A 461,373-nucleotide genomic window follows, 5' to 3' on the forward strand; every position below is an offset into this window, starting at 1 on the left:
TCCAACGAAGCCCGGGAAGGCCTGCTGCGCGTTTCCCGGCTGCGCCGGGAGGCCCCGGCCGTCATCCGGGGGGAAGAGGCCCATGGCTTTCTTTATCTTATGTTAACCAGCTTCGGCTCCCCGTGGGCGGCGGGGGTATACGATAAGTGGTATGAAGAATTAAGGTACCGCCGGGAGCAGGGCGATTGGGCGGTCCCCCGGGAAAAGGTCCGCCTCCTGTGGCTCCACCTGCGGCCCTATTATGCCAACGATATCTTTAAAATACTGGAACGTGAGGGCGGTGCGGTGGTGGTCTTTGAAGAGATGAACCACGTTTACTGGGAGGAACTGGATCCCCGACATCCCTTCTTCAGCCTGGCCCGTAAAGTGCTGAGCCATCACGGGCTGGGTCCCCTGGAACGGCGCATCGGGGCGCTCATGCAGATGGTGGAAGATTTTAGGACACAGGGGGTTGTCCACTTCGCCCACTGGGGTTGTCGCCAGAGCACGGCGGGAGTGGCCCTCCTGCAGCAGGCCCTCCGGGAACAGGGTATCGCTTTTCTAAATTTGGACGGCGACTGTGTGGACCGACAGAAATATGCTCCGGGGGCCGTGCGCACCCGGCTGGAAGGGTTCCTGGAATTGTTGACATAAAATTCCCGGCCGCGGCCGGCGGGCTTCGCGGGAAAATTTGGGGAGGTGAGGTGCGGGTGACTGTTACGGCAGGACTGGACCTGGGTTCCCTTTCCACCAAGGCGGCCATCGTCAGGGAGGGGCAGCTCATATCCTTTGCCGTGCTGCCGACAGGCCGGGGAGGGGCCCCGGTGGCCGAGAGGGCCCTGGAAGAAGCCCTGGCCAGGGCCGGCTTAGAGAGGAGCGAAGTTCGCAGTATCGTAGCCACCGGTTACGGTCGCATAAGCGTACCCTTTGCCCACCGCCGGGTGACGGAGATAACCTGCCACGCCCGCGGCGTTTATCATTTATGGCCGGATACGGCCACGGTCATAGACATTGGAGGGCAGGATAGCAAGGTTATACGGTTGGGACCGGGCGGTAAAGTCATGGACTTTGTGATGAATGAGAAGTGTGCGGCCGGGACCGGGCGCTTCTTAGAGGTTATGGCCCGGGCCCTGGAGGTGGACATCGAAGAGATGGGGGAACTTTCCCTAAAGGCCCGCAGGGGAGCGGCCATAAGCAATACCTGTACGGTCTTCGCCGAATCCGAAGTGGTGTCCCTTTTGGCTGAGGGCAGGCCGGTAGAGGAAATCATCCGGGGATTGCACGAGGCGGTAGCCGAAAGGGTGGCGTCCATGGCCGAGAGGGTAGGATGGCAGGAACCCGTGGCTATGACCGGCGGGGTGGCCAAGAACCTGGGGGTGGTTAGGAGCCTGGAAGAGAGATTGGCCACTTCCCTGCGCCTGCCGGAAGAACCCCAGATCATGGGGGCCCTGGGTGCCGCCCTGCTGGCCGCCGAAACTTAAAGGGGGCTAGGTTGAGGCCAAAATATCATGCAGCAGCAGGATTTTGAGCTACCATGTGGAATATGTTAAGTTGTTGACAAGGGATTTCAGGACGGGAGGACGGCAGGATGAAATTCGTAATTTTAGGCCTCTATATTGCCACCATGGTGCTGATAGGCTTTTTTAGTCTGAAGCGCTCCCGCGATGTCGGAGGCTTTTTTTTGGGCAATCGCGCCATCGGCCCCTGGGTTTCGGCCTTCGCCTACGGCACCACTTATTTTTCGGCCGTCATTTTCATCGGCTACGCAGGCAAGGTAGGATGGACTTTCGGACTGTCGGGTTTGTGGATCGCCCTGGGCAATGCCCTGGTGGGGACTTTTCTCGCCTGGAAGGTACTGGCGCGGCCTACACGGGCCATGACGGTACGGCTTAACGCCATGACCATGCCGGAGTTTTTGGCCGCCCGTTATGATAGCCCGGCCTTAAGAACGGCCGCGGCGTTTCTCATCTTTATTTTTTTGGTCCCTTATTCCGCTTCGGTCTACCTGGGACTAAGCTACCTTTTCGAGCAAGTCTTTCACCTAGACTTTCACCTGGCCCTATTTTTGATGGCCGGGCTCACCGCCCTCTACCTCGTCCTGGGCGGCTACTTTGCCGTTACCCTTACCGACTTTATCCAAGGCCTGATAATGCTGGTGGGAGTGGCCCTGCTTATTTTTTACGTGGTTACCAGCGAACCGGTGGGGGGCTTGAGGCAGGGGATCGAAAGTCTACGGGCCATTAACCCCCTGCTGGCCTCCCCCGTGGGACCCGACTGGATGTCCCTGCTCTCCCTCGTTATCCTGACCAGCCTGGGGCCCTGGGGGCTTCCCCAAATGGTCCAGAAGTTTTACGCTATCAAGGATGAGCGCTCCATCTGGCCGGCCACCATCGTTTCCACCCTCTTTGCCCTGGTTATTGCTTTCGGCGCTTATTTTTCCGGCGCCTTTGGCCGCCTGTTCTTTAATAACCAGATGCCCCTTTTGAACGGGACCCCCAACCCGGACCTGATTATGCCCTTAATTGTTGACCGGTTCTTGCCGGCTGGCGTAGGTATCATCCTCCTTCTCCTAGTTTTGGCCGCTTCCATGTCCACCCTGGCTTCCCTGGTATTGGTCTCCAGCTCGGCCGTGGCCATAGATCTGCTCCAGGGAGTGGCGCCGCAAATTTCGCGGAGAGCGGTGCTTTTCTGGCTCCGCTTTTTATGCGTCATCTTTATCGGGCTATCCGTATATATCGCCTTAAAACCCACCATCATCCTGGTGCTTATGTCCCTTTCCTGGGGTACGGTGGCCGGGGGCTTCCTGGCGCCCTACCTTTACGGCCTCTACTGGCGCCGGACCACCAAGGCGGGCGCCTGGGCGGGAATGCTAACGGGAGTGGCCCTTTCCCTGGGGCTGTCCTTTTACTATCGCCTGGACGGCGGTCTCATCCCCCTTATCGGTTCCTTGGCCATAATCGTTCCCCTGGCCGTGGTTCCCCTGGTGAGCCTGCTGACTCCCGCCTTTTCCCGGGAACACTTGCAGCAGGTTTTCGGGGAAGAACCCGGCGGGCCTTTCGCCGCCCTTGGGGAGCTGGCCCGCAGCCCTTCGGCCAGTTTAGATTAACATAATATGTGCTGGTAGAATTTATGCTTTAAGGAAGGATAGCTATGATCTGGGATCCAACTAATGAGTGCCGCCCCCGGGAGGAGATCAGGGCTTTGCAGCTGGAGCGGCTCCAAGCCCTGGTACAGTATGTTTACGAACGCGTTCCCTTTTACCGGCAGGCCATGGACGAAAGGGGCCTGCGTCCCAGCGACATCCGCACCCTGGACGACGTCCGCCTTTTGCCCATGACCACTAAAGAGGATTTTCGCCGCCATTATCCCTTCGGTCTTTTCGCCGTTCCCCTGAAGGAGGTAGTGCGCCTGCATGCCTCTTCCGGTACCACCGGGAAGCCGGTGGTGGTGGGTTACACCCGTCGGGATATGGAGACGTGGACGGAAGTGGTGGCCCGTATGGTGACCTGTGCCGGTGTAGAAGAGGGCGATGTGGCTCAGGTGGTGTTTAGCTACGGCCTTTTCACCGGGGGCTTCGGGCTCCATTACGGCCTGGAGAGGGTGGGAGCCACCGTGGTTCCCGCGGCGGCGGGCAATTCCAAGAGGCACATCATGCTCATGCAGGACTTCGGCACCACCGTCCTGGTCGGCACCCCCTCCTACGTACTCCACCTGGCGGAGGTGGCCGAGGAGGAAGGAATAGATCCGCGCTCCCTCCCCGTCCGCCTCGGGCTTTTCGGGGGCGAGGCCTCCAGCCGGGAAATGCTGCGGGAGATCGAGCGCCGCTGGGGTATGCTGGCCACGGATAATTACGGGCTGTCGGAGGTGATGGGCCCGGGAGTTTCCGGCGAGTGCCAGTACCAGGACGGCCAGCATATTGCCGAGGATCATTTCCTGGTGGAGATACTGGACCCCGCTACCGGAGAGCCGTGCCCGCCGGGCGTGCCCGGGGAAGTGGTCATCACCACCTTGACGAAAGAAGCGGTACCGGTCCTGCGCTACCGCACGCGGGATATTTCCTCCATTAATTACGAACCGTGCCGTTGCGGGCGTACCTCAGCCCGCCTGGGCAAGATCCAGGGCCGGACCGATGATATGCTTATCATCCGGGGCATCAACGTCTTCCCCTCCCAGGTAGAAAGCGTTTTGATGGATATCGAAGGGGTGGCACCCCATTATCAGCTGGTGGTATCGCGCCGCGGCTTTTTGGATGAGTTGGAAGTGAGGGTGGAGGTGGATGAACGCTTCTTTACCGACCGCTTCCGGGAGCTGGAAGAACTGGAGGAGAAGGTGGTTGAGCGGCTTCATACTATCCTCCAGCTTAAAGCCCGGGTGCGGCTGGTAGAACCCCACTCCATTGAGCGCAGCGAAGGCAAGGCCCGGCGCATAATAGATTTAAGGCAGTAAAGTTTAAGGCAATAAGGCTTAAGGCAATTAAGGGGTCCGGCTCTGCCGGGCCTTTTTTTGGCCTCTTAGGCCGGCCGGGACAGGCAGGAATTCCGGTTGGCGGTGGCGAAATAGCACAACAAGGCCTAAAAGCACGGGACGGCTCAGGTTCAGCCTTGTTATTGCGTTATTATAGAGGGGAGCGAAGAAGAAGCTATGCAGCAACTTATGCTGGGCAATCACGCAGTAGCCCGGGGAGCCTGGGAGGCGGGCGTGCGAGTCGCGGCAGCCTATCCGGGTACGCCTAGTACGGAGATCATCGAAGCTTTAGCCCGGTACCCGGAAGTATATGCCGAATGGTCGGTGAACGAAAAGGTGGCCCTGGAAGTGGCCATCGGTTCCTCCATCGCCGGGGGGAGGGCCCTGGCGGCCATGAAACACGTGGGGGTCAATGTGGCCGCCGATCCTCTTATGACCCTGGCCTACACCGGGGTAAATGCCGGCCTAGTACTGGTTTCCGCCGACGATCCCAACCTTTACAGTTCCCAGAATGAACAGGACAATCGCTTTTACGCCCGTTTCGCCCAGATTCCCTGTCTGGAGCCCTCCGACAGCCAGGAAGCCAAGGAAATGATCAAGGAGGCCTTTGTCTTAAGCGAAACCTTTGATACAGCGGTAATGCTGCGCCTTACCACCAGGGTGGCCCATTCCCAAGGTGTGGTAGAACTGGGAGAACGGCGGGAAGTGCCCCTCAGGGAGTACATCAAGGCACCTGCCAAATACGTAATGCTGCCCGCCCACGGTCGCGAGCGCCACAAGGCAGTGGAAGAAAGGCGCCGCAGATTAGAGGACTACGTGGAGACGGCTCCTTGGAACCGGGTGGAGTGGGGCGACCGGCGGGTAGGGGTTATTACCTCGGGGATAGCTTACCACTATGTTAAGGAGGCTTTACCAGGGGTCTCAGTTTTGAAATTGGGCGTTTCCTATCCCCTGCCGGCACGGCTGATCCGCGATTTCATCTCTGCGGTGGAAGTATGCTATGTGGTAGAAGAGCTGGAACCCTTCCTGGAAGACCAGATCCGGGCATGGGGCCTAAAAGTTACTGGTAAGGAGCTTCTGCCGCGGATCGGAGAACTGAGCCCCCGCATCGTGGCCGAAGGCATAGGGAGGAAAGTGGCGGCAGTGGACTCCTCCCTGGTGAATTCGTCCCTGTTGCAGGAGCCCGCCTTTAAACCGGCGGCGGGCCTGCCAGGTCGCCCGCCCCTTATGTGCCCCGGCTGTCCCCACCGCGGTGTGTTTTATACCCTGCGGGAATTGAGTTTGACGGTGGCCGGGGATATCGGCTGTTATACCCTGGGCGCCTCACCGCCTCTAAACTCCATGGATACCTGCATCTGCATGGGGGCCAGTGTTGGCGTGGCCCTGGGGATGGAAAAGGCCCGGGGAGGGGAATTTGCCCGCCGCCTGGTGTCCGTTATCGGCGATTCCACCTTCCTGCACTCCGGCATGACCGGCCTCCTGGATATGGTCTACAACCGGGGGACCGGTACCCTCATTATCCTGGATAACGGGACCACGGCCATGACCGGTCACCAGGATCACCCGGGGACGGGCTTTACTGCTGCCCACGACCCCACTTTTAAGGCCGACCTGGAACAGGTTGTCCGGGGCCTGGGAATTAAGCGGGTAAGGGTGGTGGACCCCTATAACCTGGAAGAGACCCGGCAGGCCATAAGCGAGGAAACGGCGGCACCGGAGCCCTCGGTCATTATTGCCCGCAGGAAGTGTGCCCTGCTCACCGGGGGAAGCGGGACCTACGAGGTAGAAAAAGCGGTCTGCGTATCTTGCGGCTCCTGTTTGGAGCTGGGCTGCCCGGCCATTTCCATGGAAGAAGAAGGGGCCCTCATCGACCAGGTGCAGTGCAACGGATGCGGGCTGTGCAGCCAGGTGTGCCCGGCAGAAGCCATAGTAAAGGTAGGTGCCGGTAATGAATAGGGAAGTAACCAGCATTCTCTTGGTAGGTGTAGGAGGTCAGGGCACGGTGCTGGCCGGCCGGGTGCTCGCGCGGGCCGCCATGTCCCTGGGCGGTGAGGTCAAGGTATCCGACATACACGGTATGGCCCAGAGGGGCGGGAGCGTGGTTACCCAGGTCCGCTTCGGTCCTAAAGTCTATGCCCCGGTAGTGGAAACGGGTACGGCGGATTATCTGGTGGCCTTCGAAAAGCTGGAAGCATGCCGTTGGCTGCCCTACCTGCGGGAGGACGGCCAGCTTATAGTCAACAACCAGGAGATACCTCCCCTCCCGGTCCTGACGGGGGCGGCAGTTTACCCCCCAAACCTGCTGGCCGAAATGGGAAAAAGGGTAAAGAACATCTCGGTCATCGATGCCCTGAATTTTGCCCGGCGGGCGGGGAATGTGAAGACCCTCAATATGGTCCTCATGGGTGTCCTGGCCAGGCACCTGCCCATGGACCGGGAGGCCTGGGAAGAAGCCCTGGCGGAATCCGTACCGGAGAGATTTCTTGAAGTAAACAAAAGGGCCTTCCAACTGGGGTGGGAGGCCGCCCTTTAAAGGCAAGGGCGGCAGCCCCGGGGAAGGCCGGTATTTCTAAGGAGCCCCTACGGGGCTTATTTTTTTACCGCTACCTCCCTTTGTAACTGTTCCAGGAGCTCGATAACCCGGCCCGAGGCCTGCTTTAACTGCTCCTGCAGGCGGTCGGCTGTATCCCGGTGGCCATCACGGGCGGCCTGGATGATCTGCCGCGCAAGGTCATGAACCTGGCGGTGGGGTTCATCCAATTGCTTAAAGGCCCGGTGATTGGTCAGGACAGGGTCTTGTTCGGAATGGTACCAGCGGCCCAGGCGACATTCATAGGGGGAGAGCACGGCTTCCGGCGTCAGTTTTTCGCGACCCTGCAGGAAATTATAAACCCGCTGTATCCACAGCAAATGGTCGGTCTTGGCCAGTTCCAGGAGATCCCATGTGCTCAGGTTGAGGCGCAAGCGACCGAGGGACCGGCGCAGGTCTTCTGCCTGGTGGGTGACGCTGACCACCTGGTCCACGGTCCGGCCGGCATCATCGGCCACCCGGTCGGCCAGGGCGGCGATATTGCTGATGGTGTTGGCCAGTTCTTCCACCGTAGAGGCCGTTTCCTCCACCCCGGTGGAAATATGCTGGGTGGCGGCGTTGATTCCTTCAAAAACGGCCAGCATTTCTTCCAGACGGCCGTTAGCATCCTCGGCCAGCCCCGCGCCCCGGCCCGCGGCCTGTACGGCGTTATGGACCATAGCCGTTGCCTCTTCCGCAGTAGAAACCATAGCATTAATGCGGGCGTCGATATCAACGGCCGCGCCGGCCGTGGCCTCGGCCAGCTTTTTGACTTCTTCCGCTACTACGGTAAAGGTTCTTCCGGCCGTTCCGGCCCGGGCGGCTTCGATACTGGCATTGAAGGCCAGCAACCGGGTCTGGGACGCAATATTACTAATAACGGTGATTATCTGCCGGGCGGCTTCGGCCTGTTGCTGCCAGGCCTGTACTCGGTCGGAGAGCTTGGCCATTTCCTGTTTCAGGTTCATAAACTCCTCGAGGGCGGCCCGGATTACCTGGATATTAGCGGCCAGGATTTTTTGCCCTTTTTGTCCTTGCTGGGCCAGGGCCGCGGCCCGGTTGGCTAGGTCGTCGGTGTTGGCCGCTATCTCTTCTACGGCTGCTGTAGCCTCCTGGAGCTGCTCTGCCTGGTCGGCGGCAGCGGAGGCCATTTCGCCGGCAAAAAGATTGACCCTGGCGGCGAAATTAACAATCTGGCTGAGGGCCAGGGCTACTTCGATGAACAGTTTGTTCATGCGTTCCCGGCAGCTCTGGATTCCTTTATATATTCCTTCCAGAGGGCCGCTGGACTCCGGGAAGGAAAGACTTTCGCGGAAGTCACCCTTGTGTACGGTGGACAGGGCTTCCTCGATGAATGTTAAGGTAGCAGAATCAACAGCCGGAAGAGTTTGGTAGGTGCGAGTGCCCTTTCCGGTAAATAAACCCATTGCTGACCTTGCCCCCTGTTCTGGTGGATTCTTTCATTAATTATAGGTTAATAATAATAATCACTTCAATATCCACCTCGTAATTGTCCCACTCTGGGCCGGTCGGGTTCGTTGGACCGGCATCGCCAATTCCAAGGGCGGGGTTCGCCTCGATACCCTAAAGCGTCTTCTGGGAGAAGAACGGTGTTGGTATCAAGAAGAGGCAGGCGGGCCGGACCGGGGGCCTAAGGAGCAACGCTCCGACCCCTAATGGTGCGCCGGATTCGGCCCGCGAGATGGGGAGGGGGCAGGGGGCAAGATACGACAGGCGAAAAAATGAGAATAATCGGCATTAGTGTATTGACAGGTCACCCTTCTCGATGGTATACTGACCCTTAGGAAAACGTTTTCCGCGGAGTGAATTCATGGTTACCATCAAAGACGTTGCCAGGAAAGCCGGAGTATCCGTAACTACCGTCTCACGCGTACTTAACAATAGTCCCCACCCTATAAGTCCGGAGACACGGCAACGGGTTTTAGAAGCGGTCGCCGAGTTGGGCTTCCTCCCTAACGCGGCGGCCCGCAGCCTGCAGCTGCAGGAGACCAAGACCATCGGCTTGATGCTGCCGGACATTGCCAACCCCTATTATCCCGGTATTGTTAGAGGGATCGAAGATGTAGCCCATGAAGAGGGTTATACCATCATCCTGTGTAACACCGACCGCTCCCGCGAGCGCACTTCCAGGTACCTCCGGGTTTTGCGGGAGAAGAGGGTGGACGGGATCATCTTTACCGGAGGAGGTGTGGTGGAGGACGCCTGCCGGGACCGGTTTTTCTGGCGGGAGGAGGAAATACCTACCGTCGTTATCGGGCGGCATTCCGCCGATTTTCCTTCCGTCCAGATCGACAACGTAGCGGCAGCCAAGGGGGCCATAGCCCACTTGATCTCTCAGGGTCACCGGTATATTGCCTGTATTACCGGCCCGGAAACCTCTACTACCGCCCGGGACCGCCTCCAGGGATACCGGGAGGCCCTGGCGGAGGCGGGGCTGGAGTACGACGCCGCAATGGTAGTAGCAGGGGATTTTAGCCCGGCCGGGGGATACAGGGCGTTGGAGGAGCTCCTGGCCCGACCCAGGCTAAAGTTTACCGCCCTCTTCACCCACAACGACCTCATGGCCGTCGGGGCGCTGAAGGCCCTGGCCGACAACGGCCTATCGGTACCCCGGGATGTAGCCGTGGTGGGCTTTGACGATATACCCCTGGCTTCCTACGTGCTGCCGCGCTTGACAACGGTGGCGGTACCCGTGTATGACCTGGGGGTGACGGCCATGCGCCTGCTGCGGGATCTGTTGCAAGGCCGCGAGGTGGCGCCTGTTACAACCCTGCCTACGGAGCTGGTAGTCAGAGAGTCGGGCTAATAGGGGAGCGAGCGGCTGGAAAGTGATGCAAGGGGAAGCAGAAAAAGGGGCGAACATCAGGTAGCGAATGTAAAGGCATTCAACATTTTAAACATTATTCCATAAAACAATATGATTCTGGAGGTTCGCAGTTATGGCTAAACGGTACAACCTGTTGGAATGCTCCTTTGTGGAGGCCCAGGAATGGTTTAAAGAAACGGATGTAGTGCTGGTACCCGTGGGAAGCTGTGAAAAACACGGGGCCCACGTTCCCCTCGGAACGGACAGCTTTACCACTATTTCGGTGACGGAGAGGGCGGCCCGGCTGGCCAACGTGCCCTACACGCCCTTACTGCCCTTCGGCTATTCGCCCCACCATATGGGAGAAGTGGGGGAGGGTTGCGGTACCATTACCCTGGCGGCCGAAACCTTCCGGCGGGTCCTTTACGATATAGCCCGCAGCTTGATCTATCACGGCGCCAACAAGGTGGTTTACGTATCCCACCACGGTTCCAACACTAAACCCATTGACGAGCTCCTGCGCAAGATTCGCTACCAGACGGGAGCCTTCGTGGCCTGGTACAAAACGCCCACCGAAAGGGAATGTGAAGTGGTTAAAGGCATCCTGGAAGGGCCGCCGGAGGAGACCCCCGGTTGGCACGCCGGGGAAATGGAGACGGCCCAGGTTATGGCCTACGATGAGAGCCTGGTGGACATGAGCCGCGCGGTCCGGGACACGGCCCATGCACCGCGGTGGATGGGGCCGGAATTCTCCAAGATCGACGGCACCGCTACCGTCAAGTTCCGGGGCTCGGAAAACATAATCGTCCCCATGGAACACCATGAGTACTCCGATCACGCCACCATCGGGAATCCCTTCCGCGGCACCAAGGAGAAGGGCCTGAAGCTCTTCGAAAAGGAAGCCGAACACCTGGCGGCCTTCATCAATGAGGTTAAGAAGTTCCCCTTCCAGGTCAAGAACCGGGATTTCCCCGAGAGGGCCTAGAGGTGACGGGGCGCAGGCCTAAAGGGCCTACCGGGCTGGCTATCCCCTGCTTTGGTGAGGGTGATTTAGCTCGTAAGCGAGCGACTTGAGCCGAGCGGAAGACCAAACTTAGCGAAATTGAGGCCGGAGGCGGGGTCGAGGCCATGGACGGCCGAGGCCGGCTCCTGAGGCACGGAAGCCGAATGAGCCGGGAACCCCGCCGGAGGCCGAAAATTGAGCTTAAGTATTGGTCCGCGAGGTTCACGGAGCGAGCGAGAGCTAAATCGCGCCCAGCTAAAAGGTGGGGATACGGCAGCCTTCAGGGGGCCTGCGCCCCGAGCTTACCCTTTCGCCGGCACACGGATGGGAGTTAAACTCCGCAATTCTTAGAAGAGGTGCGTTACATTGTTCCCTGACCCAGATTTGGAGCTCCTCAGAAAAGAACTTGTTAATATAACCCGCCGGTTATACCAACGGGGGCTGTCTTCGGGCACCAGCGGGAATACCAGCGCCCGGCTGCCGGATAGGCCCGACCTCGTTTGGATCAAAGCCAGCGGCCGTTGCTTCGGCGAGGTGGAGGAAAAGGACTTTCTGCTGGTAGACCTGGAGGGAAATATATTGGAGGGCCAGGGCCGCCCGTCCAAGGAGATCAGGTTTCACCTGGGCATTTACCGGGAGCGGCCCGAGATCAACGCCGTGATCCACGGCCACTCTCCTTATGCCACGGCTTACGCCACCGCCTTCGGCCGGTTGCCCGTGGTGACGGCCGCGGCGGAAGCGGGGTTAAGCCGTATCGCCGTAGTGGGTTACGAGCTCCCGGGTTCGGAAGAACTGGCCCGCCTGGTGGTAGCTGCCTTCCGGGATAAGGAAGTTAAGGCGGCGGTGCTTATGAAACACGGCTTTGTCACCGTGGGACCCGATATACGGAAGGCCTATTATCTGGCCGATGTGCTGGAGGATAATGCCCGCGTGGCATCTCTGATGGTCCAGTTGAAGGCCGGGCCGGAGTGAAGAAATTAGTTTATAACATATGTCCAGAATTGCCAATTATTAAAATAATTTTTATACAAAGAGGGGTCGGCACCATGCAGGGCTCTATCTACGAGTACATGAAGGTGGGTATCATCCATTTTAAGGCCTTTCCCGCTACGGTTTACGGCACGGGACCCATTCTGGAAACCCTGCGGCGGATTGCGGAGGACGACTTTTTTACTGCCGTGGAGGTGGGCTGGATAAGGGATGTCCAAACGCGCTTGGAGGCCGCCCAGATGCTCAAGGTGGCCCATATGGAGGTCTGCTATGCTACCCAGCCGGCCATGTTCAGCCAGAAGCTCAACCTCAATTCCTTTGATCCCCAGGAACGCAAGAGGGCCATTAAACAAGTTATGAATTGTCTTAAGGAAGCCCTGGATTTGGGGGCCACGTCGGTGCGGATTCCTGCCGGTAAGGACCCGGGACCGGAGAAAAGGGAGGAGGCCAAAAAGTTGCTGGTAGATTCCCTGGCCCAGATCTGCTCCTACGCCCGGGAGATGGGGGATCCCCAGATCACCTTGAAAATCTTTGACCGGGATATCGATAAGGAATCCCTCATCGGCCATTTCCAGGACGCCCTGGACGTGGCCCGCCAGCTCCGGCCGGACTTTCCCCAATTCGGCCTCCTGGCCGATCTTTCCCACTTCCCCCTGCTAAGGGAAAAACCGGAGGACGCCCTGCCCCTGGTCAAGGACTATTTGCAGTCTTTTCACATCGGCAACTGTGTTATGAAAGATCCGCGTCATCCCCTGTATGGCGATCTGCAGCCGCGCTTCGGCGTGGAAGACGGCGAGGTTGGCGTAGAGGATGTCAGTGCTTATTTCCGGCTGTTGGCGGAGTTGGGATTGATCGGCCGGGAGAAGCGGCCGGTGGTGAGCGCCGAGGTGCGACCCCTCCTCCCGGGAGAGACCCCGGAATTGGTCATCGCCAATACCAAGCGGGTGATCAGGGAAGCCTGGGCCCTGGCCTAAGGGAGGACGGAAACAATGCCCGTTCCGGCCATCGCCGTTATAGCCACCGTGGATACCAAGGAAGCGGAAACGCGCTTTTTGCGGGATTTTATCAGGGCCCGGGGGTTTGCCGCTCCTGTACTGGACGTAAGCACCTATCTTCCCCATGGTTTGGAGGCCGAATATCCCCGGGAAACCATAAGCCAGTTGGGCGGGGCGGCCTTTGCCGACCTGGGGAAGCTCCGGCGGGACGCCATGATGGAGGCCATGGGACGGGGAGCCGCCCGCGTCCTCCAGGATCTTTATCGCCGCGGCGAACTCCGGGGAGTGCTGGGCATCGGAGGCAACCAGGGCACGGCTATCGCTTCCATCGCCATGCAGGGCCTGCCCATAGGGGTGCCCAAGGTCATCGTGTCCACCGTGGCCTCCGGCAATGTCCGGCCCTATGTAAAGTACAAAGATATTGTTATGTTTTTCTCGGTAGCCGACCTGCTGGGCGGCCCCAATACCGTTAGCCGCACAATTTTGAGCAATGCGGCGGCGGCGGTCATAGGGATGGCCCGGGACGGGTTGCCCCTTGAGCGGGGGCAAAAATCGGTCATTGCCGTCACGGCCTTCGGCAACACCAACGCCGCCGTCGCCGCGGCCAGGGAGCTCCTGGAAGAAAAGGGCTATGAGGTCATCGCCTTTCATGCCTCGGGGGCCTGCGGTTCGGCCATGGAGGAGCTTATTGAGGAGGGATGGATACAGGGGGTTCTGGACCTGACCACCCATGAGCTCATAGGAGAGGTTTTCGGAGATGACATTTATACGCCCTTAAGGCCCAGGCTGGAAGCGGCGGGCAAAAGGGGCGTTCCCCAGGTGGTGGCGCCCGGGGGCCTGGATTATTTCTGCTTCGGACCGCCGGAGAGCATTCCTCCTAAGTACCGGGGAAGGCCGACCCACTACCATAACCCTTACAACACCAACGTCCGGGCCACGGCCGCTGAACTGGAGCGGGTGGGAAGGGTCATGGCCGCCAAGCTTAACGGGGCCCGGGGACCGGTGGCCGTCCTCATCCCCCTCCGGGGATGGTCGGAGAACGGCAGGGCAGGGGGTCCCCTTTACGATCCGGAAGCGGATGCAGCCCTGATGAGGGCCCTGGAGGAAAACCTGGAGGCCGGCATCGGGCTGGTCAAGGTAGATGCCCATATTAACGATCCGGAGTTTGTGGATACGGCAGTAAGAATTTTGGATGAAATGATGGCTCAGGTGAAGAAAGGGCAAGAACAGGGTTAACTCTGGCGAAGGATTAAATCTTGCGAAAGGAGCATGAGGCCTCTATGGAATTCGCCATTCCGGAAAAAATGAAAGCCCTGGTATTGTTCGGGCCCAACGACGTACGCCTGGTGGAAAAACCGGTGCCCAAGCCCGGCCCGGGAGAGGTCTTGGTCAGGGTAGCCGCCTGCGGTATATGCGGCACCGATGTCAAGATTATAACTAAAGGAATGCCCAAGATGCCCCCCTACGGCGAGTTCACCTTCGGCCATGAGTGGGCCGGTACGGTGGTGGCCGTCGGGGAGACGGTGGACGAATTTAAGGTAGGGGACCGGGTGGCCATCGAAGCCCACAAGGGGTGCGGGCGGTGTGAGAACTGCATTGACGGCAAATATACCGCCTGTTTGAACTACGGCCGCCTGGATAAAGGCCACAGGGCGGCCGGCATGACGGTGGACGGCGGATTTGCCGAGTATGCTGTGCAGCACGTTAATTCGGTCTATAAAATTCCGGACAATATTTCTTTTAATGAAGCCACTTATGTTACTACCGCCGGGTGTGCCCTGTACGCCATTGATGTGAGCGGGGGATACATTGCCGGGGACACAGTGCTGGTTATCGGGCCCGGCCCCATTGGCCTCTCCGTCGTCCAGGGAGCCCGGGCCCTGGGAGCGGAAAAGATTATCCTGGTGGGAACCCGGGAGGATCGTCTCGCCAAGGGGCGGCAGCTCGGGGCCACCCATACCATCAATGTGCGGGAGGAGGCTGCGCCCCTGGAGAAGATCCTGGCCCTGACGGGGGGTAAGGGAGCCGAGCGGGTTTTTGAATGCGCCGGTACTTCGGAGAGCCTGGAGCTGGCCATAAAGTCGGCCAAAAAAGGCGGGGTGGTGGTGCTGGTTTCCTTCTATAAAGAGCCGGTGACCGTCAACCTGGATCATGCGGTAATAAATCAGATCAGCCTTTTGAGCGTGCGGGGGGAAGGCAACCGCAACTGCCAGCGCGCCCTGTCCCTGATGGCCCAGGGCAAGATCGATGCCAAGCCCATCATGACCCACGCCTTTCCCCTGGAGGAATTCCACAAGGCCCTGGATTATTTTGTAAATCGCAAAGACGGGGCTATGAAGGTGGTGATCAATCCTTAATGACCGTAAAACAAAGCTCATAGTTTCAAGGTTCACCCTCAAGCTAAATGAGAATTCTTAAGGAGGTCGGGATGTGCTTATGGGTAAGAATTCCCGGATAATGTTCATAGTGGTCCTGATCCTGGCGGGTTTGTTGGTGGCGGGCGGCTGTGGAGGGGGGCAGGCTGCCCAGGGAGAAGGGGCTCAGGAACAAAAAATAGATTTTCCCACCAAGCCTATAGAAATGACCGTCCTTTTTGCTTCAGGAAGTGGAGCCGACCTTTTGGCCCGTAAAGTGGCGGAGCTGGCCAGTAAAGAGCTGGGGCAGCCTATTAGCGTTGTTAACCGGACCGGTGCCGGCGGCGCCGTAGGATACAGTTATGTAAAGGAACAGAAACCGGACGGTTATTCCATCGTGTGGAACTCCAATTCTATCAATACTGCTTATCATGCGGGGAATATGAATTTCAACTATACTGCCTTCAGTGGGGTGGCCGAACTAACCACCGAACCGGTGAGCATTGCCGTGAGAGCCGATGCACCCTGGAAGGATATAAATGAGTTTGTAGAGTATGCCAAGCAAAACCCCGGTAAAGTACGAATCGGGAATTCGGGCAACGGTAGTTTTACCCACCTGGTAGCGGTGGCCCTGGAAAATGAGACGGGTGCTAAATTCACCCATGTACCCTTTGGTCAGGGAGGATTGGCTATTTCCAGCGTGTTAGGGGGTCAGATCGAAGCCAGCTCCCAGCTGCCGGCAGAGATTATGTCTCAGGTAAAGGCCGGCCAGGTAAGGATCCTGGCTATTACAGGGGAGGAAAGGCTTAAGATTTTACCCGATGTACCGACGTTCCAAGAAAAAGGTATACCCCTTACCCTTTCCTTGTGGCGCGGTATTGCGGTACCGGCTGGTACGCCCGAACCGGTTATTCAAAAGCTGGAGGAAGCCTTCAGGAAGGTTACGGAGAATCCCGAGTTCAGGCAATTTGCCGAGGAGATGGGTGCCAATATCGAGTTCCGCGGAGCCAAGGAATTTGACGAATTCATTGCGGAACAGGATGTTGCACTGGCCAACTTGATGGAACAGATCGGTATGAAAAAGCAGTAGCACCTTGGACGATGACCAGGTAAGTCAGGGGGACATCCTCAGGGGTGTCCCCCTGAACGACCGGGGGGTGGTAAATTGGCCAAGGGAGCTGCCGACAGCCTGGTGGTAGCGGGTATTGGGCTATTTTTCCTGGTTTACTCTTTGCAGTACAATTTAGGCACCCTGGACTCTCCGGGGGAAGGCATTTTCCCCTTGTTGGTAGCCGTGGCGGTTACGGCCATGGCGGGCTGGCTACTGATTACTAGTTTATTGTCTAAAGAATTACAACAGCCGGCCGCAACCAAGGGGGAAAAGGAAGGCCCCCAAGGCAGGATAATAACCCTGATATTGGTGAATGCCGCAGTGCTTTGGGCCATGAAATTGGTGGGTTTTTTCACCGGAAGCTTTGTCCTGGTATGCCTATGCTGTAGATTGCTGGGAGTCAAGGAGTGGGCTAAAGCCATCGGCATAGCTGCCGGAGCCGTCCTGGGAGCTTATCTGATTTTTGCTGTCTGGCTCCAAGTCTCGTTCCCCAAAGGCCTTTTCATTTGAAGGAGGCGCCCTCTGATTATGTCGCTCTTTTCGGCGTTGGAAATAGCCCTTACCCCCTATAACCTTTTTGCTTGCTTTATAGGGGTAGTGGTGGGAACCTTGACCGGAGTTTTGCCGGGTCTGGGCCCTGCTGCAGCCATGGCCCTCTTATTACCTTTAACGGTAAAAATGGGGCCCACCGCCGGTTTGATCATGTTGGCGGGCATCTACTACGGTGCCATGTACGGCGGTTCCACTACCTCTATACTGGTAAACGTGCCCGGAGAGCCGGCCAGTGTAGTTACTTGTTTAGAAGGATATAAGATGGCTAAAAAAGGCAGGGCCGGTGCAGCCCTGGCCGTCAGCGCTATAGGCTCCTTTGTGGCCGGAACTATCGGAATAATCCTACTGCAGGTCTTCGCTCCTCCCCTGGCTAAGGCAGCCTTGGCCTTCGGGCCGGCGGAGTTCTTCGCCTTGACTGTAGTGGGTATTATTTTGCTTTCCAATCTTTCGGGCAAGGGTGGAATAAAAGGGTTCCTGATGATAGCTCTAGGGGTCCTGCTATCTACTGTGGGGTTGGATCCTCTGGGTGGGGTTAATAGATTTACCTTTAACCAGGCTCTGGCGGGTACCGGCTTAAGTTTTATAGCTATTGCTGCTGGTTTGTTCGGAGTGGGCGAAATCCTGTGGTTGGCCAGCCGGCCGGAGGAGAAAGCAGAGGTCGTGGCCCGTGTGCGCTTGCGGGACCTTTATCCGACGAAGGAAGAAATTAAGAGGGCCTTGCCCCCTATCTTTAGGGGAAGCTTTCTGGGTTTCTTAATAGGCCTAATTCCGGGGCCGAGTGCCACCATTGCCTCTTTTACTTCTTATAGTTTAGAAAAAAGTGTTTCTAAACACCGCCGGGAGTTCGGCGACGGCGCCATCGAAGGCGTAGCGGGCCCGGAAGCGGCCAACAATGGTGCCAGTGCCGGGGCCATGGTACCCTTGCTCTCCCTGGGGATACCTTTCTCCCCGGCCATTGCCGTCCTTTTGAGCGGCATGCTGTTGGTGGGGGTTACCCCCGGGCCCCTGTTCCTGCAGGAACATCCCCAGGCCTTTTGGGGGGTCATCGGCAGCATGTATGTGGGCAATATGATGCTGCTGGTTCTAAACCTGCCCTTGGTGGGGATATGGGCCAGCATAACCCGCATCCCCTCCAAATATTTAATGCCGGTGGTCTTGCTCTTCTGCATTGTAGGGGCCTATGCCGATAATAACAACATTTTTGATGTATGGGTTATGTTAGGCGCGGGAGCAGCGGGATATTTAATGCGAAAATACGAATACGATCCTGCTCCCCTCCTCATCGGCCTGGTAATGGGCCCCATCATGGAACGCTCTCTCCGGCAGGCCCTGATTATGGGCCGCGGCGATCTGGCCATCTTTACGGCGTCGCCCATTTCCCTCATAATGTACGGCATGGCGCTGGCCCTGGTTATTTTCATGGCCGTTAAGAAGCCCAGGGTGCTAAGGGCTGACTGAGCTGGGGCAGGCGGATGGGGAGGCAGAGTGCTTTGCAGGGGAGAACAAGCCTTGGGCTTTACGCCCTTCAGTGGGTGGTCTTCCACCTGGGGGTCATGGTTTCCGTACCTGTGATCGTGGGCCCTGCCCTGGGCATGAACACCTTGGAAATAGCCAGGTTAAGCCAGACGATTTTTTTCCTCACCGGCCTGGCGAGTTTGCTGCAGGTCAAGTTCGGCCATGGGGTATTGCTGGTGGAAGGGCCGGCGGCTCCCTGGTGGGTCGCCTATGTGCTTTTGGGCGGTATGGCGGCGGAAATGGGAAGACCACCGGCATTGGTCCGGACCGATATTGGAGGCGCCATGATGGCCGTGGGCCTTATCTTTACCCTTATGGGGTGGGCACGGTTGATCACCAGGTGGCGTTTCTTTTTTACCCCCCGCATCACCGGGGTGCTCCTCACACTATTGGGATTACAGATGGGGGGCGTGGGAGTTAGAGGCCTTGTCGGCGGGGGAACAAAGCTTTTTATAATCGGGCTTCTGACTCTACTAACGGTGATCTACCTCGCCCTGAAGGGCAGGGGCATCCTCAAACAAGGGGCCTTTGTGGCAGGTGTAGCCCTGGGATGGTTGTTGAGCCTGGTGACGGGCTCTTCTTTCATACCACCCGTGAAAGATGTGGCGCTGATGTCCCTACCTTCTCTTTTTCCCTGGGGCCCTCCTACTTTTGATTGGGGAACCCTATTTTCCCTGGTCCTGCTGGGTATACTTCTGGTACCAAACGTAATTGGCAGCCTCTCGGCCTGGGAAGCCGCTGCAGGTGACGGGTTGCCCGCTAACAAATATGACCGGGCCCTGGCCGCCAGCGGTGCGGCGAACCTCCTGAGTGGGGTGGGGGGCGGTGTCGGGACCATTCCCTTTGCCATCTCCGCCGGCCTGGTATCCGTTACGGGGAATACGGAAAAGCGGCCCTTTATCCTGGCCTGCATATTGTTTATGGCCATGGGGTTATTTCCTCCCCTGGGAGGGCTCATAGGAAGTATTCCCCAGCCGGTGGCGGCGGCGGTGTTGCTGGTTTCCGGCAGTTCCTTGGTCGAGATCGGCCTTAAAGACCTGTTGCGGGAGGAAGGTGGCTTGCGGGGGACCTTCATAATTGGATTAAGTCTTTTGTCCGGTGTGGGGGTCATGTTATTACCTGCATCCTACTGGGCAAGGGTGCCGGCCTGGGCGGCGGGGGCCCTGAGCAATGCGGTTATCGTGGGCACGCTGGCCGGTATTTTACTGGAACACGTTGTCCTCAGGGAAAAGGGAGAAAGGAGCCGGGCGACTTAAAGTCCCTTTTCTCGACTAGCCGGCACCGCCCAGGGCAGTTACCCGGGCGTCACCAGCAGATAAGGGTGCGTCCGGGCCCTGCCCTGGCCGGTGCTTTATTTTTGCTGCCGGCTCAAGTAGGGGTATAAATGGCGGCTTTGACGGAAATACTCAAAAACACATGACCATCCTTGCCAATGCTTGCCTTATGTTGGGATAGTAGTATAATTAGGCTTAGCAAGGGGGTGACGCAGAGTGGCATGTCGAATAGGTATACCGCGAGGGCTGGCCTACTATTATTTTTTTCCCTTTATAGAGGGTTTCCTTAAGGCTTTGGGGGCGGAGGTGGTGGTTTCTCCCCCCAGCGACGGGAAAACCTTGCAAGATATGGTGCACTGTCCGACGGATGAGCCCTGCGTGTCGGTGAAGCTTTATTTCGCCCATGCCAAGAGGCTGCTGGACATGGGCGTGGACTACTTATTCATACCTGTTTTATCGAGCGTGGACAAGAGCAATTACTGTTGTCCCAAGCTCATCGGTGCGGCGGCCATGATTAAGAACGGCCTGGGCTTGGAGGACGGGCAGGTGCTGGCTCCGGAATGGAATGAGCGCGAAAGGCCGGGGTTATGGGAGGCAAGTTTAAAGGAAATAGCAGCCCGGCTGGGAGCTGATGAGGAAAGGGCAGCTTTAGCCATCCAGGCGGGAAAGGAAAAACAGGCGGCCTACCACCTGCTTACCCGCCAGCACCTTACGGTCCCCGAAGCTTACCAGAAGCTGGCTGGCCACAGCCGGAGGTCCAAGCGCCGTTTTGACCCTCTGGCCGAATATAACCGGGAAGAGGTTATAGGCGTCTTAGGTCACCCCTACATACTGTACGATATGGTGGGCCACAATGTAGTAGACCGCCTGCGGGAGTACGGGCAGGTCGTTACTTATGAAATGGTACCCGAAGAAGAAGCCCTGCGGGAAGCGGCAAGCCTGATAGAAGGAGAAAGGCTGTGGTTTTTCGAGGCCCGTCTCCTGGGAGCGGGCCTGTACCTCCTGCGCCACGGCCTGGTGAACAAGCTCGTTATGGTAGAAGCCTTTTCCTGCGGGCCCGCTTCGGTTATCGAATCCTTCCTGGAAGCGGAGGCGGAGAAGAGGGGAGTACCCTTCCTTCTGTTAACGGTGGACGAGCATACCGGCGAAGCGGGGTTTGTTACCAGGCTGGAGGCTTTTCTGGATACCAGTGGGGCCAAAAGGGGAAAACAGGAGCAGCAACCGGCCGGCCCCGCCGCAGGGGCGATGGGTGCGACCCCTTACCCAGTGCCTCCCCCTCGCCGGGTGGAGCTTAAAGTGGGTGCCCCGGGAATGGGGCTGCTGGATATCGCCCTGGAAACCGTAATGGCCGAATGCGGGATAGAAATGCTCCCTACCCCGCCGGTATCCAAGACCGTTGTTGAGCTGGGAAAGGAGCTGGCCCCTGAATTCATTTGTTATCCCATGGTGACTACCCTGGGCCAGATGAGAGCCCTCCTGGAAGCAGGGGCCAACACCATCATCATGGTCGGCGGCAAGGGGCGCTGCCGCCTCGGCTGGTACGCCCAGCTGCAGGAGCTACTGTTGAAGCGCCGGGGAAGGGAATTCCAGATGATTATAGTGGATTCTCCCGTCCCCCTGAGGACTAACTGGGGTTCATTTCGGGAGACCCTGCGGCGGGCTACGGGGAATGCCCCCCTCTGGAGAATTGCCAAGGGGTTGTATCTGGGGTATCACAAGATGGCCGCCCTGGACCGGGGCGAGGTTTGGCTGCGCCGTAAAAGGGCCTATGAACAGGATAGGGGAGGGGCGGACAAGGCCTGGCGGCGGTTCGTGCGTCACATCCGGGCGGCGGACGGCGTGGGGCAGGTGAAAAAGATCCTCGCGGATTTCCGGGAAGAGCTCCAGGCCATGCCGGAAGAGGATTGCCGTCCCTTACGGGTTAAAATCGTAGGAGAGATTTATACCGTCTTAGAGAGTTTCGTAAACCAGGAAATCGAGCACTTCCTGGCCTCCCGGCCGGGCTTGAGGGTTGAGGTGGTGCGGGATCTGAGCGCCAGCCAGTGGTTTGATCTTCATGTATTGCACAAGAAGGCCGCCCGGGAGCACCATCAGCGGGTGATCGGAGCTGCGGAGCCCTACCTACCGGTATCCGTGGGCGGACACGGGCAGGAAAGCGTCGGCGAGCTGGTATTGGCGCGGGAAGAAGGTTTTGACGGCGTCATCCATCTCCTTCCCTTCACTTGTATGCCGGAAACGGTTGCCCAGAATATCATGGTGCCTTTGAGCCAAAAATTGGATATCCCCTTTCTCTCCCTGATCATCAACGAGCAAACGGGTACCGCAGGATGGGAAACGAGGTTGGAAGCTTTCCTGGAAGTCCTGGTGGAGAGGCGGGCCAAGGAACCCGCCGGTGGAGGTGAGCCAGTTGGATTGCTTTTTGGGTATTGATGTGGGCAGTGTCAGCAGCAAGATAGTAGCCATAGGACCCGAGAAGGAGCTCCTCTTTGAAACGTATCTTCGCACCCACGGCGGGCCCATCGAAGCCCTCCAGACCGGCTTTAGGCAACTCCAGGAAAAATTGCCCCACGCCCGGGTGCTGGCGGTGGGGACCACCGGTTCTGGCCGCCACCTGGCCGCAGCCATGGTGGGAGCGGATACCATTAAGAACGAGATTACTGCCCATGCCGTGGCCGCGCGGCACGTGAACCCGGAGGTTCGAACGGTAATCGATATCGGGGGTCAGGATTCCAAGATCATCTACCTCAAAGACGGAGTGTCCCGGGGCTTCAACATGAATAGTGTGTGTGCGGCGGGGACGGGCTCCTTTTTGGATCACCAGGCTACGCGCTTGAACATCCCCATTGAAAAGTTCGGCGAGCTGGCCTTAAAGTCCAAAAACCCCGTGCGTATTGCCGGACGGTGCGGGGTTTTTGCCGAATCGGACCTCATAAGTAAACAGCAGATGGGCTACAGCAAAGAGGACTTGATCGCCGGCCTGTGCCTGGCCCTGGCCCGTAACTACCTCACCAATGTGGCCCGCGGCCGGAAGATCGAGCCGGTGGTCCTTTTCCAGGGCGGGGTGGCGGCCAACGTGGGCTTAAGGGCCGCCTTTGAGACCTTGCTGGGCCTGCCCGTGGTGGTTCCCCCCCATTTCCGGGTCATGGGCGCCCTGGGGGCCGCCCTCCTGGCGCGGGAGCGCTGGCTGAAACACGGGGGCACCAGCAAGTTCCGCGGTGTGGCGGCCATTGCCACCTTCCGCTGCACGCCCCGAAGTTTCATCTGCAACGACTGCGCCAACAGCTGCGAGATCAGTGAGCTCTATGTTCGCGGAGAGCTGGTAGGCCGCTGGGGAAGCCGCTGCGGCAAATGGGCCAATTTAAACCTATCCTCGGCGGACCGGGAAGACCAGCGGGAACACAGGTTGGTCCTACTGCGCCCCGGCGCCTGAGCCGGGGCATAAAATTTGTCAACCTGGCCGTACCATGAGTTATTCCCACTTTCAAGCCTAGGCCTGCTTGGCTTTCGCTCGCTCCAGAAACCCTCGCGGGCCAAACTTTCACTCAGCCTGAAAGCTTGAGGCGGACTTCCCGGCAAATTCGACACACGGCTCAGTTGCCGGCCGCAGGCCTCTTTAGGCCTCGGGTCCGCCTCCGCTTATCATATTCGTGAAGTTTGGCAGCCGCTCGGGCTTAGTCGCTCGCTTGCAAGCCAAGGCAGGCCTCTCCCCAGAAAGTGGGGATAACCCAGGACCGTGCCTGCGGGAGCCCTGGCGTAAGATGCCGTGGCAGAAGCCGATATAGGAGATAGGCGGGCCGGAGCGCGGTGACAAAACCCAGGAGGTGGTGCGCCTTGCGGGTGGCAGTTTACCCGGGAACCTTCGATCCCATTACCAACGGGCACCTGGACGTGATTAAACGGTCGTGTAAGCTCTTTGACCGGGTGATCATCGGTGTGGCGCGGGATAACTACAAGAACCCCCTTTTTTCCCTGGAAGAACGAGTGGCGCTGGTGCGGGAAGTGACGCGGGATATCGCCGGGGTGGAGGTCAAGGCCTTTCAGGGCTTGCTCATGGATTTCGTGCGCCGGGAAGGCGCCTGCGCCGTAATCCGGGGATTGAGGGCCGTGTCCGATTTCGAGTACGAGTTTCAGATGTCCATTATGAACAAGAAGTTGGCCGAAGAGGTGGAGACGGTGTTTCTTATGACCGCCACCGAGTATTCCTTCCTGACTTCCAGTATAATCCGCCAGGTAGCCTCCTTGGGCGGCTGCATCCGGGGGCTGGTCCCGCCGGCGGTCGAGATGGCCTTATATGAAAAATTTAATCTGGCCGAGAAATACAGGGTCTAGTAATAAGGGACAACATATTTATCATATATTGAGGGCAGGTTGACGAAACCTGCTTATTTTTTTCTTCGATCAGGCCAAATAACTATTCTACCAAGACCAATAATGTTATATAATATCCCTGTAAGAGGAGAAATAGTATAGCATAATTAGTATACATAAAAAAGGAGGGTTCCGTTTCATGGCCGATAAATTAACCTTGAGCGTAATTAAAGCAGATATCGGGGGCTGTGTCGGGCACTCCGGTGTCCATCCCCGGCTTCTGGATACAGCTAGGCAGGCGCTGGCCGAAAGCGATTTACTGGTGGATTTCCACGTGGCCCACGTGGGGGACGATATCAATCTCATAATGACCCACCGCCGGGGAGTGGACTGCCCGGAAATCCATCACCTCGCCTGGAATACCTTTTTGCGGTGTACTGAGGTGGCCCGCGAGCTCAAGCTCTACGGCGCCGGGCAGGACCTTCTCTCCGACGCCTTCTCGGGCAACGTAAAGGGCATGGGCCCGGGAGTGGCGGAGATGGAATTCGAAGAACGGAAGAGCGAACCGGTTATCGTTTTTATGGCCGACAAAACCGAGCCCGGGGCCTGGAATCTTCCCCTGTATAAAATGTTTGCCGACCCCTTCAACACCATCGGGCTGGTCATCGACCCCAAGATGCACCAGGGCTTCCGCTTCGAAGTCTACGATATGATCGAAAACAAAAAAGTGGTCTTTTCCCTGCCAGAGGAAATGTATGATCTTTTGGTGTTCATAGGAGCTCCGGGCCGCTATGCTATACGGGCCGTCTATTCCAAGGCCACCGGAGAAATGGCCGCGGTGTCCAGCACCCAGCGTTTGAACCTCATGGCCGGCCGCTACGTGGGTAAGGACGATCCGGTCTGTATTGTCCGGTGCCAGAACGGCCTGCCGGCGGTGGGGGAGGCTTTAGAGCCCTTCACTAATCCCCACCTGGTGGCCGGGTGGATGCGCGGCTCTCATACGGGGCCCTTGATGCCGGTATCGGTGGCCAATGCCGTCCCGACACGCTTTGACGGACCGCCACGGGTGGTGGCCCTGGGCTTCCAGCTGGCCAACGGCAAGCTGGTGGGCCCGCAGGACTTCTTTGCCGACGTAGCCTTCGACCGTGCGCGTCAGACCGCCAATGAAATTGCGGATTATCTCCGGCGGCTGGGCCCCTTTGAACCCCACCGGCTCCCCTTGGAGGATATGGAGTATACTACCATGCCGGAAGTAATGTCCCGGCTCCGCCATCGCTTCATCAAGGTGGGAGCGGAAACCCAGGCCGAAGTAGCGGCTGCGCGGGAAGAGCTGGGAGCCAAATAATCCGGACCACCCATAAATAGGCTATCAACCACCCTTTCCCGTATGAGGGACGGGGGAGTTGCCACGTCACGGGGCAGCTCCCCCGTCTTTTTTGTATGGCCAGCAGGAAAGGGCCCCGTATCTCACAAAAAAGGTGATATTATATAACAGAAAATGTGATATCATTGAGCGGCTGGGCAGGGGGGATTGCCGCTTTGTAGAACCCATGTTAAGGCCGGGGCCCTTCAGGAAGGATAGGCCGGCCGAACCAACAATTATTGCCGGGCATAAGATAATAAAAGCCGTGCGGTAAATTGGTCTTGCATTCTCGTCAGCTTTATGATGTAATTTATCTTGTTCGCCAGTAGGTAGTGGAGGGTGAGGGCCAAGGTGGACCAGACGAGGACCCCGATATTTACCGCCCTTAAGCAGTATGTCAATGACGGAGTCCTTCCTTTTCACGTGCCAGGCCATAAGCAGGGTCGGGCCCTGGCAGAGCTAAAGGAGTATGTAGGAGAGAAGGTCCTGGCCATGGATTTGACCTGCATGCCGGACCTGGACAATATATGCAATCCCCGCAGCGTGATCCGGGAAGCCGAAGAGCTTACGGCGGCTGCCTACGGGGCGGATTATGCCTTTTTCCTGGTCAACGGTACTACCTCCGGCATCCAGGCCATGATCCTGGCCCTTTGTAAGCCCGGGGACAAGATCATCATCCCGCGCAACGCCCACCGTTCGGCCCTGGGGGGGCTTATTTTGAGCGGTGCGCGGCCCGTCTATATTGAACCGGAAATCAATAGCGATTACGGCATTTCCATGGGCGTTACGCCGGAAAGGGTGGAATGGGCCCTTAAGGAGCACCCCGATGCCAAGGCGGTGTTTATCATCAGCCCCAATTATTACGGTACATTGCCGCCCCTGGCGGATATTGTAAAAGTAGCCCACCGGTACGACGTTCCCGTGTTGGTGGATGAGGCCCACGGAGCCCACCTAAAATTTCATCCAGCCCTCCCCTTATCGTCCATGGAGGCCGGTGCGGATTTGGCGGCTGTAAGCGCCCATAAGCTGGCCGGCTCCCTGACCCAGAGTTCCTTTCTTCTAGCCAAGGGACACCGGATAGACCCCAAACACTTGAAGGCCGTTCTTAATATATCCCAGACCACGAGCCCTTCGTACATTTTGCTGGCTTCCCTGGATGTGGCGCGCAAGCAGATGGCTCTGCACGGGCGGGAACTCCTGGACCGCACCCTGGAAATCGCCGGCTGGATCCGGCAGGAGTTGACCCGGATTGAAGGCTTGCGGGTGCTGGGCAAGGAGGTGATCGGCCTGCCGGGTTGCTCGGACCTCGATCCCACCAAGATCACCGTCAACGTGCAGGAATTAGGCCTTTCGGGCTATGAAATGGAAAACCTTTTGCGGCAGCAGTACGGCATCCAGGTGGAACTCTCCGATTTGTATAACGTCCTTCTATTAATCTCCATTGGGGATGACTGGGAAATGGCCGGGCGGCTGGTGGAGGCCTTCCGGGATATTGCCCGCAGGCGTTCCCCCAAGAATGTGGTGCGCTTCTGCCCGCCTCTGCCGGCCATCCCTCGCATGCTGGTCTCACCCCGGGAAGCCTTTTACAGCCAGACCCACAGTATCGAACTGGAGTATGCCGAAGGAGAGATCAGTGCCGAGGCCATTACCGCCTATCCTCCCGGTATTCCCTTAATTTGTCCCGGCGAAATCATTACCCGGGAGGTTATCGATTACGTCAACCTGTTGAAGAAAGAGCATGCCGACCTCCAGGGGCCGGAAGACCCGGAGCTAAAATATATCCGGGTGCTAAAGGATACGGTGAGCATGGTGGAAAGGGAAACAGTCAGCCGCGCCGGTGGCCTGGCCTAGGCCCTTACGGACATCCGGCGGAGAATATGTTATAATTTTGCCGGGGTGATCCTTAGACATGCTCTACGGTCTCCTCGTCTTAGGCGGTATAGTTTTCACCTTCCTCTATTACCTGCACCGGCAGCGAAGGGAGCCGGGACATGAAGTTTTCCCGCGCAACAAACTCTATACTTCATAGCAGGGGTTAGGTCTTAAAGAGAGGGAAAAAGCATAAAATGTCGAATTACTGGTCGTAAGCGGTGAGAGGAGGGGAAGGATTGCGCAAACTCCCCCTGGATTGCTTACGGCCAGGAATGGAAGTCGCCCGGCCTATATACAGTGCGGAAGGCCGGGTACTCTTAAATAAGGGCGTTATTTTAAAACCGTACTACATCAGGCGTTTGCGGGAATTGGGTGTACCGGCGGTTTACGTAGTGGACGAGCTGGTAGGTGAATGGGAAGTACAGGATGTAGTAGGAGAGACTACGCGTCTGGAGGCCGTGAAACTGGTCAAAGAGGTAATGGAGGCAAGCCGCCGTAACAGGTCGGCGGGCAATGGCCTTATCGCTTCCCCCGGGGTAAGCCGGGTAGTGGAGAACATTCTAGACGATCTTCTCCGCCAAAGGGAGATTATGGTCAACCTGGTGGATATCCGGGCCATTGATGATTACACCTTCGGCCACTCGGTAAACGTATGCATTCTGGCCTTGATAACCGGGATTACCCTGGGGTACCGGCGGCCCAGCCTGATACAATTAGGCATGGGGGCCCTGTTCCACGATATAGGGAAAACCCTGATACCCTTCCAGATTCTCAACAAGCCCGGACCTTTAACGCCGGAAGAATATCAACTGGTGTGCCATCACTGCCGCTACGGCTTTGATATTTTGGCCGGGCAGGAGAATATAGCCCCGGAAGTGGCCATGGTCGCCCTGGAGCACCACGAGCGCTACGATGGGACCGGTTACCCCCAAGGCCTGCGGGGGGAGGAGATCCACGAATTCGCGGCTATTACCGGCATTGTGGATGTTTATGATGCCCTGACGGCCGACCGGGTTTACCGGAGGGCATACCTGCCCCATGAAGCCTACGAGATGTTGGCCGGAGCCGGGAACTTCCGCCATGATTACCGCTTAGTCAGGGCTTTTCTTTTTAATATCGCCGCTTACCCTTCCGGTACCCTGGTGCAGCTCAACACCGGGGAAATAGGGGTGGTGCTCAGCACCCCCCGGGGGCAATCTTACCGGCCGCGGGTGCGGCTGCTGTATAATAAGGATGGCGGTATCCTCAAGGATAAACCGGAGGTAGACCTGTCGGCCGAGCCCCAGCGGTGGGTGAGCCGGGTGATACCGCCCGGCGAGAAGGTCGGGGATTAAACCTGTTTCACGGAGGGATGGTAATATGCCCACCTATGATTTCAAGTGCCTGGAGTGCGGTCACCTATTCACCGAGTTCGTGGCTTTGAAGGATAAGGACAAGGTATCGTGCCCTTCCTGCGGAGGAAAGGTCAGCCAGCGCTTTACCGGTTTTCTCTACACCCGCAAGGGCGGCGACGGCTCTTCATCTTCGGCGGGCAGCGGCTGCAGCGGGGGCAGTTGCAGCGGCTGCAGCGGGTGCCATTAAAGGGCCTGGGGGTGGAAGGGGCTCCGTGACATTATTAATTGCCGGTTGAGGGACGGGGAGGAAGGAAAGAGCGGAGAGGGGGCTTGTGATGAAAAATACTAGCCCCCGCCCGGAACCGGAGTTGCAAGTGTTAGAAGTTGCAAGAAAATTAATGTATTTTGAGGAGGATTTTTTACCTAGTTGTAGAATATATTTACCTGTAAGGTGGCCTAACCACCAGATTATTAAGACTACGGGGAAGGATAAACGTTGCGCCGCAAACCGGAGGGAGGATAGGTCCATCGGGTCGGCTCTTAAGGCGCCCAAGAATAGCCGTCGTGCATACAGTGGGGCAAAGAGCATATCTTATTTTTAGTCAAGTATAATTACCGGGAAATATGATATTAAAATGGCGTGCGAGAATTTTAAGTCACCTTGATAACAGAAGAGGAGGGCACCGAAGAGGAGAGCCCCGTTGAAAGGGGTGATGGGTCTAAGAGGAATGCAATCCCTTGCGGAAGTGTTAATTTTGTTGCAATTAACCCGTAAGTAAAGGAGGTTAATCATGAGTACCGGATTACTAGCCTTCCTGGCCTTCTTGCCTATCTTAGTAGCCATGGTCCTGCTGGTCGGCTTGGGGTGGGGCGCCCGCCAGGCCATGCCCGTGGGCTATATCGTGGTCGTAATTATCGGCTTCCTCGTCTGGAAAATGGACTTGATCACCATACTTGCTGCTTCCATCCAGGGATTATGGATTGCGGCAACCCTTCTCTGGATTATTTTTGGGGCCCTCCTTTTGCTGGCTACCCTTAAATACAGCGGCGCAATCGCCACCATCAGGGCCGGTTTTATGAAGATAAGCCCTGACCGGCGTATCCAGGCCATCATAGTAGGTTTCCTGTTCGGCTGCTTTATCGAGGGGGCCTCGGGATTCGGCACCCCGGCGGCCATAGTGGGCCCGCTCCTCTTGGCCCTTGGCTTCCCTGCCTTTGCCGCGGTGATTGTAGGCATGATTACCCAGAGCGTACCGGTTACCTTCGGTGCGGTGGGTACGCCCATCCTGGTCGGTGTAAACGGCGGTCTGACGGGCGCCAAGGTGGTGGAAGCCCACGCCCAGGCCCTGGGCCTGACGTGGACCGAATATATCGCCAGTATAGGGGCGCGGGCAGGCACTTTCCACGCCCTCATCGGATTCGTCATGCCCCTTATTATTTCCATGATGTTGACGCGGTTCTTCGGCAAGAACAAGTCCTGGAAGGAAGGGCTTGAGGTATGGCCTTTCGCCCTCTTTGCCGGGTTGCTCTTTGTCACCCCCTACGTCCTTCTGGCCAATTTCGTGGGTCCCGAGTTCCCGTCCATGCTGAGCGGTTTGTTGGGTGTGGGTATAAGCAGTTATGCGGCCAGTAAAGGCTTCCTGCAGCCCAAGACCGTGTGGGATTTCCCGCCTCAAGAAGAATGGCCTTCTTACTGGATGGGAACCGTAAGCGGCGATCCGGGCCAGGCCCGGGCCCAAATGTCCCTTGTTAAAGCGTGGATTCCCTATGTTTTGGTGGGTATCATCCTGGTGCTTACCCGCATGCATCCCGGCCTCCAGCAGGCCTTAACTAAGATAACGATAGATCACAATAATATCCTGGGAACGAGTATTAGCCACAGCTGGCAGTGGGTATATTCGCCCGGCGCCCTTATCGGCTTGGTGGCCGTAATTACATGGCTGTTTCACCAAATGAAAGGCCAGGAGATTAAAGCGGCTCTAAAGGAGTCGGCCGGCCAGTTGTTCAATGCCTCCATGGCCCTTATTTTCACCGTTCCCATGGTGCGGGTGTTCATCATGTCCAACCTGAATAATAGCGGCCTTGAAAGCATGCCTATTCTCATGGCCCGCTTCGTAGCCGATTCCGTCGGGGGAGCATGGCCGGCCTTTGCGGCCGTCATCGGTGCCATAGGAGCCATGATCGCGGGTTCCAATACCGTTAGCAACCTGACCTTCTCCTTATTCCAGTGGTCGGTGGCAGACTTTATCGGGGTATCCCAGCGCATCGTGGTTGCCATTCAGGCCGTCGGGGGCGCGGCGGGCAATATGATATGTGTGCATAACGCCGTGGCGGCCGCGGCTGTGGTCGGCATGATCGGTAAAGAGGGGCTGATCTTGCGCCGAACCTTCTTGCCGACCATCTATTATCTGGTGGCAGTCGGAGTATACGGTATGATTGCCATTTACGTTTTAGGCTTTAGTTAAAGCCTGGCCGGAAAGGGAATAGGCATCACCCCGGGGGCGCTGGCCCCCTTTTTTGTGGTGTGTTCGCCTCCCTCGTCCAGCCGGAGGACGGTTTACGGCGGCCGGCCCCGCGGCCCATGGCTACTTCCCGAGGGAGCAACCCCCTCTTTGCCGGCGTGGCAGAGGTGGCGCGGGCGCATAGAGTGCTCCTGCCGGGCCCGAGTTCGACAGTTGCTAGGCAAAAATGGGTGCTTTTTAGATGAAGAAGCCTTATAAATCAAGGGTTTTCGGTTTCGGGGAAGTCCAAAAATGAAAAACTGTATAGGCACACGATTGAGAGTTTATCCCTTGATGATAAGGTAGTACATGGGCTATAATATAGACATGTACATACGAACTGTTTCCCGCAAGAACAAGGACGGCTCTGTTGTCCGTTATATTCAGCTGGCCCACAACGTCTGGGACCCTAAAGCCGGCTACCCGAAAGCTAAAGTACTCTACAACTTCGGCCGTGAAGAGGAGGTAGACCGGGAAGCCCTGGTCCGCCTGGTAAAGAGTATTACGCGTTTTTTGGGACCGGAAGAGGCTTTATGCACCCAGGCAGAGTTAAATGGCGGCACTCCCCTGAAATTCATCTCCAGCCGGCCTATGGGTGGCGTCTGGGTGTTAAACGAGCTCTGGAACCGGCTGGGTATCAACCGGGTTTTGGCCGGATTGCTGGCCAAACGTAAGTTCCAGGCGCCGGTCGAACGGGCCATTTTCGCTATGGTAGCCAACCGGGCTTTGAACCCAGCCAGTAAACTTAAGACCGAGGATTGGGTCAGCCACGATGTTTTCATTCCCGGCCTTGCGGAGGTGCCGGTGCAAAACCTTTACCGGGCCATGGACTTCTTACTGGAAGCTGCTGAAGAACTGCAAAAGGATATCTTCTTCTCCGTGGCCCACCTCTTTAACCTGGAAGTCGATCTCTTATACTTCGATACCACCTCAACCTACTTTGAAGTAGAGGAAGAGGATAATCCTGAAGATAACAAGCAGCACTTACGCCGTAAAGGCAACTTTAAGGACCACCGGCCGGATTTACCGCAAGCTGTAATAGGTCTGGCTGTCACGAGGGGAGGCCTACCGGTACGCTGCTGGGTCTGGCCGGGCAATACCGCCGACATGGCGGTAATCGAGCAAGTCAAAAAGGACCTGGTGGGCTGGCAACTGGGCCGGGTCATCACCGTTGTTGACCGCGGTTTTGCTTCGGAAGATAATCTCCGTTACCTCCAGCGCGCCGGCGGCCATTATATTGCCGGTGAAAAGATGCGCGGCGGCAAAGATACAGTGGCAGAGGCCCTGGCCCGGCCGGGCCGTTACAAAACCGTCAGAGATAACCTTGAAGTTAAAGAAGTTATTGTCGGCGACGGTGAAAAAAGGGTACGGTATATCCTGGTACGCAACCCTAAAGAAGCAGAAAAAGACAGACTGGAGCGTGAGGAAATCCTGGCCCGCCTCAAAGAAGAACTAAGGGCTATCGGGGACCTTAAAGGCGAACCCCATACCAAAGCCTGTTGTCAACTCATCGCCCACCCCACCTATGGCCGCTATCTCAAGACCGACAAGAAGGGTCAACCGTATGTCGATATGGCCAAGGTAAAAGCCGAAGAAAAGCTGGACGGCAAATACCTGTTAAGAACCTCTGACGATACCTTAAGTGCTGAAGACGTAGCCCTGGGATATAAGCAGCTTCTCGAAGTAGAAGACGCCTTCCGCACCATGAAGCAGTCGCTAGAGCTGCGGCCTATTTATCATCGTCTGAGCGACCGCATCCATGCCCACGTCCTCCTGTGCTGGCTAGGGCTGCTCCTAATCCGGGTAGCTGAAACGAAAGTGCAGGATAGCTGGCGGAACATCCGCCAGACCCTAGAACGCATGCACCTGGGCGAATTTGTTGGTCCTGAGGGCAGGGTCCTTCAAAGGACGGAAACAACCCCACCACAGCAGCATATCTTTAAGGCCCTCGGGATAAAGGAGCCGCCGCAAATAATCGCGGTTGAAATAAAAGGCCAAAAGCAGTCCCTAGTAACACAAGCTCAAAAAGCCGATCCCTGAACCCCTTGCGCAACAAGCTGTTGCGCTTATTATTCACCTAGTAACTGTCGAACTCGAGTGTCCGGCTACATGCTTATTATGCCCTCCGCTGGACCCTCCAGGTGGCGAAAATCGCGGGAAGAGAGATAAGAGGAAAAGCCCCTTTACCGGGGCTTTAGCTTTAATAATACTTTTTTCTCTGCAGATAATCGTATACCAAATTTAACGTTTCACCGAAACGCTGGAAATGGACGACCTCCCTTTCGCGTAAGAACTTTAAAGCATCTGTCACATCGGGGTCATCGGAGAGCTGGAACAGGTATTCGTAGGTAGAACGGGCCTTTTGCTCGGCGGCCATATTTTCATAAAGGTCCGTGATGGGATCGCCCTTGGACTGGATGTAGGCGGCCGTCCACGGAGCCCCTTCAGCGTTAACAAAATACAGGGCCCGGTCATGGTCGGCATAGTAGCCGTCCAGCCCGGCTCGCTTAATCTCCTCTAAGGAAGCGTCCTTAATCAAGTTATACACCAGGGCGGCGACAATCTCCATGTGAGCCAGCTCTTCCGTGCCGATGTCCGTTAGTACTGCCTTGGCCTGGGGGATGGGCATGGTGTAGCGCTGGGTCAGATAACGCAGGGAAGCAGCCAGTTCCCCATCGGGTCCGCCATACTTCAACTTTTGATAACGGAGCACTAAGCCTTACCTTTTCGCCAAAAGGTCCGGGTGGATCAGACACCACCCAAAGGGCCTTCTTTCCCTTACGGGGCAGGGAAGTCCTCGCGGCTACTTTAACAGGTATTTAGTTGCTTATTTTATTTAGTGCTACGTTGTGTTATAATATACCACAGGTGAAATCCCTTGAAGATAACATGGTTTATCATGCCGCCCGACCGTATTAGGCACATTGCTAAGCACTCCGTGACTCCTGAAGAAGTGGAGCAGGTAGCGTACGAAGACCGTCACCATATAGTGCAGCGGCTTAAGCCTTCCACGTCCAACCCTAGCGAGAATGTTTACCGCTTACTGGGGAGGACAGAAGCAGGGCGCTACCTGGCAGTAATATTTATCTATAAAGGCCACGGCCGCGCCTATCTCGTCACAGCCCGGGACATGACGTCAGCTGAAAGGAGGTACTACCTTGCGAAAAGAAGTTAATCTTCCCGCCAGCGATGATATAGAAAGGCTTGCCGACTTTTTCGACCGTACTGATACCCAGGCGTTAGATTGGGAGGATACTGATGTTGAATTCGAAAAGCCTGAGCTCGTTCACGTATCGGTACGCTTACCCAAAGAAGATGTAGCCGCCATTAAAAGAGCCGCGAGGAAGAAGGGGCTAGGTTACACCACCTACATCCGGATGGTGCTGCGGGAAGCTATAAAAAGAGAGGCTGGGTCATAAGAGTTCAAAGACACCAAGCTGGCCATTCAGGGAAGGTGTAGAAACAGAGACGACAAAGGGGTGCACCTTACACCGTCCGGCCGCCGTACTTCAACTCTTAATAACGAACTAGGTCAATTTAAAAACTACATCCGAGATGGTGTAGTCGCTGCGGAGGTATATTGCTTCAAAAGTTGTGCTCACATAAGTGATTTTTTCTTCATAGGGGAGCTCGTGGATCTTGTCCAGCTTCTTAGAAATCTTTTCGTAAATCGCGTTCAGCCTGTCCATTAACGTGTCGCTTCTGGCCAACTTTTCGTTAAGGTTCTCCAGTTTTTGCATTAGCAGGTGCCTTTCTTCCCTCAGCTCGGCTATCCTCTCCCGGTACTCCTCCAGGGTGATAACATCCTCCTCGTAAGCCACCTGCTGTTTTCTCATGGCCTTCTCGATTTGGTCGAGCCTCTGCCTGACCTTTTCTCTTTCCCCGGCCAGGGCATCCGTGTCCTGATCGAAGATACTGCTCTGCTCCTTTATAGCCTGCATGAGCTTTTCCTTGTCAGCAAATATACTCTTGAAGAGCTCCATTATGAGGTAATCGACCCTTTCCATATGCCAGTACTTCATAGGCGGGCTGCACTTGCCATTTGTTCCCATGCAACGGTAATAATAGAGATATTTGCCCTCCGCTTTTTTCCCTTTGACCCTTTTGGGGTAGCGGAAGCCGAATATTTTCCCCCCGCACTCAGCACACCGCAAGATGCTAGAACCCAAGTACTTACGGTCGCATGTCCACTCTTTGGTGTCCTTTTCCCGCCTCCTCTGCATTATCTGCTGGACCTTTTCGAACTCTTCCGGGGTAATTAAAGGTTCGTGAGTGCCCTCCCGGATTATCCACTCCTCCTTTGGCCGCATTACTTGCTTCTGCTTACCGGACGAGTCCCTGACCCTGGTAGTAGTATTATAAATCGTTATCCCCAGGTAAACAGGATTGGAAAGTATGGTCTTTATAGCGTTGCTGCACCATTTGCACCCGCGCTTGCTCGGTATCCCTAACTGGTTAAGGTATTTGGCGATTTTGGCCTGGCCCCATCCTTCCAGAAACTTCTCGACTATCAGCCGGTAAATGGGGGCCGTATCTTCGTTCACAACCAGGTGCTGGCCGTCCTCGCTCAGCTTGTAGCCGTAAGCAGGATCGGGCACATTGGTCTTGCCCTCTTTAGCTTTGATGATTTGGGTCACTTTCACCCTGCTGGCAGTCGTCTTGCGCTCCTTCTGCGCCAGGGCGGCGTGCAGGACCAGCAGAAATTCGTCGTCGTCCGTGCGGCTGTCATAGTTCTCCTTAATGGAAATGAAGAAGGCACCGTAGTACGTTATCTCCCTCTTAAGTTCCAGTATATCCATTACGTCCCTGCTGGTCCGCGATATTTCCTTGGTGACCACTCCCTTAATTCTGCCCAGGCGTATATCCTCCCTTAGCTGGTTCATCTCGTCCCGCAGGTAGGCGTACTCGCCTGACTTCACGTCGATATAGAACCGGACCAGGTTGTAGCCGTTGACCTCAGCCCATTGCGAGAGCAGCTTTTTCTGGTTTTCAATGCTGGAGAGCTGGCTGTCCTTACGGGTGGAGATCCTTATATAGCCGCCGATGTTCACCCCCTTTTGCTCTAGGGTATCTTTCGGATCGGTGAGGACCTCCAGCCTCCGGCCAGCCACATGGGCAGGCACGAGGGTCCTCATAACCCCGGTTTCCCCTCCCTTGCAAAGGTCCTTCAGCCTTTCTTGGCTATTTTATTGGCCACCTTAAGCGGTTTTTCCTGCACAACTGACTGAATCAGCATTTTCACCAGCCGCCGGTAAACCTGGTCCGGGACTTCCAACTGGAGTTGGTTCTTGAGGTCTACGTGCTGCACCAAGTAAGACACCTCCCGGTATCAGCATATTGGCGTACAAGGGCAAAGGTTCCGATAGCCATATCTGAAAGTGACCATTATGCGTTGACCCGGGCCGATAAGAGGGCTATACCTCCACAGGCATTAAATGAGAGACAAACAAGCGGTCCTCTCTTTTGGGGTTACAGAGGACCGCTGGTTGCACGCGCCGTCCATGGTTTATACCAGACCTAACTCATGTTATGCACCAGTGCTCTCTTGGCTCCACCCTTACCTTTTTTGAACCCATAGAAGGCGGCTTCTACCGGCCAGATGACCGCCGGTATCTTCTCCGGTATATCGGCTGGCCTAGTTTTTTCATCGAGGGCATATATGTACTCTATGTGACTTACATCTAGCTCATAAGCATTACCGGCCCACCTAAGCAAGTCTCCGTTGCCTACCCTGACCCGGGGACCGGAAATTTCTCTTACCGCTAAAACGTGCTGTTCCCGTAGGCAAAAGGCTATAGCTTCCTCCTCCTCGCTAGACCCGGTACCCCTCGGGCCATGTTGGCCTACTCTCCTGTTGGCGGGCAGGCCCAGGCGCTTGCGGGCCTTGGCTATGGTGCTCCGCTCCATTCCTATTTCAGCAGCTATCTCGGCATCACTTTTCCCTTCACCATGGAGCTGTCTTAGCCTTTCCAGATCTATTACCTCTGGCCGCCCAGGAGATTTTTTCACATTTCCCATGGGCACACTACGGCTAATGTATTGCTCCCCCGGCAATTAGATCCTCTCCCGCAATAAGTTTTTATGCCTTTAGCGCAAGTTACCAGAGGTTTGTTGCCTATTGTGGCGAATATGTATACATATGTGTATATTGGTCACACTTGAACACATAAGGTGAGTATTATGTATCTCATGGCCTAGTGCTATGCATTTTGGTTTTTTACTTTAGGTACTATAAGTACCTAATTCTATCTTGAGTATAAGGTACTAATAGTACCTTGTCAAGACCTTTTTACCAAAGGAGGCAATCGGTTTTGGTGACCCTTGGAGAAAGGCTGCGGAGTCTGCGAAAGGCTAGAAACCTTAAGCGAGAACAATTAGCTGCTGCTATCGGGGTAACTCCAAGGGTAATAACCTTTTACGAAACAAATGATAGGGAACCGAGTTTAAGGGTTCTTATCGCCCTCGCCGACTTTTTCGACGTCTCCCTTGACTACCTTGTGGGCCGCTCGGACAATCCCCGGCGGCGGTAAAGTAGCTTAATGTTTAATTCCAGTTTACTCTATTAGTGTATTAAGGCAAACATAATTTCGGCTAATAGGAGAATATGTTCATGCTTTATATTCTTCTTTCTTCTTATAGCAGAATATAGCTCATACTTTCTCCTAATAGCTGATTGTATTTAGCCCTGTAGAAAGCTACACTAAAATCAGCCACTAGCGGAGTTGACGTATATGGATAATGCCGGTAGGTTAAGGGAGATCAGGGAAAGCAAAGGGTTAAGCGGCACAAAAGTAGCGGAGTTGCTCGGTATATCGCCGCAGTATTATTACGAGCTAGAAAAAGGTAAAAAACGCCTGAACGACGAACTTCTCATGAAGCTAGCGGAGCTGTACAATGTGTCAACGGACTACCTGCTTGGTCGTACCGATGATCCCCGGCCGGTAGACCAGATTACCCTTGAAGCCCAGAAGAGAATAGAAGAAGCGCTACACGGCGATGAAGAGCTCCTCGCCTTCTGGCAGGAGTTAAAGGAGCGCGAGGAGTTGCAGCTACTGTTCAAGCAAACACGACCCCTATCGCCGCTATCGATCAAGAAAATTATCAAGATAATCAAGGCCATAGAGGACGCAGAGGCCATGGAAGACTGAAGCTGCCGTTACTAGGCAGCTTCTTAGCTTATCGTCATTTTTTCGACAGGATGTGACCGAGGTGCTCTTCAGACCACGACGCAAGCTATGCCGCTATGCTTATGTTATTGTACGCACTCTCTTTGATAAAAACCTCGATCCGGGGAGATTATGAGGGCCTACCATATTTACCCCCAATTCGGGGACTTGGAACCCGATGTGGCAGCGTTTGTGTACCGCTCCCGTAAAGACAGGTTCTATATAATCATCAATGCCCGTTTAAATTGCGAAGCGCGTCTTAAGGTATTTTTCCACGAGATATACCACGTATTGGAGCATATGCCGCAGCAAGCTTATATCCTGGGCATGGACATGCAGCGCTGCGAAATCGAGGAAGAGGCGGAGATGTTTGCCAAGGAAGTAGTGGCAAAGTATATGGAAGGTAGAATTAATTATGGAGTGTAAAATACCTCATGCCCAAGTACTTGCTGGATACAGTATAATTTGCCAGCTTCTTAGCTTGGCTAAACCGGTAGAATTCCACAAGCGCTACTGGTTGCCTGGCGAGGTGAGCGCCCCGGTGACTGACAAGGATTTGATATGAAAACATGCGCATTCTCACCAAATGCTAACCACCCTATTGCGCGGCAGCGCTTTGGGACAGTTCATGAGCTAGCCCATCTCTGTCTCAGAAAAGGGGGGACTGCACTTTTGTTCCCCTGGTAACTGGTGCCATGAAGACCCTCTAGAACACAACGAAGACGATAAAACGATCTCACGATTTACGCCAGCAAGGAACAGAAAGGATTTATGCTGGCGGTGTTGGTGGGTGGCAGGTTCGGCGAGCAGCCCAAGTCGGGGCAAGAGCTTATGGAGCATTCCCAGCTAAGTGTCACCCTGGACCCGTGCAGCCACGTCCTGCTGAAGTTTAAGAAGTTGCAGCGGCCAAGCTGAACGACCTATGGCCAAAGAAAAGGTTGTTTTAGTTAGGGAAGCAGATCGAGTAGGAGGGGGCGGCTAGCCCCCGTCCTCTCACACCACCGGACATGCGGGTCCGCATCCGGCGGTTCATCAAGCTTGACGAAGACAAGAATAGCGGTCGGTTAAGCTCATGAGGCCCTGGGACTGCCAATAGGCATTGCCCAGGGCTCTATTCATTGGCCCATGGGCCATCCGCCATGGCCCTTTGCGAGCATTGGCAAATTGATGTACTACCCACTCTGGTAGCCCCAGTGCACGCAGTTCGCGGTATCTTGTCCGTACTCGCTTCCACTGCTTCCAGAGACACATGCGTAGCCTCCTCCGCATCCAGCCTTCTATCTCCTCAAAGACGCTGGGCGTTTCGGCCAGGGCAAAGTATCCTATCCACCCGCCCAAGTAGGCGTTGAGACGCTCTATACGCTCGGCCATACTCACGGGTTTATTCCGGGCAGTTATCTCCCGAATTTTCCCTTTCACCCGCTCGATGGTCTGAGGCGCCAGGCGGATAAGAATTTCTCCTGTCTTGCGTTTGTGCATGCTGAACCCCAGGAATTTCAGTTTCCACGGTCGGTCTACCGCGCTCTTTTGCTCATTAATCTTGAGCTTCAACCGCTCCTGCAGGAAGTTGCGGATACTTGCCATGACCCTTTCTCCCGCTCGTTTGCTTTTGACGTAGATGTTGCAGTCGTCGGCGTAACGGACGAATTTGTGGCCCCTCTTTTCCAGTTCTTTGTCCAGGTCGTCCAGGAGGATGTTGGCCAGTAACGGGCTTAAAGGTCCACCCTGCGGCGTCCCTTCTGCCGTCTCTATGACTATTCCGTTTACCATGACGCCTGCCTGGAGATAACGGCGGATAAGGATGAGTACCCTCTTATCCGTTACTTTTCGGGCCACTCGGGCCATGAGTATGTCGTGGTTTACCCGGTCGAAGTATTTCTCGATGTCCAGGTCCACAGCCCATTCGTATCCTTCTTCTACGTACTGCCGCGCCTTCTTTACCGCGTCGTGGGCTCTCCTTCCGGGTCGAAACCCGAAACTGCCTTCTGAAAACTGCGGTTCGAAGATGGGCGTCAATACCTGCAGGAGGGCCTGCTGGATCAGGCGGTCCATCACTGTGGGTATCCCCAGCTTCCGTTTGCCTCCCCCGGGTTTCGGGATTTCGACCCGGCGCACGGGCTTTGGTCTGTAGGTTCCCGCGAGCAGTTCTCCCCGGATGCGCGGCCTTGTCAAACGCGTATTTGGTCCCGCAACCCTTCGGCCGGGATGCCGTCCACGCCGGGCGCGCCTCCGTTCCGCTCTACCCGCTTTAACGCGGCCAGCATGTTGCTCCTTTCCACCACCTGCTCCATCAGGCCGCTACCTTGGCCTCCGCGAGGTGACGTTCCGCTTTGTGCCGGAGAAGAACTCGGCCCTCCCGCGGTCCCCCGTGGCTTCACCACTTCCTCCCGCGGACAGGCCCCTTGCGGGGTTTTCTGCTGTCTTCGTCCTTCTCGCGAACGCATCGGTTTCACCTCTGACTTGATGTTCGGGCCTTCCCCTGGTGTTCATGACCCCCTGGGTACTATGCCCTCTGCTGACTCCTGCCGGTTCAGCCGTGCCTTCCGACACGGGTTGCCAGCTTTCCCTGGCTTATCCGGCAGGCCTCCCCGGGTAAGAGCGTTAACCTTCGCCCCGCGCCCGCCCCATCTACTCTACCGCCCCTTGGCAGCCTGGGATTTCGCTGTGTGTTGCCAGCTCATCCGAACGGTCTAGCCTCCTATGGGGTTCTTGTTCATCGGGCCGTGGCTTTGCCTCCGGCTTCCTTCGAATCCTACCTCGCGGTAGGCACCCTTGCCTTTGGCTAGCAGACTGTGCTGCCTCGCCTGCAGCGGACTTTCACCACCAAGTTAACGCCCATGCCGGGCGCACAACCTCGCAAGAGGCCGCCGGGAATTACCCCGGCGGCCTCACGTTATCCACAGGTAGGGGCGCCGATCGTACTAGGGTTGTAGTAAATCGCTTTTTGGGAGTAGCCACCCAAGGCCGCAACCCATTGTCATATCTGGTGGAGCCAGGGGGAGCCGAATCCCTGACCTCTTGAATGCCATGCACGCTAGGGCCATTTCAAGAGTTCCGCCAGAATTTACTTGGTGCAGAAAAACCTATTAATAATTTCAAGGCTCCCCAGCCAGGGACATTTTGTCACGTCCCTAGAATTCCGCCCCCTCCGGCAAATGTGAACAACTTTTTGGCCAACCAAAGCTCTTTAAACATTTACCACCACGTGCCCGAGGGTTGTGACGATCAGCCACGCCCCCAGGCACGTGGCGGGACCCCGCTGACGGCCGGAAGGCCGGGCAGCTCCCGCGGCCAAAAAACTAAGTCAGACCAAGGTTATTTGCATGGATACCAGGGCGGTTATTACATACAGTGCCCGCGCGATCGGACCCCGCCGTACCGGGCACGGCGCTCAAAGGCACGCGGTCCCCGGCGTAAGGCGCTAGGTCCTTCGCGCGATCCCCCACCCGAAGCTTACGGCTACCGCCGCCCTCCCCGGGCGCCTTGCCCCGACCCCGGACCGCAAAAGCCCCGGAAGTCGCATGCCTTGCAACGTACCAGAGCCTCTCCGGCGGGCCCGGCGTTGAACTCCCTCCGTTTGATACGGCGCGCCGTTTCCACGAGCGTCTGCCGCGCGGCGTCAAGCGCCGCGTCGTCCAGGGCCACCGCCACCTCGCGGCGGGCCGGGTCGACCTCGCCCAGGTACCTGATCAAACCGCGCTCCGGCTCGTACTGCAACTCCCGCCTGGCGGCAAGCCCGTAGAGGGCAATCTGCAGCCGCATCTCCCCTTCATCCAGGCCGGACGCGGCCTCCGATTCCGGCCCCTCCCCGGACTTGAAGTCGATGAGCGTTACCCGCGGCGGGTCGTCGAGCCGCACGAGGTCTACCGCCCCGGAAACCAGTACCTGCTCCTCCTCGATCAGCGTTTCGAACTCACGCTCCGGCTCGTACACCAAGCGCTCCAGCTCGTGCGCATACGTCATAACATAGTCGGACACCACCTCGGCTCCCTTTCGACGCATGTTCTCGGCCGGCTCGCCGGTCGTGTAGCGGAGGTAAAACAGGCCCCGACGGACGAGCTCTTCCACAGCGGTGAGGACCGCCCCCGGGTCGGAGGCGAGGCCCGCCCATTTCCTGGGGTTCGCGTGCACCTCGCGCAAGAGGTTGTGGATCCCCCTGCCGTAACCGAAGGCCTGACTGATGCTAGGTGCAAAGCCTAGGACCTTGCGGAAGTAAAAATCGTGCGGGCAGCGCAGAAAGTAGCAGAGGTCGGTAAAGGAGGTGGCCAGCCGGAACTCGCGGCGCGCCTCCGACCTCAGGTGGCGGATGCCCTGGGGCACGTCGGTCTGTTCGACGACCCCACCGACCTCGGCGACCAGCCGCGCAATCTCGCGGAAGAAGCGCGACCGGCGCTTCCCCGAGCAGGTGACGAAAAGGTAGCGCTCAGCGCGGGTCAGCGCCACGTACATGAGCCTGCGCTCGTCGTCATAGTTTTCGTTGTCCGCGAGGGCGGCGGGATTTATGCGCTTAAGTATCGGGCCCTCGAAGGGGAGTTCTTTCTCATGTCGCGCTAGCCCGCTGGGGAACCTGTTCGCGCAGACGTCCGCCAGGAACACCGCGGCGAACTCCAGGCCCTTCACCGCGTGAACGGTGGCGATGGTTACCGCGTCGGGCGGAACCAGAAGGGGCGCCTCCTCCGTGCGGGCGTTACGCGCGCCCCACTGGCAAAGGCCGATAATTTGGTTCTTGAGATCTCCCGGGGACGTCCAACCCGGCGTCTCGATCCCCTTGATGAGGGTGCTGAACTGGCCGAGGTGGAACATGACCTTCCGCCCTCCGGCCGACCCGTCGTCCCATCGGGCCGCCCCGGCCTCCTCAAGCAGGAGGTGGTAGAGTGTCTGCGGGAAGACGCGGCGGACCGAGCCGTCCTGCGAAAGCCAATCTCTTAGACGGCGGGCCCGCAGCCGGCCCGCCTCCTGCGGCGAGGGAGGGTCGCCAGCCCGGAGGCCCAGCCTTCTCCCGATCAGGTCGGTCGCCAGAAGCAGGCGCTCCTCCGCGTCCTCATCGAGAGGCAGGCCAGCACGGTGCAGCGCCGCGCAGGCGGCCCGGAGTACCGCCTCCGGCTCCGGTGGGCACCCCAACACGGCCCGGATCCGCGAGGGAAGGCTCTTCGGGTCGTGCGGAGCCCCCATGAACTCATCCATACCCACCGCGCGGGCGAACGCCGCCGTGAACAGGAGTACCTCCGGCCGGGAGAACAGGTCGGGACCGGCACGGAAAACGGCCGGAACCCCCCGTCTCTCCAACGCTTCCATATAGGTCCGCGCGTCGGTGGAGGAGCGCACCAGAATCGCCACGTCGGCGTAGCAGATGCCTCGCCCGCCGTCCTCCGCGTCGTGGAACGCCCCTACGCCCTCCTTCTCCTTAACCAACAGCGCGATCCGATCGGCAATCCACGCCGCCTCCTCCTCCCGGGAGGGAAAGGCCACGACGGCCACGTGCGTCCGGTCCTCATCGTTTCGGCGTTCGTTCCCCGGCTTCATCGGAGGGTTGCCCAGCCCGCCTACGGCCCCGATCGTGTCGGCCCAGGCGTTCGCAAGGGAGACGATTCGGGGCGTCGAGCGGAAATTCTCCTCCAGCTCCACCACCTGGCCGTCGTCCGCCGCCCTAAGCTCCTCGCATAGCCTTGCCATCAACTCCACCCTGGCCCCCCGCCACGCGTATATAGCCTGCCGGTGGTCGCCGACCGCCATAAGGTGTCCGGCGTCGCCTACGATGAGGCAGACCAGTTGATCTTGCACGGGGTTGAGGTCCTGCACCTCGTCCACCACCACGTGGGTCAGCCGGGAGCGAAGGGCCGCGAGGGCCTCTCCGTCCCGCCGCAGCAGGCGCAGCAATTCCGACTGCGACGTGCTGAAGTCCAGGAACCGGCGGCAGCGAAGGTAGGCGTAGTAGCGAGCGGCGGCGTCCGCGAAGGCGCGGGCAAGGGGGCCGGACCCGACGTCGGTGAGGAGCCGGGCCTGCTTGCACCAAGCCGTCTCGGAGGCCTGGTCGAAAGGCGGAGCCGACGGCAGCGCCACCTCCAGCTCCCCGTACTCGTTAAGCAGGTCGTAGGCCTCCAGAAACAACTCGACGGTTTGATACTTCGGCTTGCCGGTTCTTTCTTCCAGGGCGTTCAATCCGAGCACGTCGTAGTACCCGCGCTCCACCAACGCCGGGCGCGCCGCCTCGTCGAGGACGTCGAAGTTGTGGTACTCGGTCGGCCGCAGCTCGCGCAGCACCTTCAGGCAGAACCCGTGTATGGTTCCGACGTACATGCCTCCGAGCGTGGCGTCCTCTCCCGGAGGGGTGACGCGGCCGATGTGCTGCCGAATCCGGAACTTCATCTCCTCGGCCGCCCGTTCCGTAAAGGTGAAGGCGGCGATGGCGCCCTTGGACACGCCCTCGACGGCCGCCCACCAGGCCACGCGCCGCGCCATGACCTCTGTCTTGCCGGATCCCGCCCCAGCGATTACCAGGAGGCGGCGCTTCACCGACGAAACGGCCTCCTGCTGCCGCGGCTTAAGCCCCTGCAGCAGGATTTCTCGTGGTTGCATCTCCGCCCGTCTCTCCCTTCCTTTCGGACTTTACCCCGCGTGCGGCCCTCACGATCTCCCTCAACTCTTCGAGCCCCAGTACCCTGTCCCTCCTGCGGTGGACCATACGGTGGCAGTTCGCGCACAGGACGGTCAGGTCCGCCCGGGGGTCCACGGCGGCAGGCCCCCCGAGGGCGCTCACGGGCTTGAGGTGGTGGACCTCTATGTAGCCCCGGCCTCTTTCGCCGTACGCCTCCTCGAAGTCGAACCCGCAGGCGAGGCACCTCGTTCCGTGCAGTCTTATCGCCGCGCGCCGTAGCTCAGGGTCCCGCTCGTACACGTTTACGTATTGCCTTTTAGGGCTGCCTTCGACGTACGTTTCGGCTTCGAGCGCATCGACGTCCTGGACCTGGAGCGATAGGTCGCTTGCGAAACGGGCCGTGAAGCGGGTCGGCCGGGTTCCCTCATGGGCGACTACTCTACGGGGCCGTAGTAGCGGAAGGCGGCTCCGGCCTCTTTTCCGTACGCATACTTCGAGGGCCTGTAGAAGAGGAGCAGCTCGTACCCGGTCGCCCTGCTATCGATGATCAGCCCGTCGGTCTTTCCCGATAGCTGACCGTCGAAGTACACGTACTCCCCCTCGATGCGGTCTTTGTAGGGCGTCCGATCCGCCTGCTTCTCTCCGGTAAGGAATATCCAGACCGAGTCGTGGCCCGAAGGCTTAAAGATACCGTTGTACAGGGCGGCGTCCGTGATGCCGAACATCCTTTTCAACCGTTCCCTGTTGTACAGCCCGCCTATCACCAAGTGCTCCGAGGTTTTCACCGTAACCCTCCTTTCACGTATCGCCCGCCGACGGCCGGGCAAGCCGTCCCCTTTCGGCAACCCGACCCGGCTGCGTGACCCCCTCGGGCCGCAGCCCACCTCGCTCCCCGCGGGGCCCACGCAGATCGGGGTTCCGGCTACCACGTGTGGGGCCGCCCGTGCGCCCGGAAAATTACTCTTGAGGGCCCCCGGTTTCTTCGGTAGAATAATCGGGAGAGCACGAACGGGGCGGCCCGATTACTTTCTCAAGAAAGGGAGGGCGAATCTTGGGTAGAAAGCGCCTGACTGCGGTGGACCTTTTCGCCGGAGCTGGCGGCGCGGCCCTGGGGCTGAAGGCCGCCGGGTTCGAGATCCTCGCGGCCCTCGAGATAGACCCCGACGCCGCGGCCACCTACGAGAGGAACATCGGCGTGACCCCCCTGGTCGCCGACATCCGCCTGGTGGATCCGGATGCCTGGCGGGACCGCCTCGGGCTGGCCCCCGGCGAGCTGGACCTGATGGTCGGCTGCCCGCCCTGCCAGGGCTTCACCCGCCTCCGGGGACCGAAAGGCGCCTCCGACCCGCGCAACGAGCTGGTCGACGTCTTCGCCCGCTTCGTCCGCTCCTTCCTGCCGAAGATGGTGGCGTTTGAGAACGTACCGGGCCTCATCAAGAGCACCCACGGCCGCGCCTACTACGAGCGGCTGATCGCCGCCCTCGAGGCCGCCGGGTACGAGGTGACGGAACGCGTGCTGGACGCGGCGGACTTCGGCACGCCCCAGCACAGGCCGCGCCTGGTGGTGGTGTCCGCGCACGGGCGGAAACCCCCTCTGCCGGAGCCGACGCACGGCGCTCCCGACGACCCCGAGGTCTTGGCGGGGCGGCGGAAGCCCTGGCGGACCGTAAGGGACGCCATATCGCATTTTCCGCCCTTGGCGGCGGGCGAGAGCTGCCCCAACGTCCCCAACCACTCCGCGTCGTCGATAGGACCGAGGGTCCTTCGTTTCATAGAGATGGTCCCGCGCAACGGCGGCAGCCGCCGCGAGGTGCCGCGGGAGTTCTGGCTACCCTGCCACCTGACGCACGACGGCCATAAGGACGTCTTCGGCCGCCTCGCCTGGGACGAACCGTCGTCGGTGGTCGTAACGTCCGGGTGCATCAACCCCTCGAAAGGCCGCTTCGTCCACCCCGAGCAGGACAGGGCGCTCACGCCGCGCGAGGCTGCGGCGCTGCAGGGCTTTCCGGATCACTTCGCATTTTCCGGCGGCCGCCTTTCGGTAGCCTCGCAGATAGGTAACGCCTTCCCGCCGCCGCTTGCCGAGGCGGTCTTCCGCGCCGCCGCCGCCTTTCTGCGCCGAGGCGCGCGGGACGATGCGCGGAGCTCAACCCGCCAGCAGGGCGGAGCCGCACAGATCGCCTAGAGGGCACTCCCCGCACCGTGGCCTTCTCGGCCGGCAGACGTGCCGCGTGAAGTCGATCAGCCGCCCGGGCTCGGGCCCGCCCTCGGCCGGACCCAACCGGGCCACGAGGCTCCTCAGAGTCGGGCTTCCCTTTGTGGGATGGCCCGACGGCAGGCCGGTCAGCCTGGAAAGGAACCGGAGCACGTTGACGTCCGCCGGCACGACCGGGCGGCCGAACGCGAAGGCGGACACCGCGGCCGCCGTATAAGGACCCATCCCCGGAATCTTTTGAAGCTCGCCCGACTCCTCGGGCAGCCTACCTCCGTACCGCTCCACCACGTGCGCCGCGGCCCGCTTCAACAGCGGAACCCTCTTCCTCAGCCCCAGCGGCGCCACCAGAGCCGCCAGTTCGCCCTCGTCCGCAGCCGCCAGCGCCTCGAAAGAGGGGTAGCGGCGCAGCAACTCCTCCCACACCCTTGCGACAACGTCGGCCCGGGTGCGGACCAGCAGGAACTCCGCGACAAACACGGCATAGGGGTCGGCCTCCGTCCTCCACGGCGGTGGCTCGCCGAAAGGGCCGGAGGCCGCCAATCTGGCCGCGGCCGCGGATACCAGGGCCGCAAGACGTTCGGCCTCGCACGTCATTTCCCCGACCCGTACCTCCTCTTTATCTCAGCAACGATCTGGAGAACCTTGGCCTCCACGCTCCTGCCGTACTCGCGCGCCGTGAACGAGGCGGCCACATGCGCCTCCTTGACAGCCGTCGGGACGATGCGCGGCAGGGCGCTCCAGAGGTCGCCCGTGGCGTCGGTTTCGACCGCGCCCGGCCGCGCCAGCGCCGCCAGCACCCGGGCCACGAGTTTCCTCTCGCCCGCCTCCCCGGGCCCGCCCAGCGCCTCGAAGTCCACGGCCGGAGGCAGTACCTCGAGGCGGGGGAGGGAAAAGGGCGCGTCGGGCGGAGCCTGCGCGGGCAGCGCGAAGAACATCAGCACGCCTATCCGCTTGCACAGCTCCTTAAACACCGTGTATTGGTCCTGTGTCAACGGCCTGCGGGCGCCCTCGTAGAGGGCGTCCCTGCGACGCCGTGCCTCCCTCTGCACAAACAACACGTCCCAATCCTGCATGCTCTTGTAGTCGAGCGGGCGCACCCCGCCGTCCTCGGTTTCCAGCAACGGAGGCATGCCCAGGCCCGATATGTCCGCGAAGCGGCGCAGGGCCCGGAAGGTAACCGGGACGGCGCCACCAGCTCCGGCCGCCTGCCGCGCCGCGGCGAGCAGTGGCCCCGCAAGCGCGGTGTCGACGCAGCCGAGGCGCAGGACGGCCTCCTCCTCCACCTCCTCTCTTCCCGCCTTGAAGCGGGCGTACCAGAGCACCAGGGGCGAGAGGTAGGGCAGCTCGGGCGACTTTACGACCCCCGCGTACACCGGCCTGGCGCCCGTGCCAGCCACCCACAGGAATACCGCGTAGAAGGCCTTCAGGTTCCGCCTGACCATCTCGCCGTAGAAGGTGTCGTCCTCGTAATCGTTTATCTTGTGGTCTATGGGGAGGATCCGGCCGTTCCTGAACACGACACCGGGCTCCGGCGGCAGCCCGGTGTCGGGGTGGGCCTGCCACCGCGCCGTGCCCCGCATAACCCTCTCGTCGTGAAGGTAATGCCGTAGGTCCATCGCCACGGCCCGAGTGTGCCGCCACCTGGACTCCCCGAGCACGGCGGCCCAGCGGGGCGGTAGGAGCAGGCCCTCGACCGCGGCGGAGTCCTCGTCGTAGGCGAGGAGGCGGTCCGGGTCGACGTCGTAATCGTGGAAAGCCCTCGCGGTGTTGAAGTCCACCAGGGCCGCTGCCGTAGCGGTAAGCACCGCCAGGCCGCCGAGGGCAGCGGGGCCGTAGAGGGGCGAGGTGGCGATGTCGAATACGGAGGCGTCCGTCGCTGCCGTCGCGTCGACATTGCCCTCCGGGGCCATCAGCTCTATCACGGCGTCACCGTAAACCCTCTCGCGAAGGACCGCGTTCAGCGCCGACCGGTCGAGGCTCACGAACCGATCGTCGGGGGCGGACGGGTCCGCGAAGGCGGGGTCGGAAGGGTCCGTCGCCCTGAAGACCCGGCGATCGACCCCGAAGACCTGCCTGAAGTACCGCTCGACGAAAGTCCTGAGAAGCTCCCACCGGGCGCGGGCCCTTCTACGGCGCTCCACGCCGTCCGCGCGCAGTAGCTCGCGCCTGCTGCGGCGCATCTCCTCCGCTGCCCACTCGGCCATCTCCGCCAGCAGGGTCCGCGGGCTTTCCCGGAGCAACCTCGGCGCCACCGCGGCGGCCGCCCGCAAGAGGTCCGCGTCCCTGGCCGCGTCCCAGGCGACCTGCCCCAGGACGCCGAACTCGCGCTCCACCGCCTCCCTGGGGGTGGGGCGCACGACGTCCCCCCTCTCGGCGTACTCCGAGGCTACGTACAGGCGCGCCCTCCGCCCTCCGCCTGCCGGCGGAGGGCCCCAGCGGGCCACGACCTCCCCTTCCTCGACCAGGCGCGCCAGTTGCCTCCTCACGGTTGCCTCCGACGCGCCGGGTCGGGCGCCCTCCTCCACCCTCGCGGCGACCTCGGCGGCGGTAACTCCCTCCCGGCCAGCCGCCCGCACGATCTCCGCTATTTGCCCCTTGAGGTCCTCGACCATAGCTCCACCTCTGCCTTCAGGTCGGGCGTCGGCGCCCCGTGCGTCGTGCGCCTCCGCCTGACCTCCACCATCAGGGTGTGGCGTACCAGCTCAGCCCCGCCGGATAGAACCGCCACGCCCTGCCCGAGCTTGGGTATCCTCTCCCTCATCTGCTCCGGGGCATCCGCGAGGAAGCCCGACATCGCCCGCAGGTCCTCGCCGTCGAGGGCGAAGATAAGCCTCGTGTTGCAAAGGAGCATTACCTGCCGGTCGATGCCCAGCGGGCTCTGCGACACGAGGACCACGCCGACCTTCATGTGGCGGCCCATGCGGACGAACTCGCGGATGACCGCCGTGGAGGGCGATTCCCTTCCTCCAGCCGGGAGGAACAGGTGAGCTTCGTCGAGGCCGAAAACGAAAGGCGGCACTTCTTCCCGCAGCCGCCTTCGCTGGAGCATGCGCGCGGTGGCCGCGACCACGATCTCGCGCTGGGACCTTTTGAGGCCCCCGAGCAGCACGTTGACGAACCGATAGCGGCGGAGCAGGTCGGACCAGTCGCCCAACTCGCCTATTATGGCGTTTTGGCGGATGCCGTAGCCCAGCCGGCGTATCGCCCTGTCCACCACGTCGGCGCGCTGGGCGACGGCGGCGCCCACGCGGCGGATCTCGTCGGCCAGCTCTTCCCAGGTCCACACCTCCCGGCGCTCCGAAAGATCTATATACGCGTCGACGATGAGGTCCTGGTGCGCCTGGGTGAGGTTGGGCTGAAGCGAGAGAAGCTCCGACTCACCGAGGGCCCAGAGCGGAACCTTGTAGTCGACGCCCGGGACGAGGTTGACACCTCCCAGCTCGACCGCGGCCTCGGCCATCTCGCCGTTGGCGTCGAAGTTGACCTGCGGGATCCCGTGCCGCGCGATCTCCTCGGCCAGCACGCCCCGCGCGTAGCTCTTGCCGGTGCCCGGCCGGCCGACGATGAGGATGTGGCGCGGCAGTGCGGACCGCGGGAGGACCACCGCCGCGTCGGCGCCGAAGGCGCGTCCCAGCTCCAGGCCCTCCCCGGGCGGCGGAAAGCCGAGCAGCGCCTCGGCGAGGGCCCCGGCCAGGGGGACGACGGGTTTTCCCGTCTGGGGAAGGTTGGCCGGAGGTTCGACCGCCACCGACACCGGGGAGCCCTCGAGAACCGCAACCTCGCCCAGCACCTCGAGCTCCGCCACGCGATGCAGGAACAGTGAGTCGTCTCCGCGCCGCATTGGCATGTCAAGGTGCAAGGCCCCGGCCTGCTGTAGGCGCGAAGGCGCGGCGTCCTCGTTGCTCTCGTAGCCGCTTACGACCCTGCCGTAGTGCGCACGCCTGCCGTCCGGGTCCGGAACGGCGTAGAGCCCGTTCAGGACGACCTTTTTCCCGGGGCTTATCACGAAGGGTATCGTGTCGAAGGTGGGCCCGGCGCCCGGGCGCGGCGAGGCCGTGTACCCTACCGGCTCGACGTCGAAGACGCCCTGCATTCAGTTGAACCCCCCCGATGAAATTTTCATCGATATTTTATACCAAAAATTCAAGGGTGGCAAGCCCGCGCCCGGCGCGTCGTCGACGCAATCGACCTCTACCGTGGGTGTAGCTATCGGCGGCACAAAAAAAGAGAGACACGCCGCGCTTTCGGCCGGGCCGACGCGGTCTCTCCTCTGGCTCATCACGAGAGGGCCGGTAGGCCAACCGATAAAGAGGCGGGTCGGCCCGCCGACCGCGCCCGCACGGGGCCACCGTAAAGCGCCGAGAGATTTCGGCTTTTTGCCCGTCGGGCGAGACCGTACGCGCGGGCGAACCGGCGGTAGGCCGCGTGGCAGCTTCATCGAAGCCCCCGACCTCCTTTTTCTCCCCCCGCCCGGGCCCTCTGGCCTAATCCCGGCGCGTCGGGGGCCCGGATCAGCCCGGCGACGCGGCCCCGGCCGCGGCCTCGGAGCAGCCCGGCCGCAGCGCCTGCAGTCGCTCGTCGTCCGGGGCGCGCAATCTCAAGACCTCCAGAAATTCCTCCCATTGGGCCGCGGCGCGGGCGAGCAGCGTCTCCCATTCCATAGCCCACATTCCGCTTGACGATAGGTCCTGTAACTTAGATAAGATGTCCGGCTTCTTGCTTAGCCCGTCGGCGATCAGGTAGCCGTTTGCAAACTTGAACGGCCCTCCGGTATCGGCTGCCAGCTTCGCTCTTACCGCGCGAACGTACCGCTCGAATCGGAAAATATGATCCCAATCCGCGGTCAGGCCAGGGCGCATGAATTCGACGATTGCCAGTTGGTCGCCGCTGCCCAGCGCCAAGTCTATCCGCCCCTGCCAGTCCTCGTCTGCTTCCATACCCACCTCGGCGGCGACATCCCTGAGAAGCTTCTCTATCCGTCTCTCCCGCCTGAAGGTTTGCATCTCCGGGCCGAAAAGCCAGGGGTTGTCGGCAATATAATTTCTTATGTCGGGCTCCTTGTCCCGCCTGGCTATCCGCTCCTCCAATCCCTTGATGATGAGCAGCTTAGTTTTCACAACCTCCGCCGTATGAAGCGCCGTTAGGACGTTGGCCTCGAGGAGTATTTCCAAAAACCTCGCCTCGCTCATGTCCGGGCTTTCGGCCAGCTCGCGAATCAGCTCCTTGAGCCTGCCCCCCTCCCAGGCCGTGAGAACGGCCTCGCCGATTTCTTGAAACTGCTCGTCGCTTATGGTCGAAATGCGGGCGAGCTTGTTCAGGGCCTGCTTGATAACTTTTTGCTCGCTGCTGGGAAGCCGCGCCAGGCGCCGGGCAAACGGCGCCAGCCGTGCCTCTATGGCCTCAAGCCTCTTCTCGGCCCGCCGATCCCTCCAGATCCTTAGGAGGCTCTTGACGCGCTCCCGCCCCCACTCGAGCACCAGCTCCGTCTCGGGCAGCTCCCAATTGATCCTCTGCCTCTCGGTTGCGGTCACGTCCGTTGCCAGATCGTCGAGGAAGTCCGCCTCCACCTGGCCGGAAAGGTATTCCATGCCCTGTTGGCCGCCCAGCCCTCCGACGAGGTTAAAAAAGAAAGGAGTCTGGGCGAGCTTTCCCCGGATGAAGACCGCCACGCCGCGCAGCTCTTCCTCGTCGATGGGATCTTTGTAGAAGAGAAAGCGCCAGCGGATCTTGCGCTCCCCTAGCGGCTCCTCGCCCCAGCCGGTCTCGGGCTCGATCCTGATGCCCTCCGGCCTTTGGTCGTCGCGGTAATCCCTCGGAAAGACAAACTCTACCTTCTCCGCGTCCTCGCCTTCCGGAAGCGGCCTGCCGTTGACGAGCACCTTAAAGTCCGCAACGCGCTGATGAAGGAGGAACCTTCGGGCCATGCTCCTCGCAAACGCGTCGGGGGCGGGTCGCTTTGCCAAGGTCAGGCGCCTCAGCCTTATGGCCGTCCCGTGTGCCTCCCTTGCGCGGTTTTCGTCCGGCCCCTCGTACTCGATCACCTCTACGTCCGCAGGCGGCGCCACGTAATCGCCGTCGGACTCCCCGCGCAATTTCGTTATGTCCAGCTCGAAGACCGTTTTTTCGCCGGTTACCTTGCTGACCGTCTCGATGCGGATTACCCCCGCGATTCCGAAGCCGGCAAACTTGCCTATCCCTTTTCTCCCGAGGAGCGGGCGCTTTTTCTCGAGGGACGTCCCGCCGTCCTTTTGCCTGCGATCGTACCCTACCTTCAGGTACCTCTCTTGGCAATCCTCGAACGTCATGCCAATGCCGTTATCTCTGATCACGATCTCGGCCTCCGGACCCAGCTCGGCCGGTAGGGCAACCGACACTTCCTCGGCGTCCGCGTCCCAGGCATTGGCTATCAGCTCGGCGATCGCCGCTACGGGGCTCTGGTACATTTGTATGCCGAGGTGATCGATGATCCGCCCGTGGAAGCTCAGGCGCAGTCTCTTGGCCTCTTCGCTCACGGAAGTCACTGCCCCCTCAAAGTCGGTCTCTTCACAGGTCTCCCTTTACGGCCCTCTATCGACATGGGTACGGGGCACGCCGAGCCGTGCGCTTTGGGGTGTCCGCCGCGGTCATCGGGCGGAATGCTCCGGGTCGTATACTTCTTCCTGGCGCTTTCTGTTGATGACCCTCAGGATGTCGTCGAGGCCCAGCGCTAATATCCGCCTCTCGACCTCTTTCCAGGGGGTCATTTCCGCCTTAACGGATACGTGCACGTTAACCTCGGCATTCGCCCCTGTACCTTAAGCCCGCAAGCCTAATCCCGCGTGCGCCGGGGGTTGGGTCGCAGGATTCGAACGGCCTTCCGCGCCGATATCACATAGAAATCGGTCTCGCGCGCGGCCTCCCTGAACTTCTCCCAATGCCGCCGCACTAGCAACGATCCCAGTTTGGTACGAAAGCTGTAAGCAGTAAGGTTGAACAAAACCTTGGACATCCTGCACCAAAAATAAAGATTGGCCACGTTTACCGTGGTTTACCAGGAATAGCTCCGGGCCGAGAAGGTCTCTAGGAGGACTTATTTAGACACTGCCAGCCATGTAAGGTCTATATTATTCTCTTTTTAGTAAGTAATTCTACGGTTTCCTGGAATGTCCTGCAACCGGAAACCATTTATTGTTTAATAGTTCTGGCAAGGAGCCTATATGTGGTGGCCCAATTATATGGTTTCTACTCGTGTACCCGGTGGATATATTTCTTCCAAAAAACCGCAGGAATTTTACCCCTGCGGTTCTTGAATAAAGACACTATAACCATCATGTTTAAGCTTCTTGGCTAGGGCCTCGGCGTTCGCTTTTTTGGCGAAGGCCCCCACCTCGACCCGCCAGAGGCTGGCGGGGCTGGCGGTGGGCGCGGGCTCCCCGCCAGGACCGCCCTTTCCCCGCACCGCCACTTCCTTATCCTCCAAGACCACGCCTTCCCTCCGGCCGCCGGTTTGCGCCGGTGCCGTTTCCCCGTCTCCGGCGGAGGCGGACGCCTCTGGCCGCAGCCGCTCCATGTCCATAAACCTCCACGGGCAGTCCGTGGCCGCCCCCGGCACTTCTTTGTGGCCGAGGACCCGCTCCGGAGGCACGTCAAACCGGCGGTACAGCTCCCGCACCAGCCCGGTGAGGGCCTGCCACTATTCTTTTGTAGGCGGGCGGTCCATGAGGTTGCCGAGGACGGCAACGCCAGCCGACCTGTAGTTCATCCCCGCGTCCCGGCAGTGGGCGCCGGGTATGTCGAGGCTCCTTCCGGCCACCGCCCTGCCGTCCCGCTCGACTATGTAGTTGTAGCCCACGTCCCGCCAGCCCAGGGAGAGATGGTAGCGCCGCACCTGCTCGGCGTCCTTTTCTTCTGCCCCTGTGTGGTGGACGATGATGTACTGGATTTTCATCTGCTCTAACCTCCGCGATGTTTCTCCCGTGCTGGCGGTCCCACTTCCGGACACGCCGGTCACCCTTCAGCTTCCCGACCCCCGACGTCCGGGCTTTCGTCCCGTCAGCCGCGCCAGGTGAACTAGGTTGCTCCGCGCCTCAAAAGAGAAATTTTTCCCTCAGAGAAACTTTTCCCTCGCAGGGAAAGTTAACGGCGCTAAAATGCCAGCCATTTTCGACTCCGTGAAAAGCTGGCTTGCCGGTCACAAGTTAAGGCCCCGCCTTGCTTTCCTTTTTCGCGGCGGGGCCTATGGCGCACTATTTGCCAGTACCGTTCCCCTCCACCAGCCTGCGGGCTTCCTCGTAGTCCACCCTGCCTTGGCGGGCCACCACCACGGTTAGGACCGTCACTGACTTCTGCAGCTCTTTGATGACTGGCTCCAGCCGCATGAGGACGTAGAAGGCGATGACCATCGGGAAGCCGTAGTTAGCCTGGTCCACCCGCTTACTGTTCACTGTAAAAAGAGGGGGGAAGCCCCCCTAGGATTCGATGAGCTCGGTGATCTCCCTGGTGACTATTCGCGCCCCGGCGACGGCCACCAGGTCCCCGCCGCTGGACGTGAATATGTTTCTGGCGATGACCAGTTCCATAGACGCCATGACGTCCGCCGCACTCAAGTCGCTCCTGGACGCTCCGGCGGGATGAAATGGGCCGCAGATTAGTTCCTGCTAATCCTTTAAGAGCAATTTTGCAGTTATGGTAATCAAGTTGTCCTCCCAACCTTTAGCCGCCAGTTTTCTAATTCTTTCCTTTATCTGGGACGGCGAAATGAATATCCACCCGTTTTTTTGAAAGTAGTCTTGAATTCTTGCTTCGTCATTGGAATAAACATGGCCAGCGGCCAGAGCGTAATTTATCCTGGTAGTGGCGTTTATGAGGCCTTGAGCTAAATAATCTTCCTTCATCTTTCTGGTCACTATCTCTCTGAAGCGAGCATCGGTAAAGAGGCGGTAGCGTTTACCGATATCCCGGTTTTCCCCGGTCACGTCGCAGAAGCGAACTCCAGGAGAATCAAGATAAGATTTGGCCTTGATTAATAAGGGGAGATTTTCCTTGGCCTTGAAGGCGACGAGGTCTATCTCCGGCCTCGGCATGGAAGGCAGGCCAATTAACCTTATTTTCTTCCTTGGAGATGTTGACCTTAACCGATTTCCTGACCCAGTAACCTTCTTCTTCGAAATAATAGGCCACAATATCCTCAAAGGCGTTCATTTTTTCTCCTCGTGGTGTAAGTATTGGTCGTCATTAGTCGTCCTGCCAGACGAGGGCGAATATTTCTTCCGCCAGCTCCTCAATCCGTTCCCGCATGGTGATTTTCTCCCGCCACTCTTCCGGTATGCCGTCCTCGCAGTAGTAGGCGCTGGCGAGCTGGCCGTAGACGGCGCCGGTGGTATCGGCATCCTCGCCCAGGTTTACCGCCAGGAGCGCCCCCTCCCAGAAGGAAGAACTACGATAGAAGGCCCATAGGGCGGCCTCCAAGCAGGCGACCACGTAGCCCGTTCCCCTGATTTCGGGCGGGTTGCGCCTCTTGAAGGAGCTGCGGCCACGGCGGCAACATTTGGCGTCAGGGGGGCCTCCTGCCACAGCCCCGGCTCCGGCTCGTAATGGTCGGACAGGAGCTCTTCTTTCGATGCACCGTTTACGACTCCAACGATCATAGCGGCCAGGTAGCGGCAGGCGTCGAAGGCTTTCACCGCACCGTGAGTGGTGCGGGAGCTTTCCCCGTCCTTGGCGACGGCCTCCCTCGGACTGCGGGCGTAGAAGAGGGCCACCGGCGCCAGCCGCATGAGGGAGCCGTTGCCGGCGGTAAAGGGATCGGTCGAGCCGCAGTAAGGCTCCCGGGTGCGCTCAAAGCGCTCTAAGGCCGCCCGCACCGTGTTGCCGACGTCGAAGCAGTACCCGGTGCTGCTCATATATCCTTCCCGGTACCAGCGCAGGTACCTTCCATCTGGTCAAGGGGGTCGAAGCCCCGGCATTCCACCAGGCTCTCCGCCAGGCACAGGGCCATTGCGGTGTCGTCGGTCCACTGTCCGGGCTTCAGTTTAAAGGGCCCGCCGCCCACCATGTCGCCGATGGGCTCAAAGGACCCGGGCGGCCGGAACTCCAGGGCAGTCCCCAGGGCGTCCCCCACCGCCAGGCCCAGCAGGCTGCCGCAGTAGCGGTGAATCTGGGCCATATAATCCCCTCTCATTTGGTCGATGACTTACCACCAAGGTAACCTCTAAAGAGTTCGGTTTCTATCTTACGACCTATTAAATCGAAACCTTTGCTTTCCGGCGAACTAGCCGCGCGTTTTATCGGGCTTGCTGTTATTTATTTCTATAAACGCGTGACAAATCCCTGCTCCACCGGGCCTAAAGGGCATGCTTCCCTCTCAACCCCCGAACTTCCACTCTTTCTCCAGCCGCCAACGGCCTGTCTGCCGTCAGCCGCCTGCCAGGGCGGACCCGCCTTTCCAGATAAGCCCCCGCCGCACGAAGCGGGAAAAAGGCGTCCCCGCATCCCGGCCGGCGGGTGCCGGAACCACCCCCCGCTCGCTTTTCCGGTCCGGGCTGCCCTTCCCGCCAGAGCCGTGGCGTCGCACGGTAAAGGTGCAGGAAAAAGACGGGAGCGCAACGAATTTCATTTATGCCCCGGCTGGGAAGCCGCAGGAGGGACAGGCGACATATGCCGGGGAAAAAGCACGACCACAAACCCGGGATCTATCCCCGGGGAAGAGACTCCAAAGGGAGGGAAAAATGTGAACAGCTTCCTTTTTATTACACCAGGGAGCTGTTCACAGTGCCGTAAACCCTTGCAGGACCTCAATTTTTCTGGTGGAGCTAATTATTCTTCCGGCAAATGGGTGGCAGAGTTTCCGACCACGGTAGGAGTTGATCCAGGGCTTCTTTATCCTGCGGGTCCAGGTTCGGCAGCCTTTCGAAGAGGTAAGCAAGGTAGTGGAAGGAATTTAACCCGTTTTCCTTGGCCGTCTCTGTGATGCTATAGACAATAGCGCTGGCTTTAGCACCCCGCGGGGTGTTGGCAAATAACCAGTTCTTGCGCCCAGCCCGGGAGCATATGCCGCAGGCCCACTCCCTTATCAACTGGGGCCCTGGCGGCAGTAGCGGCAGTAAAATAAATAAGCGGCCGGAAAGGCTGTACAATTGAGGGACGTACCGCCTTTATTACTTCCTTCTCCAGGGCCATATGCCTTTCTTGGAAGGATTTTTTGCCCGCGGCAATATGGAGCCCAAAAGCCCGGCCAACGGCTCGTCAGCCATTTTAAAGGGTTCAGGTGCATAGGGGAGCTTGTAGGTGGCCGGTACCGCCATTTTCACCCGTCTAAACACGTCTTCCGGCGGGTCTATCAAGGCTATATGGTATGAGCCAATGGACTCCACCATCTCAAAGTCCCTTACCCTCCACCTGGCGGCGCTGGCCACAAGGATGGGGAGGGTGGCCCTCAATGCCTCCCTGTCCCTATTCTTCTCCCAATAGCCCAGGTCGCGCACAACATAGTCATATTGCCCCCGTCTTAAGTCCGGCAGGATACGCTCGAACAGCAAGGTCTTCGGCTTGGGATCAATAACCTCGCTCAGGGGCTCGTCCAGGTTGAAAAGGTAAGCTAAAACTGGTCAAGTGCGAACCTCTGGCTATCCTCCACCAGAGCCACTTTGTAACCTTGCCTGGCAAGGAATGCGCTAATAGCCAAAGCGGTATGGGTACAACCCAAGCCCGGGGCAGCCCCCATTACCGCTATGGTGACTGCCCCTGCCGGTCGCTCTTCGATTATGACCCTCTCTTTTACATGCTCGTCGCCATCCGGCCCCGGCATGACGTGCCACCGGGCAGCCTGGGCGTAGGTAGCAGGAGGACCAACGAGGGCCTTGCCAACGAGAGCCTCCCAATCAGCCTCAATTGGTGCGGCGACTATATCATAAATACCTAGGCCCACCAGCCCGGCCACCGTGGGGTCGCCTGGCTCACGGGCGGGAGCCAAGACGATTATTCTGACATGCGGCCTGGCTATACGGTAGCACCGGGCGGCGGCCACCAGGTCCGGGCCCGGAGCGGCATCTATATCAAGAACCAAGACGTCGGCCGCCACCCTAGCGGCAGACTGGAAGGCATTATGAATACTAAAAGAATCCATAGTCCCGGCCTGATCAAATACCACTTCGCCGTGTCCTATGGCGGCTTTTCTCACCTGCTCCGCCCTGGCCGGGGTAACCAATAGGGCGTAAATCATAAGCGTCCACCTCTTCCCAAGGTTTTTCCACCAATTTCTTATCCTACGTCAAGTACACAGCCACCAAGGAATTCTCCTCACCTATCAGCGGTCAACTCTCGAGCGTTGCCACTAGATCCACCTCTACCACAGGGCTTTTTGCCTTTTCTCCCAAAAACTGGAGTGCCTGGCGTCTCCCCCACGCCGCCGTTCCAGCCGGCCGGACCTCCTGCAGTTGCCAGGGCGTACCCCGCAGGGTTTCACGAAACAAGTCTTCCGGCCTACATTTTATCGGAGCAGACGGGAGGACCCCGAAACGGACCACCAGCCGTGCACCCGGCGCGCAGGCCTTAGCCACATTGGTCCATACCTGCCTTAACCCCTGGACGAAACTGTCGAGCGCGGCGGTAGCTAACTGCCCCTGATAGCCGTACTGGACTTCTGGATTACCGCCGGTGAACCAGTGCCGCAGCCACTGGTCGGGCACATAAGTCCTCATGCCAAAATAGGGAGGCGAAGTCACTACCCAGGTGTAGGGCCCGCCGAGCTCAAGGAGGTCGAACTGCCTGCTGTCGGCCAGGGCCACGCGGCCTTGCGTTGGCGGCGGCAGGCCTTCCAGATAGCAGGGCGCTTTGCGGGCCACTAGGTCCAAGACGCTCACCCTCGGCGGGCTACACAGCCCCTTCTTCCTCCAGAACCGCACAGCATACCCCGGCTTGGGGGCAAAAGTGCGGGGCATCTGGTTGGACAGGTAAGAAGGAGCACCCTTCCTCAAAGGGCCGTGGAGGCGGCCGAGGATGATGAGGCGCAAGAGGCGGCGGGTGTCGCTGTCCTCGCCGTATATGAGGGCCTCTCTCAGTCGGCATACCTCTTCCAGGGTCTCACGGTGGTAGGCCAGTTCCCAGAACTCTCCTTCCGGCACGTCCACAGGAGCAGACCGGGAGCTGAGGATCTGCCCGCAGGCTTTCACCACCTGTTCGGGGGAAGCTCCGGCCAGCACGGCGTCGGAAATGGCTGCCGCTATGGGGCTTACATCCACCCCCGAGGCGGGGAGACCTAAAAGCCTCGCTGCGTACAGGGTCGTCCCCCGCCCGCAGAAAGGGTCCAGGACCCACTCCCCGGGTCGGGCGTTCTTCAGGTGCTCCAAGGGAAAGTCTATGGGAAACATAGTATAGTAAGGGCAGGCCTGGATGAGCACTTCATTCTCCTCCCCTCACTTGAAGTAGTCAGTGGGGTTGACGGGCTGCTGGTGGACTCTGACCTCAAAGTGCAGGTGCGGCCCGGTGGACTTCCCTGTAGACCCGACGTAGCCGATAAGTTCACCGGCCTGGACCACCTGGCCCCTTTTGACTGCAATCCCGGCGAGGTGGGCGTATATTGTCTCCACCCCTCCCTCGTGCTGGAGGAACACCGCCAGGCCGTAGTTGCCTGCTCGCCCGGCGTGGGCAACCACACCGGGGGCAGCAGCCACGACGGGCGTCCCCTGGGGAGCTCCTATGTCCACCCCCGTATGGAAGCCGTCAATGCCCTCCACGAGGTCTATCCGGGGGCCAAAACCTGAAGTAATAACGTAGACACCAGGCACGGGCCACTTGAGGTCCTTCTCTACCGGCACCCATCCCGGCGGCACTTCCGCGCCCACTTCCAGGAGGAAGGACAGGTCCACGGTAAGGATATTCCTTACCTTCTCCTGCTGCGCTTCAGTGAATCCCAAGTCATTTAGGACCTCGCCGAGGTCCCTCAACCTGTAGGTAGGGTAACTCTGTCAGGTGGGCGGGTCCTTGCCCGTGCATACCCGATATGTTCCATTTTGCTCTATGAACACTCCTGGCGAGCTCCCTGGCCCTGGCGGGGGTTGCCTTCCGGAAGTCCGGGTTTAGCCTTGCGGCCTCAATAGCCAAAAGCGGCTGCCATTCGATTTTAACGCCTGGGTCACACGGGGATTTTGTGCTTTCGCTCGCCTCCCTGGCCGCATCAACATAGATTTGCACTTGCGAGGGACTGGCTATGGGCACCCTCTCCCATATAACAATTGGCCCTGCAAAGAGCAGGGCCAGAAGAGCAAGCGGTAGAATTAGTATTATCACCGTCCAAAGGAGCACTCTCTCCGCCTCCAGCAGTAGGGCGCCAGCTATTTTAGCTATTAGTCTAGCCACTACTGGCCACCTCCTGCCAGGTAGGGTATCTCGTACGGCGCAGCCTCAATCCGTACATGCACCCTCTGGGTCCCGGCAACGAGAAGGCCTTCGCCTCGCTTGGCAGTGGCCAGCAAATCCCTCTCGGCTTCGCTCAAGTTCATAAGTTGGGTTATAGCCTCCAGGTCCTTCTCGCCCTGGCCAGGCTCGCCCTGGCCAGGAGGAGCTTATATGTCGGGTTATCGAGGAGGGCCTGGCCGTGGCGCTGCACCTCAGGGGCCAGGAAGTCAATCACGTTCTGGGTTATGACCACCAGACCCCCCATGTATTTGCGGATCCTCTTGCTGGTGTCCCTCAAGAAGGCCAGGGCCTGGGGCGTCTGGGGGTCCACCAAGAGCCAGGCCTCGTCCACCACCAGCAGGGTCCTCTCCTGTCGGTCCCGCTCGATTAAGTCCCAAGCGAAGGAGAGCACATTAAAGTATTGCGCCCTCCTCACTGAGTCGTCGGCGTTTGTCGTGGACGTCTAAGACTATTAAGTCGTTGTCGGCACTGGCCGTAGTAGGCCCGGCCCACAGGGCGGCGTCCGCACCCAGGGCCGCCTTTTTTAACAACACCGCCAGCCTGGAATAAGTCTCGGGCAGCTTCTCTGCCTGTTCAGCTACATAGGTGTGGAGTTCCCTCATGGTGGGCCATTCTTCTGCCGGTATAGAATCAGGGTCCGTCTCCCAAGTAATGCCCGCCCGGCGGTACACTTCCACCAGAGCGTCCTCCAAAGCGGCCTTCTCCAAGTCCACAAGGTCCCGGAGGTAAAGGGAGAAGAAGGTGCGGAGGGTCTGGAGGTGCAGGGCCAGGGGGCCCTGGCCGGACCTCGCGTCCCCTTCTCCATCCTCCTCTAGGGGGACGGGTCTCACCTGGAGGGGGTTAATCCTCCCCTTGCCGCCGGCGCAGTTTATCCAGGTGCCACCTAAGAGGCGGCACATCTCCCGGTACTCGCGCTCGGGTTCGATTATTATCACCTTGGAGCCCTGGGCCAAGTTGCGGAGAGCCAAAAGCTTCACGGCAAAGGATTTACCTGCACCGGGCTTGGCCAGCACCGTCCAATTGGAGTTAGTGCGGTCTCCTCCCCTCTCCCATGTATCCACCAGAACCAAGCCGCCGTCCCTGTCCCTCCCCAGCACTACACCACTGCCGTCGTTAATACCGCTGGCCGTAAAGGGAAAACCGGCCGCCACTGTCTCGGCGGGCATATTTCTCGCCCCGGCTTCTTTGGTATCCTTAGGAAGTATTGCCCAGGGCCCTACGGCCTTAAGGCCTTCTTCCTGGCGGAAGGTGGCGGTCCTGGCCCGCATTCCTGCCGCGGCTAGAGTGGCCTCCACCTGGCGGGTCCTCCGCTCCAGGGTCTCCTGGTCGGGAGCCAGCACTAGGAGCACTACCGTAACGTAGAACACCTGCTGCTGCTCCTGGTCTATCTTCCTCAGCAGCTCTTGGGCGTCCTTTAAGGCCTGCTCCGTTCTTTGCATGACCAGGGCGTTGCCGCCCATCTCAAGCCTAGCTGCATATTCGCCTATGGCCTTGTTTATGCTCAAGATTAACTCGGTAGGGTCAGTGGGTGTTACATGAACCGAGCACACCACGCCTGGTATGGCGGCCACCCGGGCCAGCCAGGCAGGGCCCACCTTGGGGGGATAGTTCGTCACCACCAGGACCCTTGCAAGCTGGTCGCCAAAGGTGACCTGCCTAGCCCCGAACTCCAGTGCCTAAGGGGCCAGGATATCTAGTAAACCGGAAACGCCTGCCGTTTGAGGTTGTGTTTTGGTCTTCATGTAACGGACCCCCTTGTACCTCTGGGGATTACTTAGGACGGTTGATATACCGCATATATGCTATAGTCGGAATATAGATGGTGAATCCTTTACAATGCCGGGAGAGATAAAATAGATGGGCGATGTCCGGCGGCACCTCGAGCAAAACCTGGGTAAGCCCGAGTTCTGCTATGTAAGCGTCAAATACAACCCACCTTGCGGGTTACGGCAGTAAGCATAAAAGAAACCCCTACCTAATCACCTAAGGTAGGGGCTAAAGCAAACCTAATTATTCATCCGGCAAATAGGGGGCAAAGTTTCCGACCACGGCAGGAGTTGTTCCAATGCCTCTTCATCTTGCGGGTCCAGGTTGGGTAGCCTCTCAAAGAGATAAGCAAGGTAGTAGAAGGGATTTAACCCGTTCTCCTTGGCTGTCTCTATAATGCTGTAAACAATAGCGCTGGCTTTAGCACCCCGAGGGGTGTTGGCAAATAACCAGTTCTTGCGCCCAATAACAAAGGGTTTTATAGAACGCTCGCTGCGGTTGTTATCGAGTTCCAAACGCCCGTCTTGTAAAAAGGCGACAAGTTTCTCCCATTGGCTAAGGCAATAGTAAACCGCCTGCCCAAAGGCACTTTTGGGCAGCACCTGCGCTTTCTGCTTCTTAAGCCATGCTAAAAATTCGTCCAGCTCTGGTTTGCTGCGCTCCTGGCGGATTTGATACCGTTCTTCCGGGGTTTTGTCTTTAAGCTCGCTCTCTATGGCAAAGAGCCGGTTGCAGAACTTAAGCCCCTCCCGGGCAGCCACTGCTTTGTTGCGTTTATCTTGCGGCAGGGCTTTTAAGGCTTCGTCGAACTTGCGCCGGGCATGAGCCCAGCAGCCTACCAGGGTGACATCCACAAGCTCATGGTAGCCGGCATAGCCGTCAACGTGTAAATAGCCCTTAAAACCTTTCAGGAACCGGCGGGGGTGTTTGCCGGCCCGGGTGGTCTGGTAGTCGTAGAGGATAATCGGGGGACCGTCCCGCCCGGTACGGTAAAGCCAAAGGAATGATTTGGTGGTAGCTTCCCTTCCCGGTTCATGAAGTACCTGCAACGTGGTCTCATCGGCATGGAGAATGTCTCTTTTAAGAAGGTGTTCATGGAGACGGTCGTAAATAAGGGTTAAGTAGGTGTTAGCTCCATGGAGCACCCAGTTGGCCATGGTCTGCCGGGAAAGGTCTATCCCTAAGCTTTTAAACTGCTGCTCCTGGCGGTAAAGGGGTAATCCTGCCCCGTATTTCTGGGTCATAATGTAGCTAAGAAGCGAGGGAGATACCGGGCTTCCCGGAAGTACAGGAGCAGGCATGGGCGCCGTGATAACAGGAGTGGTTATCTCTTCTTTCTCGCAGCGGCGGCAAGAATAGACGTAGCGCACGTGCTTGACCACTTTCACTTGGGCCGGGATAATTTTGAGCTCCTGCCGCACTTCGGTGCTCATTTCATGTAAAGGGCCACCGCAGCACGGGCAGACCCGCTCCTCTTCCGGCAGGCGGTGCTCTACTACTTCTACCGGCAGCTCTTCCAGGTTCATCTCCCGGCGGCCGCGCGTTTTACGGCGCTGGTAGGTGATGGTCTCCAAATCCGGTTCAACTGCTTCCGGCCGGGCTTCCGCTTCCGCCTCATTAAAAAGCAAAAGCTGCTCTTCTAGTGCGCAAGTCCTCTCGCTGGAAGAACCGAATTGCCGCTTCTTGCTTAAACGGAACTGCTCCATAAACCAGTTTAACTTGGCGGTAAGTTCGGCAACCTGTTGTTCCAATTGAGCACAGTGCTCTCGCAGCTCTTCTATGGTCATGGTAGCTATAGACTTAGCCGTGTCCATGCTTTAATAATTCGACGAATCAGCCCCAATTCCTCTAGAATCAACCATAAGGTAAAAATATTTCTTCCTGAGGCTTTATATTACAAGATGGTGCGCGCTTTTACCTCAGGATGGGCTTTAGGCTGGTTTAAGGGAAGACCATCAAGCAGCCAGCGCAGCTCCCGGCGGCTTATGGTGATGGTAGAAGAAGTATTTCCCACCGGCCATATGAATTTGCCCTTCTCCAGCCGGCGGTAATAAAGCCAAAACCCGTTGTGCTCCCAATGGAGAATCTTCAGTTTGTCCCTCTTACGGTTGCAAAAGACAAAGAGGCAGGAAGAGAAGGGGTCCAGCTCGAAGCCTTCCTTGACCAGCACCGCCAGGCCGTCAATAGATTTACGCAAGTCTGTGGCGCCGCAGGCGAGGTAAACCCGGTCGATACCAACTTCGTTTAGCATAACGCTATCAGCACCCGGACTACCTGGGTGAGCAAGGCCGGGTCAAACCCGGGTCTTACCTCGATGCTGGTCTTGCCTATCCTGACCAGCAAGGAGTTGCCCCCATCCCCAGAAGATGACTCGCTTATTTCTACCGGCAGCCAACGGGTTGGCTTCTCGAGGGAAACTCCGTTTTGGTCTTTATACTTCCGCAGCCAGTACCATAACTGCCTGGGGCTAATGCCCTCATGGGAGGCGCACCATTCTTTAACGCTTTGCCCGCTCGCTTGGTATTCGGCTATCCGGGTTTCCCATAACTTTTGCCGTTCGGCTCTGGTCATAATAAAAAATCCTCCTCAAGCGTATTTTCTGAGAAGGATTATCCCCTGTACTTGGGGTTGGTGCCAAGGTGGGTTGTATTTGACGCTTACTCTGCTATGCCTACACCCTTATGAAGGGACTCAATATCCCTTATTTGCTCCGTAACACACTGTGTGGGAGGCCCTGATATGGTCTAAAGAACACCAATTTAGGACTTGTAGGGACACATTGTCAAGGGTGAAGCAGGTGGAAGCCTTTAAGGAGTGCCAGGGGGTGTTTACCTCTGAGGAATACTCGGAATTCAAAACTTTAAATTCCGGCAGGAAAATTGTCGTCGATGTCTAATAATGCAAAAAGACTGGGGGATCGACGACAAGCTATCAGAAGAAGAAATCCACATCTGAAGCCGGATAAAGGGCTTAAACTTTTTCGTGTGGAAAATAGTACCATCGAGGAGGACGAAATTATTTCGTTAATTTATGCGCCCAAAATGGGTTTCCAGCCTACCTACGAGGGATTGAAACAGGAAAAGGAGGTGGCTTGATGGGGGTTTGCGGAGGTTTCCAGCCTACCTACGAGGGATTGAAACCGGAGCAGGCTCTGGACATAAGCAGACGCCGAAACGGTTTCCAGCCTACCTACGAGGGATTGAAACTTTTTCCTCCTTTTTCCCGCGCCTTGCCCCCGCGCGGGTTTCCAGCCTACCTACGAGGGATTGAAACCTGGGATAAGGCTCCCAGCGGGCTATTTTTTTTTGAGTTTCCAGCCTACCTACGAGGGATTGAAACCGCCTGCTGGAGCAATTTAAGGTAATCCAACGGGCTAAGTTTCCAGCCTACCTACGAGGGATTGAAACCTTATAGCCCTCTCCGGGGCGTTCCCAAATCTGGCTGTTTCCAGCCTACCTACGAGGGATTGAAACGTTGATCGGGGAACATTATGAAGAAGGCGAATGGAAGTTTCCAGCCTACCTACGAGGGATTGAAACAGCGTTAGTGCGGTTATAGATGAATCTCTAATTTTTGTTTCCAGCCTACCTACGAGGGATTGAAACCCCGCCCAGCAGATTTCAGGTTTCAGAACCCAGATTGTTTCCAGCCTACCTACGAGGGATTGAAACCAGATTAATCATTTCGCTCATCTCTTTCCTTGCCAGGTTTCCAGCCTACCTACGAGGGATTGAAACTTAAACTAAAGCATATTTCTATACCACTATCGTCATAGTTTCCAGCCTACCTACGAGGGATTGAAACTGTTTCAAGGCTTGCAGGCATTGCTACTGTCGAAAATCGTTTCCAGCCTACCTACGAGGGATTGAAACCAACCAGCACTGGGTTGCTAAGGTGTGGCCCAGTGGGTTTCCAGCCTACCTACGAGGGATTGAAACCCTGTAACCCGATACGTATACCGGGAAGGGCTAGTAGTTTCCAGCCTACCTACGAGGGATTGAAACATTGGGCCGGATTAAAGGCTCCGGCGGGCCGTATTTGGGGGTTTCCAGCCTACCTACGAGGGATTGAAACTCGTACCGAGGAACAAGTTCATACCAGAGATATAAGTTTCCAGCCTACCTACGAGGGATTGAAACCTAATACAGCAAGTGCGTTTTCATCGCCTAGTTCCGTTTCCAGCCTACCTACGAGGGATTGAAACTATAATTCTTCATAAGCACCCGCACGACGGGTGCCGTTTCCAGCCTACCTACGAGGGATTGAAACCATTAAAAAAGCTTTCAAGAAAGCATTAAGAAAAGCGTTTCCAGCCTACCTACGAGGGATTGAAACGCTCCTACTCTTCAAACATATCCAGGATCAAGTTTAGGTTTCCAGCCTACCTACGAGGGATTGAAACAACTTTATTTTAGACAAACTTACGCCAGAACAACGTGTTTCCAGCCTACCTACGAGGGATTGAAACGCTGATCGGGGAGCATTATGAAGAAGGCGAATGGAAAGTTTCCAGCCTACCTACGAGGGATTGAAACACCACCGGAGGCAATACGCCACCAGGATTTTTGGCAGGTTTCCAGCCTACCTACGAGGGATTGAAACGCGGGAAAGTGGCCATGATTGACACCGAACGTGGAAGCGTTTCCAGCCTACCTACGAGGGATTGAAACATTTCAATGCTTTGGATTTGAGCTTTTACCATACTAGTTTCCAGCCTACCTACGAGGGATTGAAACCGTATCAAGGCATTGCTGGCATTGCTACTGTTGAAGTTTCCAGCCTACCTACGAGGGATTGAAACGCCCTAGCATTTCTGCATGTACCAATGTACATAGATGTTTCCAGCCTACCTACGAGGGATTGAAACTACACCTTCGTCCCCTATGGGGGTAAAAACCCCATAGGGTTTCCAGCCTACCTACGAGGGATTGAAACGCAGCCTCCGCCGCCCGGCGCTCGGCCTCCGCCAGCGCGTTTCCAGCCTACCTACGAGGGATTGAAACTCTAAAGCCCCTTTAACGATGACCTCGTAATATTTTGTTTCCAGCCTACCTACGAGGGATTGAAACGTCGTGGCACCTTGGGGGAACTGGAGGAAGGCACAGGTTTCCAGCCTACCTACGAGGGATTGAAACCCCTTGCGGTTGAGCAGTACCTCCAATCTAGCCCCATCCGTTTCCAGCCTACCTACGAGGGATTGAAACTCAAAAGGAACTATGAACGTGGGTTGTGGAACAAGCGTTTCCAGCCTACCTACGAGGGATTGAAACTACAGCCTGCCCAACTCGTATCCTCCTCCTTGTCGCGTTTCCAGCCTACCTACGAGGGATTGAAACCCGCAGCCAGAATAATCCCCTGTCAAGGGAAAAACCTGTTTCCAGCCTACCTACGAGGGATTGAAACTCATAACAGCCTGGCTCAAGTCGGAGAAGTGCCTGGACCTTCAGCCCCATGAGGGGCCGCAGTAAAACACCTTGGAGGCTCTGACATGTCGAAGAAGACCAAACCCCCGAAAACAGGCTTCCAGCCCAGCCAGGCGAAAGCCCTCAGGGAGTGTTCAGGGATATTTTCTCCTGGCGAATATCCAGAATTTAAGGACCAGGAGAGCATCGAAGCCGGGGTAAGAAGCTTACGACGGGAAGTAGATAAAAGGCTGGCTCAGTGGTTGAAAGAAAGATAGTAACACCCTCTGTCTCAGAAGTAGGTGGGGATCCTCAATTCTATCTTTTTCTGGGTCCTGCTCATCAGATGATAAGAAACTAACCTCTATGCCGCGGCCGCTCAATATAAGCTTAGTCTTCATGTCTTCTCTTATGCCGCCTCCGGCAAAAACAATTATTGTAGGTATAGGGCAGGCCAGGCAATCTTCCAGGGCATAACTCAACTTTTGATATGCGGTCCCCGAACTCTCCTGAAGCTTGGCTTCTATGCCCATGTACCTGCCGCCGTGACGTAACACAATATCCAGTACCCGTGGCGTACCTACAAACCTGTAGCCCACAGGTTTTTCCTTCAAAACCTCAATGTCCTCGCCCCAAGAGTTTATATACCTAATGATGGCATCCCGAAAACGAGCATCTCTAGGTGGCATTAACGTCAGCCGTCCTCACCGGTAATTTCTAATAACTAGTTCTGTTATTGGTCCTCTCCGGTCAGGCCTGCAGTTTATGGCCCTCCTGGCGTAGACCACCCGGATATCGTATCCCGAATAAAGCTCACGTATGAAGGGCGTATCCGAATTGCTCAGCATCACCAGACAGCCACTTCTGTCCAGTTCCCGGAATACGACCGCCAATCTCTTCTGGTCCTCCGGCCCGAAAGCGTCCGGAGTGTAGCCCGTAAAGTTGGCCGTATCGGATAAGGGGTAATAGGGAGGGTCGAAATATACAAAGGCACCAGGCCGGGCGAACTCCAGCACGCGGCTAAAGTCGCCGCAGATTATCTGGGCATGTTTCAAAGCCTCGGCTACCGCCCGGAGGTTGGGCTCGTCTACAATCTTGGGATTCTTATATCTCCCAAAGGGCACGTTATGCTTACCCTGGCTGTTTACCCTCCACAGCCCATTATAAGCCGTCTTGTTGAGATAAAGGAACCGGGAGGCCCTCTCCACGGGCGAAAGCTCCTCGGGATCTAAGGCGCGGACGGAGTAGTAATATTCCCGCGTGTTCTTGTGCTTTCTGAGGTCCCTTAGCAGTTCCTCCAGGTTGTCTCGCACCACCAGGTAAAAGTTGATAAGCTCCTCGTTGCTATCGATAAGGATAGCCTGGTGGGGCAGCAGGTGGAAAAATACCGCCCCGCCCCCCACGAAGGGTTCTATGTAAAGGTTATATTCCTTCTTAGGAAACAGTGGCTCAAGTTGAGGTATAAGTTGAGCCTTACCCCCTGCCCACTTTACAGGAGGCTTGGGCCTTAGTGCGTGAGGCGATAATGAAGAAGATTGATCTAACACCGGTTATCACCTCCCGGGTTAGCCTCTAGCAGAATATTCGCTTCCAGGAGACAAATTCCTTCTTACACCGCTCCCAACAGGGGTGGCAGGTACGGCCCCGCCAGTGCAGGGGGCCGCTCGAAGGCCGCCTGGGCCGGGTGCAAAAAGACAAAGAGCAAATCCATGATCTCCTGCTCCTCGCATATAGTCACCTTGAGTCCTGCCCGCTCAAGATTAGAAGCCAGCTCGTGCGCCCTCTGTAGTACTTCCTCCCTTTCCTTCCCAGGAAGGAGGAGGTAGTACCTTCTCTCTAGTGCCTCCCCGGTGGAAACTAAGGCACTGACGTAATGAATATATTCCTGGAGGAGCTTTCTCCTGATAAAGCTGGTAGTCTCCCTGGCTTTTTCCTGTAATTCCCTTAAGTAAGCGTCCAGGTCCACCGGCCTGCCAAGGGACACAATCTGGAAGGGCTCCTTAAGCCCGTTTATGGCCTCGAAGACGGCGGTGATGATGCGCTTCTTCTCCGTCTCGCTCTTCAGGGAAAGGTTGAAAGGTTCCACTCTTAGAATTGCTGCAACCTGAGCGTCCTTCCTCACCAGGACTCCCCCTGCAATATCTTTAAAGGGCAGCCATTCCTGGACGGCCTTCCTGGCCTCTTCCTGGGTTGCCTGTTTCTTCTTGGTGGCCTCCTTTTTGCCTGGAAATTTGAGCATCACAGTATCACTCTCCCCTGGTGACGTAGAAGTATCGTTTCTGGCTGCTCTTCCACCCTCGCCAAAGTTTGATTAAGCCGTCCAAGCTCTGGCCGTCCGGCCCCGGCCTGGTGACGAAGTAGGCCAGGAGGAATAATGAAGAAGACTGCCCGGAAAAAAGACTCGGTAAAAAGGCCTGCTAGAAAGTAAAGCGGGAGCCCCAATATAGCTCCTCCCACCACGCTCACGAGCTCGAACCAGCCGAAGCCGGGGAAGAACTTAAACCTCGCCTTAACATTCCTGGGTATAAGGTACACCCTTATCGCCCCCTAAACCCTCGTGAACATCCTCCGCATAATGTACCAGGTGCCCGCGGTCTGTACCGTATGTCCCATAGCAGAACCCAGGCCGGAGTGGTAGGCGAACTGGCGCAGGACCGCCGGGGTCTTGAAGGCCACCCAGAGCCAGCCGATCAGAAGAAAGGGCTTCAAAATATCTACGCCGAAGGTTATGGTCATCACCGTGGCCAGGAACCCCTTGATTAGAAAGACTTGCACGGCCTGGGAGGCTGAGAGCACCACGAGTTCCCTCCACCATACCGCCGCCACTCCCTCCTGACTTTATCAGATGAGAATCTAGAAGTCGCATAAAATCTAGGAAGATAGAAACCAAGGCGTGCATTTTGCCACTACGCCTGGCCCTGCCAGCGAGAAGCAAACTCTTCTACACGAGTGATATTGGCAGGGGGAGCGATTCGCATCAGGCGCAGGATCTTTTTGCTTAACTCTGTACCCTTGGTCTTAATAAAGAAGGTTTCTCCTTCGATTTCCACCTCGGCAAAGTTGAGGGAGTTTAACGCTTCCCGGATCTCTACCGGCGAGGCGTTTTCTCCAGCTTGCCGGAGCTTGGATTCCAGGGTGCGTTCGAGAAGAAAGGCCAGGAAACAGATTACAAAGTGCCCCTTAATCCGCCTTTCGGTCCAATGGAAAACCGGTCGTACTTCCAGGGTGCTTTTCATGACGCGGAAGGATTCTTCAATCCGCCACAGGTTGTGGTAAGCATCCAGAATGTCTTTGGCGCTCATCTCTTTCTCGTTGGTCTGGATGCCGTAGTAGCCGTCAAATTGTTGGTCCCAGTTAATTGCTTCTTCGTCCAGCACCCAGGTGCCGGTACAATCTACTTCTTTGAGGTATTTCTTGCCGCCGCGTTTATTGCTGGCCCGGATTTTAGCCTTGCTTTCTAAAAGGCTTTGGGCCTTCTCGATTAACCTTTCCCGGTCGGACCGGTCTTTCTCCGCCCGCCGGCTGGAGTAGGTGACGATCAGTTTTTCGGGTAATTGGTATTTTTCTCCTTCAGCGGTGAACTCGTTTATGTATTCGATAACCTTGTAGCGAAGGACTTCTCCTTCTTCGTCGTCCTTGATCTCCTGATAGCCGTCTTCGTCCAGGATCATATCGGTAATCTCTTTCTTCATCTTCTTAATGCGGGCGGCAAAAATGTAGCTGTAGTTACGTTCTACTATGCGCTTTAAATTGAGCTTGCTGTTAATCCCCCGGTCCGCCACGATAATTACCCGGCGCAGGCCAAAACGTTTTTCCAGCTTTTCTAAGGCTGCTTCCAGGGTTTTACCGTCAAAGGTATTGCCGGGGAAAAGCTCATAGCCTATGGGCCGACCTTCGCAATCAATAAGTAAACCCAGTACCACCTGGACTTCGTTGTACTTGCCGTCTTTACTGAAGCCAAAATCTCGTAAAGTATCGGCTTTGACGCTGGCAAAGGAAAAGGTCGTTACGTCGTAAAATACCACATCTACTTTCATGTTGAAAAGGTGGCGGTTCTTCCGGAACATCTCTTCTTCCAGCAATTCTTTGTGCTCACTGAGTAAATCCAGGGAGCGATAGAGGTGGTTCAAAGCCACGTCGGGCAAACTGGCATAACGTTGCTGGTGGTTGTAGGTGCCCAGTTTGCTCCTGGGCTCAAGGAGGTGCTGGACGACCATCAGAAAACTCGCGTCACTTAAGCTGAATTGGACCTTGTGTTTGGCACTAATCTCTTTCAGCAGTTCGGGTAGTTCAAATTGGTTCCAGATCTTCCGGTAGACCACATAACCCCAGTTCTTGATCTGCGCCTCAGAGAAGTTCGCTAAACTGGTCACCTCCCTGGCCTTGGACAATTCTAAAAGGCGCTTTCCCAATCTTTGAAAGCTGGGGTTGTTTTCAATCTCATCCAGGCGGCCGAGATTTAAAAGGACCTTGTGTTTGACAACACCGTTTTCCCGGTAAGACCGAACCAACTGAACGTACTGGTGGTCCCTAGATTTAGTTATCTTGATGAACATGTTTTTATGATACCACTATTTACACCTATTGTCTAGCTATATAACCATTATTACCGCTAATGTTGCCACTACACTTTTCGCTTTCTGACCGGCTTTGAGCCCGCAAACCTAGATTTTATGCGGGTCCCTGTTTCCAAAACGAGTTGTAACTGATAAAGTCAGGAGAAAGACTTGCACGGCCTGGGAGGCTGAGAGCACCACGAGTTCCCTCCACCATACCGCCGCCACTCCCTCGTCGGCGCGGGTCAGGCCCACGGCCATGACCGTGCCGACAGCCGCCAAGAGGGCCACCTCCACCGAGCGTATACCCATCTGGATAAGGTTCAAAGCCCAGATAAGGATGGCGATCAGGGAGGTAATTATTGTCAGGAAAGGCGCCGTGGCAGTAAAAGTTATGATGGTATCCAGGGGCGACGATGGCTGCCCTACAGAACCCAGGTGGGCCACACTATCGGCCAGGGCGGGGCCCCAGAGATAAACGTTTTTCACCGTCCAGGGCCCGGCCCCTATGGCCGCCGCGGCAAAGGCGGTACGCTTTAGAAGACCTCCGGGGTCGGCCCCGGGGTCGCCGCCGAGATAGAGCACATAGGAGCGCGTAGCCTCTACACCCACCTTCAGGGCCAAGAGGTTCCCGGCCAAGGCCTGGACCAGCCTTATGGCGTTCTGCACGTAAACCGAATCGAGGATCGGCGTGGCCAGGGCCATCTCGTTCCCGGCGAACTGGGCAAAGGTGGTAAGGGCATTTTCAAAAATCGGACAGGAATTTGTTTATAGCTTAAATTATTGTTTATAGCTTAAATTATAAGGTTGGTTATTACCTACACTGGTTTTCCCCCTCCCTCATTAAGGGGGCAGGCCCGGAAGAGCCGGGCCTGCCGTAGAAGGATATTCCCAACGGATTATTGGAAGTAGGAGAGGAAAGCCTTGGTGATGCCCACGGCGCTTTCCCCGATGGCACCTTTTGCGTCTGTGTCTTTCCAGCTCCCTTTCCGCCAGGAGTAAGGCCGGGGCCTCGGCCCTGGTGCGTTCCCGCTCCAATGCCCGCCAGGCAGCCTTCCAGACGGTGTGGGCTACCCTCACCTGCCCATAGCGGGCCTGCCCGGGCTCAATCTCTTCCTCGCGTTGCAGGTGGTACATTCTGTTAACCGCACTTGGGTACTTTCTCCCTTGGAAGGCCCATTCGGCCTCATCCCAGGTTTGCCATGCCTTTTCTATTTTGGTCCGGGCGAACAGCTTCTTAAACGCGGTGTCGCTCATGGGATAATAATCTGGCGTATCCCCGCTTTTTGCGGGAAGGGCCTACCTTGGCTTGAAAGCGAGCGACTAAACCCGAGCGGCTGCCAAACTTCACGAAGTCGAAAGCGGAGGCGGACCCGAGACCACGGACGGCCGAGGCCGGCAACTGAGACAGGAGGTCGAATTTGCCGGGAAGTCCGCCGGAGCTTGAGACTGAGTGATAGATAGTTTGGCCCGCAAGGGTTTCTGGAGCGAGCGAAAGCCCAGTAGGCCTAGCCTCGAAAGTGGGGATACGCCAGGATAATAATCCCTTCCCGGCTTATACTCTGATAAAGGGGCCCGGACCGGAATAGAGGAGACTCAAACTTCTCAAGGTCGTATATAAGGGGTATCAGTACTACATCCTTATCAAGGCTAATCTCAAAGGCTTCGTTTAGAATGACCTCGCGTATTTTTGCGTCGAGCTTCTCAGTAACCACAAGAACATCAATATCAGAATCCGACTCGTAGTCACCCCTCGCCTGGGACCCGAAGAGGATTACCGACTTAATAGGGAGGTTCTTTTTCCTCAAGGTTTCTACGTATAATCTAGCTATGTCTATTGCTTTCTGGTTGGGTGACATGGGATCACCTCCCATTCAATATGGTTTCAGCGGTTTCCAGGTCGTATTCGGCCTGTTTTAACCATTCTCCTGCCTCCGGGTGCATACAGCTTTTTCCATCTTCCAAATACATAATACCATTTAGTGTCAGGAACATCAATTAAATAACCCTTATATCCAATCCGGCCACCAGGGCGTCATCTATCCCTTTTTCCTCTTTCGACCTGGCTCTCCATATTGCTTCCCGGACCGTTATGCCCAGTTTCTTCAATTCTGCCACCAGCATTCTCTTGCCCCTGGCCACTTCTTTATTCGTTTCCTGGTCCCTGTCGTAGGCGATTACCACTTCTCTTGCTGCCGGTTCGACCACCACCGGGACCACGGGTTTCCAGGAAGTGGCGCCCTGGGCGCCTACGACCACCGCGCCGAGGTAAGCCGCGGCAATATCCGCCTTTAATTGCCCTTCCGTAATCCAAACCCGCCCGTCTTTTACTTCCCTTGGCCTAGCCACATGGGCGGGAGTGCCGCAGGATTATCACTCGGTTTCCCGTAGCCCGCCCGGGCGTTGATAAAGGTCCGCGCCGATTTCTTCGGCAGATCACCACTTTGAAGCATGGCTAGCAAACTATTCACTGCCTGCTTGACTTTGTTTTCCTCAAGTTTTACAGCCATCCGTACCGCCTCCTTATCTTTTTGGCCTTTCGGCCTTTGGCCTTCCGGCCTTGGCTGCCGAATACAGCCGCCCGGCCGGGCGGCAAGGGCGGCCCGCAGGGCCGGGCCGAGGAATAGCGGACCGGGCGCCAGCCCGGGAGCATATGCCGCAGGCCCCTGCCCTTGCCGGACCGGGCCCGAGCGGTAGTAAAATAAGGAGGCAGCCGGAAGGCCTGGAGGCTTAAAATCAAGGCAGCAGGTGCGCCTAAAACGCGCTCCTGCTGCCTACTGCTGTCGCTTCCATACTAAGGCCGCCGCTACGTAAGCCCGTTCGGACGTAAACGTTGCGGCGGCCCCTTAACCTCTATTCTCCTTTCCCAAATACGTTTTATTTTTCTACTCTTCCGCCTGTAGGAATACCTATAGCAGGAATTCCTTGGCCTTCGGTCCTAGGAATTCCTGTATCAGAATTCCTTTCCTTGTCATATTTTGGACGCTTAAAGGGGTCTAAAGGGAAGAGGATAGAATTTATTTAAAAGAATAGCCGGTGGCGCTGTTACCACCGGCCATGAGAAAAAGAAGCTTGCTGTTTTTTTTATTTACCGCCCACTTCTTCCAGGGCTTTTACCACTTCCGGCAAGAGCTCGCGCTTAAAGGCCACGCCTTTTCGCGAGGGCTTCCATTCCTGCTTCGTGGCATCATAGTAGTACACCCGGATATCGACATACTCGACACCCTTAAAGATACCGACCTGGACCCTCAGCTGTTCGCTCCCGCTCTTTAAACCCCCTTTGCTGTGTTTTTAAAACAAAAAACCGGTGGCAGAGGTGCCACCGGCCCTAACTTATAACTCCTCAGTTAGTTGTTTCTCTTAATTTAACAAAATCCCTCACCCGTTTAGCAATATCCAAGGCCTTCTTTGCATCGTCTTGGTTGGGTAGGCCTTCAGGTAGGCTTCCCACAGGGGCAGTCGGGTACCGGGTCGGAATGTAGTACATATCCAGTATCAGAGCCTCTTCTTTGAGTTCTTCAATTTCGGCGCCTGCCTGCTGGCATAGACTTAAGAGGCCAGGGAGCTTATGTATCCTAGGTGGGCTTATTCTATGTTTTACGAGGAATGCTTTCAGATACTTCTCGGCGGCCTGGTGAGAGTGAAAACAGGCCAAATTGTATAGCCCTGCTTTAATAAGTTCTTCAGCAGCCTTTAAATCGTCATCAGCATAGTTAAGCCAGGCCATGTATTCCTGCTGCCCCGCTGTCATAAAGCACAACCCCCTTTTTGACCACCTCTTCCTTCAAGAACAGATTGCCGTCTTCCATCATCTGCCTGAATTCCTCCGGCGTATATACAAGAAAATCTACTCCTACCTGTGGCTTGGTCAGCCTGGCCAGGAACAATAGCCTGTCCATAAATCGCATGTCTGTTTTCATGACTACCACCAGGTCAAGGTCGCTATATTCCTTCGCCCTGCCTCCTGCGAGAGAACCAAAAAGAATAATTTTCTCGGGGCGGCAGTTTTTAATTATAATGCCACTTATCCGTTCCAGCTCTTCTTGTAGATATTGGCTACTACCCCCGCCTAAATCTATAGCCAAGGAAATCGCTCCTTTCTCTCCCTATCTCGAAAAGTACTTTTGGAAACAGCCGGTAATACTCTCACACTACCGGCCGGGAGGCAACAATGCTTATAAAATGACCTTGCCTTTATCAATTATTTCATCATGCAAGAACTCGCCATTGCAAGCTTTTAGGTATTGCTCCACCGAATACGGCCTTGGAGAAATATCTAGATCTACCTCCTCGGCTATCTTCTTCAGAAACACTGCCTCCTCAATACGGTCTTTGCCCAGGTCCGGACTTATAATGGCCACATCAATGTCGCTATCCTCTCGAGCTTGGCCTCTAGCATAGGAACCAAAGAGAATGGCCCGGTAAACCCGGATATTGTTCTTCCGCAGTAGATTTATATACTCACGTATAGTTATTTCAACTTGCTTGCCAGCCATCCGACCACCCTTTCGGTTTGTTCAACAATCTCCCTCGTATAATTCTCTGTATATTTTTCAGCCAGTTTTGCTTTATCTTAAGCCTCGAGAAGACCAGTAAGCTTGCCCAATACTACAAGGTCGTGCTTGCGCGGTCGAACTCTCCCAGATCTCTTGAAATACATCACCTCAAAAAGCTTTTTCTAAGGCTTGTTGACCACAGGAACACAGGCCACAAATAGCGTTTGCCCTCAAGATTATATTTGGCCGTGTCCAGGTCTTCATATGCGATTTCCATCCGGGCGTCGGGGATAGAAAAGGATATACAGTATTTTCCATCTCTTCTATGTTTATAGTACCATACGGTATTGGGAAAAACAATCTATGCAACCCTGAATCTCTTCCCAAGAGGCGAACCTCTTAATTCGGAGGCCTCTTATTTCTGCGTTATAGGGCCACGCCGGCATATAGACCTGGTTAACTGCTTCTTGTAACCCAAGCGCCTCGCATTTTTCTTAAGCCATAATAGGCAATATGCGCACTGTATTCAAGTAAACACCTCGCTCTATTTCGCCTTTTACTGAACTTAGTTTGGTAGAATGAGGAAACGTTTTAGGGGCGGGTTCCATACCGTAGGGTCCTGGTGGCGTTAAAAATGGCTACCAAAGTCACACCCACATCGGCAAAGACCGCTTCCCAGATCGTCGCCACCCCGAAAGCCCCAAGGACCAGGAAGAAGGCCTTCACCCCCAGGGCCAGGACCACGTTTTGGCGTACGATCCGGCCCGTGTACCTGGCTATCTCCACCGCGGTGGCCAGCCGGGAGGGTTTATCCTCCATGAGGACCACATCGGCTGCTTCAATGGCGGCGTCGCTCCCCAATCCCCCCATGGCCACCCCCACGTCAGCCCTGGTAATGACCGGGGCGTCGTTGATTCCATCGCCGACAACGGCTAACTTCTGCTTGCGGCGCTCGGCGAGACCCGCTGCCAGTTCCTCCACCTTAGCCACTTTGTCTTCCGGCAGGAGTTCAGCGAAGTAGGCGTCCAGCCCGAGGCTCTCGGCCACCCGCCGGGCTACCGACTCCTCGTCCCCGGTAAGCATGACCGTCTGCTGGACCCCTAGCTCCTTCAGGCGGGCGATGGCTTCCTTGGCGTCCGGCTTCAGTTCGTCGGAAATAATGATGTATCCGGCGAAGGTGCCGTCCACGGCCACGTACACGCCGGTGCCCTCGAGGTCGCAGACATCGTGGGCAATGCCCTCACGGTGCATCAGGCGGTCGTTTCCCGCCAGCACCCTTTTCCCACCCACCACGGCACTGATGCCGTGGCCGGCGATTTCTTGGTATTCACCCACCGCGTCCGCCGGAATCTCCCGGCCATAGGCTTCCCGGATGGACCGGGCGATGGGGTGGGTGGAGAAGGCCTCGGCGTGGGCGGCCAGGGACAGAAGTTCCTCTGCGGAAAAACCGTTGTAGGGCACAACCCGCGTCACCCGGAAAACGCCCCGGGTCAGTGTGCCAGTCTTGTCAAAGACCACCGTGTGGAGACCCGCTAGGGCGTCCAAAAAGTTCGCCCCCTTGATCAGGATACCCCGGCGGGATGCTCCGCCGATGCCGCCGAAGTAACCCAGGGGAACGGAGATCACCAGGGCGCAGGGGCAGGAAATGACCAGCAGCACCAGAGCACGGTAGATCCATTCGGAAAATGTGGCTCCGGGGATGACCAGGGGAGGTACCACGGCCACGGCCAGCGCGCCGAAGACCACCGCCGGAGTATAGTAGCGGGAAAAGGCGGTGATAAACTGTTCCGTAGGGGCCTTCCGGCCGGCGGCGTTTTCCACCAGTTCCAGGATGCGGGCCACTGAAGACTTGGCGTAGGGCTTCGTCACCCGAACCGTCAAGAGGCCCTGGGTGTTAACCATCCCGGCCAGGACCTTTTCGCCGGCTTCCACCTTGCGGGGTACGGATTCCCCCGTCAGGGCCGAGGTGTCTACAAAGGAGGTCCCCTCCAGCACCTCGCCGTCCAGGGGTACCCTCTCTCCGGGCTTGACAACGATGATTTGACCCACCGCCACTTCCTCCGGCCGGACCTGCTTGGTTTCCCCGTTCAGCTTCAGGTTGGCGTAATCCGGCCTAATATCCAGGAGGGCGGTAATGGCGCGGCGAGAACGGTTCACCGCCCGTTCCTGGAAATATTCCCCAACAGCGTAGAAGAGCATCACTGCCGCGGCTTCGGGCAACTGGTGGATGGCGATGGCGCCGACGGTGGCCACACTCATCAGGAAGTTCTCGTCGAAGACCTGCCCCCGAACCAGGTTCCGGAAGGCGGTCTGGATGACCGGTCCCCCGACCAGGAGGTAGGCGGCCAGCAACACGGCGTATTCAGCCCAGGCGTAGGGGGTGCGGTGGAGCTGCTGGTTGAAGAGGAAACCCACTCCCCAAAGAAGCCCTGCGGCCACGATCAGGTAGAGGGCCTTCTTTCCCTCTCCTTCCTCTTCTGCGGCCGCCGGCCTTCGCTCGCCCTGCTCCACGAGCCGCACGCCGGGTTCCACCCGGCTAATGGCCTCCTGGGCCGCTGCCGCCAGTTCCGGGGGCAGTTCCACGCTCTGGTCGGCAAAGTTCACGGTTACCCCTTCCAATCCCTTGATTTTACGTAATTCTTGCTCAATCTTGGCGGCGCAACTGGCGCACTCCAATCCGGCCAGGGTGTAACGCATTCGTTGTTCCACCTCACATCATAATAGCAAAGTAATGACGCCGAGCATCGTAATGAGGGCCCCCGATATTAGTTCGCCATACTGCTCCAGCCAGGCGAAGCGGAGGGTTTCCAGACCCCGCACCGAAAGCCAGACGATGCCGACCATGGACAACACGGTCACCACCACCCAGGCCCCGATGGCGGCTAGGGATGAAAAGACTCCCTGCGTGCTTGCCGCCAGAAAAATGGGAATGGCCTCCCCGCAGGGCCGCACCCCCAGGATGGCGCCCAGGGTGTAATCCGACCCCGGCCCGTTGGTGTGGGAATGTTCTTTTTTCTGGTAATTGTACCTATGACCAAACCCTTCTGGCAGGTGATCGTACATATGACTGTGCTCATGCCGCTGACCCTTTCCGGCCCAACCCCGCCAGAGGAAGTACAGCCCGAGGCCAACCACCACCAGGCCAATCAGCCGCTCCAACCCCCAGGTGATCCTAGCGGCCGCGCTTTCACCGGCCAGGGCAAACACCAGGCCGATAATTACTGTGGAAAAAAGATGGGTGATCGCTCCGGCTCCCGCCATCACGACCGTCCTGCCGTGGGACATTTGCCTGGCCCTGGCGGTCAGCACGTAGGGCAGCCAGTGGTCCGGGAGGAGAGTATGGGCGGCAGCCGCAGCGGCAGCGGTACCTACTAGCACGTATGTTGGTACCATGAATAGAGCCTACCTCCCTTCCGCAAAGTGGGCCTGGGCCTCGCGGATCAAGTTTAGGATGTGCTCATCGTCCAGGGAATAGTAGACCATCTTGCCCTCCCGGCGGTACTTGACCAGGCGCAAGGCCTTCAACAACCGCAAATGGTGGGAAACGGCGGGCAAACTCATATCCAGGAGTGCGGCCAGGTCACACACGCAGAGTTCCTTGTGGGCTAGCAGATAAAGGATTTTGGTCCTGGTTTCGTCCCCGAGGACCTTAAAAATTTCCGATAAACCGGCTACTTCCAGTACCCTGCCCTTCAGGTGCTCAAGATGGCCGGAAGGGCAGAAGGTATCACAGAGGTCATTATTAGGGTTGGAAGCACTCCCTTTATCCAAAGGATAATCACCCCTAACGATTAATCAATTGTTTAATTATAGTATATTTATTTGCCCCTCCTAAGTCAAGCTCAAGGGTTTCTGAGTTACCGATACTACACTTTTATCCAGCCCCTCGCTAGAGCCTCATGTAACAATAATCCCACCACAAAGGCGACCCCCATATTCCACATGGCGAAACCTGCCGTGACCAGAGTAACGTAAAATTCCTGCCGGCCGGCAGCCTCCGGCCTCGCCGTCAGGGCCAGTTCCGCTCCGGCAAAAAACAAGATCACGCCCAGAATGGCCGGAGGGAACAACTGCAAAAGAATATTTACCCCGCGATTAAAAAAGATGGCGACGGCAATAACCATAAAGCCCATGATAACCAGGCTGCCACCCGTCCGGGCGCCAAAACGGACGTGGCCGGCCATCCCTCCCGCACCATGGCACATGGGAACCCCGCCAAAAAGGGGGGCCAGGAGGTTAATTAAGCCGGTGGAAATGGCAATCTTACCCTCGGTGATAGGCCGCTGGGGAAAGAGCTCGTTGTTTTCCGCCACAATAGCAATGACAGCATTACCCAGGGTCAAGGGGACCTGGGGTAAGGCCAGGAGCAACGCACCCTTGACCATCTCGGACCAGGTCCACCGGGCCAGAGTGAATTGCGGCAGGGAGAAACCTATGCCTCTCTTTAAATCCATTAGCAGCATAGGATTGACGGCCAGGCTGGTGCCAACCCCTAAGGCCAGCAACAAAAACATCACCGGAAATTTCCGGTTGCCTAGCAAGGCAAAGGTCATAATCAACGCTATAGCCGCTAAGAAGTAATTTGTAGCCATGGACCGGATGCCTTCCACCATAAAAGTCAAGCCGAGCCCCAGCACGATGCCTTGGACAACCGGCTTTTTGGCCAGAGCGGCTACCCGGTCAATGATGCCCGTAAGGCCCAGGAATAGCCATACCAAACCCGTGAAAAGCCCGGCGCCCCACACTGCTGCCGGCGTAAACTCGCCGGCCTGGGCTACAGAGCCGATACCGATGGCCTTCATGGGTTGAATAGGTATAGGCGTTTTATAATACAAACCGGTAACGATCTTGGCCATACCAAAGGCAAAAAGAAGGCCGGCAGGGTCCATCTTCAGAATGGTTATGTAGGCCAGGAAAAAAGGGATAAGGGTACCCAGGTCACCGAAAGCCCCGGCCCACTCCATTAGATCGTAACGATTACCGGTTAAAAAGGAGGCCACTTCTTTTTTTGTGGGTAAATTTGTCTTACTATCTTGAAAACCCATTACTAAACATCTCCAATAATGCGTTATGGTCAAATAAGCATAGCGCTGTTTAAGAAATTCAGCTACCTTTGCCCCTGCTTAAAATCTCTGGATCAGGTAGATACCGGTCACAATCAAAACCGCCCCGATGCCGCGCCCCGGGGAGAGTTTATATCACCCAGCAGGACAATTGCCAGGATGAGGGCCATTAAGGGGTAAGAAGCTGTTATCGGTACTACCGACCAAACCTTGCCTGCCTGCAGGGCATGAAAATAGGCAAAATGTCCCACCACCGAAGCAACCAGCCCTTCGCTCAGAAGGAGTGCCCAGGTACGGGGTTCTACCTCTTTAAGGCTCCCCAGCCGTGCAGTCGCCAAACCCCACAAAAGTAGCGCGGCGATTACGCCGATAGTGCGGATGAGGAGCGCTGTGAAGGGATCGCTCTTCTCCAACCCCAGTTTAGCAAAGATGGGGCCTAATCCCCAAAAAACCATGGCCAGCAATGCCCAGAACAGCCAGTTCGCCTTTTTCCCTCCCAGTTTAAAGGTAGACATATCGTGTACAAAATTTAACCAACAATATCACAAACCGGCAAACCATTGCTAATATCCACCTCTATCGTACGCCCTGACCCTCCAGGCCTACGAGGACGACGGAATTAACAATGGCTAACATAGTTAACCCCCTGGTGGTTTTCTACCCAACATTTGCTATTCGCCGGGAGATACGGGAGTTCCTGCTGAAGGGGACCCGTTCCCATCAAGCGAAAGCACATGCGGCCTCCCGCCCCATTAAAACCCCCGGAGCCTATCAATTATGTTCAAATTTTGCCCTTCCGGTGTCCGGCTACATGCTTATTATGCCCTCCGCTGGACCCTCCATGCGGCGAAAATCGCGGGAAGAGAGATAAGAGGAAAAGCCCCTTTACCGGGGCTTTAGCTTTAATAATACTTTTTTCTCTGCAGATAATCGTATACCAAATTTAACGTTTCACCGAAACGCTGGAAATGGACGACCTCCCTTTCGCGTAAGAACTTCAAAGCATCGCTCACATCGGGGTCATCGGAGAGCTGGATGAGGTATTCGTAGGTAGAACGGGCCTTTTGCTCGGCGGCCATATTTTCATAAAGGTCCGTGATGGGATCGCCCTTGGACTGGATGTAGGCGGCCGTCCACGGAGCCCCTTCAGCGTTGACAAAATACAGGGCCCGGTCATGGTCGGCATAGTAGCCGTCCAGCCCGGCTCGCTTAATCTCCTCTAAAGAAGCATCCTTAATCAAGTTATACACCAGGGCGGCAATAATCTCCATGTGAGCCAGTTCTTCCGTGCCGATGTCCGTTAGTACTGCCTTGGCCTGGGGGATGGGCATGGTGTAGCGTTGGGTCAGATAACGCAGGGAAGCAGCCAATTCTCCATCAGGCCCGCCGTACTGGGTAATTATTTCCTTGGCCAAGCGGGGATTGGGCCGTCCTACCCGGATAGGATACTGAAGCTTTTTCTCATAGATCCACATAATGTATCGAAGCCTCCTCTAAAACGTAATCTCCCAGGGCCAGGGGTCATCTATCCAGCGCCAGGCGTCGGGGCTGGGGGTGGTTCCGTAGTTGGTCAAGGGGCCGTACCGGCTTTCATATTGTTCTTTGAGTTTGGCAAGTTCCTGGGCCGCAGCATTGTACTCCTTCAAAGCGCGGTAGTCCTGGGGATGGGTATCCAGGTAGAGGTTTAGTTCCAGGGCGGTGAATTCTATGGCCATGATCTGTTTCAAGAGCTGGCGCCGCTCATGTTCCATAGCCTTTGGACCTCCTTTCCCTCCTCAGGGAGCTTAACGCCCCGTGGGATGATAGGGGAAGTACAGCTCGGGGAAAATGGTGCCCTTGGCCAGGCCCTCCAAGGGGCTCCACCGGGTAGTGTATTTTTGCCAAGGCACGTATGCACGGGCTAGTTGCCATTCAATACCTTGGACTTGCGGGTCGCTCAAAGGGGAACCCTCCCTTGCCAAGTTTGTCACTTTATCCTATTCATCAAGCTGAGGAAAGGTTATCTTAGAATGCCAAAATTTATTTCCCCTGGCAGCACGAGGCGAACACCGGCTAAGGATAACTCTTTATCCACTCCTTGCCTTCGGTTTCACCAGTAACTGTCCTTCAGCATACTATGTTATTAGCATCGAGCTAGTAAGAACGAGGAAAGGAGTGAGCCATAGTGGGAGGCTTTGGTGGCTTTTGGGGCAGCCGCTGGGCGTTTATCCTCTTCCTGATCCTCATCCTCTTGTTCTTCGGCGACAACTAAACCCAACTAAATAACAGCAGGGGCCAGGCTTCAACTGGCCCCTAAAATTTTCCCTGCCCCCCTGCAGGAAGATTGGATCAGGACCTACACGATGGTAGACTTTCAAGTGGTCCCTAAAAATTCCGCTTAGCTGCTGAAGGTGCCGGCAAACTTTCCTAATACCAGTGTATAAGGAGCCCGCCCTCGGGAGAAACTTTAGCCGGACCAATTTGGAGGGAGTTAAGTAAGGGTGTTGGTATTCATTGCAGCAACCCTGGCCCTCCTAACGGGGTCTTACTTCCTGGCTAATCGGCTAGCCCCTAAGTGTCGGGCCGACCGCTGGCTGGCGTGCGGCCTGTTGTTTCTTTGCGGTCAAGTGCTGATCCTCCTGGTGGCCGGCGCCCTGCTAAAACAGCTTCACCGGGGGGCGGTTTTACTCCTTGCCCTGGCCTGGCTGGGTATAGGTATATGGCAGGCCCTTCTTTCTCCCCTTGAGCAGCGAAACTTGGGGCTAAGTCCCACCGGCGCCATCCATCTTTTAGCCGGTAACCGTCTCCTGCTAGTCGTCGGTGGCCTGCTCGTCTTCAGCCTATCTTCCCTGGCCATGGGCTGGATTTACCTTCCCCCCTTTGCCTGGGACGAAATTTGGTACCACCTTACTCCTGTAGCCGCATGGATCAAACAGGGAGCCATTACCCAATTGCCCGAAGCCCTCCTCTGGCAAAACTACGATCCCCACCGGGTGTCTCCCGGTCAACTGGCCCTGGATTTCAGTACAGCCTTCAACTGGGCCAATGTTTATCCCCTCAATGCTGAGCTCAGCGCCCTTTGGAATATGGTGCTCCTGAACAGCGATATTCTGGCCGATGCAGCCCAGCTCCCCTTTGTGCTGGTGGGAGCCCTGGCCACCTACGGCCTGAGCAGGTCGGCGGGCGCCCGGCCGGACTCTTCTGTCCTCGCAACCATGCTCTTTTTATTGACGCCTATGATTTTAATCCAGCTGCGGGTGGCCTACGCCGATGCCGCCTTCGGCTCCCTGGTGGCCGCTTCCTTATATGTACTGTTGAGGTGGCAAAGGGAGCTTAACCTAAGTTATGCCCTTCTCCTGGGAGTAACCTTGGGGCTCATGATGGGCATCAAAGCCCCCGGAATCGCCTTCGCCGGCATCCTTGGTCTGGCCGCCCTGGGGTACGGGTGGTGGCAATGTCGGTGCGGCCGCTTAACCGGACGTGCCCTCCTTGTCCAGGCCGTAGTGGCCCTGGGGGGCCTGGTCTCGACCGGCGGCTTCTGGTATCTCCGCACGTGGTGGTTTTACGGCAACCCCGTCTACCCCGTCCAGGTAAAATTCCTCGCCTGGACGCTGCCCGGCATGGGCGACGTATCCGACCTCTTCATGGCCCATAACACTCCCCCCGCCTACCACCACCGACCACTCGTGCTCAATATTCTTACTTCCTGGTTGGAACTTGGCGGGGAATCTTATAACTATTATTCCCGAACCCGCGGCCTGGGGCCAGCCTGGGCCGCCCTCGCCCTCCCGGCCCTTGGGGCCTTTGCCTTTTACGCCCTCCGCCGGCGGCGGCCTGCGGCCCTGTGGATGACCGGTCTTACGGCCTTGCTGCTGTTCGTCCAGCCGGCTCCGTGGTGGCCTCGATACGTCCTATACGTGGTGCCCGTCGGCCTGGCTGCTCTAGTCTGGGTTTACGAGCGACTGCCGAAGGCGGCACAAACCCTGGCGGCCGCCTTGTTAATCCTCAACCTGGCAGTGTCCACCACCCTCGCCCTCGGCGAAACCTTGGGGAAACTGCCACTGGCCATGCGCCTGGAGGCACCTCGACGAACCTTTGGCCAGCTTTACTTTCAAGATTATGCTTGGGTGGACGAAGTGCCGCCGAGCCGCATAGGCCATACTCCTATGGCCTGGATCTACCCCCTGTACGGCGGATTGCGCCACGAAGTATCCCTGGTGGATGCCCCGTCTCCTTCCTCCTGGGCGGAAGCCATTCGGCGCCAGTCCCTGGATTTTGTGGTGGTAAAGCCCGATTACGGTCCTTACGCCACCTGGGCCCGGCACATGCCTGATTTGTTGGAACTCTACCGGAAAGGAGAATACATCCATGTCTACCGGGTCCGGCCCTGAACTTCCCGGTAAAGACGAGCTGAGCCTGCCCTGGTGCCTGCTCTATATATTCCTGGCCCTGGTAATTAGCTTCCTTTATTACCGCAACCCGGGCCTCTGGCGCTTAATAGAGAATTTAGGGAAGTAGTTAGAAGGAGGCCGGGGTCTCAGCGTCTTACCCCATAAAAAATCAATCCCACCCCCAAAATGATGATTAACATTTTGGCGAGGGAAATTTTCCCCGCCAATCCCCAGAGTCCCAGGGCCATCACCGTAAGCATAACCGTGGGCCCAACCAGGGCCAAGGTGGCATTGATCTTTAAAGCTTCTTCCACGCGGTTCAACTTTAGCATGAGGATGGCGGCGGTTAGTTCGATCAGACTGGAGACCACCCTCACCGCCGCCATGGCCAAGACATGCTTATCGGGTACCATAATCCACATCAGACCGTTTCCCTCCGTCCCCGAGGTAACCGGAAGAGGAAGCTTCCTAAGGAAGTTTATGAAGAAGGGTGGGGCCCTATGAAAACCGTCGGGCCCCTAGAGATCGGCGGCCAAACCAAGGCCGCCGCTAAGGTAAGAAGTGAGACTCCCGGAGGGAAGATGGAGGCGGAAGGCTGAACAGGAAACGCCCGGTTGGCCCGGCCTCAAGCCCCGGCCACCGGGCCACCGACAGGGGAGGCGGGAAGGCCGGCAGGAACACGGCAGCGGTGGAGGTTCTCCCGGTACGTTCTCCGCTATAGATAAAAGCTAATCAAGCCTCATCCGGTAGCCGGATGGACCTTATACGGTAACGGAATACGCCACCCGGGGCCTTGACTTCCACTTCATCTCCTACCTTTTTTAACAGCAACGCCTTGCCCACGGGCGACAAATATGATACAGTACCCTCTTTCACGCTATCATGAAAAGGACTGACAATACGATACTTAAAAATCTTTGGGTCTTGTTCGCTTAAATCCTCTACTTCTACCTCACTGCCTATAGTGACAAAGGGAACTTTATCACCCGCCGATTGCGACTTGTTCACATTTTTGATAAGTTGTTCGATCTGTTTTATATAGCCCTCGATAAGTTTTTCAAACTCGTTACGCTCCTTTGATGGTTTGGGAAAATATTGTTCAATAAGCTTACCCTTGCCTTCCTCAACCTCTATTAAGTGCTTAACCAAGTTTTCAAAAGTTGTCGGGGATAGCATTACCCTGGCCAATTTGATTCCCTCCAAATTCTACCCATTAAATGGAAACCCGTATATAAAGCGTAAAGGGCGCTTCGCCTTCTTCGCGAAACACCCTCTATAAAGAGTTTACCACCAATACAATGATTGTCAATAGTGTATGATCTTACCATTTTATCCTAGAGAATAAAGTTTATGCCATTTTCCCCGGCCGGAACTGGGTTGAAGGTCGGGAATTGCAGCCTCACCTATAAGCACATACTAAGGAAGAGTTCCTACTGACCAGGGAGAAGGAAAATGGCCAGCGGTAAGACAGGTATTAGTACCAGGGATTTAGTATTTCTTACCCTCGGTTCGGTGGTCGGGGGTTCTTTTTTCCTCGGTTCATCCATAGCCATACGGGCGGCCGGGCCCTCTATAATCATTGCCTTCCTTCTGGCGGGAATTCTGGTGTACATCATTCTAACGGCCCTTTCCGAAATGACTGTGGGCCGGCCTGTATCCGGTTCCTTTCGTACCTACGCGGAAGAATATTTCGGGCCATGGCTGGGCTTCGTCCTGGGTTGGGTATACTGGACGGGAATTACCCTGGCCATGTCCAGCGAAGCCACTGCCGCGGCCATTTTTCTCTATACCTGGTTCCCGGAACTGCCCGTAGGCATTGTAGCCTCCTTAGTCATCGCCGCCGTGACCCTTTTAAATCTCGCCTGGCCGGGTTTGTTTCCCCGCCTGGAAAGCAGCTTGGCAGCCGTTAAGCTTACGGCTCTCATAGGATTTGTGGCCACCGCCCTCATCCTTATTCTGGGGCTGCTGCCGACCAGGCCTGCCGTCGGCCTTGGCGCACTCCGGGGGTAAACCCTGTTACCCGGCGGCCTTGGTGGTATAGCCGGCAGTATGTTGATTGTAATGTTCAGTTATGCCGGTTTTGAGGTACTGGGCCTGGCAGCGCCAGAGGCGCGCGACCCCCTGGCGACTATCCCCCGGGCCGTCGTCTGCACCGTAATTTCCGTGGTGGTTCTCTACCTGGCGGTAATCTGTACCCTCCTGCCCCTCGTCCCCACCGGAATCCTTGCGCCACACGGCCCAGGACCCCACCTCTCGAAATGAGGAACGGCCCACCTGAGGCCGTCGGCAGTTCCCGGGCATAATACTCTATTCCCCCATACAGCCGGCCTTCACGGCATGATCAATCTTTTAACGAGCATGGTACCGTAACTCCCCCGCGGCAGCTTAAAAGATAGGCGAATCTTTTGTTTGCCTGGGTAGAGTTCATCGCTTTCGGCAGGATGGACATGAAGATCTGCGGGAAAGATTATCGCCTTCCGGGGTGTAGACTTGAAATATGCCTGTCGCACCTTGCGGAGGTTAAAACTGCCGCGCCTTAGGCCCCTTTCCTCCAGGATGGCCGTAAAGTGCCGCTCTGACATGGCATCCGGGAATTCCATGCGGCTGGCGGCCAGGGGCAAGGACAAGGAATCCAGGTAGACCAGTTGTTTCCTGTCCAGGCGCCGGTAGAAGAGATAAGGCCCGGCCACCCCGGGTACCGCCGTGAGTTCAAGGCCCAGATCTTCTAAAATCCTCCTTAACAGTTCGTTAAAAAGAAAGCTCTGGTAGGCCGAAAATAGCAGGGAAAGCTCTTCGGCGGGGATTAGGCGCAAGGCCTCCACATAGGCTTTGGGTTTCTCGGTTAGGAGGCCGAATATCTTCCTTTCCATGGTGGTCTTGGCCCGGGATAGGCAGGTTGCCCAATCTCCCCAATGCTCGCGGAAAAAGAGCTTGCGCTCCTTGGCCTCCTTCTTCTCTTCGGGGTAAATGCCGGTGAGATAGATCTGCAGGCTCCCGTTGTAGTGTTTCTTGAGCAATCTCTCGGCCATTAGTCCCATCTGGCGGTCCATACTCCCGAAGCGTTGGTCGTCATAATAATTGGGGTAGCCGAAACCCCGAACTTCATCAACCCTCCGCATGATGCGGGAAACCTCTTCCTCGCTGAGGGCGCGAAGGGTGAGGGCAAACTCGTTTCCCTTCAGGAGGTCGGGACCCATGGGCCTATCCATCCATCCGATACTTCGCAGGGAAAACTTTGCTTCCTCAGTGGTCAGATCAAGGGGATGCCTTACCGTTACATACTGAAAGGTATGGGCATGCCTGTCCTTTAAGCCCCCATAGGAAAAAAGACGGTAGGGAAGGCCCCGGGCCTTGGCCAGCCTCAGCAAGAGATCGATGGTGTTCCATCCCTTCTTTTCCAGGATGTACACCCGGTAAGGTCCCTTCTCCCGCAAAGGAAGGCGGGCCAGTTCTTTTACCACGAAATCCTCGGGTAGCACCTTCAGTTTCATGGCCTTGCTCCTTAAGCCTGTTTATCGTCTCCCTTAATATGTACCAAAACCGGCTGTCCCTTGCCAAGGCTGGGACCTCCGAAGCAGCACCTCTCATATTCACCTGGCCCGTCCTAAGGCCCCAGGTTTTTTCCGGCCTTGTTTTCATTTTCCCTTCCCTGTAAGATAAAAACTGACAGGGATACTCTTTTCCGGGGAGGAGGCTTCGCATGATAAGGAAGGCCCAGGAACTGAAAAGGGAAGTCATCAAGGGTTTAAGGGGCGGCCAGGGGGAAGTAGAAATAGTTCACCTTCTAGAAGCCGACAAGAACGAGTTCAATGGGAAGGGGAAACTATTTGCCAAGTTCACCCTTAAGCCAGGGGTCTCCATCGGCTGGCACCAGCATAGCGGCGATTTCGAAGCGTATTATATACTCGGCGGCCGGGGCCTGGTAAACGACAACGGGAGAGAAGCCCCGGTGCAGGCAGGAGATATGGTCTTAACAAGAAATGGTGAATATCACTCTATAGTCAACAACGGCGCGGAAGACCTGGTGTTCATAGCATTAATTTTGCTGGCATAAAATTTTAGGCTCTCTTCCCTTCCGGAAAGAGAGCCTTTTTTTCTGTCAGTCAATATTCCGGGACCAGAACCATTACCCCGCCTATTCCACCGTCACGCTCTTGGCCAAGTTCCGCGGCTTATCTACCGAACAACCCCGGGCCGCGGCCGTGTAGTAGGCCAGCAACTGCAGGGGTACCACGGATACCAGAGGAGTCAGCAAGTTATGGAGGCGCGGCAAATAAAGGACGCAGTCGGCTTCTGCGGCCACAGCCCTATTACCCTCCAAGGCCAGGGCCAGGACCCAAGCCCCCCTGGCCTTAACTTCCCTGATATTGCTCAGCATTTTCTCTACGAGTTCTTCTTGGGTAACCAGGGCCACGACGGGCGTCCCGTCCTCGATGAGGGCTAAGGGCCCGTGCTTGAGTTCCCCGGCAGGGCAAGCCTCCGCATGTAGGTAGGAGATTTCCTTTAGTTTGAGAGCGCCCTCCAGGGCTACAGCATAATCCAGTCCACGTCCCAGGAAGAAAGCATGCTCATGGGGCGCAATCCGGGCCGCCAGCTCCCGGAACCGGTCCTCGAGGGCCAAGACCTCCTCCACCTTGGATGGGGTAACACTCAGTTCCCGGGCCAGTTCGGCCGCCCAGGGAGCCTCTCCCCGGGCCGTACCCAGGTAAAGGGCTAACAGGTAGACGGCTGCCACCTGGGTAAGATAAGCCTTGGTAGAAGCTACGGCAATTTCGGGGCCTGCCCAGGTGTAAAGCACGTCATCGGCCTCCCGCGCTACCGAGCTACCCACTACGTTGGTAACGGCCAGAATCCTGGCTCCCAGCCTTCTGGCCTCCCGTAAACCCGCCAGGGTATCCGCCGTCTCTCCCGACTGGCTGATAACCAGGCCCAGGGTTCCCTCGTCCATAAGGGGCTGCCGGTAGCGCAGTTCCGACGCTACATCGAATTCCACGGGAAGGCGCAGCAGTTTCTCCCACACATATTTGGCCACCATGCCGGCGTAGGAAGCCGTGCCGCAGGCAATGAGGGCCACCTTCCGGATGGCCTTGGCCTCCTCAGGTGTAAGACGGACTCCATCCAGTTTTACCCTTCCACTTGCAGGATCCAACCTTCCGGCCAGGGTGTCCCGCAAGGCCCGGGGCTGCTCGTGGATCTCCTTAAGCATAAAGTGGGGGTAGCCGCCCTTCTCGGCTGCCTCCAGATCCCAGCTGACGTGAAATACCTGTTTTTGTTTCAAGTGCCCGGTACCGTCCAAAATCCTAGGCCCTTCGGGACTGAGGTAGGCCACTTCGCCGTTGTCCAGAATGTAGGTGTTTTTGGTGTAGGGCAGTAAAGCGGGAATATCGGAGGCCAAGAAGGTCTCCTCCCGGCCCAGACCGACGATCAAGGGGCTATCATAGCGCACCCCTACGATTTCCCGGGGATGATCTTTGCCTATGACGGCCACAGCGTAGGAACCCTTCACGTGGGGCAACATGGCCATGACGGCCTGGAGCAGGTCGCCCCGATAATAGTGCTCCACCAGGTGGGCCAAGACCTCGGTATCGGTTTCCGAAAGGAAGGTATGTCCTTCGGCCTTCAACCACTGCCGCAGTTCCTGGTAATTCTCAATAATGCCGTTGTGTACCACAGCAAACCGGCCGCTGCAATCGGGGTGAGGATGGGCGTTGGTATCCGTAGGCCGGCCGTGGGTGGCCCACCTCGTATGGCCGATGCCCAGTGTCGCGCCGTCGAGGTGCCCGTTTAGACGAGCCTTGAGCTCCGTCAGCCTGCCGGCGCTCTTGGTAATCTTGAGGCCGGAAGAGTCTATCACCGCTATCCCGGCCGAATCATAACCGCGGTATTCAAGCCTCTCCAATCCTTGAAGCAAAACGGGTACCGCCTGGCGGTGGCCCAAATATCCTACAATTCCGCACATAAGGGGCTACCTCCCTCTCCCATAAGAAATTTACCCTCCCCCACCGCGACCGCGGAGGTTACTGGGGCTTTTGTTAGCTGGCAACAATACGCCGGAACCGTCACCGTCCTGGGGGCATAGAAGGCTGATGGAGTCTTAAGGGAGAGAGAGCAGAGGTGTTACCCGGCGCCCTTTGTCCCCGGGATTGCTCCCGGGTTTTGTAGCGCCTTTGACGGTCGTAACCAACCGAGGGGCACCCGCCGAAAACCTCGATAAACCCCTTCCTCGTCAACCACCAGATCCCCGCAGCCTCCCAAAAGGGCTTTGCCTGACTAAAAGTAGCTCGGCAGGCCGCGTCCCGGAAACAACGTATAGCCGTTGCTCGCCCCGGATCGGGAGGACGGACTAATCCGCTGGTGGTCCTGGCGCTTGTTTACCCTCCGAACCTCAGTCTCTCCCCCTAGAAGAATTGGCATTAGTCTCCGGTCATCACCTCCTTAGAGCCTAGGCGCCGGACGCTCTGCTCCAGGCGCTCCAGGATGGCCCTGAGTTCCTCTTCGTCCGGCCCCTCCGCCATGAGACGTAGAAGGGGCTCGGTCCCCGAAGGCCGCACCAAAACCCGTCCCCTGTTGGCCAACTGTTCCCTGGCCGCCGCTATTTCGGCCAGCAATTGGGGGTCGTTCATGGCCCGCTCTTTATCCTCCACGGGAACATTCACCAGCACTTGGGGCAGGCGTGGCAATACCTCGGCCAGTTCTCGGAGGGTAGCACCCCTGGCCACCATCACTTGTAGGAGCTGCACCCCGGTGATGAGGCCGTCGCCGGTGGTATTATGTTCCAAGAGGATAATGTGGCCCGATTGTTCTCCGCCGAGGGCGGCGCCGGTGCGAAGCATCTCCTCCAGCACATACCTATCGCCCACCTGGGTCTGGTGGACCACCAGGCCCGCCCCGGTCAACACCTGGTGGAGGCCGTAGTTGCTCATGACGGTCACCACCACCCGGCCGCCGGGAAGCCTACCCTGTTGGTGAAAGTGAAGGGCTAGGATGGCCATGATGGCATCGCCGTCTACCACCTGCCCTTCGGCGTCCACAGCAATAACCCGGTCGGCATCCCCATCAAAGGCCAGCCCCACATGGGCTCTAAACTCGCGCACTGCCTCGGCCAAAGCCTGGGGACAGGTAGAGCCGCATCCCACATTAATATTAGTGCCATCGGGAGCATTGTTCAAGACAAAAACTTCCGCCCCCAGACGCTGGAACACCTCCGGCGCTACCTCGTAGGCCGCCCCGTGGGCTACGTCAAGGACGACTTTAAGGCCCCTCAATCCCTGCGGGGCCGTGCTGCAAACGTGGGTTATATATTGTTCGGCGGCCTCCACCACCTCCACCCGCCCTACAGCAGTGCCCGTCGGCCGGGGAAGGTCGTCCCTTTCCTTAAGCACCAGCCTCTCGATTTCTTCCTCTAGGGAATCGGGAAGCTTAAAACCCGTCGAGCTAAAAAACTTAATGCCGTTATCGGCCACCGGGTTATGGGAGGCGGAAATTACTACTCCGGCATCGGCTCCTAAAGTGCGCGTCAGCCAGGCTACGGCCGGCGTAGGCATAATCCCTACCTTTAGGGCTCGGCCCCCCACCGAGCAGATCCCGGCCACCAGGGCGGCTTCCAACATGTCCCCGGAGACCCTAGTATCCCGGCCTACCACTACCCGCGCCCCTCCGCGGCCTTCGGCCAGGACTGCAGCTCCACAGCGGCCCAATCTAAAGGCCAGTTCCGGCGTCAATTCCTCGTTGGCTATTCCGCGTACTCCGTCGGTACCGAATAATTTACCCATGCTGGTTAAGCTCACCCTTCACTATCAATTTTGGCAACCTTATACCGGCCCTATCTCCACCACTACTCGTACCAGGGGAAAGTTACCGGTCTGAACTCCCTGGGGAATTTCCAAATTGCTCTCTACTATAATATTCTTGCGGGCTCCCTCGAGGTCAATGGGGGAAGTGCTCAGGTAATTTAGGTCGGCCAGTACTTCGTAAGGCGCGAAGACTTCCACCACTTCCGGTTCCAGGACCACCCTTTTTACCTCATAGCCGGGAGCAGGCTCGCCCACCAGCTGGGGCCGGATGGCCACCACTTTGCCGGGCAGATGGCCTACTATAGGTACAAGAACTTCCACGGTATCGGGGTTTATCATGAGCCAGCGGCCCAAGGGCCGCCCTTCGTGATCGATGACCTTCACCGGCAGCTGGGCTAGGTAATTTCCCCGGGCCTCGTTGATGTCCACCTCTACGTACACTTTGCTTATGCCCTTTAATACATCCTCCGGGCCGGAAACCACTACCTCTGACGGTTTGAGGACCGGTTCTAAAGCCCGATAGCCTCCTGCCGGGGTACCGTTCAAAGCAACCTGGACCGGAAGCTGGAGGTCCCTAACCTGATCCACCTTGACCTTGACCTGAGGCGGGTTAACCCGCACCAGGGTTACACCCTCCGGCAGGCTCACCTGGACAGGCAGGATGTTGTCCCCTATCCGGGCAGCCCGCAAGTCCACATAAGCTTTGATATCCCTGGGCAACAGGTTGTTGATGTACCCCTTGCGACCTTCCACCCTAACCTGGACCTCAGCAGGCAAGTCGGCCACCACCAATCCTTCGCCCAAATTCTCCGTCTCCAAGGGGATGCGCACTACTTGCTCCATATTGGGGTTCTGCTCTGCGGTCACATAAAACCATAGGATGAGGGCCAGAACTACGGCTAGCAAGCGATAACCCAGGTTTTCCCGCCAGTTCTTCAGCACAGCCTAAGACCTCCACGGCCAAAAGGAGCTGCCATGATTGGATTGGGGCAAAAGCAAACTCTGCAGGAGTTCGCGAAGATTCTTTTCATCCAGGAAACGGGTCAATTTACCCCCTTCTGCCACGGAAACAGCGCCCGTTTCCTCAGAAACAACGATGACCACCGCATCGGAAATCTCGCTTAAGCCTAAGGCTGCCCGGTGTCGGGTGCCCAACTGCTTGCTCAAGTAGGGGCTGTCGGAGAGGGGCAAGAAGCAACCGGCAGCGACCACCCGGTCACCCCGGATGATGGCTGCACCGTCATGGAAGGGGGTGAGGGGTACAAAGAGGTTGATGAGCAATTCGGCGGATATAACCGCATCCACGCGGATGCCGGTCTCAATGTAGTCGTTAAGGCCCGTCTCCCTCTCCATGACAATGAGGGCACCGGTCTTCCCCTTGGCCAGCACCTGGACCGCCCTTACCACCTCTGTTATGACCCTGGCCATATCCTCGGTCCCCAACAGCGTAAAGGGCCGGGCAAAAAATTTGCCCCGACCGAGCTGCTCCAGGGCGCGCCTCAACTCAGGTTGGAAAACCACCGGCAGGGCTACCACAATCACCAGCCGCAACTGGGTCAAAATCCAGTTAATAACCGTCAGCTGCAGCTTTTCCGCCACCACCGAGGCCACTACCAGCATGGCCAGCCCCTTTAACAGCTGTACCGCCCTGGTACCCCGGATCAGGAGGAGAAAGCGATAGATAACATAAGATACGAGGGCGATATCAACGATCAGGCGCAGGACGTCCACAAAGTTTAGCCGCGAGAGCAAATGGGAAAGGTACCACCCAACACCCGCCAAATTTTCCACCCCGTTATTTACCAGTGCTCTCTTAGTATATGACGGCCAGGTCACTTCATTCGACAGTGACCTTTAAAAACCCTTCTTTTAGTATCTTCCCGTTTTTGCTAGTTGCAGCGCATCCACCTCTAAGCTAGAATAGCTGTAAGGGGAGGCGGTGCCCTTGAGGCGGTTCTATGCTTCGCTAGTCTTCATATGTTTTCTGTCCGGTTTGCTAGTCTCCTGGCAATTTCGTAGCCACATGGCCGGCTCCGCGGAGACCCAAAAGGACACTGGTCTCGTCGATATCATCAAAGCCCTCGATGATGAAAACACTGCCCTACAGAATCAAATCGGCTCCCTGCGCCAGGAGCTAGAGGAGACCCAGGAGCAACATACCAGGTACCAGGGACAGCTCAGAGAGATCCAGGATCAAATCGACGAGTTGAAGGTGCTGGCCGGGCTGGTTCCCCTGGGCGGTCCGGGCATTGTGGTAACCCTGGACGATAATAATGCCGGCGCCCAGCTGGCCAAAACCGGTTCCCCTGCCACTTATAATCCCGAAGATTATATTATTCACGACCGGCATATCCTTTACCTGGTCAACGAATTGAAAGCGGCAGGAGCCGAAGGCATAGCCATCAACGGTGAACGCCTGATCACCGGGTCCCACATCCGGTGTGTAGGCACCGTCATCCTGGTCAATTCAACCCGCCTGGCTCCCCCCTACGAAATCCAGGCGGTGGGAAACCCGGACCGGTTGGAAGCCGCCGCTTTGAGGGCTCCGGAGTTTGTCGACCTCAAAAACCGGGACTTTCCTGTCAAGGTGGTCAAAGTCGAGCACCTCGTCCTACCGGCTTATAAAGGTGGCCTCCCTTCCGACCACATGCGTCCGGTGACGGCAGGAGTGAATTAGAGATATGTCGAACCGCAAGGGTTGGTGGCAGATCTGCCTGGCTGTGGTCCTGCTGGTTCTCGGAGTCCTCTTATCGCTGCAGTTCCGCACCCAGCGCCTGCTGGCCAGCTCCCTGGAGTTCCAAAAAACTGAAGATTTGGTGGCCATGTGGAAGAAGTTGAGCGCCAAGCGCCTTGAGCTCCAGGAAGAAGTAGGCCAGCTGGAAGAGCAGTTGCAGGCCTTGAGCACCGGATACGGACAGAGCGATGAGGCTCAGGCTGCCCTTACCAAAGAGCTTGTACGCATAAAAAACCACCTCGGCCTTACCCCGGTGAAGGGACCGGGTATCACGGTTACCTTTACCGGCGATGCGCCCCTCCTGGCCCAGGATCTGGTCGATGTGGTCAATGAACTCTGGGTATCCGGGGCCGAAGCCGTGGCCATAAACGAACACCGGATTACCGCCTCTACTTTTATCGGCGACAAGGAGGAAGGCCGCAACCTGTACCTCACGGTAAACGGCCAGAAATTGCTGTATCCCATTGTCGTTAAAGCTATTGGCGACCCCCAGACTCTGGAAAAAGGGCTGACCTTTACCGGCGGCCTGCTCGATAACTTAAGCACCCTCTTCAATATCCGCCCGGACATCAAAAGGCATGAAGAGCTCCAGCTGCCGGCTTCCGTGCCTTCAGGCTTCAAATATGCCCGCCCGGTTAAAGAGGAACCCAAGGAGGCCACCGGCAAGTAGACGCCCCGCCAGAAACTACCGGCAAAGGCCCACCCTCTCCTTCCCTTCCCATAAGCCGCCGTCAAGGGCTTGGGCTTACAAAGGAGTTGATAACCCTCGCCCTAATCAATTATAATAAAGATGAGCGGCTTTGTCTTATTAGTCCCGCCCCTCGCTCTAGGCAATACACTCCCCCTGGTGCGACAATTCCAAAGGCCCCTAGTTCAAGTAGACCCTTACTTGCTTAAGGAACCGTTGCCCGAAATTCCGCCACAGAGGGGGACCAAAAAATAGATGATCCTGCTACTGTCCATTTTGCTGCTTCTGGCGACTTTTTCGACCAAACTCACCCTGCGCGTCGGCGTTCCCGGACTGGTGATTTTTTTGGGTTTGGGAATGCTTTTCGGGAGCGACGGCCTTAACTTAATATACTTCGATGACCCTCTACTGGCCCAGCGAATAGCCAATATAGCCCTCATCATCATACTTTTTGAAGGCGGCTTTGCCACCAAGAAGGAGGTATTGCAATCAGCCTTTGCGCCCTCCTTTGCCCTGGCGACGGTGGGTGTCCTCTTTACCGCTGTAGCCCTAGGGCTGGCCACCCACTACATCGTCGGTCTCAGCCTGGAAGCCTCCTTCCTGGTCGGCGCCATCGTCTCCTCTACCGATGCGGCAGCAGTATTTTCCATTTTCCGTAATAAAAGCATCCGGCCTAAGTTGGCCACCACCCTGGAAGCCGAGTCGGCCTCCAATGATCCCATGGCCATTATCCTGACCATATCTATGCTCGACTATATCCAGAATGCTGATTTCCAAGTGTTTGCCTTTATCGCCCACTTAATCTGGCAGATCGTTGGTGGCCTGGGTATGGGCTACCTCTTTGGTAGGCTAGGACCCCACCTCTTCAACCGGGCACGCTTGGAATCTGGCGGATTTTACTACGTTCTCGTGTTAGGGTTCTGCTACTTAAGTTTCGGAGTAGCCGAGGCCATCGGAGCCAACGGCTTCCTCGCCGTATTCATAGCCGGTTACTTGCTGGGGAACAGTGAATTCGTCTACAAGCAGGGAATAGCCCGCTTCCTGGAAGGTACCTCCACTTTCAGCAACATCATCCTCTTTTTAATGCTGGGGCTGCTGGTCTTTCCTTCGGAACTTCCAGCCTTTACCAAGGAAGGGATGCTTATTGCTCTGCTGCTAATGCTGGTGGCGCGACCGGCGGCGGTCTTCTTAACGACCCTCTTCTGGGATTACAGCCTCAAGGAAAAGATATTTCTCTGTTGGGGGGGTATAAGGGGCGTTGTCCCCATTGTGCTGGCCACTTACCCCGCCGTGGCAGGAGTTGACCATAGCAACTACTTCTTTAACATCGTGTTCTTCGTCGTTTTGGTATCGGCCTTAATACAGGGATCGACCCTCGACCTTTTAGCCCACAGGCTCGACTTATTGGTCGGAACCAAAAAGACCCCTCCCCATTCCCTGGAGTTAATCTCCACGGAAACTACCAAATGCGAGCTGTTGGAGTTTGAAGTGGAAAAGGGGTCTTCTTTGGTCGGCAAGCGTTTGGAGTATATTCCTCTGCCCAAGACCACCCTGGTAACCGCCATTGTAAGACATGACGATATAGTAACCCCCCGGGGTGATACGGAGATCCAGGAGGGCGATATTTTATTCATCCTGACCCACTACGACGATAAAGAGCGCCTCCTGGCCGTCCTGGAGTAGTCCCGCCTCTGTACGGGACGGGCCAGGCCAGGAGGTTATAAAACCCCCGGGCGAAGCCCTTAAGTCTTAAGAAGTTCCTCCGGCAGCGCCCACGGCACCTCCCGCCTCTTCCTCCTGCTGCTTTAAGAGGGCGTACTCCATGCTGTCCAGTAATGCTTCCCAGCTGGCCTCGATAATATTGGTAGAGACACCCACCGTATTCCAAACGCTCTCCCCGTCGCGGGACTCGATGAGCACCCGCACTTTGGCGCTGGTTGCCTCCTTTTCATCGAGAACCCGCACCTTATAGTCCGTGAGGCGCATACGGCGGATGGCGGGGAAGCATTCTTCCAGGGCCTTGCGCAGGGCATTGTCCAGGGCATTGACCGGGCCGTTGCCTTCCGAAGCCGTATGGATAGTCCGATCTCCCACCCGAAGTTTTATGATGGCTTCGGCAACGGCGTCCTGGTCGGCCTCCTTTTCCACGAATATGCGGAAATATTCCACCTGGAAGGGTTCCCGGTACTCTCCCCCGGCTTTCCGCACCAGGAGTTCCAGAGACGCCTCGGCGCCCTCGAACTGGTAACCCTGTCTTTCCAATTCCTTAATGCATTCCACCACACCGCTGGTCTGGCGCCCGTTTAGATGCACTCCTAATTCCGAGGCGAAGTAGCGGAGGTTGCTGACCCCTGCCAGCTCCGACACCAGGACGCGCCGCCGGTTGCCCACCTTCTCGGGGGGAATATGTTCGTAAGTCGAGGCGTCCTTCATGACTGCACTTACGTGGATGCCGCCCTTATGGGCGAAGGCACTGTGGCCCACAAAGGGCTGGTTATTGGGCAAGACCATATTGGCGACCTCGCTCACATAGCGCGACACCTCGGTCAGCTCCCGCAGCCTTCCCGGCGGCAGGCACCGGTAACCCAGTTTCAGCTCCAGGTTGGGGATAACCGAACACAAATTGGCGTTACCGCAGCGCTCCCCCAGGCCGTTGATAGTTCCCTGTACCTGGCGGCAACCGGCCACCACGCCGGCCAGGGTATTGGCCACGGCCAGTTCCCCGTCGTTGTGGGTATGGATACCCAGGGGGGCATTGATATACCGGCTTACCTCCTTGACCGCCTCTTCGATTTCGCCCGGCAGGCAACCGCCGTTGGTATCGCAGAGGACGATCCACGCGGCCCCGGCTCCGGCCGCGGCCTTAAGGCATTCCAGGGCGTAAGCGGGGTTGGCCTTGTAGCCGTCAAAAAAGTGTTCGGCGTCGTAGACCACTTCCAGGCCCTTGGCCACCAGGAAACCCACCGTTTCCCGAATCATGGCCAGGTTTTCCGCCAGGCTGGTGCCCAGGGCCTGGGTAACGTGGAGGTCCCAGGTCTTCCCGAAAATGGTGGCCACCTGGACGCCGGACTGCAGGATGGCCAGGAGATTTTCATCCTCTTCTACTCGGCCACCAGGTTTGCGCGTGCGGCCAAAGGCCGCAAGTTTGGCGTGGTGCCAGTTCCTGTTCCTGGCCCGCAAGAAAAATTCCATATCCTTGGGGTTGGCCGCCGGCCATCCCCCTTCGATATAGTCGATGCCAAAGAGGTCCAGCCGGCCGGCAATCTTCAGTTTATCTTCCACCGAGAGGCTGACGCCTTCTCCCTGACTACCGTCCCGCAAGGTAGTATCGTAAAGATAGACCTTCTGGGTCATACTTTATCCCTCTTCCACTTCCTGCCGTACTAAGGTTCCCATTTCTTCTGTATTAACCAGGGTTTTACCCTCGCTCATAATGTCCGCGGTCCGGAAGCCCTTATCCAGCACCCGGCCCACTGCAGCTTCCACCTCCCGGGCCGCTTCTTCCAGCTTAAAGGATACCCGCAACATGAGGGCGGCAGAAAGGATGGTGGCTAGGGGATTGGCCTTCTTTTGCCCTGCAATATCCGGGGCAGAGCCGTGGGCCGGTTCGTAGAGGGCTACCTTCCCCCCGATGCTCGCCGAGGCCAGCATGCCGATGGAGCCGGTCAGCACTGAGGACAGGTCGCTTAAGATATCACCAAAGGTATTTTCCATAACCAGGACGTCGAACTGCCGGGGCCACCGTACCAGCTGCATGGCGCAGTTGTCCACGTACATATGGGTTAATTCTACGTCCGGGTATTCCCGGGCCAGCCGTTCGGCCGTCTCCCGCCAAAGGCGAGAAGTAATGAGCACGTTGGCCTTGTCCACAGAAGTCAATTTCTTACGCCTCTGTCTGGCCAGCTCAAAGCCCAGCCGGAGGATGCGCTCGATCTCTTCCGTATTATAAATAAGGGTATCCCACGCAACCTCTCCGCTGGGAGTACGTTCCCTCTTTTTCTCGCCAAAATAAAGCCCGCCGGTAAGCTCCCTCACTACCAGGAGGTCGGTGCCCTCTACAATCTCCCTCCTAAGGGGCGAAGCCTCGGCCAGAGCCGGGAAAAGATAAGCCGGTCTCAGGTTCGCATACAACCCCAGTCCTTTACGTAAGGCCAGCAGGGCCGCCGTTTCCGGCCGCTCCGCCGGGGGTAGGTTATCCCACCGGGGGCCTCCTACCGCCCCTAGGAGGACGGCGTCACTTTCCCTGCACAGTTGCAGGGTTTCCGCCGGCAAGGCAGTTCCGGTGGCATCGATGGCGGCGCCGCCCACCAGCCCCTCGCGGAAATCAAAATCTACGCCATACTTTTTCCCCACGGCCTTCAGGACCTTTACCGCTTCCGGGACGATTTCCGGCCCTATCCCGTCGCCGGGGAGCACCGCAATCTTAAACACGCTCCTTCACCTTCCTGGCTACATAGGCCATAAGGCCCCCGGCATCCATGAGTTCTTGCATGAAGCTCGGAAGGGGAAGCATGCGGTAAGTCTCGTTCTTAGTCAGGTTGATTATCAAGCCTTTGTCCGGCTCAATAAGGACCTCGTTCCCGCCTTCAATCCCGGCGGCTGCCTCCGGCGCCTCGAAGATGGGGAGTCCGATGTTAATGGCGTTGCGGTAGAAGATACGGGCAAAGGACGAGGCGATAACGGCGGCTACGCCTGCCGCCTTAATGGCAATGGGCGCATGTTCCCTTGAACTACCGCAGCCAAAATTCTTACCGGCCACGATGATGTCGCCGGCCTTAACCCGGCCGGGGAAGCCGGGATCGGCATCCTCCATGCAGTGTCTGGCCAGCTCGAGGGGGTCGCTGGTATTGAGATAGCGGGCCGGTATAATGGCATCGGTATCTATATCGTGGCCGAACTTATGGCATATTCCTCGTATGGGCTGCATGTTTACCGAACCTCCTCAGGCGCCGCAATACGGCCCTTAACGGCGCTGGCAGCCGCCACCGCCGGTCCGGCAAGATACACTTCGCTCTCCGGATGGCCCATGCGGCCGACAAAATTGCGGTTGGTAGTGGCCACCGCCCTCTCACCCCTGGCCAGGATGCCCATGTGACCGCCGAGGCAGGGTCCACAGGTGGGCGTGGAAACGGCCGCTCCGGCTTCGATAAATATGCGAATAAGCCCCTCTTCCAGGGCCTGGGCGTAGATCTTTTGCGTTCCGGGGATGATGATCAGCCGCACCTCGGGGTGTACCCTGCGTCCCTTAAGAATGGTGGCCGCAATCCTCAGGTCCTCCATGCGGCCGTTGGTACACGACCCAATTACCACCTGATCTATGGGAATTTCCCCTACTTCGCTGATGGGCCGGGTGTTCTCCGGGAGGTGGGGGAAGGCCACTTGAGGTTCGATGCGGCTTACATCGTATTCCCGCACCTCGGCATAGCGCGCATCAGGGTCGCTCCGGAAAAGGCGGTAGGGACGCCGGGCCCGTCCCCGGAGGTATTCTTCTGTTTTCTCGTCCACGGGAAAGATACCGTTCTTAGCCCCGGCCTCAATGGCCATGTTGGCCATGGTAAAGCGGCCATCCAGGGACAGCTCTGCGATGGCCTCCCCCGTAAATTCCATGGCCATATATCTGGCACCGTCTACCCCTATGTCGCCGATGGTGTAGAGGATAAGGTCCTTGCCCCCTACCCAGGGCCGCAGCTTCCCGTAATAGCGCAGCAGGATGGTTTCCGGCACCCTAAACCAGCATTCCCCTGTGGCCATGGCCGCGGCCAGATCGGTGGAGCCCACGCCGGTGGCGAAGGCCCCCAGGGCTCCATAGGTACAGGTGTGGGAATCGGCGCCGATGACCAAATCCCCGGGCACCACCAGCCCTTCCTCCGGCAGCAGGCAGTGCTCGATCCCCATGCGCCCGACTTCGTAGTAGTGCTCCAGGCCCTGCTCCCGGGCGAATTCCCGCAGGACTTTAGCCTGCTCGGCCGACTTAATGTCTTTATTGGGGGTAAAATGATCCGGTACCAGCACTACCCTCGCCGGGTCGAAGACCCTCTTTACCCCCAGCTGGCGGAACTCCTTGATGGCCAGGGGAGCGGTAATATCGTTGCCCAGGGCCAGGTCGATGCGAGCGTTAATGAGCTGCCCGGGCTCTACCGCCTCCATCCCCGCATGGGCGGCCAGGATCTTTTCCGTCACCGTCATGCCCAAGGCTGTTTACCTCCCTCCGTTAGTGGCCTCGGAAAGGTACTGCAGGTTCTCTTCCCCTATTTCATACACCAGCTTATTCACGGCATTTATATAGGCCCGGGCGCTGGCCTCCAGGACGTCCGTGCTGATGCCGCGTCCGATGAAGATCCTTCCCTGGTATTCCACCTTCACCGTTACTTCTCCTACCGCATCCTTGCCGCCGGTAACGGCATTTAAGGAATAGGATTTCAAGCACACGGGGATGCGGGTAATTTTATCGATGGCCTTGAAGGCTGCGTCCACCGGGCCTTCCCCGCAGGCCGCTTCCTCCAGGACCCTTCCGTCCACCTTCAACCCGACGGTGGCCGTGGGCACTACCCGCGTACCGGAGGATATATGCAGGTAGTCCAGGATATACTTTTCCGGTATCCGGCGTACCTCGTGTTCTACAATGGCCTCCAGGTCCCGGTCCGAAATTTCCTTCTTGCGGTCGGCCAGCTCTTTGAAGCGCTGGAAGGCCTTATCCAGCTCGGCTTCCGTCAGGGTATAGCCTAGTTCTGCCAGGCGGCTGCGGAGGGCGTGACGCCCGGAATGTTTGCCCAGTACGATGTTGCTCTGGACCAGGCCGATCATGGCCGGGTTCATGATCTCATAAGTAGTCCGCTCCTTTAACACGCCGTCCTGGTGGATCCCCGACTCGTGGGCAAAGGCGTTCTTGCCCACCACGGCCTTATTGTACTGCACGGGCATGCCCGTCAGGCTGCTGACCAGGCGGCTGGTGCGATAGATCTCTTCCGTTACCACCCCAGTACGGCACCCGTAGTAATCGCGGCGGGTAAAGAGAGCCATGACCAATTCCTCCAGGGCCGTGTTGCCCGCCCGCTCGCCGATGCCGTTAACAGTGCACTCTACCTGGTCGGCGCCGTTTTCTATGGCCGCCAGGGAATTGGCTACTGCCATCCCCAGGTCGTTATGGCAGTGGACGCTGATGATGGCCTGTTCGATATTAGGCACCCTTTGGCGTATTTGGGCTATAAGCCGACCGAACTCCGGGGGGGTAGCATAGCCCACGGTATCGGGAATATTGATCACCGTGGCCCCGGCTTCAATAGCCGTCTGCAGGGCCAGGCACAAGAACTCCAGGTCGCTCCGCGAAGCATCCTCCGGAGAGAATTCTACGTCCGGGCAGTGCTCCTTGGCGTAAGCCACCCCCCGCCGGATGGCCTCCAGGACTTCCTCCCGGCTCATGCGGAGCTTATGCTTCATATGGATATCAGAAGTAGCAATAAAGACGTGGAGGCGGGGCCGTGCGGCGTGCTTCACCGCCTCCCAGGCCCGGTCGATGTCCCGCTCGTTAACGCGGGCCAGGGCGGCAATGGCGGGCCCCTCTATCTCCTGGGCAACGGCCTTCACCGCCTCGAAGTCCCCCCGGGAGGCAATGGGGAAACCGGCTTCGATAACATCCACCTTTAACCGGGCCAGTTGCCGGGCGATTTCCAGCTTTTCCTGCACATTGAGGCTCACGCCGGGGGACTGCTCCCCGTCCCGAAGGGTAGTATCGAAGATATAAATGCGTCGGGTTGTTGTTTCCATTTCCGTCTCTCCTCTTGCTCCCTAATCCTCCGGCAAAATCATTTCGTTTAATCCCGCCCCTGCCGGCACCATGGGATACACCATTTCTTCTTCGCTTATAAGACATTCTATGAGGGTGAGGCGCCCGTTCTGCATGGCTTCCTGCAGAACCGGAATAACTTCTTCCTGTTTGGTTATTCTCAGACCTTCTGCGCCGTAGCAGCGGGCCAGGCCAACAAAGTCGGGGTTGCCGCTGAAGCGAACTGCGGTATACTTGCCCTCGTAGTAGAAGTGCTGCAGCTGGCGCACCATGGCCAGGCTTTGGTTGTTGAAAAGCAGGATCTTAATGGGCAGGTTCTGCTCTACCGCAGTGCCCAGTTCAGCCATGCTCATCTGGAAACTCCCATCGCCGGTGATGACCCACACCATAGTGTCCGGCCGGGCCAGTTGGGCCCCTATGGCCGCCGGGAAGCCATAGCCCATGGTCCCCAGGCCGCAGGACGAAATGAAGGTACGCGGCTTGGTAAAGCCGTAAAAGAGGGCGGCCCACATCTGGTGCTGGCCCACATCGGTGGTGATGATGGCCTTGCCCCGGGTCATCTCCCCTAATCGCTGTATAACCCACTGGGGACGCACATCTCCCCCGCGGCCGTATGTTAAGGGGTATTCCTCCCGTAGCTCCTGCAGGCGCTTTAACCAGGCCCCCCGCTTGCCTGGCTGCACCAGGGGCAAGAGGTCCTCCAGGACGGTTCGGGCATCCCCCACCAGGGGTAAGTCCACGCGGACGTTCTTGCCGATTTCTGCGGGGTCGATATCCACATGGGCTATCTTGGCCTGGGGAGCGAATTTGTCCAGGGCACCGGTCACCCGATCGTCAAAACGCACCCCGAGGCCGAAAAGGACGTCGCACTCCATAAAGGCGTGGTTGGCGTAAGGTTTACCGTGCAGGCCCACCATGCCCAAGGACAGGGGATGATCCTCCGGGAAGGCTCCTAAGCCGGCAAGGGTGGTGGCCACCGGCGCCTGCAGGGTTTCCGCCAGCCGGAGCAAGAGTTCTTCGGCCCCCGAAGCCACCACTCCCCCTCCCACGAAGATTAACGGCCGCTCGGCTTCCGATAGCATCTTGGCCAAGGCCCTTATCTGCCCGGCATGCCCTTTGTAGGTGGGCTTGTAGCCCCGGATGTCCACCTTATCCGGGATGGGGGCCTCGCAAGGCGCCTGGGCCACATCCCGCGGGAGATCGATCAGCACCGGCCCCGGCCGGCCCGTACGGGCGATATGAAAGGCCTCTTTAACTATGCGGGGGAGCTCCGCCACATCTTTTACCAGGTAGTTGTGCTTGGTGATGGGCATGGTAATCCCCGTAACGTCCACTTCCTGGAAGGCATCGGTCCCCACCATGGAGGTAGGTACCTGGCCGGTAAAAATTACCACGGCCACCGAATCCATGTACGCCGTAGCGATGCCCGTCACCAGATTGGTGGCCCCGGGCCCCGAGGTGGCGAAACATACCCCTACCCTGCCGCTGGTCCGGGCATAACCGCTGGCCGCATGTACGGCATTTTGCTCGTGGCGCACCAGGACGTGTTTAATAGGGCTGTCGGCCAGGGCATGGTACAAAGGCAGCACTGCGCCTCCGGGGTAGCCGAAGACAAGGTCTACTTCTTCTTCTAATAAAGCTTCGATGACCGCCTGGGCACCCGTTCGCCTCAAGCCTTCTCCCCCCTCTTTAACCCGTCTGGCTGACGTTTTCCTGCTCGCCCAGATCGGCCTCCAGGACCTTGCCCCTGGATCCCCTCACCAGGGCGATCTTGCCCGTCCGGGCCAATTCCCGGATACCGAAGGGCCGCAGGGCGGCCTCGATGGCGTTGATCTTGTCCTCGTCGCCCGTGGCCTCAACAATCAGGGAATCCCGCGCGATATCCACGATCCTGGCCCGGAAAACCTCCACAATCTGCATGATTTCTCCCCGCACGTGGGGCTCGGCATTTACCTTGATCAGGATGAGCTCCCGGCCCACATGGGGATCCTGGGTGATGTCGCTCAACTTGATGACATCGATGAGCTTATGGAGCTGCTTGCACACCTGCTCTATGGTATGGTCGTCGCCCTCCACCACAATGGTCATCCGCGAGATGGCGGGGTTCTCCGTGGGGCCGACGGCCAGGCTCTCGATATTATACCCGCGGCGGGCAAAGAGGCCCGCCACTCTGGTCAACACCCCCGGCTTATTTTCCACCAGAACGGCTAAGGTGTGCTTCATGGCTATTTCTACCCCCCTACAATCATTTCCCGGAGATGGGCACCCGGCGGCACCATGGGAAGGACGTTCTCCTCCCGGTCTACCTTTACATCCACCAGGAAGGGCCCTTCGTGCTCCAGAGCCCTTTCCAGAGCCCCGGTCAGCTGGGAAGCCTCGGTTACCCGCAGGGCCGGGATCCCGTAAGCCCCGGCCAGCTTAACGAAATCGGGGTTGCCCGCCGCCAAGTCGGAATAAGAATAACGCCCGTCGAAGAAAAACTCCTGCCACTGGCGTACCATGCCCAGGTAACCGTTATCCAGTAGTATGATCTTTACCGGTAGCCGGTAAAAGCTTATGGTAGCCAGCTCCTGGGAGTTCATCTGGAAGCTACCGTCACCGGTAATGGCTATTACCGTAGCCTCCGGCCGGGCCAGCTGGGCTCCCATGGCCGCCGGCACGCCGAACCCCATGGCCCCCAGGCCGCCGGACGAAATGAAGCTGCGCGGCCGTTTTACCCGGTAATACTGGACCGCCCACATCTGGTGCTGCCCTACATCCGTGCTCACGATGGCCTCGCCCCCGGTAAGGCGGTGAAGCTCTTCAATAACCAACTGGGGTTTTAGGCCGCAGTCCCGGTCGTATTGTAAAGGGTGTTCCTCCTGCCACGCCCTGATCCGGTTCCTCCATTCGGGGCGAAGGGCAGGCCGGGGCAAGTTATCCACCAGGGCCTTGAGGGCCAGACGGGCATCGCCCACAATGGGAATATGAGCGGGAACGTTCTTGCCGATCTCCGCAGCATCGATGTCTATATGAATTATCCTGGCCTTGGGGGCAAATTTATCCAATCTTCCGGTGACCCGGTCATCGAAGCGCACACCGATACCGATTAAGAGGTCACATTCGCCCACCGCATAATTAGCGGCCACGGTACCGTGCATGCCCACCATGCCCACGAAAAGGGGATGGTCTTCGGGGAAAGCCCCCTTGCCCATCATGGTGATGATAACCGGGATATCCTGCTTTTCGGCCAGGATTTTTAATTCTTCATGGGCGCCGGAAGTAATCACCCCGCCCCCGGCGAAGAGGAGGGGCCGCTCCGCCCGGGCAATGGCCCGGGCCGCCTGGAGGATCTGCAGGGGGTGGGGTTCGCGACAAACCCTGTAGCCCCGGAGATTTAAGGGGGGTGGATACTTATCCACTACAGTAGTCTGGGTGGTAACATCCTTGGGTATATCTACAACCACCGGTCCCGGCCGGCCGGTGGTAGCTATATAAAAGGCTTCATGCATGACCCCGGCCAGTTCCCTTACATCCCTGACCAGGAAATTATGCTTAGTAATGGGCATAGTTATGCCGGTGATGTCGGCCTCCTGGAAGGAATCGCGCCCGATCATCCCCACGCCCACCTGGCCGGTAAGGACCACAAGGGGAACAGAATCCATGAAGGCATTGGTAATCCCGGTGATGAGGTTGGTGGCACCCGGTCCGGAAGTGGCAATGCAGACCCCGGGCTTTCCGCTAACCCGGGCATACCCGTCTGCCGCGTGGACGGCGCCCTGTTCATGGCGGGTTAAGATATGGCGGATATTAGACCTATAGAGTTCGTCATACAGGGGCAGTACTGCTCCTCCGGGATACCCGAATACAGTATCCACGCCTTCCTCTTGCAAGGCCTTGATGATAATCTGGGAACCCGTCAGTTTGCTTTTCGCACCGCAATCCCCAACTGCCATACACCTCCGATCCTTATTCCAGCACGGCTCCCCGGGCACCGGAAGTAACGTGCCGGGCATAGCGTGCAAGATAACCTGTGCTAATCTTGGGCGCCGGCGCCTGCCATTCTGCCCGGCGCCGGGCCAGTTCCCCTTCTTCTACCAGCAACTCCAACTTGCGCGCCGGGATGTCGATGGCGATGAGATCGCCTTCCTTAACCAGGGCCAGGGGCCCTCCGGCCGCTGCTTCAGGGGATACGTGGCCGATGGAGGCTCCCCGGCTGGCACCCGAAAAACGGCCGTCGGTAATGAGAGCCACCGAGGCATCCAGCCCCATCCCGGCCAGCGCCGAGGTGGGACTCAACATCTCCTGCATGCCCGGGCCGCCCTTGGGGCCTTCGTAACGGATGACAACTACATCCCCGGGGCGAATCCTTCCCTCGATGATGGCTTGAAAAGCCTCTTCTTCGCTCTCAAAGACCCGGGCCGGCCCCTTGTGCACCAGCATCTCGGGCAGCACCGCACCCTTTTTAACCACTGCCCCCTCGGGAGCCAGGTTGCCGTACAGGATGGCCAGCCCTCCATCGGGGCTGTAGGGGTTTTCCAGGGGCCTGATGACTTCTTTATTTAAAATCCCCTTCCCGGCGCAATTATCGGCCACCGTGCGTCCCGTCACCGTAAGGCAGCTGCCGTCTAGCAGCCCCGCGCGGCCGAGTTCGGCCATTACCGCCGGAATCCCCCCGGCCTCGTGGAGATCCTGGATGTGGTGAGGGCCCGCCGGGCTCAACTTACACAACTGTGGTACTTGCCTGCTGAGCTCATCGAAAACCTTGAGGGGCAAATCCACCCCGGCCTCCCGGGCAATGGCCGGCAGGTGGAGGCAGGTGTTGGTAGAACCTCCCAGGGCCATATCCACCGCCACCGCATTGCGGAAGGCGGCTGCAGTCATGATATCCCGGGGCCGGATATTCTTTTCTAACAGGTCCATGATGCGCATACCGGCCTGTTTGGCCAGCCTGAGGCGTGCCGCGCTAACCGCCGGAACGGTGCCCTGGCCCGGCAGGCCCATGCCCAGGGCTTCTGTTAAACAGTTCATGGTATTGGCCGTATACATCCCGGCACAAGAGCCACAACCGGGGCAAACGCAATCCTCAAGTTCCGCCAGCTCATCTTCGGTCATCTTGCCGGCCCGCACCATGCCGACGGCTTCGAAGATATTGCTCAGGGAAACATCGCGTCCCTTATACCGCCCGGCCAGCATGGGCCCGCCGCTTATAAAAATGGAAGGTAGGTTGAGGCGGGCTGCGGCCATGAGCATGCCGGGAACGATCTTGTCGCAGTTGGTAATAAAGATGAGGGCATCAAAGGGATGGGCCATGGCCATGACTTCCACACTGTCGGCAATGAGCTCCCGGCTGGCCAGGGAGTATTTCATGCCGGTATGGTTCATGGCAATACCATCGCATACCCCTATGGTAGAAAATTCTAGCGGGGTACCCCCCGCCATCCTCACTCCGGCTTTAACGGCCTCCGCCACGGTGCGGAGGTGGACATGGCCCGGGGCTAGTTCATTAAAGGAATTAACAATGCCGATGATAGGCCGGGCTACTTCCTCATCGGTAAGGCCCATAGCTTTAAATAAAGACCGGTGGGGTGCCCGGGCCAGGCCGGCCTTCATCAAATCGCTCCGCATCCTTAACGCCTCTTTTCCGTAAAGATCTCCGCGCCTTCGTTCATGGTAAGCTCCCGGAAGCTGTTGATGAGCTTGCGGGTAATGGGGCCCGGTCGGCCGTCCCCTATGGGCCGGTTATCCAGCTTAACTACAGGAATAACCTCCGCCGCCGTGCCGGTCAGGAAGCACTCATCCGCCGTATAAATATCGTGGCGGGTGAATACCCTCTCTTCGGCCGGAATGCCCAAGGTCCGGGCTAATTCCATCACCGTATTCCTTGTAATGCCCTCCAGGAGCCCGATGTAGGCAGGAGGGGTATACAAATGACCGTCCTTCACGATAAAAATGTTGTCCCCCGTGGCCTCCGCCACATAGCCTTCTCTGTTGAGGAGCAGCCCCTCCGGCGCGCCGGCCCGGGTGGCTTCTATCTTGGCCAGGATGTTGTTGAGATAATTGAGGGACTTGATACGGGGATCTAAGGCGTCGGGAATATTCCGCCGCGTAGCCACCGTCACCAGTTCCAGCCCCCGCTCGTATAATTCCGCGGGATAAAGCTGGATACCGGAGGCGATACAGAAGACCAAGGGCTTAGGGCATTTGCGGGGATCCAGCCCCAGATCTCCACGGCCGCGGGTGACTACCAGGCGAATGTAGGCATCGTGCAAGTTGTTCCGCCGGCAGGTTTCCAATACAACGTCCATCATCTCTTCCCGGGTAAGGCCGGGTTCCAAAGCAATATGCCGGGCGGATTCAAAAAGCCGGATAATATGCTCCTTTAATTTAAAAACCCGGCCATTATACGCCCGGATGCCTTCAAAGACCCCGTCGCCGTAGAGTAAACCGTGATCGAAAACGGATACCTTAGCCTCTTCTTCGTCTACAAAGCGACCATCTAGGTATATAATTAATCCCACTTTATTCTCCCCTCCTACCGTCTAAACCCTTTCTCCCGGCCGCTCTTGGAGGCGCGAAATATGTTTACGTTTCAGTATAAAGAACCTGTTAAAGAGAGTCAAGAATTTTTACAGTTGGTGTGATCCGTCTGTGATATTGTCAGGGTGAAATCCATCAGTGAAAATGTCAGTATGAATAGGGCGAGGATTACCTTGTCACAGGCGGAAATGAACCGGGTAATTATTTTACAAAAAGTTTTAGATGGAGAAGTTTCATTACCGTATGCAGCCCTCATCTTGGGAATTAGCGAACGCCATGCCTATCGCCTTAAGACAAAACTTCAAACCTCGGGTCCCGCAGGCCTGGCCCATGGAAATCGTGGCCGTAAACCCGCTCATGCTATCCCTGATAATATCCGCCAGGTGGTAGTGCAGCTCGCTCAAACTAAATACAGGGGGTGTAATTATACTTTCTTGAGCGAATTGCTCCGCGAGCATGAAGGTATTTGTTTAAGCCCGGCTTCTGTGGGCCGTATCCTTAAAGCCGCCGGTATCCTTAGTCCTAGAAAACACCGACCCCATAAACCCCATTGTCGCCGCCCTCGTAAACCGCAATTCGGCATGCTGGTTCAAATTGACGGTAGCCACCATGATTGGTTGGAGGGCCCGTGGCCCTTCGCTGGTTTTATTATTGGCCGTCGACGACGCTACCGGTCGTATTCTTTCCGCCCTCTTCTGGCCTGCTGAGGATTTCAAGGGTTATTGTCGTCTCTTATACCAACTTATCACTAAGCACGGCATCCCTCTTGCTATTTATTCGGACAGGCATACCCTCTTCTTCTCTCCAAAGGAGAAGAAAGATCACCTTACTCTGGAGGAGCAATTGCTGGGTGAAAGACGACCTTTAACCCAGTTCGGCCGCATCTTAAGGGACCTTGGTATCCAGCATATACCGGCCTATTCCCCACAGGCTAAAGGCCGCATTGAGCGCTCTTTTGAAACTTTGCAGCAAAGGCTACTTATCGAGCTCCGCCTGGCCGGCGCTTCCTCCCTTGAAGAGGCTAACGCCCTACTCCCTAAGTTTATTGAGCGTTACAATGAAAAATTCGCCGTTCCCCCAGCTGATACCGCTTCGGCTTTCCGCCCCATCCCTTCTCATTTGCGCCTGGAATATATCTTCTCCTGGAAGGAATATAGAACCTTAAATCCCGGCTATACTATTCACTTCCAGGGCAAGACTTATAAAGTCTTAAACCCTAAAGGTGCTCCTTTTATCCCTCTTCGCTCCGTTGTGGAGGTCCTTAAGCCCCTGCACGGTGCTTTGTGTGTCGCTTGGCAGGGCCATTTTTATGGCCTTGAGGTATTCCCGGAAAATGCTAAAAGCAATCCTGAAAATAATAGGCCTGCTACAGCTCTAGAAAAAAGTGCGGGCCCTACCCCTTCTCTTCCTCGTAGGCCCGCTGCAGACCATCCATGGCGTAAACCATGGAAACCTCGCAGGCCAATTATACCACATCCCTGACATTTTCACAGATGTGTTTTACCTGACATTTTCATGGATGCTTGACAGAATTTTTACAGTTGGGAGGGAGATTTAGCTCTTCACCATCCCCCTTCACCGGGATACCGGGCTCATCCCTTCGCCCCCCTCTGCCCTCACGGGCTAAATCCCGGGGGTAAAATTCTCTTCAACATGCGCGCGTTTACCACGGCCTGGGCACCGAAGTGATTGTTAAAGGCCACAAACACCCGCTCGCACTTCCCGGCCAGGAAGGCAATCCGGGGTACCCACTCCGATAGTTCTTCTTCCGTATAAAGGTAATTATAGCGCTCCCATGCCTCTTCATGTCGCCACCAGGTGGCAGTATTCCGCCCGTGGAACCGCACGTAACCAACGGAAGCCGTAGCCTGGACCGCACCTCCGGGGAGACCATTCAGACCGGGAGTATCCACACATACAAAGCCCATGCCGAGGGCGTGCAGAAGCGACGAGGTATCCCTCCCCAACCAGCTCTTGTGACGGAACTCCACCACCACGGGGAGGCCTGTAAGCCACTCCCGCAGGCTTTGAAGGTACTCCCTGTTTTCACGGTTAGCCTTAAAGGAATAGGGGAACTGGAGGACCAGCGCTCCCAGCCTCCCGCCCGCCGAAAGGGGTTTTAAAGCCTCCACCATCCTGACCGCCTCTTCCCTCACGGCATCCCCGCGCCGGTGGGTCAGGCCCTGGAAGGCCTTCACGGTAAAGAGGAAGTGCTCAGGTACTTTTTTGAGCATGCCCTCGAACATTCTAGCCGATGGTAGGTGGTAAAAAGTGGAATTTACTTCGGCAAAGGAGAATTCTTCGGCATAAAAGGACAGCATCTGGTCCTGCCGGGTACCGGCAGGATAGAAAGGGCCTATCCAGTCCCGGTAACTGTAGCCGGAGGTCCCGATATAGATCTTTGCGTCTTTCCCTAGGCTTCTTTCGTTCTGCATCGCGGTCCCCCTTCCTTTCTTAAAAGGCCGCCAACATCCTTATCCCACTCCGGATAGGATTCAGACCTTAATTATTTTTGAGCTCCCGACGGTTTCTCATTTATGAGAAAGGTTATTGCTTCTATTTTAGAAGTTCTCTCCTCAGCAGGGCGAGCAGCGCCCCAGAAACAGCTTAAGCCCCCTTCAGGAACCCTCAGCTTTAGCTTATCGGGAGAAGACCCTTGGCCGCCCCGGGCTACCCTGCAGGCTGCCACCGAGAAAGGGGGCCCAGGGGTTTCGCCTTATGTCAACGGCGGTGGGGCGGGTTTTTTTATTACGCGCTCTACCACCCCGATGATCTCATCTTCGGGCCCCAGGGGTATATCCGGATATTCTTTATAGGGGTTGTTGGCTCGGAGGACCCAGCGCCCATCCTGTTCCAGGAGGTGCTTTACAGTGACCTCTTCCCGCCCGAGGAGGGCCACCACAGTATCCCCCGGTTTGGCCACGGCCTGCCTCCTTACCCACACTACATCTCCGTCATCGATGCCGGCGCCCACCATGCTGTCCCCGCGGACCACCAGGGCATAGTCCACCGGGACCCCCTCCGGCACCTCCGTATACTCCCCGGTTTCTTCAAGGGCCAGTTTAGGGGGGCCGGCGGGAACCTTCCCCACCAGGGGTACCCTCTTCACCGACGTTATGGGCTGCAAAACCTCCAGGGCCCTCAGCCGCTGGGCTTCCTTCCTGGCGGCCAGAAACTGCCGCAAGAAGGTTATTCTCCTCTTGATCTGTTGCTCCCCTGCCTCTCCTGCCGCCTGTACCTTCTTGAGCTCCTCCTGGATTTCCGCCGCCGTGGGAACGGCCAGGTGGATCAATTCTTCCACATGGGTATCGAACACCCGGGCCAGAACCACCATATCTTCCAGGGAAGGCGTGCGCGTCCCCTGTTCCCAGGAGTTCACCGTGGAGGTAGCCCTGCCGATGAGGGAGGCCAGCTTCTCCAAGGACAGTCCGGCAGCCGTCCTCCGGGCGGCCAGGTACCGGCCCAAACGCGATTTCCCGGCGTCTCTCCTCATCCCTCTCAATACCTTCCCCCTTGACGTATTTACACAGTTCGTGTAAACTTGTTTTTGCCTCCATCTTATCGGCTATAAAATTTAACTGTGTACTTGATTATACATTATTACACGCGTCGTGGAAATAATTTATTTTAAATTCATCTTTAATTTCTCGGAGGGAATCGTTGTGAGGCCCTTCAGTGCCGACATCTACCTGGGAAAAGCCCTCTCCCGCGAAAGCCTTCTTTCCGCCTGCCGCCTCCTTGCCGAGCGCGTGTCTTTCTGGCTGGAAAAGCAGGGGATCGTATGGCAGTACCTCGTCGTGCGTCTTGACCTCGAGGGCGAAAGCCTTTCCTTTCCGCGCCGGTTCTCCCGGGCCCAGAACCCCGGGAGCCTGTACTTTCACCTGAAAGGAATTATAAACGATCTCCGGCTCCCCTCTCCGGTAGAAAAAATCACTATCACCGTAGATGGCCTCCGCCCGGCCCCCGCCCGCCAGCTCTCCTTCTTCGGCGGCCAAGATCCCGCCAGGGAAGGACGGCTCCGGGAAGCGCTGGCCGCCGCCTCCATGGTTTACCCCGGAGCCGTTATCACCGGCTCCGCCCTCGCCCCCAGCCGCCGGGAAATCATGCTTGCCTTTTATGATCCGTGGAGGCGATCTTGCCGTGGAGCCAACCAAGCTGAGGGTAGAATGGAATAAAAAGAGGACGCCGCGCTTTTGCTGGCAGGGTAAATGGTATACGGTCCAGGCCATGCTGGACAGGTGGAAGGATACAGGGGAATGGTGGAAGGGCGATACGCCGAAATTGTTCCTCCGGCTCCTGGCAGGCCAGGGTGTCTGGGAGGTTTACCGCGACCTCCAAAGCGGCGAATGGTTTTTATACCGCCGGTACGATTGAGGGAGGGATCTATATGGGCGGGGCCGATTTTGTACACCTGCACGTCCATTCCTGTTTCTCCTTTCTCGACGGCGCTTCCTTCCCGGAAGCCCTGGTGCAGCGGGCCGCCGAGATGGGGATGGCCGCCCTGGCCCTGACCGACCATTCCAACGTTTCCGGTGCCCCGCGCTTTTACCGCGCCGCCGCCCAGGCGGGGATCAAACCCATCCAGGGGGCGGAAGTGGTCCTGGAGGGCGGCTACCACCTGACCCTCCTCGCCACCGGTCCGCAAGGGTATGCCAACCTGTGCCGTCTCCTCACCCGCGCCCATCTTTCCCATCCCCGGGGCCATCCCCGGTGTTCATGGTCCGATCTCGAGGAACACCGTGAAGGCCTGATAGCCCTCTCCGGGTGCCGCAAGGGAGAGGTGCCGTCCCTCATCCTGGAAAGGAAATACGCGGCCGCCCGGGAAGCCGCCCTGCGGTATAAGTCCTTGTGGCGTAACTTTTTTTACCTGGAGCTCCAGGATACCCTGCTCCCCGGCAACCGGGCCCTAAACCGGGCCCTGGTGGAACTGGGAGAAACCCTGGAGATACCCCTAGTGGCCACTAATAACGTTCACTATGTCCAAAAGGGCAATTTCCCCGTCCATGATATTCTAACGTGCATACGCCTGGGGATAACCCTGGAAGAAGTTCATCCCCATAGGGCCTTAAACGACGAGAATTACCTCAAGTCCTCCGGGGAAATGGCTGAGCTCTTCTCCTTCTGCCCCCAGGCCCTGCAGAACACCCTCCGTATAGCCGCAATATGCCGTCCTGTTTTTGACGAGGGGCGAGGGTTGCTGCCCAGATTCCCCCTGCCGGCCGGGCGGAGCGCTGAAGCCTTCCTGCGGGAGCTGGTCTACCGGGGAGCTGCAGAACGCTACCCACGCCTTACCCCGGAGATCGAAGAAAGACTGCAGAAAGAGCTGGGCGTCATATCCCGCCTGGGCTTTGCCGACTACTTCCTCATCACCTGGGACATCGTGAACTACGCCCGCTCCCAGGGAATAAGGTGCGCAGGCCGGGGTTCCGCCGGGGCCAGCGCCGTGGCCTATTGCCTCGGTCTTACGGAAGTGGACCCCATCAGCCGAAGCCTGGCTTTTGAGCGTTTCATGAGCCTGGAGCGGGCCGAAAAGCCCGACATAGACATCGACTTCGACTCCCGCCACCGGGACCTGGTAGCCGCTTACGTTTACCGGAAATACGGTGAAGAACACGTAGCCGCCGTAGCCACCTACGTAACCTACCGGGCCCGTTCGGCCGTGAGGGATGTCGGTAAAGTGTTCGGCTATCCACCGGAGGAAATCGATGCCCTCGCCAAAACCATACCCTATATCCCTGCCGATCAAATTTTGCCGGCCCTAGACCGCTTCCCGGAGCTCCGCCGGGGACCCTGGAAGGAAGAAAAATACCGGCGGCTGTTTCATTTCTGCGGCCGCCTCGCAGGGCTCCCCCGCCACCTGGGTACCCACCTGGGCGGCCTGGTGGTGGCCGGTCGCCCGGTGGCGGACATCTCGCCCCTTCAACTGGCGGCCAAAAGAGTAAAAATTTGCCAGTTGGACCGCGATGATGTAGAGGATATCGGACTGGTGAAAATAGACCTCCTTTCCCTTAAGGCGCTAACCGTGCTGGAGGAGGCTTACAGAGAAATCTCTAAATCCGAACCGGGCTTCGCCTATGAAAAGATTCCCCTCGACGACCGGGCTACCTACCGCCTCCTCAACGCCGGCCGAACGGTGGGGGTCTTCCAGCTGGAGAGCCCGGCCCAGAGGTCCCTCCAGACCAGGCTCAAGGCCGAAGACATTGAGGATGTCGTGGCCAGCCTGGCCTTAATACGGCCGGGGCCCATAAAAGGAAATATGGTGGAACCTTTCATCGCCCGGCGTCAGGGCCTTGAGCCGATCTCCTACCTGCATCCCTCCCTGCAACCGGTACTAGAAAAAACTTACGGCGTGGTCCTCTTCCAGGAACAGGTCATAGCCATTGCCAGCGAGGTCGCGGGCTTCACGCCCGGAGAGGCGGATCGTTTGCGCAGGCTCATGACCCATGGGCGGTCGCTGCAGGAGATGCGCGAAATAGGAGAGGAATTCGTGCGGCAGGCCGTGGCAAAGGGTATCGAAGAAAAGACGGCTCGGGATATCTTTTCCTGCCTGGAAGGTTATGCCTCCTATGGCTTCTGTGAGGCCCACGCGGCGGCCTTCGCCACCACCGCCTACTGGACGGCTTATCTTTCCGCCCATTATCCGGCGTACTTTTTTGCCTCCCTTTTAAATTGCCAGCCCATGGGATATTATTCCCCGGCCACCCTGGCCAATGAGGCCCGTACCCGGGGGATAAAGTTCCTGCCGCCCGATGTAAATCTAAGCGGAGACAGGTTTACCGTAGAAGGGGATAAAGCTATACGCATCCCCTTAAGCCGGGTCAAGGGAATGCGCAAAGAAACCCTGGCCAGAATATTAGAAGCGCGCCGCGCGGCTCCCTTTTCTTCCCTTCCCGATTTTTATCACCGGACCCGTACGGAAAGGGATACCCTGGAAAACCTGATCCTCTGCGGCGCCTTCGACACCCTGCACCCCAACCGGAAGGCCCTTCTGGCCTGGCTGCCGGAAATAGCCCGGGATTCTTCCCCGCAGATCACGCTAAACCTAGGGCCGCCTCCGGATACGGCCGATTTTCCCCCGGAAGAAAAACACCTCCTGGAATACGAGGTGCTGGGCCTGGAAATCGACAAGCACTTCATGGGCTTTTGGCGGGCAAGATTATCGGCAGAAGGGTATATTCCCGTAGGGGAAGCGTTAAAAACCACTCACGGAAGGTGGGTTAAAGTGGCCGGCTGGCCCGTCAGGCCCCACCGGCCACCTACTAGGAGCGGTAAAACAGTGGTATTTTTTTCCCTGGAAGACGAAACGGGTCTACTGGATGTTACTGTATTCGAAGATATATATCACAAATACGGCCATCTCCTTTTCCGGCCGGAAACGGTGCCCCTTAAAGTAGCAGGGATTATCCAGCGTAAAGGGGCGGGAGTAACCCTGGTGGCGCGGGAGATCTTCCCCTGCGGGTAGCCGGCAAGAGCCGCCACCCGGTAAGCTGGGTTCCCCCCGGCTCGAGTTCGACAGTTACTAGGTGAATAATAAGCGCAACAGCTTGTTGCGCAAGGGTTTCAGGGATCGGCTTTTTGAGCTCGTGTTACTAGGGACTGCTTTTGGCCTTTTATTTCAACCGCGATTATTTGCGGCGGCTCCTTTATCCCGAGGGCCTTAAAGATATGCTGCTGTGGTGGGGTTGTTTCCGTCCTTTGAAGGACCCTGCCCTCAGGACCAACAAATTCGCCCAGGTGCATGCGTTCTAGGGTCTGGCGGATGTTCCGCCAGCTATCCTGCACTTTCGTTTCAGCTACCCGGATTAGGAGCAGCCCTAGCCAGCACAGGAGGACGTGGGCATGGATGCGGTCGCTCAGACGATGATAAATAGGCCGCAGCTCTAGCGACTGCTTCATGGTGCGGAAGGCGTCTTCTACTTCGAGAAGCTGCTTATATCCCAGGGCTACGTCTTCAGCACTTAAGGTATCGTCAGAGGTTCTTAACAGGTATTTGCCGTCCAGCTTTTCTTCGGCTTTTACCTTGGCCATATCGACATACGGTTGACCCTTCTTGTCGGTCTTGAGATAGCGGCCATAGGTGGGGTGGGCGATGAGTTGACAACAGGCTTTGGTATGGGGTTCGCCTTTAAGGTCCCCGATAGCCCTTAGTTCTTCTTTGAGGCGGGCCAGGATTTCCTCACGCTCCAGTCTGTCTTTTTCTGCTTCTTTAGGGTTGCGTACCAGGATATACCGTACCCTTTTTTCACCGTCGCCGACAATAACTTCTTTAACTTCAAGGTTATCTCTGACGGTTTTGTAACGGCCCGGCCGGGCCAGGGCCTCTGCCACTGTATCTTTGCCGCCGCGCATCTTTTCACCGGCAATATAATGGCCGCCGGCGCGCTGGAGGTAACGGAGATTATCTTCCGAAGCAAAACCGCGGTCAACAACGGTGATGACCCGGCCCAGTTGCCAGCCCACCAGGTCCTTTTTGACTTGCTCGATTACCGCCATGTCGGCGGTATTGCCCGGCCAGACCCAGCAGCGTACCGGTAGGCCTCCCCTCGTGACAGCCAGACCTATTACAGCTTGCGGTAAATCCGGCCGGTGGTCCTTAAAGTTGCCTTTACGGCGTAAGTGCTGCTTGTTATCTTCAGGATTATCCTCTTCCTCTACTTCAAAGTAGGTTGAGGTGGTATCGAAGTATAAGAGATCGACTTCCAGGTTAAAGAGGTGGGCCACGGAGAAGAAGATATCCTTTTGCAGTTCTTCAGCAGCTTCCAGTAAGAAGTCCATGGCCCGGTAAAGGTTTTGCACCGGCACCTCCGCAAGGCCGGGAATGAAAACATCGTGGCTGACCCAATCCTCGGTCTTAAGTTTACTGGCTGGGTTCAAAGCCCGGTTGGCTACCATAGCGAAAATGGCCCGTTCGACCGGCGCCTGGAACTTACGTTTGGCCAGCAATCCGGCCAAAACCCGGTTGATACCCAGCCGGTTCCAGAGCTCGTTTAACACCCAGACGCCACCCATAGGCCGGCTGGAGATGAATTTCAGGGGAGTGCCGCCATTTAACTCTGCCTGGGTGCATAAAGCCTCTTCCGGTCCCAAAAAACGCGTAATACTCTTTACCAGGCGGACCAGGGCTTCCCGGTCTACCTCCTCTTCACGGCCGAAGTTGTAGAGTACTTTAGCTTTCGGGTAGCCGGCTTTAGGGTCCCAGACGTTGTGGGCCAGCTGAATATAACGGACAACAGAGCCGTCCTTGTTCTTGCGGGAAACAGTTCGTATGTACATGTCTATATTATAGCCCATGTACTACCTTATCATCAAGGGATAAACTCTCAATCGTGTGCCTATACAGTTTTTCATTTTTGGACTTCCCCGAAACCGAAAACCCTTGATTTATAAGGCTTCTTCATCTAAAAAGCACCCATTTTTGCCTAGCAACTGTCGAACTCGGGGGACACCGGAAGGGCAAAAGGATAACCCAGCACTGTCCGCTAAAGCTTGATGATGTGGTACATGCGCAATAATATCGAGATATACATACGAACTGTTTCCCGTAAGAACAAAGACGGCACTTTCGTAGATTACACCCAGCTGGCCCACAATGTTTGGGGCCCGAAGCTAGCTACCAGAAAGCTAAAGTAATCTTCAGCTTCGGTCGGAGAGAGCAGGTAGACCGGGAGGCCCTGGTCTTTTCTGGGACGGGAAGAGGCCTATGATCATCTTTTTCCCGGGCTTCCTTCAGGAGAGCTTACTTAGCTTCTGATTATGAGTAAAGGCTCTTGGATATCGATGGGTTTACTTAAAAAGATATCTGCTCCTGCCTGGTACGACTGTAGACGATTCTGACGGTCGGCAAAAGCACTGATGACAATTATTTGGGATATTCGCATAGGTAGCATCACCCCTAGATGTTCGCTACCATAAATCCGTTTTGCCCGAGTAGGTGGATTAGGCGGGTCGGGCTGGACGACTATTATCCGGCCATGGCTATTGATAACTGAGACCGGGAGAGGACACCGGAAAGCGGAGGCCGTGGGCTACAAGATCCGCCCCGGCCTCCTTCCGGTTATTTGTCCCTCCCAGACGGTCACCTCTCCGTTGACGATTACTCCCTTAATGCCGCGGGGCGGCAGATATGGATGGGTAAAGGTGGCTCTATCGCCGATGGAGGAGGGGTCAAAGAGCACCAAATCGGCAAAGTAGCCTACCCTCACGCACCCGCGGCCGGCCAGGTGTAACCGCTGGGCCGGGAGGCAAGTCATTTTGGCTACGGATTGCTCCCAGGTCAAGACTTTTTGCTCCCGCACGTAGCGCCCCAGCACCCGGGGAAAGGTACCGCATAATCTAGGGTGGGCCAGGCTCCCGGAATAAATTCCGTCGCTCCCTATCATAGTTATCGGGTGCGCCAGGATGGCCCCCAGGGTATCTTCGCTGGCATGATAAGTCTCTATGGCTAAATGACCGCCTTCCGTAGCCAGAAGGTCCAGGAGGGCGTCTTCGGGGCTAATGCCGCGTGCTTGTGCAATCTGGGCGATGCTGTAACCCGCAAAAGGCCGGTTGAAGGGCTGAGACACGGCATTGATCACTAAGCGGTCGAAGCCCAGGGAGCCAACCATATTGTCCCACCCGGGTATACCCTTCCGCCACGCTTCTTTGATGGCGGCCCGTAGGGGTTCCCTTTGCAGCCGTTGGGGCAGGGACGTCACTCCTTCCTCCAGGGCCCAGGGGGGAAGGAGGGAGGCTCCCGTGGTGGAGCCGGCAGTGTAAGGGTAGGTATCCCACGTTACATCCTGCCCCTCTTGCCTGGCCCGGTCGAACATCTCCAGGGCTTGGGCTATTTTCGGCCAGTTGCGTGGCCCGCAGGCCTTGAGGTGGGAAACATGAACGGGCACTCCGGCCTGCCGGCCTATGGTCAGTGCTTCTGCCACGGCCTCCAATACTCCATCTGATTCGTCACGGACATGGGAAACGTATATACCTCCGTAACGCCCGACGACTCTGGACAGGTAGATAAGTTCCTCGGTTGGGGCGTAGCAGCCCGGGGGATACAGTAAGCCTGATGACAAGCCCTTGCAACCCTGTTTCATGGCCCGGGCCACATGCCGGGCCATAGCCTCCAACTCCTCGGAATTAGCCGCGCGGTTGGCCATTCCCATTACTGCCAGGCGGACGGTGCTGTGGCCAACGTAGGAGACCACGTTTACCGTGGTACCACGTTTCTTAAGCTCTTCAAAATACCCGGTTGCGTCTTGCGGACAAAGGCCTTCGGGCCAGGTACCCAGGATGGGTGCTACATAGGCCTTGAGCTGGGGTAGGCTGTCCTCCGTTACGGGAGACAGGGAAAAGCCGCAGTTGCCGATTACTTCAGTAGTGACCCCCTGTAAAACCTTGGGCCGCGCCCAGCCATCTTCCAGTAAAGCCGCATCGGCATGGCTGTGAAAATCGATGAAACCGGGACTGATGGCCAGGTCTTGGACGTTAATAACTCGGGCGTCCACCGCATTATCGACCCGTCCTACAAAGGCGATTTTGTCACCCTCGACTACCACATCGGCCCCAAAAGCAGGACGGCCGGTCCCATCGATCACCGTGCCGTCCTTAATTACCAGGAGTTCCACTTCCTTTCGCCTCTTCTCTCGGTTATTATTGCCTTCGTGCGGACCCCGGGTGGGCAGGCCCCACCCGGGGTCTATAATATATCTTAATCCTTAATCCCGCGGACTGACAAGGACAGATCCGGTGCAACTCCCGAGACCTGCCTAGCAGGACGGTCCCGTGAACGAGGACCCGGGCCAAGGGTGCAAGGAGGCGAGGTCTTAAGGAAAGGGCTGACGTATCGTTACTTTTTGGGGTAGAGGCCTGTCTTGGCTTGAAAGCGAGCGACTAAACCCGAGCGGCTGTCAAATTCACGAAGCCGAAAACGGAGGCGGATCCGAGGCCGCAAGAGCCTTGGGGCCGGCAACTGAGACAGGATATCGAACTTGCCGGGAAGTCCGCTTAAAGCTTTGAGACTGAGTGCCGGTTTGGCCCGCCAAGGGTTTTTGGAGCGAGCGAAAACCAAGGCAGGCCTAGGCGAGAAAGTGGAGATACACCAGAGGAAAGGGGGCTCCTCTTTGGACGGAGATGATCGTATAATAGAGAATATACCACAGGGTCGACAACCTTCAGGATAGAAGAAGGGAGCAGTCTTGGAAGGTTTAAAGTTGCTGCTGGTCTTTAGTTTAATAGTGTTTTTGCTGGTAAGACGGGCACCCTTGGGACCGGTGATGCTGGGAGGAGCCGTCCTCCTGGCGGCCCTTTACGGTACCGGTCCGGCGGCCTTTTTAGGCATGGTCTGGCGGGCCACGGAAAGCCCGGCCACCTGGGAATTGATATCCGTTCTGGCGTTAATCATGTTGTTAGAGCATTTCCTGGGCCAGGAGGGGTACCTCCAGAGGATGCTCAGGGGGTTGGAGGGGCTGTTCCGGGACCGACGGGCAATCATAGCCCTTATACCGGCCTTTATAGGGCTGATGCCATCGGCCGGCGGCGCCCTTTTTTCGGCGCCCCTCGTCGGCCAGGTAGCCTCCGGCAACGGGATAAGCGCCGAGCAGAAGAGCTTTGTAAATTATTACTACCGCCATATCTGGGAGTATTTCCTGCCCCTCTACCCGGGAGTACTCCTGACTTCCGAGCTGAGCGGAGTCCCCCTGCCTCAATTGATAGCTGGCCTGGCGCCCTACGGCCTTTTGGTCATCCTCCTGGGGTTACCCGCTCTGCTGCGGTTGGCCCCTTTAAGGGAAGGGGAAGTCCCTTCTAACCGGCGGGAGGTGATACGGGAACTTTTCCTCAGCACCCTGCCCATTTTAGTGGTACTGGGACTGGTATTGGGAGCCCACGTAGGGGTAGCTGCCGCCGTGGGAGCAGTCCTGGTCTGCCTGCTGGTGTATCACCGGTACACCCCGGCGCGGGTGTACCTTCTCTTGCGGGAAGCCATCTCCGTCAAGACCCTGGTATTAGTGTGGGGGATCATGGTTTTTAAACAAGTGCTGGTGGACACCCGGGCGGTGGAGGGTTTGAGTCCTTTATTGGCGGCCCTGCCGGTTCCCCATTTTCTGGTCTTCGGTCTGCTGGGCCTCCTGGTGGGCATGCTAACGGGGCTCATGGTAGCCTTCGTAGGTATTGTCTTTCCCCTGGTAGCTGCCGCCATGGGAGACCACCTGGGCCTCCCCTTGGTAGTATTTATTTTCATTTCCGGGTTTACAGGTACCATGTTAACCCCCCTCCACCTCTGCCTGGCGTTGACGGTGGACTTCTTTAAAGCCGATTTACTAAAAGTGCTCCGGATGCTGGCCGGCCCGGAAACAGCTCTCATGGCCGTGGCCGTGGTGGCTTATTTTCTGGGGTAAAGGTAGCGGCGGGCGGCTCCCCCGCCCGCTTAGACTCACTTTGAAGACGGGGAGGGAGCGACATTGGCGGAATACTTTATCGACAGCCTAGGGGAGATGTGCCCGGTTCCCAACATCAAAGTGCGGGAGAAGTTAAAGGAGCTTGAGATGGGAGACGAGATCATCCTGGAAACGGACCACAGTTGCGCCACTACTACCATCATGAACGAAATGCGGCGTAAAGGGTACAAGACCAAGTTAGAAGAAGTAGATACGGGCATCTGGAGGGTCATCATCCGGCGGGTAAGGTAACTAGCAGAAGCCCCGGTTGGGCGAGCGGAGAAAATTAACGAAGGCCTTGGCCAGCTTGCTCTGCACCCGTTCTTTGTAGTAGGCCAGGTAAATCTTCTGGGTAAAGTTTATTCCCTCCAGCCGGAGGGCCAGCAATGTTTTGGTGTAGAGTTCCTTCCGCAGGGCTAGGCGCGACATGATAGAGATGCCTACCCCCGCCTCCACGGCGGCTTTAATGGAATCCACATTGGCTAGCTCTACTATAATGTTGAGCTGAGAAGGGTCGACCTTGACCGACCGGAGGGTTTCTTCAATATCTTGCCGGGTGCCCGAATCCGCTTCCCTCATAATGAGGGGTTGTACCTTAAATTCCTCCATGGTGAGGGTACTCCGCCCCCGCCAGGGGTCCTTGTTAGGGGCGATGATAACCAGTTCATCGGTAGCCAGCTCCCATTTCACAAAGGGGCCCTTTAAGTCCTTTCCCTCGATTAGGGCTATATCGACATAGCCCTCCTTTAAGTCGTGCATAATCTGCTTGCGGTTGCCTACTTTAAGTTTAAGCCGCGCCTCGGGGAATTTTTCCTTAAAGAGCCCGATGCTGCAGGGAACGGCGTAGCTGCCGATAATGGAGGTGGCGCCGATGGTGAGGTTACCGCTCACCGAAGCCCGGAGGTTTTCTATGTTGCCCTCTAATTGGTCGTAGAGAGTCACAATTCTGCAGGCGTAATCATAAAGCAATTCCCCGGCTTCGGTGAGGGTGACGCCCCTATTATTGCGCTCGATTAGCTGGACGGCGAAGTGATTTTCCAGGTGCTTAACCTGTTGGGTCACGGCCGGTTGGGTTAGAAAAAGACGCTGGGCCGTTTCCGATAGGTTCCCCGTTTCGGCGACGACCACAAAAGTCCGCAGGTAGTTGAGGTTCATCTTCTCCCACTCCGGCTATAAGCTACTCTTATAGTAGCATAAGGAAAGCTAAATTTACAAGGGTGGGAGCGAATGTTATAGTGGTGATAGTGAAGGCCTTCACAAGTTTTATACGAGGCGGAGGTGCAAAAATGTCACAAAGTGAAGTTTCCCTTCGATCCCGGGTAAGTTCGCGGGCCCGGCCGAAGAAGAGCCAGCTGGCCTACGGGTTGGCCGTCCTGGCTCTGGTGGTGGTGCTGGGGATCTACTTGGGCAGCCTGAAAATCAGCCTAGCGGCCAAATGGATCATCGGTATTGCCTTTGGCCTGATCCTCCAGCGTTCCCGATTCTGCTTTACCGCTTCCATGCGCGATCCAGTACTCACCGGAAGCACCTCTTTGGCCCGGGCCGTCCTCATAGCCATCGCCGTGGCCACCGTGGGCTTTGCCGGCTTCCAATTTTCTGCCTACATGGGCGGCAACCCCATTCCCGGGCTGATCAGCCCTGTGGGCCTCCACACGGTGGTAGGGGCGGTCCTCTTCGGCATCGGCATGGTTATCGCCGGGGGCTGCGCCTCGGGTACCCTCATGAGGGTAGGCGAGGGTTTCGTAATGCTCATGGTGACCCTGGTATTCTTTGTCGTGGGTTCCGTGCTGGGGGCCATACATTTGGGCTGGTGGCAGGGCTTTTCCGTCAAGTCTTCGCCCGCCGTATTTTTGCCCAATGTTTTAGGATGGCCTTTGGCCTTCTTTGGCCAGCTCGCCCTGTTGGGTGCCTTGTATTGGCTGGCCACTTGGTGGGAATACCGCAAAGTGGAATAAGAGAAAATACTTTAAAGTTTTGGGAGGTAGATTGATATGGCCGAATATGTTTTGGATGCCCTGGGAGAAGCCTGTCCCGTCCCCTTAATCCGCACGGAGAAAAAGATGAAGGAACTCAAGGTGGGGGACATCCTCATCGTCCAGGTGGATCATAGCTGTGCCATGAAAAATGTGCCCGAATGGGCCCGGAAACAGGGCTACAATGTAGAACTGGAAGAAGTGGAAGAAGGGCGCTGGGATATTATAATCGAGAAGACCAAGTAAAGTTGGCGGGTAATTCCTAAACTCACCCTTGGGAAAGGAGGCAGAACAATGAGCAGGTACCGGGAAGAGGTGCAAAAGTTAAAAAACGCTCTTTTGAAGGAGGCTTTACCCTACTGGCTGGGTGGAATTTTGCTGGGCATTTTGAATATCACCCATTTTGTCACCTTCGGGGTGCCGCTGGGGATTACTACTGCTTTTACCAACTGGGGCGCCTGGATTGCCAAGGCTTTAGGCTTTCACCCGGAAAATTGGGCTTTTTACCAGTCTCCAGCCAATGCCAAGATGCTGGCCGACGGTTTCCTCAACGACGGCGGTTCTATTATGAACATAGGTATTATCCTGGGAGCCCTTTTAGCTACTTTGCTAGCCTCCCAGTTCAGGATTAAAAAGATTAAAAACTACAAACAGGTAATTGGGGCAGTCGGCGGCGGAATCTTAATGGGCTACGGCGCCCGGATTGCCTACGGCTGAAACATTGGGGCACTGTTTAGCGGCACGGCTTCGATGTCGCTTCACGGCTGGGTGTTTATGGTGTTCCTTTTTGTAGGTGCCTTCTTCGGTTCCCGGATCCTCACCAGATACCTTATTTAGCAACCGTCAGGCAGCCGGAAGGGTCCCACTGCCTGGGCGATATTTTTTGAGGAGAGGGGAGGCAAGGGTCCGTGGGAGAAAAAAGGATCGAAGAATATGATGTAGTTATTATCGGCGGGGGCGCAGCCGGGATGACGGCGGCCATTTATACCGGTCGGGCCCGCCTCAAGACTATGTTACTGGAGAAAACGTTGCTGGGGGGCTTGGCTACTTATACCAACGAGATTGAAAATTACCCCGGCTTTCCCGAGGGCACTACCGGCCAGGGCCTCATGCAGCTTTTCGAGCAGCAGGCCAAGAAATTTAACGTCAAGATAAAGCTGGCTGAAGTAAAAGAAGTGGACCTGGAAGGGGAGACTAAGGTAGTAAAGACCTTCCGCACTGACTACCATGCTAAAGCGGTCATCATAGCTACCGGTGGTAAACCCCGCTTGACAGGCGCCAAGGGGGAAGAAAAATTCCTCTTTGGCAAGGGCATTTCCTTCTGCGCCACCTGTGACGCGGCCTATTATACAGGCAAAGAAGTCATGGTAGTGGGCAGCGGGGATGCGGCCATCGAAGAAGCCATCTTCCTGACCAAGTTTGCCAGCAAGGTATATATTTCGGTCATCCACGAGGAGGGCATCATGGACGCCAACAAGGTGGCCCAGGAACAGGCCCTCAAAAATGAGAAAATCCATTTTATATGGAATACCATGGTGGATGAATTTGTAGGAGAAGAGACCCTGGAGACGGTCATCCTTAAGAACATCAAGACCGGCGAAAGGCTCCCGGTCAGGGTGGACGGCTGTTTCCTCTTTATCGGCTATGAGCCGGATACCGCAATCTTCCGCGGCATCTTGGACATGAACGAGCGCGGTTACATCCTTACCGATGAAATGATGCAGACCAACATTCCCGGCGTGTTTGCGGCGGGCGATGTCCGGGAAAAAATCCTGCGCCAGGTGGCCACGGCCGTGGGGGATGGAGCAGTGGCCGGCTTTATGGCCGAACGCTATATCGCGGAAACCGACTATTTTAACAGCGAATTCCGGGATGTTCGAGGGCCGCAGTTGGTTTTTTGTTACGATCCCACCGACGCCTGCTGCCGGAGTTGGATGCCGATTATAGAAGATCTCGTTAAGAGACATCCCCAGATCAAACTCAGCAAAATCGATGTATACAAATCCAAGAGTCTGGCCGAAAGGTTGGGGGCCAAGGGAGAGCCTTGCGTGGTCCTCATGCAGGACGGCGCTATCGCCCAAGTTTTATCCCTGGAGGGATTATCCCCGGGAATCGTTGAGGAGCGGATTAAGACTTTATCCGCCTAGTAATTCATCCTAGGGGCCTGGCCGAGCAGCCAGGCTTTTTTCTACTTGGCTATCTTTACCATCGTATAAGCCTTGCTGGATTGGTTGATTGGGCAGAAAAGGTTGGTTTTAACCATTATCTTGTTGCTCCGGATTTTTCCTCCAGGAAGCGCTCCAGCCGGTCCAGGCCTTCCTTTATATTTTCCAGCGAATTGGCATAGGAAATACGCAAATATCCTTCACAATTGCGGCCAAAGTCGATGCCAGGGGTCAGGGCTACCCCCGTCTTTTCTAATATTTCCAGGGCAAAGGAGTAAGAGTCCCTTGTGTATTTTTTTACGTTGGCCAGGGCATAAAAAGCTCCGGTGGGTTCTACCTGGGTGGCGATCCCCATGGCCTTAAGCCTCCCCAGGAGGTAACGACGGCGTGCATCGTAAATCCGGACCATTTCGGCTACGTATTCGTCACATTCCCGCAGGGCGGCAACAGCCGCGGCCTGCACAAAGGAACCCGCACAGATGAAAAGGTTCTGCTGCAGTTTCTGCAGGGCACGGACGAAGGGAGGCGGGGCGATGACATACCCCAGGCGCCAGCCGGTCATGGCGTAGAGTTTGGAGAAGCCGTTGATGACAAAGGCGCGGTCGGAGAACTCCAGGATGGTATGCTCCCGGCCTTCGTACACCAGCCCGTGGTATATCTCATCCGAAATAATGTAAGGGCCCAGCTCTGAAAGGGCCTTTAAATCGGTCGCGCTAAAGACGGTACCCGTAGGATTGGCGGGGGAATTGACCATGATGGCTTTGGTTCTAGGGCTTAAATGGGGGCGGATATCTTCGACCCGGTACTTGAAGCCATCTTCTTCCCTCACCGGAACAAAAACCGGCCTACCCTCGGTGTAACGGACAAAATTGGGATAACAGGCATAATGGGGGTCAGAAAGAATGACTTCGTCCTCTCTTTCCAGAAGCACGCTCAAGGTTAATAACAAAGCCGGTGAGGTGCCGGAAGTGACCACTATCTGCTCCGGCGATATCTTTACCCCGTATTTCTTGTGGTAGTGACGGGCTATTTCTTCCCTGAGCTCCGGTTTTCCCAGGCTGTGGGTGTAATGGGTATCACCTTCTTTTAAAGCGCGCCAGGCCGCTTCTTTAATGGGCTCCGGTGTCGGGAAATCGGGTTCCCCGATTTCCAAGTGGACGATGTCCGCCCCACGTGCTTCCATTCCCTGGGCTTTTTCCAGGATGTCCATCACAATAAATGGCGGCATTTCCAGGGCTTTACGCGCAATGCCCTTGTCTTCCTCCTTCAAACCGTCTCCCCCTTCCGGAATCATTAGACATAAAACTCCTACCTAGCTCCCCACGTGTTGGAAGACAATCATGGCCAGCATGCCCGATAAGATGGTTAGGGCTATACTGTGCGTCTTTAAAGCTACCAGGCTGGTGGGTATGGCTGCCAGGAGGTAGGGATTTCCTGCCAGGGCCAATTTCCCCTCCGGGAGGAATAAAGCAGGCGCCAGCAGGGCGGCCAGCACGGCCGCAGGGATATAGCCCAGCCAGCGCAAAAATATGTCCGGCAGCCGAACGCGGCTGAGCAGTACCAGGGGTAACATACGAGGTAGGTAGGTAACTAAGGCCATACCGATAATAACTAGCCAGATGTTTTTATCCATGGTTCCAAAGCGACCCCTATGGTAGCCGCCGCACAGGCGGCCAGGATAATGTTCCAGTTGCCCGGCAAGTGGAGGGCAATGGCAACGGATAAAGATGCGGCGACCCCTGCCACCAGCAGGGTCCTTTTATCCTTGAGCTGCAGGATAAGTAAGATGATAAACATGGCCGGCAGGGCAAAGTTAAAACCCAAGCGGCCGGGATCTCCGAGGATGTTACCCGTTAATCCCCCTAGGAGGGAAGCCAGGACCCAGGAAGAGTGGGAGGCCAGGTGCAGGGCAAAATGATAGAAAAGGCTAGGCTTATGGTGGGCGTAATGGGCCATGGCCATGGCAAAGGTTTCGTCGGTGATCTCTGCAGAGAGGAGGGCCAGAAGGCCCGGGTGATGGCGGCGGAGATAAGGGGCCAGGGAAGCGCTCATGAGTAGGTGACGCAGATTAACCAGGAAAACGGTAAAGATTATGGAGGGCGCGGCCGCGCCCCCGGCCAGGAGACTTACGGCGATAAATTGGGCTGAGCCGGCGTATACGAAAAGGGACATAAGCACGGTGTTGAGCAGGTCCAGGCCGGCCTCCCGGGCCAGCACTCCGTAGACGAAGCCCAGGGGCAAATAGCCGAGGACAATGGGCAAGGCACCCTGCAGGCCTCGTCTGATTTCTTCTCGCCAGTACACCTCTTCAAGCCTCCCTGCGGCCTATATTATAATAAGCCCGGGAAGAAAGTCAACGAAAGGGGTGATGGCGTGGGAACCTTCGGCCGCCGGGAGACGTCCTTATTATTGGAGGTGGTAATGTTAAATGATAAAGAGAATACTTCTTCTCATCTTCGTTGCCCTGGCGGTGCTGATCTTAACTAGTATCCCTGCTCATGCCCTGGAAGTCGTAGTTCAGGATGAGAAAATCGAATTCGAGGTGGCTCCCCAACTGGATAACGGCCGGGCTTTCGTGGCCGTCCGCCCGGTAGCCGCAAAGTTGGGAGCACAGGTGGTCTGGAGCCCCAGCGCGCGGACGGTAACCGTCACCAGGGGAGATATTAACCTGGTTCTTGCCGTTGGTGGCACTACTGCCTACCTTAACGACCAGCCGGTACAGCTGGAGATACCATCCAGGATCGTGGAAGGCCGTACATTAGTACCGGTAAGAATTTTGGCAGAACTACTGGGGGAAAACATCATATGGGATGCAAGCGAGCAGGGCATTTACATAGGGGACCGGGAGCTTCCCTTTGAGGTCTTAAAAGGTAGTGAGTGGGTGACTCCGGAACCGGTTCAGGGCCAATGGCACCTCTCTGTTGACCTGCCCTATCAGGACTTTGCCGTTATCCAGTCCCCGGAGGTGAAATTGAGCAAACCTCCGCAGCAAACGGTCTTACCGCCGCCCCAAACAGACTACGAGAAATATCTGGTCCTCTGGGCCTACCTCGGTGAAGCTCCAACGGGGGGCTATAGCATACATTTCAGCAGCATTCTTCGCCAAGGGGACATCCTTTTGGTGAAGGTTCACCGGGTTTCTCCCGGGCCCGGCCAAATCGTTACAGAGGCCTTTACTTATCCGGAAGCGGCCGCTCGTATTGAGCGGGGACTGGTGTCGGGTGTTTCCGGCGGCAGGTTGACCGTCCGCTTCGTGGACCAGGATGAAAATCTATTAAAGGAATTAGTGTGCCAGATTAAGGAATAGCAGGCGTGGACCGGTACCGTGGTAAGGCGGTAACAGTTTTAAGGTTTATTACTAGGGAACTGCTTTTAGGGCTTGCTCCGGCAATGCGGGGTAGGCCCTAAGCGTATATGGGTACCCCTTGGAGGCCTAAAGGTTTCTTTTTCTCCCTCCAGCCTAGAGGGCTGGCGGTCCCGGTACCGGTCCAGATAGCGGCTTTGCTCTACTTTATTGCCCTTCTGCGCCCTAAAGTCCCAGGCGGGCCTTGAGGGGGCCGGCCTGGTTGCGGCTGACCGGCACCTCGCTGTGTTGCTTATCGGACAGGATTAAAGTATAAGTGCCGTTAAAAAAGGGGACGATCTCTTTGACCTTGGTAAGGTTAACGATATAACAGCGGTGGGTCCGGAAAAAGATTTTCGGGTCCAGGCGCGTTAACAGCTCCTTCAGGGTAAACCGGCTGGCATAATGTTCGGCAAAGGTCTTCAGATAAACGCCGTCGTCCTGAGTGTAGGCGTAGTACAGCTCATCCTGGTCCAAGAGCAGGGTCTTGCCGTCCTTCTCCACGGGGATGCGGTTCAAGGTGGCCTCGACTCTTTGAGGGGATGGAGCTTCTTTAGCTGGTGCCTGGGGCGGGCCCTGGCCTTGTTCCAGCAGCCTGCGGACTTTATCCAAGGCCTGGCGCAGGCGCCGCGGTTCAAAGGGCTTCAACAAGTAATCCACCGCGTTTACCTCAAAGGCCTGCAAGGCATACTCTTCATAAGCCGTTACGAAGATAACCAGAGGTGGGTTGGGCCTTCCCTGGATGGCCCGCGAAAGCTCCAGGCCGTTCATGCCCGGCATGTTGATGTCCAGGAAGACTACCGTGTAGTCCAACGCGCTTATTAGGCTTAAGGCCTCCTTGGCATTGGTGGCTTCGCCCACAATTTCTACGTCTTTAAATTCTTGAAGCATAAAGCGCAGCTCCTGCCGCGCGGGATATTCGTCATCGACGATTAAAGCCTTCAGCTTCATGATTGTTCACCCCTTAGCTGGAATTCGCTGCGCGGTTTGGGGCAAGGAGGGCTTCCCTCGGATCTTCTGCCGCTTTGGGCAATTGGATGACAGGGACGCGCAAGTATACTTCGGTCCCTTTGTTTACCTCGCTTTTCAGTTTTAACCCGTACTCTGGACCGTAAAGGCTCTGGAACCGCAGGTTAACATTGCTAAGGCCCACACCGTTGCCCGAACCACAGCCCGGCTTAAGCACCTGGGACAGTCTTTCGGGGGAAATGCCCACCCCGTTATCACTCACCGTAATGTGCAGTTCCCCACCCCGCAAGCGGGCCGTGATCTTGACCAACCCCGGTCCGTCTTTAGGCATGAGGCCGTGGTTAACGGCGTTTTCTACCAGGGGTTGCAGGCTGAGTACCGGGAGGTGGTAATCGAGCAGTTCGGGAGGTACGTCCTGGATATAGCGAAATTTGTTGCCGAAGCGGGCCTTCTCCAGGGTAAGGTAATTGCGAACGTAGGCCAGCTCTTCCCTCAAGCTTGTAAAGCTGCTGCGCCGGTTGAGAGTCTGGCGGAAGAGGCCGGCCAGGCGCACCAAAAGGCGTCGCGCCCGCTCAGGATTGGTACGCACGAAGTTAATTATGGTATTGAGGGTGTTGAAGAAAAAATGAGGATTGATCTGGGCGTTCAGAGCTTCCAGCCGCGCCTCTACCAGCAGTTCACGCTGTCGATCCAGTTCTGCCAGCTCTATCTGGAGGCTTAACAGCTCCGCCAGGCCGATGGCCAGGCGTATAACATGGGGAGGGAGCGTACCCTCTTGAGTCTGGTAGAGTTTAAGGGCCCCCACTATTTCGCCGCGGCATTTTAAGGGGACGATGACTGCCGAAGCCAGGGGACATTCGCAATAATGGTAACGAGGGCAATTAAGGCCCCGGGTAGTATGAACGACCTTGTAGCGGCCCGTCGCCAGGACCTCTTTAGTGGCCTCGGTCAGGATGCGCTCGCCCGGGGGGTGCTTTTCACAGCCGGCACCCAGGAAGGCCAGCACCCTTTCCCGGTCGGTAATGGCTACAGCCCCTACTTCGGCAATGTTCTGGATGATTTCCGCCGTTTTGGCGGCCGTAGCCTCGTTAAGGCCCCGCCGCAGGTAGGGCAGGGTCTGGTGGGCGATCTGGAAGGTAGGGTCCACCGGAGGTTCCCCGACCGGTGCGGCCTTTTCCTCTAGAGCGCTGAGGCAGGGCGGAATGAGGTAGCGCAACAGGATAGTTACGGCCACCCCGTTTATCCCGGCAAAAATAAGGGCGGCAGGCACCCATGGAGTTTTAAGCCAAAGGGAGACCCCCAGGGTTTCGCTTATGGTTAAGGCCAGCGCACCGGCAATGAACACCAGGGGATGCATATAGATTCCTCCGCAGGATATTAAAAAATTATGAAAACAGCATCCATTATCTTGTAATTATATGCTACAACCGCCGGCCCATTCTGTCAACAAACTTTACTTGTTCCGTCCCCTGCCGGGGAGGAATGAACCGAAGGGAGTGGGAAAGACGGTAACCATCCCCTGGACGGGTGAATACATACAGTAGGTTAAATACTAACTGGGAATGGAGGAGTAGCATATGGTCTACACCAGTTTAGGATTCTTGCGCGGCAGGTTCGCCTTTATCCTTGTTCCTGATCCTGATACTTCTCTTCTTCGGAGACGATTAATGGGGCCGGCTTCTTTCCCGAGCGGGATTAAACTTTGAATAAGGGGGCTTCTCTAGGGGCGGAGGACTTTTCGGACTGGGCTTTTTGGCGGCAGGTTTGCTTTTATCTTGTTCCTGATCCTCATTTTGCTCTTCTTTGACAGTTAGTTTACAGGCACTTCCTTTGGGGTTCCTAGGGGAGCCGAACAAGGAACAGCCCTTCTACCGCTGCTCTTATGGGAGAAGGGCTGTTGCCTTTTGTTTTAGCCTTAAGTTTGTAGAAGGGTCCTGTAGCGGTCGGTAGGGCGGGCGGCCCTCATACTTCTAGGCTTCTTCTCCATACGCCTTTCTAAGATGTTCTACCGTTCCAGGGTCGGCCAGGGTGGAAACATCACCGAGAGCCCGGCCTTCGGCAATGTCCCTGAGCAGGCGGCGCATGATTTTACCGCTGCGGGTCTTGGGGAGTTCGGAGGTGAAAAAGATTTCTTCCGGACGGGCCAGGGCTCCAATTATGTTTACGACGTGGTTTTTAAGCTCCTGGGCCAAGTCTGGTGAAGGGGAAACCCCTTCTTTGAGGGTCACAAAGGCCACTATACCCTGGCCCTTAATGGGGTGGGAACGGCTGATGACCGCGGCTTCGGCCACTGCCTGGTGATCCACCAGGGCGCTCTCCACCTCCATGGTGCCCAGGCGGTGCCCGGAAACATTAATTACGTCGTCTACTCGGCCCAAGATCCAAAAGTAGCCGTCGGCATCCTTCCGGGCTCCGTCGCCGGTAAAATAGCAACCCGGGATGCGGGACCAGTACTGGCTGACATAGCGATCCGGATCACCGTAGATGGTACGCATCATGGCGGGCCAGGGCTTCTTGATAACTAGGTAGCCGCCCTGGTTGGGGGGTACCGGGTTACCTTTTTCATCCACGACGTCGGCTTTAATGCCCGGGAAGGGCCTGGTGGCTGAACCGGGCTTTAAAGGCGTTTCCCCGGGGAGGGGGCTTATCAGGATCATGCCGGTTTCGGTCTGCCACCAAGTATCCACAATGGGGCAACGCTGTCGGCCGATGTGGGTGTAATACCACATCCAGGCTTCCGGGTTGATAGGTTCGCCCACGGTTCCCAGCAGACGTAAAGAGGACAAGTCGTGGCGGGCGGGATGGCTGGTACCCCAGCGCATGAATGCCCGTATGGCAGTGGGGGCGGTGTAGAAAATGGTGACTCCGAACTTTTCTATGATCTGCCAGAAGCGGTCCGGCCGGGGATAATCCGGGGCACCTTCGTACATGAGGACGGTGGCGCCGTTTGCCAGGGGTCCGTAGACCACGTAGCTGTGGCCGGTGATCCAGCCGATGTCGGCGGTGCACCAGTAGACGTCCTCATCCTTTAAATCTAGAATATAGCGAGCCGTTGTGGCTACCCCCACCAGATAGCCACCCGTAGTATGAACCACCCCTTTAGGTTTCCCGGTGGTGCCGCTGGTATGCAGGATGAAAAGGGGATCCTCGGCTTCCATGTGCTCCGGCTCCAGGTAGAGGGGCGCGGTGGCCATCAGCTCATGCCACCACAGATCGCGCCCGGGTTGCATATTTACGGGCTGTCCGGTACGCTTGGCCACTACCACCCTTTCGATGCTGGGGGTGGATTGGAGGGCGGCATCGGCGTTTTCTTTAAGGGGCACTACCTGACCGCGCCGGAACCCGCCATCCGCGGTTATTAACACGCGGGAGCCGATATCGTTGATGCGCTCCTGGAGGGCATGGGCACTGAAACCGGCGAAGACCACGTTGTGCACGGCGCCTATGCGGGTACAAGCAAGCATGGCAATGGGCAGCTCGGGAATCATGGGAAGATACAGGGTCACGCGGTCACCCCGCCGTACCCCTAGGGAGCGCAGGACGGCGGCAAACTTGTTTACTTCTCGGTAGAGGTCGCGGTAGGTCAGGACGCAGAAGTCACCCGGCTCCCCTTCCCAGATTAGGGCTGCTTTGTTGCGCCGCCAAGAAGTTAAGTGCCGGTCCAGACAATTAAAAGATACGTTGAGGGTGCCACCGCTAAACCACCAGGCCCGGGGATAATCCCACTCCAGTACCTTGTCCCAGGGCTTAAACCACGTTAGGGAGGAAGCGGCCGCGGCCCAGAATTCTTCGGTATCTTTAAGTTCAAAAAGCTTCGACCGGGAGGTGTTGGCCTGCCGGGCAAAATCCTCCGGCGGGTGAAACAACCGGTTTTCCCGCAGCAGGGCTTCCAGGGTCTTCCCTTCCTGCTTCATGGAGTCGCCTCCTTTGTAGATATATATGAGATGATTAAAAATTGCAATAAGAGTATATGAATAACAATAGTTACATCTCCTTTTCGGGGCCAAGGAGGGAGCAGTCTCGAAGGTGCTCCTGGGGCCCATACGTATTTACTGGTTATCATAGCAAGCCCCCCGAAGGATGAAAAGTTTTTGGCCGTTAAAAGTAGATTTGGAGGGGTTGAAGGGCATTTTTACCCTCCCAGCGGTGGCTGGAAGGTATTCGACTCTTTTTGCCGAAAAGAGATAAAAGGTGTGCATAAGGCTAGAGGAAAGTGAGGTATAATGGAAGGTAATGGCAGACCGGTCCTGATATGGCGAGCGCACGATAAAACATAAGAAATCCGGCTCCATAGGAGGACGTAAGAAATGCCCCTCGTCGGCATAGATATTATAGAGATTGAGCGCATCGAGAAGGCCCTAGACCGACACCCCCGCTTCCTACACCGGGTCTTTACCTCCCGGGAACAGGCCTACTGCGGGGGCCGGAGGCGTCCGGGGGCGTCGCTGGCTGCACGCTGGGCGGCCAAGGAGGCGGTGTTTAAGGTCCTGGGCTTGGGATGGGGTCAACTGAGGTGGAAGGATGTCGAGATTATCGTCGATGAGCGCGGCCGACCCCAGGTGGTGCTCCACGGACGGGTAGCAGAAGTCGCTCGGGAAAAGGGGATTGCGGGCATCGACGTGAGCCTTTCCCATCACGGCAGTATGGCGGTAGCCGTCGCCATAGCGGACAGGAGGTGATCGAGGTATGTACCTGGTGACCGCGGCGGAAATGGGAGAAATCGACCGCTCGGCGAGCCGGGAGTATTTTATCCCCAGCATTGTCCTCATGGAAAACGCAGGGCTGCGGGTGGTGGAATCCATCCGCCGTTATTTTGGCGGCACGGCTCGGGGCAAGCGGGTGCTGATCTTTGCCGGCAAGGGCAACAACGGAGGAGACGGGGTGGTGGTGGCCCGCCACCTCCACAACGAAGGCGCCGAAGTAAAGGTCTTCCTGCTGGCCCGTCCAGAAGAGTTGCGGGGCGATCCCCGCACCAATCTGGAAATTTATCAGAAAATGGGGGGTAAAGTTTTTCCCCTCCTGGAGCAAAACCACTTGCAGAGGGCCGACATCGCCCTGCTATATGCCGATCTGGTGGTAGATGCCATTTTCGGTACGGGCTTCAAGGGAGCTGCCCTGGGGGTAGCCGGTGAAGTTATTCAATTGATTAATCGGGCGGCCAAGCCTGTAGTGGCCGTGGACCTCCCCTCGGGCCTGGAAGCCGATACGGGCCGCAGTCACGGCCCTTGCATCCGGGCCACGTGGACGGTGACCTTTGCCCTGCCAAAGTTGGGCCTGGCCCTAGAACCCGGAGCCACCCTGGCCGGCAGGGTAGAAATAGCCGACATCGGTATTCCCCGGCATCTCATTGAGAGCCGGGGATTGAAAGTACGCTTGCTTACCCCCGATTGGTGTCGCGAGCACTTAAAACCCCGGGATTCCACAGCCCATAAAGGTTCTTTCGGCCATGTTCTGGTAGTGGGCGGCTGCCGAGGCATGACGGGAGCCCCTATTCTTACGGCTATGGGCGCCTTGCGGGCCGGGGCCGGGCTGGTGACGGCGGCCGTACCCCGGAGCTGTCAGGGGACGGTGGCGGCCGGGGCGGCGGAAATTATGACCAGGGGCTTGCCGGAAACGCCGGAAGGGGCCGTGAGCCGGGAGGCCCTGCCTCTTATTCTGGAAATGCTGGAACGGTGTCGGGTGCTGGCCATTGGCCCCGGCCTATCTCGGGACCCCTCCGCCAGCCTTTTGGTCCGGGAACTCCTCCCCCAGGTGCGTTGTCCGGTGGTGGTGGACGCCGACGCCCTGAATGCCCTGGCTGATGATGCTCGGTGGCTATGGGAAGCCAAAGGGGAGGTGGTCTTGACGCCACATCCCGGTGAGATGGCTCGGTTGCAGGGGACTACGGCGGCCAGGGTTCAGGAAGACCGTCTGGCCACGGCTGCCCGGGCCGCCCAGGAATGGCGGGCTGTGGTGGTGCTGAAGGGAGCCCGGACGATCATCGCCTGTCCGGCAGGAGATACCTATGTTAACCCTACCGGTAATCCGGGCATGGCCACGGCGGGCAGCGGGGATGTGTTAACCGGTGTTATTGCCGGGTTGATAGCTCAAGGACTGACCTCTGGTACGGCCGCCGCCGTGGGAGTTTTCCTCCACGGCTCAGCCGGTGACGAGGCGGCCCGCGTGAAAGGACACCGGGGCCTGGTGGCCGGCGACCTGCTGGATTGTCTGCCGTCGGTACTCGCCAAACTCGAAGCTTAGAAATTGGAGGGTGTTAAGCACCATGTCGAGGCCGGTGTGGGCCGAAATCGATCTTAGAGCTATAGCCCATAATACGCGGCAGCTAAAGAACCTGCTGGCTCCCCGGACAGAACTCATGGCCGTTGTCAAAGCCAACGCCTACGGGCACGGGGCCGTGCCCGTGGCCCGGACGGCTCTGGCCAATGGTGCTTCTTGGCTGGGTGTCGCCACCGTAGACGAAGCTGTAGAGCTGCGCCGGGCCGGTGTGGGGGCTCCAATCCTCATATTGGGTTATTTGTCTTTAGAGGATGCTCCTATAATAGTTAAAGAGGATATTTCTCAGACCGTATTTAATCTGGAGCAAGCCCGGGCCCTTTCCCGGGCGGCCTCAGCCGCGGGACGGACGGCCAAGATCCACCTGAAAATCGATACGGGTATGGGGCGCCTGGGAGTTTTCCCCGAGGAGGCCCTAGAGGTAGCGCGGGCCATATGCGGGCTACCGGGGGTAGTCCTGGAGGGCATTTTTACCCACTTTGCCAATGCCGATGCCCTAGACAAAACCTACACCTGGCAGCAGCTCAAGACCTTCGAGCGCATTCTGCAGGAATTAGAACGGGCAGGAATAAACATTCCGTGGAAACATGCGGCCAATAGCGGCGCCATCCTGGACCTGCCGGCCACCCATTTCAACCTGGTAAGGGCGGGGATTAGCCTGTACGGCCACTATCCCTCGGAGGAAGTGGATAGGGGCAGATTGGAGCTGCAGCCGGCCATGGCTTTTAAGACCCGGGTAATCCTGGTCAAGGAAGTACCGCCGGGCAGCTATATAAGCTATGGCTGCACCTACTGTGCCCCGCGGCCCACCAGAGTAGCCACCCTGCCCGTAGGATACGCCGACGGCTTCTCGCGCCTGTTATCCAACCGGGGAGAAGTATTGGTGCGGGGTCGGCGGGCACCGGTCATCGGCCGGGTATGCATGGATTACTGTATGATAGATGTAACTGCTATACCCGGAGTGCAGGTAGGTGATGAAGTGGTCCTTTTCGGCCGCCAGGGAGAAGCGGTTCTGCCGGCCGAGGAGGTTGCCGGCCGGCTGGGGACTGTTAACTACGAGGTCTTGTGTATGGTGTCCCATAGGGTGCCGCGGGTCTATTTATACGAAGAAACCCGAAGTTAGCAGTCTTCTCGGCAGGATCCTCAGCCGCGCAATAAAGATGGGGGTTCTTTTCCCGGACGGGCGCGGTTAGAGGGAGGAAGGGGCGCCGGCCTTCTGAGACTCCTTCAGGGCGGTGGTGCCCTTAGGCAGGAAACGACTTGCTGTGGCAGGAGTTTACTGCTATAATGGGTTATAGCTTGTTTGCAATATTTCGAGGAGGTGCCTTCCTTGCCGGGCGTCAGACGCATCATGATAAGCCTTCCCGAAAGCCTGCTAGCCGAGGTGGACGGATTAGCCAACCAGGAAAAGCGCAACCGGAGTGAGTTTATTCGCGAGGCGATGAAACTGTATATAGCCGAACGTAGACGGCGGGCCATCCGGGAGCAGATGAAGCGCGGATACCAGGAAATGGCTCAAATTAATTTATCCCTGGCTAAGGAACACTATGCTGTAGAGGAGGAAGTGCAAAACTACTACGAGACCAAATTGGCGGAGTGCAAGTAACATGCTGGTTCGACGCGGGGATATTTTCTATGCACAATTAAACCCGGTAGTGGGTTCGGAGCAGGGGGGTACCCGGCCGGTGCTCATTATCCAGAATGACATCGGTAATCAATATAGCCCCACGACCATCGTAGCTGCCATTACCTCCCAGATAAACAAGGCCAAGCTGCCTACCCATGTGGAGATAAGCGCCGCCCAGAGCGGCCTGGAGCGGGATTCGGTAATATTGACGGAACAGATTCGTACTATTGATAAGAGCCGCCTGAGACAAAAGGTGGCTTTTCTGGACGATGAGATTATGGAGAAGGTAAATAGGGCCCTCGAAATCAGCCTGGGCCTGACGGAAATATGAACTGAGCCGGGAAGCCCGGCTTAGGGAAAGGGGGAAGAGTCTACCTGCCTGCGCAGGTAGGCTTTTGTTTTCAGCCCTTCTGGCGGCCTGAAAGGGACAGGGGGAGGGGGGCACCCCATGGCGCCGGTGATCGGGGTGACTTGCGACGGTGACCTAGAGAACAGGCGGTTTTTCTTGAACCGCGCCTATATCGAGGCGGTGAGCTGCGCCGGGGGTATACCCTTAATCCTGCCCCCCGGCCCCGTAGATTTGGTGGACCGGTATTTAAGCATAATAGATGGGCTGCTCTTAACAGGGGGTGGCGATATCGATCCTGCCTTTTTCGGCCAGGAGCCCAGGGAAGGCCTGGGCCGGGTCTTCCCCGAGAGGGACGAGTTCGAGCTCGCCCTTACCCGGAGAGCCCTAGAGCGGGGGATGCCCATTCTGGCCCTCTGCCGGGGTATGCAGACCTTAAACGTCGCGGCCGGAGGTACCCTTTACCAGGACATAGCCCGCGAGGTGCCGGGCTGCTGGCAGCACAGCCAGCGGAAACCGCGTTCCCATCCCCACCACACCATTGAGATTTTGCCGGAAACCTTGTTAGCCGCCATTCTGGGACCCAGGGCCCGGGTGAACAGTATGCACCACCAGGCCGTCCGGGATCCCGGCGAGGGCCTACGGGTCAGCGCCCGGGCGGGTGATGGCATTATAGAGGCCCTGGAGGGTACAAGAGGGTCCTTCGTCTTGGGGGTGCAATGGCATCCCGAAGAACTGATAACCCGGTGTCCCGAGCAGCGACAACTTTTTCAACATTTCATTTCTGCAGCAGATATTTCCACCCCCTGCAGGAATCCAGGCTACTAAAGTCGAATGAAAGAAGAAAATAAGATCAGGTAGTTTACCGATCTCCCGGGAGGCCGGCTATGGATAAGCCACCTAGGTTACTGGTGGTGGATGATGAACCAGGGGTTCGCCTGCTGCTGGAACTCCTCTTTAAAGATGAGGGGTTCCAGGTGGCGGTAGCCGCTAACGGTTTGCAGGCCATCCAGCAGGTCAATGCCTTCCAGCCCGACGTAGTGATCATGGATGTTAAAATGCCCCTCATGGATGGGCTGGAGGCTTTACCCCACATTAAGGCTTCCTCGCCCACCACCAAGGTTATCATCGTAACCGCCTATTTGGGGGCGGCCAACGAAAAAGAGTTGTGGGAACGCGGCGCCAGCGGTTTCCTGTTGAAACCCTTTGACCTGGAAGAAATCAAGGCCGAGGTGCGCCGGGTTATGTACCTAGAGACCCAGGCTTACGGAACTTGAGGGGCAGGGAGAGCTATGCGTTACGATCTCTATGTCGTCACTTCTTCCGAATTATCCTGCGGCCGGCAGACCCTTGAAGTGGTTCGCCAGGCCTTAGCCGGGGGTGCTACGGTCATTCAGCTGCGGGAGAAGAACTGGACGGCCCGCGCCCTGGTTGAGGTGGGACGGGAGATAAGAAAGCTCACCCGGGAGGCCGGGGCGGGCTTTATTGTTAATGATCGTCTGGATGTGGCCCTGGCCGTAGAGGCTGACGGCGTCCACCTGGGGCAGGACGACCTTCCTGCGTCAATCGCCCGCCGGCTCCTGGGACCAGGGCGGATTTTGGGCGTGTCCGTGGGCAGTGTGGAGGAAGCCTGGGACGCCCAGGCCGCGGGGGCCGATTATCTTGGAGTGGGGCCGATTTTTGCCACCGGCAGCAAGGCCGATGCCGGTCAACCGGTGGGTCCGGAATTGATTTCCACCCTGAAGAGGGTTGTATCTATACCCCTGGTGGCCATCGGAGGTATTAACCGAGAGAATGCTGCCGGGGTGGTGGCCGCGGGGGCAGACGGCGTGGCCGTTATTTCCGCAGTGGTGAGCGCCCGGGATGTTCGCGCGGCAGCCGCGGAACTGTTGTCCGTTGTGGAGGCGGCCAAGGAAGGGCGGAAGATTAGATAGGGTGGTAGGCTAAAGGACCTTCGGCTTTTCCGGTGCCCGTGCTTAGGGCCTGCCCGGCCGGGGCGGCGGGCGCCTTTGTTTTTCCTTTAGAGTGGGGATTGGACATGGACTGGGAAGGATTGAGGCAGAGGGTTAATTCTTGTAGAGCTTGTGGATTGAGGCGTACGGCTAAGAACGTAGTTTTGGGCGAGGGCAGCCTCCGGGCGACTTTGATGCTGGTCGGCGAAGGGCCGGGGGCTCGGGAAGACCAGCTGGGGCGCCCCTTCGTGGGGGCGGCTGGGGAACTTCTTAACCGCATCTTGAGGGCAGCTGGCTTCCGGAGGGAGGAGGTTTATATCACCAACGTTGTAAAATGTCGTCCGCCCGGAAACCGGCTGCCTACCAGCGCGGAGGTTGAGGCCTGCCGGGGGTATCTGGAGGAACAGATCCGCCTCGTCCGGCCCAAGATCATCGTTTGCCTGGGGGCCTTGGCCACTCAAACCCTGATTGCCCCTGGAGGGAGCATTACTCGCCTGCGGGGCCAGTGGATTGAGAAGGACGGGATTCGTTATATGCCCACCTTTCACCCGGCAGCCCTGCTGCGGGACGAAGGGAAGAAGAGGCCGGTATGGGAGGATTTCAAGAAGGTGCGCGACCTATACCGGGAACTGCACACGGAACAGCTGTCCCTGGAGGCCGAGTGGGGTTTGAAGGCTTATTGAAGTGGTGGCCCGGTTTGCCGGGAAAAGCTGCCGGCAATACTACTAGCGGACGACTTCGAGGATGTAGGGATACAGGCCTGGGGGTTTTTTGGTGGAGGTATTCTTAAAGGATTCCACATCTACACGCAAGCTGGGTCGAGCTCTGGGAAGGCTGGTGCTCCCGGGGGACGTTATAATTCTTGCAGGCGAACTGGGGGCTGGCAAAACGACCCTGGCCCAGGGCCTAGCCGAGGGATTGGGAGTGGAGGGTTGGATTACCAGCCCGACCTTTACCCTGATCCAGGAATACCGTGGTCGCTGTCCCCTCTATCACCTGGACCTCTACCGCCTGGAGGACCCGGAGGAAATCTGGGATTTGGGTTTAGAAGAGTATTTGAAGGGCTCGGGAGTGACGGTGGTGGAGTGGGGAGACAGGCTGGGGGCTTTTGTCCCCGAACGGCTGGAAATTCATCTGGCAGTAGGTCCCGGCGAGGGGCGCCGGGCCCGCCTGATCCCCTCAGGGGAGCGCTACCTGGAGCTGGTAAAGGAGCTGGCCGGGTCTCTGCTTGGAGAATAGCTAACGCTGGCCCGGCTTTCCCGGCGACTGATGCAGGTGGTGGCACAGGGACGGCTCTATCCCCTGGGTAAAAGGGGAGAACTCGGTTCTAGGGGTGGAAGTTGTTGCTGGTACTGGGTATCGAAACCTCCACCTCGGTCGTTAGCGCGGCCCTGGTGGATGCCCAAAAGCTGCTGGCCGAAGTATATTTAGACAGCAAGGAACATCATTCCCGGCGCCTCTTACCGGTGATATCCTCTTTACTAGAGGAAGTAGGAGTAAAGATTAAGGACCTGGCCGGAATAGCCGTGGCCCTCGGGCCGGGTTCCTTTACCGGCTTGCGCATTGGCCTGGCCACGGCTAAAGGCTTGGCCCATGCCGGCGGCAAGCCGTTGGTGGGGATACCCACCCTGGATGCCTTGGCTTTGAACGCAGCGGGCGTGGGAGGTTTAATATGCCCCGTGGTGGTGGCCCGGCGTCAGGAGGTTTATACAGCGCTCTATCGCTGGCAGGGGGGAAGGTTAAATTGTCTGGTTTCTTATCGAGCCGTGAATCCCTCTTCTTGGGTTCTAGAGTTGGCTTCTTACGGCGAGCCGGTATACTTCTTAGGCGATGCCGTGATGCCCTATATGAAGGTATGGGAGGAATTGGAAGAGCGGGCGGTTTTTTTGCCTCCCGAAAATACCATGCCTCGTGCAGCCCAGATAGCCCGCCAGGGCCAGATACGGCTGAGCCGGAACCAGGAGGACGATCTGTTTCAGTTAAAGCCCCTGTACCTACGGCCATCGGCGGCCGAACTGAAGGCCTGAAGTTAATGGCTGTTGTGCCCATGACCATCCGGCACCTGGACGAGGTGCTGGCCATTGAAAGGGCTTCCTTTCCCTCGCCGTGGCCGCGCTCGTCTTTTCTAAACGAGCTTTTGACCAACGATTGCGCCCGTTACTATGTCTGCCTCGAGGGGGACCGCGTCGTCGGATACGCGGGAATGTGGATAATCTTGGACGAGGCCCATATAACTAATATCGCCGTCCACCCGGCTTACCGGGGAAGACGCCTGGGGGAGTTGCTCCTCAGAACCCTTATGCAGGAAGCGGCGCGCCTGGGCGCCGACCGCATGACCCTGGAAGTGCGGGTCTCCAATTTGCCGGCCCAGCGTCTTTATGCAAGGCTGGGCTTTGTTCGCGCCGGCATCCGAAAGGGATATTACAACGACAACCATGAGGATGCCATTATCATGTGGAAGCACTTTTACCGGCAGGGAGAAGAGCATGCCTGATCTCATTTTGGCCGTGGAAACTTCTTGTGACGAAACGGCGGCCGCCGTAGTGGAAGACGGGACGAAGGTACGGGCCAATATCGTTGCCTCTCAATCGGTCCACCGGCGCTTTGGAGGAGTCGTACCGGAAATTGCTTCCCGCCGGCATCTAGAGAATATCCCCCTTGTAGTGCAAGAAGCCCTGGACCGGGCCGGTATTTCCTTTGCGGACGTAGACGCCATAGCCGCCACCTACGGGCCCGGCCTGGTAGGCGCTTTGCTGGTAGGTTTGTCCTATGCCAAGGGCCTGGCCTATGCCCTGGGAAAACCCTTCATCGGAGTGCACCATCTAATCGGTCATATTTACGCCGGTTTCTTGGAATACCCGGATCTGCCGCTCCCCGCCGTATGCCTGGTGGTTTCCGGCGGCCATACTTCCCTCCTGTATCTGGAAAGCCACCGTAAGCGCTACCTGATGGGTACTACCCGGGATGATGCGGCAGGGGAGGCCTTTGACAAGGTTGCCCGCGCCCTGGGGTTGGGGTATCCGGGCGGGCCCGAGCTGGAAAGGCTCGCAGGCCAGGGCAATCCGGCGGCCATCCCCTTCCCCCGGGCTTGGCTGGAAGAGGGGAGCCTGGACTTCAGCTTTAGCGGCCTGAAGACCGCGGTGTTGAATTACCTGCGGCAGGAACAACAGGCCGGTCGGGAAATTAACCTTGCCGATGTGGCGGCCAGTTTTCAGCAGGCGGTGGTGGACGTCCTCGTGGGTAAGACCATGAGGGCGGTAAAAAGGGTCCCGTCGGCCCGGTCTATTTTGGCCGTGGGCGGGGTGGCCTCCAATGAAGCCCTGCGCCGGGCGTTATCCGCTGCCGCCCAGGAGGTGGGGTTGCCGGTGTTCATTCCCCGTCGAATTTTTTGTACCGACAATGCCGCCATGATCGCCTGCGCAGCCCATTACCAGTATGTACGGGGGGAATTTTCTTCCCTGGACCTGGACGCCGTTCCCCATCTTCCCCTGATAGAATCTGTTGTGCGAGGTCCTACGGGACCCTTGGGACCTTGAAGGGGTTGGGGACAAGGGTAAGAATTGTGGATAATGTGTATAAGGCTGTGGTTAAATAGGAGAATCAAAGCGGGGCCATGTGGAAAAGATGGGAGGCTGGAGACGGGCGAAGGGGGTTCATAATGTGGATAAATACCGCGAGTCCTTAGAAATCAAGGATTTGGGACGTGGATAAGTCTGTGGATAAGTGGCAGTTGATAGCCCTCACCGCGTCCCATTATAACATCCTGCCCCTGACCTCGACATGCAACCTCCACTGTGTTTTCTGCAGCCACCGCCAAAACCCTCCGGGAGTAGAAACCCTGGCCTTTCCACCGCTGTCTTTGGAGGAGGTGGAAGTCCTTCTTGATTATCTGGACTGCCGGCGCAAGATCGTCATAGGTGAATCGGCCACCCGACTGCTGGAAGGTGAGCCCCTTACCCACCCCCATTTCCTGGAGATAATGGCCCGTTTGCGGCGGCGTTACCCCCAGACTCCTGTGGAAATTACCACCAACGGCCTGCTCCTGGATGAAAGGACAATAGAGGCCCTCCTAGCCCTAAGGCCCGTGGAAATCACCATTTCTATTAACAGCTTGACTCCGGCCGGGAGAAAGAGGCTTTTAGGGAAGGAGGAAACCCTTCCTCTGCAGCGGACCCTGGAAGGCCTGACCTCAAGGGGCATACGGTGGCACGGGAGCGTGGTGGCCTATCCATTCCTGGTAGGCTGGGATGACCTGGAGACTACCCTCAGGGGCGCTGCCGATGCGGGGGCCTCCACTATCCGGGTTTTCCTGCCCGGTTTTACCCGCCTGGCGCCGCCACACCTGCAGTTTAATGTTGCGGACCTGCGCCGGGATCTGGAAAATTTTATAGCGGAACTCCGGCGCGAGATAAAGGTGCCCATCTGGTTGGAGCCGCCTATGGTGCGGGATCTTATTCCCCGCGTAGTCGGCGTCATCCCGGCATCGCCCGCGGAAGCCGCCGGTCTGCAAAGGGGAGACGTTATACTCTCTGTGGATGGAAAGGCCCCCCGCTGCCGGGTAGAAGCCTTTGCCCTGGTTTCGCGGCCAGGCCGGAGGCACCTTAGGATAAAACGGGAGGCCGGGCCCCATTTCTGGAGGGGGGAAGTAACCCTTGAATTGTCTCCGGGGGAGAAAAGCGGGATCGTCCTGGAGTGGGACGCGGACCCGGCAATAGCCGAGCTGGTAGAGGAGGCCTGCCGCCGCTACGGAGCCCGGCGGGCGCTGATTTTTACTTCCCAGCTTGCCGAAGGAGTGGTTAGGGCCATGCTTAGATCAGTTCGCGGGGTGGCAGAGGTGCGTCCGGTGCCCAATTACTTCTTCGGGGGATCCATTGCCTGTGCCGGCCTGCTCACGGTAGCGGACTTTGTGCGGGCCTGGGAAGCAGAAGGGCAGAGAATTACCAAGGCGCAGCCCGACCTAATCCTTTTGCCTGGTGCAGCCTTTGACTTCTGGGGGCGGGACCTGACGGGCAGGTCTTATAGAGAGCTGGCCGAGGCCGCTGGCCTCCCGGTGGAAGTGCTTCGCCATTAAAGATGTGGGGGGAGAAAGGTGAAAAAAGAGCTGCGGAGGGAAATACTTACCAGGCGGGATAGCCTTCCAGCGGACGCGGTGGCCCGCAAGAGCCAGGCCATTCAAGAACGGCTGGTGAGGTTATTGTCGTGGCAAGAGGCCCGGATGGTAATGCTCTACGTTTCCTTTGGTAGTGAAGTAAAGACCGGGGAACTCCTGCAAGAAGCCCTGAGGCAGGGCAAAAGGGTAGCCGTACCCTATTGTCACCGAGAAAAGCGGGAGCTAATTGCCTCCGAGGTATACCGCTATCCGGAGGACCTGAGCCCGGGAACATGGGGGATTATGGAACCGCGGCGGGATACCCTGCGGCCGGTGAAGCCCCAAGCCATCGACTTATGTATTGTGCCGGGGGTGGCCTTCGACGAGGAGGGCAACCGCCTGGGCTATGGAGCCGGATATTACGACCGGTTTTTGCCCCATCTGCGGCCGGGGACCCCGAAGATCGCCCTGGCCTATGACCTGCAAATAGTGGCCAGCACCCATCCCTCCCCCTACGACATTCCGGTAGACCTGATCATAACGGAGACCCGCATCATAAAGCCGGTTCATCGCCGGGGGTACCATAATATAGTACCATAATATAAAGGAGCATATAGGGTGAAAACAGAGGGGTGGGAACGCATGTTCGGAATCCGCGGTCCATAATATGAAGGCGGATAAAAGGGCAAATTATAAGAAAAGGTGACCTTTCATAAGGATAAGGGCCGTATAAATGACGAAACGTGGCGAGAAGCGGAATACGCGGGATAGGGCGGGGTTGAAGTGAGGTTGGAGTGGGTGATATATTAGGCAATGCCGTTCCGTTGGGGGGTCTGGTGGAGGAAAAGAGGGTAGGGCCTCTTGACAAAGGGGCGGCGAGGTGATAAGATAGGGGATGCGTCGGGAGACGAGGTCTTTGAAAAGTGAACAGTGGTAAGGTGTTGGGCGTAAGAGAAAGTTGTAGGCGACCCCTTTATAGAGGGGTAGAAGCTGGGATTGAGCTTGGAAGTGAAGATGGGATAGATCTTTTTATGGAGGGTTTGATCCTGGCTCAGGACGAACGCTGGCGGCGTGCCTAACACATGCAAGTCGAGCGGGCCATACTGGTAAGCTTGCTTACTGGTATGGTTTAGCGGCGGACGGGTGAGTAACGCGTAGGCAACCTACCCATGAGACTGGGATAACCCTGGGAAACTGGGGCTAATACCGGATACGCTCCTCTTGGGGCATCCTGGGGGGAGGAAAGGGGGCGAGAGCCTACCGCTCATGGATGGGCCTGCGTCCCATTAGCTAGTTGGTGGGGTAACGGCCCACCAAGGCGACGATGGGTAGCCGGCCTGAGAGGGTGGTCGGCCACACTGGGACTGAGACACGGCCCAGACTCCTACGGGAGGCAGCAGTGGGGGATCTTGCGCAATGGGCGGAAGCCTGACGCAGCGACGCCGCGTGGGGGATGAAGGCCTTTGGGTTGTAAACCCCTGTCCTAGGGGACGAAGGAAGTGACGGTACCCTAGGAGGAAGCCCCGGCTAACTACGTGCCAGCAGCCGCGGTAAGACGTAGGGGGCGAGCGTTGTCCGGAATTACTGGGCGTAAAGGGCGTGTAGGCGGCCTAACGTGTCAGGCGTAAAAGGCTGCGGCTCAACCGCAGTTATGCGTTTGAAACTGTTAGGCTTGAGGGCAGGAGAGGGGAGCGGAATTCCCGGTGTAGCGGTGAAATGCGTAGATATCGGGAGGAACACCAGTGGCGAAGGCGGCTCTCTGGACTGTACCTGACGCTGAGGCGCGAAAGCGTGGGGAGCAAACAGGATTAGATACCCTGGTAGTCCACGCTGTAAACGATGGGTACTAGGTGTTGGGGGTATCGACCCCTCCAGTGCCGTAGTAAACACAATAAGTACCCCGCCTGGGGAGTACGGCCGCAAGGCTGAAACTCAAAGGAATTGACGGGGGCCCGCACAAGCGGTGGAGCATGTGGTTTAATTCGATGCAACGCGAAGAACCTTACCAGGGCTTGACATCCCGCGGACCTGGTGGAAACACTGGGGTGCCTAACCGTAAGGTTAGGAGCGCGGAGACAGGTGGTGCATGGTTGTCGTCAGCTCGTGTCGTGAGATGTTGGGTTAAGTCCCGCAACGAGCGCAACCCCTACCTCTAGTTGCCAGCGGGTGAAGCCGGGCACTCTAGAGGGACTGCCGGCGATAAGCCGGAGGAAGGTGGGGATGACGTCAAATCATCATGCCCCTTATGTCCTGGGCTACACACGTGCTACAATGGCCGGTACAGAGGGAGGCGAACCCGCGAGGGGGAGCGGAACCCAGAAAGCCGGTCTCAGTTCGGATTGCAGGCTGCAACTCGCCTGCATGAAGGCGGAATCGCTAGTAATCGCCGATCAGCATGCGGCGGTGAATACGTTCCCGGGCCTTGTACACACCGCCCGTCACACCACGAAAGCCGGTAACACCCGAAGCCGGTGAGCTAACCCTGGAAAGGGAGGCAGCCGTCGAAGGTGGGGCCGGTGATTGGGGTGAAGTCGTAACAAGGTAGCCGTACGGGAACGTGCGGCTGGATCACCTCCTTTCTAAGGAGTTAAACTCCTAGGTCGGTCGTCCAACACCTAAAACCACTGTTCAGTTTTCAGGGACCTCGTCCCTGAAAGCAAGAGGGGCCTGTAGCTCAGAAGGTCAGAGCGTACGCCTGATAAGCGTAAGGTCGGTGGTTCGATTCCACCCAGGCCCACCAGGCAAACTATAGGGGTGGGGGTGTAGCTCAGCTGGGAGAGCACCTGCTTTGCAAGCAGGGGGTCAGCGGTTCGAATCCGCTCATCTCCACCAGAGTTTAAGTGTAGAGCTTGTTCTTTGAAAACTGCACAGTGCGGGGGTTAGCTTAAGAGGTCAAGCTAGTAAGGGCATACGGTGGATGCCTAGGCGCTAAGAGGCGAAGAAGGGCGTGGCAAGCTGCGAAAAGCCTCGGGGAGCCGCAAGCAGGCGCATGTACCCGGGGATGCCCGAATGGGGGAACCCGCCTAGGGTAATACCTAGGCATCCTGTACTGTTGAGGTACAGGAGGCGAACCTGGGGAACTGAAACATCTTAGTACCCAGAGGAGAAGAAATCAAGGAGAGATTCCCTGAGTAGCGGCGAGCGAAAGGGGAGGAGCCTAAACCTTATGCATGGAGAAGGCTGCCACCGTTGTGCATAAGGGGTTGAGGGGCTACCCTTACAGGCAGTGGCAGCTGTCTGGGGGCACCATTAAGTCGTAGGGGAACAGGGTTGGAAAACCCGGCCGTAGAGAGTAAGAGCCTCGTACTCGAAACGGCTTAAGGGCTCTGGGGTAGTACCCGAGTACCACGGGGCACGGGGAACCCTGTGGGAATCAGGGGGGACCATCCTCCAAGGCTAAATACTCCTTAGCGACCGATAGTGGACTAGTACCGTGAGGGAAAGGTGAAAAGCACCCCGGGAGGGGAGTGAAATAGGACCTGAAACCGTATGCCCACAAGCAGTCGGAGGTTTACCGTTGAGGTAGACTGACGGCGTACTTTTTGCAGAACGGGCCGGCGAGTTACGGTAGCGGGCGAGGTTAAGGGCTGGGAGGCCTGGAGCCGTAGCGAAAGCGAGTCTGAATAGGGCGTTAAGTTCGCTGCCGTAGACCCGAAACCGGGTGAGCTACCCATGGGCAGGGTGAAGCGGGGGTAAAGGCCCGTGGAGGCCCGAACCGGACGGCGTTGAAAAGTCGTCGGATGACCTGTGGGTAGGGGTGAAATGCCAATCGAACCCGGAGATAGCTGGTTCTCCCCGAAATAGCTTTAGGGCTAGCCTCAAGGTGAGACTAACGGAGGTAGGGCACTGATAAGGCTAGGGGCCTTACCAGGTTACCGAACCTTTTCAAACCTCGAATGCCGTTAGTTGGTCCTTGGGAGTCAGACTATGGGTGCTAAGATTCATAGTCGAGAGGGGAACAGCCCAGACCGTCAGCTAAGGTCCCAAAGGGCGAGCTAAGTGGGGAAGGATGTGGAGCTGCCGAGACAACCAGGATGTTGGCTTAGAAGCAGCCATCATTTAAAGAGTGCGTAATAGCTCACTGGTCGAGTGGCTCTGCGCCGAAAATGTAACGGGGCTAAAGCTCGTCACCGAAGCTGCGGCTGGCTAAGCGTGGGCTTAGCCGGGGTAGGGGAGCGTACTCTGTGCGTCGAAGCTTACCTGTGAGGGTAAGTGGAGCGCAGGGTAGTGAGAATGCCGGCATAAGTAAGCGAGAAGGCAGGTGAGAATCCTGCCCGCCGGAAGCCTAAGGGTTCCTGGGGAAGGCTCGTCCACCCAGGGTAAGCCGGGACCTAAGCCGAGGCCGTAGAGGCGTAGGCGATGGATAAGCGGTTGAGATTCCGCTGCCACCTGGCCACCGTTTGAGGACGGGGTGACGCAGGAGGGTAGGCGCAGCGCACCGTTGGTAGAGTGCGTCCAAGCCAGTAGGGTGTGGGGCAGGGAAATCCGCTCCACGGGAAGCCCGAGAGGTGACGGGGAGGGAAATTAGAGTACCGAACTGGCCGATCCCAAACTGCCGAGAAAAGCCTCTAACGAAGGGGGCCAGGTGCCCGTACCGGAAACCGACACAGGTAGGCGAGGAGAGTATCCACAGGCGCGCGAGCGAACCCTCGTCAAGGAACTCGGCAAAATGACCCCGTAACTTCGGGAGAAGGGGTGCCCCGAGTAGGGTAGCCAAGTGAACACTTGGTGGCCTGAGGGGGCCGCAGAGAAGTGGCCCAAGCGACTGTTTACCAAAAACACAGGTCCCTGCGAAAGCGAAAGCTGAGGTATAGGGGCTGACGCCTGCCCGGTGCTGGAAGGTTAAGGGGAAGGGTTAGTGAGGGGGGTACCCCTTGCGAAGCTCTGAACCGAAGCCCCAGTAAACGGCGGCCGTAACTATAACGGTCCTAAGGTAGCGAAATTCCTTGTCGGGTAAGTTCCGACCCGCACGAAAGGCGTAACGACTTGGGCGCTGTCTCGACGGGGGGCTCGGTGAAATTGTAGTACCCGTGAAGATGCGGGTTACCTGCGGTAGGACAGAAAGACCCCGTGGAGCTTTACTGTAGCCTGACATTGGGTTTTGGTACTTCATGTACAGGATAGGTGGGAGGCGGAGAACCGTGCTCGCCAGGGTGCGGGGAGCCGACGTTGGGATACCACCCTTGGGGTACCGAAATTCTAACCTAGGGCCTGGGACAGGTTTGGGGACAGTGTCAGGTGGGCAGTTTGACTGGGGCGGTCGCCTCCTAAAAGGTAACGGAGGCGTCCAAAGGTACCCTCAGCGCGGACGGAAATCGCGCGTAGAGTGCAAAGGCATAAGGGTGCTTGACTGCGAGACCGACGGGTCGAGCAGGGACGAAAGTCGGGCTTAGTGATCCGGTGGTACCGGATGGAAGGGCCATCGCTCAACGGATAAAAGCTACCCCGGGGATAACAGGCTTATCCCGCCCAAGAGTCCACATCGACGGCGGGGTTTGGCACCTCGATGTCGGCTCATCGCATCCTGGGGCTGAAGTCGGTCCCAAGGGTTGGGCTGTTCGCCCATTAAAGCGGTACGTGAGCTGGGTTCAGAACGTCGTGAGACAGTTCGGTCCCTATCCACCGCAGGCGGAGGAAACTTGAGGGGAGCCGTCCCTAGTACGAGAGGACCGGGATGGACAGACCGCTGGTGTACCAGCTGTTCCGCCAGGGGCACCGCTGGGTAGCCAAGTCTGGAGGGGATAAGCGCTGAAAGCATCTAAGCGCGAAGCCCACCCCGAGATAAGGTTTCCCACCGGGACAACCGGGTAAGACCCCTGGGAGAAGACCAGGTAGATAGGCCGGGAGTGTAAGGGGGGTAACCCCTTTAGCGGACCGGTACTAATCGGTCGAGGGCTTGACCTCTAAAGGCCGAAAAACCTTAGCACTGTGCAGTTTTGAGGGAACAAAACAAAAAAGGGAATATGCTTTCTGGTGGTAATAGCGGAGGGGAAACACCCGTTCCCATCCCGAACACGGAAGTTAAGCCCTCCAGCGCCGATGGTACTGGGTCTATACCCGGGAGAGTAGGTCACCGCCAGAAAGTTTATTTTATAATGTTCCTCGGTAGCTCAATGGTAGAGCGCTCGGCTGTTAACCGAGTGGTTGCAGGTTCGAGTCCTGCCCGGGGAGCCAAAGCACAAGAAACCTCAACAGGAGTAGTACCTGTTGAGGTTTTTCTTTTCCCTTTATTTTTTGATCACCCTCGCCGGCAGTGCGTCCGCTATGCTGTGGATGGGCAGGAGTTCGTCCACCCCGTCTGTTTGATTTCTTAGCAAATCTAAAATAGCCGTTTGGCCCTGGAATTAGCAATGCCTGGTAAATTGGATGCCGGTTATGAAATAGCTCTAGAGACGGAGCAGGCAGTTACTAGCCTTTACCCCCCGGCTCGCAGTTCCCAGATGCGCGAGTCTTCTAACCCTAGGCGCCAGACACCGATGCCAGGAAGGTCGTACTCCCGCGCCAGCCCCAGCTTTGTGCTAAAGCTCCGCACATCTTCAAACCATACTACATGGGGAATATTATCTTCTACATAGCTAAAGGTGGATTCCTGAGCCGCCTGGTCATAATAAATAGTTGCGCCCACGCGGCGGGCAAGCTCTAAAGCTTGGCTATGGGAGAGGGTTACGGGAGTGGCCGCTCCTTCAGCCCAGTCATAACCATAAACGGCCATACCCAGGCGTATTTTTTCCCGGGGGATAACCGTAACAGCGTAGTCCAGCACCCGGCGAACAAAACCCAGGGAAGCGATAGGGCCGGGTGTACCGAAATGTTCGTCGTAAGCAAGAATATAGACCTGGTCACTAAGGGCTCCCAGTTCCGGGTAACTGAAGGCGCCCGAGAAGGGGTGGCGGGGGTTATCCTCCAGCTCCGCCGGTACGGAGATGGTGGTTAAAAAGCCTGCCGGGCGGAGGGCCTGGGAGAGTTGGCGCATAAACCCGGTCAAGGACGCACGATCCTCCGGGGGCAGAAATTCAAAATCGATATTGACACCGGCGAAACCCCAGCGGTACATTAGGCTCAAGATATTGTTTACCAGGGTTTGGCGTAAGCTTGGTGTAGTCAACAAGCGGTGTATCAAGGGGCCGTACTGGGGACTGGAGTAGTTATGGACTATGGCCAGCACGGGGAGATGAAATTGCCGGATGGCCGCCAGGCCTTCAGTATCGGCTTGATCCACGAGGTTTCCTGTCTCGGTAACGCCGAACCAGAAGGGTAGGATGTATTTTAACTGGCGGCCGTGGCTACGTAAAGAAGTTAGCCCGAGGGGATCGGGAACATAATACCAGTTGTTTTCTAGCTGCCCTTCCTGGATAGCCATACTTAGAAAACACCTCCTATTTGCATTACATAATATGTTATCGCTGGCAGGTGTGCCCGGAGCCTGGCGAAGAACCAGGCCTGAGGGTCGTCACATAGAAGTGGGAGATTTTCAAGTGTACCGCGGAATAAGAAGTGAAAATTTCCATAACGTTCGAAGACTGGGTTTTGAGTTCGGGTAAGAATTTATTTTACATGCGTGGGGTTGGAGTAGGACCTAAGTAGTGTCCGATATAGTGTGTAAAAAAGCTGAGTTTAAAAGCAGGGAAGGCCACCCTCCCTCTGGTAGATGAAAATAGGCAAAAAACATTGACCGGAAGGGAAGAAGGATGGCCCATTACCGGGTTACCGTTACGGCCGGGTACGGGTCCAGAGTGTGCTTATCGCTGCTGGGGTCAATCGTCAGGGTTACCGTAAAGTTTCAGGGATAATGATCGGGGACGGTGAATCTGAGGCCAGCTGGGAGGACGGTTACGGCCGCCTGGTGCTGACGGAGGTTAAGTTTAAATGAGCTACTACAGTCCCCCGGCTCCGGCCGGGGGGCTGCTTCTTGTGTGTCCGGCAATTAGCCAGATCTTGATTACGCCTGTAAAACATACTCCCTGCCCCGCTCACTTTTTGACCACCCTCGCCAGCAGTGCGTCCGGTATGCTATGGCTGGGCAGAAGTTCGTCCACTCCGCCGGCCTCGTAGGCCGCCCGTGGCATGCCCCAGATAGTGGCGGTCTCGCGGGACTCGGCAATGGTGTACCCGCCCCGGCGCCTCAGTTCGGCCATGCCCCGGGCGCCGTCGTTACCCATCCCGGTAAGGAGTACGCCTATGATCCGGGACGGAGGATAAATCTTCATGGCGTTCTCGAACATCACATCCACCGAGGGCCGGAAACGGGCGGTGGAGGGTTCGAGGGTTAGGCGGCAGCGGATTTCTCCTCCCGCATCCGCTATAAAATCTATGTGATAGCCTCCCCGGGCTATTACGGCCTTTCCCGGCTCTATAAGGGTTCCCTCGGCTGCCTCTTCCACTCTTACGGGGCAGGTTTCATCCAAGCGTTTGGCCAGACTGGCGGTGAAGGTGGGGGGCATGTGCTGCACAATAACGATGCCGGCGGGAAGGTTTCCGGGCAGCCGGGATAAAATTTCGGATAGGGTCCGCGGTCCTCCCGTGGAGGTTCCCATGAGGATTAAATTTTGAAGGCCGCCGACTTTAGGGCCCCAATCGAAGGGGCTCGGGCTTTTCGGCGGTGTTGGGACCGGACGGGCAGATACCCGGGCTCGGGCGGCCTGGCGTACCTTTTCGATTATCTCCTCCTTTAGTTCTTCCACGGCCGGATCCGACGAGCTGCCGGGTTTAGCTACGAAATCTATAGCCCCTAACTCCAGGGCTCGGAGGGTGGTTTCCGCTCCCTCCTTGGTCCAGGAGGATAACATGATAACCCGGGTTTGCGGGTTAGTGTTAATAAGGTGATGCAAAGTGGTAAGGCCGTCCATGTGGGGCATATTCACATCCAGGGTGATCACATCCGGACGTAGGGAGGCAGCCTTGGCCAGGGCGTCCCTTCCGTCCCGGGCCACTCCTACCACTTGGATATCGCCTGCAGACTCTAAGACCTGTTTCAATAACACCCGCATAAAGGCAGAATCGTCTACTATTAACACGCGGATTTTTTGGGGGGACATGCTTTTACCACCTTGGCGTTGTTCGGGCGTCCTTAGCCCGTTGCCCTTAGAATATACCACCTTCCGTGCCCTCGGTGCAAGGCCCCGGGCCTTCAGAGGCGTATTAGGTAGCGCACAAAAAAAGACCCCCGCCTTAAAGGGGGCCGCGGCGAATTCTGTCTGGGACGGCTATGGCCTATTCGATCAGCCCCTTTTCCTTGAGGAAGGCCTGGGCCACGGCGGCGGGCATTTCCTGATCCACCACCACTCGTTTGTTGAGCTGCTGCATCTGTTCCGTATCGATAAGGCCCTCCAGTTTGCTCAACACTTCTTTAACCTCGGGATATCGATCGAGCATATCCTGCCGGGCGATTAAGATGCCGTTATACGGGGGATTAAATCCTTTATCATCTTCCAGGACCAGCAGGTCCTGGGCCACAAGCTGGCCGTCGGTCGAGTAGGCGCAAATGGCGTCTACCTCGCCCTTTTCAATAGACCTGTACATCAGTCCGAAATCCATCTCGGGAACGCTTTTGAACTCAAAACCATAAAGCTCCGTGAACTCCTTGTAGCCCTGCCCGGGATAGGTTTTCCACGAATGGTCCACCGCCAGGGTCATCTCGGCGGCGTACGGGGCGAGATCACTGATCTTGGTCACCCCGTGCTCTTCGGCCCACTTCCGGGGCACGGCGATGGCATAAGTGTTGTTGTACCCGTAGGGGGCAAAAACGTGCAGGTTGTACTTTTCCCGCATGGCGTCCCTCACGTACTGGTAGACCTTGTCGGGGTCGCGCCACTCATCGGTAAGTTCTTGTCCCAGCAGTCCCAGAAAGAGGGTCCCGGTAAAGCTGGTATTCATATGGAGGTCACCCCGAACCGTGGCCTCATGGCCGGCTAGGGCTGTTCCCAGGTTGCTGACATGTTCCACTTTGTGGGGTGTATGGGCTTCGATGAGGGCTTTGACCATCTCACCCAGGATTTCCACTTCGGCATATCCCTGGGTTCCGATTTTAAAAGTAGCGCTTTCCCCGGCGCCGTTTCCTCCGTCCCCTTTTCCGGTGCCCCCGGCGCCGCAGGCCGTCAGAGCAAACATCAGAGAGACAATTAACACCACCAGCAAAGGCCGATACTTACTTCTTACCCAAGTACCCATTCCCCATCTCCTTCCTGCCGTTTTTTAGACATAAAAGAAACTTATTCCCTTAGGCCCCGGGGAATTAAGGCATGTTCAATCTTTCCCAGGATAAAGTCGGCCAGCAAGGCCATAAGGGCTGCAGGGACCGCTCCCACGATAATCAGGTGGTCCCACAACATTTGCAGGCCGCGTACGATAAAGGTACCCAGGCCGCCGGCCCCCGCCAGGGCCGCCAGGGTGCCGGTGCCTATGCACATTACCGTGGCGGTACGGATTCCGGCCATGATGACGCTGAAGGCCAACGGGAGTTCTACCATGCGCAGGCGCTGGATACCCGTCATACCCATTCCCAGAGCGGCTTCTTTAATAAAGGGATCCACTCCCTTCAACCCCGTATAAGTGTTGCGGAGGATGGGCAGCAGGGAATAGAGGAACAGGGCGGCAATGGCCGGGGGATACCCGATGCCGAGGCCTAGAACGATTAGTATGGCCAGGAGGGCCAGGCTGGGGACGGTTTGCAAAATGTTGGCCACGGTCATTACGATTTTTTCCAGCCAAGAATACCGCGTGGCCAGGATCCCCAGGGGAACCGCCACCAGGACGGCCAGTCCCACCGGCACCGCCACCAGAAGGAAAATATGGTCCCGGATCGCTCCCACGAACTCCTCAGGATGGCTGCGGATAAAATCCACCACTTTAAGGTAAACGGGCGTCAACTTGCCATGCCCCCTCCTTGCTTTTCGTCTTCCGCCTTAGAGGTGGTACCGCCGGCCCACAGCACGTCGGTTAAGATGTCCACCAGGCTGGCCCGGGTCATGAGGCCCTGGAGTTTGCCTTCGTCGTCCACCACCGGGAGGTATCCTACGCCGTGTTCGGCCATTTTATATACGGCCTCGCGAACCGTTTGCTCTGGGCTCACCGCGATCACCGTTCCGGAAAGGAGATCGCCTACCGTCCCCTTTTTGGACAGACTGGTTTGAATGTCTTTGATAGTAACAATTCCCCGAAAACGTTCCTGGCGGTCGATTACCATCAGGCTGTCGACGTGCCGTTTCCGCATACGCTCCAGGGCTTCGGCCAGCCCACGTCCGGCCTCTATGGTAACGGGATTGGTAATCATCACTTCTTTGACCCGCACTTCATCAGGAGAGCGCAGCAGCCGGTTCTTACCGATGAAGTTGATGACAAATTCGTCGGCCGGATTGCGCAGCATTTCGTCGGGCGGGGCGACCTGCACCACCTCGCCGTCCCTCATCAACACGATGCGGTCGGCGAGTTTTAACGCCTCGTCCATGTCATGGGTTACGAAGAGGATGGTCTTATGCAGCTTTTCCTGGAGTCTTTTGAGCTCATTCTGGAGCTGTTCCCGGGTAATGGGGTCCAAGGCGCCGAAGGGCTCGTCCATAAGGATGATTTCCGGCTCGGCGGCAAGGGCCCGCAGCACGCCGATGCGCTGCTGCTGACCTCCGGACAATTCCCGCGGGAACCTGTCCATGTAAACCCCGGGATCCATTCCCACCAAGGCCAGGAGTTCCTCGGCCCGCTCCCGGCATTTACGGCGGGACCACCCCAGAAGTTTTCCCACCACGGTGATATTCTCGGCGATGGTCATGTTGGGGAATAGGCCGATTTGCTGGATAACATAGCCGATCCCCCTTCTTAGCTTCACGGGATCAACCTCGCGGACGTTCTTGCCGTTGACATAGACGGTGCCGCTGGTAGGTTCGATGATCCTGTTGACCATTTTAAGGGTGGTAGTTTTCCCGCAGCCGCTGGGGCCGATTAAGGTGACCAGCTCCCCGGCTTCGATTTTCAGATTGAGGTCCTTTACCGCCTGGTACCAGTTGTCGTAGGTCTTCGAGACGTGTTCGAATACCACCATGTTACCTTCACCCCCCTCCTTGAGGTTCCTGGCCGGAGGTCCGCCCATCCCCCGCCATCCGCTGGAGGCGTTGGACCGCTGCCTTGGTACCGACCACCAATAGCAGGTCTCCCTCCTGCAAGGGGAGCTCCGTCCCCGGGGAAACGTACCAGCGGCCCTGGCGGCGGACGGCGGTAACGGTTACCCCGGTTACGGTCCGCAGTTGGGCTTGTTGTATGCTCTTGCCGATGAGACCTGAGCCTGGCGCCACCAGGACCTCTTCGCCATCTTGCATGTTTTTGAGGAGGCCGGCCTTGAAATGCAGGATCTCCTTTACCAGCTTATCTATTTCCGCATTCAACTTGTTTCGCTGGCGAATTTAGGGCCTCCAGCCGGCGTTTCAGGACCTCCAAAGAGCTATGTTCTTGAAAATCACCGGCAAATTCCTTGGGGGCCTGGCGCGAAAGGACGATTACGCCACTTCCAGGGACCACCTCGACCACGTTCCGTGCTTGTAGCAGGGCCTGGGCTTTACGCACGGTTTCCGGGGATACACCATACTGCCCTGCGAGGACCGAGCGCCCGGAAATCTTCTGGCCTTCGCGGTAAGTACCCCGGCTGATTTCCTGGGCGATAATAAGGGCCAGCTGCTCGTAACGCGCCAGTTCTTCGTGAAACGTAGTGTCCACCATTTCCCCTTGGTACCTCCAACCGCCAATTTCATCTTAACCAATAAGTTGGCGGTTGTCAATGAATTGTTGCTTGAGGGCAGAGGGCGGCGAGGACGTAATGGCCGGGGGCGGGCTCTTGGGGAACGGAAGTCGAGGGAGGGGCCGTATTGACATCCTCCGTACCTTAAAGTAAGATAAAAACAGCAATAAGACCGGTTGGTCACCGGCCCAAATACCGGTAGGACGGCAGGAAGGGTTCGGCAATGCTCCCTCCGGGAGTATTTTTATTTGTAGCTAAAGTCGCGGACCAGGTTGCCGCTGCCCGACCAGCCGGCAACTTTACAGGGAGGCGGGGGAAAATGAAGAAAAGGTTTTCGTTGGTGGTGTTCCTTGTCCTCCTTCTTTCCCTAACCCTGGCCGGGTGCGGTTCGGGAGGAGATGATAACCGCGCCTCCGAGCAGGGAAGCGAAGAGAAGGTCGTCAGGCTGGGCATAATCCAGATCAGGGAACATCCCGCCCTGGATGCGGCCCGTCGTGGCTTCCTGGAGGCCATGAAGGCAGGGGGTTACGAGGAAGGAAGAAACCTTGAGGTTGACTTCCAGAATGCCCAGGGTGATCAATCCACGTTACAGAACATAGCTCGCAAATTCGCCCAGGATAAGAAAGACCTCATCCTGGCCATTGCCACTGATTCGGCTATGGCCATGGCCAACGAAACCCAGGATATCCCCATCTTGATAACGGCGGTCACCGACCCGGTAGCCGCTAAATTGGTAAAGAGTCTGGATAAGCCCGGAACCAATGTGACGGGCACCACGGACATGAATCCCATTAAGGAACAGCTTGAATTGCTTAAGCAGCTCGTGCCCGCGGCCGAGAGGGTGGGGGTCATCTATAATTCGAGCGAGGTCAATTCCCAGGTGCAGGTTGCCATAGCCAAGGAGGAAGCCGGTGCCTTGGGCCTGACCATAGTGGAAGCACCCGTAACCTCCACCACCGAAGTGGTGCAGGCTACCCAATCCCTGGTGGGCCGGGTAGAAGCCATTTATGTGCCCACTGACAACACGGTCGTTTCGGCCATCTCGGGGGTCCTCCAGGTGGCAGAGGAGCATAAGATTCCGGTGTTGGCCGGGGAAAGCAATACGGTGGAGGCCGGGGCCCTGGCGACCATCGGCATCGATTATTACAAGCTCGGACAGCAGACGGGAGAGATGGCCTTGCGGGTGCTTAAGGGCGAAAAGCCCCAGGATATGCCTATTGAGCGCCAAAGGGATCTCAGCATCGTGGTGAATGCCAAAGCCGCCGAAGCCTTCGGGGTGACCATACCGGAAGACCTTAAGGCAAAGGCCGATAAGATCATCGAGTGATAAACAACATGTAGTAGCAAGGTGAAGTTTCATGTCCCTTAGTGTCTGGTTAGGAGCCTTGGAGCAGGGCCTGCTGTGGGGAGCTATGGTCCTGGGGGTCTACATCACCTTTAGAGTGTTAAACTACCCCGACTTAACCATTGACGGAACCTTTACCCTGGGAGCAGCCGTAGCGGCCCGGATGATCCTGGCGGGATATGATCCTGGGGTAGTCCTCGTGATGGCCCTCCTCGGCGGAGCTGCGGCCGGCCTAGTGACCGGCCTCCTGCACACCCAGTTGAAGGTGGCGCCCCTGCTGTCGGGCATCCTGACCATGATAGGCCTTTACTCTATAAACCTGCGCATAATGGGGCAAGCTAACCTTTCCCTTCTCCGGGAGGATACAATTTTTACATGGGCCAAGGGGCTTACGGCGGTGGAGCCCTTTGGCCCTGCTTTGTTGGGCCTGCTGTTGATATTATTGGTGCTGGTACTCCTTTACCTCTTCCTGCAGACGGAATTGGGGATGGCCCTTCGGGCTACGGGAGACAACGAACAGATGGTTAAGAGTCTGGGTACCAATACTGGTACCATGAAGCTGGTGGGCCTGGCCATTGGTAACGGCTTGGTGGCCTTTTCCGGGGCCCTGGTGGGCCAATACCAAGGTTTTGCGGATGTAGGAATGGGCATCGGTATGATTGTAGCCGGCCTGGCTTCCATCATAATCGGTGAAGCTCTGGTGGGTACCGCCACCCTGATGCGGGCCATGCTGGCCGCCGTAGTGGGCTCGATAATCTATCGGGCGGTCATCAGCCTGGTGCTTCAGCTCGGCCTGCCGCCGACAGACCTAAAACTTTTGACCTCCCTGATTGTGGTAGTAGCCTTAGCCCTTCCCCTGGCGCGGGAGCGCCTGGGGTTGCGGTCCCAACGCTTGAGGAGTGAGCAGGGTGCTCGAGTTGAAGAACGTTACCAAGATTTTTAATGCCGGCGGGGTCAACGAGAGGGTGGCCCTGCTGGATGTAAACCTTTATGTAAAGCCCGGTGAAGTAGTCACCATAATCGGCGGGAACGGGGCCGGGAAATCCACCCTGTTAAATGTGGTGGCCGGGGTGTACGAAGTCGAGGCCGGCCGGATACTCCTGGACGGCGTGGATATCACCCATTGCCCGGAACACGTCCGGGCGGCATGGATCGGCCGGGTTTTCCAAGATCCCATGAGAGGGACGGCCGCGTCCATGACCATCGAAGAGAACCTCGCCCTGGCCCTGCGGCGCGGACGAAGCCGCAACCTGAGGCGGGGAGTGACACCTGCGGAAAGGGACCTGTTCAGAAAACGCCTTTCCCTCTTGGGGTTGGGCCTGGAAGAGCGCCTGTCGACCAGGGTGGGCCTCCTCTCGGGAGGCCAGCGACAGGCCCTGACGGTCCTCATGGCCACCATCACGGCCCCCAAGCTGCTCCTCCTAGATGAACATACGGCCGCCCTGGACCCCCGGACGGCACGCACAGTCATGGGGCTGACGGAGAAAATTATCGAACAGCACCGGCTTACAACCCTCATGGTAACCCATAACCTGGAACAGGCCCTCCGCACGGGTCACCGCACGATAATGATGCACGAGGGAAGGATTATTTTGGACTTGTCCGGTCCTGAACGAGCCCGGACCAAGGTTTCCCAGCTTTTAGAGATGTTCGAGCAGGCCAGCGGCACGGCCCTGGCCGACGACCGTATACTGCTTACCGGACGTTAGCCCCCTATCATCCTTGCCGCCGGCTACTCTACCACCTTAATTCCCAGGACGCTGCGCATCTGCTCCAGGGCGAATTTATGGGCCTCTGGGTCGAAGGTGGCCATGCCCTTGGCGTAGGCTACTACCGGGACGTCCCGGTTGGCCAGCTCTTCGGCGGTAAAGAAGCAGCAGATGTTGGTGCAAACCCCCACCAGCTCCACCTCTGCCACCCTGTCCCTATTGCTTCCCGGTGTCAGCCCTAAAAGGTTCTCCAGTTCGGTACCGTAAAAGGCGCTGTACCGGTTTTTCTTCACGAAGTAAACTCGCCCTGTCCCTCCATAGGCGGAAAGGATCTCCCGGAATTCGGGGATCAGGTCGTGCCCGGGGGTGCCTTCCAGACAATGAGGGGGAAATTTCTGAAATTCGGCGTCGCCCGGTTTATGGGTGTCCAGGGTGAAGACGACTTCCCGCCCTTGGTCCAGGGCCTCCCTGACTTTGCTGGCAATGAAGGGTATGATTTCCCGGGCAGCCGGGAAGCTCAAGGCGCCTCCTTCAGATACGAAATCCTGCTGCATGTCGATAACCAGCAAGACCTTGCGCATACCCGTCCCTCCTTTGGGTGAGCCCCTCATCATATATATCCTACCACACGGAAATAGCCGACCTCAATGCCCTCCTAAGCCGGCGTATCCCCCGTTCTAAGACTAGGTCTGCTCGCCTTTGGCCCCTTCCGCAAATAGACAGGGTATAACCCAGCCCCCTAAGAAGGCTGGTGGCCGGTTTTGTTCTGCGGACTGCCCGGCAGCCCTTCTCCGAAGCCCCGGAGGCATCCGCCCCGAGAGGCGGGCTAAAGGCCTCGATTTTCTTGCTTGTTAAGCCTTGCATTGGAGGTGAGGAAATAATAAATTGGTAACAGATAAAATTTTACGTCGACAAGGTGGGGAGGGTTTCGGGGAGTGGCGGAGATTTTTGATAAGAAGGCCCAGGATTACGACGAATGGTATCGGACGCCCAAGGGCAGGTTGGTCGACCGAATCGAAAAGGAAGCGATTTACGAATATTTGCATCCCCGGGCTGGTATGGAGATCCTGGACATCGGCTGCGGCACCGGAAATTTTTCCTTAGAACTGGCCCGCCGCGGAGCCCGGGTAACCGGCATTGACGTATCCGAGCCCATGCTGCAGAGGGCGAGGGAAAAGGCGGCCCGGGAAGGTGTTAGCATCCGGTTTCTGCGGTCGGACGCCCGGCGGCTTCCCTTTCCCGACGAAAGCTTTGACGCGGTGGTATCGGTTACGGCTCTGGAATTTGTTCCGGATTTGAGGGCGGCCCTGCAGGAAGCTTACCGGGTGTTGAGGGCCGGCGGAAGGCTAGTAGTAGGGGTCATCGGGGGTCGCAGTGCCTGGAGCCGCTACTACGAGGCCAAAGCCGCCCGGGAACCCGACAGCCTCTTCCGCTGGGCCCGTTTTCCTACCCTGGAAGAACTCCTGGCGGCCATGCCCGGTAAAGAAGTGCGGGGCACGGCGGTGCTCTTCATACCTCCTGATTTCGATTTTACCAAGGAGGAGGAAGCCCTGGCCCTGGAAGAAGAGGCTCGGCGCGCGGGGCGGACAGACGGCGGCTTTATTTGCGCCGTGTCCTTCAAATGAGGTCTAAAGCGGCGGGGTTAGCCACACCTTGACCTTCAGGAAGGGTGCGATTTGATGCTGGCCTGTGAGGTGGCCCTTTACCCCTTGGGGACGGCCCATTATGCGCGGATTATTAAAGAGGCCCTGGCCGCGATGCCTGCGGGAAAGGTCGAGTTGGAGGTGGGCTCCAGGAGCACCGTAATCCGGGGGGAAGACGACGAAGTGTGGAAGGCAGTACGCCTTCTGTTTGGGGTGGCGGTGAAATCGGGGGATGCCGTGATGGTCCTCAAGGTGTCCAATCGCTGTGGTTGCAGATGAAAAATTGCCGGGATAAATTTTCTTTCTTTTTGCCGCGGATTATGCTAGAATAAGCTTAACGGAATAAGGAGCCTCCGAGCCAGTGGGCCTAAGGCCATGCTTAAGGCTATGGTCGCTGGCCTCCCGCCCCAGGTGGGCGGTGACGGGGTGGGCCGGGAAACGGGCCTGCCTCCCGGAATGGGAAAGGAGCTTCGCAGACGAGGCACCCATCCGGGTGCCTTTATATATATAATTATTTAACCGGACGGGACCGGGGAGGGGGGTTCAGGTGAGCAGGGAAGAGATTCTGGCAGCCGTCAAGGATGCTGCAGCCCGCAACCAGGGCAAGCTGCCCTGCACAGTGGCCCAGGAGCTGGCCCGGAAACTGGGAGTACCCATGTTGACCATCGGGCAGGCGGCCAACGAACTGCAGATCAAGATCAGCAGCTGCCAGCTCGGTTGTTTCAAGTAGGATGGGAGAGAAGCCATGGAATTTTTCCAGGTGGTTACCTTACCGGAAGCGAGGAAAAAGCTAGCGGAATACTGGCCTTTGGTCCGGCGCGAGGCTGTGGTGCGGAATTTGACTGAAGCTCTGGGCCTGGAACTGGCCGAAGAGGTCATAGCCAGGGAGGAGGTTCCCAGTTTTGCCCGGGCTACAGTTGACGGTTTTGCCCTCCGGTCCGGCGATACTTTTGGTGCCAGCGAGGGTAGCCCGGTGACGCTGCGGCTGATGGGAGAGGTTGTGACGGGCCGGGCAGCCGAAGTGGCCGTAAGGCAGGGGGAAGCGGTAGCCGTAAGTACCGGGGGGATGCTGCCGGCGGGCGCCGATGCAGTGATCATGTTGGAGCATACCGAAGAACTGCCGGGCGGTTTCTTAAATGTTTTGCGGCCGGTGGCTCCCGGAGAAAACGTCATAGACCGGGGCGAAGACGTGCGTAAGGGAGAGGTAGTACTGGGGGCCGGCCACCGGCTGCGGCCCCAGGACATAGGGGTACTGGCAGCCCTGGGATATAATCAAATAAAGGTTTGGCAACCCTGGCGCGTAGGCATTATGACTACGGGGAACGAAATTGTTCCGCCGGAAGCCCGGCCGGGCCCAGGCCAGGTGCGGGATATAAATTCTTATACGTTATACGCCCAGGTGCAGGCCTTGGGAGGTCAGCCCCGGCTCTACGGTATAGTGCCCGACGATTTAAGGCTCCTGCGGGAACGCTTTTCCCAGGCCTTGGAAGAGAACAATGTGGTATTGCTTTCCGGCGGCAGTTCGGTGGGTACGCGGGACTTGACCGTGCAGTTGCTGGCCGAGTGGGGCCCCGAAAGGATCCTTTTTCACGGGGTGTCCATTCGTCCCGGCAAGCCCACCCTGGCGGCCTTTATCGACGGGAAAATGATTTTCGGCCTGCCGGGCCACCCGGTTTCGGCCATGGTTTCTTTTGACCTCCTGGTGGGCCCTCTATTGCGTTACGGCCGCTTCAGAGGGCCGGGAGAGGAGCCGGTGGTAGAAGCCGCCTTGAGCAGGAATCTTTCTTCCGACGCCGGCCGCGATGACTGTGTGCGGGTGAGGCTGGTAGACGACAATGGGGACGGTCTGCAGGCTGTTCCGATAGTGGGTAAGTCAGGCTTGATCTCTACCATGGTGAAGGCCGACGGGGTGGTCATCATTCCTGCCGGCAAGGAAGGGCTGGAAGCAGGCAGCCGGGTCAAGGTGCGCCTTTTTGACTGAATCCGGTTGTTGGTTTGCGGGGAGCAGGTCCCTCCGGCGTGGTTTGCCCGGGAAAAGGGCGGAAGGAAGGCGCAATAGCCCGGCTCCTCCGGAGATTTCTCAGGGAAAAGTAGGGGTGCATTATATTGCAGCGGACAAGAGTTTTTCTGGATAACCGGCCCTGGCAGGAAGCCCTGGAGGAGTACAGGGAGGTTCTGCGCGGGGCGGGGGCTCTAGCACCCGGCCAGGGAGAGAAACAGCCCACCCGCACGGCCTTGGGACGGGTGACGGCCGAGCCGGTCTATGCCGTCCTGTCTTCGCCCCATTATGCTGGGGCGGCCATGGACGGGGTTGCCGTGAGGGCGGAAGACACCTTCGGCGCTTCGGAAGAAGCCCCGCGGAGGATGAGACTGGGCGGGGAAGCGGTCGTAGTGGATACCGGGGATCCCCTGCCGCCGGGATTCAACGCCGTGATTATGCTGGAGGAACTGAATTTCCCGGAAGAGGGAGTAGTGGAGATCCGGTCCCCGGCCGTTCCCTGGCAGCATGTGCGGCAGCCGGGAGAGGATATAGTGGCCGGGGAAATGCTGCTGCCCGCTAATCACGTGTTGCGGCCCCTGGATTTGGGTCTTCTGCTGGCGGCCGGCGTGGTGGAAGTTTCGGTCTATCCCCGACCCCGAGTAGCAATTCTGCCCACCGGCAGCGAGCTGGTGGACCCCAATCCCCACCCCCTGCCGGGACAGATACTTGATTCCAACAGTACTATGTTGGCAGGAATGGTACAGGAGTGGGGAGGGGAACCGGAAGTCTTCCCCATAACTCCTGATGATTACGATCTTTTGAAGACCAGGCTCCGGGAGGCCCTGCAGAGGTCAGATATGGTGTTGGTTAATGCCGGCTCTTCAGCCGGCCGGGAAGATTATACGGCCCGGTTGGTAGCGGAGCTGGGTCAGGTACTGACCCATGGGGTGGCCATCAGGCCGGGCAAACCGGTAATTCTGGGTGTTGTGGAGGGGAAACCGGTGATAGGGGTACCGGGATACCCCGTTTCTGCTGCCCTGTGCGCCGAACTTTTCGTCCGTCCTCTCCTCTACGAAAAACAGGGGTTGCCGGCCCCTCGGCGAGCTACGTCCCGGGCGGTGTTGAGCCGCAAAATCCCCTCGGCCCTGGGGAGGGAGGATTTCGTCCGCCTGCGGCTCGCCCGGGTAGGAGACAAGCTTACAGCCGTGCCCTTGGGCCGGGGCGCGGGAACCCTCACCACCTTGGCCAGGGCCGACGGTATCCTGCGCATTCCCCGTGGGTCAGAGGGTTTTTCTGCCGGCGCGGAAGTAAAAGTGAGCCTTCTGAAAGACTTAACGGATATCGAGGCCACGGTACTGGTCAGCGGCAGCGGTGATCCCCTGCTGGATGTCCTGGGCAATGTAATGCGCCAGCTATACCCGGGGAGGTCTTTGACCCTTTCGCCGGTGGGGAGCTTAGGGGGTCTCCAGGCCCTACGGCAAGGGGAGGCCCACGGTGCAAGCCTTAACCTCTGGGACCCCGCGACGGGCGAATACAATGTGTCCTACGTGGAAAAGCTCCTCGCCGGCCGGGAGGCGCTCTTGGTCAATCTAGCCTACCGGCAGGTCGGCCTGGTGGTGGCTCCTGGCAATCCTCAAAGCATTAGTGATTTACAGGACTTAACCCGGCCGGACCTAACCTTTGTGAACCGGCCGGTGGGTTCTGGCATACGGCTTTTCCTGGACACCAGCCTGCAGAGGCTGGGCATCAAAGGGGAGGAGATCAAAGGGTACGACAGGGAGGAGTTCACCCACCTGGGAGTAGCCGCCGCGGTGGCCTCCGGGCGGGCCCATGTTGGCCTGGGTATTTATGCCGCCGCCCGGGTTTATGGTTTGGACTTCATCCCGCTGGCTGCCGAGCGGCTGGACCTCTGCTTCTTACGTGAGACATGGGAAGAACAGGCGATCCGGGATTTAATCCAAACGATGCGCAGCCAGGAATTTTTAAAGGAAGCCGGCCAGTGGGGAGGGTATGACCTGCGGGATTGCGGGAAGGTTGTGTGGCAGAACTATTAAAGGTTTTCTAAGGAGTGAAGGCCGGTGGAAGATCGCTTCGGTCGCCGGATAAACTATATGCGGGTATCCATCACCGACCGCTGTAACCTGCGCTGCCGTTACTGCATGCCGGCCGCGGGAGTTCCCTTAAAGAGTCACGACGATATTTTGCGCCTGGAGGAAATCGTGACGCTGGTGGAGGCCGCCGTGCAAGTCGGTATCCGGCAGGTCAGGCTTACGGGAGGCGAGCCCCTCGTCCGCAAAAATGTGGTGGGTCTGGTAGGCAGGCTGGCCGCCCTTCCCGGGCTGGAAGAGGTATCCCTTACCACCAACGGCATACTCCTGGGCCCTTTGGCCCGGCCCCTGAAGGAGGCAGGTCTCGGGCGGGTCAACATCAGCCTGGACAGCCTCCGGCCGGAACGCTATCGCTACATTACCAGGGTGGGAAACCTGGAGACCGTGTGGCGAGGCATTAGGGCTGCTCTAACGGTAGGCCTTACACCGGTAAAACTGAACGTGGTAGTGGTGCGGGGTTTCAACGATGACGAGATCCTGGATTTTGCGCGTCTTGCCCGCCGTGAGCCCCTCCACATACGCTTTATTGAGTTGATGCCCATCGGTACCGCAGCCGCCGGGGAGGCCGCCTATGTACCGGTGGCCGAAATCAAGCGGAAGGTGGAGGAAGAATTCACCTTAGAACCCCTGGAAGCTTTGCGCGGCTGTGGCCCGGCCCGGAGCTTTCGCGTGGAGGGCGGCCCGGGAAGCATTGGCTTTATCGGCGCCTTGAGCGAGCATTTTTGTCACCGGTGCAACCGGTTGAGGCTCACCGCCGACGGGAAACTGCGCCCCTGCCTCTACTGGGAAGGGGAAATCGACGTCAAGACCCCGTTGCGTAACGGAGCTTCCCAGGATGAACTGGTAGAATTATTCCGGCGGGCAGTGGCCCTTAAACCCCGGCAGCACCACCTGGAAGAAGGCTGGGAGCAGCCGCGGGTCATGTCTCAGCTGGGAGGTTAATAATCTATGGACAATAACACCCTGACCCACCTGGATGCTAAGGGCCAGGCGCGGATGGTGGATGTCGGGGCCAAGGGCATAACCGAGCGGGTGGCGGTGGCCCGGGCCCGGGTGGTCATGAACCCGGCCACCCTGGAGCTTATCTTAGAAGGCAAGGTGCCTAAAGGAGATGTGCTGGCCGTAGCCAGGGTAGCCGGAATCATGGCCGCCAAGAGGACGGGGGAGTTGATTCCCTTATGCCATCCCCTGAACTTAACAAGTGCATCGGTAGAATTCCGGGATTTGGGCGGCGGAGTCCTCGAAATCGAAGGAAGGATAAAGACCAAGGGCCAGACGGGCGTGGAAATGGAAGCCCTAACGGCCGTGAGCGTGGCGGCTTTGACCATTTACGACATGTGTAAAGCTGTTGACCGGGGCATGATGATTACGGATGTGCGCTTGATAGAAAAAAGCGGCGGCCGGAGCGGGACGTGGCAGAGGGAGGGCGAAGAACCATGGGACGCATCGTAGCAGTATGTATAAGCGAGAAGAAGGGGCAGCGGAAAAAGAACGTGGGTAAAGGGGAACTAGTACCCCAACACGGCCTGGCGGGGGATGCCCATGCCGGGCCCTGGCACCGGCAGGTGAGCCTGCTGGCCCTGGAGAGCATTCGGAAGATGCAGGCTAAGGGGCTGAAGGTGGGTCCAGGAGACTTCGCGGAGAATTTGACCACCGAAGGGCTGGATCTGACCGCCCTTAAGCCGGGCGACAAGTTGAAGATCGGCTCCCAGGCCCTGGTGGAAATCACCCAGATCGGGAAGGTTTGTCATGAACGCTGTGCCATCTATTATCAGGCTGGCGATTGCGTCATGCCCCGCGAGGGAATTTTCGTAGCGGTGCTCCAGGGAGGACCGGTGCAAGTAGGGGATCCGGTTGAGGTGGTGGAGAAATGATCCGGGTGGCCATCCTGACGGCCAGCGATAAAGGCTCCCGGGGAGAACGGGAAGACTTAAGCGCCAGCGTGATTCGAGAGCTGGTGGCGCGCCTGGGAGGAGAGGTGGTGGCCTATGCCGTGGTCCCGGACGATCGGCAGGTCCTGGCCGCCAAACTGCGGCAATTTTGCGACGAGGTGGGGGCCGATCTGGTGTTGACCACCGGCGGTACCGGCTTCGGGCCGCGGGACGTAACTCCGGAAGCAACTCGCGACGTTATTGAACGGGAAGTACCGGGGTTGCCGGAGGCTATGCGGGCGGCCGGCCTGAAGGCCACACCCCAGGCCATGCTGTCCCGCGCCGTCGCCGGCATCCGCGGCAAAACCCTTATTGTGAATTTGCCCGGAAGCCCCAAGGGAGTAAAGGAAAACCTGGAAGCAATTTTGCCTGCCCTGCCCCACGGCCTGGCGGTGTTAAGGGGCGAGGTTTCCGAGTGCGCCCGCCCGGAATAAGGTGAGATGGATGGGGCAGAAGCCGGCTGGTTGCGGGAAATATGCTCCTTATTAAATCCCCGGGAGGCCGGGTTTTGGTGCGGGTGATGGAGGCCGAAACCCTAGAGGAGATATCTTGGCTGCCGTGGAAGAGTAGGTGTCCTTGGTTTAGACGCTACACCTACGGTAAGATGAGAAGGAGAGGGCTGTAGCGGTGGCCGGCCCTCTCATTTTTTATCCTGAAAAAAGTCTACGTAGGAATTGACGGGAAGAGGGGTTAGGTTTAGACTATAGTCAAAAGATCATTTGAACGTTGGAATAAGGGGTGCCAACATGCCTCTGAAATTCCCCCGCAACGAAGGAGAACGGGATGCTCCGGTATGTCAAGCCCACTGTATCAACGAGGAAGTTATCAAGAGGCTTAAGCCCAGGGTAGATAAATTAGAAGGAATAGCCACCCTCTTTAAAGCCCTGGCCGACGATGTCCGGGTAAAGATCATATATGCCTTAAGCGAAACCGAGCTTTGTGTCTGCGATGTAGCTGCCCTTCTGGGTAGTACCACGGCGACTGCTTCTTACCATTTGCGGCTTCTCCATTATCTGGGGCTGGTCAGGTATCGTAAGGAAGGCAAGCTGGTATATTACCGGCTTGCCGATCCCCACGTGGGCAACTTGGTGCGGGAGGTTATCAAGCATTTAGGCGAGGCATAGGCAAGGAGGCTAGGTTAATGTCTTCATCTTTCACCTCTTTCCGTGGCGCGAGCAAAAGTACGGTTTTCAGGGTAGAAGGTATCACGTGACTCGACTGTGCTGCCAAGTTCGAAAAGAACGTGGCGGCGATCCCCGGTGTAACCGGGGCCCGGTTAAACCCGACTACCGGCAGGCTAATCGTGGAGGGGGAGGCCGACCTAGAAGCCATCCGCCGGGAAGCCCGGAAGGAAAACTACACCGTCATCCCGGCGGGAGAAGCGGCGCCCGCGGCCCGGCCCGAGACCAAAAGGGGGCTGGTGAGGGCGGGCCTTTCGGCAGCGGCATTCCTGGCCGCCTATATAACAGAACGGGCCGGCGGAGGGGTGTCCCTCTTTATTCCCCTCTACGTGGCTGCCATAGTTATCGGCGGATGGGGCAACATCCGCCGGGCCGCATATTCGCTGCCCCGCCTGGACTTTAACATGAGCGTACTCATGACCCTGGCCATCGGCGGAGCCATGGCCATCGGTGAATGGAGGGAGGGGGCGGTAGTGGCCTTCCTTTACTCCCTTTCCGAGGTGCTGGAGTCCTGGGCCATGGGACGGGTGCGCCAGTCAATCCGGGAATTGATGGCCATTGCTCCCCAGAGCGCCAGGATCAGGCGCCCGTCAGGTGAAGAAGTGGAAATCCCCGTGGGGGAAATCAGGGTGGGGGACACCATGATCGTCCGGCCGGGTGAAAGGATAGCCATGGACGGCCGTATCTTAAAGGGAGAATCGGCCCTGAATGAATCCCCTATTACCGGAGAATCAATGCCGGTGGAGAAAGGGCCGGGGGAGGATGTCTATGCCGGCACCCTCAACACCTACGGTTTCTTAGAGGTAGAAGTGACCAAGCTGGTGCAGGACACCACCCTGGCCCGAATTCTTCACTTGGTGGAGGAAGCCCAGTCCCGGCGGGCGGCCTCGCAACTCCTGGTAGACCGCTTTGCCAGAGTGTATACACCTCTGGTCCTCTTCTTGGCCGGCGGGCTCAGCGTGCTGCCACCGCTGTTTCTAGGATACCCGTGGGAGCCCTGGATTTACCGGGGATTGGCCCTCCTTATTGTCGCCTGCCCGTGCGCCCTGGTGGTTTCCACTCCGGTGGCCATTGTGAGCGCCATCGGCAATGCCGCGCGCAATGGGGTCCTCATAAAGGGCGGCATATACCTGGAAGAGGCGGCCGGCCTGCAGGCAGTGGCCTTTGACAAGACCGGAACCCTAACTAAAGGGGAACCGGTCGTCACCGATATTATCCCCCTGGGTAACAAGTCCGCAGAGGAACTGCTCCAGATGGCCGCAGAGCTAGAGGCACGTTCCGAGCATCCTTTGGCGGCGGCTATTGGGAGAGCGGCGGAGAACCGGGGCCTCAAGGTAGTTCCTTCCGAGGATTATACCGCCTTGGCAGGCCGCGGCGGCAAAGGGGTAGTCCGGGGAGAAACTATTTATATAGGGAACCTGCGCCTGTTCAGAGAACTCGGTATGGTTGACGAGGCTATAGCTGAGCGGTTGCGCCGCCTGCAGGAAGAAGGTAAAACGGCCGTGATGGTGGGTACGGAAAAGGAATTGCTGGGGATTATAGCCGCAGCGGATGAGGTACGGGAGGCCAGCGCGGCCGCCGTTGCCGGCATCAAACAGGCGGGCATTCGCCGCACCATTATGTTGACGGGGGATAATGAGGCCACCGCCCGGACCATAGCGGCCAGGGTGGGGGTCGACGAATACCGGGCTGAACTGTTACCGGAGGATAAGGTCCAGGCGGTCCGGGACCTCCTTGAACGGTACCAAAAGGTGGCCATGGTAGGCGACGGCATTAACGATGCACCGGCCCTGGCGGTGGCTACGGTCGGCATTGCCATGGGAGGCGCGGGAACGGGTACCGCGTTGGAAACGGCGGATATTGCCCTCATGGCCGACGACCTGAGCAAGCTCCCCTTCACCATCCGCCTTAGCCGGTCGGTCCTTAAGATCATCCGGCAGAACATCGTTTTTTCCCTGGCCCTTAAAGCCCTGGCCGTACTGGCCGTATTCCCGGGGTGGCTTACCCTGTGGCTGGCCATTGTGGCCGATATGGGAGCCACTATTCTGGTTACCTTAAACGGCATGCGGCTTTGGGCCCTTCACTCGGAAAGGTAGCAGGATAGCTGGTGAGCTTATCCTAAGCGATAAAGGCCACTCCGAAAGCGCCGGTAACCAGGGGCTCCGTCGGTCATTACAGAGCCCCTGCTTCTCCCCAGCTCGCTTTTTACAGGCCCGCGGCAGGAAGGGAGTAAAGTGTGTCGAAAAATCTACTTTAGAGTTTTACCGCAGGCTAACAAGCAAGTTCCCCAACCGGGCCGCGGTGATGGGCCGGAAGAGGGAACCCTGTTAAGGACCTCATTATTTAGTGAACACTACTTAAAGAAAACAGAGAGTTTCTCCCTCATCTTCCGACCGGGGCCGAGGCCGCATGCGGTGGCCCTTGGCGAGAACCGCCCCGGATGGAAGGGAGCCCTACCATTACGGGGTAGCATCAACCGGAAACGAGCCTCTAATCTAAGGAGCTGATGGCGTCCCATGTCTTCCTTGTGGCAGGGCGAAGTAGTGGCCAACTCGCCGGTAGGTCCCGGCATCTACCACCTGCGCTTGAGGGTAGCGCTGCCCGGTGCCCTACCGGGCCAGTTTGTCCACCTCCGCTGCGGGTCCTCCCTGGATCCCCTGCTGCGGCGGCCGCTAAGCATTCACGATTATAATCCTGCCGGGCAGGAGGTGCAGCTCCTTTACCAGGTGGTGGGTAGGGGGACCGCCTGGCTGGCAGGTCGGAAGCCCGGGGATTTCATTGACGGCCTGGGGCCCCTCGGCCGCGGTTTTACCCTGCCGGCCGGTCCTCGGGTGGCCCTGGTGGCCGGGGGCTTGGGCCTGGCCCCCCTCTTTTTCCTGGCCCGGGTTGCCGCGGCGGAGGGATGCCAGGTTACCTTTTATGTAGGTGCCCGGAGCCGTGAGGGTCTCCTAAGGCTGGAAGCCCTGGAAGGCCTCGGCCTGGAGGTTCAAAGGGCCACCGACGACGGCAGCGCGGGCTTTGCAGGGCCGGTTACGTCCCTCCTGGCTCGTGATCTGGAGTACAAGAGGTACGACCAGATCTTCGCCTGCGGACCGCGGGCCATGCTGGCCGAAGTAGCCCGACTGGCCGGCCAAAAGGGGATACCGGCAGAAGTGTCCCTGGAGGAACGGATGGCCTGCGGCCTCGGAGCCTGCCGGGGGTGCGTGGTGGCCCTGTACGGGGAAGACGGCAGCATAGCCTATGAAAACGTGTGCTCTGCCGGCCCGGTCTTTCCGGCGGAGAAAATTGTGTGGTAAAGGGAGACTAAGTTATGGTTAAACCCAGAATGGAGGTTGAGCTGGCGGGTTTGCGCCTGCAGAACCCCGTAATGCCGGCTTCGGGCACCTTCGGCTTTGGGGAGGAATACGCCCCGTACCTGGATCTGAATTCCCTGGGGGCCATTGTAACCAAAAGTGTGACCCTGGAACCCACTCCCGGTAACCCCCCGCCCCGCGTGGCGGAAACCCCGGCCGGCATCCTTAACTCCATCGGGCTGCAGAATCCCGGCCTGGAGGTCTTCATCCGGGACAAGATGCCCTTCCTGCGACGGTTGCGCCCGCCGGTGATCGTCAATATTGCCGGGAAAACCCTTGAAGAATACGTGGAACTGGCCCGGCGCCTGGACGGGGTTGAAGGAGTGGCGGCTCTGGAAGTCAACATTTCCTGCCCCAACGTGAAGGAAGGGGGCCTGGCCTTTGGGAGCAATCCGGACCAGGCCGCCAGGGTTATAAGGGCCGTGCGCCGGGTTACCTCGCGGCCTTTGATCGCCAAGCTAACCCCCAATGTGACCGATGTGGTGGCCATAGCCCAAGGAGTGGAGGCAGCCGGAGCTGATGCCCTTTCCCTCATCAACACCCTCCAGGGTATGGCCGTGGACTGGCAGAGGCGGCGGCCGGTGCTGGGCAGTATCGCCGGGGGTTTGAGCGGGCCAGCCGTCAAGCCGGTAGCCCTTTATGCCGTCTGGCGGGTGGCCAGGGCGGTTAAGATACCCGTCATTGGTATGGGCGGCATCACTACCGCTACAGATGCCCTGGAGTTTCTCCTGGCCGGCGCCCGGGCGGTGGCCGTGGGTACCGCCAACCTGGTCAATCCCCGCGCTATGGCGGAGATAATTGCCGGTCTGGAAGATTATTTGCTCAAGCATAACATCGAGGACGTCAACCAAGTTATCGGCGCCCTGGAAACTTAAGCATTGGGAAGGAGATGGATATGCTCACGCCAGAGGAAGTGTTAGATATTTTTCGCCGTACAGGAGTTCTTTGGGAAGGCCACTTTATTTTGACCTCCGGCCTCCACGCCGAACGCTACTTGCAGTGCGCCCAGGTTTTGCAGTATCCCGACGAGGCCGCCAAGCTTTGTGCGGCCCTAGCGGAGTATTACGAGGGCCGGGGAATAACCGCCGTGGTGGGCCCGGCCACCGGGGCCATCATCATCGCCTACGAGGTGGCCCGGTCCTTAAAGGCGCGGGCCCTCTTCACCGAGCGGGTACAGGGCGAGATGACCTTGCGCCGGGGATTTCAATTGGGACCCGAGGATAGGGTGCTGGTGGTGGAGGATGTGATTACCACCGGCGGGTCCGTGAAGGAAGTCATCCAGGTGGTAAGGGAAAGCGGTGCCCAACCGGTGGGGGCGGGAGCTTTCGTAGATCGGAGCGGAGGCAAGGTGGACCTGGGGATTCCCCTGCGGGCGCTCCTCAGCCTGGAAATCAACGCCTACCCGCCGGAGGAATGCCCTTTATGCCGCCAAGGGCTGCTGGCGGTAAAACCGGGCAGCCGCGATTTATGACAAGAAAGCAAACCTATGACAAGGATTTGTCCTTGTCCTCCCCTTAAAGATGAGAATAGACTTTAAAGTAGGGACAATACCCAAAAATTAAGCGATTAGGGGGAGAGGAACATGTCGGTTCTCGAAGAAATCAAAGAAGCCCTTATGGCCGGCAACGCCAACAAAGTGCGGGAAACCGTAACCAAAGCCGTGGAAGAAGGCCTGTCTCCAAGCACCATTATTAACGACGGCCTGATTGCCGCCATGAATATCATCGGCGTCAAGTTCAAGAACAATGAAGTATACGTTCCGGAAGTCCTGGTAGCCGCCCGGGCTATGCATGCGGGCATGGATGTAGTCAAACCCTTGCTGGCCGGGGAAGCCCTGCAGGAGAAGGGGACCATGGTCATCGGGACGGTGAAAGGGGATCTTCACGATATAGGGAAGAACCTGGTGATCATGATGATGGAAGGCGCCGGTTTTAAGATGATCGACCTCGGCATTGATGTGCCCCCGGAGAAATTTATCCAGGCGGTGGAAGAACATAAGCCCCAGGTGGTGGGCCTCTCGGCTCTGTTAACATCCACCATGATGCAGATGAAGAAAACGGTGGAAGCCCTGGCGCCCTACCGGAATGCCATCAAGGTCATCGTGGGCGGGGCTCCTGTAACCCAGAAATTTGCCGATGAAATCGGGGCCGACGGTTATGCCCCCGATGCAGCTTCGGCGGTAGACAAAGTCAAGGAGCTCTTGGGCCTGGCGTAACCAGGAGGGTGAACCATGCTTATTGTCGGGGAGCTTATTAATTCCAGTCGCAAGGCTATTGCCGAGGCCATTGCCGCCCGGGACAAGGCCTATTTGCAGGAGCTGGCGGTGAAGCAGGTGGAGGCGGGGGCCCAGATCATCGATGTCAACTGCGGGACCAGCCTGGCGGAAGAAGCCGCGGTGATGGCCTGGCTGGTGGACATTGTCCAGGAAGTAGTGGATGTCCCCTTATGTATCGATACCCCCAGCCCGGCGGCCATGGAAGCAGGCCTTGTACGCCATAAGGGAAAGGCCATGATCAATTCCATTACCGCGGAAAGGGCGCGATGGGAAGAAGTGCTGCCCTTGGTGCAACGTTATAAGCCATCGGTCATAGCCCTCCTCATGGACGATGGCGGTATCCCGGAAACGGTGGAAGATCGCCTGCGGGTGGCCGAAAAACTGGTACCCGATCTAATGGGCGCCGGGGTACCGGAGGAGGATATTTATTTAGACCCCCTCGTGAAGCCCCTGGGAGTCGGCAGTACTTGCGGCGTGGAAGTCCTGGAGAGCACACGAGCCCTGCGGCAAAAATACCCCAACGTCCACCTTATCTGCGGCCTCTCCAACATATCTTACGGCCTGCCGGAGAGGCGCCTGCTAAACCGGGCCTTTATGGTCATGTGTTTAGCCGTGGGCATGGACGCCTTTATCCTGGACCCCTTAGACCGACCCCTCATGTCCTTGCTGGCGGCGGCTAAAGCCGTGGCGGGCAAGGATGATTACTGTTTGGAATACATTGCAGCTGCCCGCGCGGGCAAATTAGTGGTATAATTTAATAAAATCGAATAAGAAGTCGGCTGTAGCAGGAAGAGGTCCTGCTGCGGCCTTTTTCATACCTTTAGGAGGTGGCTCCATGGAGGCTCCCCTCCAGGAGATAGTGGAAGCCGTTGTAACGGGCAACGCCTACCAGGTAAGGGAAGGGGTGCGCCGGGCGCTGCAAAGAGGCGTGGACCCCACCCGGATTATTACCGAGGGTTTTGTCAAAGCCATGGAGGTGGTGAGCGAGAAATTTGAACATAACGAAATCTACGTTACCGACTTGATTATCACCGCCCGGGCTATGCATACCGGTATGAAGGAACTGAAACCTTATATGGTCAGCGGGCAGGTGCAGGTGGTGGGCCGGGCGGTCATCGGGACGGTGCAGGGGGACATCCACGACATTGGTAAGAACCTCCTGGGCATCATGCTGGAAGCCTCCGGTTTCGAGGTAATCGATCTGGGGGTGAATGTCGCTCCCAGCAGCTTTGTGGAGGCCGTGGTCAAGTACCGTCCCCACGTGCTCTGCCTTTCGGCCCTTCTTTCCTCCACGCGGAAGGCCATGGCCGAAACTATCCAGGCCCTGGAGGAGGCGGGACTGCGCCGCAAGGTGAAAGTGGTAGTAGGGGGCACTCCTTTGAATGCCGACCTGGCGGCTAAAATGGGGGCCGACGGCTATGCCCCTGATGCTACCAGCGCCGTTCCCTTTATTAAGGAACTCATCGGTGCCTCCCGTAAGGGTCCCCCGATGCTGGAGGCCGCCCTCACCGAAGCCTGGGGCCAAGAATCCCTAAAAGAATTGCAGGAATCCTTTAATAAGTTAATGGGCCTTGATCTGGTGGTGGTAGATGCCCGGGGAAACCTGCTGTCACCGTTAGGAAAGTTCTCGGAATGTTCCCGGGTCTGCCGTGTCCTGGCCGAACGGGGCAACCTCCCCTCCTTTGATGAAGGCCTGGCTACTCACACGGCCAGTTTTAAAGGGGCTTTTGTGTACCGGTGTCCTGCCAGGCTGGTGGAGATTTCTTATCCCCTGGCCGACGAAGGGGGCACGGTCGGGGCCATCCTCTGCGGGCATTTTCTCCTCAAGGGGGACCGGGTGCCCGAAGGTACGGCGGTTCCCGTACTGTCCCTGGAGGAATTGGAGGCCCTCTGCGGACTCTTGGCCTCCATCGCCAACAGTATAGTCCGCCTTAACGCTGTGATTAGAAGCAAGAAGGAATTGGAAGAGGAGAGGAGCAGCTTTATTCGCTTCTTGCAAAGGCAGAATCAACTGGAGCAAGCTTTGCAGGACGCCGAACTGAAGGTCTTGCAATCACAGGTGAGCCCCCACTTCCTGTTTAACACCCTCAATACCATTGCCCGCCTGGCTCTTTTGGAGGGGGCCGAAAGTACGGAGAAGATGGTGGCCGCCCTGGCCAGGCTGATGCGCTATACCCTCTACCAGGTCAAGGGCTTGGTCACCTTGCAAGAAGAATTGGCAGCCGTCCGGGACTATCTTGCTATTCAACAGACCCGTTTTAGCGATCGGCTGACCAGTGAAATCGATGTGGCCCCCGAAGTCTTGGGGGCGCGCGTACCGTGCATGATATTGCAACCTCTCGTGGAAAACGCCGTCATCCACGGCCTGGAGCCCTTAAAAGAGGGGGGCAGGATTTATATCCGCGGCCGGGTGATGGATTGCCAGGTGCACTTGGAGATAAGGGATACGGGGGTGGGAATCCCCGAGGACGTACAAAAGGAGATCTTCGACCTGGAAGTTAGGCGCAGCGGGAGGGGACAGGTGAGCGGGCTGGGGATAGTAAGCGTCTACCGTCGCCTGCAACATTATTTTGGTGCCGAATGCGCCCTGAACGTAAACAGCAGGCCAGGAGAAGGAACCGCCGTTGAGCTTACCTTTCCCCTGTGGAAAGAAGACAGAATAAGGGGAGTGCTGACGGGAGTTGCTCCGACTGTTGATTGTGGACGATGAACCCTTAGAGCGCCAGGCCATCCGTTATCTGCTGGCCAAGGCGAGGCCCCAGTACCAGGTGGTGGCTGAGGGCCGGGATGGGGGCGAGGCGGTTGCCCTCGGACGGGAAGTTCGGCCGGACGTTATCCTACTGGATATAAAGATGCCGGTCATGGATGGTTTGGCAGCGGGCAGGGCCCTGCGCCGCCTCTTACCCGAGGTCCGCATGGTCTTCCTCACCGCCTATGACGAGTTCGCCTACGCCCAGGAAGCCGTTGCCCTGGGAGCCTCGCGCTACTTATTAAAACCGGTAGCGGGGGAGGATCTCATTTCTGTCTTGGACAGTCTGGCCCAGGAGATAGAGGAAGAGCGGCGGATCCAGGAAGAAGCCCAGAAGTGGCGGGCCGCCCTGGAGGAAATGCTCCCCCTTATCCGCTTGGGCTTTGTCCTGGATCTGGTATCCGGCCATATCGCCGGGGAGGAGGTCAAGGCCCGCGCCGAGTTTTTGGGGCTGCCTTCTCTACCGCGCCTGGCAATAGTAATCGCCATTGATAATTTTCCCGCCCGTCCGGCTCCGGTAAAAGAAGCAGAACGACAGTTTCTGAAGAAAAGGGTGTTACAAGTTATAGAAGAAAGGGTATCCCCATGGCCCGGAGCGCTAGCGGTACCGGGTTTTAAAGATGAATTCCTCTTGCTCTTACCCTTTAAGGAGTTAGACGGCCGGCCGCGGTTGCGGGACGCCGTAACCCGGCTGGGAGAAGAGATCTGCGCCGGGGTGCGTGAACTCACGCCGGTCACTGTGACCGTAGGTATCGGGCGACCGGTGGATGACCCGGCCTTGCTGGCTACGTCTTACGCAGAAGCAGCGGTGGCGGTCGAGTACCGGCTTCTTTACGGGGGAGATCAAGTGATTCACGCCGATGATGTTGCCGTCTTACCCCGCTCGAGCCGGGTTATGGCTTCTCCGTGCGGGAAGGAATTGGCTCTGGCGGTGCGTCTGGGCGACAGGGAAAAGGCCCGTCGCTGCCTCGCCCAGATTATAGCTGAAACAGTAGTAGGAAAGGAGGGGAGGCCGCCCGTTTTCAAGGTGAGGTTTCTGGAGCTTCTGAGCGTGGCCGCCCAGGCGGCCCTGGAGGCCGGAGCCGATCCGGAGGATATTGCCGGCATGGTCCTCCAGGGCAGCCAGGAGATTTTAACCCTGGAATCCCTGGCCGAAGCGGAGAACAAAATCGGCTCCCAATTACAGACCCTGGTGGAAAAGGTAGTTGGCGCGCGGGAACGGCGCAATAGTAACTTGATTGAGAAAGCCGTGGCCTATATAAAACAGAACTACCACCGGGATCTTTCCCTGGAAGAAGTGGCGCGGCACGTGTTCTTAAGTCCCTGCTATTTCAGCCGCCTTTTTAAACAAGTGCGGAGTGAAAATTTCATCGACTATCTGACCCGTATGAGGATGGAGGAGGCTAAGAAATTGCTCTTGACTACCGATTATTCCGTCAACGAGATAGCTTCCCGGGTGGGGTACCGCGATGCCCGCTACTTCGGCCAAGTGTTTAAAAAACAGGAAGGCTGTACTCCCACCGCCTTCCGCAAAACGGGGGGAAACCATCATGAAGCAGAACTGGACGGTTGATTTTGAGCCCGTAGGCCGCCGGGCGCCGGCCCGCGAGGGCCAAACATTGCTGGCCGTAGCCCAGGAGGCTGGCCTATCCCTGGGTGCCGCAGGAGTGACGGCCCCCTGTGGCGGACGGGGATTGTGCGGCCGCTGCCGCGTGAGGGTGGCGGAAGGACTTCTGTCTCCTCCCACCGAGGCGGAAAAAAAGGCCCTCTCCCCGGATGAGCTCAAGGAAGGGTACCGCTTGGCCTGCCAGGCGGCCCTCTTGGGGCCGGTCAAAGTGGAAATACCGCGGGAAGCCATGGTCGGAGTGCAGAAGCTCCAGGTGGAGGGTCTGGAAGTTGAGGTAACCCCGGAGCCGCCGGTGACCAGGTACACTATTGCCGTGGAACCCACTACCAACGCCAACCCGCGGCCCCTCTGGCAGCAGGTAGCGGAGAAGCTGGCGGCAGACTGCAATCTGCCCGACCTGCGGATCGATCTCGAGCTGGCCCGGCATACTTCGGCGCTGGCGGCCGAAGGGGGCGCCGTAGTTACCGTTAAAGGGAGGGAAATAATTAACGGGGTATTCGGCCGTCGGAGCCGACCGGCTCTGGGCCTGGCCGTGGACCTCGGCACCACCAAAGTAGCCGGCTTCCTGGTGGACCTGGAAACCGGGGCGACCCTGGCCAGCCAGGGTATTATGAACCCCCAGATTGCCTACGGCGAGGATGTAATGGCCCGCATGTCCTACGCCCTGGAAGGAGAAGAGCAGTATCGTAGGATACACCAGGTAATCATCGAGGGGTTAAACAGCCTGGCGGGGCAGCTGGCCGAAGAAGCCGGTCTGCGGCCGGAGGACATCGAAGAGGCGGTGATCGTGGGCAACACGGCCATGCACCATTTGCTCCTGCGCCTGCCCCTCCAGCACCTGGCCCGGGCCCCTTATGTTCCGGCTATAACCGCACCGGTGGAGATAAAGGCCCGCGACCTGGGGTTAAGGTTTAGTCCCGGGGCCTATGTCTATTGTGTACCGGTGATAGCAGGCTTTGTGGGCGGCGACCATGTGGCCATGATTTTAGGCAGCCGTCTGGATGAGGCCGATAAGGTGACCCTGGGGCTGGACATCGGGACCAACACGGAAATAGTCTTGAAATACGGCTCCCAGATGCTTTCTTGTTCCTGCGCTTCGGGTCCGGCCTTTGAGGGCGCCCACATCCTGCACGGTATGAGGGCCGTCCGGGGAGCGGTCCAGGCCGTGCGCCTGGGAGATGGTGGGCGAGAAGTAGAATGGGAAACCGTGGGGGATGAAGAGCCCCTGGGCATTTGTGGTTCCGGCATCCTGGATGCCGTAGCGGAATTGTATCGCATGGGCGTCATTAACGAGCGGGGTCGGTTAAACCGGAAACACCCGCGGGTCCGCGCCCCGGAGGGTGCCCAGGCCGAATTCATACTCGTGCCAGCCGACCAGAGCGGTACCGGTAGGGACATAGTTATCACCCAGAAGGATATCGGTGAAATACAGCTGGCCAAAGCGGCCATTGCGTCGGGCACCAAGCTCCTTTTAGAGGCGGCCGGCCTGAAACTCGATGACATTGAAGAGGTGGTGGTGGCGGGAGCCTTCGGCACCCACTTAAGGGTGGCCAGTGCCGTGGCCATCGGCATGTTCCCCGCCCTACCTTTGGAAGTTTTCCGCCAGGTGGGTAATGCGGCCGGTACCGGAGCCAGAATGGCCCTGCTATCCCTGACCGAACGCCGCCGGGCCGAAGCGATAGCCCGGAGGGTGGGCTATGTGGAACTCATGGTCCAGCCGTCTTTCCAGGAAACATTCCTTTCTTCCCTCGCCTTGCCGGAGAGGAGAGCGGGATGACGAAGGTCGAAAGGGTTTACCGGGCCATCAACCACCAGGAAGCAGACCGGGTTCCCAAAGGGGAGTGGCGGCTCGACCCTGTCCTGGTGGCCCGGATCTTGGGCAAGGAAGGAAGGGGTACCTGGGAGGATGAAGTGAAGGTCCGCGAGTTATTGGGCATGGACCTGGTAGGCCTGGTGCCCCGGGGCCTCCGGCCGGACAGGTCCATGCCTCCCCATGAGCTGGACTTTAGCCCCTTTGAACGTTGGCGGGGGCAGACGGATTTCTTCATATTTGCCGTGGTCGACGGGCCCTTCCAGGGAAGCGCCGGCCGCATGGATTTTATGGAATTCCTCCTGCGGCTGAGCAGCCGGGAAGATCAAGTTAAGGAGCTGGCCCGGGAGGAAGCCCGTTTCGGCCTGGAAACGGCCCGGCGTTGCGTGCAGGCCGGGGCCCACGGGGTCATCATTGCCGACGACATTGCCTATACCCGGGGCACTTACGTAGCCCCTGGCCTCTTGCGCGAACTCTTTCTTCCCCTGTGGCAATGGCAGGTGGAAAATTTAGGGACCGAAGGGGTGCCGGTCTTTTTCCATTCCGATGGTAATATTGCCAGCCTGGTGTCCGACTTGGTGGCCGCGGGATTTGCGGGCCTGCATTCCCTGGAGCCCACGGCGGGTATGGATATAGCGCGGATAAAACAGGACTTTGGCGCCCGTTTGTGCCTTATGGGGAATTTCGACCTCTCCCTCCTGGCCAGGGCCGGGGAGGAGGAACTGGCGGCCGAGGTGCAGAGGATCATGGCCGCGGCTGCGCCGGGGGGCGGATTTATCTTTTCCACCTCCAGTGGCTGCCTGGGGGGAGACTTGCCGGCGGAAAAGGTGATGGCCCTTTATCGCGCTGCCGGGAGATACGGAACCTACTCGTAAAGGGGGCCTTGCCGGCCTCTCCCGTACCTCGTAGACAAAAAAATAATATTTTAGGCGCGCTAGGGCCCGGCATATCCCCTTTCTGTTCCCGTATTAATAATAGAAGAAGACGGCGAACAGGAAGGTGATTTTTTTTGTTTGCCAGGCTCGGCTGGAGGAAGGTGCTGCCCTTAATATTAGTCTTGCTCCTGGGCATAGGAGCCTGGGGCTACAACTTTTACCTCCGAGAGATCAAGGTCGTCCCGGAAGAGCTGATAGTAAAGGCCCTGGATACCACCCACGCGGTCGGCAGCTATCGCTTTCGCCTGGAGGGCTACCTGGAGGCCGAGGGCGGTCGCATTGAAGTCAGCCGGGTTACGGGTGAGCGCAGCGCAGCAGGGGACCTGCACCTCTGGGGCAGGATGACGGGCCAGGAGGTGGATATATATCAGATCCAGGATACCACTTACTATAAGGACGCCCTTTCCGGACGGTGGATGGTGACTCCTGGCAATACGGCTCTGCAGCAGGAACTCTTTATGGTCGAGGTGAACCCCTTATCTGTTTTAAAGATCACCAACATCCAAGGGCTGCAATACAAAGGGCGGCAGAAAAATATGCCGGGAAGGCCCTATTTGCTGGAATTGCGGCCGGAGATAAACAACCGCCTTCTGAACACCTACTGGCAAAACTATTATTGTAAAATATGGGTAGAACGCAGGAGCCATTATATTCGCAGGGTGGAGCTGGTGGCCGACCACCGGCAGAAGCCGGGAGATAGGCTGCACCTCACCCTGGAGCTGTATGACTTTAATAAAGTAACTAAAATCAACCCGCCCACGCAGTAACGGGAAGTTTGCCCACTTCTTAGGCCTGTGGCGTTAGCCCAGGGTGCAGCCGCTCCGCTAAGCCCTACCTGCCGGGGATGTAAGCCCAAGGATCGGTCCTGCTGCCTGGGCCTGCGCCCGCGGCAGACCAAAACAAGAGCTGACTTACTGATTTGAACTCTTAGGTTAAACCTCCCGTCCGGCGCCGCACCGGCTTTAAGGGGTGCCCCCCATAGCTTTATGTTGCCGGACGGGAGGATTTTTTTCGTTGGCGGCGAAATTAGCTTTATTTGCCGGGTTTAGGATAAAATATAAGGGGGCGCTGGAATTGCACCAGGATATAGAACAGGTACTGGTTTCCCGGGAGCAAATTAAGACGAGGGTCAAGGAGCTCGGGGCGGCCATTAGCAGGGATTATGCCGGCAAGGACCTGCTGGTGGTCGGTATCCTGAAAGGGGCTATTATTTTCTTGGCCGACCTCGTGAGGGAAATCACCATCCCCCTCACCCTGGATTTTATGGCCGTTTCCAGCTACGGCAGCTCTACTACGTCTTCGGGTGCCGTGCGCATCCTGAAGGACCTGGAAGTGCCGGTGGAGGATAAGCACGTACTTATCGTGGAAGACATAGTAGATACCGGTTTGACCCTCAAGTATTTGTTGGAGAATTTAAGGGCCCGGCAGCCCTTAAGCCTGAGGACGTGCACCATTCTGGACAAGCCGGAGCGCAGGATGGTGGATGTGGAGGTAGACTATCGCGGCTTCTGCATTCCCGACTGTTTTGTGGTGGGTTATGGTCTGGACTATGCCCAGCAGTACCGCCACCTGCCGGATATTTGCGTATTGAAGCCCGAAGTCTACCGTAGGTAAGGACAAGTTTGCCCTGTCACGAAAAAGAACCTGGGCCCTCCAGCGGCCGGGCAAAGGGGCACAGCCTAAGAAAAGCGAGGTTAAGATTAATGGATCATGTGGTGGTCCTGGATTTTGGTGGCCAGTACAGCCAGCTAATTGCCCGGCGTATCCGGGAGTGTCACGTTTACTGCGAGATGCTGCCCTACTATACACCCGTGGAAGATATTCTGGCGCGCAAGCCTAAGGGCATTGTTTTTTCCGGCGGCCCGGCCAGCGTTTACGGCCCCGGCGCGCCTCGTATTGACCAGGCCCTTTACCAGGCCGGTATTCCCATTTTGGGCATCTGTTACGGCATGCAACTCATGGCCTACGATCTGGGCGGCCGCGTGGAGGAAGCGGAAGGTAAGGAATACGGCAAAACGGTGGTGGAAGTTACCGGGGGAGACCCGTTGTTTGAGGGATTGCCCTCTACCTTTACGGTGTGGATGAGCCACGGCGATTACATCAGCGAGCCGCCACCCGGCTTTAGTATAACCGCCCGCTCGCCCTACACACCGGTGGCCGCCATGAGCCACCCGGCACGCAAGCTTTACGGCCTGCAATTTCACCCGGAAGTAAAACATACACCCTTGGGCCAGGACATTATCCGCCGGTTCTTGCTCGAAGTTTGCGGGGCTAAGGGCGAATGGACGGTGAGTTCTTTTATCCAGGAACAGGTAAAGGCCATCCGGGAAAGGGTGGGAGACGGCCGGGCCCTGTGCGCCTTGAGCGGGGGAGTAGATTCTTCCGTAGCGGCCGCCCTGGTGCATCGGGCCATCGGCAACCGGTTGGTCTGTGTTTTTGTCAACCACGGCCTCCTGCGCCAAGGGGAAGCCCAACAGGTCCAGGAGACCTTTCACCGGGTCCTCAGGGCCAACCTCATCTACGTAGATGCCAGTGAGCGCTTCTTGAACCGGCTACGGGGGGTGATAGACCCAGAACAGAAGCGTAAGATCATTGGCGAAGAATTTATCCGCGTCTTCGAAGAGGAGGCGCGCAAACTGGGCAAGGTGGATTTCTTGGTCCAGGGAACCGTCTATCCGGACGTCATCGAGAGCGGTACGGAAACCGCGGCGGTGATCAAGAGCCACCACAACGTAGGGGGCCTCCCCGAAGATATGGAGCTGGAGTTGATCGAACCCCTGAGGTTGCTGTTTAAGGACGAAGTACGCCGGGTAGGGGAGGAATTGGGCTTGCCCGAAGAAATCGTCTGGCGGCAGCCCTTCCCCGGCCCCGGGTTAGCCATCCGTATTCTGGGAGAAGTAACCAGGGAAAAGCTAGAAATTTTGCGGCGGGCCGATGCCATAGTAGTGGAAGAAATCCGTCGGGCAGGGCTGTACCGCGAAATATGGCAGTCTTTTGCGGTGCTGCCGTCCCTGAAAAGTGTGGGAGTTATGGGCGACGAGCGGACCTATGCTTATCCCATTGTCGTGCGGGCGGTCACCAGCGAAGACGCCATGACGGCCGACTGGGCCAGGCTGCCTTATGATCTTCTCGAGAGGATCGCGTCCCGTATTGTCAACGAAGTACGCCACGTGAACCGCGTGGTATACGATATTACTTCTAAGCCGCCGGCTACCATAGAATGGGAATGAGAAAATTGGTTCAAACTAAAGACAAACCTTACCGGCCGGCCTAGCGAAAACCATTTACGGGAAGGGGGCGTACGCAAGGTGGGTAGCAAGGGTAGGGTGCTGATCATGACTTTGGGGGTGGCGGTGCTGGCCCTGGTCCTGGCCTTTAGCTTCGGTCGCCCCCAGGTCACCACGGCGGCCAAGTATCCTGAATTCAAGGACGACGTAATCGGCGTGGAGCTTTACGCCGAGGAAGGCTCGGACGATAAGGTTAAGTTAGTGGAGATGGAAGACGCCAAACTGGCGGCCAAGCTAGTATCCTATCTCGATCAGGCCGAGCCTGAGCAGCCGCCGACTTCCTGGCCCTGGACTAAGCACTATGTGGTTTTTAAAGTTAAGGAAGGAGAGCAAATAGCCCGCAGTAAAGAATACCTTTACCTGTATAAGGATTTTAATCCCGAGGAACCCGGATATTTAGCTCTAGAGAACGCCTGGTACCGGGTGCCGCCCCAGTTCAATATTATGCTCCACTGCTTGGCGGAATATAAAAACGCCACCAGCGAGGTGGACCCCGACGACGCGGCCTTTCTCAAGGAATACGGTTGGGATGTCCTTTTCAAAGCCAATACCATGGAGGGAAAACTGCCTGAAGAGCTGATCCACAACGCCGGAGATTTCCCGGTGGTTATTTACTGGGCCTACAACAATGAGCTAAATAAAGACGTGGGATTGGATATCACTCCCTACCTGGGTAAGGAAGTGCAGGTGAATCTATACAAACTGGAGCAACCGCTGCCCGAGTTTATGCACCCCCGCCGCTGGACCGGCCGGGCGGTAGTGGTGAAGTACGAGGGTGAGATCGTGGGGGCCTGGCTGGATTCCGGCCGGCACGATGCCTTTGCCTGTTCGTTAAAGGGCAGGCGCCTGGAGGAAGTCACCGGCAAGACGTGGGGCGAATGGCTGGCCGGCATTGTTAATCATGAAGATCCCCTGGAAAAACGATTGGCCTCCCTGAGCCCGGAAGAGGTGATCCGCCTTTTCTACCAGGCGGTGGGCAACGGGGACAGGCGTACGGCCCACGCCGCCTTGAGCAGGCGGAACCTGGTGGGTTACCTTTTTAACAATATGGATAATAATCGCCTGTACAACCCCTCCTTCAGTGTTAACGACCGCGACGGGCTGAATAACGTGGCCGGGGCTAAGATCGTGAGCATTAAGGAACTTCCGCCGCAGGACGGGGATCCGCCGGACATTAAACGTTACCAGGTGGCGGTGGACTTCACCTTCCGGCGGGCCATAACCGCCGAGAGCGGCGTACAGGTGCGTTTTCTCATCCTGCGCCAGGAGATACCCGGTTTAGGCTGGCGCATCGAGGGCCTGGGAACAGGGCCCTAAAGCTCCCCACCGGCATTGTCCAATTGACGGCAATAATCGTAAAAGGAGGCCAGGCACTCCGGCCGCTCCCGGAAGAACTTTACCAGACGGGTAATGCAGGCCAGGGTTTCCTGGCTCAAATTGTGCTCAATTTTCTCCGTGTCTTCCAGCAAGTGGCCAGTGGCGCCGATTATGGCCAGGAATTCCCTGAGGGTGTTGTGGCGGGCCAGGAGTTCTTCTCCTATTTGCTTGCCCAGGGCCGTCAGTTTGATGACGCCGTATTTTTCATAGATTAAATAACGCCCTTCGGCCAGCCGTTGGACCATTTTGGTGGCCGAAGACGGTTGGACATTGAGGGCTTCGGCCAGCTCCTGGATTCTGGTGAAGCCCTCCCGGGCCGCCAGGCGGTAGATCATCTCCAGGTAATCTTCCATACCCGGGGTCAGGCCCCCGCCTTCCTGGGCCAGCAAAGTATAACCGCGAAAAGTACGAAACTTTTCCTTCTGAACCACCCTCTGCCCCCTCCCGCAACCTCCCACCAACATTATACGCCGGTGAGGCCAAAGGGCTCCTCCTTAGCGGCGGCCAACTTTTTTGGCGGAGTCCAAAACTGGGCTCCGCTCATATTATCTAACAGAGTTCTCTTCCCCTCACTGTCTGAAGGACTTCTCAACAGATAAGGAACTTTAGCCCTTGACGGCCCCCCAGGGGAAAAAGGGCCGTTAAGGGTATCCGGAGGAGGCGCTGGTGCGGTGGCCGTTAGATTAAGGAGAAGGGAATGTTTCCTGGGCGATCTTCCCCCGGGAACTTGTGGCCGCGTAGTTGAGATTCTGGCCCGGGATCTCTGGCGCAAGAGGTTTATGGACCTGGGCTTTACACCGGGCACCGTGGTAGAAGTGGTGCGAAGGAGCCCTACGGGAGATCCGATAGCCTACCGGCTGAGGGGCACCACCATTGCCCTCCGGCGGGAAGCAGCCGCGCTGATCCGGGTGGAGGCCTGCGGGGACGGTGTTGTTCCGTGAAGGCGGACTTTCCTCTGAAGGACGAAGCCCTACTACCCACCTCATACCGCGGCTGTCCCTGCGGAGGGCCGCGCCGGGCCCGGGCGGAGCCCGGGCCGGTAGTTATAGCCCTGGCGGGAAATCCCAATATAGGGAAGACTACCGTTTTCAACGCCCTAACGGGCCTCAGGCAGCACACCGGCAACTGGGCAGGGAAAACGGTGGGCTTATCTTGGGGAAACTATTGTTACCGCGGGATGCGGTTTCTTTTGGTAGACCTGCCCGGTACCTATTCTTTGCGCCCCCTTTCGCCGGAGGAGGAGGTTACCCGCGCCTTTCTATGGGAGGGCCGTCCGCGGGTAACCGTAGTAGTCGTGGATGCTACGGCTCTGGAGCGCAGCCTGGCCCTGGCCCTGCAGATCATGGAGCTATCCCCGGCAACAGTTCTCTGCGTTAATTTGACGGACGAGGCTCGCAGGCGGGGATTGGAGGTTGACACCCGCACCCTGGCCCGGGAACTCGGGGTTCCGGCAGTAGCCACGGTGGCCAGGCGTGGGGAAGGCCTGGCGGAACTCCAGGAAGCCATTTACCGCGTGGCCCAGGCAAAAAGAGGACTGCAACCCCGAACCCTGTATTACGACGAGGAAATCGAAAGGATGGTAGAGCAAATAGTACCCTTATTGCCGGACGCCCGGGAAGACCCGGGTAGGGCTCGCTGGCAGGCCCTCCGCCTCCTGGAAGGCGAAAATATAGCAGGGACGGGTGAGGACATAAAAGACTTGGTGGAGCGGCTCCGCGGAGACCGGGCCGGAGAGTTGAGCGAGCGCATCATGTGTCGCCTATATCGGGTGGCCGAGGAAGTGGCCGGAAAGGTAGTGAAAAGGACCCGGCTGGAGGCCTTTGACCGGGATCGCTGGCTGGACAATCTCTTGACTTCTCCCTGGACCGGTTTTCCAGTCATGTTATTACTACTGGCGGTTCTTTTCTGGATCACCCTAGTAGGGGCCAATTATCCCTCGGAACTGCTGGCCCGCCTTTTCGCGGTTGGGGAAGAGAGGCTCATGGCCTTAAGTCAGGAATGGGGCCTTCCCCTTTGGTTAAAGGGACTGGTTATTGAAGGGGTGTATCGTACCACCGCCTGGGTGGTGGCCGTCATGTTGCCGCCTATGGCCATATTTTTTCCCCTTTTTACTTTCTTGGAAGACCTGGGATATCTTCCGCGGGTGGCCTTCAACCTGGACGGCTTGTTTAAGTGGGCGGGAACCCAGGGTAAACACGCTCTGACCATGAGCATGGGCTTTGGTTGTAATGCAGCGGGAATAATAGCCTGCCGCATAATCGATTCCCCGCGGGAAAGGTTGATAGCCATAATGACGAACGTCAGCGTTCCGGAATTGCAACCGTACCGGCGCGGGTTTATGCGGGTAAACTGTGTCCTCCATCCTTTGTTTAGGGGAGGGTACAGGGTAAGGGCCGCAACCCCTCAGGGATTGAGTCTGGCGGTAGGGGGATAATAATGATGGGGTGCCGTTTTACACTATGCGGGGGACATGGATATATATAGCAATCGGAGGGCTATCTTTAATAACCTATGCCGCGGTGCTTTTCCTCTCCCTCCAACCGGCTATACGGGAACCGTGGCCTCTCGAGGCGGTGGCCGGGAAAAGGGTGTGGCAGCAAAAAGGCTGTGTTGAGTGCCATACCGTATTGGGTAACGGCGGATACGCGGCCAGCGATTTGACGAAGATGGCCGAGAGGGCGGGCCGCGACGAACTGCTTGCCTTTCTTACCCGTCCCCAGGTAGTACACCCGTCCGGACCGCATTCCTTGCACCCGGTTCTCACCCGGGATGAAGCGGAAAGCATATGGCACTACCTGGAGCAGGTGAACAAAATCGATACCCAGGGTTGGCCACCCCGCCCCTTTGCGGCCGACGTTCCGGCGGGAGGTAGCTAACCTTTGCTCCGCTTTCTTCGGGACCTACTCAAGAAAATACTGCGCCGCCTATTTTCCGCGGGACGAAAGAAAAAGGTAAAGCAGCCGTCCGGATTAAAACATTCCTCCCAAAAGGTGGCCTACCCTTATGCCTTAGCCGTTTTTCTTTTTTTGGCCCTCCAGGGCGTGCTGGCGACCGGCGGTGCCCTCCACCTGGTATTTCCATCCCTGCCGACACCCATTACCTTTGCCAACGGCAGGGCCATGCATCTCAATTTGAGTATTTTTTGGCCCCTCCTCGATATAATAGGCAGCACTTACTATTTTCTGGTAGAAGTAACGTCCCAAGGGCTTTACAGTACCCGAGTGGCTGGCTGGGGCTTCTGGTATCTCCTCGGGGTAGGCCTGGGCATCCTCGGTTCTCTGGCCTTGGGCTATACTGACGGTCGTGAATACCTGGAGGCCCCCTTTTTCTTGAAAATAGCCCTTTTGGCCGGTCTCCTGGCCTTTGTTTTCAACCTGCTCGCCACGGCTATCAAGAACCGCGCCCTGCAGCAGCCGGAGGTCATCGTTATTCTGAGCGGCGCCCTGCTTTCCGCCCTCTTATATTTTCCGACTATTTTCTTTATCCCCCACCCGACCCTCGACGATGTTGTTCGGTTTCAAGTCGTTCACCTCTGGAAGAGGGCAGCCTGGAACTCCTGGGTACCACTGTGGCTGCCGCCCTGCTGGCCTCCCTTGGAGCGGTCGGCCGGCAAAAGTTAAAGAAAGTGCTCCTGCGGGAGGCGAATCTGGTCTTGGTGTCCGGTTTATTCGGCACCGGCCACCACTATTACTGGATCGGTGTGCCGGCCTTTTGGCACTTCCTCGGAACTATTGCCAGCGGGCTCCAGGTAGTGCCTATCGTCCTTCTGGCCGTAGCGGCCTGGCAAAGTGCAGCTGTGGCCCGGGCGAAACCTTCGAAGGCCTCCAAAAACAATTCACCGCCTTCCCCTTTGGCCCTCTACTTTTTTATGCCTCCGTATTCTGGAATGTAGTAGGGGCGGGCTTCCTGGGGTTTATCCTTGCCCTCCCCTTCGTTAATCGCTACGCCCACGGCACTTATTTTACTTCCGCCCATGCCCACATGGCCCTGTTTGGCTTTTTGGGTTTCCTGGTCCTTGCCAGCAGCTACTATGTTCTAACCCGGGAAAAAACACTAAAGGACAGTCACGTGCGGCGAGTAAAACTGTGCCTCATCCTACTAAACGTAGGCCTGGGTATCATGGCGGTCAATTTGATCATCGCAGGCTTTCTGCAGACTTACCTCGTACGGGGAGCAGGGATGGACTTCGGCCTGGCTAATTTTCTCTTGAGACCCTATCTCCTGCTGCGGGGCCTGGGGGGAATGGTCTTTGCCGCCGGAGCCCTTTTGCTGGCCTGGGAAATGGCTTCGACCGCCCTTGGACGACGCCATTAACCTCCTTGGATTTTATGTTTACCGAAGGACTAGTGAGTGCGACCTTCCCCAGTTCGACGATAAGCCTGCACGGGTACGAGCCCCATTTGGATCGCTTTCCCTCCGGGGAGTAGGGTAATGGTGTATAATAATGGCTAGGCCGGAGTCCTCCCGGGTGGGGACACGGGCAGGGAATTGTTCCTTTATTCTGCGAAGGGGAAGGTTCGATGGGGAAGTATCTTATCCCTGTATTGTTGTTCATAACCCTGGCCTATGTCGCGTGGTCGGCGAGGGAAGATCCCGCCTCGGGAATAATCTATATTCCCGTAGACGAACGCCCCCTCAATCTGGCCTATGTGGAGGAAGTGGCCGAGGTGGCGGGGATAGAGCTGCATGTCCCGCCCCGGCGGCTCCTTCCGGACTACAAAACTCCGGCCGATGTTGAGGCCCTCTGGTCTTGGGCCCTCGACCAAAAGGGGACCGCAGCCGTTCTTTCTGCCGACACCCTTATTTACGGCGGCCTCATTCCCTCCCGCCGGCACCAGATTTCCCAGGACGAGTTGGTAAAAAGGGCGGAAAGGTTTCGCCAGTACCGCGAGGCCCATCCGGACCAAAAACTATACGTTTTCGTCACTTTAATGAGGACCCCCAATTCCGACTCAGCGGCTAGCGAGCCCGATTATTATGCCCGCTACGGTAAAAGGTTGTTCAGGCTTTCCGCCCTGGAGGACAAGGAAAGTACGGTGGGCTTGACGCCAGCGGAGAGGGAGGATCTTGCCAGGCTAAGGAGGCTCATCCCGGCCGATGTCTACTCCGACTGGGTCGGGCGGCGGGAGAAAAACCTGGCCGTAACCCGCAAGCTCGTGGAAATGGTGCGCGAAGGAGTTATCGACCTTCTCATTCTGTGCCGGGATGATACAGCCACTTTCAGCCGTTCGCGCCAGGAATACCGGCAATTATCCGAAGCGGGTCGCGACCTGCCCTCGGATAAGTTTATCTCTTTCCCGGGCACCGACGAGGTCGGTCTCCTCCTTGTGGCCCGGGCGGCGTTGGAGGGAGCGGGGAAGAACATTTATGTTACTTACGCGCCCGGTGCCGGTGCGGCGACCGTTGCCCGGTATGAGGACGTGCCGGTGGGACAAAACATTTCCGCCCACATAAAAGCTTTGGGCTGCCGCGAAGTAACCGATCTCGCGGTGGCCGATCTGGCCCTGGTGGTCAACACGCCGAGGAACGGCATCACGGGCGAAGCCGCCTATCAGGACGGGAGGGGAGACCCGGACACTACAGCGGCCTTGACGGCGGAAATCCAAGAAATTCTTGCCAAGGGTATTCCTGTAGCCCTGGCCGACGTGGCCTATGCCAACGGGGCCGACGTGGGCTTGTTAGAATCTTTAAGGAAAGAGGGCCTCCTCTTTAAGCTTACCAGTTATGCCGGTATGAATACGGCGGGGAATGCCATCGGCTATGCCCTCGCCCAGGGCCTTCTCCTCCCGGGAAAGGAAGGAGCGGAAAGAGTCCTCCTCACCCGGTACCTCGACGATTGGGGGTACCAGGCCGGAGTCCGCCAGGCGGTACGCCCCTTAAACCTTAAGGGAGAGGCTCTACGAGAAAGAATTACCGCTGACTTGACTAACTTTGCCCGCCGCCTGAAGGTGGGACCAGTTTCCCTTTCCGTGGACATTTTTTGGGACCAAACTTTTAATATTGGCCTCAAAGTAGAGCCCTAGCTGGGCCGGGAGTGGGAGGGTCAGGTGAGAGGGTACGGGTCGGCCCGGCAGGGCTGTACTATACCTTTTTATAGATCCCAGTACCGGTCGTTATCCGGTATTCCCCTTAAGGATTCGTGCCAACCTTTTCCGGTTGTCCGGCAGAGAGCCTTTCGGCCTACCCTTTCTCCGGTAATTTCCTGCCTCGTTAACCTTTTCGTAACCCTTTGCTCGAAAGGAGATGCTAGGATGAAGTTAGAATGTGAGGGTTAAAGGAGTGGATGGTATGCGCTGTCGGCACAGGCAAAGGTGGCTAGGCTTAGTAATGGGGGCGGTCCTTTTCTTCGGCGGATGTAGCCTTCCTAGCCCCTCGGCCGCCATCAGGCCACCTGAGGTGGCCGGGCAGGTGGATGAAACGGCCAAAGCCGTCCAGGATTTGCTGGCTCCTGGCCAAACCGTGGTGGAAGCAAGGCTTCTAGGTGCCTCGGACGGCGATGACGGCGGGCAAAAGGCCGTTGTCGTAGAGGATCTGAACGGAGACGGTCAACAGGAATTGGTGGTAGGTTACCGTGACCCGGAGGAAGGGAACGGCGTTTTCATTGCCCACCGCACCCCCCAAGGGTGGCAAAAGGTTTGGCAGGAGATACTCGGTCCCCCAGAACTGGATATCCTGGGGGTAGAGGACTTAACTGGCGATGGCCAGCCAGAAGTTATTATTGGTGGAATCATCGGAGCTTCAGCGGGGAACCACTTGAAGGTATTATCTTATGCTCTTTCGGAAAAAGATGGAACCCCTTCTTACACCACCCTGTGGCAGGCAGGTTATCACCTCCTAGAAGTGGGAGACTTCGACCAGGACGACCGCCAGGAAATAGCCCTCTGGGTGAAGGATACTGGAACCGCTATGGCGGTAGAGGTCTACCGCTGGTCACCTGCGGAGCTGCATTTCCCCGCCGGATTTTACGAGGCTGAAGACGCCTATCCGGCCTACTTCCCGCGGGTAATAGAATATTACCGGCAACACCTCCAGGAGATGCCTGATGCTGCCTTTCTATGGTACTACCTGGCTTCCGCCCAGGTTAAGGCCGGCCGGCCGGAGGAGGCCCTGGCTTCCATAGAAAAAGGCATGGGTCTCAAAGGAGACTACCCCAGCGCCGAGCAGTGGGATCTGGTGAAAGGGCAGGCCCTAGTTGCTTTGGGGCGATATGAGGAAGCCCTGACCACCTTTACCCGAATCACAACTAAGGACAAATCCGGTGGTTCGACATCGGAATCTTCTTCTTACGGCGTGGCACCGTTCCTTTTGGCCCAGGCCTACTACGGCACCGGGCTGGCCTGGGAAGGGTTGAAAGAGTATGACCGGGCGAGAGGCGCCTACACCCGCGCCGTGGAACTCCAGAGTGACTGGATCCCCCCGGCCCGGGCCCTGCAGCGCCTTAACGCCCGGCCGGCCGTGGATAAAGTTACCGCTTATCTGGCGGCCTTGAAACCGGAGGAACGAGAAAGGGGTCTTAAGGGAATTGAGCAATGGGCCCGGGAGCAGGGACTTTACCTGGCCACCGTGAAAGCGCAAAGCGCGGGCGGCTTGCCCGAGACCTGGCTGGTCGATCTTAAGGCCGGCCCCTATGACGGTACCATTGATGTGCACCTTATTTACTGGTGGGAAGAAGGGCCATCGGCTCCGGGAAACGGTCGGCTTAAGTACCAGGCCTTCTACAGCGCCGAGGCCCAGGTTCACGGCCTGGGACCTACCCACCAGGCCTTAAGCGGGCGCTTGGCTCTTGGCCCGGAAGATAGCGCCGAGATGGCCGCCGTTTACGATAGCGCCTTTTCGGGCAGCGGCTCCCCTCGCCCGGAACTTTATCTTTTGCGCCGGCAGGACGATGGCTGGCGAATCCTCTGGAGGCCACCGTCCCGGGAATGGCGCAACAGCCACGGCAGTATTACTTTTACGGGAGCCGGCTTGGAAGAGTTTATCTTGCAAAGCGATTCCTGGGAAGCAGGGGATGGTAAAGATCAGATTTTCCACGAGGCCAATGCGGGGCCGCACCGCCAGTTTCGGGATGTCTGGCGAAGGCAGGGCGGCAATTACCAGCGGGTGGCCGCCGAGACAGTATCTACCGCCTACAGCGCCCTGGTGGAATTTATCTACCACCTGAGCCTGGGGCAGGAGGAGCAGGCGGCCCAGTGGGCTCTGGCTCCCGGACTGACAAGCCAGGCTAAGGAATGGGGTCTTATACAGCAGCCCCTGGGCCAGAGATGGCTTTTGGAACTGCCCGACCCGGCAGCGGAGCTGCAAGGGCCCCTTACCATCGCCAGCGGGCCGGCAGCCGGGATCCAGGTGACCTTCGCTAACCGGGAAGGGAAGTGGCTCCTCAAAGAACTTAAAAAGGTGCGGGTAACGGACAGATAAATCCCAAGGCCCGCGTTCCGAAGGGGCTAACCATGGACCGAGAGCTGATCGTGATCATGGAAGATGAGGAGGCCATCGCGGAGTTCGTCCGCCTCAACTTGGAGCGGGCGGGCTTTCGCGTGTCCTGGGCGGCAAGCGGCGAAGAGGGGCTGGCCCTGGTGCGCCGGGAGCCTCCTGTTCTGGTGGTCCTGGACCTGCGCCTGCCCGGCATGGACGGGTTGGAAGTATGCCGGTACTTGCGCCGGTTTTATCCTGAGGTGGCCGTCATCATGCTTACGGCTCGGGGCCAGCCCCTGGACAAGGTCCGGGGGTTGGAACTGGGGGCCGATGATTACATTACCAAGCCCTTTGACCCGCGGGAATTAGTAGCCCGGGTACAGGCCGTCCTGCGCCGCACCAGGCCAGGTAGTACCGCCCAAGGCAGGGTAAAGCAATTCGGCAGCCTTCACATCGACTTGTGCCGCCGCCGGGTGAGCAAGGGAGATAGGATACTGGAGTTAACGCCCCGCGAGTTTGATCTTTTGGCCTTCCTGGCCCACAGGCCCGGCCAGGTATTTAGCCGGGATGAAATCCTGGATGCCGTCTGGGGCCCGGATTACTGCGGCGATCCCAAGACGGTAGACGTGCACATCCGCCGCCTGAGGGAGAAATTGGAGGATAACCCCGCCCGGCCCGTCTACCTGCAAACGGCCTGGGGAGTAGGTTACTGCTTAAACCCCGGCCGGGAAGATAAGGACAACCGCACTGGAAGCTAATATGGGGAGGCCAGTAAAGTGTTTTCCGGCATCCGCGGCCGCATTGTCGCCGCTTACTTCCTTATCACCGGGCTTCTCTTTCTCCTGGGCGGCGGTATGCTAATTGCAGGCCTTAACGCCTACTATATTTCCGGCATCGAATCCATATTGACCAGACAGGCGGAATGGAACGCTAATTTTTTTCAGGACTACTGGAGCCGGCCGGACCGGGTGGCGGATCTCTCCCTGGCAGCTTCGCAACTAGTTTCCAGCTTTACCCAGGGAACCCAGGCTCGCGTACAGATAGTGGATTTGGAGGGCCGGTTGTTGGCCGACTCTCACGATTCCCTGCTGCAGGAAGAGGTAGGCCAGGCCCCCGAAGTGCAGGCCGCCCTTCGGGGCGAGCCGGGGACCTACCGGGGGGCCAATCCGGCTACCGGTGAAGCCATCCTGGCCGTGGCCCGGCCCTTACGCCAGGGGGGAGTGGTGAGCGGCGCCCTCCGCATCAGCTCCAGCCTCATGGTGGTAAGGAGGGTGATCAGGAACGTCACTCTGATCTGGCTGCTGGTGACTGCTGCCGCCCTTACCTTTGCGGCTGCCGTCGGTTCTTTCCTGGCAGGGACCGTGGTGCGGCCGCTTAGCGAAATCACTTCAGCGGCTGAGCGCATTGCCCGTGGCAACTTGAACGTTACCGTCGCTCGTCGCTTTAACGACGAGATCGGTCGCCTGGCCGATACCCTAAATCACATGACTCGAGAACTGCGGCGGCTGGACAGGCTAAAAAGCGAATTCATTAGCTCCATCTCCCACGAACTGCGTACTCCTTTAACTTCCATTAAGGGCTTTGTAATCACCCTGCTGGAAGGACTGCCGGTAGAAGAACAGGAACTACGGCGCGGGCTGGAAATCATCAACCGCGAAACCGACCGTCTGACAGGCCTGGTGGAGGAGTTGCTTGATTTTAGCCGCCTGGCCGCGGGGCAGCTTACCTTGCGCTTGTCGCCCGTGGACCTAGCCGGGCTGGTGCAGGACACTGCCGAACAGATGCGCCCGCGGGCGGTGCGGCAGGGAATAGATCTGCAGATCACCATAAAAGATCCCTTTCCTCCGGTGGAAGCCGACGCCGACCGTTTGAAACAAGTCCTGGTGAATCTGGTGGACAACGCCCTGAAATTCACTCCGGCAGGGGGAAGAATCATCGTGGCCCTGGAACGGCTGGGCCAGAACCTGGCTCTAAAGGTTTGCGACACCGGCGTGGGCATAGATCCTCAAGAACTACCCCTGGTTACCCAGCGTTTCTATCGCGGCCGCCAGGCCCCCTCCAGCGGGAGCGGCCTAGGATTGGCCCTCTGTGAGGAGATCATAGGTCTTCACGGAGGGCGCCTCGAGATTGCCAGTCAGCCGGGGCAAGGCACCACCGTTACAGTTCTCCTGCCTGCTCGTTGAATTTACCTTTATCTTAGCGGACATCGAGTATGTCCTAAAGCTCGGGCCTTAAATGTATTAAGGGTGCCGTTCCCTGATGGGCTCGCCGCTAAGGGCGTCGATGAAACGTACGGTCCCTTGGGGAAAGTAAGGACGGTAGAACAAGGCGATGTCGTTATCCTCCCCTTCTGGGATTTGCTCCCATTCGAGGCGGATATCGAGCTCTTGCGCGACACGGGCGATGGCCGCTTCACGGGTGATTCGGGGCGTTCTGGGAGTTGCCAGAAAGATGGAGGGGTGCGTCTCTGTACTCATGTAGGCGACGATACGACCATCGGTGCGACGCAAGGTGACGAAACAAGAGAATAGATAAAGGGGAATGCCATCGATAAAAGCTTCAAACCGAAATATTTGATTTGGGCTCTCGTCTGAAGCTTCTGCGAGGCCTTCTTCTTGTATCGGAGGAGAATCGAGGATTTCGTCATCGACCAAGAACAAATAACGGTGGGCCTCGGGGAAGACGCGCTGGATGAAAGCGATGGCCTTAGCTTTAAGCACGGCAGGGGGCAAGCACTTCGGCCCGGAGATGACACGCTGGGTTTCGTTATCATGGCAAAAGCGAACGAAGCCCAAGAGGCGCCCCGAAGCTTGGCAGATGGTCATCTTGGCGACGCGAAAATTAAAAAGGGCCTCAAAAAATTGAGCAAAGGTTTTGGCTTGGGGAGATGAGTGGGATTCAGGCGGAAACCCGGGTCGCAACAAGACGTCGGCTGTAGGCCACAGGTCAGGAGAGATAAAATTGGCGTATGTTTCTTCAAGCCACACCACCTGCCGCTCACCCTCCCAATCCATGTCGCGCCGCGGATAGCGGCTAAGGTCCCCGCTAACGTGCTCAAGGAACGCCTCGAGAGGTTCTTGGCCGAGGACGACAGGATCGGACGAGGCCTCCAAGGGAAGAAGCCTTGGCTTTTTGTCCGAGGAAACATGCACGTTGTAAGCTGGGCCGGGGACGTCCACATCCGCGGGGAGCGACCCAAGGCCTTCGATCCAGTAGACTAGCCGGGTTTCGCCGAGGCCATCTTGCGGAAGAAGATAAAGCTTTGGATCGAGGTGGGCGAGCATCAAGGTGGCGTTAAGGGCGCGCTTAGCCTCCTGTAGGACCTCCTCGCGTGAACGGAGTTGTGCAGGCGGCGACGGCAGCCGAACGCGTTTTCCTTTGAAGCGGAAGGCCTTGATGCGACCGCGGGTGTCAACGTCGATGTGTAGGCCGGTGTCCGGCAGCGGCCGTCCGGCCACCGTCTGCGACCACGCAAAACGGGTAAAGCCCTTGAAGTCCTCGACGTGAAGTTGCGGGAAATCCGTTTGGAAACCCGGCACGTGGGTCATCAAAAAGGCTTCGGCGACCTGTCTTCGTTGGTCGAGGGAAACGGCCTCTCGGGGTTGGCCGCCCTTAAAGACCGGCGGCTCTTCACCTTCAAATCTTTCCAATTCCAGGAGGCGTCCTTTAGGCATGGCCAGGATGACAACAACCATGCCTTGGTCGGGATCCTTCGTATCCCGCCACCATAGATGGGCCTCCTTATGTGTCGCGCGGTCAACCAGGTCTTCCAATACGGTGACATAGTGGGGGGGAATGGAAACCAGGGTATGAGCTATGGCCTTGGCTTGCTCCAAGAGATCCCTTGACGCTTTATGCATGACTCGCCTCCTTTACAACTTTAACCCTTCCCTAGCCTGCCCTGTCCCATACTTAATTTTAGTATGGAATAATTGAGTTTTGAAGGTAACAAGCTAGGATTTTATATCATTCGTTATTATCATAGTGGTGTTCCTTCTTGCGCCTGCAGCTGGGAAAAGGCACTTCTAGTGAAGAAGTGGCCGTTTTCCAGCAACGGATGTCACAAACTCCTGAGTAGCGGTGTTATATTTATGGAATAAGGTTGCGGGGGGAAAGGGCCATCGAGCTTTTTGAATTTGAAGGGCTGTTTCAGACTTATTATTCCGGGGTGTATAGGTGGCTGTATTACCTTCTGGGAGAGCGAACGGCCGCCGAGGACCTCGCCCAGGAAGTCTTCCTTAAGCTTTATTGCCAGCCCCCGGGGGATAAAAGCAATCTCCGAGGGTGGCTGAGGCGGGTAGCCGCTAACCTGGCCTATAACTATCTCCGGAGCGAAGAGCGGCGCCGCCGTCGTGAAGAGGGAGAGGTCTTTAAGGAGGCGCGCGGGGTAATTGCCCTGGAGGAAGCCCTGTTGCGGGAGGAAGAAGCCCGGAGGGTGCGGAATTGTCTGGCCCAGCTTTCACCCCGGGAACGCCTCTGCCTTCTTTTAAGGCAGGAGGGTTACAGCTACGCTGAGATCGCCTCTATCATCCAGGTAGACAAAAACTCGGTGGGCACTATATTAGCCCGGGCACGGCGGCACTTTGTCACCCTGTACAACCGTAATGAGGGGAGGGAGGGCCATGTGTCCCGATGAAGGGCTCCTCCAGGCCTTTCTAGATGGTGAGCTGGATGCAGCTCAGGCTATAAAGGTCGCAGGGCATTTGAGACGATGCGCCGCTTGCCGGGAGCGGGCGGCCGTGCTGGAGGAGGTGAAGAGGGAAGCAAGTTCCGCTCTAGAGGTATACCGGCGGGCAACGGAGTCTGTAGTCTGTCCGCGACGGGTGCCCCAGAAGGTTTTACCGCCTTCCGGGAATAGCTCTTCGTCTAATGGGTTAGTGAAGGCCTTGGGGGCAACAAACAATAACAATAAGGTAAGGAGGGTAAGGGATATGGTGTTTAAGCACAAATGGGCGTCCGGTCTGGCTGTGGCGGCCCTGGCCTTGATATTTCTCCTCGGCTGGACTCCGGGACGCACCCTGGCTTCCCAGTTCTTAAGCATCTTTCGTATGGAAAAGGTACAGGTGGTAAAATTTACTCCCCAGGATGTGGCCGAGCTCGAAAGACTTCTGAACGGTCAGGCCGGAGAAGTAGATATTCAGAATTTTGGCCGGTTAGAGGTTACTCAGCCGGGACAGCGACTACAAGTAACAGATCCCTCCCGTGTAGCAGAGTTAACCGGCCTTGAGCCCCGGATCCCAGAGGTTCTGGCCGGTATGGAAAGGGAAGAGATCCTGGTAGACCGGGGTATGGTCATCAAGATTACACCTGATGTAGAAAAAATAAACGCTTACTTAAAAGGACACGGAAACGTGCTCTTGCCGGAAAGCCTTAAAGGCCAGTCCTTTGCCTTAAAGGTGCCGCCGGCTGTAGAGGTCCGGTATAAAGGCCCCGTAGAACTTCTCATCGCCGGGGACTTGACCATCGAGGCTCCGGCCGGAGTAGACGTTCCGGCCCTGCGACAGGCCTTGCTTGGCTTGCCTTTACTGCCAGACAATTTGCGCCGCCAGCTCGGAGCCATCGACGATTGGCAGCATACTCTGCCTATACCGGACACCCAGGACTTGGCGGCCCGGGAAGTTACAGTTAACGGTAACCAGGGTGTTTACGTTAGCCGCGACGATAAATCCCGCGGCGTCCTGGTGTGGCGCCAGGATAACAGTTGGTGGGCTATAGAGGGACTTCCCTTGGAAGAAGCCTTGAAAGCTGCTGCGGAGGTCAAATAATGGCTATCGTCGAAACCAGGAATCTGACGAAAATCTACGGTAGACAAATAGCCTGCCGGGAGATCTGCCTCTCCGTAGAGGAGGGGCAGATTTTCGGCCTTTTGGGGCCCAACGGCGCAGGTAAGAGCACCCTGGTCAAAATGTTAGTGGGCCTGGTTTACCCTACGCAGGGAGAAGCCCTGGTGGCCGGACGCAGGCCTTGGGATAGCCGGGGACGCCGGGAGATTGGTTTTCTACCGGAAAACTTCCGCCTTCATGAGTGGCTTAAGGGCGAGGAGCTTTTGGTCTTCCACGGTCGCCTTGCGGGACTTAAAGAGAAGGAAGCCCGGCGCCGGGCCCGGCAGGTTTTGGAACTCGTGGGGTTAGACAAAGACGGGGGAAAAATGGTAGCCCATTACAGCAAGGGCATGCAGCAGCGTTTGGGTCTGGCGGCTGCCCTGGTAGGTAACCCCCGGGTAATCTTCCTAGATGAGCCCACCTCGGCCCTGGACCCCCTGGGCCGGCGCCAGGTACGGGAACTCCTTGGGGCCCTAAAACAGGAGGGTAAGACCATCTTTCTAAACAGCCATCTCCTAAGCGAAGTCGAACAGGTGTGCGACCGGGTAGCTATTATCCACCAGGGGAGGGTGCTGGCGCAGGGAAGCCTTAAGGAGCTTATCATGGGGCCCACGGAGGTTAAGGCCAGGGTCGGCGGCTTAAAACCGGAACTGGAGGAAAACTTACGTCGCCGCTACCCCTCCTTAAGGGCAGAAGGCGGCCATCTTACTGTGGCCCTAAACAGTAAGGAGGAAATACCCCATCTGGTAGCGTACCTGGTGGCGGAGGGCCTGCGCATATATGAGATAACGCCCCGGCAAAACTCCCTGGAGGAAGTCTTTGTCAAGCTAGTGGGGGAAGGGGAAAAGCTGGAATGTGGTTAATGGCCCTTTTCACCTTTCGCGAGGCCTGGCGCAAGAAAGTTGTTATAGTAGTCGGCGTGTTAACCCTGGGCTTTCTGGTCTTGTACGGCACCGGCCTCCACTTCATAGGCGAGAACCTGAACTGGCAGGCAAACTCCCTAGAGTATATGCAAGGGATACTCGTCTTTGTGCTCGGCGTTTACTTCGCGGGTTTCCTGGTGGCGGGTCTGTCCATCATGTCCGCTGTCGGCAGTATTTCTGGCGAAATTGAAAACGGCACCATTCCTACCCTGGCTACGAGGCCCCTATCCCGCAGCTCCCTCCTGTTGGGCAAATTTGCCGGTCAGGCAGCGGTGTTAGTCACCTATGCAGCCTTCTTTTTCTTAGCCCTGGCCGGTCTGCTATACTGGCAGGTGGGCATGATGATACCCGGCCTTTTGCCCGCCCTGGGCCTGTTCGTCCTTGAGCCCGTGGTGCTCCTGGCCATTACCATGTGGGGAACGACGAGGCTTCCCACCATGGGCAATGGCATCCTGGCCTTCTCCCTCTATGCTCTAGCCGTGGTAGGAGGTATGATAGAGCAAATCGGAGCATTGTTGAATTCTACTCCTACCGTGTACGCCGGGGTGATAACCAGCCTGCTCCTACCGGTGGACTCCCTGTATCGGCGCCTGGTGGCTGAAATAGGAGAGAAGGTTCCCTTCAGCTCCCAGATGGGTTTTGTGGACCCCCAAGACTTCTTAGGGCCCTTCGGTAGCCCATCCACTCCCAGCGACTGGATGATAATATATACTCTGATGTATATATTCCTGTCCTTGGCCGCTGCTGTTTACTTTTTCAATAGACGAGATATTTGAAAGGGGCGACTTTCGGTACGAAATTCAAGGACAGATCATGGTTTCAAGATTTATGTCCAAAGAAGGTCTGACCTAGCCTTCCGGGACGCAAGCTAAGACACCGCCCGCAGGCCAGGTCGACTCAGGGATCAAGGTGCAAGCATGGCTACGCCCAATATAATGAAAAAACTCGTCCTGCGCCTATTAACCTTACTGGTGGCCGGAGCAGTTCTGACAACGGGTATTCTCTACGCCTACATTGAATGGTTCGGCCGCCGGGTTAAACCTCAAGAAGCAGAGGTAATAATTGTACTGGGTGCGGCTGTATGGCCCGAGGGCCCCAGCCCTGCCCTGTTGGAACGCCTGGCCTTGGCGGAGAGGCTATACCGGGAAGGTTATGCTCCGGCCGTTATCACCACCGGCGGGGTAGGGAATCTCAATCCCACACCGGAGGGAAGGGCGGCAAGGGAGACCCTTATAGCCCGGGGCCTACCGGCAAATTATATTTATGAAGAAACCACTTCCTGTAATACGCGAGAAAACCTGGAAGGTGCTCTTTCTATCATGCAGAGGCATGGATGGAAACGGGCCCTCATCGTGAGCCACGATTTCCACCTGTTGCGCGCCATGCGAGAGGCTAGAAAGCTGGGCATGGAGGTTTCGGGGGCCGGGGTTCACAGAACGGCCCTGGTGAGGCCTCCATTAATCTTAAGGGAAGTGGTGGCGAACCTGGTGAGCTTGGTGAGGTAGGCTGCCGGGTTCAACCAAACCTTTAAGCCTTGCCTTCGATTTCCTTCCCTTGCTTGAGGAGCACTCCCCTTTCTCTTCCTCGCTGTTACTATTACCGCCCGGCCAGCTTCTTTCGGCCGGCCACCGCCGGATGGCTTCCAGTTTCTCCACCGAGGCGCAGGTGAAACAGGCGTGCCCCCAGTACCGGGCGAAGAAGGGCAGGAGCGCGTTTTAAGGTCTTCTTTCATGCCCTCGACCTGATAGTCCTGCCGGTGGAGACCGGGTAATCCCCGTCCCCGGGGCCCGGATGATGGTGAGTAGCTTCTTTACCGCTGAGGTTAATTTATCGGGGTTGTGGTTTATCATGCCGGCATTTTCACCGGTGGATTTAACGCCGGCAATATCACGAACGGATTACATATTATGAGAGAAAAGTCTTGACGGTTTTTCGGGGAAGGCCTATACTAGTTACAGGATACCCCCATGGGGTATGCCCGATAAGGAAGATTGCTTGTGATAACATAAGTTTATGCCGGGCTAATTTACCGAATTAAATGTGGGCATGAGCTGTGAATCCTGCGAAGGCGAGGTATAAAGGGTGGTGAAGAGCCTCCCGGGGGTTAGAGAGCTCGCGGTCACCCATCCGGGCGGAGCCGGCGCCGGTGCGGTTTTTCCGGCAACCGGCCACTATTAAGGGTCTAGGAGGGGTGCCTGGACGGGTATTTGGGAAAAAAGGGAACCTCCTTAGCTAAGAACACACAATTGGTTAATACGTGCGGCAAACTTTCTTCACAATCAAGTGTTACCGGAATAAACAAAGGAGGTTGTGATTTATGAAAAAGAAATTGGTCGTTGTTATGGCCACTTTGCTCTTGGTAGCGCTGGCGGTCCCTGCTGCCTTTGCGGCCCTGAACGACCAGCAAAGGGAAGAAGTCAATCAGCTCTTCCAACAGATGTTCGAGCTAAAGAAGCAAATTATCGATAAGTATGTAGAGGGCGGGGAGATTACCCCGGAACAGGGCCGCATAATGAAAGAACACCTGGATTACATGCAACAGTATCATAGGGACTACGGCTTTGGTATTATGGGTGCCGGTCACTGTGGCGCCGGTTTCTTCGGAAATAACGGGGGACGACCTGCCCCTTCCGGTTTTAGGTACGGAGGGCATATGATGGGCGCCTACGGTATGATGTATTAAATACTGGGTACAAAAACCAGGACAAGCAGGGCCCTGATCTTTATACAGTTCAGGGTCTTGCTTCATTAAGAACTATCTTAGCTCCCAAACCCCTGAAGGCTGTAAAAGGAGGCCGCACTAGTTTCCTTCCCGAAGGAGAAGAGAGCCTTGGAATTCCTGACAGCATATTTACCTTATCTCATCTTAGGTGGCTTAATTTTTTTCATGATGCGTTATGGGGGTGGGTGTTGCGGAGGTCACCGGCACAGCCAGCATAACCCCGGAAAACGTATGGAGCATGGCGAAGACGGTGGTGGTCACCCCCAAGCAGACCACCCAATGAGGGAACAAAAAGGCAGAATGTTTACCGGCCAGGTCCGGGACCCTGTCTGTGGAATGATGGTAAACAAGGAAGAGGCTGTTTACAGGATTTACGGCGGACAAGAGTATTACTTTTGCAGTGAGGATTGCGCGCGTATCTTTGAGGCCCGGCGTGAGCGCAGGGCCAACTTATGAGGGCAAGTAGACTCACTTAACTTTCTTAAATAGGTCACAGCTCTTCTTTTGGTAATACCGGCTTCTTTAAATCTGAGAAGAGATGTGGCCTTTTTATTGTGGGTGTGGCCAATAACTCAAAGGCTGTCCCTCAGCCGGGTAGGTCTAAGGCTTAAACCCTTTCCTAGGTCTGGCATTCCTCGATTAAGCCTTGATTCGCTGTAGATGAGGGAGTTCCTCGCCCACGAGGGCCAGTTTTCTATGACTGCACCTTCATAGAGGAAAGTCTCGCCACTGAACCTACCTTCTGAAACTCCCCTTATATCGGCCGCCGATATCCAAGAGGAAGCCGTCCAGTGCGGCTTCTGTACTCCCGTTTATATTCTTACGGCCACGCCGAGTTTGCTCCCCAAAAGAGCAAAACAGGACGTCGAGCCGTCGTCTTAGCTGCGGATTTCCAGACAATGAATTCCGCACCAACCCCCTAGAGTTCCTGCATGGGAACCGCCAAGGCCCCAGATTGGACTCCTTTTCCGGTGGTAGGACAATCCGAGGTCTTCGTACAATGTACCGGGGGGAAGTGAGATGGCGGCGGCAGGAAGAGTGGGCAGCAAGGATCCGGCGGGAGGCTATATAATTAAGGTAATATATACGGGCTCAAGGGAAGAGGGTGAAAGGGCCCTGAAAGAGGCCAGGCGTCACGCCTTCCAGAGACTTTGCGCCGCAGGCGGGAAGGGAAAGGTGGAAGCCGGGTGCTGGCCGTAATATACCTGCGCGTTTCCACCGACGATCAGGCCCGGCACGGATACAGCCTTGAAGCCCAAGAGGAGGCCTGCCGAAAGAAGGCACGCGAGCTGGGGGCCGACCAGATGGAAGTATACCGGGATGAAGGCTACACAGGAGAAATTCTGGAGCGCCCAGGCCTCCAGGCCGCCCTGGCCGCAGCAAAGAGCGCGGCCTTCTTTATTGTTTATGATCCCGACCGGCTGTCCAGGCGCCTGGCCCATCAGCTCCTCCTGGTGGAGGCCATAGAAAAGGCCGGCTGTCGGTTGGAGTTTGTAACGCTGGACTGGCAGGCCAACCCGGAGGGGAGGCTTTTTTACTCTTTACGCGGCGCCATCGCCGAATACGAAAAGGAGAAGTTCAAACTGCGCAGCCAGTTCGGCCGCCTGGCCAAAGCTAAACAGGGTTATCTACCTTTCGACCCCAGGACCTACGGGTACCGGTACGTTGAGGGAAAATACGAGGTCGACGAGGCTAAGGCGGCCGTGTATCGCCGTATGGCCGATATGGCCCTGTCGGGGAAATCCTGCAGCGAGATAGCCGCAGCCCTGAACGCCGAGGGGATACCCGGGCCCAGAGGGTCGAGATGGTACCGGCAGACGGTAAGAAGGATACTGAAAAACCCGGCCTACAAGGGCACCTTGTACGTCCACCGGTACGACACCGAAGGGCACAAGGCCGCAAGGCAGCGGGGAAGCAGCGTAAGCCCTAGAATCCGCCCCCGGGAAGATTGGATAGCCGTACCCGTACCACCGTTAATCGATCCCGCAGAATGGGAAATCCTCCAGCAGGCCATCGCTTCCCGGAAGCGCGGCCGCCAGGGGGAGAAAATCCATTACTACCCTTTAAGCGGCCTCGTCTACTGCGGTCTTTGCGGCGGGAGCATGTGCGGCGGCTACGGCAGGAGCCGGGAGGGGAACACCTTTAGATATTACATTTGCACCCGGGCATGGGCGTCCGTCCGGGCAGATAGGCAAAGGCCGGTGTCCTGCCCGGGCAACAGGCACCGGGCCGACAAGGTGGAAGAGGCGGTTTGGGGCAAAGTGAGGGAATGGCTTTATGACCCCGAAGGCCTGGTGCGCGACGTCCTGGATATCTCCGCAGCCGAACGGATTTCCGAGGAAGCCGGAAGGGTGAAAAAGCGCCTGGAACAGGCCGAACGGGAAAGGGAGCGGGTTTTGGAGGTATATAAGCGCGGCCTTATAAGCCTGGAATTATTCGAGCGGGAAGTGAAGGAGTTGGAAGTAGAAAAGAAGGTTTTGGAAGCCAGGCTGAGGGAACTGGAAGAAACGGTTAATTCCACCTTAGAAGTGCCTTATGGCGCGGGCACCTTGCCTGAGGTGGCCCGGGAAGTCGTGGAAAGGTTGGACGACCTACCCTGGGAGGACAGGGAAAAGCTTATAAGGCTTTTGATACGGAAGGTCATCCTCTTAAGCGGCGAAATGGTGCTGGAGGCCAGGGCACCTCAACCCTAAAACAAAAAAGATGGAATGCTTATCGCTAAACGATTTAAGCCATATTGAACATTTTCTTGGGAATATGCAATCACCTAGGAAGTAAAATCGCCAGAAGGAGTATTGTTGTCGTACGACGAATTACATCTCAAGCATATGGGAGGCTCCTCCAATAAGAAAACGTGGACAGGTGATGGAGAATGCAACCGCAAAAGCTGGCCATAATGAGCGACACACTTGCTATTTGCAGGCTAGACAAGGATGCTCCCCTACCGGAATGGGTACAGAGGAGCAGTTTTTTCTCTTGCACTCGAACGCCTTCTGAGCTTTCCATTGTCTGCCCCCAGAAGGATGTGCCCCCAAATATCCTTTGCGAAAAGGGGTGGCGATGCTTTAAAGTAGAAGGCCCCTTAGATTTTTCTTTGACGGGAGTTTTGGCTTCATTGGTTACCCCCTTGGCTGAGGAGCGAATAAGTATCTTTGCGATATCTACATACGATACGGATTATTTACTAGTAAAAGAGGAACAACTTGATTTAGCAATCCGTGTCCTTAAGCAGAGTGGCCACCATATTGAGTGATTGACCGTATAAACATGACTTGGAGTTCTTAATGGGGTTGTTGCCTCCCGACGAATACATGAGGATTTAGAAGGTTTTAACGGTTGCGGCTTCGAAATGCTCACGAACGTCTTCGTCCCGTGCAACGGGCGGTTTCCCCTGTTAATAGCCCTGGCCGGCATCTTCATGGGCGGCGCGGAGGGGCGCAATAGCCTGCTTGCTGCAGGGGTGGTAACGGGGGTAGTGTTGTCCGGCATAGGAATGACCTTCCTGGTTTCTAGGCTTCTTTCGCGGACCCTTTTAAAAGGGGTACCTTCCGCCTTTGCCCTGGAGCTCCCCCCCTACCGCTGGCCCAGGATAGGAAGCCTGCTGGTACGCTCCTTTCTGGACCGTACCGTTTTTGTTCTGGTTCGGGCGGTAACCGTGGCCGCCCCGGCAGGGGCCGTCACCTGGGTGCTGGCCAATACCGAGATATATCACGAGAGCCTGTTAAGTCTAGCAGCCCGCTGCCTGCAACCTTTGGCTGGCTTTATCGGGCTGGACGGGTACATCTTGCTGGCTTTTATCCTGGCCTTGCCGGCCAACGAGCTGGTGTTGCCCCTTCTGCTCATGGCCTATCTTAATCTGGGATCCCTCGTAGAACTGGATACTCTGGAAGCCCTGGGGGGCGTCCTCCGTTCCCAAGGGTGGACCTGGGCTACGGCCCTGGGGGTTATGCTTTTTAGCCTCTTCCATTACCCCTGCGGTACGACACTCCTTTCCGTCTACAAGGAAACCAGGAGCCTGAAATGGACTCTGCTGGCCTTCGGCCTTCCTTTGGGGGTGGGATTTGGGGCTTTGCTCTTGCTGAAAGTAATTTTAGTTTTCGGGCAAGCCTGTGCGCTCCTGCAGGTGTAAGAGGGTGGGTTTATAAGAGGTTAGTTTAATGTTGTTGTATATTACCGGTACAATTACACTCGGGGTTGACAGCAAAGGTGTTCTGTGCGAAATTAGAAGCGGGGGGGTATAACATGGGTTACTCAATTGTGGGCGAAAGTGTTAAGAGGGTCGATGCCGTGGCGAAGGTTACCGGGAAAGCCAAGTACACCGGTGACTTTCTGGAAAGGGATATGCTGGTCGGGAAAATCCTGAGAAGCCCGCACGCTCACGCTATTGTTAAGAATATTGATGTGAGCAAAGCCAAGGCCCTACCAGGCGTAGAAGCGGTTTTAACTTACCGGGATGTCCCGGCGAACAAGTTTGCTACCGCCGGCCACCCATATGCGCTGGACCCAGCCCACAGGGATAAAGAGGACCGCACCATTTTGACCAACAAAGCCCGCTTCGTAGGGGATGCCGTTGCCGCCGTGGTGGCCACCGATGAATTGGTGGCGCAGGAAGCCCTAAAATTGATCGAAGTAGAGTACGAAGTATTGGAACCCCTGCTCACCCCGGAGGCGGCCATGAGGGAAGGCGCCCCTCTGATCCACGAGGATTGCCCCAGAAATATCGTGAGTTCCGCCGGCTATGAAATCGGCAATATCGAAGAGGCTTTTAAAGAATCCGACTACATTTTTGAAGAAGAATTTGAAACGAGCATCGTACAACACTGCCAGTTAGAAAACCATATATCCATAGCTTACGTGGATAGCGACGGCCGCATTGTGATAATCACCTCTACGCAGATTCCCCATATTGTCAGGAGGATTGTAGGACAAGCATTGGGCATTCCCTGGGGAAGGGTGCGCGTTATAAAGCCCGCCGTCGGGGGTGGGTTTGGCAGCAAGCAGGACGTGTGTCTAGAACCCCTGGCCGCAGCCATGACCCTGGCCGTAGGGGGAAGACCGGTAAAGCTCGAGCTTTCCCGGGAAGAATGCATGATCGATACCCGTACCCGCCATGCCATTAAGTATAAGATTAAGACCGGTGTTGCCAAGGACGGCAAGTTGGTGGGTATGCACATAACCGCCATCTCCAACACCGGGGCGTATGCCTCCCACGGCCATTCTATCCTTATGGCCGGAGGCTCCAAGTTCAGAATTCTTTATCCCATGAAGGCCTTAAAATATGACGCCTACACGGTATATACCAACCTGCCTGTGGCTGGTGCCATGCGGGGCTACGGGTCCCCCCAGATAACCTATGCGGTGGAGTGCCACTTGGAGAATATAGCGAGAAAATTAAATATGGACCCAATAGAACTACGCCGCAAAAACCTGGTTCAGGTGGGATACGTGGATCCTCTGAACGGGAATGTGGTCAGGAGCTGCGGTATTCGCGAATGTATTGATAAGGGCAAGGAATTGATCAAGTGGGACGAGAAAAAAGCGCGGTATCAGAATCAAACGGGCACCAAGCGCCGGGGGGTAGGCATGGCCTGCTTCAGCTATGCCTCCGGCACTTATCCCGCAGGTCAGGAAATTGCGGGAGCCAGGATCGTCTTGAATCAGGACGGTTCCGTCCAGTTGCAGCTCGGTGCTACTGAAATAGGGCAGGGAAGCGACACAGTTTTCGCCCAGATGACGGCCGAAATACTGGGCATTCCCGTAGACATGGTCCATGTTATTTCCACCCAGGATACCGACGTCAGCCCCTTTGACACCGGCGCCTATGCCTCCCGCCAGAGTTACATTACGGGCATGGCTGTGAAAAAGGCTGCCTTAGAAGTCAAGGGAAAAATCCTGGACTTTGTTTTTAAGATGACGGGTATCCCTGCCCAGGCCCTGGATATTAAAGATTGTAATATAGTCTACAAGCATTCGGGAGAAGCGGTCATGCCCCTTGCGGAGGTAGCTTTGCGGACTTACTACGACCTTTCCTCCGCCCACCCCATAACGAGCGATACTTCCAATAATGCGCGGGTAAACGCCTTTACCTTTGGGGTGACCTTTGCGGAGGTGGAAGTAGACGTCCGTACGGGGCAGATCGAGGTAGTCGAGATATACAACGTCCACGACTCGGGCAAGATCATTAATCCCCAACTGGCCGAGGGGCAGGTGCACGGCGGTGTCAGCATGGGCATCGGCTATGCCCTTATGGAACAGATGTTGTTCGACGAGAAGACGGGGAAACCCCTTAACAACAACCTGCTGGATTATAAGCTGCCCACCATCATGGATATCCCGGAAATAGGGGTGGCCTTTGTCGAAACCTTTGAACCCACCGGACCTTTCGGCAACAAGTCTTTAGGAGAGCCGCCGGTGATTCCGGTTGCGCCCGCCATTCGTAATGCGGTTTTGGATGCTACGGGGGTGGCCTTTAACCGGATACCCATGAATCCCCAGCGGGTCTTTGAAAAGTTCAAGGAAGCCGGGTTAATATAGGAAGGCGGTGAGGATTTATGTATAACATCCAGGGGTATTTCGAGGCGGAGACAGTAAAGGAAGCCGTAGAGCTGCTGGCGGCCAATCCTAACCTAGTGGTTATTGCCGGTGGAACGGATGTATTGATAAAGATGCACCACGGTCAGATAGAGAAGGCAGAGTTGCTCAGTATTCGCAAAATAAAGTCCCTGGAGGGGATTGAGAAACTCGAGGACGGAACCATTACCATCGGCCCCCTGACCACCTTCACCCAGGTGGCCAACAGCCCCGTAATTAAAGAGAACATCCCCGTCCTGGTGGAGGCGGCCTTATCCATGGGCGGACCCCAGATCCGAAACGTGGCCACCATAGGCGGCAATATCTGCAACGGGGCAACCTCGGCCGACAGTGCCTCCACCTTGTTTGCCCTGGACGCGCGTTTAAGGCTTGAGGGTCCTCAGGGCGAGCGGGTGGTTCCCATCCAGGATTTTTACCTGGGCCCGGGGAAGGTGGATTTGAAGCCGGCGGAACTTCTTACGGGTATTCTCATTTTCCCTGAGAATTACCAGGGGTATGCCGGGCACTATATTAAGTTCTCCATGCGCAAGGCCATGGACATTGCCACCCTGGGCGTGGCTGTCCTCTGCAAACTAAAGGAAGGCCGCCTTTTTGAGGACGTGAGGATCGGGCTGGGGGTGGCCGCACCCACGCCCATCAGGTGCCCGGAAGCCGAAGCCTTTGCGAGGGGTAAGGACGTCTCCCGGGAAACCATAGCGGAGATCGGGAAGTTAGCCGTAAAGGCTACCAGGGCCCGGACCTCCTGGAGGGCCTCTAAGGAATACAGGGAGCACCTGGTGGAGGAGCTTACCCAGCGGGCCTTGAAGGCGGCGGTTCTTAAGGCGGGGGGTGGGGAAGTTGCTTAGAAAAATTTCCTTCACGGTTAACGGGAAACAACAGACTTTAGAAATCGACGTGCGGGAATCGCTGCTGGAGGTTTTGCGCAACCGTTTAGGCTATACCGGAGTAAAAAAGGGCTGTGAGGTAGGGGAATGCGGGGCTTGCACAGTGCTCGTGGACGGTACCCCCATCGACTCTTGTATATACCTGGGCGTCTGGGCCGACGGGAAGGATATCGTCACTATTGAAGGCATAGCCAAGGACGGGGAGCTTTCCAAGGTACAGAAGGCCTTTATCGAAGAGGGAGCCGTCCAGTGTGGGTTCTGTACTCCCGGTTATATTCTTACGGCCACGGCTCTGGTAGAGAGTGGCAAAAAATATACCAGGGAAGAGCTTAAGCGGGAACTGTCCGGGCACCTGTGCCGGTGCACCGGCTACCAAAACATCCTGCGGGCGGTCGAAAAAGCCCTGGCGGATGAGAACAATTAAGTGAAGAGGAGCAGGGGAGGTTTTCCCCTGCTCCTTTTTTACGGGAGCCTCTTCCCTCGAAATGAAGAGAAGCCCTTCCGGTCTAAAGAGCTGAGCACAAGTGTTGGTCTGTTGATCTGCGAGGCTCCTCGAGCGAGAGGGAGCTGAATTGCGCCTAGCTAAGAAGCGGGGATTCCTGGGGTCTAAGGACTGAGTTATCCCCACTTTTTGCAGGGCAGGCCTGCTTGGGCTTGGAAGCGAGCGACTAAACCTGAGCGGTAGCCAAACTTAGCGAGGTGAAAGGCGGAGGCAGGCCCGAGGCCATGGATGGCCGAGGCCGGCAACTGAGACAGGAGGTCGAATTTGCCGGGAAGCCTGCCGGAGCCTTGAGCCAAGCGCTAGTTTGGCCCGCGAGGGAGGCCTTTGCGAGCGAAAGCCAAGCAGGCCTGGGATCAAAACTGGGGATACGCCAGGTCTAAGGAGGGTTGATCCCGCCGGGGTTTATTTTCCAAAAAAATTGTATAGACTATCCCCACAGGAAGGATAAAGGAGGTAGTCTTGGTGCCCAGGATCATCGGTATCGTACCCAACCAGGACCAGGTAGGCGGGTTAATCGACAGCCTTGAGGCAGCCGGCTTCGACCGCCGGGATATGATCGTTTCCAACCTCAGCAAGTCTCTGGAGGAGAGAAGAAACCCGAGCGAGATAACCTTTTTGAAAACCGAGCGCGAAGGCCTGTGGGAAACGGGGGCCTATATCGACTTTTTGGCGGATGAGGCGGGGACAGGGATAGTGGTCGCCGTGGAAGTGCCCCGCCATGAGGCGGCCAGGGTGCGGGAAATAATGGAACAAAACGGTGCGGCCAAAATTTTGCAGGATTAAAGGGCGCCGCCAGTCTGGCGCCCTTTAATACGGGCCACCTGGGAAAGGAGATGGATACTGCGGGTTTCTTTATAAAGTTTGGACCGCGTAAAAGCCAGGCCTCATGCTTCCTTTTCGCTTTCATAGAGCTCATGGGCAGCTTCATTTAGCCTCAGATAAGAGGCAAAGGCCCTTTGATAGTATCGGCTGGCCTCCGCGTCAGGTGTGTGGCGGCCGGCTACAGGATTCCAGCCCTTGCGCAGTTCGCTAAAATCACCAAAAATACCTATAGCATACCCGGCCAAATAGGCCGTTCCCAAAGCGGTATTATGGTGCCGGGGATAGTCGATCTCCCGGCCCAAAACATCACTGAGAATTTGCCGCCAGAGGCGGTTACGGGCTCCCCCGCCGGTAATCACTACTCGTGTTACTTCCGACGCCGCGCGCAGGTATCCCTGTTTAAACTCATAAGCTATGCCCTCCAACAGGCCGCGGAAAATATGTGGGCGGCGGTGGAGGGGTGTTAGACCGAAAAGAGTTCCCCGGACCATGGGGGCCGGCCGGGGCAAACGGCGGCCCATGAGATGGGGCAGGAAGTAGAGGCCCTGGGCGCCGGGGGGAACTAACCCGGCTTCCCGTTCCACCAGGCTATAAAACCGGCTTTCCGGAAGATCAGGGAAGAAGGAGTGCCGGTACCAATTAATGGCCTGGCCGCACGCCAGGATGTTGGCGCAGAACTCAACAGTGGAAGGCTGATCGCTTATATGAATGGTGCGGGCCGCTTCAACGAGGGGCCGGTGGACGAGGATGGCTGTTCCGGTAGTTCCCAGGTAGAGCATCAGTTCTCCTGGCTCCGTTACTCCTGCCGCCAAAAGAGTGGCAAAGGAGTCGCCGGTACCCGTAATAACCGGAGTACCGGGGGCCAGACCGGTGACGGAAGCCGCCGTCCGCGTTACGGTCCCTGCTACGGCGGTGGCCGGGAGGGGTTCGGGTAACAGTTGGGGGTTTAATTGAAGCTCACGGCATAAATCCTTCCGCCACTCCATTCTAGCGGGGTCGAACAGGCCGCCAAATATGTTGGCCGTATCCACATCGGTAGTTTTACATCCGGTCAGGCGGTAAACGATGTAGCTATGGGGGTTTAAAACGACATCCCCCCTTTCGTAAACCTCGGGTTCGTGTTTTTTCAGCCACAAGAGTTTGGGCAAAACCTGTTCCAGGGTGATCTGCATTCCATACTTCTCTTTAAGCTCTCGCAACTCGGTTCCTGCACGGTTGTCGCAATAAAGGAGGGCGGGCCGGAGGGGGACACCCTCCGGGTCTAGAAGGCAGAGGGCAGGCACTAACCCGCTTATGCCTATGGCGGCAATTTCACTAGGGTTGACCTCCGCTCGCGCTAACAAGTCCTTAACCAGAAGGACGAACTCCCCCCACCAGTCTTCCTCCGGGTCCTGTTCCGCCCACCCGGGCTGGGGGTACTTTATACCATGAGAGGTATAACCTGAAGCCAGGATGTGACCGCTGCTGTTTACCAGCACGGCCTTAAGGCCTAAAGTTCCTATATCCACCCCTAAAAGTACCGGCAACTCAACCGCCACCTTTGTTCAATCCGGGAAGGTTAAAACTACCCGGTAGGTATCCGGTGCCATGGCCAGCTTAAAGGCCGTCTCCATATCGGGGAAAGGAACACGGGCACTCACCAGGTCTCCCACCTCTATCAATCCTCCCGACAGGAGGGCCGTGGCCTGGCGGAAGCTTTCCTTGTCGTGCCGTATGGAGCCCGTAAGGGTAAACTCACTGTAATGGAAATCGTTGGGATCGATTTCCAGGGGAACGGCAGGGTGCAGGGACCCATATACTACAAGGGTACCTCCCTTCACCAAAAGCCTTAAGCCCTCTTTCAGGGCCGGCGCGCCACCTGCCGTGAAAAATACCGCCTCTGCTCCCCTTCCGCAGGTCAGCTCTTTCACAACGGAAGCAAGGTCTTCTTTAAAGGGGTTAACGGCGGCAATAGCCCCCAGCTGGAGGGCCTTCTCCCTGCGTGAAGGGTCGGGTTCACTCACGATAACCCGTGCCCCCCGGATTTGGGCGAGCTTGAGGTGCAGGAGCCCCATTACCCCGGCGCCCAGAACTACTACTGTATCTCCCGGGCGCAGGTTTCCCCGGCCGATACTACGAACCACACAGGCGAGGGGCTCGGAGAGAGTGGCGTGGACCAGGTCCACATTTTGGGCGAGGGGATAGACCTCGTAACCTTTGGCGATGAGGTATTCGGCAAAACCGGCCGGGCCCCAGTAATTGCCGGGGTTGGACTTTTCTCCCGCGTTAGCGCACATGTGGTCCTGGCCTCGACGGCAAAAATAGCACTCACCGCAACGTATGAGGCTGGCTACGGCGACTTTCTGTCCGGGTGCCAGCCTTTGGGCGACCCGCGGACCAACCTCAACTACCTCCCCGGCAATTTCGTGACCTCCCAGGAAGGGATAAGCTCCTTCCACACCCTGGTAAAACCGTTGTTCCCAGGTGCAGATGCCGCAGGCCCTAACTTTAACAAGCACTTCATCTGGTTCTAACTTCCTTAGCGGAACGTCTTCCAGTTGAATTTTCTGGGGACCGATCATTACTGCCCTAAGCAACATCCATCAGCTCCTTTTAACTCTCTAGTATGGCCTGGGCTTCCTCCAAGGTAGCCCCCTTGTGGATCAAAGCGGCCAGGGCTGCTGCCATTTTTTCCGGACGCGGATGGCCCCACACGTTGCGCCCTATAGCCACCCCTGCCGCCCCCTCATCGAGAGCATCTTTGATGGAGGCCAGGAATGCTTTTACATCATTGGTTTTGGCACCCCCCAAGACCACAACAGGGACAAAGCAGGTTTCGGTTACTGCCCGGAAACCTGGCCGGTAAATGGTCTTGATGACATCTGCTCCCAGCTCGCACGCGATGCGGGCACCCAGAGCAATGTTATCTAAAGTGCGCAGGGATGGGTCACTATCAAAGCCTCCCGGCGATATCTCGCCTATCAGGGGAAGTCCCCAGTTATCGCACCGGCGCGCGATATCGGCCAGTTGCGGTAGGGTTATTTCCTCTACACCCACCCCGGGGCCGGCGTTAACGATAACGGCATCGGCTCCCAACCGCAGAGCTTCCTCCACACCATAGGCCAGCCGGCTGGCATGGCCCTGTCCCATGGCCGTGGGAGATATGTCCAGGCGTAGGATTACCCCTAGGCCGGACAGCTCCCGGGCAAACTTTCGGGCCACGCCGTAATTGACAATTACGGCATCCACGCCACTGGCCGCCATTTTTAATATGGTCTCTTCGGGTCGTTCCAGACCCGGGAGGGCCCCGGCGTTGGTGCCGTGGTCCAGGGCGACGATGAAGGTCCGTCCATCTCGTTGAAATAAGCGGTGCCAACGTCGTATCTTATTCATTACATATACCCCCTATGAAATTATTCGCCTGGTAAATAGCCCGCTCAGCTCAACGTTCTTCTCGTACATAAGGTATTCCCTGGGAGCGGGGTACAACTGAACGGCCTATCATGAACACCAGAACAACAAGGGTGACCACGTAGGGCAACATTAAGAACAAATGATACGGTAGATCAAGTCCCATGGCCTGCATCCTTAGCTGAAACGCATCGGTGAAGCCGAAAAGCAAGGTAGCGATAAGGGCGCCCCAGGGGTTGTAGCGGCCGAAAATCACCGCTGCAAAGGCGATAAAGCCCCTTCCCGCCGTCATGTTATCCATGAAGTACCGCAGTCCTCCCACCGTCAGGGATGCTCCTCCTAGGGATGCCAATACGCAGCTTAGTATAATGCAGGCGTAACGTACCAGGTAAACATTTATCCCTAGAGTGTCGGCGGCCTGGGGGTGTTCGCCTACGGCCCGGATTTTGAGGCCCCATGTGGTGTGGAAAAGTACTGCGTAGGTAAGGGGTACCATGAGGAGCCCCAGATAGACTAGGATGTTGTGCTTAAAGAGGACCGTACCGAGGACCGGAATTTGGTCCAAGACGGGAATGGCCAACTGAGGCAGTCCGGGGGATTCCGGCTGCAAGGGGGTGGCACCCAATAGAATCCGGTAGAGGGTGCTCGTCACTCCTAGGGCGAAAATGTTCTCTCCTACTGCCGTGACCACCTGGTCGCACCGCAAGGTTACGGTGAAGAAGGCGTGGACAAGGCCCATGACGCCCCCCAGAAGGATGGCTGCTAACACTCCTACGTAAGCATTGCCGGAATAATAGGCAAAGATGAAGGAGCCGAAAGCACCTATGAGCATCATGGCTTCCAGGGCAATATTAAGTACACCCGTGCGTTCGGAAAAGATGTCTCCGATGGCGGCCAGCAGAAGGGGCGTAGTCATGCGGATACCGGCCACCAGAAAATCCAGGGAACTAATTATTGCTAATATGGCTGCCAATCACTTTCCCTCCCTTAAACCACCGCCGGAAGTATATTTGGCGGACTGCCACAATGCCGATGATGCTTAAAACAGCCAGAGCCTGAATAATGTAGACTATGGCCACCGGTACGCCTACGGAAATTTGCATGGAGTTGGCTCCATTGCGGAGGGCTCCAAAGAAGAGGGCGGTCAGGAGGGTACCGAAAGGGTGCAATCCTCCCAATAGAGCAACAGCAATGGCATCGTAACCGTAGCCTACCATAAAATTCTCCAGCAACCGGTGTTGTACCCCGAGGATTTCCGAACTGCCCGCAAAAGAAGCCAGGGCGCCGCTGGCAGCCATGGTAAGGAGCATGACCCGCTTCACTTCTACACCGCCGTAGCGGGCCGCATCCCGGTTGGCTCCCACGCTCCGGATTTCGAAACCCCAGGTGGTATGCCACAGGACCCAGTAGACCAACCAGGCAAAAACAAAAACCATTAGAAATCCCGCATGGAGAAAAGTACCCGGGAGGATGATGGGCAGCCGGGCGCTTTGGACTATCGGCGGGCTCTGCGGTGCAGTCTGCCCGGGCTCCATAAGGAAAGTATTGACCGCCAATCCGACGAGGTATATTGCCACATAGTTCATAAGGATGGTAGTAAGAATTTCGTTAATGCCGCGAGTGGCCTTAAGATATCCGGGAATGAAAGCCCACAGGGCCCCGGCAACCGTACCGGCCAGCAGAGCCAGGAGCAAGTGGATAACGGCGGGGATATCTAGCGGATAAACTCCGATCCAGGTGGAGGTCAGGGCCGCTACATACAGCTGACCTTCTGCTCCGATGTTGAAAACTCCACCGCGGTAGGCGAGGGTTACAGCTAGGCCGGTAAAGGCCAGGGGAACAAAACGCAAGAGGGTGAAAGAAAGGCTATCCAGGCTCCCAAAGGAGCCCAGGAACAGTTCCCGGTAAGCTTCTAAAGGGTTTACTCCCTGCTGGGCGATGATAACGGCGGCCACGGCCAGGCCGAAAAGTATACCCAGTAAGGGCGTCAAGATGGCACTCCAACCTTCACGACAAAAAACTTTAATCCAGGCCGAGAGTTTCTCTGCCACTTTTGTTCCCTCCCGTTAGGCTTGGCGCCGGGAACCGGCCATTAGTAGCCCGATAGTTTCCAGGTCGGCCTGGGCGGCATCCAGGAGACCTACGATTCTTCCCTCATAAAACACGGCAATGCGGTCGCTGAGCTTCATAATCTCTTCCAGTTCGGTAGAAATATATAAGATGGCCGCACCTCGCTCCCGCTGGGCCAGAATTTGTTGCTGAACGAATTCAGTAGCCCCGATGTCCAGGCCTCTAGTGGGCTGGACGGCAATAAGGAAATCGGGTTCTCTGCACAGCTCTCGCGCCAGGATAAGTTTTTGCTGGTTTCCCCCGGAAAGAAGGCGGACTTTGGTTTCGGGACTCGGGGTACGGACACCATACCTGCGGATCAACTCTCTTGCATGGTCGCTGATGACTTTGTGATCCATCTTGATACCACGGGCAAAAGGATGGCGGTAATATACCCCCAAAAGGGTGTTCTCCTTTATACTGAAATCGAGGATGAGTCCGGTATGCTGCCGATCTTCAGGAATATGGGCCAGCCCAAGGTCGTATAGGGCTTTGGGCGGAGCATTGGTAACGTCCTTCCCCTTCAGTCGTATTCTACCGCCGGAAGCACGCCGTAGGCCGGTGAGCACCTCTGCCAATTCGGTTTGGCCGTTACCGGCTACCCCCGCAATACCCAATATTTCACCCCGACGGAGGCTAAAAGTAACGCCTTGGAGGGCGGGAAGTCCGCGGTTGTTAAGGGTCTGCAGATTCTCTACCTCCAGGATTACTTCCCCCGGGCTGGACGGGTTCTTGGTCTTTTCCAGCGATATGTCTCGGCCGACCATAAGGCGGGCCAGCATTTGTTTGTCGGCCTTCTTAGTTTCCAGGTTCGCTACAACCCTTCCATCTCTCAGCACCGTTACGCGGTCGGCAACGGCCATAACTTCGTCCAACTTATGGGTTATAAGGACTACCGAGTGTCCTACGGCTACCAGCTGGCGCAGGACGCGAAAAAGGTCGGATACTTCGCCCGGAGTAAGTACTGCGGTAGGTTCGTCCAAAATGAGTAAGCGGGCTCTGCGGTATAGCGCCTTAAGAATTTCCACCCGCTGTTGAACTCCTACCGGTAACTGCCATATCTGCGCGTCCAAATCCACGTGAAGGCCGTACGCGTCCATCAATTCACGTATTTCGGCTGCTATCCTCTTCTTTTCCAGCAACGGTTCCCGCCGGGAAGGTAGGCCCAGCATGATATTTTCCAGGACGGTAAAGTTATGCACCAGCATAAAGTGTTGGTGCACCATTCCTATACCCAGATTTATAGCGTCACGAATGGAGCGGATTTTGACGTCTCGCCCCTGCCAGATAATGCGTCCGGCATCGGGAGTATAGAGGCCGTACACACAGTTCATGAGGGTGGTCTTGCCGGCCCCGTTTTCCCCTAACAAAGCATGAATTTCCCCCTGGGCGATGTCCAGATCTACGTGATCGTTGGCCTTTACTCCCGGGAATGATTTACAGATACCCCGTAGCTCCAGCAATGCCGCCATAATATACGAATTCCCTCCCGGGCTTAATTGGCGCGGGAGGGGGATTTCCCCCTCCCGAGATGGGTCTTCTAAAGACTTCCTTTCAGCTGGATCTTCCCGGCCAGTATATCTTCGGCTGCTTTAGCCACCTCGTCCTGAACTTCCTTAGGCACCTTATTGCCGTACTTGCCGATGTACTGGACCTGGTCTTTGAGCCCGAACTGGTATACCTTACCTTCGAATCGCCCTTCTTTAAATTCTTTAACACCCGTAGCAATGAGGAGGGATACCTTCTGCACCGCGCTGGTCAAAACGTGATCCGGCGCCTGATCGCGGTAATCACCGGTCCACCCAATAACCATCACGTTCTTCTCTTTGGCCGCTTGGATTACACCTAGGTTGCCGGCATCGCAGTTGGCTACTATTACGTCAACACCGTTAGCGATTTGGGCCAAGGCGGCCTCTTTAGCTTTGTTAATGTCTTCCCAACTACCGGTATAACCGTAAGTTACTGATATATTGGGGTTTACTTTCCTGGCCGCTTCCTCCAGGTTGTCGTATTCCATTTGGCCTGTAGGATCCTTAGTGGCCGTCACGATCCCAATCTTATTGGTCTTCGTGGAGCGGGCGGCCACAATCCCCACCAGATATCCTAGTTCACCATATTTAAACTGGAGGGAGGCCAGATTCGGTCCTGTTACATTGGTACCGATGCCCGCAAACATTACATCGGGGTATTCGCTGGCCACCTGTTTTAAAGCATCTGAGAATTCAAAGCCATGGCCCAGGATTACGTCGTAGCCTTTCCGGGCATACTCCCGCATGATCTGAACCTGGTCGTTCTTTTTAACGTTTTCGGTGTAGGCTACTTCAGCTCCCAGGTTTTGCTTAACTTCCATTAAACCTTCGTAAGCGCTCTGACTCCAACCGCCGTCATTAATGGAACCCGGGAGCAGAAGGGCTACTTTAAACTGGTCGGATTCCCCTTTTTGTTCTTGGCCGCCCCCTGTCGGACTCTGCTGTTCGGCAGTCTTACTGCCACCGCAGGCCACCAGCCCGAGGGCCAAAATCGCAACCAGGCCGATGACTAAGGCCTTCTTGAGCCTTCCTATCATAGTTGTTGGCTTACCTCCCCTATGAAACATTTTTTTGGGCATCGCCTTGTCCACTAACCACGCGCCGCCGGAGACAATGGATTCCGTTTCTGCCAGGACCTCACCTCCTAACAGCCTTTAGTCTCCTCCAGGGTTTTCCTGGATGCCGTTATCAGGGACGCAATACGGGCCACGCGCCGTCCAACGGCGCGGACCGCCGAGAGACCTAGTTCATCCTTTTGGGCTCCGGCCTGCTTGAGATCTTGCGACCACACCGCAGCCCCATGATTTTGGAACTTTTCTCCCCCCACGACAATCATGCCCTCGGCTAAGCAGAAATTTAGAATGGCTCCCAGAACGAATTCCTGCCCTCCGTTACGGCTGCCGCCGACGGCTATGGCACCGGCCACCTTATATTCCAACGCGCGGGGCACGGCATCGCAGACTTCGGCAAACCGCATGCGGAAGCGATTGAACAGGGCTGCCAGCTGGGAAGGGATGTTCATATCGTAAACTGGTGCACCGATGATAACTCCATCGGCGCGGAAGAAGGCCTCTATGATGCTCGCGGCGTCATCTTGATGGATACAACTCCCCGACTTCAAGCACCGGTCGCAATGAATGCAGGGCTTTATTTCCTTACCTTTAAGGGAAATATACTCGGTCTCCACTCCCGGTACTTGGGCGGCGGCCTTGAGGGCTTCCTGTACGCAAAAAGCAGTAGCTGCCTGGCGGGGGCTGGCACTTAAACCTAATATTTCCACCATTGCTTATCTCTCCCGGCTGAACTCTTGGATAATGCGTTGCCCGAGGGTAACACCTTTGTTCCAGGCCAAAGTAAGAATTTCTGGATTATCCTTCACAGGCAGAAAGTCTGTACCGGTGTACAACAGTTGGTCAACCAGTTCGGCATTTAAGTCGTTAAACAGCAGTTTGATTACTTCTATTTGTTTGGTAAAAGTTTCGGGGCCAAAGCTGCCCGTTACACCTACCATCATGCCCAACCGCCGGGAAGTCAGGCGGCTCGGGAAGGTAACTCGTCCGTCGGGGTGGAGGACTACCTCTACGTACCTGTAGCAGCGGTCAATAAACAATTTGGTTTGAGCCGTAATATCTCCGTAGAAAGTGGGCGTTCCCACCACCAGCCCGCGGCATCCTTCCACCGCGGCATATAGGATTTCCATATCATCTTGTATACAGCAGCTCGGATGATTGCGGCAATAACCACAATACCGACAAGGAAGAATTTGCAGATCATGAAGATAAAACTTTTGGACCCTTAGTCCCGTTGTCTCTACGCCTTCGAGGATCTTTTGCACCAGCAAGTCGGTGTTGGCCTTTTTGCGCGGGCTCCCTACCAAGCCTATAACGTCGGCCGTCATTTCTGATTCTGACCTCCCCAGTCCTTATACAAGGTGACTTCAAAGGCATAGCGGTCACTACGGTACCAGGATTCTACGAATTCGACGGGCGTATCGTCGTCCATAAAACTAAGGCGGTTGACGTAGAGCAGGGGACTGCGACGCGGTACTTGCAGAAGGCGTGCCTGCTCCGTGCTGGCCAGAGCGGCCTCCAGACGCTGCTGGGCACGAAAAAGACGAATACCGTAGCGATTTTTCAGTACAAAGTAAAGAGAGTTGTTCTCCAGGTCTTCGGTTTCCAGACCGGGACAGAGATGCTGGGGTAGGCGGGAGATTTGAATAACAATAGGTTCTGCATTGGCGTACCGCAGCCGAACAATCCGGTAAACCTTGGCGTTGGGAGGGAGCCTAAGTTTGTTGCGCAGTTCTGGATCAGGTGTCACCTGCTCAAAACTTAATAATTTAGAAGACGGTATGAACCCTCGTTCCCGCATGTCATCCATAAAACCGGTTAGGGGTGCATAGCTTCGTTCGATCTTGGGCCGGGAAACAAAAGTACCTTTTCCGTGGACGCGGTAGAGATACCCTTGATTCACCAGTTCGGTTAGGGCATGTCGGGCCGTCATACGGCTCACGCCATAGGCCTTAGCCAAGGCGGCTTCGGAAGGTACCCGGTCGTCTGGTTTTAAAGCACCGCTCAGGATTTTTTGCTGTAGATCCTGCATTATTTGAAAATAGGCCGGCGCAGGCCCTTCTACCTTGACAATATTCACTGCTTACCTCCTAGTCATCTAGACGTGCCTAGACAGGTATATACAACAGTTAGTCTTATTTTAAGTTCTACGGAAGAAGGCTGGCAAGTGGATTGTCGGATTGTAATTCTTAAAATAATGGTATTACATGTGGTGCAAGTGCATATTCTTATTTAACTTCAGCCGCAACTATGTTGTCTTCATTATATCGGAATTCGGACCTTATAGATAAGTGCTAGAGCACCCATTCACTAACTCGCCGCACGTAGTTAGAAAAGCCCCCAGGTGAAACCTGCCTGAAGAGTTGCCGCCTGCAACCCTGCGAATAAAAAGGGGTGGCAGAAAACCACCCCTATAAATGGGAGAAAAAGAGGGTTTGGCCGAATTACCTCTGGTCTAGGAGAAGATAGCTTTTCTTGGGCGATACATTTTTGTAGGCTGGTCGGATAATTTTCCCGCCGCTCACCAGCTCTTCGATGAGGTGGGCGCACCAGCCGGAGATCCTGGCCATGGCAAAGATGGGAGTGTAAAGCTCAACGGGAATGTTGAGCATCTTGTAGACGAAGCCGGAATAAAAGTCTACATTAGGCGCGATGATTTTATTGGCCTGTTTTTCAGCGGCGAAGACCTCCGGAGCCACCCTTTCGATGGTCAGGTACAGGCCGAACTCGTCCTCCATCTGTTTCTCCCTGGCCAGTTCCGCTGCCTTTTGTTTGAGTAAAACGGCCCTCGGATCGGACAAGGTATAGACGGCATGTCCTAAGCCGTAAATCAATCCTTTCCCATCGAAGGCCTCTTTGCGAAGGATCTTGCTCAAATAATGCTTAACCTCTTCTTCGTCCTTCCAGTCCTTAACGTTCTCTTTAATATTGTCCATCATTTCCATGACTTTAATATTGGCACCGCCGTGTTTAGGCCCCTTCAAGGAACCCACCGCGGCACCAATTACGGAATAGATATCGGTGCCGGTGGAGGCAACGACATGGACGGTAAAGGTGGAGTTATTGCCTCCCCCGTGTTCGGCATGAAGCACCAGTGCGAGGTCCAGTAATTCGGCCTCCAGCCTGGTGTATTGGTTATCAGGCCTGATCATATGCAGGAAATTTTCCGCCGTTGCAAGGGCCTTTTGAGGTAAGTGAATGTACAGGCTTTTATTATCGTAATAATGACACTTGGCCTGGTAAGCATAAGCTATCATGAGGGGAAAACGCGCGATCAATTCGATACTCTGCCGGACTATGTTGCGTATGCTCGTGTTGTCCGGATCGGGATCATAAGAGTACGAGGCCAGGACGCTCCGGGCCAATTTGTTCATGATATTGCTGCTGGGAGCCTTCAATATCATATCTTCCACAAACCCGTCCGGGAGGTTCCTGTTTTCGGCCAGCAAGCAGTTAAACTCCCGGAGTTTTTCCCGCGTCGGCAGCTCCCCGAAGAGCAGCAAATAAGAGACTTCCTCGAACCCGTAGCGGCCTTCCTTTTGGAAGCCTTGGACAATATCCCATACATCAATGCCCCGGTAGAGGAGGCGGCCCTTATCAGGTATCCTTTCCCCTTCATCCATAATATAGCCGTGGACCTCACCGATCTCCGTGAGGCCCACCAGCACACCGGTGCCGTCCTTATTCCTCAAGCCGCGCTTTACATTGTACTTCTCATAGAGGTACGGCTCGATGTAATTGTTTTTTTCCGCCAACACGGAAAGGTAATCTATAACGTCTTGCCTCACCATGGATAGCACACCCTTTCCTTCAAAGGTTGAACCTATAGATTTTCGAACCGGGGACGAGGCCATTGGCAAAGGAAATGCTTTTGGCGACCAGGAGGAAATGGCCGGGGTTAAGGTAAAGAGCAGTACGGGAGGGCACCCTCACCCGGCGTCGTGCTCTCCCTGGTGTCGGATTGAGGTCCCTGTCCCAGGAGAGATTATAATTATATTCGTCAATAAACCCCCTTTTCCCTCTTGGGCTCGTATGAGGTTAATGAAATTTTAACAGGCGGGGGAGGAAGGATGTTGCTGCCAGGCTATAAGGCGGGAAATATTTGAGGTAAACAGGATACTTTAAGGGGGCAGAGGTTCAATCCCAATCCCCTTGGGGCAGTGGTGGTGCGAATTACGAGTCCTTCGCCGTAGGTGAGTATGTTCTACCGCCGGCCGATAAAAAAGCAGGAGAGATGTTGATGTTCCATCTCTCCTTACGGATTATCCTGCTCGTCCTGCAGATTTAACCGGGTTTTGCGCTTTCCTTCTTCGGCCAGGGCCTTTTCTCCGGCCTTTACTAGTTTGCGCACCATGTTGCCGCCGATTTTGCCCGCTTCCCGGACCGTCAGCTCCTCGCCGGCATTGGCTAGGTCGTCATCCAGCCCCAATTCCTTGGCGGTTTCCCATTTTAGCTTATCCAGGTGTCCCTCCGTTCGCAGCCTATCGTTATCTTTCTTGTGGCTCACGGTAATTCACCTCTTTTTCTAGCCTACCCGGTTTTATCTCTTTGTATGTACAAACCTTCACCCCTTGGGGAACGAGGGAGGATTTTTCTATTTTATGCCGAAAAAATAGTTTGAGTACGGGTTAAGGGAAGCCGGTGGGATTCCGGCGCGGTGCCGCCACTGTGAAGGGGAGCCCTTGCTTAAGGGCCACTGGGATTTTGTCCCGGGAAGGTAGCAAGGAGCCATGAACCTGAGCCAGGAGACCTGCCCGTACCCATTCGTGCCTTTAACCCACGAGCATGGGCAGGGGGGCTGCTGGAAGGTAAAGAAGGGCAGGAGTTTCCCCAACTACGCGGGAAGAAGGCGCCTGTAGTTGGGTTTTTTAGTTTGGTAGGGGACAGGAAGCGGCATCCCTTCAGTAAGAAAGTAAGGAATAAAGCGAGGGGAGTCCGGCCTTGGAGGACCGGCCGGCACCAGGGCGCAAAGAGGAGGGGCCAGGTTATGTTGCCTAAGAAGATCATAAAACGCGACGGTAGGGTGGTGGATTTCGACCAGGAGCGGATTATTAACGCCATCTTCAAAGCCGCCCAAGCCGTGGGCGGCCAGGACCGCCGTCTGGCCTGTGAGCTGGCCAACCAGGTGACGGCTTTGGTTGCTCAGAAATTTGAGGACCGGCTGCCGACGGTAGAGGATGTGCAGGACCTGGTGGAAAAGGTTCTAATAGAAAACGGGCATGCCCGCACGGCCAAAGCGTACATCCTCTATCGGCAGCAGCATGCGGAGTGGAGGAATTTTCGCAACCTGTTAGTCAATGTGGAGAAAATGGTCCAGGATTACCTGGAAGGACAAGACTGGCGCATTAACGAAAACAGCAACATGAATTACTCCCTGCAGGGCCTTAACAACCACATTATCGGGGCAGTTACCTCCAAATATTGGCTGGAAAAGATATATCCCCCGGAAATACGGCGGGCCCACGAGGAGGGAGCCATACATATCCATGACCTGAGCCTCCTGGCTCCCTATTGCTGCGGCTGGGACCTGGCGGACCTTTTGGAGGTGGGCTTTGCCGGGGTGGGGCAGAAGGTGGAAAGTGCGCCGCCTAAGCATTTTCGCACGGCCCTGGGGCAGATTGCTAATTTCTTTTATACTTTACAGGGTGAAGCGGCAGGTGCCCAGGCCTTTTCCAACTTTGATACCTACCTGGCGCCCTTTATCCGCTATGATGGCCTGGATTACGCGGAAGTGAAGCAGGCCCTGCAGGAATTCATCTTCAACCTGAATGTGCCTACCAGGGTGGGCTTCCAGACCCCCTTTGTCAACCTCACTATGGATGTGGTGCCCCCCAAGATACTGGCCGAAGAGCCGGTGATCATCGGAGGTAAGCGGCAGGACGCCTGTTATGGCGAATTCCAGGAGGAGATGGACTGGCTTAATCAGGCGTTTTGCGAGGTTATGATGGAGGGGGATGCCAAGGGCCGTATCTTTACTTTCCCCATCCCAACCTATAATATTACCCCGGATTTTGCCTGGGAGAGCCCCGTAGTCGATAAAATCTTGGCCATGACGGCCAAATACGGTATTCCTTATTTTGCCAACTTCGTCAACTCGGATTTAAAGCCGGAAGACGTGCGCAGTATGTGCTGCCGCCTGAGGCTGGACAACCGCGAGCTTAAAAAAAGGGGAGGGGGGCTTTTCGGGGCTAATCCCCTCACCGGTTCCATCGGCGTGGTTACCATTAACCTGCCGCGCCTGGGTTACTTGAGCTGTTCCAAAGAGGAGTTCTTATGCAGGCTTAAGGGCTGCATGGACCTGGCCAAGGAGAGCCTTATCTTGAAGCGCAATGTTCTGGAGAAGCTCACCGAACAAGGCCTTTATCCCTATTCGCGGTTTTACCTGCGGCGGGTGAAGGAGCGTTTCGGCAGGTACTGGGAGAACCACTTCAACACCATAGGCATCGTAGGCATGCATGAAGCCCTCCTCAACTTTTCGGGCCGGGGCATAGAGGATCCGGAGGGAAGGGAACTGGCCCTGGAAATCCTGGACTTCATGCGCCAGACTCTGTCCGTATATCAGGAGGAAACGGGCCAGCTTTTCAACCTGGAGGCTACCCCGGCCGAGGGCACTTCCTACCGCCTGGCCAGGCTGGACAAGTCCTTGTATCCCGCTATCATTACTTCGGGAGACGAGGACCCCTATTACACCAATTCAACCCATTTGCCGGTAGATTTCACCGGCGATGTTTTTGAAGCGCTGGAACACCAGGATGAACTACAGATCAAATATACAGGGGGCACGGTGTTCCATGCTTACCTGGGGGAAAGGATAACGGATCTAAGCGCCTGTGGTCGTTTCCTGCAGACGGTTATGAGCCGGTTCCGCCTGCCCTATCTTACCCTCACGCCGACGTTCAGCATCTGTACCGAGCACGGCTACCTGGCCGGGGAACAATGGAAGTGCCCCACGTGCGGCCGGGAAACGGAGGTGTGGAGCAGGATTGTGGGTTACTACCGGCCGGTAAAGAATTGGAATAAGGGCAAGAAGGCTGAGTTCCGCAGGCGTCGGGTTTTCAGCCTGGCGGGCTAAGACGCGGTGAGGACCTGTGGCCATTAGAGGTATCCACAAGACTAGCCTGGTGGATTTTCCCGGCGAGGTTTGTACCACCGTTTTCTTCGGGGGATGTAATTTCCGCTGCCCCTGGTGCCATAATGCCGACCTGGTACTGCGCCCCTCGGCTTTGCCTGAGATTCCCCCAGAAGAGGTTTTGGCTTTCTTGGACCGGCGGAAGTCTTTCATCCGAGCCGTCTGTCTCACAGGGGGAGAGCCGACCTTGGCCCGAGGCCTGGAAGATTTTATTTGTCAATTGAAAGGGAGGGGCTTCAAAGTCAAAATAGATACTAACGGCACGCGGCCCGAGGTTATAGCCGGGCTTTTAGAAAAAGGTCTTCTGGATTATGTGGCTATGGATGTCAAAGGACCGCTGGAAAAGTATAACCTCCTTACGGGTGTGAAAGCGGATCTCGGAGCTGTAAAGGAAAGCGTCAACCTGCTTAAAAACAGCCGCACGGCTTACGAATTCAGGACTACAATGGTTCCGGGCCTATTGTCGGAAGAAGAACTCCTGGCCCTCGGGCCTTTGCTGGCTGGGGCCCGCCGGTATGTTTTGCAGGCCTTTAGGCCCGCGGATTCTGTTATTAACGGATACTACCGGGATATCCCTCCCTGTTCGGAAGCGACCTTGAAGAATACGGCCTTAAAATTGGCGCCCTTCTTCGGTAGAGTAGAAATAAGAGCCTAACAGGGGCCCGCGGGTTTTCCCGCCGGACGGGCCCCTCCAGGTCGCGTTCCTGACCATTCCGGCGAAGGCCTGGAAAACGAAGCGCGACATTAATACGAAGTGTTCGAATACTGCCAGCGTAAGTCCATGTCTCCTCTTGCCAGCAGCATGCACGATGCATTTCCCTACCAGGTATTGTACCTATCTTCATCCGTACCTAACTAAGCCAACCTTAGGCCTTGCTCCAACGTTTAACAAAGGCCCTAGCCTTTAAAGCTACCAGTAAATTTGACAGGCTCTCTAAAGAGTGGATGTCCAAACCTAAAATTTCCCCGATCTTTTGCAGCCGATAACGCAGAGTGTTCGGATGCAAGTAGAAGTGCTGGGCCAGGGCTTGGAAGTCACCATTAAACTGGAAGAAGCTTTCTAGCACCTCTACATAATTAGTGCCATGGGTTTTATCATACTCCTCCAGCTTGCCAATAGTTTGCTGGCAATATTCCTCCAGCAGGGGCGAGGGGAGGTGATAAAGGAGCTTTTCTACACCGAGGTCGGCAAAAAAGACCAGCCCCTGCTCCCGGCGCAAGTGCTTTCCTATTTCCAGGGCAATTTTGGCTTCCTGAAAGCTCAAATAAAGCTCACTGGCGGAAGGATAAAACAATCCCACTCCTCCTAGGAGGGAACCGGGAGGAAAATATCTGGCCACCGCACGAACGAGGTAGTCAAATAATTCCGTTAGCTTCTGCCGGGCTACTTTTTCTTCTTCAGGCGTCGGCAATATTATGACCAGTTGCTGGCCACGCGGAAGGAGCATAGCGTGGGGATATTTTTCTAAAACAGCAGTGGAAGCCAGACCCTGAAATTGCTCTACCGTAGCAGAATCGCTCGAAGCTTCATCCCTAAAGAGCCGAAGCTCTATCACCATTAACATATGGGGACGATTTAAATCCCAACCCCAGAGTTGTCCTCGGGCTACCATAGCTTCCTTGGATTCAAAATTATTGTACAGAAGATCGTAAAGAAAATCCGTACGATAACGCCTTTCGGTAGCCACTACAGCCTGTTCTTTAGCCAGAGCGAGGAGTATAATTTGGGCTGCTTGAGTTATATGGGGAATTATCTCAGAGGGCAGTCCTTGCTCCTTTACAATTAGCAGGTAGCCGTACACGGTCCCCCCAGTGTTTAAGGCCTGGGCAAAATAGGACCACTGTTCAAAAGTGCCTTGTGTTTGCGGGGTTCGCAGACTAAAGGGCAAGTATCTTCCTGGAGGGAAAGCCAGGGGATCGCTGGTGGCCAAAATTTTTCCCCAAGGATTAGTAACAATAATGCCGGCATTAAATATCCCGGCCAGGCGCTGGACCAGATGAGCTAAACTGCCGCCCTTAACAATCAGGTCTATAACCTCCATTAAATTTTCCATGACCATGCTTATCCCTCAATCATACTTGCTTGGTATTTATGGTGAAAGTTCTCCGGCTCAAGGGTACTGTGCTAGGGTTTACGGATTCCTGTTTTGTAATGTCTATAAAATAGGCGCTTTCTTTTTGTAAAAATTACAAAACCCTACGCCAGAACGCACGGGTGCTCCTTTCCCAGCTCAAATGCAGGGAAGGCCTGGTCAGAGCAGGATCGGGCAGGGAAGGCAACCGGCGGGAGTAACTAGTCCCTCCAGGGCTTTCTTCCCAAACTATTACATTTAGCGCTTCGGTATGGCAGGCCTCCACGCAAGCCGGCAGGAGCCCTTGTTCCAGACGGGAGCGGCAGAAATCGCATTTTTCGGCCTTACGCGTCTCTACGTTGTATTGGGGAGCCTGATAGGGACAGGCCTGCACGCATGCCCGGCAGCCCTGGCAGCGGCGAGGCAGGTGCAGAACTATCCCGTCCCGACGTTTCCAGTAGGCTTTTTCCGGGCAGACCCTAATGCATTCAGGATTGCTGCAGTGATTGCAGGCCAGGGACAAAAAGTAAAGCTCGCCTCCCGGTCCTCTTTCCTCCCTTACCCGGCGCAAGTTTATTCTGCTACTGGTGCCTTTTTCTTTCTTGCAAGCCAGCTGGCAGGTGCGACAGCCGACACAGTGATCCAAGCGTAACCAGAAACCCCACTGCTTCACAGGCGAGCAACCTCCACAAAACAATCATAAAAAGCGCACCCGGGGAAACCGGTAGTGAGACTACCCAGGTCGGTAGGCAGGGGAGAAGTTAGCTTGTTCACATTATAATTACTCTTACCGTACCAGGCCTCGTAAGCCACCACCACATCCTGGGGCACTCCCGGGTCTATTTTCACCCGGGCGACAATTTCCCCCTGGTCGTTGAATATTCGCGCCAGTTCGCCTTCTTGTAGGTGGCGCTTCTCGGCAGTGACCGGATGGATAAGCAAAAAGGGTTCAGGATTAATGGCCAGCAACCAGTCCAGATTTTGAAACTGGGAATGGAGGCTATACTGTTGGTGGGGGCTCAGGAGCCGCAAGGGATAGCGGAGCGGAGGCGATAAGGGGGGTACGTAAACGGGAGAACACAAAAAATTGATCTTGCTGGGAAAAGCAGCCTCCACCTGGGCTTTGCGCGGGCCCTTCAAAAGCTCCTGCCAGGATTCCATTCCCAGGAGATTTTGCATTTTTTCATCGAAAAGACTATCCAACCAGTCAGTAGGCCCTTTATCGGTGGGGAAAGTGCTGCTCCCCGGAGCCAGCTCGTTAAGTTTAGCTGCCAGGGCAGAAACAATCTCCAGGTCGCTTTTGGCTTCAAGCCACGGCGGGATGGCCGGCTCGTTGACGGCCACCCAGTAATGCCAGTAGCTGGAAACAATATCCCACTCCTCAAAGAGGGTACAGGCAGGTAGCACTACATCTGAGAGCTGGGCTGTAGGGGTGAGGAAATGATCTACCGTTACAATCATGTCCACGGTATTCAAAGCCTCACTTACTCGCCCGGCGCCTGCTTCCTGGCTCACCGGGTTGCGACAGGACACCCATAAAAACTTTACTGGAGGATCAGAAGCAGCTAAGATCTCCGCCGCAAAATTATTGATGTTCAGGTAACGATTGGGACTCCGATAGTCCTTAGGAGGCTCCACCTGGAAGCCTCGCGGCCAGGTATGCTGGTGGGCATAATAAACTCCCCCGTTTTCTTCACCCAGGTGGCCGGTTATAGCAGCCAGGGCGTTGATAGCCCGCACGTTTTGGCCCCCATTGGTATGGCGCTGGAGGCCAAAGCCGATCCAAATAGCAGCCGGCCTGGTGGTAGCATAAATTTCGGCCAGGGTAGCTATGGCTTCCGGTGGAAGGCCGGTTTCTCCCGCCGCCCAATCTAGGGTTAAAGCTGCTAGTTGACGGCTAAAGTCCTCCCACCCTACGGTATAATGCTTTACATAATGGTGGTCATAAAGGGAATGCTGGTATATATAGGCTGCAGCGCCTAAGGCCAGCGCACCATCGCTGCCGGGTTTAACCTGCAGATATAAGTCAGCCCACCTGGCTGTCGGCGTGAAAACTGGATCGATGGCTATAATTTTAGCTCCTTGCCGCCGGGCCTCCTGCAAAAAGGAAAGGGAATGAACCGAGGTCCAGGCCGGGTTGGTGCCCCAGAGGATAAGGCACTTACTCTGGCCCATCTTCTCCGGATCGGGACTGTGCACGGTCCCGAAATCGAGGAGAAAGGCATCCAACCCGGCCGACCAACAGGGAGAGCCCCCGGCCCGGGTGGTGCCGCCGAGGCTGTCGAAAAAGGCTTCCACTGCATTGTGCAGCCAGCCAAAATTGCCCGAGTATTTATTAAGGCATAAGGGCAGGGTGCTACCATATTTCTCTTTAATGGTCAGCATCTGCTCCGCTATAATTTCCAAAGCTTCACCCCAGGAAAGGCGCTGCCAGTTTCCCGAACCCCGGGGATATTGCCGCAAGGGGTAGCGCAGACGCTCCGGGCTATAAACCCGGCGCAGGTAAGCATAACCCTTGGCGCAGAGGCGACCGCGGGTAAAACCGTGGTGTGGGTCGCCTTCGATTTTGACTATCTTGCCGCCTTCCACGTAAGTCAACATGGCGCAAGCGTCATAGCAGTTGCAGGGGCAGACAGAGCGATAAACCGGCATATGCTTTTTCTTACTCCTTTTGCGTATATTCTAACATAGGCCTTTCTGAGCTACAATACATGAATAATCTGGCGTATCCCCAGTTTGGCTTCTAGGCCTGCTTGGCTTCAGCTCGCTCCGGAAACCCTCGCAGGCCAAACTATCACTCAGCCTCAAGCTCCGGCGGACTTCCCGGCAAATTCGGCATCCTGCCTCAGTTGCCGGCCTCGGGCATCCATGCCCTCGGGTCCGCCTCCGCTTTCGGCTTCGCTAAGTTTGGCTGCCGCTCGGGTTTAGTCGCTCGCTTGAAGCCTAAGCAGGCCTTCCCAGCAAAAACTGGGGATAACTCAGATGAATAATGGCTTCGCCGGTAACACCCATTTCTTCCTTTCCCACTGACTTGGTCGGGTTGGGGGCTGCCCCCCTTCCCCTCTACGATGGTAGAGAGGCGTCACCCTTAGCGGTACTACCCCAAATAGCAGTTTCCTTCCCTCATTCCTTGTAGTCAACTTGAATTTCCTTTTTAGGCAAAAACCTCCCTTTCTTGCCGAACAAGCTCATGACAAGGTCGTACAAAAAATGGCTCCACACCGCTGTCCAGATACTCCTGGTATACCAATAGAGCCAGCCTAATGCTAACCCGTACCCAAGAACCGACACCCCAAGAACGGGTTTCTTGAGGTATCGAAAATGGAACACAGCGAAGAACGCTGCGGATGCGCCGATACCCAGCGGAACCGAAGACAACCACTGCATCAGGAGCGATTGGAGGGCAGCCCGGAAAAAGATCTCTTCTGCGACGGCGGTCAGGGCCATGAGGAAAAAGATGTGGAGATAACTCAATTGACTAAAGTAGAGATTAGTTCTGTCATACCATAACCTGTCGGGCAGGAATCTGGGCATGAATGTGGCCACCGCCATTGCAAACAACATGAAAATGATCGCCATGATCGTTCCTAGACCTAAAACCTGCCACAGGTTCCCCACATCCAGCAAAACACTCCACGAAACTCCGTAATTGAAATGACCCCACAACAGCAGGGCGAGTCCCCATATACCAAGGGTTGACGTATTGACGTAAATCACCCAAAGAGGAAGGCTCTGACTCTTTTGCTGCCTGTCTCCTCCCACTATCATGTCTCCTCCTCGTTTCCAGGGCGGTAGACCCAACTCTCGGTGCACGACCATCTCCGCTTCATTTCCGCTTCCACTCTGCTTTTCGAACATATGTTTTGTGGCCAACCTACAAAAAACCTGGTAGCAAGTACTCCTACCCGGCTTTTTCTTTTTTATCTACCGCCTGGAGAGCAGGCGGACGAGCTCGCTATGGATTCTTCCGTTGGTTGCCAGTATAGAAGGGCTAGACAAAGAAAAAGGCTCCCCCTGGCAAGTAGTAACACATCCTCCAGCTTCTTCTACCAAAAGCTTACCTGCTGCTACGTCCCACGGGGAAAGCCTCCATTCCCAGTATCCTGTAAGCCGACCACATGCTACATAGGCCAGCTCTAGGGCAGCCGAACCCAAAGACCTCAAATCGCGCACCCGGGGAGCAACAACCCGGATGTTGATTAAAGTTTCTTCCTCGGCAGATAAGTTATAAGGAAAGCCGGTACACACTAAGCTCTCCAGCAAAGTATTCTCTTGGGAAACCCTTATGGGTTTATCGTTAAGCCAGGAGCCCAAGTTTCTATGGGCGTAAAATATCTCCTCGCGATTGGGGTCGTAGACCACTCCGAGGACAATATCTCCCCCTCGCTGTAGGGCAATAGAAATGCTAAAAAAGGGTAAGCCTTGGACAAAGTTGGTAGTTCCATCCAAAGGATCGATGATCCATAGATCGGGTGGTGGGCCATCTTCCCCACCTGTACCAGGCGCTTCTATCCCTCCTTCTTCACCTAAAATCCTATCCCCCGGAAAATTCTCCCGTAAAAGTTTTTTAATCAAGGCTTCTGACTGCCGATCTACCTCGGTCACAAGATCCGTGACCGAGGTTTTAGTAGAGAAGTGATCAACCTTTCCCAAGGCCTCCCGGACGTATCTCCCAGCTTGAAAGGCGGCCTGCTTGGCTATCTCAAGCTTACTTTTTAAATCCTCGTACCTATCTTGCATATTCACCTTCTCCTTCCCTAGGCTTACTTTCCAGACCTACTGTGGCGTTAGCTTGATATAGTGTAACCTAAGTTTTTTAACCGGGGAAGGATATTAGCCTGCAGACTACCCAACACCACCAGCATCATGGCTGGTGAAGTCTCAAACCTATTGACCCGGGTCTTGACGCCGCGAAGGAGACCTTTGCAAGCGCAAGCCAAGCAGGCCTGGAATCAAAACTAGGGATAACTCAGCAGCGGGCCTTGTCTTAAACTAATACTAAAGCAAAAGGATAATCGAGCATAGGTTATTATGCTCGATTATCCTTTTTGGCTTAATTGCCCCACGAAAGGTCCTCTACCCTATACCCAGGGCAACGGCGGTGCCATAAAAAAGGGCCCGGCCCAAAAACTCACCTACCAGCAGGAAAATAAAAAGGCTTAAGGTTATAGAGGGCGAACCCTCTTCTTGCCGGAGCAACCGGTAGCTTAAAGAAAGGGGTACCAGCCACCCAGTTACTACTCTAAGCCACCACCAAGGGCTGGCCAAGAGGGTATTAAGGGTTATACGGGCTTCCGGACCCGCTGCAGCCAGGAAGGTGAGATAAGAAGCACTACTTATAAGGCTTAAAAGGAGAAGAAGGGAAACAACAAAGCCGCAGGTGCTGGGGCTAAAGCCCACCGGTACTTCGGGTCGATACTGTTTGACGAGGGCAGCCAGGGCCATACCTAGCAGGAAGGAAGTTAAGAAAAAGGACAGGATAGTCTGGAAGTTATTCCAGGCCGGACGGGCGGGCAAAAGGTAGATAAGGGAACTGGACAGTACCCCCAGAAGGCCAGTGCCCAAGGCAAAAGTAGCCGCTGTGCGGGCTGCCGCCGCATTTTGCCTCCTTTCGCTTAAAACAGCTATTACTAGGGCCAGGAAAGAGAGGGCAAAGAACAGGACCTCGCGGCTTAGCCAGGAAGAAGAAAGATTAGACAGGGCCCGATATGCCCCCTCCGGGTGCCCCAGGTGCCCTAAGGAGACCAACAAAGCGAGGCCTAAAAGCCCTGCTGGCAGCAACCAGGTAAGGACGGGGTTTTGCCGGCCGGCTACCGGTCGCACTACAAAAATTAGGTACCCTACGGCCATTTGGGAAAGCACCGTAAATAGTACCAGGAACCACTCCCCGGTTGCCATTTAGCCATCCCTCCTTATCTGCATCCCTACCCGCGGAGGTACAAAGCGGATGGAAGGTCGGGTAATACCGATGTTAGGGAAACCCGGCAGCGACTTTACAGTGCCCATAGAGGGGAAGGCGTTAAGCTCGATTATTTTCAAAGCTTCTACCGGGCAGGCCGCTACACAGGCCGGTTCCTCACCGCGGTCAATCTTCTGATAACAAAGTTGACATTTTTCCACCTTACGCTCCTTTTCGTTATATTGGGGCGCTCCATAAGGGCAGGCCATGGTGCACAGACGGCAGCCGATGCAGCGATCATGATTGTGCAGTACGATACCATCCTCCCGCTTGCTATAAGCTTTAACCGGACACACTTTGAGGCAGGCGGGATCAGCGCAATGGTTGCAGGCCAGGGACATGAAGTTTCTTTCCGGGTAGGGAAGATTTTCTTCCTTCTGCGGGTAAACGCGGCGCCAGCGCGGCTTAACTTCCGTCTGGTATTCATTTTTACAGGCCATTTCACAGCTAAAACAGCCTAAACACTTTTCCGTGTCCACCAAGAAACCCAGCTGCTTGCTCAAGGATATCACCTCACCTTATCTATGTTGACGAAATTGTCGTGGAAGGCCAGGCCCCGGTTCCCCGTAGCTTTTTTGCCCATGTCACTGGGCACCGCTTTCACGGTATAATTGACATTATAATCGAGATCCTTGTACCATGCTTCGTAAGCCACGAGCACGTCAGGTGCTGTAGTGGCTGTAATCTTGGCTTTCAAAATAACATAGCCGATGTCGTTATACACCTTTACCCAGTCGCCGTCGTTAATCCCTCTTTCTTTAGCGGTAGCAGGATGAATCTCCACGTAGGGCTCAAGGCTTACATTCATCATCCAGTCGATGTTCTGGAACTGGGAATGCAAGCCGTGGCGCCAGTGGGGCGTGAATAAGCGATAGGGGTACTGGGACGGCGCCTGTTTTTCCGGCACATAGACGGGCAGGGCCGGAAGCCCGTATTTAGTGGCTTCCAGGGATTTAATTTCGATCTTACCGGACGGTGTGCGGAATTTCCCGTCGGACCAGGCCGCTGCCGGCAACTTAGCTTTTCGCGGACCTTCTTTCAGTTCACGGTAATCTTTGATGCCTAGGAGGTCTAGCATCTTTTGATTAAACTCTTTGCCCACCCATTCCTCCAGATTGCCGCTGGTAGGATAAGTGCAAGAGCCGGGCTCCAGGGCGTTTAATTTCGCCGAAAGCATCATGGCGATCTCCACATCGTTTTTGGCTTCAAAATAGGGTTCGATGGCCTTTTCGTTGAGGCCTACCCAGTAGTGCCAATAACTGGCATTAACTCCGCATTCTTCAAAATGTGTCGTAGCCGGGAGAACAATATCCGACCAGGCGGCTGTGCGGGTGAGGAAATGGTCGACAGTTACCACCAAGTCTATATTCTCTAAGGCCTTCTGGATTACCTGGGGTTCAGGATCTTGAGATAAAGGATTGCGGCAGGCGATCCAGAGCATCTTGATGGGCGGGTTATCGGTGTTGAGCAGCTCGGCGCCGAAGTTGTTTATGTTGATGAAGCGGTCCGACATGGTACCGTCCGGTGTTTTCACTCCCACCGAACCCTGCGGCTTAGGCATATTCATGGCCGCATAATTGAAGCCCCAGGTCTCCAGGTGGCCGTAAAGGGCTCCACCGCCGCTCTTACCCACGTTACCGGTGATCACGGCCAAGGCATCGATGGTCCTTACGTTCTGGCCGCCGTTGGTATGGCGCTGCAGGCCGTAGCCGATCCAGATGGCTGCCGGTTTGGTGGTGGCATACTCCCGGGCCAGGTTGGCAATAACTTCGGCAGGAATGCCGGTTATGCGGCTGGCCCAATCCAGGGTTACTTCCCGGCGCAGGTAGTCAAAGAACTCTTCCCAGCCGATGGCATTGGCCTTAAGGTATTCTAAATCCCCCCACCCGTTATCCAGGATATGGCGGGCCATACCTAGGGCCAGGGCGCCGTCGGTGCTGGGCTTGATCTGGAGATAGAGGTCAGCCTTGGAAGCTGTCTGGGTAACGATGGGATCGATGACTACTATTTTGGCGCCCCTCTCCCGGGCTTGATACAAAAAGCGGAAGGAATGCACCGAAGTCCAGGCCGGGTTGACCCCCCAAAGGATAATATAACGGGAATTAACCAGGTCCTCCGGGTCGTTGTTCCAGAGGGTGCCGAAATCGAAAGTTTGGGCATCTATACCTGCCGGCCAGCAAGGCGTCCCCAAAGCCCGGGTAGTGTAGCCTATGCTGCTAAAAAAGCCGTCAATGCCATAATGGAGAATATCAAAATTGCCGGAGTATTTATTAAGGCAAATGGGCAGGGTGCTGCCGTACTCTTTCTTGAGGGCCAAAATCTTGCGGGCAATGATATCTAAGGCTTCATCCCAGGAAATCCGTTTCCAGTTGCCAGAGCCGCGGGGCTCCTGTTTAAGAGGATATTTCAACCGATCTGGGCTATAAACCCGGCGGGTATACGTGTACCCTTTAACGCAGAGGCGACCGTTGGTGAAGGTGTTTTGGGGATCACCGGTTACCTCACGCAAGACACCATCTTTTACATAGCTAAGCATACTGCAGGTATCGTAGCAGTTACGGGGGCAGACATTGCGGAAAACTTTAAATCCTTCACCTGCTTCTACGCCTTTAGCCTGGGGAGCATAATGTAGGCCGCCCACAGCAGCTAAAGCGCCTCCCGCGGCTAGACCCTTTAAAAAGGAGCGACGGGAAATTTTATAATCCATAAGCTCACCTCCCGGAAAAGTGCTTTAGATGCTCTAAATATTGGGCTTGCCGCTATCCGATCCCCCCAGCTTATCTTCGTAGATTACGCCCCGATAATTGGGATCCGTCGGGCCGCTTTGCACGGATATGTTTTTTAAATTGCTGCCACAGCTTAGGAGAAAAAGGCTAAGCGCCGTAAGCAGCAGCCAACAGATTATGTTCTTTTTCATCCCAACCCCCGCCTTTTCCTTGTGCTTGATAGCCTTATTACAATTTCGTTAAATTCTGGCCCGCTACCTTTGGAATAAATTAAAACTTGGCCCAATCGCTTTTGCGCCAAATACAAAGACTAGGCCTCGTAAACATCGCTAATAACTCGCCCTTTGAGTGGCCTTAGAGTGTTTGAGTTAAATTTTTATTCAGTAGCTTCTGGTGTACAGCATATTTTGTGAAATGTGATAGATAGTATTCATTAAGAACCTTTTCGCTATGACTAGAGCAGATGGGGAGTGGAAGCGGAGCAGAAACGGAGAGGGTCTTCGCTATCCGCGAAATGGATTTAGTGGAATTTTGCAGGGCAAGGGAATATTCGGGAGTGCTGGACGGGGGCGTTCGGCACAAAGGTCATTCAGGACTTCCTAAACAAGCTAGATGGCCGGGGGTGCCTCTAAGTACTTTAACGGCTTAGAGCGCTTTTTAGGTGACTGTTTGGGCCTTCCCTTATAACAGTAGGAAAATTCTGTCTAATGTCCCTTCGTGAATATAGTCTTCGGCGTTTTCCTCGAGTGAGGCTCATCACCGCCCTGTTTGCCTGCCGCTACCTACTTAAATTTTACATAGCCCTAGGGTTGGGTGTATCGTTGTCGGTCCAGAGGCCATAATAAGAACGAAAATAACAAAGGAGGCACTACATTCTTGCTCTGGCCTGGTCTCGAAGGGCTCCTCTCTGAGGCCGTTGCCACAGAAAGCCTTCCCCTGCGGCAACTTTTGGACCACGTTCTCTCCGGTGGCAAGGGACTGCGCCCCACCCTGGTGCGAATATGCGCCCAGTTTGGGCCCCATGATCCGGCGGAAGTAAACAGGGTGGCTGCCGCCATTGAGCTGGTCCACCTTGCTTCCCTCATTCACGATGACATACTGGATGGTGCGCCGGTACGCCGCCACCGGCCGGCCTTGCATTCCCTGTACGGCCCCATCCCCGCAGTGCTCACCGGGGATTATCTCTTCGCCACCGCCTTCGCCCTACTGGCCCAGAGCCCCCGGGCCGTCCTTAACATTGTCACGGCCACCATCCGGATAATGTGTGAAGGTGAAATCGAGCAGCGCATTGCTCCCGGGCTTAACGAGCAGGCCTATCTCGGCCATATCGGCAAAAAGACGGCCTCTTTAATAGGCGCCGCCTGCCGCTGCGGCGGTGTCCTCTGCCACCTTAAACGTTCCGGGCAGGAGAGCTTGGCCCGCTTTGGCTGGCATTTGGGCCTGGCCTATCAAATGGCGGACGATTTGCTGGACCTTTTAGGCCGGTCAGAGGAGCTGGGCAAACCCTGCCTTCAGGATTTATCCCAGGGCATTATTACTTTACCTGTTTTGCGCTTCCTCGAACTGGTCCCTCAGGCCGGCTACTGGCGGGAGAAGATAAGCCAAGGTTTAACACCGGAAGAAAGGGAGGAAATAGCCGCTGCCGTCCGCTCCTCGGGCTGTTGTGAATACGCCGAGCAGCGGGCCCGGGAGCAAGTCGATTTAGCCTTTTCAGCCTTGGAAAGTTTACCTCCCTGTCCCGCCCGAGATGAATTGGCCCGGCTGGCCGGCCAGGTGCTGGCCAAAATTGAAGGGCTAGATTACTCCCGCCCGTCGCAGGAAGGAGCAGAGGAAGAAGAGGTGGCGGGAAGCCAAGCCACCGTTTAAGAGGAGAAGCCGCCGCGTGCCTGTTGCCTCCTGGGCTGCTACCTTGGCGTCGGAAAGGTACAGGGCCAGTAGTCCCCATATCACCGTGCGGTGGAAGACAGGGTCCGGTAAGGAAGCGGCTTCCTCCAGGGAACGCTGCAAGAAATACTGCAGGCGAAGCAGCGCCTCCCTTTCGCCGTTATAATAATTAACAAAGTTCAAGTCCTCCCCTTCCCGGTCTTCCTGGCGATCGATATAATAATCCAGCAATATATGCAAGCCCCCGATCCAGGGGAAATAGGCAGCGGTCAGCTGCTCCACTTCTCCCACCGTAACCCGGGGCCTCAGGGCCGTGGCCATAAGGGCGAAAATACCCAGGGTGGATCCGGTGGCCGCCGCCAACTCCCACCAATTCAAGGGCTCCGGGAGATCCTGCAGCAGGGGATCCAGCCACTGGATGAGCCGCCTTTCCCGCCGGTCCGGCAGGAGGTGCTTGGTAACCTGCAAGTGGCAATAAAGTTCTGCCAACCACTGTACCTTGTCTTGTACGTGAGGGTAAGAGGGTAAAGTCCTAAGGGATTGCTGGCAGGCTTTTACCAAAGCAGCCAGATACCCGCCGTCCTGGCGGTAAGGGTAGTCCTTATAGTAATCCTTGGGGTTAGCTCCGGGAGTAAGGGCATCGCGGAAAGCATGATGCAGCTGCTGGAAAGCTTTTTCCTCGTGGACCCCGGCCCGATCACAGAGATTGTCCAGGTAATCACTTATGGTCTGCAGGGCCACAATGGCCCGCAGCAACTCCCCATGGCAGTTTCCATGCCACACGGCAAAAACGCTGGCCCCCTGGCAGTGGAACCGTTTTAAGGCCAGGCTGGCCAGCGCCTGTCGCCTTAGCTCGGGATCTGGACACCGGGAGGCTAGGCGGCGCCAGCCCTCCAGCTCCCGGGCTACTCCCGGGAAGGATTGGAAGAGATAGCGGGCCATTAATTGCAGGTGAGCAATGCTTCCCGGCATCTAATCCTCTATTCCTTTCTACCTAGCCGCTGTTCTCCCCACTTTTCCCAGGGCCAGTTTAGCGGACCTTGAACTCCTGCGCTAAGGTGGCGGCCAAGTATCCCTGCTTCTGGACCGTAAAAACATACCGGCCGGCTGCAGTTGCGGTGAATACGATTTTCCCCTGAGCATCGGTCTGCCCCAGGAGGCGGCTTCCTTCCTGGACGGCAACGTATTGGCCTGCAACATAGCCGACTCGCCCGTCCGGGAGGCGCACCTTTAGCCAACCGTTCTCCAGCTTGGCCAAGATCTCCAGGCTATACCCCCGGGGCAGCAGGGCCCTGGCCGGGTTTCCGGTACCCGGTCCGGTACGGAAGTACAGGGCGCTGGCCGTCACCCGGCCGGTGGGTACCGAGGGCTCAACCTGATAGACGGAGGCCCCCGCGACGGGCATGCCCCTGTGGGTTACCACCAGGGTGACCTTTTGGCCCACCTGGGCCGGGCCTTCCAGCCGCACGGATAGGGTGGGGTTGATCTCGGCTACGGCCTCACGGTCTCCTAAGCGTACCTTTACCACGCCGTTTTGTACCGCTCCGGTTACCAACAACTCACCCGTCTCGGGGTCTATTTCGCCCAGCTCGGGAGGGATGGACCAGCTATACAGGGATGGATTAACGAGAATTTCCTCGCCCTCGGCATCAAAGGCGCGGACTTTAAACTGCTGCCTGCTTCCCGGCTTCAAGAAGGCTACGGCCGGGTTGATTACCAACCGCGCGATCTCGTCGACTACCTCAACCTCGGCAACGGCCTCGATCCCCCTTACCCGGGCCTTCACCTCGGATTTCCCAGGCTGTTCGGCCTGGAATAGGCCGGGGGATATGAAACGGCCTATCCCTTCCTCTACTTGCCAGGTTACGTCGTCCGGTATAGGAGCTGGGTTGTAGTAGTTGTCCTGGGCCTTAAGGCTGAACTCCACCTGGCTCCCCTTATACACTTTGACCCTAGACGGGAATAAGTACAAATAGCTGAGCTCTCCCCTGGGAGCTGTGGAGAAAAGGACCAGGCCATTAGTTACAGGCCTTTCTCCGCCACCGGCGGGCCGGTTCAATACGGTGAGCTCTTCCTCGCCCACCTTGCGGGCCGCCAAGACCGAGGAACCTCCTCCGTCGAGGTTTAAGGCGGCCACGATGCCGCGGTCCAGCATGAACTCGGCCAGTTCGTAGAGGGTCATACCGTCGCTGTATCCAGGCTGGCGACCGTCAACCACCAATATCTCCAGCCGCCCATCCCTGGTGACGCCGACCGCCGTCCGGGGATGGCGGGCCGTAATGAGCGGGTCTCGGCTGTTTTCCGGTAACGCGATCTGCCCGTCGCGTAGGATAATCTCCCGGCCTCCTATGGCTTCGGTAACCTCATGCCACTGGGGATCGGTAAATCTAATGGTAAAATTGATCCGGTCGCCGGGATTGAGCATGTTCAGGAATTCCCGGGCCTTGCCGTGGCCGGAAAGGACTACCCCATCGAGGGGGATAGGGTTACTACCCTTATTTTCTATTTTGGCCACCACTGTTCCGCTGTATGTAGATCCTGCTTTGATGGGCAGGTCGACATCTTTTAGGATTACCTCGGTACCGTAATCGTTGGTTCGGGTGGTAGGAGCAAAGGCAGGAGTATAAAGGATGAGCATATCCTTTCCCCGGGGTCGGTTGATGTGGTCGATGGGGTGGCTGTAAACAAATTTGGCCACTCCCTGGCTCTCTAAGGTTACTTGGCGGGAAAAGGTCACCAGGGCTTCTAAGTGTGGGGTGCCCAGCAAAATCTCTTTCTTTCCCGTTACCCCCAGGGCCGGAAATCCTTGGGGGCTGATAAGCAACTCGCCACCCATTATCTGGAGGCCGATGGGCAAGTGGGGGGCCTGAGTGCTGTAAAAGTCGCCGTTGGTGGCCGCCACCGCTCCTTTGCCTTCTTGGGCCAACCGGGCCGCCATGGCCGAAGGCCTCTCCTGGTCAAAGGCCAGGTTGTCGTGGGACAGGGCTGTTTCTAGCACGGTAAACTTGTCCGCCAGATCAACGGTCAGTACCTGCACCCTCTGGTCATAGTCGGGGGCGTTGAGCCGATAGGATGAATATCGTACCCCGGTAGAAAGGGGTACTTCTTCCTCTTCAGGGATTACCTGCCAGGCTAAAGGCCCGGCCAGGGAAACCAGGGGGAAGGCCAGGAGCAGGGCCGCCAAGAAGGCGACCAGGGGGATGAAGAATACCCTTCTTTGCCGCATCCGGTTCACGAACATTATGCCTCCTTAAGGGCAGGGCGGTAGATGAAAGCCCCAGGTAAGTTATTCCTATTATAATAGACGCTGATGAACCCCGGCAAGTTCCCGTAAAGAAGCCTTTAGTACGGTCAAGTTTTTTACCCGACCATCCAGCCTTTAGTTCCCTTTTGCAGTCTAGTAGCAACATCTTCAAGGGAAGCCAGGGGATTTCGTTGGAAGATAAAATGTCCCTCCCCGAGGGGAGGGAGAGGGAAATTATTTGCTTATTCTGATCAACCATTCACCGTCGCTTATTGGAGATACTTCCAGAACGTCGCTTCCCTTACTTCGGACAACAGCCGGGACGTCTTTAGTAGCTGCGGGGCAGTCCACCAACAGGTCCATAAGGCTGGCCTGCGGCAGTTTTTCTAAGAGCATCTCAATGGCATATTTAGGATAAGGGCACATCCAACCCCGCATATCCACTTGGTAGTGGTTATCGCCAATTTTTACAGGTTTAAGCTCTTTCATGCTTCCCCGCCTCCACCCAAAGGATGAACAGATAGAACAGGAGTAGAAAGCCGTATACAAAGGCGAGGGCGCCACCCCAGCCGAGGACTTCGGGCAAGTAGACGGGCCTGCCGTATAGCCAGCCTTCGCCTACCCGGTGGCCGTAGAGGTGCACCCAGGCACCCGAAGTCAGCATACCGGTGATAATGGCCAACCACGAGCGGGTATAGCCTTCTCCGCTGCGGACCAGGATGCCCAGGCCGCAGCCCCCGGCCAGTACCATCCCAATTCCGAAGACAAAGCCGCCTGCGATGTTGTGCCAGCCGGCCGGGAAGACCATATGCTGGGGCTGGTACCCCTGTGCCTTTAGGAGGGCAAAACCGAGGGTACCGACCGCCATACTTAACAGGACCCATTTCATGACGGTGCCGTCTCTAGTAGTCAAGATTTCGCGGAAGGCGGCAGCAAAGCAAAGGCGTGACCGCTGGACTATAAGGCCGAAAACGAGGCCGAACAACAATAACCCGCCGTGCTTGGGCATACCGTTAAAGTGATAGGCCAGGGCCAGGGCGAAAATGATAATAAATATCAAAATTCCTTTTATGAGCTGGGAGGAGGCGGATTGCCGGCGGACCGGCGGTCCCACGGCAGCCTGGTGGAAGTCGATTTTAAGAACGGCCTTCCGTATGTGGCCCTGTAAAATGCGGCCGCCCACGTAGGCGCCCAACAACAGCCCGACGGCAGACAGGGGGCCGCTTAATGATAAAGCCATGGTGGCTACCCAGAAACCTCCCACATTGCAGGGCGGCATGACAACGGTGCCTATACCCATTAAGATTCCTCCGGCGGCGCCCAATAAATATCCCGCCCTGTCCTCCTTCCGGATTTTGAATTCCCGGGCCAGCAAGGCAGAGCCCAGGGCGCCCAGGATAATCCCGACATCCAGGAGGCTGTGCATGTCCCGGTACAAAGGTTGCACCGGGTAGGGGGCAAAGGGACTTTCAGTCTTAAGGCCCAGCAAATTGTAAAACCAGCTTCCCCACATGGCCATCTGGGGAAAGACCCCCAGGGCACGGGCATACATAAACATAAACAGGTTGGTAATGGCCATGGCCATGACTCCTACTCCTAAAGGCCAGGGTTCGCGGAACAGCCGCGACCACACCCCCTTTAGGGATTGTCCGGCGTAGGCCAGCCGGCCGGCGGCGGTAGCAGTTTTGTCAACCAAGTCATCTTTCCCTCCTTACTGTAAAATCTGGGAGAAAGCAAAAAGCGAATTAAAATATACGACAAGAAATTATAAAATCCTGCTATAAATTACATTCCGATTTGGAATATAAAAATACCTTGGAAAGTAACCAAGTAAAATAATGAGGAGGGAGCCTGGTGCCCCCTCCTTGAGAACCCGGAAAAGACCTATTATTCTAACCCTTGGACGGCTTTTCTCCTTTCTTTTTCTTCTCCTTATCCTCATCCTTCGTCGAATATACACCGGGTCCGCTACCGTAGGGGTCGGGGTACCCGGGATGATAGCCGGGTCCAGGGTAGCCGGGATCTGAACAATCGGGCCCGGGGTAACCGTCCGGACACCCGGGACGCGGATACTTGTCGGGATACCCGGGATGCGGCTGCCACGGATCAGGGTAAGGGGACATTCTAGTGCAGGCACAATAGATATTGTTCCAGAACATGGCCTGCTGTATTTCTTCTTTGGCCAAGTCTAAGATCATCATGTGGACATGGGGATCGGGAGCATACATGGCCAGGTGACAGAGCCAGTAACACTGGCGTACTTCTATATCCCGCGCTTTTTTGACTCCCTCCGACCAATCTCCGTAGGTTGAGATGGCTTCCGTAGCTTCTTGGATGTTTTCCGCCGTTCCATGGTAAGAGGGGAAATGGTGGTAGAGCATTCTTAGTTGTTCTACGCCTTCCTTCTCCCGGCGTGCCAGATGTTCTATAGTCTTGCGCAAGCACTCACTAGGAGCTCCTTTAGCCAGCTCATGGTATAGGGGTATCTCTGCCTCCTCCGTCCGCACCAGCTTATCCAAAATCCTGCGCGGGTTATAGTACATTTTATCATCCATCATGCCGTCTATAATCCACTTCAGAGTGGCCTCTTCCATAATGATACCTCCTTGGGAGAAAGTGCTAATACTATATATGAAGAAGGAGGTGCCCTAGTTACAAATTTCGTAGACAAACCCGGCCCTAGGAGCGGCGAGAAACTTCCCGAAACCGGCCGCCCCTGGTGAATGACTCCACACTGTCGGGGCTGTCAAGCGTCAATGAAAATGTCAGGTAAAATTCGTCTGTGATTCTGTCAGAGTAGAAGTGGTATAATTAGGCCTGCGGGGTTTCCATGGCTTACGCCATGGATGGTCTTTAGCGGGCCTACGGACCAAAGTAGAGCCTGCCTTTTCACCGATTTGGGGAGTAAGGGCAGGCTCAGTATTACTCCGTGTTTTAGAGGAAGTTGTGAACTCCAAGGGCTCTAACGAGTATATATTTCCCTTCCATCCCACATACAAGCGACCATCAGGCAGTTTATGGACCTCTACCAGAGAACGTACAGGGATAATAGGCGCACCTTTAGGAGTTAACACCTTATAAGTCTTGCACTCGAAGCGGATGGTATAGCCGGGGTTCAATATCCGGTATTCCTTCCAGCAGAAGATATGTTCCAGGCGCAAGTGGGGAGGGATGGGGCGGAAAGCTGAAACCGGGTTAGCAGGTGGTACAGCAAACTTTTTGTTATAGCGCTCGATAAAGTTTTTAAGGACGGCATTAGCCTCTTCCAGGGTAGAAGCGCCAGCCAGGCGGAGTTCAATGACGAGCCTTTCCTGGAGGGTTTGGAAGGAGCGTTCGATGCGGCCTTTAGCCTGAGGGGAATGGGCGGGGATGTGCTGGAACCCCAGTTCGTTTAAGATACGGCCGATTTGGGTTAAAGAGCGTTGTTGGCCGAGGAGCTGTTGCTCGATACTAGCGGTACTCTCTTCGGTCTTAGGTGAGAAGAAGAGGGTATGGCGGTCGGAGTAGATGGCCAGTGGGATACCCTAGTTAATTACCAGGTCATAGAGGAGACGGCGGTAGCCCTCGAAATCTTCAGAAGGCCGGAAGAGGGCAGAAAGGATCTGGCCGGTAGCATCATCTATAGCTAAAAGCAATACGAGCTTTGGGCCGCGTCCTTCCAGCCAGTCGTGGTGGCTACCGTCTATTTGGACCAGGAGGCCCATTTGAGGTTTACGTTGACGGCTGCGGTGGAGTTTAGGAGGCCGGTGCTTTTTAGGGCTTAAGATACCGGCGGCTTTAAGGATACGAGCGACAGAAGAAGGGCTTAAAGAGATACCTTCATGCTCATAAAGCAACTCACTAAGGAAAGTGTAATTGCACCCCCTATACTTAGTTTGAGCGAGATGGACCACCTGCTGGCGGGTACCTTCTGGGATAGTGTGGGCTGGCTTACGTCCGCGGTTTCCGTGGGCCAAGGAAGCGGGCCCGTGCTCTCGCAACCTGGCCTTGAGCCTATAGACGTGCCGTTCACTTAGGCCTAGAAGTAAGGCCGCATAACTAGTGGTAATTAACCCTCTCAGAGTTTGTTCTAAGACTTGGATGCGATTTAGTTCCGTCTGTGACAAAGTAATCCTCTCCCTGCTCATACTGACATTTTCACTGATGGATTTCACCCTGACAATATCACAGACGGATCACATCCACACTGTCGGGGCTTGACGGGGAAGGGGGGATAGGTTAGACTAATAATTAGATAGCTATCTAAATAAGGTGAATTCCATGGGCTTAAACGATATTTTCCGCGCTTTGGGGGATCCTACACGGAGGGAAATAATGCGCCTCTTGGGGCAAAAGGACATGACGGCGGGGGAAATTGCGGATCATTTTAGGCTTACCAAGGCCACCATATCCCACCACCTCGGCGTGCTCAAGGACGCGGGGCTGGTCTTAAGCGAACGCCGGGGCCAATACATGGTGTATTCCTTGAACGCCACCGTTTTTCAGCATCTTCTGGCCTGGCTGCTGGAGCTGACCGGCAGGGACCAGGAAGGCGGCAACAGAGCCCCAAAACAGAGTGGAAGGGAGGTTCCCTTTGATGGATAATTACCGGTTGGACAGAAGGCTCCTGGCCCAGGAATGGCCGGCCATCCTCGTTTTATTAATGATGCTGGTAGGCGCCCTGGTGATTTACCCCTATCTCCCCGAAAGGGTGCCCGTTCACTGGAACGCGGTCGGCGAAGTGGATAACTACGGCTCGCGGGCCTTCGGCGCCTTCATGTTTCCCCTTATGACGGTAGGGCTGTACGTTTTGATGCTGGTCTTGCCTCTGGTGGATCCCCGTCGGGAAAATTACTCCAAATTTATGGGAGCGTACCGGGTTATCCGTTTGGGCTTCGTAATTTTTATGGCCGTCCTTTACGGTCTGATCCTCACGGCTTCCATGGGTTATTACGTGCCCATGGACCGGGTTATGCCCGCCCTCATGGGCTTCCTCTTCATTCTAATCGGCAATTATTTGCCCCGGATAAGGCATAATTACTTTGTCGGCATACGCACCCCCTGGACCCTGGCCGATGAAGAAGTATGGCGCAGGAGCCATCGTTTTGGAGGTATCGCCTTTGTCCTGGCGGGGGTGATCTCCCTCGGAGTCGCCTTCGTCGCCCGGGGCACGGTGGCCTTTATCGTAGTTATATCAGCCGTTATGCTGGCCGCAGTTTTAAGCGCCGGATATTCCCTGCTTATTTACCGGCAAAAGGGCTGAGGGTGGAGCTGCCGCTCTTGGCAGGGGTCGCCATAACCATGGGCCGGAAGGAATAATGGGTGGCGGAGGATACGCGCTATTCGGCGGCCGATTATCGCGGTCTTCGGACGCACGCCAAGATAAAATGGGATGGCTAAAAAGCCATCCCCACTTCTTTTCCTTATCCAGCTTGGCGTAAAAGGTGGCCGTAGCTGAAATCGTCCCTCATGAGCAGGTGGCGGAAGGGCCGGACATCGGCCTTTTTCTTCATGAGTGCGCCGTAGACCCCTGCCTGGCGGATGTCCCCCACCAGGATTAGGCCCACCAGCACGTCACCCTTCAGCACCAGCTTCTTATAGAGGTTCCGCTCCGGCCGGTAATCCGTCAGTACCTCGTATTCTTCCCCTTCGGGCTGGGTCAACCCCATAGCGATGGCCGGGACCTCCCGGAACTCGACGGCGTTTTGCATACCTATCATGCCGCCATAAACCCTTTTCTGCCCGGCCATGTTATAGGCCGCAATGCGGCCCTGGGCGCAGGCATTGGGCCAGATAGGCGTCAGCCCCCTTCGGCCGGTGATGGAATCTTGGGTTTCGACCACGTCCCCTGCAGCGTAGACGTCGGGAATATTGGTTTCCATATACTCGTTCACCGGAATACCCCGGTTCACCGCTATCCCGCTGCCGCGAAGGAGGTCCACGTTGGGTCGGGTACCGGTGGCGACGATTACCACATCAGCTTTAAGCCGCTCTCCGTCTTCCAGGATGACCCCCTTGCCCGGCCGGCCGAAGAGGCGGCTCCACAATCCGGGATTGACGATTTCGGCAATGCCCCGGCCCAGGATGAACCGGATGCCTTCGGCCTGCATGTCCCGCATAATAATCCCGGCGGCCCGGGCATCCATTTGCTGGGGTAGGATATGGGGCATTTTTTCGACCACGGTAACCTCTAATCCTTGCCCGTAGAGGGCGTAGGCTGCCTCGAGGCCGACGAACCCCCCGCCTATTACCACCACCCTGCGGGCGCCGGCGCACGCCTTTAGAATTCCCTCGGCGTCCGCCAGGTGGCGCAGGCCGAAGACGTTCTGTCCCCCGATGCCCGGCACCGGAGGCATGGAGCTGGAGGCGCCGGTGGCGATTAGGAGTTTGTCGTAAGGGACGACGGTTCCGTCCCCCAGCTTTACTTCCCTGGCCTTCGTGTCCACCGCCAGGGCCCTTCGACCGAAGAGGGTTCGGATGTTATTCTCCTCGTAGAAATTGCGGGGCCGGATGCGCAGGCTTTCCCTATCACGGTATCCGGCCAGGAAGTTCGGCAGGAGACAGCGGGAGTAAGCCGGCAGGTTTTCTTCGGCGATCATTGTAATTTCCCCTGCCGGGTCTAGGGCCCGCAGAGTCTCCGCCGCCCGCACTCCGGCCGCGCTGTTACCGATAATAACGTAGCGCAATCCTTTTCGCCCCTCTCTCTAGGTTTCCGCAGAAAGGGCGGCTGCCGCCTTCTTGGCCCGCTCTCCGGCGAAGGTATCTACCTCAACGAACTGGATGGCATTGTTGGGGCACGCCTCTACACAGGCCGGTATTTCGCGGCCCTGGCAGCGGTCGCACTTGAGGGCCACCTTCTTCGTCGGGTGCTGGGTGATGGCGCCGTAGGGGCAGGCCATGATGCACATCCAGCAACCGACGCAGGTTTGTTCGTTGCCTTCATTGGTTACAATGCCCGTTGCCGGATCCTTCCTCATGGCGCCGGTCATACAGGCGTCCACACAGGCCGGTTCTTCACAATGGCGGCACATGAGGGGTACGGCCTTACCCTTCACCGGCAGCACTTGGATCCGGGAGGGAACCTTTTCGGCCATAGCTCCCACGATGGTCTTGCTTAGAGAATGGGCCGCAGCACAGGCCAGGGTACAGGTGAGGCAGCCGTTGCAGCGTCGGACGTCGATCATGAGTTGCTTCATAATATAGCCGCCTCCTATATACCAAGGGCTTTTCTCTTGGTATTGATGTGCTCCACCATGGCCTTCACGGCTTTGTCGGGATCTTCCTCCACGAGTACCCGGCCGCCCAGGAGTTGCTCGATATCCTGAGTCAAAATCTTGGTCACCAGCTCACTCCCGGTTACCGGCGGTACGGGTCCGATATGGGTGAGGAGCCCAAAGGACACCGCAAAAATGCCGTCGGCCACCGCCTTTTGTTCGAGGTATTCCGGAGCCGAAGCGACTACCGGCAGGCTGCTGGGATCGACCCCCAGGGCATTGGCTATGGCCGTTACCGCTACGCCGATGCGGCCGATGTCCACGCAGGATCCGAAGTTCAACACCGGAGGTATTCCTAAGGTGCGGCAGACGGTCTTTAAGGAGTCCCCGCACAGGTCCACAGCCGCCGGATCCATCAGGCCCTCAATCTCCGCGGCGCTACTCGTGCATCCGGCCGAAATGACCAGTACGTTGTTCCGGAGGAATTCCCGCATGATGGTTAGAGCCTTGAAATCGTGGCCGTTGCGGTTGTTAGTGCACCCCACGACGGCCGCAATACCCCGGACGGCGCCCTGCTTCACCGCGTCGAGGAGAGGATCCAGTTTGCCGCCCAGGGCCTTCAAGATGGTCTCTACGCCGAAACCGGCCACCACCTTGGCCTTGTAGGGCGGAATATAGACATCGCGGCCCCGCTGTTTATATGCCTCGATGGCCATTTTAACCAGCTGGCGCGCCTGCTGGGCGACCTTTTCCGGGTCGTAGTCCACATGGTCTTCCACGCCCTCCATGCGCACGATCCGGTCTACGCTTACCAGCTTGGTGTGGAAGTGGTCGGCGGTAGTTTTGAGGCCCGGCGTGGAGCAGTTCATATCCATCATGACCAGATCTACTGCTCCGGTGGCCACATAGTACTCCTGGGCCAGCCAGTTGCTCAGCTGTCCCGCAAATCCCTGGGCACTGGCGGCCGAGCGCTGCATGAGCTCCTGACCGGTGCACATGGAACCATAAACCTTAATGCCCTTGGCGCCTGCCTCGCGGGCCAGCTTTTGCAGTTCCGGATCCCTGATGGCCTGGAGCACGGCGGTGGCCATCAAGGGGACGTGGCCATGGGCTACGATGTTTACCGTGTCCGGGTCGATAACCCCCAGATCCGCCTCGCTCTGGGTGAGGGCCGGGGTGCCCAAGAGAATATCCTGGACGGTAATGGTTCCCACCAGCCCCATATACCCGGTGGCCAGGGCCAACCGCACGGCGGTCAACAAGAGGTCCACCGGATCGGTATCTATGCTGGTCATGGACTTGGTAAGGGCATCCCGTATTTCCGACAGGACTCCGCCGGGTATTACCCCCAGCTTGCTCCACGCCTCCTTGCGGGAAGCGGGCGCGAAAGCCTCGAGGAGGGCCAGGGGCTCCTCGCTGCCCTTGCGCAACTCTGCCAGTACGGCGTTGGCCAGGGCTATGGCCAGCTCCTTGGCCGGTTTCTTGGCATCCAGACCCAGGGCCGAAGCCACCTCCCGCAACTTCTGCTCGTCGCCGATGGTGAAAGGAGTCTTCCCCTGGGCCGTAGCCTTCAGGGTTTTGGCGAGCTCCTCCAGGTGATGGCTGTAAGCGGCGGCCCCGTGTACGGCCAGACGCAGCAGGTTGCGGGCCACGATAGTATCGGCCGTGGCGCCGCAAATGGCCCGCTCGGCCCGCGAAGTGATCCGGCAGGGCCCGTGGCTGCATAGCTGGCAGCAAATCCCCTGCATACCGAAACCGCACTGGGGCTGTTGAGTTTCCCAGCGGTCGAAAATGGTGGGTATGCCCATGCGCTTAGTCCGCTCGTACATCTCATTAGTGCTTTTATGGGCGGAATAACAGACGGATGACGAAAGGCAGGTGGTGCAAGCGTCCATTAATCTAACCTCCTCGGAATACTTGGATTTAATTCCTTTATAACAATTGCAAGGGAGCATGGCTGTGATCCGTTTCTCCTCTGGCCTGTGATGCTCATCACAGATGGCGAGACCCGCCAGAAAAGGCCCCGGAGGCAGGAAAAATCCTGTGGATGTCGAAGTTACTCCTTTGCCTTGGTATTTGCAGGAGAACGGAGGATTATCTTTGCCTTATTACATCTTTAACGGCCATGACCTAAAGGCCATGCTCATGGGGGCTGCCAACCGGTTGGCCAGCGCCCGGGTCGAAATAGACGCTTTGAACGTATTTCCCGTCCCCGATGGCGATACGGGTACCAACATGTACTTGACTCTTTGGAGCGGAGTAAAAGAAATACAGAGTTTAGATAGCTCTGCCTTAGGAGATATTGCGGATGCTGTGGCCCGCGGATGCCTTTTAGGGGCCAGGGGCAATTCGGGTGTAATTCTGTCCCAGATAATGCGGGGCTTCGCCGACGCCTTGGCGGGTAAGGAGCGGGCGGGCGCCCGCGAGTTGGCCCAGGCCTTTGCTGCCGGTACTCGTTACGCCTATTCCGCGGTGTCGGAACCCGTAGAGGGAACCATCCTCACCGTTTGTCGGGCCATCAGCGAGGCCGTGTCGGAGGCGGCGGCCAAGACGGGGGATCTACCGCGGATAGTAGTTTATTCCTGCCGCCAGGCCCAGCAGGCCCTGGCACGCACGCCTGAACTGCTGCCGGTTCTGCAGGAGGCAGGGGTGGTGGATGCCGGGGGCAAGGGGCTGGTGGTCATCTTGGAGGGAGTTATCCAGGCCTTAAAGGATCTGGCGGTTAAGAAGGATATCCAGCTCTTTGATCTGGCCGTATCCCAGCAGAAGCGGTTTGCGCCCTTAAAGGGCGTTCTGACCCCGGAGATAGAATTTACCTACTGCACCGAATTTGTGCTGGCGGGTTCCAGCATCCCTTTGGAAACCTTAAAGGCCGAACTTGCCCCTTATGGTGACTGCCTGCTGGTGGTGGGAAACCAGAAAACGGCCAAAGTTCACATCCATTCCAACCATCCCGGCTTGGTGCTGGAGTGCGGTCTCAGGTACGGGGCTCTGCATTCGGTGCAGATAAACAATATGGAAGAGCAGTACGCCGAGTGGAGGCTTGCGCCGTCGGAGGAAATACGGCCCATTGGGATTGTAGCCGTAGGCCCGGGAGAGGGGCTCAATGCCATACTAGAAAGTCTGGGAGCCGGCCGGGTAGTGGACGGCGGGCCTACCATGAACCCCAGCGCCCAGGATTTGGCTGCGGCCGTAAACGAGTTGCGGGCGGAGAAGGTTATCATTCTGCCCAATAACAGCAATATCCTTCTGGCTGCCGAGCAGGCCGTACGGCTGGCCAATCGACCCGCACGAGTGGTACCCACGGTAACGGTGCCCCAAGGAGTGGCGGCCCTTATGGCCTTTAACCCTTATGGTGGCCTGGAGGAAAACGCGGTCAAGATGGCTGAGGCTATGCAAAAAGTCCGGACGGGAGAGATAGCCCGGGCGGCCAGGAATTCCCGGGTGAACGGCCAGGCGGTACGCGAGGGAGATTATATGGGGCTGGCCGAGGGCCGGGTAGTTATCTCAGGCCCTGATTTGGCCCCCGTGTTGGAAGGGCTGCTCGAGCATATGGTGAAAGAAGACACGAGCCTGGTGACCCTGTACTTCGGCGGCGGCCTGTCCACCCAGGAGGCCGAGGCCCTACTTGAGCCTTTAAAGGAGCGCTTCCCCGCGGTGGATTTCGAGCTTTATTACGGCGGCCAGCCGCTGTACCAGTTTATCCTTTCGGTAGAGTAAAGGGGTTGGGTTTTCGGCATGGCTAAAATTAGAATTGTTACGGACAGCACTTGCGATCTTCCCCCGGAACTGCTGGAACAGTACGGCATCTTGATGGTGCCCCTGAAGGTTATGTTCGGGGATAAAGTCTACCGGGATGGGGTGGACCTTAGCTCTAAAGAATTCTACGCCAAGCTGCGGAATGCCTCCGACTTGCCCACCACTTCCCAGCCGTCGCCCCAGGAATTTATGGAGGCTTACCGGCCCCTGGTGGAGGAGGGGGCCAGCATTGTTTCCCTTCATATTTCAGGCAGCCTCAGCGGCACCCTCCAATCCGCGCGCCTGGCCAAGACCATGCTAAATTACGACGACCTGGAAATAGTCGACACCCGGTTGGTGAGTACGGCCTTGGGCCTAGCGGTGCTGGCGGCAGCCAGGGCGGCGGCAGCCAACCGCTCTAAGGAAGAGGTCCTGGCGGCCGCCGGGTGGGTCACCGAGCACCTGCAGGCCTACTTCTTGGTGGATACCCTGGAGTACCTCCAGCGCGGAGGTCGCATCGGCAAGGCCCAGGCTTTTTTGGGCAGCCTCCTCAACATCAAGCCTGTCCTCATGCTCAAGGAAGGCATTATCTATCCGTACGAGAAAGTCCGGGGAAAGGCCAGGGCCATGGACCGGTTGGTAGAGATCGTGGCCGAAAAATTTAATTCCATCGACAACCTGTGGTGCGCCATCGTCCACGGCGACGACCCCGAAGGGTTGGAGCAACTTCGGGAAAAAATGCAAAATAATAAGGTTACTTGTAGCTGTATGCTCACCGGAGAAATCGGCTCGGTGGTGGGCACCCATGCCGGCCCGGGATTATTGGGAATTATAGGCTGTCCCGCACCGCGGCTCTAACCCGGCCCTCCTCACCTTTTCTCCTCCGCGACGTTTATTTCCCTTGCCCCCATCAATTCCGGTTAGCAGGTGGGGTTTTTTCCTTCCTTCCGCCGAAGCTTAAAGCTATCCGGCCGCCGACCCCCGGCCTGACCTCCATCCTGTACTTGCCGTTATTTTCCCGAAGGATCAATACCGGCCTTGCAACATCGCATCCCATACCCCTGAGGTCCATCCGAAAACTTGAACTCACTAGTACTACAGCCGGAACAGATCATGGGATAGGCGCTCCGCGCGGCGCAAATCTCCGGGATTTCCCATGATGCAAAATAAGTTTTTTACAAAGCAGGATTTTAGGCGGTGAAATCCAATATCATGGATAGGGTTACAATATGTGGGACACGTAACGACCGAAGGGGGTAGAGATGAAGGAATGAGGCTCACCAGAAGGGGGTTTTTGAAGGGCCTGGGTCTTGGCACTGCAGGCCTCGCTTTGTGGGAAGGAGGGGCGGGAAGGGAGGCCCTGGCGGCCGAGGATGTTTCCTTTAAGAAGGGCCGTGAAGTCCCCACCATCTGCCCGTACTGCGGCGTGGGCTGCGGTATAATCGTCACGGAAAGGGACGGGAAGATCGTACACGTAGAAGGCGATCCCGACCACCCCATAAATCAAGGTGCCCTCTGCCCCAAGGGAATGTCCGTCTCCGACATCAGTTTCGTAGTGGCCGGGAAAAACAACCGGGTACCTAATCCCAGACGCCTTACCAAGGTTTTGTACCGGGCGCCGGGTAGCGATCACTGGGAGGAAAAGGATTGGAATTGGGCGCTGCGGGAGATCGCCCTGCGCATTAAGGCCACTCGCGACGAAACCTTTGAGCTAAAGGACGCCAACGGAGCAACTGTTAACCGTACCCAGGCCATCGCCCATGTGGGTAGCGCTTCTTTGGATAACGAAGAGAATTACCTGATTCACAAGTTCTTGCGGTCCATCGGCGTTATTAATTTGGACCACCATGCGCGGCTTTGACACTCCTCTACCGTGGCCGGTCTGGCCAACACGTTCGGTAGGGGTGTAATGACCAACCACTGGATCGATTACCGCCACTCCGACGTATTCCTGGTAATCGGCGCCAACCCGGCGGAAAACCACCCCATGGCCATGAAGTGGATTGCCCATGCCAAAGAAAACCGGGGCGCTAAACTCATCGTAGTGGATCCCAGATACACCAAAACGGCCGCGGCTGCCGATATTTACTGCCCTATTCGGCCGGGAACCAATATCGCCTTTATAAACGGCATCATAAATTATGTGTTGCAAAATGATTTGTATCATCATGAATATGTAGTAAATTATACCAATGCATCCTACTTGGTGGATCCGGCCTTTAATCTGGAAGAGGGTATTTTTTCGCCCAACAGCACCTGGCAGTACCAGCGGGAGGGGGATCAGATTAAGAAAGATCCGACCCTCCGGGATCCCAATTGCGTCTTCCAGATTTTGAAACGCCACATGGCGCGGTATGACATAGCGACGGTCTGCCGCATAACCGGAGCTCCCGAGGACGTCTACCGCGAGGTATGCCGCACCTTTGCCTCCACCGGCCAACCCGGTAAAGCAGGAAATGTTATTTACGCCATGGGAATCACCCAGTTCACCTGTGGGTCGCAAAATGTGAGGGCGCTGGCCATACTCCAGCTGCTATTGGGGAACATCGGGATTGCCGGCGGGGGGATAAATGCACAGCGTGGCGAGTCCAATGTTCAGGGTTCCACGGATATGGCGATGCTCTTTAACCAGCTTCCCGGTTACCTTAATGCTCCAAGCGCCGATAAACACCCCACCCTTAAAGATTATCTAGAAAAGGAAACTCCCAAATCCGGTTACTGGACCAACAGGCCCAAGTTCTTTATCAGTTTACTTAAGGCATGGTACGGAGATAAAGCACTCCCGGAAAACGATTTCGCCTATGATTATCTGCCTAAACTCGACGGGCAGAACCACTCGCACATGGTGTTCTTCGAGCAGATGCTCCAGGGCAAAATTAAGGGTTTCTTTGCCTGGGGACAAAACCCCGTGGTGGGCGGTCCCAATGCCGCGTTAGAGCGGAAGGCGCTGGAACAACTGGACTGGTTGGTGGTGGTGGACCTTTTTGAAACTGAGACTGCGGCCTTCTGGAAGGCTCCGGGAGTAAATCCAAAGGACATTAAAACAGAAGTATTCCTCCTGCCCGCGGCGGCCTCCTATGAAAAGGAGGGAAGCGTCACCAACAGCGGGCGCTGGATCCAGTGGCGTTACCAGGCCATCCATCCCCCCGGTGACGCTAAGAGCGACCTCTGGATTGTCGACCGGCTCTTTAAGGCTTTACGTCAGGCATATGAGGCAGGGGGCGTTTTCCCCGAACCCATTCTCCACATGAAGTGGAGTTACGATAAGCCCGGTCAGGATGAGCCGGACGTAGAGAAAGTCGCCCTCGAAATCAACGGGTATTCCACCTCCGACGGGAGCCCCGTGGCCAACTTTACCCAGCTGGCCCAGGACGGCTCTACGGCATGTGGATGCTGGATTTACTCGGGCTATTGGTTTGTGGATACCGGGGAATCCGATCCGGCCCTGCGGGTTCCCGCAACCAAGAGGCGGGGTCAGGTGGATAAGGGCGGCATGGGCCTGTATACCAAGTGGAGCTTTGCCTGGCCTTTAAACCGCCGTATCGTCTACAACCGATGCTCTTGCGGTCCCAACGGCCGCCCGTGGGATCCCCAAAGGGTGGTGGTAGCCTGGGACGGCCAAAAATGGGTTAGAAACGACGTTCCAGACTTTGTATGGTCCAGGCCGGATACCAAGGAGGAAGTGCCTCCCCAGGAGTCGGCCCATAACCCCTTCATCATGCTTCCGGAGGGTCAGGCACTGCTCTTTTCCCAGGCCATGAAAGACGGCCCCCTGCCGGAGCATTATGAACCCATAGAGAGCCCGGTGCCCAATTTCGTTTCCCGGCAGCAATCCAATCCACTGGCCTTGAAGCTTCAATCGGAGTTGGGGAGGGTGGCCGCGGTCTCCAGTTCTGAATTCCCGTATATCGCTACCACCCACCGCCTGGTAGAGCATTATCAAAGCGGTGCCATTACCCGTAACAGTCCTTACCTGTGCGAAATAATGCCCGAAATGTTTGTAGAGATTTCACCCAGCCTGGCCCAAAAACTACAAGTACGGAGCGGCGATCGCGTGGTGGTGACGACCGCCAGGGGCGAGATTACCGCCAAAGCGTGTGTAACCCCCATTATCCAGCCCCTGACCATAGGAGGCAAGGTCTACGAAATTATAGGTCTACCGTGGCACTGGGGATACAGCGGTTTGGCCCCAGGGAGTTCGGCTAACGACCTCACGCCCTGTGTGGGAGACCCCAATTCGTCCATCCCCGAATACAAGGCTTTCTTATGCAACGTGCGTAAAGCTTAAGGGGTTCTGGAGGCCCGAGGGCCGGCATGCCCTGCAGGGAGCAACTTAAAACCGGGGGGTGTATGAGGATTTGAGCTATGGAATGTTAATCGATTTAACCCTGTGCATCGGCTGTAAAGGATGCCAGATAGCCTGTAAACAGTGGAATGATCTTCCGGCGGAAAAAACCACATTTAACGCGGATTGGAGTAATCCTCCCGAGCTGACTGCCCGGACGTGGAAGCGCGTCGGCCACCATTTAGTGCAGAAGGGGGACAAATTAGTTTGGCGCTTTGTCCCCCAGGCCTGCATGCATTGTAACGAAGCGGCTTGCGAAGCGGCCTGTTTTGTGCACGCCTTTTATAAAACGCCGGAAGGTCCGGTGCTGTATAAGGAAAATCTCTGCGTGGGCTGCCGTTACTGCATGGTGGCCTGTCCCTTCGGGATACCGAAGTTCGAATGGGATGAGACCTTTCCCCTGGTACGAAAATGCCGCATGTGCTATGAGAGGATAGCCGATGGACAGCAGCCGGCCTGCGCTTCTGCCTGCCCTACAGGGGCAACTCTATTCGGCCGCCGGGACGAACTTCTGGCGGAAGCTCGTAACCGAATTAATACCAACCCCGGCAAGTATGTGCCCCACATATACGGGGAGAAGGAGGCCGGCGGTACTTCGGTGTTGTACCTTTCCGATGTCCCCTTCCATGAATTGGGCTTTAAAACGGTGGAGAAGGGAGAGATACCGGCCGAACCCATACCTTCTTTCTCCGACCGCATAGTTCGCTGGACCCTGCCTGTCGCGGCCACCTGGACGGCCGTCCTGGGTGGGCTTTACTGGTATACTAAACGCCGGTCGGAGGTAGAAGAAAGCTTCAAGCGGCAGAATAGCCCGCAGGACAACGGGGAGGGTAGCTAAAATGACCAAGGGATGGAGCTTCAGGATAACCCCTTACCGGGTAGCCCTGATGGCGTTGGCGGCCGGGGCTTTAGCCATTATTCTCCTTCGCCTGGCCAAGGGATTGGGGGCTACCACCAATCTAAACGATCACTGGCCCTGGGGCCTATGGATAACCATAGACGTGTTCGTCGGAGTGGCCCTGGCCGGTGGTGGCTTCACGACCGCCTTTCTGGTGCACATTCTGCACCGTAGTGAATATAAACCTATAGCCCGGGCGGCTTTATTGACTTCCCTGATCGGTTACTTGCTTGTACTGGCCGGCCTATTCCTGGATGTGGGCCGGTGGTACAATGCCTGGCGGCCCTTTTTCTTCTGGGGATATCACTCCGTACTATTTGAAGTCTTCTGGTGTGTATCCCTTTACACCTTGGTGCAACTTTTGGAGTTCGGCGAAGTGGCCTTTGAGCGGATTCGCGTTCCATCGTTAAAAACGCGTTTGGAAAAACTGTTACCCTTCTTGTATATCCTGGGTATAGTGTTACCGACCCTGCATCAATCTTCCCTGGGAGGCCTGTGGGTGGTGACCGCCGGTCGACTGCACCCCCTGTGGTGGTCCATGGCCCTTCCTATTTTCTTCCTGCTCTCGGCAGCTTTTGTAGGCCCGGCTATGGTGACTATAGAGTCCTACTTGAGCGCCAGGGCCTACAATCGGGAGCCTGAATTTGACGTGTTGGAAAGTTTAAGCCGGATAGGCCGGTGGCTGCTGTTAGGATATCTCCTCCTTAAGAGTATTGACCTCAGCTACCGGGGACAATGGGGAGCTCTCCTGGAAGGGTCCCTGGAAAGTCATCTTTTCATGGTAGAAATGGTGGGCGGTGTGCTGGTACCCCTCATCATGTATTTTACACCTTCCATCAGGAAAACCTCCTTCGGGTTGGTCGCGGCTTCCGCCCTGGTGGTGGCCGGTGTAGTATTGAATAGGATAAATGTTTCTATCACCGGCATGCTGAGGGCTAATGGAGGAAGTTATTTCCCCTCCTGGATGGAACTGCTGGTCACCTTGGGCCTAATTTCTTTAGGCGTATTGGTATACTGTTTTGTCGTAGAAAATTTTGCCATCCTTACGGCCCGGGAGAAGGGTACAGAAGAAACGGCTGTTCCTACTCCGGAAGCAAGGCTTGAAAGCCTGGTGTCTACCCAAGGGAGTTGAAATATGATCGGGGAGAAGCTCTATAATCTACTAGCATGCAATCCGCTGCCGCCGCAGGCCTTAAGACATACAGCCCTTACTCCGGCGCACCTAGAACAGTGGCAAAAGGGTGTCCCTATTATACATCTCAACACGCCGGAAATAGACCTCCATATATTGGTAAACGTAGCCTATAAAGTTGGCGAGGCCTTGAAGGAAAATACTGCTGACCAAGGGCACCTCGACCGGGTGCTAGAGGTTATATCTAGCGAAAGGGAGACGGTGGTATCCGCTCTGTTACAGCAGAATTACGATGAGCTGTACAGCCTGGCTCAAAAACATCAATTGCCCGGGGAGGAGCTCTTCACTATCTTAGCCGAAACCTTGAGGCCCTTTGCCCGTCTTTACGCGCAGGCAATAGGTTCTTCATTAGATTTGAACCATTGGATGTACGGTTACTGTCCGGTCTGCGGCGGTGAGCCCTACCTGGCATGTCTGACAGATACAGGGAAACGCCATCTCTTTTGCAGCCTTTGTGGTTTTGAGTGGCCCTATAAACGCCTGGGTTGCCCTTACTGTGGGAATACCGATCCCCATAAGATAAGCTTCCTGGAGGTCCGGGGCGGTGCTTACCGCCTCTATATGTGCGAGGCCTGTAAGGGCTACCTTAAAGCGGTAGATGAGCGCAAGGCCGGGGACAAAGTGGAGGATCCTCACCGGGTGTATGTATCCACCCGATTTCTTGACGCCTTGGCCCTGAACCAGGGATATGGAACCTGAACCATGCCATAGCTAATATAGTCTGTGTCTGAGTTATCCCCACTTTTTACGGGAGAGGCCTGTCTTGGCTTGAAAGCGAGCGACTAAACCCGAGCGGCTGCCAAAGTTCACGAATATGATAAGCGGAGGCGGACCCGAGGCCAGGACGGCCGAGGCCGGCAACTGAGACAGGATGTCGAATTTGCCGGGAAATCCGCCTTAAGCTCTGAGACTGAGTGAAGGGGTAGTTTGGCCCGCGAGGGTTTCCGGAAGCGAGCGAAAGCCAAGGCAGGGCCTAGCCTCGAGAGTGGGGATACGCCAGAGTCTGTGTGGGGCTGCTAACTTGGGAGTGAGAAATCCCCTATGCTGCAAGAACAAACGTACAAGGAATGGGCGATAACGGCTTCCCAAGAGGGGAACCTCGTCAGAAAAAAAGAAGCGGTTACTGTAGAATTTCCTCTAAGATTGCAAGTAAACGGCCGGCTGCTGGTAAATCTCCTTTGCACCCCTTCCCACTTAGAAGACCTGGTAGTAGGCTTCTTATACAGCGAAGGACTGATCGCCGATGGAGGGGATATACTGGACCTTAAAATATACGACAGCACGGCGGAAGTAAAGGTGCGGGGAGAGACTGTGGCGCCGGAGGGCTGGGTCCCCTGGATCGCTACCGGCTGTGGACAGAACGTCGTCTGGTCAGGTCCCTCCAGGGGCAAGTGCCCGTGGGAGATAAAAATCAGCTCTCAATTGCGGGTTTCCCACCAGGGGGTCACCCGGCTCATCCAGATGCTGCAGCGCTCTTCTGTTCTCTATCAAAAAACGCGGGGCGTACATGCGGCCGCTCTGGCTACGCCGGAGGAAATATTTATCTTTAGGGAGGACATAGGACGGCATAATGCGGTGGACAAAATAATCGGTCGTGTCCTAAGGGATGGTTTAGACGTTGAGGATAAACTATTGCTGACCACCGGCCGCATGTCTTCGGAGGTAGTGATAAAAGCGGCCCGGCTCGGGGTACCGCTGGTCGTGTCACGGTCGGTCCCCTCTGATTACGCCATATGGTTAGCTGAAAATTTCGAGATAACCCTGGTCGGGTTTGTGCGGGGAAGTAATTTTAAGATATATACCCACAATAGGCGCATCGTATAGACCAAATTTCTCTTCCAACAAATACCGGGTTATACCCGGTATTTTTTTAAAGGACAGGCCGGTTTGATAGTTTGGCCACATATGTATATCTTGGGGTGGTCCATAGGGAAACAGAAAACGTTTCGACGTCGTAACGGTTCATATAGGCTTTTGGCAAACCGAATTTATATTGATAATGTTTTTTAAGTCGCCATGATGACAGACCCATTTAATGTTATATAATAAGATACAGCGTTTGCGATGAGCCATTGCTAGGTGTATAAGTCTGATAACAGGAATACGAGGAAGTACTATGGAGAATAAAAACGATAATAGTAAGGGCTGGGAAAAAGGGTTTCTAACTATTGCCGGTGGACAAACTATATCCCTTATCGGCAGCAGTGCGGTACAATTCTCCCTTATATGGTGGTTGGCCAGCGAAACAGCATCTCCATTGATGATGTCCTTGGCAGGCCTGTTTGCATTTTTACCCCAGTTTCTACTTGGCCCTTTTGCAGGTGTTTGGATCGACCGGTTGAGCCGAAAGACAGTAATCATTTGTGCTGACAGACCTGTTTATCGGCTTGATTGCTACTATTTTTGCAATATCATTCTTTATCTGGACCCCTCCTTACTGGTCGGCCTGTGTAGTGCTCGGTGTTCGTGCTATTGGCAGTGTTTTTCACATGCCGGCAATTCAAGCCGTGGTGCCCATGCTTGTTCCCCAAGAAGAGCTTGTCCGTGCCAACGGCTGGAGCCAATTCCTGCAGTCGGGCGCCTTCATAGTGGGCCCCATCCTCGGTGCTGCCATGTATGCGGCGTTGCCCCTGCCCATTATTCTGCTTTCCGATCTGGTTGGTTCTGTTGTTGCGAGCATTTCCGTCGCTGTCGTAAAAATACCGGAAATTAAACATGGAAAGCAAACCCGCCGGGATTTTATTGGTGAAATCAAGGAGGGAATTGCCGTATATTTGAGCGACAAAAAGCTTAGCATCGTCACACTGTTTATGGCTGTCAGCATGGTCTTTTTCATGCCGTTAGCCTCATTTTATCCTCTAATGACAAGCGATTATTTTAAAGCTACCGCCTGGCATGCCAGCTTGGCGTGGTCCATATGGGGCTTATTGTATTAGGCGTGATATCGTTTTTTTGTGGAATACTTCCGCAAACCATGGCGGGATTCTGGATATTTGGGGCATTGTGCCTGGCAATGGGGGCAAGTGTCAACCTGTATAACATACCCTATGTTGCCTATTTGCAGGAAAACATACCCAGAGAGGCGCAGGGCCGTGCATTCTCGTTCATGGGCAGTCTGATGTCGATCACTATGCCAATTGGTCTATTGATTGCGGGGCCAGTGGCCGAGCGTTACGGCGTTCCTCTTTGGTTCCTTGTTGCGGGAATAGTAATGATAATTATAATGGGATTAAGTGCGGTTGTAACATTACTCCAACGATAACCGTGCCTATCTTCTATGACCCCACACCTCCCTTTCCGGTCACCCTAGGGCTCATATCTTTGGCGTATTGATATACTGTTTTGCCGTAGAAAATTTTGCCATCCTTACAGCCCGGAAAAAAGTACACCCATTAAAGGCCTCTTTAGCTGTTTTACGGGCGTGGTTTAACCGCTAGAACCCGTAAGAGCGGCCCTCGCATGTAGATGTTGGGTTTATGCTCAAGGGTCCCTTCGATGACCACCTCCTGTCCCACATACCCCTCTAACGCGGCGGCCACCTCGGGGCTGGCCGGGATGACTACGAGGATGCCGTAGTCCTCCGTCTCTAGCTCCAGGTGGCGGCCTTCTACCAAGCTTTCCACCAGCCGGCCGGCAAAGGACCGCCCTTCGGCCTCCCCCGTCGGAGGCAAGGGATAAATGCTTACGTTAGGCGGGTAGTAGCTGCCGTAGTAGCCGGAGGAGCCGGTTATGTTGCGAACCAGTTCTTCCGGCCACCCGCCGGTTAAAGGTTGTCGGTAGAGGGAACCGGCGGTGGAGCCTTTAAGCCGCAGGAAATAGAGCTCCAGGCCGTCTAGAGATGAAGAGGGATACCAATCGGCTTCGTCGGGCAGACCGTCGGTCAGGGGGGCTGCCTTTCCGTCCCCCGTTGCCCGCCAAATGCGTCGGTAGCTCATCCCAGCTTCTGGATATCCCTTATCCCCGACGGTAGCGGCGGTGCCCCGGCAGAAAAGGAGGTCTTCTTGAGGCCCGGGCAGCCAAGTGGGCTGGCTGTCCACCGTACCGGGCTGTCCGTAGGAGGTAATATCACCCTCCGGCAGGGTTACTACCAGCAGGCGCTTATTGTACGTGGCCTGCCGGCCGCTTCCCTCGATAAAGGCCAATTTGTTGCCGTCCGGGGACCAGGCCGACCACCGGCGGTAGGGCAGGCCGATGCCCAGGTTCAGAGGCTTCTGCGGATTCTCGACGTCCAGAACCTCCAGGGGCACACCGTCGGCGGAGAGGGAGGCGGCATTATAGCGGAGATAATAGGCCAGGTAGCGGCCGTTGGGGGACCACTTGAGGCCCACGGGGTGGCTGAAGTAAACCTCGCCTATCGGGTTGCCGGTTCCCATTCCCTTTATCAGGTTGGTACGCTCTCCCCTAAGGTTCAGGCGGTCGATCCTCCAGGGCTCTTCTGCCGTGCGCCTAAAGGAAATGGCTAAGCTCTGACCGTCAGGTGCCCAGGCCCAATCTTCTATCGGGAGGCCCTGGTCAAGGAGAGGCTTTACCTGTACGCCTTCCTCGGCTACGGTCGCCAGCTTAAGGTTGCAATCGGGAATGTAATCAAGGCCGGGATCCTGGGTGCTGTAGGCCAAGATATTGTCCCTAGGAGACCACTGGGGCTCCCCTATGACCGGCCGCGGGTCTACTTGAACAGCGCTGCTGCCGTCGTACTTCACTACCCAAAGATAAGGCTTGCTCTCCCCGGGCTCTGGCGTCTCCCGCTGCAGGTAGGCCAACCACAGGCCGTCAGGAGACCAGCCCAGGATCTGGACGGAGCCCCCCTTCGTCACCTGGACCGGTTGGGCACCGGCCTGGCTGCCGTCCAGAAGCCAGAGGTTGTTGTTGGCCGTGAAGGCCACCCGGGCCGGGAAAGCTTCCCGGTACACCCTTTCCGGCGGGGCGACCAGAGTTGCGGTCTGGGTCCTGTCATCCCAGTTCACCGCCAGCCCCAGGACCTGGGTTAAGAAGCGCAGGGGCACCATGGCCCGGCCGTTCTTCAATATGGCGGGCGAAGGCAAAGTAACCTTCTCTCCATCCACTATAGCCTCGCTGCTCCCTATCTGGAAACCAACGGTAGCCTGCGAAGAAGTGACCAGTACCCTTTGCGTCTTCTCGTCCCAGCTCACCTCCGCCCCCAAGGCCCGACCGAGATCCCGGACGGGAACAAGGAAATGGCCGTCCCGGGAAAAAGATGGGGATATCTCCCAGCTAAGCTCCCGGTCGCCCAAGAAAACCCGAACCTCCCCTTCTAAGACGGCCTCCCCCGGTTTCTCGATGGAGAAAGGTGCCGCCGGCGCCGCCGCTGCCACGGCTAAGAATATTAAAGCCGACCCCAAGGCTGCTAACCCCTTCTTAACCACCGCACCCACTCCCGTTAATTTCTTAAGGAAGTATTCTCCGGAAGTACCTCTAAATCCTTTTATAAATTATTAACTTATCCCTCTAGAGAAACACCGCATAGCTCACCAGCCCCGGGACCGCAAAAAGACGCTCCGGCTGGCCCCGTTGAAGGGGTACCCGGTAGACCCCGGTAGCAGACAGAGAACCTTCGGGTGGAAAGCGATCCAGTTATAATGGTCCTGGTCGCCACCGTTTCGGGATCACGAATACCAACTCCTTAACTAAGCTACTTGCCTTGCTTGCCGCCTTACTCTAGTCAGCCGGGACAGGAGGGCTTGCGCCATCGCCCTTACAGGGCTACGGTATCGGGCCTCTCGTAAATAATTGTTCGACATCGACCTTAGAGTCCCTGCAAATATTTTCCGGTATTAACAAATAGATGCCAAAGAGAGATTGGTACAGCCCCTAAAGGTTCCGGACAGCACAGTCTTCTATAACCGAACCACCTTTCTCATCAAAGTGCAGATAGGAAGGAATTTATGAAGGAATGTAGAATTGTTATCACAAAGAATAACAGCGTTGTCTATTGGACAACAAGATTTAAGGTACACTTTTTGCTTAGGGTGGTGGGGCATGCGGGAAGGTATTCAATCGGTGCAGCGGGCGCTGTATATTTTGGAGCGCTTGGCGGTATCAGAACACGGTGCCGGTGCTTCGGAAATAGCCAGGGAGCTGGGGGTTAACCGCAGCACGGTGTTCAGGTTAATGGAAACGCTGATGCAGGAAGGCTATGTGAGGCAGGATCCGAGGAGCAAACGTTACTACCTCACCATGAAGGTTTTTTCCCTGGGCAGTAAGCTCCTCGATCAAATGGACATCCGTACTTCGGCGCGTGAAGTGCTGGAGGACCTGCAGAGACAAACAGGACATACCGTCCATCTCGGCCTGCGCGACTTAAACGAGGTAGTATACATTGATAAGATTTCCGGCACCAATCCCATCCAGATGTACTCGATGATAGGCAGGCGGGCGCCCCTTTACTGCACGGGAGTAGGCAAGGCCATCCTGGCTTTTCTTAAGGATGCAGAAATCCAAGCCCTCTTAAAGGAGGTAAGATTGACCAGATTTACCCCCAACACCATCACCGATCCCGGGGAACTATGGGAAGAGATAAAGCGCATTCGCAGCCGGGGTTATGCTTTGGATATGGAAGAGCATGAACTCGGCATACGTTGTGTAGCCGCCCCTATTTTTGATTATACCCATGAGGTCATAGGTAGCATCAGCGTGGCTGCAGTAGCTATTACCTTGGGGGAGAGGAATATTGAAGACTACGCCGGATTGGTTCTAGAGGCCGCCCAAAGGGTGAGTGAAAGGTTGGGTGCTGGCCCGGACGTTGGTACCATTCGAAGGTGAGATACTTCCTTAAAGGACCCCCCTCACACCTACCAACAGTGTGGCCCCGGTAAGGTAAGGACCCGGACCTGTTATTTCCAGGTATCTGGCCCTTGGGAGTGGAGACAATAAGGAATAACCATTTGGCGTGCCAGAACAGCCGGAACCCCAAGGGAGGGATACATTTGCCCGAAAAAACGAGCGGTCCGAGGGAAAAGCGCCTTTCACCTGAGATATGGAGAGAATACCAAAGGGAGCAGTGGATAGACGCGGGCGGTCAGAACCCCGACGATTTCGAAACCGGTGCCACGGGTCGCCGTTCTAGCCGTGACAAGGAGTCCCCCTAATAGACGGTTGAAGCCTTCTCTGGTATCACGAAAGTAGAACGGCTTTAAGGCTTTCTTTTCCGCCTTTTGCATTGCTTGTTCGCCTCCTGGTATCTGGGGTTTTGCTCTTCAATTCTTTGCTACCAGGAGGCTTTCTTTTTGACAACGGCTACCCCCAGCCTTCGAGGCTGCCGAAATGGAGAACGAAACACAACGCTCAGCCTTCCGGGGTGTTCGGGTGAAGAGGCTATCAGGTTTTTTCCTAGGGCAGGACTTGCGAGGAGACCAACAAAAAAAGCCTCCTCAGCAGCACTAGAGTCCTTGAGGAGGCAAAACCTTATGGTGCGGGCGAGAGGACTTGAACCTCCACGGGGGATACCCACCAGATCCTAAGTCTGGCGCGTCTGCCGTTCCGCCACGCCCGCCTGAGCCCTGGACCGCAAGGGCTCCAGGCACGGCTTCCAGGCGCTCCACCAGCACCACCAGACTTCGCCTTTGCATATCTTCGTCATGGACTGAGGTTTCCCTTTTTCGTTATATGAAAATCCAACCCGTGGCTAAAAACTTTCGTCATGGCCGAACAGTTTGCCCATTACGCACCCCAGCTATATATAGAACACAGGCGGTGATCGCTGATAAAGCCACAAGCCCACCCCATACCGCTGTGGCTAGTTTTCGTTTCTCCCAGGCAAGACGCGCTAGTTCGGACACTGCCGTTTCTTCAGCCTGACGCTCCACATCGGCCAGCTCTTTAGCAAGTAGCGCACCCTTATTGTTCGCTTCCTCCCACGCTTTAAAACCGTCAATTACCTCTCGCGGCAGGGACGCCACGGTTTTGGAGAGCAATGCTTGATTATACTTGTTCCGCGCTCCCTCGTTAAGCTCCTTTATTCGATAGCACTCGGCAAGCTGAGCGTTCAGCGTGTCTCTGTATTCTCTCTGACCTAACCTTTCCAGCACTTGTTCCTTTCTTTGCGCAATTTCCCCCTGTGAAGGAATGGGTCGCATCTCACCGCTGTACCACTTCTTTTCTTTTGCGTCGTTTCCATAGATTGCCACCCATGATTGCCCCGTCCAGCGATCCCGCAAGTGATGAACTTCAGCCGTCCACGCAATTCCCTGATAGGTGCCGGACTGCTTTTGCACTGGCCCCTTTTCCCACCTGAACGGCCACGCCAGCAGCAGCGCAATGCACACTATCGCTGGGAGCACCCACAGGTGCTTTCTCACAGCAGCCACCCCCAGACTGTTCCACAGCCGCTATAGTGTGGTGCTTCTATCCTGCCCACTAGGCTTGCCGCCTTCGGCCTCTCCGGCTCTCTTGCGGAAGCCCCATACGAGTATCCAGTAGCCTAGAGACAGAAGGCAGTAGGCATACCCGACTATGAAGATCCTGCCTAGATTTCCCCGATCAGCATCCACCCGGACCTTAAGTTTGGCGGGGTCAACCTGCGGCGCGGGAATAACTTCACGCGAAGGTACACTGCCCAACGCTTTTGCGGCCACTTCCTCGGCCTTCTTGTTTAGGGCCTCCCTTATTCTTTGCTGTTGTGTATACCACAAATCGTCATATGTAACCAGCCGACCCGTATATAGCGACGGATAGCGCATACGCAAGATCGCAATTTTCTTCTCTAATAAGCTGCTCACGGTACCTTGCCGCTTCATCTGACTTAAGCCATGCCTCTTTAGCCGTCTCATAGGCATCCAGTGCTTGCCTGCGAGCTTCCTGGGCCTCTTTATACTTTTGCCACTCGAACACAGCAGCCCGGTAGCTATCGAGGTCCGCTCTATAAGCCCTTACAGCAGCCACATAGAAAGGCGCCCACAACCCTGCAACCACCACAGTAACAGCCAACCACACCGCAAAAGCCTTCCGCACCCTTGCACACCTCCCGCCTACCGCTGCTTTGTGGCGGCAGCCTCTTTCTGGTGAACCCAGAACGCGAAACCCCTTCCCTGTTTCTCCGCAGTTGCCAATCCCAGGGCGCAAAGCACTATCAGAATGTTCTCGATTTCATACCTCTTCTTCCATGAAGTGTAGGAAGTCAGCCGCAACCCTTTGATCGCGCCACGCTCAACCTCGTCAAGTACACCGTCTATAGTGATCACTCGCCCTCGCACCGCCTCGTAGAGCTTTTGCACATTACTTGCCTGGACGACATCTTCAAAGGACTGGCGCTTGCTGTAGTGCTTAACGATGTATATCCCCGGCAGGTCCACAGGTTTAAGTACCTCGTGTTCGTTCCTTAAAGTCACCAAGCCCAGGCGAACCCTTTCCGGCATACCCACCGCCTCCTCCCCCTAGCACCATGCTGTAATATTTCGACAAAACCCCAGAAATCTCCTTGCCCGTCCACGCTGTAGCAAAAAGGAAAGCCCTCCCGCTTGTGGGAGGGTCCAGGCAGGGATGCGGTAATGCGCTCGTGTGATATGGAGGTGCCTCTATCTGAATTTTAGTACAGATCACCACCGCGAGCAACTTTAGCTCTTTCCACAGGTGGGTTAAAGAAGCTCCTTTGCTATATCCTCGACGCTCATGTGCTTGTCCAGCCTCCGCTTGATCCACCGTTCAGCGGCCCGCCTGCTGTTTCCCTTTTTCACCATGCGAAAATCTTACCTGTGGCTGAAAACTTTCGACATAGACGAACATTATTCTCCCTTGAGGAAGGGCCTGTAATTGCTATACCACCCTGTAGGCAAACCCGCTTCACGGCACACCTCGTAGTATTCCCTTATGGCCTGCTGTACCGAACCCGTTCGGGCCTTCCTAGCAATGCGCTCAATTTCTGTCTGGGTGTACTCCCACTCTCTCACTATAATGGCCCCGTACAGCAGCCTGCTCTTATGCTGCCTTAGAAGGCTAAGGAACCGCTTTCTGAGCTGCTCTTCAGGCTTGCATATGGGGCACTCCTCATGGTAAAGGGCCACATGCTTCTTACAGGCTTTAAATGGCTGCCTTACACCATGCATAAAAGCCAGTGTGAGTTCGGCTGTAGCAGCCCCCAACTCATCCGCAGCCCTTACATGCCAACCGAAGGCGTTAGCACGGGGTAACTTAGCATAGAAAGGCAGCACTTGCAGCCTGTTCCACACAGCCCACAGCTCGGGGCAATCGCCGTTCAAGTAGGTTTCTAGCTCTACATCCTCCCTTCGAGGCAGCGCTTCCATCTTCCTCCTTCCCCTGCCACCAGCCAGGAAAAAGGCCAGGACGCATAAGGGCATGAGATAGCGGCTGGTCTCCTCTTCATCCGCCAGCCCAAGCCTTTGCACCAGGGAAGAGAGACCCTCTTGCATGAGCCTGTTTACGAGCGGGACGGCGAAATGCCCCAGCTCCACACGCTGCCACCTTTCGCCAGACCAGAGATACTCTTGCACGCCTCTTGACCTTATTTGGAAAAACAGCTCCACTTGTCACACCGCCTTCATTCCGTCACATGAGTGACATGACATTTAGTGCACAAGTGCAAGGGATTGATACACATTGCCTTGCTCCGATTGTAACGCATTGCCGAGTGTTTGTCAATTGTGAGGCGGTGCTGCTACAATGTAGGCGAAAAATCTAATGCAGGAGGGTGAAGAGTAAATGCGGCTACTGACACTGAAAGACCTGGAGAACCTGACCGGGATCAAGGCCCGGACCTGGCGCTTCTATGTCCAAACGCGGCGTCTGGAGGCACTCCGCGGGCCTCGGAACAAGTTAGTCGTCACCGAAGACGAGTTGAGGCGGTTCATACTGAGCCTTCCCAGGGCACGGTAAAACAAAAACCTCCGGCGGCGTGCTCCCGGAGGCGAGCGAGGAGGTGAAATACCATGGGTTCTGACCATATTCTACCGGAAAATCCGGAATTCGCCAAGCTGCTCTTCGATACCTACCACGAAGCAGGCTGCGACCGTTTCATACTTATCCAGCCCGGTACCAAAGAGCCGCTCCGTGACCCAGAAACTGGAAGCTGGGCTGTCGTAGATGTCGCCACAGCCTTCCAGCACTGGTTAGGCGGCGGTAACGTCGCAATCGTGCCTACCTGGTACAACATGACAGTGCTTGACTTTGACCCGCTGCCCGGTTGCCGGATCAAGGTTTCCCACGTCCTGGAGGTCCTGGCAAGCGCCGGTATTACAAAAACGCCGATCGTTTTAAGCCCAGGGCAAAAGCATGAAGGTGGGATACACGTCCACCTTAAGGACCCCGGTCCCGAATGGGACATCAAATTGCCAATATTTGACATTCCCAATCTGAACCATGTTGATGTTCGTCGGGGAAATTACATCTTGCTACCACCGAGCACCATTAATGGCAAAAAGTACCAGTGGTATGACGACGGTAAAGAGTTATGGGCACTTGGTACCACGGCCCTTGCGGAGGTTCCTAGAGCCTGGTTAGTCCCGGCGAAAGCGGAAGACGAACTGGAGATACCCACAGCGGGGGTGGACTTGGCAGCAGCCATCGAGAAATTGGCGCAGAAGTGCAGGTCAGGAGATGCGGAATTTGTGAAACAAGCCTTAACCGGAAGCTGGCCGGAAAAGCAGACTGACGGAATTGACCGCTCCGGCGCGGAATACAGGTTGGCCCGTATATGCGAAGAAGCGGGTTTAACCCCACAGGAAACGGCGGCGGTTGTGCGGGTTAGCGCGGTGCACCAGGCAAAATTTGGCAACCGGCAGGACGAGCGTGAACGGCTCAAAGCCGTCGTCGAGGCCGCATTCCAAGACCGTACTGAGCAGCAGTCGCCACCGCGAGTCTCAGTAGGCAAAATCTGGAGTGCGGATGAACTCGCTAGGGCCGACCTACCCGAGCCCTCATGGCTGCTGCCCGGCCTGCTCCCCGCGCAAGGCCTAACGGTACTGGCAGGTAGGCCTAAGGTAGGTAAGTCCTGGCTGGCCCTGGACATTGCCTTAAGCCTGGCCGCGAGCAAACAAGTCCTGGGGATGAGGCCCCCGGCGGAAGCCCCTACCCTGTATATCAGCCTAGAGGATAACCCAAGGCGGCTAAAAAACCGCCTCGAAATGGCCCGCCTGCCTGCACCCCGAGACGGTTTACTCACCACATCGTTCCCGAATATGCCTGCGGCGCTAGAGGAGCTCGACAAGCTTATCCCGCGCTATGGCCTCAAGCTAATCGCCGTTGACACCTGGGCTCGTTTTAGGCCTGCACGGCGTGGCAAGTCAAGCGACATTTACGCCCAGGATTACCAGGAAATTTCCGCCTTCAAGCAACTTCTGGATACGCACGGTATTGCGGGCCTGCTTGTGCACCACCTAAACCAGGCAAAGGACACAGAGCATTGGACGGACCGAGTTCTGGGCACCACAGGCCTGATTGGAGGGCCGGATACCTTATTGGCACTGACACGGGCACCACAAGGGGCAGTCCTCCGGGCTATTGGCCGTGACGTGCCCGAAACCGAGCTGGCTGTGGAATTTAAAGATTACCGCTGGCACGTGCTCGGGGCCGCTGAGCAAGTGCACATGAGCGAGGCCCGCAAACAGGTGCTGGAAGCCCTCCGGCTTTTGAACGGGGCCACAGCGCAGGAGGTAGCCGACTATACGGGTAAGCCACCCAGCACAGTGCGGCGTCTCTTGGCGCACCTCCATAGAGACGGGCTGGTTGTGAAGGTCAAAGGCCGCTACTATCCGGTAGAGGGACTTATCATAAAGCACCAGGGCAAAGTGGTCGAGGTGAATTTTGCACAATTAAATCCCACACGCGGTGAGGATAACACCAATGATGATAACTAACCGAGCACTACGAGCAACATGAACAACATGAGCATAGCGATCAAGGCGATCATAGCGAGCAAAGCGAGCACCCCGAGCACAAGGCGAGCGGAGCGAGCAGAGCGAGCAAGGCGATCATAGGCGAGCGCTCGCCTTGTGCTCGCCCTACCCTGGGAGGGGGCGAGCACTGTGGAAGCTAGATTTTTCAAGGCTTCCAGGGCTCAGTGCTCGCCTGCTCGCCCTGCTCGCCCACATATATAGGTATTATGTAAACTGCCAGAAAGGGGGTTTGTCCGGCTATGGCAATAGTTACCAGGTATTACCCGAACGTCTATCCTGAGGAGGGCGGTGTGTTCTGTCCCCTTATGACCTGCGACTTCTGCGGGGAGGTAATTGAGGAGCACGGGAACGCTACCTGGCCGTGGGATGAACCAGGGCGGGTTTACTTCACCCACAAGCACTGCCAGCGCGCTTTTGAGAGACCCCGCCCGGGCGTGTGGCTTGCGGAGGAACTCGATGTGTTTATCAGCCACCTGGTGGCGAATAGCAAGCTCGCAAACGCTCATAAGGGGGTGAAACGACCATGCGCTACTTCGTAAACCGGCCCTCGAGCCCGTTCCATGAGGCAGTCCAAGCGCTTGAGCGTTTAGCCGGGGAGGAGGGCCTGGAAATGGCAGAGCGGGCCTTTGCCACAGCCGTGTGGGAAAAGCGGAGAGAAGCTTTTGCCAAACGCCTCGGTGTGAAGCCAACTGCTGGGCACGTATGCCTTAACAGGCTGGTGAAGGGCCATTGCAAGGGCACAGGGCTCATGTTTCCGAAATGCTTCTGGCTACCGGTGGTCAATGTTCACGTCTCGCTATGGCTTAGAGACGGGAAGCCACACGTCTATGTTTCTCAGCCTTACGCCCTTACCCTCAAGGACATGCGGGCACTCGTGCAGTTTTGTGATCGCACGGCCTTGACGCTGCCGTGAGCGCCGGGAGCTGGCATTTCCCTGGGAGCACGCTGCTTATTGAGATAACACGCCGGGAAGGCTAGGAGGTGCTAATGTAACATGCTGGATGCTCTGTTAATCGTTGGGTGGGTGTTGGCAATGGCAGCCTGCTACCCATACCCGCTCAAGGCGGTGGCCTGCATTATGCGATGCGAAAGGAGGTGAGGCGGATTGTCTCTCAGGCTCACTCTGGAGCCACGCGCAAAGGGAGCTCACTGGATTGTCTGCCACTTCTGCGAGAAGCCCGCTGCCCGGATACACCTGCGGCCCGACGGTGAAGGCGGCTGGGAGATCCTTCCATCCTGTGGAACATGCGACCCCGGCGGTTACTGGATACCCCTCCAGGACTTCGCCCAGCGACCGCTGGAATGGCTCGGCGCTTTGCTGGAAGTGAACCCCGCTCAGGCGTTGGAGTTGCTTCGCTGGGCCAGCGGCAAGGTGCGACTGCTTGAACGGGCAGCCAGGGGCGAGGACGTTGGTATGACGCGCGAGGCCGTGCTGGAATGGCTGGGGAAGCGTTAGAGGCCGCGCCTCCGCCGCCACATCTCCAGCTTCCTGGCAAGGGCGCTGCCGTAGCGTGACCTGCGGCGGCTCCCTCCCCCGCCTGTGCGAGGCTTGCCGGTCCAGAGCAGAATATCGCCATGCTTAAACTTCGGCAGGCAGCTCTCAAGCCCCTCCAAGGGCGTGCCTGCGTAAGGCGAAGGCTTGAGTTTAAGCAGAGGCTATCCCTCCCTTTTGCGGGCTAGGGCGATTATACCACAATGCCGAATGGCGTGCTATAATGTTGACCAAAGGGACGTGGTTGATTATGCCTGTGATGGAAAATTGTGTAAAGCTCTATGCAAATACGTTTCGTGAACACCACAGCCGGGGCCGCATTGAGGGCGGCTGGACCACGGTGGGTTATGTCCTATGGCCGGATAAAGTCAACCTGGTGTGGGCCAGGCGTGCTCAGGTGGTGCGGCGGGTGCGGCTGCCGCTCACCTGCCCGAATGGCGGGTGGGTGCGCTGGTGGCTGTGTCCCACCTGTGGAAGACAGACGCCCACGCTCTATCTTCCACCTGGGGCCATAGCCTTCGCGTGCCGTCACTGCCTTAAGCTCACTTACGGCCTGTGGAAGCGGAACGGCTACTACCGCTGGCCGAAAGATGCAGGTCTGTGGCTAAAACAGTTCATGAGACGTGCGGGGGAGGTGCAAAGGCATGCGGCAGGAGATGGAAAAGGCGAGGCGGGAGGCCGCTGCTGCGATTGAGCGGGCCGTCCCGCAGGTATTACAAGCGCTGGCGGAGCAGGCGGCCGGAGGAGACCGCAAAGCCCGGCGGCTGCTAGAAGAAGTCTTGCGCAATGCGAAAGGAGGCGGCGAGCATGTTCGAGTTTCTGGAAAATATCGGCAAGCGGATCAAGGACGTTGCAACACGGGTTGCCCAATCGGGGACGGCAAAGCGCGTGAGTGCGTGGCTGCGCTCTATTAGCGCCCCGCGTTACGAAGCTAAGACACCGGACGAGCTTTACAAGCAGGTCCGTAAAGAGGCCGAGGCGTACCGGAAGGCGCAGGTGGAAACACTTACCAGAGCCATTGAACGCCTGCCCGCACGGTTGCGCTCCGTTGCATACGGGGCCTTGACTGTTCCCGATTATGCGGCCTTTGGCGCTTTCCGCTCGCGGGAGGTCGGGCAGAAGCTCATAGAGCGGGGCGCACTTACCCCCCAGGCCGAGAAGACGGCCCGTGCGGTTGGTGAGGTGCTTGGGGTTTACCTCCCATTCGCTGGGGCATCCCGGCTGCTGCGGCCCGTAACGCGCATTATAGCCGCCGAAAGCCCAAAACTCGGTCGGATAGCTGCCGCCATCCTAGAGGGCGCTCTTGGCGGCGCGTGGCTGGGCGTTGAAGAAAGCAAGCGCAAGGGGCAGCCCACGGCCCAATGGGTGCAGCGGGAAGCGGTTTCCGGTGCTCTATGGGCAGGTGCCGGTGCAGCCGCAGGCGAAAAGCTCATGCAGGCCGGGAGCAAGCTCTTGCAGCGTGCTGGCGGTAGCCCGGCCTTAGAGCAGATCAGGCGCGTGATGCATGAATGGGTGATTGGCCGCAAAGTGGCCGAAAACAAGCCCAGGATGTTCGAGAGCCTCTTGCAGAAGGCGGCAGGCGGGGATGAGGGCCTCTTGAACCTCGCCCATCTAGCCAGGGCCTGGCTCAAGGACCCGGAATTCCTTGACCCGCAGCACTGGCGCACTACCTTGGCGAGCAGGATTTCCCAGGTGGAGCAGAAGGCTGCGCAGGCGGGCAACCTGGAAAGCGCCGCCTTCCTGCGCTCGCTACGGGAAAAGCTCCCCACTATGGAGGATGCCACCATCCAGCGGCTGGCTAGGGCCACCCAGGACGTGCATAGCCTCAGCGAGCGTCTGAACCGAGTGCTTACCCGCCTGGGTCTTGAAGAAACCTGGCAGCACCCACAAGAAATTTACGTACCGCGCTACGTCGCTGAGACGGCCCTGGCGCAGCGTGGCGCACAACCCACGGGCTCGGCGGCGGGCGCTATGCTGGCCCGCAGGCCGCACCTTTTCAGTCCGCACCAACTGCCCAGGCAGTTGAGCCTGGAAGAAGCGCTCGTTAAGTTCAAGCCGCAAGAACTGACGCTGGACGTGTCGAAAACGTTGCCCTTGCGAATTTCTGAGCACCAGCGGCTATTGGAAAACGTGAAATTCCTCAACCGCATCCGTGCACTGGCCTCGCGGGAGTATGCGCCTGGGGTGAAGGAGATCACACTGCCGGGCGAACTACGCTCCCTGGAGGCACGGCGTATCAAAGAGCTGGGCCAGCAGGCTGCCCGAGGCGCTAAAGCCGCTGCCAAAGCCTTAGAGCGGGAGACGGGGCACCTGTACCTACCGGCGGACGCCGCGAAGTGGTTGGAGGGGCGCTTGGCAGCCATGTATCATTCTCCTGGGCCTGCTGGTAGGGCCTGGCAGGAGGTAATGCGCCAGACCACGCGGCTGAAAGTCTACCTGCCCTGGGATTGGGTAAGCCAGATGGTGTTCGGCGCTGTCGGTCCGGCCAAGGACTTTGTGACCGCCCTCAACCCCGTAGCACGCTTCGCCTATGCATGGCGCACAAGACAGACTGGTGCGGAGGCTTTGCAGAAAGTCTCACCCGAGCTGGCGAAGCTGGTGGAGGCTGGCCTTGATATAGGCGGCAGTGATTGGCACCGCAGGACGCTCGAGGCAGCCACAAAGCCCGTGCGGGAGCCTATCGCCAGGCTGTGGCGCACAATCGAGAGCCGCGTTTTAGAACCTGTGGAAACAATGGCCTTCGGCCCTACGATAGAGATGCGCACCGGCCTGGCCCTGGACCTGTTCAAGCGCTTCACTCAGCAGGGTAAGCCGGAGAGCGAGGCCGCGAAGACGGCGGCGCACCTGGCTAACTTCCTTACGGGCAGCGTTATGACGGAGATGCTTGACCCCACAGCTCAAAAGGCCTTGCGGTATTTCTTCCTCGCGCCTAAGTGGCTCACCCACACCCTGCAATTGCCCTTCCGGGCGGCGGGATTGGTCACGGAGCCAGCGCTATCCCCTGAAGCCCGAGAGCTAGCGCAGCGGTTCCTAGCAGGTTATCTCATGAACAACGTGCTGGCGAATTTTATACTCGCCAATGCCTTGAACAGGCGCATTAACAACGGGCGCAATATATGGGAGAACCCTCCCGGATACCGGCACTTGGTGGACATCACGCCCTTGGTTGGGCTCGGACCGCAGGGGCAAAGACAATACTTTGATCCCTGGTTCTTCTGGCGGGACTACCCGAGGTTGCTCCAATACATCATGGGCGAGGTAAGGCCCGAGCGCTACTTTGTGTACAAGCTCGCGCCTCTGGTGGCGGTAGCTGCGGACGCAGCAGGGTATGACCTCTCCACGGGGCAAGTACGGCCTATGGGCCTTGAGGAGCGTATACGAGCCACTGTGAAGGATATGGTCAGTATGCTGCTCCCCGCCGGTACGTTGGAAATACCCGGTGCTGGTCTCTCGGCTATGGGCGGCTGGTCCGCAACGCCTACAGGCAGGTTCGATTTACCCAGGCAGATAATGGAGTGGGTTGGGCTGCGGACGTTCCCGGGGCAGCGCCCCGTTCAGGGCCGCGGCACCCGATTGTTGCCCGAGGAGCAGGTGAGAATGCGGGAAGCCATGCGCCAGGGCGTTCTTGGGGTGCGGCGTGACAGTAAGGGCGTAATCCGGTTTGCGCTTACCAAAGACTGGTACTATTGGCTGGCCAGGGTACTCGGCAAGGCGCCCAGCGAAGAGGAAACAATCGAGGCCGTGCTTGATGTGCTCGGGCTACCGCCCGATGTAAGGGATAAGGCACTACGGAATATTTTCTCGCCGGAGAGCGTGGAGCTGTTCCGCAAATACTTCAGGGCGAACCCGACACCCAGGGGCCTGTGGATGATCCGCACTATTCTTGCCCAGGACAACCATGCGGACAGGGAGCGGGTGTTACAACGGCTGCTCTCGCAGGATAACCTAAACTGGCTGGCCGAAAAGCTGGGAAGATGGCCCACAGTGGAGGATGTGCTGCGTTATCACAAGACCATGCTGCAACGGGAACTGCCAGACGTAGCAGCCCTGGGCACGGGGGCCACGGCGAGGCGGGCCTTACCACAGTTGTTAGGGAGGTGATCTCCAAGTGAGCAGGCGAACGAGCACCAACCTGGCCGTAGTAGACAATCAAAGCACTGCCCTTTCACCGGAGGTGCTTCAGGAGAAGCGCCAGGCAATAATTGCCAGAGCTGTGGAGGTGGCAGATGAAGTTTTGGGAGCCCTGCTTGAGGAGGCCAGAGCCGGGAATGTGCAGGCGGCTAAACTGATCATGCAGGTGGCGGGGCTGCTCCAAGGTGGTGGGCCGGTAGTGGCTACCCAGATCAACGTGCCGCAAATAACAATCAGCCCGGAAGAGCTTGCGGAGCTGGAAAGGGGCCTGCGGGAGCGCGGGGCAATATAACGGCCTGCGTATGGAAAACTAGCGCGAGAGACGCCCCGCTCACGCAACATTTCTAGGACCGGGGTACCCAGGCCATTAACCGGTTTTCTCTACCTAGGGAAAAATAAGGCCGGGTTTGCGGCTTGCATTAATTGACGGCACTACCCAGCCACGCAGTTGGTCCAACATGGAAAAAGAAAATCCCTGGGCAAATACCCAGGGATTTTCTTGTATTTACACTACACCACCATGTAAAGTTCCCAAGTCGCATAAGTCAATATACTCCTCGACGTCGATCAGCCTATCAATTAGGTTTTGCAGCCTTCCCTCACTGTGGTCGTTTACGTAACACCAAATGTGGCTGTTTTCTTCGCTCCTTAGTTCTCTCCAAAACAGTAACGCCAGTTCCGCTGCCCTTTCCTCCAACTTTTCCCTCACTCTCTCGATGGTCACCCCCTTCTTCACTTCCTGGGTGACTTGGACTACAGCATTGGACATAGGTAAAACCTCCTTTTGAAATGTAGTTTTGGTATCGTTTCTGATTATATTGTATTCGACAGCGACACCTCTGTCAACACTTTTGTAATCGTTAACGGTAAAAACTTATTCAATGCTGTTGCTAAAATGCTCAAAGACGGTTACAATGGTAGTGAAAGGAGGAAATCCGCTATGCGAATAGAATCGAGGCTATCTCACATTCTAGGAGCTCAGCGATTAAAGATGAGTGAAGTCGCTAGGCGGACAGGTATTGGGAAATCGACACTGCTCAGGCTTTATCACGACAGAGCTGAGGGAATACGATTTGACGTTTTGGCTAAGCTATGTAAAGTCCTTAACTGCCAACCCGGCGATTTGCTCGTCTACGTGCCTGACGAGGAGCAAGTCTGCTAATGGGCTTGCCTCACAGGCTCGTGAGCTTGAGCCCACACCGGCTAAACCCAAAGGCGAAGGAGGTTGTTACTGTTATGCGCTTTACGGCTGTATTGACGAAAGAGGGCCAATGGTATGTAGCTAAAGCTGTGGAGGTAGAGGTAGCGAGCCAAGGCAGGACCATCGAAGAGGCCCTTGCGAACTTGAAGGAGGCCCTGGAGCTTTATTTCGAGGACGAGCCTTTGCCGGAGGCCCTGCCTGAACCTATAATCGCCACGGTTGAGGTAGCATTATGAGCCCTAAACTGCCTTTGGTATCCGGTCGGGAGGTCATCAAAGCCCTTACAAAGGCGGGGTTTCGCCAGGCAAGCCAGCGAGGGAGCCATGTGAAAATGCGTCACCCCAGCGGCAGAACGGCCATAGTGCCCTTGCATGATGAGCTTGCTCCTGGTACGTTACGCTCAGTTCTCAAGCAGGCGGGCCTCACTGTGGAGGAGTTCACTGCGCTTTTGCGCTAGGAGGTCAAGCGTCAATGACCGAATACCTCATTGTGATTGAGCGGGCAGGCAATAACTTTTCCGCCTATTCCCCTGACCTGCCGGGCTGCGTGGCTACAGGTGCAACGCTTGAAGAGGTAAGGGCTAACATGGCCGAAGCCATACGTATGCACATCGAGGGCTTGAAGGAAGACGGCCTTCCCATTCCACAACCTGCGACCATAGCTGAGCGCGTAAGTGTGGACCTGGGCCTGCTCGCCTAACAAATACGGCCTTCTAGAAGCCTCTACAAAGGGCGCAAAATGGCCGGGAGGTATAGAAGTATCCCCCGGCCTTTTTCATGGCCTTATAGCGCCTTCTAGAGGCCGCTTTTGGATTAGTGCCTAAAGCCTGCGCTTAGCCCTTTTGCCTAATTGCTGGAGTTTTGCCACAGGTGTGGCCTTCTCATGGATCTCTTTCACGTCTTCTTGCAGGTAGCGCACGTACCTGCGGGTCATGGCAAGGTCCTTATGGCCTAATATGCGCTGCAAAGCGAACGGGTCATTGGCCTCTTTCAAAAACTCAATGGCGAAGGTGTGCCGCAGGCCGTAGGGCGTGACCTTAACACCCGCTTTCTGGCAGTATTCCCTCACCCTTGCAGCCCACTGGCTACGGTCTAAAGCCTTCCCGTTTTCGGTAGCGAACAAGGGCACATCCTCACCCCACCATGTGGGCCGTACTTTGAGGAACTTCGCCAACGCTTGCGCGGTGAAAGGCGAAAGGACCAGAGTCCTTCCCACACGGGTCTTAGCTACTTCCGGGCGTATGTACAGCTCGCGGGCTTCGAGGTTTAAATCGCCTACCCTCACCCGGAATAGCTCTCCGGGTCTTGCTCCGGTGTCTATTTGCACCAGCAAGAGGCAGTAATCCCTTAAGCCTGCATAGCTCCGCTTGTCCGGTTGCTGGAGCAGCTTCTTCAAGGCTTCTAAAGGCACGTGCCTTATGCGGTTTAAGTCTTCCTTCGCTGGCCTTATCCCTGCCACAGGGTTGGCGGGAAGGTAGCCTTGGCTTACGCACCAGTTGAAGAACGCTTTGAGGTGGCGCAAGCGGATGTTGCGGTACCCAGGAGAGCAAGGCTGGCTGAAGTAGCGTATAACGGCTTTCTGCACGGCCTCGTAGGTGTTGAGGTTGGGGCTGGCCTTGAGGAAGGTCTCCACATGGAAGCGGTAGTTCTCCAGCGAGGCGGGCACTATACCATCAGCCTGCTTGGCAAGAAGGAACTCCTCCAGGGCTTGGGATAAGTCCAGCACCTTGGGGCTAAGTTTCGCAATCCTGCCCATAAAAACAGCCTCCTCAGCAACACTAGATTTCTTGAGGAGGCAAAGCCTTGTGGTGCGGGCGAGAGGACTTGAACCTCCACGGGGGATACCCACCAGATCCTAAGTCTGGCGCGTCTGCCGTTCCGCCACGCCCGCAGGCTACGAATAGCTTAGCACAATGAAGATCCCCTCGTCAAGGGGACGACGCTTTCTTTGTGATCCGTCTGTGATATTGTCAGGGTGAAATCCATCAGTGAAAATGTCAGTATGAGCAGGGAGAGGATTACTTTGTCACAGACGGAACTAAATCGCATCCAAGTCTTAGAACAAACTCTGAGAGGGTTAATTACCACTAGTTATGCGGCCTTACTTCTAGGCCTAAGTGAACGGCACGTCTATAGGCTCAAGGCCAGGTTGCGAGAGCACGGGCCCGCTTCCTTGGCCCACGGAAACCGCGGACGTAAGCCAGCCCACACTATCCCAGAAGGTACCCGCCAGCAGGTGGTCCATCTCGCTCAAACTAAGTATAGGGGGTGCAATTACACTTTCCTTAGTGAGTTGCTTTATGAGCATGAAGGTATCTCTTTAAGCCCTTCTTCTGTAGCCCGTATCCTCAAAGCCGCCGGTATCTTAAGCCCTAAAAAGCACCGGCCTCCTAAACTCCACCGCAGCCGCCCACGTAAACCTCAAATGGGCCTTCTGGTCCAAATCGACGGCAGCCACCACGACTGGTTGGAAGGCCGCGGCCCTAAGCTCGTCTTGCTTTTAGCCATCGACGACGCTACCGGCCAAATACTTTCTGCCCTCTTCCGGCCTTCTGAAGATTTCGAGGGCTACCGCCGTCTCCTCTATGACCTAGTAATTAACTACGGTATCCCACTGGCCATCTACTCCGACCGCCATACCCTCTTCTTCCCTCCTAAGGGTGAAGAGAATACTGCTAGTATCGCACAACAGCTCCTGGGCCAACAACGCTCTTTAACCCAAATTGGCCGTATCTTAAACGAACTGGGGATCCAGCACATCCCCGCCCATTCCCCTCAGGCTAAAGGCCGCATCGAACGCTCCTTCCAGACCCTCCAGGAAAGGCTAGTTCTTGAGTTGCGCCTGGCAGGTGCTTCTACCCTGGAAGAGGCTAATGCCGTCCTTAAAAACTTTATCGTGCGCTATAACCAAAAGTTTGCTATACCCCCGGCTAACCCGGTTTCCGCTTTCCGCCCCATCCCCTCCCACTTGCGCCTGGAACATATCTTCTGCTGGAAGGAACACCGGATATTGAACCCCGGCTATACCATCCGCTTCGAGTGCAAGACTTATAAAGTGTTAACTCCTAAAGGTGCGCCTATTATCCCTGTGCGTTCTGTGGTAGAAGTGCATAAACTGCCTGATGGTCGCTTGTATGTGGGATGGAAGGGAAATATATACTCGTTAGAACCTTTGGAGATTGCCCCCTCCTCTAAAACCCGGAGTAATATCCAGCCTGCGCTTACTCCCCAAATCGAGGAAAAGGCGGGCACTACTTCAATTCGTAGGCCCGCTCAAAATCATCCATGGCGTAAGCCATGGAAACCCCGCAGGCCTAATTATACCACTTCTACCCTGACAGAATCACAGACGAGTTTTACCTGACATTTTCATTGACGCTTGACATTGGACGACGCTTTCTTCTGTCTTTAGAAAGGTTTTGAGGGGTCTTCGCCTTTCGGCCGGGGGTGATACCGGGGGTGATATGGGGCCGCCCTCGTACCAACAGCTTCGCGGAGCGGATGCATCCTCTTTAGGAATCGTCTTTTTTCTTAAAAAGAAAAGCCTTACGGGCCAATGGTAAAAGACCTCTCAGGGCCAGTTCCGCCACCGGTAAGACCAGCCTTTGCCGGAAGAAATAATAGGCCAGGCCTCCCACCAGCAGGAGGCCGCCATAGCCGACCAGGGGAAAGAGGAAGGCCACCAGGCGGGAGAATCCCGACTGGGCGGCTATCAAGGCGACGGCGCTGGCGATAACGGCCAGATAGGAAAACCGCCTGCTTTCCGGTTCGGCCAGGCGGGCCGTAAAACCGTAAAGGCTGCTGACGCCGGTGGTATAAATTTCCGCCAGGAGAATTATGCTGTACAAGGTGCGGGCCACGGGAGCGAGGCCTCCCGCTATCTGGAGCATGGGTACTTCCCACGCCGTAACGTCGGGTGCGGCGGCCAGGAGGGCCAAGGTGATGGCCCCGGCTCCCAGACCGAGCCCCGCTCCTCCCAAAATGGCGCCGGGGAGGAGATTTTCCTCCCGGCTTAAGCTCCCCAACGGTGCCAGTACCGCTATAGACAGGACCAGGTTGTAAGAGGCGTAAAGGACGGCGGCCAGGGGCCAGAAGGGTGCCGCGGCCCGGGGCACATCCGACCAGGCGAGATTGGCCACCACAGAAGAAGGATTAGTAAACAGGGCGAATAGGCTTACCCCTAGGACGGTGGCCAGCAGAAGGGGAGCGACGAAGCTAATGGCATTAATAACCTGCGTTATACCCAAGAGTACCGTAGCCAGGGTGGCGGCGATCAATATACTGCTGCCCACAAGGGCGGGAAGGTGGTACTCCTCCCTGAAAATAGCACCGGCGCCGGCGGCCATGACGGCCAGGGCTCCGAAGAGGAAAAAGGTGGTGATCCCGTCCACCACTTTACCCACCAGCGGCCCCCCGGCGTGGCGGATGATGGGTAAGTGGGAATGGGCTTGGAGGCGGTGGCTGAAGAGCAGGACGGCATAGCCGAGGACGATGAAAAGGATGGTGGCCACAACCAAGCCCAGGAGACCCCGGATACCGAAATAGGCGAAGAACTGGAGCACCTCCTGGCCGGAGGCGAAGCCTGCCCCGACTACTGTGCCGATATAGGTCGCAGCAATTTTGAGTTCGGAATATTGTTTAGCGGCCATACTACGTTTATTTTGCCTGTCCGGGAGCCGTCTTAAACATGAGCTTTGCCTAGAGGAACCCTGGCGGGCAAGGCCAGCTGAAGGCGTTTTTCCACTTCCGACCAATCAACTAAGTGCCACCAGGCCTCGACGTAGTCCCGCCGTCGGTTTTGGTAGTCCAGGTAATAGGCGTGTTCCCACAGGTCGAGCACCAGAACGGGAATAACACCCCACTGGGTCAAATCCTGGTGTTTTTCGGCGGTGAGGATCTCCAGCCGCCGCCAGAAGGGTTGCCAAACCAGAAGGGCCCAGCCCGAGGCTTCCACATCTACGGCGGCTTGTGTAAATTGTTCCCGGAAAATAGGCCAGCTCCCGAAATATTTCTCCAGGTATTGACGCACCAGTCCAAAGGGCTCCCGGATACCGCCGGGCCCCATGGTGGTCCAGTAAATGCTATGGAGGATGTGCCCGGAGCCGTGGAAGGCCAGTTCCCTTTCCCAATGCTTTACCAGGGAAAAGTCGCTCTTCTGCCGGGCCTCGGCGAGTTTAACCTCGGCGTTGTTCAGTCCCTGTACGTAAGACAGGTGGTGGCGGTCGTGGTGGATCTGTACGGTGGTAGTACTAATATAGGGTTCTAAGGCGTTGTAAGGGTAAGGTAAGGGCGGCAGGCGGTGGTGCCCCGGCGGAAGATAAGCGGATAAACTGTGGCTTGCGGCCTGGTCTTTCATTTTTAGCGCTCTCCTTCCCCGTCTTAATCTATATCGTATGCCGGCCGTCCCATGCCGTGACATGTCCTTAGAAACTTTCCATTTCCTGCCCTTAAAGCCCGGACCCGCGATCCGGCATAACCCCCAGCCTTTTCCTTTTGGCCGGAAGGACCGGTGAGGTCCCGAGTTGTCGATTTAAGTAGGGAGGATTTGGTTTCTTGTGCTAGAATGTTAAAGGGAGGGGCTTTGGCCCCTTCAGTTCGGGCGAACAAGAAACAATAGATAAAGGTGGTGCCGAGGTGGAGTTAACCGAGCCAAGCCGGAAGGAACTCTTAGACCTCTGCCGCATGTTCCTTTCCATACCCAGCGTTACGGGAGAGGAAAAAGCGCTGGCCGACGCTGTAAAAAATGTCATGCTGCAGTTGGGTTTTGACCGGGCCTGGATTGACGAGAGGGGCAGTGTAGTGGGGGTAGTGAAGGGAGCTCTGCCGGGGAGGAAAGTGCTCCTGGACGGGCATTTGGACACCGTGGGCCCCGGCGAGGACCGGTGGAAGTACCCTCCTTTCCAGGGTACGGTGGTAGAGGGGAAAATATATGGCCGGGGAGCTTCGGACATGAAGGGCGCCCTGGCCGCCATGGTTTACGCCGTAGGGCAACTGGCCGGGCACAGGGAGAATCTTAAGGGGGAAATCTATGTTTCCGGAACGGTCCACGAAGAAACTGCCGAAGGAGTGGCCCTGGGATACGTCCTGCAAGAGGTGCGTCCTGATGCGGTGGTGATCGGAGAGGCCAGCGAACTCAAGCTTAATATCGGCCAGAGAGGCCGGGCGGAAATTGTCTTAGAAACCTACGGCAAGGCCGCTCACTCGTCTCACCCCGAGGTAGGCATCAATGCCGTTTGCAAGATGGTTACAGCCATCGAGGCGCTGTCCCACTTGGAGCTACCCCGGGATGAACTGCTGGGGCCGGCCATCATGGAGCTTACGGACATCATATCCTTTCCCTATCCCGGCAATTCGGTAGTCCCGGGAAAATGCCGGGCCACCTACGACCGGAGGCTCCTGGTGGGAGAGACCCCCGAAGAAGTGGTGGGGGTTATCACGGGTGCCTTGCAAAAGTTGGAAGACGCGGACCCGGCCTTCCGGGGCCGAGCCTTCATTGCCCTTAATGATTTTGCCACCTACACGGGGTTCAGGGTACACGGCCTCCGCTTCGCCCCCGCCTGGAAAATGCCCACCGAACACTGGGTGGTGCGGGGAGCCCTTCAGGCCCTCAGGAAAGCCAACCTGCCACCCGTCATATCTGCTTATTCCTTCTGTACCAATGGCAGCTCCTCCGCCGGGGTGTACGGTATTCCCACGGTGGGTTTTGGCCCCGGACGGGAAACCGAGGCCCACATTGCCGATGAGTATTTGGAATTGGACCAGCTATACAAGAGTGCCGCAGGCTATTACTACCTGGCGGCGGAGCTGGCCGCCGGTGAGGGCATGTAACGGGGTTAAGGCGGGGATCGCCCGCGGTGTAATTTTGGATTGTTGGCCCGGGACTCCCTGCTGCTTGTTGAAAAATGGACGGTAACCGGGGAAAAACCGGGGCGCCGGCGCCCCGCCCTAGGGGGAAGGCTGGAAAAGCATTGAGAACAAGGAAGGTGGTGCGGAAAATGATGAGCGGCCCGTCAGGGGCGGCTTCCCGGGTGGCCGATATCTTAAGGGAGTCCCGCAAGACCATGGTGCTGACCGGTGCCGGGGTCAGTACGGAAAGCGGGATACCGGACTACCGGAGCAAAGGGACCGGCCTGTGGGAGAAGTATGATCCCATGGAGAAGGCCAGCCTGCAAGCCCTGCTTTCCAATCCCGCAGAATTCTACCGGTTTAACCTGCCGCGCTGGTGCGATTACGCGGCGGCCCAGCCCAATATAACCCATCGGGCCCTGTACCAGTTGGAAAGGAAGGGATACATCCACGGCATTATCACCCAGAACATCGACGGACTGCACCGCAAAGCTGGCTCCCAAAGGGTTTGGGAGGTCCACGGGCACCTGCGTACCTGCCGCTGCCTGGATTGCGCCGCCAGTTACCCCTTCACCGAGCTCATAACCCAGTTCAACCGGGGAACTAACCCGCCCCGGTGCCCGCAGTGTAACGGGTTGCTGCGGCCGGATGTGGTGCTCTTCGGCGATCCTATGGGGGACGATTATTACCGGGCCCGGGAAGAAATGCACGGGTGCGAGGTGCTGATGGTAGTTGGCAGCAGTTTGCAGGTATACCCGGTGGCCGACCTGCCCCGCCTGGCGAGGAGGCTGGTCATAATCAACAAGGAGCCCACCCCGTGGGACCCCAAAGCCGAAGTGGTAGCCTATAAAGAGGCGGGCTCCTTCTTCCATAATCTGTTAGAGGCCCTAGGAATTGAAGGACAATGATTAAATGGTAATTGTTATCAAGGGAAGGCAAATTTTGCGGAACCGAAAAGGGGGGAATAACGTCTAAATAATAAACAAGGAAAAGAGGAGCAGACCGGGGTGGGGCAGGTAGTCAAATATATTGTCGATCATTGGTCTTTGACAGCCGGTTTAATGCTACGGCCTTGGGCGGCATGGCGCGCGGGGTTGCTGCGGCTGAGGCTGGCTATGATGGTGGCTGTTCCGTTAGCCCTTCTCCTCCTTTGCAGCGGAGCGGACCGGCAGGCGGCGGGGGCGCAAGGAGGCCCCGTGGGGGGAAACATACATACCATCCAACAGCCCCCTGTAGACCCTGCGCCGGCGACCCGGCCCCCGGCCGGCGGGGCGTCCCCCGAGAGAGGGACAGACGATCATCCCTCTCCCCCTCCGACGCCCCGACCTCCCGTCGATCACCATGGTAGTCAGACAGCGCCGGCTCCCGGGGAGCCGGAAAGGGATGTTTCCCCACCCGGCGCGGATGCCGGGGTGGAACCTCCGCCCGGAAGAGGGGGACAGTTCAAGGGTCAGCCCGTGCGGGAGGTGCCCGGCGCGGGACGGCGGGTGGCCCTCACCTTTGATGATGGGCCCGTTCCCGGATGGACCGAGCGCTATCTTCGGGCTCTGAAGGCCGCCGGAGCTCCGGCCACTTTCTTCATGGTGGGCAGGCAAGCGGAGGCTAACCCTGCTCTGGTGAAGGCCGTTCAGGCCGGGGGTCACCAGGTGGCCAGCCACTCCTGGCGCCATGCTGATCTCACTAAAGCCGCCCAGGAGGAAATCGAGGAAGACCTCCTCCGGACTGCCACAGTACTCCAGGCCATCACCGGCCAGCCGGTGGAATACTTCCGCCCTCCTTACGGCGCCGTGGGTCCCAACTTGATAGCCGCTGCGGCCAAATTAGAGCTAATAATGGTGACCTGGAATATCGATCCCCGTGACTGGTCGAGGCCTGCTCCAGAGGTCATAACAGAGCACGTAATGTCCCGCGTAGGCGACGGCAGCATCATTCTTCTCCATGAATCCCGTCCCGGCACCCTGGCGGCTCTGCCCCGTTTAATCGAAAGGCTCAGGAGTCAAGGCTATGAATTGGTAACCGTATCCGACTTAATTGCTTCTTCCTTGGCCGCGGCCGCCAGGTAAAGGTTATGTTTGTTCCCTTCTTAATCGCGTTTTATGCCCCTTACCAGCACTATAGGGGTGCCCTGGTCGGCCGAGCCGGCCAGGAGATCCGCCAGGGTAGCGGCAATGCTCACCAGCCTTCGCGGTGTAGTGCCGAGGTCGCTCTGCTCCTCCCTTGTTTCTGCTACGAGACGGGCAATCTCTTCGCGGCTGTAACCTTTGTTGTAGAGGGTATCTACCACCAGCTTGAGCTTCTTACCGGTCCTGAGCCTTAAGTCCCGCATTCCTTCGGAAACCCCCAGGGCGGGGTAGGGGTCGGCCAGTTCGTAAATACCGGTATCCGGATCCTTATAAGCGCCGTCGCCGAAAATAAGGACCTCCACGTCCTTACCCGTATCCTTGAGAATCCGTTTCCGTATCTGCTCCGCGGTTCCGTCGGCATCCTCCGGCAAAAGTTTTAAGATGCCCTTTTCATAATCAGAAACATTGGAGCCGATGACCCCCCACGGGGAAGGCCCGAGTTCGTCCAGGGTTTTTACCGGAACTTTAGCTCCCAGGGCCAAAAACAGATCCCGCCGCTCCTGGCGGTTGTGGACTTCACCCAGGACTATACCGTCCAGATACCCCAGTTCGTAGACTTTGAGGGGGTTGTTGGTAAAGATCACGTCGCCCTGGGCGCCGGCTTCTTGGATGACTTCTGAATAAAGCCGGCGGTAGTCGATGCCGGTAATGGGGTGGCAAAACACCTCGTTGGGCAGTTCCCGGCCGTGGATAACCTCCTCTTCCGCAAAAGCGCTCAGCTGCTCGGCAAAGGATACCTGCCGCAACGGCTCCCTGTCTCCCTCCAAATACCGCCGGGCATCGAAAAGGGCGAATTCCTTCCGGCCCAGGTCTACTCCTGCCGCCAGGGCCTGACCGGCCTCCGGCATGTCTTCCAGGATTTCCACGGCCTTCCGCGCTGCCCTCTCGTGTTCGACGAAGGTTACTTCCAGAGGAGCCAGGACGCCTTCAGGGGTGCGCACGGTAATATCGGCGATCCCGCTGCCCAGGATTTTTCTCATGCCCACGATGCTGTAGCCTAAGGATTGAAGGGTGAGGGCAGCTATTACTTCCCGGATGAGGATATTCAAATACGGTGTACTGCCCCGGGCCGAGGACAGATGTTTGTAAAGCATTTTGAGCCCCAGGCGGACCCTGGCCAGCTCGGCGTCTATGACCTGGTTCCCCACTTCATCTGCTGGAACGGGGAAAGCCACTATAACCCTGCCTCCCTGGCTGGCCATGGCTATGGCCTTTAATACCAGGGCAAAGCGATTGCGGCTGGCAATGGGGTACACTACGGCCAGGGTGCTCTTGGGTTTTAGCCCAAAGATATCCTTTACCTGCTCGGCCAGCTCTTCGCAACTCAAGTACCGGTTCTGGGAACGGGCGACGACCGCTTCGGTCACGCAAACTATATCCCCGTCCTCCACTATGCCTCGTACGGCCTCCGCCACCGTAGCGGCGATGTCGTCGTGGGGCAGGATGAGCCCTGTTTTAACCGCTAGTACCTGCGCGGCTACGCGTTCTCCATACTCCTTCACCAAACTCCTCATCCTTTGCCATAAGAATTTTTCCACCATAACTTTACACCTCGTTTCACTCTAAGGCAAGCTCCCTCCTTAAGCAAGTTTTTAAACCTGGAGCCCTCGCGGATTGGGCGGTAGAATATAATTGCGGTTCCTGAATAACGGGTAAACACTTCTGGAAAGGAGTCACGGGTTATGGGCAAGATCGGCTTCATCGGGTTGGGCATCATGGGTAAACCCATGAGCAAGAATCTCCTCAAGGCGGGCTATCAATTGGTGGTTTATAATAGGAGCCGGGCCGCCGTGGAGGAGCTGGTGGCGGCCGGAGCCGAAGCCGCAGGCTCTCCCCGCGAGGTGGCCGAACGGTGTGACAAGTTTATTACCATGCTCCCCAATTCCCCCGAAGTAAAGGAAGTCGCCTTGGGTCCTAAGGGCCTTATCGAAGGGGCACGGCCGGGCTCCATACTCATTGATATGAGTTCCATCGATCCCTACGTAACCCGGGAGATAGCGGCCGAGCTGGCCAAAAAGGGAGTCCGCATGCTGGATGCGCCGGTAAGCGGCAGCGAGCCCAAGGCTATCCAGGGTACCCTGGCCATCATGGTAGGGGGGAAAGAGGAAGATTTTGCCGAATGTTATCCCCTCCTTAAGGCCATGGGCAGTTCGGTGGTGCGGGTAGGGGACATAGGGGCCGGCAACGTGGCCAAACTTGCCAATCAAATAATCGTAGCCTTGAACATGGCCGCCATGTCCGAAGCCCTGGTGCTGGCCGCCAAGGCCGGGGTGGATCCCGAACTCCTTTACCAGGCCATAAGGGGAGGGCTGGCGGGGAGTGCGGTGCTGGATATGAAGACACCCATGGTCCTGGCCGGGAACTTTAAGCCGGGGTTCCGGATAAACCTGCACATAAAGGATCTAGCCAATGCCCTGGCCGCAGCCCATGGAATAGGGGTTCCCCTGCCCTTGACGTCCCTGGTCATGGAGATCTTCCAGTCCCTTAAAGTGGACGGGCTGGGCGAGGCGGACCACAGCGCCATCGTGCGCTTCTACGAAAAAATGGCGCAGGTAAAGGTGAGAAAGGAGCCGGGGTAACGTTGCCAAAGAGGAAAAAGATTACGCTTGGTTTGTCAGATTAAGTGAAAAGTACGGTTTGCTGCACCGGAAGGAAAAAGCGATTTGCATAGGTCCTTAACTAGGCCCTCAATTTTCTTGACACCTGGCGGCGTATTCTGTATGATAAAACTGACTAAAAAAAGAATACGGGGTCTGTTAACCAGAGGCAGGGATCGTCACCGGGGTACCGGGAGTATGCGTCTTGGCTAACAGGCTGAAAGTGTACCTCAGGGTTCCGCGCAAAGGGAGATCCTTTGCGGCCTGGTCCGAGTGGTACAGGCACCTTTTGGTGCCACACCGGAGGGACTAAAAACCCAGGCGGGTAGGTTTCAGCACACTTGGCGACCTACCGGGCCTGGGTTAATTAATTTATAAAGGGGTGATGGGATGCAACAGCCTTTAGTGGGCATTGTCATGGGCAGCGATTCGGACCTGCAGGTGATGAAGCAAGCAGCCGAGGTCTTGGATGAATTCGGCGTACCCTATGAAGTGCGTATTCTTTCCGCCCACCGCACCCCGGAAGCGGCCCTGGACTACGGCCGGGGAGCGGCGGACCGGGGGCTTAAGGTGTTGATTGCCGGAGCGGGGGGCGCAGCCCACTTGCCGGGCGTGCTGGCCTCTGTTACTCCTCTGCCGGTGATCGGCGTGCCCATTCACACTCCGGCCCTGGGAGGGCAGGATTCCCTTTATTCCATAGTTCAGATGCCCCGGGGAGTCCCGGTAGCCACGGTGGCCATCGACGGGGCCGCCAATGCGGCCTTGCTGGCCGTCCGGATACTGGCCGTGAAGGATTCCTCCCTGCAGGACGAACTCATAGCCTATAAGGACCGGCTGGCCCGGGAAGTACAGGAGAAGGATAGGAGATTACAAGCCTCGGGGCAGAATAGGTGTGAAGGAGAGGTGCCGGCCGATGATTGAGCGCTACACCTTGCCGGAAATGGCCCGCATCTGGGACGAGGAAAATAAGCTGCGCAAGTGGCTGGAGATCGAGATCTACGCCTGTGAAGCCTGGGCCGAGCTGGGAAGGATCCCGCCGGAGGCGGTGGCGGCAATTAAGGAAAAGGCCGCCTTTGACGTGGCCCGGGTCAAGGAAATAGAGGCCACGGTCCGGCACGACGTCATCGCCTTTTTAACGAACGTTGCCGAGAGGGTGGGAGAGGCCTCGAAGTATATCCACCTGGGCATGACCTCCTCGGATGTCCTGGATACGGCTCTCGCCCTGCAGATGCGGGAAGCGGCCGACCAGCTCCTGGGAAGGCTGGAGGGCCTGCGGGGGGTGCTGGTAGAAAGGGCCAGGGAGCATAAGTTCACCCTTATGATGGGACGCACCCACGGCATTCACGCCGAACCTACCACCTTGGGCCTCAAGCTCGCCTTGTGGGTTACGGAGGTGGACCGTAGCCGGGAAAGACTCCGGCAGGCGCGGGAAATGATCAGTGTAGGGAAAATTTCCGGCGCGGTGGGGACCTTTGCCCACGTGGATCCCTTCGTGGAAGAGTATGTCTGCCGCAAGTTGGGACTTAAGCCCGCCCCTGTTTCCACCCAGATCCTCCAGCGCGACCGCCACGCCCAATACCTTACCACCCTGGCCGTTATAGCCGGATCCCTGGAAAAGATGGCCACGGAAATCCGCAACCTCCAGCGCACGGATATTCTGGAGGTGGAAGAGCCCTTTGCCCAGGGGCAGAAGGGTTCTTCTGCCATGCCCCACAAGCGAAATCCCATTATGTGTGAGCGGATAGCGGGCCTGGCCCGGGTGGTACGCGGAAACGCCCTGGCAGCCCTTGAAGATATGAGCCTCTGGCACGAACGGGATTTAACCCACTCTTCGGTAGAGCGGATCATTATTCCCGACACCACCATCCTGCTGGACTACATGCTGGCCAAATTCACGGAAATAATGGCGGGTCTGACCGTTTACCCGGAGAACATGAGGCGGAACCTGGAACGGACCCACGGCCTCATCTTCTCCCAGCGCGTCCTGTTAGCCCTGGTGGAAAAGGGGATGTTGCGGGAAGAAGCCTATGCCCTGGTCCAGCGCCACGCAATGCAGGCCTGGCGGGAGGGGTTATCCTTCAAAGATTTGCTCCTGCGAGACCCCGAAGTTACCTCCCGCCTGAGCCCGGAAGAAATAGAGGGGGTGTTCGACTACAACTACCATCTGAAACATGTGGATTACATTTTCCGGCGCGCCGGCCTGGAATAAAAACATCTTTATCTATCCGGTCGAAAGGGGACAAGCCAATGGGCATGCGAGGGGAGCTCCTTTACGAGGGCAAGGCCAAGCGGGTTTACCGGACGGAACACCCCGACCTGTACCTGGTGGAGTTTAAAGACGATGCTACCGCCTTTGACGGGCTCAAAAAAGGGGTTATAGCCGGCAAGGGAGAAATCAACGCCCAGCTTTCTGCCCTCCTTTTCCGGAAGCTGGAGAAGGAGGGTATAGCCACCCACTTCGTGGAACTGGTGGGCCCGCGGGAAATGCTGGTCAAGGCCCTTAAAATCCTGCCGGTGGAGGTGGTGGTACGCAATATAGCCGCGGGCAGCCTTTCCCGGCGTTTGGGGCTGGCAGAGGGTACCCCCTTAAGAACGCCGGTGGTGGAATTCTATTATAAATCCGACGAACTCCACGACCCCATGATTAACGAAGATCATATAGCCGCCTTGGATTTGGCCGGCCCCGATGAGGTAAAAGAATTTAAGGCACGGGCCCTGAAGATTAACGAGGTATTGACCCGGCTCTTAGAACCCGCCGGCCTTGTCCTGGTGGACTTTAAACTGGAGTTTGGCCTGCACCGTGGCCGGCTGCTCCTGGGGGATGAGATTTCTCCCGATACCTGCCGCTTCTGGGACCGAGATACCGGGGAAAAGCTGGATAAGGATCGCTTCCGGCGGGATCTAGGAGGCGTGGAGGAGGCCTACGCCTCCGTGTACGAGCGTATCAGCAAGGTGGTGGGTTGAAGTGTCCAAGTTGTACCTGGCCCGGGTCCACGTGACCCTGAAGACGGGCGTCATGGACCCCCAGGGGGAAGCGGTGAAGCAGGGGCTGTTGACCCTTGGATACCAAGGGGTAAAAGAGGTCCGGGTGGGTAAATACCTGGAAGTGCGCCTGGAGGCCCCGGATGAGGAAGAAGCACGGCACCGGGCAGAGGAGATGTGCCGGCGCCTGCTGGCCAATCCGGTCCTTGAGGATTACATCGTAGAGGTGGCCGAAGGATGAGGTTCGGAGTCATCGTATTTCCCGGCTCCAACTGCGATCAGGACGTCTATTACGCCCTGAAAGAAGTCCTCGGGCAACCGGTGGACTACCTCTGGTATGCCGAAACCCGCCTGAAAGGCTATGACTGCCTGATACTGCCGGGGGGATTTTCTTACGGCGATTATTTGCGGCCCGGGGCCATTGCCAGTTTGTCCCCCATCATGACGGCGGTAAAGGATTTTGCCCTCGAGGGGGGCCTGGTGCTGGGCATCTGTAACGGGTTTCAGATTCTTTTGGAAGCGGGGCTGTTGCCCGGGGCCATGCTGCGCAACCGCTGCCTCCAATTCCGCTGCCAGGACGTCTACCTTAAGGTGGAAAACAATACCACTCCCTTCACCGGCCGTTTTGCCCGGGGGCAGGTGCTAAGGATGCCCATTGCCCATAATGAGGGGAATTATTACGTCGACCCCGCAACCCTGGGGCGTTTAAAGGAGAAAAATCAAATTGTCTTCCGGTACAGCAATCCGGAGGGGGAGATAACCCCTGCGGCCAACCCCAACGGTTCGGTAGACAATATTGCCGGAGTCATAAACGAAGAGGGAAACATTCTGGGCCTTATGCCCCACCCGGAGCGCTGTGTGGAGGAGCTCCTGAGCGGCACCGACGGGCGGGAGCTCTTTGCTTCCATTGTGGACTGGTGGGCGCAGCAGGGCTTGCGCGGTCTGTCTAACAGTTTTTGACGAAGGAGAGAAACCCATGAAGGAAGAGGTCTGGCGGCAGATGGGCCTGACGGACGAAGAATACGAGCGCATTAAAACCCTCTTGGGGCGGGAGCCCAACTACGTGGAACTGGGCATGTTTGCCGTCATGTGGTCCGAACACTGCGGCTACAAGCATTCGCGCCCCTTTTTAAAAATGTTTCCCACCGAGGCCCCCTGGGTCCTGCAGGGCCCGGGAGAGAATGCGGGGGTTATAGATATCGGCGACGGCCAGGCCGTGGTGTTTAAGATGGAAAGCCATAACCACCCGTCGGCCATCGAACCCTTCCAGGGCGCGGCAACCGGCGTGGGAGGTATTGTGCGGGACATCTTCGCCATGGGTGCGCGGCCCATAGCTCTGCTGGATTCTTTGCGCTTTGGTCCCCCAGACAACCCCCGGAACCGCTACCTTTTAAGCGGAGTGGTAAGCGGAATATCCTTTTACGGAAATTGCATCGGGGTTCCCACCGTGGGAGGTGAAGTAGCCTTTGCTCCCTGCTACTCCGGCAACCCCCTGGTCAACGTTATGTGTGTGGGTCTGCTGGAGCACGGCCGGGTCCAGCGGGGCCGGGCCGACGGGATAGGGAATGCCGTTATGGTAGCAGGAGCCCCCACCGGCCGCGACGGCCTCCACGGTGCCACCTTTGCCTCCGAAGGGTTGGGCGAAGCATCGGAGGAACGCCGGCCCTCCGTACAGGTAGGCGACCCCTTCCGGGAGAAGCTGTTGATTGAGGCCTGCCTGGAGGTGGTGAAGGAGGACCTCCTGGTGGGCATGCAGGACATGGGAGCTGCCGGCCTGACCAGTTCCACCGCCGAGATGGCTTCCCGGGCCGGTACAGGAATGGAGATCGACGTGGAGCTGGTGCCGCGGCGGGAAGAGGGCATGACACCCTATGAAGTCATGCTGTCGGAATCCCAGGAGAGGATGCTACTGGTCCCCAAAAGGGGCAGAGAAGAGCGGGTGAAGTCCATTTTTGCCCGTTGGGGCCTGGAGGCCGCGGTGATAGGGCGGGTGACCGGTGACGGCGTGCTGCGGGTGAGGGAAGGGAACCGCGTGGTGGCCGAAGTGCCCGCGCGCTATCTCACGGACGAATGCCCGGTTTATGTGAGGAAGCGGGAACGTCCCCCATATCTGGCGGAGGTGCAGGCCTACGACTGGTCGGCCCTGCCGGAACCGGTGGACTACGGCGATACCCTCCTCAGGCTTCTCTCTTCTCCTAACATTGCCAGTAAGGAAGGGGTCTACCGGCAGTACGATTATATGGTACGCACCGATACGGTGGTAAGGCCGGGTGCCGATGCAGCCGTGCTGCGAATTAAAGGTACCCGGAAGGGGTTGGCCCTAACCGCCGACGGCAATGCCCGTTACTGTTACCTGGACCCGGAGACCGGGGGAGCCATTGCCGTGGCCGAAGCGGCTCGCAATGTTTCCTGCGTAGGCGCCCGGCCCCTGGGCCTGACGGACTGTTTGAATTTCGGTAACCCCGAAAAACCGGAAGTAGCCTGGCAGTTCTACCACTGCATCGCGGGGATGAGCCGGGCCTGTAGGCGCCTCAACATTCCGGTAGTTGGGGGCAACGTCAGCTTTTACAATGAAACCGGGGGGAAGGACATATACCCCACACCGGTGGTAGGAATGGTGGGGCTGCTGGAAAATATCGAGGGCCGGTGCACCCCCGGTTTCAAGGCCGAAGGCCATGTGGTGCTGCTCCTGGGGGAAACCCTGGACGAGTTGGGCGGAAGCGAATACCTGGCCTTAATCCACGGTGTGGTGGCCGGCCGGCCGCCCCGGCTGGATCTGGAGCGGGAGGCGGCCGTGCAGGAAACGGTGCGCCAAGCCATCGGCCGGGGGCTGGTAGAAGCAGCTCACGACTGTTCGGACGGGGGTCTGGCCGTGGCTCTGGCAGAGATGTGCATCCTGGGCCGCGTAGGGGCCCGGATCCACTTGGAAGAAGTAGGGCGTGTCGACAGCCTCCTTTTCTCCGAAAGCCAGTCACGGGTTATCGTAAGCGTTCGGCCGGAAAAGGTGGCCGCAGTGGAGGCCTTGGCTCGGGCGAGGCAGGTGCCCCTTAAAGTCCTGGGAACCTGCGGGGGGCAGGTCCTGGAGATTAGGGTAGGCCTCGTTAAGGCCGTAAACCTCACCCTAGAGGAGATGGAAGCAGCATGGCGGGGGAGCCTGGCCACATTTCTGGAGGGTTAGCCAAGTTCCGGGAAGAATGCGGTGTTTTCGGTATTTATGGTCCGGGAGCCGAGGTGGCGCAGCTTACCTATTACGGCCTATTTGCCCTCCAGCACCGGGGGCAGGAAAGCGCCGGTATGGCCGTAAGCTGCGGCAGCGAGATAGAGGTGTATAAAGGGTTGGGCCTCGTGGCGGAGGTCTTCCGCCCCGACCATCTGCAGACTTTAAAGGGAGAGGTGGCCATAGGCCACGTTCGTTATTCCACCACCGGCTCCACCTCCCTGGTCAACGCCCAGCCCCTGGTGGCCAGCACGGGACAGGGGATGCTGGCGGTGGCCCACAACGGCAACCTGGTAAACACCTCCTCCTTGCGCCGCAAACTGAGCGCGGAGGGCTCGGTTTTCCAGACTACTACCGACAGTGAAATTATTTTAAACCTGCTGGCCCGTTACCGGCATCATCCCCTACCGGAAGCTATAAGGCAGTGCATGGCCGAATTAAAGGGAGCTTACAGCCTGGTCATAATGACGGAGAAACGACTTTTCGGTGTGCGGGATCCCCACGGGATAAGGCCCCTCTGTTTGGGTAGACTGGGCACCTCAGTTGTACTGGCCTCGGAGTCTTGCGCCCTAGATGTCCTGGGGGCAGAATTAATACGGGAAGTGGAGCCGGGAGAAATTATAATTATTGACGAACATGGTATTTCCTCCCTCCAGGGTCCCCGGGCGGACCGTCCGGCCCACTGTATTTTCGAGTTTATTTATTTTGCGCGGCCGGACAGCACCCTCGAGGGGATGAATGTTTATGCCGTAAGGAGGGAGCTGGGACGGCGTCTGGCGGCCGAGTGTCGGGTGGACGCCGACCTGGTCATTCCGGTGCCCGATTCGGGAGTTGCGGCAGCCGGCGGGTATGCCGAGGGATCGGGCCTACCGCTGGTGGAAGGCTTGATCAAGAACCGCTACGTGGGCCGGACCTTCATCCAGCCGACCCAGGAGAGTCGGGAACTGGGGGTGCGCTTGAAGCTCAATCCCATCCGCTCCCTCCTCCGGGGCAAGCGGATCATTATCATCGATGATTCCCTCGTAAGGGGCACTACCAGCCGACACATCATCCAGATGCTGCGGGAGGCAGGCGCCAAGGAGGTCCACCTTCTAATCGCGTCTCCCCCGGTACTTCACCCCTGTTATTACGGCATCGATACCAGCGCCTACGGGGAGCTGATTGCGGCTCGCTGGCCGGTGGAAAGAGTAAGGCGTTACGTGGGGTGCGATACCCTTTATTACTTGAGCTTGGAAGGCCTCTTGAGCGCCTTCGGCCCCCAAAGGGACGATTACTGCACGGCCTGTTTTACCGGCTGTTATCCGGTGCCCCTTTAGGGGATTATGGTTCGGCAGAAGTTTTGAGCCGGGATATACGGCGAATTAAGATATGTATTAAGGAGGCCTGGGCGTTGAGCAGGCGGAACTGGACCTATGCGGCGGCGGGAGTCGATATCGTTGCCGGCAGCCGCGCGGTGGAACTGATGCGGGAGCACGTGCGCAGTACGTGGCGGCCGGGGGTTTTGGGGGATATCGGAGGCTTTGGGGGCCTTTTTGCCCTTAAGGGGACGTACCGGGAGCCGGTGCTGGTGGCCGGGGCCGACGGGGTTGGTACCAAGTTAAAAATTGCCTTCATGCTGGACCGTCACCATACCGTCGGCCAGGATGTAGTGGCCATGTGCGTGAATGACATCCTGGTTCACGGGGCGGAACCCCTTTTCTTCCTCGACTATCTGGCGGTGGGCAAGCTCGACCCGGAAAAGGCAGCCGCTATCGTTAAGGGTGTGGCCGCGGCCTGTCGGCTGGCCGGGTGCGCCCTCCTGGGAGGAGAAACGGCGGAGATGCCCGGCTTTTATTCCCCGGGCGAATACGACCTGGCGGGATTTGCCGTAGGCGTGGTGGAAAGGAAGGAACTTCTGGACGGTACGGCCATCCGGCCCGGTCAGGCTGTAGTTGGGCTGGCCTCGTCAGGGCTCCATTCCAACGGCTTTTCCCTGGCCCGCCGGGTGCTCCTGGAAGAGGCCGGCCTGTCCCTCGGCGGGGAAATACCGGTGCTGGGTTCCACCTTGGGAGAGGAAATGCTGAAGCCCGCCCGCATTTATGTAAGGGCCCTGCTGCCCCTGATCCGGGAAGGGCTCATCAAGGGCCTGGCCCACATTACCGGCGGCGGCCTCGTCGAAAACCCGCCGCGCATTCTGCCCCCGGGGGTGGCCCTGCGCCTTTACCGGGGAGAGTGGCCGGTCCCCCCTATCTTCAATTTGATCCAGGAAGCCGGGGGCATTTCTGACCTTGAGATGTACCGCACCTTCAATATGGGCCTGGGAATGCTGGCGGTGGTAGAAAAAGGGCAAGTCCCTTCCGTCCTCACCCGCCTGCGGGCGGCCGGAGAGCTCCCTTACCTCGTGGGCGAAGTGGTGGAAGGGGCAGGGGAGGTGGAGTTCGTTCCGCCCCTGGAAGGGTAGTTAGGCAGCCACCCCTTCCTTACTTCGGCCCGGCGAGGCAAGGCAGTTTACGGTGGCGGGGCGGAGGAGGCGCCGGCAGGTTGGGGTCTAAAAGGAGCATACTGCTGTGGTAGGGGACCTTTCCGGAGATACGGGAAGACCCCGCGGCCGGCCATGGTAGAGAGAAAACAAATTAAGGGGGGAAAAGGATGTCCCTACCTATTGGAGTACTGGCTTCGGGCCGGGGCAGCAACCTGGAGGCCATTATACGGGCCCGGGAGGCCGGGGAGCTTCCGGTAGAGCTCAAGGTGGTCATAAGTGATAAAAGGGAGGCCCGCGCCCTCCGGATTGCGGCCGAACACGGCATCCCGGCGGAATTTCTGGATCCCCGGGCTTTTCCCGACCGGGTGAGCTATGATTTAGCCCTCGCGGCCCGCCTTAAAGAAGCAGGGGTAGAGCTGGTGGTCCTGGCGGGTTTCATGCGCATCTTGAGTCCGGCCTTCCTGGAACAGTTTCCCCTGCGGGTGATAAATATCCATCCCGCCCTTTTGCCGGCCTTTCCCGGTTTGGAAGCCCAGCGGCAGGCCTGGGAATACGGAGTAAAGATCAGCGGCTGTACGGTCCACTTTGTGGATGTCGGCGTGGACACCGGCCCCATTATCGCTCAGGCAGCCGTGACCGTAGAAGATGGCGACACGCCCGAAACCCTGGCCGAGCGCATACTGGAGCAAGAGCACAGGCTGTTGCCGGAGGCTATACGCTGGATAGCCCAGGGACGCGTTCGAGTCCAGGGCCGCCGGGTATACGTGGAGAAATAGACCTGCAGAATACCGAAAGGAGGAAACGGACGTGACACGCAGAGCCTTGCTCAGTGTTTGGGACAAGAGGGGCCTGGTCGACTTTGCCAGGGGGCTTGTGGAGCTGGGATGGGAAATCATTTCCACCGGAGGGACGGCCAAGGTCCTGCAAGATGCCGGCCTGCCCGTCACCCCCGTCCAGGACGTGACGGGTTTTCCGGGCATACTGGAAGGTAGAGTCAAGACCCTGCACCCCATGCTCCACGGCGGCATATTGGCCAAGCGCACGCCGGAGCACCTGGCCCAGCTGGATGAGCTGGGAATCAAACCCATCGACCTGGTAGCGATAAACCTTTATCCCTTCCAGGAAACCATCTCCCGCCCGGGCTGTACTATAGAGGAGGCCATTGAAAACATCGATATAGGCGGGCCGGCCATGGTGCGGGCGGCGGCTAAAAATCATGAATATGTCACGGTGATTGTGAACCCCGAGCGTTATGAAGAGGTCCTGGCCTGCCTGCGCCAGAACGGCGATGTGGACCTGGCCACCCGGAGGAAGCTGGCAGCCGAGGCCTTCGCCCATACGGCGGCCTATGATGCAGCCATCGCCCTTTACTGGCAGGGCGAAGCCTACGGCCAGGAAAGTTTCCCGCCCGCCTTTTTCCTGGTGGGGTTCAAGGTCCAGGACCTGCGCTACGGCGAAAACCCCCACCAGGGTGCGGCCTTTTACCGGCTGCCCCGCGTACCGGCCGGCAGCCTGGCCGGCAGCCGCCAACTCCAGGGGAAGGAACTTTCCTACAACAATATAATGGACCTGGATGCCGCCTGGAACCTGGTAAGGGAGTTTAAGGAGCCGTTGGTGACCATTATTAAGCACACCAACCCGTGTGGGGCGGCCAAGGGGGGAACGGCCGCGGAGGCCTACCGGAGGGCTTACGAAGCGGACCCCCTTTCGGCCTTCGGCGGCATAGTGGGTTGCAACCGGCCGGTGGACCGGGAGATGGCCGAAGAGCTGGTCAAAACTTTCCTGGAAGCCGTTATTGCTCCCCTCTTCACCCCCGTAGCCCTGGAAATCCTGCGGTCCAAGCCTAACATGCGCCTGGTGGCGGCGGGCGAGGGGCAGGCCTCCGCTGGCTTTTGCCAGGTGCGACCCGTAAGCGGCGGATTTCTCGTGCAAGAGCCCGATCTCCGCGAAGTGCGAGGGGAAGAGCTGAAAGTGGTGACCAGGCGCCGTCCGAGCCCCGAGGAAATGGAAGACCTCCTTTTCGCCTGGAAGGTAGTTAAACATGTAAAATCCAACGCTATTGTAGTCGCTAAGAAGGGTGTTACCCTCGGGATAGGTGCCGGGCAGATGAACAGGGTGGGCGCCGCCCGCCTGGCCCTGGAACAGGCGGGAGAAAAGGCCCGGGGGGCAGTACTGGCTTCGGATGCCTTCTTCCCCTTCCCCGACACGGTGGAGGCCGCCGCGAAAGCCGGGATCACGGCGATAATCCAGCCCGGGGGATCCATCAGGGATAAAGAATCCATAGCCTGCGCCGACGAATACGGTCTTACTATGGTCTTCACCGGCGTGCGCCACTTCCGGCACTAAGGAAGGCGGGCCGGTTGCGAAGGCGAGTATATTTTCCCTTGAAGGGGGGATAGCCGTGAAAATCCTGGTGATAGGAAGTGGCGGGCGGGAACATGCCCTGGTGTGGAAATTGGCCCAGAGTCCTACGGTCACCGAGATCTATTGCGCTCCCGGCAATGCCGGTATAGCCAATCACGCCTACTGCGTCCCCATATCCTCCGACGACATTGAAGGCCTGGTGGATTTTGCCCGCAAGGCCGACATCCAGCTGACGGTGGTGGGACCGGAAGCGCCCCTGGTGGCCGGGGTGGTGGATGCCTTTGAGGCAGCCGGTTTGAGGATATTCGGCCCGCGGCGGGAGACGGCCCTCTTAGAAGGCAGCAAAGCCTGGGCCAAAGAATTCATGGCTAAAGAAGGCATCCCCACCGCCCGTTATGCGGTAGTGGATAACCTGGAGGACGCCCGCCGCTACCTGGACAGGGAAGGGGTGCCGGTGGTAATCAAGGCCGACGGCCTGGCCGCCGGCAAGGGCGTGGTAGTAGCAGAAGACGAAAGGGAAGCCCTTCGGACCATCGAGGAAATGCTGGGCGGCCGCTTCGGCCCTGCGGGGCGACGTCTCGTCCTGGAAGAGAAGCTGGAGGGAGAAGAGGTAAGCGCCATGGCCCTGTGTGACGGAGAGCACATCCTCCCTTTGTTGCCGTCCCAGGACCATAAGCGTCTTTTGGACGGGGACCGGGGCCCCAATACTGGCGGAATGGGTGCCTACGCGCCCGTTCCCTTCTATGACGGGGGCACGGCAGCGGAAGTGATGGAAACCATCTTACAGCCGGCCGTACGCGCCATGGCCGCGGCCGGGAGGCCTTACACCGGCATCCTATACGCCGGATTAATGCTGACTGCCCGGGGGCCCCGCGTCCTGGAGTTCAACTGCCGGCTGGGGGATCCCGAAGCCCAGGCCTTACTGATGCTCCTGGAAAGCGATCTGGTGGATATTATGCTAGCAGCCCTGGAGGGCCGGCTGGACCGGGTGGAAGTCAAATGGCATCCGGGAGCCGCAGCCTGCGTGGTCCTGACGGCTCCGGGATACCCCGGCGCGTATCCCCGGGGTGAAACCATTAGCGGGCTGGACAAGATCCCGCCAGGGGTAGAGGTGTTCCACGCCGGTACGGCCCTGAAGGGGGGACGCCTGGTCACCGCCGGAGGGCGGGTGTTGGGGGTTACGGCCCGCGACGAAACCCTGGAGGAAGCCTTAAAGAAGTCCTATGCCGCGGCGGAGCTTATTGACTTTCCTGGAAAGCACTACCGGCGGGATATCGGTCAGCGGGCGTATAAACTTTCCCCCGCAGGCCAATCTAAATAAGAGTAGATACGAAGTCAGTTCCGGTACTGCTCAAATGCAAATAGGGGGGAAGCCGGTGCCTCGCCCCTTCCGTAAACCTCTCCGCGCAGCCCTTTGGCGCTTAAAGAGCAAGGCAGGTGAAATTGGTGCTTCTGGGGGGCCAGGGTTAAAATACCCCTACCCCCCTCTAGAACATTACGTTTTTACTTCTGAGCTGAAGCTAAACCTGCAACAGCTGGAGGAGATATTCAACCAGAGCGGCGACGTAGTAAAAAGGGACTTTTTCATCGGCGGCCGGGCCCGGGCGGCTATCATTTATGTTGACGGGCTGGCCGACAAGACCCTCATCGAGGATACCCTCTTGAGAACTTTGCAGCGCGCACCTGCGGATTTAGCCCAGGCCTTGGTGGACAAAACTGCACCCCTGGATCGCCTTTTAGAAATCATCGTACCCATGGCCGACGTTGATTTTGTGGAGAAAATGCCGGATGTGGTCAATCATGTGCTTAACGGCGATGCAGTTCTCTTGTTTGAGGGCTACCACAAAGGCCTGGCTACCAGCACCCGCTCTTGGGAACACCGCAGTGTCAGCGAACCCCTCACCGAAAGCGTAGTACGGGGGCCGCGGGAAGGCTTCGTGGAGAACTTGAGGACTAATACGGCCCTAATACGCCGGCGTCTGAAGACGCCGGACCTCGTAGTGGAAAACCTCCTGGTCGGTCGCTACAGCCAAACCAACGTATCTCTGGCCTATCTAAAGAGTCTGGTCAATCCGGCTCTGCTCCAAGAAGTACGCCGGCGGCTGGACAGTATTGATGTAGACGGGATTTTGGAAAGTGCCTATATCGAAGAGCTCATTGAGGATAACCCCTTTTCACCCTTTCCCCAGATCGACCATACGGAACGGCCGGACAAGGTGGCGGCCGCCCTCCTGGAGGGGAGGGTGGCCATTCTCCTCGATAACACTCCCTTTGCCCTCTTAGTGCCTACCTTGTTTGTCCAGTTCCTTCAGGCCAGTGAGGATTATTATGAGCGTTACTGGCTGGCGAGTTTCTTGAGGCTAGTGCGGTTCGTGATCTTAAACATTGCCCTCTTGTTGCCCAGCGCTTACGTGGCCGTCAGCACCTTTCACCAAGAAATGCTGCCCACCAATTTGTTGGTGCGCCTGGCCGCCCAGAGGGAGGGGATCCCCTTCCCCGCCCTGGTCGAGGCGCTGTTGGTGGAACTGGTCTTTGAAATTTTGCGCGAAGCAGGGGTGCGTCTCCCCCGCTTGGTGGGCCAGGCGGTAAGTATAGTGGGCGCCCTGGTTATCGGTGAAGCGGCAGTGAGCGCAGGTCTGTTTTCCCCGGCCATGGTGATTGTGGTAGCCCTGACCGGCATCAGTTCCTTTGCCCTTCCTAAGTTTTCCATGGCCATTACCATCCGCCTGCTCCGCTTTATTATGCTGGTTCTGGCCGGGGTACTGGGATTTTACGGCATCATGCTGGGTTTGCTGGCCGTTTTGGTGCACCTCACCACCCTGCGCTCTTTCGGAGTGCCCTACCTGGCGCCGGTGGCTCCCTATCATGGGCGCGACTACAAGGATGTTTTTGTACGCGCACCGCGCTGGGCGCAAGATTCCAGGCCTACGGAACTCGTCTACCGCGATCCCAGGCGGCAGACCGAGGGATTGAAACCGGCCCCTCCCGGTAGAGATAAGGGAGAGCCGGGGGGAGGCCGCTAGCCGTGCTGGGTAGCCGGGAAGAAGGTTTTATCGATCCATGGCAGGGAGCGATTTTGCTGTGGTTCAGCGTCTTGCCCACGGCCATTCTTTTTCTACCGAGCCTTCTAGTTTCGAGGGCCCAGCAAGATGCATGGATAGCCGTCGTAGTGGCCACTCTGCTCACCGTACCCCTAGCGGTCCTGATTGGTTGGTTACTGGGTCGGTTTCCGGGAAAAACCCTTTTTCAGGCCAGTGAGGCCATCCTGGGGAAAATCCTGGGCAAGGCCTTTGCCTTATTCTATGTCCTGGCCTTTGTGCAATTGAACGCCATTGTCCTGCGGGAGTTCGGCGAGTTTCTGGTGACCGCCGTCATGCCCGAAACCCCCCTCATCGTTTTCACCGTTACCCTTACCGCCTTGACCATTTACGCGGCCCGCAACGGCCTGGAAGTAATCGCGCGGTCGGCCCAGTTTATTCTTCCCCTCATGGTCAGCTTTTTCGTTATTGTCCTGGTGCTAGTTACCCCTAAGATGTCCCCTCGCAACCTTTTCCCCCTCTTCGAAGGAGGCCTTGGCTCCCTTTTATTAGGCGCGTTCATCGCCTTGGGGTTTACAGGGGAAATCATCGTTATGGCCATCATTGGCGCCTTTATTCAACCTACCCAGGGGGTGAAGAAAAGCCTGGTTCTGGGCCTGGCTGGCATCCTGTTATTCTTGACTTTAACCGTGATAGGAGGCCTTCTGGTCTTCGGCGCTTCCGAGGCGGCGCGCCTCACCTTTCTGGCCTTCTCCCTCGCCCGGGTGATAAGCATCGGCAATTTCCTGGAACGCATCGAAGTGCTCTTTATGGCCATTTGGGTGGGAGGAGTCTTTATCAAGGTTACTCTAAACCTGTATATTGCAGCTTTGGGCCTGGCTACGGCTGCCAATTTGACCGAATATCGTCCCCTCTGTGCACCCCTGGCTGCCCTGACGGTCGTCCTGTCCACCTGGCTTTTTGATAGCCTTACCCGCGTGTTCTTTTTCGTGGAGCAAGTTTTTCCTATTTGGGCTTTAATATGGGAATTCATCATTCCCTTTAGCTTGGGCTTTATGGCGCTGGTCAGGAAGGTTGAGGGGGGAAGACCATGAGGAGATACTTCCGTCCCTTGTTCCCCCTCCTTTCCCTCGCCCTCATAGGCCTGGTGCTGGCCGGGTGCTGGAGCCGGCGGGAAATCGAAGAACTGGCCCTCATAATGGCCGCTGCCCTGGACGCGGAAGAAGAGAACCAGGTTCGCTTGAGCGTCTTTATCATCAACCCCCGCGAAATCGGCGGCGGGCAGCCCATGGGAGCCGGGGGCGGGGGCGGCACCAGGATGCCGGGAGAAATTGTTACTGCCGTGGCCGACAATTTTGCCGAAGCCACTCGCCGTCTGGAGGAACATATTCCTCGCCGTGTTTTTTGGGCCCACAACCGGGTGATCATCCTGGGGGACGGGCTGGCACGCAGGGGCTTACAGAGTTTAGACTGGTTTAGCCGCGACCGCCAGATGCGCCTGGATACGGTGGTCATCATTACCGAGGGCGAAGCACGTCGCGTGTTGGATTTGCCCCCTGGGATCGAGCTCAACCCGGGGAGCATCATCACCGGCATCTTGAACAGCCATGTGATTTTAAGAGTAGAGTTAAAGGATCTATTTGCCATGTGGCAGGCCAAGGGAGATAATCCGGTAGTGCCGCGGGTGGTTCTGCTTTCTCCCGAAGAACACAGCGGGAGCAAGACCCAAGGCGGAGGGGACCGGCAAGGCGGTGCAAGCCAGGGAGGCGAAGGCGGGGGAGAGGGTCGTAAACAGGATCAGGACGGCCCGGCAGCCATACGTTTCGATGGGGCGGGAGTTTTTAAAGATGATAAACTGGTAGGATATCTCAATCATTTGGAGACCCTGGGCACCATGTGGTTGCGGGGGGAAGTGAGGGAGGGCGTCATTACCTTTAATTGCCCTGCTCATCCGGAGGGGCAGGTGGCGGTCCGCTTCTACCGCTCCCAAACCAAGGTCAAACCCCAGGTAGCGGGCAACAAAATTAGCTTTCTGGTCAAAATTACGGCCGAGGGCGACCTTACCGAGCACACGTGCCCCGATTCCCTAAAGGACCCGGCCCAGCTTAAGGTCATGGAAGATGCCCTGCGCCGGGAACTGGAGAGGAGGGTGCAGGCCGCCTTGAATAAAGCCCAGAAGGAACTGAAAGTGGACATGTTCGGATTCGGTGAAGTCCTCCACCGCGAGCAACCTAAATTATGGCGGCAAGTGCAGGACAATTGGAACGAAATCTTTGCCGGAGTCGAGGTAAGGGTAGAGAGCCAGATGGAGGTGAGGAGGGTGGGCATGACCTACGCTTCGGTAGAAGCCATCCGCGGCAACACCAGCGGCAAGGAGACTTCTCCGGGGGGCAGGTAAATGTTCATTTTCTTAATCGCCGTGGCTTTTCTCCTTATCGCCTACGGGGAGGCCGTCCCTTTGTATCGACAGAAGAAGTACAGTGAACTGGCAGTGATGGGCGTGGTGTGGTCCCTCGGACTGGCCCTGAGCCTCGCCCTGGTCTTAAATTTGCCGTTACCCAATCCTACCGATTGGATGGAACGCCTCATGGTACCCTTATTCCGGCTCTTGGAGACATTTTTAGGATCGCTGTGAATAATCTTGGGCGGCTTGTTAAGAAGGAAGATATCTTGGACGTCCGATATTATCGTAAAGCCCTGGCAACATGGATTTTGATTTAGCTCTGTTCCGGCGTGATGTGGCAGAAGCATGGTTACAAAAATGCTTTGACGTGGCTATACGTTGTGATATACTGACCTCGGTGGCGGCTACCTTCTCAGAGTATATTTACGATTTTTGGGACACCCCACACCAGGCTTAGAGGCTTGCTTTGGTGTAGGAGGGAAGTTAAATATGCCCGGAAGCTCGTTATCTTTTGTTCGGATTATTATTGTTGCAATAATTTTTTCAACAGGCTTTTTCTGGTTGGGCCGCCGCTCTGTTACCCCTATCATTCCCGGGCCGGAGGACATTTCATTCAATGCTAAAGTCTATCCCTTTAGCTCTGTTTTTGGATATCGTTCCTATTTTGGCCTAATAGACCACGGTCGTACAGATGATGAGTATGAGGACGAAATGAAACGGGCGATAGAAGTAGCCGTCTATTGGGAACTAAGTCCGCAAAAGCGTCTCGAAGATGAGAACAGACTTTATTATCCACCATATATCATCATTATTCCCGATCAAGAGTACTGGACATATGCGGGCACCATGCGTAGTGAAATTAAACTGCATACCGTTAGATCTTTACCTCACGATATTATCGACAAGGTTTTAAAATATCATCCAGAATACAACTGGGTCAAGCACAGTGAAGAACGTTTTGCATGGGTGCTGCATGCAACCTCTTTTGAACAAGGTTTCACCAGCCTGGCATTTAGAAAAAGAAGCAATTCCGGCCAACCCCAACCGTTCAAGATCTGCTTTGTTTACTACGATCCGGTGCTCCAGAAAGGGTGGGCCAAATCCTTGGAAGTTGGGGTTCCGGTAATTTGAGAGAGCAGCTGCCGGAAGCCGCGGGGTGGGGACTTATAAGGCGTTCCCGGCAGGAATTCTTCGGCGGGAAAGAGAATAATTGAGGCCAACAAGACAATTAAAATGAGTGAGGAGGCGTTTTAATTATGCCCCTACCGCCCTTTGTTGAAGCTTTAGCAGAACGGGATCCCGAGTTTTACCGGGCCGTCAGAGCTGTGGCCGAAGCGGCCATGGGCCCTGGTGCCCTGGACGCCAAAACTAAGACCCTGATTACCCTTGCCCTGGACGCCGCCCACGGCGCCGGCGAGGGGGTAGCCGTCTTGGCCCGGCAGGCCCGCCAGCTGGGCGCCAGCGAGGAGGAAATCCGGGAAGCCCTGCGCCTGGCCTACTTTGTGGCCGGCAACGGCGTTCTGGTGGCGGCCGATGCGGCCTATCGGTAAATGGGCGGCTCCTTCGAAGATGGGACCATGCTCCTGAAGCGGGAAGACCTCCTCGGTTTATTAAAGACCCAGGGGGTCTTACCTTACCTCATCACAAGGACGGGGACTCCCGCTACGGTTGTTGACCACCCAGGGTATGGGCGATACTGGGCAGGCTTGCATTATTCCTCTCCGCTGTTCCTTCCGCAATTTCCACAGCGACCGTGACCGTGGTAGAGTCTTCCCCTTTAATGTCAGCAGATTTGCCGGCCTAGTAGGGAACGACGCCTCGTCACCCAGGGATTGTCGTGCTGTTAACCGTCTTGGCCCTTCCCATAATTCCCGCTTCAGATGTGATCCAGATCACAAAGAACCGTGACAATTTTTGGGTTCCCAGAGTGATGTTCCTCACTCTCCTCTTTTGGGAGGTGCTCTATAATAGGGGCCAAAAAGAGGGGAGAGATACTTATGTTAACGGAGACCCTGGTAAGGCAGCATAAGGAGATTATGGGCCTCTTGGGCGACATTGAGGAGATGGGAAGGGAGCATATTTCCGGCCGGCCGTTCGAGCTCCTCATTAAGCTGGGGGAGCTTTCCGGCAAGGTGAAGGTCCACCTGGCCCAGGAAGATCGGGGGCTGTACCCCGTTCTCCTCAAACACCCGGACGGGCAGGTGCGGGAAAAGGCGCAGAGGTTCATCCAGGAGATGGGCGGCCTCAGGGAGGCCTTCGAGCGCTTTAGGACTAGGTACGCGTCTACCGGGGCCATCAAAGAAGATCCGGCCCGATTCCTGGCCGACGTAAGGGACCTCGCCTCGGCCTTGACCAAACGCATCCGCCTTGAAGAGGACGAGCTGTATCCCTTGGTTAAAAATCTATAGAACCCCCTTCACAAGGCAGGGCCGGTTAAGGGCCGGTAGGCGCCCGGCCCTAAGAACCCTCCTTGCTCAGAGCCGGGATATTCCTCGAATTTGCCGCTTCTGACCGAAAATCGTAATACAGGAAGGCCGCCGTCAGCAAAGTGGAGCCCAAGTCGGACACGGGTAGGCTCCACCATACCCCGTGCAGGCCCCAGAACCGCGGAAGAACGAGAAGGAGGGGTATGAGCAAGAGAACCTGGCGCGACAGGGTAAGCAAGGTGCCTTGGAGGGGCTTGCCCGTAGCCTGGAAATACCCCGAACCCACAATCTGAAACCCTATGAGGGGGAGTACGAAAAAGAGTATGCGCATGGCCTCGACGGCCAGGCTTATTAACTGCGGGTCCTGACGGCCGAACAAAGCAACGAGTTCTTCCGGCCATATCCTGGTGACGGTATAGCCGACACCTATAATTACCGTGGCCCAGAAACTGGCCAGCTTGAGGGCTTCTTTCACCCGGTCCATTCTCCGTGCCCCGTAGTTGAAACCGATGATGGGCTGGGCGGCCTGAGAAATGCCCATGACGGGCATAAACATGAAAGTTCCCAGACTGAAAACGACGCCCACCGCGGCAATGGCCAAATCCCCACCGTAATGGGAGAGGCCCCTGTTAAAAATTACCTGCTGCAAGCTGTGGACCAATTGCAGGGCGAGATGGGGGAAGCCGACCGAGAAAATCTTCAGGCAGGCAGAACGGCGCAGGACAAGGTTGCGTACGGAGAGTCTTACCACGCTGCGCCCGGAAACATAGTAGTACATAGCCCAGGCAGCAGATATGCCCTGGGAGACGACCGTAGCCAGGGCCGCGCCTTTGATGCCCATGCCCAGGGAGAAAACTGTTACATAGTCCAGAATGATGTTACTTAGGGCCCCTACGATGTTGATAACCATAGCCAGGAACGGCTGACCTTCGCCCCTGATCATGCTGCTGAGGCCGAACCCCACGCTCATGAGCACATTGCCTAGAAGTATTATGCGCGTGTACTCCAGAGCATAGGGTAGGACGTTTTCCAGAGCGCCAAAACTTGAGAGCAAAGGCCGGAGGAAAGCAAGGCCGACCGCGGAAGCGCTAAGGGCCACCAGCACCAGGAGGGTCAGGGCGTTCCCGGCTACGACCTCGGCCTCTTCCTTTTTCCTTTCTCCCAGGCGGATGGAAATGAGGGCAGTAGCTCCCATGCCTACCAGCATGGTAAGGGCCATAAGCACCATCATCAGGGGAAAGGCCACGGTGGTCGCCGCTATGGCCAGCGGCCCGACTCCCCTTCCCACAAATATCCTGTCTACGACGTTATAAAGGGCGTTCACCAGCATTCCCGCTATGGCCGGGAGCGAAAATTTCCACAGCAAGCGGCCGACCGGGGCCAGCTCCAGTTCACGGGCTCCCCTCGTTTTTTCCATATTAGCTCTTTCACTCCCCTCTTCTAATTGGAAATCCGGCCGTTCCCGCGGCGGTAACGAAGGGTTGTTCGGCATTCGTATGGCAAGACTTTTAACATAAATAAAGATAAAAAGCAAGCCAGAGCCGAGGGGTTAAAGGAGAAATCGGAACTGGGAGGTTAAAAGCATGAGGAGATCTCCTCCGGCTGCCAGGCAAAATGGCCCTTGCCCCTTCTTTAGGCTAGGTGATATTATTACGGTAGCAGTATACCGGATTCAATTTTATTCCGAGGTGAGGCCGCTTTGAATCTTAACCGACAACTGCAGTTGCCCGAGGGGGTTGATGATTTTCTCCCCGGAGCGGCGGCGGCCAAACGGGATTTGGAATATAAACTGCTAACGCTTTTCCAGGGCTGGGGTTACCAGGAGGTGGTAACCCCAACCTTTGAGTTCGTGGAAGTTTTCCAGGCCGGACAGGCCAACGGCAGCGAGGATGTGCTGTATAAGTTCATCGACCGGCAGGGGAGGGTTTTGGCCCTGCGGCCGGAGATGACCGCGCCTATAGCCCGCCTGGTAGCTACCCGCCTCAAAAGGGAGAAGCTTCCCTTGCGCCTCTGCTACAGTGCTACCGTGTTCCGGTATGAAGACCCCGCCCGCGGCCGGCGTCGGGAGTTCAATCAGGCCGGCGTAGAGCTCCTGGGGGCCAGCGGCGTGGGAGCCGACTGTGAAGTAGTGGCCCTGGCGGTAGAGGCCCTCCTGCAAGCTGGCCTCAAAGAATTCCGGATAGGTTTGGGACAGGTGGCGGTGACTAAGGGAGTACTGGCCGAGCTGAACCTGCCAGGGGAGGCCTTGGCGAGGGTGAAGGAAGCCATGGTGGGCAAAGACTGGGTGCGCTTGAGTTACCTTTGTGAGGAATACGGCCTCAAGGGCGATGCCCGGCGGTGCCTGGAACTGCTCTTTACTCTGCACGGTGGCCGGGAGGCCCTGCGGGGAGCCGGTCCTCTTAGCAAAATGAAGGCCGCCCGGGAGCCCCTGGAGCATTTGGAAGAAGTTCTGGCCGTCCTGGAACGCTACGGTCTGGGATCCTACCTCTTCATCGACCTGGGCATTTTGAGGGATTTCGATTATTACACCGGCCTCGTATTTGAAGGTTATACGGCCGGCCTGGGGTTTCCCGTCTTGGGCGGGGGCCGATACGACGAGCTGTTACAGGAGTTCGGCTATCCTTGCCCGGCTACCGGATTTGCGGTGGGGCTGGAGCGGGTGTTAACGGTGAGGAACGGCCTGGGTTCGCCCCCCGAGGAGAGCCCTACCGGTTACTTGGTGGCCGGGGAGGACCTGGCGGAGGTTCTCCTCCGGGCCCGGGAATTGCGGCTTACCGGGGCACGGGTGCAACTGGCTTGGGGCCTGAAGACCCCGGAAGAGGCCGCCGGGGAAGCGGCGGAACGGAAGCTCACTCCCGTGTGGGTATCATCCAGGGGTGAAGGGGAATGAATGACGTGGTGGTGACCTTAGCCCTGCCCAAGGGGAAGTTGGGGCATGAGACCTTAAAACTTTTGGCCGTCGCAGGCTTGCCGGTAGAGGGGGTTTCCACAGAAGCGAGGCAGCTCACTTTCAGTTTTCCTCGAGAATCCCTGCGCTATATCATCTGCCGGCCGACTGATGTGCCTACTTATGTGGAACATGGGGCGGCCGACCTGGGGATCGTAGGGAAGGATACCCTGGTGGAAAGCGGAGCCGATGTATTCGAACTGGTAGACTTGGGGTTTGGCTACTGCCGCTTTGTAGTTGCTGCTCCGCGACGGCAGTGGGAAGAAGCCGGGGGTTCCCTGGAAACCCTGCTGGCCGGGAGCCGCCGGGTGGCCACCAAGTTTCCCCGGGTGGCGGCCCGCTTCTTTTCTGACCTTGGGCAGCAGGTAGAGATCATTAAGCTGCATGGAAATATCGAGCTGGCCCCCCAGGTGGGCCTGGCGGACCTCATTGTGGATATCGTTTCTACGGGTAGGACATTAAGGGAGAACGACCTGGTGGAAGTAAAGCCTATCTTTCAGGCCACAGCCCGGCTTATTGCCAATAGAGTGAGCTACCGCATGCACCACGAGCGGCTCCAGCCCCTGGTGGAAAGGCTGCGGCGGGCGAGCAATAATCTGGGCGAAAAAAGGGACTTCCAAATTTTATCAAGTTAGTTTATGATTCTCCTTGAAAGGCATTAATTAGTATTCCTTTGACAGCAAGTCCCCAATCTCGCCTTTCTCGTCCTAATTTCGATAGAGGACGCGCGCAAGGGCCGTGGGAAGAAGACCCTCGCGGCGACGCCGACCCGTATAAGTCCGGACGTCCCGCCGGTACCGTATCATTTTATTACCCCAGAGGGAAGGGCTGGTGTTTAGTTTTGGGTTACCCCTCCCGGGATGAAAAACAGTTTCGTGTCATCTATGAAAGCTTTTATGGCCAGGCCTTTTACACGGCCTGGGCGATACTTAAAGATTACAACCTGGCGGAAGATGCTACCCAGGAGGCCTTTATCGAAGTTTTCACCCATTTCGACAAGTTGCCCGGAGAAGATAATTTCTTGCGGTGGCTCAAAACGGTTACCGCTCGCAAGGCCATCGATCTGTGGCGCAAACACAGGAAGTCACAGGCGCGGGAGCAGGCTGCGGCCGGAAGGAGCTCACAAGACTCCGGTTTTCTGGCCACTGAAAATAAAGTCCTGATATACCAATTGTTGCAAGAATTGCCAGCCACTTATAGACAAATTATCTATCTGCGTTTTTACTGCGATTTTTCGGTGAGAGAAACGGCCGAGATTATGCAGGTTAAGGAGGGTACGGTGAAATCACGATTGCACCGGGCCCTAAGCTACCTTAAACGCAAATGCGAGGTGGCCCGGGAAGTGCGGGAGCTCAGGAGGTGTTGACCCTGGAGATGGCTCACGAGGGCTATTGGGAGCGGCTGTTAAAAGAAGTCATCATCCGGGAGATAGAGAGGCAGTCTCTTCCCACACCCACCGATGACCAGTGGGCCGAGGTTTGGCGGGCGGTCCAGAGGAGGCGCTCACAAGAGAAAAAGAGTCGCCGGAGGCGGTATTTGGTCGCCGCGGCCGTTTTGGTATTCCTGTTAGCCGGTGTACCGGCCGTTTTTTATCCTGATGGGATTGCCGGTTGGGCCCGCCAAGTCTTGGGCTTGGCGCAAGGGCGGGACACGATGGTGAACGAGGGGCAGGAGGGAAGCAGCGCTTTGCCCCGTATTACCCAAGGTGCTCCGAAAATTACACTGGACCAGCAAGGACCTTTAGCAGCCGCGGCGCCGGAGGCAGGAAGGGCGTTGCGCGCCGAACTGGAGGATAAAGAGTTTCCCTTTGCCGTAAAGCTGCCGGCCTACTTGCCTCCGGGATTCGAGCTCAAGGGTGTGGAAGTGGACCCGGCGGAAACCGAAGGGGCTGACGTCGGCCGCGTTAGGCTTCTTTACGGAAAGGGTTCCCAGACGGTAGAAATCCTTCAGACTAGAGCGGCGGAGGAAGGGAGTGCCTTTTCCGTCGGCCCCGGGGCTCAGGAGGAGATCATCACCGTTGAGGGCCGGGAGGCGCGGTTAACTTCGGATGGGCATTCTTACACCCTGTATTTTCAGGATGAAGACCAGGTAGCCGTGCAGGTAAAGGGGAACATCGCGAAAGAAGATATCATTAGAATTGCGGCTTCCCTCGGCAAGGCCCCGGGTCCGGCACAGGAGTGAGCGCGTGTCCCTTCCGCGGGGCAGAGGTGGCGCATTTCCTCCGGGAGAAGGGTTTGGGGGTCAGATGATGGGTTGCCCGGGGGTTAGAGGGAAGAGAACAGGCCCCCGGCAAAAACGCCGGGGGCCTGGCCGTTACTAGCCGCGTTACTATTTTTCCATATTCAGGGTTCTCGCCAGGGCTACGGCAGCTTCGGCGCGGGATACCGGCTCCTCGGGCCGGAATAGCCGGCCGTCCCCCTGCAGGATGTCCAGACCATAGCTCAAGGCCACGTAGCCGAGGGAATCGGAGGGTATCTCTCCGGCGTCCGCGAAGGGCACCCTGTAGATGTCCCGAGCCCGGGCCGCCCGGTCGAGGCCCAGGAAGCGCACCATCAGGCGGGCCAGCATCTGGCGGCTCACCTCATCGCCCGGTGCCAAGTTCTCCTTTACCCAGCCGCGCAGTCTGGCCCTGTCCAGCACCTGTTCATCGGACAGACCGGCGGTGGCCGGCACGCCGTCCTGGGCGCCTATCATGGCCCGTAGCAGTTGGGCTGCCTTAATCCTTTCCTGGGGGCGGAAGGTATTACCATACTCGCCGAACAGACCGGCCTGGCCGAGGAGGGAGATCTCCTTCTCCGCCCAGTGACCCGCGATATCGGTAAAGCGGTAGGGCCGCGGCTGCTGGGCCACCGGTTTTCCCTGCCAGTCTAAGGCTTCGCCCGTCTTGGCCTCGATCATGGCCGCCCCTACGGCGCCCGGAAGAACTGTAGGACGATATACCAGCTTTATCTCCCGGTCTCCCCGGGGGCGATAAATCTCGACGTAGCTTAAGGTTAGAGGCTGGCGGGAGAGATACCGTTCGACGGCTTCTCCGGCAGATAATATCCCCTCGGCCCGCGGGAAATCCAGATCGGACCAGGCGAGGTTATAAGAAGTAATATCGCCGGTGGCCGCATCCACGGTAATACTGAAGCCGTCCTCCGGGTAAGGGACGTCATTTACCAGCCGGCGGTAGTAAAAAACGTGGTAAGCCGGAAGTTCTTCTTCCAGGGGACGTATGGGCCCCAGATACCGGTCTTCCACCAGTTCCACCTGGCGGAAGCGTTCGGGCTGGATCTTCTGGAGGAAGGCCTCGGCCTTGGCTTGGGCCTCCTTGCGGGTGAGCTTCCGCGCTTCTTTCTCGCTTTCACCGGGAGAGGGGCCTATATGGAAGCTCAGCAGTTCACCGGTGACGGCGTTAACCCGGGCGTGAACGTAGCGGTAGTTGTCGCCGTCTTGTTGTGTGCTCCAGGAGAAGTTCCAGGTGCGCAGGGGCGGATCCGTCCAGGTGTCGGCCGTTAGGGCGGCATTATCAAGTTTGCAATCCTGGGGGATGCTAACCCATTGGCGTACGACGGCCTCGGCCTCCTGCTGGGAGATGAGCCTGGTGGTTTCCTGGATCTCCCGGATCTCTTCCGGGGTAAGGGGAGTGGAGGGCTGTTCAAGAGCCTGTTTGGCGGCCCGATCGTAGGCCCCCATGCCGTCCCCACCGGGGCTTCCCATCCACCCGCCGTCCAGGTCTACGGGCTCTCCCGTCAAGGCGTCTATGGCGCCGCCGGACGGATGGTCCAAGCGGTAGACGAGCATTACCGGCATTTTCTTTTTGGGCTCGGTGGGATACGGGCGGAAGTACTGGAGCTTGAGCATTCCTGCCTGGTCAAAGGCTTGACGGGCCCTTTCCGGGGAAATAGCTTTAGTAGCATCGGGAAACTCCGCCCGGGTCCACCGCAAATTGTAAGAGGTTACCTGGCCCGTCTGGGCGTCCACGGAGATAGAGACGCCGTCGGCAGGGAAGGGGATGCCGTTAACCAGGCGTTGCCAGCGGAAACTGTAGGCGGATTGTTGCCGGGCCCATAAGGGTAAAAGCTCTTCTTCACCGGCCTGCAGGCTCAATTCTTCTAGCCGCGAGGGGTGCAGGCGGCGCAGGAGTTCCTCGGCGGTCTTGAGGGCCTCCTGGCGGGAAAGGGACGGAAGTTGGGCCCCGGTTTCCGGCCTGTGGCGCCACAGGTACATACTGAGGATCTCGCCCGTTTGAGCGTCTACGGCGGCGTTCATGGTCCCGCCGGGTTCTTGGGCCCTTTGCCAGGTAAGGTGCCAGCTTTGCCCTTCTTCGTCCTGCTGGTAGCTGGAGGAGAACTGGGTGAAGTCCCCGGGCACTTCGAAAACGGCTTTAACTTTCTCGATGGCCTGTTCCAGGGTCACCGCGGGTTGGACCTCCGCCCGGGCGGTTCCCGGTAGCAGCGCCAGGCATGTCCAAAGGAAAGCGGCTGCCAGCAGCGTACCCTTTATGAGACCTCGGTCAGGCTTGCCCACTTCTTGCCGAACCTCCTTAATTTTCGTGGATCTATTCAAGGGGGCGCCCTCTGGGTACTTCTTTACCTCCTTTCCCGGGCCTATTTTCCCCTGACATCTATTGTAACGGTTCGGGCCGGGAAAAGGTTCCCTGGGTTGGTATTTTCTTAGAGGGCCAGGGGTGCTTCCGACAGGAGAAGAGTATTTTCCCTTAATTTCTTTTCTGTTATAATGTTCCCGTAGTCGGCAACTGCCCTTTATATATTTTTTCTGCAGTGGGGAAGAGAGGTAAGGCCCGTGGTGCTACGCCTTATAGAAGGGGAGGATGCGTCCTGGCAGGGCTTGTGGGAGGGTAGGCTGGCTGCCCAGGAAGAGGCCGCCCGGCAGGTACGCTCCATTGTGGAGGCAGTTCGCAGCCAGGGACAGGTTGCGGTCTTTGCTTACACTCGGGAGTTAGACAGGGTTTCTTTAACTGAGGAAACCTTCCGCGTAAAGCCAGAGGAAATTGAGGCCGCTTATAAGGAAGTGGAACCCGGGCTGCTGGCCGCCATCCGGCGGGCCAGGGCCAACATTATTGAATACCACCGGCGCCAGGTGGATAACTCCTGGATCACCACTGATGAGGCCGGCAACGTCCTCGGACAGCTCTGCCGCCCGCTGAGGCGGGTGGGGATCTACATACCGGGGGGATCGGCCGCTTATCCTTCTTCGGTGCTCATGACCGCTTTACCGGCGAAGGTGGCCGGTGTTAAGGAGGTGGCCCTGGCCACGCCTCCGCGGCCGGATGGCAGTGTGCATCCCCTGGTCCTGGTGGCGGCGCGGGAATGCGGGATAGAGGAAATCTATAAAATGGGCGGGGCCCAGGCCGTGGCTGCTCTGGCCTACGGTACGGAATTGGTCCCCCGGGTGGATAAGATCGTGGGCCCGGGCAACCTTTACGTCACCCTGGCCAAGAAGGAAGTGTACGGCCGGGTGGATATCGATATGCTGGCCGGGCCGAGCGAAATTGTGGTGGTGGCGGACGCTACGGCCCGGCCGGACTGGGTGGCGGCCGATCTTCTATCCCAGGCCGAACACGATCCCCTGGCCGGTGCCGTGCTCGTAACACCGGTACGGGATCTGGCGCAGGCGGTTATCGCCGAGGTGGAAGGGCAACTCAGCAACCTTCCCCGCCAGGCCATTGCCGCCCGGTCCCTGGAAAATTACGGGGCCGTCATCCTGGTGGAGGATATGTATAAGGCGCTAGAGGTAGTCAACGGCCTGGCTCCCGAGCACCTGGAGCTCTATGTGGCCGATCCGTGGCGGTGGCTGGGTATGGTTACCAATGCCGGAGCTATATTCCTGGGTCCGTATTCACCAGAACCCCTGGGCGATTACCTGGCAGGTCCCAGCCATGTGTTGCCCACCGGGAGTACGGCGCGTTTTTACTCCCCCTTGAATGTGGATACCTTCCTTAAGAAGAGCAGCTTAATCGCCTACAGCCGTGAGGGTTTAATTAAAGCAGCGCGAGACGTGGAGAAACTGGCCGAGGCCGAGGGCCTGACGGCCCACGCCCGGGCGGTGGTTCTGCGACGAGAAGAACTGGAAGGGAGTAACGCTGGTGGGAGAGATGGAGGGTCTTAGCCGGCGAGGAGCGGTGACCAGGCAGACCGGGGAGACCGACATCAGGGTGGAGCTCAACCTGGACGGACGGGGCGACTTCGAGGGCAGCAGCGGTATTGCCTTTCTGGATCACCTTCTGGCCCAGCTGGCTAAGCACGGCCTTATAGACCTGAAGGTGGAGGCTAAGGGCGACCTGGAGGTGGACGGTCACCATACGGTTGAAGACCTGGGCATATGCTTGGGGCAGGCACTGGGGCAGGCCCTGGGGGCTAAAGAAGGTATAACGCGCTACGGCACCGCCTTTATTCCCATGGATGATGCCCTGGTGATGGCGGCCCTGGATGTGAGTGGCCGGCCCTATCTGGCCTACGAACTGGAATTAACCGTCCAACGCCTGGGAGGTTTGGATGCGGAGCTGGTGGAAGAGTTCCTGCGCGCCTTGGTCAACCATAGCGGTTTGACCCTCCATGTGAGGAAGCTGGCTGGCCGCAACAGCCATCACCTGGCCGAGGCCCTTTTTAAAGCCTTGGGACGCGCCCTGCGCCAGGCGGTAGGCCGGGACCCCGGGGCCCAAGGGATCCCGTCGACCAAGGGAGTATTGTAGCCATTAACGTACGAGGGAAGGGAAAGGGTTTGCAGCCGATCTGTATCATTGACTACCGGATGGGCAATCTTTTAAGCGTGCAAAAGGCTCTGGAGGCCGTGGGTTTTCCTGCCAGAGTTACCAACAGCCCCGAAGAGGTGCTGGCTGCCCCGGGGGTGATCCTTCCGGGGGTGGGGGCCTTCGGGGATGCCATGGAGGCTTTAAAACAGAAGGGCTTGCAGAAAGCCATAGTAGAAGTCTGCCGTCGCGGTACTCCTTTTTTAGGCATCTGTCTGGGCATGCAGCTTCTTTTTGAGGCCAGCGAGGAGGGCGGCAGGGTTGAAGGTTTGAACCTGCTTCCCGGTGTAGTCAAACGCCTGCCCGGTGGAGTAAAGATACCCCATATGGGCTGGAACCAGGTGGACTTTTGCCGGACCAGTCCCTTGTTTAAAGACATACCTTCGGCGGCCTTTTTTTATTTCGTACATTCCTACCACGTTGAACCCGCCGACCCCGGCGTCACCGTGGGCCGGACGGAGTACGGCGGCCGGCTGGTAGCCGCCGTTCAGGCTGGTAATATTTTCGGCGTCCAGTTCCACCCAGAAAAGAGCAGTACCCTGGGCCTGAAAGTACTGGCCAACTTCGGGGAGCTGGTCTACCAATGATCGTTTTCCCGGCTATTGACTTGCGCCGCGGCCGCTGCGTCCGCCTATACCAGGGAAGACCTGAAAAGGAAACGGTTTATTCTGGAGATCCGGTGGCCATAGCCCGGAAATGGGTACAAGAGGGCGCTTCCTGGCTGCATGTAGTGGACCTGGACGGCGCCTTTGCAGGAAGGGTACAGAATCTGGGCGTCATTCGAGAGATCATCAGGGCCGCCGGCGTTCCCGTCCAGGTGGGGGGAGGAGTGCGTACCCTGGCGGACATAGAAGCCTTGCTCGAGGCCGGAGCGGCCCGGGTGGTCTTGGGCACGGCGGCGGTGGCCGATCCCGACCTGGTGGCCGGGGCCTGCCGGACCTACGGAGAAGCCATCGCAGTAGGTATAGACAGCCGGGATGGACTGGTAGCCATCAAAGGCTGGCTCGACCTTTCCCCGCGGCGGGCGGTGGACCTCGGGCGAGAGATGGGCGACCTGGGGATCCGCAGGATTATTTATACCGATATCAGCCGGGACGGCACCCTTCAAGGGCCCAACTTGGAAGCCATCCGGGAGATGGCTGCGGGCTGCGGACTGCCGGTTATAGCCTCGGGGGGCATAGCGGAGTTGCGGGATGTAGCTGCCCTCCGGGAACTGGAACCCTCGGGGGTGGAGGGCGTAATTATCGGCCGCGCCCTTTATAACGGCCGGTTCACCCTGGCCGAAGCATTGGCCGCGGCCGGAGAGGTAAAGGTGGCCTTTAAGGCCGGAGGTGAAACCCGGTGCTGACCAAGCGTATTATTCCCTGTCTCGATGTAAACCACGGCAGGGTGGTAAAGGGTGTAAACTTCTTAAACTTGCGCGATGCCGGGGACCCGGTGGAGCTGGCGGCCGCCTACGATCGCGCCGGTGCAGATGAACTGGTGTTCCTGGACATAACGGCCTCGGTTGAGGGCCGGGATATTATGCTAGAGGTGGCCCGCAAGACCGCCGAACAGGTATTTATCCCCTTTACGGTGGGAGGAGGCCTAAGGAGCCTGGAAGACATCCGACGGATGCTCGCGGCGGGGGCGGACAAAGTATCCATCAACACTGCGGCCGTGGAAAATCCTCGCCTTATAGAAGAGGCGGCCCGTCGTTTCGGCAGCCAGTGCATTGTGGTGGCCATCGACGCCAAGAAGCGTGAACCTGGCCGCTGGGAAGTGGTGACCTACGGCGGCCGGCGACCTACAGGTAAGGATGCCGTGGCCTGGGCGCGGGAGGCGGCTGACCTGGGGGCGGGGGAGATCCTGCTTACCAGCATGGATGCTGACGGTACCCAGGATGGCTATGACCTGGAACTCACGGCCGCCGTCAGTCGCAGTGTAAATATACCTGTCATAGCCTCCGGCGGAGTGGGCAATCTCAAGCACCTGCTGGACGGTTTAACCTTGGGAGGGGCCGATGCCGTGCTGGCAGCTTCCATTTTCCATTTCGGCACCTATACCATTGCCCAGGCTAAGGAATACCTGGCGGCCCGGGGCGTACCGGTGCGCCCGGTGTATGCCGCCCGGAAAACGAGGTGACCTTTCCATGGAGATTTCCTTACCCGCGGAGCTCAAATTTAATCAAGAGGGCCTCATCCCGGCCATCGTACAGGATGTAGAGACGGGAGAGGTCTTAATGCTGGCCTACATGAATCGCGAAGCTCTGGAGCGTTCCCTGGCCAGCGGCCAGATGTGGTTTTATAGCCGCAGCAGGCAGGAACTGTGGCATAAAGGGGCTACCTCCGGTCATTATCAGCACATCGTCAGCGTTTCCTATGACTGTGACGGGGACGCTTTGCTCTTTAAAGTCCGGCAGGAAGGAGTGGCGTGCCATGAAGGCCGCTTTTCCTGCTTTCATAATCCCCTGCCCCGCGGGGGCGATCCTTCGGTGCCTGAGCCGCCTGCCAAGCTGGGAGCCGTGCTGGAAGGACTTTTCGCGGTGATCAGGGAGCGTCAAGCTTTGCTGCCCGAAGGTTCCTACACAGCCTATCTTTTTAAGGAGGGTCAGGATAAAATTTTAAAGAAGGTTGCCGAGGAGGCGGGAGAGGTGATCATCGCCTCCAAGAACCAGAGTGAAGCCGAAGTTCTCTACGAACTGGCCGACCTGTACTATCATACCCTGGTTCTCCTGGCTTATCACGGCCTGGGACCGGACCGGCTGGCCGGGGAGCTGAACGGCCGCCGGAAGTAATAAGTTCTCGCAACTGCCTACACCATGGAAACCGGAAGTCTTTCCACAAAGGAGGGTAAGGCATGAAGCTTTCCCTGCGCGGACATTATAAGGTGGTGCTGGCATACTTTTTCTACCTTCTAATCTTAACTCTGCTACCCACTATTGCCGGTGCCCTGCTCACCGCCCGGCAGGGCGTAAGCCTGGAGCACTTTTGGCTGGCTGCCCTGGCAGCGGTGCTGCTGGCAGTTATCCTCAGCTTGTTAACCTTCTTTCTTCTCTGGCAGAAGTGGATCCGCCCCCTGGGTAGGTTGGAAAGCTTTCTCCAGATTCTAGGAGCAGGGGATCCGGTTAAGGCAGAACGATTCTTTTCCCAGGCGGGCTCCAGTGGGGCCTTCAGGCAAATGGGGCAGGCTGTTTTGGACAGTTTTTTCCGAATTATAGGCCATATGCAGCGTAGCTCGGATCAATTGAATCACTTTGTGGGCGTACTCCACAAGGGAACTGCGGATATCCAGCGGAGCTTTCGGGAAATCAGCGGCGCCATGCAGGAAATTGCCGGGGGGGCCGATGAGCAGGCTGCTGCTGCCCAGCGGGTGGCGGAAAACGTGGGGGTTCTAACCAACCTGGCCGAAGAAATTGCCGAACAGGCGCGCTCCGGTACCCTTCTGGCGGCCGAAGTGCAGAAAAAGGAACAGGAAGGAAGGAATCTTTTGGAACAGCTCCTGCAGGAGATCCAGGAGGCAGCCGGTTCCAACGAGCTGGCAGCCCGGCAAATGCATCGGCTGGAAGAACAGATGTCCCAGATCAGTGAATTCGTGCGAGTGGTAACGGACATAGCCGAGCAGACCAACTTGCTTTCCCTCAACGCGGCCATTGAGGCTGCGCGAGCTGGGGAACAGGGCAGGGGCTTTGCCGTTGTAGCCGAAGAGGTGCGCAAGCTGGCCGAACAATCGGCCCAAGCGGCTCATAATATCACTCTCTTGGCCGCGGCCATCCAGAAGGAGGCCAGGGAAACTGCAAACCAGGTAGAGAAAAACGTCCAGTTGGTCAAAGGGAATATCGAACGCGGTCAGAATGCCCGGGTATCCTTCGTGGCCATCGGCCAGGCCATCGGGCAGGCGGTTAAGGCCATGGAGGAGATAAATAACCGCGCCCAGCAGCAAGTGGAGCGGGTACGGGCCGTCAATGAGGATGCCAACCGCGTGGCGGCGGTGGCCGAAGAAACGGCGGCCAGCATTGAAGAAGTCACGGCCGCGACTAGCGAACAACAGGCCATTATGGGTCAGGTACAGCAGAGCATGGAACAACTGGCCAACATGGCCCGGAATTTTGCGGCGCTGGCTGCCGATTATACCCGGAGCGGCTGGGATGAGGCTACGTGCAAGGAGTTAATCGGCCGGGGGCACAAAGTGCTGGAGGAGCTGGCTTTGAAACCGGAAGTACAGGGAATGGAGTTAAAGGAGATGGCCCCTTTACTGGATAGCACCTTTGACCGACATCCTTTTATTCAGACCCTTATTGCTGCCTTGCCGGACGGTACAGCGGTTTACAACCGGCCTTCCACCGGTATTACTAACTGGGCCTTCCGGCCGTGGTTTCGCGAGGCTATAGAAGGAAGGTATTTCGCCACCGAACCGTACATAACCCAGGCCACTAACCGCCTGTCCATCACCGTTTCCGTACCTATCAAGAAGGACGGTGAGATCGTAGGGGTGCTGGCCGCCAATGTGGTGCCCGCCTAAGGAGCATAAGCGTGGGGGAGGGGGACGCCTTACCCTCCCAACCGGCTTTTTTTGGGGACACTTTTGCGGCCCTGTACGAATAAAAATGGAAAGGGGGTCAGAACCGCCCATAGTTTCGAGGGAAGGTGATCACGGTGAACGTTAATTTAGAAGAACTGCGTCGACGCGTGGCGGCCGCGGGTGAAGGTAAGGCAAACCTGCTAGAGATGCTGCGGGTCATGGGCCTGTCTCCGGACAACCAGGCCGTCCAGCAGTTACTTTTGGAAGCGGGTTTTCGATCGGAAGAGCTCGGCAGCGAGGAAAAACTGGCTGAACTCGTGAAGCAGGTGACCCAGAACCTTACACCGGAAGCGAAGAAGAACATTGCCACTCTTTATCAGCAGCTGGCCAAGGACATGGGGGGCGAAATTCCCCAGGCCGTGCAGCAATTTTTGGCGGACTGGCAGAAGGAGTAGGGCGGAGTCTTAAAAAGGGCGGATTTGACGCACCGGGCTACCCTGGCAGGGCTTTGGTTTAACCAGAGCCCTGCAATTTTGGTTGCAATATCCCGCAGAAGGCGGTGCAGGAACCTTCGACCTCCCAATATCAAATTGTTCGGCGTGCAACGTCCAATTGTTTAGGGGCTGCGGGGTGCAGTGGTAAAATAGAAATAATGGCAGGAAATCGACTCCGGCGCGGCGAAAACACTTATAGTTTTCTCAAGGGGTGAAGCCTTTGCTGGACTTCTTGGATACCCTAAACCCCCAACAGCAAGCAGCCGTATGCCACCGGGGAGCCCCCTTGCTGGTCCTGGCCGGCGCCGGCAGCGGCAAGACGCGGGTCCTGACCTACCGGGTAGCCCACTTGTTGGTCGAAGGGGTGCCACCGGAGGCCATTCTGGCGGTTACTTTCACTAATAAGGCGGCCCGCGAAATGCAGGAACGGCTGGAGAAAATCGTAGGCCCCACGGCCCGTTACCTTTGGGTAAGCACCTTTCACTCCGCCTGTGTCCGCATTTTAAGGCGGGATATCTACCTGTTGGGCTATAAGCCCGGCTTTGTGATATACGATACCGACGACCAAGTGGCCGTGTTACGGGAGATACTGCGGGAGCTCAACCTGGATGAGAAAAAATTTCCCCCACGCTCGGTGGCCGCAGCCATCAGCAGCGCCAAAAATGCCCTGTACTCCCCTGAGGACTACGAGGGAATGGCCGGAACTTATGCCGAGCAAAAAGTGGCGGCCGTTTATCGCCGGTACCAGGAGAGGTTAAAAGCCCTTAACGCCCTGGATTTTGACGACCTGATCATGCTTACCGTGGCCCTTTTTCAGGAAAACCCCCTGGTTCTGCGCCACTACCAGCAGCGTTGGCAGCACATTCTGATAGACGAATATCAGGATACCAACCACGCCCAGTACGTGCTGGTAAGGCTCCTGGCAGGAGACGGTCAAAACTTGTGCGTGGTGGGGGATCCGGATCAATCCATATACGGGTGGCGGGGAGCGGACATCGGTAACATCCTGGCCTTTGAAGAGGATTATCCCAATGCCAGGGTCATATTGCTGGAGGAGAACTATCGTTCCACCTGGCCCATCCTCCAGGCGGCCAACGAGGTGATCAAGCACAATACAGGTCGCAAGGAAAAGCGCCTTTGGACACGGCGGCGGGAAGGCGAGCTCCTGCATGTTTACGAGGCACAGAGCGAAAGGGATGAAGCCGCCTTTATCGCCCGGGAAATTTACCGCCGCCACCGGGAGGAAAACCGGCCCTTTGGTTCTTTTGCCGTGCTCTACCGCACCCATGCCCAGTCCAGGGCTTTAGAGGAAGCCTTCATCCAATTGGGGTTGCCCTATGAAATTGTAGGCGGCCTCAAATTCTATCAGCGTAAGGAAATCAAAGATGTCCTGGCTTATTTGCGGGTCTTAGTCAACCCGGCCGATTCCTTGAGCTTAAAACGCATCATCAACGTCCCGCGGCGGGGAATTGGCGAAGGAACCTGGCTGCGGCTGGAGCTTTTCAGCCGGGAACAGGGCATCACCCCTTTAGAGGCCCTGCAGAGGGCCGAGGAAATTCCCGGGCTCATGCCCCGCCAGCTTTCCGCCTTAGGAGAATTGGGAAAGCTGCTGGATAATCTGCGGCAGGCAAGGGAGACACTACCGGTAACGGCCCTGGTGGAGAGGATTCTGCAGGAGACGGGCTATCAAGCAGAGCTGGAGGCGGAAAGAACGCCCGAAGCCCAGGCGCGCCTGGAAAACTTAAGGGAATTGTTGACCGTCACCCGAGCCTACGACGCCCAGGAGGAGAAGGGGCTGGAGGGCTTTCTGGCCCAGGTAGCTTTAGTGGCCGAGGCCGACAGTTACAGCGGGGGTGACGCCGTGGCTTTAATGACCCTCCACACGGCCAAGGGCCTCGAGTTCCCCGTCGTATTCCTGGCCGGTCTGGAGGAAGGAGTCTTCCCCCACTTCCGCTCGACCACAGATCTGGAAGAACTGGAAGAAGAACGCCGCCTCTGTTATGTAGGCATGACCCGTGCCAGAGAGGTCCTGTACCTTACCTATGCCACCACCCGCAACCTGTACGGTACCACCTTGAACAACCCTCCATCCCGTTTCTTACAGGAAATACCTCCGGAGCTGGTACAATCCGGGGGTGGGCCGGAGCCGGAGAGGATGCCTGGAACGACCCTTCAGCGGCCGGAATTAAGGGTGGTGCCCGGGGGAAAAGACAAGGGAGCAAAGAGACAAGCCTACACCGGCAACGGAACCCCCGCTGCCCTGGCGGTGGGGGATAAGGTTCGCCACGCCAAGTTCGGTATCGGCGTCATTGTCCGCATCAAAGGCGAAGGGGAGGACGCCCAGGTAACCGTAGCCTTCCCCGAACTGGGATTAAAGGAATTGCTACTGCGCTACGCACCTTTGCAGAAGGTATGAGGTGAAGGGTATGGCTGTAAGCAGGGAGCAGGCTCAAAGGCGCCTGGAGGAACTGCGGCGGTTAATTGAAGAGCACAATTACCGTTATTTTGTCCTCGATGCGCCTATCATAAGCGATCGGGAATACGATGAGCTCATGCGCGAGCTGCTGGAGTTGGAGGCAACCTTTCCCGAACTGGTTACCCCCGATTCCCCCAGCCAGCGGGTGGGAGGCGCCCCGCGGCCGGAGTTCGCTGCAGTTCGCCACCGCCAGCCTTTGCTTAGCCTGGCCAACGCTTTTTCTCCTCAGGAAATCCTGGACTTCGATCGGCGGGTGCGGGAGCTGGCCGGAGCTCCGGCAGACTACGTAGTAGAACCCAAGATCGACGGCCTGTCCGTAGCCCTGGTTTACATAGATGGGGTGTTTACCACCGGTGCTACCCGCGGAAACGGCGAGGTAGGAGAAGATGTCACGGCCAACCTGCGCACTGTGCGGGCCCTGCCTTTGCGGCTCAAGCGGCCTGTAGCGCGGCTGGAGGTGCGGGGGGAAGTCTATATGCCCAAGGAAGCTTTTGCGCGCCTGAATAAAGCAAGGGAAGACGCAGGGGAACCCGTCTTTGCCAATCCCCGTAATGCCGCCGCTGGCTCCCTGCGCCAGCTGGACCCTAAGGTTACGGCTTCCCGGGCTCTCGGCCTTTTTGTCTACCAAGTTTTGTACACTGAAGAGGACGAGCCCCTTACCCAAATGGAAGCCCTGGAATATCTGGCCGGGCTGGGTTTCCCCGTTAACCCGTACCGAGTGCACTGCCGCCATGTTCAAGAAGTGCTAAATACATTGGAGGAATGGACCCCGGAAAGGCGGGCGGCCTTGCCCTACGAAATCGACGGACTGGTAATCAAGGTAAACAATTTGGGCGTGCAGAGGGTCCTTGGTGCCACGGCCAAAAGCCCGCGGTGGGCGGTGGCCTATAAGTTCCCCGCCGAACAGGCCGTCACCCGGGTGGTGGACGTTATTGTGCGGGTAGGGCGTACCGGAGTCCTCACTCCCACCGCCTTGCTGGAACCCGTGCGGTTGGCTGGGAGCACCGTCAGCCGGGCCTCCCTGCACAACGAAGACATTATCCGGGAAAAAGACGTGCGCATAGGAGATACAGTTGTAATCCAAAAGGCGGGGGACGTCATTCCCGAAGTGGTCAAGGTTTTGCCCGCGCGCAGGACCGGGGAGGAAAAGGAATTTCATTTCCCGGAGAGGTGCCCGGCCTGCGGGTCCAGGGTGGTCCGCGAGGAGGGCGAAGCGGCCCGGCGCTGTACCGGCGGCCTGGCCTGCCCCGCCCAGGTAAAGGAACGGATTATCCACTTCGCCTCCCGGCCAGCTATGGACATCCAGGGCCTAGGGCCGGCTATAGTTTCTCAGCTCCTGGATGCCGGCCTCATTGCCGATGCAGGGGACCTTTATTATCTCAAGGTGGAGGACCTGCTGCCCCTGGAGCGTTTCGCCGAGCAGTCGGCCCGCAATTTAATTTCCGCCATTGAGGCCAGCAAGGACAAGGGGCTGGAGAGGCTGTTGTTTGCCCTGGGCATCCGCCACGTGGGCGAACGGGCAGCCCGCACCCTGGCCCGCCACTTCCGCTCCCTGGATCGCGTGCAGGAGGCCGACTGGGAGGAGCTCACCACCTTGCCCGACATCGGCCCCAAAATTGCAGCCAGTATTAGGGCCTTCTTCGATGAGCCCCGCAACCTGGCGGTTCTGGAGAAGCTCAAGAAGGCGGGGGTAAAAACCGAGGCAGAAGCCCAGGCTGAAACCGTGGGGCCCCTGGCCGGTAAAACCTTTGTCTTAACCGGTACCCTCCCTGGCCTGAGCCGTCAGGAGGCGACCGACCTAATCGTGCGGGCAGGGGGCAAAGTGGTCGGCAGCGTTAGCCGCCGTACGGATTATGTGGTGGTGGGTGAAAATCCCGGTTCTAAGTACGATAAGGCCCGGGAGCTAGGTATTCCCCTCCTGGACGAGGAAGGACTTAGGAGGCTGTTGAGAGGAGAAAAGTGAAATAGAGTTAAGGCAAGAAATTACTTCGAGCGTAGAAGGATAAAGGGAGACGGCAGGGGAAAGCATGCTATAGCGGACCGAAGCCGATAAAGTTATACTAGTATCAACACGGCATTAATACGAAGGGAGAGGAGGGTAATGGCATGGCCGTTGACACACTTTTTGTCCGACGGTTGACCGAGCTCTTGCGGCTGGATACCCAACCTGTGGGGGTGAAACTGTATCGCCGTAAGGAGGAGCTGCCACGGCGCCCTTACAACTGGAAAGTAAATATATGCCAGCTGGTCTGCCAGGCGCGGTACCGGGGTAAATTTGCTTCCGGCACGCCGGACCTGATGATCTGCGCCATCGGGGCTGCATGTACGGGATTGATTAGAACACCTGACCGGTTTACCAGCGGCCAGGCGGCCGTAGGTCGGTATGTGGCCGACCTGGCAGCGGGTCGCAAGTTCATGGCCAACACATATAAGCTGGGGGATCGCGGTAAGCTTTATGAAGGCATTTACGTAGGGCCCTTGGTCGGCTTCAAAGATGGAGACCCAGACGTGGTAGTAATTTATGCCAACCCCGCCCAGGTCATGCGGCTTATCCATGCCAGTGTGTTTGAAACCGGTGAGGCAGTAAAGGCCGATACCGTGGCGGAAGCCGCCCTGTGCTCTTCCATCGGTTTTGCCCTGGGCGAGCAGAAACCGGTGATCGGTTTTCCCTGTGCCGGCGACCGCACCTTTGGCGGTACCCAGAAGGACGAGCTTTTGTTCGCCCTGCCCTTTAGTTTATTCCAAACCGTGGTAGAAAACTTGGAAAGCCTGCAAATGTCTGCGGGCCAGGTTTATCCGGTTGGACCGTTCATGAACTGGACTCCGAGTATGGTTCCGGCCTATACCCTTACTCCAGAAGATCTTGAGGAAGGAAAATAGAACATGCCTCGACCGCCCAAGTGTCGCAGGGTAGAGTTTTTGCCCCAAACCACTTACTTTAAGCCTGCAGGCGTACCTCTCCACGAACTGGAAGAGGTGACCCTGGCGGTTGAAGAACTGGAAGCCATTCGCTTAAAAGACCTGGAAGGGCTGGAACAGGAAGATTGTGCTGCCCGGATGGAAGTATCCCGCCCGACCTTTTTCCGTATTCTTAATTCGGCCCGGGCCAAGATTGCCGAGGCCCTGATCAACGGAAAGGCCATTAAGGTGGAGGGAGGATGCTTTCGCCTCAGCCTGGGCAAGGTGCGGTGCCGCTTTTGCGGCCGGGAATGGGCGGTGAACAGGGGAGAAGAGGACGTAGGGGTGGAGTGCCCCCACTGCCGAAGGAGATTTGTGGCCGGGCCGCTGCGCCGCCAGTGCCGCCGCGGGTGGGAGGAGGGAGCTCCCCCTGCTGAAGATTGACTTACCCGGCCGGGAGATCACCCTTGACCATGTAGTCCTCGATTTTAACGGCACTTTGGCCCTGGACGGCAGCCTGCTGCCCGGGGTGAGGAAAAGGCTGGAGGATTTAGCCCGCAAAGCTGCCCTTTACGTCTTTACTGCCGACACCATTGGAAGCGCGGCCGGAGAGTGCGCCGGTTTGCCGGTGGAGATGGTGCGGGTGAGTCCCCAAGAGGGCGGGGTCGATAAGGCGCGGTTGGTGGAGCGCCTGGGGGCCGATAGGACGGCGGCCATCGGCAACGGCCGTAATGATGCCTTGATGTTGCAAAAGGCAGCTTTAGGCTTGGTAGTTTTAGGGGAAGAAGGGGCCGATGTCGGCGCACTGCTGGCCGCCGACGTGGTATTCCCCCATATTTTGGCGGCCTTGGATTTTCTCCTCAAGCCCCGGCGGGCGGTGGCCACCCTGCGGCCCTAAGGGCCCGCCGGGTCTGGTGAAGGGTTGTGGTAAAGGAATATGGGGATTTATCTGGACAATGCCGCCACCTCTTTTCCGAAGCCAGAAACGGTATACAAGGCCGTGGATGATTATCTGCGCCGTATAGGGGCCAGCTCCGGCAGGGGGGCTTATAGGAGGGCCCTGGAGGCCGGCCGAGTGGTGTACGAAGCCCGGCATAATCTGGGCCGCCTATTTAACGTGCGGGATGCCAGCCGCATTGTTTTCACCTTCAACGTTACGGAGGCTCTGAACTTAGCCCTTAAAGGGCTCCTTAAAGAGGGCGACCATGTTATAACTACTTCCCTGGAGCATAATGCGGTATGGCGGCCCCTTAAACGCTTGGAGCGGGAGAGGGGAATACGGGTGACTCCCCTCCCCTGCCCCGCAGGAGGTCCCTTCAGCTTACGAGATCTGGAGGACGCCCTCCGGCCGAACACCAGGATGGTCGTTATGCTCCATGCTTCCAATGTTACCGGAGCCTTGATGCCGGTGGAGGAAGTGGGAAGAATAACGCGCAGGAAGGGCATAGCCTTCCTGGTGGATGCCGCCCAGACGGCGGGTGTTTACCCCCTTGATGTGGAGGCCATGAACATCGACCTTTTAGCCTTTACCGGACACAAAGGATTAATGGGCCCCCAAGGGACGGGCGGTTTATACATCCGGGAAGGATGGGAGCCGGAACCCCTTGTAGAGGGGGGCACCGGAAGCGAGTCGGCCCTGGAAGAGCAACCCCCGTCCCTACCTGAGCGCTACGAAGCGGGTACCCAGAATGTAGCGGGGCTGGCGGGCCTGAAGGCTGCGGTGGAATTCCTCCTGGAAACCGGAGTGGAAAACATCCGGAAAAAGGAAATGGAGCTCCTCGGGTATTTGCAGGAAGGTCTGCAGGGGATACCCGGTCTGGAGATCTACGGGCCTCGCGACGTTAACGCCAAAGTTGGCGTGATATCCTTTAATTTGGCTTCGGCCGGCGCCGGGGAAGTAGCCTATGTCCTGGATGAGGTCTACGGGATTGTGGTGAGGTCCGGGTTGCATTGCGCTCCTTGCGCCCACCGCACTATCGGCACCTTGGAGCGGGGGGCAGTACGGGTAAGCCTGGGTTATTTTAACACCCGTGACGATGTTGATACCCTTCTGGCCGCTTTAAGAGATATCTCCGGGCGTTTAAAAGGGTGATGTTTTGAGGGTTTCGCCCTTTATCGGCTGCAGACAATGACTTTAAAGCCCGGCTGTACTTGACAGGGATCGCGGTTGCTAAAATGAAGAGCAAGCGCAGATAAAGGGTGATCGAGCTCGCCGTACAATTGCCTTTGGCTGATGGCTCCTACAGGAATTTGTCGGTCCTGGAGGAGCCTTTTATTTATTTTATTGCCCGGAAGCAAAAGACCACATAGCCGCAGCAAAGGGGGGGGTTGAGTAATAGGGGAGACTCTGTTTAAGCGAACTAAGGCCTAAAGGGGAGGCTTTCATTACTTCCACTACCGAAAGAAGGGCGAGGTGCAAAATATGGAACACATCTTTACGTTAGCCGCCTTATAGTTGGGATTGGCCGTTCTTTCTGCTATCACCTCTTATCACCTGAAGATTTCCATTGCCTTGGCAGAAATATGTGTAGGAATAATTGCAGCCGCCGTAGCCACTGCTTTCGGCAAGGTAGAGGCTCTAGATTCGAACCAGGAATGGCTGTGTTTTCTGGCCTCTTATGGAGCCGTCCTGCTGACCTTCCTGGCCGGTGCGGAACTCGAGCGTGACGTAATGCGAAAAAGCTTAAGCCTATTCCGCCGCGAACCCCATCACCGGGTATGTTGATGCCTTTCAATGCCTTTCAGGACCGGCCCAACAGGATGAGGCTTAGTTGGGTGGTCGCATCCTTTGGACAAAAAAATCCGGATTTAGTAAAGTAAAACTATAGGGAGGGCGCGGAAATGGACTTTTTTAGGAAGTTCAGCTCTGTTATGCCCGTTCTGATCCTTCTCCTGTTCATGGTGATCATGAGCGGATGTAGCCGAACATCTGCGCCTTTTATTGATCTTACCAGAATTCAGGACGTAACGCCAGGGGAAGGGTTGGGGGAGAGGCCGGTTAGGGTGGCTATTTCTTCTATTACGTCGCCCAGTTATGGCCGGGCCTATTACGAAGAACTCTTGGCATATTTATCCCGCCACCTACATCGCCCGGTGCAAGTAATACAGCGCAGGTCTTATGCGGAGGTTAACGACCTGTTGCGGGCCGGGGAAGTGGACGTAGCTTTTATCTGCACCTATTCTTACGTAGCCGGACATGACGAATTCGGTTTGGAACTGTTGGTCGCTCCGCAAATAGACGGCAAGGTGACCTATCGCTCGTATCTAATAGCCCGGGCCGACGGCTCTATCCGTAGTTTCGACGACCTGCGGGGCCGTCGGTTCGCCTTTACCGACCCCATGTCTACCACGGGGACTCTTTACCCCCAACTTTTGTTAAAGGAGCGAGGGGAAACGGCAGAAAGCTTCTTCCGGTCCCATTTTTATACCTACAGCCACGATAATTCTATCATGGCTGTGGTAGAAGGCCTGGCCGATGGTGCCGCCGTCGAAAGTGAGATATTTAATTTTCTGGCGGCGGAAAAGCCGGAGTTGACGGGCCAGCTGGAGATAATTCACCGCTCTCCTGAGTACGGTATGCCGCCGGTAGTAGCCAGGCCCGATCTGGAGGCCGGGACCAAGGCTGGGGTACGGGACATCCTGATGGCCATGCACCTGGACGAGGACGGCCAGATTATCTTACGGCGACTCCATATTGAGCGTTTTGTGCCGGTAGAGGATAGCTTATACGAGGGAGTACGTGAGCTTGCGAGGTCGGTGAGGAACGGTGCGGCATCAGATTTTGCAGAAGATAGGCTTGCGCACTAAATTTATGCTGGTAGTACTGGTATTGATACTTTCGATAAGTGGGGCCTTTATCAGTGAAATAAGAAAGGCTCTTCTAGAAAATATGCGCCAGCAGCTGGACGAACGGGGGGTCTACCTGGGCAGCACGGTAGCGGCTCAGAGCGTAGACCTTATTTTTACCAATAACCTGTACGCTATACACCAGTTGATTAAGATAACCATGGAGGGCAACCCGGACATACGCTATTTATTTATAACCGATACTTCCGGGGAACTTCTAGGCAATTCCTTTGGGCAAGGGCTCCCGGAAGGCCTGCTGGAAGCCAATCTTATCCAAGAAGGCAGTAATAACTTTCAGGTGGTCCGTTTGTACACCAACGAAGGCCTCATTCATGACGTGGCCGTTCCCGTATGGGAAGGCAAGGCGGGAACGGTGAGGCTGGGCTTAACTGAAACAAGTATTTGGGCCAACCTGCGGCATCTGACTTGGAAGATGGTGGTGGTGGCCGTGCTGGTAGCCGTTCTGGGCAGTGGGGCTGCTTTTGCCCTGGCCTGTTTCTTGACGGCCCCTATCTCTCGCCTGGTCGCCGCCGCCGAAGGGGTGGCCAGGGGGGATTTGAGCCGGAGGGTAAAACTGGGCTGGGCCAGCAAAGAGGCCCATCTCCTGGCGGAAACCTTTAACTTTATGATGGATAACCTGGAAAGGTCCACTCGGGAGATACGGCGGCAGAACGACGAGCTTAAGAACTTATGGAAAGAGCTGAGGGCCAAAGAGGAGATGCGGACTTATCTGTTGCAAAAGGTGATATCGGCCCAGGAAGAAGAGCGCAGGCGCATCGCCAGGGAGCTCCACGACCAGGTGGGCCAATCCGTGACCTATCTCATGATCAGCCTGCAGGGGCTGAAGCAAACCGCACCGGAAGCGGAAGGGAAACTGGAAGAATTACGGCAATTAACGGTAGAAGTGTTACAACTCCTGCGCGACCTGGCCTTTGAACTACGGCCTTCCCTGTTGGACAACCTGGGCCTGAAAGAAGCCGTGGAGCGCTATTGTCAAGATTATGCTCGCAGATACAAAATAAAGGTGGATATCCAGGCGGAGGGGGAGTGGAAAACCCTTCCTCCGGAGACGGCCATTGCCCTTTACCGGGTAATACAAGAAGCTTTGACTAATGTAGTCCGCCATGCCCGGGCCTCCCAGGTGAGCCTGGTCTTGGAGAGGCGCGAGAACGAGGTCCTGGCCATAATCGAAGACGACGGTTGCGGCTTTGTTCCGGAACAAGTCCTGGCCGGGAAGCAGGGAGGGAAACACCTGGGATTATTCGGAATGCAGGAGAGGGTGGCCCTGGTGGGAGGGACCTTGACCATAGAATCTTCGCTGGGACAGGGAACCACGGTTTATATCAGAGTGCCGGTACCTTCGCAGTGAAGGATGAAAGTACCCGAGAAGCCGGCACAAAGAGAACTCGGGTCGAGCCAGTAGGATGCCTGCACCTGAACCCCGGAGGGGAAGGGGAGGTTTGAGGGAGTGGGAGATAAAATACGCATATTGCTGGCCGATGACCATGCTGTTTTGCGGGGGGGCCTGAAGCTTTTACTAAATACACAGCCGGACATGACGGTAATAGGTGAGGCTGCCGATGGCCGGGAAGCCGTGGATCTTTGCCGGGCCCTTAAACCGGATGTCTTGCTGCTGGACTTAAACATGCCGGGGGAGGGGGGCCTTAAGGCCCTGGAAGAGCTCAAGGATACCGGAACGCGCATCCTCGTGCTCACCATGTACGACGATGTGGCCTACTTGTGCCAGGCGGTGGAATCGGGAGCGGCAGGGTATATTTTAAAGAGCGCGGCGGATGTAGAATTGATCGCCGCCATAAGGGCCGCGGCCAGGGGCGAGTCTTATTACGATCCTGCCCTCACTAAACCCCTGGTTGATTATTTTGTCAATAAAAGAGAAAAGCAAAGGGGTTCCTCCAGGGCCGTGGATCTCTTAAGCGAGCGGGAAAAGGCAGTGTTGCGGCTGGTGGCTCTGGGTTATACTAACCGGCAGATTGCCCAAGAACTCACGATAAGCATTAAAACCGTAGAGGCCCACAAAGCCAATATCAGGGAAAAGTTGAAGTTAAAAGGCCGGGCTGAACTGGTGCGTTTTGCCATGGAGCAGGGGCTTTTGTCCCGACAGTAGGGGAATACTAGGGATTTACCCCAACCCCGCCCCCATCAAAATAGGGTTTTACCCCAATTTCTGAATTGGCAGTCTAAAAGTAAAATTATTGAGGGGAACAAGCTGAAAGAAGGGGGTTTCGGGATTGGCTAGTGAAAGTACAGACATTCTGGTCGCCTTAAGTCGGCAACTGGAAAAAGCTCTGGAAAAGCCTAAAGAACGGCGCCGCTGGGTCATGGTTATCGACCTCAAGAAGTGTGTGGGGTGCAACGCTTGTACCATCAGCTGTAAGGCGGAAAACGTGCTGCCGCCCAATGTAGTTTATCGGCCGGTCCTGGAAGAAACCTTTGAGGAAAACGGGAGCGTGGGTCGTCGTTTCCTCCCCCGGCCGTGCATGCAGTGCGATAACCCGCCCTGCGTGCGGATATGCCCCGTGAGGGCGACCTGGAAGGAAGCCGACGGAATAGTGGTAGTTGATTATAACAAGTGCATAGGTTGCCGTTACTGCCTAACCGCCTGTCCCTACGGTGCCAGGAGCTTTGACTTCGGAGAATACTATACGGAGAATACCCCGGAGGTCATGCTCTACGAAAGGGCTCCTGCGTGGGAATACGGCCGGCCATGGGTAAGGGAAAAGAAGAACTCTCCAGTGGGCAACGCGCGGAAATGCCATTTCTGTCTGCACCGCGTGGAAAAGGGGCTCCTTCCCGCCTGTGTGAACACCTGCATGGGCCGGGCCACCTACTTTGGTGATGCAGAAGGCAACACCCTGGTTTCCCAGCTCATCGTTTCACCGCGGGTAATGCGCCTTAAGGAAGAACTGGGCACCGAACCGCGGGTCTATTATCTGCTGTAAAGGGGGTGTCACATCATGCGGAAAACCCTACCCTGGGCGGTCACCGTTGCGGCCTTAGTAGTCGGTTCATACGGGTTGTACAGCCGCTTATTCTACGGACACGCCGAGAATTTCGGCAATTACGTGACCTGGGGAATTTGGGTCAGTACCTATTTGTACTTTATAGGCCTCTCGGCAGGAGCTTTTCTCGTAGGGACGGCTTTCAATGAACTCAGGAAGCTGTCGCGTGTAGTTGCCTTGGCCGCCTGCACCGGGGGGCTGCTGGCCATTTGGCTGGATCTCGGGCACATGGAACGCTTTTACCGCACCTTGATAGTGCCTAATTTTTCCTCGCCGATATCATGGTTGGTGTGGTTCTATACACTATACTTCATCCTTCTGGGGTGGTCTAACTATAGGAATCTCTGGAGGGGTGAAGAAGAGAGCCAAGGGTTAGGCTGGGCGGGAGTAGTCCTGGTCCTTGGCATTATTCTCAGCAGCAGTTTCCTCTTTGCCTTAAACACGGCCAAACCCTTCTGGAACACCGCCGTATTGCCCCTCCTGTTCTTGGGCGCGGCCGTAACCTCGGGCGGTGCTTTGTTAACCCTCTTAAGTAGCATTTTGCGGCCAGACGATAAAGAGCTTCTGACCCGGCTAAAACAAGTAGTTCTCGGCTCTCTGGCCCTTACGGCCTTCCTGGAGTTTAGCGAGATTTTCCTGGCAGTTAAAGGGGGGGCGCCGGAGCACTACGAAGTAGCCCGCTCCCTCCTAGTGGGCGCTTATGCTCCGGTCTTTTGGATAGGGGTGGTGCTGGTGGCCTTCATAGTGCCGTTAATCCTTTTACAGCCCCTCCGCTCCGGCGGGAAAAAGACCCAATGGGGCTGCATATCCCTTCTGGTCGGGTTTTTCGCCTTACGGTACTTGTTTGTGATTTCCGCCCAGGGGGTGCCTTCTCTTAAAGGCCTCGAGACGGCGGTCAGGGAAGCTCGCTATTCCTTTGAATACGTTCCCTCAGCCGGAGAATGGTTCACGGTAGTCTTTCTCTGCGGCCTGGTGGCGGCCCTAGTGTTGACCGGCCTAGCCAGGATTGAGGAATTTAAGGTGGCCGGAGAAAGGGAAAAGGAGGCGAAGATCAATGCCTAAGGGCTTTCTTCTAAGCCGGCGGCAGTTTCTTAAGACTTCTGCTTTGGTAGGAGGTTCTGCCCTCTTGCTTTCCCGAGTGGATAAGGCCTTCAGTGAAGTAGCGCAGGCCGAGGGCAAGGGAGAATATCCTTTGACGGGCCCGGCAAGTTATATACCCACCGTTTGTTTGCAGTGCAATACGGGGTGCGGCATAAAGGCCAAAATTTATGACGGGGTGGTAGTCAAAATCGACGGCAACCCCTTTAACCCCTGGACCTTGCATCCTCCTTTGCCCTACGGCTCCAGTCTAAGGGAGGCGGCTAACATCGACGGGGCCATATGCCCCAAGGGACAGGCGGGCATCCAAACCTTATACGACCCCTACCGCCTTAGGAAAGTCCTGAAACGGGCGGGGAAACGCGGGGAGAACAAGTGGGTTACCATTCCCTTTGAACAAGCGGTAGAGGAAATAGTTAACGGCGGTTATCTCTTTAAAGACGTTCCCGGAGAGGAGAGCCGGTACGTACCGGGGTTGAGGGAGATATACGCCTTGCGGGACGCCAAACTCAGCAAAGATATGGCCCAGGATGTTAAGAAGATATGGGCCAAAGAAATGACGGTGGAACAGTTCAAAGATAAATATCGAGATCATTTAAAGCTGCTAATAGATCCCGACCACCCGGACCTAGGGCCCCAAAATAATCAACTGGTGTTTATGTGGGGCCGCCTCAAAAAGGGTCGAGAAGAGTTTATCAAGCGCTTTGTCCAGGACGGCTTCGGCTCCCTAAACACCCACGGTCATACCACGGTATGCCAGGGTTCCCTGTATTTTCTATGCAAGGCCATGAGTGAGCAATATGTCTTCAGCGAAAGCGATGGAAAGATGAAATGGGCCGAGGGACAAAAATTTTACTGGCAGGCCGACCTGGCTCATGCGCGCTTTGCCCTTCTGGTGGGAGCCTCTCCCTTTGAGGCCAACTACGGTCCCTCTAACCGAATTCCCGACATCACGGAGGGGCTGGCCAGCGGGCGGTTGAAATACGCCGTCATCGATCCCCGTTTTTCCAAGACTGCTGCCAAGGCCTGGAAGTGGCTGCCCAATAAACCCGGCACCGAGGCTGCGCCCGCCCTGGCCATTATTCGCTGGATGATCGATAACCGGCGTTTTGACGAAACTTATGTGCGCAACGCCAACAAGGCGGCGGCCCAGGCCGACGGCGAAGCCTCCTGGACCAACGCCACCTGGCTGGTGAAGGTGGAAAACGGGAATCCGGTGAGGTTCCTGAGGGGTTCGGATCTGGGATGGCCGAAACAAATTAGAGAGGCCGAGGTGAAGGGGCAAAAAGTTAAATACGAATTCGACCCCTTTGTGGTCCTGTCTTCCGGTCGGCCGGTACCTTGCGATCCCAACGATGACGAAAACCCGGTGGAAGGGGACCTCTTGGTCGACACCGTGCTAAACGGCCACCGGGTTAAGAGCTCCTTGCAACTCCTTTACGACGAGGCCAGGAAGAAATCCTTTGCCGAATGGGCCGAAGTGGCCGGCGTTGACGCGGGCGACCTGGAGGAAATAGCAATAGAATTGACGTCCTACGGGAAGGCGGCGGCCGTCGACGTCCACCGCGGCGTATCCCAGCACACCAACGGTTTTTACAATGTCTTTGCTTGGATGTGTGTTAACGTCCTGCTGGGCAACTTCAACTGGGCCGGAGGCATGGTGAAGGCCACCACCTACGATCACTTCGGGGATAAGGAAGGGAAGCCCTATAAACTTAAAGAGCTGAATCCCGGCAAGCTCTCTCCCTTCGGAATAAGCATTATTCGCCATGAGGTAAAATATGAAGATACTACCTTGTTTGCGGGCTACCCTTCGGCCAGACCGTGGTATCCCCTTTCCAGCGACGTATACCAGGAAATCATACCCTCCTTAGGCGACGGGTATCCCTATCCGGTTAAGGCCCTGTTCTTATATATGGGGTCGCCGGTGTACTCCTTGCCTGCGGGTCAGACCAATATAGAGATACTGCGGGATCCGCAGAAGCTGCCCCTTTTCGTGGCCATAGATATTACCGTGGGCGAGACCTCCATGTATGCCGATTATATTTTCCCCGATCTCACGTACCTGGAGCGCTGGGAGTTTCACGGATCGCACCCCAGCGTGTTGCCCAAGGTACAGCCCGTGCGCCAGCCGGCGGTGGCGCCTCTGACGGAGACGGTTAGGGTGTTCGGCGAAGAGCAGCCCTTAGGCCTGGAAGCCCTCCTGTTGGCTCTGGCGGAAAAGCTCGGCCTGCCCAACTTTGGCCCCGACGGATTTGGCCCGGGCCAAAGGTTTACCAAGCCGGAGGATTTTTACCTTAAGATGGTGGCCAATCTTGCCTTTGGAGACAAGGCAGATGGCAGCGAGCAGGTGCCTGACGCCGACCCGGCAGAGGTAGAGATATTTTTGGCCGCCCGCCGGCACCTGCCGCCTACGGTGTTCGACCCGGAACGATGGGAGAGGGCGGCCGGCAGGCCCTGGTGGGGGAAGGTCGTCTATGTACTCAACCGCGGCGGCCGCTTTGAGGATTACCCCCTTCTTGCGTCGGGGCAGCAAGTCAAGAACAAATATGACAAACAGATTAATATCTTCCAGGAAAAGACGGCAACATCCAAGAACAGCATGACGGGTAAGAACTTCGTCGGTGTGGCCACTTATATAGAACCCTATACGGACTGCCTGGGCCGGCCCCTCGGGGATGGGGAACAGGGTTATAACCTCAAGCTTATTACCTTCAAAGACATCCTGCACACTAAGTCCCGGACCATGGCCGATTACTGGCTGCACGGGATTATGGACGAAAACCTTTTCCTCGTGCACCCTCAAGATGCTGCCGGTTTGGGTTTGAGGGATGGAGATGTCGTCAAGGTAGTCTCGGCCAGCAATCCAGAGGGGATTTGGCCCTTGGCCGAGGGCCTGCATAAACCGATAGTCGGCAAGGTAAAGATAACGCCCATGATAAGGCAGGGCACCGTAACCTTCAGTCTGGGCTTCGGTCACTGGGCCTACGGCGCCGGTGATATTACCATCGATGGCCATGTCGTTAAAGGAGATCCTCGGCGGGCCCGGGGCGTGCATGCCAACGCGGCCATGCGTGTCGATCCCGTACTCAAGAATACCTGTCTTACAGACCTGCCGGGCGGCAGCGCCGTCTTTTACGATACCCTAGTTAAACTCGTAAAGGTTTCCTGACCGCCCTTGGAAGTAAGACCAGAAAGCCCTGCCTAAAGCGCGGCGACCGGGGAAGGAGGACATAACGCTTCCCCGGTCGCCCCCTTTTGGCTCCGTCTATTCTTCGATGGGGATGTTCCTGCCGCGCCGTAACCCCGCTTCTTTTTTAGGAAGCTTGACGGTTAAGAGGCCATTCTTATAGCTGGCCGTAATTTTGGCCTCATCCACACCTTCTAGATAGAACCGCCGCTCAATGCTGCCGCTCCTGCGTTCCTTGCGGATGAAATTTTCCCGGGTTTCGTCGATAATGGCTTCCTGCTTCACCGAAATGGTAAGCACATTGTCATCGTATACAATCTGGATGTTCTCTTTTTCCAGCCCCGGTAGTTCGGCCTCTACCACGTATTCCCTTTCAGTTTCCTTGACATCAGCCCTGAAGGGCTGGGCCCATACCGGTACCAGGAAAAGATCTTCATTGAAAAAGCGCTCGACAAAGCTTTCCAGGTCGGAGAATATCGGCCTTAAGCCCCTCCTCTTACCGTAAAAGGGAACCAGACCAAACACTTTACCCACCTCCGTTTTGCTTTGTTATTCTATACCCACAACTCAGCTTGCATCTTCATGCTAAAGGAATAGTCAACAAAAGTCAAAGTCAAAAATTCACGTTAGAAGGCTCTGAAAGGCAATTGGTGCCCATGAGAGTTATTTTTTTCCTTAATAATGAGCCCTGGGCTTTAATTTAGGGCTTCTTACTTTTTCATAATCTGCCGTTAGAATCCTCCCGGCGGTGTATAAATAGGTCTTTATGGGGTACTCTATCCTATCAGAGGAGGTGATAAAGGTGCCTCGTATCAAATGTTCGGTGGGCGATTGCCTCTACCAAGAGGGTAATGAATGCAAAGCTTCCAGTATTCAGGTGCGTCCAACGGCTATGGACACCATGATTACGGTCTCCGACGATACGGCTTGTGGAACTTTTATACCGAGACATACCGTTGCCCCGAAAAAATAATAGAGAGGCCCTGTCCCCCGCGACAGGGCCTTTTCTTTATGGTCCCTGGCGGAGGGGTGCGGAAGATCCGGTCCCTAAATTGGGTAAAACCTCGGGAGCTCCTGTCCCGAGGCCGTCTAATTATAATCGGTAAGATTTGTTTGACCCGATGCGTAGTAATTTTATCACTGTAGTACGCTATTCACATAGAGGATCTCAATGCCTGTTCCAGGTCAGCCTTAAGATCCGCGGCATCCTCCAGGCCTACCGACAGGCGTACCAGGTCGGGGGTAATCCCCAGGCGCTCTTTAAATTCTTCCGGGAGGCTACCATGGGACATGGTAGCAGGCAGAGAAATTATGCTCTCTACTGCGCCCAGGCTGGAGCCGATGATCGGCAGGCGCACCTTATTGATTACCTGGCGGGCCAGCTCTGAAGTGGCTAGGCGGAAGGAGAATACACCTCCGGCGCCAAGGGCCTGCCGGAAATGAACCTCCCGGCCAGGATGGCCTTCCAGGCCAGGATAATAAACGGCCTTTACTTGCGGGTGCCCGGCCGGCCCCGCTGGCGCGCCAGGGCGACAACGGCGGCAATGTCGGTGATTTTCATTAAGGGATTGGTAGGTGTCTCCAGGAAGATGCCTTTCGTATTGTTTTTAATAGATGCAGCCAGGGCAGCCAGATCAGTAGTATCTACAAGGGAAAATTCCAGCCCCCAGGGAACCGCTACCTGGTTGAGCAGCCTGTAAGTACCGCCGTATAGATCTTCAGAGACTAGCAGGTGGTCGCCGGGCCGGAAAAGACAGAGAACGGCAGTAATGGCGGCCATGCCGGAGGCAAAGGCCAGGGCGCGGCAGCCTCCCTCCAGCCCGGCGAGGCCTTCTTCCAGGACTTGACGGGTAGGGTTACCCGTCCGGCTGTAGTCAAAACCGGTACTCTGTCCCAGAGCCGGGTGACGGAAGGTAGCAGACTGGTAGATAGGCGTACTGATAGCTCCAGTGTTTTACTATCGTATCCTACTCCCAGCTGGACCAGCTCTGTAGCCAGGTGCATTTTATCAAACTCCCCTCATGACAAAATAAAAGCCCTTCGCAGAAGAAGAGCTTTTTTTAACTCTCATCTGCCAGGAGAAATCCTGCAGGAATTGGCACCGTACCTGGTTCTAACAGGCCGGTTGCCGGGCTTCATTGGGCCAGTCCCTCCGCCAGCTCTTGATAAGAGTTTCCGCCTATTTATTTTTAGTTATCTAATCGGTTTAGTTATATTTATTATAGCTTCTAAATCCCAACCGTCAAGGGGAGCTGAGAAAAATTTTTTCCCCGTGCGGGGTTAACGCCGGCTTAACCGGGCGACAATCCGGTCGCCTACAACCTGGATGATCTGGACCATAATGATCAATAAAACGACGGTAATAACCATAACGTCATTTTGGTAACGCTGGAAGCCGTACTGATAAGCCAGGGTACCCAGGCCGCCGCCGCCGACTACACCGGCCATGGCGGAATAGCCAATTAAGGTAATGGTAGTTAATATAAAACCAGATACCAGGGAGGGTTTGGCTTCCGGAAGCATCACCCGGACGATAATTTGCCACGGAGACGCTCCCATAGATTGGGCCGCCTCAATCACTCCCCAGGGTATTTCCCGCAGGGAGTTTTCCACCAGGCGGGCGACAAAGGGTATGGCGGCGACAGACAGGGGGACGATAGAAGCAGTTGTCCCGATAAAGGTGCCAACTACGAGGCGGGTAAAGGGTATTATAGCGATTAGTAAAATGATAAAAGGGAAAGAACGGCCGATATTGATTATCGTACCCAGGATATTGTTGATGAGGGGGCTGGGTTTAATATGCCTTTCACTGGTGATAAGCATAATAACGCCTAAGGGAAGACCGAAGAGATAGGCTATAAAAACTGATACAAAGACCATATAAAGGGTTTCCAGGGTTCCCATGGCTACCATGGGAATTATTTGGTTTAGCCAGTTATTCATTGCCTTTGTAACACCTCGATATTTAATTGCTTACCCTGGAGGAAAGCGAGGGCCCTTTGCAGATCATCAGGCTGACCTAATAAATCCAAGGTCAAAGTACCGAAGGGGGTATCTTTTATGTGATCAATCTTACCGTAAAGGATGTTGGCCTGAACGTTGTACTCCCGAATCATGCGGGAGATAATAGGTTCACCGGCAGAGTGGCCAATGAAAGAAAGGCGTACCAGCATGTTTGTTCCATTATGCTTGTACCCCGCCAGCACCTGCTCCGGAATGGAAGTATCAAGGATACCCTTAATTAACTCCCTGGTAACAGGATGCCGGGGAGCAGTAAAAATATCCAGGACGGAACCGGCCTCAACAATATGCCCCTGGTGAAGGACAGCCACCCGGTCGCATATTTCCTTAATTACCTGCATTTCATGGGTGATAATTATAATTGTTAGACCCAGGTTTCTATTGATATCCCGGAGCAAACTCAGGATGGAGGCAGTCGTCTGGGGATCCAGGGCTGATGTCGGTTCGTCACATAAAAGCAACCGGGGTTCGCTTGCTAAAGCCCGGGCAATTCCTACCCGCTGCTTTTGACCGCCCGACAGTTCCGCAGGGTAATGTCCCGCCTTATCGCTTAGTCCCACCAGTTCCAGGGAGCGTTTAACTTTCTCCTGGATAATCCGGCGTGGCAGGCCGGCAATTTCCAGGGGAAAAGCTACATTTCCAGCGACATTGCGGGCCGAAAACAGGTTAAATTGTTGAAAAATCATGCCTATCTGCTGGCGGGCCCGGCGGAGCTGCCTTTCAGAATAGGTAGTAAGATCCCGCCCGTCAATAATTACCCGGCCGGAAGTTGGCCTTTCCAGCATGTTGATACAGCGGACCAGAGTGCTTTTCCCAGCACCGCTACGGCCAATGATGCCGAATATCTCCCCTTCGGCAATATCCAGGTTGATATTTTCCAGGGCCTGTATCAGTTTGCCATCTTTGGTTGTAAAAGTTTTACTAAGGTTTTCGATTTTAACCATACCTATCACCTGAAGGGGTAAGTGCTAAAACACGCGAATCTTTCTTGTCAAATGGTAACAAAGGGCTTAGATACTGTCAATAAGATTGAATTCGGGAAAAATTTTTCCCTCCGCCCCTTGACAAAAAAATCAAGTAAACCTATTATCTTAATAAGCTATTTCAGAGGAGGTTGATAGTCTTTGAAAAAGATCCTTGTTCTGATTCTCGCATTATTAACGCTAGGGGCAGTTTTAACAGGATGCAGCCAGCAACAGAAGGCATCCCCGGGAGAAGCTGCCAAAAAAGAAATAACTGTCGGTGCTACTGCTCGTCCCCATGCCGAAATCCTGGAAAAGATTAAACCTGTGCTGGCCCAAGAGGGAATCACCCTGAACATTAAAGTCTTTAATGATTATGCCCAGCTCAACCCCGCCCTGGCAGATAAGCAAATTGACGCCAATTTCTTCCAGCACATACCATACCTTGAAGATTATAACCAAAAAACAGGTAAGAATTTGGTTTATATTGCCAAAGTCCACATCGAACCCATGGGGATTTATTCCCAAAAAATTAAGAGCGCCGGCGAATTGATAAACGCCAGAAGTATTGCCATTCCCAATGACGCTACCAACGGCGGCCGGGCTCTGATGTTGCTGGCCAAGGCCGGGGTTATTAAGTTAAAGGAAGGCGTGGGCATTTTGGCGACTAAAAATGATATTATTGAGAAACCCGAGGGGTTGACAATCCGGGAACTGGATGCCGCCATGCTGCCGCGGTCTTTAACAGACGTTGACGCCGCGGTCATAAACGGCAACTATGCCCTGGAGGCCAACTTGAATCCGGTCAAGGATGCCCTCTTTCTTGAGGATAAAAGTTCTCCCTTTGCCAACGTCCTGGTGGTTCGCCCCGAAGATAAAGACAATCCAGCTTTAAAGAAACTGGCAGAAGCGCTAAATACAGCTGAAGTCAAGAAGTTTTTAGAAGAACAATATCAGGGAGCAGTTATCCCGGCTTTTTAAGGCGGCCGGCGAGGATAACGGATGCTGGTAACCTAAGCTAGCAAATCCGCAACCCTGAGGGAAGTTATAACCATGAAGGAAGGCCCCTTCTTCCTGTTAAGGCAAAGGGGCCTTTTTGCGTATTGTTTCCAACGTGATAACAGGCATCAGGTTTTGATGATTTATGCGCTTTATTTACATCCCAGGTAAAGGTGAGGCTCATGATCGTCTATGTCAATCAAGCATTAAAAGGGATCCCCGTTTTATTTGTAGAAGCCAGAAACCTGACCATAAAAAGGAAACATCGCGAACTGGAAAGGATAATTAAGGCGGAGATGGGGGAGTTAATGATCCTGTACGAAAGACACCGGCCCATCCTGGCCGCCTACCACGACCTGCACGCCAGATTCGGTGGTCAGGTCCATATCTCCGCTCCCGAATACTTATATGACTTTATAAAACAACGATCCAGGCTGATGCAAATTAACAGCCTGGTGGATGCGTACAACTATATTTCCCTGAAGTATGCCCTGGCCCTGGGAGCCCACGACCTGGATAAGGTGGAGGGTAACATCACCAGGGAAATCCTCTGCCGGCTGGAGGTCAAGCAGTGCGAGAAAACCAAAATCACTCCGCAAACGACAAATTCCTTCTTTATCATCCAGGGAAACACCGCCACCCCCATGGATTATTTATACCGGGCGGCGGATGAGTTGATGGGCCTTATCGCTACCTACTGCCAGGGGCAGGTTAGCCTGGCTACAATCGAGTATACCGGCTCAAAGTAAACTGTAACTGAGATACAGGGCTTTTACATTTTCTTCGCCGGAACCTTTCGGCCGGGTAAAAGCCCTGGAAGTAGTGGCCAAGGCTTCCTGGACGCCGGCCGGAGCCGGGACGCTGTTTTTAAAATTACCCCCGTGGTCAGATAACAGCTTGTCATGATGCCTTTTTGATCGCCGGCGGAGAAGATACCGTTATGTTTCCCGGCACCTGCCTTCATTACTCACGTTTGCTCGGCTCCGGCTCCCTACCCAGCCTGATCTTCTCGGTATAGTCAATCTGGACTATACGACCATCTTGTATAATAATAGTAATAGAACCATATCTCACCTGGCGTAAAGCCTTAAGTACCTCGCCCAGAACTTTCTGCTCCCTGGTGGAAAGCCCTGTCTGGCACCGTGTTTCTGTTAAAGGCTCTTGAGGCATCTGATAATCCCCCTCCATCCTAATTTCTTATGGGCTACCCGGCAAAGTTAAAGACCATTTACCCAGAGATTTATAACAGCAGAATAGTTCATTCCCACCCCCCATTATGCAGTAATCATATCTTTTTAGTATGATTTGATTTTAACTTTCCAGGCATTCCATGTCAAGCATTCTTAGGGATATCTGGCATCCTGAGATGTCTGGCCGTCCATTGAAGACACCAGGGATAAATGTTAATCAGGCGTAAGAAAACCGGCCTATTAAGTAATAAATCCCTTGACAATAATGTAGACTAAACCTATAATAATAGTATATATTAAGGATGGGGATGCTGACCAGACAACTGGAGGCTCCTTTCCCTCAGGGAAAAGGGGCCTCCTTAATTTTTAAAAACACACGCCTTTTCCTGGAAAGCTATGCTATCAGCAGGTAAGGCAGGTGGTTATAATGATACTTATTATTTGAGCTGGAAATTAACAGGTATTATATACCGTCCCTATGCAGTTAGTGAAATGATGTGGTGAGTTAGACGATGCAGGATGACTTACAGTTAATTTAGTTCTTAACAGGAGGGATAACCAGTGGCTTCGAAAGCAAAGATCGCACGCTCACCGCTGTTGCAAACTGAAGACTGGTGGGCGGTATGGATTGGCCTATTTATCGTTTTTCTCGGCTTGCTGAAGCTGGGCAACCTGGACTTAATCGGCTGGGCCGTCAAAACTAATATGTGGCTTGACCTCTCCAAGGCTCTCGCCCCTGTATCCGATGTTTATAAAGGTGTTCCCGGCATTGTTTCTTTGATTCTTACTTATACTTTTCTGACGGCGGTTTTAAGTATCGCCGTCGCCGGCATGGGCGGCAACGTCCGCCGTTTTGCCGCCGGTTTCACCATCATCTTCTTCATCACTTATTTCTGCTGGATGCTTGGCAACTACGCCTTTATCGCCGCCACCCCCGACCAGATGGCCAAACTAAAACTTCCCTGGTCCCTGCGAATGACGGGGGAGTCGGGCTTTATTATTGCCTTGATCGCAGGATTGATTATCGGCAACTTCTTTCCTGGCCTGACCAGGTACTTGCACGACGCTACCAAACCGGAGTGGTTTGTGAAGACGGCCATCGTAATTCTCGGCGCGCAGATTGGCCTGAACGCGTTGCAGTCAACGGGGCTCACAACCCAGGTGGTTCTCCGGGGCCTCTTCGCCATAATCGAGGCCTACTTAATCTATTGGCCCCTGGTTTACTTTATTGCCCGGAAATACTTTAAATTTACCCCAGAGTGGGCGGCGCCCCTGGCCTCGGGCATTTCTATCTGCGGTGTGTCGGCAGCCATTGCTACCGGCGGCGCCATCAAGGCCCGCCCGGTGATACCCGTCATCGTCTCGTCCCTGGTGGTCATCTTCGCCGTGGTGGAGCTGATCATCCTGCCCTTTGCCGCCCAGGCCTGGCTCTACAAAGAGCCAATGGTCGCCGGGGCCTGGATGGGCCTGGCCGTGAAGACCGACGGCGCGGCGGCGGCCAGCGGGGCCATGGTGGATGCCCTCATCCGCAGCAAAGCTATGAGCGCCCTCGGCGTCAAGTGGCAGGAAGGCTGGATGCTCATGGCCACCACCACCGTCAAGGTCTTTATCGATATCTTCATCGCTATCTGGGCCTTCATCCTGGCCATAATCTGGTCCTGGAAGATCGACCGGCGGGAAGGGGAGCAGGTAAACGCCGGGGAGATCTGGCTGCGGTTCCCGAAGTTCGTCCTGGGTTACGCCGGCCTCTTTATCCTGGTCATCCTCCTTGGCGTCGCCCTTAAGGGTACGCCTGGTCTCAAGCTCCTGAATGCCGGTATTGGGCAGGCGGGCAACTTCCGGGGTATCTTCTTTGCCCTGACCTTCTTTACTATCGGGTTAATGTCCAACTTCAAGAAGCTGTGGGAAGAGGGGATGGGCAAACTGGCTGCGGTCTATGTTCTCTGCCTGTTCGGGTTTATTATCTGGATCGGCCTGATTATTTCCTGGCTCTTCTTCCACGGTATTACCCCGCCGGCAGTAGGCTGAAAAGGAGGGAGATGAACATGACGAAAAAAGAACATTTACCGCAGGAGGAAGAATGGTTTGATTTGCTGCCGGCTGAAAAAAAGCTGATCGGCTACAGTCTGGGCCCGGGGATAGTCCTGCTGGTCGTCCTGGTGTTGGCCACCCGCATTATTTAGAAACATCTCTGCCACTGCAAGTGTCTCTTGACCACCCTGGGGGTCCCTGGTATAATCTAAGAAAAACCGATATATTTACTCCAAATTGGAGGGCTAGTAATGGTCTTAACCAACGAAGAAATAGAACGTTACAGCCGGCAGATTATTTTGCGCAACGTCGGCGGCCGGGGTCAGGAAAGGCTTAAACAGGGAAAGGTATTGATTATTGGTGCCGGCGGCTTAGGTTCCCCGGCAGCTTACTACCGGCGGCTGCCGGTGTAGGTACAATCGGTATAGTTGACAGTGACGTAGTAGATATATCAAATTTGCAGCGCCAGATCCTCCACAGTACTGAACGCCTGGGGCGGCCTAAAGTAGAATCGGCCCGCGAGACATTGCTCGCCTTAAATCCTGCCGTGACAATTAATACTTACCATTTACGTTTGGGTAAAGATAATATTTTAGACATCATCCGTGATTATGACGTGATCGTTGGCGGCGTCGACAACTTTCCTACCCGTTATTTGTTAAACGATGCCTGTGTCATGACCGGCAAAACCCTGGTCGAGGGCGGGGTGCTGCAATGGGACGGCCTCGTAATGACTATCAAACCCGGACAGGGGCCCTGTTACCGCTGTATTTTTCCCGACCCACCTCCGCCGGGAGCCGTACCTAGCTGCCAGGAAGCAGGGGTTATCGGTACAGTGCCGGGGCTTATCGGGGCAATTCAGGCCACGGAAGTAATCAAGATTTTACTTGGGGTTGGGGATACCCTGACCGGCCGGCTCCTGATTTACAACGCCCTGGAGATGCGCTTCCGGGAAGTTAAGGCCGAACGCAATGGTAATTGCCCTGTCTGCGGCGACAACCCGCGCATCCGCGAACTGGAAGAGTATACCTTTGTCTGTGCCACAAAATGCGAAGGGTGAAAACACCATGAACCTGGATTTTCATGAACTCAAAAAGGGCGGCTTTATCAAACAACAAGGCCGCGATCTTTTCCTGATGCGCCTGCGGACCATTGGCGGGTATTTAACATCAAGGGATCTGGAGAATATCGCCGGGATTGCGGCTAAATATGGCCGGGGGGAGGTCCATTTGACCACCCGCCAGGGGGTGGAGATACCCGGGGTCAGGCTGGAAAAATACCAGGAGTTGATTGCCGAGATCAAGGCCTTGAACCTGCTTCCGGGGGCCTGCGGCCCGCGGGTGCGATCCATTGTCGCTTGCCCGGGTAAGGAAATTTGTCCTAACGGGGTAATTGATACCCGGGCTATTGCCGGCCAACTGGACCGGGCCTTTTTTGGCCGCGATGTCCCGGTGAAACTAAAAATGGCCGTAGCCGGGTGTTATAACGCCTGTACCAAACCCATGGAAAATGATGTCGGTTTACGGGGTGTTGTTTACCCGGAATTGGTGGCCGAGCGCTGCAGCCTTTGCGGATTGTGCCAGTCCATCTGCCCCGGTGGCGCCATTAAAATAATTAATGATCGGGTGAGCATGGATAAGAAAAGTTGTTACGGCGATGGTGCCTGTATAGCTTCCTGCCCGAACAATGCCTGGGTAACGGCGGCCACAGGTTTTGTAGTTTACGTTGGTGGAAAAATGGGCCGCAATCCCCAGCTGGGGTATAAAATGTTTGACTTGGTCCCGGAAGATGATATAGGCCCCCTGATTAATTCTATCCTGGCGGTTTATGAAGAGAAAAGGAAGGGGCAAGAACGCCTGAGTGATGTAGTCAGGCGCCTGGGACCGGAAGTGTTCCGGGAATTAATCCCTTACCCCGGCCGGAAGGAGGTCGCTGCCGGTGGCGGAAATTAAAGCGACTAAACGACTGGATATTACCGCGGACTGCTGCCCCATAACCTTCGTTAAAACCAAGCTGGCCCTGGAAGAGATGCAGCCCGGGGAAATCCTGGAGGTTTTATTAACCGGGGGAGAGCCATTAAGTAATGTGCCCCGGAGCCTGAAGGCAGAAGGCCATAAAATCCACCAGGTAAAGAAAGTCGCCGCCAATATATATTCATTAATCGTTGAAAGGGGAGAGGAACAATGAAGATTATTTTCAACCGGCAGGAAAAAGAAGTCCAGGAAGGTATTAACGTAAAGGAATTAGTGGAGCCGCTTAATTTTGACCCCGTTACCGTCGCAGTTGAGGTAAACGGGCGCCTGTTACTAAAAGAGGAGTATAGTAATCCCCTGCAAGAAGGTGATAAAGTAGAACTGGTCTTAAATATGGGCGGGGGAGTATAATGAAAAATGTAAATGCCTTGCCAGGTTTTACATTTATTTGACCCGGCAAGGCAAATCAATCAAGGAATCAAGGTGACCCCCTGTTGGGAGAAAGAGATTACTACCTGGCAGAAGCTCAAAACCTCAAACCGCAGCTGGTCGCCTGGCGGCGGCAGCTGCACCAGTACCCGGAACTGAGTTTTGAGGAAAAAGAAACTGCCGCCCTGGTGGCCGGGGTGTTAGAGCAACTGGGTTTGAAGGTCAGGACCGGCATCGGTGGTACCGGGATTGTCGGTATCCTGAACGGGGCGGAAGAAGGCCCTGCCGTGGCCTTAAGGGCCGACATGGACGCTTTGCCCCTCCAGGAGGCTACCGGGGCGGAATATGCATCCCGCTGCCCGGGCCGGATGCATGCCTGCGGCCATGATGCCCATATGGCTATCGTTTTAGGGGCGGCGACGCTGCTGGCAACCCACCGCCGGGAGCTACCCGGCCCGGTAGTTTTCCTTTTTCAACCGGGGGAGGAATTACCTCCTGGTGGGGCTCGCTTGCTCATAGAAGCCGGGGCCCTGGACAACCCGCCGGTCAAGGCCATCTTTGGCCTCCATGTAACTTCGGCCCTGCCGGCAGGTACGGTAGGCATCCGGCCGGGAGCTGCTATGGCCTCGGCCGATAACTTTACCATTAGGATCAAGGGGCGTAGCAGCCACGGTGCTGCACCCCACCTGGGCGCGGATGCCATCGTCGCTGCTGCCCAGGCGGTCCTGGCTTTACAGTCTATTGTCGCCCGCCGCATTGATCCCGTGCAGCCGGCCGTGCTGACCATCGGTACTATTAACGGTGGTGAGAAGGAAAATATTGTCGCTGGTGAGGTAACCATGACCGGTACTACCCGGGCTCTAAACGCGGTTACCCGGCAGCAGCTGGAAAAAGATATGCGGGAGATTTTGGCCGGGGTGGCGGCCGCCAGCGGGACGGAGATTGACCTCGATTACCTGCGGGGTTACCCGCCGCTAATAAACGATGCCGGGCTTACTGAACTCTTTCGCCGGGTAGCCGGGGAACTCCTGGGGCCGGAAAAGGTTTTCGAACTGGCAGCCCCCTCCATGGGCGCCGAGGATTTTGCCCGCTATGCCGAAAAGGTCCCGGCAGTATATTTCAACCTCGGGGCAGCCATCCCGGGAGAGCTTCCCTTTCCCTGGCACCATCCCCGGTTTAATATCAACGAAGATTGCCTGCCCATTGGCAGTGCCTTGCTTTCCCGGCTGGCCCTAAAGGCCCTGGCTGATTTCTGACGGCTTACACCGGCCGCGGATACTCCTATAGAAAAAGCGCAGCAACGTCGTGATGCGTTGTTGGCTTTTTGTTTAACCTGTGTTGCCGCCTCGAGGCGGGGTATTATGTATGGTGGTAAAGTTAGCCTACAAGGCCGATTCCGACGGGAAAGGGAGGAAGTAGCATGTTGAGGAAAAGGTACATGATAAGGCCTGTAGCTCACTGCCGCGAAGGGCATTAGCTTTTGGTCCTGGGCAAGACCGTAAACTGCCTCCTACTTTAGCTCTAACTTCTAGGTATCGCCCCGTACCAAGACAAAAACCCTTGCGCTCTGGTGCGGGGCATTTTCTTAATTAAAGCTTATTAGAGCATACTTGAAGGGTAGGGTCATGGGAGATGGTATCTGTATAACTTCCGAATAACCTGCGGATGGGACACCGCAAAGGAGCCGTTAAGCCTGCTGTTAAGGAGCTGTAGAGACGCAGGGCACAATTCTTTTCTTCCCTGCCAGGTATGTCAAACCGGGTAAATAATGTTTTCACCCAGGGGATAAAATAAAAATTAACTATGAGAGGAAAATCTTGACGGCCCTGCGGAAAAGACTTATACTGAATTGAGGATACCCCTACGGGGTATATAGCTGCCAAAGGAGAGATTTCTCGTGGCAACAGAGGCGGCTGCTACCAGGATAAGTTTACCGGTAGAAGGTATGAGTTGTGCCTCTTGCGTAGCCAAGGTAGAAAAAGCCCTAAAAAATATTCCGGGTGTACAGGCTGTTCAAGTCAACCTCTTGACCAGGAAGGCTACGGTAGAATACAACCCCAGAGAAACTCATGTTATGGACCTGATTAAGACCATACAAGAGCTGGGTTATAACGTTCCCCAGGAAGAGGTTTTATTAAACGTCAGGGGGATGAGCTGTGCATCCTGCGTCGCCAAAGTAGAAAGGGTGGTGAAGAGTCTCCCGGGGGTAACGGAGGTTGTGGTCAACCTCCCGGCGGAGTCCGCCCGCGTGCGCTTCTACCCCGGGTCTGTTAGCAAAGGCGAAATAAAAAAGGCTATCAGTGAGCTAGGATACGAGGCCAGTGAGAAAGTAACCGGTCAAGAAGCTTTGGATCGGGAGAGGGAGGCCCGGCAGCGGGAGATCCGGCGACAGGCCCGCAACATGTGGATCGCCTGGCCCTTGAGCTTGCTGGTCATGCTGGGCATGTTCCGCGATGTCTGGATCTTTCCTTATTTTGTTCCCGAGTTCTTGCACAACACCCTAGTCCTGTGGTTCTTGACCACTCCGGTGGTCTTCATCCCTGGCTGGCAGTTCTTTGTGAATAGCTGGAAGGGCCTTAAGAAGGGCGCCACCGATATGAACTTGCTCTATGCCACCGGTATCGGAGCGGCCTATATCATCGCTACGATTAATAGCCTCTGGCCTGAGGCCGGATTTGGCGGCAAAGGAGCCACCTTCTTTGAGTCCGCTGCCCTCCTGACTGCTTTCATTGTTTTGGGCCGTTACCTGGAGGCTTTAACCCGCGGCCGCACCTCTGAGGCCATTCGCAAGCTTATGAGCCTCCAAGCCAGGACGGCCAGGGTTATCCGCGACGGCCAGGAAATAGAAATCGCGGTGGATGAAGTAGCCATTGGCGATATCGTGGTGGTGCGTCCGGGAGAGAGGATTCCGGTGGATGGTGAAGTGATCGAGGGCTATTCGGCAGTGGACGAATCCATGATCACGGGAGAGAGTATCCCGGTAGAAAAGAAAGTGGGCGACCAGGTTATAGGTGCTACGATTAATAAGACGGGCTCTTTCAAATTCCGGGCCACCAGGGTAGGGAGCGAGACGGCCTTGGCCCAGATCATCAAAATGGTGGAAGATGCCCAGGCTTCTAAAGCGCCCATACAACGGCTGGCCGATTTTGTGGCTGGGCATTTTATAGCCGGGGTGCACGTCCTGGCCCTGATCGTGTTCCTTTTCTGGTTTTTCTATGGCTTTGACCGCTATTTCCTCCCGGATAGCCGATTTATCCTTTCGCCCTACAGCCTGGCGGAAATCGGGGTCTTCGGCTTTGCCCTGCTCCTCTCCGTTACCACCCTAGTCATTTCCTGCCCCTGCGCCTTAGGTCTGGCTACCCCCAGCGCTATGATGGCCGGTACGGGTAAAGGAGCGGAAAACGGCATTCTCTTTAAAGGAGCCGATGCGGTAGAGGCCAGCGCCAAGCTCAATGCCGTGGTTTTCGATAAAACCGGCACCCTTACCAAGGGCGAGCCCGAAGTGACCGATGTGGTGGCCGCCAGTGGCTGGGATGAAGAGCGCGTGTTGCTTTACGCCGCTGCAGCGGAAAAAAATTCCGAACACCCCTTGGGCGAAGCTATCGTCCGGGAAGCTAGGGCCCGTGGCTTAGAGCTGGAAGATGCGGCTGAGTTTCGGGCCATACCGGGCCGCGGAGTAGAGGCCTTCTGGCGGGGAGAAAAGATCCTTTTGGGCAACCGGCGGCTCATGGCCGAACTGGGGATAGATATAAACTGGCTTCTTCCCTGGGCTGAAGAATTAGAAGAACAAGGAAAGACGGCCATGTTCCTGGCGGTGGCTGGGAAGCCGGCCGGAGTTATTGCCGTGGCCGATACCCTCAAGGAATATGTGCCGGAAGCCGTCGCACGCCTGAAGGCCATGGGCATCCAGGTGGCCATGATTACCGGCGATAACCGGCGGACGGCTGAGGCCATTGCCCGGCAGGCAGGCATCGACCGGGTGCTGGCCGAGGTACTACCCCAGGATAAGGCCGGCGAAGTAAAGAGGCTCCAGGAACAGGGACTTAAAGTGGCTATGGTGGGCGACGGCATCAACGATGCGCCGGCCCTGGCCCAGGCCGACGTGGGCATCGCCATCGGCAGCGGTACCGACGTGGCCAAGGAGACGGGTGAGATCATCCTTATTAGAAATGATATCCGCGATGTGGTGGCGGCCATCGAGATAGGCCGGGCCACCATGGGCAAAGTGCGGCAAAATCTCTTCTGGGCCTTTATCTACAACACTTTGGGTATCCCTATAGCCGCCGGCATCCTCTATCCATGGACAGGTCTCATTGTGAGCCCCGAGCTGGCCGCTTTCTTTATGGCCACCAGTTCAGTATCCGTGACCTTAAATACCCTGCTATTAAAGCGCTTTGAACCCTCTACGAAGGCTGAAAAGGCGCGGGCGGCGGACAAAGCTAAGTATAAGTACGCTTGAAGTAGTCCTGGATCCGGTATAACCTGCCGCCGAGGCGGTTTCGGCATCAATCAAGTAAGGAGTACCGGCCAAGACGTTGGAAGGGGGGCTGAGATGGCTAATCACCTCGATACACACCGAGCGGCCCGAATCAGCGCGCTGCTTTATACAGGAATTTCCCTGGTTGCAGCTCTGCTTTTTCTTCTGCTAACCTACGCTACAGGCAAAGCCTATACCCCGGTGGCCCGCTACGGCGGCGCGGCCTGGGTTTTCATCCTAACGATGATCATAACCATGCCCTTAGTTATCCCCTGGGTGCAGAAGCGATACCGCAAGTAAACCTTAGGTAGGTTAACCCTGGGCTGCAGACCACGGGCTGAGGCGGCATGAGGCCTGCGGCCAGATCCTGAGGCACGGAAGCTTCATGAGCCGGGACCCCGCCGGAGCTCGGAAATCGAGCGCCAGTCTTGGTCCGCCAGGCTAGTGGGGCAAGGGGGCTAAAGGACGCCTGGCTAAAAGGTGGGGACAGCTTAGACCATGAGACTGTTGCGTCCGGCAGGTGTACCTGTGGTATAATATGCCTTAAAAGGGTTAACACTTTATAGGGGGTTTGGTAATGCGTGGTTATGGCGACAGTAATTGCTAATATCTTCGGCACCTTGGCCTTTTGGTTTCTCATGGTATGGGCAGGAGGTTACCTTACTTTTCAAGAAATTCTGGCGCTCGCCTTACAACCCCGGGTTCTGGCCTGGACGGGTGTTGCCATTTTGGCCTCTATTATTTGGGTTATACATACCCTGCGCAAACTCGATGCCAATCCTCAGGATTTGCCTGCCATACTGGTACAGTATTTGGCAGTAATGTTTTCTTTTTTTATAATCGAAGGCGTATTGATGCTGACCGGTCGTGACTTGGAAAATACCAAGCTGTGGACGGTTCTGTCTTCGGGTACGGGCGCGGCAGCTTTAGTCACGGGCTGCGCTTTTATGTTGGTGGCCTACTTGCTAGAGTGGAAATACAGCCGTCTTTATTTTGCCGGCGGGGGCACGCGTTTGTACCCCATCTGGATGCGCGTGGCCATAGGCACTGTTCTTATAGCAGGCGGCGCTTCCATGTGTTTGTGGGGAGCGGTAGTGGGCTACTTGAACGAAGAGGTGGCCGTACATTTCTTTTTTTCCCATCTTCCACGGGTGAGCGCACTGGTGGCAGGAATGGTGGGGGCCTATTGTGCCTTTTTGTTTGCCAGTATAGGCAAGAATATGCGGGACCTCTATAAGGCCATGATGGTAACTGCAGGAGCACAACGTCCGGATTTGAGCGTTTCTTTGGGAGTGCCTGCTATAGACGAAATCGGGTATGTGACGAATGGTTTTAATACGTTCATAGCGAGAATAGCTGCTCTGGTCGGGGAAATCGGACGGGCAGGGGAAGACCTGGGACGGATGGCCAATCCCCTGCAGGAAGTGGCCGATACGGTTGCCAGAACAGGCGAGGAAGTAGCCCGGGCAGCGACTCAGGTAGCTACAGGAGCTGATGACCAGAACGCACAAATACAGTCCCTCAATGAAACCTCCGAGAGTTTACAGGCCACAGCCAGGGAACTCTTTGAGGCGGCAAACGAAATAAAGGGCGCCGCGAAGGATAGTGTGGAGGCGGCTAAGCGGGGCCGAGAAGAGGCCGAGGTGTTGATTTCTGCGGTCAAATCTTTAGAGGAAATAAGTCTGATTACAACAACTTCAGTAGAGCTTATGGCGAACTCGGCAAGGCGTATTGAGGAAGCCCTCCGAGTGATTACAGGAGTAGCCGACCGAACCAACCTGCTAGCTTTGAACGCCGCTATAGAGGCTGCGCGGGCGGGAGAAAACGGCCGGGGATTCGCCGTAGTAGCTGAGGAAGTGCGCAAGCTGGCCGCTACTGCGGGTCAGGCCGCAGCGGAAATCGCTGCTCTGAGTACTGAGGTGCAGGAGAGAATAGCCGCCGTAGAAAAGGCGGTAGCAGAGGAGAGCAGCTCCGTCAAAGGTTCGGGAAAGGCCCTGGAATCCCTGGCGGCGGTCTTAGAGGAGATACTCGCCCGGTCGGACCAGGTAGAAACCTTGGCCTCTAAGGTGAGGGAAGCGGCCGGGCGGGTAAAGGACGTAGCCGACATTGTGGCCACAGGCGCGGCCGCTCTGTCCACAGTATCCCAGGGAACGGCCGTTTCGGCCGAGGAGGTTGCAGCTTCAGCCGAGGAGCAGGCAGCTACCGCTGCTACCCTGCGGGAAAATATAGATAATCTCCAAACCATCACTTCTTCTATAGTTAACCTTGTGAGCCGTTTCCAGCTACCATCTTAACTGGTGCCGAGATATTTCGACCTTCCATCTCTGGCACTTGCGGCGCGGGCAACAAATTTACCCCGGCCGCGACCGGGTGCCCCCTGAAAAGAGGGCAAGGGCTATAAAGTTGCCCTTAATTTTTTTCTCTGTTATAATGTTCCCGTGGTAAATCAGCCCAGGGTGGTGGAATAATGCGCCTTAGCAAGAAAGAAGTAGAGCATGTGGCATTGCTGGCGCGGCTTCATCTCTCCGAGGAAGAAAAGGAATCCTATACCCACCAGCTCAACGCCGTCATGGACTACATGGAAAAATTGAGGGCCCTCAACACGGAGGGCGTAGAGCCGACGGCCCACGTCTTACCTTTGCGCAATATATTCCGGGAAGACGCGGTACGGCCGGGATTGCCCCGGGAAAAAGCCCTGGAGGGAGCGCCTGCAGCCAGGGAAGGACAGTTTAAGGTACCGCGCGTAGTTTAGCCTGCGGTGGACTAGGAAAGGGAGGGCTACAGGTTTGGAACTTTTTTATCAGAGTGCCTATGAGGTGAGCCGCCTTCTGGCCCGCAAGGAAATAGGTGCGGAAGAACTGACCCGTGCTGTCCTGGACCGGATAGAGGGGGTGGAGGGGCAGGTCAAAGCCTTTGTAACTTTGACGCCGGAGGCGGCCCTGGAGCAGGCCCGGGCCATCGATGCGGCCCGGGTGAGGGGGGACGACCTGGGACCTCTGGCGGGTATACCCATGGCTCTTAAGGACAACCTTTGCACGGAAGGCGTACGCACCACCTGCTCTTCCAAAATGCTGGAAAACTGGGTGCCGCCTTATGATGCCTTTGTGGTCAAAAAGCTTAAGGAAGCGGGAGCCGTTTTGCTGGGCAAGCTTAACATGGATGAGTTCGCCATGGGATCCTCCACGGAGAATTCCCGGTTTTTCCCTACCCGCAATCCGTGGGATTTGGAACGGGTACCCGGAGGCTCTAGCGGCGGGCCTGCGGCGGCGGTGGCTGCCGGAGAAGCCTTTTACTCCCTGGGTTCGGATACCGGCGGGTCCATCCGGCAACCGGCCTCCTTTTGCGGCGTGGTGGGTATGAAGCCCACTTATGGCCGAGTTTCCCGTTCCGGCTTAGTGGCCTTTGCTTCTTCCCTGGACCAGATCGGGCCCTTTGCCCGGGAGGTGACCGATTGCGCTTTAGTATTGCAAGCCATTGCTGGACATGATCCGGCGGATTCTACCTCCGGCGACCTCCCGGTTCCCGATTACCTGGGAGCCCTGCAGGCAGATATAAAAGGTATTAAGGTGGGTGTACCCAAAGAATATTTTGTTGAAGGAATAGAACCTGAAGTAGCCAATCTGGTGCGCTGGGCCATCGACCGGCTGGCCGACCTGGGGGCTATCTGTGAAGAAATCTCCCTGCCCCATACGGAGTATGCCCTGCCGGCCTACTACCTAGTGGCCACGGCGGAAGCTTCCAGCAACCTGGCCCGCTATGATGGTGTGGCTTACGGTTTCCGGTTGCCGGGTAAGGATCTTGTGGACATGTATGTCAAGACGCGCAGTGAGGGCTTCGGCCCCGAAGTGAAGCGACGCATAATGCTGGGGACCTATGCTTTAAGTAGCGGCTACTATGACGCCTATTACTTAAAGGCCCTCAAAGTGCGCACCCTTATACGCCGCGACTTCGAGGAAGCCTTTCAGCGCTACGATATCCTTGCTACGCCTACTTCACCTACCGTAGCCTTCCGCCTGGGAGAGCGGATTACCGATCCGTTGGCCATGTATTTGTCCGACCTGTTCACCTGCCCGGTAAACATGGCAGGATTGCCGGCCATTTCTATACCCTGCGGTTTCAGCCAGGGCTTGCCGGTGGGCTTGCAGCTTATTGCCAAGCCCTTCGCGGAAGAAACCCTGTTGCGCGTGGCTTATACCTTCGAGCAGGCCACTGCGAGTAGCCGGCGGTGGCCTCAGTTGGGAGTGGTGGCCTGATGGAATACGAAGCGGTCATCGGCCTGGAAGTCCATGTAGAGTTAAAGACGGAATCCAAAGCTTTTTGCAGTTGTACGACAGCCTTCGGCGGTGAACCCAACACCCACGTCTGCCCCGTCTGCTTGGGACTACCGGGCGTGCTGCCGGTTATCAACCGGCGGATGGTGGAATTCGGCCTGCGAACAGCCCTAGCCCTCAATTGTACCATTGCGCCCATGTGTAAGTTTGATCGCAAGAATTACTATTATCCGGATTTACCCAAAAACTACCAGATATCCCAGTACGATATGCCCCTGGCCCGGAATGGCTATCTGGAAATCGAAGTGGACGGGGAGAAGAAGCGGATCGGAATTACCCGCGTCCACATGGAGGAGGACGCCGGAAAGCTCATCCATGTAGAAGGCCCCAACGGAGATTATTCCCTGGTGGATTATAACCGGGCTGGCGTGCCTTTGCTGGAGATTGTATCCGAACCGGATTTGCGGTCGCCCGAAGAAGCCCGGGCTTACATGGAGAAATTAAAGGCTATCCTCGAATATATCGATGTTTCGGATTGCAAGATGCAGGAAGGATCCCTGCGCTGCGATGCCAACGTCTCAGTGCGTCCCAAGGGCGCCACGTCCTTTGGAACCAAAACCGAAGTGAAGAATATGAACTCTTTTCGCGCCCTGCAACGGGCCCTAAGCTATGAAATCCAGCGGCAAATCGAGTTGCTGGAAAAGGGAGAGCGGGTAGTGCAGGAGACGCGGGCCTGGGACGAAGACAAACAGGTAACCTATACCATGCGGAGCAAGGAAGAAGCCCATGATTATCGCTATTTCCCCGAGCCGGATTTGGTACCCCTGGCCATTGACCAGGAATGGATCGAAAAGGTGAGGGCGGGACTGCCGGAACTACCCGATGCCCGTCGGGAACGGTTGGTGCGCCAATACGGGCTGCCGGAGTATGATGCCGGTATCATCACCGGTTCCCGGGCCCTGGCGGACTACTTTGAACGGGCGGTAGCCCTCTTCCCCGACGCCAAACAGGTCAGCAACTGGCTCATGGGCGACTTCTTACGCCTCCTCAACGCCCAAGGCCTGGAACCTAACCAGGCGCCTGTAACCCCGGAGAATTTAGCGGAGCTCCTCAAGCTCCAGGAGGAAGGCGTAATCAGTATTAAGATTGCCAAGCAGGTTTTCGAAGAAATGTTTGCCACCGGCAAGGGCGCGCGGGAGATTGTCCAGGCCAAGGGATTAGTCCAGATCAGCGATGTGGCGGAGCTGACACCCATTGTAGAAAGGGTGCTGGCCTCCCATCCCAAGGTTGTGGAGGACTACCGCAACGGTAAGGAGAAGGCCCTCGGTTTCCTGGTGGGCCAGGTTATGAAGGAAACTAAAGGCAAGGCCAACCCGTCCCTGGTGAATAAGCTTCTCAAGGAACGCTTGTAAAGGGGGGGCGGGAGCTTGGCCTGGCAAGGCGTGCTTTTCGATTTAGATGGCACTCTCCTGGATACATCGGATCTGGTCATCAAATCTTTCCAATATACACTGGCGCCCCACCTGGGGAGAACGATAGATGCCGAGGAGGTCTATCCTTACTTTGGAGCACCCTTGCGGGAGGGATTAGCAGCTTTTCTACCCGAGAAGGTGGAGGAGATGCTTCCGGTTTACCGCCGCTACAGCCAGGAGCATTTTGACAATCTGGTTTGTCTCTGTCCCGGTGTCAGAGAGGGTTTAGAAGAGCTGCGGCAGGCCGGAATTAAGCTGGGCATCGTTACCTCCCGGGTGCGGGATACCACCCTCTACGGTCTGCAGCTCTTTGGATTGCTGGACTTTTTCCAAGCCATTGTGACCATGGAAGATGTAGAAAACCACAAACCGGGGCCGGAGCCGGTCCTGCGGGGGGCAGAGCTCCTGGGCTTACCACCGGCGGCCGTGTTGATGGTGGGAGACAGTCCTAACGACATTGCCGCGGCCAGGGCGGCCGGTGTGATCGCAGTGGCCGCGGGATGGAGTCGCGTGCCTTGCCGACGCTTGCTGGAGGCGGGTCCAGATTTCTGGGTGGATTCCATGGAGGAACTGGTGGACCTGGTATTAGGCAGTGCGGACATTGTAGGGAAGGCGAGGGCGAGAGGATGCTGAGCTTTTTCCGGGAACTCAAGGAGGCCCTGGACCACAACCGCCCGGCGGTAGCGGCCGCCATCGTGAGGGTTTCCCCGGGAGGGTATCCGGCGGTCAAGCCGGGTGGAAGGAGGCTCTACTACACTAACGGCGAAGGCTGCGGTAGCCTGGGGGACCCCCGGCTGGACGCCCTCGTGGCGGCGCGGGTGCCGGAGGTTTTTGCCCGGCGGCGGCCACAACTGGTCAGCCTCACTCTGGAGGACAACGAAGTGGAGGTGTTCCTGGAGCCGGTATTGCCGGAGCCCAAGATTCTAATTTTAGGTGGGGGCCATGTAGGGCAAAAAGTCGCCGCCCTGGCCAAGGAAGTGGGCTACCGGGTAACGGTAGTGGACGACCGGCCGGCCTTCGCCAACCCGCAGCTCTTTCCCCACGCTGATGAAATCATATGCCGGGACTTCGCAGACGCCCTCCAAAACATCCAGATTGATCCGGCCACCTATGTCGTTATTGTGACCCGGGGACATCGCCATGATTACGAATGTTTGCGGCAGGTGATTGGCTCTCCAGCCGCTTATATCGGCATGATCGGCAGCCGGCGCAAGGTCCAGGGCGTCAGGGCACGGCTCTTGGCCGACGGAATACCCCAGGAAGCCCTGGACCGGGTGCACGCTCCCATCGGAGTGGACATCGGGGCGGAAACGCCGGGAGAAATTGGGGTAAGCATCTTGGCGGAAATTATCAGGGTATATCGTGAAGGTAGATAGAACTTGATTGCGGAAATTTCACTAGAATAGAAGGAAAATGACCAAACATGTTGTATTAGGTTGTATTAGGATGTAAGTAGTGATCTAGCAGGTGGGGGCCCCAATGGATAAAGAACTGGTGAATACCATAGTTAATTTATTGGAACAGGGAGAAACTTTCGTCCTGGCTACCATAGTACGGACCAAAGGTTCCACTCCCCGGGAAGCAGGTTCCGGCCTCGTCGTCCTGCCCGATGGCAGGATGTTCGGTACCATCGGCGGCGGCTGTGCCGAGGCTGAAGTGCGGCAGCGGGCGCTGGAGGTATTGCAAGACGGAAAGGCGGGAGTGGTCCGCGTGGATCTCACGGCCGAGGTTGCCGAAGACGAGGGTATGGTATGCGGAGGGATTATGGACGTGTTCTTGGAGCCTTTAGGAGGTAAGACATGCTAGGGAAAAAAATCCGTCAAATCCGCCGGGACAGGGGCATGAGCTTAAAGGACGTGGCAGAAAAGACCGGACTTACCTCTAGTTTCTTAAGTCAGGTAGAGCGGGACCTGGCCGACCCTTCGATAACTTCCCTCCGCAAAATAGCGGAGGCCCTGGAAGTGCCTATCTTTTACTTCCTTCTAAATCATGAGGATCACAGCCCCGTAGTCCGGCGGGACAAGCGTAAAGTCTTAAAGTTTCCCCAGTCTCATCTAACCTATGAACTGCTGTCTCCTGATCTCAACCGTAAAATGGAAATCATGATGGCCCGCCTGGAGGCGGGGGCCGTCAGCTGCGACGAACCGCTCTCCCACCCGGGGGAAGAGTGTATTGTGGTCCTGCAGGGTTGTATGGAAATCGAGATCGGAGGAGAAGTTTACCGCCTGGAGGAAGGAGATAGTATTTATTACTATGCCGCCGTCCCCCACAAGCTATGGAATCCCGGAGATAAAGAACTGGTGTTTTTATCGGCTATGACTCCTCCTCTATTTTAGCCCTTTGGGTGGTGGGAACCCTCCCATGGAGCTCCAGGCCGGTCTGGGATTGGGTGAGAAGGAAATAGTTACTCTGGTGGGGGCAGGGGGTAAGACCTCTGCCCTTATTTGTTTGGCCCGGGAACTGGTGGCCCGGGGCAAACGGGTGATAGCCACAACCACAACTAAAATGCTGGCAGAACAGGCCCGCGTTCTCGCGGAACCCCTGTGCCGGGCGGATATTGCCGAGCTGGTGGCCGGGGTGGCAGCCGAGCTTGCCCGTTCCCCCCTGGTGACCTGCGGACGGGGCCTAGGGGCCGAGGGTAAGCTCCTGGGAGTGGCTCCGGAAGCCGTCGCCCGCCTTGCCGGCCTGCCGGCGGACTACATCCTTATCGAAGGGGACGGAGCAGCCGGAGCCTTCCTCAAGGTACCGGCGGCCCATGAGCCGGTTATTCCCGCGGTGACCACCCTGGTAGTTACGGTTATGGGATTGGAGGTCATGGGTCACCTCCCGGCGAAACCGTGGGTGCACCGCGCAGAACTTATCCCGAGCCTATGGGGAGCAGAAGAAGTACCTCGCCAGGTCGACGTTGAGCTGGCTGCCCACCTCTTAACCCACCCCCAGGGGGGCCGCAAAGGAGTACCTCCCGGAGCCCGCTGGGCGGTGCTTCTGAACCAGGCCGAGGAGGATTCCGCCCAGAGGGCCGGCAGGCTCCTGGCCGGTAAACTGTTGGAGAGAGGTGCCGAGATGGTGGTCCTGGGGGCGGTAAGGACCCAGGCCCCGGTGAGGCAGGTCCTGCGGTCCCCCGGTTTCCCTGCCGGCCGCGTGGGGTCAATAATCCTGGCGGCCGGTGAAAGCCAGCGCTACGGCGCGCCCAAACAGCTGGCGCCTTGGCGGGGCAAGACCATGCTGCAGCACGTTGTGGAAGTGGCTCTGGCGTCGGAGTTGGGCGAAGTGGCCGTCGTCCTCGGCCACGCGGCTAGCGAAATAGCCGGGACTTTGCAACAGTACCCGGTAAATCTGGTCTACAACCCTGCCTACCGGGAAGGCATGAGCACTTCTCTGCGAGCCGGGTTGACGGCCCTTTCCCCCGGTGCCACCGGTGCCCTGTTTATCCTGGCGGACCAACCGGGGATCACTCCCTCCGTCCTTAGGGCTTTGGCGGATGCTTACGTGCGTTGCGGCAAGAAGCTGGTAGCCCCTTGGTACGGGGGGAGGCGGGGCAACCCGGTGCTGGTGGACAGCGACCTCTGGGAAGAACTTAGCCGTCTCCAGGGTGACCAAGGCGCTCGCTCCCTTTTTGAACTCCGTCCGGAAGAAGTGGGCCTAGTGCCGGTGGATTGCCCCGGTGTAACTTACGATATCGATACCCCCGCCGATTACCGGCGCTGGGTGGAGGGAACAAAGATAGAGGAAGGGGAATAGGCTTATGGGCCGGGAAAACCTGGTGGTCATCAAGGGAGCCGGGGATCTGGCCAGCGGCGTGGCGCACCGCCTATGGCGGGCAGGATTTCAAATAATCATGACCGAAATACCTCAGCCTACAGTGATAAGGCGGACGGTAGCCTTTGCCGAAGCCGTTTATGAGGGTGTGGTAGAGATAGAAGGTCTTCGAGGAAGGCTGGTAAGGGATGGCGAAGAAGCATGGCAGGTGGCTTCCCGGGACGAGGTGGCCGTCCTGGTCGATCCCCAAGCCGGCGTAGTCAATGAACTGCGGCCGCAGGTGGTGGTCGACGCCATCATGGCCAAAACCAACGTAGGAACGTCTATGGATCAAGCCCCCATAGTCATAGCCTTGGGACCCGGCTTCCGGGCTGGCCGCGATGCCCATGCGGTCATCGAAACCATGCGGGGCCATTACTTGGGGCGCGTTATTTTCCACGGTGAGGCTTTACCCAATACCGGAGTACCCGGCGAAGTGGGCGGCTACAGCTCGGAGCGGGTAATAAGGGCTCCGGCGGAGGGAAAATTTCAGGGGCTTAAAAGGATCGGGGATTGGGTCCAGGCGGGGGAAGTAGTAGCAACCGTTGAAGGAGTACCGGTGGTGAGCGCTATAGACGGGATCCTGCGCGGGATGCTGCACGACGGCTTGCGGGTTACCCCAGGCATGAAGGTAGGGGATGTGGATCCCCGGGCACAACGGGAGCATTGCTTTACCATCTCCGACAAGGCGCGGGCCATAGCCGGAGGAGTCCTGGAAGCTATTTTGTTTTTCCAGAATCGCAGGATTATAAGTCTATCCTCACCTTAGTCCTAGGGAAAAGGGTGCACGTAAGGGAGTAGGAAGCAAAAAAGGGATCCTAAACTGGACTAATATAGAAGAGGATTGACAAAAGGGTTCAACAATGTTAGTTTTAAAGCGAAGGTAAAGGAACCGAAGACATGCCCCTTGCATGCCCCTAATTTAATCATACGGGAGGGGAACAGGGGCTTAATCTTTGTCTTGAGGAATTGGACTTTCGGTTTTGGACAAGTAATAATGGGCGATATTATATTCATATAATGATTTGTTCCCGGGGGAGGTGACGCCTTACGAGCAAGGAAGAGGAAACTATCTTGATTACGGGCTACGCCAGGCTACCTTCCACCATCACAGCATATAAACTCTATGAGGTTGTAGGTGTAGCGGTAGAAGTCAGGCCCAGTGATGGAGAGATTTTAGATGTTGACTGTAGCTTGGCTACGAGTGTGGCCCGCAGAATAGTAAGGGAAATAGCCTTGGGTTACCGGTTAAGTGATGGTATCGAAGAGCTGGTGGAAAAGATCGAACGGCGTTACTGTGGTAGCGCCCGTAAAGCAGTAGTGATGGCCTTTCGCGCGATACACGAAAAGTACGTTGCTTACCGGCAGGGAAGAGCATTATAGGGAAGGCAGCGCCTCCGGGAATTTTATATTATGATGAAAAATGTAAAAAGCTCTTGACACGGCAAGCAAACGGTGCTATGCTGTAAACAGAAAAAGTGAAGAACGGAACAAGTGGTCATCTTGCTTGCAAGTGGATAAGTACTCCTTATCCATGAACGCAAACAGGACCTGGCCGGGATAGAGAGAGGAGTCCTTACCCGGACGGGTCTTTCTTTTTGAGATGTAAGCAAAGCCGAAGGGAGCGATGCATGACGACGCAGGAGGAGGAAACCATCCTGATAACGGGGTATGCCCGGCTCCCTTCCACCATTACAGCATATAAGCTCTATGAGGTTGTGGGGGTAGCAGTAGAAGTCAAGCCGAAGGACGGCGAAATCGTAGACGTTGATTGTAGCCTAGTACCTGATATAACGCGCAAAATTATCCGCAAGGCCGTTGTGGGTTACAAGCTAAGTGACGGGATTGACCCTTTGACGGAGAGGATCGAGCGGAGGTATTGCGGGAGCGCACGTGAAGCGGTAGTAGCGGCCTTCCGGTCCATATACGAAAAGTGGGTCGCCTACCGCCAGGGAAGGTGCTTAGAACAGAGAGAAGATCGGGCTTAAAGATGCGAGAAAGCCATTTTGTCTGCAGGTGGGCAAAGGCCTTGCTCGCTAGTTCGCAGGCAAGACCTGGCTTAGAGTGAAAGCTTATTACTCTAAGGCAGGTCTTTCTTTTTGTAGAAGGTTGCCACCTCATCGGTGGGAAAACCTGAAGTTGGACCCTTGGGAGGTGAGAACTGGAGGTATTATCTCTAAGACCATGGGTTATCCTTTTGCTAGAGGAGGGAGGGACGGCTGCCATGGAAGAAAGCCGTATTCGACGGCGGGATTTACTCAACAGAGTTATGTCGGCTGCGGAGGCGGCCGAGCTGATCAAAGACGGTATGACCGTCGCCACCAGCGGATTTACCCCGTCGGGTTATCCCAAGGCGGTGCCCCTTGCCCTGGCCGACAGGGCTAGCAAGGAGAAAATCAAGATCAGCCTCTGGACGGGGGCTTCGGTAGGGGATGAGCTGGACGGCGCCTTGGCGCGGGCGGGAGTGGTGGCCAGACGGTTACCCTACCAGACCAATAACTCCATGCGCGACGCCATTAACAAAAGGGAAGTTTCTTATATAGACATGCATTTAAGTCAGGTAGCCCAGCAAGCCCGCTATGGTTTTTTGGGCCACCTGGATATGGCCATTGTGGAAGCAGTAGCTATCACCCCGGAAGGTCATCTCATTCCCAGTACCTCGGTAGGGAATACTCCCACCTTTGTGAGCTTGGCGGACAAGGTCATTGTGGAGATCAACACGAGCCAGCCTTTAGAGCTGGAAGGTATGCACGATATTTATGTACCCGCCGATCCGCCGGGACGGCAGCCCATACCGCTGACCCGAGTGGATGACCGCATCGGTACCCCCTATATACCTTGCGACCCCGATAAAATTGTAGCCATTGTGTTTACCGATATTAAAGATAACGTGCGCCCCTTGGCACCGGTAGATGACATCAGCAGACAAATGGCCGAAAATCTAATCGACTTTTTCAAGCACGAAATCAAAGCAGGGCGTTTGCCTGCCAACCTCCTGCCGCTGCAGTCGGGCGTAGGGAGTGTAGCCAACGCGGTGCTGGCGGGACTGGCCCAATCAGACTTTACCAATTTGGAATTTTATTCCGAGGTTATACAAGATTCCGTTTTTGACCTTATCGATTTAGGCAAAATGCGTTTTGTATCCGGCACTTCCATTACGCCTTCGGAAGAAGGTTTGAAGCGCTTTTACGATAATTTGAAGACCTACCGCCAGAAAATCATCCTGCGGCCCCAGGAGATCAGCAATAATCCGGAAATCGCGCGGCGCCTAGGGGTTATTGCCATGAACACGGCTATAGAAGTAGACATATATGGCAATGTTAACTCTACCCATATTATGGGTACTAGGATGATGAACGGTATAGGCGGTTCGGGAGATTTCTCCCGCTCGGCTTATCTCTCCATTTTCTCAACGCCTTCAACCGCTAAGAAAGGTGCTATTTCCTGTATTGTTCCCATGGTATCCCATGTAGACCACACTGAACATGAAGTACACGTCGTCATAACCGAATGGGGAGTTGCCGATTTGCGCAACAAGTGCCCGGTGGAGAGGGCGCGGGAGATTATTAACAAGTGCGCCCACCCTAAGTACCGTCCATGGCTGGAGGAGTATTTGGAGAAGGCCATACGGAAGGGCGGGCATACTCCGCATAACCTAGCGGAGGCCCTGTCCTGGCATGTTCGCTTTGAGGAAACCGGTGACATGGCGCTGCCTTCCGGGGCAGGCGCGGCACCGTCTAAAGAGGAAGGGGGAAGATAGGCATGTTAAAAGAAGAAGCCCTACAAGCCATTCGTACGGCTAAGGAGGCCTGGGACACCGGACGGGTGCAGAAGGTTCTGGCCAAACGTCCGGAACGGCATGAAGAATTCATTACTGGGTCCGGCTATCCGGTGGAGCGGCTTTACACTCCAGCGGAGGTAAGTGAACTGGATTACCTTAGGGACCTGGGTTTTCCAGGTGAATATCCCTATACCCGGGGCGTGCAGCCCACCATGTACCGGGGTCGCCTGTGGACGATGCGGCAGTATGCAGGCTTCGGTACGGCCGAAGAATCGAATCGTCGGTACAAGTACCTGCTTTCTCAGGGGCAGACGGGGTTGAGCGTAGCCTTTGACCTTCCGACCCAAATCGGCTACGATTCTGATCATCCCATGGCCGAAGGCGAGGTAGGGAAAGTAGGAGTAGCCATCGATTCGCTGGCCGATATGGAGGTACTTTTTAACGAAATACCCCTTGACAAAGTCAGCACTTCCATGACCATCAATGCTCCGGCAGCGGTCCTCTTATGCATGTATATGGCCGTGGCGGAGAAACAGGGGGTACCCTTCCATCAACTGCGCGGCACCATCCAGAACGACATCCTAAAGGAATATGCGGCGCGGGGTACCTATATCTTTCCTCCGGAGCCTTCCATGCGGCTGATTGTAGACATTTTTGCCTTCTGCTCTAAGGAACTTCCCGAGTGGAACACCATCAGCATTAGCGGCTACCATATACGGGAAGCAGGCGCCACGGCAGCGCAGGAAGTGGCCTTCACCCTGGCCGATGGCATTGCCTACGTAGAGGCAGCCCTTAAGGCCGGCCTAAACGTAGACGAATTTGCTCCTCGTTTATCCTTCTTCTTTAACGCCCACAATGACTTCTGCGAGGAGATAGCCAAGTTCCGGGCGGCCCGTCGCCTGTGGGCCAAGATCATGAAGGAGCGGTTTGGAGCCAAAGACCCGCGGTCCATGATGCTCCGCTTCCACACCCAGACGGCGGGGTGTACCTTGACGGCCCAGCAGCCCATGAACAACATCGTTAGAGTGACCATTCAGGCTCTGGCGGCAGTGCTGGGAGGTACCCAGTCCCTGCACACCAATTCCTACGACGAGGCCCTGGCTCTGCCTTGCGAAGAGGCCGTTCGCATAGCCCTGCGCACCCAGCAGATTATTGCCTATGAGAGCGGCGTGGCGGATACCATCGACCCGTTGGGAGGGTCCTACTACATTGAAGCCCTTACCAACCGGCTGGAGAAAGAGGCGGAGGATTATATCGCCAAGATCGATGCTATGGGCGGGGCAGTAAAAGCCATTGAACAGGGCTACATCCAGCGGGAAATCCAGGACAGCGCCTACCGGTACCAGAAAGAAGTAGAGAGCGGCCGGCGCACCGTGGTGGGCGTCAACAAGTTCCAGATGGAAGAAGAGCCTCCGAAGAACCTGCTGAAGGTGGATCCGGCCGTAGGAGAAGCCCAGAAGAAGAGACTGCAGGAGCTTAAAGCCCGCCGCGACAACCAAAAAGTCGAGCAAAGCTTAGCAGAGCTACGGCGGGTAGCTTCGAGTGACGACAACCTCATGCCGGCCATTTATGAAGCAGTTAAAGCCTATGCGACCCTGGGCGAGATTTGTGGAGTCCTGCGGGAAGTCTTTGGCGAATATCGGGCGCCGGATAGCCTATAAAGAGGAAACAAGGGAGGGACAAGGCATGCGCAAGATCCGGGTACTCATTGCCAAACCGGGCTTGGATGGCCACGATCGCGGGGCCAAAGTAATAGCCCGCGCGCTGCGGGATGAGGGCATGGAAGTGATTTACACCGGCATACGCCAGACGCCGGAGCAAATCGTTGCGGCGGCTATCCAGGAAGACGTAGACGTGGTAGGGTTAAGCCTCCTGTCAGGGGCGCACCTATACCTGTTCCCCAAAGTTGTCAAGCTGTTGCGGGAGCAGGTTGGAGATAAGGTGCTGGTAATCGGCGGAGGTATTATACCTGAAGAAGATATTCCCATCCTAGAAAAAGAAGGAGTAGCGGCTATTTTTGGTCCCGGCACACCTACCAGCGCCATTGCACAATTCATTAGGGAGAAGGTGGGTGAACGGGCTAAGTAGTCCGGGGCCGAGGGGTTATAAACAGGGGAGGAGCCAGCAGCCGGATCAGGGATCGGACTGCCGAAGGCTGGCGCACTGGGTAAAGGAGAGGGGTACTAGTGAACGAAGAATTGCTCCGGGAATTTCGTCAAGGCAGCAAGAGGGCGGCCGCCCGGATAATCAGCCTCATCGAGAACGAAGAACCCGCCGGTGTAGAGCTGCTCAAGGAGCTTTATGGGCAGGGTGGCCACGGCTACATCGTGGGCATAACAGGGCCGGCCGGCAGCGGAAAGAGCACCCTGACGGATGTGCTGGTGAAACACATGAGGCAGAAGGGCTACCGGGTAGGGGTGGTGGCGGTTGATCCCACCAGCCCCTTCACCGGCGGGGCCTTGCTGGGAGACCGGGTGCGGATGAACGACCTAGCCCTGGACCCTGGGGTCTTCATCCGCAGCATGGGAACGAGGGGCCAGCTGGGCGGCCTTTCGTGGGCCGTGCGGGATGCCCTGGTAGTTCTCGATGCCTTTGGCTGCGATTATCTCCTGGTAGAGACCGTGGGGGCCGGGCAAACCCAGGTGGATATTGCACGGGTGGCTGATACCATTGTACTGGTAACCGTGCCGGGCCTGGGGGATGACATTCAAGCGGCCAAGGCCGGCATAATGGAGATCGGCGATATTTTTGTGGTGAACAAGGCGGACCGGGGCGATGCAGACCAGGTAGTGCGCTACCTTCAGACGGCCCTGGAACAGGGGAGCAAACAGGAAGGCTGGCAGCCGCCTATCCTAAAGACTGTGGCATGGCGGGGAGAAGGAGTAGAGGAGTTGTGGCATGCCATAATGCAACATCGATCCTTTCTGGAGCAGTCCGGTCTCCTGGAGCCCCTACGCCAGCAGAGGGTTAAAGAGGAGGTCATAGAGCGAGCGGAACGGATGGTCTTGGCCTGGTTAAAGAGAGAGGTCCGGGTGGATGAATTAATAGAAGAAGTTTACAACCGGCGGCTGGACCCCTATAGTGCCGCTGAAAGGCTGGTGGATAAGATACTGCGGGCCAAGGACCAGGGCTAGAATTTAACTTTAATATAAACACTGATGGGAGGGTGCTGTAACCATGAAGGTAACGAGGGTTGACCACATCGGCATAGCGGTTCCCAACCTCGAGGAGGCCCTCAAGTTTTACGAAGGGGTGCTGGGGCTGAAATGCACGGGGATAGAGGAGGTGGCCGAACAGAAGGTCAAGGTGGCCTTTCTGCCCGTGGGCGACAGCGAGATCGAACTTCTGGAATCCACCGACCCCGAGGGTCCCATTGCCAAATTCATCGCCAGCCGGGGTCCCGGTATCCAGCATATAGCCCTGCGGGTGGAAAACATAGAGGAAACCCTGGGCGAATTAAAGGAGAAGGGTATTCGCCTGATCGATGAGAAACCGCGCTACGGCGCAGGCGGGGCGCAAATTGCCTTTGTTCATCCCAAGGCTACGACCGGTGTGTTGTTGGAGATTTCCCAGCGGGAAGAGAAGTGAGGTAGAGAGCCTATGAGCATGGAGCAACTCCTACAGGATCTAGAAAAGCGTACGGCCAAAGTTAAAGCTGGTGGTGGGGAGAAGAGGATAGCGAAGCAGCACCAGCAGGGGAAGAAGACGGCGCGGGAGCGGTTAGAAGCACTTTTAGACCCTGGTAGTTTTCAAGAGGTAGACGCCTTTGTCACCCATCGTTGCACCCTTTTTGGGATGGAGAAGGTGGAGGCGCCTGGAGAGGGTGTAGTGACTGGGGTAGGGACGGTTGAAGGGCGTCCGGTGGCGGTTTTTGCCCAGGACTTTACCGTTTTGGGCGGGTCCTTAGGGGAGATGCACGCCAAGAAGATATGCAAGATAATGGACCTGGCCATGAAAGTAGGGATGCCGGTAATCGGGCTAAACGACTCTGGGGGTGCGCGGATACAAGAAGGCGTTGATGCCCTGAGCGGATACGGGCAGATATTCTACCGGAACACCCTGGCGTCTGGTGTAGTGCCGCAGATAGCGGCCATAATGGGGCCGTGTGCAGGGGGAGCGGTGTATTCGCCGGCGCTAATGGACTTTATCTTCATGGTGCAGGGCAGCAGCGAGATGTTCATCACCGGGCCGCAAGTAATCAAAGCCGTAACAGGGGAAGAAGTAAGTGCCCAGCAGTTGGGGGGAGCCCTAACCCACAACCAGACCAGCGGCGTAGCGCATTTTGCAGCCGAAAACGAAGACCAATGTCTCAGCCTTATCCGGACCCTATTGAGCTATTTACCCAGCAACAACATGGAAGACCCGCCGTTTAAGGACACAGGAGATGACCCTGGGCGGGAGGATGAAGGCTTATTAGAGGTAGTACCTGAAGATCCCAACAGAGCGTATGACATGCGGGAAGTCATCACCCGGAGCGTAGACATAGGGACCTTTTTTGAAGTACAACCCCTTTACGCTCCCAACATCATAACCGCCTTTGCGCGTCTTAACGGTCGAGTAATAGGGATTATAGCGAACCAGCCGGCGTACATGGCGGGGTGTTTAGACATCAACTGTTCCGACAAGGCGGCGCGGTTCATACGGTTTTGCGACGCCTTCAACATACCCATCGTCAACTATGTAGACGTACCTGGGTTCTTGCCGGGGACGAACCAGGAATACGGGGGGATCATCCGGCACGGGGCGAAGATGCTCCATGCGTATTCCGAGGCCACAGTACCCAAGATCACCCTCATAGTGCGGAAGGCGTATGGTGGGGCGTACCTGGCCATGTGCAGCCGGGACCTGGGTGCGGACGTAGTATATGCATGGCCGTGCGCGGAGATAGCAGTAATGGGGCCGGAGGGGGCGGCCAACATCATCTTCCGCAAAGAGATCGAGGCGGCGGCTGATCCTGGGAAGGCGAGGCAGGAGAAGATAGCGGAATACCGGGGACTTTTTGCGAACCCGTACGTAGCGGCCCAGCGGGGATACATTGACGCCGTAATCGACCCGCGGCAGACGCGGAGGTACCTGGTGCAGGCCTTAGAACTCACGGCGACCAAGCGGGAGACGCGGCCGGCCAAGAAGCATGGTAACATCCCCCTGTGAGGTGAGATAGCATGCCATATGCAGGACTGATGACCCTGATAGCCCTGGCCGTAATAGGCATCCTGATTGGTTCGTGGGCGCAGCGACGGGATATGCCTAGCGGGGAGGGGGTAGCCTCTCCGGAGGAGGGGAGGGTGCAGGGAGTAGGAGAGGAGGCAGTAGAGCCGGCGGCGGTGGAGGGAGTAGACCCCCAGCTGGTGGCCGTAATAGCGGCGGCCATAGCCGCTGGTCAGGAAGGCGGTACTGCTACAGTTTGGACGCGTTTAGATAGGGGTACAGTTAGTTCCTGGGTCTTAAGCGGGCGCCAGGAACTTCACAGCAACCTACCAGTGAACCTGAGATGGAGGTCGGGAAAATGATGAAAACCTACATCATCCATGTCAACGGCCAGCGTTACGAAGTAACCGTAGAAGAGAAGAGGGAGGGAAGTGGTGTTTCGGCGGCGGGGGCTCCGGTGGCCAGGGTAGAGGCGGCTCCTGCGGCGGCAGCTCCCCCGGCACCGGCTGCGGCTCCGAGCCCGGCGGCAGCACCTGCGGCTAAGGCGGCGGCCGGCAACGGGAATGTAATTACCGCGCCTCTGCCGGGCAAAGTAGTGGCCGTTAAAGTAAAGGCGGGTGCGGCCGTAAAGAAGGGCCAGGTGCTCATGGTACTGGAGGCCATGAAAATGGAGAACGAAATCGTGGCGCCTGCCGACGGCAAGGTAAAGGAAGTTCACGTGAATGAAGGAGCCAGCGTCAACGTAGGCGAGCCCCTGATATCCCTAGCCTAGAGAGGGGAAAACATTGGAGGCTGCGCGAAGGAGAATGTACGGGCCGGATACCGGCCTCAGCAGAAGACAAAATAACAAACCATAATAAATTTATGAGGAGGCAAAAGGTCATGGAGAAAGCTTTGGCGGGGATAAAAGTGATAGACCTGACGCGGGTGCTGGCGGGACCCCTTTGCACCATGATATTAGGGGACCTAGGAGCGGACGTAATAAAGATCGAGGCTCCGGAGGGGGACGAGTCCAGGAACTACGGACCCTTTGTCAAAGGGGAAAGCGCGTATTTCATGAGCATCAACCGCAACAAGCGGAGTGTGGTGCTGAATCTTAAAGATCCTCGTGGGGTAGCGATTTTAAAGAAGCTGGTGCAAGAGGCGGACGTCCTGGTAGAGAACTATCGGCCGGGGACCGCGGCCAAACTGGGGATTAGCTATGAGGAACTGGCGCCCCTAAACCCGCGGTTGATCTATGCTTCCTGCTCGGGGTTTGGCCAGACGGGGCCGTACCGGATGCGTCCTGCCTACGATATAATCATCCAGGCGATGGGGGGGATCATGAGCATAACCGGTCAGCCTGGGGGCGAGCCGACGAGGGTAGGCGCCTCCATAGGGGACATCACGGCGGCGCTGTTTACCGTAATAGGCATATTAGCGGCCCTGGCTGAGCGGGAGCGGAGCGGTAAGGGACAGTATATAGACATCAGCATGCTGGACTGTCAGGTAGCGATTTTAGAGAATGCCATAGCGCGCTACAGCGTAGGAGGTGAGGTACCGAAGCCCATAGGGAACCGGCATCCCTCCATCACCCCCTTTACCACCCTAAGGACCAAGGACGGGTACGTAGTCATTGCCGTAGGGAACGACAATCTGTGGCGTAAATTCTGCCAGGCGGTCAAGCGGGAAGACCTGATAGAGGACCCGCGGTTTAAGACCAATCCCTTGCGGACCCAGAACTGGGACGAACTCTATCCCATATTAAGCTCCATCTTTGCAGAATACACCACGGCGGAGGCGCTGTCCGTTATTGAGGGAGCGGGGGTACCGTGTGGTCCGCTGCAGGACGTAAGCCAGGTATTCCACGACCCGCAGATACGGCATCGGGAGATGATCGTACCCGTAGAGCACCCGGTAGCGGGGCCGGTATGGATGGCGGGGACGCCTTTCAAGCTATCCCGTACGCCGGGAGCTATAGTGCGGCCGGCTCCTACCCTGGGGCAGCACACCTACGAGGTACTGCAGGAAATAGGTTACAGTGAGGCGGAGCTTAAGGAACTGGAGGCAGAAGGAGTAATTACACCGAAAAAAAGGAAATCCTAAAGAATTTACCCTTATAGGGATTTTCACACCAAGAAAAGATAGTCAACACTTAGCAAAGGGGGGTATTTCCCTTGACTACTGCGGCCTTGTTATCACTGGTAGCCCTGATAATAGTGGTAATAGTTAGCTGTCTGCGGGAGGAATGGAACCCGGGGCTACTGGCCGTGGGCGCTGCCCTCATAGTGGGTGCGGGGTGGGGCGGCCTAAAGGGTGCCGAAATACTGAAGATGTGGCCCACCTCCTTGTTCATGATCCTTCTGGGAGTAACCTTTCTGTTTGGCATGGCCCAGGAGAACGGTACCTTAGAGAAGCTTACGGCCTATGCGGTGCGTCTGGCGCGGGGCAACACGGCTTTAATACCATGGATTATCTTTATCATCGTGGTCATCATAACCACCATAGGGCCGGGGAACATTGCCACCACGGCCATGATAGCGCCTCTGGCCATGGCCATTGCGGGGCGCATAGGCATGAGCGCCTTTTTGATGACCCTTCTGGTGGTGGGTGCGGCCAACGCGGCAGCCTTCTCACCCTTTGCGCCTACCGGTATTATCTCCCTGGGTATCATAAACAAGATGGCTCCCCAGTTGGGTATTAACCCTGGGGACGTACTGGGCATCGAATGGAAGGTTTACTTTAACTCCGTAATAGCCCAGGGCATCACCAATGTGGGCGGGTTCTTGCTGTTAGGCGGGCTGGCGTGGATGCGGAGGCAGCGGGGCTCTTCCCTGAACATCGATGAGATAGCACCGCGGCCGGAACCCTTTACCCGCGAGCAGTGGATCACCCTGGGAGGCATAATTGCCTTCCTTCTGCTGGTCTTATTGCCCGGCTTCCCGGCGGTAAAGGCCGTCCTGCCCACATGGGCCCTTAACATGTTATCCGATGTGGGGGCTATAGCTTTCATAATATCGACCGTCCTGATCCTTTGCAACGTAGCCAGTGTAAGAGAATCCGTTAAGCGCGTACCGTGGTTTGTGCTCATCCTGGTATGCGGCGTCACCGTCCTGGTGGAAGTAATGGACAAGACCGGGGGCTTAAAAGTACTGGTGGATATGATCGGAGCTATATCCACCCCCCTAACCGTTCACTTCTGGGTGGCCCTGATCGACGGCATCCTTTCCGCCTACTCCAGCTCTTCGGGGGTAGTCATGCCCATGTTCCTGCCCCTGGTTCCGGGCTTGATCGAGAAGCTGGGCCTGATGGGCCTGCCCGAGACGGTGGACCATGCAGTAGCCCTGATTTCCAGTATCAACGTTGGCAGCCACCTGGTGGATACCTCCCCCTTATCCACCCTGGGAGCCCTCTGCATAGCCTGTGCGGGTGAGCATGAGAACAAAGCGCGGCTCTTCCGCAACCTCCTCATCTGGGGCTTGTCCATGTCCCTGGTGGGCGGGGTCATGTGCCTGTTGTTCTTCGGTATTTTAGGGTTGTAAGGAGTAAGAGGGTGGAGCTTAGGCGGGGCGGGAAACCGCCCCGCCGGGCTAAAGGATTATTGAATAGCAGTTAGCTTAAGGGATTGAGGTGACCAGTATGCAAGAGCTGTTGATGGGGTTGACGGGACTTACACCCCAGCAGGTTATCATGTTTGTCATCGGGGGCATATTGATCTACCTGGCCATAGCCAAAGACTACGAGCCCCTGCTTCTTCTGCCCATGGGCTTTGGGGCCATCCTCACCAACATTCCCTTTTCGTCGGCCGTGGGCGAAGAAGGGTTCTTGACCATTCTACTGCATGCAGGCATAATCACCGAACTGTTTCCCATCCTGATCTTCATAGCCGTAGGGGCCATGTGCGACTTTACACCGCTGCTCCGCAATCCCCTGATGATGATCTTCGGGGCGGCGGCGCAGTTCGGCATCTTTGCCACCATAGTACTGGCCGCCCTTTTAGGGTTTGACCTTAAGGAGGCGGCTTCCATAGGGATCATAGGTGCGGCGGACGGCCCCACCACCATCTACGTAGCCACCAAATTTGCCCAGGAACTCTTGGGTCCCCTTTCCGTAGCCGCCTACTCCTATATGTCTCTAGTACCCATCATCCAGCCGCCGGTAATTAAGCTTTTAACCAGCAAGAAGGAGCGGATGATCCGCATGCCCTACCGGGAAGGGAAACCGGTATCCAAGATCGTCCGGATCCTGTTTCCCATTGTCGTTACCATAGTGGCGGGGATCATCGCTCCCATCAGCGTAGCCCTCATAGGCTCCCTCATGTTCGGGAACCTTTTGCGGGAGGCCGGGGTAGTAGAGCGGCTGGCCAAGGCGGCCGAGAACGAGCTGGCCAACCTGGTAACCTTGCTTTTGGGAATAACCATTGGCTCGACCATGGAGGCCAGTGCCTTCTTAAATGTGAAGACCCTTATGGTCATGGGGCTGGGGCTGGTGGCCTTCATATTTGATACCGCCGGTGGGGTGCTGTTGGCCAAGCTCCTCAACCTTTTCCTAAAGGAGAAGATCAACCCTGCCATAGGCGCGTGCGGCATCTCGGCCTTTCCCATGTCCGCCAGGGTTATATCTAAGCTGCTCCTGAAGGACGACCCCAACAACTTCGTTATCATGCACGCCATAGGCGCCAATACCTCCGGGCAGATCGGGTCCATTATAGCGGGCGGCCTGGTCCTGGCCCTAGTACCTGCGTTGCTGGGATAATTTAAAGGGAGGGCCAAAAAGCTAGAGCATACGCCGCCGACTGGGTTCAGGGAGGTGTGATTAAAAATGGGAACTGTAGGACTGGCTCTGGAACTTATGGCTATAGCCCTGCCTACTATGTTCGGGGTTATCCTCCTCTTTATGTTGTTAATCAGTGCCCTCACCCGCATCTTCCCCCCAAGGAAAGACACGGGGGAAGGGGAATAAGAGTTTTCTCGCCGGACCGAGGACTTGGTTCCCTGGGCAGTGGTCGGGAGGGACCCTAGGGGGGTGCCTCCCGTTATGCTTGATTAGGAGGGGCGACAGAGCTTAAAGATCATGCGGATAGCAGTATACCCCGGCGCCTTTGACCCCATTACCCTGGGCCACCTGGATATTCTACGACGCTCCTGCCGATTATTCGACAAGGTGATTGTGGCCGTGGCCCAGGACCCTCCTAAACAGGCCCTCTTTTCCGCCCGGGAGAGGGTAGAGCTGGTGCAGGCGGCGACCAAAGACCTGGCCCAGGTGGAGGTCAAGACGTTCCGGGGATTGTTAGTTGAGTTTGCGTCCAGCCAGGGGGCTTGCGCCATTATCCGCGGCCTGCGGGCGGTTTCCGATTTCGAACAAGAGTTCCAAATATCGGTGATGAACAAAAAACTGGCCGGCGAAATAGAAACGGTATTCCTCATGGCGGCCACCGAATATTCTTTTTTGAGTTCCCGAGTGGTGCGCCAGGTGGCTGCTGTAGGAGGGTGTGTCCGGGGCTTAGTGCCGCCGGAGGTGGAAGAAGCTCTGGAGGCGAAGTACGGGAGACCCCCGCAACTCCAGCAACGGCAGTCTTTTGGCCTTGCCCGAAGGGGAACCCCCGCCTAGGACTGGGCCCCAATATCCGGAATACGTGAGGGGGAGAAGGAGCATGGCCGAGCTGGTAGGTACCTGCCAGGAAGGCGAGCTGTACCTCATAGAGTTGCGCCTGGAACGGGAGGGTTTCAGGAAATTCCTCAGTTCCTGGTTGCTGAGGACTGGTAGCGGTCAATTTCTGATCGATACTGGCCCGGCGGCCGTGCTGCCGCAGCTGCTGGATGGCATCAAGGAATTGGGCGTGAACCGGGTAGATGCCATCCTTTTAACCCATATCCATTTGGACCATGCCGGGGCTGTAGGGGACCTCGTGGAGTGTTTCCCTGAAGCCCGCGTCCTAGCCCATCCCAAGGCCCGGCGCCATTTAGAGGACCCTGCGCGCCTGTGGGAAGGCAGTGTGGAAGTGCTGGGCGACCTTGCCCACCTCTATGGCCCCCTAAAGCCGGTACCAAGGGAGAAGTTAATAGGGGGGGTACCGGGGATAAGGATGATCGAGACCCCCGGCCATTCCCCCCACCACGCCAGTTTCCTTTGGGGGGAATATATTTTTGCCGGGGAGGCTGCAGGGGTGTATCTGGATCTGGGAGACGCCTATTATCTGCGGCCGGCTACTCCCCCGAAGTTCTTCCTGCAACGGACCTTGGCTTCCCTGGACACCCTCTTAGATCTGGCGGGTGACGAAAGCATCCTTTGTTTTGGCCACTTTGGCTGGGCGCGGGGTGCCAAGGGAATCCTTGAACTGGCCCGCCAGCAGCTATGTCGCTGGGAACAAATCATCGCCGCGGTCGGCCAACGCCTGGAGGTCCGGGAGGAAGGGGAATTCCTGAGCCTTCTCCGGGAGGAAGTACTGCGCCGGGACCCCTTGCTCCAGGGCTTTTTCCGGCTGGAACCCGATATTCAACAGAGGGAGAAGTACTTTTTGGATAACAGCCTGAAGGGTTATATGGACTACCTGTCCCTCGGTCCGTTTTGAGGGCGGGTGTGCTGGCCGGTGACCGGGGCCGGGTAATATCGGGCGACGGGAGGCGAGGAAATGCGCAGAGGGCTGATAATGGTCTACACTGGCGACGGCAAGGGAAAAACCACCGCTGCGTTGGGGCTGGCCTTGAGGGCCGTAGGTCAGGGGCAGCGGGTACTCATAATCCAGTTCATGAAGGGCAGCCCCCAATACGGGGAGATCAAAGCAGCTGCCTACTTGCCCGGTTTGACCGTGGTGCAGAAGGGCCTTCCTACCTTTGTGAAGAAAGGGGATCCGGCACCCGAAGACGTAAGGCTGGCCAGGGAAGGGCTGGAGTTGGCTAAGGAGGCCATAACGTCGGGAGAGTACGACCTTGTTATTCTGGATGAGATCAATGTCGCAGTTGATTATGGCCTTTTAAGGGAAGAAGATGTGCTGGTGTTAATGGCGAGTAAGCCTGAAAGGGTGAACCTGGTCCTCACGGGACGTTATGCGTCGGCCGGGATCGTGGAAAGGGCCGACATGGTTAGCGAGGTGAGGGAGGTCAAACACCACTTCCGCCAGGGCATACCGTCTCAAGCCGGCATTGAATATTGAAGCACCCATGCTGAGGAAGTGCGCGGGAGAGTCGGCGCGTCGGCGCAGCGGTGGGTGTTGGAGGGAGAAGGGATTTTTTCTTATGCGGCGAATTAAATATATAAGCGTACCCAATAAAGCAGCCACTTTACTTGCCGGAGGATAAATCAGCTTTGTCCTCGGGGGAGCAAGTAAGGCCTGGTGTATAGGACGGCCCCTAGCGCGGTCCTGTATGCCGGGCTTTTTGTTTAGGGAAGGCAGCGCCCTAGAAGGGGGGCCCACGTGAAGGGAGGGTATTGTGGTAGGGTATGAGAATAGTGGAACACGACCTCGTCATCCTCGGAGGGGGCCTTGCCGGGCTCAGGGCGGCCATTGAGGCGGCCAGGGTGAGCCGGGGTGAACTCGATATAGCCGTAGTGGCCAAGACCCAGCTGGTGCGGCCCCATTCGGTCTGTGCAGAGGGTGGGACAGCGGCGGCTATGAGGCCCGAGGAAGGGGATAGCCTGGAACTCCACGCCTGGGATACGGTTAAGGGCAGCGATTTCCTGGCCGATCAGGATGCGGTGGAGCTTTTTGTAAGAACCATACCGCAAGAAATATTGCAGCTTGAACACTGGGGCATACCCTGGGCGAGGAGAGAGGACGGGAGGATCGCCCAGCGTCCCTTTGGAGGCCATACCTTTCCCCGCGCCGTATTTGCCGCCGACAAGACGGGCTTCTTCGAGGTGCATACGCTGTACGATACCCTGCTCAAATATCCCCGGGTGACGAGGTACGAAGAGTGCACGGCCACTTCCTTGCTAGTGGAAGGAGGTCAATACCGCGGATTCACGGCCGTAGACCTAAAAAGCGGGGAGTTTCTGGCCTTCCGGTCCAAAGCCCTGATTATTGCCACGGGAGGAGCCTGCCGCATATACGGCTTTACTACTTACTCCCACACGGTGACCGGAGATGGCATGGCCATAGCCTACCGGGCGGGGTTGCCATTAAAGGATATGGAATTCGTACAATTTCACCCCACGGGGCTGGTGCCTTCGGGCATTCTCATTACCGAAGCCGCTCGGGGCGAGGGGGGTTATCTGGTCAATAATCTGGGCGAAAGATTCATGCAGAAATACGCCGAAAAGATGATGGAACTGGCTCCCAGGGACATTGTATCCCGTTCGGAGATGTTGGAGATCGAGGCGGGTCGCGGCTTCCAGGGACCCCAGGGGCTGGATTACGTGCACTTAGATTTAAGACATTTGGGACGGCACAAGATAAATGAAAGGTTGCCTCTAATAAGGGAAGTAGCCATAAAGTTTGCCGGCCTCGACCCCATAGAGCAGCCGATTCCCGTACGTCCCGTGGCCCATTATTCCATGGGTGGCATCCATGTTGACATAGAGGGCGCTGCCCCTGTACCCGGTATCTGGGCGGCCGGTGAAGTAGCCTGTGTGTCCCTCCACGGTGCCAACCGGCTGGGGACTAACTCTACTGCCGAGTGCTTGGTGTGGGGAGCCATTACCGGCAAGAAGGCAGCCCTATATGCCATGGAGGAACGAAAGTTACCTGAGCTGCCGGTGGAGAAGGCTCGCGATGAGGAGAATCGCGTAATGGAGAAAATACTCAATCGTCAAGGGGACGAAAACCTTTACACCATAAGGCGCGAATTGCGGGAAGTTATGGATGCCAACGTAGGAGTGTTCCGGACCGGGGAGGGCTTGGCCAAGGCCTTAAAGCGGATAAAGGAACTGCAAGAGCGCTTCCACAGGTGCGGGCTAAAGGATCGCAGCCGGATATATAACACAGATCTGGTGTCGTACCTAGAACTGGAGAATATGCTGGAGCTGGCCGAGGTGATAACCGCCGGGGCCCTGGCCCGGGAAGAATCGCGCGGCGGCCATGCCAGGCGAGACTTCCCCCAGAGGGATGATAAGAACTGGCTTAAGCATACCCTGGCCTACTACACGCCTTCCGGGCCAAAACTGGAGTACATTCCGGTGAACATAACCATCTGGGAGCCTACGGAAAGAAAATATTAAGGGGGACACCCGTTACAGGAGGTGAGCACAGTGCGGCGGTATAATAACCGGCTGGGGATAAGAGGCTGGATTTATGCGGGGAACTATGGTTTAGAGCGTTACCTTTACTTCCTGCACCGTATAAGCGGGTTGGGCTTAATCCTTTACCTTCTGCTGCATATTGGCGTAACCTCGGCCAGGATATACGGTGGTGCCGCCTGGGAACAGACCATGTCCCTCCTTTCGGGCCCGGCCTTCAAGCTGGGCGAGTATGTTCTCATGGCGGGAGCCATATTCCATGCCGCCAACGGATTGCGCCTTATCATTACGGAACTGGGGATGTGCATCGGGACGCCCGGGCGCCAGGAATACCCTTATGTCTCCTCGGTAAGGAAACAACGCCCCCTGATGATTTTAATAATGATTGTAATCGCCGTCCTGCTGCTCCTGAGCGGGGTGGACTTCTTTCTCGTGTAGGAGGGGAGATCCTTGCGGGAGTCACGTTACTGGATACTTTCCCTAGTAGCTGCCGCGTGCCTGGTCGTTCTTTTGGGTACCCATCTCTTCCTCATGCATCTGGATACTTTGCTGGCTTACCTGGGGATGGCGAATCCTGACCCCCTAGACTATAGCGCGGTTATGGCCAGGGGGAGAAGTGGGGGCTGGGTGGGGGCCTACATCCTGCTCTTGGCCTTCAGCCTTTATCACGGGCTATATGGTCTTCGCTCTGTTCTCAGTGAAGTTGTGAGTCCGCCCGGGCAGCGAATGCTTACCTGGGCCGTAATCGCCGTTGGATTTATTGCTTTTACTTGGGGGACCTATGTGGTTATCAAGTCCAGCCTCATGGGGGGAGTATAATTGGCTGTCTTCAAAATACAGCGGTATGACCCTGAAAAAGACGGTAGGCCTTATTTCCAAACCTATGAAGTACCCGTAGAGCAGGGCATGAGCATTTTAGATTGCCTATTTTACATTAAAGAGCGATTGGACGCTACTTTAAGTTTCCGGGCCTCCTGCCGGATGGGTATATGCGGCTCCTGTGCCATGTACATTAACGGCCTGCCAAGGCTGGCGTGCGAAACCCAGGTCACATCTTTGGCGACAGACACCATAGAGGTGAGGCCGCTACCCAACTATGAAGTTATCAAAGATCTGGTAGTCGACCTCGCGCCCCTCTTCGAGAAGCACCAAAGGGTAAGGCCCTGGATTATTCCTTACGACCCCGTGGAGCTCGACCGGCCGACCAAGGAGTACCACCAATCGCCGGCAGAGCTCGAACGGTATCTACAGTTCGCGTACTGCCTCAAGTGCGGCCTGTGCCTGGCAGCGTGCCCTACGGTGGCTACAGACCAGGAATTCATAGGCCCCCAGGCGTTGGCTCAGGCCTTCCGGTATAATTCCGACACCCGGGACGGTGGTGATACCGAGCGTATGGCTGCTGTAGATACTCTCCACGGTCTATGGCGCTGCCACATGGCGGGTGCCTGCGCTGAAGTTTGCCCCAAGGGGGTAGACCCCGCCCTGGCCATCCAGCTTATGAAGCGGGAAGCCGTTTTCGGCAAGAAGAAGGGACGGGCCAGGCTGGCGGATCCCCCTCATGCGGTGAAACTCCTGCCCGGCATACTCAAGGCGCCGGAGCCCACGGTGAAAAGGAGTGAAGGGGAAATATGAGGAATATTCACGTCCAGGACATAATCAATGCCGTGGAGGGCCTTTGTATTGAAGCCTGCACCACCCTGCCTGCCGACTGGTGGAAGGCTACGGAGGAAGCCATCTCACGAGAAGAATCGCCCTTAGGCAAAGACATCTTGAGGCTGCTTCAGGAAAACGCCAGTTTGGCCGCCTCTACGGGAGAGGCCATCTGTCAGGATACGGGTATGGCGGTAGTTTTCGTAGAGCTGGGCCAGGATGTGCACATCGAGGGAGGAAGTCTTTACGAGGCAATAAATGAAGGGGTGCGCCGGGGATACACCAAGGGATACTTACGTAAGTCCGTGGTAAACGATCCCCTGATTCGCCGGAATACCGGTGACAACACGCCAGCCATAATTCATGTAGAGCTCGTTCCCGGCTCCGGCCTGAGGATCACGGTAGCACCTAAAGGCGGGGGATCGGAGAACTGCTCGGCGTTGAAGATGCTGAGGCCCGCCGACGGCAGAGAAGGTGTTATCCGATATGTTTTAGAGGTAGTGGAGGCTGCAGGAGCCAACCCCTGCCCGCCGATAACCGTGGGCGTCGGTTTAGGCGGGAACTTTGAAATGGCAGCCCTTCTGGCCAAGAAAGCCCTCCTCCGGCCCCTGGGGAAGAGGCATCCCGAGGCGCACATAGCGGAATTAGAAAGGGAGATTCTAGAACGCATAAACCATACGGGTATAGGGCCCCAGGGACTTGGGGGCCGCATAACGGCCCTTGACGTGCACGTAGAGACTTATCCCACCCATATAACCAGTTTACCGGTGGCCGTAAACATCCAGTGCCATGCAACGCGTCATGCAGAAGCATTGCTGTAGGGGAGGTGATAACTGTGATCCGGCTTACCACACCCCTTAGTTTGGAGGTCATCCAGAAACTCGAGGCCGGCGAGCAGGTGACGCTAAGCGGGATTATTTTTACCGCGAGGGACGCAGCCCACAAAAAGTTGGTGGAAACTTACCGGGCAGGGGGAAAATTGCCGGTTGATTTGGAGGGGCAGATCATTTACTACGTAGGCCCATGCCCCCCCAAGCCGGGAAAAGTGATCGGCTCTGCCGGTCCTACCACCAGCGGCCGCATGGACCCTTATACCCCCCTTTTGATACGGCAGCTGGGGCTTAAGGGAATGATCGGCAAGGGAAACAGGAGCCCCGAAGTGGTAGAGGCTATAAAGGAGAAGGGTGCCGTGTATTTTTTGGCCCTGGGTGGAGCGGGAGCCCTGTTGGCCCAAAGGATCAAAAAGGCCGAGATAGTGGCCTACGAGGAACTGGGCCCCGAGGCCATTTACCGCCTCGAGGTGGAGGACTTTCCCCTCATAGTAGGTATTGACAGCCGGGGCCAAAACGCCTACCTTATGGGCAAGGCCCGGTATTCCAAATAGAGTAAGGGGGTAAACGAGAAATGGACATCAGAGCCAGAGCCCTAGCCTTACACCGTGAGAATCAAGGGAAAATAGCCCTCATGAGCAAGGTGCGCGTGCAAAGTCGCGAAGATTTGAGCCTGGCTTATACTCCGGGTGTGGCCGAGCCATGCAAGGAAATACACCGCGACCCCGACCTCGTTTGGGAATACACTTCCCGCGGCAATCTGGTCGCCGTGGTAACCGACGGGTCGGCAGTGCTGGGCCTTGGTGATATCGGCCCGGAGGCCGCCCTGCCGGTGATGGAGGGCAAATGTGTACTGTTCAAGACCTTCGGAGGAGTGGATGCCATACCCGTCTGCCTGGCCACCAAGGATGTGGACCAGATCGTCGCAACCGTAAAACTTCTGGCCCCCGGCCTGGGCGGGGTTAACCTGGAAGACATATCAGCACCCCGCTGCTTTGCCATAGAGGAGCGGCTGAAGAGAGAGACCGATATCCCCATCTTCCATGACGATCAACATGGAACTGCCATCGTGGTTGCCGCAGCCCTTATTAACGCCGCCAAGGTTGTGGGGAAAGATCTAAAGGAACTCAAAATAGTAGTCAACGGGGCGGGTGCAGCCGGTATTGCCACTACCAAGCTCCTACTGGGTCTAGGGGTTAAAGAGATTATACTTTGCGACCGGAGGGGGGCCCTTTACGCCGGACGGCAGGAGGGAATGAACCCCTATAAGGAGGAAATAGCGCTCCAGACCAATCGCGAGAAGGCTAAGAGCCTGGCGGAAGCCCTAAAAGGCGCCGACGCTTTTGTAGGACTCTCCGCTGCCGGTACGGTAACCCGGGAAATGGTCCGAAGCATGGCCAGGGACGCCATTGTTTTAGCCATGGCCAATCCCGTACCCGAAATATACCCTGAGGAGGCCAAGGCCGCCGGAGCGAAGGTCGTGGGTACCGGCCGGTCTGACTTTCCCAACCAGATCAATAACGTGCTGGCCTTCCCCGGAGTGTTACGGGGGGCACTGGACGTAAGGGCCCGGGACATAAACGAGGACATGAAAATAGCTGCAGCCTATGCCATTGCCGGGCTGGTGGATGAAAAGGAACTGCAACCCGACTACATCATAACCGATGTCTTCGACGCCCGGGTGGCCCCGGCGGTGGCCGCGGCCGTGGCCCGCGCAGCCCTGGCAAGTGGTGTGGCCCGGCTGCAGAAGGACCCCGCGGAGGTAGCAGAGCACACCAGAGAGCTGGTTCAGGTCTGATTTAATTTTCACCGTAGATCTTAGTTAGGCCTACCCGGCCTGCCTTTCTTAGGCCCCTGGGCTACAGCCACCAGGGGCAATTTTTTTCGCTGCCGGCCCTCGCAATAATTTGCCGGCCGACCCCCGGGGTTCCTGCGCCCGCAGACCCTTGATTTTTTCCCAGCCTTATTCTTACCGGCGCTGGTCAGCTCCACGGTGCAACTGCCGGGCGGGTCGCATACCCATCAGAGGAGGAGTGTCGGCCTTAACGGGCCGGACATTTGGAGCAACACGGGTTACTGCTTTATGTTATAATATAAATATTACGTACAGGGCGAAAGGAGGCTGGAGAAGGTGAGCTTACCTAAGGCTTTGGAGAGGCAACAATGTGCTTTTAACCTGAATTTAAAATATTTGACCATTGAATGGCTGCAGCGGAGGGGGGTTACCCTGGAGGATATAGCTTCCCTCGTTTACACTGTACAAAAAAAGTATATCCCCGGCCTGACACATGAATATTGCCTGGAAAGCGTAGAGCGGGTGCTGGAGAAGCGGGAAGTACAAAATGCCGTTTTTACGGGTGTTTCCCTGGACGAGATGGCGGAGAAAGGCCTTTTCGAGGAGCCGTTGTCCGGCATGCTGCGCCATGATGACGGCCTTTACGGTATCGACGAAGTGCTGGCCCTAAGCATTGTGAATATTTACGGCTCCATAGGCCTGACGAACTTCGGGTATCTCGATAAAGTCAAACCCGGTATAATAGGAAAAATAAATCAAAAGAAGGGTGAAAGGGTCAACACCTTTCTGGACGATCTGGTTGCCGCCATAGCGGCGGCAGCTGCGGCCCGGATAGCCCACCAGGCACGGGATAATTATCAAGAGCCAAAATGATTAGTATGAAGTTTGCTACACAGCCTCTCTATCTTTTTCCTCAAGATAAAGGGCCCGCTCTCATCTTGGTGCTTGAACCCATCTACGGATTGGGACAAATGATTGGTGATTGGCCCCACTGCTGAACTTCTCTTGAAGTTATGAGGAGGATTCGGCTGCCTGACTTAAGGAGGGGATACCGCTCTTAAAGACGGCAGCGATACCCACTCTACTCCTACTGGTCAGGCTTCTCAAAAGCGTAGTAGATGGATCTTAAGTTGCGTGTTTACAACGGGCAACATTGTACGTTATACTAACCGGTGTTAACTTCACTTAAAATATACTTCACTAGAGGTGAAAGCATCTTGGATATAGGTAACACTATTCGTATGCAGCGCCTGGCCAAAGGGCTTTCCATTCGTGAATTGGCCCGTTTAACAGGCCTGTCCCCTAGCGCCATTAGTCAAATTGAGACAGGCAAATCAATTCCGAACATCTTGACTATTAAGGCCATCACAGAAGCTCTAGGGATCTCGGTATATCTTTTTTGTTGGAGGATATTAACAGCAAGATTAGCTTAGTAAGAGCCCAGGGTGGAGGAATTTCTCACCTAAGGGGGAAACTTTCAAATGGAGCGGCCCTAATTACCGTGCGCCCGGGAAAGGGATAAAATTGTCGCCGTAGGACAGGTACCGGCCGAACTGGTGAAACCGGAGGCTGAACAACTTTTTCAATAAACAAGGAGGGATTATTTTCTCTTCGTCGAATTACTACGTAAATGAGAGTTAAGGTTTTAAGCCTGTGTTGATATTATACTTAACAAAATAAAGTGGAGGGATGCATTGTGGCAGGTAGAATTCCCTTCGGGCCGACCTACGAGGAGATGCTTTACCCGGAGAAGATCGACCCGGCTGTACGTCAGAGGGCGATAAAGGCTCTTAAGGAGGATGAGCTGGATCCCGTCAATCTTTTCAACATCACCTGGAAGGACGAGAACAATCAGGTACGGAAAATGGTGCTGCCGCCGGAGCTGACCGGGGTAGACGCCAACATCGTAGTCCTCCTGGGGCGCTACTTCCCCTCGGGATCCCACAAGGTGGGGCCGGCTTATGCCACCCTGATCGAAGGCTGCGTGGACGGGGTTATTCGCCCGGGAGAGCACACCATTCTGGGTCCGTCCACCGGAAATTTCGGCATCGGGGTAGCTTACATCTGCCGTCTCATGGGATACCGCGCCATTGTCATCATGCCGGACAGCATGAGCAATGAGCGTTATGAACGCATCCGCAAGTACGGCGGGGAGTTGGACTTGACTCCGGGCACGGAATCCGACGTTATCCTGACCTTGCAGCGCACCTACGAGCTGAAAAAGGATCCCAAGAACTTCCCATTAGCCCAGTTTGAGCTCCTGCCCAACTACCGTTTCCACCGGTATGTAACGGGTAACTCGGCCATTGAAGCCGTAAAGGGTATAGGTAATGAACGTATTGCCTGCTTTGTTTCCGCACCGGGCTCGGCCGGCACCATCGGCGCAGGAGACGAGATTAAGAAAGTCTTCCCCGAATGCAAGGTGGCGGCCCTCGAACCCTACGAATGCGCTACCCTTGCCACCGGTGGCCGCGGCCAGCACCGCATTGAAGGCATCGGGGACAAGATGTGCACCTTGATTCACAACGTCCTCAATACCGACTTTGTAGTTCTCATCCACGACGATGACTGCGTCAAGGGGCTTAAAATCATCCAAGACGGCACCGAGATCCTGGTCAAGATGGGTGTTAAAGAAGAGGTTGCTCTAATGCTGAGGGACCACTTCGGTATCTCGGGCATCTGCAACGTCCTGGGGGCCATAAAGATGGCCAAGTTCCTGCGGCTGGGGCCCGGCGACAACGTGGTGACCATCGCCACCGATGGTTTTGACCGTTATCGCTCCGTCCTGGATGACCTGGAGAAGCGCACCCTGGAGATCACCGACTTTGTGATGGAACGCTGGTACCAGGATATTTTCCTGCGGGCCAATGAAGAATATATTTTCGATTTCCGGAAGCCCGAGGCCAAGGAAAGGCTCTTTGCCCAGAAGGAAAAGGATTGGCTCCCCTTCGGTTACAGCAAGGAATACCTGGATTCCATGAGGAGCCCCAGCTTCTGGGAAGACGAGTATGCGAAGATAAAGGAGTACGACGAGAAAATCCGGGCGATGCGTTAGAAACCTGGGCGGGGCCGATTTAGAAGGAGGGGGACGAGGATGCGCCTGGAGCTAAAAGTCAACGGCGAGGCGAAGGTGGTAGACGTACCGGCCGAGGCAACACTGCTGGATGTTTTGCGCGATCATTTGCGGCTGACCGGTGCGAAGAACGGGTGTGGAGAAGGGGTTTGCGGCGCCTGCACGGTAATTCTGGCCGGCCGGCCGGTGCGGGCCTGCCGCGTTACGGCGGCCAAGGCGGCCGGGCAAGAGGTGTTGACCATAGAAGGCTTGACTCCCCGGGAAAAGGAGATCTATGCCTGGGCTTTCACCGCCGCCGGGGCGGTCCAGTGCGGCTTCTGCACTCCCGGCATGGTCATGGAAGCCAAGGCGTTGCTGGATCGCAATGACAGCCCTTCAGAGGAAGAGATTAAGCAGGCCTTCAGGGCTCACCTTTGCCGGTGCACCGGCTACCAAAAGATCGTAGCGGCGGTGCAGTTGGCGGCCCGGGCCCTGAGGGGGGAGGTCACGCCCGGTCAGGGAGAGGCTGCCGGCATGCGGAAGCGCTTCTTCCGGCCTGATGCGCCGGTCAAGGCTTTAGGCCAGGCCACCTTTGTGGATGACCTCATGTTCCCCGGCATGCTCTACGGCGCCGTCCTCCGCCCGCCCTATGCCAGGGCCCGGGTGGTGTCCCTGGATACAACCGTCGCCCGGGAAATGCCGGGTGTGGTAGTGGTCCTCACAGCAGAGGACATACCGGGCCAGCGCTACCAGGGGCATATTTTCAAGGACTGGCCGGCCCTGGTGGCCGTGGGAGAAGAAGTACGCTATGTGGGGGACGCCATCGCCCTGGTGGCCGCCGAAGATAGGGAGACTGCCCGGAAGGCAGTGGAGCAAATTAAAGTGGAATACGAAGTGCTGACGCCGGTAACCTGTCCGGCTGAAGCGCTGGCGCCGGGCGCTCCGTCCCTCCACCCCAAAGGCAACATTTTAAGTGAAACCAGCATCCGCAAAGGGAATCCCGAGGAAGCCCTCCGGACATGCGCCCATGTGGTGTCCCAGACTTACCGGACACCCTTTACGGAACATGCCTTCTTGGAGCCCGAAAGTGCGGTGGCCGTACCGGAGAACGAGGGCATCACTATTTACACCAGCACCCAGGGCGTATACGACATCCAGGAACAGGTGGCTTCCCTCCTGGCACTGCCCCACGAGAAAGTGCGCGTCCTCAACCAATATGTGGGCGGCGCCTTTGGGGGCAAGGAGGATTTAAGCGTACAGCACCATGCAGCCCTGCTGGCCTGGGCGACCAAACGGCCGGTCAAGATCACCTTGACGCGCCGGGAAAGCATCCTGGTCCACCCCAAGCGACATGCTATGGAGATTAAGATTACCACCGGCTGTGATGACCAAGGCCGGCTGGTGGCTATGACGGCGGAGATTACCGCCGACACGGGGGCCTATGCTTCCTTAGGGGCTCAAGTTCTCGAGCGGGCCTGCCACCACATTACCGGTCCCTACCGCATTCCCCATGTCAGGATTTACGGCCGGGCCGTTTACACGAACAACCCGCCGGCCGGGGCCTTCCGCGGTTTTGGTGTACCCCAGGCGGCTTTTGCCTGCGAAAGCCAGTTAAATCTCCTGGCCCGGCGGCTGGGTAAGTCTCCGTGGGAAATACGCTGGATCAATGCCCTGGAGCCGGGGGATACCCTCGCCACAGGCCAGATAGTCGGCCAAGACGTGGGTATAAAAGAAACTCTCCTGGCCGTCAAGGAAGTATTTGAAAGCAGCCCCTATGCCGGCATTGCCTGTGCGTTCAAAAATGTCGGCCTGGGGGTAGGAACCCGTGATACGGGGCGGGCCAACCTGGCAGTAGAAAAGGGGAAGGTGAGAATCTATTCCGGCGCTGCCTGTCTAGGCCAGGGGCTGGAATCGGTGCTCATCCAGATCGTGGCCGAGGCCACCGGTTTGCCGGCGGAAAAGATGGAGGTGGTGCTGGCGGACACCGCCTGCACCCCGGATGCCGGGATAACTACCGCTTCCAGGCAGAGTCTTTTTACCGGCGAAGCCGTTCGCCGGGCGGCAGAGGAACTGGCCCAGGCCCTCAAGGATCATGCTCTGGAAGAGCTGGAAGGACGTACCTTTGTGGGTGAATTTTACGGGGCCACCGATCCTATCGCCTCCAACAAGGAACATCCGGTCACTCATGTGGCCTACGGCTATGCTACCCAGGTAGTCCTGCTGGATGAGGAAGGACGGGTGGCCAAAGTCGTGGCTGCTTATGATGTGGGCCGGGCCATCAATCCCCTCAATGTGGAAGGTCAGATTGAGGGCGGCATAGTTATGGGCCTGGGCTATGCCCTGACGGAGGATTTCCCTGTCAAGGATGGCATACCCCAGTATCAGCAGTTGGGTCGTCTGGGTCTCTTCCGGTTCCCGCAGGTGCCGCTCATGGAAACCATTCTGGTGGAAAAGGGAGGTACCCAGTACGCCTTTGGTGCCAAGGGCATGGGGGAACTAGCTACCATTCCTACGGCACCCGCAGTGGCCTGCGCTTATTTCCGCCGCGACGGCCTTTTGCGGACCGCCCTGCCCCTGGAGGGCACGCCCTACAGCAAGAAGTGAGAAAGGGAGATGGCTTGGATGTCTAATGTAGTGGGGTTGCACTGTATTAACTGCGGCAAGACCTACTCGCCCCAGCCGGGTCTTTACACCTGTAGCCGTTGTGGGGAAAAAGAAGGGATTTTAGACGTAGATTACGATTACGACTATATTAAGAAGGCCCTCTCTCCCCAAGGCCTCCAGGGCAACCGGGAACACTCCATGTGGCGCTACCGGCCTTTCCTGCCGGTTAACCAGGAGGGCCCCCTCCCCCCTTTAAGGGTTGGTTGGAGTCCCTTATATTATGTGCCGCGGTTAGCCCAGGAAATAGGGCTAAAACACCTGTACGTTAAAGATGACGGCGTTAATCCGACCGCTTCCCTCAAGGATCGGGCTTCGGCCGTTGCCGTGGCTCGGGCCCTGGCCGAGGGAGCTGCCTCGGTGGCCTGCGCCTCTACCGGGAATGCCGCTTCCTCCCTGGCCGGGGCCGCGGCCTCGGTAGGGCTCAAAGCCTTTATTTTCGTTCCGGCCCGGGCTCCCCAGGGTAAAGTGGCCCAGCTTCTCATTTTCGGCGCCACCGTGGTGAGCGTGCAGGGGTCTTATGAAGATGCCTTCCGCTTATCCGACCAGGCCATTAAGCGGTGGGGCTGGTATAATCGCAACGCGGCTATTAATCCTTACCTGGTGGAAGGGAAGAAGACGGTCTGCCTGGAAGTGGCCGAGCAGCTGGGGTGGGAAGTGCCCGACTGGGTAGTGGTGTCGGTCGGTGACGGTTGTACCCTGGCCGGGGCCTGGAAGGCCTGGCTGGATCTCCACCGGGTAGGTTGGATTGAACGGCTTCCCCGTATGCTGGGGGTACAGGCCGAAGGCTGCTGCCCCATCACCAGGGCCTTCCGGGAGGGGGGCAAGGTACAACCGGCCGAGGAGAATACTATAGCCGACAGCATCGCCGTGGGAGTGCCCCGCAATCCGGAGAAGGCCCTGCGGGCCATCCGGGAGTCCGGCGGTACCATGATCAATGTGAGCGACGAAGAAATCCTAAAAGCCATGCGCCTCTTAGGACGCAGTACGGGGGTTTTCGGCGAGCCTGCCGGCGTGGCCGGTCTGGCAGGCCTGGCCAGGGCAGTAGCCGAGGGAATCGTCCGGCCTGAAGAAAAGGTGGTCTGTCTGGTGACGGGCAATGGGCTAAAAGATGTGGCGACGGCCATTAAGGCGGCCGGCGCTCCCTTAAGCCTGCCACCGGACATGGAACAGCTGGAAAGGGCTCTCCAAGGGTTAATCTAAGAATACGGGAGGTGGCCTCCGTGACCCTGCTCATCAAGGGCGGCTGGCTGGTCCACGAAGACAGGGTGGAAAGAGGAGACCTGCTAATTGAAGGAGAACTAATTAGCGCCGTAGGCTTGGGGCTAAAAGTCAGCGGGGCCGAGGTGATGGACGCCACCGGTAAATATGTCCTGCCCGGCATTATTGATGCCCACGTTCATTACCAGATGCCCATAGGCGACCTCCTTACTGCCGACGACTTTTACACCGGAACCAGAGCAGCCGCCTGCGGGGGCGTAACCACAGTCATTGACTATGCCGAGCCTTCCGGCCCGGAGGACTCCCTTAAAGAAGCCATTGACAGGCGCTTGGCAGAAGCAGAGGGTCAGGTAGCCGTCGACTTGGCCCTTCACCTTGTACTCTTCCCCGGACAGGAAGAAGATAAAGAATCCTTAAGGGAGGCTGTGGAGCGGGGGCTGGTAAGTTTTAAGGTCTTTACTACTTACAACCAGCGTATGTCTTATGAAACCATCGGCCGTTGTCTGGCACAGGCCAGGGAGCTGGGGGCTCTGGTAACCATCCATGCCGAAGACCACGATATGGTTACCGCTGCCCGCCAGGAACTCATCGACGCAGGCCTCACCTCCCCCCGCTACCATGCCCGCAGCCGGCCGGCCCAGGCCGAGGCCGAGGCTGTGGGCCGCATCCTGGAAATGGTCCGTTCCTTGCGGGCCCGCGCCTATTTTGTGCATATATCGAGCGGGGAGGCCGCCGAGCTCATCGCTTCGGCCCAGGCTAAGGGCCTGGAAGTCTACGGTGAAACGTGTCCTCACTATTTATTGCTCACCGAGGAAGCTTATGCAACCGAGAGGGCAGCCCTTAACCTCATGTGTCCGCCTCTGCGGAAGAAGGACGATAATTTGCGGCTGTGGCAGGCCTTATGCCGGGGTGTCTTCCAAGTAGTAGCCACCGATCACTGCAGCTACACGCCGGAGCAAAAGGCGGCGGGGACGGCCTTCTTCGACACCCCGGCGGGGATCCCGGGTACGGAGACCCTGCTGCCCCTTATATACTCCTACGGCGTCCGGGAGGGATGGCTTACTCTGCCCCAGATGGTCCAGGTCCTGGCCGGCAACCCGGCCCGGCTTTTCGGCCTTTATCCCCGTAAGGGATGCCTTAAGCCGGGAAGTGATGCCGACGTGGTCATCTTTAATCCCCGGCAGGAGGTTACCTTGGATGACGGAAACCTCCATTCGGCTGCCGGCTATACCCCCTTTGCCGGGTTTAGAGTGCGGGGCTATCCCGAAACGACCATCCTGCGGGGGCAGGTCGTCTATCATGAGGGCCGCTTCTTAGGTAGTAAGGGCCAGGGAAGGTTTATTCCCGGGAAAGCCAGGGCGTAAAAAGGGCTGGGCCCGCCAAATTGAGCCAGAGACATTACCCCTACTTCGCCCGCCGGGCGGGGTAGGGGTAAATTTGTGGTTGCAATACCTGGAGAGTAGATATACAATAACTCCTAGTTTCGGGGGAAAGAGGGACCCTCTGATGAAAGCCTCCCTGGATAAGGCAACCCTTGACAACTCGAAGGAAAAGCGATTTCGGCAAATCGGTTACGCGGAAGTTATTTTGGCCTGTCTTCTCTTCGGGGGGAATACAATAGCCGGCAGGATCGTGGCTACCCAGGTACCGCCTTTTGCTTTATCGGCCGTGCGGGCCGCATTGGGTTTACTGGTGATAACCCCCTTTCTCTGGCGCCTGGGGCCTGCCTTGAGGCCCCGGGGGAAGGACCTCTGGTGGCTGGCCCTCCAGGGTTTGGTGGGCATAGGCCTGCCTTACACAACTTTCGCCTGGGGTATTCGCTTTAGCCCGGCGATTAACGCGGCCATTATTTTTGCCACCTTCCCTGCCGTGACGCTGGTGCTTCTAGGCATTTTCTGGCGTTACAAGCCGACCTTTATCCAGATAATAGGGGTGATAATTGCTTTTCTGGGTCTGTTAGTAGTTGCCAGCCGGGGATCCCTCGAACGATTGTTTTCCGTATCCTTTACTGCTGCGGACGGGTTCTTGCTCCTGAATGTCTTCGTCGTATCCTTAAGCAATATTCTGGGCCAAGAACTCATGCACCGATATCCGCCTATCGTAGTTTCAGCTTACACCCTCTTTTTCGGTATTCTCTGGCTCCTACCTTGGGGACTCTGGGAAGTAGCAGGGCAAGGGTGGCACCTTTCCTGGCAGGGGTGGATATTCCTGCTTTACATGGGCTGCAGTGTTTCGGGGCTGGCGGTACTCCTCAATTTTGAGGCGGTCCACCGCATCGGGAGCGGTGCGGTTGGTATTTTTAATAATCTTAATCCCCTTTTTGCCATAGCCCTGGCCGCTCTATTTCTAAAGGAGCCCTTATATCTTTATCACGGTATAGGAATTATCTTGGTCTTGGGAGGCGTAGGACTTTCCCTGAGTTCAAACCGGCAGGTAAGTCAATCGCCCAGCTTTCGGTCGGAAAACAGTCACGCCAGAGCTTTCTCGCGGTGAGGAGGAGTTGTGATGACCTTAAAAGGCGGCTGTATAGTAGCCCAGTCAGGTGGGCCTACACCGGTTATAAACAATAGCCTATACGGCGTAATAGAGGACGCCTGGAACAGGAAAGAGATAACCGGGCTTTATGGCGCCCTTTACGGGGTAACGGGTATTTTGCAAGAGCAATTGATAGATCTGAGGAGAGAGGACCTCGCTACCTTGAAGGGCCTTCGCTACACCCCCGGAGCTGCCTTGGGCTCTTGCCGGCACAGGTTGAAGGCCGAAGAGTATCCTCGGCTGTTAGAGATATTCAAGAAGCTCAACATCCGCTATTTCTTTTATATCGGCGGCAATGATTCTATGGATACGGTCGATAAAGTAAGGCGGCTGGCCCGAGAAGAAGGGTATGAAATGCGAGTGGTGGGGATACCCAAAACCATCGATAACGACCTCCCGGCTACCGATCACTGCCCAGGATACGGGAGCGCCGCCAAGTATATTGCCGGTGTGGTGCGCGAGACGGGTCTAGATCTTAAAGGGATGTTATCCACAAATAGGGTAACCATCCTGGAAGCCATGGGCAGGAATACAGGCTGGCTGGCGGCGGCAGCCGTGCTGGCAAAAACTTCGCCTGAAGATCCGCCTCACCTGGTCTACCTCCCGGAAAGGCCCTTTGAGACCGAAAAATTTCTCTCGGATGTAAGAGAGGTTTACCGGGAGTTCGGCTTTGCGTATGTCGTAGTATCCGAGGGCCTTAAAGACCCTACAGGCAATTATATTGTGGCAGAGGAAACGCAAGACGCCTTTGGCCACCGGCAATTGGGAAACGGATTGGCTGCATACTTAAAGAAGTTGGTGGAAAGCTACCTCCCCGTGAAGGCCCGATATATTGTCCCCAGCACCCTACAGCGGAGCTCCATGCTTTATGCGTCCGGCACGGATGTAGAGGAGGCTTACCTTGTGGGTAAAGAAGCGGTAAGGTTGGCCTGCCGGGGGCTTTCCGGTATCATGGTAACTTTAGAACGAGAAAAAGGCGAGGAGTATATCTGCCGCGTAGGGTACGTGGATGTGGCACAGGTTGCCAATAAAGAAAAAGGCGTGCCTCTAGAATGGATAGCTCCGGGGAACAACTTCCTGGCAAAGGAGTTTATAGAATATGCCCGGCCGCTGATACAGGGAGAAGTCAAGGTTCCCTTTGCCGGGGGTTTGCCACATTATGTAAACCTAGAAAGATATGTACCGGCTGTGGAAAGGATAAGAGAAAAGTAGAGGTTACTCCTGAGAAGTACGGTTGCAAGAAGTCTCGTCGCCCTGCAACATACGAAATTCCCCCAGCCAAAACCGGTGCGGCTTTCAGGTTCCGGCCTGGAAGCTGCTTCTCTTTACTTTTCGCTGGGGCATTCCGGGATCTCTTCACCCCGATCCTTTAAGGGTCGCCTACGATTCCACGCCGTACCTTTACCTCCCATGGGACTTCAGGACTCAGCCGGAACGATATTGACCGGTCCGATATAAGGCTTTCAGGAGTGGAGCAGGAGATGACAAGAAATAAATGGTGGAGGACCTGGCAGGTAAAAAAGTATAATCAGATGTAAAACCAGTGAGCAAACTGTAGATACGGAGGGGGATAAGCTAGGCTATGTCTCTTTTGCGGGCCCGTTTTTCCGTCTGTGGCAGGGTCCAGGGAGTGGGGTACCGCTATTTTGCCTTCCATCATGCCGTAGACCTGGGTCTGAGCGGTTGGGTGCGCAACTGCTACGACGGTACGGTAGAAGGGGTAGTTGAAGGCCCGGGGGAGAGAGTACAGCAGTTTTTGTCTTTGTGCCGACAGGGGCCCCGCTGGGCCAGGGTAGAAGGCGTGGAGGTACGATATGAGGAGCCTCGGGGGGAAAAGGGCTTTAAGATAGTGAGAGATAGTTGTTTTTCGGGTAGTGCCGATTAAGGAAGGCAAGGCATTATAAGATTGGAAAGAGGAAAGGAGTGTTCTTCTTGGCCAGGCGGCTGGGTATCTTGACAGGCGGGGGAGATTGCCCGGGGTTGAATACTGTTATAAGGGCGGTGGCCAAAACAGCTTATGCCCATGGTTACGAACTGTTCGGCTTCCTTGACGGCTATACCGGCCTTGTGGAAGAGCGGTATGTACGGTTGGATCCCCCGGCCATATCGGGCTTGTTACACCGGGGCGGAACTATTTTGGGCACCAGTAACCGCAACGATCCCTTCCACTTTCCCGTAAAGGTAGGTGATAAAGTAACCTACCAGGATAAGTCCGATCAGGCAATAGAGATTTTGGCAAAACTCGATATTGAGGTCCTGTTCGTTATTGGCGGTGACGGTACCCTGGCCGCCGCCCGCGATTTCAAGGCCAAAGGGGTTCGGATTGTCGGCATCCCCAAAACTATTGACAACGACCTGGCCGCCACCGATCAGACCTTCGGCTTCGATACGGCGGTGCGTACCGCTACGGAAGCTCTGGACAAACTACATACCACGGCTGAATCCCACCACCGGGTCATGGTGCTGGAGCTCATGGGACGTTATGCCGGCTGGATTGCCCTCTATAGCGGCCTGGCCGGCGGAGCCGACATAATCCTCATTCCCGAGATCCCCTGGACCCTGGAAGGGGTGCTGAAAAAAATCTTGGCCCGTAAAGCTGAAGGGAAACCCTTCAGTATTGTGGTGGTGGCCGAAGGAGTTAGATCTCCGGCAGGAGAACTGGTGGTCCAACGCCGGGTAGAAGATAGTGTGGAAAAGGTGCGGCTGGGGGGCATTGGCCAGCTGGTGGGTCGGCTTATTGAGGAGAAGAGCGGTATTGAAACACGGGTTACAGTTTTGGGCCACATTCAGAGGGGAGGCTCACCTTCTTCCTACGACCGGGTTCTCGCCACCCGTTTTGGCGTCGCCGCAGCGGAGCTGGCCATCCGGGGCCTTCACGGAGTTATGGTCTGCCTGCGGGGCAATGAAATCTCCCATGTCCCTCTGGAAGAAGTAGCCGGCAGACCGCGGACCGTTCCTCCGGACCATCCCCTGATACATACCGCCCGCGCCATAGGCATAAGCTTTGGCGATTAAGAACCTTCGAGGTGATGGAAAACTTGGTCCGGCGTCCTTGGGTTGTATTCTTCTTACTGGCGGCGGTCGGCTTAGCGGCAGGACTATCGGGTTACGGCAAAGCGATGAGGTTGCCGCCCTTATTCATGGAACAACCCCGAGCCCAACAAGCCCTTCCCCAGGTTAAAGGTTATTACGTGCAGGCACCGGTGGCCGACGTCCGCGCCGAAGCCGGCGGCAGTGCGAAACTGGTTACCCAGGCCCTCCTGGGTGATGAGGTCAGGGTAATATCCCAAGGAGAGGGTGAGTGGCTGCGGGGCCGGGTACCGGATGGGTATATCGGATGGCTCAAAGCCAGGGACGTGGTAGAAGATGTACCCCCTGGAGGAAGTGACCTGGGGGTTGTGGCGGTTCCCGCAGCTCACCTTTACCGGGAACCTTTCGGCGCAGCGCCCATCATTGGGGAAGCCGTGCTAGGTAGCGATCTGCCCGTAATAAGTCAAAAACCCGGTTGGGTAGAGGTCTGGCTCCCCGGCCGCAGGACAGCCTGGTTGCCGGAAAAGGATGTGGAAATCTGGCCGCAAGGCAAACCCCCGGGCCCGCGGAGCGGCTCAGACGTAGTTAGAGTGGCGGAAAAATTGCTGGGGGCACCTTACCTCTGGGGCGGCGTAAGTATTTATGGGGTCGACTGCTCGGGACTCACGTATATCTCTTACTTTTTAAACGGGATAAAGCTGCCCCGGGATGCAGACCAGCAGTTCCAGGTGGGACAAAAGGTAGAGAAGAAGGATTTGCGCCCCGGGGACCTGGTCTTTTTTAATACTCAAGGGTTTGGTGAACTACCCACCCATGTAGGCATATACCTCGGGGATGGCCGGTTTATCAATGCTCGCTCTCGCCAGGGAGTGGTCGTGAGCAGCTTGGAGGAGACCCTTTTTGCCCGCGGCTACCTGGGCGCCCGGCGGTATTTGCCTTAGAAAAGCAAAAAGCCTCTGGCCTTAACTCAGGTCAGAGGCTTTTGATCCTTTAGTCCTCAGGTTAGTAATTAAGGTTTAATCTTCAAAAAGCGGGGTAGCTTCGCGGCCGCCCAGGCCCCGTTCAATCCAGGTAGTGATAGCAAAGGCAACTAAACCGGCCACGGAACCGGCCACGATGGCCAGTATTCCGTAGGGCTCCTCAAGGATTTGCCAGTAGATGCCGACGGCGCTTCCCGCCAGGATAGAGATTAAGCCGGCTGTCTTGGACGCCCCTCGCCATACCAGGCCCAAGGCAAAGGCAGCGAAGGGGCCGGCAGCGCGCAGCATAAAGGCAAAAATATTGAGGGTAATGATATTGATCTGGAAGAGGGCTATCCCCATGGCCACAAGCCCGATAACAACGTTACCTATGCGGGTCATAATGATCTGGGCCCGATCGGAAACCTGGGGGTTAATATAGCGTTGGTAAATATCTTTAGTGAAAATAGTAGAAGCGCACAGCATGTCGGAATCCGCGCTGGACATGGTGGAGGCTATAATGGCAGCGCATACTAAGCCAGCGACCCAGCTGGGAGCCAGATTGAATACCACGGTGGCAAGGGCTTGATTACCGTTGATGTTGGGGAAAGTGGCAAAGGCTACGATACCGATAAGGGCAGGGATGAAAGCATACAAGGCCATGAATAAGGCAGACAGCAGGGTGGCCTTGGTGCCCTCTCGCTCATCTTTAGCCGCATAAATGCGGGAGACCATTTCCGGCCCGGACATAAAGGTTATAAAGTACTGCACAACGAGGCTCAATATAGTGGCAAACCCTATACCTGTTAAAGACATTTTAGCCGGCGGTACTTTGCTCACTATTGCTTGCCAGCCGCCAGCACCGCCTATAATAAACGGCAGTGCAATAAGCAGGCCGAAGAAAATTATTATCCACTGGAATAAGTCGGTAAAGGCGTCGGCCCAGAGACCGCCCATGACGGTGTAAATTATGGCCACCAGCCCGGCAATTATAATCCCTGTATCAAGGGGTATCCCGGTTAATGCTGCTACGATAGTACCCGAAGCAAGTATTTGCGAAGCGGTCAGGCAAAAAAGGGCTACAATATTCAATACGGCAGTAATCAGATGACTGGTGGGGCCGAAGCGCCGGCCCACTACCTCAGGAATAGTGTAGGCCAGCACCCTCCTTAGTCTAGGAGCAAAAAGGGCCATAGGTATAATACCGATGGCGGCGGCCAGCACATACCACCCGGCCGATAAGCCCCAGTTGCCGAAGGCCCGACTGGCCACACCCACGCTGCTGCCGCCACCAATGTTGTTAACCGAAAGGCTGGCGGCCACCATGATGGCCGGCAGTGCGCGGCTGGCCAGCATATAGTCTGTACTATTTTTGATCAGAAACCTGTTAGTGTACCATCCAATACCCAACATGCCAATTAGATATAGTATGACGATGAGTAGTGCGGTACTGTTTAACATTTTGTCCCTCCCCAAAATACCCCGTATTTCGAGAAACACTTAGCATCTTGTTAGCTCACCATTTCTTACTTCCCTCCTTTCGGCTGAGGTTTCTCAAGTTTCCTAAACCTAAGGAGGCACGGTTGAATCCTACTGTTTATTCGTCAAAAATTGTAAAACTCCTTCTTGACACACTAGGGGACGCGACGTTACAATTGTGTTAGACGTTAGACGTTTAACAATATTGAGCCTGAGGGCAGAGAAGCTGGGGGTTTAGCTTTGGGTAGGTCGGTGTTCGCAACTACTAGAGAGGCCTTAATAGACTTTATACGTACTCATAATTTAGAAGATAACAAACTGCCGCCGGAGGAAGAGCTGGTGCATATTCTGGGTACCAGCCGGGGTACCATTAGAGAAGCCTTGAGGGCTCTGGCCAGGGAGGGTGTGGTCACCAAGAGGCACGGGAGAGGGACTTTTGCCCATCGCCGCACCCTCCGCGCTCGGATGCGCATAGACCAAATTCAGGATTTTACTAACCTTATCGAAGACGGGGGCTATCGTCCCAGTATCGAGCTCCAGGGGGAGACTTTTGGGCAGAGGGTGGCGGATAAATCCATTCTGGAAAAACTGGAGTGCGGCCCGGGAGAAGAGGCTCGGCAGTACGACTGCCTTTATCGGGCAGACGGTAGGCCGGCAATATATTGTAAAATATTTATCCCCGAAAAGAATTTCGTGACGCTGCCGCCCAACCGTCCGGAAGTAAGCAATGTTTTTGACTTTGTGGGAAAATACTGCGGCCGGGAAATCGTTCATACCCTCGTCTGGTTCGGCGCTGAAAAAGCTTCGCCTTTTGTGGCGCACAAACTGGAAATAGAGCCCGATACGGCCCTCCTCACTTGGGAGGAGCTGTACTGTGGCCTCCACGACGACCTGGTAGGTTATTCCCAGATATATTTTCACCCTATGATGAATATTTGCATGCTACGTAAAACGTAAAGGCCGGGGAGGCGGTCGGCATGGTTGTGCGTATTTTGGGGGTAAGCGGCAGCCCGCGGGCCAAAGGCGCCACACAATTGGCGGTCCGGACGGCCCTAGAAGCAGCGTCGGAACTTCCCGGGGTTACCACGGAATTTTTGGACCTCCGCGGCAAAGATATTCATTATTGTATACATTGTGACAAATGCCTGCGTCAGGGAACCGCTCACTGCGTTGCCTTTAAAGATGACATGAACGAGCACGTATACGAGAGTATTTTGGCTGCCGACGGCCTCATCCTGGGTTCGCCGGTCTATCACATGGGAACGTCATCATTAACAAAACTCTTCATGAATCGTTTTCGTCCGCTGGGTAGGTTGTTTGGCCAGGGACACTGGAGCACGAAGGTGGGTGGTGCTATTGCGGTGGGGGGTGTGCGTAACGGTGGCCAGGAAACAACCCTTGGAGAAATAAATAACTTCTTTCTGGCTAACGGTATGGTAGTGGTGAGCGGGGGTATTTTTGCTTACAACGGCGGTGCGGTTTGGTCCAACGACCAGAAAGAGAAAGGAGCTCTGTCTGACGAGGTTGGGCTGGCCACCGTTAGAGTGCTCGGTAGGCGGGTGGCTGCTATTGCCGGGGTTCTAAAAGCCGGCCGGGAGGCGTCGAGACTTCCGACCAGCGCCTTACTTGGTTGTGCCGATGATGATGAATTGCAGCAGAGGTTGCATACTTTCCGCCGCAGATCGGGGGAAGGAGAGTGAGGGATGGGGGACGGCTATTTGTTAGAAGTCCGAGGCATCGTGAAGAAGTTTCCGGGCGTGGTAGCCAACGATCATGTTTCCTTTGGTGTATATCCGGGAGAAATCCATGCTCTGTTGGGAGAAAATGGCGCCGGAAAGTCCACCCTGATGAAGATATTGTACGGGCTGTACCGACCGGATGCCGGCAGCATCGTGTACAAGGGGAAGGAGATAAGCATACCTTCACCTCAGGAGGCTATCCGCCTGGGTATCGGGATGATTCACCAGCACTTTATGCTGGTAGAAAGTTTTACGGTGCTGGAAAATATCGTCCTGGGTATGCCGCCTTTGACCAAAGGTTTCCTGAACCGGCAGATGCTTGCCCAACAAGTGCATGAGAAATTTAGAGATTATCTCAAAGGTATCAATTTAGGTGCAGAAGTGGAATCCTTGTCGGTGGGTACCCGGCAGAAGGTAGAAATCCTAAAGGCCCTTTACCGGGGTGCAGAATTGCTTATAATGGATGAGCCTACCTCCGTCTTGACTCCCCAGGAAACCGAGGATCTATTCGTTATGCTCCGGGAGCTCAAAAAACAAGGCTGCACTATTATTTTCATCTCCCATAAACTTGACGAGGTTTTGCGGATTAGTGATCGCATAACCGTACTGCGGGACGGCAGGGTGGTGGGAACCGTAAACCGCCACGAGGTGACCGCTGAAGATCTTTCCCGCATGATGGTGGGTAGGGACGTATCCTTATGGCTACAGAAAAGGCCGTGTCGTCTCGGGAAGGTATGCCTCAGGTTAAGGGACGTATCTCTCCTTGATACCAAAGGCAAAGCGCTGTTGGACCGGGTTTACCTGGAGCTGCGCGAGGGAGAGATACTGGGAGTGGCTGGGGTGGACGGCAATGGTCAGACGGAACTGGCAGAGGTGATAGCGGGGATCCGCCCGGTGACCCGTGGCAGTATTGAGCTGCTCGGAAGAGAAGTTTCCGGCCTGTCTACCCGCCAACGGTTGGAGATGGGGTTGTCTTACGTCCCGGCCGACCGGCAACACCAGGGGTTGGTAATGGAGTTTACCGTTGCCGAAAATTTCGTCTTAGAAACATATTATTCCCCGCCTTTCACGCGGAGATGGTCGCTGCAATGGAGGGAGATATTTGAGTTTGCTCGGCGATTAGTCCGTGAGTATGACGTGAGGACTCCAGGGCCGCAGACGCGCGTCAAACACATTTCCGGTGGCAATCAGCAGAAGATAGTCATGGGGCGCGAGCTATCACGCTCCCCACGAGTTATGGTCGTGGCCCGGCCGACCTGGGGTCTGGACGTAGGAGCCCGCGAATATATTCATCGCCGGCTTCTTGACCAAAGGGACAGGGGAGTAGCCATACTCCTTATCTCCACCGACCTCGAAGAAGTCAGATCCCTTTCCGATCGGCTGGTGGTAATTTATGAAGGAAGAATTATGGGGGAGGTGGATCCTGGGACAACCAAGGTGGAAACCATAGGTATGCTGATGGCAGGTGTTAAGCAAGAGGCATCCTGAGTAAGTTTTGCAGGCATGGTCCTACTTCTGAAGGCGAAAGAGGGGGGAATCCGAAGTGAGGAAGACAGGCAAAGGTTGGATGGGCCTACTGGTAGCGTTGTTGTTGGTCCTGTCGATGGCCGCCTGTGGTAAGCAGGGAGGCCCTGCTGGAGAAGAAAAGGCTAGCGATGGCGGGCAGAACAGGGTTGTCAAGGTAGCGGTAGCCTTTCCAGGGTCCATTAAAGACCTGGGTTGGAACCAAGACCTGTATGAAGCCCTGATGCGGGCTGGGGCCAAGTACGGCCTGGAGGTCAGCTTCCAGAAATCTGTAGCTCAGTCGGAGCTGAAGGATGTGTTGCGGAACTATGCGGCCGATGGATATGACCTCGTAATTGCTGCTGACCTCTATTTCACCGACACTACGGTGGAAGTGGCCCAGGAATTCCCCCAGACCATGTTCGCCATAGTACACGGGACTAAAGCGGGTGGCAACGTCGCCGCAGTGACTACCTCCAACTGGGAAAGTACCTACCTGGCGGGGGCCCTGGCGGGTTTGATAACGAAAACTAATAAGATCGGCATCCTCACCGCCACCGACAGCCCTGTGGCCTTGAAAATGGTAAAGGGGTTCAAAAACGGGGCCCGGGAAACTAATCCTAATGTTGAAGTCCTGCACTCTTTTGTAGGGAACTGGAACGATGTAGTCAAAGGGAAGGAACTGGTACGCTCAATGGTTAAGCAGGGGGCGGACGTTATCTACACCCAGAGCGGCCAGGTAAACGTAGGGGCAGTAGAAGCGGCTAAAGAAGCCGGGGTTTATGCCATAGGTTCCATGGTGGATATGTGGGAAATCGCTCCCGATACCGTAGTGGCCAGTGCGATAGCTCCTCCGGGAGCCCTTCTGGAGAAACTTATCGATATGTATATGGAAGGCACCCTGCAAGGTAAGAGATACGTCTTCGGGATAAAGGATGGGGTAGAAGATTTGTCACCTTACCATAATTTCGAAGACAAATTATCGCAGGAAGTTAAAGACAAAGTCGCAGTCGTAAGGCAAAAGCTTATCGAGGGTAAAGTTCCCGAACCGAGCCTTTGAGGAAGCGGATATCATTGAGGAAGGGCGGGGCCAGCCCTTCCTCCCAAACTACCTTTATTGGTGGGGGAAGATATGGGACGTCGCCTGCTTTCAGGTTTAGTACCGATGATTGCCATATTAATCGCACTCCTTTTAGGAGCCGTTGTAATCGGCCTGGCAGGAGTGAATCCGTTGCTGGCTTACGTCCAAATGTTTGGGGGAATATTTGGAAGCCCCTACAGTGTTGGTGAAACTCTGAACAGGTTTATTCCCATGGTGTTTGCCGCGCTAGGATTTAGTATTGCCTATCAGGCCGGCTTTTTCAACGCAGGGGGAGAAGGGCAGATATATATAGGTGCGCTGGCAGCCGGCCTGGTAGGAATATATGTCCCGTTCTTACCGTGGCCGCTCCACATCCTGCTGGTGCTGGTGGCCGGTTGCCTGGCCGGAGCTCTCTGGTCATGGGTCGCCGGTTGGCTCCGGGTGAGGTTCGGAGCCAATGAATTGATCAACACCATGATGTTAAATTATATAGCCATCTTGCTGGTGGACGTTCTTTTGGTCACCTGGCTGAAAAACCCCGCTGACATCATCGATCAGTCTCCCCCTGTTGCCGCTACTGCCAGACTGCCTATTCTACTTCCCGGAACGAGGCTGCACTGGGGTTTTATTTTAGCCCTACTCGCCCCCCTGGCAACTTACTACTTCCTTTGGCGAACGCCCCTGGGTTTTGCCCTGCGTATGGTGGGCACCAATCCCCGTGCCGCAGTCTATGCCGGGATTCCAGTCGGCGGTGTAACCCTACTGGCTGCGTTAATTTCGGGGAGCCTGGCCGGCTTGGGCGGTGCATTAGAATTAGTAGGGAACCAGCACCGTCTGGTACGCGGCTTTTCTCCCGGCTACGGGTTTGACGCCATCGGCGCTTCGGTCATGGCCAGGAACAATCCTTTAGCTATCGTCTTTACTTCATTTCTGTTTGCGGCCCTAAGGGTGGGGGCCGGCGCCCTGCAGAGGAAAGTCGGGGTTCCTTTGCCCCTCGTACAAGTGCTGGACGGCCTGATAATAGTTTTGGTCATCGGCAGCTACTATTTTAGCGACCGCCTCAGCCAGGCAGCCACGAGGGGGGGATCTTAAGTATGGAAGGCAGTTTGGGCATAGCTTTAGTTTCTTGGGCCGTAATGTCCATAAGGATGATGACACCATTGCTTTACACCGCCTTAGGCGGCGTTTTTGCCGAGAAGGTAGGCATCTTCAACTTTGGCCTAGAAGGTATGATGCTGGCCGGCGCCTTTTTCGGGTACCTCGGAACCCTCGTGGGAGGTAGCGTATGGGTAGGTGTGATCTTTGCTCTCTGCATCGGCGCCCTTACCGGCCTGGTTATGGGGTACTTTGCAGTAGGCTTGAGGGCCAGCCAAATGGTCTTTGGCATAGGAGTGAATATCTTTTACTTAGGTCTAACCAACTACCTGTACCGCATATTAAGTGCCGGTGAAGGATCTCTTGAGGTAGCCTTGTTTCCGACCATTAAAATTCCCCTTCTGGCCGATATCCCAGTCCTGGGCCCGATCCTCTTTGAGCATAACCTGCTGGTGTACTTGGCGTTACTTTTGGTGGTCCTCTCGTGGTGGTTTTTCTATCACACTGCGACGGGCCTCTCCTTTCGGTCCGCAGGAGAAAATCCGGCCGCGGCGGATACCGCAGGCATTAATGTGGTCCGTGTTCGTTACGCAGCTGCGGTTGTGAGCGGTATGCTAGCCGCCATGGGCGGGGGATTTCTAACCCTAACTCAGGTTAGCCGCTTTTTGGAAGATATAAGCCACGGGCGCGGTTGGATAGCGCTGGCGGCGGTTATCTTTGGGAAATGGAATCCCTGGGGAGTTATGGGGGCCTGCTTCCTTTTCGGAGCCGCTACTGCCTTGCAAATGCAGATGCAGGTTCTGGGGGTCAAGGTGCCTTACCAGGTTGTGGAGATGATCCCCTATCTGCTCACCATGCTCGCCCTCGCCGGCATGATCGGCCGGGTCAGGCGACCGGCATCCCTGGGCAAGGCCTATGTGAAGGAATGAGGTGAAAAGAACTTTGGAAAGACGGATTGCCCTGACCTTTGACGGCGCTCCCAACCCTCCAGGGACTTACAATATTCTGGCGACCCTGGAGGCTCACAGGATAAGGGCCACTTTTTTCATGGAGGGGCACAGGGTCCTAAAGGAAAAGGAGTGTGCTATGGCAGTAAAAAATGCCGGCCACGAAATAGGTAACCACTCCTTTTCCCACCGCAACTTCGATGAGTTGAGTTTAACAGAATGCCAAGAAGAAATACTTCGAGCCGACGCGGTGCTAAGGGGAGAGCTGGGGGTGGTTACGCGGCTGCTGAGGCCACCTGGCGGGAGGCTGACCGACGGGGTGCGGGACCTTGCTTTAGGGATGGGCTACGATATAGTGCTTTGGACCTTCAGCATAAGAGATTGGGAAGGTCCTGATTCTGCCAGTCTGGCCGCAAGGGTGCTGGAGCAGGTACGCGACAACTGTGTGGTGGTCTTTCATGATCGCGTTCCCTGGGTTCCGGAGGCCCTCGAGATAGTAATACCTGCCCTGAAAAGGAAAGGCTTTGAGTTTAAAACTGTTTCTGAACTGGGTCGGCGGGGAATTATCAAGTAAGCCAGGAGGCGGGTCAGAGACAACGGCGCAACACAATATCCATAGGCGTACAAACAAATATTACATATAAACAAAAAAGGAGGAATAGCTTCTATGTTCAGCGTCAACCAAGAAGCCGTCAGGATCGTCCGGGAAAAGATTATCCCTAGAGCCGAGGAACTGAACTGCAAGGTTATACGCCTTGCCAATGGGGCTATGGTTATCGATATGGGAGTAGAAGTACCGGGCGGCTGGCTGGCGGGTCAATTGTTCGTCGAAGCCACCATCGGAGGACTGGGACAGGCATGCTTCGGCCGATTCTCCCTGGGTGCAATCGACCTGCCCTCCATAGACGTGTATATTGATCATCCTCAGGAGGCCTGTCTTTCCTCCCAGTTTTCCGGATGGAAACTGCCGGGGAAAGACATTCCCGGCTACATCATTCCCATAGGGTCGGGGCCTGCACGTGCCATTGCGCGTAACGATATTTTTGCCCAAGCCTGGTCGTATAAGGACATCCACCATGCGGCAGTTTTTGCTGCCCAGACTACCGAACTGCCTGATGCGTCTCTGGCTGAATCCATTGCTGAAGCGTGTCAGATTCCGGTAGAGAACGTCTACATCTTGGCCGCCCGCACCGGCAGTCTGGTGGGGAGCATACAGGTATGTTCCCGGACCGTAGAGGCCAGCATGTGGCGCATGGTACGTAAAGGGTTCGACATAAGCAAAGTTATTAGTGGCATGGGATCCTGCCCGATTCCACCCCCCATACGGGACGAGCTCAAGGCTATGGACCGTACTAATACCTCTTTACTTTATGGAGGTATGGTTAGATATGTGGTCGACTGTACGGACGAAGAGATCGAGCAGGTTATAGACCAGCTGCCTTTGAGTGCTTCCCGTTTATTTGGGACGCCTTTCTTGGAACTTTTTGAGGCTGCTGACCGGGACTTCTACAAGGTAGACAAAGACATCCACACTATTGCCTTCTATGAAATCATGAATGTTTCCTCGGGACGCACCTTCCGGGCTGGACAGCTGCGCGAAGACATGCTTAAGCAGTCGCTTTTTGACTGAGTCGGAATTCGGAAGGGCGAGGCACGAGGCGGCACTATGTTTGCCGGAGAGGGAGTACGGCTATGGTAGACTTATTGCTTAAGAACGCCCATCTGTGTGGCGAAGACGTCGGTAAAGATGTAGCCATCCAGGGGGAACGCATCGTAGCCGTCGGTCCCAATCTACCGACAGAGGCCCGGCAGGTAATAAACGTGGGAGGGAGAACCATACTTCCGGCCTTTGTAGACTGCCATATTCACCTCGACAAAGCCTGGACTATGGACAAGATAACTAACGAGAGCGGCACCTTGGAAGAAGCTATTGACAACTTTATGCATTACTTCGAACAGGCCGACGAGGAGGATATCTATCAGCGGGCTATGATGGCGGCCGAAAGGGCTGTGGCTTATGGTACAGGGGCGCTGCGTACCCATACAACTGTGGATTCACGCCAGGGCCTTAAGGCCCTCCGACCCCTCTTGGCGTTGAGGGAGCGCCTGCGGGGAAAGCTTGAGATCCAGGTAGTGATTTTTCCTAGCTTCCGAGGAGGAGATGCCCTGCATGTGAAGAAATTAATTATCCAGGCTCTAGCGGCAGGGGCCGACGTGCTCGGAGGGTGTCCTAACCTACACCCGGATGGGCGCACTTTTATTGATGAGATGTTTACGTTGGCCAGGGAGTATAGCGTACCCATTGATTTTCACGTGGATGAAAGTGATGAACCTAATGCCGATGTGCTGGAGTACCTGGCCGAAAAGACTTTGGTCGAAGGTATGCAAGGGAGAGTTACGGCAAGCCACTGCTGTTCTCTTGCCGCCGTACCCCAGGCGGTGGCCGACCGCATTATAGGTAAAGTAAGGGATGCCGGTCTTAACGTGGTCACCCTCCCGTCCTGTAATATGTTCCTGATGGGGCGTCGGGACCCCCAGCCCATCCGGCGGGGCGTCACCATGGTTAATGAACTTTTGCAGGCAGGTGTAAATGTGGCCTATGCCTCCGATAACGTTCGGGACCCTTTCCGGCCCTTCGGCAATGGGGATATGCTGGAGGAAGCTCTGTTTACGGCCCAGGTAATTCAGAAAGGGTACCGGAAGGGCATCCTAGAAGTGCTGGAGATGGGCACTTATCGGGCGGCGAAAGTGATGGGCCTCCAGGAATATGGCCTAGCGCCGGGGAACTATGCAGACATTGTAGTATTGGAAGCCCCTGATGCCGTCGAGGCAGTGCTTTCCCAGGCAAGAAGAACCCTCGTAATTCACCGCGGTCGCATAGTCGCGCGGGAAGGTAAGATGGTGGAGACGTGCCCATAACTTGAGGCATGCGGGAGAGAGGCCTTGACCGCCGGGGTTCTTGGGAGTAGGCAGGGATGAAAGGAAAGGTGGAAGGTGGTTTATGGACGTCAAGATTCTGCGGATCGATCTCGGCGGAAAGACCTACGGCGAGGAAAGGTTGGAGGTTGAAGGGCCTGCAGGGGGGCGTTATCTGACGTCCTGGATAGTCCGGGAAGAAGTACCGCCCCGTTGTGGGTCGCTGTCGGCAGAGAACAAACTGGTACTGGCCTGCGGCCCCCTGGCGGGGCGGGGGATATCGAGTGCCGGGAGGCTGTCCGTAGGCTGCAAAAGCCCTCTGACCGGAGGCATCAAGGAGGCCAATGCGGGTGGTACCGCGGCGGATGCCCTGGCCCGCCTAGGCTTGAGCGCCATCGTCTTGGAAGGCCAATCGCCGGAGTGGGTAATCTTAATCATTGATGGAAAAGAAGTGAGCTTCCTTCCCGCTGCACCCTACCTGGACAAGGGTAACTACGAAGTCGCGCGGCGGCTTCGCGAGGAATTCGGCCAGGAATACGCTTTCATTACCCTGGGCCCGGCCGGCGAAAGGAAACTATGGGCTTCGGGGGTGGCCGTTAGTGACATATACGGCCGTCCGAGCCGCATAGCCGCCCGCGGCGGCGTCGGGGCGGTGATGGGAAGCAAGCGGGTAAAGGCCATCCTCCTTGCGGCACCGCAGGGTGAAACCATACGGCCCGCCGACCCTGCTAGGGCTATGACGGCGAAGAAGGAATTCCACCGCATTATAGCCACCAGCGAGAGGGCCAAAGTTCTGGCCGAATACGGCACGGCGGAAACCATGGGTTTGGTGCAGGCCCTGGGGGCCCTACCTACCCGAAATTTCCGGGAGGGCAGGTTTGAACAGGCGGACAAGATAGACGGACGTGCCCTGTACAACCTTATCAAGGAGCGGGGAGGCGCCGGGAGGCACACGGAGCGCTGCATGGCCTCCTGCCTGATCCGCTGTTCCAATGCCGTGCCGGGCCCCGACGGCAGGGAGGTGGTAGCCCCCCTGGAGTATGAAACCCTGGGGCTTATGGGATCCAACTTGGGAGTGGGTGACCTGGATGCCATAGCCAGGTGGAATTATTACTGCAACGACCTGGGAGTGGACACCATAGAGGTAGGAGCGGCTTTAGGGGTAATGGCCGAAGCCGGATTGGCCCGGTTCGGGGATGTGGCCGGCCTGGAGAAGATTATTTTAGAAATCTACCGGGGTACGCTGGTAGGCAGGCTGGCCGGTATGGGCGCTGCCTTTTGCGGGCTGGCGCTGGGTATAGAGCGTGTGCCGGCGGTAAAGAACCAGGCCATTTCGGCCTACGACCCCAGGGGAGTAAAGGGTACCGGCATAACCTATGCCACCTCGCCCATGGGAGCCGACCACACGGCGGGTCTCACCGTATTTGCGCCGGTGGACCATCATGCTAGCACCGGGCAAAAGGAACTCTCCTACCGGATGCAGCTCAGCCGTGCAGCTTACGATGCCTTAGGGCTTTGTGCCTTCTTGCTCTCGGCCACCGGGCCCTATCCCGAGAAAGTAAGTGCCCTGCTGAACGCGTACTACGGGACCGAGCTGGGGCCGGACTATCTCTCCCAGCTGGGGGCCCGGGTTATTGCCCTGGAAGTGGCCTTCAACCGGGAGGCCGGGCTGCCCGAAGCTGAGGAAATGCCGGCGTTTATGCGCGAAGAAAAACTGGGGCCTTATGATCTTATATGGGACATACCATCAGAAGAACTTCAGGATTTTTGGCGGGACTTGCCCGCCCTTTGAGGGGGTAAGTAATGTGGTGCATAGCTTTTATCTGCCCACCAGGCTTTATTTTGGTACCGGTGCCCGGCAGAAGCTGGCGGGGTTCGTGGGAGCCCAAGACAGGGTAATAGTAATTACTGATGAGGGTTTAGTTAAGAGCGGTACGGCGGGGAAAATAGAGGAGGTCCTGGCCGGTACGGGTGCCCGCTGGGAGATCTTTAGCGAGATCCAGCCCAACCCGCGGGCTGCTACCGTAGAAAACGCCCTGGAGGCGGCGCGCCGGTTTGAGGCCACCGCGGTGATCGCCTTGGGCGGGGGCAGTCCCATGGATGTGGCCAAGGTGGTCAGCGTCCTCCTTACTAACGGCGGGCGGCTGGAGGAATACCAGTGGGAAGGGAAGCCCTTCGCCGTACCCGGAGTGCCCCTGTATGCAGTTCCCACCACTGCAGGTACGGGCAGCGAAGTTACCCAGGTAGCGGTAATAATCGATCGTAATACAAAAAAGGGTATCAACAGTGAGCGGCTCCTGCCGACGGCGGCATTTATAGATCCTGAACTCATGATTACGCTGCCCCCCTTTGTTACGGCCATCACCGGCATGGATGCCCTGACCCATGCCGTGGAAGCCCTGGCGGCCCGGGGAAGCAATCCGGTGACTGACGCGTGGGCTGTAGAAGCCATAAGGCTCCTCGGGCAAAGCCTGCGCCGGGCTTTTGCGGTGGGCGACGATTTAAAAGCCCGGGAAAGCGTGGCCCTGGCCAGTACCCTGGCAGGTGCGGCTATGGACCAGGCCGGCCTAGGTATCGTTCATGCCCTGGCCGGCCCCTTGTGCAGCTACTACGACATACCCCACGGCCTGGCCAATGCGGTGCTACTCCCGTGGGGAATGGAGTATAACTTGGTGGCCGTCCCGGAAAAGTACGCCTGCGTAGCTTCCCTGTTGGGCAGGAAGGCGGGGGGAGATGTGCGGACAGAGGCTAAGGAGGCCGTGGGAGCGGTGCGGCAGCTCCTTCAGGACCTGGAGCTGCCCGGTGACCTGGCGGCTTATCTGCAACAAGAGGAGGATATACCCCGGTTTGCCCGGGAGGCCGCGGCCATGTTCATCGCCCGTGCCAATCCCCGGCCCGTCACGCCGGCCGCCTGCGAGGCCATTCTGCGCAAGGTCTTCCTGAAGGGTTAGCCCCGCCCGCCTTAGCCGAGGCTTAAACCACCCCCCGGGTGCGTAAAGGCTAGCACATGATCGCCGGCGAGGAGCACGGCGGCCTTAAGGCAGTGAAGTAAAAACCGCATAAATTGCCGTACCCAGCACCAGCAAGGGTACACCGCGCTGGAACTGGGCCTGGGGTATTAAAGGAAACAGGCGGTAGCCCAAATATCCGCCTAACACGGCGAAGGGGATTAAGGTAAGGGCAGTTAGGGCGACATGAGCATTAATGCCCCCCAGAGAGATCAAAAGCAGGAGGCTGGCAGGATATACTAGGGTGAAATAGGCAGCGCTAGTGGCGCGGAAACGTTCTTTGGGTAAATGCTGATTGCTTAGGAACAGGATAATGGGCGGTCCCGGCATGCCGATACTTCCGGTCAGGAAACCGGAAATGCTACCGATAATTCTCTCCCATAACGTACCGGTAGCATTTTTAATTGTTACACCCCTTAAAAGCATTAAGCTACACAGGGCAGTAACGATGCCTGTCATCAATTTTAATTCCTGTACATTAAAATGGAGAAAAATATAAACTCCCAAAGGTATGCCTACCAGGCTGCCGAAAAAAAGATTTAATACCGCGGGACGTATCACTGCTTGGCGGACGCGTATAGTCAAAACGAGAAGGGAGAAAAAAGAAATAATGATATTAATTCCTACTGCAGTGTGGGGATCGTAAACCAGGAATAAAAGGGGAACGGATATAAGGGCAAATCCGAAACCGGTTATTCCTTGGAGGGCGGCGGCCAGGCATACTATAATGGCCGCTCCAAACCATGAAACAAGGTTCCCGGGCATAACGGTCCTCCCTTGGCCATCTTCTTAAGGGGGTTGGCCCGAAGACCGGGGAAAAGAAAGAAGGCGGTTGCCCTAACCTCCTCTGGGACGAACCCTAATGGATGATCCCCGCATGAAGGAGGTTACCCCCGCCAAGGACAGTATATCACAACTCAGAAGAAAACCCAAATATCCTCGACCCCCTTCTTCTCCTACCTTTATGCATCATCCCTCATAGGCGGTTCCCGGCAACTGCATTTAGCCTACGCCGTTTTCCAAGGCGGTGTGACCCCGTGCTGCCGCCGGAGCCCCCGGTCCTTGTGGGCCCGCACCGGGCTCTGTTATAATACTCGACAGAGGATAAGTTTACCTGCTAGCGGTAGACGAACTTTTCCCCGGCCGTTAAGTATCCGGCCCCGGCGGAAGTAGGAGGGAAAGGGGTGTACCAGGAGATTAAGGGCGAAGCGGCCCTGGGAGAGCGGCCTGTTCTAGCCCTGGACATCGGCGGCGGTACCCAGGACATTTTACTCTATACTCCTGGGATTCCGGTGGAGGGGTGCGTGCAGTTGGTGCTTCCATCCCCCACCGTGGTGGCAGCCCGGCGCGTCCGGGCGGCCACGGCCAGTACAAAGGCCGTGTGGCTGAAGGGCACTATAATGGGAGGCGGGGCGGTGGTAAAGGCCCTGCAGGAGCACCTGCAGGAGGGGCTGCCTGTTTATGCCGAGCCCCAGGCGGCGCGCACGGTGCGAGACAACCTGGAAGAAGTGCGGCAGATGGGCATCCGGGTAGGGGAGGAGCCGGAAGGAGAGGCTGTGGTAGTGGAAACGCGGGACCTGGATCTACCCCTCCTGGCTCGCGCCCTGGCTCCCTACGGAGTGGAACTGCCGCCTCTTATACTGGTGGCGGCCCAGGACCACGGAGAGGCACCTGCCGGAGTAAGCAACCGCGCCTTCCGGTTCCAGCACTGGAGGAACTTCGTTGCCGCCGGGGGCCAGATTAAGGAACTGTTGTACCACCAGGCGCCGGCTTACTTCACTCGCCTCCTGGCCATCCAGAGTTCCGCCCCGGCCGGGTATGAAATCCTGGTGACGGACACGGCCGCAGCTGCCATCTGGGGCGCCCTGGCTGACGCGCGGGTGAAACAATGGGCCGCGGAAGGAGTCACGGTACTCAATCTGGGCAACCAGCACACGGTGGGCGTCCTCCTGGAGGGAGAAAGGGTGTGGGGCCTTTTTGAGCACCATACCGCCCTCGTGGATCCTTCCAAGCTGGCGGCAATGGTTGACCTGCTGCAGCAGGGGAGGCTCACCAACGAGCAGGTGTACGGTGACGGAGGCCACGGTGGCGTCATCGACCCCGGCTACCGCCCCCGGGCGGCATACCGGCGGGTGGCGGTCATCGGTCCCCAGCGAGGGCTGGCGAGGGAGTTAGGCTACTACGAAGCCGTACCCTACGGCAACATGATGTTGGCTGGCTGCTTCGGCCTCTGTCTGGCCCTCCAAGGGAAGGAGAGGGACGGTGCAATTTGTAGCTGATTTTCATATCCACTCCCATTATTCCCGCGCTACCAGTAAGGAGGCCAAGCCGGAAGAACTATACCGCTGGGCGGTCTATAAAGGTGTGACCGTGGTGGGGACGGGCGATTTTACCCATCCGGCCTGGCGCGAGGAACTAAAGAGCAAGCTGGAGCCCGCCGAGGAGGGTCTTTACCGGCTTAAGGAGGAGTTATGCCGGCAGCTAAGGGAAGCCGAAGGCCCGGGAGGTCCCCTGGCGGTTCTGTCCCCGCACTCCCCGGTGCGGTTTATGGTTTCCGGCGAGATCAGTACCATCTATAAAAAGGGCGGACGGGTGCGTAAAATCCACCATCTCATTCTTTTGCCCAGCCTGCAAGCGGCCGAGGAACTCAGCCACCGGCTGGAGGCTATAGGTAACCTCGCCTCCGACGGACGCCCCATCCTGGGCCTGGACGGACGGCGGCTGCTGGAGATTACCCTGGAGGTTTGTCCCCGGGCCCTTTTGATACCTGCCCATATCTGGACTCCCCATTTTTCCCTCTTAGGGGCCAATTCGGGGTTCGACCATATAGAGGAATGTTTTGAGGACCTCACGGGCCATATTTGTGCGGTGGAAACCGGCCTTTCTTCGGACCCGCCCATGAACTGGCGTTTGTCCATGCTGGACCGTTTCGCCCTGGTTTCCCATTCGGACGCCCATTCCCCCCGCCATTTGGCCCGGGAAGCCGACATCTTCGATACCGAGCTTTCTTACGAGGCTATCTACCGGGCTCTCGCGGAACCCGGACACCCCGGTCTGGTGGGCACCCTGGAGTTTTTCCCGGAAGAAGGTAAGTATCATTACGACGGGCACCGGGCCTGTAATGTCCGCTGGAGGCCCTCCCAGACCCGGGAGGCCGGAGGGGTGTGCCCCGTATGCGTCCGGAAGGTCACGGTAGGGGTTTTGCACCGGGTGGAAGAGCTGGCCGATAGGGAAGAGGGGGTTAGGCCTTCGGGGGTGAAGCATTACGAGAGCCTTGTTCCCCTGCCGGAGGCAATCGCCTCCGCTCTGGGAGTAGGCGTGGCCTCTAAACAAGTCTGGCAGCGTTATTTCTCCCTCCTCCGCCGGCTGGGCCCGGAACTGGTCGTTTTGCGGAAAGCTCCCCTGGAAGAGATAGAAAAGATCGGTGGGAGCCTGGTAGCCGAAGCCGTACGGCGGATAAGGGCAGGCGAAGTGGAGGTTTTACCCGGCTTTGACGGGGAGTACGGCAAGATAATTTTACTTACGCCGGAAGAAAGAGGGGCGTTTCCCGGCCAGGCTGCCCTCTTTGAGGACTCCTGCCAGGGGGCGGGTCCGGGAACCGGCGGTCGTAAGAAGACCGGCCGGGGTACGATGGGTGCCCCGACCAGCCGGGCGGAAGCCGAGGAGAGACTGGCCCTGGCCTCGCGGGAACATCCTGCGGACGTGCCCTTCCCGGAGACCCTTCCGGGGTCGGCGACCGGAGGGCGAGACCTTTTGGCCTGCCTTAACCGGGAACAGCAGGCGGCAGTCACCGCCGAAGAAGGGCCGGTTATCGTAATTGCCGGCCCGGGTACGGGCAAGACCAAAACCCTGGTACACCGCATCGCTTATCTCCTGGGTCAACGGGGTGTGGCCCCGGGACAGATCACTGCCGTCACCTTTACCAATAAGGCGGCTTCCGAGATCCGCCAGCGCGTAACGGAGCTTATGGGCGATATCCCGGGAATTGAGGCTTTAACGGTGGGGACCTTCCACAGTATTTGTATGGAAATACTTCGGAATTACCGGATAAATAATCGTAGCGGGGCCCCAGCCCTTGATCGCGAGGTAACCTTGCTGGATGAAGTGGACACTCGCACCGTTCTGGAGGAAATCCTGAAAGAGGTCCCGCGTCCCGGGCGCCGGGATGTACTGAAGATCCAGCGGATGATTTCCTTTCTCAAAAGCCGGGGCCTTAGTCCTTTATCCCATGGAGTTCCGGAAGAACTACGCGTAATTTATAAGGCCTACCAGGACAGAATGGCAGATTATGGTGTCCTGGATTACGATGATGTTCTCCTGGAGACCCTTAAGCTGACGAAAAGTTGCACCGACGTTTATGGGCAACGTTTTACCCACCTGCTGGTAGATGAATTTCAGGATGTTAATGCCGTCCAGTACGAGTTGGTCAGGCTCTGGGCCGGGAAGGGGAGGAATCTTTTTGTCATAGGCGACCCGGACCAGGCTATTTACGGCTTCAGGGGGGCAGACCACCGGTTTTTCTGGAAGCTCAAGGAGGATTTCCCCCAAGCCCAGACCATACGGCTTTCCTTGAATTACCGCTCTACTCCCGTCATCCTCCGGGCTGCTTCGGCGGTGGTGGGGCACAACACGGGAGGTCCGGTGGCCGTAAGGCAGGGCGGCCCGAAGATCCGGCACCTGGAGGTACCCGGTGAGATTTCCGAAGGAATAGCTATTGTAAGGGAAATTGGCCGGCTGGTGGGCGGTACCACCATGTTGCAGGCCCATGGCCAGTATGCGGGGCCTCCCGGGGAAGATGGCCTGGAAGCCCCGGGAAACCTGGGCTTTGGAGATATAGCAGTGCTCTTCCGCACGAGCCTGCAAGGTGAGGTCCTGGAGGAGTGCTTTTTAAAGGAAGGGATACCTTACCGGGTGGTGGGTCGGGAAAGCTTTCTGGAAGACCGCACCGTGCGGAAGGTACTGTCCTTCTTCTGGTGCGTGGTCAATCCCGAAGACGATTTTCACCTCTATCGCCTGTTGAGCACCGAACCCTGGAAGGTGAGTCAGGGGGAGCTAAGGGGAATCCGGGAGGCCGGAGCCCGGACGGGGAAGCCGGCCTGGAAAATCATAGAGGAGAATCTGACGGGGCCCAATCCCAAACTGCTAGCCCTTAAAAAGAATATAGAGGTCTACCGCTCCTTGGCGGCTATAGAACCTCCAGCAGCTTTGATGTCCCGGTGGATAGAGGAATATGAAGTTGAAGCAAAGGAGCCCCTTAAGCGGCTGCTGCGGGTGGCTTCCGGGTTCCGCGATCTTTTTTCCTTTCTGCGGGCGATTGGAGCCGTCCGGGAAGCCGATTTAGAACGCCGGGGGGAAAACGCCTCATCGTCGGAGGCGGTTACCCTGATGACCCTCCATGCCGCCAAGGGGTTGGAGTTCCCTGTAGTATTTATTGCCGGGGTAGAAGATGGGCTCATCCCACTCCGGGGCAGAGAAGATCTCCCGAAAGAAGCCCTGGAGGAGGAACGTCGTCTCTTTTATGTAGGGCTGACCCGGGCGCGGGAGGTGCTTGTCCTGGTATCCGCCTTGAGAAGGACCCTTTTCGGGTCTAAAACTTTTACCGAACCTTCTCCCTTCTTGCTGGATATACCGCCCGATTGCCTGGAGAGAAAGAAGTGGGCGGAACGAGTGCCTACTAGAAGCCGGACCCGGGGAGGCGCCTGTCAGCAACTAACCCTGTTTTGATGAACTTCCCCGTAAGCCGGCACTTCTCCAGTTCTTGCTGGGAGGCCTGCTTACCCCGGGAGCGAGGGGCTAAACCCGGCCACAAGGCAAGGAGGTTCGGGCTCCAAACGGGGATAACTCAGCCATAGTAGAGGAGGAAAAAGCAGGAGACTACCCACAGCAGGATGGTGGCGGCCAGCGGTTTATCCTGCAGTATTAGGGTTTCGGGTTCGCCCCCGCCCTGGTGGGAGTACAGGAGATAGAGGTAGCGGCATATGCCGAAGAGGACCAGGGGTATGGTGAGCATCAGGGAATGATTTTCGGTGCCCAGGGAAGTATAAAGGGCGTATACCACCACCGTAGAAGAGGTGACGGTGGCAATTAACTGGTCCAGAAGGGGGAGAGTATAATACGCCAGGATACCCCTGTGTTCGCTGGCGCTCTCCAGGGAGGCCAGCTCGTGGCGCCTCTTGCCGAAGGCCAGGAAAAGGGCCAGGAGGGTGATGGATACCAGGAGCCAGGCCGAAACCCGGGTCTGGATAGAGGCAGCTCCGGCCAGTACCCGCAGTACGAAGCCGAAGGCTACTACAAATACATCGACGATAACTACGTTCTTGAAGTAGAAGGAGTAAACTATGACCAGGGCGGCATAGGCAAGGCTTATCACTCCCACCTGCCATCCCAGCCAGAAGGCCCAGGTTAAACTAACTACGAGGAGAAAGGCGGCCGCCGTTCCCGCCTGCCAGGGCGAGATAAGGCCTGCCGCCAGGGGCCGGAGACATTTGCGGGGGTGCAGGCGATCCCTTTCCCGGTCTGCTATGTCGTTGAGGAGGTACACCGCCCCGGAGAGGGAGCAGAAAATGGCAAAGGCCTGGAGGGTGCGCAGCAGCAGGGGGACTTCCAGCAGCTGCCGGGAAAACAACAGGGCGGCGAAGATGAAGGTGTTTTTGGTCCACTGTTTGGGCCGGAGGCTGAGGAATAGGTAGTACCATAATCTTCGCTGGGATGCCGTGACTAGGCTGCCGGTTTCCACAGAACTCATAGTTTTTAACCTCCTACCAGAAGGCTTTCCATTTTAGCGTAAACTCATTCCCAGGCAGCTATTACAGGAGGCCTGGAGAAGCATGGCGAATTTAAATGAGATTTAATAGAACCGGCAGGATTTAAGAAAAATGTAGCGAATTTATTAAAAGACTACTTCGTATAACCCTGGTAATGGGTCCGGGGGTCTCTACCAGGTGACCGTAAATCACCCGACTACGAAGTTGGGTTCCTCATGGTTTTACGGCATCTGGTTTTTTAATAATCTGGCGGGCTCGGTTTAAATCCTGACAAAGGGGGGCGGGAAATGCGGCGGTTTAACCTGAAGGTTAATGGTCGAGAGATACAGGTACAGGCCCCGCCGGGCATTACTCTCCTGGAATTGCTGCGGGAATATCTATCCTTGACCGGGACCAAGGAGGGATGCGGTAAGGGCGAATGCGGTGCCTGTACCGTCCTCGTGGACGGGATGGCGGTGAATGCCTGCCTGTTTCCGGCTGCCAAGGCGGAAGGCAGGGAGGTGACCACCATCGAGGGCCTGGCCCGGGGAGAGGAACTACACCCCCTGCAGGAGGCCTTTATCTCGGAGGGGGCAGTGCAGTGTGGCTTTTGCACTCCAGGCATGATTATGAGCGCTAAGGCCCTGCTGGATCGGGAGCCCCATCCCTCCCGGGAGCAGATTAAGGAAGCCCTTTCGGGTAATCTCTGCCGCTGCACGGGGTATGTGAAAATCGTCCAGGCCGTGGAGAAGGCGGCCGAAGCCCTGGCACAGGAAAAATGCTAGGAAATAAGTCAAGGAGGTAGGCTAATGCTTATAGTAGGTAACGGTCCTGTCCTGACCCTGGATCCCTCTAATCCCTATTATCCGGAAGGTGCGGTGGCCGTCGAAGGCGACCGGATAGTGGCCCTCGGTCCTACTTCCCAGCTGAGGCAACAATACCCGGAAGCGGAATTTCTGGATGCCGGGGGCAAATTCATCATGCCCGGTATGACCAATACCCACATGCACCTTTACAGCACCTTTGCCCGGGGCATGGCTTTAAAGGATGCCCCTCCCACCAATTTCCTGGAAATCCTTGAGCGGTTGTGGTGGCGGCTGGATAAAGCCCTCACCCTGGAAGACGTTTATTACAGTGCCCTGCTGCCCTTGATCGACTGTATCAAAAGCGGGACTACCACCATTTTGGACCACCATGCCAGCCCGCGGGCCGTAAGGGGGAGCCTGGAGGCTATTGCCCGGGCGGCGCGAGAGGCGGGTGTTCGTACCTCCCTGGCCTACGAAGTTTCCGACCGGGACGGGGCAGACATCGCCCGCCAGGGGATCGAGGAGAACGTGGAAGCCATTAAGAAATACCGGCTCGGAGGAGGTCTGCTTTCCGCCACCTTCGGCCTCCACGCTTCTTTCACCTTGTCCGACGAGACTCTGGCCGCCTGCCGGGAAGCCGCCCGGGAACTCAACTGCGGCTTCCATATCCACGTAGCGGAGGGCATCCAGGACGTAGAAGATTCCATGGCGCGCTCGGGCAAGCGGGTGGTGGAGCGCCTCGCCCACCACGGCATTCTGGGTCCCAAGACCATCGCGGCCCACTGTGTCCATGTAACCGAAAGGGAAATCGCCATCCTCAAAGAAACCGGCACCTTCGTGGTCCACAATCCGGAATCCAACATGGGCAACGCCGTGGGCTGCGCTCCGGTGGGAGAGATGCTGGCCGCGGGGGTCACGGTAGGACTGGGAACCGACGGCTACACTTGCGACATGTTTGAATCCCTTAAGGTGGCCAACGTCCTGCGCAAGTTTACCAGCGGGGACCCCGGCGCCGGGTGGACGGAAATACCGGCCATGGCCTTCACTAACAACAGCCGGATACTGGAGGCCTTCTTCCCCCGTCCTCTGGGACGCCTGGTTCCCGGGGCATACGCGGATATTATTCTAGTGGACTATGTACCGCCTACGCCCTTTACCGCAGATAACTGGTACGGCCATTTGCTCTTCGGCTTCCATGGAGGGCTCGTGGATACTACCATTATCGGTGGTAAGGTCCTCATGCGCGGGCGGAAGCTTCTCCACCTGGATGAGGAGGCCATCGCGGCCCGAGCCAGGGAACTTGCGGCCAAACTGTGGGAACGCTTCTAATGAATGGTATTCTCCTAAATAATGTACGGCCCGGGTTCTGCGAAAGGGCTGAGCTATCCCCACTTTTTTGCGGGAGAGGCCTGCCTTGGCTTGAAAGCGAGCTAAAGCGGAGCGGCTGCCAAACTTTACGAAGTCGAAAGCGGAGGCGGACCCGAGGCCATGGACGGCCGAGGCCGGCAACTGAGACAGGAGGTCGAATTTGCCGGGAAGTCCGCCTTAAGCTCTGAGGCTGAGTGATAGTTTGGCCCGCGAGGGTTTCTGGAGCGAGCGAAAGCCAAGCAGACCTAGGCTCGAAAGTGGGATACGCTAGGCGAAAGGGGGGGATGACGGGATGGTAACGGACTATCTTTTTCCGGCCTCACCCGGCGAATGTTTGGAGATGCTGGCCGCCCACGAAGATGCCCGGATTATCGCGGGCGGCACAGACCTCATGGTGGACGTGAAAGATAAGCGGCTGCATCCCCGGGTGCTGGTGGATATCACCCGGATCCCGGGAGTGGACCTGATTGCCGAAGAAGGGGATAACATCATTCTGGGCGGCGGGGTAACCCACGCCCGGGCGGCAAGTTCAGAGCTGGTGAGGGAGAAGCTTGCCGCCCTGGCCGAAGCAGCTGCTTCTGTAGGCTCACCCCAAATTCGCAATGTAGGTACCCTGGCCGGGAACGTGGTCAACGCCCAGCCGGCGGCCGATGGGGCAGTGGCCCTGGTGGCCTTGGGAGCCGAGGCGGAGATAATCGGCCCCGGGGGGACGAGACGTGTACCGGTAGAGGAGTTGTATGAGGGGGTGGGCCGTTCCCGAGTAGACAGCGCCAGAGAGTTGTTGTGGCGTTTCCTGGTGCCCAAATGGGGCGAGGGAGATGCCTCGGCCTTTGTCCGGCTCTCTCCCCGGCGGGCCCTGTCCCTGCCCATGCTCAATGTCGCCGTGCGGATACAGGTAAAGGATGGACGGTGGCAGAGGGCCCGGGTCTGCCTGGCGCCGGTGGCCCCCCGGCCCTTCCTGTGCCGGGAAGCGGCAGAGGCCCTGGTGGGCGAAGAAGTGAGCCGGGACAGGATGCTGGAGGCGGCGCGAATCGCCGCCGACCTTGCCCAGCCCAGGGACAGCCGGCTTAGGGGTTCCCGGGAGTATCGTAAAAAAATGGTCCGGGTCCTGGTCTTACGTGCCCTGGAAGAAGCTGTGGCCAGGTTGCATAAGTGAAGGAGCCCAGGTGGGAAAAGATAAAGAAGGCCCTTCTTCCCCAAGGGGAGGAGGGCCTTCTTAACGTTCTTATCTTAATTTCTTTAAGCCGTCTTCTATGCGGTTGAGGGCCTTCTGGATGTTTTCCACGGAGTTGGCGTAAGAGAGGCGCAGGTACCCCTCCCCGTACTCACCAAAGGCGGTGCCACCCAGGGCGGCCACACCGCATTCTTCTAGGAGAAAATCGGCGATTTCCTTGCTGGGGCGGCCGAAGGACTTGACGTTGGGGAACACGTAGAAGGAGCCGACCGGCTTCTTACAGCTCACGCCGGGTATGGCGTTTAGACCGTCAACGATTATATCCCGCCGGCGCTTGAATTCGGCCACCATGGCCTCCACGGCATCCTGCGGCCCGGTGAGGGCTTCGATGCCGGCCATCTGAGTAAAGGCAGCCGTGCAGGAGTTGGAGTTTACCATGAGCTGGGCGATGCGGGCGGCCAGCTCTTTATGCATAAGGCCGTATCCCAGGCGCCAGCCCGTCATGGCGTAGGTCTTGGAGAAACCGTCGAGGATGATAGTCCAATCCTTCATTCCCGGTAAGGAGGCGATGGATACCGGCTGCGCCCCGTCGTACACGATACGATCGTAAATTTCATCGGACAAGACGATGATGTTCTTGCCCCGGACGAGATCGGCTATGCGCTCCACATCCCGGCGGGTGAGGACTCCGCCGGTGGGGTTGGCCGGCGAATTTATGATCAACATCTTGGTCCGGGGCGTGATGAGGGTAGCCAGCTCGTCAACATCCAGGCGAAAATCGTTTTCTTCCCGGAGGGGAATGGGTACGGGTCTAGCCCCTACGAAGCGGATTACGGACTCATAAATGGGAAAGCCAGGATTAGGATAGATGACCTCTTCTCCCGGATTGACGAGGGCCAGGATGCTGAAGAACATGATGGGTTTGCCGCCCGGTACTACCACCACTTCCTCGGCAGAATAGGGGACGCCCTTCTGGCGGGTGGCGTAGTCGGCAATGGCCTGGCGGATTTCTATAAGACCCGGAGCCGGCGTGTAATGGGTGTAGCCGGAATTAAGGGCCTTAATGGCCGCATCAATAATATTCCGCGGGGTATCGAAGTCGGGCTCCCCTATTTCCAGGTGGATGACCTCTTTGCCTTGGGCTTCCAGGGCCTTGGCCTTGGCCAAGACTTCAAAGGCGGTTTCGGTGCCCAGATCGAACATGCGGCGGGCTAAAAGACTTTCCATCAAGGTGAATTCCCCCTTGTATATGAGTTTTGGCAGTGGGCAAAGGTGAAACTACCGGCCCTGCTTGTAGGCTTCAGGATTTACACACTGGGGCGGCAGTTGACCCTCCAGGGCGGCTAAAAGGTTCCTGGCAGCCATGGTAGCCATGGCGGTCCGGGTTTCCCAGGTGGCGCTGGCGATATGGGGGCAAACGACCACGTTGTCTAATTCGGCCAGACCCGGAACCATTTCGGGCTCCCTCTCAAAGACATCGAGGCCGGCACCCCATATTTCCCCTTCACGGAGGGCCTTAACCAGAGCGGCTTCATCTACCACCGGCCCCCGGGAGGTATTGATGAGGATGGCCGACTTTTTCATAAGCTTTAGCTCCCTCTCACCTATCAGGTGACGGGTGGAGGGTGTAAGGGGAACGTGGATGGAAACGAAGTCGGATTCCCGGAGGAGGGTATCCTTATCCACAAAACGGCCCCCGGTTTCGGCTTCGAACTGGGCATTCGGCCGGACGTCGGTATACAGGACCTTGAGATCAAAGCCCTTAGCCCGGCGGGCAAAGGCCGTGCCGATGCGGCCGCCCCCGATGACGCCCAAGATCTTACCGTGTATTTCCTGGCCGAGCATGAGCATTGGCCCCCAGGCCCGGTATTTCCCGGCCCGCATGAACTTGTCGGCTTCTACCACCCGCCTGGCCACGGCGAAGAGGAGGGCCCAGGCGAATTCGGCGGTGGCTTCGGTCAGGACCCCCGGCGTGTTGGTGACCAGAATTCCCCGGGCGGTGGCGGCCGGGATGTCAATGTTGTCGTAGCCTACGGCCATGTTGGCGAAAACCTTTACTCCTGGGGCCGCATCCATTACTTCAGCATCGATTTTGTCTGTAAGCAGGCAGAAAACCCCGTCGCGCCCTTTGATTTTTTCGATAAGTTCTCCTTTAGACAGGACGCGGTCCTCCGGATTAACTTCTACCTCGCAGCGTTCGGCCAGCAGATCGATGGCCGGCTGAGGTACGGGGCGGGTCACATAGACCTTCCACTGGCTCATTGTCTCCTTCCTCCTTTTAACGCGGTTTGCCGAGCCGGCTTTGTTATTAAGGTGGTATTCAATGTCTATTCGACATTACTATGCAATCTCCTTTAACATAAGCTGCAAGAATACAGTATTATTAATTATAGTATTAATTAATTCTTTCTAACCCTGGACAGCAGGATTTTGAAGTTCTGTGGCGAATTATACATTTACATAAACAGCATAACAGTGGTAACGGCAGCTTCGTATAACCCCGGCAATGGGGCCGGGGGTCTCTACCAGGTGACCGGAATCACCTGACTACGAAGTTAATTCTTCGTATGTGAGGTGGTTCAGGCAGTCTGGTTTTTTTATGGCCTGAGTGCGTTGCACAAAACGGAAGTAGATAATGCCCATGAGGGATACCTTTGTCGGGGGGTGAGGGAAAGAAGGATTGTTATTTTCGGAAGTTAGTGGGGTTGGACGTCGAGGGGAAACCTAACAATAAACGGCGGGAGGTGAAAGCCGGGCCCGTAAGGCGGTTCCGGCGCAAGAGGATGAGGAAAGCCGCGCGTATTTTGATGGCGGGTGTGGTCCTGCTACTCGCACTGGGGCTGCTGGCCGGTTGCGGCGGCGGCGAGAGTACGCCATCTCAGGGCCAGCAGCAAGAACAAGAGGAGAAGATGAAGGTAGGGTTCATATACGTGGGTCCCGCAGGGGATGCGGGCTGGAGCTGGACCCACGATCAGGGCAGGTTATACCTGGAAGACAAAGTGCCTTGGGTGGAAACCTCCTATATTGAAAACGTTCCCGAGGGACCCGATGCGGAGCGGGTGTTGACCCAGCTGGCCGAAGAGGGGAACAAAGTAATTTTTGCGACCAGCTTCGGCTACATGGATTACGTGATTAAAGTGGCCGAGAAATATCCCGACGTGGTCTTCATGCACTGCTCGGGTTACAAGACGGCAGCCAATGCAGGTACCTACTTCGGCGCCATGGAAGAGCCCCGCTATCTCTCGGGCATGGTGGCCGGGAAGATGACCAAGACCAATGTTTTAGGTTATGTAGCGGCCCACCCGATTCCGGAGGTCATCCGCGGTATCAACGCCTTCACCCTGGGAGCCCGTTCGGTCAACCCGGATGTGAAGGTGAAGGTAGTGTGGACCAATACGTGGTACGATCCCGCCGCCGAGAAGCAAGCTGCGCTGAGCTTGCTGGATGCCGGCGCCGATGTGATTGCCCAGCACCAGGATACCCCCGGTCCCCAGCAGGCCGCCCAGGAGAGGGGCAAATACGCCATCGGGTATAACTGCGACATGCGCCAGTTTGCTCCTGATGCTTCCCTGACTGCTCCCATCTGGAACTGGGGTCCCTACTATGTTCAGACCGTGGAAGCCGTGAAGAACGGTACCTGGAAGCCCGAGCAATACTACGGAACCATGAAGGACGGCATTGTGGACCTGGCCCCCTTCAACGATGTTGTACCTCAGGAAGTCCGCGACCTGGTAGAAAAGAAGAAGCAGGAGATTATAGAGGGCAAGTTCTACGTTTTCCAAGGTCCTATTAAGGATCAAAGCGGCAAGATCCGGGTGCCGGAGGGCGGCAAAATGAGCCACGAGGAAGTCCTGGGCGTCGACTGGTTTGTGGAAGGCGTGGAGGGAGATATTCCCAAATAATAAGCAGAAAGGACTATCGTAGGAGAGGCCGTGGGATAAATCCTACGGCCTTTCAAGTACAATTTGATTTAAGTATCATATGATAAAATATCCAAAATTTAATTGTAGATTACCGGAAAAACGGGAGGAATCCATGTACCCATAGCGAATTCTAGCTCTGAGAGTCTGGAACGGGAGGCTTCGGCATGGCAGCACCTCTTGTGGAGATGCGGGGCATCCGGAAAGTTTTTCCCGGCGTGGTGGCCAACGACGATGTGAACTTAACCGTACGCGCCGGGGAAATCCACGCCCTTTTAGGGGAAAACGGTGCCGGGAAGAGCACCTTAATGAGTATTCTGACCGGCCTCTACCGCCCGGATGCAGGAGAGATCTACATTGACGGGCGCAAGGTCAATTTCCGCTCGCCCCGTGACGCCATTGAGGCCGGAATCGGCATGGTGCACCAACATTTCCGGCTGGTATCTCCCTTCACCGTAACGGAGAACGTAGCCCTGGGCTTAAAAGGGGGGCTTAAGCTTAATCTAAACAGGCTGGCCGAGGAGATAGCGGAGGTATCCCGGAACTACGGCCTGCAGGTAGACCCCCAAGCCCGGATTTGGCAGCTTTCCGTGGGCGAACAGCAGCGGGTGGAGATTATTAAACTCTTGTACCGCCGCGCCCGGGTACTAATACTGGACGAACCGACGGCGGTCCTGACACCCCAAGAAGCAAGGGATCTTTACGGTACCCTTAAAAAAATGGCTGCCGAGGGCTGTGCTGTAATCTTCATCACCCATAAATTGCAGGAAGTCATGGAGGCGGCCGATACCATTACCATCCTGCGGGGCGGCCGGACGGTGGCCACGGTCAGAAAAGAGGATACTACCGAAAAAGAACTGGCCCGGATGATGGTGGGCCGCGATGTGAGCTGGCAGAGAGAAAGGCCAGAATCCTCCAAAGGGGAAATCGTTTTAGAAATCAAAGGGTTAAAAGCCCTCAACGATAAAGGCCTCCTGGCCTTGAAGGGTGTAGACTTATCCGTTGCGGCGGGTGAGATCTTAGGCATTGCCGGCGTGGCCGGCAACGGCCAGCGTGAATTGGTGGAAGTGATTGCCGGGCTGAGGCCCTGCCTGGAGGGCGCCGTTACCGTGGCCGGCAAGAACCTGGGACAGTGTGATCCCTGCCGCGTGATTCAAAGCGGCGTGGGCTTTGTTCCGGAGGACCGCCTGGGCATGGGCCTGGTCCCTAATTTGGGAGCCGTCGACAATCTCCTCCTGAAGGAATACCGCCACTCGCGGTGGGGTAGGGTGTTGCTCAACCGGAAAGCCGCCCGCCAGTGGGCGTCCCAGCTGGTGGAGCGTTTCGAAGTGAAAATGGCCGGGCTGGACGCCCCCGTCAAGTTGATGTCCGGCGGCAATTTGCAGCGCCTCCTGCTGGCGCGGGAGATCTCCGGCCGGCCGCGCTTGCTGCTGGCAGTCTATCCCAGCCGGGGTCTGGATATCGGGGCGACCGAAACGGTCCAGCGCCTCCTGCTGGAGCAGCGGGCGGCAGGTACGGCCATTCTATTGATTTCCGAGGACCTGGAAGAACTATTCCGCCTGGCCGACCGCATTGCCGTCATGTACGAGGGTGAGATTATGGGCGTAGTGCCCACTGCAGAGGCGAATATCGAGGATATAGGCTTGATGATGGCCGGAGCTAAAAGAATGGAGGTGAGTGCATGACCTGGATTACGTGGGAAAAGCGATTGCAACCGTCTCCGTGGATGGCCGTGGTAATTCCCATCCTTTCCGTCATCTTAGCCCTGGGACTGGGGGCAATTTTCCTGGCTGCGACGGGTTTTGATCCTTGGAAAGTTTACCAGAGCATGCTGAAGGGTGTGACAGGCTCCAGGTACGGTATTTCGGAAACCGTGGTAAAGGCTATACCCTTGATGCTGACCGGCCTCGGGGTCTCGGTCGCCTTCCGCATGCTCCTGTGGAACATCGGCGCCGAGGGGCAGTTCTATATGGGCGCTTTTGGCGCCACTTGGGTGGCCCTTACCTTTCCCCACTTGCCGCCACATATTATGTTACCGGCTATGTTTATCGTCGGTTGCTTATTAGGAGGCCTCTGGGCCGTGGTGGCGGCCATACCCCGGGCCAAGTGGGGGGTGAACGAGGTCATTACTACCCTAATGCTGAACTACGTAGCCATCCTCTGGGTGGACTACCTGGTTTACGGCCCCTGGAAGGATCCCCAAGGGTTCAATTTCCCCCTTACCGCTCCTTTTGCCCAAGCGGCCACCCTGGCTACCATACCGGGGACGCGGGTGCACCTTGGGTTGGTCTTCGCTTTGATAGCGGGGGTACTGTTGACCATCATCCTGTGGCGCACGCGGTGGGGATATGAAATACGGGTCATCGGCGAAAGTGTGAAGGCGGCCCGCTACGCGGGGATGAATATACAGAGGAACATTATCCTGGTAATGTTCTTGAGCGGAGCCCTGGCGGGCTTGGCCGGCATGAGCGAAGTATCCGGCGTTACCCACCGCCTCCAGCATGCCATCTCTCCGGGTTACGGTTACACGGCCATTATTATTGCCTGGCTGGCCAAACTTCACCCGGCTACCGTGATCCTGGTTTCCTTCCTGTTTGCGGGACTCATTGTAGGAGGTTACAGTGTACAAACTATGGGAGTGCCGGCGGCGACGGTGTCCATGCTGCAGGGCGCCATCCTATTCTTTGTGCTGGGCGGCGAGATTCTGACCCGCTATCGCCTGCACTTTCGCGGCAAGGAGGTAGCAGAATAAACTATGGAAAATTCTGTATGGGTGGCTGCTTTAGCGGCGGCCATTATCGCCGGGACCCCTATACTCTACGCCGCTGTGGGTGAAATTTTAGCCGAGCGGGCGGGGGTCTTAAATCTGGGGGTCGAAGGAATGATGCTGGTGGGGGCGGTAACCGGCTTCATGGTGGCCGTCCATACCGCCAACCCCTGGCTGGGCTTTGTAACCGCCATGCTGGCTTCTGGAGCGTCGGCTGCCATCTTCGCTTTTTTGACCGTTACCCTGCGTTCTAACCAGGTAGTGACCGGGTTGGCCCTGACTCTCTTCGGTACCGGGTTGAGCGGCTTCTTGGGCAAGCCCTATGTGGGAGTTGCCCTGCCGGTCAGCTTCAAGGCAGTGCCCATACCCGGTCTCTCCGAGATACCCATTTTGGGCCCGGTCCTTTTTCGCCACGATCCTCTGGTCTATATCACCTATGTTCTGATTCCCCTAATCTGGTATTACCTGTACCGAACCCGGCCCGGGCTGAACGTGAGGGCGGTAGGGGAGAATCCGGGGGCGGCAGATGCCCTGGGGGTTAACGTTTTCGCCTTGCGTTACCTCCACGTCATCCTGGGCGGCATGCTGGCCGGCGCCGGCGGCGCCTATCTTTCCCTGGCTTATGCGCCGAGCTGGCTGGAGAACATGACCGCCGGCAGGGGATGGATAGCCGTGGCCCTGGTTATATTTGCCGTCTGGGACCCCTTGCGGGCCCTCTTAGGTGCTTATCTCTTCGGGGGAGTAGACTCCCTGGCTTACACCCTGCAGGCGGCAACTACCATCTCCATCCCATCCTTTTTCTTAAAAATGCTGCCCTATATTCTTACCATCATTGTGTTGGTCATCGCCACCCGCCAGACCCTCGTGAAGCATATCGGGGCACCCGGAGCCCTGGCCATTCCTTACGACCGCGAAGAACGATAGCCTTTGGGGTGTTCACGGGGCCGCCTGCGGCATAGAATATTAGCGTAGAAATTATAGGCCGCAGGCCGGAGGGCGAGTGATGAAAGAGCCGCGGGTAAGGGTGTGGATCGACGCGAGGAAAGAGGGGTACCGGCCGGGAAGGCTGGAGGAACTGGTGTATACCATTCCCCATATCAGGGATCCCAGGGTTTGGGAGAAGGTGTACCAAACCCTGGGGGCCCTGGTGAAGGAAATAGAGGTACTGGTGCCGGATACAGGAAGGGTAAAGATAGTGTATGATCCGGCCCGCATATCGCCTTCTTTTATCGATTATCTCCTGCAGCAGAAGGGTATAGCCTTTTCCCGGCCGGGCCCGTGAGGGGGTTGGCTCCCGGGGGCGGGCTGTCCCCCATAGGCATCCCAGCGAAAGCTGGGATTTTTCGTTGGTGCCCCGGCGCCTTCCGTGCCTGCTTCCTTGGCCGCCGAGGAGTATAATTTATTAACAAGGATTACAAAAATATTTTAATAAGTAGCAGGAAAATTTAGGCTGGCGTTGAATACTTTGAGCATGAACCGGTGGAAAGCCTCCTTCAGAGCACCAGAACACGGGAAAGGAGGGGGTTGTAAAATGGACAAGACGGTTATTAACACCGACCGGGCACCGGCCGCCATAGGGCCGTATTCACAGGCCATAAAAGTGGGAAACCTTATTTTTACTTCGGGACAAATTCCCCTTGACCCGGCTACCGGGCAGATAGTGCCCGGGGGAGTGGCGGAGCAGGCGGAAAGGGTGTTAGAAAATCTTAAGGCCGTTTTGGCCGCAGCAGGGGCTGGCCTGGAGCAGGTAGTAAAGACGACGGTGTACATTAAGGATATGGAGGATTTCGGCGTCGTCAACGAGGTTTACGGCCGTTATTTCACTAAAGAACCGCCGGCCCGCTCCTGCGTAGAAGTGGCCCGGCTGCCTAAGGATGTCTTGGTGGAGATAGAGGCCATAGCGGTGGTTTAGGAAAATAGCTAGAACGGCCTTCCGCTCGCCCTACCTTAAACAGGGAGTTGCCCCTCATACCCGAGGCGCCGGCCCTCCGACGGTTCCGTTAATGTGGCGGGGGGCCGCGCCGGGGCTCTTGAACTGGTATCTTTCAATCGAGCAGGCCCACATCTTGTTCAACGGTGACCTTCAGGTGCGTTCCAAGTATTTTTTCTCTATCGAGGCAACGAGGGAATAACTGGTGTCCACCATGTTACCTACATACAACCCGCCTACTTGGGTTAGTAACTGATATGCTTCCGCCACGGTAAACCCGTAATCCTCGGCTAACCATTTTACCAGTTCTGCGTAGGCGATACGGGCGGCGTCTTCCATGGGACGGGCGCTGCCCACGGTCATAATTTTTTCGGGAGATTCGATCCTTGGCCATTCGCTATTTTTACCCTTTATAACTTCAAAGGTCAGGGTGGCCTTTCCGGTGATTTCCAGGGCCACGCCGCACAATTCTCCCTGCCCCTGGGCCGCATGGCAATCTCCCACGTAAAATAGGGCTCCGGGATTCGATACCGGCAGGTAAAGGGTATTGCCGGGCCTTACGTCCGGTACATCCATATTGCCGCCGAAGTATCCCGGAGTTAAAGCGGAAATAGCTTCGAGCTCAGGGGCCGTGGCGATGGTTCCCAAGAAAGGCTGGGCCGGGACTTTTACTCTAATTTCATCATTATAGAGAAACCGGCCATCATCTACCAAATGCCAAATCCACACCCTTTCTTCCAGGGGTTCCTGTAATGTTCTGGTTAGATTGGTCGAAGTCAGCCCGCCAAAGTATTTGATAAAGCAACTGACGGCGTAGTCCCTGGTAAATTCTATGCTGTGGATCTTGACGGCGAGAGTATCGCCCGGCTCGGCGCCTTCTATGTAAATCGGCCCGGTCTGGGGGTTTAAGAATTTTGCTGTGGCCAGCGCCTTGGCCGGCAAATCGTCTTTGGTTTTAATACGGCTTTCGAAGGCGTCATCAGTATAAACTATCACCTTATCCCCGGGTTTCACGGAGGCCGTAGGCTCTAGATAGGGGCTAAAAACATAGTTGTACCCTTTGGGCCTGACTTCTATTGTGGCCATTGGATGATACCTCCCTTTTCGAAAGGTGCAGGGTGGTAGACACAAGATCGATCTTCATGGCTCCTAATTCAAATTATTGTATAATTAAAGAGTACTATGGCTAACCAAGGTGGTCAAGATGAGGAAGATAAAATCCATCCTTTGTTGCAGGCCATAATTCCCCTTGCCCGAGGTATAGCGGCTACCTTTGGCCGGTACTGTGAAGTTGTTCTCCACGATCTCAAGAATCCTTCTAGCTCTCTTGTATTTAAGGCGGGTTCCGTTACCAACCGGGATATCGGAGCGCCGGTTACCAACCTGGTGCTGGAGGCCCTCCGGCAGCACGGGGACGGCGCCCGGGATTTAATCGGGTACCCAAGCCGTACGAAGGATGGGAAGATCCTCAAGTCTTCCACCATTTTTATCCGGGACCATAATGAAAGGATCATCGGATGCATGTGCATCAACTTTGACCTTACCCAGTTCCGGCTGGCCGGGAACATTTTACAGGAGTTCTGCCGGATGGAGGACCTGGCGGAAGCGGGCTTCGGCCGGACCCAGGAACAGTTCGCCCGTGATATAAACGAAGTAGTGGACTCTGTGGTAGAAAGCGTGTTGCAGGAAATGGGCAAGCCGGTTGCGGTAATGACCAAGGAGGACAAGGTAAAGGTGGTGGGCATCCTGGACGACAGGGGCATCTTCCTGGTCAAAGGTGCGGTGGATGTTGTGGCCCAGGTCCTAGCCGTATCCAAGTATACGATTTATAATTACCTGGAGGAAGTAAGGGCCCTAAAAGGGATGAAGCGAGGGGTATTGTAACTGTCAAAGAACAGGGGATACTGCCGTGCCCGGCCGGGTGGCCGGCAAATTCCGCGGCAGACGGTTCGGGAAGCGAGGATCCATAACCTGCGGTTAAAGGGGTTGAAGTTTTCTTGCGGATACTACACACTTCCGACTGGCACTTGGGCCGCACCCTGGAGGGGAGATCCCGCCTTGAGGAGCAGAGGGAATTCGTAGATGATTTGTGTGACTTGGTGGCGGCCGAGGGTATACACCTTATCGTTATAGCGGGAGATATTTTCGATGTCTATAACCCGCCGGCGGAAGCGGAAAACCTGTTTTTTGAAGCCCTGGAGCGCCTTTCCAGCGGGGGGAAAAGGGCGGTGGTGGCCATTGCCGGAAACCATGATAGCCCGGAGCGCCTGCGGGCTGCCAACCCCCTGGCGTTAACCCACGGCATTTCCCTTATCGGTTATCCTTTAGAGGAGCTTCCTACGGGACGGGGAAAGGGCGGAGCCGCAAGGGTGGCCTCCGGGCCCGGCTGGCTGGAGCTGGAGATTCCCGGGTGTGAAGAGCATGCGGTGGTGGGCTGCCTGGCATATCCATCAGAGGCGCGCCTAAACGAGGTGTTGAGCCGGGTACTGGAGGATAACCTGTTGCAGCAAGCCTATACGGAACGCATAAGGGCCATCCTCCAAGGCCTGGCGACCCGGTTCCGGCCCGACACGGTCAACCTGGTGGTAAGCCACCTTTACATGGCTGGCGGGAAGGAGGCCGAGTCCGAGCGTCCCATCCAGTTGGGGGGAGCCCTGGCGGTGGAAGCCCGGGCCTTGCCCTCTAATGCCCACTACGTGGCTCTAGGTCACCTTCACCGGCCTCAGGGAGTAGAAGGGGCGCCCGTACCCTGCCGTTATGCCGGGTCGCCCCTGGCCTACAGCTTTTCCGAAACAGACCAGCCCAAGGAAGTGGTCATCGTCGAAGCCCGGCCGGGCTCGAGGGCCTCTATTACCCGCGTTCCCCTGCGTTGCGGCCGGCCCTTAAAAACCTGGCGGGCTTGCAGCCTGGAAGAGTTTTGGACGTGGTGCGGGGACCGGGAGAACCTGCGCTGCTGGGTCGATTTAGAAATAAGGGCGACCGAGCCTTTGACGCCCCAGGAGGTGGCCGAGATCCGCCGAAGGCACCCGGGAGTAGTCAACATCCGTGTTCTCCTCCCGGAAGGGTTAGGGGGTATGCCCAGTTCCGGCCGGGCCGCCTTGCCTATAAGGGAACAGTTTCGCTTGTTTGCCGCCCGGCAGCTGGGATATGAGCCTCCCGGGGAGCTGGTGGACCTCTTCTTAGAACTCCTGGACATGGAGGGGGGTTCCGTACCGGAAGGGAGGATGGATTTGTGAAGCCCCTTAAACTGGTATTTTCCGGATTGCATAGCTACCGCCAGGAGCAGGAAATCGATTTCCGGGAACTGGCGGGTTACGGGCTCTTCGGGATTTTCGGGCCCACCGGGGCGGGCAAGTCTACTATTTTAGACGCCATTACCTTAGCTCTCTTCGGCAATGTGGAGCGCGCCGAAAGGGGGCGCCGCGGGATCCTTAACCAGCAGGAAAACCAGCTCCGGGTAGCCTTTACCTTCGAGTTAGGGGAACAGGTATATCGGGTGGAGCGCCAGTACGTCCGGGAACGCACCGATCCCTTTGCCGTGCGGGCGCGGAACGCGCGCCTGGTGCAGTTAAATCCCGATGGGACGGTCCGCGAGGTGTTGGCTTCTTCCCCCAGCGAGGTGGACGAACATATCGTTAAGATCCTCGGCCTGCGGAAAGAAGACTTCACCCGGGCGGTGGTTCTGCCCCAGGGAAAGTTCGATGAGTTCCTAAAATTGACGGGCGGAGAACGGGCCAGGATGCTGGAATACATCTTTTGCCTGGAACGCTACGGCGACGAGCTGGCGGAGAAGGCTAAAAGAGTCCTTGAGGACTGCGAACAACGGTTGAGCCAGATTGCGGCCGAAGAGGCGGCCATGGGGGATGCCTCAGTCGAAGCCCTGGCCAGGGCCAGAAGGGAGGTTGATGAACAGGAGGCAAAGGTGCAGGCAATGGAAAAGGAGGTGGAGGCCTGGCGGGCGCAGTGGCAGCAGATGGAGGAAGATCGCAGGCTCTACGAGAGGCTAGAGGAGGTGCGGGCCAGGCGGGCCGCCCTGGAGGAGCAGCTGCCGGCCGTAGAGGAACACCGCCGGGCCCTGGAGCTGGCGGCCAGGGCGGAGCCCCTCCGGCAGGACCTTGAGCGGGAGGAGAGGTTGGCGGAGGATCTGAAGAGTCTCCGGGAAACCCTGGTCCGGGCCAAGGCCTTGGAGCAGCAAGCCGAAGGGGCTTGGGCTACATGCCGCAGGCAGTTGGAAGAGGTGGAAAAGCGCCGGGAGAGGGAATGGCCCCGGTGGCAGGAAAGATTCGCGTTGGTTAAAGGCGCGGTGGAGCGGGAGGCGGAAAGGAGAATACTGTTAGAAGAGCTGCAAAAACAAGAGGTAAAGCTCAGGGAACTCAGCCGCCAGATCCGGCAGCTGAACCTGGAACTGGAAAAGAAACGGAGTTCCTTGAAGGCCCTGCAGGAGAGGCAAAAGGAGGTTGGGGCCTGCCTCCAGTCGCTGTCCGTAGATCCGGAGGAAAAGGAACGGTTGGCAGAGGCGGCCAAAGTTCTTACCCTGTTGGAGGATAGGGAGCGCCAGGCCTTAGGATGGGAGCAGAAGTATAGGGAGCAACAGCGGCGCTGGGAGGAGAAACAGCATATTTTGCTCCGTTTTCTCCAGCAGAGGTTGCCGGGCGTGGCCCTTGGTCCGGAAACGGACGTAGCGGGCGTCATAGAGGGTGCCGTCAGGGAAGTTGAGGAGAGGGCCAGCTCTTTGCGCCGCAGCTTAGAACAGGCCTGGCGGGTCCAGAAGGCGGCCTCCCTGGCCGCCGGCCTCCGAGCCGGCGAGCCTTGTCCCGTCTGCGGCTCCCGGGAGCACCCGTGCCCTGCCAAGGGAGAAGACCTGTCCCGGTCTTTGGAGGACTTGGCCCGGGAGCAGGAGGCGGCAGAAAAGGAACTGTGGGAGGCACGGAGGTGGCGTGACGAAGCCTTTAGGATTAAAAGTGAATGGGAGGCCCTGGGGCGGACCTTGGTGGAAGGTATAGCCCCGGAGAGGGAAAGGGTGCGGCAGGAGGTAGGGGAGCTTACGGCCCTCTTCCGGCAGGCTTCTGGAGGATTAGGGCGGGACGGGGTAAGGACGCGCCTGGAAGAAATAAGGGGGGCAGAGCAGAAGCTGTCGGCCTTGGGCGGAGAAATGAAGAAAATGGCGGAAGAGGCGGAGGAGCTGGAGGCCCGGATACGAGAGCTCGAAGGCCGGCTGCAAGGGCTGACCCTCAAAGAAAGCACCCTGAAAGGGGAAATCGCTACCAAACGGGCCCAAGAAGGGGAGCTGCGGAAGAAAATTGAGGCAGCCGCGGGCAATGAAGATCCCGCATCCCTCCTCAGGGCCATCGAGGAGCAAATGGGACAAATGGAGGCCGAGGTTACCCGCCTCCGCCGGCTGGAGAAGAAAGCCCAGGAGGAGCTCCACGAGGCCCAGAGAAAGGTGGCCGGCCTGGAAAGCAGGCTCAAAGCTTTGGAGGAGGAGGAAAAGGAGCTCAAGGGGAGTGTTGAGGGAAGGCTCGCCGCGGCCGGGTTCGCCGGCCGGGAAGAGGCCCGCACGGCCCTCATGGGAGAAGAGAGGCGCCGGGCCCTGTCGGCCGCGGTAGAGGATTTTCAGCGCCGGTTTTATGCGGCCGGAGAAGAGATAAAATACCTGGAGGGAGAGCTGGCCGGCCGCGAGTTTAACCCGGCCGAGTGGGAGAGAGCGAAAAGGCGACTGGAGGAAGGGGAAAGGGAATTGACCGCCGCTAGGAGCCGCTTCGCCGTTGGCCAGAACGAATTAGAGCGCCTGGAGAGGAACCACCGGCGGTGGCTTGAGTTGGAGAAAGAGAAGCAGCAGGTCGCGCACCGGCGGGAGCTGGCCGATCTTCTACGGCGCCTCCTCAGCGGGCGCAAACTAGTAGAGTTTCTGGCCGAGGAGCAGTTGCGGGACATGGTCCTGGAAGCATCGCGGCGCCTGGGAAGTCTCACCGGCCAGCGTTACGCCCTGGAGCTGGATGAGAGGGGCGACTTTATCCTCCGGGACGATTTCAATGGCGGCCAGCGCCGTCCGGTGTCCACCCTTTCCGGAGGAGAGACCTTTTTAACTTCCCTTTGCCTGGCCCTGGCCCTCTCCTCCCAGCTACAATTAAAGGGCCGATATCCCTTGGGGTTTTTCTTCTTGGACGAGGGTTTCGGCACTCTGGACGCCGCAAAGCTGGAGGTCGTAATGCAGGCCCTGGAAAGGCTGCGGCGGGGAGCATGCCTGGTGGGAGTCATAAGCCACGTCCGGGAGCTACAGGAGCGGATGCCGGTATACCTGGAAGTAGTTCCGGCCGGACCGGAAGGCAAGGGGAGCCGGGTTAGACTGGTCCACAACTGAAGTCCGGGTGTATTTACGTATAAAAGGCATGGTTGTGGGTTAAAAATATTAATGCACACTCACTTCTTCAAGACCTCCTTGAGCCACCGGGGCCTCAAAGCCTCAGCTTTGAGGCCCCGCCGCCTCTTGGTCTCACGAAAAGCTCTCCTGTCCTTAGGCGGGTCTACCTTCTATTTGTCTTCCCTTCATGGTACAATTCTAGCGGGATTACCGTCAAGCGGGTCTTGTAAAGACCCGGGGAGTAAGCTATCTCTCGAGTGGCCCTCTATTCGGGGGAAGGGATAATATGGCGACGAAAATTGACATCGTCGGCTTGGGCGACAGCCTCACTTACGGTTACCCTTACGGTCCGGAGGCTTCATGGCTACACCTGGTGGCCCAGAGAACGGGGCTGGTGGTGGAAAACCGCGGCGTCAACGGGGAAACGACAGGGGAAATGCTGGCGCGGTTCCACGAAGACGTCCTACGGCTGGAGCCGCGGGCGGTCATCATTATGGGAGGGACCAACGATGCCTGGGCCGGGGTAGAGGTCTCCCGGGTTCGGGAAAATGTCCGGGTCATGGTGGAGAAGGCGCGGGAAGGGGGCATCGCGCCGGTCATTGCCTTGCCCCCTCCCCTCTGCCGGGCAGATGCCGGTGTGCCCCTTTTATTCCTCACCGAAATGGCCTCCCTCCTGGAGAGCTATCGCGAGGCCTACCGGGAATTGACGGCTAAGGAAGGCCTGATGCTGCTGGATTTTTATACACCCCTCGTGGACCCGGCGACCGGGTGGGGACGGGGGGAATATTTTGTGGATGACGCCCACCCTAACCGGCGCGGCTACCAGGTCATGGCCGAGGCCGTCCTAGGAAAACTGCTGAATCTCCTGCAGGGCCTCTTCTAAAGTCTCCAGGGTTACCGGTCCGGGGTAATAATACCGAAGGATACCCTGGGCATCCAGGAAGAAGCTGGTCGGAAGGGAGCGCACCAGGTACATGCGGGCCACGTCGCCCTCGGTATCCAGCAGAATCGGAAAAGTATAACCGGTGGATGCCAGGAAGTTCCGGACATCGTCCAGGGTTTCCTCGGCGGCAGTTACGTTGATGATGGCCATGTGCACCTCTTCGCCGTGCCGGGAGAAAAATTGTTGAAAGTCGGGCATTTCCTGCAGGCAGAAGGGGCACCAGGTGGTCCAGAAGTTGATAAACACAGGCTTGCCCCTGAGCTCGGAAAGGGTGACCGTCCCGCCGTCTAAGGTCGGCAGGGTGAAGTCTGGGGCTGGCCTTTCTATCTGGATCGGGAGGGACCTCGTTGCCTCGTCGCGGCTGACCTCCTCCTGGCCTTGGGAAGCGGGTGCCTTCTCGGCCTGAGCGGAGCGCCAGTTGGAAATACCTCCGGCTATTAGGGCAACGGCTAAAAATACTCCTATAAACAGGCTGCGGTTCATCCTGTTTCCTCCTTCGTTAAAAGGATAGCGGCCCGAGCCCGGAGAGGCGAGCAAAGATTCCGGTCGCTACCAGGATACCTGCTATTACCATGATCCACCCGCTTACGGTGGTGACCAGGGGAAGCCATCTAGTGTGGCGCTTCAGCTTGCCCATTACCCATTCTAATCCGACGGCTGCGGCCATAAAGGGGAGGGTCATCCCCAAGGAGTACGATGCCAGCAGGACGGCACCGGTACCTATGCTGGCGGTGTTGGCGGCGAGGATCAGGATGGAACCCAGGACGGGGCCCACACACGGGGTCCACCCTGCCGAAAAGGCCAGCCCCATGAGGAAGGAGCCGGCAATTCCCGCCCGTCCGGGCTTAAACTGAACCCGCCTTTCCTGTTGAAGAAGTCCTACCTTTAGCACTCCGGCCATATGCAATCCCCAAAGGATGATAATAAGGCCACCGACCCGCTGCACCCAGTCGAGGTGCTTTAAGAGCAGGGCGCCTATGGCGCTGGCCGAAAGCCCCATGGTCACGAAGATGGCGCTGAAGCCGGCTACAAAGGCCAGGGCGTTTACCAGCAGGGTCAACCTGACTTTTCCCGGTACACCGTGGGCAAGCTGGGCGGCGGAAGTCCCGGCCAGGTAGGTAAGGTAGCTGGGTACCAGGGGAATAACGCACGGGGAGAGAAAGGAAATTACGCCGGCGGTCAGGGCTACCAGCAGGGAAACCTCCGATGGAGCCAATTCGCTCCCCCCTATTCCAGGCGTATTACTTACTTAGTATTATAAGGAGAGGGTGGGAGGTTGTCAAGGATCCATGCTCCAGGCTATCCCGCCTCTTTCTTAGGCTTTTCCCGCCGCCGCTTCCCCCGACGAGCCTGGAACCGGCCCTCAGTTCCGTAACCCTGTTGCCAGGATCGTCTCACCCTCACCCATTTCCTCCTTATGGATCCCCGGGTTTAAATTGAGCTTTAGGGATGGTACCAAGTATGAGATATATTTTTATGAAGATAGCAGGAATCGGCGAAGACATGGAGAATAATATTAACGACAAATAAAGGACATGACGTTTTACCCGGGGAGTCGGCATCGTGTTGCAGGGAAAGCCTATCAAGGCCGCTGTCATCGGACCCGCCAATCTGGTGGAAAGGGTAGCCTCTTCGGCTCGGGAGATGGACGACCGTATAGTAGTAGAATTTTACTCCTACGAAGAGGAAGAACAGATTTTAGATCTTTACCGGCAGGCCAGCGCGAAGAATGAGGTCGTCCTGTTTACGGGACCCCTGGCCTACTTCCGCGTGCAGGGGGCCTTCCCTAATTGGGTAGTGCCCTCTACCTACGTCCCCTATAGCCCGGACTGGTTGTACCCCCCTTTGTTACGCCTCTTAAGCCGTGGCTACGATATCAGAAAGGCGAGTGTAGACGGTTTTGGTAGGGATGCTATTAACGAAGTTTATGCCGAGATCGGATTTGACAGCAGGGGTGTGCTGAGCTGGACGGAAACCTCCGACGAGGAGGAGCTTTACCGCCTGCACCGGCAGGCCTATGAGAGCGGGCAGGCGTGCTGTATTGTAACCTGCATACGGAATATCTACGGTAAGCTGCTCCGCCATAACATCCCCGTGGAGTGGGCCGTGCCTACCAATTCGGCCCTGCGAGAGCTTTTAAAAAAGGGCATACTTCTGGGGGAAGCGGCCAGGGAGGCCGAAAGGCAGGTGGCGGTGGGCATCCTGGAATTCGACGATCCCCGCCAGGAAGAGGAGCTCGGGATCCCTTACGAATACCGCCGCGAAAGGCTGATCCTGGCAGTGCACCAAATATTGCTCGGCCAATTTGAACGCCTGGGCGCTTTCGTAACTCCTACCAGGCCGGGCAGTTTCCTCTTCATCGCCACCAGGGGATCCCTTAAGGACTTCACCCATTCCTTCCGCTCCTTTGACCTCCTGGACATACTTAAAAGAAAGACGGGGGTAGCGGCCAGCGTCGGCATAGGCTTTGGCTCCACTCCCTGGGATGCCGGCCGCATGGCCTATAAGGCCCTGCAAATGGCCCGGCGGGGGGGAGGCAACTGCTGCTATCTTCTGTCCGAGGGCGGTGAGCTATGGGGCCCCCTGGGCAGCAGCCAGGCTTTAAAAATTGATATCCGGGTGACGGCCAACCAAGCCCTTTTCCGCCTGGCGGAAAAAGCAGGTTGTTCGCCGCCTACCTTGAGCAGGGTAATTGCCGCTCTTTGCTCCCTGGATAAGAGCTTCTTTACTTCCGAGGATTTGGCCCGGCTTACCGGGGTAAGCACCCGTTCGGCTCAAAGGATGCTCAAAAGGCTCCTCGAAGCCGGTGTCGTTAAAAGGGCGGGAGTGGAAAAAATAATATCACCGGGGAGGAACCGGTCTTTATACACCTTTTCCCGGGAAGAGAAGGAGGTGAGGGAGGTTCTAGAAGGGTAAGGTTCCCCGCTACATGATTTTTCGCCTGTCGCACCCCCAAATCTTCGGGCTTCCGCAGGACGGAGGGGCGGCGCCCTTTCGCCCAAGAAAATCCCCGGAAGCACCAAAGAAGCACCAAAACCCTTAAGGAGGTATAAGTATGCATTCCCTTTTGCGCGGCAAGCATTTCATCACCACCCAGGAGTGGACCGTAGAGGAGCTGGAAATGGTCTTCTCCCTGGCCGAGCGGTTGAAGCAGGAGTTCGCCACCGGCCAACTCCATGACCACATTTTACGGGCCAAGACCCTCTTCATGATCTTCTTCGATAACTCTACCCGTACCCGCAACTCCTTTGAAGCCGGCATGACCCAGCTGGGCGGCCACGCTCACGATTTAAGCCCGGATAAGTTGCAGATTTCCCACGGGGAGAACGCTAAAGATACGGCCATGGTCCTCTCCCGGTTCGGCCACGGCATTGCCATCCGCCACTGCAGTTACGGAGAAGGGAACAAGTATATCCGGGAAGTGGCCAAGTACTCCAGCGTGCCGGTAATCAATATGCAGTGCGATATGTACCATCCGTGCCAGATCCTGGCCGACTATTTGACCATCAGGGAACGCTTCGGCCGCAACACCCGGGGCCTAAAGCTGGTAGTCTCCTGGACCTCGGCTCCCAAGTATGTGCGCCCCTTGTCCGTGCCCCAGAGCTTGATACTTATGATGCCGCGTTTCGGGCTGGATGTTACCCTGGCCCATCCGCCGGAGTTCGAGCTCATGCCCGAGATTGTGGCCCAGGCTAAGAAGAATGCCGAAGAGGCCGGCGTTAAATTTGAAATCGTGGACGACATGGAATATGCCTTTAAGGATGCGGACATCGTCATCCCCAAGAGCTGGGGTCCCCTGGTCCATACCCAGGATAAAGAAGAAGGGGTTAAGCTCATCAAGAAATATCCCAAGTGGATCTGCGATTCCCGCATGATGAGTCTGGCCAAGAAACACGCCATTTATATGCATCCGCTGCCGGCGGACCGCGGCTTTGAGGTCACCGATGAGGTTATCGACGGGCCGCAATCGGTGGTTTACGACGAGGCGGAGAACAGGCTGCACGTGCAGAAAGCCCTCATGGCTCTGGTGATGGGCGGCCGGCCTTAAACAGCCGGCCCCAGCCCCACACCTTTTTAAGGGAGGTAACGGCCAATGAAGGTGGACGATACGATTATTAACAAGATAAAAGAAGAAGTAGCGCGTTACCGAGAAGACATCATCCAGTTTCTAAAGGACATCGTAGCCATCCCGTCCCCCAACGGGGCCATCGGCGACGTGGTGCAGCGCATTGCGGAGGAAATGAAAAAGTTGGGGTATGACGAAGTTTTCTTCGACCACATGGGCAACGTGGTAGGGCGAATAGGGAACGGGGAAAAGAAGCTCCTGTACGATTCCCATGTGGATACCGTGGATGTGGCGGATCCCACCCAGTGGGAATGGGATCCTTACAAGGGTAAGATAGAGAACGGTATCTTGTACGGACTGGGGGCCTGTGACGAGAAGGGTTCTACCCCCGGTATGGTCTACGGGCTGAAAATCGCCCGCGATCTGGGACTCTTGGACGGTTACACCGTTTATTATTTCGGCAACCTGGAAGAGGTTTGCGACGGCATTGCGCCCCACTCTCTGGTGGAGACCGACAAGATCCGTCCCGACTTCGTACTCATCGGAGAGCCCACTAACATGAAAATTTACCGCGGTCACCGGGGTCGGGTGGAGATGAAGGTGGTCACCAAGGGCCGCACTTGCCATGCCAGCGCCCCGGAGCGGGGGGAAAACGCAGTTTACAAGATGGCCCCCATCATCGAGGGCATCAGCAAAATGGGGGCGGAATTCATAGATGACCCCTTCTTGGGCAAGGGAAGTATAGCCGTAACCGATATACATTGCAAGACACCTTCCATCAACGCCCTGCCAGACGAGTGCACCATATATATCGACCGCCGCTTGACCTTCGGCGAAACCCTGGAAATGGCGGTGGAGCAGGTGCGCCGGGTGGCCGAGCCCCACGGGGGCCAGGTAGAAGTGCTGATCTACGACGAGCCCAGTTATAATGGCTTTGTGTTCAAAGTCGATAAGTACTTCCCGGCGTGGGCCCTTCCGGAAGACCACCTTTTGGTGCAGGCCGGGGTGGAGACCTGTGAGAAGGTTTTCGGCGCCAAACCCCAAATCGGCAAATGGGTATTCTCTACCAACGGCATATACTGGATGGGCAAGGCCAACATTCCGGCCATAGGCTTTGGCCCCGGCAATGAAGTCTATGCCCATACCGTGAAGGATCAGGTGCCCCTGGAGGATGTGGTGAGGGCTACGGAGTTTTATGCCCTGTTCCCCGCCGTTCTCCGCAGCCGCCTGTAAAAGGGTAAAAAGAAGGTAACCAGTCGGCGCGTTAGGAACGGAAACTTCGGGTTTGCTATAAGTTGGTACTAGGGCCTGCTTGAGCTGGAAGGCGTACCCAAACCGACCCAGGTGGAGGCCGGGCTTATGGTGCAGACGGATGGGTAGCGCGCGGAAGCCAAGCAGGCCCCATCGGTCTTTAGGCTGGGTACCGGCAAAAATCCTTCCCGCCGGCTTCCGCAAATTAGCAGGATTTAAAAAAGACATGGCGAATCATCTAACGTGAAACCTTCGTATAACCCCGGCAATGGGGCCGGGGGTTTCTACCAGGTGACCGGAATCACCCGACTACGAAGGCGGGGAGATCGTGGCTACGACCGGTCACTATTTTTATAACCGAACCTCTCTGGGGGAAGAGGGTGAGATTATGGCCGAAACTTTAATCGGTAAATCTGTGGGACGTATAGAGGGTGTGGCTAAGGCCACGGGCCGGGCCCTTTATCCCGCAGATATCAGCTTTCCCGGTATGCTGTACGGGAAGGCCAAGCGCATTCCGGTGGCTTCTGCCCGCCTGGTAAGGGTGGACGTGGCGCCGGCCCTCAAAATCCCGGGAGTAGTGGCAGCATTAACCGCCCGGGATGTTCCGGGGCACAACGGCCATGGGGTCCTCATACCCCATATGCCGGTCTTGGCGGGCGAGCGCGTGCGGTCCGTCAACGATGTGGTGGCGGTGGTGGCGGCAGAAGACGAGGCCACCGCGGAAGAGGCCTGCCGGGCCATTGAGGTGGAGTATGAGCCCCTGCCGGCGGTTTTCGATCCGCTGGAGGCTATGAAACCGGGAGCTCCTCTCATCCACGGGGATTCCAACATCCTCTATCACATTAAGATCCGGAGGGGCGATGTGGAGGCAGGCCGCCGGGCTTCGGCCGTGATAGTCAGCAACACCTATCGCACCCCTATGCTGGACCACGCTTTCCTGCAGCCGGAAGCTGCCGTGGCTAGGGTCGATGAGCGGGGTCATATTGAAATCCACGTAGCCACCCAGTATCCCCACTGGGACCGGACGGAAGTGGCCAGATCTCTGGGAGTGCCCCAGGACCGGGTGCGAATTGTTACCAGCACTGTAGGAGGGGCCTTCGGCGGCCGGGAGGACATGACCCTGCAGATTCTGGCCGCCCTGCTGGCTTCTCACACCCGGAGACCGGTTAAAATGATAAACAGCCGGGAGGAATCTTTTTACTCCCACAGCAAGCGCCATCCCATGATTATGAAGTATACTACCGGTGCCGACCGGGAAGGCCGCCTTACCTTTGTGGAAGCCGAGATCGTGGGCGACAGCGGCGCCTACGCCTCCTGGTCTCCTAACGTCCTGCGCAAGGCGGCGGTCCATGCCACCGGCCCCTACTATGTACCCAATGTAAAAATAGATGCTTATGCCGTGTATACCAACAATCCCTTCACCGGGGCCATGCGGGGCTTTGGAGCCACCCAGCCACCCATAGCCTACGAGGGCCAAATGGATCTTCTGGCCGCCGAGCTGGGGATCCACCCCTTCACCATCCGGTGGCGGAATATTCTCCGCCAGGGGAGCGTGACGGCTACGGGCCAGGTTCTGGAGAGGAGTGTAGGGCTGGAGGCCTGCCTGCTGGCAGCTGCCATGGCAGCCGGATGGGATGTGGAGAAGCTCAAATAGGGAAGGCAGCAAGTCAGAGGGGAGGGAGAGATGGTGGCCAAGAAACGAGGTACGGGTATGGCCTGCATTTTTTACGGGATAGGTTATGGCAACGGGTTTCCCGACGTATCGACGGCCCTCGTGGAGATCCACGAGGACGGCTCGGTGACGGTTCGGACCGGAGCTGCCGACTGCGGCCAGGGTTCCAGCACTATTCTGGCCCAAATTGCCGCGGAGGAGATCGGTGTAGCCTTGGACCGGGTCACGGTGGTGGCGGCGGATACCGATGCCACGCCGGATGCGGGTACAACGGCGGCCACCAGGCAGACCTATGTTTCCGGCAATGCCGTGCGCCTGGCCAGCCGCCAGGCGGCAGATAAACTTCTTAACTTCGTGGCCCGGGAGCTCGGCGTCAACACCATCATGGGCCTGAAGGCGGCTGACGGGTATATCAGCGTGCTCGGTTACCCGAAAAAGAGGATCTCCATTGAACAGGCGGCGGCTCAGGCCTGGCTGGCGGGGGTGCGCCTGGTAGGAGAGGGAACCTTTACCGCCCATACCACCCAGCTCGATGAAAACGGCCAGGGAGCTCCTTACTGGCCCTACGCCTTTGGTGTCCAGATCGCCGAAGTAGAAGTGGATACCGATACCGGCGAAGTGAAGGTGTTAAAAATCATAGCTGCCCACGATGTGGGCCGGGCCATCAACCGGGGAGCGGTGGAGGGTCAGATAGCCGGGGGTGTGGCCATGGGTTTAGGCCTCGCGCTAATGGAGGAAGTGCTTTTGAGGGAGGGCCAGATTTACAACCCCAACCTTCACAGCTACCTTATCCCTACCACCATGGATATGCCTGAGGTAGAACCCATTATTATCGAAGATCCCGAGCCTTCCGGGCCTTATGGGGCTAAGGGAGTGGGGGAACCTACCACTCTGCCGACTGCTCCGGCCATCCTCAATGCCATATATAACGCCGTCGGCGTTCGCCTGACGGAGCTGCCGGCCACGCCCGAAAAGGTGCTCAAGGCTTTAAAGGCTAAGGAGGGGCAACATGAGCATTCTCATTAAAAACGGTATCCTGGTAACTATGGACGGGGACCGGCGTGTCCTACAGGGAAACCTCTACATCGAAAGGGATCGTATTGCAGCCGTAGGCTCCACCCCGGAAAGGGCCGATACGGTCATCGATGCCTCCGGCCAGGCCGTGATCCCCGGCCTGGTCCAAACCCACGTTCACTTGTGCCAGACCCTTTTCCGCGGCCAGGCCGACGACCTGGCCCTGCTCGACTGGTTGAAAAGGCGAATATGGCCCCTGGAGGGCGCCCACGACGAAGAATCCATATATTACTCGGCCCTCCTCGGCTGCGCCGAAATGCTCTTGAGCGGGACCACGACCATCCTGGACATGGAAACGGTGCACCATACAGAGGCCGCCCTTAAAGGAGTAGCGGAGAGCGGCATCCGCGCGGTATGCGGCAAGGTAATGATGGATGCGGGGGACGATGTACCTCCCTCCCTACGGGAGGACACCGAGGCGTCCCTGGCCGAAAGCGAAGAACTCTGCCGCAAGTGGCACGGCGCGGCGGGAGGGCGTATACGCTATGCCTTTGCGCCCCGCTTTGTCCTTTCCTGTAGTGAAAGGCTGATGCGCGAGGTAGCCGATATGGCCCGCAGCCGCGGCGTTATGATCCATACCCATGCTTCGGAAAACCGCGACGAAGTCCGCTTGGTGGAAGAGCTGACCGGCAAGCGCAACGTTACCTACCTGCATGATATCGGCCTGACCGGTCCCGACGTGGTCCTGGTCCACTGTATCTGGCTGGATGAAACCGAGAAGGATATTCTGGCCGCTACCGGTACCCAGGTAGCCCACTGCCCCTCGTGCAATCTGAAATTGGGCTCAGGTATTGCTCCCGTACAGGAGCTTCTGGACCGGGGTGTTAACGTGACCCTGGGGGCCGACGGCGCACCGGGCAACAATAATCTGGATGCTTTCAAGGAGATGCACCTGGCGGCCCTTATTCAGAAGCCGTTACACGGGCCTACGGCTATGCCCGCCAGGAAGGTGATGGAGATGGCCACCCTGGGAGGAGCCCGCGCCCTGGGTCTGGCTCAGGAGATCGGGAGCCTGGAAGTGGGCAAGAAGGCCGATGTAGTGGTGGTGGACCTCCGGGGCCTCCATCAGACGCCGGGCGATAGCGTGGATATCTACAGCCGCCTGGTCTACGAGACCCGGGGCAGCGACGTTACCTGGACCATAGTGGACGGTCGGGTGGTGGTGGCCGAAGGACGGCTTCTTACTGTAGATACTGAAGAGCTGCGCCACCAGTGCAATAAAGCCCTGCACCGGGTCCGGAGCCGGGTCGGCCTGGAGTAGAGGGATGCTTCCATGGAGGACTATCTGGTACGGGCCACAGGTGAAGAAGGAGTCCTGGCCCTAGTAGCCCGGACTACCGCACTGGTAGAGATGGCCAGGCAGTTGCACAATACTTATCCTACGGCTACTGCCGCCCTGGGCCGCCTCCTTACCGGAGGGGCCCTCATGGCGGCCACCCTCAAGGAGGGCCAGAGTGTAACCCTGCGGATAAGAGGAAACGGTCCGCTGGGCAGCCTGGTGGCCGTAGCCAGGCCGGGAAAAGTCAAGGGTTACGTCGAGGAACCGCAGGTAGACTTGCCGTTAAGGGGGGACGGCAAGCTGGATGTGGGCCGGGCCGTAGGCCGGGGCACCCTCTACGTAGTCAAGGATTTAGGATTAAAGGAACCCTACGTCGGCAGTGTGGAACTGGTTTCGGGCGAGATCGGGGAGGATCTAGCCCACTATTTTGCTTCTTCGGAACAAAAGCCTTCGGCTGTGGGCATCGGGGTACGGGTGGAGCCCGGAGGCAAAGTAGGGGCAGCCGGGGGTTTCCTGGTGCAGCTCTTGCCGGGAGCTAGGGAGGACTTGGCGGAACTCCTGGAAAACAACATCCGGGAAGCCGGTCCGGTTAGCAGCCTCTTGGCCCGCGGCCTCTCCCCGGAAGATATTTTACACCTGCTCCTAAAGGGCCTTTCCTTTAAAGTGCATGAGGGTAAGCCGCTGCGCTGGGCCTGCGATTGCTCCCGCAGACGCCTCCGGGAGATCCTGGTGGCTTTAGGTCCCGAAGAACTGGAGCGGATTCTGGTCGAACAGGGCGAGGCTGAAGCTGTCTGTGCCTTCTGCAGCCGGGTTTACCGTTTTGGCCGGGATGAGGTGGAGGAGCTGGTGGAGCTGAGCCGGCTAAACCGTGGACAGGGGACGGAGAAAGACCGCCGGTCGCAGGAAGGCTAAAAAATTTTCTTCTCGCCGGCAGGACTATAGTAATTTATATTGAATATATATAGACAAAAATGAAACCGAACTTAACAGGAGTGAGTAAGGTGGCGAAGACGGTTGTATTGGCCTTCGGGGGCAATGCTATAATACGTCCCGGTCAAAAAGGCACTTATGAAGAACAGAAGGCCAATATCCAGGAAACCTGCCGGCAGCTGGTGGATCTAGTCCGGGATGGCTATCGCTTGGTCCTTACCCACGGCAACGGGCCCCAAGTAGGCAACATACTTATTAAGAACGAGGTGGCCAAGGATGTAGTACCGCCCATGCCGTTGGATGTTTTGGTCTCTGATACCCAGGCCTCTATTGGTTACATTATCCAGCAGACCTTAAGCTACGAGCTGGCCCGGGCCGGGTTAAAGGTGCCGACGGTTTCCATAGTCACTCAAGTAGTCGTGGATCCTTCAGATCCGGCCTTCCAGAACCCCACCAAGCCCATAGGACCTTTTTATTCGGAGCAGGAGGCCCGCAAACTGATCGAGGAAAAGGGCTATCAAATGGTGGAGGACAGCAACCGCGGTTGGAGGCGCGTGGTACCTTCGCCTAAGCCTTTAGAGATTGTGGAAAAGGAGGCGGTCAAGGCCCTCCTGCAGGCCGGCATCATCGTAGTAGCCGCCGGAGGCGGGGGAATCCCGGTGGTACGGAAGCCGGATGGGAGCCTGGAGGGGGTGGAAGCGGTCATCGATAAAGATCGGGCGGCGCGCCTCCTGGCCAGCGAGGTAGGGGCAGAGTTTCTGTTCTTGTTGACGGAAGTGGAGCAGGTGTATCTCGACTTCGGCAAGCCCACCCAGAGGGCGGTTTCCCGCCTTACGGTGGAAGAAGCCAAGAAGTACTTGGCCGAAGGCCAGTTCCCGCCGGGCAGCATGGGCCCTAAGATAGAGGCGGCTATCAGCTTTGTCGAAGCCGGGGGTGAAAAGGCCATTATCGGCTCCCTTAGCAAGGCCGCGGCGGCCGTTGCCGGCAGGTCGGGTACGGCTGTGGTGGCCGGTAAGTAGAGTAGGGATGGGATATGGATGTTTTTCAGGTTATCGGACCGGTTATGATAGGGCCTTCCAGCTCCCACACCGCAGGGGCCGTGCGGTTGGGAAGGCTGGCCCGCGCCATTCTGGCCGATGAACCCCGGGAGGCCGAGTTCTTACTCCATGGCTCCTTTGCCCGGACCTACCGTGGGCACGGAACTGACCGGGCACTGGTGGCCGGACTGCTGGGTTTTGAGGTGGACGATGAACGGGTACGCCGGGCTTTGGAACTGGCTCAGGAAAGAGGGCTGAAGGTAAGCTTTAAAGAAGGAGATCTGGGGGAGGTCCACCCCAATTCCGTTTTGATGATAATCAAAGGGGGTAGCCGCCGGGTGGAGGTACTTGGCTCCTCCCTCGGAGGCGCCCAGGTAGTAGTTACCCGGATCGATGGGTTTGCCGTAGAAGTTACGGGCCAGTTGCCCACCCTGGTAGCTGCTTATAAGGATCGGCCGGGCGTCGTCGCCGAGGTTACAGCCTTGTTAGCTGATCGGCGAATCAATATTGCCAATATGCGGGTCTCCCGCGAGGGGTTGGGCAGGCGAGCCTTGATGATCGTCGAAACGGATGAGGCTCTGCTTCCGGAAATTGTTGCCGATATGAGGTCCTGGCCGGTTATGGAGCGGGTGATCACCATTGACCCTGTGTAACTGCAGCTGGAAAAGGGCTTCAGAACTGCTTGCGGCGGCAGAAAAGGAGGGCCGCTCGCTGGCTCAAATGGTGCTCCAGTACCAGGCAGGCCTGAGCGGTCAAGATGAAGGGCTTGTCCGGCGGCAAATGGCCCAACGGCTGAAGGTCATGCGGGCCGCCGCGGCCCAGGGGCTGAAGGGGGATATGCGTTCCCCCAGCGGACTGATAGGCGGCGGGGCCAAGCTGCTGGAAGCTGCCCGCCAGAGGGGAAAAAGCCTGTCCGGTGGAACTACCGGCCGGGCCATTGTCCTGGCCATGGCCATAGCCGAGGTAAATGCTTGCATGGGACGCATTGTAGCGGCACCAACGGCTGGCTCGTGCGGCATCCTGCCCGGAGTGCTTCTGGCCCTCCAGGAAGAAAAAGGTTGGAAGGATGAAGTCCTGGTGGATGGTCTTTTTGCCGCGGCCGGCATAGGCATAATAGTGGGTAAGCAGGCCTCCCTTGCGGGAGCCGCTTTAGGCTGCCAGGCCGAATGCGGTGTGGCCAGCGCCATGGCAGCCGCAGCGGCCGTAGAAATGGCCGGCGGCACACCGCGCCAGGCCCTGGACGCGGCGGCCATAGCCTTGAAGGGATGGATGGGGCTGGTGTGTGACCCTGTAGGTGGCCTAGTAGAAATACCCTGTGTAAAACGGAACGCCATAGGGACGGCCCATGCCCTGGCAGCAGCCGACATAGCCCTGGCGGGCGTTCCTTCCTTTATTCCCCTCGATGAAGTGGTTACCGCCATGGTCCAGGTGGGCCGCAGTATGCCCCCGGCGTTGCGGGAAACAGGAGAGGGCGGCGTGGCGGCCTGCCCCAGCGCCCGCGCTCTAATGGAGGGCTTTCTGGGAAGGGAATAAGCGGAAAAAGTTAGTGAAAATTTTCACGCAAGAAGGATAATGCGGCCTAAATGT

General features: G+C 56.9%; 421 protein-coding genes, 5 tRNA genes, 3 rRNA genes, 11 pseudogenes, 1 CRISPR repeat array and 7 riboswitches (1 of these 448 only partly in view). Of the genes and pseudogenes, 293 read left to right on the top strand and 147 right to left on the bottom strand.

The genetic code is table 11. The annotated features are described in order from the left end of the window. The 6 genes from TAMC210_RS01105 to TAMC210_RS01130 form a co-directional block, all read left to right on the top strand. Positions 1-633: the 3' end of a 2-hydroxyacyl-CoA dehydratase subunit D gene (locus TAMC210_RS01105; RefSeq protein ID WP_173296977.1), read on the top strand. 633 nt of this gene lie to the left of the window's left edge; only the last 633 of its 1,266 coding nucleotides appear in the window; its start codon lies off the left edge, out of view; it ends in the stop codon at positions 631-633. A gap of 56 nt (positions 634-689) precedes the next feature. Beyond that, complete coding sequence (locus TAMC210_RS01110; protein WP_173296978.1) at positions 690-1,460, top strand: acyl-CoA dehydratase activase; 771 nt, start codon at positions 690-692, stop codon at positions 1,458-1,460. Positions 1,461-1,567: 107 nt separating this feature from the next. Beyond that, the gene (locus TAMC210_RS01115) at positions 1,568-3,085 is read left to right on the top strand and encodes a sodium:solute symporter family transporter (protein ID WP_173296979.1); all 1,518 of its coding nucleotides are present in this window, start codon (positions 1,568-1,570) and stop codon (positions 3,083-3,085) included. A 44-nt stretch (positions 3,086-3,129) separates the two neighbouring features. After that, positions 3,130-4,425 carry a phenylacetate--CoA ligase family protein gene (locus TAMC210_RS01120; protein WP_173296980.1) on the top strand — a complete coding sequence of 432 codons (1,296 nt, stop codon included), beginning with the start codon at positions 3,130-3,132 and terminating at the stop codon, positions 4,423-4,425. A 195-nt stretch (positions 4,426-4,620) separates the two neighbouring features. After that, on the top strand, positions 4,621-6,399 hold the full coding sequence (gene iorA / locus TAMC210_RS01125) for an indolepyruvate ferredoxin oxidoreductase subunit alpha (protein ID WP_173296981.1): 1,779 nt from the start codon (positions 4,621-4,623) through the stop codon (positions 6,397-6,399). Then, complete coding sequence (locus TAMC210_RS01130; RefSeq protein WP_173296982.1) at positions 6,392-6,976, top strand: indolepyruvate oxidoreductase subunit beta; 585 nt, start codon at positions 6,392-6,394, stop codon at positions 6,974-6,976. The genes iorA and TAMC210_RS01130 overlap by 8 nt, the downstream gene beginning before the upstream one ends. A gap of 56 nt (positions 6,977-7,032) precedes the next feature. Here TAMC210_RS01130 and TAMC210_RS01135 read toward each other — a convergent pair whose 3' ends face one another. Continuing rightward, the gene (locus TAMC210_RS01135; protein WP_173296983.1) at positions 7,033-8,439 is read right to left on the bottom strand and encodes a methyl-accepting chemotaxis protein; all 1,407 of its coding nucleotides are present in this window, start codon (positions 8,437-8,439) and stop codon (positions 7,033-7,035) included. 404 nt (positions 8,440-8,843) lie between these two features. Here TAMC210_RS01135 and TAMC210_RS01140 point away from each other — a divergent pair, with 404 nt between their 5' ends. The 19 genes from TAMC210_RS01140 (at position 8,844) to TAMC210_RS01230 (ending at position 33,051) form a co-directional block, all read left to right on the top strand. Continuing rightward, the gene (locus TAMC210_RS01140) at positions 8,844-9,839 is read left to right on the top strand and encodes a LacI family DNA-binding transcriptional regulator (RefSeq protein ID WP_173296984.1); all 996 of its coding nucleotides are present in this window, start codon (positions 8,844-8,846) and stop codon (positions 9,837-9,839) included. Between the two features lie 133 nt (positions 9,840-9,972). Next, a complete protein-coding gene (locus TAMC210_RS01145; protein ID WP_173296985.1) occupies positions 9,973-10,824 on the top strand; it encodes a creatininase family protein in 852 nt (283 codons plus the stop codon). A 384-nt stretch (positions 10,825-11,208) separates the two neighbouring features. Beyond that, positions 11,209-11,814, top strand: a complete 606-nt coding sequence (locus tag TAMC210_RS01150) for a class II aldolase/adducin family protein (RefSeq protein WP_173296986.1) — start codon at positions 11,209-11,211, stop codon at positions 11,812-11,814. A 74-nt stretch (positions 11,815-11,888) separates the two neighbouring features. Next, positions 11,889-12,806 carry a sugar phosphate isomerase/epimerase family protein gene (locus TAMC210_RS01155; protein WP_173296987.1) on the top strand — a complete coding sequence of 306 codons (918 nt, stop codon included), beginning with the start codon at positions 11,889-11,891 and terminating at the stop codon, positions 12,804-12,806. A gap of 15 nt (positions 12,807-12,821) precedes the next feature. Beyond that, entirely contained in the window at positions 12,822-14,063 is a 1,242-nt protein-coding gene (locus TAMC210_RS01160) for a Tm-1-like ATP-binding domain-containing protein (protein ID WP_173296988.1), read from the top strand. Positions 14,064-14,107: 44 nt separating this feature from the next. Then, positions 14,108-15,184 carry a zinc-dependent alcohol dehydrogenase gene (locus TAMC210_RS01165; RefSeq protein WP_173296989.1) on the top strand — a complete coding sequence of 359 codons (1,077 nt, stop codon included), beginning with the start codon at positions 14,108-14,110 and terminating at the stop codon, positions 15,182-15,184. Positions 15,185-15,263: 79 nt separating this feature from the next. After that, on the top strand, positions 15,264-16,271 hold the full coding sequence (locus TAMC210_RS01170; RefSeq protein WP_173296990.1) for a tripartite tricarboxylate transporter substrate binding protein: 1,008 nt from the start codon (positions 15,264-15,266) through the stop codon (positions 16,269-16,271). 75 nt (positions 16,272-16,346) lie between these two features. Further along, complete coding sequence (locus TAMC210_RS01175) at positions 16,347-16,802, top strand: tripartite tricarboxylate transporter TctB family protein (RefSeq protein ID WP_173296991.1); 456 nt, start codon at positions 16,347-16,349, stop codon at positions 16,800-16,802. Between the two features lie 18 nt (positions 16,803-16,820). Next, positions 16,821-18,302, top strand: a complete 1,482-nt coding sequence (locus tag TAMC210_RS01180; protein ID WP_173296992.1) for a tripartite tricarboxylate transporter permease — start codon at positions 16,821-16,823, stop codon at positions 18,300-18,302. 32 nt (positions 18,303-18,334) lie between these two features. Then, positions 18,335-19,615: a uracil-xanthine permease family protein gene (locus TAMC210_RS01185; protein ID WP_173296993.1), complete on the top strand. Its 1,281-nt coding sequence runs from the start codon at positions 18,335-18,337 to the stop codon at positions 19,613-19,615. 234 nt (positions 19,616-19,849) lie between these two features. Further along, complete coding sequence (locus tag TAMC210_RS01190; protein ID WP_173296994.1) at positions 19,850-22,063, top strand: acyl-CoA dehydratase activase-related protein; 2,214 nt, start codon at positions 19,850-19,852, stop codon at positions 22,061-22,063. Next, entirely contained in the window at positions 22,041-23,063 is a 1,023-nt protein-coding gene (locus TAMC210_RS01195) for an acyl-CoA dehydratase activase (protein WP_173296995.1), read from the top strand. The genes TAMC210_RS01190 and TAMC210_RS01195 overlap by 23 nt, the downstream gene beginning before the upstream one ends. 401 nt (positions 23,064-23,464) lie before the next feature. Next, positions 23,465-23,962 carry a pantetheine-phosphate adenylyltransferase gene (coaD, locus tag TAMC210_RS01200; RefSeq protein ID WP_173296996.1) on the top strand — a complete coding sequence of 166 codons (498 nt, stop codon included), beginning with the start codon at positions 23,465-23,467 and terminating at the stop codon, positions 23,960-23,962. A gap of 178 nt (positions 23,963-24,140) precedes the next feature. Continuing rightward, complete coding sequence (fbp, locus tag TAMC210_RS01205) at positions 24,141-25,286, top strand: fructose-1,6-bisphosphate aldolase/phosphatase (RefSeq protein ID WP_173296997.1); 1,146 nt, start codon at positions 24,141-24,143, stop codon at positions 25,284-25,286. Positions 25,287-25,643: 357 nt separating this feature from the next. Next, on the top strand, positions 25,644-27,155 hold the full coding sequence (locus TAMC210_RS01210) for an aminotransferase class I/II-fold pyridoxal phosphate-dependent enzyme (RefSeq protein ID WP_173296998.1): 1,512 nt from the start codon (positions 25,644-25,646) through the stop codon (positions 27,153-27,155). Positions 27,156-27,412: 257 nt separating this feature from the next. Continuing rightward, positions 27,413-28,510, top strand: a complete 1,098-nt coding sequence (locus tag TAMC210_RS01215; RefSeq protein ID WP_173296999.1) for an HD-GYP domain-containing protein — start codon at positions 27,413-27,415, stop codon at positions 28,508-28,510. Positions 28,511-28,535: 25 nt separating this feature from the next. Continuing rightward, positions 28,536-28,757 carry an FmdB family zinc ribbon protein gene (locus TAMC210_RS01220; RefSeq protein WP_173297000.1) on the top strand — a complete coding sequence of 74 codons (222 nt, stop codon included), beginning with the start codon at positions 28,536-28,538 and terminating at the stop codon, positions 28,755-28,757. A gap of 544 nt (positions 28,758-29,301) precedes the next feature. Further along, positions 29,302-30,975, top strand: coding sequence for an L-lactate permease (locus TAMC210_RS01225; protein ID WP_173297001.1), 1,674 nt, complete (start codon positions 29,302-29,304; stop codon positions 30,973-30,975). Positions 30,976-31,338: 363 nt separating this feature from the next. Continuing rightward, positions 31,339-33,051 carry an IS1634 family transposase gene (locus TAMC210_RS01230; protein WP_173297505.1) on the top strand — a complete coding sequence of 571 codons (1,713 nt, stop codon included), beginning with the start codon at positions 31,339-31,341 and terminating at the stop codon, positions 33,049-33,051. Between the two features lie 160 nt (positions 33,052-33,211). Here the strand turns inward: TAMC210_RS01230 and TAMC210_RS01235 are convergent, their stop codons facing one another. Next, positions 33,212-33,724: a manganese catalase family protein gene (locus TAMC210_RS01235; protein WP_254388450.1), complete on the bottom strand. Its 513-nt coding sequence runs from the start codon at positions 33,722-33,724 to the stop codon at positions 33,212-33,214. Positions 33,725-33,889: 165 nt separating this feature from the next. On the opposite strand from TAMC210_RS01235, the gene TAMC210_RS01240 reads away from it, so the two are divergent. After that, positions 33,890-34,186, top strand: a complete 297-nt coding sequence (locus tag TAMC210_RS01240; RefSeq protein WP_217267210.1) for a BrnT family toxin — start codon at positions 33,890-33,892, stop codon at positions 34,184-34,186. Further along, entirely contained in the window at positions 34,170-34,430 is a 261-nt protein-coding gene (locus TAMC210_RS01245) for a CopG family antitoxin (protein ID WP_173297002.1), read from the top strand. The genes TAMC210_RS01240 and TAMC210_RS01245 overlap by 17 nt, the downstream gene beginning before the upstream one ends. A gap of 108 nt (positions 34,431-34,538) precedes the next feature. On the opposite strand, the gene TAMC210_RS01250 is transcribed toward TAMC210_RS01245, so the two are convergent. The 3 genes from TAMC210_RS01250 to TAMC210_RS01260 form a co-directional block, all read right to left on the bottom strand. Continuing rightward, positions 34,539-36,146, bottom strand: a complete 1,608-nt coding sequence (locus TAMC210_RS01250) for a recombinase family protein (protein ID WP_173297003.1) — start codon at positions 36,144-36,146, stop codon at positions 34,539-34,541. 32 nt (positions 36,147-36,178) lie between these two features. Next, positions 36,179-36,322 (bottom strand): hypothetical protein, encoded by a 144-nt coding sequence (locus tag TAMC210_RS01255; protein WP_173297004.1) that lies wholly within the window; start codon positions 36,320-36,322, stop codon positions 36,179-36,181. A gap of 206 nt (positions 36,323-36,528) precedes the next feature. Then, on the bottom strand, positions 36,529-37,065 hold the full coding sequence (locus TAMC210_RS01260; RefSeq protein WP_173297005.1) for a hypothetical protein: 537 nt from the start codon (positions 37,063-37,065) through the stop codon (positions 36,529-36,531). A 260-nt stretch (positions 37,066-37,325) separates the two neighbouring features. Here TAMC210_RS01260 and TAMC210_RS01265 point away from each other — a divergent pair, with 260 nt between their 5' ends. The 4 genes from TAMC210_RS01265 to TAMC210_RS01280 all read left to right on the top strand — a co-directional run bounded on the left by TAMC210_RS01265 (position 37,326) and on the right by TAMC210_RS01280 (position 39,092). Then, on the top strand, positions 37,326-37,541 hold the full coding sequence (locus TAMC210_RS01265; protein WP_173297006.1) for a helix-turn-helix domain-containing protein: 216 nt from the start codon (positions 37,326-37,328) through the stop codon (positions 37,539-37,541). A 201-nt stretch (positions 37,542-37,742) separates the two neighbouring features. Continuing rightward, positions 37,743-38,159: a helix-turn-helix domain-containing protein gene (locus tag TAMC210_RS01270; protein WP_173297007.1), complete on the top strand. Its 417-nt coding sequence runs from the start codon at positions 37,743-37,745 to the stop codon at positions 38,157-38,159. 150 nt (positions 38,160-38,309) lie between these two features. Then, positions 38,310-38,603, top strand: a complete 294-nt coding sequence (locus TAMC210_RS01275; protein WP_173297008.1) for a hypothetical protein — start codon at positions 38,310-38,312, stop codon at positions 38,601-38,603. A 345-nt stretch (positions 38,604-38,948) separates the two neighbouring features. After that, on the top strand, positions 38,949-39,092 hold the full coding sequence (locus tag TAMC210_RS01280) for a hypothetical protein (RefSeq protein ID WP_173297009.1): 144 nt from the start codon (positions 38,949-38,951) through the stop codon (positions 39,090-39,092). Positions 39,093-39,209: 117 nt separating this feature from the next. Here TAMC210_RS01280 and ltrA read toward each other — a convergent pair. The 4 genes and pseudogenes from ltrA to TAMC210_RS01300 form a co-directional block, all read right to left on the bottom strand. Next, positions 39,210-40,468 (bottom strand): annotated as a pseudogene (gene ltrA, locus TAMC210_RS01285) (group II intron reverse transcriptase/maturase). Positions 40,469-41,636: 1,168 nt separating this feature from the next. Then, the gene (locus TAMC210_RS01290) at positions 41,637-44,753 is read right to left on the bottom strand and encodes an ATP-dependent helicase (protein ID WP_173297010.1); all 3,117 of its coding nucleotides are present in this window, start codon (positions 44,751-44,753) and stop codon (positions 41,637-41,639) included. After that, positions 44,719-45,072 carry an HNH endonuclease gene (locus TAMC210_RS01295; protein WP_173297011.1) on the bottom strand — a complete coding sequence of 118 codons (354 nt, stop codon included), beginning with the start codon at positions 45,070-45,072 and terminating at the stop codon, positions 44,719-44,721. The genes TAMC210_RS01290 and TAMC210_RS01295 overlap by 35 nt, the downstream gene beginning before the upstream one ends. A 134-nt stretch (positions 45,073-45,206) precedes the next feature. Next, a complete protein-coding gene (locus tag TAMC210_RS01300; protein WP_173297012.1) occupies positions 45,207-45,557 on the bottom strand; it encodes a hypothetical protein in 351 nt (116 codons plus the stop codon). Positions 45,558-45,823: 266 nt separating this feature from the next. On the opposite strand from TAMC210_RS01300, the gene TAMC210_RS01305 reads away from it, so the two are divergent. Next, entirely contained in the window at positions 45,824-46,957 is a 1,134-nt protein-coding gene (locus tag TAMC210_RS01305; RefSeq protein WP_173297013.1) for a DNA cytosine methyltransferase, read from the top strand. Here the strand turns inward: TAMC210_RS01305 and TAMC210_RS01310 are convergent. The 42 genes and pseudogenes from TAMC210_RS01310 to TAMC210_RS01510 form a co-directional block, all read right to left on the bottom strand. Beyond that, complete coding sequence (locus TAMC210_RS01310; RefSeq protein ID WP_173297014.1) at positions 46,919-47,581, bottom strand: A/G-specific adenine glycosylase; 663 nt, start codon at positions 47,579-47,581, stop codon at positions 46,919-46,921. The genes TAMC210_RS01305 and TAMC210_RS01310 overlap by 39 nt on opposite strands. Then, positions 47,578-49,599 carry a hypothetical protein gene (locus TAMC210_RS01315; RefSeq protein WP_173297015.1) on the bottom strand — a complete coding sequence of 674 codons (2,022 nt, stop codon included), beginning with the start codon at positions 49,597-49,599 and terminating at the stop codon, positions 47,578-47,580. The genes TAMC210_RS01310 and TAMC210_RS01315 overlap by 4 nt, the downstream gene beginning before the upstream one ends. Beyond that, positions 49,572-51,080, bottom strand: coding sequence for an ATP-binding protein (locus TAMC210_RS01320; protein WP_173297016.1), 1,509 nt, complete (start codon positions 51,078-51,080; stop codon positions 49,572-49,574). Before TAMC210_RS01320 ends, TAMC210_RS01315 begins: the two co-directional genes overlap by 28 nt. Positions 51,081-51,498: 418 nt before the next feature. Continuing rightward, complete coding sequence (locus tag TAMC210_RS01325; protein ID WP_173297017.1) at positions 51,499-53,499, bottom strand: ATP-binding protein; 2,001 nt, start codon at positions 53,497-53,499, stop codon at positions 51,499-51,501. Positions 53,500-54,257: 758 nt separating this feature from the next. Then, on the bottom strand, positions 54,258-54,638 hold the full coding sequence (locus TAMC210_RS01330) for an SPOR domain-containing protein (RefSeq protein WP_254388452.1): 381 nt from the start codon (positions 54,636-54,638) through the stop codon (positions 54,258-54,260). 21 nt (positions 54,639-54,659) lie between these two features. After that, positions 54,660-54,977, bottom strand: a complete 318-nt coding sequence (locus tag TAMC210_RS01335) for an N-acetylmuramoyl-L-alanine amidase (protein ID WP_173297018.1) — start codon at positions 54,975-54,977, stop codon at positions 54,660-54,662. Between the two features lie 235 nt (positions 54,978-55,212). Continuing rightward, entirely contained in the window at positions 55,213-55,395 is a 183-nt protein-coding gene (locus TAMC210_RS01340) for a YvrJ family protein (protein WP_254388453.1), read from the bottom strand. Positions 55,396-55,434: 39 nt separating this feature from the next. Further along, a complete protein-coding gene (locus TAMC210_RS01345) occupies positions 55,435-55,572 on the bottom strand; it encodes a DUF2922 domain-containing protein (RefSeq protein WP_256366471.1) in 138 nt (45 codons plus the stop codon). A gap of 51 nt (positions 55,573-55,623) precedes the next feature. Next, a complete protein-coding gene (locus TAMC210_RS01350; protein ID WP_173297020.1) occupies positions 55,624-56,157 on the bottom strand; it encodes a hypothetical protein in 534 nt (177 codons plus the stop codon). Between the two features lie 43 nt (positions 56,158-56,200). Further along, a pseudogene (locus TAMC210_RS13825) lies at positions 56,201-57,146 on the bottom strand (ADP-ribosylglycohydrolase family protein). Between the two features lie 631 nt (positions 57,147-57,777). Continuing rightward, positions 57,778-58,002, bottom strand: a pseudogene (locus TAMC210_RS01360) (transposase domain-containing protein); the annotation flags it as partial. A gap of 120 nt (positions 58,003-58,122) precedes the next feature. Beyond that, positions 58,123-58,503, bottom strand: coding sequence for a hypothetical protein (locus TAMC210_RS01365; protein ID WP_173297021.1), 381 nt, complete (start codon positions 58,501-58,503; stop codon positions 58,123-58,125). Between the two features lie 59 nt (positions 58,504-58,562). Continuing rightward, on the bottom strand, positions 58,563-59,186 hold the full coding sequence (locus tag TAMC210_RS01370) for a hypothetical protein (RefSeq protein WP_173297022.1): 624 nt from the start codon (positions 59,184-59,186) through the stop codon (positions 58,563-58,565). A 91-nt stretch (positions 59,187-59,277) separates the two neighbouring features. Beyond that, complete coding sequence (locus TAMC210_RS01375) at positions 59,278-60,363, bottom strand: hypothetical protein (RefSeq protein ID WP_173297023.1); 1,086 nt, start codon at positions 60,361-60,363, stop codon at positions 59,278-59,280. A 15-nt stretch (positions 60,364-60,378) separates the two neighbouring features. Further along, on the bottom strand, positions 60,379-60,879 hold the full coding sequence (locus TAMC210_RS13425; RefSeq protein ID WP_254388455.1) for a M23 family metallopeptidase: 501 nt from the start codon (positions 60,877-60,879) through the stop codon (positions 60,379-60,381). Between the two features lies 1 nt (position 60,880). Next, positions 60,881-61,321, bottom strand: a complete 441-nt coding sequence (locus TAMC210_RS13430; protein WP_254388456.1) for a hypothetical protein — start codon at positions 61,319-61,321, stop codon at positions 60,881-60,883. Next, positions 61,321-63,054: pseudogene (locus TAMC210_RS01385) on the bottom strand (VirB4 family type IV secretion system protein). Before TAMC210_RS01385 ends, TAMC210_RS13430 begins: the two are co-directional and overlap by 1 nt. Positions 63,055-63,387: 333 nt before the next feature. Continuing rightward, on the bottom strand, positions 63,388-64,962 hold the full coding sequence (gene tnpC, locus TAMC210_RS01390) for an IS66 family transposase (RefSeq protein WP_173297024.1): 1,575 nt from the start codon (positions 64,960-64,962) through the stop codon (positions 63,388-63,390). Positions 64,963-65,042: 80 nt separating this feature from the next. Then, positions 65,043-65,399 carry an IS66 family insertion sequence element accessory protein TnpB gene (gene tnpB, locus TAMC210_RS01395; RefSeq protein ID WP_173297025.1) on the bottom strand — a complete coding sequence of 119 codons (357 nt, stop codon included), beginning with the start codon at positions 65,397-65,399 and terminating at the stop codon, positions 65,043-65,045. Beyond that, complete coding sequence (gene tnpA / locus TAMC210_RS01400) at positions 65,393-65,719, bottom strand: IS66 family insertion sequence element accessory protein TnpA (protein WP_173297026.1); 327 nt, start codon at positions 65,717-65,719, stop codon at positions 65,393-65,395. Before tnpA ends, tnpB begins: the two co-directional genes overlap by 7 nt. A gap of 474 nt (positions 65,720-66,193) precedes the next feature. After that, positions 66,194-68,551: a CRISPR direct-repeat array (repeat unit 30 nt; unit sequence GTTTCCAGCCTACCTACGAGGGATTGAAAC). A gap of 226 nt (positions 68,552-68,777) precedes the next feature. Further along, complete coding sequence (locus TAMC210_RS01405) at positions 68,778-69,239, bottom strand: PD-(D/E)XK nuclease superfamily protein (protein ID WP_173297027.1); 462 nt, start codon at positions 69,237-69,239, stop codon at positions 68,778-68,780. Positions 69,240-69,254: 15 nt separating this feature from the next. Beyond that, positions 69,255-70,097, bottom strand: coding sequence for a DNA adenine methylase (locus tag TAMC210_RS01410; protein WP_173297028.1), 843 nt, complete (start codon positions 70,095-70,097; stop codon positions 69,255-69,257). 62 nt (positions 70,098-70,159) lie between these two features. Then, on the bottom strand, positions 70,160-70,789 hold the full coding sequence (locus tag TAMC210_RS01415; protein ID WP_173297510.1) for a hypothetical protein: 630 nt from the start codon (positions 70,787-70,789) through the stop codon (positions 70,160-70,162). Next, positions 70,789-71,085, bottom strand: a complete 297-nt coding sequence (locus tag TAMC210_RS01420; RefSeq protein WP_254388457.1) for a PrgI family protein — start codon at positions 71,083-71,085, stop codon at positions 70,789-70,791. Before TAMC210_RS01420 ends, TAMC210_RS01415 begins: the two co-directional genes overlap by 1 nt. Positions 71,086-71,097: 12 nt before the next feature. Further along, positions 71,098-71,382, bottom strand: a pseudogene (locus TAMC210_RS01425) (conjugal transfer protein TrbL family protein); the annotation flags it as partial. 74 nt (positions 71,383-71,456) lie between these two features. Then, the gene (locus tag TAMC210_RS01430) at positions 71,457-73,106 is read right to left on the bottom strand and encodes an IS1634 family transposase (protein ID WP_173297029.1); all 1,650 of its coding nucleotides are present in this window, start codon (positions 73,104-73,106) and stop codon (positions 71,457-71,459) included. Between the two features lie 108 nt (positions 73,107-73,214). After that, entirely contained in the window at positions 73,215-73,859 is a 645-nt protein-coding gene (locus TAMC210_RS01435; protein WP_373996432.1) for a conjugal transfer protein TrbL family protein, read from the bottom strand. A 755-nt stretch (positions 73,860-74,614) separates the two neighbouring features. Further along, the gene (locus tag TAMC210_RS01440; protein WP_173297031.1) at positions 74,615-74,965 is read right to left on the bottom strand and encodes a nucleotidyltransferase domain-containing protein; all 351 of its coding nucleotides are present in this window, start codon (positions 74,963-74,965) and stop codon (positions 74,615-74,617) included. A 139-nt stretch (positions 74,966-75,104) separates the two neighbouring features. Then, positions 75,105-75,455: a DUF3854 domain-containing protein gene (locus tag TAMC210_RS01445; RefSeq protein ID WP_173297032.1), complete on the bottom strand. Its 351-nt coding sequence runs from the start codon at positions 75,453-75,455 to the stop codon at positions 75,105-75,107. Then, a complete protein-coding gene (locus TAMC210_RS01450) occupies positions 75,434-75,616 on the bottom strand; it encodes a hypothetical protein (RefSeq protein ID WP_173297033.1) in 183 nt (60 codons plus the stop codon). Before TAMC210_RS01450 ends, TAMC210_RS01445 begins: the two co-directional genes overlap by 22 nt. Before the next feature lie 574 nt (positions 75,617-76,190). Then, on the bottom strand, positions 76,191-76,358 hold the full coding sequence (locus TAMC210_RS01455) for a transcriptional coactivator p15/PC4 family protein (RefSeq protein WP_173297511.1): 168 nt from the start codon (positions 76,356-76,358) through the stop codon (positions 76,191-76,193). Between the two features lie 91 nt (positions 76,359-76,449). Next, on the bottom strand, positions 76,450-76,857 hold the full coding sequence (locus TAMC210_RS01460; protein ID WP_173297034.1) for a HEPN domain-containing protein: 408 nt from the start codon (positions 76,855-76,857) through the stop codon (positions 76,450-76,452). Next, on the bottom strand, positions 76,820-77,185 hold the full coding sequence (locus tag TAMC210_RS01465; RefSeq protein WP_173297512.1) for a nucleotidyltransferase domain-containing protein: 366 nt from the start codon (positions 77,183-77,185) through the stop codon (positions 76,820-76,822). The genes TAMC210_RS01460 and TAMC210_RS01465 overlap by 38 nt, the downstream gene beginning before the upstream one ends. A gap of 96 nt (positions 77,186-77,281) precedes the next feature. Next, the gene (locus TAMC210_RS01470) at positions 77,282-77,602 is read right to left on the bottom strand and encodes a nucleotidyltransferase domain-containing protein (protein WP_173297035.1); all 321 of its coding nucleotides are present in this window, start codon (positions 77,600-77,602) and stop codon (positions 77,282-77,284) included. 591 nt (positions 77,603-78,193) lie between these two features. Beyond that, positions 78,194-80,299: a heavy metal translocating P-type ATPase gene (locus tag TAMC210_RS01475; protein ID WP_173297036.1), complete on the bottom strand. Its 2,106-nt coding sequence runs from the start codon at positions 80,297-80,299 to the stop codon at positions 78,194-78,196. 18 nt (positions 80,300-80,317) lie between these two features. Beyond that, on the bottom strand, positions 80,318-80,995 hold the full coding sequence (locus tag TAMC210_RS01480; protein WP_173297037.1) for a hypothetical protein: 678 nt from the start codon (positions 80,993-80,995) through the stop codon (positions 80,318-80,320). A 9-nt stretch (positions 80,996-81,004) separates the two neighbouring features. Further along, positions 81,005-81,373, bottom strand: coding sequence for an ArsR/SmtB family transcription factor (locus TAMC210_RS01485; protein ID WP_173297038.1), 369 nt, complete (start codon positions 81,371-81,373; stop codon positions 81,005-81,007). A 95-nt stretch (positions 81,374-81,468) separates the two neighbouring features. Continuing rightward, positions 81,469-82,647: a putative sulfate/molybdate transporter gene (locus TAMC210_RS01490; protein ID WP_173297039.1), complete on the bottom strand. Its 1,179-nt coding sequence runs from the start codon at positions 82,645-82,647 to the stop codon at positions 81,469-81,471. Positions 82,648-82,760: 113 nt separating this feature from the next. Next, entirely contained in the window at positions 82,761-83,180 is a 420-nt protein-coding gene (locus tag TAMC210_RS01495) for an EamA family transporter (protein ID WP_173297040.1), read from the bottom strand. Positions 83,181-83,567: 387 nt separating this feature from the next. After that, positions 83,568-84,140 (bottom strand): manganese catalase family protein, encoded by a 573-nt coding sequence (locus TAMC210_RS01500; RefSeq protein ID WP_173297041.1) that lies wholly within the window; start codon positions 84,138-84,140, stop codon positions 83,568-83,570. A gap of 18 nt (positions 84,141-84,158) precedes the next feature. Beyond that, positions 84,159-84,416: a spore coat protein CotJB gene (locus TAMC210_RS01505; RefSeq protein ID WP_173297042.1), complete on the bottom strand. Its 258-nt coding sequence runs from the start codon at positions 84,414-84,416 to the stop codon at positions 84,159-84,161. 33 nt (positions 84,417-84,449) lie between these two features. Continuing rightward, a complete protein-coding gene (locus TAMC210_RS01510) occupies positions 84,450-84,605 on the bottom strand; it encodes a spore coat associated protein CotJA (RefSeq protein WP_173297043.1) in 156 nt (51 codons plus the stop codon). 540 nt (positions 84,606-85,145) lie between these two features. On the opposite strand from TAMC210_RS01510, the gene TAMC210_RS01515 reads away from it, so the two are divergent. Beyond that, positions 85,146-87,035, top strand: a complete 1,890-nt coding sequence (locus tag TAMC210_RS01515; protein ID WP_173297044.1) for a hypothetical protein — start codon at positions 85,146-85,148, stop codon at positions 87,033-87,035. Beyond that, on the top strand, positions 87,013-87,162 hold the full coding sequence (locus TAMC210_RS01520) for a hypothetical protein (RefSeq protein ID WP_173297045.1): 150 nt from the start codon (positions 87,013-87,015) through the stop codon (positions 87,160-87,162). Before TAMC210_RS01515 ends, TAMC210_RS01520 begins: the two co-directional genes overlap by 23 nt. Before the next feature lie 19 nt (positions 87,163-87,181). Here the strand turns inward: TAMC210_RS01520 and TAMC210_RS01525 are convergent, their stop codons facing one another. Both TAMC210_RS01525 and TAMC210_RS01530 read right to left on the bottom strand, forming a co-directional pair. Beyond that, positions 87,182-87,457, bottom strand: a complete 276-nt coding sequence (locus tag TAMC210_RS01525; RefSeq protein WP_173297046.1) for a YqhV family protein — start codon at positions 87,455-87,457, stop codon at positions 87,182-87,184. A gap of 310 nt (positions 87,458-87,767) precedes the next feature. Further along, positions 87,768-88,223, bottom strand: a complete 456-nt coding sequence (locus tag TAMC210_RS01530; RefSeq protein WP_173297047.1) for a GreA/GreB family elongation factor — start codon at positions 88,221-88,223, stop codon at positions 87,768-87,770. 264 nt (positions 88,224-88,487) lie between these two features. On the opposite strand from TAMC210_RS01530, the pseudogene TAMC210_RS01535 reads away from it, so the two are divergent. Next, a pseudogene (locus TAMC210_RS01535) lies at positions 88,488-89,297 on the top strand (amino acid permease). 68 nt (positions 89,298-89,365) lie between these two features. On the opposite strand, the gene truD reads toward TAMC210_RS01535, so the two are convergent. Then, positions 89,366-90,526 carry a tRNA pseudouridine(13) synthase TruD gene (truD, locus tag TAMC210_RS01540; protein WP_173297048.1) on the bottom strand — a complete coding sequence of 387 codons (1,161 nt, stop codon included), beginning with the start codon at positions 90,524-90,526 and terminating at the stop codon, positions 89,366-89,368. 209 nt (positions 90,527-90,735) lie between these two features. Here truD and TAMC210_RS01545 point away from each other — a divergent pair, with 209 nt between their 5' ends. Beyond that, positions 90,736-91,089, top strand: a complete 354-nt coding sequence (locus tag TAMC210_RS01545; RefSeq protein WP_173297049.1) for a cupin domain-containing protein — start codon at positions 90,736-90,738, stop codon at positions 91,087-91,089. A gap of 81 nt (positions 91,090-91,170) precedes the next feature. On the opposite strand, the gene glmS is transcribed toward TAMC210_RS01545, so the two are convergent. From glmS to cdaA, 4 genes are all read right to left on the bottom strand, one after another. Then, positions 91,171-92,994, bottom strand: a complete 1,824-nt coding sequence (gene glmS, locus TAMC210_RS01550; RefSeq protein ID WP_173297050.1) for a glutamine--fructose-6-phosphate transaminase (isomerizing) — start codon at positions 92,992-92,994, stop codon at positions 91,171-91,173. 454 nt (positions 92,995-93,448) lie between these two features. Beyond that, on the bottom strand, positions 93,449-94,807 hold the full coding sequence (glmM, locus tag TAMC210_RS01555; protein ID WP_173297051.1) for a phosphoglucosamine mutase: 1,359 nt from the start codon (positions 94,805-94,807) through the stop codon (positions 93,449-93,451). A gap of 39 nt (positions 94,808-94,846) precedes the next feature. Beyond that, a complete protein-coding gene (locus tag TAMC210_RS01560; protein ID WP_173297052.1) occupies positions 94,847-95,770 on the bottom strand; it encodes a CdaR family protein in 924 nt (307 codons plus the stop codon). A 3-nt stretch (positions 95,771-95,773) separates the two neighbouring features. Next, positions 95,774-96,580 (bottom strand): diadenylate cyclase CdaA, encoded by an 807-nt coding sequence (gene cdaA, locus TAMC210_RS01565; RefSeq protein ID WP_173297053.1) that lies wholly within the window; start codon positions 96,578-96,580, stop codon positions 95,774-95,776. Between the two features lie 193 nt (positions 96,581-96,773). Between cdaA and TAMC210_RS01570 the strand changes: the two genes are divergently transcribed. The 3 genes from TAMC210_RS01570 to TAMC210_RS01580 all read left to right on the top strand — a co-directional run bounded on the left by TAMC210_RS01570 (position 96,774) and on the right by TAMC210_RS01580 (position 99,933). Beyond that, the gene (locus TAMC210_RS01570) at positions 96,774-97,505 is read left to right on the top strand and encodes a DUF881 domain-containing protein (RefSeq protein WP_173297054.1); all 732 of its coding nucleotides are present in this window, start codon (positions 96,774-96,776) and stop codon (positions 97,503-97,505) included. A 4-nt stretch (positions 97,506-97,509) separates the two neighbouring features. Beyond that, on the top strand, positions 97,510-98,232 hold the full coding sequence (locus tag TAMC210_RS01575) for a DUF881 domain-containing protein (RefSeq protein WP_173297055.1): 723 nt from the start codon (positions 97,510-97,512) through the stop codon (positions 98,230-98,232). A gap of 273 nt (positions 98,233-98,505) precedes the next feature. Next, positions 98,506-99,933: a potassium/proton antiporter gene (locus TAMC210_RS01580; RefSeq protein WP_173297056.1), complete on the top strand. Its 1,428-nt coding sequence runs from the start codon at positions 98,506-98,508 to the stop codon at positions 99,931-99,933. Positions 99,934-99,999: 66 nt separating this feature from the next. Here the strand turns inward: TAMC210_RS01580 and cimA are convergent, their stop codons facing one another. From cimA to ilvE, 10 genes are read right to left on the bottom strand one after another with little or no spacing between them, the layout of a single operon-like run. Next, positions 100,000-101,604: a citramalate synthase gene (gene cimA / locus TAMC210_RS01585; RefSeq protein ID WP_173297057.1), complete on the bottom strand. Its 1,605-nt coding sequence runs from the start codon at positions 101,602-101,604 to the stop codon at positions 100,000-100,002. 3 nt (positions 101,605-101,607) lie between these two features. After that, on the bottom strand, positions 101,608-102,681 hold the full coding sequence (gene leuB / locus TAMC210_RS01590; protein ID WP_173297058.1) for a 3-isopropylmalate dehydrogenase: 1,074 nt from the start codon (positions 102,679-102,681) through the stop codon (positions 101,608-101,610). Then, a complete protein-coding gene (locus TAMC210_RS01595; RefSeq protein ID WP_173297059.1) occupies positions 102,674-103,177 on the bottom strand; it encodes a 3-isopropylmalate dehydratase small subunit in 504 nt (167 codons plus the stop codon). Before TAMC210_RS01595 ends, leuB begins: the two co-directional genes overlap by 8 nt. A 2-nt stretch (positions 103,178-103,179) precedes the next feature. Next, positions 103,180-104,442: a 3-isopropylmalate dehydratase large subunit gene (leuC, locus tag TAMC210_RS01600; protein WP_173297060.1), complete on the bottom strand. Its 1,263-nt coding sequence runs from the start codon at positions 104,440-104,442 to the stop codon at positions 103,180-103,182. 6 nt (positions 104,443-104,448) lie between these two features. After that, entirely contained in the window at positions 104,449-106,014 is a 1,566-nt protein-coding gene (locus TAMC210_RS01605) for a 2-isopropylmalate synthase (protein WP_173297061.1), read from the bottom strand. A gap of 21 nt (positions 106,015-106,035) precedes the next feature. Beyond that, a complete protein-coding gene (gene ilvB / locus TAMC210_RS01610) occupies positions 106,036-107,706 on the bottom strand; it encodes a biosynthetic-type acetolactate synthase large subunit (RefSeq protein ID WP_173297062.1) in 1,671 nt (556 codons plus the stop codon). 16 nt (positions 107,707-107,722) lie between these two features. Then, a complete protein-coding gene (ilvN, locus tag TAMC210_RS01615) occupies positions 107,723-108,256 on the bottom strand; it encodes an acetolactate synthase small subunit (RefSeq protein ID WP_173297063.1) in 534 nt (177 codons plus the stop codon). Between the two features lie 8 nt (positions 108,257-108,264). Beyond that, the gene (gene ilvB / locus TAMC210_RS01620) at positions 108,265-109,968 is read right to left on the bottom strand and encodes a biosynthetic-type acetolactate synthase large subunit (protein ID WP_173297064.1); all 1,704 of its coding nucleotides are present in this window, start codon (positions 109,966-109,968) and stop codon (positions 108,265-108,267) included. A 13-nt stretch (positions 109,969-109,981) separates the two neighbouring features. Then, positions 109,982-111,640 (bottom strand): dihydroxy-acid dehydratase, encoded by a 1,659-nt coding sequence (gene ilvD, locus TAMC210_RS01625; protein WP_173297065.1) that lies wholly within the window; start codon positions 111,638-111,640, stop codon positions 109,982-109,984. Between the two features lie 2 nt (positions 111,641-111,642). Further along, positions 111,643-112,533, bottom strand: coding sequence for a branched-chain-amino-acid transaminase (gene ilvE / locus TAMC210_RS01630; protein WP_173297066.1), 891 nt, complete (start codon positions 112,531-112,533; stop codon positions 111,643-111,645). A 207-nt stretch (positions 112,534-112,740) separates the two neighbouring features. On the opposite strand from ilvE, the gene TAMC210_RS13830 reads away from it, so the two are divergent. Then, positions 112,741-113,259 (top strand): helix-turn-helix domain-containing protein, encoded by a 519-nt coding sequence (locus TAMC210_RS13830; protein ID WP_373996433.1) that lies wholly within the window; start codon positions 112,741-112,743, stop codon positions 113,257-113,259. Then, positions 113,162-114,034, top strand: a complete 873-nt coding sequence (locus tag TAMC210_RS13835; RefSeq protein ID WP_373996419.1) for an integrase core domain-containing protein — start codon at positions 113,162-113,164, stop codon at positions 114,032-114,034. Before TAMC210_RS13830 ends, TAMC210_RS13835 begins: the two co-directional genes overlap by 98 nt. A 134-nt stretch (positions 114,035-114,168) precedes the next feature. Here TAMC210_RS13835 and TAMC210_RS01640 read toward each other — a convergent pair whose 3' ends face one another. Together TAMC210_RS01640 and TAMC210_RS01645 are read right to left on the bottom strand one after the other, a co-directional pair. Continuing rightward, complete coding sequence (locus TAMC210_RS01640; protein WP_173297067.1) at positions 114,169-114,987, bottom strand: DUF72 domain-containing protein; 819 nt, start codon at positions 114,985-114,987, stop codon at positions 114,169-114,171. Between the two features lie 281 nt (positions 114,988-115,268). After that, positions 115,269-116,045, bottom strand: a complete 777-nt coding sequence (locus tag TAMC210_RS01645; RefSeq protein ID WP_173297068.1) for a LexA family transcriptional regulator — start codon at positions 116,043-116,045, stop codon at positions 115,269-115,271. 169 nt (positions 116,046-116,214) lie between these two features. On the opposite strand from TAMC210_RS01645, the gene TAMC210_RS01650 reads away from it, so the two are divergent. From TAMC210_RS01650 to TAMC210_RS01660, 3 genes are read left to right on the top strand one after another with little or no spacing between them, the layout of a single operon-like run. Next, positions 116,215-116,727 carry a hypothetical protein gene (locus tag TAMC210_RS01650; protein WP_173297069.1) on the top strand — a complete coding sequence of 171 codons (513 nt, stop codon included), beginning with the start codon at positions 116,215-116,217 and terminating at the stop codon, positions 116,725-116,727. Then, positions 116,693-116,926, top strand: a complete 234-nt coding sequence (locus tag TAMC210_RS01655; protein WP_173297070.1) for a DUF6504 family protein — start codon at positions 116,693-116,695, stop codon at positions 116,924-116,926. The genes TAMC210_RS01650 and TAMC210_RS01655 overlap by 35 nt, the downstream gene beginning before the upstream one ends. A gap of 13 nt (positions 116,927-116,939) precedes the next feature. Next, positions 116,940-120,014 carry a DNA polymerase III subunit alpha gene (locus TAMC210_RS01660; protein ID WP_173297071.1) on the top strand — a complete coding sequence of 1,025 codons (3,075 nt, stop codon included), beginning with the start codon at positions 116,940-116,942 and terminating at the stop codon, positions 120,012-120,014. Positions 120,015-120,112: 98 nt separating this feature from the next. On the opposite strand, the gene TAMC210_RS01665 is transcribed toward TAMC210_RS01660, so the two are convergent. Next, positions 120,113-121,825 carry an IS1634 family transposase gene (locus TAMC210_RS01665; protein ID WP_173297513.1) on the bottom strand — a complete coding sequence of 571 codons (1,713 nt, stop codon included), beginning with the start codon at positions 121,823-121,825 and terminating at the stop codon, positions 120,113-120,115. A 752-nt stretch (positions 121,826-122,577) separates the two neighbouring features. After that, positions 122,578-124,158: an N-acyl-D-amino-acid deacylase family protein gene (locus TAMC210_RS01670; RefSeq protein ID WP_173297072.1), complete on the bottom strand. Its 1,581-nt coding sequence runs from the start codon at positions 124,156-124,158 to the stop codon at positions 122,578-122,580. Between the two features lie 570 nt (positions 124,159-124,728). Here TAMC210_RS01670 and TAMC210_RS01675 point away from each other — a divergent pair. Together TAMC210_RS01675 and TAMC210_RS01680 are read left to right on the top strand one after the other, a co-directional pair. Then, complete coding sequence (locus TAMC210_RS01675) at positions 124,729-125,928, top strand: DUF401 family protein (RefSeq protein ID WP_173297073.1); 1,200 nt, start codon at positions 124,729-124,731, stop codon at positions 125,926-125,928. 63 nt (positions 125,929-125,991) lie between these two features. Continuing rightward, a complete protein-coding gene (locus TAMC210_RS01680) occupies positions 125,992-126,219 on the top strand; it encodes a sulfurtransferase TusA family protein (RefSeq protein WP_173297074.1) in 228 nt (75 codons plus the stop codon). On the opposite strand, the gene TAMC210_RS01685 is transcribed toward TAMC210_RS01680, so the two are convergent. Continuing rightward, positions 126,220-127,122, bottom strand: coding sequence for a selenium metabolism-associated LysR family transcriptional regulator (locus TAMC210_RS01685; protein ID WP_173297075.1), 903 nt, complete (start codon positions 127,120-127,122; stop codon positions 126,220-126,222). A 131-nt stretch (positions 127,123-127,253) separates the two neighbouring features. Here TAMC210_RS01685 and TAMC210_RS01690 point away from each other — a divergent pair, with 131 nt between their 5' ends. From TAMC210_RS01690 to TAMC210_RS01705, 4 genes and pseudogenes are all read left to right on the top strand, one after another. After that, positions 127,254-127,922: a YeeE/YedE thiosulfate transporter family protein gene (locus TAMC210_RS01690; protein ID WP_173297076.1), complete on the top strand. Its 669-nt coding sequence runs from the start codon at positions 127,254-127,256 to the stop codon at positions 127,920-127,922. A gap of 36 nt (positions 127,923-127,958) precedes the next feature. Further along, the gene (locus tag TAMC210_RS01695) at positions 127,959-128,186 is read left to right on the top strand and encodes a sulfurtransferase TusA family protein (RefSeq protein ID WP_173297077.1); all 228 of its coding nucleotides are present in this window, start codon (positions 127,959-127,961) and stop codon (positions 128,184-128,186) included. Positions 128,187-128,234: 48 nt separating this feature from the next. Beyond that, positions 128,235-128,777: pseudogene (locus TAMC210_RS01700) on the top strand (YeeE/YedE thiosulfate transporter family protein). Positions 128,778-128,908: 131 nt separating this feature from the next. After that, complete coding sequence (locus tag TAMC210_RS01705) at positions 128,909-130,087, top strand: FAD-dependent oxidoreductase (RefSeq protein ID WP_173297514.1); 1,179 nt, start codon at positions 128,909-128,911, stop codon at positions 130,085-130,087. 115 nt (positions 130,088-130,202) lie between these two features. Here TAMC210_RS01705 and TAMC210_RS01710 read toward each other — a convergent pair whose 3' ends face one another. From TAMC210_RS01710 to TAMC210_RS01720, 3 genes are read right to left on the bottom strand one after another with little or no spacing between them, the layout of a single operon-like run. Beyond that, positions 130,203-131,399, bottom strand: a complete 1,197-nt coding sequence (locus tag TAMC210_RS01710) for a pyridoxal phosphate-dependent aminotransferase (RefSeq protein WP_173297078.1) — start codon at positions 131,397-131,399, stop codon at positions 130,203-130,205. Positions 131,400-131,417: 18 nt separating this feature from the next. After that, complete coding sequence (locus tag TAMC210_RS01715; RefSeq protein ID WP_173297079.1) at positions 131,418-131,738, bottom strand: AzlD domain-containing protein; 321 nt, start codon at positions 131,736-131,738, stop codon at positions 131,418-131,420. After that, a complete protein-coding gene (locus TAMC210_RS01720; protein WP_173297080.1) occupies positions 131,717-132,409 on the bottom strand; it encodes an AzlC family ABC transporter permease in 693 nt (230 codons plus the stop codon). Before TAMC210_RS01720 ends, TAMC210_RS01715 begins: the two co-directional genes overlap by 22 nt. Positions 132,410-132,533: 124 nt before the next feature. Here TAMC210_RS01720 and TAMC210_RS01725 point away from each other — a divergent pair, with 124 nt between their 5' ends. Further along, positions 132,534-133,412, top strand: a complete 879-nt coding sequence (locus TAMC210_RS01725; protein WP_173297081.1) for a stalk domain-containing protein — start codon at positions 132,534-132,536, stop codon at positions 133,410-133,412. A 222-nt stretch (positions 133,413-133,634) separates the two neighbouring features. On the opposite strand, the gene TAMC210_RS01730 is transcribed toward TAMC210_RS01725, so the two are convergent. The 3 genes from TAMC210_RS01730 to acs form a co-directional block, all read right to left on the bottom strand. Further along, on the bottom strand, positions 133,635-134,399 hold the full coding sequence (locus TAMC210_RS01730; RefSeq protein WP_173297082.1) for a LytR/AlgR family response regulator transcription factor: 765 nt from the start codon (positions 134,397-134,399) through the stop codon (positions 133,635-133,637). 13 nt (positions 134,400-134,412) lie between these two features. Continuing rightward, positions 134,413-135,774, bottom strand: a complete 1,362-nt coding sequence (locus tag TAMC210_RS01735) for a histidine kinase (RefSeq protein WP_173297083.1) — start codon at positions 135,772-135,774, stop codon at positions 134,413-134,415. A 613-nt stretch (positions 135,775-136,387) separates the two neighbouring features. Next, positions 136,388-138,331: an acetate--CoA ligase gene (acs, locus tag TAMC210_RS01740; RefSeq protein WP_173297084.1), complete on the bottom strand. Its 1,944-nt coding sequence runs from the start codon at positions 138,329-138,331 to the stop codon at positions 136,388-136,390. A gap of 393 nt (positions 138,332-138,724) precedes the next feature. On the opposite strand from acs, the gene TAMC210_RS01745 reads away from it, so the two are divergent. The 21 genes from TAMC210_RS01745 (at position 138,725) to TAMC210_RS01845 (ending at position 155,878) form a co-directional block, all read left to right on the top strand. Then, a complete protein-coding gene (locus TAMC210_RS01745) occupies positions 138,725-139,096 on the top strand; it encodes a holo-ACP synthase (protein WP_173297085.1) in 372 nt (123 codons plus the stop codon). A gap of 7 nt (positions 139,097-139,103) precedes the next feature. Further along, positions 139,104-140,657, top strand: coding sequence for an NAD(P)H-hydrate dehydratase (locus tag TAMC210_RS01750; RefSeq protein ID WP_173297086.1), 1,554 nt, complete (start codon positions 139,104-139,106; stop codon positions 140,655-140,657). Positions 140,658-140,679: 22 nt separating this feature from the next. After that, the gene (gene alr, locus TAMC210_RS01755; protein WP_173297087.1) at positions 140,680-141,813 is read left to right on the top strand and encodes an alanine racemase; all 1,134 of its coding nucleotides are present in this window, start codon (positions 140,680-140,682) and stop codon (positions 141,811-141,813) included. Between the two features lie 207 nt (positions 141,814-142,020). Continuing rightward, positions 142,021-142,296: a CopG family ribbon-helix-helix protein gene (locus TAMC210_RS01760; RefSeq protein WP_373996420.1), complete on the top strand. Its 276-nt coding sequence runs from the start codon at positions 142,021-142,023 to the stop codon at positions 142,294-142,296. A gap of 1 nt (position 142,297) precedes the next feature. Further along, entirely contained in the window at positions 142,298-142,648 is a 351-nt protein-coding gene (locus tag TAMC210_RS01765) for a type II toxin-antitoxin system PemK/MazF family toxin (protein ID WP_173297088.1), read from the top strand. A 117-nt stretch (positions 142,649-142,765) separates the two neighbouring features. Next, the gene (locus TAMC210_RS01770) at positions 142,766-143,491 is read left to right on the top strand and encodes a gamma-glutamyl-gamma-aminobutyrate hydrolase family protein (protein WP_173297089.1); all 726 of its coding nucleotides are present in this window, start codon (positions 142,766-142,768) and stop codon (positions 143,489-143,491) included. A gap of 59 nt (positions 143,492-143,550) precedes the next feature. Next, a complete protein-coding gene (locus TAMC210_RS01775; protein ID WP_173297090.1) occupies positions 143,551-143,940 on the top strand; it encodes a response regulator in 390 nt (129 codons plus the stop codon). A 15-nt stretch (positions 143,941-143,955) separates the two neighbouring features. Next, positions 143,956-144,597: a thiamine phosphate synthase gene (gene thiE, locus TAMC210_RS01780; protein ID WP_173297091.1), complete on the top strand. Its 642-nt coding sequence runs from the start codon at positions 143,956-143,958 to the stop codon at positions 144,595-144,597. 104 nt (positions 144,598-144,701) lie between these two features. Beyond that, positions 144,702-145,298: a uracil-DNA glycosylase gene (locus tag TAMC210_RS01785; protein ID WP_173297092.1), complete on the top strand. Its 597-nt coding sequence runs from the start codon at positions 144,702-144,704 to the stop codon at positions 145,296-145,298. Between the two features lie 91 nt (positions 145,299-145,389). Continuing rightward, on the top strand, positions 145,390-145,854 hold the full coding sequence (gene tsaE / locus TAMC210_RS01790) for a tRNA (adenosine(37)-N6)-threonylcarbamoyltransferase complex ATPase subunit type 1 TsaE (RefSeq protein WP_173297093.1): 465 nt from the start codon (positions 145,390-145,392) through the stop codon (positions 145,852-145,854). 104 nt (positions 145,855-145,958) lie between these two features. Beyond that, positions 145,959-146,642, top strand: coding sequence for a tRNA (adenosine(37)-N6)-threonylcarbamoyltransferase complex dimerization subunit type 1 TsaB (gene tsaB, locus TAMC210_RS01795; RefSeq protein WP_173297094.1), 684 nt, complete (start codon positions 145,959-145,961; stop codon positions 146,640-146,642). Between the two features lie 5 nt (positions 146,643-146,647). Further along, a complete protein-coding gene (gene rimI / locus TAMC210_RS01800) occupies positions 146,648-147,109 on the top strand; it encodes a ribosomal protein S18-alanine N-acetyltransferase (RefSeq protein WP_217267216.1) in 462 nt (153 codons plus the stop codon). Further along, positions 147,102-148,151, top strand: a complete 1,050-nt coding sequence (gene tsaD, locus TAMC210_RS01805; protein WP_173297095.1) for a tRNA (adenosine(37)-N6)-threonylcarbamoyltransferase complex transferase subunit TsaD — start codon at positions 147,102-147,104, stop codon at positions 148,149-148,151. Before rimI ends, tsaD begins: the two co-directional genes overlap by 8 nt. 167 nt (positions 148,152-148,318) lie before the next feature. After that, entirely contained in the window at positions 148,319-149,686 is a 1,368-nt protein-coding gene (locus TAMC210_RS01810; RefSeq protein ID WP_173297096.1) for a DUF512 domain-containing protein, read from the top strand. Positions 149,687-149,704: 18 nt separating this feature from the next. Continuing rightward, the gene (locus TAMC210_RS01815) at positions 149,705-150,304 is read left to right on the top strand and encodes a 5-formyltetrahydrofolate cyclo-ligase (RefSeq protein WP_173297097.1); all 600 of its coding nucleotides are present in this window, start codon (positions 149,705-149,707) and stop codon (positions 150,302-150,304) included. A gap of 428 nt (positions 150,305-150,732) precedes the next feature. Then, positions 150,733-152,283, top strand: a 16S ribosomal RNA gene (locus TAMC210_RS01820). 84 nt (positions 152,284-152,367) lie between these two features. Next, a tRNA-Ile gene (locus TAMC210_RS01825) sits at positions 152,368-152,444 on the top strand. 16 nt (positions 152,445-152,460) lie between these two features. Next, positions 152,461-152,536: transfer RNA gene (locus TAMC210_RS01830), tRNA-Ala, on the top strand. Positions 152,537-152,594: 58 nt separating this feature from the next. Further along, a 23S ribosomal RNA gene (locus TAMC210_RS01835) occupies positions 152,595-155,608 on the top strand. Positions 155,609-155,673: 65 nt separating this feature from the next. Further along, positions 155,674-155,786, top strand: a 5S ribosomal RNA gene (gene rrf, locus TAMC210_RS01840). Together the 16S, 23S and 5S rRNA genes with 3 tRNA genes alongside form the textbook arrangement of a ribosomal RNA operon. A gap of 17 nt (positions 155,787-155,803) precedes the next feature. Next, positions 155,804-155,878: transfer RNA gene (locus TAMC210_RS01845), tRNA-Asn, on the top strand. Positions 155,879-156,119: 241 nt separating this feature from the next. Here the strand turns inward: TAMC210_RS01845 and TAMC210_RS01850 are convergent. Then, a complete protein-coding gene (locus TAMC210_RS01850; protein ID WP_173297098.1) occupies positions 156,120-157,064 on the bottom strand; it encodes a glycosyl hydrolase family 18 protein in 945 nt (314 codons plus the stop codon). Positions 157,065-157,427: 363 nt separating this feature from the next. Between TAMC210_RS01850 and TAMC210_RS01855 the strand changes: the two are divergent. Further along, positions 157,428-157,574: pseudogene (locus tag TAMC210_RS01855) on the top strand (transposase); the annotation flags it as partial. Between the two features lie 100 nt (positions 157,575-157,674). Here the strand turns inward: TAMC210_RS01855 and TAMC210_RS01860 are convergent. From TAMC210_RS01860 to TAMC210_RS01885, 6 genes are all read right to left on the bottom strand, one after another. Then, positions 157,675-158,739 carry a protein-glutamate methylesterase/protein-glutamine glutaminase gene (locus tag TAMC210_RS01860; RefSeq protein ID WP_173297100.1) on the bottom strand — a complete coding sequence of 355 codons (1,065 nt, stop codon included), beginning with the start codon at positions 158,737-158,739 and terminating at the stop codon, positions 157,675-157,677. Positions 158,740-158,914: 175 nt separating this feature from the next. Next, on the bottom strand, positions 158,915-159,871 hold the full coding sequence (locus TAMC210_RS01865; RefSeq protein WP_173297101.1) for a glycine betaine ABC transporter substrate-binding protein: 957 nt from the start codon (positions 159,869-159,871) through the stop codon (positions 158,915-158,917). Positions 159,872-159,912: 41 nt separating this feature from the next. Further along, positions 159,913-160,569 (bottom strand): ABC transporter permease, encoded by a 657-nt coding sequence (locus tag TAMC210_RS01870; protein WP_217267217.1) that lies wholly within the window; start codon positions 160,567-160,569, stop codon positions 159,913-159,915. Next, positions 160,566-161,735, bottom strand: a complete 1,170-nt coding sequence (locus tag TAMC210_RS01875; protein ID WP_173297102.1) for an ABC transporter ATP-binding protein — start codon at positions 161,733-161,735, stop codon at positions 160,566-160,568. The genes TAMC210_RS01870 and TAMC210_RS01875 overlap by 4 nt, the downstream gene beginning before the upstream one ends. Positions 161,736-161,742: 7 nt before the next feature. Beyond that, a complete protein-coding gene (locus TAMC210_RS01880; RefSeq protein WP_173297103.1) occupies positions 161,743-162,075 on the bottom strand; it encodes a cation:proton antiporter regulatory subunit in 333 nt (110 codons plus the stop codon). Next, the gene (locus TAMC210_RS01885) at positions 162,056-162,406 is read right to left on the bottom strand and encodes a winged helix-turn-helix domain-containing protein (RefSeq protein ID WP_173297104.1); all 351 of its coding nucleotides are present in this window, start codon (positions 162,404-162,406) and stop codon (positions 162,056-162,058) included. Before TAMC210_RS01885 ends, TAMC210_RS01880 begins: the two co-directional genes overlap by 20 nt. 338 nt (positions 162,407-162,744) lie before the next feature. On the opposite strand from TAMC210_RS01885, the gene TAMC210_RS01890 reads away from it, so the two are divergent. The 3 genes from TAMC210_RS01890 to TAMC210_RS01900 are packed head-to-tail and all read left to right on the top strand — an operon-like array spanning position 162,745 to position 165,479. Then, positions 162,745-163,752, top strand: coding sequence for an ABC transporter substrate-binding protein (locus TAMC210_RS01890; RefSeq protein ID WP_173297105.1), 1,008 nt, complete (start codon positions 162,745-162,747; stop codon positions 163,750-163,752). A gap of 31 nt (positions 163,753-163,783) precedes the next feature. Beyond that, a complete protein-coding gene (locus TAMC210_RS01895) occupies positions 163,784-164,713 on the top strand; it encodes an ABC transporter permease (protein ID WP_173297106.1) in 930 nt (309 codons plus the stop codon). Beyond that, entirely contained in the window at positions 164,679-165,479 is an 801-nt protein-coding gene (locus TAMC210_RS01900; protein WP_173297107.1) for an ABC transporter ATP-binding protein, read from the top strand. The genes TAMC210_RS01895 and TAMC210_RS01900 overlap by 35 nt, the downstream gene beginning before the upstream one ends. A gap of 23 nt (positions 165,480-165,502) precedes the next feature. Here the strand turns inward: TAMC210_RS01900 and TAMC210_RS01905 are convergent, their stop codons facing one another. Further along, entirely contained in the window at positions 165,503-166,060 is a 558-nt protein-coding gene (locus TAMC210_RS01905; protein ID WP_173297108.1) for a cysteine hydrolase family protein, read from the bottom strand. A gap of 354 nt (positions 166,061-166,414) precedes the next feature. On the opposite strand from TAMC210_RS01905, the gene TAMC210_RS01910 reads away from it, so the two are divergent. The 24 genes from TAMC210_RS01910 to TAMC210_RS02025 all read left to right on the top strand — a co-directional run bounded on the left by TAMC210_RS01910 (position 166,415) and on the right by TAMC210_RS02025 (position 191,676). Then, positions 166,415-167,104 carry a class I SAM-dependent methyltransferase gene (locus TAMC210_RS01910; RefSeq protein ID WP_173297109.1) on the top strand — a complete coding sequence of 230 codons (690 nt, stop codon included), beginning with the start codon at positions 166,415-166,417 and terminating at the stop codon, positions 167,102-167,104. A 54-nt stretch (positions 167,105-167,158) separates the two neighbouring features. Next, entirely contained in the window at positions 167,159-167,401 is a 243-nt protein-coding gene (locus TAMC210_RS01915) for a YkoF family thiamine/hydroxymethylpyrimidine-binding protein (RefSeq protein ID WP_254388497.1), read from the top strand. Between the two features lie 59 nt (positions 167,402-167,460). After that, positions 167,461-167,606, top strand: a riboswitch (molybdenum cofactor riboswitch). A 63-nt stretch (positions 167,607-167,669) separates the two neighbouring features. After that, complete coding sequence (locus TAMC210_RS01920) at positions 167,670-167,852, top strand: hypothetical protein (RefSeq protein ID WP_173297111.1); 183 nt, start codon at positions 167,670-167,672, stop codon at positions 167,850-167,852. Positions 167,853-167,867: 15 nt separating this feature from the next. Beyond that, on the top strand, positions 167,868-169,103 hold the full coding sequence (locus tag TAMC210_RS01925) for a molybdopterin molybdotransferase MoeA (RefSeq protein WP_173297112.1): 1,236 nt from the start codon (positions 167,868-167,870) through the stop codon (positions 169,101-169,103). A 125-nt stretch (positions 169,104-169,228) separates the two neighbouring features. After that, positions 169,229-171,157: a molybdopterin biosynthesis protein gene (locus tag TAMC210_RS01930; protein WP_254388463.1), complete on the top strand. Its 1,929-nt coding sequence runs from the start codon at positions 169,229-169,231 to the stop codon at positions 171,155-171,157. 24 nt (positions 171,158-171,181) lie between these two features. Continuing rightward, positions 171,182-172,153 (top strand): GTP 3',8-cyclase MoaA, encoded by a 972-nt coding sequence (moaA, locus tag TAMC210_RS01935; RefSeq protein ID WP_173297113.1) that lies wholly within the window; start codon positions 171,182-171,184, stop codon positions 172,151-172,153. 6 nt (positions 172,154-172,159) lie between these two features. Further along, positions 172,160-172,663: a cyclic pyranopterin monophosphate synthase MoaC gene (gene moaC / locus TAMC210_RS01940; RefSeq protein ID WP_173297114.1), complete on the top strand. Its 504-nt coding sequence runs from the start codon at positions 172,160-172,162 to the stop codon at positions 172,661-172,663. Beyond that, complete coding sequence (locus TAMC210_RS01945) at positions 172,648-173,085, top strand: MOSC domain-containing protein (RefSeq protein ID WP_173297115.1); 438 nt, start codon at positions 172,648-172,650, stop codon at positions 173,083-173,085. The genes moaC and TAMC210_RS01945 overlap by 16 nt, the downstream gene beginning before the upstream one ends. Beyond that, positions 173,082-173,576 (top strand): MogA/MoaB family molybdenum cofactor biosynthesis protein, encoded by a 495-nt coding sequence (locus tag TAMC210_RS01950; protein WP_173297116.1) that lies wholly within the window; start codon positions 173,082-173,084, stop codon positions 173,574-173,576. Before TAMC210_RS01945 ends, TAMC210_RS01950 begins: the two co-directional genes overlap by 4 nt. 312 nt (positions 173,577-173,888) lie before the next feature. After that, positions 173,889-174,266: an ArsR/SmtB family transcription factor gene (locus tag TAMC210_RS01955; RefSeq protein WP_173297117.1), complete on the top strand. Its 378-nt coding sequence runs from the start codon at positions 173,889-173,891 to the stop codon at positions 174,264-174,266. 17 nt (positions 174,267-174,283) lie between these two features. Continuing rightward, a complete protein-coding gene (locus TAMC210_RS01960; protein ID WP_173297118.1) occupies positions 174,284-176,419 on the top strand; it encodes a heavy metal translocating P-type ATPase in 2,136 nt (711 codons plus the stop codon). A gap of 420 nt (positions 176,420-176,839) precedes the next feature. After that, positions 176,840-177,619, top strand: a complete 780-nt coding sequence (locus tag TAMC210_RS01965; RefSeq protein ID WP_173297119.1) for a dihydroorotate dehydrogenase electron transfer subunit — start codon at positions 176,840-176,842, stop codon at positions 177,617-177,619. A gap of 14 nt (positions 177,620-177,633) precedes the next feature. Next, a complete protein-coding gene (locus tag TAMC210_RS01970) occupies positions 177,634-178,551 on the top strand; it encodes a dihydroorotate dehydrogenase (RefSeq protein WP_173297120.1) in 918 nt (305 codons plus the stop codon). Between the two features lie 20 nt (positions 178,552-178,571). Continuing rightward, the gene (gene pyrE / locus TAMC210_RS01975) at positions 178,572-179,147 is read left to right on the top strand and encodes an orotate phosphoribosyltransferase (protein ID WP_173297121.1); all 576 of its coding nucleotides are present in this window, start codon (positions 178,572-178,574) and stop codon (positions 179,145-179,147) included. A gap of 111 nt (positions 179,148-179,258) precedes the next feature. Beyond that, positions 179,259-179,891 (top strand): corrinoid protein, encoded by a 633-nt coding sequence (locus TAMC210_RS01980; protein WP_173297122.1) that lies wholly within the window; start codon positions 179,259-179,261, stop codon positions 179,889-179,891. Positions 179,892-179,906: 15 nt separating this feature from the next. Beyond that, complete coding sequence (locus TAMC210_RS01985; RefSeq protein ID WP_173297123.1) at positions 179,907-180,704, top strand: methyltetrahydrofolate cobalamin methyltransferase; 798 nt, start codon at positions 179,907-179,909, stop codon at positions 180,702-180,704. Between the two features lie 82 nt (positions 180,705-180,786). Next, complete coding sequence (locus TAMC210_RS01990; RefSeq protein WP_173297124.1) at positions 180,787-182,661, top strand: histidine kinase; 1,875 nt, start codon at positions 180,787-180,789, stop codon at positions 182,659-182,661. Continuing rightward, complete coding sequence (locus TAMC210_RS01995; RefSeq protein WP_173297125.1) at positions 182,633-184,273, top strand: response regulator transcription factor; 1,641 nt, start codon at positions 182,633-182,635, stop codon at positions 184,271-184,273. The genes TAMC210_RS01990 and TAMC210_RS01995 overlap by 29 nt, the downstream gene beginning before the upstream one ends. Further along, positions 184,251-186,104 carry an ASKHA domain-containing protein gene (locus tag TAMC210_RS02000; RefSeq protein WP_173297126.1) on the top strand — a complete coding sequence of 618 codons (1,854 nt, stop codon included), beginning with the start codon at positions 184,251-184,253 and terminating at the stop codon, positions 186,102-186,104. Before TAMC210_RS01995 ends, TAMC210_RS02000 begins: the two co-directional genes overlap by 23 nt. Continuing rightward, positions 186,101-187,012 (top strand): uroporphyrinogen decarboxylase family protein, encoded by a 912-nt coding sequence (locus TAMC210_RS02005; RefSeq protein ID WP_173297127.1) that lies wholly within the window; start codon positions 186,101-186,103, stop codon positions 187,010-187,012. Before TAMC210_RS02000 ends, TAMC210_RS02005 begins: the two co-directional genes overlap by 4 nt. Before the next feature lie 134 nt (positions 187,013-187,146). Beyond that, entirely contained in the window at positions 187,147-187,839 is a 693-nt protein-coding gene (locus TAMC210_RS02010) for a hypothetical protein (RefSeq protein ID WP_173297128.1), read from the top strand. A gap of 307 nt (positions 187,840-188,146) precedes the next feature. Beyond that, the gene (hpt, locus tag TAMC210_RS02015) at positions 188,147-188,686 is read left to right on the top strand and encodes a hypoxanthine phosphoribosyltransferase (RefSeq protein WP_173297519.1); all 540 of its coding nucleotides are present in this window, start codon (positions 188,147-188,149) and stop codon (positions 188,684-188,686) included. A gap of 89 nt (positions 188,687-188,775) precedes the next feature. Further along, entirely contained in the window at positions 188,776-190,302 is a 1,527-nt protein-coding gene (gene guaA / locus TAMC210_RS02020; protein ID WP_173297129.1) for a glutamine-hydrolyzing GMP synthase, read from the top strand. Between the two features lie 78 nt (positions 190,303-190,380). Continuing rightward, the gene (locus TAMC210_RS02025) at positions 190,381-191,676 is read left to right on the top strand and encodes a DUF4829 domain-containing protein (RefSeq protein WP_173297130.1); all 1,296 of its coding nucleotides are present in this window, start codon (positions 190,381-190,383) and stop codon (positions 191,674-191,676) included. On the opposite strand, the gene mntR is transcribed toward TAMC210_RS02025, so the two are convergent. Then, positions 191,673-192,167: a transcriptional regulator MntR gene (gene mntR, locus TAMC210_RS02030; protein WP_254388464.1), complete on the bottom strand. Its 495-nt coding sequence runs from the start codon at positions 192,165-192,167 to the stop codon at positions 191,673-191,675. The genes TAMC210_RS02025 and mntR overlap by 4 nt on opposite strands. Before the next feature lie 240 nt (positions 192,168-192,407). Between mntR and TAMC210_RS02035 the strand changes: the two genes are divergently transcribed. The 9 genes from TAMC210_RS02035 to TAMC210_RS02075 all read left to right on the top strand — a co-directional run bounded on the left by TAMC210_RS02035 (position 192,408) and on the right by TAMC210_RS02075 (position 202,331). Next, positions 192,408-192,677 carry a FeoA family protein gene (locus tag TAMC210_RS02035; RefSeq protein WP_254388465.1) on the top strand — a complete coding sequence of 90 codons (270 nt, stop codon included), beginning with the start codon at positions 192,408-192,410 and terminating at the stop codon, positions 192,675-192,677. Then, a complete protein-coding gene (locus tag TAMC210_RS02040; protein ID WP_173297132.1) occupies positions 192,674-194,170 on the top strand; it encodes a ferrous iron transporter B in 1,497 nt (498 codons plus the stop codon). The genes TAMC210_RS02035 and TAMC210_RS02040 overlap by 4 nt, the downstream gene beginning before the upstream one ends. 25 nt (positions 194,171-194,195) lie before the next feature. Then, positions 194,196-194,612: a c-type cytochrome gene (locus tag TAMC210_RS02045; RefSeq protein WP_173297133.1), complete on the top strand. Its 417-nt coding sequence runs from the start codon at positions 194,196-194,198 to the stop codon at positions 194,610-194,612. A gap of 3 nt (positions 194,613-194,615) precedes the next feature. Further along, complete coding sequence (locus TAMC210_RS02050; protein ID WP_173297134.1) at positions 194,616-195,356, top strand: cbb3-type cytochrome c oxidase subunit I; 741 nt, start codon at positions 194,616-194,618, stop codon at positions 195,354-195,356. A gap of 91 nt (positions 195,357-195,447) precedes the next feature. Further along, the gene (locus TAMC210_RS02055; protein ID WP_173297135.1) at positions 195,448-196,050 is read left to right on the top strand and encodes a cbb3-type cytochrome c oxidase subunit I; all 603 of its coding nucleotides are present in this window, start codon (positions 195,448-195,450) and stop codon (positions 196,048-196,050) included. A 206-nt stretch (positions 196,051-196,256) separates the two neighbouring features. Then, positions 196,257-197,759, top strand: coding sequence for a DUF4127 family protein (locus TAMC210_RS02060; RefSeq protein ID WP_173297136.1), 1,503 nt, complete (start codon positions 196,257-196,259; stop codon positions 197,757-197,759). Between the two features lie 304 nt (positions 197,760-198,063). Further along, positions 198,064-200,151, top strand: coding sequence for a tetratricopeptide repeat protein (locus tag TAMC210_RS02065; RefSeq protein WP_173297137.1), 2,088 nt, complete (start codon positions 198,064-198,066; stop codon positions 200,149-200,151). Between the two features lie 32 nt (positions 200,152-200,183). Then, positions 200,184-200,906 (top strand): response regulator transcription factor, encoded by a 723-nt coding sequence (locus tag TAMC210_RS02070; protein ID WP_173297138.1) that lies wholly within the window; start codon positions 200,184-200,186, stop codon positions 200,904-200,906. 18 nt (positions 200,907-200,924) lie between these two features. Beyond that, entirely contained in the window at positions 200,925-202,331 is a 1,407-nt protein-coding gene (locus TAMC210_RS02075; RefSeq protein WP_173297139.1) for a sensor histidine kinase, read from the top strand. A gap of 57 nt (positions 202,332-202,388) precedes the next feature. Here TAMC210_RS02075 and TAMC210_RS02080 read toward each other — a convergent pair whose 3' ends face one another. Then, complete coding sequence (locus tag TAMC210_RS02080) at positions 202,389-204,008, bottom strand: YcdB/YcdC domain-containing protein (protein ID WP_173297140.1); 1,620 nt, start codon at positions 204,006-204,008, stop codon at positions 202,389-202,391. A gap of 242 nt (positions 204,009-204,250) precedes the next feature. Between TAMC210_RS02080 and TAMC210_RS02085 the strand changes: the two genes are divergently transcribed. From TAMC210_RS02085 to TAMC210_RS02155, 15 genes are all read left to right on the top strand, one after another. Then, positions 204,251-204,784: a sigma-70 family RNA polymerase sigma factor gene (locus TAMC210_RS02085; RefSeq protein WP_254388466.1), complete on the top strand. Its 534-nt coding sequence runs from the start codon at positions 204,251-204,253 to the stop codon at positions 204,782-204,784. After that, on the top strand, positions 204,771-205,913 hold the full coding sequence (locus tag TAMC210_RS02090; protein WP_173297141.1) for an anti-sigma factor family protein: 1,143 nt from the start codon (positions 204,771-204,773) through the stop codon (positions 205,911-205,913). Before TAMC210_RS02085 ends, TAMC210_RS02090 begins: the two co-directional genes overlap by 14 nt. Continuing rightward, the gene (locus TAMC210_RS02095) at positions 205,913-206,833 is read left to right on the top strand and encodes an ABC transporter ATP-binding protein (protein WP_173297142.1); all 921 of its coding nucleotides are present in this window, start codon (positions 205,913-205,915) and stop codon (positions 206,831-206,833) included. Before TAMC210_RS02090 ends, TAMC210_RS02095 begins: the two co-directional genes overlap by 1 nt. Further along, positions 206,824-207,669 carry an ABC transporter permease gene (locus tag TAMC210_RS02100; RefSeq protein WP_173297143.1) on the top strand — a complete coding sequence of 282 codons (846 nt, stop codon included), beginning with the start codon at positions 206,824-206,826 and terminating at the stop codon, positions 207,667-207,669. Before TAMC210_RS02095 ends, TAMC210_RS02100 begins: the two co-directional genes overlap by 10 nt. Before the next feature lie 141 nt (positions 207,670-207,810). Beyond that, positions 207,811-208,398, top strand: coding sequence for a YdcF family protein (locus TAMC210_RS02105; protein ID WP_173297144.1), 588 nt, complete (start codon positions 207,811-207,813; stop codon positions 208,396-208,398). A gap of 812 nt (positions 208,399-209,210) precedes the next feature. Beyond that, complete coding sequence (locus tag TAMC210_RS02110) at positions 209,211-209,576, top strand: YckD family protein (RefSeq protein ID WP_173297145.1); 366 nt, start codon at positions 209,211-209,213, stop codon at positions 209,574-209,576. Positions 209,577-209,894: 318 nt separating this feature from the next. Continuing rightward, positions 209,895-210,071, top strand: a complete 177-nt coding sequence (locus TAMC210_RS02115) for a YHS domain-containing protein (protein WP_254388467.1) — start codon at positions 209,895-209,897, stop codon at positions 210,069-210,071. A gap of 564 nt (positions 210,072-210,635) precedes the next feature. Beyond that, positions 210,636-210,815, top strand: coding sequence for a hypothetical protein (locus TAMC210_RS02120; protein ID WP_173297146.1), 180 nt, complete (start codon positions 210,636-210,638; stop codon positions 210,813-210,815). Beyond that, the gene (locus TAMC210_RS02125; RefSeq protein WP_173297147.1) at positions 210,803-212,308 is read left to right on the top strand and encodes a recombinase family protein; all 1,506 of its coding nucleotides are present in this window, start codon (positions 210,803-210,805) and stop codon (positions 212,306-212,308) included. Before TAMC210_RS02120 ends, TAMC210_RS02125 begins: the two co-directional genes overlap by 13 nt. 203 nt (positions 212,309-212,511) lie before the next feature. Beyond that, positions 212,512-212,868 (top strand): ACT domain-containing protein, encoded by a 357-nt coding sequence (locus tag TAMC210_RS02130; RefSeq protein ID WP_254388498.1) that lies wholly within the window; start codon positions 212,512-212,514, stop codon positions 212,866-212,868. A gap of 96 nt (positions 212,869-212,964) precedes the next feature. Then, a complete protein-coding gene (locus TAMC210_RS02135; RefSeq protein WP_173297149.1) occupies positions 212,965-213,744 on the top strand; it encodes a nucleoside recognition domain-containing protein in 780 nt (259 codons plus the stop codon). Between the two features lie 113 nt (positions 213,745-213,857). Beyond that, positions 213,858-216,149, top strand: coding sequence for a xanthine dehydrogenase molybdenum-binding subunit XdhA (xdhA, locus tag TAMC210_RS02140; RefSeq protein WP_173297150.1), 2,292 nt, complete (start codon positions 213,858-213,860; stop codon positions 216,147-216,149). A 17-nt stretch (positions 216,150-216,166) separates the two neighbouring features. After that, positions 216,167-217,051: a xanthine dehydrogenase FAD-binding subunit XdhB gene (gene xdhB / locus TAMC210_RS02145; protein ID WP_173297151.1), complete on the top strand. Its 885-nt coding sequence runs from the start codon at positions 216,167-216,169 to the stop codon at positions 217,049-217,051. Further along, positions 217,044-217,514: a xanthine dehydrogenase subunit XdhC gene (xdhC, locus tag TAMC210_RS02150; protein ID WP_173297152.1), complete on the top strand. Its 471-nt coding sequence runs from the start codon at positions 217,044-217,046 to the stop codon at positions 217,512-217,514. The genes xdhB and xdhC overlap by 8 nt, the downstream gene beginning before the upstream one ends. Before the next feature lie 540 nt (positions 217,515-218,054). After that, complete coding sequence (locus TAMC210_RS02155; RefSeq protein ID WP_173297153.1) at positions 218,055-218,375, top strand: hypothetical protein; 321 nt, start codon at positions 218,055-218,057, stop codon at positions 218,373-218,375. A 101-nt stretch (positions 218,376-218,476) separates the two neighbouring features. Here TAMC210_RS02155 and TAMC210_RS02160 read toward each other — a convergent pair whose 3' ends face one another. The 12 genes from TAMC210_RS02160 to TAMC210_RS02215 form a co-directional block, all read right to left on the bottom strand. Further along, positions 218,477-219,940 (bottom strand): FGGY-family carbohydrate kinase, encoded by a 1,464-nt coding sequence (locus TAMC210_RS02160; protein ID WP_173297154.1) that lies wholly within the window; start codon positions 219,938-219,940, stop codon positions 218,477-218,479. 18 nt (positions 219,941-219,958) lie between these two features. Beyond that, positions 219,959-220,993, bottom strand: a complete 1,035-nt coding sequence (locus TAMC210_RS02165) for a zinc-dependent alcohol dehydrogenase (protein WP_173297155.1) — start codon at positions 220,991-220,993, stop codon at positions 219,959-219,961. A gap of 13 nt (positions 220,994-221,006) precedes the next feature. Continuing rightward, a complete protein-coding gene (locus TAMC210_RS02170; RefSeq protein WP_173297156.1) occupies positions 221,007-221,786 on the bottom strand; it encodes a class I fructose-bisphosphate aldolase in 780 nt (259 codons plus the stop codon). A gap of 49 nt (positions 221,787-221,835) precedes the next feature. Further along, positions 221,836-222,777 carry an ABC transporter permease gene (locus TAMC210_RS02175; RefSeq protein WP_217267218.1) on the bottom strand — a complete coding sequence of 314 codons (942 nt, stop codon included), beginning with the start codon at positions 222,775-222,777 and terminating at the stop codon, positions 221,836-221,838. Continuing rightward, positions 222,752-223,855, bottom strand: coding sequence for an ABC transporter permease (locus tag TAMC210_RS02180; protein ID WP_173297157.1), 1,104 nt, complete (start codon positions 223,853-223,855; stop codon positions 222,752-222,754). Before TAMC210_RS02180 ends, TAMC210_RS02175 begins: the two co-directional genes overlap by 26 nt. Positions 223,856-223,870: 15 nt before the next feature. Next, positions 223,871-225,385, bottom strand: coding sequence for an ABC transporter ATP-binding protein (locus TAMC210_RS02185; RefSeq protein ID WP_173297158.1), 1,515 nt, complete (start codon positions 225,383-225,385; stop codon positions 223,871-223,873). A 68-nt stretch (positions 225,386-225,453) separates the two neighbouring features. Then, positions 225,454-226,479 carry a BMP family protein gene (locus TAMC210_RS02190; RefSeq protein WP_173297159.1) on the bottom strand — a complete coding sequence of 342 codons (1,026 nt, stop codon included), beginning with the start codon at positions 226,477-226,479 and terminating at the stop codon, positions 225,454-225,456. A gap of 107 nt (positions 226,480-226,586) precedes the next feature. Then, positions 226,587-227,225: a flavodoxin family protein gene (locus TAMC210_RS02195; RefSeq protein WP_173297160.1), complete on the bottom strand. Its 639-nt coding sequence runs from the start codon at positions 227,223-227,225 to the stop codon at positions 226,587-226,589. Positions 227,226-227,228: 3 nt separating this feature from the next. Then, positions 227,229-227,840, bottom strand: a complete 612-nt coding sequence (locus TAMC210_RS02200; protein ID WP_173297161.1) for a flavodoxin family protein — start codon at positions 227,838-227,840, stop codon at positions 227,229-227,231. Further along, positions 227,837-228,592, bottom strand: a complete 756-nt coding sequence (locus tag TAMC210_RS02205) for a GntR family transcriptional regulator (RefSeq protein WP_173297162.1) — start codon at positions 228,590-228,592, stop codon at positions 227,837-227,839. The genes TAMC210_RS02200 and TAMC210_RS02205 overlap by 4 nt, the downstream gene beginning before the upstream one ends. A gap of 364 nt (positions 228,593-228,956) precedes the next feature. Next, a complete protein-coding gene (locus tag TAMC210_RS02210; protein ID WP_173297163.1) occupies positions 228,957-230,303 on the bottom strand; it encodes a citrate/2-methylcitrate synthase in 1,347 nt (448 codons plus the stop codon). A gap of 464 nt (positions 230,304-230,767) precedes the next feature. After that, positions 230,768-231,019 (bottom strand): alpha/beta-type small acid-soluble spore protein, encoded by a 252-nt coding sequence (locus tag TAMC210_RS02215; protein ID WP_173297164.1) that lies wholly within the window; start codon positions 231,017-231,019, stop codon positions 230,768-230,770. Positions 231,020-231,120: 101 nt separating this feature from the next. After that, a riboswitch (cobalamin riboswitch) is annotated at positions 231,121-231,284 on the top strand. A gap of 215 nt (positions 231,285-231,499) precedes the next feature. Between TAMC210_RS02215 and TAMC210_RS02220 the strand changes: the two genes are divergently transcribed. Both TAMC210_RS02220 and TAMC210_RS02225 read left to right on the top strand, forming a co-directional pair. Continuing rightward, a complete protein-coding gene (locus TAMC210_RS02220) occupies positions 231,500-233,584 on the top strand; it encodes a ribonucleoside triphosphate reductase (RefSeq protein WP_173297165.1) in 2,085 nt (694 codons plus the stop codon). Between the two features lie 16 nt (positions 233,585-233,600). After that, a complete protein-coding gene (locus TAMC210_RS02225) occupies positions 233,601-234,296 on the top strand; it encodes an anaerobic ribonucleoside-triphosphate reductase activating protein (RefSeq protein WP_173297166.1) in 696 nt (231 codons plus the stop codon). Between the two features lie 211 nt (positions 234,297-234,507). Here the strand turns inward: TAMC210_RS02225 and TAMC210_RS02230 are convergent, their stop codons facing one another. The 9 genes from TAMC210_RS02230 to TAMC210_RS02270 all read right to left on the bottom strand — a co-directional run bounded on the left by TAMC210_RS02230 (position 234,508) and on the right by TAMC210_RS02270 (position 244,589). Next, entirely contained in the window at positions 234,508-235,695 is a 1,188-nt protein-coding gene (locus TAMC210_RS02230) for a PucR family transcriptional regulator (protein WP_173297167.1), read from the bottom strand. 133 nt (positions 235,696-235,828) lie between these two features. Further along, a complete protein-coding gene (locus TAMC210_RS02235; RefSeq protein ID WP_173297168.1) occupies positions 235,829-236,386 on the bottom strand; it encodes a 4Fe-4S dicluster domain-containing protein in 558 nt (185 codons plus the stop codon). Continuing rightward, complete coding sequence (locus TAMC210_RS02240) at positions 236,383-238,365, bottom strand: molybdopterin-containing oxidoreductase family protein (protein ID WP_173297169.1); 1,983 nt, start codon at positions 238,363-238,365, stop codon at positions 236,383-236,385. The genes TAMC210_RS02235 and TAMC210_RS02240 overlap by 4 nt, the downstream gene beginning before the upstream one ends. 471 nt (positions 238,366-238,836) lie before the next feature. Next, a complete protein-coding gene (locus TAMC210_RS02245) occupies positions 238,837-239,475 on the bottom strand; it encodes a CPBP family intramembrane glutamic endopeptidase (protein WP_173297170.1) in 639 nt (212 codons plus the stop codon). A gap of 162 nt (positions 239,476-239,637) precedes the next feature. Beyond that, positions 239,638-240,453 (bottom strand): inositol monophosphatase family protein, encoded by an 816-nt coding sequence (locus TAMC210_RS02250; protein ID WP_173297171.1) that lies wholly within the window; start codon positions 240,451-240,453, stop codon positions 239,638-239,640. 336 nt (positions 240,454-240,789) lie between these two features. Then, positions 240,790-241,611, bottom strand: a complete 822-nt coding sequence (locus tag TAMC210_RS02255; protein WP_173297172.1) for a dimethyl sulfoxide reductase anchor subunit family protein — start codon at positions 241,609-241,611, stop codon at positions 240,790-240,792. Continuing rightward, on the bottom strand, positions 241,612-242,175 hold the full coding sequence (locus TAMC210_RS02260) for a 4Fe-4S dicluster domain-containing protein (RefSeq protein ID WP_173297173.1): 564 nt from the start codon (positions 242,173-242,175) through the stop codon (positions 241,612-241,614). Between the two features lie 5 nt (positions 242,176-242,180). Beyond that, positions 242,181-244,379: a molybdopterin-dependent oxidoreductase gene (locus tag TAMC210_RS02265; protein WP_173297174.1), complete on the bottom strand. Its 2,199-nt coding sequence runs from the start codon at positions 244,377-244,379 to the stop codon at positions 242,181-242,183. Between the two features lie 33 nt (positions 244,380-244,412). Then, positions 244,413-244,589 (bottom strand): hypothetical protein, encoded by a 177-nt coding sequence (locus TAMC210_RS02270; RefSeq protein ID WP_173297175.1) that lies wholly within the window; start codon positions 244,587-244,589, stop codon positions 244,413-244,415. 685 nt (positions 244,590-245,274) lie between these two features. On the opposite strand from TAMC210_RS02270, the gene TAMC210_RS02275 reads away from it, so the two are divergent. After that, complete coding sequence (locus TAMC210_RS02275) at positions 245,275-246,264, top strand: polyprenyl synthetase family protein (protein WP_173297176.1); 990 nt, start codon at positions 245,275-245,277, stop codon at positions 246,262-246,264. On the opposite strand, the gene TAMC210_RS02280 is transcribed toward TAMC210_RS02275, so the two are convergent. From TAMC210_RS02280 to TAMC210_RS02300, 5 genes are all read right to left on the bottom strand, one after another. Further along, the gene (locus TAMC210_RS02280; protein WP_173297177.1) at positions 246,193-247,254 is read right to left on the bottom strand and encodes a tetraprenyl-beta-curcumene synthase family protein; all 1,062 of its coding nucleotides are present in this window, start codon (positions 247,252-247,254) and stop codon (positions 246,193-246,195) included. The two genes, TAMC210_RS02275 and TAMC210_RS02280, sit on opposite strands and share 72 nt — an antisense overlap. A gap of 58 nt (positions 247,255-247,312) precedes the next feature. Continuing rightward, a complete protein-coding gene (locus TAMC210_RS02285) occupies positions 247,313-249,508 on the bottom strand; it encodes a phosphodiester glycosidase family protein (RefSeq protein ID WP_254388499.1) in 2,196 nt (731 codons plus the stop codon). A 252-nt stretch (positions 249,509-249,760) separates the two neighbouring features. Next, on the bottom strand, positions 249,761-250,015 hold the full coding sequence (locus TAMC210_RS02290; protein ID WP_173297179.1) for a sulfurtransferase TusA family protein: 255 nt from the start codon (positions 250,013-250,015) through the stop codon (positions 249,761-249,763). After that, positions 250,002-251,222 (bottom strand): YeeE/YedE thiosulfate transporter family protein, encoded by a 1,221-nt coding sequence (locus tag TAMC210_RS02295; RefSeq protein WP_173297180.1) that lies wholly within the window; start codon positions 251,220-251,222, stop codon positions 250,002-250,004. The genes TAMC210_RS02290 and TAMC210_RS02295 overlap by 14 nt, the downstream gene beginning before the upstream one ends. 196 nt (positions 251,223-251,418) lie before the next feature. Next, complete coding sequence (locus tag TAMC210_RS02300; protein ID WP_173297181.1) at positions 251,419-252,120, bottom strand: hypothetical protein; 702 nt, start codon at positions 252,118-252,120, stop codon at positions 251,419-251,421. An 897-nt stretch (positions 252,121-253,017) separates the two neighbouring features. Here TAMC210_RS02300 and TAMC210_RS13435 point away from each other — a divergent pair. Beyond that, positions 253,018-253,155, top strand: coding sequence for a hypothetical protein (locus tag TAMC210_RS13435; protein ID WP_254388468.1), 138 nt, complete (start codon positions 253,018-253,020; stop codon positions 253,153-253,155). A gap of 162 nt (positions 253,156-253,317) precedes the next feature. On the opposite strand, the pseudogene TAMC210_RS13840 reads toward TAMC210_RS13435, so the two are convergent. Next, a pseudogene (locus tag TAMC210_RS13840) lies at positions 253,318-253,653 on the bottom strand (helix-turn-helix domain-containing protein); the annotation flags it as partial. A gap of 187 nt (positions 253,654-253,840) precedes the next feature. Between TAMC210_RS13840 and TAMC210_RS02310 the strand changes: the two are divergent. Both TAMC210_RS02310 and TAMC210_RS02315 read left to right on the top strand, forming a co-directional pair. Continuing rightward, complete coding sequence (locus TAMC210_RS02310) at positions 253,841-254,110, top strand: metalloregulator ArsR/SmtB family transcription factor (protein ID WP_254388469.1); 270 nt, start codon at positions 253,841-253,843, stop codon at positions 254,108-254,110. Beyond that, positions 254,103-254,768: an SdpI family protein gene (locus TAMC210_RS02315; protein WP_173297183.1), complete on the top strand. Its 666-nt coding sequence runs from the start codon at positions 254,103-254,105 to the stop codon at positions 254,766-254,768. Before TAMC210_RS02310 ends, TAMC210_RS02315 begins: the two co-directional genes overlap by 8 nt. 160 nt (positions 254,769-254,928) lie before the next feature. On the opposite strand, the gene TAMC210_RS02320 is transcribed toward TAMC210_RS02315, so the two are convergent. From TAMC210_RS02320 to cooS, 3 genes are read right to left on the bottom strand one after another with little or no spacing between them, the layout of a single operon-like run. After that, positions 254,929-256,191: an NAD(P)/FAD-dependent oxidoreductase gene (locus TAMC210_RS02320; protein ID WP_173297184.1), complete on the bottom strand. Its 1,263-nt coding sequence runs from the start codon at positions 256,189-256,191 to the stop codon at positions 254,929-254,931. An 18-nt stretch (positions 256,192-256,209) separates the two neighbouring features. Next, complete coding sequence (locus tag TAMC210_RS02325; protein ID WP_173297185.1) at positions 256,210-256,701, bottom strand: 4Fe-4S dicluster domain-containing protein; 492 nt, start codon at positions 256,699-256,701, stop codon at positions 256,210-256,212. Positions 256,702-256,715: 14 nt separating this feature from the next. Next, positions 256,716-258,614: an anaerobic carbon-monoxide dehydrogenase catalytic subunit gene (gene cooS, locus TAMC210_RS02330; protein WP_173297186.1), complete on the bottom strand. Its 1,899-nt coding sequence runs from the start codon at positions 258,612-258,614 to the stop codon at positions 256,716-256,718. A 148-nt stretch (positions 258,615-258,762) separates the two neighbouring features. Between cooS and TAMC210_RS02335 the strand changes: the two genes are divergently transcribed. From TAMC210_RS02335 to TAMC210_RS13845, 8 genes and pseudogenes are all read left to right on the top strand, one after another. Beyond that, the gene (locus tag TAMC210_RS02335) at positions 258,763-260,439 is read left to right on the top strand and encodes a DAK2 domain-containing protein (protein WP_217267220.1); all 1,677 of its coding nucleotides are present in this window, start codon (positions 258,763-258,765) and stop codon (positions 260,437-260,439) included. Between the two features lie 18 nt (positions 260,440-260,457). Next, the gene (locus TAMC210_RS02340; RefSeq protein ID WP_173297188.1) at positions 260,458-261,315 is read left to right on the top strand and encodes a DegV family protein; all 858 of its coding nucleotides are present in this window, start codon (positions 260,458-260,460) and stop codon (positions 261,313-261,315) included. A gap of 412 nt (positions 261,316-261,727) precedes the next feature. Beyond that, complete coding sequence (fdnG, locus tag TAMC210_RS02345) at positions 261,728-264,745, top strand: formate dehydrogenase-N subunit alpha (RefSeq protein ID WP_173297189.1); 3,018 nt, start codon at positions 261,728-261,730, stop codon at positions 264,743-264,745. A 70-nt stretch (positions 264,746-264,815) separates the two neighbouring features. Further along, on the top strand, positions 264,816-265,640 hold the full coding sequence (locus TAMC210_RS02350; RefSeq protein WP_173297190.1) for a 4Fe-4S dicluster domain-containing protein: 825 nt from the start codon (positions 264,816-264,818) through the stop codon (positions 265,638-265,640). Between the two features lies 1 nt (position 265,641). After that, positions 265,642-266,832 (top strand): NrfD/PsrC family molybdoenzyme membrane anchor subunit, encoded by a 1,191-nt coding sequence (nrfD, locus tag TAMC210_RS02355; protein WP_173297191.1) that lies wholly within the window; start codon positions 265,642-265,644, stop codon positions 266,830-266,832. Positions 266,833-266,835: 3 nt separating this feature from the next. Continuing rightward, positions 266,836-267,591 (top strand): formate dehydrogenase accessory protein FdhE, encoded by a 756-nt coding sequence (locus TAMC210_RS02360; protein ID WP_173297192.1) that lies wholly within the window; start codon positions 266,836-266,838, stop codon positions 267,589-267,591. Between the two features lie 342 nt (positions 267,592-267,933). After that, on the top strand, positions 267,934-268,716 hold the full coding sequence (gene fdhD / locus TAMC210_RS02365) for a formate dehydrogenase accessory sulfurtransferase FdhD (protein WP_173297193.1): 783 nt from the start codon (positions 267,934-267,936) through the stop codon (positions 268,714-268,716). A 292-nt stretch (positions 268,717-269,008) separates the two neighbouring features. Further along, a pseudogene (locus TAMC210_RS13845) lies at positions 269,009-270,154 on the top strand (MFS transporter). A 151-nt stretch (positions 270,155-270,305) separates the two neighbouring features. On the opposite strand, the gene TAMC210_RS02375 reads toward TAMC210_RS13845, so the two are convergent. Further along, on the bottom strand, positions 270,306-272,276 hold the full coding sequence (locus TAMC210_RS02375) for a stalk domain-containing protein (RefSeq protein ID WP_173297194.1): 1,971 nt from the start codon (positions 272,274-272,276) through the stop codon (positions 270,306-270,308). A gap of 613 nt (positions 272,277-272,889) precedes the next feature. Between TAMC210_RS02375 and TAMC210_RS02380 the strand changes: the two genes are divergently transcribed. Continuing rightward, the gene (locus tag TAMC210_RS02380) at positions 272,890-273,672 is read left to right on the top strand and encodes an IclR family transcriptional regulator (RefSeq protein ID WP_173297195.1); all 783 of its coding nucleotides are present in this window, start codon (positions 272,890-272,892) and stop codon (positions 273,670-273,672) included. A 164-nt stretch (positions 273,673-273,836) separates the two neighbouring features. Further along, entirely contained in the window at positions 273,837-273,998 is a 162-nt protein-coding gene (locus TAMC210_RS02385) for a hypothetical protein (protein ID WP_173297196.1), read from the top strand. Between the two features lie 319 nt (positions 273,999-274,317). On the opposite strand, the gene TAMC210_RS02390 is transcribed toward TAMC210_RS02385, so the two are convergent. The 5 genes from TAMC210_RS02390 to TAMC210_RS02410 form a co-directional block, all read right to left on the bottom strand. Then, positions 274,318-274,402: transfer RNA gene (locus TAMC210_RS02390), tRNA-Leu, on the bottom strand. A 145-nt stretch (positions 274,403-274,547) separates the two neighbouring features. Then, positions 274,548-275,123 (bottom strand): hypothetical protein, encoded by a 576-nt coding sequence (locus TAMC210_RS02395; RefSeq protein ID WP_217267224.1) that lies wholly within the window; start codon positions 275,121-275,123, stop codon positions 274,548-274,550. Between the two features lie 421 nt (positions 275,124-275,544). Then, on the bottom strand, positions 275,545-275,859 hold the full coding sequence (locus TAMC210_RS02400) for a hypothetical protein (RefSeq protein ID WP_173297198.1): 315 nt from the start codon (positions 275,857-275,859) through the stop codon (positions 275,545-275,547). Positions 275,860-275,876: 17 nt separating this feature from the next. Next, positions 275,877-276,263, bottom strand: a complete 387-nt coding sequence (locus tag TAMC210_RS02405; RefSeq protein ID WP_173297199.1) for a hypothetical protein — start codon at positions 276,261-276,263, stop codon at positions 275,877-275,879. Positions 276,264-276,629: 366 nt separating this feature from the next. After that, positions 276,630-277,316: a hypothetical protein gene (locus TAMC210_RS02410; protein ID WP_173297200.1), complete on the bottom strand. Its 687-nt coding sequence runs from the start codon at positions 277,314-277,316 to the stop codon at positions 276,630-276,632. Positions 277,317-277,563: 247 nt separating this feature from the next. Between TAMC210_RS02410 and TAMC210_RS02415 the strand changes: the two genes are divergently transcribed. From TAMC210_RS02415 to TAMC210_RS02450, 8 genes are all read left to right on the top strand, one after another. Then, positions 277,564-277,737, top strand: coding sequence for a hypothetical protein (locus TAMC210_RS02415; protein WP_173297201.1), 174 nt, complete (start codon positions 277,564-277,566; stop codon positions 277,735-277,737). A 53-nt stretch (positions 277,738-277,790) separates the two neighbouring features. Beyond that, positions 277,791-279,716 carry an AAA family ATPase gene (locus tag TAMC210_RS02420; protein ID WP_173297202.1) on the top strand — a complete coding sequence of 642 codons (1,926 nt, stop codon included), beginning with the start codon at positions 277,791-277,793 and terminating at the stop codon, positions 279,714-279,716. Positions 279,717-279,994: 278 nt separating this feature from the next. After that, positions 279,995-280,294, top strand: coding sequence for a hypothetical protein (locus tag TAMC210_RS02425; protein ID WP_173297203.1), 300 nt, complete (start codon positions 279,995-279,997; stop codon positions 280,292-280,294). Continuing rightward, positions 280,279-280,668 (top strand): hypothetical protein, encoded by a 390-nt coding sequence (locus tag TAMC210_RS02430; RefSeq protein WP_173297204.1) that lies wholly within the window; start codon positions 280,279-280,281, stop codon positions 280,666-280,668. The genes TAMC210_RS02425 and TAMC210_RS02430 overlap by 16 nt, the downstream gene beginning before the upstream one ends. 192 nt (positions 280,669-280,860) lie before the next feature. Further along, a complete protein-coding gene (locus tag TAMC210_RS02435) occupies positions 280,861-281,211 on the top strand; it encodes a hypothetical protein (protein ID WP_173297205.1) in 351 nt (116 codons plus the stop codon). A gap of 286 nt (positions 281,212-281,497) precedes the next feature. Beyond that, entirely contained in the window at positions 281,498-281,941 is a 444-nt protein-coding gene (locus TAMC210_RS02440; protein ID WP_173297206.1) for a hypothetical protein, read from the top strand. A gap of 113 nt (positions 281,942-282,054) precedes the next feature. Then, positions 282,055-285,348, top strand: coding sequence for a hypothetical protein (locus tag TAMC210_RS02445; RefSeq protein ID WP_173297207.1), 3,294 nt, complete (start codon positions 282,055-282,057; stop codon positions 285,346-285,348). Between the two features lie 7 nt (positions 285,349-285,355). Next, entirely contained in the window at positions 285,356-285,670 is a 315-nt protein-coding gene (locus TAMC210_RS02450; protein WP_173297208.1) for a hypothetical protein, read from the top strand. A gap of 213 nt (positions 285,671-285,883) precedes the next feature. On the opposite strand, the gene TAMC210_RS02455 is transcribed toward TAMC210_RS02450, so the two are convergent. Then, positions 285,884-286,147 (bottom strand): hypothetical protein, encoded by a 264-nt coding sequence (locus TAMC210_RS02455; RefSeq protein WP_173297209.1) that lies wholly within the window; start codon positions 286,145-286,147, stop codon positions 285,884-285,886. Positions 286,148-286,318: 171 nt separating this feature from the next. On the opposite strand from TAMC210_RS02455, the gene TAMC210_RS02460 reads away from it, so the two are divergent. The 4 genes from TAMC210_RS02460 (at position 286,319) to TAMC210_RS02475 (ending at position 287,278) form a co-directional block, all read left to right on the top strand. Continuing rightward, positions 286,319-286,540, top strand: coding sequence for a helix-turn-helix domain-containing protein (locus tag TAMC210_RS02460; RefSeq protein ID WP_173297524.1), 222 nt, complete (start codon positions 286,319-286,321; stop codon positions 286,538-286,540). Positions 286,541-286,614: 74 nt separating this feature from the next. Further along, positions 286,615-286,815: a type II toxin-antitoxin system HicB family antitoxin gene (locus TAMC210_RS02465; protein WP_173297210.1), complete on the top strand. Its 201-nt coding sequence runs from the start codon at positions 286,615-286,617 to the stop codon at positions 286,813-286,815. Next, positions 286,812-287,036 (top strand): type II toxin-antitoxin system HicA family toxin, encoded by a 225-nt coding sequence (locus tag TAMC210_RS02470; RefSeq protein ID WP_173297211.1) that lies wholly within the window; start codon positions 286,812-286,814, stop codon positions 287,034-287,036. Before TAMC210_RS02465 ends, TAMC210_RS02470 begins: the two co-directional genes overlap by 4 nt. A gap of 14 nt (positions 287,037-287,050) precedes the next feature. Continuing rightward, the gene (locus TAMC210_RS02475) at positions 287,051-287,278 is read left to right on the top strand and encodes a type II toxin-antitoxin system HicB family antitoxin (protein WP_173297212.1); all 228 of its coding nucleotides are present in this window, start codon (positions 287,051-287,053) and stop codon (positions 287,276-287,278) included. 120 nt (positions 287,279-287,398) lie between these two features. Here TAMC210_RS02475 and TAMC210_RS02480 read toward each other — a convergent pair whose 3' ends face one another. Next, a complete protein-coding gene (locus TAMC210_RS02480) occupies positions 287,399-288,334 on the bottom strand; it encodes a tyrosine-type recombinase/integrase (protein WP_173297213.1) in 936 nt (311 codons plus the stop codon). A gap of 50 nt (positions 288,335-288,384) precedes the next feature. Beyond that, positions 288,385-288,469, bottom strand: a tRNA-Leu gene (locus TAMC210_RS02485). 111 nt (positions 288,470-288,580) lie between these two features. On the opposite strand from TAMC210_RS02485, the gene TAMC210_RS02490 reads away from it, so the two are divergent. After that, a complete protein-coding gene (locus tag TAMC210_RS02490) occupies positions 288,581-289,942 on the top strand; it encodes an ISNCY family transposase (RefSeq protein WP_254388501.1) in 1,362 nt (453 codons plus the stop codon). A gap of 148 nt (positions 289,943-290,090) precedes the next feature. On the opposite strand, the gene TAMC210_RS02495 is transcribed toward TAMC210_RS02490, so the two are convergent. Further along, positions 290,091-291,227: a YkvI family membrane protein gene (locus TAMC210_RS02495; protein WP_254388470.1), complete on the bottom strand. Its 1,137-nt coding sequence runs from the start codon at positions 291,225-291,227 to the stop codon at positions 290,091-290,093. Between the two features lie 32 nt (positions 291,228-291,259). Next, positions 291,260-291,934 (bottom strand): superoxide dismutase, encoded by a 675-nt coding sequence (locus TAMC210_RS02500; protein WP_173297215.1) that lies wholly within the window; start codon positions 291,932-291,934, stop codon positions 291,260-291,262. 278 nt (positions 291,935-292,212) lie between these two features. Between TAMC210_RS02500 and TAMC210_RS02505 the strand changes: the two genes are divergently transcribed. The 3 genes from TAMC210_RS02505 to TAMC210_RS02515 all read left to right on the top strand — a co-directional run bounded on the left by TAMC210_RS02505 (position 292,213) and on the right by TAMC210_RS02515 (position 295,487). Next, the gene (locus tag TAMC210_RS02505; RefSeq protein WP_254388471.1) at positions 292,213-293,406 is read left to right on the top strand and encodes a YgeY family selenium metabolism-linked hydrolase; all 1,194 of its coding nucleotides are present in this window, start codon (positions 292,213-292,215) and stop codon (positions 293,404-293,406) included. Positions 293,407-293,546: 140 nt separating this feature from the next. Beyond that, positions 293,547-294,332 (top strand): SIR2 family NAD-dependent protein deacylase, encoded by a 786-nt coding sequence (locus TAMC210_RS02510; RefSeq protein WP_254388472.1) that lies wholly within the window; start codon positions 293,547-293,549, stop codon positions 294,330-294,332. A 99-nt stretch (positions 294,333-294,431) separates the two neighbouring features. After that, positions 294,432-295,487, top strand: coding sequence for a polysaccharide deacetylase family protein (locus tag TAMC210_RS02515; protein WP_173297216.1), 1,056 nt, complete (start codon positions 294,432-294,434; stop codon positions 295,485-295,487). Between the two features lie 20 nt (positions 295,488-295,507). Here TAMC210_RS02515 and TAMC210_RS02520 read toward each other — a convergent pair whose 3' ends face one another. Continuing rightward, positions 295,508-297,049, bottom strand: a complete 1,542-nt coding sequence (locus TAMC210_RS02520; protein ID WP_254388473.1) for a coenzyme F420-0:L-glutamate ligase — start codon at positions 297,047-297,049, stop codon at positions 295,508-295,510. A 180-nt stretch (positions 297,050-297,229) separates the two neighbouring features. Here TAMC210_RS02520 and garR point away from each other — a divergent pair, with 180 nt between their 5' ends. The 19 genes from garR (at position 297,230) to TAMC210_RS02615 (ending at position 317,018) form a co-directional block, all read left to right on the top strand. Then, on the top strand, positions 297,230-298,126 hold the full coding sequence (gene garR, locus TAMC210_RS02525) for a 2-hydroxy-3-oxopropionate reductase (RefSeq protein ID WP_173297217.1): 897 nt from the start codon (positions 297,230-297,232) through the stop codon (positions 298,124-298,126). 408 nt (positions 298,127-298,534) lie between these two features. Further along, a complete protein-coding gene (purE, locus tag TAMC210_RS02530) occupies positions 298,535-299,065 on the top strand; it encodes a 5-(carboxyamino)imidazole ribonucleotide mutase (protein ID WP_173297218.1) in 531 nt (176 codons plus the stop codon). After that, positions 299,058-300,353 (top strand): adenylosuccinate lyase, encoded by a 1,296-nt coding sequence (gene purB / locus TAMC210_RS02535; protein ID WP_173297219.1) that lies wholly within the window; start codon positions 299,058-299,060, stop codon positions 300,351-300,353. Before purE ends, purB begins: the two co-directional genes overlap by 8 nt. A gap of 38 nt (positions 300,354-300,391) precedes the next feature. After that, a complete protein-coding gene (gene purC, locus TAMC210_RS02540) occupies positions 300,392-301,108 on the top strand; it encodes a phosphoribosylaminoimidazolesuccinocarboxamide synthase (protein ID WP_173297220.1) in 717 nt (238 codons plus the stop codon). Between the two features lie 10 nt (positions 301,109-301,118). Next, positions 301,119-301,367 carry a phosphoribosylformylglycinamidine synthase subunit PurS gene (gene purS / locus TAMC210_RS02545; protein WP_173297528.1) on the top strand — a complete coding sequence of 83 codons (249 nt, stop codon included), beginning with the start codon at positions 301,119-301,121 and terminating at the stop codon, positions 301,365-301,367. Next, the gene (gene purQ / locus TAMC210_RS02550; RefSeq protein WP_173297221.1) at positions 301,364-302,086 is read left to right on the top strand and encodes a phosphoribosylformylglycinamidine synthase subunit PurQ; all 723 of its coding nucleotides are present in this window, start codon (positions 301,364-301,366) and stop codon (positions 302,084-302,086) included. The genes purS and purQ overlap by 4 nt, the downstream gene beginning before the upstream one ends. Positions 302,087-302,102: 16 nt before the next feature. Next, positions 302,103-304,304 (top strand): phosphoribosylformylglycinamidine synthase subunit PurL, encoded by a 2,202-nt coding sequence (purL, locus tag TAMC210_RS02555; protein ID WP_173297222.1) that lies wholly within the window; start codon positions 302,103-302,105, stop codon positions 304,302-304,304. Beyond that, a complete protein-coding gene (gene purF / locus TAMC210_RS02560) occupies positions 304,268-305,659 on the top strand; it encodes an amidophosphoribosyltransferase (protein WP_173297223.1) in 1,392 nt (463 codons plus the stop codon). The genes purL and purF overlap by 37 nt, the downstream gene beginning before the upstream one ends. Positions 305,660-305,733: 74 nt before the next feature. Then, the gene (gene purM, locus TAMC210_RS02565) at positions 305,734-306,783 is read left to right on the top strand and encodes a phosphoribosylformylglycinamidine cyclo-ligase (protein ID WP_173297224.1); all 1,050 of its coding nucleotides are present in this window, start codon (positions 305,734-305,736) and stop codon (positions 306,781-306,783) included. 188 nt (positions 306,784-306,971) lie between these two features. After that, a complete protein-coding gene (purN, locus tag TAMC210_RS02570; protein WP_173297225.1) occupies positions 306,972-307,580 on the top strand; it encodes a phosphoribosylglycinamide formyltransferase in 609 nt (202 codons plus the stop codon). 31 nt (positions 307,581-307,611) lie between these two features. Beyond that, entirely contained in the window at positions 307,612-309,150 is a 1,539-nt protein-coding gene (gene purH, locus TAMC210_RS02575; protein ID WP_173297226.1) for a bifunctional phosphoribosylaminoimidazolecarboxamide formyltransferase/IMP cyclohydrolase, read from the top strand. Between the two features lie 55 nt (positions 309,151-309,205). After that, positions 309,206-310,489, top strand: a complete 1,284-nt coding sequence (purD, locus tag TAMC210_RS02580) for a phosphoribosylamine--glycine ligase (RefSeq protein ID WP_173297227.1) — start codon at positions 309,206-309,208, stop codon at positions 310,487-310,489. 55 nt (positions 310,490-310,544) lie between these two features. Beyond that, a complete protein-coding gene (locus TAMC210_RS02585; protein ID WP_254388475.1) occupies positions 310,545-312,191 on the top strand; it encodes a spore germination protein in 1,647 nt (548 codons plus the stop codon). A gap of 2 nt (positions 312,192-312,193) precedes the next feature. Next, positions 312,194-313,300, top strand: coding sequence for a GerAB/ArcD/ProY family transporter (locus TAMC210_RS02590; protein ID WP_173297229.1), 1,107 nt, complete (start codon positions 312,194-312,196; stop codon positions 313,298-313,300). After that, entirely contained in the window at positions 313,297-314,604 is a 1,308-nt protein-coding gene (locus TAMC210_RS02595) for a Ger(x)C family spore germination protein (RefSeq protein ID WP_173297230.1), read from the top strand. The genes TAMC210_RS02590 and TAMC210_RS02595 overlap by 4 nt, the downstream gene beginning before the upstream one ends. Continuing rightward, positions 314,605-314,841 carry a hypothetical protein gene (locus tag TAMC210_RS02600; RefSeq protein WP_173297231.1) on the top strand — a complete coding sequence of 79 codons (237 nt, stop codon included), beginning with the start codon at positions 314,605-314,607 and terminating at the stop codon, positions 314,839-314,841. Between the two features lie 258 nt (positions 314,842-315,099). Continuing rightward, positions 315,100-315,741, top strand: a complete 642-nt coding sequence (locus tag TAMC210_RS02605) for a hypothetical protein (RefSeq protein ID WP_173297232.1) — start codon at positions 315,100-315,102, stop codon at positions 315,739-315,741. Positions 315,742-315,866: 125 nt separating this feature from the next. Continuing rightward, a complete protein-coding gene (locus TAMC210_RS02610) occupies positions 315,867-316,160 on the top strand; it encodes a carboxymuconolactone decarboxylase family protein (RefSeq protein ID WP_173297233.1) in 294 nt (97 codons plus the stop codon). A 447-nt stretch (positions 316,161-316,607) separates the two neighbouring features. Beyond that, positions 316,608-317,018: a hemerythrin domain-containing protein gene (locus TAMC210_RS02615; protein ID WP_173297234.1), complete on the top strand. Its 411-nt coding sequence runs from the start codon at positions 316,608-316,610 to the stop codon at positions 317,016-317,018. A gap of 49 nt (positions 317,019-317,067) precedes the next feature. On the opposite strand, the gene TAMC210_RS02620 is transcribed toward TAMC210_RS02615, so the two are convergent. Next, positions 317,068-318,453: an MATE family efflux transporter gene (locus TAMC210_RS02620; RefSeq protein ID WP_173297235.1), complete on the bottom strand. Its 1,386-nt coding sequence runs from the start codon at positions 318,451-318,453 to the stop codon at positions 317,068-317,070. 282 nt (positions 318,454-318,735) lie between these two features. Between TAMC210_RS02620 and hisZ the strand changes: the two genes are divergently transcribed. From hisZ to TAMC210_RS02640, 4 genes are all read left to right on the top strand, one after another. Beyond that, positions 318,736-319,926 (top strand): ATP phosphoribosyltransferase regulatory subunit, encoded by a 1,191-nt coding sequence (gene hisZ, locus TAMC210_RS02625; protein ID WP_173297236.1) that lies wholly within the window; start codon positions 318,736-318,738, stop codon positions 319,924-319,926. Beyond that, on the top strand, positions 319,923-320,618 hold the full coding sequence (gene hisG, locus TAMC210_RS02630; protein ID WP_173297237.1) for an ATP phosphoribosyltransferase: 696 nt from the start codon (positions 319,923-319,925) through the stop codon (positions 320,616-320,618). The genes hisZ and hisG overlap by 4 nt, the downstream gene beginning before the upstream one ends. A 206-nt stretch (positions 320,619-320,824) precedes the next feature. Further along, complete coding sequence (locus TAMC210_RS02635; RefSeq protein ID WP_173297238.1) at positions 320,825-321,349, top strand: RNA polymerase sigma factor; 525 nt, start codon at positions 320,825-320,827, stop codon at positions 321,347-321,349. After that, positions 321,343-322,164, top strand: a complete 822-nt coding sequence (locus tag TAMC210_RS02640) for a DUF4367 domain-containing protein (protein ID WP_173297239.1) — start codon at positions 321,343-321,345, stop codon at positions 322,162-322,164. The genes TAMC210_RS02635 and TAMC210_RS02640 overlap by 7 nt, the downstream gene beginning before the upstream one ends. A gap of 147 nt (positions 322,165-322,311) precedes the next feature. Here TAMC210_RS02640 and TAMC210_RS02645 read toward each other — a convergent pair whose 3' ends face one another. Further along, positions 322,312-324,495 carry a YcdB/YcdC domain-containing protein gene (locus tag TAMC210_RS02645; protein ID WP_173297240.1) on the bottom strand — a complete coding sequence of 728 codons (2,184 nt, stop codon included), beginning with the start codon at positions 324,493-324,495 and terminating at the stop codon, positions 322,312-322,314. Positions 324,496-324,774: 279 nt separating this feature from the next. Here TAMC210_RS02645 and hisD point away from each other — a divergent pair, with 279 nt between their 5' ends. The 21 genes from hisD to TAMC210_RS02750 all read left to right on the top strand — a co-directional run bounded on the left by hisD (position 324,775) and on the right by TAMC210_RS02750 (position 348,241). Beyond that, a complete protein-coding gene (hisD, locus tag TAMC210_RS02650) occupies positions 324,775-326,097 on the top strand; it encodes a histidinol dehydrogenase (protein WP_173297529.1) in 1,323 nt (440 codons plus the stop codon). After that, complete coding sequence (gene hisB, locus TAMC210_RS02655) at positions 326,084-326,680, top strand: imidazoleglycerol-phosphate dehydratase HisB (RefSeq protein WP_173297530.1); 597 nt, start codon at positions 326,084-326,086, stop codon at positions 326,678-326,680. The genes hisD and hisB overlap by 14 nt, the downstream gene beginning before the upstream one ends. Positions 326,681-326,709: 29 nt before the next feature. Further along, the gene (hisH, locus tag TAMC210_RS02660) at positions 326,710-327,324 is read left to right on the top strand and encodes an imidazole glycerol phosphate synthase subunit HisH (protein ID WP_173297241.1); all 615 of its coding nucleotides are present in this window, start codon (positions 326,710-326,712) and stop codon (positions 327,322-327,324) included. Beyond that, entirely contained in the window at positions 327,321-328,085 is a 765-nt protein-coding gene (gene hisA / locus TAMC210_RS02665) for a 1-(5-phosphoribosyl)-5-[(5-phosphoribosylamino)methylideneamino]imidazole-4-carboxamide isomerase (RefSeq protein WP_173297242.1), read from the top strand. Before hisH ends, hisA begins: the two co-directional genes overlap by 4 nt. Beyond that, positions 328,079-328,861, top strand: coding sequence for an imidazole glycerol phosphate synthase subunit HisF (gene hisF, locus TAMC210_RS02670; RefSeq protein WP_173297243.1), 783 nt, complete (start codon positions 328,079-328,081; stop codon positions 328,859-328,861). Before hisA ends, hisF begins: the two co-directional genes overlap by 7 nt. 7 nt (positions 328,862-328,868) lie before the next feature. Next, complete coding sequence (gene hisIE, locus TAMC210_RS02675; protein ID WP_217267225.1) at positions 328,869-329,513, top strand: bifunctional phosphoribosyl-AMP cyclohydrolase/phosphoribosyl-ATP diphosphatase HisIE; 645 nt, start codon at positions 328,869-328,871, stop codon at positions 329,511-329,513. Positions 329,514-329,575: 62 nt separating this feature from the next. After that, positions 329,576-331,237, top strand: coding sequence for a methyl-accepting chemotaxis protein (locus TAMC210_RS02680; protein ID WP_173297245.1), 1,662 nt, complete (start codon positions 329,576-329,578; stop codon positions 331,235-331,237). A 134-nt stretch (positions 331,238-331,371) separates the two neighbouring features. After that, positions 331,372-331,692 carry a hypothetical protein gene (locus TAMC210_RS02685; RefSeq protein WP_173297246.1) on the top strand — a complete coding sequence of 107 codons (321 nt, stop codon included), beginning with the start codon at positions 331,372-331,374 and terminating at the stop codon, positions 331,690-331,692. Positions 331,693-331,954: 262 nt separating this feature from the next. After that, positions 331,955-334,147 carry a DNA helicase PcrA gene (pcrA, locus tag TAMC210_RS02690; protein ID WP_173297531.1) on the top strand — a complete coding sequence of 731 codons (2,193 nt, stop codon included), beginning with the start codon at positions 331,955-331,957 and terminating at the stop codon, positions 334,145-334,147. A 10-nt stretch (positions 334,148-334,157) separates the two neighbouring features. Continuing rightward, the gene (gene ligA / locus TAMC210_RS02695; protein ID WP_173297247.1) at positions 334,158-336,170 is read left to right on the top strand and encodes an NAD-dependent DNA ligase LigA; all 2,013 of its coding nucleotides are present in this window, start codon (positions 334,158-334,160) and stop codon (positions 336,168-336,170) included. 143 nt (positions 336,171-336,313) lie between these two features. Then, entirely contained in the window at positions 336,314-337,087 is a 774-nt protein-coding gene (locus TAMC210_RS02700) for a DUF169 domain-containing protein (protein ID WP_173297248.1), read from the top strand. A gap of 3 nt (positions 337,088-337,090) precedes the next feature. Further along, positions 337,091-337,549 (top strand): DUF134 domain-containing protein, encoded by a 459-nt coding sequence (locus tag TAMC210_RS02705; protein ID WP_173297249.1) that lies wholly within the window; start codon positions 337,091-337,093, stop codon positions 337,547-337,549. Next, entirely contained in the window at positions 337,479-338,003 is a 525-nt protein-coding gene (locus TAMC210_RS02710) for an HAD family hydrolase (RefSeq protein ID WP_254388477.1), read from the top strand. The genes TAMC210_RS02705 and TAMC210_RS02710 overlap by 71 nt, the downstream gene beginning before the upstream one ends. Before the next feature lie 39 nt (positions 338,004-338,042). Next, entirely contained in the window at positions 338,043-339,197 is a 1,155-nt protein-coding gene (locus tag TAMC210_RS02715; RefSeq protein WP_173297250.1) for an aminotransferase class V-fold PLP-dependent enzyme, read from the top strand. 97 nt (positions 339,198-339,294) lie between these two features. Beyond that, positions 339,295-339,355: riboswitch (Fluoride riboswitch) on the top strand. Between the two features lie 262 nt (positions 339,356-339,617). Beyond that, positions 339,618-339,830: a hypothetical protein gene (locus tag TAMC210_RS02720; protein ID WP_173297251.1), complete on the top strand. Its 213-nt coding sequence runs from the start codon at positions 339,618-339,620 to the stop codon at positions 339,828-339,830. Positions 339,831-339,946: 116 nt separating this feature from the next. Next, positions 339,947-340,912, top strand: a complete 966-nt coding sequence (gene phnD / locus TAMC210_RS02725) for a phosphate/phosphite/phosphonate ABC transporter substrate-binding protein (RefSeq protein WP_173297252.1) — start codon at positions 339,947-339,949, stop codon at positions 340,910-340,912. Then, on the top strand, positions 340,872-342,320 hold the full coding sequence (locus tag TAMC210_RS02730) for an ATP-binding protein (RefSeq protein ID WP_173297253.1): 1,449 nt from the start codon (positions 340,872-340,874) through the stop codon (positions 342,318-342,320). Before phnD ends, TAMC210_RS02730 begins: the two co-directional genes overlap by 41 nt. A 99-nt stretch (positions 342,321-342,419) precedes the next feature. Further along, entirely contained in the window at positions 342,420-343,076 is a 657-nt protein-coding gene (locus TAMC210_RS02735) for a response regulator (protein ID WP_173297254.1), read from the top strand. A gap of 124 nt (positions 343,077-343,200) precedes the next feature. Beyond that, complete coding sequence (locus tag TAMC210_RS02740; protein WP_254388478.1) at positions 343,201-343,911, top strand: 4Fe-4S dicluster domain-containing protein; 711 nt, start codon at positions 343,201-343,203, stop codon at positions 343,909-343,911. 15 nt (positions 343,912-343,926) lie between these two features. Then, on the top strand, positions 343,927-345,033 hold the full coding sequence (nrfD, locus tag TAMC210_RS02745; protein WP_173297255.1) for an NrfD/PsrC family molybdoenzyme membrane anchor subunit: 1,107 nt from the start codon (positions 343,927-343,929) through the stop codon (positions 345,031-345,033). After that, complete coding sequence (locus tag TAMC210_RS02750) at positions 345,026-348,241, top strand: molybdopterin-dependent oxidoreductase (RefSeq protein ID WP_173297256.1); 3,216 nt, start codon at positions 345,026-345,028, stop codon at positions 348,239-348,241. The genes nrfD (TAMC210_RS02745) and TAMC210_RS02750 overlap by 8 nt, the downstream gene beginning before the upstream one ends. A gap of 96 nt (positions 348,242-348,337) precedes the next feature. Here the strand turns inward: TAMC210_RS02750 and TAMC210_RS02755 are convergent, their stop codons facing one another. Further along, on the bottom strand, positions 348,338-348,784 hold the full coding sequence (locus tag TAMC210_RS02755) for an Hsp20/alpha crystallin family protein (RefSeq protein WP_173297257.1): 447 nt from the start codon (positions 348,782-348,784) through the stop codon (positions 348,338-348,340). A 241-nt stretch (positions 348,785-349,025) separates the two neighbouring features. Here TAMC210_RS02755 and TAMC210_RS13850 point away from each other — a divergent pair, with 241 nt between their 5' ends. After that, positions 349,026-349,232, top strand: a complete 207-nt coding sequence (locus tag TAMC210_RS13850) for a DUF1540 domain-containing protein (RefSeq protein WP_373996425.1) — start codon at positions 349,026-349,028, stop codon at positions 349,230-349,232. Between the two features lie 181 nt (positions 349,233-349,413). Here TAMC210_RS13850 and TAMC210_RS13440 read toward each other — a convergent pair whose 3' ends face one another. From TAMC210_RS13440 to TAMC210_RS02775, 4 genes are all read right to left on the bottom strand, one after another. Further along, positions 349,414-349,728 (bottom strand): PLP-dependent transferase, encoded by a 315-nt coding sequence (locus tag TAMC210_RS13440; RefSeq protein WP_254388503.1) that lies wholly within the window; start codon positions 349,726-349,728, stop codon positions 349,414-349,416. A gap of 20 nt (positions 349,729-349,748) precedes the next feature. After that, a complete protein-coding gene (locus TAMC210_RS13445) occupies positions 349,749-350,201 on the bottom strand; it encodes a PLP-dependent transferase (protein WP_308791912.1) in 453 nt (150 codons plus the stop codon). A 122-nt stretch (positions 350,202-350,323) separates the two neighbouring features. After that, positions 350,324-350,431, bottom strand: a riboswitch (SAM riboswitch). Positions 350,432-350,539: 108 nt separating this feature from the next. After that, positions 350,540-351,202, bottom strand: a complete 663-nt coding sequence (locus TAMC210_RS02770; RefSeq protein ID WP_173297259.1) for a methionine ABC transporter permease — start codon at positions 351,200-351,202, stop codon at positions 350,540-350,542. After that, the gene (locus tag TAMC210_RS02775) at positions 351,199-352,224 is read right to left on the bottom strand and encodes a methionine ABC transporter ATP-binding protein (protein ID WP_173297260.1); all 1,026 of its coding nucleotides are present in this window, start codon (positions 352,222-352,224) and stop codon (positions 351,199-351,201) included. The genes TAMC210_RS02770 and TAMC210_RS02775 overlap by 4 nt, the downstream gene beginning before the upstream one ends. A 180-nt stretch (positions 352,225-352,404) precedes the next feature. Here TAMC210_RS02775 and TAMC210_RS02780 point away from each other — a divergent pair, with 180 nt between their 5' ends. Continuing rightward, complete coding sequence (locus TAMC210_RS02780; protein ID WP_173297261.1) at positions 352,405-353,223, top strand: MetQ/NlpA family ABC transporter substrate-binding protein; 819 nt, start codon at positions 352,405-352,407, stop codon at positions 353,221-353,223. A gap of 200 nt (positions 353,224-353,423) precedes the next feature. Then, positions 353,424-353,990: a phenylalanine--tRNA ligase beta subunit-related protein gene (locus tag TAMC210_RS02785; RefSeq protein WP_173297262.1), complete on the top strand. Its 567-nt coding sequence runs from the start codon at positions 353,424-353,426 to the stop codon at positions 353,988-353,990. A 214-nt stretch (positions 353,991-354,204) separates the two neighbouring features. Here TAMC210_RS02785 and TAMC210_RS13855 read toward each other — a convergent pair whose 3' ends face one another. Then, positions 354,205-354,429: a YezD family protein gene (locus TAMC210_RS13855; RefSeq protein WP_373996426.1), complete on the bottom strand. Its 225-nt coding sequence runs from the start codon at positions 354,427-354,429 to the stop codon at positions 354,205-354,207. Between the two features lie 563 nt (positions 354,430-354,992). Between TAMC210_RS13855 and TAMC210_RS02795 the strand changes: the two genes are divergently transcribed. From TAMC210_RS02795 to TAMC210_RS03060, 54 genes and pseudogenes are all read left to right on the top strand, one after another. Continuing rightward, the gene (locus TAMC210_RS02795) at positions 354,993-356,459 is read left to right on the top strand and encodes a putative sulfate exporter family transporter (protein ID WP_173297264.1); all 1,467 of its coding nucleotides are present in this window, start codon (positions 354,993-354,995) and stop codon (positions 356,457-356,459) included. 17 nt (positions 356,460-356,476) lie between these two features. Then, the gene (locus TAMC210_RS02800) at positions 356,477-356,614 is read left to right on the top strand and encodes a hypothetical protein (RefSeq protein ID WP_173296773.1); all 138 of its coding nucleotides are present in this window, start codon (positions 356,477-356,479) and stop codon (positions 356,612-356,614) included. A 99-nt stretch (positions 356,615-356,713) separates the two neighbouring features. Beyond that, positions 356,714-357,522: pseudogene (locus TAMC210_RS02805) on the top strand (HesA/MoeB/ThiF family protein). Positions 357,523-357,529: 7 nt separating this feature from the next. Then, positions 357,530-358,414: a 4Fe-4S binding protein gene (locus tag TAMC210_RS02810; RefSeq protein WP_173297265.1), complete on the top strand. Its 885-nt coding sequence runs from the start codon at positions 357,530-357,532 to the stop codon at positions 358,412-358,414. Continuing rightward, a complete protein-coding gene (locus TAMC210_RS02815) occupies positions 358,401-358,649 on the top strand; it encodes a sulfurtransferase TusA family protein (protein WP_173297266.1) in 249 nt (82 codons plus the stop codon). The genes TAMC210_RS02810 and TAMC210_RS02815 overlap by 14 nt, the downstream gene beginning before the upstream one ends. Then, positions 358,646-358,846 (top strand): sulfur carrier protein ThiS, encoded by a 201-nt coding sequence (gene thiS, locus TAMC210_RS02820; RefSeq protein ID WP_173297267.1) that lies wholly within the window; start codon positions 358,646-358,648, stop codon positions 358,844-358,846. The genes TAMC210_RS02815 and thiS overlap by 4 nt, the downstream gene beginning before the upstream one ends. Positions 358,847-358,929: 83 nt before the next feature. Continuing rightward, the gene (locus TAMC210_RS02825) at positions 358,930-360,120 is read left to right on the top strand and encodes a M20 metallopeptidase family protein (protein WP_217267227.1); all 1,191 of its coding nucleotides are present in this window, start codon (positions 358,930-358,932) and stop codon (positions 360,118-360,120) included. Between the two features lie 641 nt (positions 360,121-360,761). Beyond that, entirely contained in the window at positions 360,762-363,323 is a 2,562-nt protein-coding gene (locus tag TAMC210_RS02830; RefSeq protein ID WP_173297268.1) for a heavy metal translocating P-type ATPase, read from the top strand. A gap of 93 nt (positions 363,324-363,416) precedes the next feature. Then, on the top strand, positions 363,417-363,641 hold the full coding sequence (locus tag TAMC210_RS02835; protein ID WP_173297269.1) for a hypothetical protein: 225 nt from the start codon (positions 363,417-363,419) through the stop codon (positions 363,639-363,641). 287 nt (positions 363,642-363,928) lie between these two features. Then, positions 363,929-365,635, top strand: a complete 1,707-nt coding sequence (locus tag TAMC210_RS02840; protein WP_254388505.1) for a methyl-accepting chemotaxis protein — start codon at positions 363,929-363,931, stop codon at positions 365,633-365,635. Between the two features lie 173 nt (positions 365,636-365,808). Then, positions 365,809-366,093 carry an Asp-tRNA(Asn)/Glu-tRNA(Gln) amidotransferase subunit GatC gene (gatC, locus tag TAMC210_RS02845; protein ID WP_173297271.1) on the top strand — a complete coding sequence of 95 codons (285 nt, stop codon included), beginning with the start codon at positions 365,809-365,811 and terminating at the stop codon, positions 366,091-366,093. A 34-nt stretch (positions 366,094-366,127) separates the two neighbouring features. Further along, positions 366,128-367,594 carry an Asp-tRNA(Asn)/Glu-tRNA(Gln) amidotransferase subunit GatA gene (gene gatA / locus TAMC210_RS02850; protein WP_173297272.1) on the top strand — a complete coding sequence of 489 codons (1,467 nt, stop codon included), beginning with the start codon at positions 366,128-366,130 and terminating at the stop codon, positions 367,592-367,594. Then, entirely contained in the window at positions 367,594-369,024 is a 1,431-nt protein-coding gene (gatB, locus tag TAMC210_RS02855) for an Asp-tRNA(Asn)/Glu-tRNA(Gln) amidotransferase subunit GatB (protein ID WP_173297273.1), read from the top strand. Before gatA ends, gatB begins: the two co-directional genes overlap by 1 nt. Positions 369,025-369,039: 15 nt before the next feature. Next, positions 369,040-369,717: an HAD-IA family hydrolase gene (locus TAMC210_RS02860; RefSeq protein WP_173297274.1), complete on the top strand. Its 678-nt coding sequence runs from the start codon at positions 369,040-369,042 to the stop codon at positions 369,715-369,717. Beyond that, complete coding sequence (locus TAMC210_RS02865; protein ID WP_173297275.1) at positions 369,711-370,460, top strand: XdhC family protein; 750 nt, start codon at positions 369,711-369,713, stop codon at positions 370,458-370,460. Before TAMC210_RS02860 ends, TAMC210_RS02865 begins: the two co-directional genes overlap by 7 nt. 103 nt (positions 370,461-370,563) lie before the next feature. Next, positions 370,564-370,890 (top strand): XdhC family protein, encoded by a 327-nt coding sequence (locus TAMC210_RS02870; RefSeq protein ID WP_173297276.1) that lies wholly within the window; start codon positions 370,564-370,566, stop codon positions 370,888-370,890. Beyond that, the gene (locus TAMC210_RS02875) at positions 370,884-371,420 is read left to right on the top strand and encodes a cupin domain-containing protein (protein WP_173297277.1); all 537 of its coding nucleotides are present in this window, start codon (positions 370,884-370,886) and stop codon (positions 371,418-371,420) included. The genes TAMC210_RS02870 and TAMC210_RS02875 overlap by 7 nt, the downstream gene beginning before the upstream one ends. Positions 371,421-371,445: 25 nt before the next feature. Next, positions 371,446-372,825: a selenium cofactor biosynthesis protein YqeC gene (yqeC, locus tag TAMC210_RS02880; protein WP_173297278.1), complete on the top strand. Its 1,380-nt coding sequence runs from the start codon at positions 371,446-371,448 to the stop codon at positions 372,823-372,825. Between the two features lie 4 nt (positions 372,826-372,829). Next, a complete protein-coding gene (gene yqeB / locus TAMC210_RS02885) occupies positions 372,830-373,651 on the top strand; it encodes a selenium-dependent molybdenum cofactor biosynthesis protein YqeB (RefSeq protein WP_173297279.1) in 822 nt (273 codons plus the stop codon). 305 nt (positions 373,652-373,956) lie between these two features. Continuing rightward, on the top strand, positions 373,957-374,265 hold the full coding sequence (locus TAMC210_RS02890) for a DUF3870 domain-containing protein (RefSeq protein ID WP_173297280.1): 309 nt from the start codon (positions 373,957-373,959) through the stop codon (positions 374,263-374,265). A gap of 248 nt (positions 374,266-374,513) precedes the next feature. Continuing rightward, positions 374,514-374,870 carry a DUF3870 domain-containing protein gene (locus TAMC210_RS02895; RefSeq protein ID WP_173297281.1) on the top strand — a complete coding sequence of 119 codons (357 nt, stop codon included), beginning with the start codon at positions 374,514-374,516 and terminating at the stop codon, positions 374,868-374,870. Positions 374,871-375,106: 236 nt separating this feature from the next. Further along, a complete protein-coding gene (locus TAMC210_RS02900; protein WP_173297282.1) occupies positions 375,107-376,642 on the top strand; it encodes an acetyl-CoA hydrolase/transferase family protein in 1,536 nt (511 codons plus the stop codon). A 2-nt stretch (positions 376,643-376,644) separates the two neighbouring features. Then, the gene (locus tag TAMC210_RS02905; RefSeq protein WP_173297283.1) at positions 376,645-378,324 is read left to right on the top strand and encodes an acyl-CoA mutase large subunit family protein; all 1,680 of its coding nucleotides are present in this window, start codon (positions 376,645-376,647) and stop codon (positions 378,322-378,324) included. A 25-nt stretch (positions 378,325-378,349) separates the two neighbouring features. Continuing rightward, on the top strand, positions 378,350-378,751 hold the full coding sequence (locus tag TAMC210_RS02910; protein WP_173297284.1) for a cobalamin B12-binding domain-containing protein: 402 nt from the start codon (positions 378,350-378,352) through the stop codon (positions 378,749-378,751). A gap of 98 nt (positions 378,752-378,849) precedes the next feature. Next, positions 378,850-379,797 carry a methylmalonyl Co-A mutase-associated GTPase MeaB gene (gene meaB, locus TAMC210_RS02915; protein WP_173297285.1) on the top strand — a complete coding sequence of 316 codons (948 nt, stop codon included), beginning with the start codon at positions 378,850-378,852 and terminating at the stop codon, positions 379,795-379,797. 43 nt (positions 379,798-379,840) lie between these two features. Then, positions 379,841-380,251, top strand: coding sequence for a methylmalonyl-CoA epimerase (gene mce / locus TAMC210_RS02920; protein WP_173297286.1), 411 nt, complete (start codon positions 379,841-379,843; stop codon positions 380,249-380,251). Positions 380,252-380,263: 12 nt separating this feature from the next. Beyond that, a complete protein-coding gene (locus tag TAMC210_RS02925) occupies positions 380,264-381,814 on the top strand; it encodes an acyl-CoA carboxylase subunit beta (RefSeq protein ID WP_173297287.1) in 1,551 nt (516 codons plus the stop codon). A gap of 11 nt (positions 381,815-381,825) precedes the next feature. Further along, the gene (locus tag TAMC210_RS02930; RefSeq protein WP_173297288.1) at positions 381,826-382,173 is read left to right on the top strand and encodes a hypothetical protein; all 348 of its coding nucleotides are present in this window, start codon (positions 381,826-381,828) and stop codon (positions 382,171-382,173) included. Then, positions 382,173-382,583: a biotin/lipoyl-containing protein gene (locus TAMC210_RS02935; protein WP_173297535.1), complete on the top strand. Its 411-nt coding sequence runs from the start codon at positions 382,173-382,175 to the stop codon at positions 382,581-382,583. The genes TAMC210_RS02930 and TAMC210_RS02935 overlap by 1 nt, the downstream gene beginning before the upstream one ends. A gap of 110 nt (positions 382,584-382,693) precedes the next feature. Then, complete coding sequence (locus TAMC210_RS02940) at positions 382,694-383,896, top strand: CaiB/BaiF CoA transferase family protein (protein ID WP_173297289.1); 1,203 nt, start codon at positions 382,694-382,696, stop codon at positions 383,894-383,896. 71 nt (positions 383,897-383,967) lie between these two features. After that, positions 383,968-385,332, top strand: coding sequence for an SLC13 family permease (locus TAMC210_RS02945; RefSeq protein ID WP_173297290.1), 1,365 nt, complete (start codon positions 383,968-383,970; stop codon positions 385,330-385,332). 97 nt (positions 385,333-385,429) lie between these two features. Beyond that, positions 385,430-386,545, top strand: a complete 1,116-nt coding sequence (locus TAMC210_RS02950) for a sodium ion-translocating decarboxylase subunit beta (RefSeq protein ID WP_173297291.1) — start codon at positions 385,430-385,432, stop codon at positions 386,543-386,545. Positions 386,546-386,611: 66 nt separating this feature from the next. After that, complete coding sequence (locus TAMC210_RS02955; RefSeq protein WP_173297292.1) at positions 386,612-386,752, top strand: hypothetical protein; 141 nt, start codon at positions 386,612-386,614, stop codon at positions 386,750-386,752. A 111-nt stretch (positions 386,753-386,863) separates the two neighbouring features. Further along, positions 386,864-387,400: a pantetheine-phosphate adenylyltransferase gene (gene coaD / locus TAMC210_RS02960; RefSeq protein ID WP_217267228.1), complete on the top strand. Its 537-nt coding sequence runs from the start codon at positions 386,864-386,866 to the stop codon at positions 387,398-387,400. A 43-nt stretch (positions 387,401-387,443) separates the two neighbouring features. Next, positions 387,444-388,361, top strand: a complete 918-nt coding sequence (locus TAMC210_RS02965; RefSeq protein WP_173297293.1) for an MBL fold metallo-hydrolase — start codon at positions 387,444-387,446, stop codon at positions 388,359-388,361. A 60-nt stretch (positions 388,362-388,421) separates the two neighbouring features. Next, the gene (gene cobO / locus TAMC210_RS02970; protein ID WP_173297294.1) at positions 388,422-388,943 is read left to right on the top strand and encodes a cob(I)yrinic acid a,c-diamide adenosyltransferase; all 522 of its coding nucleotides are present in this window, start codon (positions 388,422-388,424) and stop codon (positions 388,941-388,943) included. A 287-nt stretch (positions 388,944-389,230) separates the two neighbouring features. Then, on the top strand, positions 389,231-390,946 hold the full coding sequence (locus TAMC210_RS02975) for a succinate dehydrogenase/fumarate reductase flavoprotein subunit (protein WP_173297295.1): 1,716 nt from the start codon (positions 389,231-389,233) through the stop codon (positions 390,944-390,946). Positions 390,947-390,976: 30 nt separating this feature from the next. Continuing rightward, positions 390,977-391,402, top strand: a complete 426-nt coding sequence (locus tag TAMC210_RS02980) for a hypothetical protein (RefSeq protein WP_173297296.1) — start codon at positions 390,977-390,979, stop codon at positions 391,400-391,402. Positions 391,403-391,414: 12 nt separating this feature from the next. After that, entirely contained in the window at positions 391,415-391,783 is a 369-nt protein-coding gene (locus TAMC210_RS02985) for a hypothetical protein (protein WP_173297297.1), read from the top strand. Beyond that, positions 391,784-392,596 (top strand): succinate dehydrogenase/fumarate reductase iron-sulfur subunit, encoded by an 813-nt coding sequence (locus TAMC210_RS02990; protein WP_173297298.1) that lies wholly within the window; start codon positions 391,784-391,786, stop codon positions 392,594-392,596. It abuts the gene before it with no gap. Continuing rightward, positions 392,593-393,435, top strand: a complete 843-nt coding sequence (locus TAMC210_RS02995) for a fumarate hydratase (RefSeq protein ID WP_173297299.1) — start codon at positions 392,593-392,595, stop codon at positions 393,433-393,435. Before TAMC210_RS02990 ends, TAMC210_RS02995 begins: the two co-directional genes overlap by 4 nt. 8 nt (positions 393,436-393,443) lie before the next feature. Further along, positions 393,444-393,998 carry a Fe-S-containing hydro-lyase gene (locus tag TAMC210_RS03000; protein ID WP_373996434.1) on the top strand — a complete coding sequence of 185 codons (555 nt, stop codon included), beginning with the start codon at positions 393,444-393,446 and terminating at the stop codon, positions 393,996-393,998. A 20-nt stretch (positions 393,999-394,018) separates the two neighbouring features. Then, positions 394,019-395,242, top strand: a complete 1,224-nt coding sequence (locus tag TAMC210_RS03005) for an NAD(P)-dependent malic enzyme (RefSeq protein WP_173297301.1) — start codon at positions 394,019-394,021, stop codon at positions 395,240-395,242. Between the two features lie 378 nt (positions 395,243-395,620). After that, positions 395,621-396,112: a phosphatidylglycerophosphatase A family protein gene (locus TAMC210_RS03010; RefSeq protein ID WP_373996435.1), complete on the top strand. Its 492-nt coding sequence runs from the start codon at positions 395,621-395,623 to the stop codon at positions 396,110-396,112. 299 nt (positions 396,113-396,411) lie between these two features. Beyond that, on the top strand, positions 396,412-396,672 hold the full coding sequence (locus tag TAMC210_RS13860) for a helix-turn-helix domain-containing protein (protein WP_373996428.1): 261 nt from the start codon (positions 396,412-396,414) through the stop codon (positions 396,670-396,672). Positions 396,673-396,935: 263 nt separating this feature from the next. Next, positions 396,936-398,294 (top strand): PLP-dependent cysteine synthase family protein, encoded by a 1,359-nt coding sequence (locus tag TAMC210_RS03020; RefSeq protein WP_217267230.1) that lies wholly within the window; start codon positions 396,936-396,938, stop codon positions 398,292-398,294. Between the two features lie 39 nt (positions 398,295-398,333). Continuing rightward, a complete protein-coding gene (gene xdh / locus TAMC210_RS03025; protein WP_173297304.1) occupies positions 398,334-400,895 on the top strand; it encodes a selenium-dependent xanthine dehydrogenase in 2,562 nt (853 codons plus the stop codon). Positions 400,896-400,913: 18 nt separating this feature from the next. Further along, complete coding sequence (locus TAMC210_RS03030) at positions 400,914-402,155, top strand: threonine synthase (RefSeq protein WP_173297305.1); 1,242 nt, start codon at positions 400,914-400,916, stop codon at positions 402,153-402,155. A gap of 20 nt (positions 402,156-402,175) precedes the next feature. Continuing rightward, entirely contained in the window at positions 402,176-403,537 is a 1,362-nt protein-coding gene (gene hydA / locus TAMC210_RS03035; RefSeq protein WP_173297306.1) for a dihydropyrimidinase, read from the top strand. 142 nt (positions 403,538-403,679) lie between these two features. Beyond that, a complete protein-coding gene (locus tag TAMC210_RS03040) occupies positions 403,680-404,666 on the top strand; it encodes a DMT family transporter (protein ID WP_173297307.1) in 987 nt (328 codons plus the stop codon). A gap of 12 nt (positions 404,667-404,678) precedes the next feature. After that, entirely contained in the window at positions 404,679-405,920 is a 1,242-nt protein-coding gene (locus TAMC210_RS03045; protein WP_173297308.1) for a 6-phosphofructokinase, read from the top strand. A 370-nt stretch (positions 405,921-406,290) separates the two neighbouring features. Next, positions 406,291-406,593: an acylphosphatase gene (locus TAMC210_RS03050; RefSeq protein ID WP_173297309.1), complete on the top strand. Its 303-nt coding sequence runs from the start codon at positions 406,291-406,293 to the stop codon at positions 406,591-406,593. Positions 406,594-406,640: 47 nt separating this feature from the next. After that, entirely contained in the window at positions 406,641-407,723 is a 1,083-nt protein-coding gene (locus tag TAMC210_RS03055; protein WP_173297310.1) for a 6-phosphofructokinase, read from the top strand. A gap of 125 nt (positions 407,724-407,848) precedes the next feature. After that, the gene (locus tag TAMC210_RS03060; RefSeq protein ID WP_173297311.1) at positions 407,849-408,679 is read left to right on the top strand and encodes a C40 family peptidase; all 831 of its coding nucleotides are present in this window, start codon (positions 407,849-407,851) and stop codon (positions 408,677-408,679) included. A gap of 75 nt (positions 408,680-408,754) precedes the next feature. Here the strand turns inward: TAMC210_RS03060 and TAMC210_RS03065 are convergent, their stop codons facing one another. Then, a complete protein-coding gene (locus TAMC210_RS03065) occupies positions 408,755-410,158 on the bottom strand; it encodes a sodium:solute symporter family protein (protein WP_173297312.1) in 1,404 nt (467 codons plus the stop codon). Positions 410,159-410,416: 258 nt separating this feature from the next. Between TAMC210_RS03065 and TAMC210_RS03070 the strand changes: the two genes are divergently transcribed. The 11 genes from TAMC210_RS03070 (at position 410,417) to TAMC210_RS03120 (ending at position 422,408) form a co-directional block, all read left to right on the top strand. Next, positions 410,417-411,133: a GntR family transcriptional regulator gene (locus tag TAMC210_RS03070; protein WP_173297313.1), complete on the top strand. Its 717-nt coding sequence runs from the start codon at positions 410,417-410,419 to the stop codon at positions 411,131-411,133. A 20-nt stretch (positions 411,134-411,153) separates the two neighbouring features. Next, positions 411,154-411,876, top strand: coding sequence for a flavodoxin family protein (locus tag TAMC210_RS03075; RefSeq protein ID WP_173297314.1), 723 nt, complete (start codon positions 411,154-411,156; stop codon positions 411,874-411,876). Between the two features lie 3 nt (positions 411,877-411,879). Further along, positions 411,880-413,403, top strand: coding sequence for an ABC transporter ATP-binding protein (locus TAMC210_RS03080; RefSeq protein ID WP_173297315.1), 1,524 nt, complete (start codon positions 411,880-411,882; stop codon positions 413,401-413,403). Between the two features lie 55 nt (positions 413,404-413,458). Continuing rightward, positions 413,459-414,478, top strand: coding sequence for a BMP family protein (locus TAMC210_RS03085; protein WP_173297316.1), 1,020 nt, complete (start codon positions 413,459-413,461; stop codon positions 414,476-414,478). A gap of 105 nt (positions 414,479-414,583) precedes the next feature. Beyond that, positions 414,584-415,591, top strand: a complete 1,008-nt coding sequence (locus tag TAMC210_RS03090) for an ABC transporter permease (protein ID WP_173297317.1) — start codon at positions 414,584-414,586, stop codon at positions 415,589-415,591. Positions 415,592-415,593: 2 nt separating this feature from the next. Continuing rightward, on the top strand, positions 415,594-416,523 hold the full coding sequence (locus tag TAMC210_RS03095; RefSeq protein WP_173297318.1) for an ABC transporter permease: 930 nt from the start codon (positions 415,594-415,596) through the stop codon (positions 416,521-416,523). 13 nt (positions 416,524-416,536) lie between these two features. Beyond that, positions 416,537-417,115 carry a polysaccharide deacetylase family protein gene (locus TAMC210_RS03100; protein ID WP_173297319.1) on the top strand — a complete coding sequence of 193 codons (579 nt, stop codon included), beginning with the start codon at positions 416,537-416,539 and terminating at the stop codon, positions 417,113-417,115. A gap of 93 nt (positions 417,116-417,208) precedes the next feature. Next, positions 417,209-418,171, top strand: a complete 963-nt coding sequence (gene mch, locus TAMC210_RS03105; RefSeq protein WP_173297320.1) for a methenyltetrahydromethanopterin cyclohydrolase — start codon at positions 417,209-417,211, stop codon at positions 418,169-418,171. A 62-nt stretch (positions 418,172-418,233) separates the two neighbouring features. Continuing rightward, a complete protein-coding gene (locus tag TAMC210_RS03110) occupies positions 418,234-419,460 on the top strand; it encodes an amidohydrolase family protein (RefSeq protein ID WP_173297321.1) in 1,227 nt (408 codons plus the stop codon). A gap of 82 nt (positions 419,461-419,542) precedes the next feature. Beyond that, the gene (locus TAMC210_RS03115) at positions 419,543-421,249 is read left to right on the top strand and encodes an aldehyde ferredoxin oxidoreductase C-terminal domain-containing protein (protein ID WP_173297322.1); all 1,707 of its coding nucleotides are present in this window, start codon (positions 419,543-419,545) and stop codon (positions 421,247-421,249) included. A 13-nt stretch (positions 421,250-421,262) separates the two neighbouring features. Beyond that, the gene (locus tag TAMC210_RS03120; RefSeq protein WP_173297323.1) at positions 421,263-422,408 is read left to right on the top strand and encodes an iron-containing alcohol dehydrogenase family protein; all 1,146 of its coding nucleotides are present in this window, start codon (positions 421,263-421,265) and stop codon (positions 422,406-422,408) included. A gap of 84 nt (positions 422,409-422,492) precedes the next feature. Here the strand turns inward: TAMC210_RS03120 and TAMC210_RS03125 are convergent, their stop codons facing one another. Next, positions 422,493-423,230: a sulfite exporter TauE/SafE family protein gene (locus TAMC210_RS03125; RefSeq protein ID WP_173297324.1), complete on the bottom strand. Its 738-nt coding sequence runs from the start codon at positions 423,228-423,230 to the stop codon at positions 422,493-422,495. Positions 423,231-423,649: 419 nt separating this feature from the next. On the opposite strand from TAMC210_RS03125, the gene TAMC210_RS03130 reads away from it, so the two are divergent. Together TAMC210_RS03130 and TAMC210_RS03135 are read left to right on the top strand one after the other, a co-directional pair. Then, on the top strand, positions 423,650-424,744 hold the full coding sequence (locus tag TAMC210_RS03130) for a DUF1786 domain-containing protein (protein ID WP_254388481.1): 1,095 nt from the start codon (positions 423,650-423,652) through the stop codon (positions 424,742-424,744). Continuing rightward, positions 424,728-428,189 (top strand): UvrD-helicase domain-containing protein, encoded by a 3,462-nt coding sequence (locus TAMC210_RS03135; RefSeq protein WP_173297325.1) that lies wholly within the window; start codon positions 424,728-424,730, stop codon positions 428,187-428,189. The genes TAMC210_RS03130 and TAMC210_RS03135 overlap by 17 nt, the downstream gene beginning before the upstream one ends. A gap of 118 nt (positions 428,190-428,307) precedes the next feature. Here the strand turns inward: TAMC210_RS03135 and TAMC210_RS03140 are convergent, their stop codons facing one another. Next, the gene (locus tag TAMC210_RS03140; RefSeq protein WP_173297326.1) at positions 428,308-429,210 is read right to left on the bottom strand and encodes a decaprenyl-phosphate phosphoribosyltransferase; all 903 of its coding nucleotides are present in this window, start codon (positions 429,208-429,210) and stop codon (positions 428,308-428,310) included. Positions 429,211-429,347: 137 nt separating this feature from the next. Continuing rightward, a riboswitch (purine riboswitch) is annotated at positions 429,348-429,448 on the top strand. 68 nt (positions 429,449-429,516) lie between these two features. Between TAMC210_RS03140 and TAMC210_RS03145 the strand changes: the two genes are divergently transcribed. The 3 genes from TAMC210_RS03145 to TAMC210_RS03155 all read left to right on the top strand — a co-directional run bounded on the left by TAMC210_RS03145 (position 429,517) and on the right by TAMC210_RS03155 (position 432,538). After that, the gene (locus TAMC210_RS03145) at positions 429,517-429,993 is read left to right on the top strand and encodes a (2Fe-2S)-binding protein (RefSeq protein WP_173297327.1); all 477 of its coding nucleotides are present in this window, start codon (positions 429,517-429,519) and stop codon (positions 429,991-429,993) included. 24 nt (positions 429,994-430,017) lie between these two features. Further along, on the top strand, positions 430,018-431,343 hold the full coding sequence (ssnA, locus tag TAMC210_RS03150; protein ID WP_173297328.1) for a putative aminohydrolase SsnA: 1,326 nt from the start codon (positions 430,018-430,020) through the stop codon (positions 431,341-431,343). A gap of 331 nt (positions 431,344-431,674) precedes the next feature. Next, a complete protein-coding gene (locus TAMC210_RS03155; RefSeq protein WP_173297329.1) occupies positions 431,675-432,538 on the top strand; it encodes an FAD binding domain-containing protein in 864 nt (287 codons plus the stop codon). Positions 432,539-432,607: 69 nt separating this feature from the next. On the opposite strand, the gene TAMC210_RS03160 is transcribed toward TAMC210_RS03155, so the two are convergent. Both TAMC210_RS03160 and TAMC210_RS03165 read right to left on the bottom strand, forming a co-directional pair. Beyond that, positions 432,608-433,783, bottom strand: coding sequence for a pyridoxal phosphate-dependent aminotransferase (locus tag TAMC210_RS03160; RefSeq protein WP_173297330.1), 1,176 nt, complete (start codon positions 433,781-433,783; stop codon positions 432,608-432,610). Between the two features lie 51 nt (positions 433,784-433,834). Then, entirely contained in the window at positions 433,835-434,818 is a 984-nt protein-coding gene (locus TAMC210_RS03165) for a 2-hydroxyacid dehydrogenase (RefSeq protein ID WP_173297331.1), read from the bottom strand. A gap of 208 nt (positions 434,819-435,026) precedes the next feature. Then, positions 435,027-435,126: riboswitch (purine riboswitch) on the top strand. A gap of 213 nt (positions 435,127-435,339) precedes the next feature. Here TAMC210_RS03165 and TAMC210_RS03170 point away from each other — a divergent pair. The 6 genes from TAMC210_RS03170 (at position 435,340) to TAMC210_RS03195 (ending at position 441,155) form a co-directional block, all read left to right on the top strand. After that, positions 435,340-436,458 (top strand): BMP family ABC transporter substrate-binding protein, encoded by a 1,119-nt coding sequence (locus tag TAMC210_RS03170; RefSeq protein WP_173297332.1) that lies wholly within the window; start codon positions 435,340-435,342, stop codon positions 436,456-436,458. A 185-nt stretch (positions 436,459-436,643) separates the two neighbouring features. Next, positions 436,644-438,161 (top strand): ABC transporter ATP-binding protein, encoded by a 1,518-nt coding sequence (locus TAMC210_RS03175; protein WP_173297333.1) that lies wholly within the window; start codon positions 436,644-436,646, stop codon positions 438,159-438,161. Further along, positions 438,158-439,228, top strand: a complete 1,071-nt coding sequence (locus tag TAMC210_RS03180) for an ABC transporter permease (protein ID WP_173297334.1) — start codon at positions 438,158-438,160, stop codon at positions 439,226-439,228. Before TAMC210_RS03175 ends, TAMC210_RS03180 begins: the two co-directional genes overlap by 4 nt. Positions 439,229-439,231: 3 nt before the next feature. Next, positions 439,232-440,167 carry an ABC transporter permease gene (locus TAMC210_RS03185; protein ID WP_173297335.1) on the top strand — a complete coding sequence of 312 codons (936 nt, stop codon included), beginning with the start codon at positions 439,232-439,234 and terminating at the stop codon, positions 440,165-440,167. 79 nt (positions 440,168-440,246) lie between these two features. After that, a complete protein-coding gene (locus TAMC210_RS03190) occupies positions 440,247-440,525 on the top strand; it encodes a hypothetical protein (protein WP_173297336.1) in 279 nt (92 codons plus the stop codon). A 249-nt stretch (positions 440,526-440,774) separates the two neighbouring features. Continuing rightward, the gene (locus TAMC210_RS03195; protein ID WP_173297337.1) at positions 440,775-441,155 is read left to right on the top strand and encodes a RidA family protein; all 381 of its coding nucleotides are present in this window, start codon (positions 440,775-440,777) and stop codon (positions 441,153-441,155) included. A 171-nt stretch (positions 441,156-441,326) separates the two neighbouring features. On the opposite strand, the gene TAMC210_RS03200 is transcribed toward TAMC210_RS03195, so the two are convergent. Then, the gene (locus tag TAMC210_RS03200; RefSeq protein WP_173297338.1) at positions 441,327-442,259 is read right to left on the bottom strand and encodes an acetamidase/formamidase family protein; all 933 of its coding nucleotides are present in this window, start codon (positions 442,257-442,259) and stop codon (positions 441,327-441,329) included. A gap of 96 nt (positions 442,260-442,355) precedes the next feature. Here TAMC210_RS03200 and TAMC210_RS03205 point away from each other — a divergent pair, with 96 nt between their 5' ends. The 4 genes from TAMC210_RS03205 to TAMC210_RS03220 all read left to right on the top strand — a co-directional run bounded on the left by TAMC210_RS03205 (position 442,356) and on the right by TAMC210_RS03220 (position 448,417). Next, positions 442,356-443,057 (top strand): helix-turn-helix transcriptional regulator, encoded by a 702-nt coding sequence (locus TAMC210_RS03205; protein ID WP_173297339.1) that lies wholly within the window; start codon positions 442,356-442,358, stop codon positions 443,055-443,057. A gap of 113 nt (positions 443,058-443,170) precedes the next feature. Continuing rightward, positions 443,171-444,409: a metallophosphoesterase family protein gene (locus tag TAMC210_RS03210; protein ID WP_173297340.1), complete on the top strand. Its 1,239-nt coding sequence runs from the start codon at positions 443,171-443,173 to the stop codon at positions 444,407-444,409. Further along, entirely contained in the window at positions 444,406-447,534 is a 3,129-nt protein-coding gene (locus TAMC210_RS03215; protein ID WP_173297341.1) for an AAA family ATPase, read from the top strand. The genes TAMC210_RS03210 and TAMC210_RS03215 overlap by 4 nt, the downstream gene beginning before the upstream one ends. 286 nt (positions 447,535-447,820) lie before the next feature. Continuing rightward, positions 447,821-448,417: an SGNH/GDSL hydrolase family protein gene (locus TAMC210_RS03220; protein WP_173297342.1), complete on the top strand. Its 597-nt coding sequence runs from the start codon at positions 447,821-447,823 to the stop codon at positions 448,415-448,417. Here the strand turns inward: TAMC210_RS03220 and TAMC210_RS03225 are convergent. After that, complete coding sequence (locus tag TAMC210_RS03225) at positions 448,379-448,960, bottom strand: TlpA family protein disulfide reductase (RefSeq protein WP_173297343.1); 582 nt, start codon at positions 448,958-448,960, stop codon at positions 448,379-448,381. The genes TAMC210_RS03220 and TAMC210_RS03225 overlap by 39 nt on opposite strands. A gap of 16 nt (positions 448,961-448,976) precedes the next feature. Further along, positions 448,977-449,693, bottom strand: coding sequence for a cytochrome c biogenesis CcdA family protein (locus tag TAMC210_RS03230; RefSeq protein WP_173297344.1), 717 nt, complete (start codon positions 449,691-449,693; stop codon positions 448,977-448,979). Positions 449,694-450,040: 347 nt separating this feature from the next. On the opposite strand from TAMC210_RS03230, the gene TAMC210_RS03235 reads away from it, so the two are divergent. The 10 genes from TAMC210_RS03235 to sdaAA all read left to right on the top strand — a co-directional run bounded on the left by TAMC210_RS03235 (position 450,041) and on the right by sdaAA (position 461,319). Further along, a complete protein-coding gene (locus TAMC210_RS03235) occupies positions 450,041-451,393 on the top strand; it encodes a hypothetical protein (protein ID WP_173297345.1) in 1,353 nt (450 codons plus the stop codon). A gap of 139 nt (positions 451,394-451,532) precedes the next feature. Continuing rightward, the gene (locus TAMC210_RS03240) at positions 451,533-452,525 is read left to right on the top strand and encodes an ornithine carbamoyltransferase (RefSeq protein WP_173297346.1); all 993 of its coding nucleotides are present in this window, start codon (positions 451,533-451,535) and stop codon (positions 452,523-452,525) included. Between the two features lie 45 nt (positions 452,526-452,570). After that, on the top strand, positions 452,571-453,776 hold the full coding sequence (locus tag TAMC210_RS03245) for a YgeY family selenium metabolism-linked hydrolase (protein ID WP_173297347.1): 1,206 nt from the start codon (positions 452,571-452,573) through the stop codon (positions 453,774-453,776). Positions 453,777-454,026: 250 nt separating this feature from the next. Then, positions 454,027-454,126, top strand: a riboswitch (purine riboswitch). Next, positions 454,123-455,448 (top strand): xanthine dehydrogenase family protein molybdopterin-binding subunit, encoded by a 1,326-nt coding sequence (locus tag TAMC210_RS13780; protein WP_308791909.1) that lies wholly within the window; start codon positions 454,123-454,125, stop codon positions 455,446-455,448. (Overlaps the previous riboswitch by 4 nt.) A gap of 33 nt (positions 455,449-455,481) precedes the next feature. Further along, positions 455,482-456,492, top strand: coding sequence for a xanthine dehydrogenase family protein molybdopterin-binding subunit (locus TAMC210_RS13785; RefSeq protein ID WP_217267232.1), 1,011 nt, complete (start codon positions 455,482-455,484; stop codon positions 456,490-456,492). Further along, positions 456,476-457,801: a 5'-deoxyadenosine deaminase gene (locus tag TAMC210_RS03260; RefSeq protein WP_173297349.1), complete on the top strand. Its 1,326-nt coding sequence runs from the start codon at positions 456,476-456,478 to the stop codon at positions 457,799-457,801. Before TAMC210_RS13785 ends, TAMC210_RS03260 begins: the two co-directional genes overlap by 17 nt. A 12-nt stretch (positions 457,802-457,813) precedes the next feature. Further along, positions 457,814-458,731 (top strand): Hsp33 family molecular chaperone HslO, encoded by a 918-nt coding sequence (gene hslO / locus TAMC210_RS03265; RefSeq protein WP_173297350.1) that lies wholly within the window; start codon positions 457,814-457,816, stop codon positions 458,729-458,731. 89 nt (positions 458,732-458,820) lie between these two features. Beyond that, complete coding sequence (arcC, locus tag TAMC210_RS03270) at positions 458,821-459,768, top strand: carbamate kinase (protein ID WP_173297351.1); 948 nt, start codon at positions 458,821-458,823, stop codon at positions 459,766-459,768. 14 nt (positions 459,769-459,782) lie between these two features. Then, the gene (sdaAB, locus tag TAMC210_RS03275; protein ID WP_173297352.1) at positions 459,783-460,439 is read left to right on the top strand and encodes an L-serine ammonia-lyase, iron-sulfur-dependent subunit beta; all 657 of its coding nucleotides are present in this window, start codon (positions 459,783-459,785) and stop codon (positions 460,437-460,439) included. Continuing rightward, on the top strand, positions 460,426-461,319 hold the full coding sequence (sdaAA, locus tag TAMC210_RS03280; RefSeq protein ID WP_277997666.1) for an L-serine ammonia-lyase, iron-sulfur-dependent, subunit alpha: 894 nt from the start codon (positions 460,426-460,428) through the stop codon (positions 461,317-461,319). Before sdaAB ends, sdaAA begins: the two co-directional genes overlap by 14 nt. Positions 461,320-461,373: the final 54 nt, after the last annotated feature.

The organism is Thermanaeromonas sp. C210 (assembly GCF_013167955.1).
GTDB lineage: Bacteria > Bacillota > DSM-521 > Neomoorellales > Neomoorellaceae > UBA12545.

What these genes read in the sequence shown, in the direction of transcription:
- TAMC210_RS02130 (WP_254388498.1), top strand. Translation starts at nt 212,512, where the DNA reads ATGAGCGACACACTTGCTATTTGCAGGCTAGACAAGGATGCTCCCCTA.
- TAMC210_RS02190 (WP_173297159.1), bottom strand. Translation starts at nt 226,479, where the DNA reads ATGATAGGAAGGCTCAAGAAGGCCTTAGTCATCGGCCTGGTTGCGATT.
- TAMC210_RS02250 (WP_173297171.1), bottom strand. Translation starts at nt 240,453, where the DNA reads ATGCAAGATAGGTACGAGGATTTAAAAAGTAAGCTTGAGATAGCCAAG.
- TAMC210_RS01135 (WP_173296983.1), bottom strand. Translation starts at nt 8,439, where the DNA reads ATGGGTTTATTTACCGGAAAGGGCACTCGCACCTACCAAACTCTTCCG.
- TAMC210_RS02270 (WP_173297175.1), bottom strand. Translation starts at nt 244,589, where the DNA reads ATGAAAAAGAACATAATCTGTTGGCTGCTGCTTACGGCGCTTAGCCTT.
- TAMC210_RS02405 (WP_173297199.1), bottom strand. Translation starts at nt 276,263, where the DNA reads ATGCCGGAAAGGGTTCGCCTGGGCTTGGTGACTTTAAGGAACGAACAC.
- TAMC210_RS01250 (WP_173297003.1), bottom strand. Translation starts at nt 36,146, where the DNA reads ATGAGGACCCTCGTGCCTGCCCATGTGGCTGGCCGGAGGCTGGAGGTC.
- TAMC210_RS02360 (WP_173297192.1), top strand. Translation starts at nt 266,836, where the DNA reads ATGATCGGGGAGAAGCTCTATAATCTACTAGCATGCAATCCGCTGCCG.
- alr (WP_173297087.1), top strand. Translation starts at nt 140,680, where the DNA reads ATGTCGAGGCCGGTGTGGGCCGAAATCGATCTTAGAGCTATAGCCCAT.
- TAMC210_RS02165 (WP_173297155.1), bottom strand. Translation starts at nt 220,993, where the DNA reads ATGTTGCTTAGGGCAGTAATGATCGGTCCCCAGAAAATTCAACTGGAA.
- TAMC210_RS01470 (WP_173297035.1), bottom strand. Translation starts at nt 77,602, where the DNA reads ATGGCTGGCAAGCAAGTTGAAATAACTATACGTGAGTATATAAATCTA.
- TAMC210_RS01850 (WP_173297098.1), bottom strand. Translation starts at nt 157,064, where the DNA reads ATGGCTATCCAGGAAGGGCAGCTAGAAAACAACTGGTATTATGTTCCC.
- TAMC210_RS03065 (WP_173297312.1), bottom strand. Translation starts at nt 410,158, where the DNA reads ATGTTAAACAGTACCGCACTACTCATCGTCATACTATATCTAATTGGC.
- TAMC210_RS01280 (WP_173297009.1), top strand. Translation starts at nt 38,949, where the DNA reads ATGCTGGCGGTGTTGGTGGGTGGCAGGTTCGGCGAGCAGCCCAAGTCG.
- truD (WP_173297048.1), bottom strand. Translation starts at nt 90,526, where the DNA reads ATGAAACTGAAGGTGCTACCCGAGGATTTCGTGGTAAAAGAACTGGCC.
- hisA (WP_173297242.1), top strand. Translation starts at nt 327,321, where the DNA reads ATGATCGTTTTCCCGGCTATTGACTTGCGCCGCGGCCGCTGCGTCCGC.
- TAMC210_RS01730 (WP_173297082.1), bottom strand. Translation starts at nt 134,399, where the DNA reads ATGAAGCTGAAGGCTTTAATCGTCGATGACGAATATCCCGCGCGGCAG.
- TAMC210_RS03170 (WP_173297332.1), top strand. Translation starts at nt 435,340, where the DNA reads ATGAGGAAAGCCGCGCGTATTTTGATGGCGGGTGTGGTCCTGCTACTC.
- TAMC210_RS01710 (WP_173297078.1), bottom strand. Translation starts at nt 131,399, where the DNA reads ATGATTCCGGAAGGGGGAGACGGTTTGAAGGAGGAAGACAAGGGCATT.
- TAMC210_RS02905 (WP_173297283.1), top strand. Translation starts at nt 376,645, where the DNA reads ATGTTAAAAGAAGAAGCCCTACAAGCCATTCGTACGGCTAAGGAGGCC.
- TAMC210_RS02105 (WP_173297144.1), top strand. Translation starts at nt 207,811, where the DNA reads ATGGCTACGCCCAATATAATGAAAAAACTCGTCCTGCGCCTATTAACC.
- TAMC210_RS02045 (WP_173297133.1), top strand. Translation starts at nt 194,196, where the DNA reads ATGCGGGGGACATGGATATATATAGCAATCGGAGGGCTATCTTTAATA.
- TAMC210_RS01545 (WP_173297049.1), top strand. Translation starts at nt 90,736, where the DNA reads ATGATAAGGAAGGCCCAGGAACTGAAAAGGGAAGTCATCAAGGGTTTA.
- fbp (WP_173296997.1), top strand. Translation starts at nt 24,141, where the DNA reads ATGGCCGATAAATTAACCTTGAGCGTAATTAAAGCAGATATCGGGGGC.
- TAMC210_RS03045 (WP_173297308.1), top strand. Translation starts at nt 404,679, where the DNA reads ATGACCTTAAAAGGCGGCTGTATAGTAGCCCAGTCAGGTGGGCCTACA.
- TAMC210_RS02910 (WP_173297284.1), top strand. Translation starts at nt 378,350, where the DNA reads ATGCGCAAGATCCGGGTACTCATTGCCAAACCGGGCTTGGATGGCCAC.
- TAMC210_RS03110 (WP_173297321.1), top strand. Translation starts at nt 418,234, where the DNA reads ATGGTAGACTTATTGCTTAAGAACGCCCATCTGTGTGGCGAAGACGTC.
- TAMC210_RS01120 (WP_173296980.1), top strand. Translation starts at nt 3,130, where the DNA reads ATGATCTGGGATCCAACTAATGAGTGCCGCCCCCGGGAGGAGATCAGG.
- TAMC210_RS01915 (WP_254388497.1), top strand. Translation starts at nt 167,159, where the DNA reads ATGCTGGCCTGTGAGGTGGCCCTTTACCCCTTGGGGACGGCCCATTAT.
- nrfD (WP_173297255.1), top strand. Translation starts at nt 343,927, where the DNA reads ATGCGGAAAACCCTACCCTGGGCGGTCACCGTTGCGGCCTTAGTAGTC.
- TAMC210_RS03225 (WP_173297343.1), bottom strand. Translation starts at nt 448,960, where the DNA reads ATGAACCGCAGCCTGTTTATAGGAGTATTTTTAGCCGTTGCCCTAATA.
- gatB (WP_173297273.1), top strand. Translation starts at nt 367,594, where the DNA reads ATGGAATACGAAGCGGTCATCGGCCTGGAAGTCCATGTAGAGTTAAAG.
- TAMC210_RS01180 (WP_173296992.1), top strand. Translation starts at nt 16,821, where the DNA reads ATGTCGCTCTTTTCGGCGTTGGAAATAGCCCTTACCCCCTATAACCTT.
- tnpC (WP_173297024.1), bottom strand. Translation starts at nt 64,962, where the DNA reads ATGGACACGGCTAAGTCTATAGCTACCATGACCATAGAAGAGCTGCGA.
- TAMC210_RS02285 (WP_254388499.1), bottom strand. Translation starts at nt 249,508, where the DNA reads ATGCGGCAAAGAAGGGTATTCTTCATCCCCCTGGTCGCCTTCTTGGCG.
- TAMC210_RS01230 (WP_173297505.1), top strand. Translation starts at nt 31,339, where the DNA reads ATGTACATACGAACTGTTTCCCGCAAGAACAAGGACGGCTCTGTTGTC.
- TAMC210_RS02200 (WP_173297161.1), bottom strand. Translation starts at nt 227,840, where the DNA reads ATGACGGCCGACGTTATAGGCTTGGTAGGGAGCCCGCGCAAAAAGGCC.
- hisB (WP_173297530.1), top strand. Translation starts at nt 326,084, where the DNA reads ATGGAGGGTCTTAGCCGGCGAGGAGCGGTGACCAGGCAGACCGGGGAG.
- TAMC210_RS02475 (WP_173297212.1), top strand. Translation starts at nt 287,051, where the DNA reads ATGACCGAATACCTCATTGTGATTGAGCGGGCAGGCAATAACTTTTCC.
- TAMC210_RS01745 (WP_173297085.1), top strand. Translation starts at nt 138,725, where the DNA reads ATGCCCCTCGTCGGCATAGATATTATAGAGATTGAGCGCATCGAGAAG.
- TAMC210_RS02965 (WP_173297293.1), top strand. Translation starts at nt 387,444, where the DNA reads ATGGCCGAGCTGGTAGGTACCTGCCAGGAAGGCGAGCTGTACCTCATA.
- TAMC210_RS02380 (WP_173297195.1), top strand. Translation starts at nt 272,890, where the DNA reads ATGCGGGAAGGTATTCAATCGGTGCAGCGGGCGCTGTATATTTTGGAG.
- TAMC210_RS02445 (WP_173297207.1), top strand. Translation starts at nt 282,055, where the DNA reads ATGTTCGAGTTTCTGGAAAATATCGGCAAGCGGATCAAGGACGTTGCA.
- TAMC210_RS01480 (WP_173297037.1), bottom strand. Translation starts at nt 80,995, where the DNA reads ATGGTACCAACATACGTGCTAGTAGGTACCGCTGCCGCTGCGGCTGCC.
- TAMC210_RS03260 (WP_173297349.1), top strand. Translation starts at nt 456,476, where the DNA reads ATGAGCATTCTCATTAAAAACGGTATCCTGGTAACTATGGACGGGGAC.
- purQ (WP_173297221.1), top strand. Translation starts at nt 301,364, where the DNA reads ATGAGGTTCGGAGTCATCGTATTTCCCGGCTCCAACTGCGATCAGGAC.
- purN (WP_173297225.1), top strand. Translation starts at nt 306,972, where the DNA reads ATGTCCCTACCTATTGGAGTACTGGCTTCGGGCCGGGGCAGCAACCTG.
- TAMC210_RS03180 (WP_173297334.1), top strand. Translation starts at nt 438,158, where the DNA reads ATGACCTGGATTACGTGGGAAAAGCGATTGCAACCGTCTCCGTGGATG.
- TAMC210_RS01965 (WP_173297119.1), top strand. Translation starts at nt 176,840, where the DNA reads ATGTCTTCCTTGTGGCAGGGCGAAGTAGTGGCCAACTCGCCGGTAGGT.
- TAMC210_RS01505 (WP_173297042.1), bottom strand. Translation starts at nt 84,416, where the DNA reads ATGGAACATGAGCGGCGCCAGCTCTTGAAACAGATCATGGCCATAGAA.
- TAMC210_RS01460 (WP_173297034.1), bottom strand. Translation starts at nt 76,857, where the DNA reads ATGACAGCGGGGCAGCAGGAATACATGGCCTGGCTTAACTATGCTGAT.
- TAMC210_RS01660 (WP_173297071.1), top strand. Translation starts at nt 116,940, where the DNA reads ATGGGCGGGGCCGATTTTGTACACCTGCACGTCCATTCCTGTTTCTCC.
- TAMC210_RS01500 (WP_173297041.1), bottom strand. Translation starts at nt 84,140, where the DNA reads ATGTGGATCTATGAGAAAAAGCTTCAGTATCCTATCCGGGTAGGACGG.
- TAMC210_RS01525 (WP_173297046.1), bottom strand. Translation starts at nt 87,457, where the DNA reads ATGTGGATTATGGTACCCGATAAGCATGTCTTGGCCATGGCGGCGGTG.
- TAMC210_RS01450 (WP_173297033.1), bottom strand. Translation starts at nt 75,616, where the DNA reads ATGGCTGTAAAACTTGAGGAAAACAAAGTCAAGCAGGCAGTGAATAGT.
- TAMC210_RS01705 (WP_173297514.1), top strand. Translation starts at nt 128,909, where the DNA reads ATGACGGCGGCCATTTATACCGGTCGGGCCCGCCTCAAGACTATGTTA.
- purF (WP_173297223.1), top strand. Translation starts at nt 304,268, where the DNA reads ATGGCGGGGGAGCCTGGCCACATTTCTGGAGGGTTAGCCAAGTTCCGG.
- TAMC210_RS02340 (WP_173297188.1), top strand. Translation starts at nt 260,458, where the DNA reads ATGGCTAAAATTAGAATTGTTACGGACAGCACTTGCGATCTTCCCCCG.
- TAMC210_RS01145 (WP_173296985.1), top strand. Translation starts at nt 9,973, where the DNA reads ATGGCTAAACGGTACAACCTGTTGGAATGCTCCTTTGTGGAGGCCCAG.
- yqeC (WP_173297278.1), top strand. Translation starts at nt 371,446, where the DNA reads ATGGAGCTCCAGGCCGGTCTGGGATTGGGTGAGAAGGAAATAGTTACT.
- TAMC210_RS02455 (WP_173297209.1), bottom strand. Translation starts at nt 286,147, where the DNA reads ATGTCCAATGCTGTAGTCCAAGTCACCCAGGAAGTGAAGAAGGGGGTG.
- TAMC210_RS01895 (WP_173297106.1), top strand. Translation starts at nt 163,784, where the DNA reads ATGTCCCTTAGTGTCTGGTTAGGAGCCTTGGAGCAGGGCCTGCTGTGG.
- TAMC210_RS01770 (WP_173297089.1), top strand. Translation starts at nt 142,766, where the DNA reads ATGGCGCCGGTGATCGGGGTGACTTGCGACGGTGACCTAGAGAACAGG.
- TAMC210_RS03160 (WP_173297330.1), bottom strand. Translation starts at nt 433,783, where the DNA reads ATGGAAAGTCTTTTAGCCCGCCGCATGTTCGATCTGGGCACCGAAACC.
- TAMC210_RS01990 (WP_173297124.1), top strand. Translation starts at nt 180,787, where the DNA reads ATGGAGGCTCCCCTCCAGGAGATAGTGGAAGCCGTTGTAACGGGCAAC.
- TAMC210_RS02610 (WP_173297233.1), top strand. Translation starts at nt 315,867, where the DNA reads ATGCCCCTACCGCCCTTTGTTGAAGCTTTAGCAGAACGGGATCCCGAG.
- TAMC210_RS03060 (WP_173297311.1), top strand. Translation starts at nt 407,849, where the DNA reads ATGGAACAACCCCGAGCCCAACAAGCCCTTCCCCAGGTTAAAGGTTAT.
- TAMC210_RS02705 (WP_173297249.1), top strand. Translation starts at nt 337,091, where the DNA reads ATGCCTCGACCGCCCAAGTGTCGCAGGGTAGAGTTTTTGCCCCAAACC.
- TAMC210_RS02185 (WP_173297158.1), bottom strand. Translation starts at nt 225,385, where the DNA reads ATGGCGGCATTGCTGGAGCTACGGGGTATCTGTAAATCATTCCCGGGA.
- glmS (WP_173297050.1), bottom strand. Translation starts at nt 92,994, where the DNA reads ATGTGCGGAATTGTAGGATATTTGGGCCACCGCCAGGCGGTACCCGTT.
- garR (WP_173297217.1), top strand. Translation starts at nt 297,230, where the DNA reads ATGGGCAAGATCGGCTTCATCGGGTTGGGCATCATGGGTAAACCCATG.
- TAMC210_RS03080 (WP_173297315.1), top strand. Translation starts at nt 411,880, where the DNA reads ATGGGGGACGGCTATTTGTTAGAAGTCCGAGGCATCGTGAAGAAGTTT.
- purE (WP_173297218.1), top strand. Translation starts at nt 298,535, where the DNA reads ATGCAACAGCCTTTAGTGGGCATTGTCATGGGCAGCGATTCGGACCTG.
- TAMC210_RS01725 (WP_173297081.1), top strand. Translation starts at nt 132,534, where the DNA reads ATGATAAAGAGAATACTTCTTCTCATCTTCGTTGCCCTGGCGGTGCTG.
- TAMC210_RS02900 (WP_173297282.1), top strand. Translation starts at nt 375,107, where the DNA reads ATGGAAGAAAGCCGTATTCGACGGCGGGATTTACTCAACAGAGTTATG.
- TAMC210_RS01865 (WP_173297101.1), bottom strand. Translation starts at nt 159,871, where the DNA reads ATGGGTACTTGGGTAAGAAGTAAGTATCGGCCTTTGCTGGTGGTGTTA.
- TAMC210_RS03125 (WP_173297324.1), bottom strand. Translation starts at nt 423,230, where the DNA reads ATGCCCGGGAACCTTGTTTCATGGTTTGGAGCGGCCATTATAGTATGC.
- TAMC210_RS03090 (WP_173297317.1), top strand. Translation starts at nt 414,584, where the DNA reads ATGATTGCCATATTAATCGCACTCCTTTTAGGAGCCGTTGTAATCGGC.
- TAMC210_RS01985 (WP_173297123.1), top strand. Translation starts at nt 179,907, where the DNA reads ATGCTTATTGTCGGGGAGCTTATTAATTCCAGTCGCAAGGCTATTGCC.
- purB (WP_173297219.1), top strand. Translation starts at nt 299,058, where the DNA reads ATGATTGAGCGCTACACCTTGCCGGAAATGGCCCGCATCTGGGACGAG.
- TAMC210_RS01640 (WP_173297067.1), bottom strand. Translation starts at nt 114,987, where the DNA reads ATGCAGAACGAAAGAAGCCTAGGGAAAGACGCAAAGATCTATATCGGG.
- TAMC210_RS03145 (WP_173297327.1), top strand. Translation starts at nt 429,517, where the DNA reads ATGCGGCGGTTTAACCTGAAGGTTAATGGTCGAGAGATACAGGTACAG.
- TAMC210_RS02440 (WP_173297206.1), top strand. Translation starts at nt 281,498, where the DNA reads ATGCCTGTGATGGAAAATTGTGTAAAGCTCTATGCAAATACGTTTCGT.
- TAMC210_RS02950 (WP_173297291.1), top strand. Translation starts at nt 385,430, where the DNA reads ATGCAAGAGCTGTTGATGGGGTTGACGGGACTTACACCCCAGCAGGTT.
- TAMC210_RS03185 (WP_173297335.1), top strand. Translation starts at nt 439,232, where the DNA reads ATGGAAAATTCTGTATGGGTGGCTGCTTTAGCGGCGGCCATTATCGCC.
- TAMC210_RS01905 (WP_173297108.1), bottom strand. Translation starts at nt 166,060, where the DNA reads ATGCGCAAGGTCTTGCTGGTTATCGACATGCAGCAGGATTTCGTATCT.
- TAMC210_RS02750 (WP_173297256.1), top strand. Translation starts at nt 345,026, where the DNA reads ATGCCTAAGGGCTTTCTTCTAAGCCGGCGGCAGTTTCTTAAGACTTCT.
- TAMC210_RS02925 (WP_173297287.1), top strand. Translation starts at nt 380,264, where the DNA reads ATGAGCATGGAGCAACTCCTACAGGATCTAGAAAAGCGTACGGCCAAA.
- TAMC210_RS01405 (WP_173297027.1), bottom strand. Translation starts at nt 69,239, where the DNA reads ATGCCACCTAGAGATGCTCGTTTTCGGGATGCCATCATTAGGTATATA.
- TAMC210_RS02770 (WP_173297259.1), bottom strand. Translation starts at nt 351,202, where the DNA reads ATGAATAACTGGCTAAACCAAATAATTCCCATGGTAGCCATGGGAACC.
- TAMC210_RS01165 (WP_173296989.1), top strand. Translation starts at nt 14,108, where the DNA reads ATGGAATTCGCCATTCCGGAAAAAATGAAAGCCCTGGTATTGTTCGGG.
- TAMC210_RS03075 (WP_173297314.1), top strand. Translation starts at nt 411,154, where the DNA reads ATGGTTGTGCGTATTTTGGGGGTAAGCGGCAGCCCGCGGGCCAAAGGC.
- TAMC210_RS02220 (WP_173297165.1), top strand. Translation starts at nt 231,500, where the DNA reads ATGTTGCCTAAGAAGATCATAAAACGCGACGGTAGGGTGGTGGATTTC.
- TAMC210_RS02070 (WP_173297138.1), top strand. Translation starts at nt 200,184, where the DNA reads ATGGACCGAGAGCTGATCGTGATCATGGAAGATGAGGAGGCCATCGCG.
- TAMC210_RS02615 (WP_173297234.1), top strand. Translation starts at nt 316,608, where the DNA reads ATGTTAACGGAGACCCTGGTAAGGCAGCATAAGGAGATTATGGGCCTC.
- ilvD (WP_173297065.1), bottom strand. Translation starts at nt 111,640, where the DNA reads ATGCGGAGCGATTTGATGAAGGCCGGCCTGGCCCGGGCACCCCACCGG.
- TAMC210_RS02280 (WP_173297177.1), bottom strand. Translation starts at nt 247,254, where the DNA reads ATGCCGGGAAGCATTGCTCACCTGCAATTAATGGCCCGCTATCTCTTC.
- pyrE (WP_173297121.1), top strand. Translation starts at nt 178,572, where the DNA reads ATGCTCACGCCAGAGGAAGTGTTAGATATTTTTCGCCGTACAGGAGTT.
- xdhA (WP_173297150.1), top strand. Translation starts at nt 213,858, where the DNA reads ATGGGTTACTCAATTGTGGGCGAAAGTGTTAAGAGGGTCGATGCCGTG.
- TAMC210_RS02995 (WP_173297299.1), top strand. Translation starts at nt 392,593, where the DNA reads ATGAGGAATATTCACGTCCAGGACATAATCAATGCCGTGGAGGGCCTT.
- hisG (WP_173297237.1), top strand. Translation starts at nt 319,923, where the DNA reads ATGAATGACGTGGTGGTGACCTTAGCCCTGCCCAAGGGGAAGTTGGGG.
- rimI (WP_217267216.1), top strand. Translation starts at nt 146,648, where the DNA reads ATGGCTGTTGTGCCCATGACCATCCGGCACCTGGACGAGGTGCTGGCC.
- TAMC210_RS03115 (WP_173297322.1), top strand. Translation starts at nt 419,543, where the DNA reads ATGGACGTCAAGATTCTGCGGATCGATCTCGGCGGAAAGACCTACGGC.
- tnpA (WP_173297026.1), bottom strand. Translation starts at nt 65,719, where the DNA reads ATGACCAGAGCCGAACGGCAAAAGTTATGGGAAACCCGGATAGCCGAA.
- TAMC210_RS03030 (WP_173297305.1), top strand. Translation starts at nt 400,914, where the DNA reads ATGTCTAATGTAGTGGGGTTGCACTGTATTAACTGCGGCAAGACCTAC.
- TAMC210_RS13830 (WP_373996433.1), top strand. Translation starts at nt 112,741, where the DNA reads ATGAACCGGGTAATTATTTTACAAAAAGTTTTAGATGGAGAAGTTTCA.
- TAMC210_RS02005 (WP_173297127.1), top strand. Translation starts at nt 186,101, where the DNA reads ATGACGAAGGTCGAAAGGGTTTACCGGGCCATCAACCACCAGGAAGCA.
- gatC (WP_173297271.1), top strand. Translation starts at nt 365,809, where the DNA reads ATGCGCCTTAGCAAGAAAGAAGTAGAGCATGTGGCATTGCTGGCGCGG.
- TAMC210_RS13855 (WP_373996426.1), bottom strand. Translation starts at nt 354,429, where the DNA reads ATGGAGGGGGATTATCAGATGCCTCAAGAGCCTTTAACAGAAACACGG.
- acs (WP_173297084.1), bottom strand. Translation starts at nt 138,331, where the DNA reads ATGAAGCAGGAAGGGAAGACCCTGGAAGCCCTGCTGCGGGAAAACCGG.
- cimA (WP_173297057.1), bottom strand. Translation starts at nt 101,604, where the DNA reads ATGACCCAGAAGGTCTATCTTTACGATACTACCTTGCGGGACGGTAGT.
- TAMC210_RS02955 (WP_173297292.1), top strand. Translation starts at nt 386,612, where the DNA reads ATGGGAACTGTAGGACTGGCTCTGGAACTTATGGCTATAGCCCTGCCT.
- ilvB (WP_173297064.1), bottom strand. Translation starts at nt 109,968, where the DNA reads ATGGCAGTTGGGGATTGCGGTGCGAAAAGCAAACTGACGGGTTCCCAG.
- purL (WP_173297222.1), top strand. Translation starts at nt 302,103, where the DNA reads ATGAAGGAAGAGGTCTGGCGGCAGATGGGCCTGACGGACGAAGAATAC.
- TAMC210_RS01225 (WP_173297001.1), top strand. Translation starts at nt 29,302, where the DNA reads ATGAGTACCGGATTACTAGCCTTCCTGGCCTTCTTGCCTATCTTAGTA.
- TAMC210_RS02470 (WP_173297211.1), top strand. Translation starts at nt 286,812, where the DNA reads ATGAGCCCTAAACTGCCTTTGGTATCCGGTCGGGAGGTCATCAAAGCC.
- TAMC210_RS01875 (WP_173297102.1), bottom strand. Translation starts at nt 161,735, where the DNA reads ATGGTGGTATTCGAACACGTCTCGAAGACCTACGACAACTGGTACCAG.
- TAMC210_RS01645 (WP_173297068.1), bottom strand. Translation starts at nt 116,045, where the DNA reads ATGAGGAGAGACGCCGGGAAATCGCGTTTGGGCCGGTACCTGGCCGCC.
- TAMC210_RS02255 (WP_173297172.1), bottom strand. Translation starts at nt 241,611, where the DNA reads ATGGCAACCGGGGAGTGGTTCCTGGTACTATTTACGGTGCTTTCCCAA.
- TAMC210_RS01475 (WP_173297036.1), bottom strand. Translation starts at nt 80,299, where the DNA reads ATGCGTTACACCCTGGCCGGATTGGAGTGCGCCAGTTGCGCCGCCAAG.
- TAMC210_RS01490 (WP_173297039.1), bottom strand. Translation starts at nt 82,647, where the DNA reads ATGGGTTTTCAAGATAGTAAGACAAATTTACCCACAAAAAAAGAAGTG.
- TAMC210_RS03005 (WP_173297301.1), top strand. Translation starts at nt 394,019, where the DNA reads ATGGACATCAGAGCCAGAGCCCTAGCCTTACACCGTGAGAATCAAGGG.
- TAMC210_RS02135 (WP_173297149.1), top strand. Translation starts at nt 212,965, where the DNA reads ATGCTCACGAACGTCTTCGTCCCGTGCAACGGGCGGTTTCCCCTGTTA.
- TAMC210_RS03195 (WP_173297337.1), top strand. Translation starts at nt 440,775, where the DNA reads ATGGACAAGACGGTTATTAACACCGACCGGGCACCGGCCGCCATAGGG.
- TAMC210_RS01575 (WP_173297055.1), top strand. Translation starts at nt 97,510, where the DNA reads ATGTCGAACCGCAAGGGTTGGTGGCAGATCTGCCTGGCTGTGGTCCTG.
- guaA (WP_173297129.1), top strand. Translation starts at nt 188,776, where the DNA reads ATGGATCATGTGGTGGTCCTGGATTTTGGTGGCCAGTACAGCCAGCTA.
- TAMC210_RS02835 (WP_173297269.1), top strand. Translation starts at nt 363,417, where the DNA reads ATGGCTAATCACCTCGATACACACCGAGCGGCCCGAATCAGCGCGCTG.
- TAMC210_RS02265 (WP_173297174.1), bottom strand. Translation starts at nt 244,379, where the DNA reads ATGGATTATAAAATTTCCCGTCGCTCCTTTTTAAAGGGTCTAGCCGCG.
- TAMC210_RS02420 (WP_173297202.1), top strand. Translation starts at nt 277,791, where the DNA reads ATGGGTTCTGACCATATTCTACCGGAAAATCCGGAATTCGCCAAGCTG.
- TAMC210_RS02840 (WP_254388505.1), top strand. Translation starts at nt 363,929, where the DNA reads ATGGCGACAGTAATTGCTAATATCTTCGGCACCTTGGCCTTTTGGTTT.
- TAMC210_RS02290 (WP_173297179.1), bottom strand. Translation starts at nt 250,015, where the DNA reads ATGAAAGAGCTTAAACCTGTAAAAATTGGCGATAACCACTACCAAGTG.
- phnD (WP_173297252.1), top strand. Translation starts at nt 339,947, where the DNA reads ATGGACTTTTTTAGGAAGTTCAGCTCTGTTATGCCCGTTCTGATCCTT.
- TAMC210_RS02110 (WP_173297145.1), top strand. Translation starts at nt 209,211, where the DNA reads ATGAAAAAGAAATTGGTCGTTGTTATGGCCACTTTGCTCTTGGTAGCG.
- TAMC210_RS02300 (WP_173297181.1), bottom strand. Translation starts at nt 252,120, where the DNA reads ATGGAAGAGGCCACTCTGAAGTGGATTATAGACGGCATGATGGATGAT.
- TAMC210_RS02120 (WP_173297146.1), top strand. Translation starts at nt 210,636, where the DNA reads ATGGCGGCGGCAGGAAGAGTGGGCAGCAAGGATCCGGCGGGAGGCTAT.
- TAMC210_RS03200 (WP_173297338.1), bottom strand. Translation starts at nt 442,259, where the DNA reads ATGGCCACAATAGAAGTCAGGCCCAAAGGGTACAACTATGTTTTTAGC.
- TAMC210_RS02605 (WP_173297232.1), top strand. Translation starts at nt 315,100, where the DNA reads ATGCCCGGAAGCTCGTTATCTTTTGTTCGGATTATTATTGTTGCAATA.
- TAMC210_RS02940 (WP_173297289.1), top strand. Translation starts at nt 382,694, where the DNA reads ATGGAGAAAGCTTTGGCGGGGATAAAAGTGATAGACCTGACGCGGGTG.
- TAMC210_RS02500 (WP_173297215.1), bottom strand. Translation starts at nt 291,934, where the DNA reads ATGAAAGACCAGGCCGCAAGCCACAGTTTATCCGCTTATCTTCCGCCG.
- TAMC210_RS01735 (WP_173297083.1), bottom strand. Translation starts at nt 135,774, where the DNA reads ATGCATCCCCTGGTGTTCATTGCCGGTGCGCTGGCCTTAACCATAAGC.
- TAMC210_RS02000 (WP_173297126.1), top strand. Translation starts at nt 184,251, where the DNA reads ATGAAGCAGAACTGGACGGTTGATTTTGAGCCCGTAGGCCGCCGGGCG.
- hslO (WP_173297350.1), top strand. Translation starts at nt 457,814, where the DNA reads ATGGAGGACTATCTGGTACGGGCCACAGGTGAAGAAGGAGTCCTGGCC.
- fdhD (WP_173297193.1), top strand. Translation starts at nt 267,934, where the DNA reads ATGCTGCAAGAACAAACGTACAAGGAATGGGCGATAACGGCTTCCCAA.
- TAMC210_RS01140 (WP_173296984.1), top strand. Translation starts at nt 8,844, where the DNA reads ATGGTTACCATCAAAGACGTTGCCAGGAAAGCCGGAGTATCCGTAACT.
- TAMC210_RS01160 (WP_173296988.1), top strand. Translation starts at nt 12,822, where the DNA reads ATGCCCGTTCCGGCCATCGCCGTTATAGCCACCGTGGATACCAAGGAA.
- TAMC210_RS01315 (WP_173297015.1), bottom strand. Translation starts at nt 49,599, where the DNA reads ATGGTCGAGGACCTCAAGGGGCAAATAGCGGAGATCGTGCGGGCGGCT.
- TAMC210_RS01945 (WP_173297115.1), top strand. Translation starts at nt 172,648, where the DNA reads ATGGGACGCATCGTAGCAGTATGTATAAGCGAGAAGAAGGGGCAGCGG.
- TAMC210_RS02875 (WP_173297277.1), top strand. Translation starts at nt 370,884, where the DNA reads ATGCTAGGGAAAAAAATCCGTCAAATCCGCCGGGACAGGGGCATGAGC.
- TAMC210_RS02240 (WP_173297169.1), bottom strand. Translation starts at nt 238,365, where the DNA reads ATGCCGGTTTATCGCTCTGTCTGCCCCTGCAACTGCTATGACGCTTGC.
- TAMC210_RS02490 (WP_254388501.1), top strand. Translation starts at nt 288,581, where the DNA reads ATGAGCAGGGAGAGGATTACTTTGTCACAGACGGAACTAAATCGCATC.
- coaD (WP_217267228.1), top strand. Translation starts at nt 386,864, where the DNA reads ATGCGGATAGCAGTATACCCCGGCGCCTTTGACCCCATTACCCTGGGC.
- TAMC210_RS01270 (WP_173297007.1), top strand. Translation starts at nt 37,743, where the DNA reads ATGGATAATGCCGGTAGGTTAAGGGAGATCAGGGAAAGCAAAGGGTTA.
- TAMC210_RS01765 (WP_173297088.1), top strand. Translation starts at nt 142,298, where the DNA reads ATGCTGGTTCGACGCGGGGATATTTTCTATGCACAATTAAACCCGGTA.
- mch (WP_173297320.1), top strand. Translation starts at nt 417,209, where the DNA reads ATGTTCAGCGTCAACCAAGAAGCCGTCAGGATCGTCCGGGAAAAGATT.
- TAMC210_RS01950 (WP_173297116.1), top strand. Translation starts at nt 173,082, where the DNA reads ATGATCCGGGTGGCCATCCTGACGGCCAGCGATAAAGGCTCCCGGGGA.
- thiE (WP_173297091.1), top strand. Translation starts at nt 143,956, where the DNA reads ATGCGTTACGATCTCTATGTCGTCACTTCTTCCGAATTATCCTGCGGC.
- TAMC210_RS01275 (WP_173297008.1), top strand. Translation starts at nt 38,310, where the DNA reads ATGAGGGCCTACCATATTTACCCCCAATTCGGGGACTTGGAACCCGAT.
- TAMC210_RS02315 (WP_173297183.1), top strand. Translation starts at nt 254,103, where the DNA reads ATGGATAATTACCGGTTGGACAGAAGGCTCCTGGCCCAGGAATGGCCG.
- purC (WP_173297220.1), top strand. Translation starts at nt 300,392, where the DNA reads ATGGGCATGCGAGGGGAGCTCCTTTACGAGGGCAAGGCCAAGCGGGTT.
- TAMC210_RS02460 (WP_173297524.1), top strand. Translation starts at nt 286,319, where the DNA reads ATGCGAATAGAATCGAGGCTATCTCACATTCTAGGAGCTCAGCGATTA.
- TAMC210_RS02975 (WP_173297295.1), top strand. Translation starts at nt 389,231, where the DNA reads ATGAGAATAGTGGAACACGACCTCGTCATCCTCGGAGGGGGCCTTGCC.
- TAMC210_RS02095 (WP_173297142.1), top strand. Translation starts at nt 205,913, where the DNA reads ATGGCTATCGTCGAAACCAGGAATCTGACGAAAATCTACGGTAGACAA.
- glmM (WP_173297051.1), bottom strand. Translation starts at nt 94,807, where the DNA reads ATGGGTAAATTATTCGGTACCGACGGAGTACGCGGAATAGCCAACGAG.
- TAMC210_RS01860 (WP_173297100.1), bottom strand. Translation starts at nt 158,739, where the DNA reads ATGTCCCCCCAAAAAATCCGCGTGTTAATAGTAGACGATTCTGCCTTT.
- TAMC210_RS01440 (WP_173297031.1), bottom strand. Translation starts at nt 74,965, where the DNA reads ATGTCACCCAACCAGAAAGCAATAGACATAGCTAGATTATACGTAGAA.
- TAMC210_RS01885 (WP_173297104.1), bottom strand. Translation starts at nt 162,406, where the DNA reads ATGGTGGACACTACGTTTCACGAAGAACTGGCGCGTTACGAGCAGCTG.
- TAMC210_RS02415 (WP_173297201.1), top strand. Translation starts at nt 277,564, where the DNA reads ATGCGGCTACTGACACTGAAAGACCTGGAGAACCTGACCGGGATCAAG.
- mce (WP_173297286.1), top strand. Translation starts at nt 379,841, where the DNA reads ATGAAGGTAACGAGGGTTGACCACATCGGCATAGCGGTTCCCAACCTC.
- TAMC210_RS02310 (WP_254388469.1), top strand. Translation starts at nt 253,841, where the DNA reads ATGCGCCTCTTGGGGCAAAAGGACATGACGGCGGGGGAAATTGCGGAT.
- TAMC210_RS01775 (WP_173297090.1), top strand. Translation starts at nt 143,551, where the DNA reads ATGGATAAGCCACCTAGGTTACTGGTGGTGGATGATGAACCAGGGGTT.
- TAMC210_RS02170 (WP_173297156.1), bottom strand. Translation starts at nt 221,786, where the DNA reads ATGAATAAGATACGACGTTGGCACCGCTTATTTCAACGAGATGGACGG.
- TAMC210_RS02090 (WP_173297141.1), top strand. Translation starts at nt 204,771, where the DNA reads ATGTGTCCCGATGAAGGGCTCCTCCAGGCCTTTCTAGATGGTGAGCTG.
- TAMC210_RS03165 (WP_173297331.1), bottom strand. Translation starts at nt 434,818, where the DNA reads ATGAGCCAGTGGAAGGTCTATGTGACCCGCCCCGTACCTCAGCCGGCC.
- TAMC210_RS02100 (WP_173297143.1), top strand. Translation starts at nt 206,824, where the DNA reads ATGTGGTTAATGGCCCTTTTCACCTTTCGCGAGGCCTGGCGCAAGAAA.
- TAMC210_RS01155 (WP_173296987.1), top strand. Translation starts at nt 11,889, where the DNA reads ATGCAGGGCTCTATCTACGAGTACATGAAGGTGGGTATCATCCATTTT.
- TAMC210_RS01520 (WP_173297045.1), top strand. Translation starts at nt 87,013, where the DNA reads ATGTCTACCGGGTCCGGCCCTGAACTTCCCGGTAAAGACGAGCTGAGC.
- TAMC210_RS01430 (WP_173297029.1), bottom strand. Translation starts at nt 73,106, where the DNA reads ATGTTCATCAAGATAACTAAATCTAGGGACCACCAGTACGTTCAGTTG.
- iorA (WP_173296981.1), top strand. Translation starts at nt 4,621, where the DNA reads ATGCAGCAACTTATGCTGGGCAATCACGCAGTAGCCCGGGGAGCCTGG.
- xdhB (WP_173297151.1), top strand. Translation starts at nt 216,167, where the DNA reads ATGTATAACATCCAGGGGTATTTCGAGGCGGAGACAGTAAAGGAAGCC.
- TAMC210_RS02425 (WP_173297203.1), top strand. Translation starts at nt 279,995, where the DNA reads ATGGCAATAGTTACCAGGTATTACCCGAACGTCTATCCTGAGGAGGGC.
- TAMC210_RS01290 (WP_173297010.1), bottom strand. Translation starts at nt 44,753, where the DNA reads ATGCAACCACGAGAAATCCTGCTGCAGGGGCTTAAGCCGCGGCAGCAG.
- xdh (WP_173297304.1), top strand. Translation starts at nt 398,334, where the DNA reads ATGCGCCTGGAGCTAAAAGTCAACGGCGAGGCGAAGGTGGTAGACGTA.
- TAMC210_RS01580 (WP_173297056.1), top strand. Translation starts at nt 98,506, where the DNA reads ATGATCCTGCTACTGTCCATTTTGCTGCTTCTGGCGACTTTTTCGACC.
- TAMC210_RS02325 (WP_173297185.1), bottom strand. Translation starts at nt 256,701, where the DNA reads ATGAAGCAACTCATGATCGACGTCCGACGCTGCAACGGCTGCCTCACC.
- TAMC210_RS03140 (WP_173297326.1), bottom strand. Translation starts at nt 429,210, where the DNA reads ATGAGTTCTGTGGAAACCGGCAGCCTAGTCACGGCATCCCAGCGAAGA.
- ssnA (WP_173297328.1), top strand. Translation starts at nt 430,018, where the DNA reads ATGCTTATAGTAGGTAACGGTCCTGTCCTGACCCTGGATCCCTCTAAT.
- TAMC210_RS13835 (WP_373996419.1), top strand. Translation starts at nt 113,162, where the DNA reads ATGATTGGTTGGAGGGCCCGTGGCCCTTCGCTGGTTTTATTATTGGCC.
- TAMC210_RS03205 (WP_173297339.1), top strand. Translation starts at nt 442,356, where the DNA reads ATGGCTAACCAAGGTGGTCAAGATGAGGAAGATAAAATCCATCCTTTG.
- TAMC210_RS02115 (WP_254388467.1), top strand. Translation starts at nt 209,895, where the DNA reads ATGAGGGAACAAAAAGGCAGAATGTTTACCGGCCAGGTCCGGGACCCT.
- ligA (WP_173297247.1), top strand. Translation starts at nt 334,158, where the DNA reads ATGGCTGTAAGCAGGGAGCAGGCTCAAAGGCGCCTGGAGGAACTGCGG.
- nrfD (WP_173297191.1), top strand. Translation starts at nt 265,642, where the DNA reads ATGACCAAGGGATGGAGCTTCAGGATAACCCCTTACCGGGTAGCCCTG.
- TAMC210_RS02060 (WP_173297136.1), top strand. Translation starts at nt 196,257, where the DNA reads ATGGGGAAGTATCTTATCCCTGTATTGTTGTTCATAACCCTGGCCTAT.
- TAMC210_RS02620 (WP_173297235.1), bottom strand. Translation starts at nt 318,453, where the DNA reads ATGGAAAAAACGAGGGGAGCCCGTGAACTGGAGCTGGCCCCGGTCGGC.
- TAMC210_RS03220 (WP_173297342.1), top strand. Translation starts at nt 447,821, where the DNA reads ATGGCGACGAAAATTGACATCGTCGGCTTGGGCGACAGCCTCACTTAC.
- TAMC210_RS02595 (WP_173297230.1), top strand. Translation starts at nt 313,297, where the DNA reads ATGAGGAGATACTTCCGTCCCTTGTTCCCCCTCCTTTCCCTCGCCCTC.
- TAMC210_RS02865 (WP_173297275.1), top strand. Translation starts at nt 369,711, where the DNA reads ATGCTGAGCTTTTTCCGGGAACTCAAGGAGGCCCTGGACCACAACCGC.
- TAMC210_RS02230 (WP_173297167.1), bottom strand. Translation starts at nt 235,695, where the DNA reads ATGGAAAATTTAATGGAGGTTATAGACCTGATTGTTAAGGGCGGCAGT.
- TAMC210_RS01310 (WP_173297014.1), bottom strand. Translation starts at nt 47,581, where the DNA reads ATGACGTGCGAGGCCGAACGTCTTGCGGCCCTGGTATCCGCGGCCGCG.
- TAMC210_RS01690 (WP_173297076.1), top strand. Translation starts at nt 127,254, where the DNA reads ATGTCACAAAGTGAAGTTTCCCTTCGATCCCGGGTAAGTTCGCGGGCC.
- TAMC210_RS01665 (WP_173297513.1), bottom strand. Translation starts at nt 121,825, where the DNA reads ATGTACATACGAACTGTTTCCCGCAAGAACAAGGACGGCTCTGTTGTC.
- TAMC210_RS02195 (WP_173297160.1), bottom strand. Translation starts at nt 227,225, where the DNA reads ATGGTGGAAATATTAGGTTTAAGTGCCAGCCCCCGCCAGGCAGCTACT.
- cooS (WP_173297186.1), bottom strand. Translation starts at nt 258,614, where the DNA reads ATGGACGCTTGCACCACCTGCCTTTCGTCATCCGTCTGTTATTCCGCC.
- TAMC210_RS02870 (WP_173297276.1), top strand. Translation starts at nt 370,564, where the DNA reads ATGGATAAAGAACTGGTGAATACCATAGTTAATTTATTGGAACAGGGA.
- TAMC210_RS02895 (WP_173297281.1), top strand. Translation starts at nt 374,514, where the DNA reads ATGACGACGCAGGAGGAGGAAACCATCCTGATAACGGGGTATGCCCGG.
- TAMC210_RS01750 (WP_173297086.1), top strand. Translation starts at nt 139,104, where the DNA reads ATGTACCTGGTGACCGCGGCGGAAATGGGAGAAATCGACCGCTCGGCG.
- hisIE (WP_217267225.1), top strand. Translation starts at nt 328,869, where the DNA reads ATGGAGATTTCCTTACCCGCGGAGCTCAAATTTAATCAAGAGGGCCTC.
- TAMC210_RS02680 (WP_173297245.1), top strand. Translation starts at nt 329,576, where the DNA reads ATGAAGCTTTCCCTGCGCGGACATTATAAGGTGGTGCTGGCATACTTT.
- TAMC210_RS01925 (WP_173297112.1), top strand. Translation starts at nt 167,868, where the DNA reads ATGGAATTTTTCCAGGTGGTTACCTTACCGGAAGCGAGGAAAAAGCTA.
- cobO (WP_173297294.1), top strand. Translation starts at nt 388,422, where the DNA reads ATGCGCAGAGGGCTGATAATGGTCTACACTGGCGACGGCAAGGGAAAA.
- TAMC210_RS02210 (WP_173297163.1), bottom strand. Translation starts at nt 230,303, where the DNA reads ATGGTGAGGCAAGACGTTATAGATTACCTTTCCGTGTTGGCGGAAAAA.
- TAMC210_RS13850 (WP_373996425.1), top strand. Translation starts at nt 349,026, where the DNA reads ATGGGGTACTCTATCCTATCAGAGGAGGTGATAAAGGTGCCTCGTATC.
- TAMC210_RS01715 (WP_173297079.1), bottom strand. Translation starts at nt 131,738, where the DNA reads ATGGATAAAAACATCTGGCTAGTTATTATCGGTATGGCCTTAGTTACC.
- TAMC210_RS02800 (WP_173296773.1), top strand. Translation starts at nt 356,477, where the DNA reads ATGACGAAAAAAGAACATTTACCGCAGGAGGAAGAATGGTTTGATTTG.
- TAMC210_RS01605 (WP_173297061.1), bottom strand. Translation starts at nt 106,014, where the DNA reads ATGGAAACAACAACCCGACGCATTTATATCTTCGATACTACCCTTCGG.
- TAMC210_RS03245 (WP_173297347.1), top strand. Translation starts at nt 452,571, where the DNA reads ATGAAGGTGGACGATACGATTATTAACAAGATAAAAGAAGAAGTAGCG.
- TAMC210_RS02700 (WP_173297248.1), top strand. Translation starts at nt 336,314, where the DNA reads ATGGCCGTTGACACACTTTTTGTCCGACGGTTGACCGAGCTCTTGCGG.
- TAMC210_RS02775 (WP_173297260.1), bottom strand. Translation starts at nt 352,224, where the DNA reads ATGGTTAAAATCGAAAACCTTAGTAAAACTTTTACAACCAAAGATGGC.
- TAMC210_RS01220 (WP_173297000.1), top strand. Translation starts at nt 28,536, where the DNA reads ATGCCCACCTATGATTTCAAGTGCCTGGAGTGCGGTCACCTATTCACC.
- TAMC210_RS13435 (WP_254388468.1), top strand. Translation starts at nt 253,018, where the DNA reads ATGGCGGTCGGAGTAGATGGCCAGTGGGATACCCTAGTTAATTACCAG.
- TAMC210_RS02810 (WP_173297265.1), top strand. Translation starts at nt 357,530, where the DNA reads ATGAACCTGGATTTTCATGAACTCAAAAAGGGCGGCTTTATCAAACAA.
- TAMC210_RS01785 (WP_173297092.1), top strand. Translation starts at nt 144,702, where the DNA reads ATGGACTGGGAAGGATTGAGGCAGAGGGTTAATTCTTGTAGAGCTTGT.
- TAMC210_RS02600 (WP_173297231.1), top strand. Translation starts at nt 314,605, where the DNA reads ATGTTCATTTTCTTAATCGCCGTGGCTTTTCTCCTTATCGCCTACGGG.
- TAMC210_RS01370 (WP_173297022.1), bottom strand. Translation starts at nt 59,186, where the DNA reads ATGATTTACGCCCTATTGGTTACCCCGGCCAGGGCGGAGCAGGTGAGA.
- TAMC210_RS01115 (WP_173296979.1), top strand. Translation starts at nt 1,568, where the DNA reads ATGAAATTCGTAATTTTAGGCCTCTATATTGCCACCATGGTGCTGATA.
- tsaD (WP_173297095.1), top strand. Translation starts at nt 147,102, where the DNA reads ATGCCTGATCTCATTTTGGCCGTGGAAACTTCTTGTGACGAAACGGCG.
- TAMC210_RS01495 (WP_173297040.1), bottom strand. Translation starts at nt 83,180, where the DNA reads ATGTCTACCTTTAAACTGGGAGGGAAAAAGGCGAACTGGCTGTTCTGG.
- TAMC210_RS01415 (WP_173297510.1), bottom strand. Translation starts at nt 70,789, where the DNA reads ATGCTCAAATTTCCAGGCAAAAAGGAGGCCACCAAGAAGAAACAGGCA.
- moaC (WP_173297114.1), top strand. Translation starts at nt 172,160, where the DNA reads ATGGACAATAACACCCTGACCCACCTGGATGCTAAGGGCCAGGCGCGG.
- TAMC210_RS01130 (WP_173296982.1), top strand. Translation starts at nt 6,392, where the DNA reads ATGAATAGGGAAGTAACCAGCATTCTCTTGGTAGGTGTAGGAGGTCAG.
- TAMC210_RS01320 (WP_173297016.1), bottom strand. Translation starts at nt 51,080, where the DNA reads ATGCAGGGCGTCTTCGACGTCGAGCCGGTAGGGTACACGGCCTCGCCG.
- sdaAB (WP_173297352.1), top strand. Translation starts at nt 459,783, where the DNA reads ATGGATGTTTTTCAGGTTATCGGACCGGTTATGATAGGGCCTTCCAGC.
- TAMC210_RS02715 (WP_173297250.1), top strand. Translation starts at nt 338,043, where the DNA reads ATGGGGATTTATCTGGACAATGCCGCCACCTCTTTTCCGAAGCCAGAA.
- TAMC210_RS01685 (WP_173297075.1), bottom strand. Translation starts at nt 127,122, where the DNA reads ATGAACCTCAACTACCTGCGGACTTTTGTGGTCGTCGCCGAAACGGGG.
- ilvN (WP_173297063.1), bottom strand. Translation starts at nt 108,256, where the DNA reads ATGAAGCACACCTTAGCCGTTCTGGTGGAAAATAAGCCGGGGGTGTTG.
- TAMC210_RS01595 (WP_173297059.1), bottom strand. Translation starts at nt 103,177, where the DNA reads ATGCAGCCCATACGAGGAATATGCCATAAGTTCGGCCACGATATAGAT.
- TAMC210_RS03155 (WP_173297329.1), top strand. Translation starts at nt 431,675, where the DNA reads ATGGTAACGGACTATCTTTTTCCGGCCTCACCCGGCGAATGTTTGGAG.
- TAMC210_RS02935 (WP_173297535.1), top strand. Translation starts at nt 382,173, where the DNA reads ATGAAAACCTACATCATCCATGTCAACGGCCAGCGTTACGAAGTAACC.
- thiS (WP_173297267.1), top strand. Translation starts at nt 358,646, where the DNA reads ATGAAGATTATTTTCAACCGGCAGGAAAAAGAAGTCCAGGAAGGTATT.
- TAMC210_RS01695 (WP_173297077.1), top strand. Translation starts at nt 127,959, where the DNA reads ATGGCCGAATATGTTTTGGATGCCCTGGGAGAAGCCTGTCCCGTCCCC.
- TAMC210_RS02480 (WP_173297213.1), bottom strand. Translation starts at nt 288,334, where the DNA reads ATGGGCAGGATTGCGAAACTTAGCCCCAAGGTGCTGGACTTATCCCAA.
- TAMC210_RS02785 (WP_173297262.1), top strand. Translation starts at nt 353,424, where the DNA reads ATGATCGTCTATGTCAATCAAGCATTAAAAGGGATCCCCGTTTTATTT.
- TAMC210_RS01970 (WP_173297120.1), top strand. Translation starts at nt 177,634, where the DNA reads ATGGTTAAACCCAGAATGGAGGTTGAGCTGGCGGGTTTGCGCCTGCAG.
- TAMC210_RS01955 (WP_173297117.1), top strand. Translation starts at nt 173,889, where the DNA reads ATGCCTCTGAAATTCCCCCGCAACGAAGGAGAACGGGATGCTCCGGTA.
- TAMC210_RS02080 (WP_173297140.1), bottom strand. Translation starts at nt 204,008, where the DNA reads ATGCATAAAGCGTCAAGGGATCTCTTGGAGCAAGCCAAGGCCATAGCT.
- TAMC210_RS03050 (WP_173297309.1), top strand. Translation starts at nt 406,291, where the DNA reads ATGTCTCTTTTGCGGGCCCGTTTTTCCGTCTGTGGCAGGGTCCAGGGA.
- TAMC210_RS02495 (WP_254388470.1), bottom strand. Translation starts at nt 291,227, where the DNA reads ATGGCCGCTAAACAATATTCCGAACTCAAAATTGCTGCGACCTATATC.
- TAMC210_RS02065 (WP_173297137.1), top strand. Translation starts at nt 198,064, where the DNA reads ATGGGGGCGGTCCTTTTCTTCGGCGGATGTAGCCTTCCTAGCCCCTCG.
- TAMC210_RS03240 (WP_173297346.1), top strand. Translation starts at nt 451,533, where the DNA reads ATGCATTCCCTTTTGCGCGGCAAGCATTTCATCACCACCCAGGAGTGG.
- TAMC210_RS02465 (WP_173297210.1), top strand. Translation starts at nt 286,615, where the DNA reads ATGCGCTTTACGGCTGTATTGACGAAAGAGGGCCAATGGTATGTAGCT.
- TAMC210_RS01170 (WP_173296990.1), top strand. Translation starts at nt 15,264, where the DNA reads ATGGGTAAGAATTCCCGGATAATGTTCATAGTGGTCCTGATCCTGGCG.
- tnpB (WP_173297025.1), bottom strand. Translation starts at nt 65,399, where the DNA reads ATGCTAAACGAAGTTGGTATCGACCGGGTTTACCTCGCCTGCGGCGCC.
- TAMC210_RS03095 (WP_173297318.1), top strand. Translation starts at nt 415,594, where the DNA reads ATGGAAGGCAGTTTGGGCATAGCTTTAGTTTCTTGGGCCGTAATGTCC.
- TAMC210_RS03175 (WP_173297333.1), top strand. Translation starts at nt 436,644, where the DNA reads ATGGCAGCACCTCTTGTGGAGATGCGGGGCATCCGGAAAGTTTTTCCC.
- TAMC210_RS02430 (WP_173297204.1), top strand. Translation starts at nt 280,279, where the DNA reads ATGCGCTACTTCGTAAACCGGCCCTCGAGCCCGTTCCATGAGGCAGTC.
- TAMC210_RS01890 (WP_173297105.1), top strand. Translation starts at nt 162,745, where the DNA reads ATGAAGAAAAGGTTTTCGTTGGTGGTGTTCCTTGTCCTCCTTCTTTCC.
- TAMC210_RS03040 (WP_173297307.1), top strand. Translation starts at nt 403,680, where the DNA reads ATGAAAGCCTCCCTGGATAAGGCAACCCTTGACAACTCGAAGGAAAAG.
- TAMC210_RS03190 (WP_173297336.1), top strand. Translation starts at nt 440,247, where the DNA reads ATGAAAGAGCCGCGGGTAAGGGTGTGGATCGACGCGAGGAAAGAGGGG.
- TAMC210_RS01980 (WP_173297122.1), top strand. Translation starts at nt 179,259, where the DNA reads ATGTCGGTTCTCGAAGAAATCAAAGAAGCCCTTATGGCCGGCAACGCC.
- yqeB (WP_173297279.1), top strand. Translation starts at nt 372,830, where the DNA reads ATGGGCCGGGAAAACCTGGTGGTCATCAAGGGAGCCGGGGATCTGGCC.
- TAMC210_RS02930 (WP_173297288.1), top strand. Translation starts at nt 381,826, where the DNA reads ATGCCATATGCAGGACTGATGACCCTGATAGCCCTGGCCGTAATAGGC.